Here is a 442758-nt window from a genome sequence, read left to right as displayed (position 1 = left end):
TGTAAGAAATGCCGTTCACATTATGTTCGACCATGACATGGTTGCCATAAGCTCCCTCATATGACGACTTGATGACTTTTCCGGCAGCGGCTGCTTTAACTGGAGTTCCAGTCGGTGCTCCGAAATCGATGCCGTTATGGAATGTGTAGCCGTACTTACCGCTAGCATTTCCATATCCTTGCGTGATTGGTCCGCTGGTCGGACGCATGAATCCAGTCGACGAAGAGAACGATGCCTTTTTCGCTGATTTACTAGAAGTACTGTACTTCTTGACGTAACCAGAATAGACGTAGCGTTTTTCGCCTTTATGCATGATTTTCGTCCAGTTCCCTGTCCGACCGAGGTATTTGAATGTTTGACCCGCATTGACGCCGTCGACGATGCGGTGTTTTAACGATGGGCCAGTCCGGACGCGAAGTCCGTCTGCTTTAATCTTTACTTTATACGATGAGCCAGAAGCGGCTTCAACTTTACCTATACCCGTAGCTGCAAAACCTGAAACAACGAGGGCGCTCATTGCTAACGTCGTGATTGTTCGTTTCATGAATGTTCCTCCTAAGTTGAATATCTAGTGTTGTCGTCGGAAATGACATCTATAGAAGTGGATGCGTTTAGTGTGTATTGAAGTGAGTGATGCGGTCATTTGACTAACGAGAGTATAGCATTCAACTATCAGACAATTGTATTTCAATTCGATTGCTAAAATATATTCTAATAACATTTGTTGTAATGTTGAGCATTCATTCAATTCGAAAATCCTTTAAAATCAAGATGAATTTATGTTACAACGAGATGAATTTGATGACAAAATGCAATCATGGGAAATGATGAGAAAGTATGGGATATAACTAAACAAGAGAGTGGGAAATAAGATGGACTTAACGTTTACAGTAGATCAAAAAAAACTTAATATTCGCGCGGTAGCGTTGCTCATACAGAATGGACATCTATTGATTCACCGGCAAGGAGAAGATGAATTTTGGTCCTTGCCGGGCGGGCGCGTGCAGTTTGGTGAGAGTGGTGCAAAAGCAATTGAACGTGAACTAATTGAAGAACTAGGACAATCGATCGAACCACCGGTCTTTCGTTTCCTGCATGAAAACTTCTTTGATTATGCGGAGCACCAATTTCACGAACTAGGAATGTTTTATGAAGTAACGTGCCGTGAACCGCTACCGCTCTCAACGGATGACTTCTATGGACCAGAGGGTGAAGGATTGACATATCGATTCGTACCGTTCGAGAAGTTAGATCAATATACATTGTATCCAAGTGAACTCACACATATGCTCCGAACAAGTACATTCCCGACACTGTTGACGAATGACATCTGACTTTTTTAGAAAAGCGTTTACATATACTTCGCAAGGGAATCGTTGAACATATGATTCATTATGTCAGCGATGAGGGAGTGGAACGTTTATGAGGGAAGAGCAGTTCGAAGCGTTACACCAGGAAGCACGAGGACAGACGCAGGAGAGACAGCCGGGCATCGAATATGTCATGAAACCGGAACCGATCTACGATGATCCAGATTATGTCGGTTCAGGTAAGTTAAAAGGAAAAGTCGCTTTGATTACCGGTGGGGATAGTGGAATCGGGCGTGCTGTTGCCGTCGCTTTCGCCAAAGAAGGAGCGAATGTTGCGATTGTTTACTTAAATGAAGGGAAAGACGCTGAAAAAACGGTGGAAACCATTGCATCATACGGCGTCAAAGCATTAAAGATCGCGAAGGATATTAGTCGACCAGAACACGCGAAACCAATCATCGATACCGTCATCGCAGAGTTTGGACAATTGAACATTCTCGTTAATAATGCCGGAAAACAATTCCCGCAAGATGACTTTCTAGCCATCACACCGGATCAACTCCGAGAAACGTTCGAGACAAATGTATTCTCGATTGTCTACCTGACGCAAGCCGCATTGCCGCATCTAAAAAAAGAAGACACGATCATCAATACCTCGTCCGTGACAGCATACGCCGGTGCACCAACGTTGATCGATTATTCGGCGACGAAGGGAGCAATCGCGACATTGACGCGTTCACTTGCATCAAGCTTGATCAAACAAGGGATTCGGGTCAATGCCGTCGCGCCCGGTCCGATTTGGACACCGCTCATTCCAGCGACGTTCACGAAGGAAAAAGTGGAGGCACACGGGGAAAACACGTTAATGAAGCGTCGGGGTCAACCGTCTGAGAATGCAGCGGCCTATGTCTATCTCGCCTCCCGCGATTCAAGTTACGTCACAGGTCAGACGATTCATATCAACGGCGGCGATTACATCACGTCTTAAGGGGGAGATCAAGATGAAGAAGAATCCGAATGAAGTGCCAGAACGTGAACCGAATCATCAACCGGACGAGATCCCACAGTCACCACCGAGCGAAGTACCAAATACGCCACAGGAGGACCCAGTCCGTCAGCCGGAACCGGATACGTTCCCGGAACCGACCGAGATTCCGGATACACCGCAGGAAGATCCGAATCCCTATTAACGAGTGAAGTGACCACCATCCAAAATCGGATGGTGGTTTTTTCGTGATAAAGAAGACAAACTATCTTGACAGTCAAACTGTATGGTGAGTATGATACAGAAGAGAAGTGTATTATTGTTTTAATACATTAAACAGGAAAGGGAGGTCTACCGATGCAGTTCGATCAAAGAAGTCCGGTGTACCTGCAGGTCGTCCGTTGGTTCAAACAACGAATCGCGACCGAGGAATTGCAGAGCGGGCAAGAAATCCCGTCCCGCCGCGAAATCGCCGCACAGCTCGGAATCAATCCGAATACCGCACAAAAAGCATACAAAGAGATGGAGGAGCAGCAATTGATTACAACAGAACGGAATGTCCCGAGTAAGATTACACGTGATCCACAAGTCGTCCAAAAAGTACGTGCCGAGATGCTTGAAGAAGCCGTCTCTGAATTCATCGATGCCGTCAAAGCGATTCAAATCCCACTCGATGAGGTCGTCTCGAAGGTCGAGACCGTCTATCAGGAAACGGAACGGAGGAAGATCGATGCTTGAAGTCCATGGCTTACAAAAGAAGTACGGGAAAAAACCGGTTCTTCAAGGAGTCTCGTTCTCGGTTCCGATGGATCAACTGACGTGTCTGATCGGTTTGAACGGTGAAGGAAAATCGACAATCCTGAAGGCAATCGCAGGTCTCGTCCCAGTCAACGCCGGAACAGTTCTCGTCGATGGCGAGGTCAATCGAAACAAGATCGCCTTCGTTCCGGACATCCAAACGATGCCCGGCTACATGACGGTCGGAGATGCGCTGACGTATATGGCAGATTATTACTCCGACTGGAACCAGGCGACAGCGGATGAACTGATGCGGATCTTCCAGCTGTTATCGACAGATAAAATTACGGACTTATCAAAAGGAAACCAGGCGAAGGTCAGTTTGATTCTTGGTTTTGCGCTCGATCGTCCTTACTTACTACTCGACGAACCATTCGCTGGGATCGATCTGTTTACGAAAGAACAGATCGCAGGACTATTCTCGAGTCACTTCATGGAAGGACGCGGTATCCTGATGACGACACACGAAATTCAGGAAATCGAGCACTTGATCGACCGGGTCGTCTTCTTACAGGACGGTCGAATCATCGATGAACATGAGACGGAAGAGATGCGGGAACTGTACGGGAAATCGGTCCAGGACCGGATGCGGGAGGTCTATCAGCGATGAAACAATACATACAATTGACGAACGAAGAGATTAAGCGGAGTTTTAAGCTTTATGTGATTGTCGTACTTGCTATGGTAGCAATTGAGTTAGTATCAATCGTTGCCCAAGTCATGTATCACGCACGGAAAGTCGAGAATTTCATGGAACTTAATCGAGTATCTGTCGCAGAAGCACTGAAACAAATCGATACTCTCGGATACTCTGAGGCGTCCTCTTTCTTTAGTTATATGATTTTGATTGGAATGGCGATTGTTGTCATCCATGCGATTCAAATTTGGTATCGGGATTGGTTAGGAGAAACAAAGTATATTTATCGATTATTGATGCTTCCAGGAAACCGAGCAAGCATTTTCTTCTCAAAATTGACGACAGTCTTTTTAATCATCGTAAGTTTTATTGGCATTCAGTGGTGTGTATTGCAATTAGGTTTTTATCTGTTTGATTGGTTGATTCAGCCGGAATATCAAAATCAAAGTGACTTAAGTCCAGTCCGAAACGTGATGAACGATTTTTATACGATGAATCTGGTCGACTTAGGGATCATTCTCGCCATTTCACTATTCATCGTCAGTTTTATTTTCTTGTTGGTTTTAATCGAACGTTCATTCCGTAAAGGAAAAGCCATTATCAGAATTGGACTTGAAACTTTTGTTCCTGTTGCTTTAACGATTGGTATATTAGCGCTTTTAGATGAGACGCGTTACTTACTGGAGACAGAGGCGATGTTTCTTCTGATTGGGTTAAGTCTCTGTTACTTCGTGTACATGATCTGGAAAAGTCTTCGATTACTACAACGAAAAATTACGGTGTAAGGAGTATACTATGCGAACCTATAAATATATATTGTGTTTGGGAGTCATTTGTATTTTGACACTTGGAGTCTACATCGTGTACTCTTCTTCAACAGAGGAGCCTACATTCAAAGTTCAAACAATACAGGGAACTCCAAGTGATCCGTTGGTGAAGCAACTTCAATTCAAATTCAATGATCCTGAGAGTTATAAAACAGATTACGAAGTTACGTTAAAAGGAGAAATTGAAAAAAAGCGAACGAATTATTTGTCTGAATTCGCAAGAGATTACTCCGATGTGACGGATGCCCCGCGTAGTTTCCGGCATTTCATGAACCAAATCGAATTATCACGATATGAGCAAGACAAAGAGGTATTTGGATTACACGTCAATGAAGATGGATCATGGGATCTACAATCATGGAAACGTGGCACGGAAAAGGTGCAGACTGTTTCTTTACCAAAACCGGCAAAGACCGAAGGGATCTACTATCAACCATTTCAACGAACGAAACAGAAGTTATATGTCAAACGAATTGGCGATGTTGTACAAAAACAAGGTACAAATCATATCTACGTGATTGATTTAAAGAAAAAAACAGTCCAACTTATGGATTTACCATTTCAATTAACAGAAGACGATGAGGTACTCGCCATCTATCAGAATCGCGTCTTATACCGAAAGATGACTAATGATGCTAAGACAAAAGTTTATCTGAGAGACAACACAACATCGACACGATTAAAGTTTCTTGAGCGTGAAGAAATGTGGGATATACGTCTGATAGATGAAGGTGCGGTTGTAGGGATGACAGAGAACATGACTGAAACGAAAATCAAATGGTCGACGTATGACTTACGAACGAAGCAATTCACGCAGCATCGTTTTGATTTACCAAAACGAGATTTAAACGAAGTACAGCGCTTTGCTTCAACTACTCTTGATAATGGTTTAGTCTATGCTCTCATTGAGACAAAGAAAAATGGCACATCTATCCTTGTTTTAGATGCACAGACTGAAGAAGTTCGATACGACGGAACAATCAAATATGACATGCCTAAGAGTAACCTTCAACTCAACGAGATGACAATCAACTGAACCACGAAAAAATAGTGAAATATTTGAAACCTCCTGTTTTCTTCCAACGTATAAAAACTATACAAAGGGGGAACTCACATGCAATTTTTGATTTTTGTCGTATTCGCAGGTGCTATGTACTGGTTCTACTACAATTTCTTACTCGGATACCGCAAGAAAAACATCACGCTGACGTTCGACGATCGCTATTATTCACTCGACGAACATGTCGCAGCAATCGAACAAAAGCTCGCAACGGATGGGCACTCGGCGCGTTATCTCGGTGATCGTCGCTTTGAAGTCGATGGAAAACCTTATCTGTTCCTCGAGCGGACAGTCTCAGTCGGCGGGGTTCCGACACAACAGACGATTCTCGAGCAACAAAAAAAATAACTCTCCCGCACGCGGGAGAGTTTTTTCGTTAGACCGGAATCCGATCAAGGGGATGCGGTTGCTGTGACGAGCGATACCAGCGGATGATCCAGTGATCGATGCCGATGTAATACGCAAAGCGTCCTGCAGCAAGTAAGGCGATAGACGCTGCTAAGAAGACTGGATTCAACGCAATCGTCCCAGCGAGTAAGTAATTGAGATTCATGATGCTTCCGACGACCAGTGCAGGAACTGTCAACAGACTAAGAATCAACAGAATCCCGACGACGAGTTCCGCGAACGGAATCAAGGCGTTGATCAGCCCGACGTTCGGTAAGGCGAGTTGCTCGATCCACGTCGCATACCAGGAACTGACGAGTGCGTCTTCGCCCGTTGACTTCGCGAGCGCTCCTTCGAGAAACGGTTTTGCATCGAAGCCATTGATGTACTTACCGATTCCAGCGATGAACCACTGGATTCCGAGCCAGAGTCGGATGACCGTCAATAGACCGAGACCGATGATGTGTAATACTTTCACTTTCAGACACTCCTCTACTACAACATAGTCCCCATCATACTGAAAAATCATCAGCGAGATGGGGACTATCATCATAACGTCATCGAACCGTCATCGACCTGTTACAAAAAAGGATAAGGTAACGGTTTCATGGCCGTTGATCGAGGCGATGACTGATTGTAGTCAATAAAGCAGCAACGAGCGCGACCAGTCCACCGACGAGTGCCGTGTTCATCATCGGACCGTTCGCATAGACGATGCCACCGAGTGCCGAACCGAAGGCAATCCCGACGTTACTCGCAACCGGCATCAATGAAGCGGCTAGTCCTTTCGCTTCTGGATTGAACTTTTCAGCGAGGTCAATCAAGTAGATTTGTGTCGAAGTCGTCAGTAAAATCGACATCAACGACATCAAGGCGATGTTGAACAGACCAAGCGGAAGGGATGCTGTCGTGAAGTATAATGCAGCAAGGACAATCGCTTGTACGACGAAGACGAACCGTAAGCGTCCCATCGGATTTTTGCTAGCAATCTTGCCGGCAAGAATGTTACTGAAGATCGAAACGACGCCGTAAGCGAGCAGGATCGGACTGATCCATGTCTTCGCAATCCCGAGTTCTGTTTGCAGGATCGGCACGAGGTACGTGTAGACGACGTAGGTTGCCCCGAATCCAAATGACGGAATAAAGAAGGCGATCAGGATTCGCGGATTAGCGAGCAGTCCAAGCTGCTCCTTGATTGAACCGGAACCCGTCGATTGTTGGACCGGAACAATCTTCCATACGGCGACAAACGCAATCAATCCCATGACTGTTGTCAGCCAGAACGTGGCTTCGAAGCCAGCATGTTGACCAATAAAGGTTCCGATTGGGACACCGAGGACATTCGCGAGTGTAAAGCCACCGAAAATGAACGAGACGGCGACACCGCGCTTTGCGACGGGAACTCCGTCACTTGCGACGACCATCGCGAGTGAGATCAAGACACCAGTCAGGATCGCTGTCAGAATACGTGTGGCAAGCAATACTTCGTAACTTGGAGCAAAACTACTGGCAAGATTCAGTAAGACCCAGGCGAGTAAGAGACGTAAGATCAGGCGACGTCGTTCCAGATGACCGGTTAGCGACATGACGATCGGTGTACCGATTGCAAAGGAGATGGCAAATGCCGAGACGAGCGTACCGGCTGTTGCGATCGTGATATCAAGAGCTGAGGAGATTTCAGCGAGGATCCCGACGATGACGAATTCGCTTGTTCCGAGAACGAATGTCAGGAGCGACAACGTGGCAATCAACAGCCAATCGTGTCGACTTAAACGAGTAGTAGGTGACATGAATAATTCCTCAATTCTGGCGCTTGCGCGCGAAACTATGAGTAACAGAATAGCATGAAACGATTTCGTCGGGTATCGCAAAGCGAGATTTCGGGAAAAGAACCATTATTCAAAATAGCGTGTGAATTTCCAGGAGTACTGTTTTTTGCGTATACTACAGAAGAAGACTACTTATAAAGGAGTGGAAACGATGCAAGCGACAGTGACATGGAACAAACAGATGGGATTTAGTGGACAGACGGAATCAGGGCATCATCTTGCGATGGATGCAGCACCAGAGAACGGTGGCGAAAATCAAGCGCCGCGACCGACTGAACTACTGCTACATGCCGTTGCCGGCTGTACTGGAATCGATATCGTCTCGATTTTAGAGAAGATGCGCTTGACGATCACCCATTTCGAAATGGATATCGAAGGAGAACGGGCAGAGGACCATCCGCGGCGTTTTACGTCGATCTCGATTCATTACCGGCTCGAAGGTGATCTCCCGGAAGATAAGGTCCGTCGCGCCATCTCATTATCAAAAGATAAATATTGTTCGGTCTCGCAATCCCTGAACGCTGAGATTTCCGTCTACTATTCGATCAATGGTGTCCGGAGCGAGGATCCTTTGTGAAAAAAGTCGTACTGATCGGTTGTCTGTTGCTTGCAGGGTGTGCGCAGGAGACGACGGAACCAACGAAACCATCACAACCAGAAACGAAGCAACCGACAGAAGAAAAGAAACCGAAGCCTGAGCCGACGAAAGAAGAACGACAACAAGCAAAACTAAAGCAGCAATTGGCAACGATGTCGGCGTCCGAGAAGGTCGATCAACTGCTCTATATCGGAGTCGCCGGCACGGAACTCTCAGCAGCTGACCGAAAACTGTTGCAGACGCATGCGATTGGTGGGGTCTTACTACTCGGTGGAAACATCACGTCGGAAGAACAACTGTTAACGTTCACGCGTGCGATTCAAGAGACGAATCAAAAACCGTATGCGTTCGTCGGCATTGACGAAGAAGGTGGACGCGTCAGCCGGGTACCGGATCAACGATTACGTCTACCAACGAATCAACGGATGGCGCAAGGAGCAGATGATGCGAAAATGGAAGATGTCGGACGTACTCTCGGACATTTGTCACGTTTTTATGGCTTCAACATGGACTTCGCACCGGTCCTCGACGTCAACAGTAATCCGAACAACCCGATCATCGGCGACCGTGCGTTCAGTGCTGATCCGAAGATCGTCGCGACGCTTGGTACGGCCCTGATGCACGGGATGCAGGAGACGGGAACGATTCCGGTCGTCAAACATTTTCCGGGTCACGGCAATACGAGTGTCGATTCCCATGTCGGGCTACCGAAAGTGACGGCATCAAAGGAAGAATTGAAGCGGACGGAACTGTTACCGTTCCAAGAAGCGATTCAAGCAGGCGCTGAGATGGTGATGGTCGCCCATATTCTCTATCCCGCGTATGACAATCAGCATCCGTCCTCGCTCTCGAAGCCGATCTTGACTGACCTCTTGCGTCAGCAACTCGGATTCAACGGTGTCATCATCACGGATGATCTCGTCATGGGAGCGATCACGAAACAATATGGTCTCGCGGAAGCGGCACGTCAGTCGCTCGTCAACGGAGCTGATATGGCAATGTTTTCAGAGGCAGGTGCATACGCAAAAGTTCATGCTGAAGTAATGCAAGCTGTCAAAGACAAAACGCTGACGCCTGCGATGCTCGATGCTAAAGTGATGCGAATCCTGAAGCTGAAGCAGACGTATGCCGACAGTCAAGAGCAACAGCGACCAACGAAATCGGAGTTGATTCAGCAAGTGAGAGCGCTCAACTAGGACTAGCGAAGCAAAGCGACTCATGCTAGACTAATGGGGCAAGCCAATTAAACACGAAAAGACACTAGGGGAGTCTCCCAGCAGACTGAGACGGAAGTATCCGGACCCTTTGAACCTGATCTAGTTCGTACTAGCGGAGGGAAGTGGCTCGAAACCTTAGATATCCTTAGCGCTTCAGCGCATTTTCGGACCACTCCCTTCAACATCGGGAGTGGTCCTTTTTCGTATGGAAAGGAAGAGCATGATGCGTTTACATCTGATTTCGACGGGATCCATCCATCCGCTTGACGAAATAAAGACCTTTCAATCCCTTCAACCTTATACGGATCAGCTGCATCTACGTGAACCGAACTTATCGGCAGCAGAATTGCTTGATCTAATCGACGCGCTCCTTGCGCATGGTTATTCGCCTGAGCAGTTAACGGTTCATGACCGTGTCGATGTCGCCCATGTCGCCGGCATCGGTGTGCAGTTGACGCGCCGGTCCTTGCGTGTCCGTGATGTCCGACGTCATTTTCCGAATCTCGTCATTGGGAAATCGGTCCATTCATTAGCAGAGGCACTGGCAGCAGAAGCGGAAGGAGCCGACCGACTGCTGTACGGTCATATTTATTCGACAGCGTCGAAGCCGAATGTGCCGCCACGGGGAATCGACGCCTTGAAGCAAGTCGTCAGCTTCACGACGAAACCGGTCATCGCGATCGGCGGGATCACCCCAGAACGCATGCCTGAAATCGCAGCGACCGGTGCAACCGGAATCGCTGTCTTATCGGGTATTCTCGGTCAAGCGGATCCACTCGCCGCCATCAGGCGTTACCAGGGGGTTCGCGTATGACGGATCACATCATCATCGGTGGGGGAGTCATCGGTTTGACGCTTGCTTACAGTCTTGCCTGTCAGAACGAATCCGTCGTCGTCTTAGAACGTGGAACATGCGGACAAGGGACAAGCCGCGCAGCTGCCGGGATGCTTGCGACGGACATTGAGCTGAGAGCAGAATTGCATACACTTGCCGCACGTAGTCGTCGTCTGTATCCGTTGCTTGCACGTCGTCTTGAGCGAGAGACGGGTATCGATTGTGGGTACCGGGAACAACCGTTTTTGTTGAAGCGTGAGGGACGCGAGCATTTATTTTCGTCTGTCGGTCAAATCGATCCACGACAACTGACGACTGCCTTGATATATGCCTTACGAAAGCGCGGCGTATTGATTGAAGAACAAGTGGACGTCACGTGTATTGAGGAGAGTGACGACTTCATCAAGGTCGAGTCGAATGCGAGAACGTGGACCGGGCGAACGGTGACGATCGCTGCCGGACGCGGGTCGCAAGCCTTGCTCGATACAGCTGGTATTTCGATCGCGACATATGGGGGCAAAGGGGAATGTCTCGCCGTCCGTCTCGCGGGTCAGCCGTTACGCTCGATTCTGTTTGACGACGCTGTCTACCTTGTGCCAAAAGCAGACGGACGAATTTTGATTGGTGCGACCGAACTGCCGTACGATGAAACGGTCGGTGTCAGTGTCGCTGGGATCACGTCACTGCTTCAAGCAGCAGAACGACTGTATCCACCGATTCGTGACGCGGTCGTCGAAGAAATTTGGTCCGGTGTACGACCACAAACGGCGTCCGGCTTGCCATATATCGGAGTCGCCGATTCATCCCGTCGGATCTTCCTAGCGACGGGGCATCATCGGCATGGCATCTTACTCGCACCGGCGACGGCGGAAGTCTTGGCAAATACATTACGGTTGATTCAGAAGGAGGAAGTCCGATGAACATTACGATTAACGGCAATGACCACACGATCGAACAGATTGAGACGATCGAGGACATGCTCACGCAACTCGGCTTAGGGGAAAAGCTCGTCATCGTCGAACAGAATCGACAAATCATCGATCGTACGGCATATGGTCAGACGGTCGTTCGAGACAATGACACATTTGAAATCGTTCATTTCGTAGGAGGAGGATAAACATGCTGAAAATTGGAGAAAAGACATTTGAATCACGGTTATTACTCGGAACGGGGAAATATACGGATGCTACAGTACAGCAGGAAGCAATCGATGCGTCCGCCTCACAAATCTTGACGTTTGCCGTTCGCCGGCTTGATATTTTTGATAAACAACAAGCGAATTTTTTGGAGTCGCTTGATTTAACGAAGTACGATCTACTACCGAACACGGCTGGTGCGAAGACAGCAGAAGAAGCCGTTCGGTTGGCGAAGCTTGCGCGGGCATCCGGTATGTGCGACATGGTTAAGGTCGAAGTGATCGGTTGCGACAAGACGTTATTACCTGACCCGATCGAGACGTTACGGGCTTCTGAAGAATTACTTAAAGAAGGCTTCATCGTCTTACCGTATACGTCGGACGACGTCGTCCTTGCACGACGACTCGAAGAACTTGGTTGTCACGCCATCATGCCGGCGGCGTCACCAATCGGCTCCGGGCAAGGGATCCTCAATCCGCTCCATTTGCAATTCATCATCGAGCAGACGACGGTGCCGGTCATCGTCGACGCCGGAATCGGTTCACCGACCGATGTCGCCTATGCGATGGAACTCGGTGCGGACGGCGTCTTATTGAACTCCGCTGTCGCCCATGCGAAAGATCCGGTCAAGATGGCGCACGCAATGCGACTAGCTGTCGAAGCAGGGCGCCTTGGTTACGAAGCGGGACGAATTGAGAAGAAACAGTATGCGGTCGCGAGTAGTCCGACAAGTGGATTGATTCGATGAACCGTTACTCACGGCAAACTCGATTTCAACCGATCGGGGAAGCGGGACAAGCACGCTTAGCTGCAGCAAAGGTACTGATCATCGGCATGGGGGCGCTCGGAACGGCGTCGGCAGAACAACTCGTTCGCGCCGGTGTCGGCGTCGTCCGAATCGTCGACCGCGATTATGTCGAGTGGAGTAATCTACAACGCCAACAGCTGTATACCGAGGAAGATGCGCGTCACATCGTACCAAAAGCGATTGCCGCAAAAGCACGGCTTGAAGCGATCAATTCGACAGTGGCGATCGAAGCACATGTAGTAGACGTCGACCGGGCAGCGCTGACATGGCTTCTCGATGATATCGATTTAATCATCGATGCGACAGACAATTTCGATATTCGTTTGCTGATGAACGATATGGCGTTATTGCGCTCGATTCCGTGGATTTATGGTGGTTGTGTCGGCAGTTACGGAATCACGTTTACCGTCCGTCCCGGGGAGACGCCATGTCTGCATTGTCTGCTCGATCAATTACCGCGAGATCAGGAGACGTGTGATACAGCAGGGATCATCGGACCCGCTGTACAGATGGTCGCATCCTTGCAGGTGGCGGAAGCATTGAAGTGGCTGAGCGGACAGAAGGACGCCATGCGGACTCGCTTGCTTGCATTTGATGTCTGGTCGAATACGTTCCAACAAATCAACGTTCAGTCACTGAAGCAAACGGAGTGTCTGTCGTGCGGAATCGAACCGTCCTACCCTTACTTATCGGATCAAACGGTTCGTTTCACGGCACTGTGCGGTCGGGATGCTGTTCAGATACGGGGAGACGGACAACGGGATCTGGTACAGTTGAAACAACGTCTCGAGCCGATTGTTGCGATTTCTGCTCACAATCCCTACTTGCTCGCGTTTACGACAGACGAACATCGGATGGTCGCTTTTCGGGATGGTCGTGTCTTGATTCATGGGGAGGGCGATCTCGTCAACGCGAAGCGGCTCTATCATGCCTATTTCGGCTAATGTTCACAAAACAGTAAACTAATTTTTCAAATGCATGTTTTAAATGTTTGAAAAACAGGTAAATAAAACTTCAGACGTAAATCGGTCTACAGGTTTTGAACGTGAAGAGGAGTGATTCAGATGAAACAAGAATTCGATCCAATCAAGGATCAAGCACAGACGGAAGACGCCCAAGCAGTTGTTCAGCAAGCCAACTGGAATCCGGATCGGTACCGGACGAACTTGAACCCATTCTATCTGTCACCTTGTAGTGTCGAACGTAGAGAAGACGTGCATCAGGATGCATCGAAAATTCTCGAAGTCGAGACGTCGTCGCCCCTCCAACAACTCTTTGAACACAATCAAGCAACGCATACATCCGAAAAACAGGGGACGAAATTCAAAACGGGCATCGTCGTCGGTGTCGGTGCGATCATCGGTGGATCCGTATCAGTGATTCGTTCCGTCCAACGCTTTAGAAAACAACGGACGAAGTAATACGCTCGTTGTGAAAGCGCAAAAAGCAGGAGGCATTCGCCTCCTGCTTTTTGTGTTCCAAACGGATGTTCGTCGCAGAACGAACGCTCGCATGCTACACTTAAGCTACTATATTTAAAAAGTGAGTGTGATGAAGATGAAATGGATACATACTGCCGATTGGCATCTCGGCAAAATCGTTCATGGCGAGTCGATGCTCGAGAACCAGCGAGCGGTCCTAGCCGATTTTTTGGCACTCGTCGACCGCGAACAACCGGATGCGATTGTCATTGCAGGTGACTTGTACGACCGCGCTGTACCACCAACGGAAGCCGTTGAACTGCTTGACGAGACGCTCGCTGCCTTGATTCTCGATCGAGATATCCCAGTGGTTGCGATCAGTGGAAATCACGATTCGGCTGAACGGTTAAGTTTCGGAACGACGTTACTCCAACGGGCCGGTCTACATCTCGTCGGAAAACTAACGCCGGTCATTACTCCGGTCACGATTAAAGGAGTGTCGTTCTATCCAGTGCCATTTGCCGATCCTGCAACGGTTCGGTACGTGTACAAGGACGAAACGATCAAGACACATGATGACGCGATGCGGACGATCCTTGCCGGATGTATTCCGGACGGACCGAGTGTCCTCGTCGGTCATGCCTTTGTGATCGGTGGACTCGAGACGGATTCGGAGCGGCAATTGTCCGTCGGAACAGCAGGACAGGTCAGTGCAAGCCAATTTGCACCGTTTACGTATACGGCACTCGGTCATCTGCACAATCCGCTTGCGATTCAATCCGAGACGGTTCGCTACAGTGGATCGCTCTTGAAATATTCATTCTCGGAAGCCCATCATGTCAAAGGGGTCGATGTGTTGACGTTGAACGATGCGGGTACCTTCGATCGTCGGTTCGAACCACTTGCACCAAAACGTGATTTGCGGGAATTGACTGGAAGTCTCACTGAGCTGACAGACCCGGCGTTCGTCGCGACACAAGACACGGACGATTACTTAAAGATCAATCTAACGGACGGCGAAGCCTTAATGGATCCGATGGGCAAGCTGAAGAAAATCTATCCGAACATCCTGCACCTCGAGCGAATCGGATTCATTCGCGAGAGTACGCGGGCAGTCAAGGCGTCGCGGGAACAAGTCAAGGATGCATCCGTTGCAGATCTATTCAGTGAGTTTTATGAAGCAGTTCGTGAGAAGAAACCGACGGAAGCGATGCAAGCCGTCCTGAAGGAGGAAGCGACATGCGCCCAGAACGACTGACATTACGCGCCTTTGGACCATTTGCTGGTGAAGAGACGATTGATTTCACGGCACTTGCCGGACGGACGATGTTTGTCATCTCCGGGAATACCGGAGCAGGAAAAACGACGATCTTTGACGCATTGACGTTCGCCCTGTATGGCGAAACGTCAGGCGGCGAACGGGAAATGAGCGAACTGCGAAGTCATTTTGCCGTGCCCGAGCAAAAGACGGAAGTTGAACTGGAGTTTACCCTTAAAGGGGAACGATATCGGATCATCCGCCAACCAAGTCAACCGCATCCGGTCAATAAAACCGGTTATTCGCATGAAGCGGAGCTCGCTCGGTTCGACGGGACGACGTGGAAACCGCTCGCGGTCAAGATTCCGGAAATCAAACAACGCGTTCAAGAATTGATCCAGCTCGACCATAAACAGTTTTCGCAAATCTTATTGTTGCCGCAAAATAAGTTCCGCGAACTGTTGATGGCAGAGTCAAAAGACAAACTCCAGATTCTCAAGCAGCTGTTTAAGACGGAACATTACGGTGAGTTCCAGCAACGTTTGCACCGACAAGCGCTCGATCTTGCGGCACGCATCAAGGAAACGAAGACGAAACAATGGGCTAAGCTTGAGGAACTACCTGTGCAAGCGAACTGGAGTGAACTGACGGAAGGCGACATCCGGTTACGGATGGAGGCGTTGACGACCGAACGGGACGAATGGTTAACTGCTGCACGTCAAGCTGAAGTGGAGACCCGTGCGATCGTTGAGAAGAAAACGACGCAATTGCAGCAAGGCGAGCAACTCGAAGCAGTTTTCCAAGAGCAGGAGCGACTTCAACAAACGGAACAGTTGTTACTAGACCGCTTACCAGAAATCAAGCGGATGCAACAAGAAGCAATGGCGGCTGAACGCGCTCAAATCGTCGCACCGATCTATGACCAGTGGCAGCAGGATCAAGAACAATTGACGCAACTCACACGTCGAAAACAGGAAACCGAACAGCAACTCATCCGCTTAAAAGAGCAACAAGAGGTCGTTCAAGCAAAAGTAGATCGATTGCTAGCGGAGGAACCACAGATCGAGCAACTCAGTCGTCGTCTTGAAAAAATTCAAGAAGAGCGCGAACGCTTGGAAGCAGAAACGGCTTTACGACAACAACAGCAACAACTAGTAGAACGTTTGAAGCTTCTGGACCCAGAGCCATTACGGAAGCAACTCGAACAAGCACGGACGGATCGAAAAAACGTTCAAGAACAACTGCATCCATTGCAAAACGTTGGAGCAGAGCGCTTACAGGTGCAAGAACGGCGCTTCATCCTGCAACAGCTGGCGACGAAGATGGCGGAACATGACAAATTGGAAGCAGAACGGCAACAGCTGATCGTCCGCGGCACGAGCGTTCGGGATCAAAAAGTGGCAGCAGCGCGCCAATACGAAGAAGCGCGCAGATACGAACGGGAACAACTGGCTGCTGAACTTGCCAAAGGATTGACAGACGGGACGGCTTGCCCAGTCTGCGGCAGTACGTCGCATCCACAGCATGCTGTCGCCGTCGCAAAGGAACTATCCGTCGATGTAGCGCAACAGCGATTTCTTGAAGCCCAACAAGCGCATCAAGAATTGCAAGCCTCTTACCGGACGGTTGCGGAGCGTCTGCAGCAACTGACGACCGAGATGCAAAAGACGAGTGAAAACGAGTCATCTCATGCGGATGTTACAGCACAGCTTCAGGAAGTCGAACAGACGGAAGTCCGATTAGCGGCAGCGCAGACGGAAAAAGCGCGTCTTGAGACTCGTCTGCAACAACTCGAGCAATTCATGGACCAGCTACAACTGAAGATCGATGCAATGATCAAAGACCGGACCAGCATTGAATCGGAATTGGCACACTTGACGGGTCGCCTAAGTCAATCAGGAGAGTCCGAGAAATCGCTACCAGCACTCCGTGAGGAACAACAACAAGCAGAAACACGTATTGAGCAGTTCAAACAAGTCAAACAGCAACAGTTACGCGAGAAGGAACAGCTCGATCGTGACTTCGCGCAACACCAAGGTCGATTGCGTCAATTGACTGAGGCATCTGCTGAACAAAACGACCGATTAACGAACCGTGAAAACGCATTACACGCAGTCCTGGCAGAAGAAACGTTTTCGACGATCGAAGCCTTCCGTGAAGCGAGACGGTCTCGTGACGAACTCCGTCATCTCCAAGAACGTTTGGAACAAGACCGTCTAGCGCGGCAGGAATTAAAGTTGAAACAGGAACAAGCCCGCTTGAAAACGGAAGGTCAAGTGCGTCCGGACCTTGAACAGTTGCGGATGGATGTGAAGACATCGTCGGTCGAACTGGCGGAGCGGACTGACCGACGTGTCGGGCTCGAGAAGGAACGCGCACATATCGATCAGTTGATGGCAGCTTGGGAGAACTTACAACGCCAGATTGAGGACGAGGATGCGAGATACGGGGTCATTGGTGAACTGGCTCGCGTTGGTGTCGGGGAGAATGCACAACGGATGACGTTTGAAACATACGTCCAGACGGCATACTTCGATGAAATCCTATTTGCCGCAAACCGGCATCTGCACGAGATGACCTCTGGTCGTTTCCAGCTCGAACGGAAAACAGAGGCGGGAAAAGGACTCAAGAAATATGGACTAGATTTAAATGTCTTTGACGCGTACACGTCGCAAACTCGTCACGTCAAGACGTTATCCGGTGGAGAGAGCTTCAAAGCATCCCTTGCGCTTGCGCTCGGACTGTCGGAAGTCGTGCAAGAAGCCAGTGGTGGGGTATCGCTTGAGACGATGTTCATCGATGAAGGATTCGGAACACTTGATCCAGAATCACTCGAACAAGCGATCGAGACGTTGCTCTCGATTCAAGCGAGCGGTCGGATGGTCGGAATCATCAGTCACGTCCAAGAGCTAAAGTCACGAGTTGATGCGAAAATCGAGGTCAAGCAAGGAAAAACGGGGTCGACGATTGCACTAGTCGTCGAGTAAGGAGCTAAGATCGATGGAAACACGAAACATGGTCACGAAATCACAAATCAAAGAAGCGCTACGCGAATTAGGTGTGACGCCCGGTATGAAACTATTCGTCCATACGTCACTCAAACAAATCGGTTGGATTCCCGGCGGCGTACAAGCGCTGATTGAGGCCTTACAGGAGGTCGTCACGACCGAAGGCTTGATTATGATGCCGGCGCAAAGTACCGATAATTCAGATCCGAAAAACTGGAGTCAACCCGCTGTTCCTGAGGAGTGGTGGGAAACGATCCGCCAGGAAATGCCGGCATATGACCCGGAAAAAACGGTCACACGCGGCATCGGTCGCGTACCGGAGGTCTTCCGGACGTATCCCGGCGTCGTCCGAAGCGATCACCCGATGTGGTCCGTCACCGCTTGGGGAAAGAATGCGGCGGCGTTCGTTGCCGATCATACTGTAGAAAATGGCTTCGGTCCTGGTTCACCGATTGAACGCTTCATCGAGACTGACGGTCAAATCTTGCATATCGGTTCCCCTTGGGATACGACAACCGTCTGGCATTACGCGGAATACGGTTTGAATCGTCCGGACGTCGAGGATGGCTGTAAAGTCAAAGAAGGAACGACGGAACGGTTCATTCATTACCGACACCGTCAAGTCGATAGTGATGCGTTTGGTCCGATTGGCGAAGCGTTAGAAAGTGCCGATTTCGTCACATCCGGTCTGATTGGACAGGCGAAATCACACCGCATCGATGCTAAAGCCTCGATCCCAGTCGTCATGTTGCAATTAAAAGCGCTCGATCAATGGTTATTCTGAAACTTTTCCGGGAATCAAACGTAATAGAAAAACAGATACATTAAAAGGAGTGAATACAATGGCTTCACGTTTTAAAGTTAACCCGGCATTACGCCGTGGATTCGATACGGCACGTGTCGAAGAGCGTCCGATGACAAAAAGTGGAACGATGAGTAAGATTTTCTTGCTGCTCGCTCTTGTCACGGCAGCAGCTGGAGGCAGCTGGTTCTTCCTCGCAGAAAACCAAGGATTGTTGTTCCCAGCCTTGATCGGTGGACTAGTCATCGGTCTAATCCTTGCTTTGATTATCACATTCAAACCGGCGACGGCACCGGTTCTCTCACCGGTCTATGCGATCGTTGAAGGGGTGGCAGTCGGAGCGTTATCGTTGATGTTCGAAAGCATGTACCCGGGAATCGTCGGGAAGGCAGTCGTTGCGACATTCGTCGTTGCGTTTGCGATGTGGTTCGTCTACTCGACAGGCATGATAAAAGTGACGCAACGTTTCCGTTCTGCTGTCACAGCGGCGATTCTCTCAATCTTCGTTTTGTACGCGGTCAATTTGATTCTCTCACTATTTAGTATCGATCTCCCATTCATGACAGGCAGCTCACCGATTGCGATCGGTGTCCAGTTCGTTATCGTCATCGTCGCATCCTTGTCACTCGTGATGGACTTCGATTTCATCTCACAACAAGTCCGTGCAGGTGCACCGAAGTCGATGGAATGGGTCGCGGCATTCGGATTGATCGTGACGATCATCTGGCTCTACATCGAATTACTCGATCTCTTATATCGCCTCGCAGCGCGGGATTAACAGCAATAGACAAACCCTCATTTCCAACACGAAATGAGGGTTTGTTGTATGTCATACATAGGAATGGGATAAATCTTTAGAGGTATTCAAATTTTAATTCGTAAGCTTTTGAAGGTTTGAATTGTTTCCTGGCACTTCTGATAAAAAGATAGCATCTTGCCATATCCAGTTATTACAAGTAAATATTTTAAAATCCAGTAATATCAAAATTTGATAAATCTAATTTTAAACCTTTCAGCTGCTTAATTAAAATATCAAATTTTATAATATCTTTATTTCTTGTATTCTCAGGAATAGCCTCTGGATTGAAAATTCTCATTCCTTCTTCAATCCATTTTTTTCGATACAACTGAAATGCAACATCTAAAAATTCTTCGGGTATTGTTATAAAACCATGGATGACATCATGATCTTCGCTAAACCCGTATTCAAATCCACAACAAGGACATATTTCATATGTTTTTGAATACTCGCCATCTACAAAGAGTGGTTCTTCTAATCCTTCAAATCCACAAACTAAGCATACATGTAATGTATTCATTTCATAAACCATACTCCTTCGCGAAAATTTGTATCGGTAATATTTTTAACCCAGTTGGAACTTGTCTATTTATTTAGAGGCTTAAATTTAAATAAAAATAACAATCGTATCTTCATTGCCACTTTCTTATAAATGGAATCCTTCCTTAATCGTTCGCAGTAACACACGTGCACTAGGCGATAAAGTCGCCTCCTTTTTCCAAATCAAATGAACGTCCGAAACGACGGGAGGGTCAAGTGGGAGAAAAGTTAGATCGGAAGCGGTCGTATCGATGATACCATCGATTGCTAAAGCATGACCCACCCCTTGACGTACGAGTAAGGACGCATTGAATAACAGATTATATGTTCCGATGATAGGACAATCCTCAAGCGTTAGACCACTCTGCTCACGGAAATACATATTGAGTTGTGTCTGCTCGGATACGAGTAACGGAAGGGAGATGAGTTGCTCTCGCGAAATCGTATTAGATTGTGCGATCGAGGCATCGCGACGTGTTAAGATCCCCCACTGGTCCTGACCGGGCAACTGTAAGGAATGAAACGCGGATACATCAAACGGAGCAATGACCAATCCGAAATCGAGCAATCCCTTTTCGAGTCGGTCGAGTACATCATTTCCATTGCCGCTATACATACGAATCGTTACATCAGGATGAATGGCGTGTAAGTCTCTAAACGCTTGCAAGACTGTCGTCAGTTGTTGTGTTTCGCCACCACCGATATGGATTTCGCCCGTTAGTACTTCTTTTGTGTTGAGGTCGACCAATACCTTATCTGCTAGTGTAACCATTTCGCGTGCGCGCTCTTCAAAGAATCGTCCCTTTTCAGTCAAACGCAATCCCTGTTTCGAGCGTTCGAACAATTCGACCCCAATCGTTTCTTCGAGTTGTTGCAGCTGACGCGATAATGCCGGTTGCGACAAACGAAGGATCCGTGCCGCTTTCGTAATGTTTTTTTCTTCGACTAAAGCTAAAAAATAACGCAGTTGCTGTAATTCCATCATTTCACCTCTATCCATGCAAAAAACGTATAGTTTATTACTTGATATTAGCATTAGACATGAATCATTGTCAGCCGTAAGATGAGACCAAGCGATTGAAAGAAAGGAGGATATACGATGACTGAACTGCAAACCTATGTAAGAGAACATACAATTCTTCCAACGGATCCGGTCCTTCAGCACATTCACGCGATTCAAGATGAAATCGAACCGGAATAACAGCGATTGAATCAAGCAGTCTCACAAGAAGAGCGGAGGCAGTCACTTGGTCTCATCACAGGACAGCTAATCGACGACTCCGTCAGAATCTTAACACCCGTCTATACGGATTTCGGACGGCATCTATCCATCGGCAAGCACATTTTCCTCAATCGAGGTGTCATGTTCACAGATCTTGGGTCGATTCGGTTAGACGATCATGTCTTGATTGGTCCATTCGCACGGTTGCTGACTGTCAACCATCCGGAAGCACCGACGAAAAGAGGCGGCGTTGAGACAGCACCGATTCATGTCCGGCGTAATGCTTGGATTGGTGCTGGGGCGACGATTTTGCCTGGCGTGACAATTGGTGAGGATGCGATCGTCGCAGCGAACGCCACGGTTACGCGTGATGTCCCGCCTCGTACGATCGTCGCAGGTATTCCGGCGAGAATCATTCGAACGGTCGAGATGTCGGATGAGTAGATGGTACGGTTGTCTGCTTGCATTTCTTTTATTAAGTGGATGTACCGATACGAAAGAATCGTCACGACCGAGCGATTTAGAACAAAAGGAGTTGAAATCCGTCTTGCTTCAAATCGATGAAACAACCGTCCCGATTCGTTTTGTGGACAATGAGACAGCGATGGCATTGCAAAAAAGATTGCCGCTGACGATGCAGATGAAAGAGTTGAATGGGAATGAAAAGTATCATTACGTTCCATTCTCGTTACCGACGAATTCAAAAAATGTCGGAACGGTCCAAGCGGGAGATCTCATGTTGTATGGATCAGATTGTCTCGTCCTGTTTTACGAGACGTTCCAGACAGATATTCCATACACACGAATTGGTTGGGTCGAACCGAATCGACTACCAGAACTATTATCAGCTGATACAGTACGTGTTCAAATGAGCACGCAACAATAAGCAAACAAGAGAGGACGTCATCAACATGGCCATTCAAGGAAAAGTCATTATCATCACAGGAGCAAGTTCAGGTATTGGAGAAGCAACGGCACGCTTACTTGCACGAAAGGGAGCAAAGCTTGTCTTAGGGTCACGGCGCAATGATCGACTGGCGAAACTCACGGATTCGATTCAAGCAGAAGGTGGGGAAGCAATATACCAAGAGACAGACGTCGTGAAACTCGAGGACAACCAACGATTGATCGAAGCAGCATTGACGGCGTATGGTCGAATTGATGCGATATTCCTTAACGCGGGGCTGATGCCGAGTTCTCCACTATCTGCTTTACAAGTAGACGAGTGGAATCAAATGATCGACGTGAACCTGAAAGGTGTCTTGAACGGGATTGCGGCTGTCATGCCGACATTTACCTCCCAACGTGCGGGCATATTCTGACGACCTCATCCGTAGCAGGTCTTAAGGCATATCCAGGTGGAGCCGTATATGGCGCAACGAAATGGGCAGTACGTAACTTAATGGAAGTCTTACGGATGGAGTCGGCGCAAGAAGGAACGAATATCCGCACAGCGACGATTTATCCGGCAGCGATTCATACCGAATTGCTCGAGACGATCTCACACGGAGAGTCCCTGGAAGGAATGACGGCACTATATGACCAATACGGTATCTCACCAGAGAGTATCGCGCGGATCGTCGCCTTTGCGATTGATCAACCAGAGGATACGAATGTGAGCGAATTTACGGTCGGTCCAACGACTCAACCGTGGTAAAAAGGAGGAGTACAGATGTTTCCACTAGGCGAAAAGAACGAAGCGTATCAAGAGGTATTCACAGGTATCAGTTATTTAGCACCACTTGTCGACGAATCATTACCCGTTTCCGTATCACATGTGACGTTCGAGCCGAAGACGCGGAATCATTGGCACATCCATAATGGAGGATATCAAATTCTCCTCGTCACGGAGGGGAAAGGCTGGTATCAAGAAGAAGGAAGTCCCGCTCGACATTTGCAAGCAGGAGATGTCGTCGTCACGCATGATGGTGTGAAGCATTGGCACGGGGCAACACGATCTTCCTGGTTTTCGCACATTGCGATCACTGCTGGGACACCAATCTGGCTCGAGGCAGTTTCAGACGAACAATATGAAGTAATGGAATGAATAGAAAAACCATCTGAACTTCGCTGTCAGATGGTCTTTTTGATCATATTCCGTGCTCGCTTTTTAGTTGATCGACATATTGTTTTGCCTCGAGCAAAGACGATCCGAGCGTCTCTCGAACGCGTTTGACAGCTTCAATGGTCTTTCCTTCATGAAGCAACTGAACCAGTTCGACTTGTAACGCTGCTTCTTCTAGTGACACCTCATTCAGACCGAGGTGCTCCTCGATCCGTTGTAGCTTCTTGAGAATCGTTTGTTGACGGCGTTTCGCTTCGTCCGCTTTTTGCGATAAGGACATCCAGATGAAGAATAAGACGATCAGTGGTGCGAACGTGACAACAGAATTCATAGTGAACACCTTCCTTTATTTCACCGTACCATAGGACACCTTCTATAACAAATAGTGGAAAATGGTATAGAAATTGATTATGCTGATAAAGTGGAAAATAAAGGTTTAATATGGAAGGGAGATAAATCTAGTGGACCATGTGTTGTTGACATTCTTACCGCTCTTGATTCAAATCGGACTAATTGGCATACTGTTCTTTTTTGGAACGTTCAGTCTATTCTTTTTTGTTAAACGCAGTTCGTATCACAACAGTCGTTATTACCGACTGACGCGTGAACCGTTTTTACGCATCGTTCGTGATAAGGGGAAATGGGGCGAGTACTTGACGACACGTCAACTCGATCAAGTCTCCGGATACGGCACTTATGTTTTTAATACATACTTACCGCGTGCGCGTGGAGAAGGAACAACGGAGATCGATGTGACGTTCATCCATGAAAGTGGCATCTATGTGCTCGAATCGAAAAACTACAGCGGGTGGATTTTCGGACGCGAGCAGGACCGTCAGTGGACGCAGCAGTTCCAGAATCGCTTCAAGCAACGGTTCTATAATCCAATCAAACAAAATGAAGGGCATCTCAAAAGCATGCAACGCTTCTTAGAAGGAACGGACCCTGCATTCTTTCATTCCTTGATCGTCTTCAGCGAACGCTGTGAACTTAAAAAAATTACCGTCGATTCGGCGCATGTCCGTGTCTTGAAACGAAACGTCTTACGCAAGACGATCGAGCAACTCGCGACAGAAAAGCCGTTGACACCGAGTCAAGTGGATACGATCGCAGGAAAACTCAGGGTTCATTCACAAGTTGATCATGCTACGCAACAAGCGCATATTGATGGGATTCGTCAACGTCAGGTAAAATGAGACCGTTGACGGATTTGTTCTCCTTCAGGTATAGTGGATAAATAATAAGTAGTGCAACTATATGGAGATGATGGGATGAAAGAATCGGAATGGTCGCTTGGTATGCAATTATCCCGTAGTTATTATGCGTTCAAACGTGCTGCTGCTAAACGGATGGAAGCATTCGGACTGACACCAGAGCAGTTTTCTGTTCTGAGTGAACTCGCTAAACAAGATGGTGTTTCGCAAAAGCAACTGGCACTTGTGACAGAACGTGATCAAACGACGATTGGTAAGATTCTCGATAAGCTCGGTAAAAAAGAATTGATTGTTCGGACGCCGGATCCCCGGGACCGTCGCGCGGTTTTACTCTTGATGACACGAGAAGGACGCGACATCGTTGATCGCCTCGGACCAGAGCTCGATCAGCTACAACTCGAAGCGTTCCGTGGACTCTCCCGAGAGCAAATCGAGCAATTAAAGGAAACACTTGAGACCATTCACCGGAATGTGACGTGAATGGTTTTCCTTCGGATGTATAGTTGCACATGATATTATAAGTAATGCATATAAAAGGAGATCGTAATATGAAAGCATGGAAAGATGTCTGGTCAATGACACAAACGAAAGTGGGGCTCGTCTTCGCGATTGTCGTCCCGCTCTTGTTCCTCGTCGTCTGGATGACTGGTTACGAAGGAACGACGGAACGACTCGATCAATTGAACGTCGGAGTCGTTGGCGAAGTGAATGACCCGTTCGTCACATCACTAAAGGAAGCACCATTCACGGTCCAAACACTCGCGACGGAAGCGAAAGGGTTGGAAGCACTCGATGCCAATGAAGTCGATCTCGTTCTACAAAAGGATGATGCTTCACGTCAACTGACGGCACACGTCAGCCAGACGAATGCCGAATTCGCGAATGCGATTCTCGAGCGGGCAACGGAAACGATCGGCAAACAGCTGAATGGTGAGCCGACGTTCACGACATCGATCGTCACAGAACATGCCGTCTCGGATTTTGCCTTGTCAATGCTGCCGCTCGTTCTCGGATTCGTCATCTACATCGCGATGATGACGATGGGGATACAATTTAATCTCGTCAGTACGATTTTAAAGAGTCGTCACACAAAATGGGATCTCTTTTGGAGTCGCCAACTCTTGCACGGCATCGTCTTACTCGTCGTACCGTTACTCCTCGTCTCAATGGCGCATCTATTGACAGATATCACGACACCGTTCGTGAAGTTATGGGCATTCGAGCTCCTCGTTGTTGCGACCTGTATCGCCGTCACGCAGATGAACTTTGCGATATTCGGACCGGTGGCGCCACTCATTAATGTCGCCTTGATTCCGTTCCAGTTGATGACTGCCGGAAATATTGTCCCGGCGAAGATGCTGGCACCGTTTTATCAATCGCTCGGAACGTTCTTACCTGTTCCAAATGCCGTCTCAGGATTTGGTCGGTTATTATTCATGGATGGATCCGTTGAAACGCAATCCCTGCATTTATCATTACTTTTTGTTGGTAGTTTCTTGGTGACATGTCTAATTACAGCATGGAAAAAAGAGGGCGTTGCACAACGCGCAGTAGTTTAAAAAGTATAAGGATGAGTAAGAATCGAACATGTCTGGGCAAAGCTCAGACATGTTTTTGTTGTCACAAGATACAAAATAGGATATTTTTAGTATATCGGTATCCGATATAACGGAAGACGTAATAAGGAGTGGGGAAATGACACGCGCGGATCAAGCGACAGCATTAACAGAAGCGGTCTATTATATTTTACTTTCGCTCCAACAACCACGCCATGGTTATGGCATCATGCAATTCGTGCAGGAGCTGAGTAACGACCGTGTCAAGTTAGCAGCCGGTACCTTGTACGGGGCACTTGGCAGTTTAGTAGATAAGGGGTGGATTGAATCAATCGACCAAGAAGCGGGTCGAAAGAAAGAGTACATCATGACGACTCAGGGACGAGTGAGATTACAGCAAGAGCTAGATCGACTAAAAGAACTCGTGCGACATGGACAAGAAACGATGGGAGTGGAGCAAAGTGAGCAATAAAAAAACGGTCTATCGCTTTTATGCTGATTATGCGAAAGAAGAAGTGTGGTTAAATGAGATGGCGAATCAAGGTTGGTATTTACAACGGTTTCGACTCGGTCGTTATGTATTCGTCAAAGGTGAACCTGACCTGTATACGTATCGAATCGAATTGTTAGAATACATGCCGAAACATCCGAAGTCGCAAGAGTACTTTGAATTTTTGGAAGAAATGGACATCGAAGTCGTCGATACATCATTCCGCTGGGTCTTTCTTAGAAAACGGACTTCGAATGAACCATTTCATTTGTACTCTGACTTTGACTCGCAAATCCATCACGAACACCGGATTATGCAACTCTATAAGGTCGTGCTTTTTGTTAACATCATCGCCGTACTTATTAATTTGTTCAATCCGATTACAGACACGATGATCTGGTTCAATCTTGCAATCGTAACAGGTCTCTCATTTGTGATGCAACGCCATGAACGTAAAATTCGGACGTTGCGCGCATTGCGTACGATTGCAGAACAAGACTAAATGCATTCAAGCGGACCATTTCATCTTTCACGCTGCTAAAATGAACGTAAAGGGTGTCTGAGTTGAAGTGAAAGTTTGGAAAATAGATCAATTCCCCCAACAGGCTTGTAAGAAAGATACAATGTACCGTTTTAACATTGTATAAGTAAAGAGAAGAAATGATATCAATTAATAAATCGGGGAGTAATGATTAGGATGGATAAGCTTATCCAAAAAAATGGATGTTTTTTAACCTAGTATGTTTTGTCAGTGGAAGTATCTTTTTAGCAATCTTTTTGAAAGTGCAACAGGATCGCGCAAATGCAAAAGTTCTACCGCATTCTTCGATTACAGCCATCGATTTCAGTCCCCAACAAGACAACGTGATGTTGGTCTATCCAGGACAGGGACAAGGGAAAACGAACGATCCTGAACTTGCTTACAGTTCGATTGTCACGATCAACATGAAAGGAAAAGTAGTAAACGAACGACAGGTTCATGATCTTCATTTTACGAACTTGACGCTTGTCCAAAAACCGAGTACGCCGAATGTGTTGTATGCCTCTGGCGCAGGATATCCGAATCACTTCCATACGTTCGATTTTACGAAACGACGGTTTGTTCAACATAATGTGACGTATTTCAAACACAATCCCATGATGGAATCGATCAAACACTTTGGTCCGAATACATGGTTCAAGACGTTGAATTCATATAAAACCGGGACGCAGCGCTCGTCTCAAGGAACAGGATTTTCGCACACTTTTTCTAATTTTGATACAAAAGAAACCTATGAGACGCCTGCGCGATTCGAACCAGGAAATTCGATGATGATTGACCTAGAGCATCATCTAGCTTATGCCAGTGTTGGTAGTGAAGAAGAAAAAGCAGCGATGATTTTTTTGGATAAACGGACTGAAAAACCAGTCGTATATCGTAAAAGAGATGAACCATATGCATACTCAGCACTTTATGGAAAGGATGATACGGCATACTTCGCTAGTACGGATGGCTGGATGATTCGGATCAATGAGGCAGAGGAACAAACCGAGCGATACTATCCGTTTCTTCAGAATACGAATTTTGATAGTACTGATCCGATTCGAATGATTGATGCAACACAAGGGATTCAAGTCGTTCAGCAATTTTCTCGTGATAATCAAAATCGGGATCGCCACATCCTAGTCAAATGGACGTTCGGTCAATCATTCTCGGTTCAGGAAATCAAACCGAATTTTTGGAAAGCAGACAAATGGTACAAGTACTTATATATTCATCCCAAGACGAAAAAATCATACTTCATCGAATTTGATCCTGAACACTCGGATAAAGGAAAACTGCTCATAACGAATCAAAAGTATGAGTTGCTTCACGAGATTCCGGTGGAAGGACCGATGGGAATTGATTTTGTAATTGAATGAAAAGTAAAAGCGTCATGTAAAATCGCGGGCATCCAAAAAAGCTCACGTCTCAATTTCCGAGACGTGAGCTTTTGTATTAGAATAACTCGTTGATTGGTGTGTCACCTTCGAGCAGTGTGACGACTTGATTCGACGCCTTGTCGTGACCGATTGCAGCCAGAATAACACGTGCGACATCCTCGCGCGGAATTTTTTTAGTTGCTTGTTCGGACGGATCCGTCGTGACGTTTCCTGTGCCGGCTTCATCGGATAGTCCGCCTGGGCGAAGAATCGTGTAGTTGAGTGATGATTCCTTCAGGACACGATCCGCGTAGCGTTTTGCAATGTAATACGGCTTCATGCTGTCGGACCATGTTTCCGGCGAATCGGCATTCAAGGCACTGACCATGATGAACTGTTTTGCCTTGATTGCTTCCGCTGCTTCAATCGATTTGACGGCACCGTCGAAGTCGATCAGCATCGTCTTGTCGGCTCCTGTGTGACCGCCGGATCCTGCCGTAAAGATGATGATATCTGATCCTTGTAATGCTTCCGTGATCGTCGCGACGTCCGCTTCAAGATCGAGATGGACCGGGGTATGACCTAATTTCTCAAAATCACTGAACTGGTCCTTGGAACGTAATCCTACTCTGACATCGTGCTCCGAATCCTGCAGTAAGCGAGCAGCGTGACGACCTACTTTACCATTTGCACCAATGATGAAAATCTGACTCATGTTCCATTCCTCCATTTCACGATTTGATGATTCTGTTTCAGTATGGAAAAGACGAAGCGATTCTGTAAAGAGAGACGACTTGTAGAACTGTAACCGTCATCAAAATATCTTTTTAACGCTTTTATGCATAAAATCATCAAATTATCTTGAAATCACGTGTAAGTGTGGTAGGATAATGACTATTACCCACACCGAAAATCATTTGGGTTAAATTGTAGCAATATTCGGTGAATGGGCAACGACAAAACAGAAAGGAGAGATACGATGAGAAAGAAACCATGGCTACTGGCAGGACTTGTTTTGACAGGCGTTGCCGCTTGGACGATTTGGAATCAACAGACGGATGCCAAAGCACATGACATCTTCGAAGACCACAAGCTGGTCGTCGGGACGACGGGGGATTATAAGCCCTTTACATACTGGAACGAGGAACGGAATCGTTATCAAGGCTTTGATATCGATGTCATCCAAGCGTTCGCCAAAGCAGCAAATCTTGATGTGACGTTCGTCAAGACGACATGGCCGACATTATCGGAGGATACGAAATCAGGCAAGTTTGATATCGCTGTCGGTGGCATCACGAAGAAAGTCGAGCGCGAGGTCGTCGGAGACTTTACATCGTCGTATTTCTCCTTTCAAAAAGCACCGCTTGTAAAGAAGAAAGATGTCGAACGCTTGAATTCGCTCGCTGCAATCAATGATCCAGCAGTCAAAATCGGTGTCAATCCGGGTGGCACGAACGAAGCGTTCGTGAAGAAGCATTTTCCGAAAGCAGATGTGACCGTCTTTGAGAACAACTTGGACATCCCGAAAGCCGTAAAAAGCGGACAAGTCGATGTCATGGTGACGGACGACATCGAGGCGTTGCATTACGCGACAGGACTCGATCTTGCGGTGCCGAAACTGACAGAGGCATGGGAACCAGCCGAGATGGCATATTTGATGAAACCGGACCAAAAACAGCTTGGAGACGTTTTCCGAGTCTGGATTGAAAGTGCAGAAGGGCAAGAACAGGTTGAACAACTAAAGAAAAAATGGAACATCGTCTCGACGCGTGAGACGGTCGGAGCGAAAGGAGCGGGAGCACATGAGTAAATGGGGATGGATCGTCGTCGGAGGTGGCGTCCTGTTTGCGAGCTTATTGACGCTATGGCAATCAGAGCAACCACGACGTGTACAAGCGAAGAACGTCTTTGCGACGAAAAAAATCGTCGTCGGAACGACTGGGGATTACAAACCATTCACGTACTTGAACCGGAAGACGAACGAGTATGAAGGATTCGATATCGAAGTGATCCGTTCTTTCGCGAAGACGACCGGTATCGATGTCGAATTCGTCCCGACGACATGGCCAACGCTATCTGCTGATCTTGCTAGCGGAAAATTCGATATGGTCGTCGGGGGCGTGACGAAGAACATCGAGCGCGAGATCATCGGCGACTTCACATCGAGTTATCTGTCGTTTCAAAAGACACCGCTCGTCCGTAAAGAAGATGCTAAGCGTCTTGCTTCGATCGAACAAATCAATCGTCCAGACGTGACGATTGGTCTAAATCCAGGAGGAACGAATGAACAATTCGTCCGTAAGACGTTCACGAAGGCGAACATCGTCATGTATGAACAAAACCTCGACATCCCGCATGCGGTTGCCTCAGGTGAAGTCGATGTTATGATCACCGATACGGTCGAGGCGATTCATTATGAGGCGCTCGACAAGCGACTCGCAGCACCAAGAATTCAAGAAAAATGGATTCCGGCGGAGAAGAGTTACCTTGTTCGAGAGTCGGAAGGGGACGTTGTTGATGTCTTCAATCTGTGGATGCAATCGCACGAAGGTCAAGAAGAGATGGAGCAATTAAAAGAAAAATGGCAAGTGGCGTCTTAAGTGAGTCGTGTCTCCTGACAGCAGGAGGCACGATTTTTTCGTAACAGGAATTTGACGGAATAGAGCGAACCAAAACAAATATGAAGAAGCAAATCAGATTGTAGCGTAATCGTAAGAGATTAAAATAAGGCACCGAATCTGGTGTCTTTTTTGATTCGAGAACAGAAAAAACGGGAAAATCTTGGACATGACTTTGAATTCAGGGAAAGAAGGAATGAAGATGATTCATGTCGAGAACTTGACGAAAACGTACGATGGGAAGGATGTCGTCAAAGGCATCTCGTTCGACGTTCAGGCAGGAGAGATCTTTGCCTTTTTAGGACCGAACGGTGCAGGAAAGTCAACGACCGTCCAGATGCTGACGACGTTGATTCCTATTTCCGGTGGTCGGGCGACGATTCAAGAATTTGATATTGTCAAACAAGAGAAACAAGTTCGATTGCAAATTGGGGTCGCCTTACAAGATACCGGCATTGATGAAGATTTGACTGGACTTGAGTTACTTGTCCTCCAAGGTAAATTATTCGGATTGAGTCAGATAGAAGCCAAAACACGGGCAGAGGAATTGCTACGACTCGTCGGACTCGATCAAGACGGCAAGCGTCGGTCAGGCACTTACTCCGGCGGGATGAAACGACGACTTGATCTCGCTTTGACGCTCGTGCATCAACCGACCGTCTTGTTTCTCGACGAACCGACGACCGGACTTGACCCAGCGAGTCGTTTGCAAATCTGGAACGAGGTCCGGCGATTAAACGAAGAGTTCGGAACGACGATCTTTTTGACGACACAGTATTTGGAAGAAGCCGATCAGCTAGCCGACCGAATCGCGATCATCAATGAAGGGCAACTGATTGCGGAAGGGACGGCAGCTGAGCTGAAGGCAGCAAACGGAGAAGAACGGATCGAATTGACACTTGCGGAAAAAGAGAACGAACGAATCGTCTTAGAGACGTTTGCCGGTCGTCAGGAAAAAGACCGTCTCGTCATTCCTTCGCGGGGAACGGAGACACTGCGCGAGGTCGTCCGTTTTCTCGACGAACGGAAGATGATTGCGACGTCACTCGTCGTCAAACAACCGTCACTTGATGATGTCTTCATTCGTTTGACCGGACAAGCTTATAAGGAGGAATCGTGACATGATTCGAGAAACGTGGTTTTTGATGCGGCGAAGTCTACTCGTCACGTTGCGTAATCCGTTTTCCTTCATTCCAAACTTAATCATCAGTGTCTTTTTCCTGCTCGTCTACACGAGTGGGCTCTCTGGAATCTCGAATTTACCGCAGTTCGACGGCGTCGATTATCTGAACTTCATTTTGCCTGTTTCGATTGTTTCGGGTGCTGTTGGTGGAGCAGGGGGAGCCGGTCAAGCACTCGTCAAGGATATCGAGAGCGGTTATTTTGCACGACTCTTATTGACACCGGTCTCGCGGACGGCGATCGTTCTTGGACCGATGCTTGCTGGAATGTTGCAATTATTCGTTCAAACATTACTGATCTTCGGGATGGCATTTTTGCTTGGTCTATCGATTCCAGTCGGTGTCAGCGGCTTTTTCTTGACGATCTTACTCGCGCTTGGCTTCGGTCTTGCCTTTGCCGGTTATTCGGTCGGTGTCGCTTTGAAGACACGGAATGCACAAGCCGCCCAAGCCGGAACACTTTTATTCTTCCCGTTGATTTTTCTGTCGACGACGTTTGTGCCGAAAGACTTGATTGAAGCCGAATGGCTCAAGATTGCTGCGACGATCAATCCGACGACCTATATCATGGAAGGCATGCGTAGTGTACTGACCCGTCCGGAAATCGATTGGTCAGTCTATTGGCAAGGTTTGATTGTCGCTGCTGTTCTCAGCATTGCGATGGTGATCTTTGCTGCGTTGAACGCACGCGGAGCATTGAAAAAATAGGATATTCTTATCCAATTTAAGGGTATATATTTGAGGATTCGACGATTAAAGAGGAGGGGTTCAATGAGGCGATATGCGTTGTCACTTTTATTATTAGTAGGTCTCCTGGCTACTGTTCTTGTCTTGTATCAAATGACGTTTGACATTACGACGTCTATTCTTCATTTCTTATTGGTTCCCGTATTGATCATTATGACGCTCTTGAATGGAAGAAAAAATTTCTTGATATTGATTAGTTATGTTCTTGTCATGGGTTTTCTCTATCTCATTTTATCGTGGTATAACGAAGCATCAAACGAGCAACAGTTGTCCTACATCGGACAACACCTCTTATCCTCAGTCGGTGTCTTTTTATACTGGTTGTTCTTACGGCAGTTACGGAGTGTGTTCGAAGAGAATGCATCGCTTCAAAAGCGGGTTGCTTTACTTGAAGGGTTCTCCGCGTCACCTCAATTGCTCTCTTACAGTGAATTTTTAGACCGAACGGATTTCTTGATTGCGGGTGCGAATCGTCGTCAAGAACAAAATATGTTGCTTCATCTTCAAATTCCATACGCTAGTTTAAACAAGAAAACAATCATGCAACAATTGACGGATGCTGGACTAAAGGTATTTCGCGCTCATTATGACGTCATGTCGCAACGAAACCGTCAGGAATTCATCATCTTTCTGCAAAATACCGATCATAGTGGCGCGGAGATCGCATGGCAACGTTATGAGGATGAACTCCGTCAACGCTTTACGGTACTTGATTTTCCGTTTCAGGTCGAGATTCTTCCTGTACGATCATCTGTGGAAGAGACGTTGAAGCAACGGAAGGTGGTAGATCAATGAACCTCGTCTTGAACGTCATCATGGCGATTTTTTGGTTACTTTTACTGTATTATTCTTATCTGACGATTGCCGGCATTCTCGATCGATATGGAAAAAAACAGCCGGTCACTTTAACGGAGTATCCATCTGTCGCTATTTTGATCCCCGCACATAATGAAGGCATCGTCATGCGTCAAACACTTGAGGCGATGATGGGGATCGAGTATCCAGGGAAACTCGATGTATTTTTACTCGATGATCAGTCGCAGGATGAAACGCAAGAGATTGCTAAGGAATTTACGACGATGTTCAGTCGAGTCCATTACATCCATGTCCCAAAAGGTGAACCAATCGGAAAATCACGTGTCCTGAACTATGGGCTATCGATCACGGATTCCGAATATTTCTTAATTTTTGATGCGGACAATCAACCGAAAGCGGATACTGTGACACGACTCGTTGAACAAGCGATGACTCAAAAGAATGCGTGCGGAGCGGTTGGAATCGTTAAGACGATCAATGCGACGACGAATCTGTTGACGCGGATGATTGCAATCGAGTTCCAAGTGTTTCAGTTGATCATGCAAAGTGGTCGTTGGAAAGCATTCAAGACGGGATCGTTAGCAGGGACGAACATGCTGTTGAAACGGGATGTCATCGAAGCATTAGGTGGATATGATCCGTATGCACTGGCAGAGGATGCGGAGTTGACGATGCGGATCACGGCACTCGGTTACACACTTCCTGTCGTCTACGAGGCGGAGACGTGGGAACAAGAGCCGGAAACGATGAAAGTATACATGAAGCAACGAACACGTTGGATGCTCGGAAACATCTATTTATTAGAAAAATCACTTCGGACACGAGATTTTTGGAAAGGAAGCACGCTTGTCCATTCCTTGCAGCATATCATGACGTACCTTCTCTTCATCTTCTTATTGTTAATCTCTGATATCGTCTTGATACTCGGGTTGTTCGGTTACGCATTTGACGAAGCGACGACGCCACTTATCATGTTTTGGTTCATGACATATCTTGTCTACACGATTCAAATCTTAGCGGCGCAAGAACTCGAAAGAACTGCCACCCCGAAGAATGTCCTCGTTGGGTTGATCATGTACTTTACTTACGCCCAATTATTCGTCATTCTTTTATTCCGTGGAATGTATGCTTATCTCAAAAGTAAGGTACGCAAAGAGGTCATCGTCTGGGATAAGACGAAGCGCGTCAAAATCGAGTCATGAAAAAAGGACTAGGGGTTGGCCTACTCATCATGTTGTTAGCGGGGGGAGTTTGGTATTTCGTGCAAAAACAAGAGGATGATATCGTTCAACTAATAGAAGCGGACTATATGCAAGACGGTATCATTCGTGCCTATGATCGTACGGATGCCCAACGTCTGTCGGAGAGTCTGGGTCAGTATATGCAATATGTATTATTGATCGATGATGAAGAGCGATTCAAAGAACAAGTACAGATACTAAACAATCATTTTTTAGTTGAGCGCGGATCAGATGTATATATCAAATGGGAGTTGGGTGAGAAAACGGCAACGAATGCTTGGATTGACGACATGCGGATTTCGGAAATGTTAATCCAAGCTGGAAAGCAATTTAATGAACCAGCATATTCAAAGCTTGCGAGCCGAATCGAGACAACTTTACTCAAGCGGCAACGAATAAACGGTAAAATTGTTGACTTTTACGATTGGGATTTAAAACAGGCAACGGATGTACTCCACTTGAACTATTTAGAACCGTCGGCACTGAAACGATTGAAAGTACTCGATTTTGCAAAAGAAAGAGTGGTTCAAGCGAAACGAGAAGGTCCATTTACGGCAGAACTCTATTTTGCAAATCAAAATGAATCAAAGTGGGCAGATGACAAAGTCGTGAATATGATTGATCAAGTCTTGATTGAACGATTACGCGTAGGCGTGACGGGTGAGTCAGACGCGTCTTTTCGATCGTTCATCTCTAAAGAACTGAAGAAGGGGAAAGTATATGCGCGGTACGATCGTTTATCAGAGACACCGACGATGAAAGACGAATCAAGCTCCGTCTATGCTTTACTCGTACCTCTTTTGACTGGTAAAGAACGTTCTTTTGTACTCAATCGTCTGCAAGAGATTGAGACAACGAATGCTAAAGAGACGCACGTGTTTGACGTTCTGAATAAAGCCGTCATTTTAAAAGAATTTGAATAAGAAAAAGCTGGAACGAATTTTTCCGTTTCCAGCTTTTAGTTTGCTTGTGATTACTTGATATCGCGTTTTTCTTGCTCTTCTTTCGACGATTTGCTTTTTGCGTCGAACTCTGAACGTGTCATGACATCTTCGACATGCATGTTGATTTCGACGACATCGAGTCCTGTCATATCATGGACTGATTTTTTGATTTTCGTTACAGCGTCTTGGAAGATCGATGGGATGTTTTTGCCGTACTCGACGATGACTTTTAAGTCGAGTGCGACTTGTCGTTCGCCGACTTCTGCGTCGATGCCTTTTGTGATATCTTCCGTGCTCCGGAAACGATCTGTCAATCCACTCATGAAGCCACCGCTCATTGAGAGGATGCCTTTGACATCATTTGATGCGATACCGGCGATTTTTTTAATGACTTGATCTTCGAATGTGAGTTTGTTTTCGCGCACTACTTCGTTTTCGTTTTGTTTAGTGTTGATTTCGTTAGCCATGAGAAATCTCTCCTTTTAGTGTAAGTTGAATGATTTTTTATTCTCTGTATGCTCAATCCCGTTGAAAGAATTGAATCCATCCCTCGACATCTAGCGCATTATCCCGCCACTGACCAATCAAGTAACCGATTGTTGCGAATACGATGATCAACAACGTCGGTCCAAAACCGATCGTCAAGAACAAGGTGGCGAGGATCAGTCCGACTAGCCCGCCGAGTAGACGGTAGCGATACGGACGAAGTGCTTCGCTCGTTTTCATGATCTTCCTCCTCTCGTATCTTAGACGACGCGTTCAGACGTTTTTGTCTTCGTGTCACTGATCCGGACGCGCGTTTTCGTTACAGGTAGTTCAAGCAACGATTCGACTGCATGTTTGGCACGTTCTTGAATATCTTTGCCGATAGTCGGCAAGCCCTCTTGACCAAAGACGGAACAATCAACTTCAAGAGCGACGGTTTCTTTTTTCGAGTGAATGTCCGCGTTGACGCGTGGAGAACGTACGCCGTTGATACCACGAATCGACTCGAGTGCTGTTCGTTCAATCGTTTGTTTTGAGATCGTGATGTTTCCGTCACCCGTTTGAATCAGGAGACGTTGTCCTTTTGAACGACTGAGTAGTCCAGTGAATAATAGAATGACAAATACGAATGCTAGGAAGCCACCAAGTGATAAAATCGTGTAGCTATACCATTGTTGATCTTGCCACTGTTCAATCAAAGGACTGAGTCGTGGAACATCATAGACGCCAAGTACTAATAGACCGACGCTGACTAAACCGAGAATGCCGATTAGGACGAGTAGAAAACGATTAAATCCGTTCATGTTACACCTCTCCTTTCTGTCGTTAAAATGTTTTAACGTGATTGTTCTACACATGAAATATTATGTGTATGGTGAGAATATTCCCGCTCAAACGAACTCGAAACATAAAAATACACTTTTGTAAAAAAGACTATTTATTCTGAAAATTAATCTGTTTATTAGAAAAATAGTAGATAAAATACGGCTTTATGCATTAAATTCAAGAATGTTATGATGTCCGAAGGGATTAAGCGTTCGCGAAAAATGTTTATCATGAATATTATTTAATGTCAATATAGAAAAAGATAGACATCAAAAACTCCTCTCATGCGGTCATGAGAGGAGAAATAGACGCTTATTTTTCGATTTTCGGTACTTTTACAATGTAATAGACCGTACTTAAGATCAAGAAAGCGATCCCGATCAAGATTGAAACGCGTGTCTCATCGTTGAACAACATCCCGACGAGCACTATGATAAGTGCGCCGATTGACAGATAGTTCGTCACTGGTGCACCAGGCATCTTGAACGGATGTGACGCTGTCCGTTCACTTTCAAGTTTACGATACCGGATATGACTGATTAAAATCGCGAACCACGGTACCATCCCTGGTAGTACCGAAGCACTGTAGACATACACGAAGATGTTCGTATCCTTCCCGAGAACGAGTGGGAGGACGATGTCGAGAATGACACCGAAGAAAATTCCGATTGAAATGGCGAGGACCGTATAGAGTGGAATTCCACGTTTGTTGACTTTCAAGAAGAAAGACGGAACTTGTTCTTTTTCAGCCAATGCGTAGATCATCCGACTCGCGCTGAAGATTCCTGAATTACAACCAGATAAAGCAGCCGTGATGACGACGAAGTTGATGATACCGGCAGCGATCGTGACACCGACCTTCGCAAATGTCGCAACGAACGGGCTTCCGAGATCGGACAACTCGTTCCACGGATACACCGTGACGATGATGAAGATGGATCCGACGTAGAAAATTAAAATGCGCCAGACGACACCATTGATCGCCTTCGTGATGTTCTTCTCTGGATCTTTCGTTTCTCCAGCTGTCACGCCGATCAACTCAACACCGATATAAGAGGCGAAGACGATCGAGAGCGCAAAGAAGAAGCCGGTGAAACCATTTGCGAAAAATCCACCGTTCGCCCAAAGGTTTGAGAAGCCGACCGGATTTCCGTCATTCCCTAGACCGAAGAAGATGATGCCAAATCCAGCGACGATCATTAGAAGAATCGTCATTACTTTGATTGAGGCGAACCAGAACTCGAGTTCACCGAACATCTTGACGGAAGCGAGGTTCGCAAGCGTCAAGAGAATGATGACGACGACCCCTGGAATCCAAGTCGGTAGTTCCGGCCACCAGAAGCGTAAGTATGTTCCAACAGCAATGACTTCACTCATCCCGACGACGACCCAGTTGAAGATGTTACTGCTTGCTGTCAAAAAACCAGCAGCTGGATGGATATAATCGTTTGCGAACTTTGCGTACGATCCACTATGAGGATGGGTGTAGACCATCTCACCGAGTGCCCGCATGATGAAAAAGATAAAAACTCCGGCTAGCATGTACGCAAGTAAGACCGATGGACCTGTCCAAGCGATCGTACTGGATGCCCCGAGGAAGAGACCCACACCAATCGTTCCTCCGAGCGCAATCATTTGTACCTGTCGTGCTGTTAAATCTCGTTTCAAATTCGAACTCATCATTTCCCCCAAAAAAATTCTGTGACGTCATAATGTTCAGACAACTTGTCGTAAGAACTATAAAGCTGAGTATACTATCCTCGGATAGGACACGGCTAGTCTTTTTGAAAATTTGAAATAGAGTTTTCAGAAATTAGATAATTATGAAACAAACATGTAACAGCTTTCATTCGCCCATGAGTAGAGTATCAAGTCGCTGACCTAGTCTACCAACATACAAATGCTCAGCGGTCGCTAAGACAATCAAATCATCACGCATTGTAAGGTCGCCTGACAGGGAAATTCCTTGTTCGGTCATGAAACGAATCGAGCGAATGCTTTTAAAAAGTGTTCCGCTTCGTTCCAGGAGTTTTGCTTCCTCAGTGTTTGTGGCAAGTAGATAGTCACCGTACCGGGCGAACTGAGAAAAGGTAATCGTTGGTGCCTCACAAACGAGATCGTCCTCTTGATCAATACGAACGAAACGATAATCGGAATAATAAAAAAACCAGACCTCTGTTGAGGAGCAGACGTTCAAAGCATAACAATCATCGATCGGATATTGCCGATTTTTATACTGCACTTCCCCTGTATCGTCAAAAGCGACCAGACCGAAGGCACCGTTTGAACTGGTCACGGCATCAGCATAGATACCTTCATCAAAATAACTGACCCAAATCCAGCCTTGTTCATCGATTTGCATGTTTTGAATACCGTCGTCTAAACAAAAGCTATTCAGTAACTGACCTTGAGGATCATAGATAAAGGCGTTCGGCAACCATGTACCGTCGATATCATCGTCACAACGGGAAGCGACGAGTAACAGACGTCCATCCGGAAAACGATCAACGAGAGAAAAGTCGATGTCGTTTCTTTCGACGATCGTCGTCTTTCGCCAGTCATCCTTCAATTGATGAATGGAAAGAACGTGCTTTTCACGAGATTCATTGATTGTTTCTTCAACGATTAAAATATGTCCGTCGACAGTGATGCCAGTCGCAACCGGACGTCCTGTGCGATAGGATGCAGTCAAACGACGTAGTGGAAAATGGGCGAGCGGGGATGTGAGCATGGCAGGACCTCCTGTTTGTTGTAAAAAAACAGTCCGTCGACAGACAGACTGATTGATGGTTTAAACCGACCGTTGACGGCGTTTATAGAAGAAATAGACGATGATTAAGACGACAGCAGCAATCAACACACCATTCGTATATGGTGCGGCGACTTCCTTGATCGAGCGCCAGTTCGTTCCGAGCGTCTCCCCAAGATAGAGAAACAAAATCGACCATGGAATGATGGCAAGAACCGTGTAAAGTGAAAACTTCGTTTGATCCATTTTTGCAAGACCAGCCGGAATCGAGATGGCATGGCGGACGACAGGGATGAAGCGTGCGCCGAAGATGACACCTTGACCGTACTTCAAGAACCAGCGTTCAGCTAAATCCAGATGATGTTCAGAAATTAGAATATACTTTCCGTACTTTAGGATCAATGGACGACCGCCGTAGCGAGCGAACCAGTATAAGAACAGTTGCGACAGCAATCCGCCAATAACAGCGGCTACGACAGCGAGCGGCCAGCCGATCGTTCCTTGAGAGATCATGAATCCACCGTATGAGAGGACGATTTCGCTTGGTATGATTTCAATCATCAACCCGAGGGCGATACCGAAATATCCGAGATCGGCAAGCGAAAGTAAAATCTGGTTGACGATTTGAGATAACACGTAAGACAACTCCTTTATAATCAGTACATTCTTTTATTTTAGAGAACCAACGATCAAATGAAAAGGAAAAAAACGGAGACAATTTAAAAGACGGATTCGCCATGAACGCGAACCCGTCTCATTTTTATAATACGACCGCAGCGATCGTACCGAAGATGATCAAAGGAATATTGTAGTGCAGGAACGTCGGGATGACGGTTTCCCGCATGTGATCGTGCTGACCATCTGCATTCAGACCACTCGTTGGTCCGAGTGTCGAGTCTGACGCGGGGCTACCAGCGTCACCGAGCGCACCAGCAGTCCCGATGATAGCAATCGTTGCTTCTAAGCTGAAGCCGTACTGAATGCAAAGTGGAACGAAGATGGCAGCGATGATTGGAACAGTCGAGAAACTCGAACCGATGCCCATCGTGACGAGAAGACCGATCAAGAGCATGACGAAAGCAGCAACGAGTTGGGAATCACCCATTAATGCTTTTGAGTTCTCTACGAGCGGCTCGATATCACCCGTTTTACGCAAGACGTTCGAGAATCCGTTTGCTGAAATCATAACGAATCCGATGAATGACATCATCCGCATACCACGTGTAATGACGTCATCTGCTTCACTGAATCGAACGAGACGAAGCAACAAGAAGAGAATCAAACCAGTCGTCGCAGCAAGAATCATCGATTCTGTCTGCAGTTGAACAATCAACGTCGCGATGACGACAACACCACTTAAGATCAGTTTCGTCTTCGTGATGACCGGAATTTCATAATCGTCCGGGGCGATATCACGAATTTCATATGTCCGCTCTTTCCGGTACGTATAAAGACCGATCAAGAGACCGACGACCATTCCAAGTGCTGGAATCGCCATCGCTTCGATGACGGATGCACCTGTTGTATCAAGACCATTGGCTTTCAGGTTTTTCAGCAAAATCTGATTCAAATAGATATCTCCGAATCCGACCGGTAAAAACATGTACGGTGTGACGAGACCGAATGTCATGATGATCGCAATCCGGCGTCGGTCGATCTTCAACTGAGAAAAAAGACCAAGCAATGGTGGAATGATGATCGGAATGAAAGCGATGTGAATCGGTAAAGCATTTTGTGAACTGATTGCGAGTAACAGAATCGCAAACAAGATAAATCCTTTTAACTTTTTGACTGAAGCGGCACTTGCGTTACCGCGTGAACGCTCGATCAATGCGTGCGCGAGCGCATCCGGTAAGCCCGTTTTTGAGAGAGCAACGGCAAATGCGCCAAGCATCGCATAGCTAAGGGCGATCTCGGCCCCGTCGCCAAGACCACCTGCGAACGCTTCGGTTGTTTTCGTTAAATCAAGCCCACCGACGAGACCACCGGCAAACGCACTGATGATCATCGCGAGCACGATGTGGACGCGGAAAATCGCTAAGATGAATAGTAAAAAGACGGCAAACAATACGGCGTTAATCATTCAGTAAAACCACACTTTCTTTTGTTATCACTGCACTATACTAAAGTATCTTACAGCCATGTTGGAACACTGTCAAGGGTAAAAGTCTGACCTCGTAGAAAAGGACTTCACAATACACTTTTGCGCTTTTCATAAAAGGTCACACTCTTTTATACCCGGAAGTATAAGGTGAAAAGCGCATGGATTACTCAAAAAAACGTGCCATCCTTCTCTGTTACGAGAAAATGGCACGTTATCTTTAAGTTCAGACGACGTATAGCATCTGAATCTATTTGCGTTTCTTCTATAGAGAGTGATCAGCAATCGACGACGTCAAGTTTACCAGTTCCTGGATCGATGACGAGTCCGTGGACGTTCGTCCCAGGTGGTAGTAATGGGTGGTTCTTCACAAGGTTGACCGAGTGGGCGACGCTTTCTTGAACTGACGTGAAACCACGCAACCATTGATTCAAATCAACACCAGATACTTCGAGTGTGTGAAGAATCTGTTGGTCGATGCCCCGATCCTTCATTTCACTGATCATGTGTTTAGGATCAATCGTGCTCATGCCGCAGTCGTGGTGACCGATGACGACGACTTCTTCAGCACCAAGAGCATACAACGCGACGAGAATCGAGCGCATGACGGAACCAAATGGGTGCGATAGGATAGCACCGGCATTTTTGATGATCTTCGCATCCCCGTTCTTAAGACCAAGTGCGTGTGGGAGGAGTTCCGTCAAGCGGGCATCCATACACGTCAGGATGACGACCTTTTTGTCTGGGAACTTATCCGAGACGAACTGCTCATACTGTTTTTCGGCGACGAATCGCTCGTTGAAGGCTAGCATTTCCTGTACAACTGACATTCAAGTGTCCTCCTTTAGTGGTAGCTCTTAATATGTACCCCATATCAGAATACAAGATGATGAAACGGCTATCAAGTCACGAAAATGCGAGGTGTGACAAATCGCACACATTTATGTACATGAAGCAAAACGATGAAAAAGAAGAATTTACAACAGTTGTAAACGCTATCAAAGGTGTGAGGGAATTCACAGGATGGTCATGCACAAAACAGGAAAAAGGGGTTATGATTGATTTGTGAAGGAAAGCACAAACTATTGAAAAACAGCTTGGCATTCCTGACATAATGGTTGGCAAATCAAACTCAGATTCGTTCCACGACAGGGAGGAAACCACTCATGGCTGTGAAAGAAAAAACAAAATCGACGGTAACGCCGGTCGAACAAGCAGTTGGACAAATCGTTGAAAAAGGGCAACGTGCATTACAAGAATTATTGACATTCGATCAAGAAAAAATCGACAAGATCGTCCGGGATATGGCACTTGCCGGACTCGAACGGCACGTCGAACTCGCTCGTCTCGCAGCAGAAGAGACGGGACGCGGTGTCTTTGAAGATAAGATGATTAAAAATATGTTTGCGACAGAATACATCTATAACAGTCTACGTCATGAAAAAACAGTCGGGATTTTAGAAGAGGATGTCCAAAACGGCATCACCTATATCGCTGAACCCGTCGGTGTCGTCTGTGGTGTCACACCGGTCACGAACCCGACATCAACGACGATGTTCAAAGCATTGATTGCGATCAAGACACGCAACCCGATCGTCTTCGCGTTCCACCCATCGGCACAACGGTGTTCCGTCGAAGCAGCGAAAACACTCCGTGACGCAGCCATCAAAGCCGGGGCACCGAAAGACTGTATTCAATGGGTCGAAGAACCATCACTTGAAGCAACGAAAGTCTTGATGAACCATGAAAAAATCGCCATGGTCCTTGCGACAGGTGGAGCAGGAATGGTCAAATCAGCGTATTCAACAGGTAAACCGGCACTCGGTGTTGGACCAGGGAATGTTCCGTGTTACATCGAACAGTCTGCGAAAGTCAAACGGGCAGTCAGTGATCTCGTTCTCTCAAAAACGTTTGATAACGGGATGATTTGTGCGTCTGAGCAAGCCGTCATCGTCGACCAAGAGATTTATGCGACAGTTCGTGCGGAAATGGAAGCACTCGGTTGTTACTTCTGTACACCGGAAGAAAAACAACGCCTTGAATCACTCGTCATCAAAACCGATACGTGTGCCGTCAACGCGGACATCGTCGGGAAACCTGCGACATGGATCGCAGAAAAAGCCGGCATCGATGTTCCGGAAACAACAGTCATGCTCGTCGCGGAACTCGAGCACGTCGGAGCGGCAGAACCACTGTCTCATGAAAAACTGAGTCCGGTCCTCGGTGCGTACCGCGTTGCATCGACCGAAGAAGCGTTCACGATTGCCGAACAGATGCTTGAGATCGGTGGTCTCGGTCATACGGCCGTCATTCATACGACAAACGATGATTTAATGACAGCGTTCGGACTCCGCATGAAAGCCTGCCGGATCCTCGTCAACAGTCCATCTGCTCATGGCGGAATTGGTGATCTGTACAACGAGTTGACACCATCACTTACACTCGGTTGTGGATCATACGGGAAAAACTCTGTATCTGAAAACGTGACAGCGAAACACTTACTCAACGTCAAAAAGGTGGCGAGACGACGCGTGAACATGCAATGGTTCAAGGTTCCTGAAAAAATCTACTTCGAAAAGAACTCTGTTCAGTACTTGCGGTCGATGACTGACGTATCACGTGTCATGATCGTGACGGATCCAACGATGGTACAGTTCGGGTATGCCGATAAAGTGATTCAAAACTTACCGCAGTCCGTCAGTTACCGGATCTTTGACCAAGTCGAACCAGATCCATCCGTGACGACTGTTCAGACAGGTGCTCAAGCGATGCGTGACTTTAAACCCGACTTGATCATTGCTCTCGGTGGTGGTTCAGCGATGGATGCCGCAAAAGGAATGTGGCTCTTCTACGAACAACCGAATGAAACGTTCTCGAACTTACGTCAAAAATTCCTCGATATCCGCAAACGGGCATATCAATTCCCGACACTTGGTCGTCAAGCGAAGTTCGTCGCGATTCCGACGACTTCTGGTACAGGTTCAGAAGTGACACCGTTCACCGTCATTACGGATAAAGAGAAAAACGTCAAATACCCGATTGCTGACTATGCGTTGACGCCTGACGTCGCAATCGTTGATCCAGAATTCGTCATGACCGTCCCAGCTTCAATTACTGCTGATACCGGAATGGATGTTTTGACGCATGCGACAGAAGCATACGTCTCGGTGCTTGCGAACGACTACACGGATGGACTGGCACTGAAAGCAATCAAGATGATCTTCGATTACTTGCCACGAGCATATGCTAACGGATCAGACGCCGAAGCACGCGAAAAAGTGCATAACGCGTCAACGATGGCAGGGATGGCATTCGCGAACGCCTTCCTCGGCATCAACCACTCGATCGCGCACAAAATCGGTGGCGAATTCCATACACCACACGGACGGACGAACGCGATCCTGATGCCACACGTCATTCGCTATAATGCGTCACGCCCAACAAAACTAGCAGCATTCCCGAAATACGAATCATTCGTCGCCGATGAACGGTATGCCGACATTGCACGCTACCTCGGTCTTCCGGCAACAACGACGGAACAAGGGGTCGAATCACTTATTCAAGCAGTTGCCGATCTCGGACAACGTCTCAACATCAAGATGTCATTCAAGGCGCAAGGCATTCAAAAAGCAGACTTCGAGGCAAAACTCGACAAGATGGCAGTCGATGCCTTCGAAGATCAATGTACGACAGCGAATCCGAAGATGCCGCTTGTCGCTGAGTTACGGACGATCATGGAACAAGCGTACGAAGGCATCTAATAGAGAAAAATACCATGGCACCTGATCGTTCAACCGGCTTCTCACTGTGAGAAGCCGGTTTTTGTTTTGGGAATCAGTGGAGACAGTCAGAGAAAAAGTGGGATATAATGGCTGTTGAATGAATTTGATGTTTTTCGTTTCGCTGTAGCAGGAATATTCAAACATCAGACATTAAAAGGAGGAAATGGGATGGAGTCAAGGCAAGAAAGGAAACAACGACGGTTTTCCGTCTGGGATGTCCTGTTTGGCGTCCTCATCGGTCTCATCTTTTTCGGTGTCATCTATGGCGCAATGGCATTTTTGACTTCACAAATCACCTCATCCTCAGACTATCAGGATCTCGTGACGCAGATGCAACAGGCGGACGTCTCCTGGAAAGATGCAGACATCACGGTGTCATTGATGCTTCTGTTCGTCGGTGGGCTATCGATCACGATGCCGAGTGCGGTCCGAGACGGAATCATCAATCAGGTGCTCGATGCGAGTTCTGCCGGCGACGTCTTATCGTTGTTTGGGATTGACTTAAAGCAAGTTCTTGCACCACTTACGTTTGATGTCTCTTACGGCACGTTACTCTATTCCGTTTTTGGCATCGGTTTGATCGTCCTGTTATTTTTGGTGTTACGGATTAAGGCAAGTCGGCTCGGGTGGACGATTCGATCGATCAGTTTCTTCTTAACAGTCGGGATCATCTGGTTCGTCCTTGCTGGACGCGGAAACGACGTGCCATTCCTCTCGTTACAAGACGGCTATGCGATGAGCGGGATCTTACCGCTTCTCGTCGTCAGTTTGCTTGGTTGGATGGCGTTCTTCCCGCAAAAGTTATCCGGTTTGACAGCTGCCGGTCGTGCCAGTTTGCTGATTTTAATGCTCGCAAGTACACTTCAACTCGTCTTTACGGTGCAGGACGAAGCGGAATATGACGGTGATTCCTCACTACGGACAGCACTCACCGTCGCGAGTCTGAACGCCGGAAGTGGCGGGATGTACGACTGGATCCACGGCGGTCAGGTCGTGTATCAAGCAGATGTCCTTGGAGCGAATGCGGAAATCCCGGTCTCGATGTTAAACGGAGAGACCTCAACGGATCAGCTCAATGACTCGATTCAAAAAGTCGTCGATGGAATCGACACGGACCGGGTGACAGAACAATTGTTGACGTTACTCGGTGGAGAACGTCCGGATTTGTCATCAACACAATTGAAGCTCGACCCTGTTGATTACGGTGTCGCGCGGCAGACGATCCAAGCGATTGATGCGGAATCGGCAGGAGCGACGCCACCGAATGTCTCCAGTGAGAGTGCGTACTGGGTGCTGTTGCTCGTAACGTTCGCGATCTACTTCGTCTGTAGTATCCGAAGCTTCAAGTCGATTATCGATCCGTTCGTCTTTGCGATCGCGATCGGTGTCATCAGCTTCATCGTCAGTCAAGCTTCATACGTTCAGTTCGCGATGAAATGGCGCAGTGACGTCTTATTCGAGTTCGCTCAACAGACGGCAGGCTGGACCGTACTATACGCCGCAGGACTTGCGTTACTTGGTGGAATTCTTGGTTATGTCGTCCGACGGAAACCAGAGAAAACGGTGTAAGGGACGTGGAGTGATGAAGCTCCTCCACGAGGAGATATACCCTGAGTGGGGATGACGAACGTTGCTGTCATGCTCGCTTTCCGTAGGCGAGAGGTAAGTCGCGTATCCTAAACTACGACCGGATCTCACCTGACCCTGACGAAAGCGAAAACCATGCTTTCTTTCCCTGTAGGAGTCGAGAAGGAACAGTTACGTTCTACATCAAGCATAAACGATACGTTTTCAGGTTCATGTCCTGGAATGTATCGTTTTTTCGTGGTTCATCTCATTTCATTTTCACCCCCCCTTTTTTTACCATTCACGCTTGATGTGTAAAGGTAAAATCAACAATGTTAAGCCAGTATTTGGAATTAGTTAAGAAGGTTAAATAAGACGGATGTCCGACCTATTTGAAAGGACTATTAGCTATAATCGAACCATGCTAAATTAATGAAGCAGTCAAAACATCCTGGGGGGAAATTTAAATGAAAAAAGCTACAAAGCTCGTCATCGCGTCGACCTTGATCGCACCGATGCTCGTACCGGTCGTTCAAGTCAAGACACTTGCTGCTGACAATAGTGTCGTCAAGTTACGCTTCTTAGAAACAACGGATTTACATACGAACTCCATGAACTACGATTACTTCAAGGATGCGCAGGACGAAACGATCGGTCTCGTCAAAGCAGCTACAGTCATCAAGAAGCAACAAGCTGAAGTGGGCGCTACGAACAGCTTCTTGTTTGATAACGGAGATACACTTCAAGGAACGCCATTCGGTGATTACGTGAAGAATCAGTACGATAAAGGAAACAAAGGCAAACACCCGATGTACGAATTGATGGAATACCTCGGTTATGATGCAGTCACGCTCGGAAACCATGAATTCAACTTCGGGCTAGATTTCTTGAAGTCAGCGATGAGTGCTTCGAGCGGTTCAATCAAGTTCGTCAACTCAAATGTATTGGATGCAGTTACGAAGAAGCCAATCGTTTCAGACTACAACAAAGATGGAAAAGATTATCAAATCATCGAACGTCAAGTCAAGGATCAGAACGGTGACATGAAAACAGTCAAAGTGGGTGTGTTCGGAGTCGTCACGCCACAAATCATGGCATGGGATGCGGGGAACCTGACAGGGAAAGTCACAGCAGAAGATATCATCCCTACTGCAAAAGCAACAGCGAAAAAATTAAAAGATGCAGGCGCAGATGTCGTCGTGGCACTTGCACATACAGGGATCGGGGATACAGTAGATCAAAAAGATGGTGATGAGAACGTCGGATACGCGTTGACAAAAGTCGCAGACATCGATGTCTTGATGACAGGTCACCAGCACGGGAAATTCCCAGCAGCCGATTCAGCGTTCAACAAACTACCAAACGTTGATGCAACGAACGGATTGATCAATGGCAAGCCAGTCGTCATGGCAAACACGCAAGGTAAAAACGTCGGAGTCATCGATCTTCAGTTGAAGGAAGTTGACGGGAAATGGGTCGTTGATACGTCAGGTGCGAAACTAGCGGACGTGACGAAAGACACGACAGCTGATGCCGGTGCCGTCAAGTTGATCGAAAAAGCACATGAAGGAACGCTCGCTTACATTCGTCAAGAAGTCGGGACGATCAATGATGATATCCAAAGCTTCTTCGCTCTCGCGCAAGATGATGATTCCGTTCAGTTCGTCACGAACGCTCAAAAATGGTATGTCGAGAAACAACTTAAAGAAAATGCCGATCTTGCGAAATATAAAGATCTCCCGTTGTTGTCAGCCGGTGCACCATTCAAAACAGGTGGTCGTAACCAAGTCAACGCGTCCGATTACACATTGATTAAAAAAGGACCGATTGCGCTCAAAAACGTCGCCGATCTCTATGTTTACCCGAATACACTTGAAGTCGTCAAAGTAACAGGTGCTGACGTTAAAGACTGGCTTGAGATGTCAGCCGGTCAATTCAATCAAGTTGGTGCTGAGCAGACAAACTTATTGAACAAAGATTTCCGTAGCTACAACTTCGATATTCTCGATGGCTTGACATATGAAATTGATATCACGAAACCGGCGAAATTCGACTATAACGGTGTCGTCGTCAATAAAGACGCAAATCGCGTCCAAAACATCAAGTATCAAGGCAAAGCGATCGCAGACGATCAAGAATTCCTTGTCGCGACGAACAACTACCGAGCAGGCAGTGCGACGTTCCCGGGTCTTGGTGGCGGAAAGAATATCGTCTACAAATCAGCCTACGAAACACGTAACGTCATTTCGGACTTCATCAAAGCGAAACAACCGGTTGATTATAAAGCCGATGACAACTGGTCACTCGTCGCAAGTAAGCCAACGACGGTCAGCTTTGATTCAGCGGTTGCAGCTGCACCGTACGTCAAGCGGTATGAAGGCATCACGAACACAGGTGAAACACGTCCAGGTGAGACAGGTACGTTCCTCAAATTCAACATGAACGTGCCGATGAAAAACTTCAAGGTCTCGGCAAAAGCAGTTAAACCAGGTGCGAAAGTCGTTACTGGTCAAGCCGTTCCAGGTGCAAAAGTCATAGTCAAACTTGGCGATAAAGTCCTTGGAACAGCAACAGCAAACGAAGCGGGTCAATACGAAGTCGTGACACGTCCGCTCAAATTGCGTGACAAGTTGACGATCGTCTCTGAACTCAGCTTCATGAAGACAGAAACGAACGTCACAGTCGGAACAGGTGTCGTTGCGACACCAGCGATCGATAAAAAGTCAGCAGTCTACGGTTCAACGGTCCTCCGCGGTAAAGCAACGGAAGGTCTTGACGTGACGCTCTATAAAGGATCAACGAAGATCGCGAAAGCGAAAACGACGGCAAGCGGCTTCAAGATTGCGGTCAAGAATGGTCTAACGACAGGTACGTACACGGTCAAGTCGACAGACATCTCGAACAAGATCACGAAAAAGGCGTCGTTCACGATCAAGAACACGTATCCGGTCAAAAAATGGTCAGGCAAAAAGACGTTGACAGGTAAAGTCGAAAAACGACAAATCGTCCGCCTCTACCAAAAAACAGAAGCTGGTTATCAATTGATCGCTCAAGACGTGGCGGATCAGCACGGGAACTATGTCTTGAAGATGCGTAAGGCATTGACGAACGGTTCGTACAAACTCAACATCTATACAGCGAAAGATCATCTCGATCAGTCACGTTACTTCATCACGAAGTAACATCTCACTCGGATGTCTGCATATGCAGGCATCCGTTTTTATTTGATTAGATACGTGCGTTGTGATAGCAGAAACCGTTTAATGCGTTCGTACATGATTGCTTGCTCGACTGTTAATTGATTCGTCGCATGCGACATGTAGAGTTGTGACGTAACGGTAAACACATCGTCTGTGATGAAAGGGAGTCCCATTTCGCGGCAGACGGAGACGGGAACGAAGCTGAAATACCGTTGCTGGCGTAAGGCGAGTTGCAGCGAGACGTCATCAATATAGTGCGAGGTATCGGCATAGATGTTTAGTTCCGCCATCTTCAATTGGATGAAGCGGTTGTAGTCCTTATTGTGGGAGGGAAACAAAAAGGCAGTCTCTGTTGCATCCGTATAGAGTGCTGTAATCGCTTCTTTCTCTGAATAGGAAGCAGGGTAGGTGATGACGATCTCCTCTTCCACGATTGGTTCGCTCGTAATGAGCGGATGCTTGAGTTCCATAAAGCTGATCGAGAAATGGAATTCTTGATGAAGCAGACCGCTTAAGATGTCGCGATTCGAGAGGATGTCCGAGTTGAACAAGGGCGCCGTCTGCGGTAGGAGAAATTCTCGTAGAATCAATTGAATGAAGCGACCATGCGAACTGGCAAGACTGAGTGGCGTTTCGGTAGAGGCATCATTTCGCGCCATGCGTTCCTGGACACGTGTTAGCTCATGTTCGATTTTTTCGACCGACTGCAGCAAGAGTCGTCCATTGTCGGTCAAGCTGATCGTTCTACCTTTTCGATGAAACAACGTCGTGTTCAATTCACGCTCCAGTTTTTTGATCGTCGCACTGAGGGCGGGTTGGCTGATGAATAATCGTTCGGCAGCACGCGTCACGTTCAATTCCTCCGCGACGTGACGAAAATAATTCAAATGTAAGAGTTCCATGATATCCTCCCAACATAACCTATAGGTTATTAAAATATATAAATATATATATTTCTGTTTATGATAAAACCAGTATATCGTAAATACCAGAGGTGATAGAAATGAAAATCGGAATTTATGGAGCAGGATCACTAGGAACCATCATGGGAGCTTATTTGAGTCAACAGTATGCGGATGTCGATTTGATTGATACGAATCGCGCACATATCGAAGCGCTAAATACAACAGGCGCGCATGTCATTGGACCAGATTTGACGCAAGCCGTCCACGCGATTCATCCAGAAGACATCACGGAGATGTACGATATCGTATTGTTGCTGACGAAACAGGTCTACAATGAACCGGTCCTGGCGAAAGTCCGGACGATCTTGAAGGAAGACGGTATTCTCGTCTCCTTGCAGAACGGTGTACCAGAAGAATTCATTCAACAACAGATTCCACGCGAACGTATCATTGCGGGATCCGTCGAGTTCGGAGCGACGTACGTCGGACCAGGCGAGTCACGTCTGACATCGGATTACGAGCACTTCAAGACATATGCGATGCAAATCGGTGAACTGGATGGGAAGAAGACGGACCGGATCATTCACTTGAAGGAAATCCTTGATCACATCGGTGGAACGGAAATCTCTGATAATCTGCCGGGAACGAAATGGTCAAAACTCGTCATCAATAGTACGTTCAGTGGGTTATCCGCTGCGTGTAACGGTACGTATGGCGACGTTCTCGATCATCCGGTCTTGTTACGAACAGCGATTCATACGATGCAGGAAGTCGTTGAAGTCGGTCACGCCCACGGCATCACATTCGCGCCGATGAGTACGTTTGAGCCGGCAGCTTACGCAACACTAGACGATATCGATGAAAAACTGAGCACCGTGCCACAATTGATGCATGGGTCGCGTGACTTAGAAGCAAGCATGTTGCAGGACTTACAAAAAGGGCAACCGACCGAAATTCGTTTCATTAATGGGATCGTCACGATGTATGGCAATACGTACGATATCAAAACACCATTCAACTCACTCATTCAAGAAATCGTCGAAGAAGCCCAAGCCGCGAAGACGGTTCCAGATTTTGAAACAAGTGTCGCACGCTTTGCTGCATTATTAAACGCATGAAGGAGGGATTCAGATGAGACAGGAAGATGTAAAAAATATCGTCGCGACACCGATCAATGCACCGGTCTTTCCGGCGGTCGATATCTTCTTTCGGAATCGGGAATACTTGAACATCATCTATGAGACGGACATCGAAGCGTTACAAGCAGTCGTTCCGGAACCGCTCGAGGTGCTGAGTAATCAGATCAAGTTTGAGATCATCAATATGCCGGATAGCACAGGTCTTGGGAGTTATCTCGAGTGCGGGCAAGTCATTCCGGTTCGGTATCAAGGGGAAGTTGGTGAGTTCTACCTCTCGATGTATGTCAACAATCAGCCGGCAATCGCCTCTGGTCGTGAAGTAGCTGCGTTTCCGAAGAAGTATGGTTCACCCCGGCTCTATCTCGACAATGATGTACTCGTTGGTACGCTTGACTATCATTCGCTCCGCGTCGCCCAAGCGACGATGGGATACAAATATGTTCAGATGGCGGTCGAAGAGGCACAATCGATTGTCGGTGCGCCGCAGTTCATGCTTAAACAGCATCGTGGTTATCAAGGTGAGTTGATCATCTCTGAGCTGACACGGAGTCAAATCACGGATCTTGAGATTAAAGAAGCGTACCGTGGACCGGCGCGGCTCCAGTTGTTCGAACATGTCATGGCACCTCTCGCTGACTTCCCTGTTCGAAAGATCGTCGATGCCCAGCATATCATCGCTGATCTTCGACTGGGTGGACCTGCGAAGCTGTATGATTATCTGAAGGATTAACTCTCATCAAACAGTATGTGTAACGAAACGACCTCCAAAGCGGATGGTCGTTTTGTTTTACCCCAAAAACTGGCATACTGAATTGAGAGGGGGAAACGACCATGCGACAAGTCATTGTGTTACCGTATCAATCAGAATGGGCGAGTGAATATATGCGAGAAGCGGACCGGTTACGAGAGGTGTTCGGAGCACGTCTTAAGCAGATCTATCATATGGGGAGCACATCAGTTCCGGGACTCGCAGCAAAACCGATCATCGATATCTTACCCGTCGTCGATGCGCTCGAGGGGATCGAGCAGTTCGACGCACAGATGGAAGCAATCGGTTACGAGGTGAAGGGTGAATTCGGGATGCCGGGGCGTCGGTACTACCGAAAAGGTGGCGACGAACGGACGCACCATATTCATCTCTATGCGACGGGAAATCGAGAAATCAAGCGCCATCTCGTTTTTCGGAATTACTTACGTACCCATCTGGAAGAAGCTGCTGCTTACGGAGCATTAAAGAAACAATTAGCAACGACATATCCGCTTGATATCGAAGCCTATATCGCCGGTAAGGATGCGTTCGTCAAGGAACTCGAACAACGTGCGATCGCTTGGGGGAAAGAGTATGACTGACTGGGAATATGCCCTTATTCGCCATGTTAGTGTTGGTGTGAAGACGTCGAAAGCGCTGTTTGAAAAGATTGAAGTGCAGGACTGGGACGCGCAACCAATCCCCGGGAAACGGACCGTCGGTGAAGTCGCTGTCCATCTCGCTGTATTACTCGAAGCCGATTTGATGCTGGCAGAAGGGGCTACGGCTGAAACAATGCAGGCGTTTTATGCGACACCGGTCCTGCGAGATCAGTTATCAGAGCGAATCGATCAAGCGTTTCAGGTCTATCAAGAAAAAGTCACGGCCGGTTTTTCGACGCGTCCGACGTACTGGGGAGTTACCGACTCGATGAACGGCTGGACGATTGAGGCAGCTGTGCACCTCTATCATCATCGGTCTCAGCTATTTGATTATTTGAATATCCTTGGGTACGAGCTAAAGATTTCGTTATTTGAATGAATGGAAGTAGGGATAGTGTATGGAATATATCGTAGAAACATCAGCCGGCCGCTTCGATACCCGACTGACAGGAAGCGGGGACGTCACCTTCGTCCTCGATCACGGGATGATGTCGAATCGGCATCAGTGGGGCTGGTTACGAACTGAATTATTGAAACGGGGACGGGTCTTTGAATATTCGCGTCTCGGATATGGGCGGTCAAGTCGTGGTAAAAACAAACGGCTCTTTACGCATCAAGCGGATGAGTTGGCAGATGTTTTACGGATATTACATGTCGAAGGACCATATGTCTTCATCGGTCACTCGCTCGGAGCCTATATTTCGCTCGCAAGTGGACGCCTGTTCGCAGACGAGACACGTGGTATCGTCTTGCTTGATCCGTCGCATCCCGATGTCGATGCGGCATTACCGAACTGGTACGAACGAACACAAGAGGAGTGGAATCGATTCCTCTATTTCCTTAGTCACGTCCGACCAATCGCCTGGATGATTCCTGACCGTCTCGGCAAAAAGATGTTCAGTGTCTTACCGGAAGCCGACCAATTGCCAATGTGGCGGCATTTTGCGGCACCTGGACATTGGCGGGGAACGCTCGACGAATGGCAAACGGTCGAGGAGAACAATCAGATGATTCTTTCGTTGCTTGAAGACGTAACACAGCCGGTTCTCGTACTGTCTGCTTCGAACTGGGCAGGAGGCATGCCGGAAAGTTGGTTGAACCCGGCATTGACCGAACAAATCAATGCGGCTCACGCTGCGTTCGCCGATAGTTTACCGAACGGGATGTATCATGTGATTGCGGATACAAATCATTATACGATTGCCGGGTTTTCACACGAGGCAGCGGAGCGGATCACAGATTTAATCGGGACAACGTGGGATTTACCGATTCAAAATTAAGTATAGAGAAAGTAGACAGAAATTTGCTGAGATCGAAGATAGTATAGTTTTCCTAAAATAAGCGTCGCGCCGCTTCACTTCGTTGCAGGATCGCTCCTACTTGTATTCCCCTAGGAAGCGATTCCGAGCAGAATATCTGACACTTCATCCTTTTTAGTACGAAAGGGCGAAGTGTCTACCGTTTAAGTCGATACTTGTCGGCTTTTTTATAGAATAAAATAAATCGAAATCATTCCGATTGACGTCAGGGGAAAAGTCAGTTACTCTATAAAACGTAGAGATTACGTTTTAGAGGATGAATGATGATGCAACCGATATCGATCACGGTTTTATCCGGTTACTTAGGATCCGGTAAAACGACATTATTAAACCATTTACTACATAATCGCGAAGGGCGCCGCCTCGCGATCATCGTCAACGACATGAGTGAGGTCAACATTGACGCGGCATTGATTGAGCAAGGCGGATTCTCGCGGACGGAAGAGTCGTTCGTCACACTCTCGAACGGATGCATTTGCTGCACGTTACGCGATGATCTTTTGCTTGAAGTCAAACGCCTCGTCGATCAAGGGGATATTGACGGTATTGTCATCGAATCGAGTGGTATCTCAGAACCGATTCCGGTCGCCCAGACTTTCACGTACGAAGATCCGGACAGTGCAATCGATCTAACGCACGTCACAAAAATCAACGCGATGGTCACGGTCATCGATGGATACCGTTTCCTGAAGGACTTCGAGTCTGGTGAATCGTTGATTGAGCGGAAACAGGCCGTCGATGAGACAGACGTGCGCGAAGTCGTCGATCTACTCGTCGATCAAGTTGAGTTCGCGGACATCATCGTCTTGAACAAAGTCGATCGCCTGACACCGGAAGAACGCCATACCGTCATCGGCTATTTAAAGGCATTAAATCCAGTTGCCCGCTTGATCGAGACGACGTATGGTCAAGTTGATCCGGCAGAGATCTTAGACGTCGATTTATTTGATTTTGAACAAGCGGCAGCAAGCGCCGGTTGGATCCGCGAATTGAATGCGGAAGAGCATATACCGGAAACGGAAGAGTACGGAATCAGCTCATTTGTCTACAAGCGCGACGTGCCGTTCCACCCTGAGCGCTTGCTAGCCTTGATTGAAGACTGGCCGCAAGAAGTCGTCCGGGCGAAAGGCTTTTTGTTCCTTGCGACACGTCCTGAGATGGCACTATTGTTCCACCAAGCAGGATATGCTTCGAACATGGAATACGCTGGTCGTTTTGCATCAGACGAAGATCGACGGACCGAGCTCGTCTTGATTGGCATCGGACTGGAGCGAGAGAAGCTCGAAGCGCTATTCGATGCGTGTCTCGTCCAAGCTGACGAAACAGACTGGGTGTCATTGAACGATCCAATCCCTGGTCGTGAGATGTACGAAGACACATTTTTATAAGAGGTCAATCTTTCGAGAAATCGTATCTGCGATTTCTCTTTTTTGTTATATTTTCATAGTGAATGGGGAAAGAATACTAGTGAAGGTATGTTAATTGAAGGAGGAAAATCTGTGCGCAACCGGATTTTACAATTCGCACTTGTATTTTTAGTCGCCGGCGGTATCATTTGGGGACTATATCAACTCGGCTATTTATTTTATGTCTTAACGATTTCAGCGACGGTCGTGCCGCTCGCCGTCATCATGATCATCTTCATCGAGAATCGGACTGCGGAATCAACAATCGCTTGGTTCCTCGTTCTGATTTTCTTACCGATTCTCGGAGTCATCATCTGGTTGATGTTCGGTCGGAATCCACGGCGTCGCCGCCGGAATCGTCGTTCGCATGACGAACGGAAATTGCTCAAGCAAGCGATTCGACCAGTTCGGTCGCTTGCTGTCAGTGAGTTGCCACCGAATCACTTGAAGCTCGCGAACACGATTCGTAACTTCGGTGGCGGCGGGGTGGACGTTCATACAGCAAGTGACATTTTGACGAACGGCGAAGAGACGTTCCCGGCGATTTTGGAGGCGATTCGTCAAGCGCAGCATCACGTCCATATCCAGTACTACATCTATCGTAACGATGAGACAGGTAAGGCAATCCGGGAAGCATTGATTGAGCGACTCGAAGCCGGTGTGACGGTGCGGTTCATGTATGACGGACTTGGAAGTTATATGCTCGGTGAGAACTTCCTGCGTCCGCTACGCGACGCGGGAGCGCATATCGCAGCCTATGATCCGATTTCGAGTCCCTTGTTCATCTTCACGGCGAATTTCCGCAATCACCGGAAAATCGTTGTCGTTGATGGTAAGGTCGGCTTCACTGGTGGATTGAACGTCGGGGATGAGTACGACAGCAAGAGTAAGAAGTTTGGGTTTTGGCGTGATACGCATCTACGACTCGAAGGACGGGCCGTCAAGGAATTACAAGCGACGTTCCTCGACGACTGGATCTATGCCCAAATTGAATCGGACGACACATGGGAGACGTTTGCGGGGGATGAGTCCATTCATCAGTACTTCCCGAAACATGACGTAGCGTCCGACGGAGCGATTCAGATCGTCACGAGCGGACCGACGTCGAAGGATCCCGCGATTCGCAATGCCTTGATTGCAGCAATCATCTCGGCACAACGTTCGATCTGGATTGCGACACCGTACTTGATTCCGGACAATGAGACGATGACATTACTACGACTTGCAGCACGTGCTGGACTCGACGTCCGTATCTTGACGCCGGGTAAAGGCGACAGCTTTACGTCTTATTACGGGACCCGGTCTTACTTCGGACCACTCTTGAAGGACGGCGTCAAGATTTATACGTATAACCGTCACTTCATCCATGCGAAACTGTTTCTCGTCGACGGGAAGATTGGTGCCGTCGGAACGGCCAACATGGATATTCGCAGTTTTGTCCTCAACTATGAACTGATGGCGTTCCTGTACGACACGGAAAGTGCGGAACAGCTCGAGCGTGACTTCATCGCTGATTTCGATGTCTCAATTCAGTTATCATCAAACGATTACGTCAAACGTCCGCTTCGCTTCCGCATTTTTGAGTCGCTCTCGCGCTTGATTTCACCTTTATTATGACGCAACGTTTCGCATCGATTTTCAGGTGCGGGACGTTTTTTTGATTGATTCTTTCTTGAAGTGGGAACATGAACTCTTATACACTAAATGTGTAATCGGTTGCACACTACTTAGCCTGGAAGGAAGTGAAAGGGGCGCAAGTCCCGAACCCGTATGCGAACAATTGATGAATCCCATTTCTACACGCGCGACATGAAACCACAAGCACGACCAGACGCCATCATCCAAGGAGATGTCTACCGTTTCACGGTCTTGACGAGTCGGATGATCCGACTCGAGTACGCGGCGGATGGGCAGTTCGAGGATCGACCGACCCAAACGGTCTTCAATCGTGATTTTCCGGTACCTGCTTACCGCATCGTCGAAAACGAGGAAGAATTGCAAATCATCACCGAGCACGTCCATCTGCATTATACGAAGGGACCGTTCGCTGCGAACACACTCTATATCGATGTCTTAGGGAACTTCAGTACCTACTACAGCCGCTATACGTTCGGCGGACCGCTCCGGACGTTAAAAGGAACGGCACGGACGCTTGACCATGCGGACGGCGTCATCCCACTCGAGGAAGGGATTCTTTCACGGCAAGGTTACGCGGCAATCGACGACTCGAACGCGTTCGTCCTGACGGAAGACCACTTCGTCGAACCGCGACGCTCCGGAACGCATGATATCTATTATTTCGGATACGGTCACGACTACAAACAGGCACTGCGTGACTTCTACCACCTGACAGGACCGACGCCGATGTTACCACGTCAGGTACTCGGCAACTGGTGGAGTCGCTACTGGCGTTATAGTGAGAAGGAGTATAAGGATTTGATGACGCGTTTCAAGACGGAAGATATTCCGTTTTCGGTCAGCGTCATCGATATGGACTGGCATATCACCGATATCCCGGAACGCTATGGAAGTGGTTGGACGGGATACACGTGGAACCGTGATCTATTTCCGGATCCACGCGGTTTCTTACAGTGGTTGAAGGACGACGACCGGATGGTCACGCTCAACTTGCACCCGGCGGACGGTGTGCGTGGGTTTGAGGAAGCCTACGAGGCGATGGCAGTCGCGATGGGCATCGATCCGGAATCGGATGTCCGAATCCCGTTTGATTTCTCGGACCGGACGTTCATCGAGAACTACTTCACGAAGCTGCATCATCCGCACGAGGCGGATGGCGTCGACTTTTGGTGGATTGACTGGCAACAGGGTGCGAACTCAAAGATGAAGGGGCTTGATCCACTTTGGATGCTCAATCATTATCACGCACTCGATATCGCTCGCGACGGCAATCGACCGTTAATTTTCTCAAGGTACGCGGGACCCGGAAGTCATCGTTATCCGGTCGGTTTCTCAGGCGATACGATCATCTCGTGGGCATCGCTCCAGTTCCAGCCGTATTTCACGGCGACAGCGTCGAACATCGGTTACGGATGGTGGAGCCATGATATCGGAGGTCACCAGCGCGGAGAAAAGGATGATGAATTATCGACACGTTGGCTCCAGTATGGCGTCTTCAGTCCGATCATGCGCCTGCATAGTACGATGAGCATTTTCAACGGGAAAGAACCATGGCGTTATTCGACCGATGCGGCGAACGTCATGAAGAAATACCTGCAACTAAGGCACCAGCTCGTGCCGTACATCTACACGATGAATGCCCGTAATCATTTTGACGGCTTGCCACTCGTCTCACCGGTGTATTATGAGCATCCGGAAGATGATCAAGCATATAACGTCCCGAACCAGTTCTACTTCGGAACAGAACTGATCGTCGCGCCGATGGTCACACCGATGCACCGGAAACTGCATATGACGGCAACGACCGCTTGGTTGCCGGAAGGCGAATGGTTTGATTTCTTCAATGGTCACCGGTACCGTGGCGGCAAACAGATCCGTCTGTTCCGTTACCTCGAAGATCAAGGCGTACTGGCAAAAGCCGGTGCGATCGTTCCACTTGGTCGTCATCTCGAACAGTCGAATGCCCTGCATAATCCAGAGGATCTCGAAGTCGTCGTCTTTCCGGGAGCATCGAATCGGTTTACCTTGTTCGAAGACGACAGCACAGGTGTTGCGCACCGCGATGGTGTCAACGTTGAAACGACGTTTGCGCTCGACTGGGGAGCGCGTGAGCTGACGATCGCGGCACCAACCGGACATCGTGATTTACTACCGGAAAATCGGTCGATTACGTTGATCTTACGGGGAGTTCGTGAAGGATACGTTCAGCGCGACGGGGAGAGTCTGACCGGTGTCTATGATCATGCGACACAGTCACTTCGTGTCGAACTTGGCGAAGTGACGGATACGATCACGTTGTCGCTCCAAGTCGAGATCTCGACGAACGAGAACAAGATGGACCGGTTGTATGTATTCCTCGATCAAGCGGAAATCAGCTATGACCTGAAGGATCGTCTCTACCGTCTGCTGTCACAAAAGCTCGACCCGGTCAACATGATGCACCAGTTGCAAGCACTCGAACTCGAGAAGGATCTCGTCGACTGTTTGCTTGAGTTGATGTTGTCTTAAGTGCTAGAAGGAACATGAAGGAGCTGGCGCCGGTATTCACCATTCGATAGGATGGTAGATACCGGCTTTTTAATATAAAAAAACCCTTTCCGTTATGGAAGGGTCTATTGTGTCATTTACGACGCAATTTTTTCGCTTTTTGTTTCATGTCGTTGTACGTGATCATTGGGCTATCGTCCATCGTCAAGCGCAGATGGTTCGGTTCGCCTTTGTTCGTGATGCCGGAGCAATAGAGGATGTCTGCATATTCATTGAATAGATCCTCATAAGCCGGCAGGTGGTGCATCAGGCGACCAGGCGATCCCCAGCCACAGAGGACGACGCCATTTTTCGCTTTGACTTCAGCAAGTGTCTTCGCGACGAACTCATAGTTCGTCTCATCGAAGCTCGCTTGCGCGAAAGGTAGATCCTCGCTGACGAGCAGGTCTGGCATCAAACTGATGATGTCGTATTGTTTAACAGGATCACTGACATACTTCTTCATCAAATTGTACGCACGTTGTGTCGTCGTTCCAGAGAGAAAGGCGTCCGTCGTCCGTGGTGTATAGATTAAAGCGGCGACGTGCGTACCTTCTGCGATGTCGTCAAAGATGTAGCTGCGTAAATAGCGTTTCGTCTTGTCTCGATCAAACGTCGTCTGGACGCGGATCGACGATTCCTCAATCAAGAGTTCGGAAGAATCGGCTGGTGTCATGGGTGGTGCCTCCTTTTAATTGGTCAAACGTGAGCTGATGCGAAGGAAGAACGCGAGTGTCTTCTTCTTGAGGTCGAGGTCGTTCGCATCGATCGCCTCGACGTGTTGCTGGTAACGATCATATTGGGCGAGCACGTCAGAAACATATTGTTCACTGCGATTGTATTCAAACAGTGCTGTCGCGAGCGTGTCTCGGTCCGATGTCGTTGTGACATCGTGTTGTTTCAGGTATTTCGCTGCCGTGTAGGCGCTATCGACGAGACTCGTTGGGTCAGCTTTGCCGTCGCCGTCCGCGTCGACTCCGAGACCACCATATTTTTTGATGGCTTCAGGATCCGTGACGTCGATGCCGTCATGCTCGATGTCACCGAGCGACGTGCCGCCTTTGTATCCCCAACCGACCCATGTTTTCGGCATGAATTGGAACGGGCCGATGGCGCCAACGGACGATTGCATCGCTGACGAGTTCGAAAAGATCGTCTCGACGCGATGAATGGAGGCGAGCAGCTTCCAGTCGATGCCGTAACGTGCCGCGGCTTGTTCGTAGATGTCGATGTTCTCGGCAGGTACGCCATGCTGTCCATAATACGTACGATACATTTCATTTTGAACACGTTCCCGATTTTGCCAGTAGATGAAGCTACTGACGATGAGGGCGAACAGTACGAACAAGATGCTGATTCGAAAAACTTTTCGCATGTTGTTCTCTCCTCTATATAGGATTCCACTGAATGGTATCATATTTTAGTAGGGTCTAATAGCACTTTCTGTGACGGGAGTGTGGAATCAAAAAAGGAGTCGAAGTCATGTATCTCTTCGTAAATGGATTTTTACTCGGATTGCTCGTCATTCTTTCGATCATAGCAGCGGTCCGACCGGTCGATTTGACGATCGTTCCTCGTAAGGAATTCTACCCCTCGATGGTTCAGTCGAGCGGCATCTTATGTCTGTTGCTTGTCGGTGGAACGCTGATTAGCGGCACCCGGTTGCCGGAAATCGGCTTGACGTTTTTTGTTCCAAGGGGTCCGGTCTGGTACGCGACGATCGGAATGATCGCCTTTCTCTGCATCGTCTTACTTTTGACAGCGACCGTTCCAGCGTTTCGCAAACGTTTGTTGCCGCTTTATCAAAGTGAAGCAGAACGACTGATTTTACCGCGAACGAAAGAGGAACGAACGGGGTTCCAAATGGTCGCGCTGATGGCAGGAGTGACGGAAGAGTTGATTTATCGCGGATTTCTCTTTCATGCGCTCGGATTATTTTTACCGTTTTCAGACGTCAGCTTTGTCTGGATCGGTGCCATCCTGTTCGGTTTCGCCCATCGTTATCAAGGGTGGTTCGCGATCCTCGTGACGGGGCTGATCGGGGCGGGATTTGGTTACTTATACCTAGCACTTGAGACACTCTGGCCGCTGATCATCATCCATGTTTTGATTGATCTCGTTGCCGTCTATGTCTACAAGGACGATGTTAATTCCTGACATCGTCAAAAGACGTTGAGTTTGATAGACTGAATGTCAAGCGAAGTCATCGTTTAAATTGGTCAGATTGACGGTTGCAGAATAGGTCAAATGACAGGTAGAATGAGAAGGTAAACGCTTACACATCAAAAGGAGATGGATGAAACCATGCGAACGATCACTTCCACTGGCGAGCGAAAGAAGACGAGTTGGACATTGAATATCGGCAATCAGCCACATTTGATGATGGATGGTGTGACAGAACAAACGCTTGATGCCGAACAACGTGTCATCTACGACGAATTTTTGATTCCGACGACGGACACTTTGATTCATCGGTTCAAAGCCCGCTTCCCGAACCATCTCTGCGAGAACGGGTATGATGTGTATGGCGCTGCCGCTTTTGACGAACAAGTCGTCGAACTGATCTCGAATTGGTTCATCGAACTGGTCACCGTCTTAACAGCGATGCAGCGGACGAAAGGCATTCAGCATGTCCAGATTGAAGGCGGTGTCGCAAAACGGACCGACTTCTTACCAACCGTGCGTCGGACATGCCGGGCACTGGAGTCGACGATTGATATTTATTGAAGTACCAGTCACGTGTTCAGAGGGGACGTCCATCAGGGCGTCCTCTCTTTTTTTGATCAACGAATCGAAAGAATCAGACGTCGTGAAAATAAAGTGCAGTTTTTCTTTTAACGAGAAAGAGTGCACTTTTTTTGTTCATATCGCATCGTTTTCCTGGGATACGCATCCCACCGTTTCACTTCGTTACAGGGTCGCTCCTGCTTGTTTTTCCCTAGGAGGCGATTTCGAGTGAGCAAAACGTCTCTCTCTTCTTTCGTAAATTAAAAGCAAAAAACGAAGTTGAAACAATCTAAGAGTCAGACATTGATGTCCGGCTCTTTTTTTCATTTTCTGGATGATACCAGGAAAAAAACAGGTTGACGCTAGACTGTATGGCGTGTACCATACAGTTAACAGATGTACTATTGTCTTAATACAATGGTGATAATCAAGGAGGGAAAGTCTAGTGCTTGAAGTGAAAGGGTTACAGAAGCGATACGGACGAAAAAAACACGTCTTACGTGACGTGACGTTCTCCGTCGGTCTAAACGAAGTGACATGTCTGATCGGCTTGAACGGGGAAGGAAAGTCAACGATCTTAAAAGCAATTCTCGGTCTGATTCCGGTGGATGCCGGGACGGTGACAGTCGATGGTAAAACATCACGCGACCAAATCGCATTCGTGCCTGATCTTCAGACGATGCCGAGCTACATGACGATCGGACAAGCGCTCGCGTATATGGCGGATCACTATCCAGACTGGAATCCTGAGACAGCGGAGCGGCTACTGCAGACGTTCCAACTGTTTACGACGGATAAGATGGCGAATTTATCAAAAGGGAACAAAGCGAAGTTCAATCTCGTCTTAGGATTCGCCCTCGATCGCCCGTACATATTACTCGACGAGCCGCTCGCGGGAATCGATCTCTTCATGAAGGAACAGATTGCCTGGATTTTCTCAAGTGAGTTCATGGAAGGGCGGAGCATCCTGATGACGACTCACGAAATCGCCGAGGTCGAGCAAGTGATTGACCGAGTATTGTTCTTACGGGACGGGAAGATCGTTGAGATCAAAGAGACGGATGAGTTACGCGGCCGTCATCATCAATCGGTCCAAGACCGGATGCGGGAGGTATATCAAGGATGAAACGCTGGTTATTATTAACGAATGAAGAACTGAAACGAAGTACAAAACTATTGGTATTGTTGATTTCAGGGTTGATCGTTGCGGAAATCGCGTCACTGCTCTATCAGATTTACGATTATCAAAGCACGATCGAGAAAACGATGCGGATTGAGCAGATATCAGAAATGGATGCGATTGCACGAGCAGGTGGTGCGTTGACCTTCGCGCAAGCAACGAATTTTTACGATTCAATCATTGTATTAGCGATGGGGATGATTGTCCTGTTCGCGTTCTGGATTTGGTACCGCGACTGGATGGGCGAGACGAAGTACATCTACCGGCTACTATTGCTTCCGGGATCACGCCGGGCGATTTTTGCATCGAAAATGGCGACACTCTTACTTGTCGTCGCTAGTCTGATTGGGATTCAGTGGGTCTTGTTGTTGCTTAGTCGCACTCTCTACTTATGGTTGTTACCAGATGCTCAACAAGTCACAGCCAGCATCAACGAATACTCCTTCTACATGAAGCTGTTCTACACGATGTACCCAACTGATATTTTATTCATCTTACTAATGACATTCATCGTCATCTCGTTCGTCTTCATGACAGTATTACTAGAGCGGTCATTCCGAAAGGGGAAAGCGTTTTTGATCGTCGGATTACACGGGATTGCGCTGATTGGTGGTTATATCATTTTAGGTGTAGCATTGTCAGCTATTTCGAGCAGTCTGAGTCAATTGCATACGCAATTTTATTTTGGATACGTTGTGCTCTTGACGTTATATGTGTCGTACAAAAATCTGCGGTTAGTTCAGACGCGCCTATCCGTCTAAAGGAGAAATCTCATGAAACGATATCGTCAACTTATGATCTATGGATTAATCATTCTCGTGACAATTGGAAGCTACATCGGCTATACGCTGTCGATCCAAGGGGCGGACCTGTCGCTTGAGACCGTCAGTGGAAAACCTTCGCAAATTGAAAATTTTAATTTACGTTTACAAACGAAAGGTATGCGTTCGACGATTTATGATATCAACGCCGAGGGGGACATCGAAAAACAGTCAAATTCTTACGTTGGACAACTTTTCCGTGAAGATAAAATAACGGACTTACCAGACAGATATTATAAATTTGCGACACAAATGGAAACGAATGTCAGCGGAGATGAACAATCGGAGTATGCGATTCAGATTAAACACAATAAACTGCAATTTAAGATGTTTACGTTCAAAACAGAGGAAACGTTTGAGAAAACATTTCAATATGATACAAAACTTGAGACAGGCAGGGACTTACAAGCAAGTGTCGTCGATAAGCAGGCGATGAAGGTTTATATCCAACTCGATCGCGTTGATCGTCCGATGGAAACAAAACTCCTTGTGCTCGATTTATCAGGAGACCGAGTCGAAGAAATCGTTCTTCAAAAACCAGTAGCGCCTAAAAACGCGCGTCAATTTTTAGCAATTCATCAAAATGAGATCGTCTATACGGAACAACCATCTGATAGCGATGAAGAGAACACGAAACATTCTTATTTCCTTGATGATGGGAAAAGCGTTCGGTCCATCAAGGAGTTAGATCAGCAACAAATCGGTTATACGCCTTATGCAAATGGTCGTTATCTGATTGGACTCCGTCTGCCAGAAGGAGAGACAAAACGCATCGAATGGTCGACGTTCGACTTGGAAACGAAACGATTATCCGAGCATAGCGTAAGTAGTCCGCTTGTTTTGAAAAAGATTGATTGGTTGGATTCGACGGACGAGATGCAGCTTTATCTCTCATCGGAGACGAACGCTGGCTTCCAAGTGTCCGTGATTGATTTGAAGAATGAGCAATTGATATATCAGGGAGAAATCAAGGATGCGAATCGCAAAAAAGGAACGAATATCTACGATTTTTCAGTTCAATGATCAACGAATACAAAAACGCTTCACACCGGAAAAGTTGTCCGGTGCGAAGCGTTCTTTTTTTCGTTTTGACTAGGAATCGATACGTGTTAAGGCGAAAGCATCAAGACGTGAAGTGTTTCTCTGCCGCTTTACAGGCACGCAATAAGGCATCCTTGAAGAAACGATCTTCCTGCGAAGCGAGCTGTTGTGTCGCTTCCTCGTCTCCGCGCAGGGAGCGGGCGAGCATCTGAATGACCTTGACCCAGCGCCGGACGTGATCGAGTTGCGGACGTCCCATTGCGACGTATACCGTGAACCAATCGTTCTGATCGCGACGGATCATCCGTTGGAACAGTGATTTCGCGAGATCGACTTCTTCGGTCTTCGGGAGCTCATTCGTCTCGAAATAGCGACGTAACGCGGCGACGGCAGTCGCATACGCTGCCTTGACGTCTTCCGACGGCTGATGTTTACCGTAGTCGGATGTCGACAGATGAAGTAAGGCAGGTTTTTTCTCGACACCCGTGATCCAGGCGGAGATCGTCTTATTGCCTTTATAGGCTTGACGGTTCGCGACCGGAAGCTTCGCCGTGACGTTACCGACTTTTCCGATCAAGGTCACTTTGTTGTTGCGATCTTGGATTTCGGTCACTTTCATCTCGACCGTATCCCCCATTTCATGAGGAATGGCTTTCGGCTGAAGCTTTTCTCCTGCCGAGAGCGGCGAACGCTTGCGGATCATCCGCAATGCTTCTTGCTCAATCCGGTCGTCAAGCGACCACAGATGTTCCGGTGGGACGTTGCGGAACCGGCGACGTCGGACCTTGATGTACTGGTCAAGCGCGTCAGCAGCTTGCTCCCGCGTCGATTCACCACGTGCGACGGGGCCGATGATGTCTCGGAGCGTAATGGATTCGAGACGTTCCATGATGCCTTCGAACGGGATGAGTTCCATTACGTAGAGACTACAGACGACGAGTTCGCATTCGCGAGGAGTGAGTGGGCGTTTGGCCATAAATTGACTTCCTTTCAGCTGGTTGATGTTTCTAGTATACCAAAAAAAAGCCATCGTCACGTAATCCCGTGACGATGGACTGAAAAAGCTTACAAGACGAATGCCGATTCCGAACTGTTTTGCAATTCGGCGGACGCGAGGCGTGTGACACCGTTCATGAACGGGTCATGGGCGACGAACAAGTCGCCGATTGCTTTAATTTCAGCCACGGTCGCATTTTCCTTCGCACCAGCGATCCGTAAACGATACGGTTTTTTCGTCACCGTATCGAACGTTAGGACGATCGTATGTTCCATCAATGGTCACTCCTTTCATGAAATGTAGAGGATGGGTTATGCCTTCAGTAAAGCGTAGTCCCGGCTGATTTCCGTCAGCGCGTAACGTCCGTCGATTAAGCTGCCGATCGATTGCCCGATCGAAGCGACGACGTCTGCTGGAAGATTCGAACGTAAGCCGTTGTAGCGGCGGCGAGCGACGACGGCATCACCGTTCGCTGTCACCTTGTCCTTACGCTCGAAGACGATGACGAGACTCGTCTTGATCTCTTCTGCTTGTGTCATGTGTATCACCTCCTTCGCCCTTATTGACAGGGGAAGAGACCGGATTGTTCGAAAGGAATGAAAAAAACATGGTCTGGTTACGTTTTTTACGAAAAGTCTCGTTTCTACGGATGCGAACGCTCGGGTATGCGTCCTTGATCTTCGTCTTCGGTGTCGCAGGCATCATGTATGCGCTTGAGCCGGAGACGTTCGGGTCCTACTTCCGCGCTGTCTACTGGACGATGACGACCGTCGTCACGGTCGGATACGGGGACTTCTTTCCGAACTCGGATACCGGTCGGATACTGACGATTTTCGTCTTCATCTTTGGAATCGGGATCGTCGGGGGGCTGATCTCTAAGCTCGTTGACGGCGTACAATTGATTCGTAATCAAAAGGAAAGAGGGTTGTTACAAGTGAAGGAAACAGGGCATACGGTCGTCTTTGGTTACAGTCGGCGTTCGAAGCACGTCATCGAGTCATTGCTCGAACATACGGATGTCGTCCTCGTCGACGACTTGGAGAAAGAGCCGTTCAGTCACCCTCGGTTCCATTACGTCTGTGGTGATCCGGCACTGACGTCGACGCTCGAGCGAGCACACATCGAAAAGGCGGTCCGTGCGATCGTCCTCGCGGACCATTCGATTCCACCAGTCCATGCTGACGGACGGACGTTGTTGATTGCCTCAAGCATTGAACGTGCGAACCCGAACATCTATACGATCGTCGAGATGATGCTTGAAGAACACCTTGATAGCTTCGAACAGGTCAAGGTCGATGAGGTGTTGCTTGGTGACGAAACGATTGCCCGAATGGCGATCCTCGCGTCTCATCATCCTGGCGTGACGAAGGTCGTGACGGATCTATTGACGAAGGACGGTGAGGGCATGTTCTCAATTCCAACTCGACCGGAGTGGGGGACGTACCGTGATGCGTATCATGCCTTGTTAGAAGAAGGAGTGACGATTTTATCGGACGGGAAACGACTTGATTTGAATCGACGGCTTGATGAAGTGATTTCGAAAAACGGGACGTTGATTGTCCTCTGCTCGGAAGAAACGGCGAATCGAATTGGAGCGATTTAGGGAAGAAAGGATTTAATTAATCTTTTTTCGGGTATAGTAAACAAATTTACTAGACGGAGGAAAAGGATTATGACACAACCACAACCAGAATGGATTCAAGAATTATTCGAGACGGTCGATCAAGGCGAAATTAAAAATGCGCCGAAATTACTCTATATGGCATTAACGCTCGAACCAAGTTATTTTACAAAAGCAGTTAGCCGCTTCAATCAACGACTGGAAGTCGAACCATTAACGGATGTTTCGGAACTACTGACGGTCTACCGTCAATTCTTCCTCTCCGCGAATCCGTCAGAGGAATACTGGTCACTTGCTTGGAACGAACTCATCCAGACTCTACAACATATGATCGATCGACCAGAAGCACAGCAATTACTTAAAGAACATGTTGATTTACTCGACTGGTGGTCAAGTGAATCGTTGCTGTCGCTCCCGAGCTGGTTAACGATCTTAGACGTCGCGGAACGAATCGACGCGCTCGATCAATTTAGCAGTTATCTTCCAGATATCTTTGAGAGTTACGCGCTCGAGACCGCGAAGGATGAACCGTTCGCCCGGCTTGCCTGGTATGCACTCGCGAGCAATCAACAAGAGTTGCTTAAATCATTTCGAGACCGGATTGAAGCGGGTTCGTCGAAAGAAATTCAATCGCTGCGACAACCTGATCTCCTCGATCAAATTGAAACGACACGGGTCGTTATGTTAAAGTCGAAAGAGAACGAGCCGATTGAATTAACATTTGATCGAAAATGGACATTATAAATTATCGAAGAAAAAATGACACCTAGAAGCCGCACGAATCCAATCCGAGGGGTGTAGGGATGATTCACGTCAATTTACCGAGTGGTGACTATGTCGTGTTAGTAGAAATAAATCGTGAAGTGCTACTGTGTCATTCCATCGAAGAAGCGGAACAAGCACAACGTGACCGGTATGAACTGGTCGGACGGATGAGCGAACGTTTACCGGCTGAAGTGATTGGACCTTCGATCGCGGACTTCGTCCGCTTTTCGACTGGGTTCATCGGTGAAGAGGTGACATGGAGCGAAGAAGAAGAAGCCTTCTTTTGTCAACAGTTCGAGACGTTCGACGGTTCCCCGTTAGGTGAAGATTTGACGGGCATCGATGCGACGCGTTGGCGTGCAGTCCTTGCGCGCTATTATGCTTACGTGACGATCGGAAAGATCATTCCTTTTGAAGTCAGCGAAGAACCGGACGGAACGGTTCCGCTTTAGTCCAAACGATTCTTCGATCGGCACGTAAACAGAGAAGGGCAGGGTACCCATGAAAAAACAACTTGCACTACTCACGCTAGCGGCAGTCGTCGCCATGCCAACGTCTGCCTTTGCGCAGTCTCAATATGTACAATATGATCCAACCTTTACGGAACAGCAAAAGCAAAACTGGTTCGCGAAGGAAGGACTGACCGAAATCCGTCCACTTAAACAAAAAGGATTCTCCCTCGTCGAGCCGCTTGCGCACCTTAAGGAAGAGGATATCGATGCGGACTTGATTCCGATCACGGACGTCAAGAAAGCGACGGATTCCGCCCAATTCCAACAAACGTATCTCGATCAGTCACGGATACCGACCTACTGGAAGTACAGCCGCGGGAAATCAGATATCCGAGTCGCGATCATCGATGATGCGATTGATACGAAACACCGGGAGTTTAAGGACGTCATTTATAAAACGACGACGATCTCGGGCATCCGTAAACCGGATGATCACGGAACGCATGTCGCTGGGATCGTCGGGGCACGGGAAGACGGGAAAGGGATTGTTGGTGTCGCATCCGGTGTTAAATTGATCGGAGCCGACGTATTCGATGGTGACTTTGCTGCGTCGATTGATATCGGTGACGGTATTCTTTACGCGATAGCACAAGGAGCAGATATCATCAACCTATCACTCGGGCAATATGAATTTGACCCGTATATGGAAGCTGCCATCAAGAAAGCGGAAGCGAAGAACATCCTCGTCGTTGGAGCAGCGGGGAATGATGGACGTAATAAAGTCCTCTTTCCAGGTTCGATGAGTCAAGTCGTCGCCGTCGGGGCTGTTGGCACACTCGGTCGAGCGTCGACGTTCTCGAATTACGGCAAAGGACTTAACATCATGGCACCGGGTGAAGGTATTTATTCAACGATCGTTGGGAATAAGTATGGTTACTTAGACGGAACATCGATGGCGACACCGGTCGTAAGTGGAGTACTGGCGCTCGCGAAATCGAAAAATCCATTCGTCTCGAATGAAGCGATGCGCAGTAAACTGTATGCTGCTGCAACCAAAAAAGCAGGAGATACAAGTTCACATTACGGAGTCGGTCGCTTGAATGCCGGAATGTTAGCGACACTTCCTGCGCCAATTTCCAAAGTATCGCTACCTTCAACAGTCAAACCGAATCAACTATTCGCGTTTTACTTTGACGAATATTCGAATGCTATAACGACGACTCGTCTTTATAAAGATGGAAAAGTCATTAAAACGTTCACCCAGTCGAAATTAAAAAACGGAACGCATAAGTTCACGTATCAATTGAAACAAAAAGGGTCGTATAAACTCGTTTTCAAGACGAGCGGTGGACGCCATACGCGAACCGTCGAACGCTTGCTGACCGTCAAATAAAAAAAGCGCCTCCCACTGAGTGAGAAACGCTGTACGAGACCCGGGGATTACTTCGGGTCTTTTCCTTTTTTATAGACGGGCGTCGGAGGTGTCAATGCCTCTCCAGTCCACGTGATCATCGCTTCCATCTTGTATCCTGTGTCATCCTCATGGACGAACGACAGGCGACTGGAATCGATCAATTGATATAAACCATAAGCGACCTGGTCGGCCCAAGAGCGTAACGTCATTGCCTCATCATACAACGGGATTTGCTCAGGGAACCGTTCATTCATAAGCAAGATATCGTGTTGATCGAAATGATAGCTACGTTTTGAGAGTGCATCGGGCGCCTTGACGTTGAACGGCTCGAACGCGTGGATGAGCTCTCCTTGACGATAGAAGGCGAAGATGCCGTTTCGCAGATGAAGTGCCTTGATCTCATCGATCTCGATCAGGAATGTCAACTTGCGAACCGTTCGCCGGTTCGTACCAGAGCGTCGTTTTTTCATGCTGCATGCCCCCTTCTGAACTCTTGTACTATACCGTGAAATGAGGCAGGGACGCAACTTTTTCGTTTATAAAACGAGAATTGCCTCTTGCAGTAAAGCGGCATCTACGCTAAACTCATAAGCAGTGACTATGTTGGTTCGGACAATCGCGGGGCATTTCGGTGCTTTGAGGAAAGTCCATGCTCGCACAGCCTGCGATGGCTGTAGTGATCGTGCTACACAAAAAGATAAGTGTAGGCAGCGTCAAGCTGACGGCAGAAGGAACGCCTAAGTCTTCGGATACGGCCGAAACTTCTTGAAGGTGCCACAGTGACGGAGCTTCATGGGAAACCATGAGGGTGGAACGAGGTAAACCCCACGAGCGAGAAACCCAAATTTGGTAGGGGAATTTCCGGAGCGGAACTGAACGCGAAGGAGAGCGTATGCAAATACGGAGATAGATGATTGTCGCCTGCGTGTGAGGGTCAAACCGTTTGGAACACTAAGGAACAGAACATGGCTTACAGGACCACATAGGCTGTTATTTTTAAGTTGAACGAGAGTCCAGGTCCACCCTGGGCTCTTTTTTTATTGCAATGAAACGATCCAGTGGAAGAAACAATAAAGGAGTGAACGCGATATGGCAAAACGCTTAGTCATCGCGACAGCGGCGATGGGAATCGAAGCGCTCGTCGCAAAAGAAGTCCGTGCGTTAGGATACGAGTGTACGATCGAGGACGGAAAGGTCTACATCGATTGTGAGATGGAGGACATTCCCCGTTTGAACATGTGGCTTCGGACAGCGGACCGGATCAAACTCGTCGTTGCTGAGTTCCGCGCGACGACATTCGAAAAATTGTTCGATCAAGTCAAGGCACTGCCATGGCACGAATTGATGCCGTGGGATGCGAACTTCATCGTCAATGGTCGTTCGGTCAAATCGAAGCTCTTCTCAATCCGTGACTGTCAGAAGATCACCGAGAAAGCAATCGTCTCGCACATGCAAGAACAGTACAACAAAGGGACAGAATGGTTACCGAAAACTGGTGCGAGCTATCCGATTGAAGTCGCTTTGTTAAAAGATATCGCGACATTAACGATCGATACGTCAGGCGACGCGTTACACAAACGCGGCTACCGTGAGTTCCACTCAGCAGCCCCACTCAAAGAGACGATGGCAGCAGCGATGCTGATGCTGACGAACTGGAAGCCGGACATGCCGCTCTACGACGTCTTCACTGGTTCAGGTACACTAGCGATCGAAGCAGCGATGATCGGGCGTAATATCGCACCAGGGATCAACCGGGAGTTCGTCTCACAGGAATGGAAATGTATTCCGAAGAAGGCATGGTTTGATGCGATCAACGAAGCGAACGAAAAAGCGGAGTGGGACAAACCACTGAAGATCTACGCAAGCGATGTCGATCCAGAAATGGTTAAGCTCGCGAAAACAAACGCAGAACTTGCAGACGTCCGCGATGCGATCAACGTCATGCAACGCGACGCTGCAGACTTCAAACCAAAGGAAGACTTCGGTGTCATCATCGGGAACCCGCCGTACGGGGAGCGTCTTGAGGACGCACGTGAAGTGCATCAGCTGTATCGCAAGATTGGAACAGCGTATAAAGAATTCCCATACTACAGTGTCTATATGATCACGTCGTATGTTGAGTTCGAAAAAGCGTATGGTCGTCCAGCAACGAAACGCCGGAAGCTCTATAACGGGAATATTGAAGTTCAGTTTTATCAGTATTATGGTTTGCGTCGGAAAAGACCGCAGTCTTAAGCCGTTTTCAGAGGGTGAGAGGTCGTCATTTCACACTCAGTTCCCACTTTTTAATTTTTTTCGCCAAAATTTCACGAGCCGCTCGGTTGAGCGGTTTTTTTTGTTGTCCAATAATGCCGTGAATTGATTGACAGTATTTTCCTGTAATGTATGAGTTACATGGGCATACGTATCCATCGTCGTCTTGGCATCCGCGTGATCGAGTCGCTCCTGAATGACCTTCGCATGCGTTCCCACTTCAAGCAGTAACGTCGCGTGAGTGTGACGTAATCCGTGCAGATTGGGTCTTCATCGTTTCGCCAACCAAGCCGGACTTGATCATACTTCTGTTCCCAGAGGATTCGCTTCAATTCTTCGATGGCGACATTCGAGATCGTGATGACACGGACCTTCTTTCCCTTCGTCTACGCAAAGAATGACCGCCCGAGCTGTCGTCAGGTACTCGGATAGCTGTTGCGCTGAAAGAGTCGCCATGTCCTTGACACCTTCCTTCAACTTCGCCACTTCCGAGAAGGGACTTGAGGTATGTTTCGTGAAGCCCATTCGTTTCGTCCATGTGAACAGACCGACCATGATTGCGCGACGGGAATTGATCGTCGATGCCTTCAGTCCTTTTTTGTCCTATTCGACGATCAGCCGTCACTTCCTTCGATTGCATCTTCTTGAACCAGTCAGGGATTCCCTTGACGATGTTCTCTTACGAATGATAGATCGTCTCTGCCTTGCTCAGTCGGACGTGATCCTTAAGCCATACTTTAAGCATGTCTTCGACGCGTCGTGTGTTGATGACCTTCCGGATGGAACCGTCCCGTCGTTGACGCAATTGATCCGTGACCCAAAATTCGACTTCCTGCTTCCGTTCGGTTGTTTGTAGATTTTCATGTTGTAACTTCCTCCTCTTGCGTACATATGTTCTATTCATGTCTGTAAGAGAAGGCACCTGAGTGCCTACAGTGTACTACGTTCATGATGCTTCTTCATCCGCATACTTCATTATAAATGTAGTGTAGGCGGAGATATCTGTTTGAGTGAGACGTTTCATTTCATTAAAATTCTGTTTGATCTCTCGTGAGAGTTGAGCAGCATCGGAATAATCTTGCTGGTCTATGCTTTGGAATTGGAGCTGCAAGCGTTCATAGATCCGGTTTATCTCATCTTGATTTGCGGCCAGTTGCTGTGTCGTAGCCGTCACGTCGTCAGGTGCATTCGTATTCTGAAGCTTCGTGAGTTCTCTATTGATTGGATCAATCATTTCTTTAAGCGAGAACAGTTGCGAAGAGATAGGGGCAGTTACTTTATCACCGCTTGTTCTGACCATTTTGTTCAACTCATCAATTTTGAAAGCAAGTTGATCATTCATTTGCGAAACGTTGTATATACTAGGTAAAATCGTATCTGTATCATAGACGACTTCTGTCTGTGCGTCAGTATTCCTTTCTTCCGTCACGGGTTCTGCGACAATTGGTTCTTCCTTCTCTACGGATTCTGATTTCTTAACGACATCATTCGTAGCACCTAGGTGCATATCATATCGGGAATCATCCGCGTTTTTAAAGTTGATTGGTGAATTGATCTTGTCACCCAAACTTTTTTTGAGACCTTGGAAAACGCCAAGGTGAATCCAATAACCATCCGCCTTCTGGAAGAAACGTTCGCGATCGACTAAGACTATATCTGAAAAATTATCAAGATTCATCTGATCAAGTGTTTGGCGGGTGTAATAAGATTTCAATACAGGTTTAAGTTCTTCGTTCCCATTGTCGTCCGTCATGACCGTAGACCATTCGAAAGCGAACAAATCGAAGTTCTTGTTTTTGTAAAGATCTTCTAACAAGCAGATTGAGTCGAGGGCATAACTTTCGACCATTGTGTTTTCGCTCCAAAACGCAGAGTCTTTATACTGGACGATTAACGTCTTGTCTTTCACTTTCGCACCAGTGATATCTTTACTATATTTTTTTAGTTCGCCACCAATCGTCTTCGGCGTGGCATGTTCGAGGTCTATTGTGACTTCCGGTTTCTTCCTCTCTTTCTTATCTTCTGCTGATACTTCTTTATTGCTCTTCGGATCTTCCACGGTCTGATTATCATCCATATTAAAAATGGCAATACCGAAGATAAGGAAAACAACCGCGAGCAAAATACCGTTCATGCGTCGCTGATTCAACCGCGCGCGCTCTTTGCGTTTACGTTCTTGTCGTTCCTCGTGCGAATACTCTTCGTCCATAAAATATCCTCCTTTATTCATTCTTAAATTCCGATAAGTTCCATAAATGCTATAAGTATTAACAATTATTCTATACTAAAGTGGTTTCCGATATGACGTCATTTTATGGGATATAGTAAATATCATTCGATAAAGTCTGATCATTAGTTTCGAACGATCTCTACCAAAGATAAGAAGAAATGTAATAGTTTTATTGTGTTAATTCCATTGTTATCAGTATTATTGTCTCCGTCGAAAGAAGACCGCAACAGTAAGCTATTCTCGATATCTACAACACCATCATTGCACTATCACTACACAATGAACCCGAAATATGACTCGTAGTAAAAACCGCTCAATTGAGCAGTTTTTTTATGTTTTTAAAATTGCTGGTTTTACTATGAATAAGGTATAAAGTTCCTGAATAAACAATTCATCTGACCTGTTCTCTTAGTTCTTTAAAACTATTTCGATAAATAAGTAGGGATATTAGACTAGTCTATCGAAAGTTATCTTTAGAAAAAATCTAATGAGATTAAATTCTTTAAAAAAGACTTTGAAGTGGAGGGAACATGTTGGATAATTTTTTAATGATATCGTCAACGATTTCAGCTCCGATTGAGACCGTATGGCGTCTATGGACAGAACCGCAACATATGATGCAATGGTATCGATCGTCGAATGGCTGGTATACGACACATGTCGAGAATGAATTGACGGAACAGGGATATTTTAAAAGTCGAATGCAACGTGAGGGCAGTCCAACGTTCGTCGAATATTTAGGTACGTATCAGGAAGTTTCGCCCTTGGAGCATCTGCGCTATCAATTAGAGGATGGACGACTTGTCGAAGTCATGTTCATTCCGTTGCGCCATCGAACGAAAGTGATTGAAATTTTTGAAGACGATCATGTGAATGACCCGGAAGCGCAACGCGCATCGTGGCAAAGTATCCTGGATCGCTTCACGAACTATGTCGAGGCAGGAAACTATCTTCTCGTTGATCAGTTGAATCCATGAATACTCAATTAAAAAATGGCACAGTGCCTTGTTAAATCCATTCTTTGATCAGTCAGAATTGAGGGGTGGATTTTTTTGGTGTTTAGAAATGGTGTAATGAAACTATATGCTCTCATCTGAATAAAATATATTATTTTATATAATTGTTAAATGATGTAATTTAGAGTATAATATATACATTTTATTTAAAGGTGGTGATATGATTGGGAAAAAGGAGGTCGAATTATGATTAGAAAAGTATTGCTTGTATTTTTAACAATGTGCTCCGCAGTAGCATTATTATTCATCGCATCAAAAAATGCGGTAGGAGATCATGTCATTTCAACAGAAGAGCCCGTAGCCTTTCGTATTTCGGTAATCATGACCATCGTGTTATTCTTACCACCACTCATTTTATCGTTTTTTAATCATTCACTTTTAAATATCATCAACGTGGTCTATCAATCCTTTATTGTTCTAACATTTATCGGATTGATGCCAATTGGCTTCATGATTCCAAATGGGATGACAACAACATTATTTTCGTTCATTGGAACGACTTTAAGTGTTTTCAGCATCTGGAGTATTTATAAATACCGCTCACCACGTACTTGAATACACGCGTCTTATTAAAGTAAATGAATGATATCAAAGATGTATGAGTGAAGTAGCATGAGGCATACATAATCTTGAAAAGCGTTCAAAACGAACGGTATTACACAACGAATTATCTTTGGAGGAAATGAAAGATGTGGATCATACTGGGTTTAATGGCGATTGGATTTACGGCTTTGAATATCATCTTTTATTTAATCGGTAAGGACTATCGTTTCCTGATGTTGTTTGGACTGAGTTTTACCGCACTGACGCTGTGCGCGGAATACCGACTCGTCGCGGAATTCGTGGCACGGGAGGACTGGGTAGCGTTACAAGACGTCGTACCAGGCATGGAACGGGCACTGTGGGTGTTGACGTTCATCTCAATCGGTTTAAATGTATTGCCACTTTTGCTCGATCACCGAAAAAGTCGAACGCGTTGACGAATTGAATAGGAGCTGAATCGTGATGAGCTATACCTTTTCACTGCTGACTCAACGACAGGCGGAACAGATCGCCTACGAGTGGCAGTATGATGGACCGTTTGCGTTTTACGATATGCCGAATGACGAGGAAGATTTAGTAGAATTTCTCGATCCAGCAAAGCGAACGGAACATTATTTTGCTGTGTTGGATGGGGAAGAATTGATTGAGTACTATGTATTCGAACCAAAAGCAGACGTCGTTGACGTCGGGCTTGGCATGCGACCAGACTTGACGGGACGAGGAAATGGAGTGGCATTTTTAGAAGCCGGTCTTGCGTTCTTAATAGATCGGTATGCACCTAAACAAATCGAATTAGCTGTCGCGACATTCAACGAGCGGGCGATTCGCTTGTATACGAAAAGTGGCTTCCTTCCAGTCGAACGGTTCCAACAAGCGACGAACGGTGGAAGCTATGAATTTTTAAAGATGCGTTTACAACCTGTCCACTCGATGAAACTTTTTCCTGAGTCCACCAGTAGATAAGGGAGAAGGGGGATGATCTGATGGTACGTTGTACGAATTGCCAGTATACGTTCAAAACGAAAGAAGTGCTTGCTGTCGGATTTGCGAAACATGGGAAAGCGTGTCCGAACTGCGGCGTGAAACAATACATTTCGAAAGACTCGTAACATTACTTATCGCTCGGTTATATCAGTCTGTTATTTGTCTTGATTCTACCGTTCGTCATCAAACTGAGCGATAAAGAAGAAGCGATTTGGTAAAGCATTACGCGCATGCCTGTAAACGACAGGATACGTGCTTTGTTTTATACTCAGGGCAAAGGGGCTGGGAATCATGCAAACCGTATATGATGCAAACGTACAAAACGCAGCGGGCGAGACTGTTTCATTAGGTGACTATGCGGGGCGTGTCCTCGTGATCGTCAACACAGCAAGCAAATGTGGGCTCGTCAAACAACTTGGCGAACTACAAGCATTGTACGATAAATATGACGAACAAGGAGTCACGGTGCTTGGCTTTCCGTGCGATCAATTCAATCAGCAGGAATTCGCGAGTCAGGAAGAGACGATGCAGTTCTGTCAGCTGAACTATGGTGTGACGTTTCCGATGTTTCAGAAGATCGACGTCAATGGACCAAATGAGCATCCGCTTTATACATTCCTAAAGCGAGAACGCTCCGGTCTACTGTCGTCGAAGATTAAATGGAATTACACGAAGTTTTTAATCGATCGCCAAGGACGTGTTGTACAACGTTTCAGTCCGATCGATTCCGTCCAGTCAGTTGAAAAAACCTTATCCTTATATCTATAATCCAAGTAACCGTCCGGCGCGAGTCGTTGGGCGGTTACGAATGAATGCGAGAGGTACATATGAAAAGCAATTCTGTCTCAATCAGAAAAATGCAACATACTGATTATGAAATCATGTCTCAATGGTTAAGTACAAAAGAAGTGTTAGAGTTCTATGGAGATATGAACGCACCATTTACGTTACGACAAGTGATAGATAAATACGAACCGAGAGTAAATGGAGACATACCTATCGTTCCCTACATCGTAGAGTTAGAGGATGAACCTATTGGATTCATGCAACGTTATTTGATAACGGACGAACAAAAAGAGGTATTTGGATATCCTGCGAATTTTATCATAATTGGAATTGACCAGTTTATTGGTTATCCTGAACTTTTTAATAAAGGTATTGGAACGAAAATGATAAAGTTATTCGTTGAAGATATCGCTCGAGATAAGGAAGTAAATAGAATTATTTTAGATCCTGACGTATCAAATCTTAGAGCAATTAAAGCCTATGAAAAATGCGGGTTTCAGAAAGTAAAAAAAATCAATGAAGATACGTGCTGGATGATGGAATATACGATTGACCATCCATAATCTGCTCCTATAAATGTTCATAGAAAAGATCCACGAAACGACTGTCCGTTTCGTGGATCTTTTCTATGAAAATGGTTCAGGTTATTCAACGATGAGCGAATCAAAGGAATACGTGACGATTGCATCGCTGCGTTTATGTCCGAGATCGGTCAGAACCGGTGGACGGGGCGACAAGACATGAAAATCCTGCTCGAACGCCCGGAGCCAGTAATGGACCCAGTCTTGTGCAGGATCGAGATTCATCGAATTACGTGCAAACGTCAGTAGTTTTGAATCGGTCAGCGTCAGGAGTGGAATCGGATTGATCTCGACCTCTTCTGTTAGTTCATAGAGGTCCGGTGAACGAAGCAAAATCGCATCCGCCTCGAAGGTCAATCGGAAGTAATTACAGCTGTAGTCGCCGACGATGACCATCGTCTCCTCCGTATGCCCACGAAAATGAAAGATCAATCGGTTTCCATTTGCGACATCGATCAAGAACTGATTGAGTCCGATGTGATAATCTTCGCGAAATTGTAGTTTCTCAAGCGTGATTTCTTGCATGATTTAGCCTCCAGTCCGAGTTTGTCGTTCTTCTGTCAAAACCGTTTGGCGCGCTGCTAGGCGTGACGAACCGATCAATAAGGCGATTCCGAGTAACAATAACGAGATCCCGAACCAAGCCGTGCCACTTAACTGTTCGCCGAGGACAAATACACCGAGCAAGGCAGCGGTCAGCGGTTCACCGAGCGAGAGCGTGACGGCAGTCGACGATGTTACGTTCGATAGTCCTTTCGCGAATAACCAATAAGCAAACCCAGTCGCAACGACGCCAAGATGAAGGCTGATTCCGGCACCACGTGACGTGAACAACCAGGAGAGGTCGAATAAGAAGAGCAAAGGCGACAACAGTAAGGCGCTTGTTGAGAAGATGACGGCAACGACTGACAGCGGTGCGTGTGTCTTGACGAGATCTCGACTGACGAACGTATACCCGGCAAACGATAGTCCGGCACCGAGTGCAAGGACGATTCCGATTGGATCAATTGCGACTGTTGCTTGATTGTTCAAAAGCAACAGACAACCGGTGATCGATAGTCCGGTCGATGCCCACCACAGCAACGCTGGACGTTTCTTTAGGAACAGCCACTCGATACAGCCAGAAAAGATCGGCGCGCTCCCAATCGCAACGACAGTACCGACGGCGACACCGGTCATCAAAACAGCCGAGAAGAATAGCGGTTGGTAAGCCGCCATGCTGACGGCAGCGAGTAAAATCGTTCGCAACGGCCAGTCGCGTAACGTCAGCGTTCCTTTGAAGAGAACGGGACAGAGTAAGAACAGTCCACCGACAGCCAGACGAACGGCACCAATCGCAATCGGATGTGCATCTTCCGGCGCAAAGGCTTGTGAGGTCCCTGTCGTGCCCCAAAAGATCGCAGCGAGTAATATGAGTAACATCGATGATGATTTAGACATGGGTCACCTCTTCGAATGCATTTTTTGAATGATATTAGAACGAGAATACCACAGAAGGAGTAGGGTGGAATACACCAAATAATTGAAAAAATGGTATGGTGTAAAGGGTGAAGTTGTATGATTCACGAATACGAAGAAGAAAAGGATGGGACGCATGCAAGAAATGAACCAAATCGAAGCAATACTTGAAGTCTTAACTCAAAAAATCAATCACGGATCGACTTTCATTCAGCGGCGATATGATACTGGAGTCGCTCAATTCAATTTGAATGACCCGGTGACGGAACAGGCGATTCAGTCGTTTGAAACACAGTTCAAGCTAACACTACCAAGTGAATACAAGACATTTCTTCGTTTACATGACGGAGCGGAGTTGTTCATGATTCAAGGTCTCGGCATCGAACTCTATTCACTTGAAAAAGTCATTGAAATGACGATCCAGGCTAAAGAGGACGACCTGATCAATGAAGACTATGATCACTTCTTGATGATTGGCGAAATGAACGAAGGATATGTCTTAATTCATACGGAAGATGCGAAGACGGATGAGACACCCTATATGCACTGGATGTTTCATGAGTTGTCGACAGAGGAGACAGACCCGATCGGACAGAACTTCGGCACGTTCCTTGAATATGCGATCATTGCGCAAGGGGATATGTTCTGGGAGTTTAAGGATTTCTCGATAGCAACAGATGATTATTATGTAGAGGATTACAATTCTGAAGAGGAAGTGAGCAAACCTCGACCGATTCAGTTGGTCGACTCGGTTCGCGTTGAAATCGTGTATCCGATGGCGAAGAAAAATGCTTATTTCTCAGTTAAGATTTTCGAAGGGAAACAAGAAAAAGAACGTCTTAGTAGTAGCTACGACTCGGATTCGCGCTTTGAAAAAGTGATGCAATCGGTTCTGGAATATCTAATGGCAGAGAGATTCCAGTATTCGTCGATCATGGTCTTTCAAACAGAACACCGTTTTTGGCAGAACGAGGACGAGACGGGTGATCCGTTGATTCGCAACCATAATCCGCAACGTCAAGGACTACAATTCGATGGATATCGTGCCTTCGTTGAGGAGCAACCACGACCACTTCCAGGGTGGGAATGATACAATCACTGTTTGAATTCGATGATTTTCACCATCGAAACTCAAAATAAAGTTTTATCTTGTATCCCCTCATCTTTCAAAAAAGAATTGACAATGAACTGGATGAATCTGTATGCTAATCAAAATTACATAATCAAGGCAATGACGAGAAGAGTAGGAAGAAATTGACGGTGCCAAGCGAGTCCGAGATGGTGAGAGCGGATGACCGGGTTTCTCTCTGAAAAAAGCCTCCGAGCTTCGTACGGATTCCGATATGGATGATGCTACGATGGGTTCTCCCATTATCGAGAGCATGTATGATTGTACATGTGAAGGTTCGTCTGGTGACAGGCGGACGAACAAAGGTGGTACCACGGGAAGCTGATTCTCGTCCTTTAGGCAACTAACGGGCGAAAATCAGCTTTTTGTCTACTACTGGAGGAATCATCATGCATTGGGCAGAACACACTGCAAGAACCATCATCGAACGTCAGCCGGGTAAAGAGACATACGTCTGCGCTGCCGGGATCAGTCCATCAGGTCCCGTTCATATCGGCAATTTCCGGGAAGTCGTCACGACGTACTTCGTCGCGCGTGCACTGCAAGACCTCGGCAAAGACGTCCGTTTCCTGTTTTCGTGGGACGATTACGATCGTTTCCGCAAAGTACCCGTGGATGTCGATCAAGCATTTACTCGATACATCGGGATACCTTATAGCGCCGTTCCAGCACCGGATGGATCCGATATGAGTTACGCGACGTACTTTGAACAACAATTCGAAACGATGCTGAAAGCGTTCGAGATCAGGCCAGACTATCGGTATCAACACGAAGCCTATACGTCAGGCACGTATGCTGAACAAATCATCCACGCGTTTCGCCATCGTCACGCGATTTATGACATCTTGATCGAACATAAGACAGCGGCTGGATCCGATGCTGAGCGAGCAGCGTATTATCCGGCGACCGTCTATTGTGTTGCTTGTGGAACCGACGCAACTACAATCGATACGTTCGATGAAGATGAAGTTACCTACGATTACAGCTGTCGATGTGGTCATACGGCAACGGTCGATATGCGGACGGAACACCGGATGAAATTGAACTGGAAGGTCGATTGGGCGATGCGCTGGGCGCATGAAGGCGTCGATTTCGAGCCGGGTGGAAAGGATCATTCAGCAGCAAACGGGAGTTACACGGTTTCGTCCCGGATTGCGCAAGAAATTTTTCAACAGCCGGCACCGCTCTATCTCCCGTATGAATTCATTCGCCTAAAAGGGGACTCGAAAAAAATGTCGAGTTCAAGCGGTGGTGTCTTGACTCCGAAAGATCTACTCGCCGTCTATCCACCGAGCATTCTTCTTTTCTTATTTGCGAAACATCGTCCGAATCATGCGTTTCATATCGGTCTAGATGAAGATGTCTTACGCAATTACAGTGAGTTCGAGCGTTTCGTCGCATACTCATCGCGTCAATCCGAAGACATTCAGCAAAGTCTTCGTTGGAGTTATCATGCAACTGCTCATCCTGTCTCATTTACTCAGTTGACAATGATTGGTCCGATGGTTGGTTTTGAACCTGATTTAATCGAAAAAGTATTTTGCGTGAGCGTTCCGACTGAACAGATTGCACGTGCTCGGACTTTCGTTACGCAATGGTGTCCGGATCGGGAACTTCAAGTCAGCTCTGTTCCGAATCATGAACTACATGCGCATCTGACGAAAACGGAACAGAACTGGATCCAACAATTCGTCGTTGCTCTCCGAACGAATGAAGACATCCTCGCTGCCTTCTACCGTCTGACAAGGCAAGCTGAGAAAAAGGAGACGCTTCGCCTGCAGAAACATTATGCGACGATACTCTATCAATTAACGATCAATCAAACCTACGGACCACGCATCCCGTTACTTGTCGCGACGATTGGACGGGAGCGAATGTCTGCGTTACTGGACTTTACGAATGAAGAAATTATGACAAGCAGGAAATCAAGGGACCGAGCCTGAAAAAAGGGAGAGACCTTATTTTTATAAAACGAAATTTAATTTCAAAATTAAATAAATAATATTGAATTAAAATTTCTTAATTATATAATAAAGGGAGGGAAGAGAAAGGGTGAAGCAGATGTTAGATCAATTAGCAACGGAACGTCGAAATGAACAGACGATGCAACTCGATGAGATGACTGTCGAGGATGTCTTACAGGTGATGAACGCTGAGGATCAAACGGTCGCGACGGTCATTCGGGAACAAATTCCTGTCATCGCGGAAGTCGTCAAACATGTCATTGCATCATTCAATAACGGAGGACGCTTGATTTACATCGGTGCTGGTACGAGCGGGCGGCTCGGGATTCTCGACGCGGCAGAATGTGTACCGACGTTCGGGGTCTCACCAGACATGGTCGTCGGTTTGATTGCTGGCGGCGAACGCGCGTTAATCAAGGCGGTCGAGGGAGCAGAGGATAGTCGGACGCTTGCCGTCGACGATTTGAAAGCGCTCCAGCTAGAAGCACGTGATACGGTCATCGGGATCGCTGCGAGCGGTCGGACGCCGTATGTCATCGGCGGGCTTGATTACGCAAAGGGAGTCGGAGCAGTGACGGCAGCGATTTCTTGCAACACGGATGCGGTCATCAGTGGGCACGCGCGTTATGCGATCGAAGTCGAAACAGGTCCGGAAGTCTTGACGGGATCAACAAGACTAAAGGCTGGTACGGCGCAAAAGCTCGTCTTGAACATGATTTCGACGGCGGCGATGATCGGTATCGGCAAGGTCTATCAAAATCTGATGGTCGACGTCCAGTCAACAAACGAGAAGCTCGAGATCCGGGCAAAGCGGATGATTTGTGAGGCGACAGGAGTCGACGCCGTAACGGCGGAGCGTATCTTTAGTGAATCGCACGGGCACGTCAAGACGGCGATCGTCATGATTCTCGCGAATGTTCCGTACGCGGAAGCCGTCGAACGATTACAGCAAGCAAACGGATTCGTCCGAGACGCACTCTAAGGGGGAAACACGATGAAGAAGGAAGAAGTGCTGGCACAGGCGATACTCGAGCACGTCGGTGGAAAAGACAATCTCCGGCAACTTGCGCACTGTATGACGCGGGTACGCTTATCGTTAAAGGATCCGACGCAAGCAAATATCGATGCCTTAAAGCGGATTGACGGCGTCATGGGGGTCATCGATGACGAGACGTTACAAATCGTCGTCGGTCCGGGAACAGTCAATCGGGTAGCCGATCACTTAAGTCGCGAGACGGGACTCGCGATCGGGGAAGAGTCCGTTGATCCGAATTTGACGCCAGAAGAACGAGCTGCCGTCGAACGGCAAAAAGTGAAAGCAAAACAACAGTCACCATTCAAACGCTTCTTGCGCCGAATCGGGAACATCTTCATCCCGCTCATTCCGGGTCTTGTTGCTTCCGGTATCATCAACGGTGGTGCGAACTTCGTGAAAAATGCGGGTGTCGATGCAACACAGACATGGATGCAGATTTTACTCTTGATCGGTGGGACGGTCTTTGCATATCTTGCAATCCTTGTCGGTTGGAATACGGCGAAAGAGTTCGGCGGAACGCCGGTACTCGGGGCGATTGCCGGTGGGATTCTATTCAACCCCGTGCTTGCGGACATCACGATTTACGGGGAACCGCTCGTTCCAGGCAGGGGCGGCTTGTTTGGTGTCATCTTCGCTGCGTGGTTGATGACGTATCTTGAGAAACACATCCGTCGCTTCATGTTCGCATCGATCGATATCATCTTTACGCCACTGTTTACGGTGCTGATTGTCGGATTCGCCTCGCTTTATGCGATCATGCCAATTGCGGGACTGTTGTCAGACGGGATCATGAAAGCGATCAATGCCGTACTTGAGGTCGGTGGACCACTCGCCGGAGCCGTGCTGGCTGGCTTCTTCCTGCCACTCGTCATGGTCGGTCTTCATCATGGATTGACACCGATCCATCTCGAGTTCTTGAATACGATCGGCAACACACCACTCTTACCGATTCTTGCGATGGCAGGAGCGGGTCAAGTCGGGGCGGCAATGGCGATTTTCGTCAAGACGCGTAATCCGCGCCTGCGTAACATCATCAAAGGTGCGATTCCAGTCGGCTTCCTCGGAATTGGTGAACCGTTGTTATACGGGGTCACGTTACCACTCGGTCGTCCGTTCGTAACGGCATGTCTCGGCGCAGCAGTCGGTGGTGCCTTCCAAGCAACGATGAAGACAACGGCGCTTGGAGTCGGCGTATCCGGTTTATCGTTGACACCGTTGATCGACAACGGGATGTATTTGACTTATATTGCGGGCCTCGTCATCTCGTACGCGGCAGGATTCCTGTTCACGTACTGGTTCGGTTTCAAAGAAGAGATGGCAGACGGAATTTAAGGTGTTGACCAGCAGTTGAATCCTTCGAAAAAGAAGGAATCAGCTGCTTTTTCTCTAAGTAGAGAAGAGAAGGAGTGAGTCGATGAAAGGATTATCAATCTATTTAAGTGAACCGATCACAGACGAAACGAGCGAGTGGCTACAGCGGATGCGCGCTGTTGGCTTTACGTCACTCTTTACATCGCTACATATTCCTGAGGACGATTCTTCACTGTACGTCGAACGTTTGCAAGCGCTCGGTCGCTTAGCAAAGACACTCGAGTATGAGCTCGTGGCGGACATTGCACCGGCGTCGCTCGCGACGCTCGGCAAGACATGGGAGACGGCAGCGACGTTATCGGACTGGGGTGTCACTGGACTGCGTCTTGATTACGGCATCAGCCCGTTGCAAATCGCGACGTTATCGAACCAAATGATGGTCGCGCTGAACGCCAGTACGTTAACAGAAGACGAATTAACGGAGATGAAAGCACAGGGTCTGCGAATCGATCACACGGAAGCGTGGCATAATTTTTATCCGCGACCGGAAACAGGACTCGACCGGGCATGGTTTGATGCAAAGAATGCTTGGTTGCAGGCGCAAGGATTACGGGTCCAAGCGTTCATACCGGGTGATGGAACACTTCGTGGACCGTTGTTTGAGACGCTACCGACACTTGAAGAACACCGGCATGCGTCACCGTTCGCCAGTTATATCGATTTAAAATCGACCGTCGATCGAATCCTCGTTGGAGATCCACGATTGTCGGAGGCGACAATCCAGCAATTTGAAGCAGAGCAAACCGGAGTCATCGTACTGCGGTCAGTAGCGAATGGACAGCAAGCACAACGAGATACGGAAACGAATCGTTTTGATCCAGCGCGGGATGTCATTCGGTCCGTCGAGTCGCGAATGAGTCCGTCGACCATCGATCTGACACCGCAAGACCCGTCTGTCCGTCCGCTTGGAACCATCACGATCGATAATGAAAAATACGGGCGATACGCGGGCGAGGTTCAAATTATGAAACGTAATCTACCTGCGGATGAGCGAGTCAACGTCCTCGGACGAGTGATTGAGGTCGATCAACCATTGATCGCACAGCTTGGTCCAGGAAGTAAGTTCCGGATCGAATGGGTCATGCCATGAAGCGGCTCGTTGCGGAACGACTCGCTTATCTGTACCGAGGGGAGCTGTTCACGGTCATTACGATTTTACCGCTGAGTTGGGTTGGCAATCGTGTCTTTCCTCGACTTCAGTTATTTGAACTCAGTTCCTTTTGGATGTCGTTGTTTTTGTTTGAGTTGTTGTTGATTCAAGGAGCTTGGTATTGGTACAGCAAGTCGAGACAGCTGAAGGAGGAAGGAACGTCGATCACCCCGGAATCCGTCGTCCGACGATTATTCCTTTGTCGTATCCTCAATTTGGCTTTGATCGTCCTGACAGCGTGTGCATTCGGACTCGATTGGATTCGCTTTCAATCGGATTTTCCAGTGTACGGATTACGAATCACGTTGTTTTTATATGTCTTTGCAATTCTTGAATATATCAATTATTTCCATATTCAACTGATGTACGATAATCGGTCGGATGTGCAATACTTAATACGGAATAGACGTTTGAAACGATCGGCTTTATATAAGGATATACGACGACTTCGTCAAGTCGTCTAAGGGTTCATAGAAAATAGGAGGGATTGTATGATCGATATGCTCATTCGTGGCTATCGAAAGTTACGGAAATTAAGAGGTCGTTAATAAGGAGGATATGATCGATGAAGTGGCTCAATCGACCAACACGTATTAAAGAGGAGACACCATTATGCTTCATGACGGATCCGGATACGGATTTTTGGCGCAATACCCATTATCAGTTTAACCGTCTGACAGGTCATGCGTTGTTACAGGATGCTCCAAACGGAGAGTTTAAATGCCAGATTGAAGTGAAGCTAAACCCGAAAGCGACATATGACCAAGCAGGGATTTTACTGTATGTCAGTGACGACCACTGGGTGAAGGTCTCGGCTGAGTTCATTCCGGATGGTCCATCGCATCTTGGTGCTGTCGTGACGAGCTTCGGGTACTCGGACTGGTCGTGTCGGGACGTCGACAATACGCTGTTTGACGCACCGCTTGTCTTTGAACTCCACTACCTCAATCAAGACGTCACGTTGTATCACGTAACAGGAGAGCACAAAGAGCAACTCCGAATCGCACACTTACATGACGTGACGGATTTGAAGATTGGACCGTATGCGTGTAGTCCGGATGTAGAAGCGGCAGGGTGTGAAGTGGAAGTACTAGATTTCTCATTAGAGACAATCCTTAAATGAAACATTAAAAAAGTGGAGCGATGGTGTGCATTGCTCCACTTTTTTATATAGCAACTTTACTGCTTAACGGACGTTGCAACCATGAGATCAAAAAAATATTTCGCTTCATTTGTCTTATGAAGACCATACCATGCTTCTAACGTTTCAGGTGTGAATACATCGAGTGCACGAATCGTTTCATAAGCAAACTCTAATGCTGCCATTCCTGACGCTGTGATTAACGAGTCATCACGGACAACTGGAGTATGTTGATAAAAAGATTCTCCGGAATAATTCGAGCAAACGGATTGTAAGTAAGACAAATCGTTACTTGTATGGAGTCGCAGATTTAAGAATCCACTCTTTGCTAACCCTTCAGTCGCACCGCAAATCGCAGCGATGAGTGTTCCATTACTCAGCGCGTTGCCTACTTTATTCAATAGAGGGTCATGAAGAGGCTCTTGCCACGACTGTCCACCTGGCAGGATTAAAGCATCCATTGAAGTAAGCTCTAATTGAGAAACCGTGATATCCGGTAAAATACGGAGTCCTCCCATTGTCGTGATGGGTTGTAGGGTGGGTCCTACTGTAACGATATTTAATTGTGTAGCATCTGTTTTGAAATATCTTCGTGAATGTAACTCTGGCATCACGAACCCATATTCCCAATCTGAAATTGAATCGAATACATATAAATAGACAGTTTTAATCAAGATAATCACTTCCTTTACTATATGAGATACATTTAGTATAGAAAGGTTATCCTGACAACTACTGTCAGTGAAAGTAAATCATTGATGCGAAGCGATCAATTCGTGTAACCGATCAATGATTTTACTTTTGATTTCAACAGGAGAAACGACCTGTATCGATGTTCCATAAGCAATAAGGAGACTCGGGACTTGTTCGTCTAAAACGCTCATCTCAATCATAAAAACAGCACGGTTTTGATTTTGTTCGATTAAACAGTGCTTAAAGTACCAGTGTTGGCAAATTGAATCGATAGTAGAGGTGTCACCGGAGAGGATTAGTTCACCTTGAGTTTCTCTTGGATTTGGTAGTAAATCGGTCATAAAAGAAGACTGAACATCGAAATCATCTGGAATATCGAATTGATCCGTCGTCACATTGAATTTGTGAATGCGGTCGATTTTAAAATGACGAATTGCTCCTCTTAACTGACAGAAGGCAGTGACGTACCAAGCGTGTTTCCAATAAGTTAGTCTAAAAGGATTGATGTCACGTGACTGAACATCTTCATTGTTCGCGCGACAGTATTGAATATGTATGGTTGTTCGACTGCGAATGGCTTGATCGATTTCTCGTAATAAGATTTCGGCTCTCGACGACATTTCGGGTTGATAGGGAATTACATCCAAGAGCGGAGCACTTGTCGATGGTTTTAAAGCATGCTGTTTTATTTTTGAAATCGCACGTTTTAAAGCTGTATTACCATAGTAACCGGCTTCTTCTGCAAAAAGAGCAGCGTGATATAAAGACTGCTGCTCTTCAGCATCGAAGAATAAAGGTGCTTCTATGAATTGAGTTAACAAGCTGTATCCGCCATGATGACCTGCTTCGGCAACAATCGGAACACCACTTGCGGAAAGCGTATCAATATAGCGATAGACGGTCCGGATATTGATTTCAAGTTGTTCGGAGATGTATTGAGCCGTTATTTTTTTTCCGGATTGTAGCATCCAAAGAATTACTAATAGGTGATCACTTTTCGCCAAAAGATATCCTCCAATCAATGATTCATCAAAACTTAGCTGCTTGTTCCGGCATCTGTCCTGTATATGACGATTGTGGTCTGAAGATCCGGTTATCTTGCGATTGTTCGAGGATATGTGCCGTCCAGCCAATGATACGGCTAGAGGTGAACGTCGGTGTGAACAGTTCTTTTGGAATGTCGAGTCCTTTTAAGACGGCTGCCGCGAAGAATTCAACATTCGTATACAGTTTTCTACCCGGTTTGTATTCCTCGAGTAAATCGATCGCTGTTTGCTCCATCTGTGTAATCAGGTTGAACCAATCGCTCTCTTGCGCGAGATCTTTTGAGACGACTTTTAAGGCTTCTGAACGCGGATCGCGTGTTTTGTAGACGCGGTGACCAAAGCCCATCAGTTTTTCACCTTTTTCTAACTTGTTCCGGATCCACGGTTCGATGTTGTCGATCGTTCCGATTTCATCAATCATCTCAATGACTTCTGACGGGGCACCACCATGAAGCGGTCCTTTCATGGAACCAATCGCGGCACAGACACCGGAAATCATCTCCGATTCCGTCGAGACAACGACACGGGAAGCGAACGTTGAAGCATTCATACCGTGTTCAATCGTTAGGATTAGATACGCTGTCAACGCTTTAATCTCAACGTCACTCGGCAATTGCCCTTTAATCATATAGATGTAATTCGCGACGTGATCAAGTTGTGGATTCGGTTCGATGAAGGCAGCACCTTGATTTTTTTGATATTTATAAGCGATGATCGATGGCAGGAGTGCTGTTACGTGCATCGCCTGATCAATTGTCGGCGGCCAAGCGAATGCAGGTGTACCGAGTGCCGAGATCGCTGTTCGCATCGTACTCATGACATCCATCTCGTTCGGCAATGTATCGAGAATCGTTTTAACATAAGAAGGAAGTTCACGATAGCTCGTCATCTGTTCCTTGAATGTGACCAATTCCGATTCAGTCGGGAATTCACCATTCCAGATGAAATACGCGACTTCTTCGAATGAATAAGATAATGCGAGTTCCTTTGCCCAGTGTCCGCGATAAATAAGGTGACCTAACGTTCCATCGACTAAACCGATTTGTGTTTCAGCGGCAATGACGCCTTCGAGTCCTTTTTTGTATTCCATCTTCAACACTCCTTTTCTATTACCTACAGTCAGTATGACGTACGTTACTACTAAATCACCAGTAATTTGAATGCGTTTACAAAATTATTCTGAGGAGTGGTAAAAACTAAGGTATGTGGGAGTCAGCAGTTTATACCGAATGTTCCATCTTTTTCAATATATCCAATATTTCTTGAGACACTTGGATTTTCTATAGTTTCTCATACCTTAACGTAACTATATGCGTACATACTATCTTTTATCAAAATGTATATCGTAATCCAAGGTATGTTTTAGATGTACTCATTAAAAAAAGACTAGGACATCTACATTGTCCCAGTCTCTTTTATATAAAATGTGAAGAGATCATACTCCTAATTCATTATGCATGATCTCTTCGTTTAAATAGATAGATCAGTTGTAATCCATCGCTTGGAAATCCACTAAATAAACGAAGTGGTAATAGATTGAAGATGACGAATATAGCGGACATGCGTACGAAAGCTTGTAGGATGTATTGTATTGTCTCATTATGCAATAGAAAAAGGATTACGCTCCCGATCACAACACAGATGAAGTTAAACAATACACCACCTAGATAATAAAAAGATTTTTGCGTGCGATTTAACGTACTGATAGGGCCGCCCGGAGTATATAACCCTTCCCAAATGTACTTTCTAGAAATAAAGAAATGTCCCAGTTGAAAAAATGGTTTTCCTTTTCCTAATGCAATGGATTTAATCGGAATACCATAACATCTTGCAGCGAACGCATGACCATACTCATGAATAATCAAACAAGGAAAATAGAAAAGAAACATGATGAAGTTGTAGAGTAAAACATCCATATTCAGTCACCCTTTCATAAACTCATGTTACAAAATATGGATGATGGTTTCAAGAGGAGAGTATATACGAAAATGAGCAAACGACACCACTGTGTGACGTTTGCTCATTGATTTAAAAAGATATTAGGTACTCGCTATCAGCATCAATAGACGGCAATCGGACCATACGGACCTTCGATGATTTCAAGACGGGTCTCAAAGATCTCGGATAATAGCGCTTCATTCATGACTTCGGCGACCGTTCCGAAGGCAGCGATTTGTCCGTCCTTCATAGCACAGATGTGATCGGCATATTTCGCGGCAAAATTGATGTCGTGTAAGACGGTGATGATCGTCCGTCCGAACGTATCAGCGACGTGCCGCAGGTAGCCCATCATCTGGACCGAGCGGGCGATATCAAGGTTATTAAGAGGCTCGTCGAGTAAGACGTATTCCGTTTCCTGACAGAGTACCATCGCGACATAGGCCCGTTGCCGCTGCCCGCCCGATAATTCGTCGAGATAGCGGTTCTCAAGCGACGTCAACTCTAAGAAGTCAATGTATTTCGAGATGATTGTTTCATCGTCTGCCGTCAAGCGACCTTGTGAGTAGGGGAAACGTCCGAAGCCGACGAGCTGCCGGACGGTCAGCCGGGTTACGAAATGATTTTCCTGTCGCAAGATGGTGATGATCTTTGCTAAGTCTTTCGATTTACTACTTGTCACATCCATGCCAGCGACTTCAATCTGCCCGGCATCGAGATCAAGCAAACGACCGATCATCATCAACGTCGTCGATTTACCGGCACCGTTTGGACCGATCAACGCCGTGAATCCGCCTTTAGGGATCGTTAAGTCGATTGGACCGATTCGAACCTCATCCGTATACGATTTTTTAACTTGTTCAAGTGATATCATAGCGACCTCTTTCTAAGCAACACGATAAGGAATATCAGTCCACCGAACAGTTCAATGATGACGGAGACAACGCTTGGCGTGTTGAAAATGTGATACATGAAGAAATAAGCACTTGTCAAAATGAAGAAACCAATCGCAAATGCCATCGGGAAGACGTATTTATGATCGTACGTCGCAGCGACCTGATAACTGAGTGTCGCCACTAAAAAGCCGAAGAACGTCAACGGTCCGATCAATGCCGTTGACATCGACATCAGGAGTGAAATCAGAATCAAGAAGTAGATGACACTGCCACGATGATTGACGCCGAACGATGTCGCGACCTCTTTTCCGAGTGCGACGACGTTGAGTCGTCTTGACGAGAAGAAGAGCAATAGACCGACGATGAGGACGACCGGAATGACAATCGGGAAGTAAGACGCGTCGGCATTCGTGACCGAACCAAATAATCGTGCTTGTAAGATATCGAATTCGGACGGTGCAAGCATCTTTCGCATGAATGACGACAGCGAGTTCAGACCTGTGCCGAGAATGATTCCGACGAGTAACATCAGCTGCAGGTTCGCGTATTTTCCGGATAACAACCATCCGTATAATAAGAGACTCATCGCGAGCATGATCGCGACCTGTGTCAAAAAGGCGCTCGTGCCGGTAAAGCCGACAAGTGCTCCCGCACCGAAGAAAAAGATCATCGATGTCTGGATCGTCGAGTAGAGAGCGTCAAAACCAAGCTGGGATGGTGTGATGATCCGGTTGCTCGTGACCGAATGAAAGGCGACGGTCGCGAGACTTTGGCAAATTGCCGCGATCGCCATCGTGATGACGGCGGTGATCCGGCGTGCGACGACCGGCCAAAAGGACGGAGAATCAAACGGAACCGGATTATTGTAGAGCAAGAGACCGATCGTACTGAGCACTCCGCCGCTGAGGAACAAGATTAGGAGAATCCAGTAGAGGCGCTCGAGTCGTTTCGACTGAAACGCAGACGCCCGGCGATTGGTTTCACGTGTAACGCTCGGTTGAATTCGTGTATGTTCCTGTTGTCTAATCGCGGTACTCATCTCACACCTCCAGTCTTCCGTCGACGTAACAGAATGATGATGAAGACGGCTGCCCCGACCGTTCCGAGAATCAACGAGACCGGTAGCTCAAACGGACGGATGATCGTGCGTGAAATCAAATCACTGATTAAAATCGTCGCCATCCCAATCAGACAGACCCACGGCAAATTACTACGGAGATCGTCACCGCGAAACATCGAGACGATGTTCGGAACGATCAGACCGAGGAAGGGCAGATTGCCGATGACGGTCGCGACGACACCGACGGATAGGGTGATCAGCCCGGTCGCGATCAGCATCAGTCGATTGTAGTTGACACCAAGACTCGTCGCGACGTCTTCGCCGAGTCCGACGAGCGTCAAGCGACTCGCGAGAAAGAAGATGCAGACCGTGACACCGATGATGATCCAGAGGTATTCGTAGCGACCAATCTGGACGGATGCGAACGAGCCGACGAACCAGCCTTCGATCGCTTGGCTGGCACGGAAGAACAACCCGAGAAACGTCGATATCGCGGAGATGACGGCTCCGAGCATCAGTCCGATGATTGGAACGATCAACGATGACCGCAATCGGACTGAACGGAGAAACCAGAAGAAGACCATCGTCCCGATGAACGCAAACACGATGGCTCCGCTCATCCGCATCATCAATGACGGTGCCGGAACGAGTAAGTAAACGGCTAACAAGCCGAGTCCAGCCCATTCGATTGTTCCCGTCGTCGTCGGTTCAACGAGGCGGTTTTGCGTGATCAGTTGCATGACGAGTCCAGCCATCGCCATCGCAGCACCGGTCAGCATCAAGGCAAGTGTCCGTGGAACACGTGTGATCCAGAACATATCGAAATCGTTCGCGGCACTCCGTAGTTCGTAGACACCCGTGAAGAGAGACGCGGTTGCGAGCGCTAAGACGAGACATAAGGTCAAGACGAACGGCTTCGTCCAAACGACAGAAAAGGAAGGTCGAGCGGATGGCTCAACTCTTCCATTCATTTGTTGCTGTGCGTGTGCCATTACTTCTCGAGCGCTTTCGCGATGTCAGTGAAGAATTCCGAGTACGTCTGGATTGATTCGTTCAAATACGTATCTTTCGGTGCGTAGACGATGTTATCGTCTTTGATTGCTTTCGTTTTCTGCAGGGCAGGTGCACGGTCGATGACATCTTGCGCCGGTACGGCACCTTCTGCGTTTCCAAGTGGTGCGTCACGATCAAGGACGAGTAACCAGTCCGGGTTACTTTGAGCGATCGCTTCGACTGAAACTTCATCCCCTTGGTCGTTGCCCGATTTTTGTTTGACTTCGAGGGCTGGTTTCCAGTCGAACAAATCATACATTGGTCCGAAGACACGTCCACTCATTGGAGCCGAGAAACCGATATCGCCGCCAGAGACGATGACCGACATGACGCTGTCCTGTCCGTTATACGATTTTTTAACGTCTTTAATCGATTGCTCGAGCGTCGTCACGAGCTGGTCCGCTTCTTGTTTTTTATCGAAGATCTGTCCGAGCATCTCTGTCGTATCTTCAAGACCTTTGACGAGTAATTCACCTGGCGTACCAGAGTCTTCCGGTAAAGTGATGTCAAGGTCGATGACAGCGGCGTTCGGGACGAGTTTTTTGATGTCTTCGTAATGATCAGCGAAACGTTGCCCAACGATGACGACGTCCGGATTAACACCAGCGATCGCTTCGAGGTTCGGTTCAAAGTGCATGCCGACATCGACGATATCCTTATCTTTCGCATACGGTGACTCAGCCGGGAGCAGTCCGACTGGTGCTGCTGCGAGTTCGACATCCCACGCGGCAAGCGTCTCGAATGTCCGGTTGTCGAGTGCGACGACTTTCTTCGGATTAACCGGAACGTTGACCGTTCCGTGAGCGTCCTTGATTTTGACCGTCTTCGGTGCTTCCGCGCTCTTCTTCGTGTCTGCTTCTCCTGCGTTCCCGCATGCCGCTAGTAAGACAGCAAGCGAACTCACGACGAGTGGTGTTTTCCATTTCCTCATGATGATTCAGCTCCTCTTGTTTAATTTGATAACGCATGAATCACGGATTAAGTAGCAGATGGATTATGTAGTTCTATCTGAGTCATCTGTTCTTAATAAGTGATAATGATTATCATTGTCATGTTCACCGAGAATGATAGCAGACGATTTTAGAAGACGCAACGCTCATTTCCAGCCAAATGGCTGTCCAAATTTTTACCTTCTATAAACTATACGAAAATAAAAAAATGATAATCTTTCTCAATTAGGACTCGGAAATAGGACCATCAGACGCTTTTAACGAAAACAGGTTTAACCGACAGTAAAAAGAGAAAGTGGTAATAAATGTAACCTTTTCGTTTTTTAAATCAGAGACGCTACAGAAGCTGACTTCGAAATGAGGTGCTGTATGAATCAACCATTTGAAGACTTGAAGATGTATCAAAATTTTGATGAGCTCGCAGATGATGTCCTCGATTTCGCAAAAGAGATTCTACCGGACCAGATGCTGTATTTATCAGCAATCGAAGCAGGGCAACAACGGATGTTGAAAATCGCGAACGATAAAGCGGATATCCCGATAGTGGAAGGCATGCAGCTTGAATTGAACCAATCGTTATGTAAACTGATTGATTTCGAGACGAAACAGCCGGTCGTCCTCGAAGATATTCCGAACGCGGAACAACTTGGCGACTGGCGAAAAGGTCTGGAGGAGGCTCACGTTCGGTCCTATTTAGGTATTCCGATCGTCTTGACGAGCGGTGAGACGTTCGGAACGTTATGTGCGATCAATAATCAGGTCAGCTTGTATGAGCAAAAGAATGTTCAGCTATTGCAACGGATCGTCCGGTTGTTTTTGTACTACTTGGAGCTTGAGCGTCATGCTTGGAAAGACGCGTTGACAGGACTGCACAATCGGAGGTACTTAACGAAACAGTTCGAGGAGCATCGCGGGCAGACAGGAGCCGTCTTCTTCCTTGATTTAGATGGCTTTAAGCAGGTCAACGACGTTTATGGACACGAGACGGGGGACATCGTCCTGCAAGAAGTCGCACAACGCTTGCGACAATTCGTACGTGAACAGGATGATGCGATAGCCGTGCGACTAGGAGGCGATGAGTTCATTCTGCATTTTGGACATGCTGATTCGAGGGATGGCTGGGAACGACTCGCAGAGCGGATCGTCACTGCGTTAAGTGAGTGGGAAACGGACTACCAGGTGTCGACGAGCATCGGGATCGTGATGTATGACGGTGAGTACCGTCCAGAGTTGCAAGCCTTGTTACAACAGGCAGATGCCGCGCTATATGCCGCTAAGTCGTTAGGAAAGAATACGTATCAGTTCTATGAGTTGGCGAAGAAATGAAAGAAATAAAAAATGACCTGACGCTTCTGAATCTTCTCAGAAACATTCAGGTCTTTTTAGTTGCCATGAAGACGATAGACGATCCGAATGATGTCCTTTTTCGGAAGATCAGGGTACTTGAGACATAACTGTTCGACACATGTCACGGGATCGACATCTTCTAACAAGCGGATGGCTTCTTGGACGATTGGCTCATGTTGTGCGCTGCCTTCAGAAGACGAAGCAGTCGAATCGCTCGATTGATGAATCAGGTAAAACAATACCGTATGTACAGATACCAGCACGACTTTTGTCGCGAGAGAAATCGTGATCGACGCAACGTAGAGGTCCATCCAAAGTAAGACGCTCAAACTGACGGAACCGTTCACGACAGCAAACAGTATGTTCGAGAAACGACGCTTAAACAGTCCGCCAAGCGCACGCATCATCCCGTCGAAGACGACGCTGACGACCAGGCTAGCGAGATAGAAACATACGAGAAACACTAGACAACCAACGAACGAGTCGTAGGACACATCTCCGACGTATAAAATCAGTCCATCGATCATCAGTAAAGGGAGCACTAAGAGCAGACTGAGCAACACAAGCGAGACGGAGGAAACCAGTCGTGACATCCTATCATCCTTTCCGTGCAATTGATTTCGTTAGATAAGAAACGCAGCATCCAAACTAGAATACCGCTTTACAAATCTGATTACAATTATTGACAAAAAAGAAGCGTACACAGAATGTTACTCAGTTATGCGTGGAAATCCTGTTAAAAAGCGCCGTTACGTCCAGTTAAAAGCTGGATTATCCATTGACAATCCTTCCCTTTCCCTCATACAATTGAAAATGATTATCAATACAAGTTGGGAGTTCTGCCTACCATGAACGTTAACCGTAAAAAATTACTGATTTCTACCGTCTCGATCCTGTCTTTGACATCTTTATTGATCGGCTGCTCGAACCCGGGCGAGTCGACAGGAGAGCGAAAAGATAAAGATACATTGACGCTCGCGTGGCCACGCGACGTCGGAACGATGAACCCGCACGTTTATAACCCATCACAACTGTTCGCACAGTCAATGATCTATGAACCACTCGTCCACTACGGAGAAGGTGGAAAGCTCGAGCCATACTTAGCCTCGTCTTGGAAGATTTCTGAAGACGGAAAAACGTATACGTTCACGCTCCGTGACGGCATCAAGTTCTCGGACGGTTCGAAGTTCGACGCAGCGATCGTCAAAAAGAACTTTGACGCGATCCTCAAACAAAAAGCCTTACATAGCTGGCTTGGCTTCATCACGAAAATCGAGAAGACGGAAGCTGTTGATGCGAAGACGTTCCGCCTGACATTATCCGAAGCCTATTACCCGACGATCCAAGAGCTCGCGGTCGTTCGCCCGGTCCGTTTCCTCGGAGAAGCGGGATTCCCGGAAAACGGCGATACGTCGAAGGGTGTCAAAAAAGAAGTCGGGACAGGTCCATGGATGCTTGACGAATACAAACCGGATCAGTATGCGACGTTTAAGGTCAATAAGAACTACTGGGGTCCGAAGCCGAACATCGATCACATCAAGGTCGACATCATCCCGGACGCGGAAACGCGTGTCTTAGCACTCGAAAAAGGACAGGTTGATCTGATTTACGGTGAAGGGGCGATCAGCATCGATGCCTTCAATCAGTTGAAGACGGATAAATCCTACAAAACAGAGATGTCCGAACCAGTCGCGACGCGTCTCCTCGTCTTGAATACGAAAAATAAGCGTCTGTCTGACGAACGCGTCCGCCAGGCGCTCCAGCACGGGTTTGATAAAGCCGCTCTCGTCGAAGGGATCACGTCGGGAATAGAAGCACCGGCTGACTACCTGTTGCCACCGAATATGCCGTACACGTCGAACCTAAAAGTGAAGCAACGGGATTATGACGTCAAGGAAGCGAATCGTCTTCTTGACGAAGCAGGTTGGAAACTGCCGAAAGGTGAAAAGGTTCGCGTCAAGGATGGTCAACCGCTGCAAATCGGGATGATGTATGATGCGGCCGAGCAGGTCCAAAAGGCGATGGCCGAAACGTTACAATCGGAATGGTCGAAAATCGGCGTCGAGCTGAAGACAGAAGCCGTTGAACTGCCGGATCAAGTTCAGCGCTTTAAAGACAACCGATTTGACATCAACTTCTACAGCAACTTCGGTGCACCGTATGATCCGCATACGTTTGTGAACCTGATTGATACGGATGGCTTCGGCTTCAAGGAAGCGATTTCGGCTTATCCGAATAAAGAACAACTGTTGCAAGAAATTAAAGATGTCTTAAAAACGACAGACGAGTCGAAACGTCAGAAGATGTACGCCGACATTCTGCCATCACTCCAAGATCAAGGAGCATTGATTCCAATTTCGTACTTGAAGAAGATGGCGGTCTATCAGTCGGACGTGACGAACTTCCAGTTCCCGGCGAACCGGGATGAGAGTCCATTTGCTCGGATCGGCATTAAGTAAAGGAGGGATGACATGGGGGTCTTCCTCGTCAAACGCATATTATCCGTCATCCCGATTTTGTTACTGGCGGTCTTGATTCTGACAGGGTTGATTCATTTGTCACCGGTTGATCCGGCACAGGCCTATCTGTCCGCTGCTCATATCCAACCGACGGATGAACTACTCGCTGCCAAACGAGCAGAATTCGGACTCGATCAACCGTTCTATCAACAATACTTCGATGCCGTCATCCGCTTGGCGCAGCTCGATTTCGGCACATCGTATCTTTCCGGAAAACCGGTCCTTGAAGATGTCTTGCTCCGCTTACCACCGACGGTCGAGTTGGCATTAACGAGTCTACTGCTCGCACTCGTCATAAGCATCCCGCTCGGGTTCCTTGCTGGGATCAAGAAGAATGGTTTCTTTGACCATCTCAGTCGGGCAATCGCCTTCATCGGGGCTTCAATCCCGTCGTTTTGGCTCGGGTATCTGTTCATCTTCTTCTTTTCTGTCCAGCTAGATTGGTTCCCAGTCGGCGGAACGGGAAGTGTGATGCACTTGATCTTACCGGCATTGACGCTCGCCTTTCCGTTGATTGCCTTGTATACACGATTGCTCCGTGGCAGTGTGATCGAATCATTGAACGAACCGTATGTCTTGTTTGCCCGGACACGTGGATTAAAGGAAGGACGGATTCTTGGGAAACACGTCCTTCGGATGGCAATTCCGCCGATGATCACGGGTCTTGGGATGAACCTTGGGAAGTTGCTGACGGGAACGATCATCGTCGAGACCGTCTTCTCGTGGCCAGGATTCGGTCGCTACTTCATTGAAGCAATCTTTGATCGGGATATGCCGGTCATCCAAGGCTACGTCTTTCTCGCGGCACTCGTCTTTATCGGTAGCAGTTTGCTCGTCGACATCATTCAAGCCGTGCTCGATCCACGCCTAGCGAAAAAAGGAGGAACGGTATGAATACTCCACTTCCAGCAACGATGATCCGGTCGCGGTATACGCCGCTTCTATATCTCTGTGCCTTCGTCTTAATCGGGATGGCAGGCATGGCGTTGTTCGCGCCATGGATCGCGCCGCATGATCCGAACCTCGTCGACCTGACGCAAAAGCTCCATGGGCCGTCGTCAGCCTATCCACTCGGAACCGACCAACTCGGACGCTGTCTCTTGTCGCGTTTGATTTACGGCGCGCGGATTTCACTCGGCTGTGCCGTGTTGATTTTCGTCGCCTCACTTGCGATTGGATTGTTCGTCGGAACACTTGCCGGTTACCGTGGTGGTTGGGTCGACCAACTCTTGATGCGCCTCTGTGATGGTGTGATGGCATTTCCGAGTCTGATTCTCGTCCTCGGTCTCGTCGGTATTTTCGGTCCAGGTCTCAAGCAGGTCATCATCGCCTTGATGCTGGTCCAGTGGGTCTACTACGCGCGAATGTTCCGCGGAATGGTCATGACGCTGAAGACGGAAGCTTTCATCGCCGCTGCTCGCGTCAACGGTTCGTCTTCGTGGAAGATCATCCGGACGCACATCCTGCCGAACATCTTACCGCCGCTGCTCGTCATCGGAACGCTAGAGATGGGCTGGGCGATCATGGATATCTCAGCGATGTCATTCCTCGGTCTTGGTGTCCAGTCACCAACTGCCGAGTGGGGAGCGATGATTCACGAAGGAAAATCGTACATCCGGACGAATCCGGAATTGATGATTTATCCGGGACTTGCGATCATGCTTGTCATCATCAGCTTTAACCTAGTAGGAGAACAGTTAGCAGAACGATTCGGTGTGTCAAAAACGATGAAATGAGAGGAGGTGCCCGTATCGAACCGATCTTAGCTGTCGACGGTCTGACCGTCCATACGAAACAACAAGTAACATTGATCGAAGGTGTGACGTTCTCAATGCAAGCTGGACAGATTCTTGGTCTTGTCGGAGAGAGTGGTTGCGGAAAAACGGTGACGAGTCTCGCCTTGATGCGTCTGCTTAATCCACAGACAACAGACGTCACTGGCGATATTCGACTGAACGGAACATCAATTCAATCCTTATCAGAACGCGCTGTGCGAACGATTCGGGGCGGTGAGATTGCGTTCATCATGCAAAATCCGATGAGTGCCTTCACACCGGTCTACTCGATCGGGCACCAGATGATCGAGACGATTCAGACTCATACACGTTGCTCCAAACGTGAAGCGAAACAACAAGCGATGACGGCACTCGAAGAAGTCAATCTGACGGACGCCGCCCGGTTGCTCAAAGCTTATCCATTCGAACTGAGTGGGGGAATGTTGCAACGGATCATGATCGCCTTAGCTGTTGCCCTGCGCCCAAGCGTCTTGATTGCCGATGAACCGACGACGGCACTCGATGTCTTTAATCAAAAGACGGTTCTTGAATTACTCGAACGGATGCGGGCGACTTACGGAACGGCAATCTTGCTCATCTCACATGATCTCGGTGTGATCGCTGAACTTGCAGACGATGTCCTCGTCATGCAGCAAGGACGGATCGTTGAGCAAGCAGATGTCTTTGATTTGTTTGATCGACCGCAACATCCGTATACACAGTCCCTTCTCGCCCAGCATCTAGGAAGGGAGGCGTTCGGATGAGTTTACTACAGATCGATCAAGTCTCACACGTCTATAAACGCCGGTTTCGACCAGCACAGAACGTCTTACATGATGTGTCGTTGACGCTTGAAGCGGGACGTTGTCTTGGACTACTTGGGTCGAGTGGTGCCGGCAAAAGTACGCTCGGGCGATTGTTGCTTGGGCTCGAACGTCCTTCAAGCGGCACGATCTGGTTCAACGGTGTCGATCGGCATGCGACAAAACGACCGTTTCAAGGAGATGTCCAAGTCGTCTTCCAGGATTCATTCGCCGCCGTCAATCCAAAGCTGACGGCGGCCGATATCATCGCCGAACCGCTTGATAACTTCATTCGTTTAAAGGGTGAAGCACGGCAACAGCGACTTGTCACGCTTATCGAACAAGTCGGGCTCAAGGCAACGGATCTGACGAAATATCCGGCGCAGTTTAGTGGCGGGCAACTGCAGCGAATCGCGATTGCGCGAGCGATTGCTGCTGAACCACGACTGATCGTTTTAGACGAAGCAGTCAGTAGCCTCGACATGGTCAACAAACGATTGATTCTCGCACTGTTAGCTGACTTGAAGCGGCTACACGGCCTAACATATGTCTTCATCACGCATGACATTAAAGCTGCCGAGCAACTTTGCGACAGCTTCGCGATTTTGGAGCAGGGACGTCTCGTCGGGTATTACCCGAGTTTAGCAGCGTTCGATGCTGCGACGGATCCTGCCGTCGAACGGATGCGCCAAGCAAAACTTGCCGTGCATCCAAGGCAACGAACGATTCGAAAGACACAAGCAAACAAAGGATAACGGACGGCTGAACGGCTCCGTTATCCTTTTTGTGTTGTAGCGGTAAATCAATAAGCCGTTTTTCGGAACCGAAGTGCCGACCAGCCGAGTGTGAGAAGAATCCAAATGAGACAAGAGGCGACACCGATTAGATGAGACGAAGAAAAAAACGATGTGTGCGATGGGAGCGACAGAAGCGCACCAGGTATAAAGAATAGAATGTCTGGTTTTAATGAAGAAAGTGCAACAAGTAGTAAGGAAACGACGAGCGACAAGATACCGATTGGAACAGCACGTCGCAAGAAAGTGCTGATCAGAAGCGTCAGACTGACGACGAACAACGTCCAAAGACTAAAATCGAGAATGATGCGAAGTGCAAGCATTGGCGAAAGGAATCCGAACCAATAGACGGTCAGACAGTAGGACGTGAGGGCACCAATCAGCATCCCGAAGAGACTGATCATTCCGTGACTGAACCATTTCGACAGGAGATAGACATTCCGAGAGACAGGGCGCGTCAGAATGAAATCCTGCATGCCGGTTTGTCGGTCTGAAGCGAGCAGTCCCATGAAGCTCATGATCAGGACGATCAAGCCGAGCTGATTGAACTGCCCGTGGATTGTTGCGCTGAAGACGTCAAGCGATCGCGGGGCAGGACGATTCGGATCAACGATGATTCCGTCCGCGTTTCCGACGTGTGCGAGCAAGACATCCATGTACATCAACAGCAACGGTTGGGTCACGCCGAGAGCAATGAAGAACAGCGGTAACCAAACGATCTTCCATTCTTTCCATGCTTCCAACCACTCAATCCATGTCAGCGTATAAAAGGTCCTCATACGTCTGCCACCATGTCGAGGAACCGTTCCTCGAGTCCGATCGGTTGATAGGCAATCGAAGCAATCGACCATCCTAGCTGAATCAAGGTAGTCGCTAACTCTGAGAGATCAAGTGGTTGCTGTGCGGAGAACTGATAGCAGCATGGGTTGATTCGATCAATCTCGACTCGTGGAAATAGTGTCGCAGAAAACGACGAGACAGGGAGAAGCGTCTCGACTTGAATCCGGTATTGATCCACGTTGCGTTGATTATCGAGCGGCCCCAATAATTTTCCGTGTTTAATGACGAGGAAGCGATCGCAACACGTCTTTGCGTCTTCTAACAAGTGCGTCGAGACGATGATTGTCATTCGTTTCTTTAAGCGGAGAATTAATTGATTGATATCATATCGACCACTCGGATCTAGGGCGGAAGCCGGTTCGTCAAGAATCAAAAATGTCGGTTCATGTAAAATCGCTTGGGCGATTCCGAGACGTTGGCGCATGCCGCCGGACAGGCGTTCGACGATTTCTGTTTGTTGATTGTGGAGTCCAACTTCATGTAGAACGGCTGGAATCCGCTTATTTAACGTTGCGCGATCAAGCCCCGACAAGCGTCCGAAGAAACGTAGTGATTGTTCGCACGTCATCCAAGACTTGAAATCTGTTTGTTGTGATAAGTAGCCGATCGATTGTTGGTGTTGACGAATAGGGCGCGAAGACATCGTGATTGAACCACGGTCACTCTCGATCATGCCGCTCAGACATTTCAGGAGTGTCGTTTTTCCGGCACCATTCGGACCAATCAGTCCAAGACATTCATGTTCGTGAATCGTAAATGAAATATCGTTTAGGATAAGACGTCGTTGAAGTGAAAGCTGGAGATGAGAAATCTGAATCATACCGTCATCCTCCTTCCGAGGACGAAGTAGAGAATCGAGCCAATCGGCTGGACGAGGAGAATGATCAATAACCAAGTAGTCGGTGTCGCAATCCGGTCCTTCCGTCTGAACCAATCGATACAGGCGCAGCTGAGTAGAATCAGATTGATGGAGAGGTAAATCAATAATAGGGGCAGAAGTCGTTCCCAGTCGATGTGTGATAAGGCAGAGAAATCTGTGTTCATAAAAACCCTCCTTTTCTATTATCATTATCAATAATGAAAATAGAAAAGTCAATCCTACATCCGAATCATCGTTAGTTCTCAATCAGTTAGAGCTATGATAAACTTCTCTTATCAAAATTTTCCAAATGCGATTTGAAGAAACCGGTTTATAAAGAAAGACGAACCATGTCATCGAGGAGGACAATATGCAGATTTATCAATTCAAAAAAGAGGTGGGCAAGGAAATCACAAAATTCGATTCAAACTTCGTGATGTCACGGATCATGCAAACGGAAAAAGTGACGTACATCGGATGCATCCATTTAGACAAGGATGGCGTGGTCGGTTATCACCAGGCTGTCGTGCCGCAACTTCTATTAATCGTAGAGGGTGAAGGTTTGGTAAGAGGAGAAACAGATGACTACATAAAAGTTCAATGTGGGGAAGCCGTGTTTTGGAATCAAGGAGAATGGCACGAAACGAAGACGAATAAGGGTTTAACAGCGATCGTGATTGAAAGTGAGTCACTCGATACGTCAGCCCTCGTTTCCGTATGACGAAACTAAGCTTGATACATAAAGAGGCTGACTTATGCGTCAGCCTCTACTCTTATTCCGTACACCATTTTTCTAATTCTTCGAGACATAAACGTAACCGAGCATTTATCATTTCTCGATTCCCCATCTGTTGCGTAGTTTTATAAGTGAGATGAGGCTGATGTAACATGTCGTAGTGCTCATACGCTTCTTGCAATATCCATAATGTATACTCATCCTTTAATCGTTGAATTTGAGTGGTGCGTTCGTCTCCAACCACGTTAAAGTAATATCCACTTATGAATCCGTCAGCGATTTTGTTTAGAACATTACTTTTTTCTTGATAGGCTTGATTTATGTATCGTGGAGCATTTGAGAAGGCTGGTAACAAAAATTTGTAACAAAAAACAAAGTAAGCCGCGTATTTCAAATCAAAATCCAATCTTGGAAACGGGTCAATGAGTGCAATGTGTTCATCACTTAATATTAAATTTTCTGGTGTTACATCTTGATTCACGAGCGAGATGTTTTGAACCTGAGTTCGTCTCTTTTCAATTAAAGCATGTATATGCTGACCGACTTTTTCTTTATCAAAGCAAAGATTAGAGTGAATAAGCGTATTTAAGACGGTTAAGACGTGTTCATTTTCTTCCTGCCATAATTCATCCCTGTTTTTTGAATCGCTACCTCGTAAAGTTTCCCCTTGCCAGTGCAATTCCCCGAAACCCGCAATAGAGGTTTTTTGGTTGTGTATATGATGATAAATTTGTCCTAATTTCGTACCGTAAGAATGGGCTTTATTCTGATCGAGTAACAATAAATCTGTTCCACGACCCATGAACGTTTCTAATGTAAATACTGTGTCATCTTCAATAAAATACTCATAAAAGTCAGGACAGACATTTTGATCACTTGTATTGGCATGTGAATAATAAGCTTTCGTAGACTCATACTCTGTAGTCAACTCTTGTTCATCAATTGCTTGTAATTCACCGTACGCTTCGTTCTTTTTTATACGAATCACAAGGTCTTGATCGTCTAACCTAGTTACTCTATAAACAGAGTGCCAAGCTCCTTCACCAATCTTTAGAATCTGTTCTTTATGTACGTTCTCGAGATTCCACTTGGTGAAGGTGTTGTTTAACGTATCCATTACCGTTTCATCAAGGTCTTCTTTGATCCGTTTCATGGTCTCCATTTCGCTCCCTAATAAAGTTGTGTCGTAGAAACACCCTCCTGAATTCGGAGAGTGTCTACGGTAAGATGACGAGTGAGACGGTCCGTTCAGTTGCCTGGTCTTCTGCCTCCAGGTGATGATATTTTTCGAGTAGTGCCCGCATGTCTTGTTGAAAATCATTGAAGGTTTCATCCGTCAGGTGCAATTTCGCAATTGAGAACGTCGAGAGGTCTTGACCTTGCGTTTGAACGGTCTGTTCGAAGTAGGTTTGGTACTGCTGCAAGACATACATGAAGTAGAACGAGACGAAATTCACTTTTTCATCGTACGTCGCACTGTTCCAGTCCGCTTCGCTGATCTGGTAACCGCTTGTATTCAAGGCATAGATTTTTTCCTCGACTTTTCCGACGCGCTGGGTGGCGACGACTTTCAATAACTGATCGTCTATCATTGCATTGACTTGCCGGTACAAAGTAGACTGCGGTACATCCGTTAAACGTTGATTCAGTTGCATGATTGATAAGCCATTTTTGAGATCAATCAATTCGAGCGCAATCTTAAAACGGACATGATTTTTAAATAAATTAAAGTTCATCACGCATCTAACTCCTTTATCACTGAAATTCTAAAACTATCTTATCATGTTTTTGGAAACATTCTTAAAAATGATAATGTAAAAAGAGGGAATTTAGTGTATCCCTTGAATGATTTATATTAGAGTATGTTTAGAAAGGAGTCATCATATGAAAAATACAAGTTATCGCTACGGTACATATGCCTTGATTACAAGCTTTTTCTTATTCTTCATCGTTCAGATGTTTCGAGCGTATGTTGAGTTATCGCCAGAATTTTTAGGGGGAAACCTTGGAGAGTACGGCTTAACATATTTTCCGATAAGTGCATTGATCCTTGGACTCGTCTTATTGATTCACGGCTGGTGGACTGAAGATGAGAAAAAACAGCGTCAAAAGCTAGCTGCAAAAAATCAGCAACAATCGAATGAATCGGTGTGACATCATACCGTTGATACAGAAGACCGACAACGCATTTTCGTTGCCGGTCTTTGTCGTTTCATACCATATGCTTTATTTCGCAAAACGCTTAATCGCGAACGGTCCGATCGGTTCAGTCGTTGATCGTTCCATGATTAATTCACTGAGTACTTTTCCGACTAAGCTGCTGAACTTGAATCCGTGACCGGAAAAGCCGGCGGCGATCGCGATATGCGGATAGTCCGGATGCAAATCGATGATGAAATCTTCGTCTGGCGTCATCGTATAGAGACACGGTTTGCCGTGAGCTAAAGTATCGATTGAGGGCATGAACGTATTCGTGAACTGTCGTAAATCAGCCAGATCACCCGTCTCTTGACCGAAAGGACGGCGTGGTTGATTCGGATCAACCGGGATGCCGCCGTCGTGGCGTCCGATTTTCAGACCGGCTTGAGCGATACTTGGAAAACCGTAATAATAACCGGCGGGTGTATCAAAGGCGAAGGCAGGGAACACCGCGTCATTGAATACCTCTTCCACTGCTTCGAACCAGGCGAACGTCTTGCGGACGGGGCGCAGCGGTAAGGAGAGTCCAGTCTGTTCGAGCAACGGACCAGACCAGGCACCGGCTGCGACGATTAACGCGTCAGCCGAATAGGTGTCTGATCCGACGGTTACGTCCACACCATGAGTGTGGGCGGTAAGCGTCGTCACTTTCGCATTCGTCCGGATGTCGACACCGTTCGCGACAGCAAGATCGCGGTATGCTTCAATACAATCCTCGCACTTCAACACACCGGACGTCGGTTCAAAACAACCGATATACTCGTCGGGCATCGTTAAGCCGGACCAGCGCGTTCTCATTTCGTCAGCCGTCAGGATCTCAAGCGGTAAATCATATTGCGCTGCACTCCTGATGATCGTCTGCATCGCATGGGACGAGCGGTGACCAGCGTTTAAGACTCCGGTGTTCAGAAACAGGCTCCGACCGCTGATCTGTTCCAACTCGTACCATAAGCGTTGCGCGGCTAACGCCAGCGGGACATAAGCTTCACCTTCCCCGTAGGCATGACGAATGATCCGAGTCTCCCCGTGATGGCTCGCTTGATCATGTGGTGGATTGTGAGCGTCTAATAGTAAGATGTTTTGATCGGTTCGAGAGAGATAGTAGCCGGCTGCCATCCCCATAGAACCGGCACCGACGATGATGACATCATAATGGGACATCTGGTTCGACTCCTTCATATGTAAGTTCACACCAGTATAGAGTGAGAACCAGAAAAGAACAAATGAAAGATTAAATCTCGAAGCGACGGGCTTCCTGTTCTAAATGTTCTGTTCGTGCATTTAAATCACCAACGAGCGTATGGAGCGTCGTGATCGTCGCAATCATTTGTTCAGACGCAGCGGCAACTTCCTCGTTACTCGCCGTATGCTCTTCCGCGACAGCGGCAATTTCCGTCAAGGCATTGCGGATGAACCGTTCTGCCTGCAAGACGTCTTCCATCTGTTGCGTCATCTGCTGTGTTGCCGTTGAAACGTGCGTGACTTGATCCGTCAACCGTTCGAACGTCGTATCCGTATCAAGGACGATCTGTTCACCGGCTGCTGTTGCTTCGACCGTCGTTTTAAAGCTATGTTGCATCTGCTGCGCACTGGCTTCGATTGACGTGACAATCGTTGCGATCTCACTGACACTGCTAGCGACATGGCTCGAAAGATTCTTGACCTCGGTCGCAACGACAGCGAATCCTTTGCCTTGTTCACCAGCCCGTGCCGCTTCAATCGCGGCATTAAGGGCGAGTAGATTCGTCTGTTCGGAAATTCCGCGGATGATACCGACGAGCGTTTGGATATCTGATGATTGCTGTTTCAGTAGATCAATCTGTTCAGCAGATTGCGTGACATGCTGATGAATGTGACGCATTTGTTCAACAGAAGTAGACATTTGCTCCCGACCGACTCGTGTCAGTGTTGCCATCTGCTCCGTCGTTCCTTGAATTTCAACACCAGACTGATTCGTCGTCTCAATCAATGTTGCGAACCGATTCATCTCGTCATTCAACGAGAGTGTAACTTGCGTCTGACTTTCGGTTCCGGTCGCGATTTCCGACATCGTATGAGCGATTTGTTCGGAACCGTCGAGTACTTCCGACGTACTTTGGTCGATCGATTGACTCGTCGTCGAGACGAGGGTAGCCGTCTGTTTGATGTCGACGATCATCGTCCGCAGCATCTCGTTCATATCACGAATCGAGATCGCAAGCGCATAGATTTCGTCTTTTGAAGCAATCGTCAAATCGGTCAATGTCTGTTTTGCCTGATCCAGTCGTCCCTCAGCAATCAAGGCGGCGACTTTCTGTAACGTCTCGAGCGGACGTAATTTACGACCGAGGACGATGTAGAGCAAGATAAGGGTTATCGTCAACAGTAGGAGCATCAAACCGATGAAAATCGGAGCGTTTTGTTGCAATAGATCGGTCGTCAGAGCATCGACTTCCTTCGCTGCGATATCGGTTCCAAGGATGCCGATGACGTTGCCAGTCGAATCTTTCAAGGGGACATAGACACTGATGTACTGTCCGTAGATTGGATCATCAATCACGTCCGTCGTATGTGTTTTGCCCTTTAGGACGTCTTGCATTTCGGCAACGGTTGCACCACTTGCCGGGGCATTGATTTTCGCAGCCTTATCTTTTGGTAAACCATCGATTAATAATCGAACCTTATTTTGGTCGATGCGTGCTGTGTATGTATATAAGAGTCCATTTTGCTTTCGTAACGTATCGAGTTCTGTTCGTAACGTTTCGTATTGTTCGGACGCGACAGGCGATTGTAGAAATTCGCTGTAAGTTGCCGTATCGAACGTTTTACTGATGCGCAGTGCGTCCTTTTCAGCGGTCGCTTTCAATGTTGAGACTGCCGTTTGTTTCGTATTGAAGTATAAAGCTAGACTACTAAAAACAAAAAAGGCAATCAAAATCAAACTAATCATTACTAAAAGGCGCGTTCGGATGGAATGGTTCTTGGTTGTGTTCTTCACGTTCAACTAGTCCTCTCAACTCATATTTTCTATCTGTAATTCATTTATCGGTCGGTAAAATACATATTAAACAGGACCTTTTGACGATATTTTTATGAAACTGCCTGCGGAAACATTGATTTTCTTAAAAAAGGATTTGTAGAGAATGATTCAGGGCACATAATAGTTAGAAAAAAATATAAGTTGAGGGAAGAGGGATTGAGATGGAAAGTGAAGTTGATCATCGAATCAAGGCAAGACATGTATATGAAAATGAATTACGAAGACATGCGGTCAGCACGAAAAAAGCAACCTTCCGATTGATGACATGTCTACGTTGCCAATCGAAGATACTGTTGAAACAGGGACATCAAGATAGTCATCAATGTGACGTGAACGTATCTAGCTGACACGTATGAGAGGAGGAGTTGGATGAAACGAGAGCAACATGTCACGCCACATCCTAAAGGTGGCTATCAAGTGAAAGCTGCTGGTGCGACTCGAGCAACAAAGCGATTTGCTACACAGAAAGAAGCGATTGCAGAAGGGCGTCGGATTGCGAAAAAACAGAAGACGGAGCTTGTCATTCATAACAAAGAAGGGCAGATTCGCGAAAAAGATTCCTACGGACACGATCCATTTCCACCACGAGGTTGAGCTATCATATACGACACGTTCTGAGCATCAGAACGTGTTTTTTAACGATTATCGTGTCAAATGTTTTTGACATGAGGATGGAATTTCATTACAGTAGAGATGTAAAAAGAATTTGACACGTCGTGGAGGAATGGACATGAGAAACCACATTAAGGAGCGACGTCTAGCGGCAAAATTATCGCAACAAGAACTGGCTGACCGCTGTCAGGTCAGTCGGCAGACGATCAATGCGATTGAAAACAACAAGTATGATCCGACTTTACAATTAGCGTTTAATATCGCTAAAGTCTTGCAGACACAAGTCGATCATCTGTTCATTTCAGAACAGGAGGAATGGGATGTCTAAGAAAAAAACGGGTTTATTTTTAGTGACGCTCGTGATACTTGCGAGTCTTACTATCATTAGTATGATCTTCGAAAACAATGTAACGTTCTTCTCCATCGTGCAATTGGCTATTCTGATGATCATGTTCTTCTCGTATTTTACGTGGGCACGTTCAGGAGAAGACAGTCGACCGATACCGAATGATGAACTTGGAGAAAAGATTACGATGGAGAGTGGGCTCGTTAGCTACAAAATTCTGATTGTCCTGATTTTTGGATTCATCTGTCTCGATTACTTTTTACATGAATCAGCGAATCTGTTATTGATCGTCTTGTTCGCGATCGGACTGACACTGTTGCCGATCATAGAATTTTTAAAAGCAAGATCTTATCGATAAAACGGTATAAAAGTCGTTTAGACGGATTCACCCATCTAAACGACTTTTGATATTTCACAGATTATCTTTTTAAGACGGCCAATCACTCCGCAAAATCGAGTACATATACAAATCATCGAACTGACCACGCGAGTTTTCATATTGACGCAGCAAGCCTTCGCGCTGAAAACCGAGTCGTTCAAGTAATCGTTGAGACGCGGTGTTTGCTGGTAAGACAAGTGCTTCGATACGATTTAAAGAGAGCTCCTCAAACCCATATGTGATGACTGCAAGTGCTGCTTCTTTCGCGATGCCTTGTCCCTGATAGGCAGGATTCAACTCAAAACCAATTTCTGCCCGCTGATGGCGTGCCGACTGATTCAAGAATCCGCAACTGCCGATGATGACATCGTCTTCTTGTAACGCGATCCCGAACCGGATGCCTGTGCGATCGCGACGAATCGAAGCGTACCAGTCAATCTCTTCAAGCGCGTCTGCTTCTGATTGAAAGGGGTCGAGCCCCATCTGTTTGACGACGTGTTCGTCTGATAAATAGGCGAGGACACTCATAGCATCTTCGGGTAACACTTCGCGTAAGACGAGGCGGTTCGTTTTAAGCATTGGGAAAGTATGTAACATTCAAAAAACTCCTTTTCAAGAAAATGTAAAAAGCTGTTGTGCAGTCTTTAATTCATGTGGTAAGATTCTCCACAACAAGAGCATATCATTTCGTTGACGAGAAAGAGTAATGATTGTCCCTCTGCCTTACAGAAAACCGGGATTGCTGAGAGCCGGTAGCCAGATCAATCATGAAGATCCTCTCTGAGAAGTCACGCTGAACCATTCAGTAAGCGTGACCGGATGTCCACCGTTACATGGAATGCACATGATAGTGTGCAACTAAGTGCTGTCGAGAATAAGCATTCTCGACGGAATATGGGTGGTATCGCGGTGAAGTCCGTCCCTGTCAAAGGGGGCGGACTTTTTTGTATTCTCTTAGTTATCAACAAGGGAGCGAACAAGAGATGACGTCACAAAATCAAGCAGAAACCGTACAACAACGTGAGGAGCGTGTTCGAAACAGATGGAAACAAGACCAGGTCTTTGCACGATCGATTGAACAACGCACGGAAACGGAATTCGTATTCTACGAAGGACCGCCGACTGCGAACGGCTTACCCCACGTCGGTCATGCACTCGGACGAACCGTCAAGGATACCGTCGCCCGCTATAAGACGATGCAAGGATTCCGGGTCGAACGAAAAGCCGGCTGGGATACACATGGACTACCGGTCGAACTCGGGGTCGAGAAACAACTCGGCATCTCCGGCAAACAAGCGATCGAAGACTATGGTGTTGAAGCATTCATCTCCCGCTGTAAGGAAAGTGTCTTCTCCTATGAAACACAGTGGCGTGCATTCACGGAAAAACTCGGCTACTGGGTCGACATGGATGACCCTTACGTGACGATGGAGGACGAGTATATCGAGAGCGTCTGGCATATCCTTGGGACGATCCATGACAAAGGCTGGTTGACGAAAGGACACCGCGTGTCACCTTATTGTCCGAGCTGTCAGACGTCACTCAGTTCCCATGAAGTCGCGCAAGGCTATCAGGACGTGACGGACTTATCGGCGACGGTCAAACTTCCGATCGTCGACATGGAGCAGATATTTCTGCTTGCGTGGACGACGACACCTTGGACGTTACCGGCAAACGTCGCGGTGGCGGTTCATCCGGAATTGACGTACGTCACGGTAGAGTTTGAAGGAGAGCGATTCATTGTCGCTAAAGCGTTAGTCGCTGAACTGTTCTCGGAATCCGTCGAGGTCGTATCCGAACAGCTCGGTGCGGAACTCGTCGGTTTGCGTTATGAACCACCGTTTGATTTCGTGACGCCAGAGAACGGTCATACGGTCGTCGGGGCGCCCTTTGTCCAAGCGACGAGCGGAACCGGACTTGTCCATCTTGCTCCAGCGTACGGGGAAGAGGATTACCGGGTCGTCCGGGAAAACGGTCTGTCATTCGTTAATGTCGTCGATGCTGCTGGGTGTTACACGGATGCCGTTCCACCACTCGTTGGTCGATTCGTCAAGGAGTCAGATGTTGCGATCATCCAGATGCTCGCGGAACGGGGACGCTTGTTTGCGAAAAAACGCTATACGCACAGCTATCCGCATTGTTGGCGATGTGACTCACCACTGCTCTATTACGCACAAGACAACTGGTTCATCGAGACGACGGCCGTCAAGGAACAACTCCTTGCGAACAATGCATCTGTGACGTGGTACCCCGATCACGTCAAGGAAGGGCGGTTCGGAAAGTTCCTTGAGCAACTCGTCGACTGGAACATCAGTCGCAATCGCTACTGGGGCACCCCGCTGAACGTCTGGGAGTGTGAAGCGTGTGACACGACATTCGTTCCAAAAAATAAGGCGGACTTGTTGCACCGGACGACATCGACGGAATCCGTCGAGTTGCATAAACCGTACGTTGATGCGTTATCGGTCTCGTGTCCGACGTGTCAGGGTGTGATGCACCGGACACCCGAAGTCATCGATGTCTGGTTTGATAGCGGAGCGATGCCGTTCGCGCAACAGCATTATCCGTCACGGATGCAAACGCTTAACCGGTATCCAGCCGATGTCGTCATCGAAGGCATCGATCAGACACGGGGCTGGTTCTACAGTTTGCAAGCGATCTCGACACTCTTCACGGGACAGCCTGCTTATAAGCGTGTCCTTGCACTCGGTCACGTCCTCGATGAGAACGGGCAAAAGATGTCGAAGAGTCGCGGGAATGCCCTCGATCCGGTGGCGTTGATCGAAGCATATGGTGCTGATAGCCTGCGCTGGGCGCTACTCGTCGACAGCAGTCCGTGGAGTGCGAAACGGTTTGCTGAGCGGATCGTCCAAGAAGCAAAATCAAAGCTAGTCGATACACTGGATCACGCCGTCCAGTTTTATCTGACGTATGCCGAACTGGACGGATTTGATGGCTCACGTCCGCAAAAACGGACGCGTCTTGACGAATGGTTGCTCTCGCGTGTCCATCAGACGACGCAAGACGTGACGGATGCGATGGACGATTATCAATTGACTCAAGCAGCACGGAGCCTTGCGCAACTCGTCGATGAGATCAGTAACTGGTACATCCGCCGTTCGCGGGAACGTTTCTGGCAAGCTGATTGGTCGCAAGAAAAACAAGCCGCGTACATGACGCTCCACTTCGCACTTTCGACGACGGCACGACTACTCGCTCCGTTCACGCCGTACCTTGCTGATGATGTTTATCAGCGATTAACAGGGATGAGCGTGCATGTAGCGGATTATCCGGTTGCCGATCGATCGATGCTCCGACCTGATCTGGAATACGAAATGATGCAAGTTGTCTCTGTCGTCGAGTTAGGACGACAAGTACGTAATACGCATGCCTTAAAAGTCAAACAACCGCTTGCTAGCTTAAGCGTCCAATCGAGTGAAACCTTTTCGTGGGCGGACTATACGGCAATCATTCAAGAGGAACTGAATGTAAAAGACGTCAAAATCGTTCCGACGACGCAAGCGACGACACGGTTCCGTCTGAAACTGAACTTCCGCGCAGCCGGAGCGAAATTCGCACAGCAAGCGAACGCGATCCACCAATGGCTACAACAATTGTCTGCACAGGAGACTTCCGACTTGCTCGAGACCGGAAGATTGATCTATCAGACCGCATCAGGCGATGAAGTCGAAGTGCGTCAAGCGGACGTCATCGTCGAACCAATCGTCCAGACGGGCTTTGCTGCTGCGACGAATGGTGGACTCACCGTGACGCTCGATACACGAATCACGGAAACACTGGAGCAAGAACGCTGGATGCGGGAGCTCGTCCGTTATATCCAGTCGGAACGGAAGGCACAAGCGTTATCGCGGGACGCCCGAATCGATCTCGTCTTGTCGGTCGATGCGACGTTCCAACCGATCGTCGAGACGTTTGAGCCTTTGTTATTCAAACATCTTGTCTTATCCTCCGTGCGAACTGAACCGCTACAAGGAGCAGGGGATGTTCAGCTAGGCGGACACGATGTCGGTGTCTCGTTCACACCAACGAAAGAATATTGTTAAGGAGAAGAGCATGATTGCATTAGAAGCATTAAAAGGTCGACTCGTCGACGGTTTGTTAGAGGTCCAAAAAGAAGAAGGGGAAGTAGCCCGAGAACGTTTCATTTTTAACCGAGGAGCAACGGACGAACAGCTCGCGCTGTTACCTGCGTGGACGGCAGACGACTATCAGACGTTCTTATGTCAACATAACGGGGCGAAGCTCTTTCAACACGAAACGTTATCGTACAACGATGGATTCGAACTCTTTTCAATCGAGGATTGCCTAACGTATAGCGAAATGTGGGAATGTCCCGAAAACTTCTTGGTGATCGGTGCAGGACCAGACGGGGAGTGGATCGTCTACGAGATGAATCGCCCAGCAGGAAATCGGATTTGGAGTGGGGAATTTCTTAATTTCGAGGAATGGGAGGAAGACGCGATGCCGCTTGGCTTCGAGCGATGGCTCGACTACTTGATCGTCGCGCAAGGCACGCCATTTTGGGAATGGTTCCGTTAAGAGAGGAAGAGGTTCAGTGGACATTCAATTACAGACAGCGTCTCTTGCAGACGCTGCGAGGCTTCATACGCTTCAAATCGAGGCGTTTTCAGAAACGCTTGAGCGGTATCAGGATTTTGCAACGAATCCGGCGAACGAATCGATCGATCGTGTCATTCACCGGATCACGCATCCGAGCAGTACGTTTCATCAAATCATCGTCGACGATGTCGTCGTCGGCGGGATTTGTGTCGTTGCGAAAGCAGCGAATCGCTACGCCATCAGTCCGATGTTCTTAGATCCAGCCCGTCAAGGTGAAGGAATCGCCCAACGCGCATTACAGCTCGTTGAAGCAGCGTATCCAGCTGCAACGACATGGGAACTGCGGACGATTCGCGAAGAGACACGTAACTGTTATTTCTATGAGAAGATGGGCTATCGATTGACGGGTGTCAGTCAACCGCTCAACGAACGGGCGACACTCGTTTCCTATCAAAAATCGGTTTCGGAATGAGCGGGTTTTGTCGGAAGGAAGAACCACCACAGATTCGTCAAAAGAGCGGCAAGGACGGCAAAGTTAAACAGATAAAGGCAAAAGAAGAAGACGAACTCACCGATGTCCTCAAGGTTAGCTAACGGATTATCGACCAGGTATGATTCGTGACTAACGCCGAAGAGGAACAAAGGAAAGAAGACATAGAAGTATCGTTTCCAAAAGAATGACGCACGACCTGTTTGAGACATAAGAGCACCTCCTGAAGGAATGGCACGCTTCTTCCAGTCAGAAGAAGCGTGTGTTCGTTTACGATAAAGAGGGTGTACCGACGACTTCGACGTGGCGCGTGACCGTATCAAACAGGCGTGTCCGCGTATCGTTATGAGACAACAGCAACGGTTCACCGGTCTCGTCATAGATGAAGGCAATCGGAATCGAAAAACCACAGTTGCGGTACGAACCATCGGCATGACTCGTTCCGATCATGAGCGCTTGTTGCGCCTGACTGATACTACGTGCTTCACCGGACCACTCAACGTACTGTTCTTCACTGAACATGCCGACGCCAATCGGGTTGAAGATGAGATCGAGTCCGGATTCCTCGCGTAGTCCGTCTTTTCCTAAGAAGATTTCGCGACAGAGGACGTATCCATAGCGGAACGACCCGTCGTTTGCTGTTGAAGGCGTGTAAAGCGGTCCGGCTTCTGGTGTTTTTGCGCGATCAAGCAGAATCGTCCCGGTCGCATCGATGATGACAGCGCGATCGAGATTCGCTTCATCTTTGTAACCGAGGACGATGGCTGTTTTGAACTGTTTAGCAAGGTGTTGCACGCGTTTGAGTTCCGTGACCGTACAATAGCCTTCTGGGTAGACAATCAGATCGATTTCAGGATAAGCGGCGATTTCACGTTCGAATTGCTCAAGTCCGGTCTCGCGTTTTGGTTGAGCGATTAATAATTTCATCAAAACATCCTTTCAGGTATAAATATATCTGAAAAATCAGACTTTCCATTCGTCATGATTTTACCATTAGTGGTAAAATAAAGTATATCGAATTTGATAAATTTTACGGCAAATGAAGGAAGGTCATCAGCTTGAACATTTCAAAAACCACTCTTGTGACACGCCATCTACCGGCAATGAAAGATTTTTACATAAACGAGATCGGATTCCCGCTCGTTTCGGAAACGAATGAGTCGTTTACGCTGCAAATCGGTACCGATCAACTGACATATCAACAGACGGACGATGTTGATACGCAGTACCATATAGCGTTCAACATTCCGGAAAACGTCTTCCAACAAGGAAAAGCGTGGCTCGTAGAACGGACACCACTCTTGATCGAAGATGGACAGGACGAGATTTATTTTGACTTCACGGACTCGCATTCCTGCTATTTTTATGATCCAGATGAGAATGTCTTGGAGCTGATCGCGCGGCATCAAATTAATCCATCTAAAGCGGAACCGACGTTTGATGTTTCCGACATCCTCGGGATTGGTGAGATGAGTCTGACAGTGAAAGACGTGCTTGAAGTGGGTGAGCAGTTAGCAGAGATCGGCGTTCTCGAGCGACGGGAACGTCCGCTCAACGGTGCGTCACTCAACTTCCTCGGACCGGTCGCAGATGGAACGCATATCTTGCTCGTCCCAGAAGGACGGACATGGTTGTTCTCACCGAAGACGGCGAAGGTCAGTCCGATCGAGATGGAACTCGACGGCAGACATCGGGTCCGGCTTGACGCAGCGGGTGTATGGCATCAAAGTACGGTGTCTTCATAATTCATAAATGTAAAAAGTGAGGGAAGTAAGATGAATAAAGCGGTGAATGCGAGTATCGCGTTCGGATTATTGTTGTTCGTATGTGGTTTCTTTTTTCTGTTTGGCTATTTGACCCGGTCGATGCCGATTCAGCAAGGCGGTGACCCGGTCATCTTACCGGTCGCAGCACTCCTCGTTCTCCTACCGTTCGTGATCCGTGAAGGCATGCGTGTTTTGACGTATGTTATGTTGACACGTCGACAGGTCTGCGTACTCATCTTATTTGCAATCAGCGGAATCATACTTAGTAGTTGGATTGAGGTGCAACAGAATGTTGCCGCAATCGATTTCCGTGCCCTCTTTACGATTCATACATACGTACTGTTCGTTTCGAGCATCATCTTGTTGTGTCTCCTATTGACGGGACTCAAACGAATGCGCGTCCGAACGAGAGTGATCTAAATAGAAAAGGACTGAATGATATGGGATACATCACAGAATTACGCAAACTCGTTGGCACACGACCGCTCGTCATGGCAGGAGCGTGTGTCATCGTCGTCAACGATAAACAAGAAGTCTTATTACAACTTCGGCAAGATAACGGTTGCTGGGGACTCGCTGGTGGAGCGCTTGAGATCGGGGAGACGCTCGTAGAGACAGCAAAACGAGAATTAAGGGAAGAAACCGGTCTTGAAGCGGAGCAGCTCGAATTATTGAACGTCTATTCGGGTGATGCGTTTTACTATAAGTATCCGCACGGGGATGAAGTCTATAATGTCATCTCGGCATTTCTGTGTACGGCTTATACCGGTGAAGTGGTTCGGGATCCGTCAGAAGTCGCGGAATTACGCTTTTTCGCGATCGACCAGCTACCAGAAAACCTCAATCCACCGGAACGACCGATCTTAATGGAGTATGTTCAGAAACAACAGACAGCGCATCACGTCTCCATTTGAAGCAAAGGATAAAACAAAAATCTTGAATGAACTGTTCATTCAAGATTTTTTGTTGCACTGGGACGCGTTTCAGCCTGTAGCATCAAGAGGACACGAAAAGGAGGAAACGCGATGCGATGCTTTGCGATTGATTTAGATGGAACGTTATTGAATAAGAAACACAGAATTTCGGCGGGAAATCAGGTAGCCATCAAGAAACGGCAGGATAAAGGAGATATTGTCATCATCGTCACCGGGCGAGCTGCCTTTGATGCACGACGGATTCTAGCGCAACACGGACTGGATTGTCCGATCATTGGTGCGAACGGGGCAGAGGTCGAGGTAGGACAAGGTGGACGGTATTTTTTGAACCGTTCTAGCAGTCGAACGATTTGGGAGATCGTACGATCTACAAACGTATTCATACATATTTATCTACAAGACAACATCCTGTTACCGCAGTTTTCGCTTGCTTCTCTTCAAGGAGGAGATCGTGCGTTTCAAGAAGCGATTCAAGCTCAATTAACGCAATACGGTGTTGAGGAAGTTGACGAAATCGCAATCGATCAATTGGACGTCATCAAATTCATGTTCGTCTCACCTGACACATGGCAGCTCGAACACCTCGAGCAGCAACTCCTTCAGCTGAAGATCTGTTCCGTGACAAGTTCAGGTACCTATAACTTAGAAGTCATGGCAAACGGCGTGACAAAAGGGACTGCCCTTCAAGACATTGCGAGAGCGTACGCGATGACACCCGAGGACATCATTGCGATCGGTGACAATCAAAACGATCTACCGATGTTCAAAGTGGCGGGAACATCGATTGCCATGGGAAACGCTGAAGCATCTGTCAAAAGCAGAGCGACATACCTTACCAGTGATCATGACGAGGACGGTGTAGCGGAGGCATTAAACGGCTTAGAACGATGGGAACAAACGAAGGAGGAACAGCATGGCGAACATCTCGGACATCGCTAAACAAGCGGGCGTCTCGAAATCGACGGTATCCCGTGTCTTAAACGGTCATAAGCATGTATCAAAAGAAAAGCGACGGACCATCTTAGACGTGATGGAGCGACTGGAATATAGTCCGAACGGAAATGCGATCAACCTCTCACGCGGTAAGACGAATACGATGGGTGTCCTCGTGCCGCGTGTCGGTCATCCGTTTTTTCATCAATTAATCGAGGGAATCGGTCAAGTGTGTATGGAACGAAACCACACACTCCTTGTCATCCAGACGGAACATGATTCAGCAAAAGAAGAAGCGAGTATACAATACCTTCGCGATAAGCGGATTGACGGATTGATCATTGGCGCCATCAGTCAGCCGCAGTTACTTGAGACGATGCGGACGGTTGGACCAGTCGTTGCCTGCGAAGACCATCAGGATATCGTGCCGTCGCTCTCTTTTAACCATGGAAAAGCGATCATAATGTTGCTGCAGCATGTAGAAGAACGAGGAGCACAAACAGTCGGTCTCTGTCTTGGAAATCCAGATAGCGGAGTCGGAAGAGTCAGGCGGGAGGCGTTCGATCAATATCTCAAGACGTCTACGCTCCGTCATGAAATTCAATGGTACGCGGATCGGTACTATTCTTTCGAAGACGGACAAGCACTGGCAGGTCAACTTCTAACGATAGACTTACCAGACGCCATCATCGTCGGCAATGACGAAGTCGCAGCGGGTCTCATCCATCAATTTCGCAAGAATGGCATTCGGGTGCCAGAGGATATCGCCATTACGGGATTTGATGATGTACCAATTGCCAGAGCGCTTGAAATAACAACGATCCGACAACCGGTTGTAATGCTTGGCAGACTGGCAGCAGAACAATTATTGGATGACGCGCTGAATCAGAGTGAAAGCGCTAGTTCTTTACTGGAACCTTCTTTGATAATTCGACAAACGACATAAGAGATTGGGGTTATACAGATGAATAAGGAAAAAACCGGTGCGACCGCTACCGTGATGACGATGTCTGACGAACGAGTCCGTAAGTACTTTCAAGCATCGATTGAAAAACAACGGATCACTCAGGAATTTCGCATGCTCGAAGAACTTGAGCGGACGGCCATCCCGACACCAAACGTATATGCCGTTGAATTAGAAGATTCGCCTTTCATTGAGATGCAGCGGATCGACGGCAGCGAAATGTTAGAGTTGTTTGAACCGGAGCGAATAACAGATTTTCTGAACAATTTCGCGACATTACATCAACGGATTCATCAGCAACAATCGCGTGCAGCTCCAGAATGGTATGATGTCACCCAACAAAAAGTGCATCATCTGCAACCTGCGTTACGCTTGAAGGCGGAACGATTGTTAGAGACGCTTCACATTCCGCAACAACAAGGATTGCTCCACGGGGACTTCCATTTTCAGAACATCCTCGTGACAGCAGATGAAACGTTCGTCGTCATTGATTGGCATGATGCGACAACAGGTCCACCGATCGCGGATGTCGCGCGGACGTTGCTCTTACTGCGAATAGCAGGTGAAATAACAGTGCCGGACGAGGTGCGACGATATGTCTGTCGCGAATACCTCGACCGCTATCAAGCTGTTTCGTCAATCCAGCTATCGAATCTTGCAGACTGGATACGACTCATGGCCATTCTTAGGACGCTTGAGCAAGTTCCGGATGCTGAGCAAGAACGAATTAAGGAACTGATTGAGCATCCGGATCTTGTCGCGTATTTTAGGTGAGAAGTGAGAGATAGCGATTATTTTTCGACATACCGCATTTTTTCCGATTCCTGAATACTAGTCGATTTCGCAAATAGGTGATCCGTTACGATGACGACGACTGAAAGCGTGAGTGCAAGGGCACCGATCCAGGGCAAGTACTGCAATAAACCATTCGTGACTGCGATACCGCCGATCCCGGCACCTGCTGCCATTCCGATTTGTCCAAATGCGCTATGCAGGCTTAAAACGATACTTGCAGCAGCTGGTGCCAACGTGATCATTCGTAATTGAATCGGTGTACCGGAGGACCATGCCGCTAACGCCCAAAGGATGAGGAGGATATAAAAGGCAGATGCAACGTGACCCATCAGTGGGAACAGTAGTAGTACGATGGCATGCAGTGCTGTCCCACCTACAAGCGTCCAAAACGTGCCCCATTTATCCGTACTGATGCCACCGAGCTTAGAACCAAACGCACTAGCGATTCCAAACAGGAACAGCGCTGCCGTGACGGCTTGATCACTCTTTTGGAAGACATCTAAAAAATAAGGCGAAATATAGGTAAAGACGATGGAATAAGAACCTAACCATAGGAACGTAATCAATAAATAAGCAGCGATTCGTGGCTGTATGAAGAAGTGAAGTTGTTCGCGTAACGGAACCGGTTCTTCTGCGACCGTTTGAGGAATCCAAAAGAATGTCAGGAGCGCCAAGATAAGTCCAATGATTCCAAGGCCAGCGAAAATGACATGCCATTCATAATGAGCAGCAATGACGCGACCGATTGGAACACCGATAACTAGTGCCGTACTATTACCCATGACGACAGTTGCGATAGCGTTTCCTTGTTTTCCTGATGCGGCAAGGACAGCAGCGAGCGTTAATAGCGTGACTTGAATGACACCGGCACAAAGTGCAGATAAGATTCGTGCGCTCATCAGTAGCTCATAACTGGATAAGAAGGTAATTAATACGTTGATGATCGAGAACAAACTGAGCGCATAGACCAGTAATTTTTTTCGTTCGAGTCGTGCCGTCAGAGCAATCAAAAAAGGAGTACCTGCTCCGAAGGCAATCGAGAAGACCGTGATTAACTGTCCGGCAGACGAGACGGATATTTGATTGGAATCCGCGATGCGATCCAATATACCGGCAATGACATATTCTGATGTCCCGTTTAAGAAGCTGATGATGGCAAGTAAATAAATTTTCCCCATGTGTTTCATTATAGTTACACCTCACTGTTTCTGTTTCAATTCGTATCCCGTTTCATTTAGACGTTTGAGAGGTTTCATCTATCCAAGTTGATTTGTGATACTTGGTCATAGTACAGTAGCGATTATGATAAATAAAATGCATCTTTCGCATAGGGGGTATACCAAAAACGTTATGAACAGAGCACAAATCGAATTGATTCTTCAAATTGCTGAGACAGGAAGTTTTACAGCGGCAGGAGAACAGTTACACATGACACAACCAGCGGTCAGTCGGACAATTGCGTCAGTCGAGGCACAACTTGGAACGAAACTAATCAAGCGGGATAAGAAAAAAGGACTGTTCTTTACAGAGGTAGGCGAGTGGGTTCTCGTTATTTTAAGACGTATCAATAGTGAATTTCATAAAGTGGATGAATTGATTGCATCGGAACAAGGTCTAGCGATCGGAAAGGTTCATGTCGGGGTTTATAAAACGGCGTATACACGTTTTTTACCAAAAATCATCCGAACGATGGATGAGCGATATCCGGGACTGGAAGTCAAACTGTGGGAAGGAACCGTTGACCAAATCAAGCAATGGTTGCGAACCGACTGTGTAGATGTCGGGTTCATCACGGCTACAGACGAGGAATTTGATCGTTTTCCTTTTGTATCAGATGAATGGGTCGTTGTGTTACCGGAACACCATCGTTTAGCACATCAAGTATCAATCAGTCTACTCGATCTGTCGGAAGAATCGCTCTTGATCGAACAGATGGAGACGAAGCAACAGGTGCAGATGTTATTTCAGGATCAAGGTCTTGTACCACATGTGCGATATGAGATGCAGCACCTCGAGACGGGACTTAAGATGATGGAAGAAGGACTAGGTGTAGTCATTACGACACGACAAAGTATCGCTGGATTATCGAGCGAAAGTCTAATTCGTCAACTGGAAACGACCGAAACGCCAGATATTAAAATTGCAGTACGAAATAAGAAAGAGATGTCGAAGGCGACGGAAGTATTCATCGAAACAGCGCAATCGTTGTTCGCTGAAACGGTGGACCGTCCATAACAAATCGTAATGAGCTAAAGGAGAAATATAATAACATGCATCGACATATCGTTTCGATTCAAGGCGGCATGGCATCAGGGAAGACGACACTTGCGCGAGCGCTCGAGGACACTTACCCGGAGTTACATGTCTATTATGAAAATCCATATCCGATCGTTCAAAAACGAAAAGAGCTCGGTTTAGACATCCGTACCGAAGACGGATTCGTTGAGAATCAACGCTTGTTCATTCAAGCGGAAATCGAACGATTTCGCCATTTTCCCGATGGACACATCATATTAGATCGTGGTCCGGAGGATCTTGAATTCTACACGCTTCATTATTCACAGATACATGGGCATGACTGGGATATGGAATCTCGTTTAAAGACGGAACTTGAAGCATTAAGAGAATGTCGGTCCGACCAGATTCTTTATTTACAGGCACCAGACCATCTCTTACAAGAGCGGCGCGACGCTGATCAAGAAAGAACTCGTCAATCTTTTGAACAACATCAACCGCTTTGGGCGATCGAAGAGAGATGGTATGAACAATTTTCGGTATATCCGATTGATACGACAGCGAAAACGGCGGAACAAGTCCGACAAACAGCGATGCAGATCCTTGCGTTTAAAAAATTCATATAGAAAAATTTGTTCACTAGGTAAAATCATCTTGGCGCTGTTCAAGATGGTTTTTTCGCTTTCCTGAAGCCGGTTGTTGTAAAATGAATTAACGACAGAGTTGATAAAGGGGCGAACCGACATGGGGAAGCGATCCATTCAAGATGCAGCCTTTCTAGGGAAAAAGAAGCAGGTCATGCGCTGTATCGAACGAGGGGATGATCTGAATGAGTGGGATGAAGAAGGGTTCGCGGCACTACACTGGGCAATCCAGGAAGGACACATCGCGATCGTCGCAATGCTGCTCGACCACGGAGCAGACATCAATCTACCCAATCAAGATGGAATGACGCCGCTACACATCGCATTGTATGACCAGAAATCTGAGATTGCCTTGTTATTAATGAAGCGTGGCGCCTATTTAGATTTAACAGGTGATGGATTTACAGCACTACATCTAATATCAGGTCGGTCTGGCAATAAAAAAATCCTGCGTCACTTGGCTCAGGATATGGAATTGTTACACGAACGAACTGAAGAGGGTGAGGGAATGACGCCTCTACACATTGCCGCTCAGGCAGGGAAGGCAAAAAAAGTCACCTTATTGCTTGAAGCGGGAGCTGAAATCGAGGCAGAGGGAGAAGGAGGTGTAACCCCATTGTATCTCGCGGTGACACATAACCATCCAAAAGCCGTTAAGGTGTTACTCAAAGCAGGAGCGGATCATGAGACGAGCCCATCAGAGGACGGGGCGACGGTATTGACGCTAGCTAGCACGAAGGGATACGAGCGTATCGTCCGTATATTACTTTCTTATGGAGCAAATCCGCTTCACCGCGACGCTTCAGGACACTCCGCGCGTGATAGTGCCATCGAGAACGAACATCATCAAATTGCGGAGATTTTACGCCAAAAAGAGATCGATGCGTTGTCTGAGGAAAAGAATAAGTGAACGATGGACGATTAAACAGGAAACATCTGAGGATGATTCCTGTTTTTATTTTTAAAGGATTTTCAAATTGCTTTGTCAAAATAGAGATTAAGAGAACACTTATTCGTCATTGAAAGGAAGGATGTATCATGAACACAATCGATTGGACAGTATGGAATTTAAACGAAGTGAGAAGAAGAAGCGTCAAAGTCTGGCAGTCGATTCCTGAAGATAAACTGAACTGGAAACCGGATGAGAATGCCATGACGTGTTTCGAGATGATCCGTCATGTGTTAGATAGCGAGTATTATTATTACTTAGCGTTACAGAACCGAGGCAGTTTATCGTCGTATGAGTCCCCGTATGAAGCACGCGACTTCGTATCCGTGCAAGCAGAATTAGACTTTGCGGCAGTCTATCGTGAGGAATTCATGACATATGTCGAGCAACTACCGGAATCAGATTTAGCGACGGTTCAGATCAACCGTTCCGAATCGGGATATGTGCGTTCGCTTGGAGATATGTTGCTACGAATTGCTTATCATGAAGCGGTACATACGGGACAGTTACTCGATTACCTGAGAACAGCAAGTATCGAGCGTGTACGAGTATGGGATTGATATGGATGGATACGAAAATAATGTTTCTGATAAAAAATAGAGGAGAACGATGAAATGATTGGAATCAGTATCGCAACCAAATGGGAGTTCGACGCAACACTAGCGTATTTTCGTGTCTCGCCCGAAGAAAGAATTGCCTATCCGTACGGTGAATATTTCACGCGAGAGATGAATGGAAAAACGCTCATATTTTATAGTACCGGCGTTCGAAAAGTAAACGGTATCGGTGCGAATCAATATATGATCCTCCGCTTTACATTGACGAAGGTCATCGTTGCTGGAACGTGTGCCGGGATCGATACCAGGTACGACGTACTTGATATCATCGTTCCAGATCGTGCTGTTCAATATGATTGCACGGTTAAAGAGATTGAACCACTGATCAAACCCTCGTTCGTCGTCAATCTCGATGTATCGAAGTATGGTAACGACTTTTATCTCGGAACGATAGGAACGGCAGATCGGGCTGTCGTCATGTGGCGAGACTATATCGAACTGCGGGATAACGGATTGACGATTGCCGATACGGAAGCGGGGGCAATCGCGTACATCTGTCAGAAAAACGGGGTTGAATGTATCATCATCAAAGGGATATCTGATTTTCCAACAGAAGAAAAAGAAGAAGATGTGGTTGAAGCAAACGTTGAACAGATGCGGATCTACATCGAAAATACGCCGAAAGTCATGACGAAAATTTTTTCCGATTATATGGCACGATTCATCTAAAAAACGCAGAATATCTGTTCGATGATGAACGAATAATCTGCGTTTTCACATGTAATGCTTTCGTTTGTACATCTTATGTTCGATCCAAGTCCAAATACGAGTTGCGAAATAGAGATCAGCAATCGCACCGATTGCCATTGTGATCAACATGAGGATGCCACTCGTATCAAAAGTAAGTAAAGGTTCGAAAAGCGTAAAGATGACAGCTAACACAAGTGGGATCGTGATACCGATCCAGATGGAAGAAAATAAGAGTGCCTTCCACATTCGAATCATCCTTTCTTACAATGATTTGTTTAAGTATATCAAATAATGAGTAGGTAAAATGGAAATAAAGAATAGAAGATGAAATGGATTGATGGGATTCGGAACAAAACGACGTTCATAAATCCGGATGTACGGTTAATCGACTATTTTGTTCCGCCCCCTAATCCAATAAAGGTAATAAACAAACCAACTGTGAGGGCTATAGCAAGTACGATGTTTTGATATAGACCAGCTGGAAAAAAATCAATGATGAAGAGTAGTAAAAATAGTGATGCAACAATCAGTCGCGCATTTCGCACAGAAGAATCTAACGAACGCCATTTGATGAAAAGTAAGATGTACGCTAAAGGTGCAATTAAGTAAGAAATAATAAAGAAGGGGATTCTTCTTAGATAATAAGGTGATTTTTCTTCCTTATCTTCCATTTTTATCACTCCAAAAACGTATTTATTTGACTTAACTATAGAATAGATCAATTAAAAGTCATGCAACGGAACGCTGCAGACTACTTACATCGGTTTCTAACGTAATCTTTCATCGGTGCACTTCTTTTCCACATTTTCTAATCTTCTTGTGACAGTATAGTTCGATGACACCGTATTTTTGAAAAAGGGTCGATGATTCTCTTCTTTGAGGAGAGTCATCGACTCTTTTTGATATAAACAATTAAAAATTGGTCTAGTCTGATGAAAGTTACTTGATTCCAATGTTCTCAAGGTATTTTTTTTCAGAGTCATCGATTTTACGGCTGATTTGTTTCGTGTATGTTTTCCGCGCGTGAGTTGATCCATCTTTCTGATAAATGGCTCTTTCTCCTCCAACTGATTGGTCGTAATAGATTTCAATGAGGCCTTGATCCTCATAAACGATGGCGCCCGTTTCACCGGTGTTTCGCTTTAGTTGTCGATCAACCTGTTGCTTCTTCAAGTACTGATTTTCAGATTTGAAGACTTGATTGATAGCTACATCATATTTCTGTTTTGCTTTCTCGCTAGTCGTATTTCCGTCTTGATCATAATCACTACATCCCGCTAGGAAGACGAACGAAAAAAGGAGGAAAGCTAAACGTTTCATTTTCAAGTGCGAACACCTCCGAAGTACACGGTTTTGTACTACCGATAGTGTACATCAAGGAAACACTTCATATGTAGCGTACTTGAGAAATAGGGAAGTGCCTTAGGACAGGTACATTATATTTCAACACCTAAGCGTCGCTCCTCAAACGATACGCTATGTAAATCTTCGATGAGAATCTCATCCTTGAATCTCGAATAATGACTGATCACTGTATCCATTCAATTCCACCCATAAAGAAAGAATAAGTACCGTATAGAGCGTAATAACGCTGACATAAAAGATCTTGAATTTTGAATTGTAATCACAAAAGAATATATCAACTGCATTTGATTTAAATTAATAGCGAGTACGCTGATAAGAATTAATTAGAAAGAAGAGGAGTTTAATGATAAATAAAAATTCCCATAAATGGTTATGACTTTTATAATGGAGTGGAGAAATTGATTTTTTAAGAAAACAGCTATTTAGGAAAAATTATAAATTTCATCGACTTATTACATAAAGGATTGTGTGACAATATGCAACTCATCAAACACATGAACGGTCAGAATCATTTTTGGCTGTTTGAAAAGGATGGACGGACACTTTACACGTTTCACGGCATCATGGGAGAGAGGTTGACAGAACCAATGAGCGAGCAAAAGTTCTCGCGCTTTTTTAATCTGGATGCCTACATTCGAGAACTCGTAGCGGAGAAAGAAAAAGACGGATACTCGGTCGTTCAAGAAGCGGATTACCACGAAGTTGTCGTCGAGATCTTTTGTCAGGATACAGAGTATGACGTCATCTTTGAGCGTCGCTCGAGCATTGAAGAAGACCTCAATGAATTTCTTTTTGAAATCGGCAACGGGTATTTTGTTGAAGATGAATATGGTTCAGAAGCGATCGAATTCGTCCTTCATATCTTGGAGCCGTCTTATATCGTTGAACCCGTCATTGATTATTTCAAGGACCAGTTTAATCTGAAGAAAATCCGAATGGGGCAGGCAAAAGTTCATTACGGCAGACGCTTGACCGGACTTTATCCCACAGGTAAGAATTTTAACCGGAAAAATTGAACGATGACGACACAGATTGGAGATACAGTATGAACGAGCTGACAATCGACGAATATTCTTTTCAGTCGAAGAGTATCCAACGTATGCTTCAGATATCCGAAATCAACGTGCTTGGTCCATTGCAAACTATCTACGAAATCATGTGTTATGACCATACAGTAGGTAGTTTTACCAGTGAATTGACGGAGGAAGTATTATATGACACGCTGGTTCGCTTCAATCATTTTCCTTTATATATCACGACTAATTTTGATGAGATTCGAGAAGATGAAATGGACCTCTTAGAGCGTTTAAAATTGCGACCATTCGTTTGCCACGAACATCCCCGGTACGAAGGCGATCATCGACGTACCAGTTTTTATTGTTGTATCGAAGTGTCGGATGCGAATGATCTGCGTTTCGTCTTAAAAGAGTCCTTCTTTCGAGCTGCTTATAGTGAAACGTTCCTCATCACGTTCGCTCGACCCACATTTGAGTTAAAAACCTCTGGAAAATGGATTTTTAAAGAAGCGAAATACACGCATGTAATTGATGCACGTGATGGATTGCCGTTTATCCTTCCATCGCATGATGCGCTCGGTTTCATGTGGTTTTCGAATGGAGATGCCTTTCAAACCGTCGATCAGCTTAAAACAATCCTACCGACGGATTATCAGATAGATCATGTTTTAAATACCTATAAATAATTTAATTTAAAATAAAAGGAGTCATACAGAATGACATATCAAAGTGGATTACCTGGCATTACGGAAGAGAGACTAGAAGAAGTAGAGGCAGTACTCGGCTTCGAGCTTCCGAAAGAACTACGAAACTGCTACAAGCGCGAAAACAAGTTCAATGTCGGTGAATGGGAGTTTCATCCGATCAAGGACGAGCAGTACATCAAGCGAACATGGGACGACCTTGTTCGTGTCAACACGACGGATGCGGAGGACTATCCATCCGGTTTCTTACGAATCGCCAGTGACGGAACAGGTGACGAACTCGGATATCAGTTACCGGACACAGAGACGATCGTCTTGTGGGACCACGAGGAACAAGAGTTGTTTTCAGTAGCACCGACGTTGAATACGTTCGTTGAAAAGGAACAACAAATGGAACAGAGTGCGGAACAAGCAGAACTTTTCTTAGAGACGGTTCTTGAAACGGGTGCTGTCTATGGTCTATCAAAGTTGGAACAGTCGGGCTGGGCGTACTGTCCGTCGAATCAAGAGGAAACGGACGTCCTATTATTCTTTTCGACGGAAGCGGCGGCGAAAGCGCTACAGACGAAAGAATGGGCGAACTATCATCTGATTCGCTTAGACCTGGATTTGTACATGAATGGCTGGTTACCGAACATGATTAACGACGGACTGTATTGTGGCTTGAATTGGGGACCGGAGCTCGTCGGACTTGAGCTAGATCCAGAAGATGTCCTAGCAGATCTGGAGGGTTAACATGATTCAGACACTCAGTAAACAGGTGGATGGCATTACGTACTTTTGGTACTTGTATCGTGATGGTCGAACAATCCAGATCTATCACGGTGTCACCGAGCAATGGAAGTTGGATCAAGATGTCAGCGATGAGAAGGAAGAACAGTACTCGACGAGGCGTCAAGCGAAACGACGGATGGAGGAACTGATTGCCGAGAAACAAGCGGAAGGATACAAGCAGGATGATATTTACGGGATACAACCTGGACGAAAGGAACGCGAGAAGTTTCGACGACGGACGTCCTGGTTCGCCTATCTTCTGGTGGGACTTGGTCTGTTTCAGTTCGTGACACCGTTCTCTGTCTTACCAATTGTAGTATTTGGAATGGGTATTCCCTTGATGTTTTTAGCTTTTATTGGTAAAGATTATCTTCCTACATGGCTTCGAATTGTCTGCTTCATTAGTTACTTTTTCATGCACGTGATTCATCAGCAGGAATCGTACATCCCGTATCTTTTCCCGGTTCTTTCGATAGGCACGGGAATACTATTATGGTTTCATCTTCGAAAAACGAGACAACAAATGAAAGTAGAGCAATGACATTTTTAAAAGGAAATGAAACATGTCGCTTCTAGATAAGTTATTACAAGACCCTATCGTTTCTGATCTACCACGTCTTCACACCGCTCTTCTTGCCAAAAATCATGGCTTACGCAAAGAGTGGTTAGTACATATGGATAGATTCATTGAAGAAGCGAATACGTGGAACTTCGAGCGACAGCGGACGTTTGTGAGTTGGTTATTATCTACCTGTGAAGGAGAGACAGACGCTTCGTTCCTCTTGATTCATCCGCTAAAAGAACGTCTTCTAAAACCGACTTTGAAGAAGTGGATGAAAGAGTTGCCGGATGACGTCCGACCGTATCGCTGGTATGGTCTTTTCATTGATGAAGATGACCGCTTCATCTATTTACAAGAGGCGATTACACGTGGGGGAGGACAAGAGCAGTTAGCGATCGAGAGAATGATTAATCATCTTTTGTACGGATTATGGTATTCCTTCCATCATCTCGATGAAGATTTGTATTTAGGAGAAAAAGAGGAAGATGCTGCAATCTTAACAGAGGCTTGGTTACTAATCGAGCAACTCGATGATGCGCTTTTCAAATCGGAATGTATTAACGAATGGCAGAAGATGAATCAAACCTTAAACGGATTGGATTCGTTTCCGGCAAGAGCAAACCACTGGATTCATGGAGTGGCGGATGCAACAAGAATTAAAGGGTTGAGTTACAACAACGCAATGACCTCAGCTATTTAGAAAGGGCGGAAACGCGTGGGATGCATTACTCTCGGAAATCGGCAGATGATGATATAAGCGATGAAAACGATCATGGTGCCGTACATACGAGCATATGGATTCAGAGGAAGCTATCCTCATTTTAGACGTAAACAAGACTCCTTTCAGGAAATCTTGATGATCTATATAACGAAATATAGTGAAGATTTTTATATGGAAACGAGTATCGTCCCATTGACTGGTTATGTCGATTTTGAAGGGGACACGATTCTCCCAAATAAAGTGAAAGTATCTGATTTAAAAGCAGAAGAACGGTTTGTCGTCGGAGCTGATTTAATTGAAACGCCTGACGGTGATGGAAAATCTTTCGTGATGAATGGGCTAACGACAAAACAAGAACATGAGGACTTAGCGAAAGACGCATTAACCTACCTGAACATCGAGGATCCGAGTTGGATGAAGAGAACTGTCGCATGGCAGAGAGCGCTCTATCGATCGTTTGATGAAGAGAAAGAATGAGCGACTATCCGTTCCGGTATGATAGAAATCTGTAAGAAGGAGTGATGCACCATGAAAAAGCTAGGCACGTTTACAAGTCACAAAGGGAATTTGATCGTCTCGGATCCGGCTTTCCTTGAGCCGGATGTAGAATATAACGTGACAATTCCAGTTGAACAAGGTTCGATTTGGACGGTCTTCTATGACGAAGATGAGTACGAATCAATTAATTTGCTTTACCTAACAATGAATGAAGAAACGAAGATGGCTCCATCCGATTTCGAGGCGTTATCCGATCTAGTCGTCGTCGATTCAGCGCAGCTCGTCGTCATGAACACAGCGGATTACGGGAGACGGGAAGCCATCGATTGGGAGATTCGAAATACGCTAGAGTTCGACAAAGAAATCGACCCGTTCTATATCGCGATCTCAGACGAAATGATGGAAGAAGAGATCTTCCTGTTTCCGTTCGGTGCCGCCGTTCAGTTAATGGGGGACGGACACTATGAAGTCCTCGTCCGACGAGAAGACGGTAACGTGACAGGTGTCGCAATCGTCCTCGGGGAACATGAGGCTTTTGAAGAAAACGATGACGAGGAAGACGTGTCACTAGAAGACGTTGAAATGCCAATCATCAAGAAAGAAAGACATCCATCAGGAGCTGATGATGGGTTTCTGGCGAATGTGCTAGCTTCCATGGAGAGATTCTATGAAAAAGACCACAAAAAACTAAAGTACAGCATTCCAATCGAGGGGCAAAAGGTAAGGCATGAGCTTTGTTTGTATGATCGCTTACCAAAAATTCAAAGCTACCGAGTGTCCGTGGAGAGTCCTTGTCCAGAAGCCCGCATCCAAGCATTCGAGACCAATCATTTTGCGATTCCGGAGTGGTATAAAGAGATTTTGAGAGTCTGTAACGGTATTCGTTTTTCCGAAGAGTTGAACTTATACGGTATACCGCTGACGAGCTGGAACGGGTTATCGCATGAGATCCAATACAATCTCTCGGTTAGTCTTGATGAATACGCGTTAACCGAGTTCGATGCAATCCGCGACAAATACTTCTTTTTTGGTTCGTCGTTTAAACAGGACGAATACTATGCGGTATTGAAAGAGCGTCCAGACGAAGCTGTCTATCGCTTCGACTATAGAACGTTGAAACTCAAACCGAAGGCAACGACTTTCCAAGATATCGTCCGTGATGCGTGGCGCGCGTGTAATCTAAAAGCACTCCATAAAAGAATGTGAGGATGATCTCATGAAAATAATCTATTCCCATGAAGACTTACTCGCTCTCGAAGATCCCTTTGAATATGAAGTGGTTCTGCCGATTCGCATCAGAGAACTGCCGGCTTCCGTCATCGAAGAGGAGCTTCCGGATAGCCGCGAACAACTGAACCATCTTCTGAAAGAGGGCTATACCTTAGTCGTTCAAAAATCGCGAATTCCGAACCCTTCCGTATTCACGGGGTTACACGTGATAGCAGAGAACACGGTCATGAAATTATGTTTCTACGAGGCGAATCATTGTGAGGATGCGTTATGGGATGTCCTGTCCGAGAATGAATACAATCGGCACTGGGCATATTTTTTACTGAAGAAAATCGAAGGTGTCAGATTCGAATTGCCTTATACGAATGAAGCTCAAAGTTCGCTGAAACTGTCTAATCTCAAAACAAATGAACTCGTACATCTACGATTTGAAACCAATCAAAGCGTAACGTGTCAATGGGAATGAAAAAGGAGATACTTCATGAAAACGTATCTTGAAGAGCATAGCGATGCGACACGCATCTTTCCATGGCTTGCGGATGCGAGTTCATCAATTCGCTGTTTATGTGTGGTCGGTGAGATGCTTTTGTTTCCAGAAGACATCGTTCAGTTCAAACAAATCAGTAGTGAGATGTTCCGTGATAAGCTAAAGCAAAAGCATGCGTTGAGTACCTATCGTTTTTATGTAGTAGTGTGTGTCGGAAATAAGTTTCAGTCCAAAAGAATCTTTGATTACTACAAGCTGTGGCGTTTGCTCGAACGAGAAGAGACGCTCGATGGCTTCACCTCCCGAATAGAAGTGCCAGTTCAAGTCGGAGAAGAACCATATTACGTTGGGATTTCTGAATTTGGTCTCGAACAGCTTTCGAGAGCCATTGAAATGATTAGTGATTCTCCAGCTATGTATACCATTATTTGTGCGAATCATGATCGACCCTTAAACTGTCAGGAGTTACTTGATCAGGTGTTCGACATCGGCTTAACAGAAAGTGGAGGGTTGCCAGTCGTCGAGATGGTCATGACACTGACCGCACAAGGTTATACCGTCTGCACGTGGGGAAGTTCGAGTGAAGAACAGGAACTACAGTGTTTTTATACGGCAGCCTTCTTATAACAAGGTAGAAAGAAGGAATTCGATGAGTCTGCGTGGCGTATCGTTTGAAATTCCGAATGAACCGGGACGTGTTTTGCTCGATATACTAAGTGCGATCGAGATGAAAGCGTATGACTGGTTTCTTCGTAACTTTGATTTTCCGATCCAAACCATGGACGGGGACTTGTATGACAGTTTAGAAGAGTTTTCAAACGATCAGAAAGCGACAGGACATGAACTAGCGAAATGGCTAAGGGGACCAAGCAATTACCTAATCTTTGCTGAATTGTTTGCATTTCAACGTGGTCAGACTGAAGAAGTGGGAACGACGTATGAGTGGTTTCAGGAAAGCAATTGTCAAATCGCGATTTTAGTGTATGACTGCACATACGTCGATATCTATTGTAAAGAGCAGCACGTATCTGAAGCGTTTTATGAGAATGCGATGAAACGTGGGTATACCGGAATCAAGTGGGTGACAGATGACAATGATCCTCGGACTCGTTTGTCGGTATGAGCAGAATAAGACACTGTTCAGACGAATAGATGTAATCGGTAAGCGTTCAAGATGAGAGATATGAACTACGAACTGTTGATAAAAGGAGAGAAAAATCATGAATCAAGAGATGGAAGAGTTTGTTCAAGCGGTCCATCGGACGGTCGTTCAGGGCGGTATGGCAGATTATAAGGACATCTATGAAGAAGAAGTCGATCCAAACGTCAATGACTATACGGCCTGCATCGCGTTTTACCAACATTCGAGCGAAGCGGATCAAAAACGAATGAGACAGATGATGGAACAGACGATCATCGATACGGTTTCCCATGTATTTAGTATCATCGATGGGAGTTCAGGACTAAATGGATCTGCGCTTGAAGCGAAACTGGCACTTGTCCGAGTCGACGAAGCAGGAGATCCGGTCGATACCGTAGAGACAGATGGTGCATTGCAAGATACGTTTTTAGGCTACATAGAAGATCGTGACTTGAACGCATTGTGATGGAGGGAGCGGAAACCACTCATGATCCAACTGACAAAACAAAACGGCTCGGATACGCTCTACCAAACAATTTATACGGAGGAACGCCTCATCGTTCAACATCAAGGAATCGTTGGAGCGTGGGTGAAAGCAGAAAACGTAAAGCAATTGCGTGTCTCGCGCTTCAAACGATTAGGTGTACAGATTTTGCGGTTGGTTGAGGAGTTTGAACGTCAAGGTTATCGCGAGCTAAACGAAACCGATTATACGGAACTGGTTGTCCAGTTTTCTTATGAAGAGGATCAGGAAGAAACAGCGCTCGAGCGACGTTACATGATGGAAGAAGTAATCAATGATGGTTTGCTTCATACGGGGAACGGCTACTGCGAAGGGGGAGATATCGGTAGCGGTACGACGAATATCGTTTACCATGTCCTTGATGTCGAGGCAGCCATTGCACTAATTTTTGAAGAGACGAAAGCACGCGATGTACAAGACGAACCAAAAATTGCAGTACAAGAAGGAGCAGCGTACACCGTTCTATATCCTCAAGGAGCGCCGTTTGAGCTGATGGATGAAGGTAAACCATGGAGCTGGATTCCGATGACGCATGTGGAGGATGAGAAGGTGTGGCACGTCATTGATCAACAATTTCAGTTCGCACCCAGTACGACAGTTTTCCCCTCATACCATGCCCCGAGTCCGTTCATTACATATGAAGTGGATTACGAGAAACGCGAAGAGATCGAGCAAACGTTAAAGCGTATTCTGACCGAGCTGACCGTTGAAGGAGAACGCGTGATGGCGCTCGATTGGAATCATCAAGGATACTGGATCGACCCAAGACGTCCGTTTCTTCGCAATGAAGAAGGAGACTGGATGATTCCAGCAGTTCCAGATGGCGATTACTCCTTTTTCATCGCTCGTGATTTTCGCTGGGGATATCTCGGTCATCCCTGGGAGGGTAGCATCACGTTGTTTGGAGAAGATCTAATCTCTGCGTTTCAAAGAACGGAGAATTTTTCGAATGAAATCCGAAGAGGATAAAAGGAGGACCGGAAGTGAGAACACCATACGACGATTATCATGGAACCGCATTATGGCAGGTCATCTCGGAGATAATCAATGAATTAGTCGACAATGATGATCTTGAATGGCGGACGACGCATGAACATATCGTGGGCTATCTTTGTAGCAAACTAGAAGGTCGGATGAAAAATGAAAAATAAGAATGGAATGCTGGTTGAACGAGACGAGTGGATCGATGTGTTCCGGGAACTGCTACCACGCGACGATTGGCAAGACCTCGTCCGTCTTCAAGTAAGTCAGCATTGGTATCCGGTTGAAGTAAAGTTTCTGGAACGACCACTCAAGCAGAATCCGAACATCGGTGATTTTTCGGATTGGACGGTCCGATCTCACATGATTATGACCGACGACTCACAGCTTGAAAGATTTCTCGAACACCTTGTCATCGAACAGCAGGAAATGGCGACTGAAGCAGAAGTGACGCTCATTATCCAAAAACAAGGACAAGGAATCGTCCGAGTCACGAACGATTGTGTCTCGATGTATGGAGTCGCATATGAAGAGCTCGATAATGCAGGAACAGAGTATGAGAACTTTTTCGATGCAGTTTTACCGAATGCCTCGTTTCCAGTCGAGGTCGTCTTTTGTGGTCGGGATGTTTTAGAAAATGACGATTCGATTCACGTGTTGACGTTACACGACTCCAATTGGCAAGCGGTATTTGAAGAATGTTTATTGCATTTGCTGAATCGAAAAGAATTCACGCCAGGATTTTTTTCGAGAGATGCACGTCCCGCACGGCAAACGCTTGAAGACTTCATGTCTGAATTCTCGTTATTGATGCCCTATAACTTCATCGTGACCCGCGATGCAACGAATCGATTTGGCATGCTCGATCACTTTTGTACGAATGGAAAGATTGCTCATTTTGGGAATATCAGTAGTACAGATGAATGATCGTAAACACGTGAGACATAATAAAAACCGCTGTGGATCAGCGGCGTTATAGGTGATTTACTCTTGTGCATAGACGATGTCTGCGATGGCATGGACCTGAGCAAGCGTCATTTCGGAATAGAATTCGATCGACAAAGGATGATCCGTCGGCTCGAGTTCAAAGAAAGGAAGTTGACCGGTTCCTTCATCATGGACCATCACTTTTAAGTTGACGGTATCCGGGTAAGCGGGTAGATCACTTGAAAACCAGCCGAACATCGGCTCCTCAATCCGAGAACGTTTTTTCTCGATGAAGCGAGCGAAGTTGTCAGGACTCAGGCTCACCCATGTAATCCACCAGAAGGGTTCGTCTTGTCCAGCAATCGGGAGTTCAAGAATGCCCTTCACGAAATAATGGGGACCGTCCAGTTCTAAAACACACCACGTATCATGCATCTCGCTTTTCGTTTCTTGCTCTTTCTCAGACATTTGTTCGTAGTAGACCGGTCCGAGTGTTTCATATTCAGTCGGGAGTTCATCGTGTCTCTCGCCACAGATGGCGCAAGGCAGAAGTTTTTTCACTGGAATCACCTCTAAGTTGGGTTATGTATGTCTCGTTGTCTAACGTTAGAAGAGAGCATACTTGTAGTGTAACACCCGTTAGTAGAGAATCCTGATGAAGACCGTGACAATCCAGAGAAAGTGAGGGGATTAACGTGCACATTTACATCGAAGAACAGCAAAATCATGCGAAGACGATTAAAGAATATCATCTGACAGTGAAAGGACAAGACCGAATCACATCCATTTTTTCTTTCGAGTATTATGACGATGATTCAAAAGAAGATGAAGTCATCTCTTACGAAATAGTGTTAACCCAGTTATTCTCGCGGTTAAATCGTTTTCCAATATATCTCTCTTTTGGATTCCATGAACTGACTGATTTAGAAAAAGAAGATTTGCTGTCTACGGTTAAGCACAAACAATTACCGTATACAGAGATTCTAATCACTAAGCGTGAAAGATACATGACCGTCGAAGTGAATCAACCGAATGACTTATTGCAAATACTAGCGAAGACCATTTCATTGGCTTGGAACAACGGTTACTATTTGATTGCTTTCACTGATGTATTGAAGTTTGAAACGAGGAGAGTAAGACGCTGGTTGATCAAAAAAGAGAGAGTAGTGCCAGTAATCGATATGACGAAACCGACGACATTTTTTAAAACCGGCTTTGATTTCGAGAATGTCCTGATCTTTTCGAATGAAACAGATTTCGATGCGTTAGAAAAAATAGAAGCACTGTTTCCAGAAGATGAAATCGAGCGGTAATAAAGTGATTGAGAGAGGAGTGGAATCGTGTTATATGTCTATTTTGAGAAGCATATGAATCACGCACAAGTGTTCAAAGACAGATACTTGTACGTTGATCGACCGGAACGTATCGATTTCATCTATTCGATGGGGTGTCTACCGGATATGGAAACTAAAAGAGACTATCAAGGCGATTCAAATCGAGTCTTAAAACAATTTTTGACGCGTCTCAATCGCTACCCGATTTTCATCACGTTCGGTGGAGGTTTTACGGACGAGGAGGTCGAGCCGTACTTTCAAAAGCATAATCTATCGTATACAAAGGTTCGACCAAACAAGAACCTATACTATCACGTTCAAGTGCATGACGCGACCGAACTGGAGTTATTGCTAGATGAGACCTATTGGTATGGGGCTGTGAACGAAGACTTTTTTATATCGTTTACGAATCTCCTGACGTTTGAGCGGAGAATGGTCAAAGGATGGTTTTTCAAAAAAGAACGTATCGTTCCCGTCATTCGTGTGAAAAAAGAGATGTCGTTCATCACGATGGAACATGATTTCATGGGCTATTATCTGTTTTCGAATGAACCCTGTTTTAATACCGAGGACAAGGTGAAAGCCATCTTTCCTGACGACGGTACCATTGAATTCTATTGATGAAACCAGCAACTCGATTTAGTTGGATGATGTAGATGGATCAAACAGAATACGTGGAGGGATTTCCATGTTATACATCGATTTCGAAGAACATACGAATCATGCAAAAGTGATCAAAGACCGTTATCTCGACATTGATCCACCGGGTGCTATTAAGTCGATTTATTCGATGGGATGTCTTCCGAATGACGAGAAACGAGACTATCAACATGATTCCAATGAAGTACTGAAGCATTTTTTGACGCGTCTAAATCGCTTTCCAATATTCGTCACGTTCGGCGGTGGTTTTACCAATGAAGAAGTGGAACCGTTTTTTCAGAAGGAAAACCTATACTATACAAAGATTCATCCAGATAAGAGCAGTCTTTTTTATAGCGTTCAAGTGAACGATGCGAGCGAACTTGAGCGTCTGCTGGACGAAACGTATTGGTATGCGGCTGTGAACGATTTTTATTTCCTATCCTTTATGAATCTCCTGACGTTTGAACGGAAAATGGTCAAAGGATGGTTCTTTAAAAGAGAACAGATTGTTCCCGTTATTCATGCGACGAAAGAGATGTCGTTCATCACGATGGAGCATGATTTCATGGGCTACTATCTATTTTCGAATGAAGCTTGTTTTGATAGTGGAGACAAAGTAAAAGCGTTTCTTCCTAAAGGGGAAGGCATCGACTACTATGATTGACATTCATAGGAGCGATATAAAGGAGGAAGATCATGTTTGGGATTAGTAAGGATTTAAAAGAAGTGCCAGAAAAGGAAAAAGAGATTCTCCTATTTCCGAGTCACGTCCAACGCTTTTTAAGAGAAGAGTTCGCAAGTACCTCCAATCGTTGCAATCTCTTAATTAATCTCGATCCTTACAGCGATAAGTTGTTTAGAGCGAGAGAAGTGAACGAGTTGATTGGAATTTGCGAGCTGCTTATTCAACGCTATTGTATACCGAAGGAAGCGTGGATGATGAATCAAGCGAATCATTATGCGAATGAGCCGTGGATGATACATCAGTCAGATAAACGAATCATGGAACTTCATCATTTTTTAGAATTGTTGAAGCGGATGTGCATCGTGTCGGTCTATCAAAATACGTTGATTTGCTTTTGTGGAGACTAAACGATTGAATGTTGAAGAATATATAAAAATTGGAGTCTTGAAAAGTGAGAAAAAAGTTAAAGATAACGGGAATCATAGCAGGTGCAAGTCTTTCGATATATGTCGTGTGGACGATCTATCGACTATTTTTCTTGGTTGATATCAATGTTGTACCAAAAGAAGAGTATATCTCGAAAAGTAGCTCGCCTGATCAGGCGTACACGATTCGCTTTTACCGCGCGAATGGTGGCGCGACGGTGGATTATGCGATGCTCGGCATTATGGAAAATAAGAACGGAGAAAAGCGTAGAATGTACTGGGAGTATCCTTGTCGCGAAATAAAAGAAGTGAAGTGGACGAAGGATACGGTGACAATCAATGGCACTAAAATCAAGATATGGAGTAAAGTGTACGACTTCAGAGAGGGCATATACGAAGCAGACTAAGAGGAACATGAGGATGATGATATGCATTCAGCAAATTTTGGCGTACGACCACGTGACGTAGTTGTTAGAAACCAAGCATGGATGAAAGACGCTATTTACCGATTGCTTGGTTTCTTCAACAAATAGCGAGGTGGTGGACCGAAAGATTGCTCCGCTTCGAAATACGCCAACTCGCCTGGAATACAGGAAATGATCGAGGCGAATCCAAAGCCGATGGCGTGTTCGAGTGCCTCACGGAGAGGTAACGTTTTCCCGCTGATCAGCTCGTTTTCTGATAGACAATAGCACGTATCCGGTGCACCGTGCTGCTTCAATAAATCATATGTATCGTCTGGCCATGAATTAGGTGGTTTGATTTCAATCAAATAATCATTCTTCAGCATGCTTAAATACCGGTGATCTGCCATATCTCGTTTTTTGGGCGTGAACAGTTCATGCAGTACGCGCTCTTGAACGCGCTTGACGAAAAACGATTGGACGAGCACTATTTCTTGTTCTTTATCCATGTTTTCAGTTCCTTTCTACTTAATCTATCGTACCGAATCCATTACATACACTCATTGAATTCATTTTACATGACAAGGAGCCAATTTATGAGCTACCTATCTGCGGGATACTATCTTATTCTGCCAACTCCTCGAAAAGAATACATGGACAAAGCTGTTGTCCATGAGTCCGTCCTATCCGTAAGTGAATGCATCTGTACACACTATCCTGACATCAGTATCTTATGGGGAGACTCGGAATTAAAGAAAGACCGTTATATGGATCAACTCGGTCTCTCACTTACCACCTTTCAGTTACTCGAACAATGGATAGAAGAACATCGGAAGACAGGAGATATGTTGTTTCCTCAAGTGTTCTCTAACTTGAACGCTGCGCAAACGTTCGTAGATCGTTTTTTGAACCATCTTCCTGACATACGTATCATCAGCCTCGGTTTGCCTGAACAGTATAAAGTGGATTTTCTTGAAGATATAGCGGCTTTTAGTAGTAAAAATTCAGAGCCTTATGGAGTAGAAAAAATGGTATCACAACATCTCAGCCCTGACACAGACGGTGCCAAAAAAATCGGGTACGAAGTGTTAGGATTTGATTCGGGATTATTTCATTCGTATTTGTGTAACGGACTGGAACGCGATTTCGATCATCAATTCAACAATTCACTAAACAGCCGTGGTTTAATCCATACGTTCGAAGAAGCGGATCGTTACTCAGACTATTGTAATGAATTAGGCGAGGCGACAGAAGCAGTCTTATGGCTTCCGTGGGCGATTTTTGAATATGAACGCAGTAATTAGAAGCTAGTAATCATAAATTTTACTGGAGGTTTATTTAATGAATTATCTTGATCATTTAGAAAAGCATTGTGGAGAATTCACGGAAGCATTTCCAATTGAGGAACTTGAACAAAAGAACGTTCAAATCTTGAAATTCAAAGATGCACCATTTAAGGAAACCTATACGATTGCATCCCTTGGATTACTTTTTCATCCACTACAAACGGAAGATGATTCACTGATGCATCAAGAAATAATGATGTCAGCGGAACAACCAGACGTTCAGGACGAGATCATTTATTTACTCTGGCAATTGGCTGAGTACGCTATGAGAACAGGACATGCATTTAATGCAGCAGAGTATTATCCACTCCCTGAAGGAATATTTGAAAAGTATCAGTTCTCCTCTGTTTATGTTACAAGTCCTGTGTACTTTGATGAATCCTTCTGCCTATTTGAAACAGATTCTAATGTTGGGAATGAGCCAGATACCGTATTGCCAGTATGGTTCGTACCGATTTTTGAATCCGAGGAGAAATATATTGAAAAACACGGAGCGGATCAATTTGAAGATCTTTTGTTTGAGACAGATGAGTTAGTAGATTTTAACCGTAAACCTTTAATCTAAAGAAAGTAAAGAAGCAAAAACACCTCTGATGTTAGTACTTTTTTAAGTGTACTATTCAAGAGGTGTTTCGTATTTCCTCAAAATTTAAGACTAGATCACTTTAAACGTACGTAAGTTCTAGTCATCTTATTTATAGATATCCCTACGATGTCCGATTTCAAGAATCAAGATTATGACTTTTTCATCTTGGATGTCAGCAATCAGACAATAGTCGCCGATGCGATTCCGCCATTCACCTGAGTGATGGGATATGAGTCCTTTACCATGACGACACGGATTATCCGTTCCAACAAGGTTCTTCTTGATCCAGGACATAATGATCCGCGCTTGTTGAGGGTCCATTTTCTTGAGAGATTTTTGAGCCCCGCGCTCGAACTCTACATTATAAGCTGTCATTCTAAATCAAGTTCCTTCATCATGTCGTCGATAGAGATCGCTTTTGATTTTTTACGGTGCACTGATATGGAATCATGATAGAGTTGTAAATCGATTTCGCCTTCGATGTAGTCGAGGACGGCATCGCGAACGAGTGTAGAAATCGTGATGTTCTTTGCCTTCGCATATTCCTTGATGAGTCGTGCATCCTCTTCATCCAGACGTACAGAAATGGTACTCATGATTATCAACTCCTTTGTAATACATTGAAATACAAATTAAGGTTTTAGTATATAGAATTAGTCGATAATCTTGAATAATGACTCCTTGAAGGCTGAAATTTGAATTGTAAATATTTCAGATGGGTACGATTAAATCTAAAAAAGTGAATGAAATTATGTTCAAATTAAAGTAAACATAGTCATTCATCTTCAATTTGACCATGTTTAGGAAGGTGATGATCATGATAATTCCTTACATTCTCCTCGCTTGCGAAAAAAGGATATGCATCCAGAAGGCGCCGTGTATTTATTACAAGAAAACAAAGAGTGTTTTGAATTGAAGAAAGATCAAGGTACAGATCTGTTTAAAGCATCTGTACCTTGATCTTTTTTGTATAGATATTGGACCATATTAAGATGTTATTGAGTGCGATAGAGAAATTTTCCTACGACACGTAAGCTGTTCTTGTTATTTCATCTATCTGTTTTTTATGGAATATATCAAAAATATACTTTTCTCACTGAAGTAACTTTTGGTATTTGTATCCTTTCAAAAGATCAGCTTCACCTTTAAAGGACCATTCCTCTATTTTAGAATCTGGATGTAATTTAAAATAATGATTGAGGATATCGTGTCCTAAATTGTAGTTACTCCACCGGGGGATGTCTTTTTGAGGACTACCGCCTACGAGGTCCTCGTAAGTAGCTTCACCAGTTTGAATCAACTTTGCGACATGTTTGATTGTCGTATCATCCATGGGTTCATCCCACGGGGCCTTCACATTTTTTAAGACTCGATCAGCAAAAGCATCTGCTTTTCCCTCAACAATGACCGAATCGAGTAATTTATTCATCTGATATTCTGGTCTATCTTGAAGGATTAAATGATGGTATTCATGTGCAACGGTATAGGCGAGAGCATCCTTATCAAAATCTTCCGCCAGATAGAGCACGACCGCATCTTTGTACGTTCCTGCTGCTACTCCACCCATCGGTTCGGTCATCGTCGTATATTCCGAGTTAATCGGTACGATGAAAATCGTACTCTTTTTCTTTGGAAGGACTTTATGCGCAGCAGTGTAGTTTTTTGTGATGATTTTTTTAATCTCGTCTTGTCGTTCTTCCAGAGCATCGATTCGATCAAGCAGTGCTTGCTGATAAGCAGTCGATTGCAGCATGAAGAAACCTTTTAAAGAAGTAGTATCAAAATCTTCTTTTTCACCCGTTTTATCGATATCGTTTAGAACATATTTTATGTAATTTTGTTTACTCACTTCAATATCATTATCTTTTAGTGAAGCTTTTAAGTATTTTTGATAGGGGGAGTAAAGAGGAACGATATTCACTTCACTGTCATTGTTGATTTCAATGGACTCCGATTTAAATTTTTCGCTTTGACTTTCTTCTGAACATGCGGTTAAAACGACTAAAGGAACACATAAAAAAGGTATAAGTATTCTTTTCAACATATAATCATCCCTTCAACACATACATGAATATCCTGTAAAATTATTTAAAAATAAGTAATCACTTAAATAAATATAGCACAAAGTTCCTTTGTAGTAAAAATATGTAATTGAATAGTGAAGGAATTTTTTATTCTATCAATTCATCGAAAAGAGAACATGGACAACCCGATTGTCCCTGAATCCGTGCTATCTGTAAGTGAATGTATCTGTACGCACTATCTTGATACCAAAAATTAGATTTCATAACTATCGAAATGTGCTTTCACGATCTTGACAAATTCTTTGGAAAGAGGTGTCATTTTGTCTGATGACTTGACAATTAATCCGAGATGTCTCACTACAGGAGGGTGTAAGGGTAACAAATGAACATGAGTCTCTCGTTTAGAAACTGCAAGGTTTGGCATAATACTAATACCTAATTTTCCTTTCACCATAGACAGTACAGTTTCATTCTCCTTGCTACTATAAGAGGTATGTAATGAAAGACCAGCTTTACGACATTCATCCTCGATAAGGACTTCACATCCAGAACGTAACATGATGAATGATTCCTCTTTAAAATCAGCTATCGTAACAGTATCTTTTTCTATAAAAGGGTGTCCATCATATACGACAGCAGACAAAGGATCTTGTGTCAGTGCTATACTCTCGAAACCTTTAACTGGTAATGCTGTGAAACCGAAATCCACAGTACCTTCCTCCACCCACTTTTCAATATCATCGTAGCCACCCTCATATAACACCAATTCAACATTCTGGAACCGTTCTTTGAATATAGAAAACAGGATCGGTATAAATGCAGCAGTAAAGCTCGGAAAACTCCCAACAGCAATCTTTCCTAATTCTAATCCTTGTAAAGAAGAAACTTTTTGCTCTATATGAGCCATATTTGTCACAATATTACGTACGTGTGGAATAATATATTCCCCTGCAGTGGTTAACGATGTACCACCTCGTCCTCGATTCAAAAGTGTTACTCCTAGTTCAGATTCCAGTGTTGTAATGTTATGACTTACTCCAGATTGTGTCAGTCCAATCTTTTGACCTGCTTTCGTAAAACTACTACTTTCTACTACGTTTAAAAGCACTTCTAGTTGAAATAAATTCAATGTACTTCACATCCTTTTCTATATTATACATGAGAGATACAAATGATTAGAATGAAAAACATTCATTTTACTTATTTTATTTTTACAAATACACTAAAAACAGATAGATTGAATCAAAAAAATAAAAGAATTGGAGAGTGGATGTATTGATGAATCAGAAGTATGAAAAGATCCTTTCACCTTATACGCTTTCAAATGGAGTAACTTTGGCGAATCGAGTCGTTGTTGCACCGATGACCACTTATTCAGGAAATATAGATGGAAGTGTCTCTTCCGAAGAATTGGACTACTATAGCAGAAGAGCGCAAGGACCAGCTATGTTTATTACCGCGGCTGCAACCATATCATCACTCGGAACTAGTTTTCCTCGTCAAATGAAAGCATATGGGGAACACAATGTACCAGGTCTTACGCAGTTGGCAAATAAAATAAAAGAAAAGGGAGCAAAAGCAATCCTTCAGCTTCATCACGGAGGAAGCGAAAGTCTCATCGGATACATAAGTGAAAGGCGAATGGTTAGCCCAAGTGGTATCGTGGCAAGCCTTTACAAGGATTCAAGCAATGATTACGTTCCTCGTGCGTTAGAACATGAAGAAATTTTAACTACTATTCAGGATTTTGGACGAGCAACGGAGATAGCTATACGTGCAGGGTTTGATGGTGTGGAAATTCATGGAGCCAACGGATATCTAATTCAACAATTTTTTTCGGCATATTCCAATCTTCGAACAGATATGTGGGGAGGAACATTAGAAAAACGGATGTCTTTCCCGTTAGCTGTTATTGAAGAAGTAAAACGAATCCGCGATCAATATGCGAGCAATAATTTTATTATTGGATATCGCTTCTCACCAGAAGAACCAGAAAAGGATGGTTTGAATATGGAGGAAACGATCGCTTTTGTAGATCAATTGTCTAATCAAGGCTTATCGTACTTACATCTTTCAGTCAAAAACGTTTGGTCCATGCCTCGAAGGGGTTCGAATCAAACAAAAACAAGAGCAGAGATTTTTCGTGATGTGATTGCAGATAGAACAAGTTTTCTGTGACTCGGTTCCATATACACACCAGATGATGCCTTGGACGTATTAGAACAAGGAATTCCTTTATTTGGATTAGGAAGAGAGTTATTAATGGAACCAGATTGGGTTAAAAAACTAAAAGCAGGAAGAGAGGAAGAAATTCGTACGACCTTGTCACGCGATAATCAACAAATGCTCTCCATTCCGGATGAAATGTGGAAAAATATTCTTACACGTGATGGATTGCCTGCACAACGATAATAAATGTGTAAGCAAAAAGGGGAAATAGTGGTGAACAAAATTGCTTTGTTTCAACTAAGTATAGCTATGACTATCTTTGGATCAATTGGCTATTTTTCAACTTTTACAGGTCTTCCGGCAATTGAATTAGTGTGGATTCGATGTATATGTGCTGCTGTATTTCTAATAATGGCATGGATCGTATCTGGACGATTTAAAAAGGAAGGATGGAATAGGAAAGACCTGATATATATTGCTTGTTGTGGTGTGACGAATGTTTGTAATTGGGTGTTTCTTTTTAAAGCATTTGAGAGAACGTCCATTACAATTGCCATAACCTTATATCACTTAGCTCCTATTATTGTTCTTGTAATGGGTAGCCTTTTCTTTAAAGAAAAAAAGACGAAACTCATGTATGTATCTATGTTAGTTTGTTTTATTGGAACATTAAGTATTATAGGTATCGATGGTGTACGGTTTGCTTCAGAAAGCTGGAAGGGGATCGTCTACAGCATCATCGCAGCATGTTTTTACGCAGCAACGATGTTATTAGGAAAGAGTATTACAACAACTAGTGTATATGTGACCACTTTTATTCAAATGGTGATAGGTCTGATTGTGTTACTTCCGTTCATTCATTTTAATAACTATACAGCAATTGATGCTTCACAGTGGATGTATGTCACTGTAACCGGAGTTATTCATACAGGAATAGTATATTTACTGTTTTTCAATAGCATTCGTCATTTAGCCACAACAGTTGTCTCTTCTATGGTTTTCGTCGACCCTGCAGTGGCTATTGTATTAGATGTTTTTTTCGGAAATGTGTATTTAAGGTGGACACAGTTATTCGGTATTTTGTGTATCTTTATCGGATTGTTCTACTCGCTTAAAGCTAGCAGTCATATTGCTAGTATCCCAGAAGAGAACTATATTACTCAAACAGAAAAAGTAAGAAGGCAGTAATCTAATATTCTTTTAAGAACCATTTTTCGTTTTAATGTATTTATGTAAATAATCCTAAGAGACATATGAATGTATAAGGAAAATCTATTCCGTAAAATTTGGAATGGATTTTTTGTTCACTTCTAAAACTTAACGTCATATTGAAACAAAATCCTTAATCTTATCACTAAAGAGCTATTTTAAATTTTTATAATAGTCATCTAACTAATTTGTCATTTTAAGTAAAAAAATATATGAAATTAATGATAAATCATCTATTAATAGGTAAAAATAGTTTTGAAACTTAGTAAAGGAAAATATCGTATTTATTAGTTGTATAATAACTTTATGAAAACATATTGAATTACTAATTGAAACAAATACATATGTCGGAGGAGAAGTCTATGGTGTTACCGTTTCTTGGTCTTGCTGTCGGATCATTTTTGTTAACGTTAGGCATCTATTTCATCCGCTCGAAGCATGCGAAAAAGACACCGTTAGAAGGACACGGGGATAGCGTCGACACGGTCGATTCATTCGTACTCAGTATCATTTTGTCAATTGGCGTCATCCTATTTTGTTCGTTGACCGTCAGACATTACGGTTACGTCTGTGTCTTTGGTGGACTGTTCATACTATACGCTGTCAGCGCAGCATGGTGAGACCTATAGGAATATAGAAAGCAAGATAAAGGGAGCTCAAATCATGATTCAATTAGTCAAGCAAGTCGACGATCATGTGCATCACATCGTTTTTCACCAAGAAGGACGAACTTTATTCTGCCGGGAAGGTATTGCCTGAAAAGAGCAGGCAATCGATAGCGAGGGCATGATGCAAACGAATGAAGAGTCCGCAACGAAGCGGACTGTTTTCAAGAATTCGTTCCTCGCATATCGTCAGAAAAAAGTATGGATACGTGAAAAATCAGGCGATGGATACATCCGTTTACCTTTTGCGCTGTCTGAAGTAATGGATTTTCGAGTCGACCGACGAATCATAAAGTTGCGCATTTTAAGCGCTCTATTGATCTTGTTCAGTGGATTACTGACGTTGACTGATATCTTGCCGATTCCGGGATACATAACACTCGTCGTTCTGATGATTTTCTGGCCGATTGATCTCGAAGGGAAATCTACACGTACTCGCATGTATCGCTGGTCAGGAGCACTTTTCATGTTCGCGTTAGCGAGCTCATCGAAAAACTATTTATTACCGATCAATCTCTCGATTAACGGAGCGGTCTGTCTCATCTCAGGATTCATTCTCCTATTGTATGCTTCAGAACAATTACAGGAACTTACGACGAAAGGAATCACATATCATGACGAATCAAAAAGCCAAGGTGATTGAACTCAAGCGTGACAATGGTCAAACTCAAACGACCGATTAATGGGTCAGTTATCGAATGGGGCGCACGCTGTATCAGGTATCCGTGCAAGAACAAGCGGATGGTCAAACGGATGAAGGGGAGGTCATCAAAGAACGTTTTCCGCTCTACTTTGGGATGAAGAAACGAATGCTAGAGTTAGCAGAAGCGAAAGAAGCCCTTGGGTTTCGACCGACCGTTGACCGAAGAAGAGAAAGCAGTGCCCGTCATCGAGGAAGAGGAAGCGCAGCTCGATCCTGCTTTCTTTAAGCCTGCGATCCGATACGCTTGGTTGATGCTTGGTCTCGGCATTCTTCTCTTCCTCCTTCCTTCGCCGATCCTGAACGGAATTGCGTTCGGACTCGGCTTATACGTTTGGCATGAGACGTTCGGACAGCCAGGAATGCCGCGCAGCTATCAGAGGTATTTCCACGGAATGCTCGCGGGATTGACGATCTTACAGGTGCTATCGGCGGTTGAATTGGAGCGCGTCGCGCAACCGTACTATGCGACGATTTGTGTGCTATCTGCGCTCGTGTTGGTGTTGCTCGTCGTTCAGCACCGCTTGAAAGAGACTGATCACATCGGTCAGGTGGAAAGTATTCGGGTTAGGAAAATAAAGGACTATTCTGACGTGGATCTTTAAAAACTCCTTTGCTTAACTTTTAGAAGGCTAGAAGAGTCTGTATTGCTGTAAAATATAGGTATCACTCGCATTTTATCAGCCTATTGAAAAGGAGAGTAAATCATGGATGTACAATGGAACGATAAGACTATCCTTGAACTCATACTCATCGTCTGGGTGATTGGAGCTATCGTCATTATCGTGAGTCAGGCGCGGAGTAAGAAAAGCTTGAAAGCTAGCTTAATTAGCGGAACGATCATTAATCTTCTTTATACGACGGGCATTTCATTACTGTGGTTTTACACGATTGCTGTCGATGGGATCAGTCAGGTGTTAGTCGTCTATTTCTTTGTCGGCATCTTTACAATCTTTGAGTTTCTGTTCGTGATCGTTTTGTTGATCGTAAAACGCAAAAAAACAACGATCTCTTGATTAGTAAGGTAAGGTTAGTTAACACTAAAAAATCTTTAGTTTACATAATAAAGTGGAAGAAGGCATGTGTCTTCTTCTACTTTTTTTTGTAATTATGCAATCGATTGCATTCGTATGCTTATGTAACACCTAATAAAAGGAATTATATTTCTTGCAAAAAACTAGTTTTTATTTCACACGATTTATGCAAAAATAGAACACAACAAACTGCGAGAATTTTTAGAAAAATGAATGACTAGACTATTCATCCTGTTGAGTAGAAGAGAGAAGTCATCGTTTTTCGAATTCTAAATAACTTATTTTTTGTAAGCCTGGAGGGGAACGTATGAAAGTGTTAAAGATGTGGAACCAAATCAGTTTAGTGAAACAAATCGCGATTGGCTTGATCGTGGGTATTATTTTAGCCGTCACGATTCCTGAAGCGGCGAAATCCTTGACCATTTTTGGAACTTTATTTATTTCTTCTCTGAAGGCAGTCGCGCCGATCCTGGTCTTTTTCTTAGTTATGGCATCAATCGTGCAGCATAAAAAAGGACAGCAGACGAATATGAAATCAATCATTTTCTTGTATCTGCTCGGGACGTTCTTAGCGGGAGCCATTGCGGTCATCGTCAGTTTCCTTTTCCCAGTGAACATTCGATTGACAGAAGGTGCGGAACAATTGGCTGCTCCGGGGAACACGGTTGAAGTTCTTCAAAAACTCGTCTTGAATATGGTCGATAATCCAGTCAATGCGCTCATACAAGCGAACTACATTGGCATTCTGACTTGGGCGATCGTGTTAGGAATCGCTTTAAAGAATGCGTCCGATACGACGAAGACATTTATCTCGAATTTTTCTGACGCCATTGCGAAAATGGTCGGATGGGTCATCAAACTTGCTCCTCTTGGTATCATGGGAATCGTCATTGGCTCTGTTACGGAAAACGGTCTTTCTTCATTGCTCGATTACGGGAATTTATTATTGGTATTGATTGGCACGATGCTTGTCGTAGCACTCATTGTTAATCCTCTCATCGTGTTCATCAACGTTCGTCAGAATCCATATCCACTCGTCTTCAAATGTATCCGGGAGAGTGGGATTACCGCTTTCTTTACACGAAGCTCAGCTGCAAACATTCCGGTCAACATGGAATTATGTAAGAAACTTGACCTCGATAAAGAGACGTACGGGATCTCGATTCCGCTCGGTGCCACAATCAATATGGCGGGGGCGGCTATCACGATTTCTGTCTTAACGTTAGCAGCGGTTCATACGCTTGGTATCCCAGTCGACCTTCCGACAGCCATCATCTTGAGTGTTCTCGCTGCCGTTTGTGCATGTGGCGCATCCGGTGTCGCTGGCGGTTCGCTCCTCTTGATTCCGCTCGCATGTAGCTTATTCGGGATTCCGAATGATATCGCGATGCAAGTCGTAGCAGCCGGTGTTCTAGTCAGTGTGTTACAAGATTCGTTTGAGACAGCACTCAACTCGTCAACAGATGTCTTATTCACGGCGACAGCAGAATATCGAAAACGACTTAAACAGGGAGAAACGCTCTCCATCAATCGTCAGTCGATGAATGAAGATGTATCTGAAAAAGTCGTCAACGGTTGATTAGCTTCTCTATTATTAGCATGATCTAAATAAGAAAAGGGCATCCCAACTGAGGATGCCTTTTCTTATAGACAAATTAACCTTCTCCTAACGCAACATACTTTTTAAATTTCCCTTTGAAATTGACTAGCAAAATGTCATTTCTTTCTTTAGTAGAGTATAGAGCGGTACCCTTAGAGAGTTTCGTAGCAGTCCCATTATCAAAAGCGTCTTTATCCGAACTTCTTCTTTTAATTTCTCCAACTTTTTCATTCTGAGTGACTTCGGTTTTTTCTGCCCATGCTACATCTGATTTGTAGATCGTATCATCGAATTGAAAAATGTCTGCTTTAGCATCTTCGTTCAATACTTCGGATGCCGTCGGTTTTTCACTAGTACTTTGCATATTCTCTTCATTATTACAACCAACTAATATCCATACCGTCATAATCGAGAAAGCGAATAACAAAACGACTTTTTTCATGATATAACCTCTTTCCCGTTTTGTAAGTTATTCCATGCCGATACACGTTAACGTCAACTGCTCTTCACGGTTGCCATCCCATTTGATTCGGACATGGTACGTGTCAGTATCTTTAAAGATTTGTAAGGCGGCACTCGTCTCAAAGGTGGCGCCATCTCTTTCGGTTCCAATGAAGCTTTGGAAATGGCTAGAGTGTTTAGCATGTCGACCATCTGACAACTGACTATCGACAAACTAAGTCACAGGTTTCTGTTGGTGCTCCATTCGTTTTAAATCTTGTCCAATGTATGTCAGGGCATAGCCCTCACTTACCCGGTAAGATAAAGGACGTTCTTTGACTTTCCGGACATGAATCACGGCGTTCCAGGATTCGCCTTTTGCCTGAAAGATAAGGTGTTCGGGTTCAGATATCGCTGAAGCACGGTGAATACCATAGAGCGTGAAAAACGTGAGGAAAAGTAAGCAAGCAATTAATAAGGTTCGCTTGAATAAGCGCTTGGACATGAAGGTCACCTCTATACAGCGGTTTCCTTTAGTCTAGCAAATTCGGATATCTGTTCTACTCAGGATTCTATAAGAAAAGGGAATCTGTTTTCAGGATATCCAGCGTCCGATCTGCTCCCCCATCTTGACGCGACGTTCAATGCCTGGTGCGAGTTCGACAGTGTCCGGCGGCAAGACGAGGATGACGGTCGAACCGAACGAGAAGTAGCCGAACTCTGCTCCACGCTCCATCAGTCGTCCTTGATGTGTCTGAACAATTGTATTGACGTTCAGCGCACCGACCATGACGTGCTCGATCGTGCGGTGATCGACTTGCAGACGCGTGACGCGGCGATAATTACGTGTAAGCGGACGTTTGCTGAATCTTAGCCCCAGGTCATTGACGGGTGCCGATTCTCGCCCCAGTGTATAACTCGTCGTGATTTCGCTCGTGACTGGCGAATGGACACGGTGATAGTCGGTCGGACTCAAATAGAAAATCAAGGCGACACCGTTCGCGTAATCCTCGGCGCGTTCGCTCGAGCCGATCAGCTCAGTAACGGTATAGTCCTGTCCTTTAATTGTAAACCGACTATCTTGCGTTAATGTCGGGACGATGGAGAGGACGGCGTCACTCGGACTGACGAAGGCATCCGGCGCGGTTGCGATTGGTCGCATACCGGGACGTAACTTGCGTACGAAACAATCGTGTAGCGACGTGAACGAATCGACAGACTTCAGCGCTTGATCCGTCTGAATGTGATAGGTTCGAATGAAAGGACGGATGAGCGGTTTACTAAAGCGACTCATCGCAAACCGTTTTAGTTTATTCGCGACAACTGGTCGAGCATTTAAGTGGACGATTGTATCAAAGATGGCTTTCTTCATGAGGTAAAACTCCTTTAAGTTGTAATCTACCTCTTAGGATGCGGTCGAATTCTTTTTTTAGTAGGAGTCGTTTTCTTAAGTTTGCCTTAAGGAAAACACGAGCCAAAGACGCAGCACGTATCAGAACATCATAATTTTCGAGTCAATAAATAGAGTAGAGGTCCGAACGCACCAATCGCGAGGGTGATGATTGCCCAAAGCGGAAAGCTTCGTCCGGTACGACGTGTATCATGGCGGAGCCAAACGATGATGAAGAGGGCGCAGAGAATCAGGTCGACGAAAATCTGGAGCGTCGCCGTGTTTTGTGTCGCTTCCGCAAAGATGCCAAGTACCCCAAAGTCAATTATCGAAAACGCAGTTAAAACAGCGAAAGCGATCGTAATGACGAGCAATAAAGGTTTCGGGATGCTGTCTACAAATGAAGCTTGAGATTCTTTCATAAAGGATCCTCCTTTGAATGTAGTGTTCACTACAAATAAATGTAGCATTTACTACATCTATGCGTCAATCTACTTAGTTGTTGTATGATGAAAAAGGAGAAGGGAGAATCGATCATAATGGATAAGTTTGAACAGAAGCGACAGGATTATACGCGTCAGATTGCAAAAGCGACGTTAGCATCAAGCATCAAGGAAATGAGTTTGAAGAAGATGGCGACCGCTGCCGGGACGAGTGACCGGATGCTGATGCATTATTTCAAGGATAAACAAGACATCGAGACCACCATGTTGACTGCGATCAGCCAAGAACTGATTGATTTACTGCAGCAACCGGATCTAAAACTCGAGTTCACGGCATTCGTCCGTTTTCTAAGACAAGCGATCGATGAGCCACGAATCAAACCATATTTGAATCTCTGGTTTGAGATCACCCATCTCGCAACGAGTCAGGGGGAGCCGTATACGTCAATTACGCGGACGATCGGGGAGTCGTTCGACGATTGGATTAAACAGATCTATGTGCCATCAGAAGGAGAAGATGTCGAACAGCAAACTGCGTTGCTCTTCGTCTTCACGGAAGGACTCGTCGTTTTGAATAAGATTGGTTTACAAGACCGGATGGACGCGGCGGTTGAAGCGATGGTCACACTGTACGATTCGCGACAATGAGTCGTGTGAGTGAACAACATCTGTATTTGATGAAATGAAACAGGCTCTCTATCGACACGAACAATTGCGTCGATAGAGAGCCTGTTTATATAGCAGCATCTTTTCTAGTCAGACATTACGATCGAGTTGGATATTACCCCATTTTGCTAACTCTTGAACGGCAATCGAAAGTCCCATTCCATTCTCCGTCAACGAATATTCGACGCGAGGAGGGATGACATTATACTGAACACGGTTGATGACCAAATCCCGTTCCAGTTCTTTTAGAGACTGGGAAAGCATCATGTCCGTAATGCCAGGGATTTCACGCTTTAGTTCGTTGTACCGGACGACTCCGTTTAAAAATAGCGCCCTGATAATGTACGGCTTCCATTTTCCACCGATGATGTCCAAGCTCGTTTTGACTGGACAAATCTTTAATTCTTTCAAAGGCTCATTGGTTGGCATGACGACGTTTTTCACTCCTTACTCAGTTTTTTCTAAGTGACTCATAAAAAACTGCATTCTTGTCGACGTTCTTTTTCGGTACTAGGATTATAGCATACACCGACGTCGATCGAAGAATACCGGTGATCGAAAAGGAGGCAACACCATGAACGCTATGGACGCAATCATAAAAAGAAAAAGCATACGTCATTTTACGACCGAGCAAATCAAAGAAGAAGAATTGAAGCAATTGATTCATGCAGCAAATGCAGCACCAATCAGTGGAGGAGGGCTTCCGGATTCGGATTCAGCCCGGCATATCACAGTCATTCAAAATCCAACATTACTGGATACCTTATCAACCGCTGTTTCGAGCATAATACCCGTTCCGCAGCCGTTCTATGGAGCACCCACCTTGTTGATTGTCTCGGCACCACAAAACAAATACCAAGCAGAGCAATTGGACGCAGCATTAGCACTTCAAAACATGTCGATTGCTGCGACGAGTTTAGGGTTGAACTCTGTCACGATGAACGGTGTCATTTACGCCTTAAATGCAGAAGCAGAGTTACGACACGATCTGAAAATTCCTGATAATTTTTCACCATTCATTGCCCTGGCGGTTGGATACACAGATGATCCATCTGTTAAAGAACGACATTTCCATGACGACAATGTGAGTTACCTTTAATTAATCAAATCTAACAAAAAAGGGAGATGGAAGATATGCCACTCATTACAATCGAAATCGGACCGGTCACGAAAGAACAAAAAGCAGCGTTAGTCAAAGAACTTGTTACGAAAGCAAGTGAAATTACACATGCACCTGAGGAGAGCTTCTTGACGATCATCAAAGAAAATTCATTCGATAACGTCGGAAACGGAACACGGTTATTTTCTGAGGTCATCGCAGAACGAAACTAAAACTGAACCTTTCAACAGACTGTAAGTGCAGTGTATTTAATGGACCGCGATTTCTTCTTTTAAGAAATCACGGTCCTTTTAGCATATATCGCGATCAAAAGATTGTGATGGCTGAATACAAAATCAACGTACACATGATGACGCGAAACGCGAAATCGTATCTTTGAAATAACGAACGAAACAACGAGCCACTTCCTGCCCAAAGCAATAAGGCGATCCACCCGAGAATGATGGCATACGACGTGTATTGAACGATTTCTACAGTAGACGTGCTGTGCGGCAGAATGAACGTCGATAAAGCGGTTAAGAAAAAGAGGATACTCTTGACGTTGATGAGTTGGAACAACAGACCGGATAAAAATGTCGCTGGCACGGTATCGATCTGACTGGCTGTCTGTTTCGGGAAACCAATCTTATAGGCAAGGTAGACGAGGTATGCGGCACCGAGCCACTGCAGAATCGGTTCGATCATAGGTAAGGTCGCTTGTAATACTGTCGTCCCTAATGCGCTGATCAACCCGAGTATCATGAACCCCAGTAAGATTCCGGTATTAAATCGCCAAGCACCACGAAAACCGAAGTGGCTCGATTCATGCATGACTAACAGATTACTTGGTCCAGGTGTGATGGACGTAATGATGACATAAGATAAAAAAGCAACAACATTCATGAGAAAACTCCTTTTTCGTTCTATTGAATACTTGAATTATAGTGTAAGATGTCAAGATCGATAAATAAAATTGAAATAAAAAATCATTCCATCAGTTTTTTCGATGGAATGATGAAAGGAGAGTCTTAGAATGGAAATTCGCCATTTGATCAGCTTCTTGAAGATCATTGAGACAGGGAGTTATACGGCAGCTGCGAGTGAACTGGGCTACACGCAATCGACAATCACGTCCCATATGCAATTGCTCGAGCAAGAAGTAGGTGGTGCCGTGTTTTTCTATGCCAATCGTACACTTCAGCTTACACCTTTAGGTCAGGAAATCATCCCGTTAGCTGAAGACTTACTAGCGACACATGAGAAAATCAAGTCGATTCAACAACTGGATCCCTTTGAAGGCGTCTTGAAGGTCGCTGCGCCAGAGTCACTGACGATCTCTCGTCTTGGTTCCGTCTTACAGACGTTCATGACAGCCTATCCGAATGTCAACATCATTCTGTCGAATGGAACTTGTAAGGAAAATCAAGACGAACTCTTACATGGACGGGTCGATGTCGCCTTGATGCTGTATCCAATGTTTTCCGCTGAACGTTGTACGCATGATGTTTTGAAAGAAGAGAAGATCGTCATCATTGGTCATCCGACGATGCCGGATCATTTTGACGCGATTCGATCTTCCGCTGACACATACGTCTATCTGACGAATGAAGACGGATGCAGTTACCGAACGATGTTTGAGGCGTGCGTCAGAAACCAAGACATCTCGTTTCAGACACAGGAATTGTGGAGTATCGGGGCAATCAAGAAGATGGTGATGAACGGTCTAGGTTTTGCTGTGTTACCGTATGTGACGGTAGCAGATGAAGTGGAGGCAGGTACGATAAAAATCATTCACCATGATGAGACGTTCGAACCGATGTATGCCCACCTGCTCACGAAACAGTCGAAGTGGGGCTCACCCGTGACACGCGCGTTTCAGGAAATCGTCCTCGACCAATTCACGAAGTCAAAGTGAATCGAGTATCTCGACCCAGACTTGATAAAAGATTTCTTCATCGAGGTGAACCGTTGCCGAACGTACGCGATAGTCTGGGTTTTCCGCTAAATAAAAAGCAAGAATTGTTGCGACTTTAAAGTCAGGGGTGCAATAACCGGTGATTGACCGACCATGGATCTCATTCGTGATCGAGTCCGCCCAGACTTCAGCTTCACGGAATGTTTCGAACTGAATCAACTCTTCCTTCCAACGAATCGCCATCTTCCTGTCCTCCTCTACTGTAGTTAATGTTAGTATATGGAAGAAATAGCGTGTTACTCAAGGGGGGAACGTCAGACATGAGTCGTTTTGGAATACATCGGGAAGAAATTAATCCGCCGCTCGGTGCCGCCTTCATCGGTTATCACCGAGAAGTCGGTGTCGCAAGCATACACGATCCGCTATATGTCACAGCGAGCATCTTTGAAAGTGAGCAGACGACATCGGTTTTCGTCAGCATCGATAACATCGGTTTGCTCGTCGGAGATACCGATACCATCCGTGAAGGCATCGCGGACCGTCTAGACGTCTCAAAGAAACAGATCACGGTTGTCTACACGCATACGCATTCGGGACCAGCGACAGCGGGAAACGAACCGTTGACCGTCGCCTATAAAACGATCTTGACGCAACAAGCGATCGTTTCTGCCGTCAAAGCAAGCGAAGCGATGCAGTCGGTCGAGATGGGTTGGGGTGTGACGTCTGGAAAACTCGGCGTCAACCGACGGGAGAAAAGGAATGGTCACGCGGTGATGGGAACGGATCCTATGGGTGCGACGGATGACCGAATCGGGACACTGTTGGTTCGCCGTGTTGATGATGAGTGTCTCGTCGGAGCCTTCGTTTTCTGTACAGCGCATCCGAACGTCTTGAAATCAGATAGTGTCGTCTTATCCGGTGATTACCCGGGCGTCGCTCGAACGATACTCGAACAGGCACTCGGTTGTCCAGTCATGATCGTCCAAGGGGCGACGGGAAACGTCAATGCGAAATATCGTGGTGACCTAGCAAGTCTACAGAAGATGGCGTTTGCTCTAAGTGGACACGTCTTAACGACGATTGCGGACGTGTCGTTTCAACCGTTAACGCACCACCGGATTCAGTCGGTGATTTATCCGATGCGCTTAACCAAAGTACCGGCTACGGACGTATTGCAAGACATGGCAACTTACGCTGAACAGACATGGGGCGTCAGGGCAGCACCATGGTTGGAGTACGTTCAAGAGCAATCGGGAACAACACTCACCATCCCGGTCGAAGTTCAATTGTTTGAACTAAATGATGGTTCGTTCTCAGGCATCCCGATGGAGCCGTTCTGTGAGACAGCGCTACAGATAAAGCGATTCCGTCAAACGGAACTCGCCTTTTTCGGAGGCTATACGAACGGTTATATCGGTTATTTGCCAACTGCGGAAGAACATCAGTATGGTGGGTACGAAGTGGCAATCAATCCCGTCGTCTACGGTCCAGTGACGGGTCTTTGGATGCCGCCTGTACCGGAAACAGCGAACGACATCGTGAGTCACATCCGACAACTCTATGAAATGAACAACAATCCGGCTTCTCTCGTCTGAGAGGCCGGATTGTCTAGTTACGATTTGATTTTTTTGATGATCCAAAATAAAGCGAAAACAAATCCGCATGTTAGGAAGATGAATAAAAAGAGCAGAATGAGTAAGTTAGACATTTGTAGCATCGGAGACCTCCGTGAATAGGTATAACATTATTTTCGAACGAGTCGAATGATATTAGGGTAAAATACCATTTATTGGAAAAACGACTTACAGAAGCGGTTTTGCGGATTTTTTCTAAAAAATGGATATGTTCGAAAGAGCTATGAGCGATTTAAATGGAACTCTGACCGAACCTTTTGAAGTGCATGTTGATAGAGTTCCGTTAACGAACAGTCGAGATGACGACGCACCAATCGCTCCATCATCAAAGTGCCTCCGTCGCGTAATATCGCAGGTAATACCGATTCCGTCACTGATTTGGAATCGATCGACTGGATGCCAAGGGCGAGGAGATATCCGAACGTATACGGAAAATTATAGAACGGTAGATCCGTCACGTAATAATGCGGGGTCCATATCCAGGCGCTTCGCGGATGGTGCAACTGGAGTCCACCGAATACTTCATCATACGTATTCGCCATCAAAAGAGAGAAATCGATGTCCTGTTGTTTTTGGTGCGCCTCATATAGCTGCTGCTCAAATAAATAACGGACATCAAGAAACAAAACGTTCATCATGCTGCGGCGAATCCGTTGGTTCCGAACATCTTCTTGCAAAGCAGCGTCCCCAATCTGATCGAGATGATCAAGGACAAGCATCTCGGCGAACGTCGATGCTGTCTCAGCGATTGACATCGGATAACTACGCAAGAGGGATGGAGCACCGTGCAACACGTGATTGTGATAGGCGTGCCCTAGTTCATGGGCGAGCGCAAGTAACGAAACGAGACTCTCATCGTAGGCGATCAAGATGCGAGATGCTTTGGAAGTTGGAAACGAGGCGCAAAAGGAAACACCATGCTCTTGATCTGGAATGACTTGTATCCATTGTTTCTCGAAGCACGATGTCGCGAACAAAGCCATCTCGATACTCGAAGAAGCAAAACTATCGATGATGAGACGACAAGCGGTTTCCCATGAAAACCGTTCTGTACTCTTTTGATGCCATACATCATAACTGTTCCAGGATGTCGCTTGCGTCAGCTGTTGCATGGCAGAGTGAAGTGACTGACGTTCTTGTCGGACAGTTGCCCACATCTCGTGTAAATCCTCGACCTGTAAGTGGTTCGCTGTCGCTGCGACATGCAACAATCCCTCCGGCGTCGGTGCGAGCTGTTGAAATCGGATCGAAGCGATTTCACGATAGAGTTCTTCGAATTCATCTTGCTGAAGTCGACATGCTTCCTCCAATCCGTCAAATCCAGCTCGACGAATCACCGGATCAGCATGACTTCTCAATTGAATTGCCTCTGATAGCGACAGTGGTTCCTCGCGTTCTTCAATATGTACTTTTAATCGTTGTGTTGCAGCTGCGTATCGTTGTCGCAGTGGTAAAAGATCTGCGACAACTTCAAGCGGTGGTATGTTTCGCCAAAAGTAAAACAGTTCGCTTAAAGAAGCATCTGTCACATCAAGTAGGATCTTGTCGAAGACATCGATGGAAGCTTCGTGTAAGTAGCAGTGAAACGCATCTTTAGCTTTCATAAAACGTTTTTTATAGTCATGAAGTTTCTGTAAGGGCCATTCTACCGAAGGAGAATCGACACATGTGATGTACGAATCGAGCTCAGAGCAGAGCGCGAGTCCATCTCCTACTAATGTACAGCGAAGAAGCGGAGCTTGATGAAATTCAAACGTATCAAGCCGCTGTAGCATCTTCTCCATCTGTTCGAACTCTTCTTTAAATCCATCTGAAGGGGTGACAGGCGTTAAATCCCAAGTAAGGGAACGTGACATATATGATTCATTCCTTTCTAAACAAAATGACGTATCCAAATCAATTTTTTTCCTTATAATGGTAGTATAACCTAGTGCTAAAAAGTATGAAATCGAATCCTACAAAGCATGAATAACCAGTGATGAGTGAGGTGGAGGCGAATGAAGAAACTGATCGGAACAATCGTGACGGTGTATCTCCTGTTGAGTGTACCCTCGCTGTTAGGAATCGGACGCGTCATTGATTGGGTACCTGAAGCAACAACATTGCAGATCATTCATGTGACGGTCGTGGAAGCTTTAACAGAGGACTTCTTCCTGAAAAGTACGATCGCAATCACGATTAGTCTCTTTATCCGAACCTTTTTAATCAAGCGAACATACACATGATGCCATCATCTTTACCTTGTCACATGGCGTTATTCGTTCGTATACTTAGTTCAACTACATATCAATTGGTTTTCTAGGGTTCCGTAGCTATCAGCTGGACTGGTCCGAGAGAAAACGTATGATTTTCGAATCATATACACGGAAGGAGAAAAGCCTGGGAGATGTCTTCACGACGTCCCTCGGGCTTTTTCTCATGAAGAGGAGGAATAAAACATGAAAGTTTATGAACAAGGAGCAGTAACCATTTACCAGAGCGCACTTTGGAAAACGACGAGCACGATCTACGAGGGGGAACAATTCATTCTGCTTGTCGATCCGACATGGTTGCCACAAGAGGTCGAGGAGATTCGAAGCCATGTCGAGCGAATCCGCCGAGAACGGCCATTGTACCTTTTATTCACGCACGGCGACTTTGATCACATCATCGGCTACGGTGCTTTTCCGGATGCTCAGGTCATTGGAAGTGAGAAGATGCAACATCATCCGAAAAAAGACTACAAGTTAGGATTGATTGCTGACTTCGATCGCGAATATTATATCAATCGATCGTATCCGATCACGTTTCCGACGATTGATCATGTCATTTCAAGGAATGGTCAACAGTTGATGATCGAAGAGACGTCATTAACGTTCTACTTGGCACCTGGGCACACCCCAGACGGACTTTTTACTGTCATTGAACCAGCAGGTGTCTGGATTACAGGTGATTATCTATCGGATTTTGAACTACCCTATCTATTTGATAGTGCCAAAGCATATCTGAAGACACTGGACCAAGCAGAGGAAATCGTTGATCGTCATAGCATCAATTTATTGATTCCCGGGCATGGTGCCTGGACGACTAATCCGAACGATATGAGAGAACGGACACAGCAAGGGCGCGCTTATCTAACGCGATTAATCGAAGCAGTACGGATGGACGATGCCTTGATGATGGAGCAAATCGGGCAAGAAATGGACTATCCGTCATCCTTTACAAGAGAATGTCATCAAGAAAATATCGCAATCATTAAGAAGGAACTAGCATTCCTGTAAGATAGGGGGGATTTCCATTGAAATGTGAAACTTTTTAAAAATGATTACGTTTATTAGGTATAATCGGTCTACTAAAAGGAGAAGGTATGATGAGAAAGAGAATGGGCGCCATTGCTCTAGCGAGCGGCATGCTAATACTTGGTGGTTGCGGAACAGCGGCAACACAAACCGATCTATTTGAACAACAAGGTACATATCTAGGGGATAACAGTAGCGTACGAGACATCGTCCAACAGCTACCGCATGGCGATCAGTTAAAGAAAATGGAACTGTCGACAAAGGATAAACCGTATCAACTCACGTTACGTTATGCTGGATACGAAGAAGGACAGGTAGAACAAAAAAGTAATCGTACGGCAATCTACAATGCAACAGCACTGTTCACATTGATTCCGAATGTCGACCACGTCAACATGACGATCGAGGATGCTTCGTATCACTTTACGAAACAACAGCTGCGCGATTGGTATGGAAAAGACTTTACGGCGTACGATAATGAGAAAGCGCTGAAGGCGTTCACGAAACCTTTTATCGAAGATTCGAAGAAAGTAAACGACTTATTGAACTAAATCGACTGGCACGCTCTTAAACAGGAGCGTGCTTTTTTTGTTGATTTATTCCCATAAGTTGTAAAAAGTACTTTGCATAACAGAGTAATTCAGTTTATCGTTAAGGTACTGATGCATCCAGAATAAGGAAGGGGTTGGACGGAATCGAGATTGATAAAGAGTTATTAAAGGGGCATGTCGACACAATCATATTGTCGTTGCTAAACGAACAAGACCGATACGGGTATGAAATCGCGAAGACGATCCGGCAAACGTCAGACGAGCAGTTCGAACTGAAAGAGGCGACACTCTATTTGTCACTCAAACGACTTGAGAAAAAAGGATTCGTCACATCCTATTGGAGTGACGAAGCAGCAGGAGGCGGGCGGCGTAAATATTATACGCTGACGACTGAAGGAAAAATCCTTCTTTCGAAAAAACGACGTGAATGGCGTTTTCTAAAGCAGCTGCTCCCGAAGTTTCTTGAAGAGGGAGACGGTGCGCTTGAATAAACTCGATCATTTCGTCCATGACTTGTATCAAGATGCGGATGTGACGGATCCGGAAATCATCGACGTCATGGAAGAGACGCGAAGCCATCTCGAACAATCGGTGCGAGACTTGATGATTCAAGGTTACTCAGAAGAAGAAGCGACGAAGCTTGCCATGTATCGCTACGGTAGCAAGGAACATGTCGATCAGCTCTTGACGTGGGTCTATCGAAAAGAGCGGACGTTCGCTTCGTGGTTGCTCCGCATCGGAATCAGCATCGCCGCTGCAACGATAGTGTTCTTTATCGGCACGATAATGTTGAGCCAGCATCAGTCGCTCACCTATGCGGATGCCTTTTATGGCAATGAACGCTCGATCGAAGTTTATGAACGTCTTCTAGAAGATCATCTGTTGCTGGTATCGATTTCCGGACAAGACGCGGCGTCCTCGCGAGACTTCACCATTCATAAATCGATATGGTTACCGGAGTTGTTCATTTCACACGGCATGTATTTGATTGACGAACAGCACCTGACGACGACAGAAAGTTTTGACGTCACGAAATTCGGTGCCGTGCTCGCGCTGATCGGCATGACGATCTATCTCGTGACATCGGTCATTTGGAGCATCATCAAGCTCCATCATGCAGGACGATTGCATCTATTAAGTATCGTCTCAGTCGTATTCTTTAACGTCCTGGGTTATTGGTTTTGGGCATTACGAAAATAGGAGGGGTCATATGTTGCAGCAAATCAAGCTCATTTGGTCGCAAGCATTCACGGTGAAACGATGCGTGTTATATCTTCTGATCATTCTCGGGTTACCGGTGCTTCAATTCAGTTTCATTTATGAAGGCTATCAGTTCTTCTTACCGATCGAAGTGTTCGAGGAGACGCTATCAGGAACGATCCCGATGCTGTTTCCGGTACTAGCGGTCTTAATTTTCTTGCCAATCTTCATCGCTGAATACAAGGATAACTATCTTACATATGTTCGAACGCGTGCGAGTCTAAAGGATTATCTTCTTGCGGTCGGTTTCGTCAATGCGATGCTGACAGGAATCGTATTCTTTTTAATGACAATCGTGACGTTCGTCCTCATTCATTATGTCGAACCAATCATCGGTCTCGTTGACTATTGGTCTCTCAGCGAAAAGACGTATGAGACCTCAAATGCATTTTCGTTCTTAGCGGACATTCATCCGTTACTCTATGCCGTCCTCTATGCTGCTTGGATTGGACTCAACGGAGCCGCGTATGCGACGCTTGCTTATCTGTTGATTTTGGCGCTCGAACAAGTCTATCTCGCAATTTCGTTACCATTCGTCGCTTATCATATCTTCAATTTTGTCGCGGGTATCATGCAAGCACCACAGTTCTCACCCATCAGTACAGTCTTTCCGTTCAATATCACAGAACAACCGCTTTGGACGGTGTTCGTGCCGTTTGCTATTTTGGTTGTCGTTAACATTACGCTCTATCTGACGATGATTCGACCGAAACCGGAGTGGATCTTCCAATCATGAAGAGGACACGAAACATTTCGATTGTACTGAACAGTCTATTCATCCTCGTGATCAGCTACGTCGCATGGTATAGACGACAAAAAGTTCTGTCCGAGGCACAAGAATTCAGCAAAGACGTCAACGCGTGGGACATCACATTTGCGATTCAAAATGATATGTACCTAATACTCTTTTTCCTGATGCCGTTACTGCTGTTCCTCTCGTTTCGAACGATTGAACAGCAGTATGAACCGACGATTTTGATTCGGGTTGGCTCATTTCGGAACTGGGTGTACTACTCGATAAAATGGTATGTACGCGCTGTCCTGACACTGTTCGGATTCGTCTTGTTGCTGAGTTTTCTTTGTGCCGTTGATCAACCGTTTACGTTGCAGTGGAGTCCATATAGTCAACTTGCAACGAGTGGTAACATCAGTCATCATCTCGTTACGACTTTCCGCTCACCCCTGTCAGTGATTTTCTTACAACCGATTCTGTGGTTGCTTGCAAGTATCGTTTTACATGGATTGATGTGTCTTATGTTTCTATTGCATGAAAAGCGTAATGGCCTGTTGCTTCAGGCGGCAGGGGTAGTGATCTGGTGTATCTTTAGTTTTAAATCATCGTTTGGAGTAGGGGAGTTCTTTTCACCCGCTGCGTATTTCTCTGTCGGGGCTGTATCCAATATAATGCAACCCTGGGTGGCACTCGTTATCCTCAGTCTCGTGATCGCACTGATTTATCTACTAACACAATGGATTCAATCGCTCCGTCAACTATTGACTTCGCAAAAGGAATTATTACCGTATCTCGTCTATGCGATGCTTGCTAGTCTGTACATCTTACTCAGTAGTAGTCGAGCGTCAACTGAGCTGCAAACGATTGGTGATCTGTTCGTCGCCGTGTTTTACGGTGTCAGTGCGGAGGACAGTTCGTTTCTGCAACTCGTGTCACATCTGATACTTTTTTTCGGACTCGCTTACTTAAGTCAATTGCGTCTGCAGGAACAAATGACGGCAATCGGACCATACACGTGGATGCGTTACCAACGACTCGAGAAATGGGCACTGCATGTCTTCGTAAGGGAAGGGCGTTTTTATCTACTTGCTCTCTCACTTCTGATTCTCGGAACGATGGGGATCGGAATGCTGCAAGGCGTATCGCTGTCGCTTTCGACTAGTCTTTTATCGATTTCATCGATGCAATTGTTGCTGCAACTGTTCGGCATCTCAATGCTACAATTAATGCTTTATTCACTCTTCAGCTTCATCTTGCTGTGGCAATTCCCAGATGGATACGCGATGCTCGGTTTGTTCGGCGTCTTATCGGTTTTCTTACTGCCGAACTTCAATCGGTATGGCATCTTTCCGTCCGGATTGAATGGATTCGCTCAGTTGCAGTCGTTTAGTCTGACACATCTCTTGATTGTCTTGTTGATCTATGTTGGGCTTTCACTTGTCTGGTTATATGTTCTGTTTCAAAAAAGCATACGAATATAAGGAGGACGTATCATGGAAATGATCAAGCTCGAGCAGGTCACGAAAGGGTATCAAGGTAATCCGTTATTTGCAGACGTCGATTTGACGATTCAAAAAGGAGACATCGTCGGCATTACGGGACCGAACGGTTCAGGAAAATCCGTCTTATTCAAGATGATTTGCGGCTTCATCCATCCGGACGCGGGAACGATCACCGTCCGGAATGAACAGCTCGGTCCGACACGACGCTTTCCGGAAAACGTCGGCGTCATCATCGATCGACCGGGTTATATCGCGCATAAATCAGGATTTGAGAACTTAAAGCAACTCGCAGCGATCCGAAAAGTGATCACAGATGCTGACATCGAACAAGCGATGCGGACCGTCGGCTTACAGCCTGGCAATCGTCAGAAGGTCAAACAATATTCGCTCGGAATGAAACAAAAGCTCGCAATCGCGCAAGCCATCATGGAACAGCAGGATATCTTGATTTTGGATGAGGCATTCAACGCACTCGATCACGATAGTGTCTTGCGTCTGCGGGAACTTTTGTTGTCGTTCAAAAAAGAAGGGAAGACGATCATCTTGACGAGTCACAATCAACAGGACATCGACGCACTTTGTGACTCTGTCTACCGGATCAATCAAGGTCAGCTCGAACAGGTCGGCTAACACAAACAGGGAGTGGATCCGTTGATCCACTCCCTGTTGCATTACGATCGATTATTTTCCTGGTTTCGTCTTATAGAAGCTGTAGAAGACGCTGATCAAGATGACGAGGACAATCGTTCCGAGCGACATCCAGATTGGCATTTTGTAGACATCACCGAGAATCATCTTCGCTCCGATGAAGACGAGCATGAAGCTGAGACCGTGTTTCAAATAGTAGAAACGATCGATCAAGTTCGCGAGGACGAAGTAGAGACTCCGGAGTCCGAGGATCGCCATGATGTTCGCATAGAAGATGATGAACGGATCACGCGAGTACGCGAAGCTTGCTGCGACCGAGTCGACGGCGAAGACGATATCTGATACTTCGATGAAGAGCAGTGTGATTAAAAGCGGCGTGAAAAACAGCTTCCCATCAATTCGTTTTGCGAACTTACCAGACGAGATGTCTTGCGTGATCGGTAAACGTTTCTCTAACCAGCGAATCGTTTTGTTGTCTTCAAGCGACGTCTCTTGCCCGATATTCTTGTACATCATCCAACCTGTGTAGACAAGGAACGCGCCGAAGATGTAGTACACCCAAGCGAAGTTCTCAAGCAACGAAACACCAGCGACGATGAAGATGACACGGAAGAAGATTGCACCGAGAATTCCCCAGAACAAAACTTTGTGCTGATACTTCAATGGAATCGCAAAATACGCGAAGACGAGTGAGAAGACGAAGACGTTATCAATCGCGAGAGCCTTCTCGATGAAATAAACGCTCGTATATTCGACAGCAGCAGCGCTACCTTGGTCGATATAGAGCCAGCCTCCGAAGGCGACGGCAATCGCGATCCAGACGAACGTCCATGTCCAAGCCTCCCGAAGCGAAACTTCATGTGCCTTGCGATGGAAGACTCCAAGGTCAAGGGCGAGCATGATGAAAACGATGGCTAGAAAAGCAATGAGTAGTGTCAACAGCGCTTCCTCCTTTAAGGTGATTAGTTATCTTGAGTTAATTATAAGTTCATAAGAACTCAAAAGTAAAGAGGGAAGTGTGCTCTTTTTTGAAATTGTGAACAAAATCAAAAAAGCACTGCTCAAACGAACAGTGCTTTTAGTAGATTACGTGAGTGGTGGGAAATGTGGTACGACGTATGTTCCAAGTTCATCGATGACGTCTTCCGCTGAGCGTTCACCGTCGAATAGGGCGAAGAATAAATGATTGACGCCAAGCTCACGGTACAATTCGAGCAACTCGATTAATCGATTGCGACCGATCCGGAAACCGAGTCGAATCGGTGTTGCTTCTTCATCCGGATCGGCAGAAAGGTCGAGATGCATCGGCATCGAAAACGGGCGGAACGTTGTGGTACCGGCTGCTTGACTGGCAGCACGCCATTGTTCGATGGCACGCGCTTGTTCGAACGGACCTTGCGGATAATACATCCAACCGTCACCGTTTTTTGCGAGCCAGTCCATATCCTGCTGTGCGAAACCCGTGATCATCGTCGGGATTCGTTTCTTCGGGCGTGGCACGAGCGTCGCACCACGGACTTCTCCATACGTCGAATCGATTTGCGGATAGTCTTCGTATAAGGCTTGTTCCATCACTTGTAATGCTTTCTTGAACTGAGCACCGCGGCTCGGATGATCGACACCAAGTCCATGGAAATCGGCTTGTCGGTCACCAGACGAGACACCGAGAATCAAGCGTTCCGGGAATAACGCATCAATCGTCGCGACTTCTTTTGCAGAGCGTAACGGATGACGGAGCGGCAAGACGAGCGCTGACGTTCCGAGGGCGATCTGTTTCGTCTGGCTAAGGAGATGCGTTCCGTAAATCAGCATGTCATGAATCTGTCCGACAGCCGGATCAAGAAAATAAGGATCCTTTAATAAAACGTCGCGTAACCAGAGTGTCGTAAAACCATAGTTCTCTGCTTTTTGTGCGAGCTCGACTTGATTAACAAGCGTCGGCGTTCGCATCTTGAAATTCTCGAGCGGGACGTGGAGACCGAGCGTGAGCTCGCCCTCCCGGTACATCCGCTGATAACTTGCATGATCGTTAAACATAGTAGTCCTCCTTATTGATGTTCAAGACGACGAGAAATAGCTGTGAGGATGACGGCAAGGATAACCATGATCCCGCCGACCCATGGTGTGTGGACGAGACCGATCGTATCGGTGACGAGACCACCAATCGTTGCTCCGAGTGCGATGCCGATGTTGAAGGCTGCGATATTCAAGGCAGATGCGACATCAACTGCTGCTGGGACATATTTTTCAGCCAACTGGACGATATAGAGCTGGAGTCCAGGGACGTTCATGAACGCAAGAAGCCCCATTAAGATGATGCCGATGATACCGGCAACCTTGAACGGAATCATGAACGAGAGAGCAATCATGACGATGGCATGGATAATGAACATATAGAACAACGCTTTAATCGGATTACCGTTCGCGAGTTTTCCGCCGACCGTATTTCCGATCGCAACCGCGATTCCGTAGACGAGCAGAATGATACTGATTAAGCTCGGACTGATTTTCGTGACGTCCTGCATGATCGGTGTCAAGTACGTAAAGGCGACGAACGTTCCACCGTAGCCGAGGGCAGTGATCAAGAAGCCGAGCATCAAGCGTCCGTTCGTCAACAATTTAAACATGTCGGAGAACTTAGCAGGTGGTGATTGTTTCAAGTCTTTTGGAATCAAGAAGAAGCTTGCGATGATCGCGATGATTCCGAGTGCGGCAACCGCGAAGAACGTCGCGCGCCAACCGAATGATTGACCGATGAATGTCCCGAGTGGCACACCTGTAACCGTTGCGACTGTCAGACCTGTGAACATTAAGGCGATGGCACTCGCTTTTTTATGCTCCGGTACGAGCTGGACAGCAATCGTCGCACCGATTGAGAAGAAGACACCGTGCGAAAAGGCAGTGATGAAACGGGCGACGATCAACAATTCAAACGTCGGTGAGATCGCGGAGATCAGGTTACCGGCGATGAAGACGACCATCAATGCCATCAGTAATGTTTTTCGATTCATCCGGTTCGTTAGTGCTGTCAAGATCGGCGCACCGACGGCGACACCGATCGCGTAACCAGAGATGATGAGACCAGCGAGTGTGATACCGATATTTAAGTCACCAGCGATTGCTGCGAGCAGTCCGACGGGAACGAATTCCGTCGTACCGATCCCAAAGGCGCTGATTGCTAAGGCAAGTAGGGCAAGTCCGCCGTTTCTTGGGACCTGTTCCTCCTGGATCTGTGAGTTTAATTGATTCATGGGGATTCCTCCTAAAAATGATTTCAGTAGGGATCGTGTTCAGTGGGCCCGACCGAACATGATCCGATTGACATGACCCCAGCATAACCGGGGTGTTTCCTTTCGGGAAGTACGTACTTTAAAGTGCGATAGGCACTAAAAAGTACCCTACTCCTTCATTTAGATGCAAGGTCTAAAAGGAGGTTGTACTTTCCGTTGACAATTGCTATCATATAGCCAGCTAATCTGCTTGGGAAGTACGCACTTTCAAGTACGATAGGCACTAAAAAGTACCTATGCTCTTAACGGAATCACGAAAGGATGGAACATATATGCCATACAATATCCCGGTCGAAGCAACCCTTGAAGTCATCGGTGGAAAGTGGAAGGTCGTCATCATGTGTCATTTGATCAAAGGCGAGCGTCGGACGAGTGAGCTCCGCAAGCTGATGCCGACGATTACGCAAAAAATGCTGACGCAACAATTGCGCGAGTTAGAAGAAGACGGCGTCATCATCCGGACGGTCTTTGAACAAGTTCCACCGAAAGTCGTCTACTCGTTATCCGAGTACGGCTGGTCGCTGAAGCCGATTCTTGACGCGATGTGTGCATGGGGAGAAGGACATATCGATTTGACCGGTGGAGAGGTCATCTCGTCATGACGAACAAAAGTGAGTCTCACTCGAGACTCACTTTTTTGAATACATATACAAGGTGAGGAAAAAGATGGAGCAATCAATCGTTCAGTTCGATTCGATTACAGTAAGTTTTGAGGATAAAGCCGGCAACCGCCAGTCAATCGAGGAGTTTGCACAAGGATTCGAGCACGGCATCTTGTTTTTCGGTCATCCGCCGGAAACCAATGATATCAAAGTCGTCCTTGATCTGAAGACAAACTTTGGTGAACGGACGTTTCGATTTAACTTTTGCCGGATGGACCGGGCAATCGGTCATTATCTAATCGATGGATTGGTCTGGAAATGGGTCATCTTGTGGGAATGGTATTACCAGGAGAGTTATCAAACGGGTGAGTCCTACCATATCAATCGTCCAAAGGAAGGACTTCGTGATTTTTATCGACAAATCGATGTACAAAATGAGACCTGTTCGAATGATTATTTAGAGTCAGGCATTCACGAGGAGGACGTATCATTTACGGATAGTTATACAAATTTTGAGAACTTAGATTGGGTCACCGAAGGAGATCCGATTAATACATTAGAACGGATGCGGAACCAAGGTGTCTTTTTCGAGTATTATTTTAAAACCTGGATTGATTTAGAGCATTCATTGCCCGCGATTCGACGCGTCATGGATGAATTGTATGCATATACACCTGAATAATGCTTAATCAAATAAGACCGCTCCCTCTGTCATTGACAGAAGGAGCGGTGTTTTGGTTAGAACGCTTTACGTTGACCTTTTAGAATCGTCTGTTGCAGAGGACCAAAGTCCCCTGGAACCGTCCGTTCCATGAACAGATACGGTTTTCCATCAACGATGAATTTGTGATCGCCAAGATACTCGAAGTGGCGACCGTCATCCTTTAATCTTCGCTTAACAGCTTGAATATGGTCTTCATAATGGATGAACCGTTCATTAAACGTCATGACGATATTTCCTTTTTTGAATCCGAGTAAGAAGACATAGTAGAACCAATAGCCAACGAGACAAATACCAACGGCCAATAACAAATCAAACATGTGTGTCGAACTCCTTTCGTGTATACAGATTTTTACGAAACGCTCTGTAAAAAGATTCAATCAATTTCAATTAAAAGTAAAAAAGTATTCATCCGAAGATGAATACTCGTTATTTTTGAGCGATATATCTCTTTTGATCGAAATCATATTTAAATTCAACGATCATCCAATCATCACCCGTTGGATTTCGATACGAGTAAAAGAGAGATGTCTGTTTTTCTGGATATTCGACTGTATTGTCATTATAGGCTTTTCCGTAGAGCGATTTTGCGACGTCTGTCGCGGTCATGCCAAGTTTTAGCTTTTTGTAAGATGTATACTCCTTAGTCGCTGCATCGACAGAATTAGGTGCGAAAACAGCACCAATCATCGAGAGCGTGATCAGAAGCGCGAAAAGTACTTTCAACTGAATAAGATGTAATTTTTTCGTACGTGCCATCATGATTGTGTCTACTTTAATGAGTTTATTAAAAACCGTGCGTTTCTTTTCGTTTGAGATACCAGAGAAGTCCGAAGGTAATGAAAAAACCAATCGCACCTATGATTCCGATGAACAGGAAATCAATGAGATCATTACCTATATTCTTTTGAAAAAAATAGGATGAACCAAAAATCGCAGTGGTAATCATGAAAATGTTGCGTAGATGGCGTAGTACTTGGACGATCATGGATAACCCTCTTTCTTAGTTTTTCGTTCGACGGATCTCGGTCGCGACAATCGAGTCCTTTGCAAACGTCACTTGAATCGTATCACCCGTCTGAATGGCAGCCGTGTTATCCGTTTTGCCATAGACGATCGTGTCCGTTGTGACGCGAATCTCTGTTAATGCATACTGCTCGTCCGCATGTTGTTCACTCGGAGCGACGAATAACGTATCCCCTGTAATTTTCTCGACGATTCGTGCATCGTTCTCGTGTGTACAGGCACCAAGCGGCATACTAAGGAATAAAATAAAAGCGAAAAGACAACGACGTGTCGGCATGAACCAGGCACCTACTTTCGTCAGTTAATAGGGTTAGAAGAAATCAAAATATTATATAAATTTTACCAATTATGAAGCCGATTGATGCGAATCAAAAAAATATTCTTGCTCTGGAATGAAAGGAATTCAGGCAGGAATCGGCGTATGATTAAAGAAATACCATCATCTCGATCAGAGGAGGCATTACGATGAAGGCAGCCATCTGTACCCGCTACGGATCCCCGGACGTCTTGCACATAACAGAGGTACCACGTCCGGTTCCAAAATCAAACGATCTACTGATTAAAGTACATGCATCTGCCGTCCACTCCGGAGATCGTCGCATGCGTGCACTGGATGTTCCGCTGTTAGGGAAACTTCCAATGCGTCTAGCGATTGGTTTCAAGCGACCGCGACAACCAATTCTTGGCGTCGTTCTTGCCGGTGAAGTCGTCGAAGTCGGTCAAGACGTCAAGCAGTTCCAAGTCGGCGACCGTGTACATGCCTTGACGGGATTTGGCTTCGGTGGATACGCCGAATATGCATGCGTGTCTGAGAAACGTTGCATTGCAAAAATGCCGCAGCATGCATCATACACGGAAGCGGTCTGTCTCCCGTTCGGTGGTACGACGTCGCTTCATTTCTTCCGGAAACTCCAAATCGATCAGATGAAGACGATCTTGATTTACGGTGCGTCGGGCGCTGTCGGGACGGCTGCCGTTCAGATCGCTAAAGCAAAAGGACTGCAGGTGACGGCTGTCTGTAGTGGACGAAACACGGAAAGGGTCAAAGCACTCGGTGCCGATCACGTCATCGATTATACGAGGGACGGTTACGATGGATTGTTGCTCAAATTTGATGCCGTCTTTGATGCATCCGGAAAGATCAATAAGACGCAAGCGAAAAGACACGTCAAACAAAACGGTACCTTTGCATCTGTCGCGGGGCAGGGTGTGGCGAGAGAACGGAAAGAAGATCTATACTATTTAAATGAACTGTTTGAAGCGGGACGATTTAAAGCCGTCATCGACCATATCTATTCGCTTGATGAGATCGTCGAAGCCCATCGTTACGTTGACTCCGGACAAAAATTCGGTAACGTCGTCGTGTTAATAGCAAACGAATGATTCATCGAACCACCTGGGTCAGGTGGTTTTTTTATGTTTATCCAATATATGTTAAAATAAAATGGGCTATTTTAAGGATGGGGGATATAGCGATGATGAAACAGATTCATGCGTTTGAGACAAAAACGGACTATGACAAATACGAAGCGGTCACGCATCGCTTTCAAGCACGGTTAGACGAGTATCAAACGATCTTACAAGAGACGTATCAACTGATCGACGTGCCGAAAGGAATTGTTTGGACGTCAGCGGAACTCGCGACGACCGTCTTATCGGACATTCCGATTCCAGCATTTACGAATAAGGACTTGATCTACATATCACCAGATGTTACAGAGTGGCGAACGTTATTTTTATCCCAACTCGACGGGAAGGACGTACCACATATTCGAGCATTCTACGAAACGCTCGCGGAAGATCACGTCTTGACGATTGCTGGTCATGAACTGACGCATCACTTGGATTTGTTCGTTGATGAATTCGACGATGAGAGAGCAGACGGGATCTGGTTCGAAGAGGGAATGTGTGAGTACCTGCCCCGAAAGCATTTGTTGTCGGACGAAGCATTCAAGCGAATTACGACAATTGAGACAGAATTGGTCGAGCTCTTTCAGGAGGAGTATGGAGCGCGCTCGATTGATCAATTTGGGAGTGCCTCCTATGCCGGTAGTCTGTCGAGTATCATGTTTGATTATTGGCGGAGCTTTCTCGCGATCCACCATCTTATCGAGGAACGGTATGACGGGGACGTCTTACGTGTTTTTGAAGCATATCGGAACTGGCATGAACAGGGGCGGATCGTGCCGCTATCGGAATACTTCAATCTTCAGACGGTAAGACGCTAAGCTGTGTTTGTAGTGGAGGAGGGCTTATGAATCGTTACAGTATTCTTTCGTTATCTGCATTCATCTGTTTTTGTTTCTTATTTTTCCTGATGAAGAGCGGAGGCAGTCTGAAAGGGTTTGGAAGCGTCTATATCCTACTTCTGTTTATCGTTCCGTTAGTCGGCGTATACACAGGGTACAAAACGAGGCATCGAATACTCAAGTGCGGATTCGTCGGCATCCATCTCATTACGTTCTGCATGATGTCATATTTACTGTTACTGGCTTACGATATTTCGGAGTCATAAAACAGATTAAATAAAAAAGTCAGCTGATTCCATCTAAAAAAGGAATCAGCTGACTTTTCATGTTATGTAGTGCGAAACAAGTTATCATCGCGAACTCTAGTTTCGCTTCGGCAAACTAGTCGTCTTGCCCATCTCAACGACTCGGTCGTCTTGAAGACGATATAGCAAGTATTCCTCTTTTTGGAGCCCTTGACCACGGACTTTTACGGCAATCTTATAGCGTTTTTCCTTATCGCGGTGTTTGTCGTCATAAGCAGAGTGGAGTGAGACGACACGAGCTGGACCGTATTTTTTATCGACATAAGTCTCAACCTTAGTGCTGACGTGCTGCTCGAATCGTTCATCGTATCGGACGTCTAAGTAAAACAGCAGTCCTCCTAATAGGAGTGAGACAATTAAAACGTTCATTCCGACTTTTCTCAATTCATCACTTCCGATCGTTCCATAGCATTAAGCCTAGAAAAGCTGTTACAGATGATCGAAAGACGATGCATCATAACAGCAAATGAATCATTAATTTGAAAATCTACATCAATTGAGTGATTGCTTTAGAGATCGACTCCAACTAATTTAAGAATGATGACGATCGTGATAGCTGAGAGTGCAAAAGAACCGGCAAAAGCAAGTTGTTTTTTCAAAGGGATCTCCTCCTTATGAAAAGTTTACCGTTAGTATGTCATTAAACGAGATATATGTAAAATTAATTCCAAATCATAACGCGATTTCTTAATACGATGTTTCATTAAGAAAATGACAATATCCCTACTCCTCGTTTCATCAAGGCAATAGGGATATTTTTTCATGTCCACCAATCCGGTGGAGTGTATCTCGTTAAAAGATCTTTCTCGACGAGTCTCTGATTCACATAAGACGTGACGCTTGGAAGTAGCGCATCCATGTTAGCAGGGTGCACCATGACCTCAACGGATGAACCGGGTGTGATTGAATCAAGGATCGCAACCGAAACGCCCTCTCCATAAAATCGATCATCGAATCGATTCGTTAGCCAGAGATCCCGGTGCTTCTCGTTCCCAGCAGCACGGAACGTCGTTTGATATTCGTTAGCGAGATCGACGATGACGGAATCAATTGCGGACCAGCCGTGGATATGATGGTGACTGTCTAAGTGATGCAGCGACAGACCTGTAGCAAGAAAAGCTTCAATCTGAGCTTTCCATTCCAGGTAGACGTCTTCGGGATTCGGTGGCTCTTCCTTCAAAAAGCGACTCGTGAAACGGAATGTTCCGTCCGCTTTCGTTAACGACTGACTCGTTGGCGCGAGCGGTTTTCCCCAAGAGAGCACGAGATGTACGCCGACATGCAGGTCTGGGTGTTGCTGACAAAGTCGAACGGCATCTTCGACCGCATGTCCGTTCATCATCAGCGTCGTTGAATTGACGGGACCGTTGAGATGACTCTCGATGATGCCTTGATTGATACCCGTCGTCAAACCGAAATCATCAGCATTGACGATTACACGCGTCTTAGGCATGCGTCGTTCCCGTCAGCGAGAGTGCTTGATCAAGCACTTGATCGCCCTTCATCAATCCGTATGCCATGTTGTCAATCACGGCAACCGGCACGTTAACTGCTGAGCGGATTTTATTCTCGAGGTAGCGGACTTGCGGACCGATTAAGATGACGTCCATCGTCGTATGATCCTTTAGTCGTGATTCGGGGACCGCTTCAATCTTTGCATTAAGTCCTCTTGCTTCAGCTTCCGTCCGCATTTTTTCTACTAGGATTGAGGTGGACATGCCTGCTGAGCAGACGAGTAAGATGTTCATTTCGTTTCCTCCAGTCGGTTGATTCTAGTGATCATGTCGATCATCTCGGTCGCCAATTCCTTGACTGTCATTGCCGTCATCAGATGATCTTGAGCGTGGACGAGTAGAACACTCATCTCGTTGCTCGTTCCTCGTGCTTCTTCTTGCAACAGTTCTGTCTGAAGTTTGTGTGCCTCAAGAAACGAGGTCTCTGCTTCCTCGAGTTTCGCTTGGACAAGTGCTTCGTCACTGCGTTTGGCAGCAGCAAGTGCTTCAAACGCACTCGAGCGTGCATTTCCGGCATGTAAGATGATCATGAACGATAGTTGTTGGATCGATTCTGTCTTCAACTGATTTTCTCTCCTTCGTGGACGTTGTCTTTGTTTCGATTGATTTCGGCAGTCATGGCGCGAGCTCCTGCTACGACGAACGGGATGTAAATGAGTGTCGCGAGCGTTAAGTTGAACACCTGAAGTAGGACACCGCGAATGCTACCACCGGTGACAAGGTATCCGCTGATGATCGGTGGTGTCGTCCATGGTACGATAGCGACCGTCTTTGGAACCATTCCGGTTGATAGTGCAACATATGAGACGACCGTCAAGACGACTGGTGCAAGAATGAATGGGATCAACATGACCGGGTTGAGCACGATCGGCATACCGAAGATGACCGGTTCATTGATATTGAACAGACCAGCTGGTGCTGATAGCTTAGCGACTTGATGATAGGGATGATTGCGTTGTTTCCTTACGACGATGAAGATGGCAAGTAGTAGTGACAAAGTCGTACCAGAGCCCCCCATGAAGACGAACGCGTCGAGGAACGGTTTTGTTACCGTGTACGGGACGTCATAGGCTGAGGCACCAGCTTGAAAAGCAGCTAGGTTCTGTTCAATCAGCGGCAGGTAGATCGGCTCGATGACTGACCCGATGATGTTCGTGCCGTGTAGACCGAAGAACCAGAGGACATGGTTCAATAGGGCGATAATTAGAGCAGCGGCGAGCGAATCACCGAAGCCTTGAAGAGGCTGCTGAATTGCTTTGAAAATGACTTCGAAGATACTGAGTTCGAGTTTTACTTGAATGAATAACTGAATCGCAGCAACGACCGTCAAGATGATCACCGAAGGAATCAAGGCTTGGAACGAACGTGTGACACCACCTGGCACACCCTCCGGCATTCGGATCGTCAGCTTCGTATGGATGAGAAGGCGGAACGCTTCCGTCACAAGAAGCGAGACGATGATGGCGACGAATAAGCCTTGTGCACCGAGCCAAGCGAAGCTAAGTCCCCAATCCTTCGTGACTGGAACGAGCATGACATAAGAAGCGATTGACAGGATACCAGCGGCGAGACCGTCGATATCGTAGGAACGTGCCAAGTTATAGGCGATCGAGAAAGCGACTAGTAAGCCGAGAATCGCGAAGGAGGCATTCCAAATGTTGCCGCCAAGCCGTTGCCAACTACCTTCACCAAAAGCATTGTTCATCGAGCCGACGAAATCGAGCGACCAGCTACCGAGCTGGATCGCAGGGAAGTTATTGATCAGAATCGCGAGTGAACCGACGATGATGAGCGGCATGACAGAGACGAAGCCATCACGGATAGCGACAAGATGGCGCTGGGAACCGATCCGTCCGGCGATTTCAATGAACTTATTCATGAGAGAACCTCCTTAAGTTGGAATTGGGGTAGGTAAGAATGATGTGCGCGAAACAGCTCTTCAAGTAAGGCATCGATCCGTTTTTCGTCTTGAATCAATGGATTCATCAGGGCAGCCAGATAAGCATCCTCGTACTTTCCTGTGATGGCTGCTTGAATCGTCAGTTGTTCGAATGTCTTTAAGTTCGTGATCAGTCCACGGACGGGGAGTGGCAAGCTACCGATTGAAAGTGGTCGTGGTCCGGCTTTTGTGATGACAGCGTTGACCTCGATGACCGCCTCTTCCGGTAAGTCACGGATCGTCCCTTGATTCAGCGTATTGACGGTTTGGATATCACCACGGTCGTTATAAAGAGAGTCCATTAAGTTACATGCTGCATCCGAGTAATAGGCTCCACCGCGTTGCTCAAGCTCCTTCGGTTTCACGTCGAGCGATACGTCTCGGTATTGTTCGAATAGGCGGCGCTCGACTTCTTGGACGACTTCAGCGCGTGTTCCGTGCTCTTCGTAAGCCTGTAAATCTTTAGCGAGCACGTCACGCGTTTGGAAATAATACTGATGGTACGGGTTCGGTAACATCTTGATCGAATTCAGGAACGACTCCGACCAACCGAGTCCAACGATATTCGCTGGGGAGTAGTCATTTCCTTGACTTAACGCAGCAAGAACGTCTTCTGTCCGATCGACACCATTTACCGTGACCTGTCGACCAAAGATGAAGTGATTCAATCCGATGAATTCGATCGAGACGTGCTCGACGGGGGCGTGCAGGATTTCAGCAACGGAATTCCGCATATTGAACGGGATGTTGCAGACACCAATCACCTTCTGATGTTTGGAATGTTTTAGAAGTGCTTCGGTCACGATTCCTGCAGGATTAGTGAAATTGATTAACCAGGCGTTGGGACAAAGTTCGGCCATCTCGTCAGCGAGTTCGAGCAAAACAGGAATCGTCCGGAACGCTTTGAACATACCGCCAGCACCATTCGTTTCTTGCCCGATGAAGCCGTGCTTCAGTGGGATGCGCTCGTCAAGCGCCCGCGCCGTAAGACCCCCGACTCGAATTTGCGTCGAGACGAAGTCGGCTCCGCGGAGCGCTTCTTTTCGATCGAGCGTCCAACGAAGTGCGATCTTCACGTTAGACTTGTCAATCATCCGTTGGGCGAGTTGACCAACGATTTCAAGCTTCTCTTTTCCGTCTTCGATATCGACGAGTACGACCTCATCGACCGGAAAGGAATGGTGACGCAAGATGAAACCTTCGATGATTTCCGGTGTGTAGCTGGAGCCTCCACCGATGATGACGACCTTGAGTGGCATGTTGTGAATTCCTCCTCATGAAAGCGATTTCTTTTTGTTGTAACAAATGTAACAAATAATACAACTTAGAGCAATATAAAAATACAAATAAAACAAATTAAGATTTGTATTTGCATTTGTATGATGTCTGTATCACAATAAAGGCACAAAGGATAAGAGGAGGAGGTGGCGGTATGTCGCAATCGACGTTACAGACGGCAATCAAAGAAGAGTTATTGTCGCGAATCAAGAGAGGCTATTACGAAGAAGGAAAGAAATTCCCGACGGAGTATGTACTTTGTGAAGAGTTTGATGTCAGTCGGACGACGGTTCGGGGAGCATTGAATCAGTTGACGCTTGAAGGATATCTGATTCGACAGCAAGGGCGTGGGACGTTCGTCGCTGGTAAAAAAGTGCGACAGACGTTGTCGCATACACCGAACAATTACGCCGCTCAGTTAGCGGTGCAAGGTAAGCGGGGCGAGGTGTCGTTGATTCAATTGTCTGTCGTCTCAGCGACCGACGTCCTAACGGAAGTCTTTCCTGTAGAAGAGCAAGCGCCCATCCAGAAAATTGAACGGATTCGTCATGCTGACGGTGAACCGACACAATATGAGATCTCATATATCCCGTGGTCGATTGCTCCAGGGATCACGAAGGAACAAGCAGAACATTCGTTGTTTGATACGCTATCGAAGGTCTTCGATATCCAAGTGGCGAAAACGACGGAGTCACTCGAAATCGTCTTAGCGGATGAAGCGATCAGTAGTCATCTGAATTGTCCAGTCAATGCACCGTGTTTCTACATCGAAACCGTAACGGAGGATCAGGAAGGACAGATCATTGAGTATTCACGATCCTACTTCCGCGGGGATAAAACGAATTTCGTGATTGAACGTTCGTATCGTTAAATGGAATAGCGCTGTTGTTGAGAAGCGCGAAGAAAGGTTGAATCCATTCACACATCGAAATGGATTCAACCTTTTTTTACATCGTGATTTTGATCGAACTCATGACATACTAAGTAATAGTTGAGGCTGTTGGGAGAGTAAGTAATCGTTTTCGACGTAGCGATGGTGTGACAATGACGAATCGTTCATATGAAAGAGCGTCAACTGTCGACTTTCGAAGTCAACTTCTTCTATGTAGACAAGTTCTTCGCTGATTACAGCATCATTTGTTTGACGCATAGCTAAAGGGGTTCTCTCCCGTAGAGCAATGAATAAGATGACGGTCATCTGATTCGCCTTAGGAACGAAAGTCTCATTATGGAGAGTGATGGATTCGTCAATCAAGAGACAGAGAACGGGATTCAGGATGGGTAAAGACGTAGGCTGGATCATTTCTTTTTGAAGGTGCTGCATGGTGGACCTCCTCATAATAAGAACGTATGTTCATATTATGAGGTGTAGCTCCATTTTTTGCAATCTTATTTAAGGTGAATTCCTCTTGAATGTATCATCCATACCCGTACAAAAAATAGCGAATTTTTTGTACGATGACTTCTACTGTCGGTGACAGATCAAGTTTTTTTAAATGGGTATGGAGAGATATTTATATGTCTTGAGATAATCGAATCATATCTGTGCACCGAATCCCGTTTTCAATCATGTCCTCTTCGTAGTGCTTCAAGAAGAAGTTCATGTCGACTCCGACGATCCGGAATCCACATTTTTGATAAAGCGCCAACTGCCCGATGCTTGAATTGCCTGTCCCGATTTCGATGGTCGTATATCCCATCGTTTGTGCTGCGGTAATAGCATGTTACAAGAGATATTTTCCGACTCCCTTCCCTTGGTAAGGCTCATCAACTGCGATATTTACGATTTCAATCGTTTGCGGTCTTGTCGGAAGAAGAACAAACACACCGATTAGTTGGTCGTTCTTTTCAGCTACGAAAAAACGGCCACTTTTTAAATAGGACTCGACTATTTTCGGAGATGGGTCCGCTACTAGTAAGAGCTCCATCGGGGGCTTCTCATGAACGGACAATTGACGGATGTTCATGTTCATAACTGTACACTCCTGACGAATTCGTTTAATGAGTTCACTTTTCTCAAATACTTCAAATTCAATGATCTGATATGAAAGGATTCAGTTATTCTTCTGGATCAGCTTCTTCGATGTTAAGACACTCCATGACGGTTTGTCTTCTTCGTGAATTTTTATAAAAAGAGTTCATAACTGTCGAATGGATAGGGGCTTCTTGTAGGTCACACAAAAACTGACAAACTGTAAAGGAGACCAAAATAGAGTGATAGCGCAATTCCAAGACTTAAATAGAGTGTATTCAAAGCATCGTTCGTTTTTTTGATTGCAAACACGAGTAACCCTGAAAAGAGAAGACTCGTCATGAATAAAGTAAAGGCGGTGATGGTCGGTTCAAATTGTACTCGGCTGTACACTTGATCGAGACTCGGAAAAAGGAACGCTGATAATGTTCCGGATCCACTCGTCTTTAACGTGTCTTGTATCGAATGCGGTGGCTCTTGTTGTCCTAACCAGGCTGTCGCTGCGAATAGTAGCAATAGCAAGATCCCTTCCATCCGCATTCTTGACCGGCGGATGTGAAACGGTTGGTCAGGATGCGCATAACTCCATTTTCCGTTCGAGAAACCAAGTATCAATATAGGAAGGATCAAGACATGTTTCCATAACAGGGACTGACCATACGGTAAAATCCAGGATTCTGCATAATCACCGATCGGGATGACGACGGACATCAGATAGATACCGGAACCAATGATCAGGACGACACATAAGATGATGAGTGGTTTGAACCACTCCAGGAACTGCTTCCAGTTGTGAGCGGTTTTACTCGAAATCCCCAACACGAGTAATCCTCCAGTCCAGACAAAAACGGACAGCGAATGGATCGTATGGACGACGATTCCTTGTGCACCTGTAATACTTGAAGCATGACCAGCCCATGCCAATGTCACGACCATGAGGAATAACAGGAATACTCCGAGAGAAAAACGACCTTGACGAGTCGAAAACGTGACAGTAAACAACAGGAGACATAATACCGTCATGAAAATCCAGGCATGTCCGACTTCGAAAGTAAAAAGAACGGATCGAAGCGTCATCCATAATCCGATATCCTCATATAAATAATAGACGATGCGGATGACGGATAGGGAAAAAAACAAAGGCATCAATAGAATGAAGAGGCGAATGCGTCGCACAGGAAACGAGATATCAGGACGATATGACACCGGAATCAACGGAATGGAAAAGTATCCGATTAACAGAGCAAGACATCCGTAGAGTAGTGTATCGCTGATGACATAGAGAATAATCATCGTTTACGACCACGGAGGACGATGCGACTAAAGAAGTAGATGACTAGTACGAGGAAACCTCCAGCAATCAGAAGGGGTGAAACACTACCATCATCTGCTGAGCGCATAGTCTTTGGTTTGGGTCGTACTTCGTCTTTTGCTCGTGAGTCCGGTGCCGTATCTGTTGTCGTGCTTGTCTTCTCTTTCGACGCGACAACAAAAGAATAGGTGCCATTAATCGGATGGCCATCGGTACCGATGATTTTCCAGTCGACACGATACGATCCGGATGTCAACGGACGTTCCCAAGTCATTTGCATTTTTCGACTTCCTTGGTTGTATGTGCCTTCAAGCGGCTTCGAAGCACCTGCTGGGTACACTCGAAGAGAACCTCCTTCTTCGATGTTTGACTCAAAATTCAACACGATCGTGTCGATCGGCTCGACGGTATCATTTGCTGCCGGGTTCGATGATTCTAGTCCGGTATGTGCGAATGCGTTCATCGGATAACATACGAAAAATCCGAATACGAACGCGAAGAAATACAGTACTTTTTGCATCTGTTCGACTCCTTTCTCTGATTGAGTATGTATGAGTCCACTCATTAAGAGAGGGACTCAACAAATTTTGACGCTTACATTAGTAAATGCTAATATGATGATAACATATTAGCAATATCGAATATGAAAAAGGAGTGAACACTTTTGGAACGGTTACTCGATCCACTTGAGATGAAGGTCCGTGTCGTCCACGGATTTTCCAATAAAACACGTTTACAAATCTTAGAAAGCTTAGCAGAAGGGGAAAAGACGGTCACGGAAATCGTGACGGCGGTGCAAGGAAATCAGTCGAATATCTCGCAGCACCTCGCGTGTTTAAAGGGATGCGGTCTAATCCGAAAGCGGACACAAGGGAAATTTGGTTATTATTCTTTACGAAACGAGACGGTTCGGGACCTCTTACGATCGTTCGGGGATTTGACACTCGAAATTGGTCGCGAGTCCGCTTGTTGTGAACATCATATCGAGGGGGAATGATTGATGGCAAGCTCATGTTGTGATGGTAACGAAGAAAAGCAAAGTGGTACGAACCTCTCGCAGAGTAAGACCTGCTGTAGCTCGAACATCGTACAGATAGACGATCCTGTAGGAGAGAAGGTAGAGAATTGCTGTAACGGTGCTTCATCCGAAGTAGCGGGAACGACCATTCGAAACGCACCGGCAACGGAACTTCAAATAACAGAAGACGGTTGTTGCGGTACGAAGCGAAAAACGGCATCACGTGACGATGGGATACAGAGAACGAATACGGCGACATCGAGCTATCGCATCGAAGGAATGGATTGCCCGTCTTGCGCAGCGACCCTTGAGAAAGGACTGGCGACGCTTCCGAACTATCAAAACGTCTCCGTCAACTACGGTGCCGGACGATTGAAGCTCGATAGTGATGGGGAGCTAGATGTGCATCAGCTGGAGACGGCAGTCAATAAACTCGGCTTTCAATTAGTCATTCCTGATCAAGCAAGCCATCGAACGGAGACGTTCACCGTATCGGGAATGGACTGCAGTAGTTGTGCCAAGACGATCGAGCAACATTTTCAAAAGATCGCGGACGTACAGACTGTCACGGTCTCCTTCCCGCGGGGCGAAATGGATATCGCACATCAGCTGGATGTGAGAACCGTACTACAGGAGTTGCAAAAGATTGGCTTTGATGGACAAGTGAAGGGCAAGAGACCGGAGACGACTGCGAAACGATCGTTTGATGGTATCGCATTAGGGATGTCTGGTGTGCTCATCGGAATGGGGCTCGCGCTTCAACTACTTGACGTCGCCTATCTTCCGAATACGTTCTACGGCATCGCTTTATTGATGAGTGGATGGAAGGTATTCCGAAGTGCTTATTATGGTTTGCGTGCCCGATCGCTTGATATGAATGTCTTGATGAGTGTCGCGGCAATCGGGGCAGCACTCATCGGGGAATGGCTGGAAGGAGCGACGGTCCTGTTCCTTTTCGCGATCGGCAATCTGCTTCAAAATCATTCGCTTGCACGGACGCGGAACTCGATACAGACGTTGGTCGACCTTGCACCTAAAGAAGCGTTCGTCTTGACGGCAACAGGCGTCAGTCGTCAACCGATCGAAACGGTACGTGCTGGCGAGCAGATCCGGATTCGACCAGGGGATCAGGTGGCACTAGACGGCAAGATCGTCAAAGGGACGACGACGATCAATCAAGCTCCGATTACAGGTGAGTCGATTCCGGTCGACAAAAGGGAAGGGGATCAAGTATTCGCCGGGACCTTGAACATGGACGGCTCCTTCGACATGATCGTCGAGAAGACCTATGAACAAACGACGCTTGCTAGCATCATTGAACTAGTCGAGGAGGCGCAGGACAATAAGGCACCAAGCGAAGCCTTCATTGATCGATTCGCCAAGGTCTATACGCCATTCGTCTTTTTGGGGGCGCTGTTGGTCATGGTCATTCCGCCAGTACTCCAATTCGGTAGTTGGGGCGAATGGTTCTACAAAGGACTCGAATTGATCGTCATCGCTTGCCCGTGTGCACTCGTCATCTCGACGCCTGTTGCGATCGTGACTGCCATCGGAAATGCTGCTCGAAATGGAGTCTTGATTAAGGGGGGTGTCTTCCTTGAGCAAGCTGGAAAGATCGAGGCAGTCGCTTTTGACAAGACTGGAACACTGACGAAGGGCGAACCTGTCGTGCAAGAATTCCAAGTATTTTCCGGTGAACGGGATCAGGCGTTGCGTATGGCGAGTTCACTTGAGCGGCATTCGAGTCACCCCTTAGCGAAAGCGATCGTAGCATTCGCGACGAAAGAGGGCGTCGCACCGATTGAGGCGGATACGATGATGAATCGTGTCGGCAACGGCGTGACTGGCGAATTCGGTCGCGCGACGTATCATATCGGTGGAACGAAGTGGTTTGGTGACATGGGATACGATGTCGATTTGCTAGACGTGGACGTCTCGAAACTTGAGCAACAAGGATATACAGTCGTATGGCTTGCCGATGAGACACATCTATTGGCGATGTTCTGCCTCTCGGATGCAGTTCGAGAAGAGAGTGTTGATGCGTTACGTCGTCTGAAGAACGAACTGGGAATCAAGCGCCTTGTCATGGTGACGGGTGACAATGAGGGAGCAGCTACGCATATCAGTCGAGCACTACCACTTGATGAAGTCCATGCGCAACTCTTGCCGCAGGAGAAAGTCCACGTCATCGACCATTTGAAAAAACAGCAGTTCCGGACAGCGATGGTCGGGGATGGGATCAATGACGCACCAGCCTTCGTCACGGCAGATTTAAGCATTGCGATGGGGGGAGCCGGAACGGATACGGCGCTTGAAACAGCAGATATCGTCTTGATGGCAGACAATTTAAAAAAGCTTCCGTATACGTTCGATTTGAGTAAAGCGACGTTGACGATCATCAAACAAAACATCGTCTTTTCGATCTTGATCAAAGTAGTAGCGATGTTGCTCGTCTTCCCGGGATGGTTGACGTTGTGGATGGCAGTACTCAGTGATACAGGAGCAGCTGTCCTCGTCACGTTGAATGCCTTACGCTTACTTCGGAATCGTCAACCGTGAGGAAACGGCTTGAATATATGATTACCTGAAAAGAAACACCTTACTCCCGAACGATACCGTGGAAGTAAGGTGTTTTCAGTGATTCGACAAAAATGACTTCATCGATGATCGTAACGGTTTCTCTTTTGGAAGGGGATGTTGCCCGTTCATCGATCATCGAACAACCGCTGCCGCAACAAATGGGGGAAAAGATATCGTAGATCAATGTTGTGACTCATATGGAGAGGAAGTAGAGGGACGAGTGTGAAGAAATACGAGATACCACCACTTTAGTAAGTAAGTGAATAAGAAGACACACATCCATGCCCACGGTCGTAGCGTCATCAGTCCTTCGTAAAGGTGTCCGAATTCTGTCGTCTCAACGCGGTACATCGAATTCCAGATGAATAACGCGTACAGAAAGAAGATCGCTAGACCCGCTCGAACCGATGCTTTTCTTAGAAACACATGCTTGATGGTGACGAACGTCGTACTAAAAAGCATAATAAGAAAGAAAGCATAGTATAGTACCCAAACCCACATGTCATTGGTTGGCCCCATTGTATAGACCTCCTTCTGTTCAGTTAATCATGGATACGCTGCGTACGTTTAAACCGAGCTGTAAGGATGACATCAATTAATAATCCTCTCAAGAACCAGCTGTTCAGCTTCAGAATGTAGATCACGGACAGTGGAACGTGGAGAAAAGTAAGGGGAGTCAAAGGCGAAAACCTTTCCATAGGATCATTCGTCTCCGATGGAGTGGGATACGAGTCATTCGACTTGAATCAAGAAAGCGGACACACCACTACCGTTTTCGTTCCAACGTGCGTTGATTTCATATGTGTATGTTCCTTGGTCGGTCGGTGCCTTGAAATATTCATTTTTAAATGAAACCTTTTCGCTTTTCGTTTTCGTGTCCCAGCGAACGATTTTCAGGGTGTCTGGTTCACGTTCGAAGGAAAGATGAATCTTTTCGTTCGGTGATACGATGACTGAATTGCTTTTTTCTGTCATGTGCAATGCATTGACATAGATCATATCGACACATCGACCACTGAACAAACTGGACCAACAATAAGAACCTTGGACGGTCGGAACCTGCTTACCGTCTATTTCAACATTCGGGTCATAGGGTTCGGCACGAAACGGTTCGAAATAGATGAAAAAAGTGATCAAGACGATTAATGAGCCAATCAAAATGAATTTAAGGATACCGGTTCCTCCTTTATGGGATGATCGTTTCGAATCGGAAATCAAGATCCATCACGTCATTTATCATGAAGATGAATGCTAGTATAAAATCATTTTCCACAATAAACTATTGAATCCCTTCAAATGGATTAAGGAATTTTGAGAGAACTCGTATCTCTTTGTAATGGTTTGATGCAATGAAAGGCTAGCGGTTCAGGCATCAGTCACCTGAACCGCTAGCCTTTTTGGAGATGACATCCGAGCACTTGTAGAGCAACGGATCTATTTCGTGAGTCATCCATTCGAAGGGATGGTACCTTAAACGATATGCAGCGATTGTTCGACTGAATGGGGTCATGCGATGCATCCTCTTGTAGAGGTCAGTTTTCTTGAACGAAGGATGGAAGAATCAATACTTCTCCCAATGGGTTTGATAATCGAGGATATATTGACTCAGGGGAATCGGCTCGGTACCTGTTACCTCGCGGAATTGACGGTTCGTTCGTTTCGTGAGTCCGAGACTAATCGGAAGGTGTAACATGATGACTTCATTGACGTAGCTTTTCGGATATCCTTTTTGGACCATCTTCATTTGGAAGAATGGAATCGAAGGGTTCGTGTAACGGATCGTCTTTCCTAAGAGTAGCGTCATCAGACTCGCGATCTCATGGAAACCGAAAATCTCTTCACCATGCAACGTATAGACACGATTGAAATGGGGAGCAGGATGTTCGAGGCAATGGATGACGAACGTCGCGATATCCCGGATGTCGATCATGCTTGTCTTCCCAAGACCAGCGGGCGTAACGATCTGCTCGTGAAATCGGATGTCATCACGCATGAAGAGATTCAAATTTTGCATGTAGTATCCGGGACGGATGATCGTAAACGGGATACCGGTCTCTTGAATGATCTTTTCGATCGTATGGTGAGGTGTCAGCGGAAAGACTGGAACATCCTTGAACGAGAGATAAACAATGTGCCGGACTGAGGTGAAGCGCAAATAGCGCAGAAAGAGATGGAACTGTCGTGTTGATACTTGGGACGGATACATCAAAAAGAGTTGATCGACGCCTTTTAACGCTTGTGAAAACGTTGAGATATCGGCGTAGTCCAGGTGACGATAGTGAAAAGCATTGCCGAATTTCTCTGAAGCAGCTGCTGGGTCGATGACAGCCGCATGAAAGGGAATATGTCGCTTCATCATTGCATGACCGACGGCTAGTCCAACGTTTCCTGTGAATCCTGTTACTAAAATCGTCATGTGTAACGTCCTTCCTGTACACTTGACTGAACTGCAGTTTGATGAGAAGTAAATCATGATATGTCTAAGAAAAAGTGAGATGGTAAATCGTCCGCTAATTGCTTTATCGTAACTTGATTGAGCGTATTAAAGAATGAAATCAGTGCCGCATCTAATAGTTGATCTAACGCACGTACCTGATAACGCGTTCCCGGGAAAAGCGGACATTCGAATAATGCGACGACTTCTCCGACCCGGACAGTATGACTCAATGGAAGGAGTTGAACACCACCTTCTCGTCCAGCATGGGTTCGTAAAAGACCTGCTCTTCCTAATATTGAAATGATTTTCGTAAGATGCTCGTACGAGATGTTACATTGAAGCGAAATATCTCTCGTCTTTACGTATTCTCCTCTTCGTGTCATCGATTTTGAGGTGTGTGTTAAAAAAAGTAATGTCAGCAAGCCGTGTTCCGTAGCACGTTTCAACCGCACGATCGCATCTCCTTTCATTTTTGACTGACGATGATATCAGACAATCAAGAGACAATATCGCGTCATGGAGGAAAAGGGCGCTTTCGTCATGTAAACATGCGTGTAGGAATCATCGAATGTGATCAAAGCAGAAATGAGGTGTGCGCGAATGTACCGACAGGAGAGACTTCGCCGTTGAGGCGTAATCAGTTCATCTCTTCGAGAGTCGAAGTCGAGCAACAATTGCAATGGGTACTCTGTGAATATCGTCACCTGACAATGAATACCGAGCCTGTGATAATAATCGACGATGCATTGACGAACGAAAAGCGCTCGTTCATGAGTAATCATATGCTTTGCCCTCCTCTTCATCTACCCAATCGGATAGGTGGTCTTTTATATATTGCCGAAGGGTGATCGGGCGTTCACCAATCAGTTCTAGAAAGTGGTTATCCGTCTCATCCGCTAGACCTAATAAGATCGGAACATGAAGTTTGGTGATTTCATTGGTTTCTTCGTAAGACAATCCATGTTGCATCATAAAGGACCGGAAAAAATCAATCGACGGGTTCGTATACATGATCTCTGTTTCAAGTTCTTCTCCGAGAAGCTGGGCGACTTCGTAAAAATTGTAAGCCGCTTCACCGCTGATGGTATAGATTTTATTGAAGTGAGTGGCTGGGTTTTCAATACACGTCATCACGACGGTCGCTACGTCACGGGCATCAATCATGCATGTCTTACCAATTCCTGCCGGTGCGAAGAGGTGTGCATGATCTCGTAACATATCTCGCATGAACATGTTTAAATGCTGCATGTAGTAGCTAGGACGAATGATCGTGTAGGGAATGTCGGTTTGGCGAATGACGACTTCAATACGATGATGTGGCGTGAATGGGAGGGATAGAGCGTCTTTGGCTGAGAGGTAGACGATGTGTTGCAGGGCAGTCTGTCTGAGATAATGAATAAAATATTCGAATGTCTCCAAGTCCGCGTTTGCAGGAAATTCGAGAAAGATTTGATCGCATCCTGCGAGTGCTTCTACGAACGTCGAGGCATCCTGGACATCGAATCGACGAAAGTCAAAATGCTCTCCATATAATTCGGAAGCGGCTTGTGGATTGGATACCCCGATGCAAAAAGGCTGTTCTTCCGTGCGAATACGTTGGCTGACGAGCTGCCCGATCGGTGAAGAAAAGTCCGTAATGAAAATCATGGGAAAATTCCTTTCCTCTCTTAGATGAACGAGGCAACACTGATGTTGGAAAGTGGTAAATAAAATACTTGTATTAGTTATATAATACCCTAATTATCCTTCAAATACTTGATATATGATAATTACTTCTAAAAACATAATTAAGTATTCCATTTATTCAATATATGAACCTTAATAATCAAAAAAATTAATTATAAATACTTATGTTTACATATCTAGGTTTATTATGAATATTACTTGACGTAAAGGCTATCGTAAATTTGCGCGTATGTTTCCTTGAGTGACCTAATCGCATTCACGTCTGTTCTGATGACATCCACTACAACAGTCGATACATACAAAAGGAAATCCGAGTCAAAGAAGACGATGTAAGCTGGTATGTGCCCTAAATAGACGTTTAAGCAGTAGGAGATGATTTCATCTAGCTTTATATGTTTCACATGTGCGTATACGACACCTGTATGAGCTACTTCATCTTCCACGATATACTCTTTCCAGTTTCGAATCGTGATCGATGAGCCTACTCGTGCCTTTGCTAAGTAGCGCAGATGATGATGGATGTATGCAGCAACGAATAGAAGGTGGATGGATCTGTCTTCTTGAAAATCGTCTGGAGAATTTCTTTTAACTGCGAGGCGTTTAGATCCTCCATTAAAAAACGGATACTGCGTTTTGGTGTTGACTGAAAATAGGGTGTTGGTTTCCTGATATCAAACTCGATCTGGAACTGTGATAAATCAAGCATAAAGAAGTCTCCTCATTCTATTAAAGTTTTGATGACGAATAGGGAATGTGACGGATGAAGGCATCCAGCTGAATGTCGAAGTACGCTTCAAGATCGAATCGAAGTTGCCTTTCTAAATCAGACAAGCACATCACTAAGGTGTCGAGAGGAAAAACAGCGTTCATCCGTTCGTCGCCCCATATCGATTGAATGCGACCTTGATCCGTGGAAGGGACCATCGATACGATTGCCCCTTCTTCATCATGATCAAATTCCACCGAGTAATAAGAGAAGGTAGGAATGAAGGTCGACGTCACCAATCTTTTCCACCGATACAACGATTTATAAAACTCGAAGATGGATAACGATGTTTCGAGATATAGTGCATGATCAATGATGATTTTGACATTCGCTTCAATCGACAGAATGGTGGGGATGTCCCTTGCTGAAGCATTTGAAATAGCGTTCGGTGAATTTAAAAAATCATACGTACATATGATTTGAGAAGACATGTTCATCACTCCGGTTCAAAAATTGACATTAGCTGAATACTTTATTTCGTTGCCGAAACGGACGAATCCCTAGAGCAATCGAAGCCCCGATGCAACTAAATAGACACCCGATGATTAAAGGAAGAGACAGCGTCGATTCACCGATCAATACGGAGGCAACACCGCCGATTAGCGGGAATAGTGCCACCATATGGCCGCTCTTCGCACCACCGATCCGTTCGACGAGTTTCAAATAAAACAGCCACGCAAGAAACGATGCGATCACGGTTAAATACAGTAAAGCAGAAAGATAGGTGACGGTTGTCGGCAGCGTAAGGGTGTTCCTTGAAACCAGACGATGGCGCCCATCAGTAGACTCGCGACAGTAAATCCAATCGCGTTGGCATGGACCGGGTTGATTCGTTGCTTTGCGTTCCGCGCTGAACTGGCGTCACCTACTGACGTCAATAGCGTGCCGACCAATGCGATCAAGACCCCTTTCAAATCGGTCAGTCCATCGATGCTGCCTATACTCGGAACGATCAGGACACCGACGCCGATGATACCAAAACATCCGTCAATCCAAACGCGCGCATGTAGTGTCTCTTTTAAAAATAGACGCAGAGCAATCGGTGTCAGAATGACCTTGAGTGAGAAAATCAACGTCACGATGGCGGCAGAGCTTAACATCGTCGCGTAATAGAGACATAAGTAACTCAGAGCGAAGTTACAGAATCCGAATACGATGATGAAAGGCATGTCCGTCGCGGTAGTTTTGTTCGTTCGTTTAACAAATAACGCGAATAGGATGAAGAGAACAGCGGTCATTGCTAATCGATAGGTCAAGGATACTTCCAAAGCGACAGGCGTTCCTTGAATTTTGACGGCAATGAAATTCAGTCCCCAGACGATTAAACAAAATAGATACATGAAATATGTCATAGTAAATCCTCGTTTATGTATTTTTATTTCCAAATCTTTTCCTGTCTATCATCTTAACAAAAATGGAAGTGTAACAAACGATTTCAGTAAAAATCATCTGTCAGCATAAACAAAAAATCACTGACCATCATATGACAGCCAGTGATTGAATAGATGAAAGCGTCAATCATAATTTGATTTTGACGGTGTAGAGATAACCGGTAAATCCGCCATGTACATTCATAACGAAAGTGTTCTCAGTTTTTGGAACGATGTAGATGACGTCGATTTTTGAGTGTAAAGGAGCGAGATATCCTAAATTATCTGAATAGGCTTTTTTATTGTGATTGATCGTTTCTTCTGGCGTATAGCGTTTCTCTTGACCATCAATTAAGGGGAAAGTAGATGGTTTGTAGTCGATGTAAGAGTCAGCTGAATCTTCACCTTCTACTTGTAACTCAAGCGTGACAGAAACAGCTTGTTTGGATGATGGTAAATCAGGAAGTTGAACTCGTTTAGCAGAACTAACCTTGAACCCATGGTACTTCATTACATTAGGATCACCTGGGTAAGTTTGCTTTCCACCTTCATCCATCAATTTCTTGATGACATCTGTATTTGTTTTTTTCGACTGTTTCTTTTCTCCGGTCTTTGCGGTGGTTGATGTACCGTCAACAGCATTGACTTCAATTTTGACGGTCGTTGGTTTAGCGATGGCTTCGCTTGTCGCGAGAAGCACATACGTATTTTTATCACTTGGAACGCGGAACACAAGATCGACGCGAGAAACGGAAGGCGGGAAATAGCGATAGCCGTCCTTCCAAGCGTCTGGGTTCCGGTTCTCATAATCGACAGCTTCGTATACATTACCGCTTGTATCCTCTAACGTGAATAGATTTGGCTTATAAATACCATATCCGCCATCTGCGTCTTTATCCTTGTAGTTCTCAAGGATGACGGGAACGGTAACATATTGTTCATCAACAAGAGTTGGTAATTTCAACTCCTTTGGAGGTGATAGGAGAAGTTTATCAACATGGAAAATATTGCTTTTTGTTTTAGGATCTCCCGGATAGGTTTGAACGACTCCACGTTCCATTAGTTGATCGAGCTTGCTCGAATTGACTTTTTTCGTAGAGAACGCTTTCTTTTTCTTGTCTTTTACATCTGCCAATTTCGTTCCTGTCGTCTTGACCGTTGGTGCAGCTGTTTGTACCGGTTTCGTAGACGCAGGTCCTTCTTCTGTCGTAGCAAAGAAGAACAGGGAAGCGACACCAACGACAAGGGCACCACCAACTGCGGACAAGGCGAGTCGGAAGCGTCGTTCCGTCGCTTTCGTATTCGTTGCGACACTTCCAATCGCAGCATTTGGTGTAATGCTGACGGCGCGTTGAGCGGGTAAGAGGGCACCGAGAACTCCCGTGATGGCAGGAATCAACAACATAACACTCAAGAAACCGAGCTCACCTGTTGGGAACTGGTTATAGACGAAGCCGATCATCGCAAGGGCAATGAGCAAACCGATGATTCCAGCAAACAGTCCCGTCATCAATCCTTCACTTAAGACGAGCGTCCGGATTTGACCGTTCCGCCAGCCGGTTGCCTTCAAGACAGCGAGCTGACTCTTCCGCTCGTTGACGTTTTGCCACATGATCTCGGTCGTCGTCAGGATGGCGATGAGTAAAGCGACACCCATCGCAACATAGTGCATCGTGCCGACTTCAAGGGCAACGTATTCGCCGAGCCATGTCGCATATAAAACACCTTTCAGTCGGAAGGTGATGAATAGGAAGAAAATGAACAGACTCGTCGGCAAGGCGATCGCGATTGTCGAGAGGATCGTCCGTTGCCAATACGTTGCAAGTTGGTTGATGCTCATCCCAAGGACACTTTGTGCCCGGACGAAGCGACGACCTTTTGAGACTTCACCAGAACGCATACTTTCGAATGGTTGAATCCGGCGGATGAGCGTCATTGGGACGAGCGTACCGCCCCAGTAAATCAATAGACCAGCAAGTCCAATCAAGATGATTCGTGATAAGGCAATCGGATGATCCGTCGTCAGCCAGAACGAACCGAGGATCGTCCAAGAGATCAAGGCGACGAGTGTGCCGAGTAACGTTGCTTCTAGGAACAGAAGCTTCGAGAGCTGACGTGGACGCCAACCGAGCGACAGTAAGATCGCGAATTCCTTCTTGCGGGCATAGAGTAAGATGATGTTTGAACTAAAGACATAGACGAGTGCGACAGCGATGACACTAGCGATGATGCCGCTCATTCCGACTTTTGCTTCTTGGAAGATGGCCATCGATGAACCGAGTTTGATCCACGGTTGCTGGATCCAACCGAGTGCCGATTCACCTTTTAATCCAGGGAGGTATGTCAGCGCGAGCTGTGGCGAGGAGCCAAGCGTGACGTCGGTGATCAGACCGGTCTTGTCCTCGATCTCTTGAGCAACAGCTTTCAACTTTTTCTCACTCGTCGCGTTCATCGTCTCGACACCTTTGACGTTGACACGAATGGCAGAGATGGCTTTATCACCACGTAACTTAAAGGCGGCGTCAAGCGTCGTCAGCATCGATGGTGGTTTCGTCAAAAAGTCATACGGATCGTTCGTCGGTTTGACTTCTCGGACTGGATTGACCGGTTTTTCATTCTTGTCCATGACCCATTGGGCTTTCGCCGGGAAATAGGTCTCCATCGGCAGTTCCGTCAATGGGTCTTTCGAAATGTTCAATTTCTTCGGATCAAAGACACCAATGTAGTTCAAATGCATTTTCGGTACTTTATCAAGGTTACCCGTACCGTCACCGAAAATACGAGCTTTTCGATACATCGATCGTTTCGAAATCAGAACTTCTTTTGCAACCTCTTGAGGCGTTACTTGATAAGTAAATGGCCAACGTTTGGCAAAGGGGCTAGCAATCGTTTGATACTCGACGGACGATGGTTTTAGATACATCCAGTCAAAGCCACCATTTGCATTTTCCGGAACCTTATCTTCGAGAATGTTCTTAATAAGTTGCTTAGATGCTTGCTCTGTCGAAATATAGTATTCCTTCGTATCTTTAACAGGAAGCGTCTTGAGATAGGATTCGCCACCTTTTTTCATGATACTGCGCACCGTTTCAACCATTGAATCTTTGACGAGCGGAATATCGACTTTCTCGTAGCGATAGGTCCGCGATGCATTGACGTATTCCTGACTGTTCATGATCAATGGGATGTCCCAAACACCGTCACCATAATCGTTCACGACATCGTCCTTCGTGAAATAACGACTATGCGTAGCCTTTTTGGTTGCCTGATCGAGTCCGACGAGTTGTGCTTCTGCTTCCGGATCAATCCCGGCAAGCATCACTGCACTCCCGTAACCGTAGATGGGAAACTCGCCTAGTTCTTGCGGTGAAATATCTCGATTCAATCCGTCACTCTCAGGAGGGGACCATCCTGCTCCGGCAAAGAACGACATAGACTCTGTTTCTTTTTTTAGTCCAGTATCTTGCATATCTTTATATGAAATCTTATAAATGCCTGGTTCCTTGAAGTTGTAGGTGTCCTTCACAGCATCCGTATAATAGTTCCCGATCATCGCAATTGGTGCTGCGACCTCAACATCAGTAATCTGTTTGATCGTCTCGTACTGCTTGCGGGTGATCCCGCCGTCGAGTCCGCTCATATAGTTCGGCTCAAGCAGGTTCAAGTCTTCCGTCACACTCCGGCTGCCTTCCGGACGGACGACGATATCGTACGATGAGCCCCAGCGTTTTTGCAGTTCATCGACGACCGTTCCGTTGTTGGCTTGCGTCGTACCAATTAAATAACTTAGTCCGGTACTGACGATCAGGACGCCGACGAGGAGCAGAATGAACCGTTCCTTGTTGCGCCACCAGGAATTCCAGATAAATCTCAACATGTACTATCCCTCGCTTTCGTTTGATTTGAAGAAAATTGTGTAATGTGACCTCCTTATCATTTATGTACATATCCATATATTTCTTTTTATTTTTCCATTATATACAAATAAAAGTGAATTGACTAAAAAATCTGTTAATTCGATATGTTCGTTTTTAATCGATTAGAAAAAGCACCTCACGAAGGAGGTGCTACATAGGAGTGATGCTTTTAAGCATAGAGTGGGCTACATTTCCGCATGATGATTTCGTCGAACAAACGCCCTTCATAGGATACAGCATCAGGAATCGTTTCTACGATGTCAAAGCCAACTTTTTTATACGAAGCGATGGCTCGCTCATTATGCGAAAACACTTCAAGTTCAAGTTGATGAAGTCGAAGTTCCTCGAAACAAAACCGGATGATACACGCGATCGCTTCTGTCCCGTATCCTTGACCGGTCCAGGGGAGGGCACGCATCGAAATACGAAAGCCCGCTTGTTTCAACTCTGCCTCAATGTCTAAAATGGAACATTCACCAATCACTTCACCGGAATTCAAACAGATAGCGAAATCGAAGCGCGATGGATCAGCTTGAATCGAAAGAATGTGCTGCTCGATCTGTTCAATCGAAAACGTTGCTGTCGTACCAGTCAAATAACGTAATGTCTCATCCTGGGTTTGTTCGAATAAGACGTGTGCATCGGTCACGTCAATCGGACGGAGGAAAATTCGTTTTGCGGTCAGGTTCATGAATACCTTCCTTTCTCATGACGAAAGCTTGATTGTTTCGTCCGTTTCCGTCGTAAAATAATGCCGTTTCGTTCGATCCTGGACGATCCAAACGATCCATCCACCGATAAGCAGAAAGCTGACTGCAGCGACGGTATACGTCAAGCGAATTGAGGTCTCAGCATAGAAACCAATTAACGCCGTCAAGAGAATGACACCAGCTGACTGGACGACGTGGATGCTACTGAGAAATCGTCCCATCGTTTCGACCGGAATGTGCGTTTGAGCGAACGTCATGAAGCCGGTGTTCGCAAACGCAAGGGCGAACGTCAGCAAGAAAAAGCCGATTGCTGCCGTCAGGAACGATGTCGCTGTGGCAAAGATCACATAACCGATCGGTGTCATCAGTGCTCCGAATTGAATCAAGAAGCGGAGCGACAAGCGATGCGTGAAGGTCGCATTGACGGCGGAGCCACAGATGATGCCAATTCCAGCGATACTGACGAGAAATCCATACGTGCTTTCATCTAGCTGCAACACGATCGTCGCAAACGAGGCTTCGAGCGAATCAAGTCCGCTCATCAGGACGATCATCAGCGCATAGAAGGCGTAGACGAGCGTGACATAGCGCCGCGTCCGTGCAAACTGAAGCGTCTCTTTCCAGTCTGCAAGAATCAATTGGAGTGAGAAGGACGTCGCTGGAGTCGCTGCCTGGCGGACGTCAGGCAAGACGAATAGCAAGGCAGCAGAACACAACAGCGCTCCCGCATTCAGGATGATTGCTGTCTCCGGAGAACCGATCAAAAATAAAAATCCAGCAATCGACGGTCCGAGAATAAAGCCGGCTGATTGAATAAAGTTCTTCAACGCATTGAACCGTTGGCGACTCGTCTCCTGGACGAGCTTCGTCATGTAGATCAATGACGATGTCTCAAACAGTGTGTTGCCGATGTTCAGGATAAAGACGAGCGCATAGAGGACATACAACGAATCGATCAGTGTCAGTGAAAAGACGAGCCCGGCACGCGAGACGTCAAGCAACACGAGCAAGCGGCGCTGATTGATCCGATCGACGACACTACCGGACCAGAGGCTCGTCAACAGTGCGGAGATCGGCAACAGAATATAGAGAACGGAGACGGCGAACGCTGATCCCGTTCGTTCAAGGACAATTAAGTTCAAGGCGATGAAGTAGATCCAAGCACCGACGTTCGAAACACCGACACCAAGTAATAGCAACCCAGGGTATTTCCAATTCGACATATGACACACTCCTTTTTTATTGTGTTTTAAGCCAATAAAAAAATCCCACCTCCAAGACGTTGGTCTTGGGGACGAGACTGTACGTGTCGTGGTGCCACCCCTGTTCGCGAGACCGTCACCGGTATCGCCTTCATCGGTACGACCGTTTTCAAACGGCAAATACCTGAGCTCGATAACGGGAGCACCCGTCACGATATCCCCGATTCGGTTCCACCGTGCTGCTCAGAGGCTTGGTTCGGTCAATGGCTGATGCTCCTTCCCACCAATCGGAGCTCTCTAGGAAAAGCCGAAATGACGTACTGTTCTCTTCGACGCGTTTGATTCATGTGATTTGTCTCATCCTAGCATATACAGAATGAAACCGTAAAGATTTTTTATCATTTTTTTACAATTATTGAAAAAGGTGCATAGGTATCAAAATTTGAAAAATGATTATTGTGGTAAAAAATGTAACAGGTTGTATGATACATTGGAAGGGTCACGCGTTCGCTTTCAAGAAAGTCGTACGAAAGGAAGGAAATGAAACCTTTGATTTTTTTCATATCTCCACTCCTTGTTCTTACCGGAGCTGTCTTTTTCACGACGTTCCGTCCAGTCGAGCAAGCGATCTATTTCTTAATCTTATTTTTACTAACCTGTCTGTCAGCGATGACATTAGTGGAGCGTCTCGTCAAACGTCATGATGTGATCCGACGACTAAACACGATCCATCCACTTATCGGGATTGTATTGGGTACCCTCATGCTTGCCGTATTCATTGGTTGTATTTTGTGGCTAGCTCCATCACTTACGCAACCAAGTCTCGTTGGTCTTCTTGTCTCGTTCCTTTTCATGTATGGCGGGATGTTAGTCCTCGGTTTCATTGTCAGTTGTTTCTTCGAAGGCATTACGCGTCAACCGAAGGATCAATTGATTCGCCCAGTCTTTCTGTTCATCGGAACAGGATATCTCATCTTGACCGTCTTCGGAATCTTGCAACTGTATCGTCAAACCGGATGACAGCAAACCCCACTGAAGTCATGAGGCTACAGTGGGGTTATTGTATTCACTGCACTTTCAATAAGAATCCGAATTGTCCGTCTCCTTGTTTCCAGCGCGAATTTAATTCATACGCATAGAGACCGGGTTCTATTGGGGCGTTGAATTGATTTTTTTTCAAAGCGACGGGGGCCCCCTGTTTTTGATCGTTCCATTGCGATAATTTCACGCTTTTAAGATCACCGGATAATTCGATACGGACGGATGCTCCAGCAGAGACAGTAACTGGCGTTTTTCTCTTTGCTAGGTCAAGACCGTCACGGTATGTCTTATCGACACATTGACTGCGGAGTAAGCTATTCCAGCAATAAGACCCTTGGACGGTCGGAACATCCTTTCCGTTTGCCTTAACTTCAGGGTTCGGTGGCGCGCCACGGAACGGTTCGAAAACGATGACGCAAACGACGAGGATCAGTAGAACGGCTAACGTAAAAACACGTTTCATGAGGCACCTCCAGTTGGTTTGCTTTATTTTACCAAAAATAGAGCGAACCCGAGTGAAGAGGTTTTTAAGGAAAGACTATTATTTCTTACATTTTACGAGTACACTTGTCATCTTTTTTCAGAGAACAGTTGTAGTCGTTTGTTCAACAACTCCGCGACATAAATCGTTCCATCCGAACCGACCGCGATGTCGTGCGCAATCCGGAGTTGTCCCGCTTCTTTGCCCCATGTACCGAATCGTTTCTCGATCTTTCCTTGTTTGTTCAAGATGACGATTTGGCTTTGCGCGTTCTTTTTTTGTCCATTTAGATAGTTTCCACCATCGGCGACGTAGACTTTACCGTTCGCACCGACTTCGATCCCGTACGGTCGACCGAGTTCTTTTGACGACCACGTATTGATGTGTTTGCCATTTCGATCAAAGACTTGGATCCGGGCGTTGTCCCGGTCCGCCACATAGAGATTCATCTCATCGTCGCTACTGATTCCATGCGGCAGATTGAACTGTCCGTCTTGTTTGCCTAGTTCATTGACTTCCCATTTGACTTTTCCTTTTGGATCAAACATGATTATGCGACTATTCCGGTAGCCGTCAGATATGGCGAACGAGCCGTCCTTGAAAACGGTGACGTCTGTCGGACGAGCGAACGTCTTTTCATCTAGCTGAAGCGGGATGCTTGGCAAGACGTTTCGGATGCGCAGACCGACTTCCGTGAACGGACCATATGTGTTCCCGAACGTTTGCAAGACTTTGCCGGACGCATCGAGCTTGAAGACTTGGTTCAGGCTGATGTCGGTAATCCAGATATTGTTTTGGTCATCGACTTCAAGACCGTGCGGTGACTTGAATAGACCGGCGCCTAACCGCTTCTTCACCTGCATCGTTTTTCCGTCGAGCACGATCAATGTCGGTTCTGTGATGTAGGTGTCATCGCCGTATGAATTACTACCCCGGTGTAAATAGTAGACGTCACCGTTCGGAGCAACAGCGACACCGCTTGCTTCACCGGCAATCGAACGATCGCGCGTTTCTAGTGGCCAAGCGACCTGTCCGCGATACGTCGTATCTTTTGGGATGGATGGATGGATAGTTGTCTTTCATGACGGGGTCCGCGCCACCTCTCGACCAGGAAATACCTATTACCGTGATGGTTGCTAACGTCCCTATAAAGATCAATCGTTTTATCATGCATCGTTCCTCCAGATGTAAATTCGTCTCCATATTATATCTAGATATTAAACGAGGACGAATCGTTCTATAGGAGGAGACAGCGGGTTACGGTAGCAGGATATTAAAATCAGGATAGATGGGTAAAGAAGAGAGATATCATATGGAGTGAAGAAAGTGAGGCAAAAACATGAAGGCAGTCACCGTAACGGGGCATGGTGGGCTTGAGCAGCTCGCCTATATCGATCAAGAGACACCACAACCGAAACAAGGCGAGGTACTGATTGCAATCAAAGCTTGTGCCTTGAACAATACAGAAATCTGGATGCGAGAAGGCGCCTATGGTGCGGAGAGTGAATCCGGCTGGAAAGCAGAAGGTGTCAAGTTCCCCCGGATTCCCGGTTCAGACATTAGCGGACGGATTGTCGCGGTCGGAGACGGTGTCGCCGAGACGGAAATCGGACGCGACGTCGTCTTGTTCCCGTTCACGGCGAGTGGAGAAATCGCTGACGAACAGAGTGCCGAGGACTTATCGTTCATCGGTTCCGAGTACGACGGCGGATACGCGGAGTATGTCTGCTGGCCGCTCGCACTCTGTTACGACATGCCGCTTGCTTCCTATACGGACAGTGCGGTCTTCTCGGTCAGTGGATTGACGGCGTGGCACATGGTCGAACAACTTGACTTACAACAAGGACAGACGGTACTTGTAACAGGTGCCAGCGGTGGTGTCGGTTCACTCAACGTCCAGATTGCGAAACGGGTCTTCGGAGCCTGTGTCGTCGCACTCGTCGGTGACTTGAAGCTGACGGATCAATTGCAAGAACTCGGAGCGGACCTGGTCGTCTCCTACCGTGAGCAGGACTGGGATCAGCAGGTCATGCAAGAAGTCGGTCCGGTCGATGCGATTCTCGACGTCGTCGGCGATGCGGTGTTCAAACAAGGACTGGATCTGCTGAAGCGCGGCGGAACGTACTGTATTTCCGGATCGTCCGGGGGGCAGGTGACGTCGCTCGATTTTCGGACGCTTTATTTAAAACATATCCGCCTACAAGGATCCGTCCTTGGCAATCGCCATGACTATGAGAAATTACTGGAGGCCGTTCGGACGCAGACGATTCAGCCCGTCATCGACCGGACGTTCCCGCTCGCTGAAGCGCGAGAAGCCCAAGCGTACTTTAAACAAGCTGGTAAATTCGGCAAGGTTGTTCTGCTACCATAAGAGAAACCGAACAAAACGAGCTATCCTCTTCCTGTGATGGAAAGGATAGCTCGTTTTCGTATCGTTAACGATTTGGCAAGATGTAAAAAAGCGTGACGGTCGAGCTGACAGGCTCATCTTCCGTATAATCGATGAATTCCTCCTGTGATTCATGAATCGTATACCGGTTGCCCGGAAAGAGTTCCGTTACCCAGGTCGGAACGTGTGAAGCGAGAGGGAACGACTGAATCCGCTCAAGTGGGAATGGGGTTCCGTCCGGATTCGTCGTGTGGACATGTAGTGCGTCTTGTGAAGCATCCTCGAGGACAATCGTTATGTAAAGCTGATGTTCAATCTGTTTTTCCGCTAGTTTTTGTTGCATGTCCTGCATAGCGCTCAATGCAATCCGAAGATGTGCTTTACGAATACGCAGACTCGCGTTGCCATGTCCATAAAAGTCAGGATGCTCGTGCCAGTCGTTAAACCAAACGTCTGAATCAATATAGGAGGGAGAAGAAAAACTGTTGAATTCCAGTTCGAGATTTTTAAAATAACGGCGTTTGCCGCGGAATTTTTTCATGAGCAATGTACCTTTCGTTAAAGGGATTTTTTATTTTTCATAAGTGAAATAAGGCGAACACACTAAAAACGGGTAAATAAAAACCAATGACTTGAATGGTGTGACTCGTTTTTAAGTGACGAATGATTGCGCGGACGTTCCCGGTGTCGTAATCGCCACCGCCTTGCTGCCACCGTCTATAACAGCAGTGCGAATCAGAACATGACCTACGCGCTCGGTGCAGATATCTGTTTCTGTAAAACTGTAGTTTTATTTTGATCGCGACGTTGCTCGGTGTCAAATAGCTTCTACGGACGGATCAAAGTTTACAACGAATCGATTATTTCCTGATCTCTGACTTGAATCCACTTGATCCTGACCAACTAGAGAAATTGTTCAATGAACGTGCGCCGTGATGACGGAACTGAGGAGGAGAGAGCATGCTGGCGTTCTTTATTTTGATCCGAAATTTTTTTCATGTCATTCGTATCTTATTCAAGCAAGAAGAACAGAAGGCATTGATGATCATGGTCGGGGCACTTTTTTTGATTGGAACGGTCTTCTATCACAATGTCGAACAGTTCAGTATTCTGGACGCCTTTTATTTCTCCGTCATGACGCTCGCAACGGTCGGATATGGGGATCTTGTTCCCCAAACAGCGTTCGGTAAATTGTTTTCGATCGTTTACGTCATGCTTGGCGTAGGTGTTCTCAGTGCCGTCATCGTAAACGTCAATATGGCATTAAAACAATATCACCGGGAGAAGAAAAAGGAGCAGAAATAAAACCGGATCTGATGTACTTCTTGCAATGATCCGCGGAGCAATCGTTTAGTTCTAAATAGAGAAACTTCTAACGAAGCATGATGGAAATCCTCTGTCATTATCCGATAAATAAATTTATGACTTACTAAATTATTCGTTATTTGTCTTATAAATTGAATAAATCTATACTTTTTAAGAAGACCAAGCAAAAGGAGAAACCACATGATTGATTTTGAATGGTATCGCAGTTTCATTCACGTTTATCAACAACGTTCCGTCTCGGCAGCGGCAAGAATTCGTTTTTTGACGCAACCGGCGGTCAGCCAGCATATCGCGGCACTAGAAGCAGAACTAGAGACATACTTGTTCATCCGTGCGCCACGGCAAATGATTCCGACGGACGCGGGAACAGCCCTCTATACACAAGTCGTCGGATTGATTGATCGGCTCGAGGAATTATCGCTTGAGATGAAGTACGAAGCAGGGGAACAACCTCGTCCGGTCTTGAAATTCGGGGGACCTACGGAATTCGTCACGCATGGGATCGTGCCGAAGCTACCGCTCGATGTCGCACAGTTCACGGCAGTCTTTGATTTGACGGTTCCTCTTTTGCAACGCTTGCTTGCGAATGAGCTCGACTTCATCATCGCAACGAAGCGGATCGATGAGCCGGGCGTCCAGTACGTCCCGATTGCTGACGAACGCTTTCATTTGATCGCCCCGATTGGCTACGATGCTCCGGAAGCGGATCTAAAGGAATGGATGGACCGTCAGCGCTGGATTAGCTACGGACTTGAGCTGCCGATCATTCGTCGGTACTATCAGACGCAGTTCGGAGAACGACCTGGGATCCGTCCGGAAATGATCTTACCGAACGTCGATGCGATACTAAAAGCGATCGAAGCAGGACACGGGATTAGCGTTTTGCCCGATTATCTCGTCGAGGCAGCGGTCAGTGCTGGACGAGTACAGCGGATTGCGCCGGAACGATTCGCGACGAATCAGTTATATGTCGCCTATCGAACGGACTCGCGCCACAATCCGGTTTTGCAACAGGTGATTAAGGCGTTAGGTTGAATCGTATGAAAAAAGTCCAATCCACAAGCAAATGCTGAGAGGATTGGACTTTTTTTGTATGAATTACATATTACTTTGATACGTCATCTAAGAACGTCACGTTTCGATCAACGACGAGATTGGCACTGTCTGCTCGATAGGCTTGATAGTGCGGTGAGGCGACATGCTGATCGAAAGCGTCTTGATCACGCCATTGTTCATAAAAGTAGAAGACGTTCGGATTGTCGATGGCGCGATGTGTCTGATACGTCAGGCAGCCTGCCTCGGCACGCGAAGGCACGATCACACCTTCGATGATAGAAGCGAGCTGTTCGCCTTGATTCGGATGCGCTTCGATTCGGGCAATCAGTTGAATCATCGATAGAACCTCCTATGAAAAGAGATCCTTCATCCAAAGGATCCCTTGTTTCGATTAGTTGAGTGTAATTGATGACGGCTTTCGCGACCGCAATCGTGGACTGTGGATTTTGACCCGTGACGAGGTTTCCGTCGACTTGGACATTTTCCGTGAAGTTGTCAGCCGTGATGATGTTCGCACCAAGTTCACGAAGACGTGTCTCAAGCAAGAATGGCATGTAGACGTCAAGGCCTGTCGCGCGTTCTTCTTCATCCGTGAACGTTGCGATCGTCTTTCCAGCGACGAGTGGTGTTCCGTCTGAGAGTGTCGCACTGACGAGTCCAGCTGGTCCGTGGCAGACCGCAGCGACCGTCTTGTTCGCTTCAAACAATGTCCGAAGGGCGTTGTTCAAGGCATCACTTTGTGGCAAGTCGAACATCGTACCGTGTCCACCTGGCATGAAGATTGCATCGAATGCTGAGAAGTCTTGGATTGCTTTTAAATCAAGTGTCTCTTTCAAGAGTGGAGCTGTCGCTTGGATCTCAGCTGGGACTTCCTCTTCTAGGCTCCGTGCGTCGATTGGTGATTCGCCGCCGTTCGGGCTTGCGACCGTGACGGTATATCATGCGTTTTTGAATTCGATGTACGCTTCCGCGAACTCAGACAACCAAAGTCCTGTTGCGTGACCTTCCTTCATTTCTTTTGCGTTCGTGACGACCATTAAGATGTGTTTACTCATGATATGTTCCTCCTTATTCGTTTGCCGATTGGCTACGTGATTAGAATACGCCCAACTCTAACGAAAAACAAATTAATAAAAATAAGCTTATCGATAAATAAATTTATAGATAAAAATAACCAGATGATTAGCACCATCTGGTTGATTAAATTTCGGACGAGGGACGTAAAAGTGTCGTCCAATAATACATCCCCTGAAAGAGGATTAGAAGTAAGGTCAGGAGCATCACGAGTAGCAACAAGAGGGGAGGGAGAATGAAGAAACTTCCGATGAGTAGGCATGTCAGCAAGAGACGGAGTTGGAGAAAACGTCTCGTCATTCGAACAGACACGGTATCCTTTTGCCCAGTCAATCCGATACCACCGGTCGTCCAAATAAACAGCAGAGTCGCGCTGAAAAAGAGCAGAACAGCATCCGGATCAGTTGCGACATAACCTGAAAAAGCGCTACGGACGAGCAATAAAGATATCACGATACCAAGGTTCCACATGCCCCACCAATAGACGTGCCAGGCGGTCGGATGATACAGGCGGTAGATGACTTGATCGTAGTAGATCCAAAAACAGCAGACGAGATAGAGGAAGAGTAAGAACGGGAACAATAAACCTTCTCTTGCTGCCAGCAAGTCGATCACGCCAAGGACACCTTCTCCGAGGACAAGCATCGTAAAGAGGCCGAACCGCTCAGGCAAGTGATTGCGTGTCAACTCGGGAAGTTGTTCGTGAGCACGTAACGTCCACAGCGTCTGAAATAACTCAATGATTAAAGCAAGGAGTACGAGCGGTAAAAATGCAACCCAATAACTGAATGTGACGAGGAGCATCGCGGTGCCATGTCCGAGCAATAAAATACGGAAGGTTCTTTTTTGTGCCTCTTCCGTCATCTGGACAGTACCCCACATGAATAAGAGCCAAAGACGTGAGAGGATAAAGCTTAGGATTAACCAGCCGACATGTCCTTCGACGACATGGTGAACAGAGTAAGCGAACAAGCCAATCGGCATCATCAAGACGATCAAGAGTAGACGATGGCGGCTTGTATTTTCCTCGTAACGATCGGAATAGAACGTCGTACTGCGCCAGACGATCCAAGGCGCGATGAAAAATATTAAGAAGAGTAGAAGCGTCGACATGATGCCTTCGGATAGATGCGCTTCAACGAAATGAATTGCTTCGACGAGTGACGCGATGAAAACGAGATCAAAGAACAGTTCAATCCACGACGCCTGTCGGTGCCCAGTCGTCGTATGAATCGTTGGTCGTGACCATTCGTGCATGTTCAGCCCCCCTTACGCTTCAAGCAATTCGATGACACGCATTGCGACTTCCTTTCCCGATTCTTGCTGTTGCCCGGTGATGAGATGCCCATCGACGACTGAGAACGGTGTCCACGGGGAGGCGGAGACGAACACCGCACCAAGGCGCTTCGCTTCCTCCTCGATGCGAAACGGCATGACACGCATGCCTGCTGCTTGATCGGCTAAGTCTTCTTCCGCGTTGGTAAAGCCGGTCATGCGTTTGCCTTCAACGAAAGGTCTGTCCCCGTCTTGTAAATAAAGTAATAGACTCGTACCGTGACATAGTGCCGCTGATGGTTTTCCTGCACCATAAAAGGCGAGAAAGACTTCATGGAGTGAAGTGGCTTGTTCAAACGTAAACATCGGGGCTTGACCGCCAGCGACGAGAATGGCATCAAATCCGGTGAGGTCCAGATCATCGATGCGCGGTGTCGTTGACAGGCGTGTCAAAAATTCAGGATTGTCCCGATACGACAGCGAGAGTTGATCATGAGCCGAGTAACCGCTTGGATCAGTAGGATCACTGAGTGCATCCCAATCGACTTTACCACCATCTGGACTTGCAATCGTCACGTGATACCCGTGTTTTTGAAACGTTTCCAGCGGATGAGTCAACTCTGATAACCAAAACCCGACCGGCCATTGTGTTGTCGATGAGACGGTTAGATTCGAGACGACGAGTAAGATCGTTTTCATGAAAAAATCCTCCTGTTCGTGGTGTGATGGATGACTTAATGTCATCGTATCAAACACGTTCAGAAGGACAAGTACGCACATTAAGGTGAGTGGGGTGCTTTATACTGCATCCCCCATTGTTGTAAGGCACGTAGAATCGGCTCGAGGTCACGTCCCTGATCCGTCAGACCGTATTCGACGTGCGGTGGGTTTTCCTGAAAGTCATGACGGAAGATGAATCGTTCTTCTTCAAGCACCTTTAATGTATCCGATAAGACTTTATGGCTGATGCCGGGAACGAGACGTTTCAATTCACCATACCGACGATTTTTTAAGAACAGTTGCCATAAGACTAACACTTTCCACTTGCCCATCAAGACGTTCATGCTGAGCTGGACCGGACAGTCGAATTCACGCGTCTGATAGAGAAAACGTGCCATGTGAGACCTCACTTTCGGATGGGAACTTGAAGTGAATGTTCGATGAGAGATGCCGTTGCCAATGCTAATGCTTCATCGGATAAGGTGCGGACGCCGGACAAAATGTACGGGGGTAAAAACGTCATCCCCGTCAAATTCGCCATCGCTTGAAACGGTGTCGTCAATTGATCAAACGTGAAGCGATTTAAACCCGACGGCTGGTAAGCTTCCGCTGGACCGCCCGTTGAAAAAGCGAGTAACAGTTCCTTCCCATGCAATCGTGTACCAGCTTGACCATAAGCCCAGCCGTAAGCAAGTACCTCGTCTTGCCATAACTTGAGTAAAGCAGGGCTACTATACCAATAAAACGGAAACTGGAGTACGATCCGGTCATGCTCCATCAATAATTCCTGTTCCCGTTTTACATCAATCTTAAAATCAGGATAGGTGGTGTACAGATCATGGACCGTCACGTTTTCTTGCTGTTGAAACGCGTGCATCCACGTTCGATTGATACGAGAGTTTGTTAGATCCGGATGGGCGACGATAACGAGTGTCTTCATTGTTGTTCCTCCTTGTAAATACGTTCGATTGTTCGTTCTTGGCGCAGCTCATGTAAGGCTTGCGCAATATACTGTGGTGCAAAGTAGGTGTCTTCTTCGACGAAACCGGCAATCGTCAACGTTCCGACATGGATCGATTGTTCCTTCAACTCGTCATGCAAGCTATACGCGAGATTTCGAAGTGCCGCCTTACCGAGCGATAAAGAAGCGACGTCGGCAACAGGTGAGAGGGCAAGTCCACCACCTGTCAGCAGGATTGATGCGTCAGGTGATAAGTACGGGAGTGCCTCATTAACGCTGTTGAGTGCACCGATGACGTTAGTGTCGAAGTCGGCGCGTAGATCTTCTGCTTGTAACGTTGTCGGACGTCCTGGTGTGTTAGCTAGGGCGTTATAAAGCAGGACATCGATCGAGCCATGAATTCGTTTAATGACTTCAAATTGCGCCGCAAGCGAGACGGTAGTTCGTACATCCGCGACATGAGCGGTCGCATCGTATCCTTGATCTGTCAGGCGAGTGACGAGTGATTGAAGACGTTGTTCATCCCGCGCCATCAGTGCGACGCGATAGCCGTCCTGTGCGAAACGAAGTGCCGTATGATATCCGATTCCGGGACCGGCGCCAATGATTACTATGGTCTGTTGTGTAGTCATGAAAACACTCCTTAATAGTTGTATATACAAACGTTAGGGTAAAAAAACTCAAGCACGCTCAAGTTTTTCATTTGCTTCCCGAAGAGATTTACTCAGTTGCTTACTCTCGTCCTTGCCAAGAATCACCGCATAATCAGCGAATAACTGCTTCAACGATTGACGAAACGAGCTGTATACTTCTTCCCCCTCTGCCGTCAAGCGGACGTGAGATTGTTTCCCGCGTGACGTACGATGAATCCATCCGAGTGCTTCGAGTTTGTCTAAGAACCGTGTGCTTGTTGAGGGGGCGAGTGATAAGCGCTGACTTAATTCCTTTTGTGTGATGTCCGGATGGAAATGGACGACGAGCATCATGTAGTAATAAGAGGGTGCGAGCTCACCATCGATGGCTTGATCAGCCAATTTTGCGAGATTACGGGCAAAGCGGCTCGATGTGAAATAGAGACAGTAGGTCAATAAGTCTTCCTCTTCCTGATTCAATGACATGAAACATGCTCCTTCCATAACGTTTGTATATACAACTTAAAGCGATAAAAGCAGGATGTCAAGAGAGACATCCTGCTCAGGTAGTCGATTCACTTTAAGACAGGTTGGAACGTCGTACTCCGCGTAGCGACGATCACACTAGCAAGACTTGCGACTGTTCCAAAAACAGCGACGATGATCGTCGAGGATCCGTTCGGAATCAAGAAGCCGACGGGGATCAGTCCGACGAAGCTGAAGACGATCAAGGATTGATAGACGATATTGATGATCTTCAGGACAGGATGTTCGAAAAATGATAGGACGAGCGGTGGTAAGAATAAGAAGACAATTAGTCCAATCGCGAGGTAAACCGATAACGGCTCTTCAAACGAAATGGTGTTTCCAGTTGAGTGGCGTGCAGCGATAAGGGTAGCGACGATCGCGATGCATAAGGTCACACAAACGAACGTTAACCGTTTTAACATATGAACCCCTCCTTTTTATTCCGATTCCATAATAAACCATTTTTCAAATAGAAGACAATCTTTTTCCGGACGTCCAGTAGTGACGAATCGCTTCGATGATGACGTCAGGGCTATCCCAGTGTAATAGATGTCCTGTCTCCGGGACAAAATGGACCGTCGCTTGCGTCATCTCATGTAATCGGTTCGTCGCCTGCTGACGGATCGATGCTTGATCTGTCGGTAACGTAGCGACGTACAACTGAATATCCGTTGGTGGAACGTCCGGTAGAAAATCAAGAACATCCTCGTGGTGAAGTGCACGTACGATTGCAGCAGCCGTCTCTCCTCGGGCATGCCAGTGGAATCGTCCTTCCTCCATCCGAAGGAGATCGGCTCCGGCTTGATCAAGAGACGGGGAGCGACGGGCGTTTGGGGCATAAACGGCAATGTCCAAAAATTCGTCCCATGTCGAAACGGAATCCTCGAAGTCTTGTTTATAAAAAGCCACTTCTTCCTCTACGGAAAGACCGTAGAGCCGTTTACTGTGATAGCCGCCGTCAATCAGGATCGTGCCAAGCACACGGTCCGCATGTTCAATCAAATAATAAAGCGAGAGAACACTGCCCCACGAGTGCGACAAGGCATAGAACCGCTTGATATCAAGGATGTGTAAGACTTCGTCGATCCAGTCCGTAAAGGGTTTCATGCGATAGTGTAGGGGATCTGAGAAAGCTGGTGTTTTGCCGTGACCGGGTAAATCAATCGCAATCAGACGGAATTCGTCCGCGAGCGCTTCGGCGATTTCGATGAAGCTGAGACTCGTACTGCCGAGTCCATGGAAGCAGACGATCGTCGGAAGCTGTTCGTTTCCCCATTCCGTAATGTAGACGGATTGTTGCTGACAGGTGATCGTATAACGTTTCATTTGCCGTCTCTTTTTTTCTTTTACTGTACCATGAGGAGAATGTTGGGAATTGAAAAATAAGGAAACTTTTTTAAAAGAGTAACGTAGAGATAGAGGACACGTCAAAAGCGTAAAGGAGAATTATCATGGAAACCATCATCACGATACTCTTAACAGTCGCCATCTTATATGGACTCGGTGTCCTTGTCACGAAAGTAAAAGAACGCTTGCGTTAATCAAAAATATATCCGAAGGAGTCCGTCATGTTTCCAATCGTAAAACAAGAATTCACGAGCAGCTTCAAAAGCGTCAAAGCGATTTTGTTGATTCTTTTTCTGACAATCACGTCCGTCTTCACAGCATCGTATTTGACGAGGCATCCGGAACTGCTTGCTGGCGTTAATCAACCGTCGGCTTATACTTCAAGCATTAAGTTCTTCATCCTGTTCTTCGGATTTCTATTCGTGGCTGCGTTATCACACGACATCATCAATCGTGAAATCGAGACGCGGACGATTCGTTTACTGGTCACGAAGACGTCGCGTCTGCGAATCATTGTAGAGAAGTTTCTCGGATCGTTGTTGTTTTGGTGCGCGACGCTAACGATCAATTTCCTCATCGTCTCACTTTACGCACAGCAATGGTTCTGGATCGATTATCTGACGGTTCTGATCGTCATCCTATATATCACCAGTTTCAACATCTTTTTATCAACGATGATAGCGAAGCCTAGTTTGACGATGTTTCTCGGTATTTTTCTCGGGATCGTCGTACCGATCATCGGTCTCTGGTCAGCGTTCTCGGAAAAATGGTATCTAATACCGTTTCAATACATCTTGCCATACCACGCTGTCATCATGTCTGGGACGCTTCTACTGTTACCTGTTTTATGGAGTGGATTGTTTTTGACGATCTCCTATCTCACGTTAAAGCGAAAGGATTTGTAACATGAAAGCGATTGAAGTAAAAGGGTTGAAGAAATCGTTCGGTGCGAAGGAAGTCTTACGAGAGGTGAATTTGACGGTCGAACGAGGAGAAATCTTTGGTTTTTTAGGTCGTAATGGCGCTGGGAAATCGACGTTCATTCAAATTATGACCGGGATTACACAAGCGACAGGCGGAACTGTCGCACTTCTCGGTGAATCCGCTGATCGACTAGATGCCATCAAACAACGGATTGGGGTCATGCCGGATACATCAAATCTGTATCATGATATGACGGCACGTGCGTTTCTTAACTATATGGCAGGATTATCAGGAGTTCGCATCACGAAGCGAGAAATTGGACGATTGCTTGAACAAGTCGGATTAAGCGGAACGGAGCGACAAAAGATCGGGAGCTTCTCGTTCGGGATGAAGAAAAAGATCAGTATCGCACAAGCGCTCACCGGAAATCCGGAATTACTTTTTTTAGATGAACCGACGTCCGGTCTTGATCCAGAATCGGCGATTGATATCCAGCGATTGTTGCTTGCATTAAAAGCGGAAGGAAAAACGATCTTCTTAACCTCGCATAACTTGAATGAGATCGAAAAGATGTGTGATCGTGTCGCCATCATGGCGGAGGGAAGAATCGTCCGCTTCGGAACCGTTGCGTCCTTACAAGAATCAATGAGGCAGGAGATTCAAATCCGTATTCGGACTGTTCCGCGATTAGAACCATCGCATTTGCCAGCATATGTTCGACTTTTGTCGCAAACCGATGACTGTACACAGCTTGATTTATCGACGGAAGAGGATATTCCAGAGTTACTCGTCATGCTTGCGAAACAAGACGTCAAAGTCTACGAGGTGCAGATCGAACGTCAATCATTAGAAGAGATTTTCTTAGCGGTCTGACCGACTAGCCTCTGATTCTGTCTCCGGAACATCTTCGAGTAAAAGACGCCCCCCGTCATTCCACTGACCGTACATCTGATTCCGTTTCGTTTTTTCAATCAACGTCTGCAGACGTTTTTCATAGAGAACGGGATCCTTGCGTACACTTTGAATCGTATCGATCCGGATGCGTCGATAGAGCTCCGGGAAGTCATTAAACTGTTCATAAACGACCGGGTCTTCTTGTAGGCGCGCTTGGATCGTGTCATCAATGACGAACGCATCAGCACGCATGTCTGGTAGAGCCTGTCGTCCGGACGGTTGCATCAAGCCGAGGCGCTCTAAGCGACGGACTCGTTCCTTGTTCAGTTCGGTCCAGTTACTGTTTTTTCGACGCGGGGTGAATCGTTGCGCCAGTTCGCCGTTTTCGGTCTTCTTTGCAATTCCATCAATCCAGCCAAAGCAAAGTGCCTCTTCGACGGCATCGAGATAAAGTAAACCGTCCCCGATTTGTTTTCGACTGAGAATCACCCAACAAAAGGCCGCGTGATCTGCGTGTTTCGTCAACCACTGTCGAAAGCCATCGCGATCGGTAAAGCGTAAGACATTCGTGATTTCCACGTTCGTTCCTCCATTTCAGATAGCAGTGCCCCCTCATCGTCACGCAAGGGGGCACTTTTTTAACGCAATGGGTCATGATGAAAGACACAATTCCGACCACTCTTTTTCGCTTGATAGAGGGCAGCGTCTGCCTGCTGGATCGTCTGCAGAAAGTTATGAGTCTCAGACGGTTGATGAGTTTGGCGAGACACTCCGATCGATAACGTCACTTGCAGCGGTAACGTCGCTGATAACTCATACGTCCGTTTCGCACTGGCTTCACAGATTTGTTCCGCGAGTCGACGCGTCTCTGGCAACGAATGCTCCGGTAACAGCATCATGAACTCTTCTCCGCCGAATCGTCCGAGCACACAAGTTGGGGGACAATAGGATGCAAGCAAAGAGCTGATTTGCCGTAAAATATGATCACCGCGATCATGACCGTAAGTATCATTGACCTGTTTGAAATGATCGACATCGATGATCATGATCGAAAAGTCTATCTGTTGTGATTTATAACGTTGGACCGTCTCTTCTAAACGGCGTCGATTATCAAGCCCTGTCAACGTATCCGTCAAGGCGAGACGCCGATGCATCCGAACTTGATTGAAGTGCCAACGGACTTGATGCAAGATGCTATGCAGCAGGAAACCGGCGCAGCCATTTCCGACGAGAAAGATCGTCATCGCCGTCACGTCATTCGGTCGGACATGATGGACGTACGGTAAACAGAGAATGAGTGCAATCGTAAAGATGATTGGAAACGAGATGAATCGATCCGGAGCTTCATTTTGTAAGTATAAGACGACGATGCTGACGGTAAGATACGTACCAACAAGCCAATAGGCATGAGCGGAATCAAAAATGAACAGTTCAAGGGAAGCAAAGACGAGGGTCGTGATGAAGCCGCTACTGATGCCTCCATAGATGAAGGCGATGACAACCAAGGTGATCGATAAGTCGAATTGAAATCCTTCAAAGGTGATGGCATTGTGGATGACCCAGTAGCCGGCACCTGTCGCAAGAATCAGTACTAACAGATTTTTCTTCAGCCAGCTGTCGAACGTGTTTCGAAACTGAAATCGCTTAAAAAAGAACAGAGAGATGAGCACGAAGAAAAAGGTCAGAGCGACATTGAGGATAAGATGGTTCAGTGTATTCCACATGTTCGTGTTCCTCTCGAATGGGTTCTGAAAAATAACTAAAACAAACTGTTTAATAAAGTAAATATTTATTCTGTACAATCAACGATACCCTAAAGATGTATGAAAATATCTTGATTTCCGTATCTTTCAAAAAAATCAAATTTCTTATACAGAATCAATAATACTCGGAGATTTTCTCACGCGATGATTCGACGAGATAATCAAGTGAGACGAAATTACGAACGAATGCATACGAGCCGATTTCCTCGATCGATACTCCTAATCTCTCTGCCTGTTGATTGCGGACGTCTTCTGATGATTGCAGAATCTCGAACCCTGCCGCTTGCATCCGCTCCCCGTCGAATTCGAGGGTGACGACATCTCCATCCTGCCAATCACTCTTCAATTGATGAAAGTGCGTTTGATACACTTCGCTTGGAGGATCGACCTCAAAGGCGATCCAGCCTGTAGGTGCATCGATTTGGAATGTCGGTGACAACCCACCGCGCGTCACGATTGATTTCATGTGATGCCGGTGTGTCATGTGACGTAATAGCATGGTCAGACCACTCCTTTTTCTCTATTATTACGCGACTACGTCAGAATATCGAGAAAAATTTTTAAAAGTATTGGAAGAATCTTGGATTTATCTGGTATACTACATTTTCGGAAAGCGTTTGCACAAAAAGGGGGAGAATACATGCAACCATATGCCGTTAAAGCAACAGGACTGACGAAACACTATCAAATCCTTCAACGGGAACCGGGACTGCGCGGGGCGATCAAAGCACTCTTTCGCAGGACATACCGGACGAAAGAGGCGGTCAAAGCGATTGATTTGACGATTGAAGCTGGAGAACGGGTCGGCTACATCGGTTTCAACGGTGCCGGGAAATCGACGACGATCAAGATGCTCGCTGGAGTCTTACGTCCGGACGCGGGGAACGTCCGGGTGTTCGGACTTGATCCACACGCCAATCGCGTCAAGAACGCGTCACAAATCGGAGCCGTCTTCGGTCAGCGGACGCAACTGTTCTGGGACATTCCGGTCCAAGAATCGTTTGAGCTGTTGAAGGAAATCTATCAAGTGCCGACGTCAGAGTTTGCCGAGACACTCACGTGGTTTCGGGAGAAGCTTGATCTCGCACCGCTCCTAGACGTACCAGTCCGACAACTGTCGCTCGGACAAAAGATGCGCTGTGAATTAGCCGCAGCCTTTCTGCATCGACCAAAAGTTGTCTATCTCGACGAACCAACGATTGGACTTGATATCGAGATCAAGGAGACGATTCGTCATTTTATCCGCGAGATGAGTGATCGCTGGGGAACAACCGTCATCTTGACGACGCACGACATGCAGGACATCGAGGAAGTCTGTGACCGGGTGATCGTCCTCGACGACGGCAAAATCATCTATGACGATACGATCGATCAGTTAAAAGCATCATTCAGTCACGAGCGGACACTTCGAATTACGCTCGAAGAACCGGTATCGTTTGTTTTACCGACGGCGTTGATCAATCGTGTGATTGTGTTTGAGACGGATGAGCTGACGTACGAGCTCGCCTTTGACGACCGAGAACTGTCAAGCGGTCAAGTCATCAAGGAAATCGTTTCGTTGTACGCCATTCGAGACGTCTCCGTGTCCGCCCCGAAGATGGAGACGTTAATCCGCAAGCTCTATCAAGCGGGGATCAGCGCATGAAAATTCGTAAATATACCGCATTGATGCGGTCCCAAATCAAAGTCGATCTCGCCTACACAGCCTGGTACTGGGCAAGCATGTTCAGTGTGACGATGCGCTTGTTCATTCTCTATTTCTTCTGGCAAGCCGTGTATGCCAATAAGACCGATGTCTCCGGTATCTCACTGTCGACGATGCTGACGTATGCGGTGCTTGCGACGATGATCGATCAGTTCCGCGGGGGTGCCGGACGCGATCTTGCCCGAATGATCAAACAAGGGGCAATCGCAATCGAGTTACTGCGACCGTATCACTTGCTCGATAAGTTACTCGCTCAAGATATCGGCTCAAAAGTCTCGATCTTGTTCCGCTCGATCCTACCACTCGTCCTCGTCTCAATCTTGTTCATCGGGGTGGATCGACCACAGTCGTGGTTGGCAGGCATCGCCTTCGTCGGTAGTGTCCTTTGTGCCGTGTTGCTCGCGACATTGATTGATCTGCTCGTCGGCATCTTTGCGTTCTATACCGTTAACATTTGGGGACTATCCGTCCTACAGGACGCCGTCATCACGATCATGTCCGGTGCGATCGTCCCGTTGACGCTATTCCCGGACTGGTTTCAGACGATTAGTCTGTACTTACCATTCGCTTCACTCGTCTACGTCCCGGTCGCGATCTATACGGGAGAGATCGCAGCAAGCGGCATCCTGCAAGCGTTACTTGTTCAAATTGGTTGGATGATTGGATTCTTCGTCATCTTGCGAATCACGTTCGCGCTCGCGATCCGGAAAGTGACGGTGTTCGGTGGATGAAACGATACATAAAACTCTACTGGCTGTATGCCAAAAGTCATTTTAAGGTCATGATGGAATACCGGATCGATTTCCTGATCGGTGTCTTGTCGGTCTTTGGTCAACAGTTCGCCTCACTCTTTTTCCTATCGGTCGTCTTTCAGCATATCGAGACGCTAAACGGCTGGGACTTTTACGAGATCCTATTCATTTACGGGATTGCCTTTTTAGGACGAGCCTTACACCATATCTTCTTTGATAATTTGTGGACGATCGGCTGGCAGTACATCCGGACCGGGAATCTGGATCGGTTGTTGATGCGCCCGGTCAATCCGTTGTTTCAAATCATCGCCGAGCGCGTCCAACAAGACGGGTTCGGTCAACTGTTGATTGGTGGTGGGGTGCTCTATGTTGCTTCCGATCACCTCGACATGATCTGGAGCTTCGGTGATGTTTTGATGTTGATCGTACTTGTTCTTTCGAGCGGTTTGCTCTATATCGCGATCAACCTGTTTTTCGCGACGTTCTCGTTCTGGATGGTCGACAGTTTACCGGTCGTCTCAGCAGTCTTCAGTTTGAGTGATTTCGCTCGTTACCCGATGACGATCTATTCGAAGGTCTTGATGTTCATCTTGACCTACATCATCCCATTCGGCTTTACTGCCTTTTATCCGGCGATGTATTTCTTTGGCGGAAGAGGGTATGGAGCTATGGCGATCGCGACACCACTCGTCGCAATCATTGCCTGTTTAATCGCCTATCGGTTCTGGTTGTTCGGACTGAAGGCATTTGCGAGTACCGGCTCATGATGAATGAAAGCCTTGGAGCATGCATGAAGTGCTTCAAGGTTTTTTTGACGTGTCATCGTGCCTGAGGGTTGATACAAAAACACAAAGCGGTGCAATGCTGTTCGACATTAACTGCGTAATGCAAATCGTGGCAACCTAAAAATAATCTTAAAATAAGAGAGAATAACGCATTGCCTTAATTCCTAAAAAAGGAAATTCCGAGTATCTCGATTTTGTATAATTAAAGCAAACACTGTATCAAATACGAATTCTAACTAAAAAGAGGTGTAGTGAGATGAGAGTCGTAAGGACAGAACGATTAATAGTCGCTTTGAGCATATTTAGTGGACTTCTCGTATCTTTTGGTCGCGCGATGCAAGTCTATCCGCAACAAATTAGCGGGAATGGGAATCTAGGTTTTGTATCGCTCTTACTTCTTCTATTACTTTTTCCGATGGGAATCGTTCTCGTATTGCAATGGGTGAGGGAGTCGCAGCTTCGTGTTTTGTCTTTAATCGGTTTATCGATCAGCACGATGATCTATCTCGTGTGTGGCATCATTTATCAAATTGAACAGTTTACGCAGTATCAACTGTTGGTCAAACAACAAGTCATTGCAGATCGTGGAACGACCGATGGTGATTATTTAACGAGTATTACGACGGTTTTTTCGCCCTATATGAATAGTCAATTCTTTAACGGAAATACTTTTTTGATTTACTGGGCAAGTGTCTTGTTGATAGGAAGTTTGATCGCCTGGTGGACGCGAGAAGACTGGCAAACGTCTGAGTCGGATTAATAAATCGTATGATATGATTTTTACTAACGAAATACAAAAAGAGTCCTTCTCTTTACTGTACTTTCAGAAAAGAGAAGGACTCTTTAATTTTGCAATCACAACTACTCAAAAATGATCGCTTTGCATCTTATGCAACAACTGATCGAACGTTTCGTGGTCTTTCGATGTAAAGGCACGGAAATACCGGTCGTCGATTTCTTCGATTTCAGGAGCCGATTTTTGAATCAGCGCTGTACCATCCTTCGTCAAGAGAATCCGCTTTTCCCGGTTGATCCGTTTTCGAATGACGAGGTGTTCTGCCAGCAACTTTTTGACCGTTTGTGAGATGGCACCACTCGAGAGCTCGAGAGTTCGTTCAAGTGATTTTTGCGTTGCACTCTCCTGATGATACAGAGTCATCAATAAATCGAATTGTGACTTCGAGAGACCTTTTGGTTTAAGTACATCGTTGACTTCTTTCGAATAACGGCCGTGGAGCCGTTGAATGGCGTTCCAGTGCTGCATCGAGGATTCGAATGCGAAGGTCATATGTTTTCCTCCTCTTCTGTCATGCGGGATTGAGCTTATCGAAGAAACGGATTAATTCTTCTTGTTGTCGAGCCGTTAAGGCGGCGAATTGTTCTTGTTGAAAACGTTCGTAGGCGGGCATTACTTCCTGTAGAATGGCTGTTCCTTTTTCCGTCAACAGAAGATAGTTCGTCTTCCATTTTCGTTGACGGGTGATCAGTTGCCGATCGAACAGTCGCTTGATTCCGTGTGAAATCGTGCCATCGGTCACTTGGATCCGTTCGGCGATTTCCTTCTGGCTCGTGCATGATGTCGTGTGTAAACAGCGTAATACCTCGAGATTCGTATGGGATAAATCCCAATGTTTCAAGAAAGCATTGACGCGCTTGATTTGTTGATTATGGTAAGTCGAAATCGTATGCCAGCATGTCATGGGATATGTCTCTGTGGTTGTTGTCATGAGGAACCTCTTAAATGTAGAATGTGTTGCTGATGAATTACTTTTACCATACCATATTAAAAATATGTAGTGCTACTAGTTTGAACGGAAACCCATCACTTCCCATCATTCGTCAAAAACCATATGAAAAAGACCTGATCCAGTCAGGTCTTCTCAAGAAGGAACATCGTTCGATAGGATGAGGTACGAATCCGTTAATTGGAATCCGTATTTCGTAAAGCAGGTCTCGGAAACGCGACCTTGCAAAGTGATGGTAGCATAGTCGCCGCGAATGACGTAGGCGGTATATTTTTTTTCGATATCATGAATCAAGGATTCGAGAAGTAGACCGCGCTCTCCTAGTCCTTCCTCACGAACGTTGATTTCTAACAACCTAAACGTACCAAATTCGATATTCGACGTTCGTTCGGTTCGTTCATGGAGAACGGTCAGGAAGGAGCGTTTGGAAATGAGTGAACGATTGTTAGGTGGCTCAAGAATCGTGACATAATAACTGAGTGCCGGAGGACGCAAGTTACGCGTGACTTCAACGATTTGACGTTGTTTATTATAAGCAAGACCTACGATTTGCTCCTGCGGATGACTCGGCATGGTCAGTCCTTCCTGCTCACAGACGGTTTGCCACTCGGCTTCTGGGATCCAGACAGCCTCTTCGGTTTTCGCTAAAGCTTTAAAGAACTTCACGTTGGACGGATGACCTCCTATGTAAAATGACTAACCCCATCATGCCTGACAGGTAGACAAAAAACGAGTTACAATCTGACGACAAAAATGTCTTCCTTTGCTACCAGTATACCTTGAAATTTCATTTTGAAACAGACTACATCTGATCAAATCCACTGTCTATACTGAAAGTACTAAGTAAGGAGGCGAGCATATGAGAACAGTCGAAGGTCCTTATTTTCACGGTACGAAAGCCAATTTGAAAATTGGGGATAGGTTGATCCCAGGACATACGTCGAATTTTCGCGAACAACCACTTCAGCATGTCTATTTCACAGCGACACTCGATGCGGCGAAGTGGGGCGCGGAGCTCGCACGATCTGACGCTCCGGAACGTATCTACCTCGTCGAGCCACTGGGAGCGTATGAGGATGATCCAAACTTGACAAACAAACGGTTTCCAGGCAATCCGACCCGGTCGTATCGTTCGACGGAACCTGTGAAAATCATCGCTGAGCTCGGGTCGTGGGAACGGCATACAGATGAAGAAATTATGGCGATGAAAACATCCCTGCAGCGGTTACGCGCAGAAGGGAAGGATACGATCATTGACTAAACGAACGGGGGAGAAGATTTGTCTGTACATGATTTCAAATCGATCCAACCGGCGAACGTGATCGTCAATAATCAATTATTAGTCAATCACTTGCATGCCATCTGCCTGAATCAAGAGGACGAGCGATCGATCACAATCTTGGAAGATCCATTCGTTCCACCTGTCGAAACAATTGTTGGCATCAAAACATTCTATGAAACATTTTGAGAAGGACGTTTTGATCGTTGAAAAGATGGGGGTCATGAAATTGCTTCGAAATGAATAGAGAAATTAATTGAATTTAAGATAAGTACTACAATTGATTCTTTTTGGCATAATGCACTGCAAAGTGAATAGGAAATGGTACAATATGTTAAAAGGGGGTCATTCGAGTGTCTCGCTTTAAACAAGAAAAGAAACAACCACTTGATCATCTCCGCGATGGTGTTGATCAAGGTCTTGGTAGTGCTGTACCCCGTGGACAAAACGATGGGATGCGTGGACTTGAGATGCTCGCGGTGCTTGTCGTTCTCGGTGGAGTATATTTCCTGTATCAATGGTTCATGTAATGCAAAACGCATCGTCCTATACAGGATGATGCGTTTTATTATGTATTATCGAAGTTCTTTTTTGATTTTTCGAAGTGAGATACGAGACAAGACCCATTCTAACAACTGCATCGCTAAAAAAACACAGCAAAACTTAACGGGGATCTCCATCCATCCCATTAGATCATGTGGCATACCATCATGAACCGTCGTAATGATGGATAAGAAAAGGCTGGTCAACAAATGTTCTAACGTATGTTTTCTCATTTTCTTCTTAAAGGACGTCTCATCATAAATATCTTGATCGTACACTCCAGCGAATGCCATGCGAATAATGCCGTATACAAGATATGCTCCAATTATGAAAAAGCTAAATCCCCACTCTGCAATCGGACGTTCTAACACCACTCCACGAATGACGATATCAAGTAAAGCTAAGAAGAGGACAAAGATTCCTGCTTCGAAAAATACTTTTGTACTCTGTTGTTGAACGCGCTCATCCGTTTCCTTTTTAATGCCAAAGAATTCTAACCACTTATTCATGCTGTTCCTCCCAAAATAACGTATTTAAATCTGTTTGTAGGGCGTGTGCGATGTCTAGACAAAGTCGAAGACTCGGATTGAATTTATTCGCTTCAATCAAGGCGATCGTTTGTCGTGTGACATGCACTTTCTCTGCTAGTTGACCTTGTGTTAAGCCTTGCTGCATGCGAAGTTGTTTCATCGGACTCAACGATGTAGACATATCTATCCACTCCTTTACAAATATTCCCTCAGCTAGTGTGTCATATATAGATGACATATGCAATGTATATATTGCAAAAAAGCATCGCCTTTATAAGGACGATGCTTCTTTTTGTTCAATTTCACTGACGATATCATCCAGTGTGACGTGAGCCAGTACCTTCTCAAGTGCGGATTGTGCGAGCTCGAAGATGGGTGTGACCGTCGATTGGATGTTTCGTCCAACCGGACAATCTGGATTTGGTGCGGCATGGACACCGAACAGTTCCTTATCCGGAACGACAGCGACGGCTTGATAAACGTCAAGTAGCGTGATCCTAGACAACGGACGGGCGAGTCGTGCACCGGCGACACCCGGACGGACCTCGATCAAATCGGCTTTCTTCAACATGCTCATGATTTTACGGATGACGACCGGATTCGTATTGACGCTGCCGGCAATCAAGTCGGATGTCATCTTCTCATCGGTCGCAATCAACGAGAGAATATGAATGCCGACCGAAAAACGTGTACTGATGGCCAACGGATGACCCTCCTTTTTAAAAACATTGTTCTCTCATTATACGTCGTATCGTTCATTTGGCAAGAAACGGGGAATAAAGACAAGGATGTTGACAAATGATTTATTTGTAACTATATTGGTTACATGTAATCAAAGTAGTTACATATCAAAAAGGAGGAATCATCATGAACATTGGAATCATCGGAGCAACGGGTAAAGCAGGACAATTGATTGTACAAGAAGCGATCGAACGCGGACATGACGTCACGGCAATCGTCCGTAACGCTGCAAAAGTAACCGCAGACGTCACGATTCTCGAGCGTGATGTGCTCGCCCTGACGAAAGACGATTTGAACGGATTTGACGCCATCGTCAATGCATTTAACGCAGCACCGGGTGAGGAAACGAAGCATATCGAAGTCGGGCGTCATTTGATCAACGTGTTAGCAGGAAGCAAGACACGACTATTCGTCGTCGGTGGTGCAGGAAGCCTGTTCGTCGATGCCGAGCATACAGTACGTGTCATGGAAACACCGGATTTCCCGGAAGCGTACTATCCAACAGCTTCGAACATGGGGAAAAATCTGATCGAACTGCAAGGACAGCAAGACGTGATATGGACGTATCTCAGCCCCGCTGGATTCTTTGATCCAAGTGGTCAACGTACAGGAACGTATACAGTCGGCGGCGAGCAGATGATTCTGAACGCAAAAGGGGAAAGTTACATCAGTTACGCGGACTATGCCATCGCGGTAGTGGATGAGCTTGAAAACGAACAACACCTCAACGAGCGCTTCTCGGTCGTTGGCGAACAAGGGTGATGAAGGCAGACCGACGCACCTAGTCGGTCTTTTTTGATGGATAAAGAAGGAAATACAGCGGAGGACGGATGGCGAAGTGGCACGGTTTGCCTAAAATAAAGATAGAAACGACTAAAGGAGTATAATTCATGATGCGAAGAATGTTTAGTATCATCAGTCTGTTAGCCGTCTTGATCGTCTGTACATCGTCTACGCAACCGTCCCGGTTCGAACGTTCGGAACCCGTCGCTACGATTGAGGATCATTACGCAGGACAAATCAATTGGCCGAGTGAAAGTGATCCGTTGCTGGAGATTCAAGCCAAACCATGATCTACATATTGCCGAAAAAAGCCCGTCTCCTTGAAGAAGACGGGCTTTTTAATGACGTTAAATGACAGTCATTGCGTTCAAGAAGACGAACAAGAACGTGATGCCGCTCGTTAAAATCAAAAAAGGGAGGACGATCAGTAACTCGAGGTGCGGACGAATGCCGTGATAGAACAGAAAGAACAGTGCTAAACAGGCGGTCGTGATGGTCAACGCAAGTGAGGCGATCAATTGATGAAGGGGTTCGACGAATGGAATGAGAGACGACCCTGTGACCGTATCGAATGCTAAACCGAAGGACAATAAAATGAGTAAGTATAGAATTGATTTTTGACGAAACATGCGACATGTCTCCTTTACTGAACGATATATTCAGTATAGTACCTAACACATCGTTCTTACCTAACAAAAATGTAAGAAAGTGGCTGATTTCATACAATTGAATCCGTCTTGTACAGTATTGTCAAACGTGTCATCAAAAAGTAGAGGAAAGCAGCGCTACTCGCAATCGCTTGAAAACAAAGCGGTTGAAACAAATCTTTGAATACAAGTAACAGGACGCCACCGATTAATAAGGCGATGCCTTGATTCAGGAAGAGGTGTGTTATAAAAGACAGCGGTCGTGAACGGAAAGAGAAGTAACGAATCGCGTCGGTCAAGATGCCGCCGACCGTGATGACAATCGCAAACGACAACAATGTCTCAAAGACACCTTGATAATAGCCGGCGTTTGTATCGGGCATAAGGCGTGGTGATGATGGGAGATGTTGATACAGCATCAGAAAAATCCAGTTAGTCATCAGTAGTCGAAATGACAGACGGATCATGGTGTTCCTCCTTTCCGGTATTTATAATGATAGACAGTCGAGAAATCAGTACATAGGTCAATGCGGTACATACGTTAGTAAAGACTAATGTTAAGGGCAGTGGAGTCAAGACAGAAGTCATGCCATTCAGGATACAAGCGCTTCCGATATGGATGTACAGCTGAGACATCCAAGGCAGGGACCGTTTTGAAAACAGAAAAGAACAGGCGACTTCAGCAAGTACGATTCCACTGACGAAAAGTAAAAGAAATGCATCCGTGTGTGTATTCATCAGCTGTTCCATTCGAGATACGGTCGGAACAAAACTTGCTATCGATCCTGATAGCATGGAGAACAACCAGTAACTGAGTCCGATTCGGAAAAATAAGCCGGAAAGGGACCGACACAACGCCGGATATTTTCGTGACATTTCGGAAATAAGGAAATAGATTAACGTCATACCACAACTGATTAGGACGAAATTGTTTGAAAAAGAATGATCCAAGACAACAGAAATCAAAACAAAACTGAACAAAAGTGCGACCAATACGGTCGAAAGAAATACGCGAGGCACTAGCTGCATATAAAATGAACCCAATTCCATATATTAGTACTTTTAGTATACAACAAAGGTAGAGAGTTGCGTGATTTTTTATCGACTATGTTATCTTATGGGAATAGGGTTACACAAAGGAAATGAGAGGAACACTATACCATCGACCGGTCGTGCTAAAAGGAAAGGACATTATCATGCGAGAACGTCAATTGTTCTTGATTGGGCTCATTTTGTCGGCTTGTTATGTCGTGCCCATGATTCTGCTTGGACAGGATAGTCATGTTCGCATCCACGATAATCTGGATTCAAATGTCGTTTGGTATAAATGGTTAATCGAAACTAATAGCGTTCATGCGGGGATGAAAGCGATGGTTCCGGGGTTGATGAGCGGAGTCGTCTCTCGCAACGCGTTCGTCAGTTCCTTTTCAGGCATCATCTGGTTCTATGAATGGTTTAGTCCGTTTACAGCATATGTCATCAGTCAACTCGTCACGCGACTGGTTGCTTTCATCGGGATGTACCTCTTACTGCGAGATTATGGACGAAACCGACTACCGTTATATATCGTCGTTTGGTGTGCGATTTTATTTGCCTGGACACCGTTTTGGCCGTCCGGAATGCTCAGTACGCTTGGAATGCCCTTATTGCTTTGGGCATATTGGAACCTGTGGCATCAGCAAAAACGACGCGTCAGTCTGCTTGTACTTTTTCTTGTTCCCTTCTATTCCAGCTTTGTCTTAGGAATTTGCTTTTTCTTATGTGTACTCGCCATCTATCATATCGTCAAAGAGGTGCGTGCGCGCTCCTTCCATCGTCTGTTTTGGGTGGCATTCATCGGTCAGACGCTACTCTATCTGCTCATTGAATATCGACTGGTCTACTCACTTTTATGGGAAAGTGAACCAACGAGCCGAGAAGACTTTGAAGAAGGACGAAACGGACTGCTGGCGACGATGCGGCTGGTGCTGAAGCACCTTGTACTCGGGCACACGCATGACCGAGCTGCGCAAGCACCGATTCTGTTGTTGACGATTGGAGTGGTCGTCATCTTGTCTTGGCGTCAGAACGGTCAACTCCCGCGACGGATTCGTCGATTGACATATCTGTTGATTGGATTGTCCATCTGGTATGCCGCTTGGTTTTATATAGGGTGGAATCCGCTGAAGGATCAAATCAGTCTATTGCGGACATTCAACTTCTCGCGCTTTCATTTTTTACAACCGATGATTTGGTATGGTGTCTTTTTCTTGTCCCTGGAATGGCTCTGGCTTCATGTAAAACGCCGGTGGGTGAAACGGCTGTTGATGGCACAAACCATCGTTCTTTTGCTCTGGCATCCGGAAATCATCTATCGGAACGAACCGAACTATCGTGCCTTTTATGCGACAAATCAGTTTGACGCGATCAAACGTGAGATTGATCGTCCGACATCAACGTATCGCGTTGCCTCACTCGGGCTTCATCCAGCGATTGCCCAGTACAATGGACTGCAGACGATCGACGGATACGTCAATTTTTATCCGCTCTCCTATAAGCGGCAGTTTCGTCGCATCATTGAGGGAGAATTAAATAAAAGTCCAACGTTACGTCGTTATTACGACACATGGGGAAACCGCGTGTATGTGTTCTCAGCAACACTTGGAAAAGATGACATGATGACGTCTGATCGTCCGAAAACGATTGATGATTTACAGCTCAATACACGTCAAATGAAGCGGATGGGGGCATCGTATCTGATTTCTGCCGTGACGATCAAAGATGCTCGTCAAAAAGGGTTCGTCCGCATCAAAACATTTCGTGATCCTCAATCGGCATGGACACTTCGACTATATCGGATTCGTTAAGAGGAGGAAGAAAAGATGCAAACGTATGAAGCTCCAACAGTTGCTTTCATCATTCCGTGTTATAACGAAACGGACGTGTTGCCGCTCACGATTCGAACGTTGCAGTCGTTACTCATGCAGTGGAAAGAGGAGCGGTTGATTGCTCACGATTCGTTCGTCTTATTCGTTGATGATGGTAGTAAGGATGCGACATGGGCGTGTATCACTGCAATCCATGAACAAGACGATCAGTTCCATGGTCTGAAGCTTGCCCATAATGTCGGACATCAACAGGCATTATTTGGTGGTCTGAAGGAAAGTCGGACGCAAGCCGAGTGTTTCATCTCACTCGATGCTGATTTACAGGATGATTTAGGAATCGTTCCCGCTTTCTTGGAGCAGTTTCATGTCGGTCATGACATTGTCTACGGAGTGCGAGCGGATCGCTCGTCTGACAGTTGGTTCAAACGGACCAGCGCTGAAGGATTTTATCGCGTCATGAGCGGACTTGGTGTCGAGACGATACCGGATCATGCCGATTACCGTTTGATGAGTAGACGCTCCGTCGAGACGTTATGTGATTTTCCGGAACGCAATCTGTTTTTACGGGGAATCGTTCCGACACTCGGATTCAAGACGACGACGGTATCGTATCAACGCCAACGACGCCAAGCGGGGGAATCAAAATATCCGCTACGAAAAATGCTACATCTCGCATGGGACGGTATCACTTCCTTTAGTGTCCGCCCGATCAAGCTATTATTCCTTATCTCCGTGTTAATGCTGATCGTCTCAATCGGGTTCGTCGGGTATGCCTTTTATCGGGAAATGATCGGGGAGACAATCAATGGTTGGACCTCTTTAATGATGTCGATTTGGTTTATCGGTGGGTTACAACTGTTTGGGATCGGCTTGATTGGTGAATACATCGGTAAGATTTATCAGGAAGTCAAGCGGCGTCCCCGGTACGTCGTCGAGGAAAAATGCCAATGATTGCAACGTTCGGACGTTTTCTCCTTGTCGGCATCATCAATACGATCGTCGGACTTGCCATCACGTTATTTCTGTATCATTTCATGCGAGTTGGCTACTGGGGTGCGACGGCAATCGGAAACGGCTGCGGTATTCTCGTCAGTTATCAGTTGAACCGACGTTTTACGTTTCGCCAGGCGACGGGCGGCTATCGCTACTGGCTTCGTTTTCTGCTCGTCGTCGTGCTGAGTTACCTAATTGCTTATCGCGTGAGCTTAGTCATCGTTCATCATTTATTCCCGACACTTTCCGAAACAATCGCCATCTTGATCGGGATGATCTTATACACAGGGTTGAACTTTATCGGACAGTCGGTTTGGGTATTTGATGAGAACTCCAAACAGACGCCCGGTCCACGTTGAGGGAGAGGGCGTCTGTTGATGTCAGAAGACTTTGTACCAGTATAGTGTCCAATCGATGTGTGGATTCGCGAATTGTTTCAGCGTATCGACACCCCCGAGCTTGAATCCGTGACGTACATAAAACCGACAGGCAATCACGTTATCATGCTGGGCTTCCAGCGATAGACCAACTAACTGTTTCTCTTTCGCCCATTGTGTAGCGGCGTCGAGAAGTTTTCGACCAATGCCATGCTGACGATAGTCACTTCGGACAGCGATGTTTTCGATATAGGCGAACCGGTTCCAGTCCCGGTGCATTCGAATCTGTCCGACGCACGACGAACCGGAAAACGCGAGCAAGACGATTCGGTCCGCACTATCGATATAGGACGTCCAGTCGAGTTGATCATCTGGAAAGCGAATCGACTGCGGTCGATCGAAGAGCTGTTCTTCATACGACCATTCGCCATCGATGAACTGAGGCGAAATGTATCCGATGACGGGAAAGGTATCGTTTGCATCATTGACGACAGTGACTGTCGACGAATCAAGCGGACGGATGCTGATTGTTAGTGGATTTGACATATAGACCTCCATTTTCTAGGTCGAAATGCGTCAGCGTGTGTAGACCATTTGACCACCGAGGTGACCGGCGTAAGCGAGAAGTCCACTGCCGATTAACGCAACGATCAGGCTGACTGCCAACCAGACTTTTCCTTTTGAGCGATAGCTAAGTAATAGAAATAACAACGAAATGCCAAATGTAATCAGGCTGTATAAAGCAAAGTTCTCATGCTGATGAATATCAGCTCGTTCTAAATTCCACTTGTCGATTCCGAATTCTTCAGCGCCGTCTCCCGTAATATAAGCAACGATTCCGGAAAGTAATCCAACGACGAGTGTGATCAAGGCGAACAACTTAATTCGTGTCCATTGCAGGGAACACAGCAACAGCAACGTCGCGAATAACAACAGTCCGATCGGTGCATGCACGACAAGCGGGTGTAACGGGATACCATTCAGCATAAAAAGAACCTCCTTCAATGAGTTAGGTGCATTCTACCAAATATTAGAAGGAGACAAGTTTCATTTTTAAACAACAGGGTCATGCATCACTGCTTGCGATGTAACACGCGTCGAAAACCCCAAAAGAGAATTACGATGACAAGGATGACCCAAGTTGCGTGACGCATGACGAGTTGGGCAATCAAGGACCAACGTTCTCCGAGCAAAACGCCACTCCACATGAACAAGAGAGACCAGATCAGAAATGAAACACTCGTGAGTCCTGCAAACGTCAAGAAGCGGATCCGTAAAAATCCAGCGAGACAGGCAAACAACGTCTTCCAAAGCGGGGAGAGCAATAAATAATAAGTTCCTTTCTGATGAAAACGATCTTCAAACTGCGTCAATCGCTCACTGAAAGTTGGAAACATCCGTGTTAAGCGGAATCGGACGGGTGGTCCACCTAAGTATGCAATCGCATACAGCATGCTTTGGGAGGCGACGAACGCAAGATTTGCAATCAGGAGCATCGGTAAAAAAGCGACAATTTGAATCGAAACGAGATATCCGGCATACGCCAGGATCAATTCAGTCGGGATGAAATGAGCGAACAACGCAAGAATGATTCCAAGATAACGATACTGCTCCATCAGTTGTTGCCAGTGCATGCTATATCCCTCCTTTAATAGTTCTTTACCATTTTAGAAAAAGATGAACCCTACAAAAGGTCTAAACAGAGGAGAAAAGGGAATTTTTCTTCGATACCGAATACATAGTCAGAAGACAATGAAATCAAATAGAAAGACAGCAGTAGAGGACGTGACAACATGAACATGGATACAGTCAATCAGTATCTCGATGCCTATGGATACGGTGTCATTTTCATCTTTTTATTTTTTGGCATCGTCGGGATTCCAGCACCGGAAGAATCGTTACTCGTTCTGATTGGCATCTTAAGTGGTCAGAACGAAGAACGATTGATCTATTCAATCTTGACGGCATACGCTGGAACATTCGTCGGGATGTTGACGGCATATGGGGCAGGACGTTTCTTCGGACCGACCGTTCTACGATACGGTCGATTCATCGGATTGACGAAGGAACGCTGGGAGCGGGTATCAAAAGGCTACATGGAACGCATCAATCGAACGATCATCGGCGGTCTCTATATTCCAGGCGTGCGACAGATCAATCCCTATTTTGCGGGTATGAAGCGAATTTCATTTGGTCGGTACTTTTTTGTATCGGCAATCGGTTCCGCGCTTTGGGTCGTACCCTTTGTCTTGCTCGGTCACTTTGCCGGTAAGACATTTCATATCAAACCGGAAGTCGTCCCGTATTTCGGACTTGCCTTACTCGTATTATTCCTGCTCGGAGTGTTGTTGAAAGGGCTCAAGCGAAAGCGACTTGAAAAACGCGTCGTTTCAAGGAAAAATCAAGCGGGAAAAGAAGACTAAACGATACTTCTTTTTGAAGGATCGTCGGAACAGTTTGAAGGAGTGGACAAACGATGCAAAAAATAGTGATCTTTCCTTTTTTAAGGATGCGATCCGGTCATCATCTTGTTGCCGAAGCCATCGCTGAACGATTGCAAGGACCAGGGATTGAAGTTAAGGAAGTAGAATTGCTCAGTACGATCAGTTCGTTCGCGGAATGGGTGACATCGAAGTTTTACCTGAACTGGATCCGACACTTCTCAAACGGCTATAGTCGTTTTTATCATCAGCATATTGCCGGGCGTTCGAGTAATGCCCGGTCGACAGGGTGGACGTCGCATTATTTTCAACAACAATTGTTACGGATCATTCAAGAAGAACAGCCCGATGTCATCATCTGTACGCATGCGTTTCCGTCCTATCTCTTGAACCAATTGAAGGAACGAAACCTATGTGATATACCGGTCATCAATGCCTATACCGATCTGTTCGTCAGCCGCGTCTGGGGAAAGACGCATATCGAGTACCATCTGTTGCCGAATCGTGAGGCAAGGCAAGAATTGCACGAGCATCATGCAGTACCCGATGAGCGCTTGTTCGTGACGGGAATTCCGATTCATCCAGTCATTTCTGGCGGTTCGTTCATTCGATCGACACAGTCCCGTAAACAAATCCTTGTCGCCGGCGGAAACGGTGGGCTCGGTCAACTCGAGACGTTGCTTGCGCAAATCGAACAGTGCGTTGAAGCAGATTTTCATGTCTTATGCGGAAAGAACCGGATGCTTTATAAACGACTAGCCTCGCGACGTCATTCACATATCCATCCGCTCGCCTATATCGATTCACGGGATGAGATGAATCGGCTGTATGATCGAATGGATGCGATCGTCACGAAGCCGGGTGGTGTGACAGTCAGCGAAGCGTTCGAAAAACGTGTACCGCTATTCATTCAACATGTCCTACCGGGACAAGAAGAGATCAATCGTACGTATTTGATGGAGAAAGGGCTTGCGTTCTCCTTTAATCAAACGGATTCACTCGCGGACGTCATCCGTCGGACGCTTGAGAACCCGGACGTCATGCATGTTTGGCAACAAGCGATCACGCAGTATCAAAATGATCGCGTCATAGCCGATCAGCGATTTTTCGCGGAACGAATTGCGGGTTGCCTGCAAGAGCGTCGTCAAAAAGTAAATGGATAATAAGGGAGTTAGTTTACATGCGTTCACGTCTTGTCACAGCGGGAGTTCTCGCGACACTTGCCTATACGGTCGTTCCGTATATGGCGTCACGCGTCTTTGGATGGCGCGTGACGAAATCACTGGACTCACGATCCGTCGCCTTGACGTTCGATGACGGTCCAGACCCTGTCTATACGGCAGAGCTGCTTGATCTCTTACAACAAGAAAGCATTCAGGTGACGTTTTTCGTCGTGGGTCATAAAGCAGAAGCGCATCCGGACCTCATACGCCGGATGCATGAAGATGGACATCAACTCGGGATCCACAATTATGTCCATCGACCGAACTGGTCGATGCGACCATCAACGGTCCGGACCGGCATCGAGCGGACGGCAGCAATCATTGAACGGATTACCGGTGAGCGTCCGACGGTCTATCGTCCGCCATGGGGGGCACTCAATGCCGGAGATGTCCTCTGTCCTCCCGCTTACGAAATGATTCTCTGGTCGAAGATGGCGGAGGACTGGAAGCTAGAGGGCGGGAAGGCGAAAATCAAACGGCTGCTATCGAATGTGTCAGAAGGCGACATCATCTTGCTCCACGACAATGGGGATACATTCGGTGCGGATCCACAAGCACCGGTGCAAACGATCGCGGCGCTGAAAGAACTCTTACCGGAGTGGAAAGCACGCGGCTTACAGTTTCGGCGTATCGATCAAGCCTAAAAAAAAGAGGACTTACCAGTTCCGTGGTAGGTCCTCTTTTGCATGGATTAAGCCTTGCGTGACATGTCGTCCTCATCTTCTTGACGATGATGGAGGATCAAGCGTCGCACGACGAACGAGCGTAAGAATAGGATGAAAGTGATGATTGGAAGCAGTAACCACCACGATGGCGTCAAAAATAAGTCATCGAACGTCGTGATCATGACGAAATGACGCCCGATGTACAGCCACATGAAAAAGGAACTGACGAATAGAATGGCTTCAGAAGTCGTCATGAACTCAAAATCAGTTTTCATCGAACCACTCCTTATGGATGGGATTGGATTATTTTACACTATCCACCATATCACAAAACCGATAACAATGCTCCAACAAACGAATACGAATGCTAGACCATAACATTGGAGCAATGGAAAGGAGCGAGGTCCTTGTTGTTCAAGTCGGCGTCGTGCTTGTGTCAGAATTTCTTCAGGAATCGAACGTATGATGAAGTAGATACCGAGTGGAACGAGCAAGAGATCATCGAGCAGACCGATGACGGGTAGAAAATCAGGTATCAAGTCGATCGGACTGACAGTATAGGCGATCAAGGCAACGATTCCCCACTTGATATGACGAGGTAAACGAGGATGTTCGATCGCGTAAGAGAGGATGGATAGTTGAAGCTTCATCCGTCTAGCGACGTGTTTCATCCGCTCTAACATAAACGGTCACTCCTTTCTTATGAGCGAACTGGTTCCCGTTCCTGTGTCGTGACAGCTGCCTCGCCATCCCCTTCATACAGAATGACACGATTTCGTCCTTGTTCCTTCGCAGCATACAAGGCTTCGTCAGCTAAAATGTTCATCCGCTGAACGGCGACATGTTTCCCGTGAGCGATTCCGATAGATGCCGTGATGGCAATTGACGGGAATCCATCGAGCTGAAAGCGGGTGTTCGCGATCCGTTCCCGAATCCGGTTAGCGACCTTCGTGACTTTAGACGGTGTCAAATCATAGACGAGGACCATGAATTCTTCGCCACCGATGCGAGCCGTGATATCATGCGGACGTGTCTCTTCCTGCAAGATGCGTGCGAACTGTTGCAAGACGAGATCACCGTTCGCATGTCCATACGTATCATTGACATGCTTGAAATGATCGATATCGAGCGCAAGCACATTATATACACGTCCCTCTGCTTCAAGCAACGCTGTCCGTTCATCCCAGACGCGGCGATTGTAGAGTCCCGTCAAGTGATCGAGTTCGGCCGATTGTTTATAACGCTTTACCTGCTCGTTGAGCAACTGAAAGTCGATCGTCAGCAGACTCGATAACAGTCCGACCGCAAGTCCGATCGTCCATGTCGAAGCGAGTAAACGAAGGGCAGCGTCACTGAAGCCGAGATTGATCGAGACAGCAATCGATATCATGAACAAGGCCCAAACGTTCATGATGAGATTTTGCAAGAATGGTCGATGGAGCAACCGTTTATGAATAAAGTACATCCCGGTGCTGATGCCAAGAACTGCGAGAAACGCGACGATTGCTTGCGGAGTCCAGCCGAAGTAGAAGCGAGAGCAGCCGATGATCAGTGTCGCGATGATCAGAGGCGAGCGGACGCCGTAAAAAGCGAGCAGGACGAGCGGTAAATGACGTAAGTCCATCCGCAACGATTCGTTGACGGCGATTCCTTTAAACATCAATAACACGCCAAGCAGTCCGGTTGCAAGACCGACGATGAGGGACTTCAGACTGCTCGATGCGAGACGTTGACTATAGATGATTTTAGCGATCAAATAAAAGCCGGTGAAGGCGATACAAGCGTTCAATAACAACTCGGCAATGAACATGACTTTCACATCCTTGAGTGTGATACTTTCACGATAGCAGTTTGATAAAGGATGTCAACGAGAGAGTCTCAAAATTTTAAAGATTCAGGTAAAGACTTGCTTGAATGAAATCATTTGGTAAAATAAGAGAGCTTCAGGGAAGGAGAGGGATGAAGTTGGCACCAAAACGTCTGACGATTGAAGCGCGAAAATTAGACGGACGTCCACATTATTCGTGGAACGGATATGTCCTTGAACAGACAAAAGACTATCTGCTCGTCGCGAATACGCCAGGGCGGATGCTTTTTCATCATCGTCGCGAAGCTGTCTATACATACGATAATTTTAGTCTCGAGTTTTATCCGCTAGATGCGGATTTCACGGTCGGTCTTGATCTAGAACGGACGGGAGAGGTGACGTACTACTGCAACATCTGTCTTCCGCCGGTTCTTCAAGAAGAGACCTTATCGTTTATCGATCTCGATCTTGATCTCGTCCATCGAAAGGGAGTGTGGACGGTCGTCGACGAGGATGAATTTTTAGAGAACCAACAACTGTACAACTACCCGCTTGATGTGATTGAACGCGCCCGTACTTCGCTAAAGACCTTGCAACGACGAATCGCGCAGCAACAGTTTCCGTTTGACGGCTTTTTGGATTCATTCATCCCGACTGTCCTGCAGATGAAAAGAAGGGGGAATGAGACATGAAAACGATTCGTTGCCATCGCGCGTTCGGTGTCTATGGTTTATTGATGAAGGAGGATGCCTTACTCGTCATCGATAAAAATGGTGGACCGTATATCAATCGTTATGATTTACCTGGGGGAAGCCTCGAAGAAGGGGAGACGCTCGCTACGGCGATGCGCCGTGAATTCACAGAAGAGACGGGACTCGAGGTGGCACTTGAACGACAGATCGGCGTCGCTGACTTCAAGCTCCCATGGGACTGGCGGGACTTCGACGAAGTGCATCATATCGCCGTCTTTTATCTCGTCCGACAGACCGGTGGAACGCTTGGCATCCCTGAGCAATTCGTCGGACAAGACTCGCTCGGTGCGCGCTGGGTCAAAGCGAGTGACGTCTCGATCGATAACGCGTCACCGCTCGTACTCGAAGCGTTTCGCTGGATCGAGAAACAGCAACTTGATCTCGAGGCACGACGTTTTTCGAGTTGGAACGTCTTGAAGTGAACAGGAGCGCTCTTCGTTAACGGAGAGCGTTTTTTATGTCTGCAACGTCAAAAGGTCAAACCGTCAGGAGTGTTGGTCGGATCAAGCCCATTGTTTGATTGGTTCGTATATTTTTTTTTCGAACAATCCTCGACTTCTTCCTGTCATATCTCCTAGAAAGGAGGAATCACCATGCATGTCCCATATCTTAAGATTCCCCATACGCTCTTACGGAGCGGGACGGCATTCGCGTCAGTCCATGAAAAGATGATCTACTTCATCCTTGAAAGCTTCAGCGGTCAGGATGGGCAAGCGTTCCCGTCCTATCAGACGATCGCAGACGCTGTCCCGTGTAGTAAATCGACGGTCAAGTCGTGTATCCAGTCCTTGATCGCAAGCGGTCGGATCGAGAAAGTCGAACGGTTCACGAAACACGGGGGACAGACCTCGAATGCTTACCGTGTCCTGACCCGTGTCAACGCGCCGTCCCCGGCGAGTCAAGAGACGACTGCCCCCGAGGTTTCTCTCGCCTTCGAAGAAGAAGTCTTGAAGAAAACGACTTTAAAACAGGAACTGGTGCAACAGTACGAGTCGAATCTTGGCAAAGCGACACCACGAATCGAGCAAGAATTATTGCTACTTGCGAATGAACATCCGATCGAGCGCATCCAGTACGCGATCGAAGAAGCGGCGCGGGCGAATAGTCGTCATTTTGGTTACATCGAACAAGTCGTCAAGCGCCTTGCGACCGGATCCGCGGTACGTCCGAAACGAATAAGCAAACGGTCAAGTAGAAACAACTCATTATTTCAATTACCAAATTGGGTAGAACAGGAAAAAGCGGCGCAACGAGCATATGAAGCACACCATAAGAAAAAACAAATCATACCGGACGACGCCGAAATCGCTGAATTATTACAAGCGCTGACAAGGGAGGGAGCCTGATGCAGCTAGAAGAATTACTCCGACGTGCGAATCAAAAACTATCCGTTCCCGGCATGCATCCGTCTGTTGTCCGGATCGTGCGTGACGTGATACGAGAGCTTTATCCGTATGGAATCAAGCTCGGTATAGCACAAAGCTTTCGGAGCATCGCGGAACAGAACGCATTGTATGCAAAAGGACGGACGACACCTGGTCCCATCGTGACGCAAGCTCGCGGCGGTCAATCGAACCATAACTTCGGTGTCGCAATTGATGTCTTTCTTTACGAAGACGGGGCATTGTTCCTTTCTCCGCCAGATGCCCGACTCGGACGGATCGTTAAGGCGATGAAGCGGCACGGAATGGACTGGGGAGGCGACTGGTCTCGATTTCCCGATTACCCACACTTTGAACTGTACGATCATGTCAGTCTTGCCCGCCACCATGTACCAAAACCGGGACACTATCTACGCGAACGAATTCAAGCGCCGGAACTCGTCCGAGCGATCGAAAAACGATTGGGTCTTGTGGTGACAGGAGTCTTTGATGAGCGATTGACGAAAGCCGTTCGAACGTTCCAACAGACGTATCGCCTTGTCGTTGATGGAATTGTTGGTCCACTCACCTGGCGTCGTTTATTTTCGGTGGCGCCATGATTCGTTTTCAAGCGTGGATTCGCCTCTTGATTCCGCTTTATGTCTTTCTTGAGTTGATCTTACCGACGCTCGGTTTTACAGCATTGCCAGTGTCGTCAAGTGACGTCGAGCGATTCGTGACGGGGCTAATCGGACTAGTTGGTCTACTCGTCGCTTGGTGGAAGAACAATGACGTGACTGAACGGGCGCTAAGACGTAGACAGGCACAGGAACAACTGGAAAGCACATCCATGACCGATTGAGTAGGATGGAAGCGTTTGGAATGTGTCGGCAACGGGCATTATTTCATACAAACGACTAACAGTTTGATTTCAAGACACTGATATACGAAATAGACGCTAGTCAATTAGATAGAGAAAGAAAGGTCGGTCTTTTTGTGAAATGGTCAACGTTGCAGCGGTATTTGTTTTTAGCACTCTGTGCGCTTTTACTTACATGCGTTTGGAGCTATCAAGCTTTCCTGAAAATCGAACGAGAGAATGCACGCATCTTAAATGAGGCGATCCCGATCTCGACGGAAGCAGCTGAATTGTTTCCGGCGTTACTAAATCTAGAACTCAGTGTCCGAAGTTATATCCTGTCACCGAACGAAACGGATTTAGCACAGTATGAACGGACGCTTGATCGGCTAGATCAGACGATCAAGAGGCTGAACCAACTCGATGCGAACCATCCAATCATGCGGAAACTCGTCCGGACAGAGGCGATTCCACGAATCAAGACAGCAACCCGGTTTTATGATGCACAACTGGCACTCGTTCGAAGCGGGGATCAAGCAGCCGCTGAGGCAAGACGATATCAAGGGATGCAATATATCGAGACATTTCGTCCAATCGATACTCGTTTACGGACAGACGTCAATCGTATCATTGCCGAAGCAACGAATCGCTCCGAGCAAGCATCAAGTGCTGCGAAGTGGGTCATCGTTGTCGTCGCAAGCATCGCGGTTCTTGTCTTGATTGCCTTCATCCAGACATTTCGGATGGAACGTAGCAAGCGTGCCTTGATTCATCGCTCCTTGCACGACGCCTTGACCGGTATCTCGAATCGACGGGCGTTCGATGAACGATTGGAACACCTCCTTGAGGAGGCGAAGCAACAGCGAACACCGATTGCGCTAATTTTGATTGATGTCGACGCCTTTAAATCCTACAATGATACGTACGGTCATTTAAAAGGAGATGAGTGTTTAAAGGAAGTCGCTCGCGTCTTGAAACGTCAAGCGCATCACGGTCAAGTCGCACGGTATGGTGGGGAGGAATTCACAGTCTTATTGGCGCGTGGAGCAGAAGAAACCCGGCACATTGCAGAACGAATTCGTCAGGACATTCTTGATTTGAATATCGTACATGAACGGTATGAACCGCTCTGTCGGGTCAGCGTCAGTCTCGGTTTGACGTCGCTCATACCCGAAGCAGAGACGACGGAGAAAGAAATCATCGACCAAGCCGATCAAGCGTTGTATCGGGCGAAAGAGAATGGACGCAATCAGATCGGTGACATGGCAGGATAATGCATAATCAGATGGGAATGAAGAATGGTGATTCAGGTAGGAATTGTCTTTGAAACAATGCACGACATGGAAAACGCTGCTCGAACGGTCTTGGATGCATTTCATTCAGACATACAATTTCTTGGATACAGTTACGCGACGGATATCGAGGGATCACATTGGAGCGAGGAAAAAGGTCTTCCGAAAGACTGGCGTCTATTGCTGAGTCAACATTACGGGAATGCCTCACTCGTCTTCTCAGCGTACCATGGTTTAAAAACAGTACCGGTTCGAATGACGATTGAAAAAGAACTAGACTGTTTCGGTTTTCGATTCGGTTTCCAAGAAGAGAATCTAACTGCTTGGTCACTCGATCAGCAGGAGACAATTTTCATGGAGGATATGCAGAGGATTGCAGATCAATCGAATGCTTTATATGCTTTTTGTGATTTTGATGCAGAGATCGAGCATCCGATAACGGAACGGGAACGCATCAACCGAGAATATGCGATCATCTATTGGTCCAAGCAACAAAGTTTTTTAAAGAATGCGTGGAAAATCGATGGTTTTACAGACCGACGAACATAAAAATACCCCGCGTGAGAGTTCGCTTCTCATACGGGGTATTTTTATGTTCATTGTAAGATGACACAATACGATCGATCGGAAATGAGAGGGGCGGATATGACATAGACCGTCTTAACGGGTTCACCCCCGACGCGCGCATCGAGTTGTGTGAGTTGGGAACGGATCTTCCGGCTCAAGCCATACCTGATCTCTGTGCTAAGTTCGTCAATGTCTTCCTGAACATGCAAGAGAAGCTGAAAGGGTTCGAGCGAAAAAATCGAAAAATTACAAGAAATTCGTGGATCCTCGAATTTTTCATTTAATTCTTTCTTAATGTAATAGGCTTCTTGGGCACTGATCATCCTCTCTCACCTCACTCTTCTAGTTGAAAGATTCTATCTACTATAGTCTATAATACCCAGTTTCTTGGTAACTAATCGTTCGTTTTTGAAAAAAAGTCAATTCAATCGACGAAAAGGTTTGGAAATTTATTTCGTGACATCATATTGAACGTATATAAAAAACGTCTTGCTCCATTGAGCTAGACGTATGAATGGTACGTTACGAGATTGAGGGATGGGTGTAACATCTTCGCAAATAATGTTCCAATTCCTGAGTGAAGAAGGTGAGCTGATGAGTCGAGATATCTGGGATTTCACTATACCTCACCTCAAAATAAAGTGGATCAACAGGAGAAGGAAAGGCGATACGATCGAACCACTCGGTCACGGTTTCGTATGTTCGTCGTTGTAATGAAAGTGGGAGTTGCTCATTAAAACGAACAAGTTGTCTCCGAATCGAGTCGGACGGCAGGTCTTTTGTCTCATAAATGAAGATCGGGAATCGTGACGGAAGCATAGATCCTGATGAAGCAATACGAGGTCGACGCAACCACTGGAGATATTGCCAGAAAAACCACCCACAAAACAGGAGAACGAGACACAATATGAGAAGATAAGGAGGTGTCGTCACGGAAGAGTCAAATCCAGTCCGGAACCATGGAGCTGGTGGATTGGATGCGCTCGTCGTGACCGTGCTCTCACCATAAGACGTTCTTTCTTCGATCGTATCGAAGATCGATTCCTTTGTACCACAACGGTCGACGCAATAGGTATTCGATGCCGGAACGATTCGTCCAAGCAGTGACGTATAGAGTGATGGGACGATTTGTTGTACCGCAAGCAGCAGTAGACAGACGAATGGAATAAGAAGCAATAGGCGAGTACGAAACGTCTGCACGATAAACACACCTCCTTTGACGAATACATTCAACAGACTTTCGCTACACAGTATAGCAAAAGTAGAAAGGGAATATTTTGATTTTTTCAAAAAATAGTCATTGATTTAGAAAGGGATGAACGAGATGGATTTACGAACGAGTTACCAGGAAACAACGAGACGTTTAGATGGACATGGGAGTCGGACGGTCGGCGTGTTACAAGAAGCGTTGCAGGGCGTTGCTGCCAATCAACCGAGCGACATCTATGGCAACGGTGAATTGATTAAGGTGTTCGAACGCAAGATGGCAGAGTTACTCGGACATGAGGATGCGATCTTTTTTCCGAGCGGTACGATGGCGCAACAGATTGCATTGCGCATCTGGTCGGATGAACGGGATAATCGCAAGGTCGCTTACCACCCGCTCTGTCACCTCGAGATTCACGAACAGGACGGCTTAAAGAAATTGCACGGGATCGAACCAGTGCTAGTTGGAGAAGCGGATCGGTTGATGACGATAGATGACGTCAAAGCTTTGCCGGACGTCAGTTGTCTGTTACTCGAACTGCCGCAACGCGAACTCGGCGGATTGCTTCCATCGCGTGAAGAACTCAATGTGATCTGTACGTATGCCCGCAAACAAAATATCCGTCTTCACTTGGACGGTGCCCGGTTACTTGAGGTCTTACCGTATTATGAGGCAGAAGCGAAGGACATCGCGCAACTGTTTGACAGTGTCTACATCTCGTTTTATAAGGGACTCGGCGGCGTCGCAGGAGCAATCTTAGCCGGTCCAGAAACGTTTTGCCAAGAGGCACGGGTCTGGAAACGCCGTTACGGCGGTGACTTGATCAGTCTATATCCTTATATTCTGTCTGCTGATTTTTATTATGAACAACGAAAAGACCGCATGGCAGAGTACCATGCGGCCGCAAAAGAGCTGGCGGTCAAGTTGAATGCGATACCAGGTATCTCAACTCGCCCCCTTGAGCCGGTCTCGAACATGTTTCATCTCTACTTTAAAGAAGAAAAATCAGTCGTCGAGGAAAGGTTGATCGAGATCCAGTCGCACGGAAAAGTTGGTATCGCTGGCTATCTAGTTGAGAAAGATAGCGGCTGCGCGACGGAAGTCAACATCGGCGATAGTTTTCTCGCGTTAACGCCTGACGAACGTGAAACCGTCTTTCGTCAATTGACGGAGGCGTTCTCAGAGGATTGAACAACATCAGGAGCGGGAATCGTAGGATGAAGGCGACGATAAGTGTCGACTTTTTCTGCGATCATTCGCTCCGTTTCGTGTAATGCTGCCAGTTGTGCTAAGACGTTCGCATGGTGTGCCTCAAGCAATGCGAGCCGTTCCCGCGTCGTATCCTGCTCACCGTGAGCAAGGAACAGCGTCACGTAAGAACGGATTTGCTCAATCGGCATATGCGTTTCACGCAAGCGCAGGACGAACCGAAGCCATGTCACGTCTTGGTCGTCGTATCGACGTTGACCGTTCTGACGCTTCGGATACAGTAGCCCTTCTTTCTCGTAATAGCGAATCGTATGGGCACTCGTATCGGTCAATCGACTGATTTCAGAAATCGTATACATACATCTCACCTTTCTGCTTGACTTAGAGTTCACTCTAAGGATTAGACTCTCACTATACCAAATCAAAAAGGGGATATGCTACATGAAGTACACGGTCATTACAGGAGCAAGTTCAGGAATTGGATATGAGACAGCAAAACTACTCGCAGGAAAAGGGAAATCACTCGTCCTCGTCGCACGACGGACATCAGAACTCGAAAAACTTCGGGATGAAGTCAAACAAATCTCACCAGATAGTGATGTCATCCTCAAGTCAGTCGATCTTTCTGATAACCAAAACGTCCACGATCTGTATGAAGGCTTAAAAGAACTTGAAATTGAAACATGGATCAACAATGCCGGATTCGGTGACTTTGATCTCGTCCAGGAAATCGACCTTGGGAAAATCGAGAAGATGCTTCGCTTGAATATCGAAGCGCTGACGATTCTTTCGAGTCTGTTCGTCCGCGATCATCATGACGTTGAAGGAACGACACTCGTCAATATCTCATCAGCAGGTGGCTACCGGATCGTGCCGAATGCGGTCACGTATTGTGCGACGAAGTTCTATGTCAGTGCCTATACGGAAGGTCTCGCGCAAGAATTGCAAAAAGGCGGCGCGAAACTCCGAGCGAAAGTGCTCGCACCGGCTGCGACAGAAACAGAATTCGCCGATCGTTCGCGTGGCGAAGCAGGATTCGACTACAGCAAGAACGTCAAGAAGTACCATACAGCGGCTGAGATGGCAGGCTTCCTGCATCAGTTGATCGAAAGTGATGCGATCGTCGGCATCGTCGACGGTGAGACGTATGAGTTCGAATTGCGTGATCCGTTGTTCAATTACGCAGGGTAAATAAATAACAAGCAAGGTCCCTTTCTCGAAAATGAGAAAGGGACCTTTTGATGTAAACATAATGCATACGAACTAAAACGAATGAATCACTTATTTTTTAAGAATTTTCTTGACTAGTTTCCATACAACATAAACGACTGCACCTATGATCAGAAGATTCATCAGAGCGCCGACAATCATGAATTGCCCCACGAGTTAACCACCTCTACATACTTTTTTAGAGCGATAAGCATCCTATTTACGTTTTCGCTTTGAAAATCTCAAGCTGATAAAAAATAATGCCATCAGCACGATAGCGATGTTCACAGCTAACGTTAATCGCTCATTTTCAATCACTCGACCATTCAAGAGATTCAAGATGATAACAAGCATCATAAATGACAATAAAAAGTATTTTATGGATTTTTTTATCATAAACTGCTTCCTTTTTTTGTGGTCTTATATTAGTTTATACATATCTAGTTTTTAAAACAAGGGGAATGGAATCTGGAAATACGATATTTTTCTTATTTCTACTCGGGAGTGATGATATGAAACGAATGTATGTATGGATTACGATAGTGATGATTTTAGGAGTGGGCATCATCGGTGCTTCAGCCTATAAGGTGTTTTACTATGATGAAAAACAAGAGGTCACTCAGGAAATCGATCATTATTTGAAGCAACAGAAGTATATGACATATGTGAAGAACAAGAAAATTCGATACGATACGAGCACGGGTGAGTTCATTGCACGGGTCGTGTTCCAGGATGAACCGGAAAATGAATATGAGATTTATCGATCGGGATCTCATCGCTTTAAAGTCACGGGATTCAAAGATGGCGAACAAATTACGAACAAACATGAAGGACGGTATATTTCAGAGTATTGACAGCGAGTAGTCAAGAATGGGAGTGAGGTGACAAAATGAAAAACATGGTCTTTTTAGGAAGCGTCGTTGCGCTACTCATGGTACTCTTTTCACTTCATTACGGGCTACATCTAATCGATGATACGACGCTCAAAGTATCGCTTTTGGTTTCGCTAATCGTTGTACTGATCGCGCGGAAGAAATGGAAGATTTCGTTTTAATGGGAAATTGATTCGGATGACAAAAGAAAGAGTGTTTGGAGGAAATGATAAGTGAAAGTCAGTGAATTTTTTGGTTGGAAAATCAGCTTGGATGATGAACTGTATGCCGTCATTGATGAGAAGGCGAGAAAAATGGTAGTGATGGGGGATTTCATCGAACTGACTGCGGTCTTGTGGTTGGATCAAAAGAACATCTTACAATTAAAGCCGACATGGGATTGTGTCATATCCATCGATGATGCTACAAAACAAATTATGATTCGCTCGGCAGAATCATTGAACATGAAAGAAGAATGTTAAGAGGTACATAAATCGAGTCCATTCATGAGCTACCTGAATGGACTCGATTGTTATATAAAGTACATTGTCTTCTTAAACTTATGTTGAGCGGAACTAGTCATTTCGATATTCCGCCGGTCGTATTCAGTCGTCAGTACATGATTCCCAACGATTTCATAGTAGTATGTATAATCCGATTCATTCGTGTATACGACAAAATGAGTGAGAAGGTGGTTCTATACGTTTTTAGATGAGGAGTGATAGGCGATGGAAAAGAATAAAGATGAAATACCGTACTATATGAGAAACGTTCCTTTTTTCTTTCTCACGGCACTTCTCGCACCGGTAGCAGTATTACTTGTACTGCTCAATTGGGATAAGCTCTCGGCACAAATGAGAAATAACCATTTAACCTTTTCAATCTTAATGACCCTGTTATACATCTCAAAAATACTGCCTGATGGTCTGTTTAAAATCATATTCGCAGTCTTTACGTGGACGTTGATTTTATTCGTGACATACATCTACTTCGGTGGCGGAAGAAAAGGAGGGAAATCATGAGTAAGTATCATCTATCAAGCATTCGGTTAGTTCTCATTGTCGTCATTACATCGTCAATCTTGTATTTTGGATTCGACTGGGAACTCGGTTATGGCATTATCTGGTTGATCGGTTTAGTAGGATTCACGATTTATCGCAACTTTGAGGCTGCTCGTAATGAGAAAATCGAAGCGCAAACGAAGAGCGATTGATTTCATCTGAAGTCCATCGTTCTTTTTAAATATGACCCCACCGAACTAAATCGTCGAGATAATCACGATACGATTCTTCGACTTCTTCTTCTGTCAGCTCTCTGGCTCGAATGACGAGGTCTTTTACGACAGGATCGGCAAAATGTGCACCACCGACGAGAGCATATAAGTAAGAGCCGATTACTTCGGATTGATTCCTAACCAAGAATCCAGTGATATATGCACCGTCAAGGCTCTCTAAGACGATATCAACCCGGCGTCCTTCCATCTCATCGAGAAGCAATTGAATGTAGTCTGCTTCTTTCTGATTATCACTTCGATATCGTCGGTTTCTCCTTTTGTTATCTTGAATCTCCCACTCGAAATCGTCTAATTCACTAGGCGTAAAAAGCGAATCCAAGATGGCAACGTCATCAATCTTTAGGCAACAAAAGATGGCATCGTATTCAAGTTGATCGTCATTCACTAAATCCGAGATATCGTCTTTCGGTATTTCGATTGCATTATATCGCCGGCATACGCGTTCGATGACCGTTTCTTTTTTAAACGTCAACTGTTGCTTTCGGTGTTGGAACTTGTGAGATGCTTTTACATAATCCATGCTGTTCACCTCCGATAATAGTCTGATCTTCTCCAATACATTAGTGTTCGACTGCATTTTAACACAAATAGACCGTTGGATGAGTCCGACGGTCTACGCTCGTTATTTGTCGTACTATAAAATACACTTTATCGTATTAGATCATCTTATATCCCATCCGTTTTGCCTCGATGAAAGCAGAAGCAAGAAAGGCGAAGACTCCCCCAAAGGATCCATGCTGCACCACGTCCGACGAGTAAGGGATCCGTTCCATACAGAGATGTGCCCCCACGTTAGAACGATTCCGTCTAAAAACGTCGCCACTTACAGTCCGAGACTGACTCCGGGCACCATCTGTTCAGCACTTAAACGAGCGACTTTTTTTATGATGATGACGGAAATCCACGAGACTGGTAAAGCGATCAGGAAAGTAATTACGTTTCCAGCGTTTTCGAACATGCCGATTTCAGATCCGAATCTGACTGACAGGGCACCGACGAACCAGAATGCTACACCGAGCACAACTAAGAGGATAGCTTGCCCTTTCGAAAATAGAGGGACTTGTTATGTGTCATTTTTATTTCCTCCTTTCGAATGTAGTGATAACTACATTTTTTGGTGTAGCATCTACTACATTTTTAAACAAGCGCATAACATGTCGCCCGTGAATTTCCTCTCGTTTTCGAGAAAATCAACTTGAATAATCGCCGATTCAGCTATAAAAAAGGTCAATTGATGACGATATATAGGTACAGATTATTATTTTTTTAAAACTGTCTTAGTACATGAATGATACATAGAAGGAGTTAATGACACCATGAATGAAACCTTACCGAGACCATTGCGCTCACCAGCAATCTTATCGAGCCTTGAATCAAACGTCGCGATGATCTGTTTTGATCGCCAACGACGCGTCGTCGACGTCAATGACTTGTTTGCGAAAACGATGAAATATAAACGAGACGAGATGATTGGCTTACAGCACCATACGTTTTGTACACCAGAATTCGCGAACAGCCGTGAATATCAAGACTTTTGGACACGCCTGTTTTCGGGCTTCAGTACAGCGGATAAAATCAAACGAGTCGATGCCCGGGGCGACATCTTGTGGCTTGAAGCAACCTACATGCCGATTTTTGAAGGAGAAGAGGTCGTCGGCGTCGTCAAGATCGCCAGTAACATCACGGACCGGATCGACCGTGTGCAAGGATATGCGAAAAGCTTCCAGACGCTTGCTGAGGGATTGAATTTGCAATCGGTTCAAGGATCAAAAGAGGGCAACCAGCTTCAAGAGACGATGACTACGATCGCGAGTGAAACGGCAGAAAACCAACAGACGTTCGAAACGCTGTATGACCAAGCCATCGAGATCACGAAGATTGCTGATACGATCAAGGAAATTGCTGCCCGGACGAACTTGTTGTCTCTGAATGCGGCAATTGAAGCGGCACGGGCTGGGGAACACGGTAAAGGCTTTACAGTCGTTGCAAGTGAAGTCAAAAACTTATCGGATTTAGTCGGTAGTGCAGTCGTCGAAGTACGGACGAATACGGAAACGATGAACCGTCAAATCATGGCGATGATGAAAAAGATTGAAGCGTCCCATCTCGAAGTCGCGTCGAGCCTTGCGACGGTAAAAGAAACGATGCAACGCTTTACCGCAATCGAAGAGGTCGCACGACAACTCGAGCAGCAAACCGAGGATTTTCGGTCGTTTATTTAAAAAAGGATATGGAAAAAGCGATGGCAATGGGCCATCGTTTTTTTGTTTAGTCAGATGAGTCGTTTTGGAAGAGTAAAGGCGTGGGATATAACACATGAGCCCGTTGACCACAGAACGGAGGCGCGTTATAATTCAAATAGACGTTTGAATGTAAGGTAAAAGGAGGCAACGTCATGGCACATGATCATCACCACCATCATCATACCGACAATAAAAAGGTACTGGGCCTGTCGTTCCTGATCATCACTGCGTTCATGATCGTCGAGGTCATCGGCGGGATTTGGACGAATAGTCTCGCGTTGTTATCGGACGCAGGGCATATGCTCAGTGATTCGATTTCACTTGCGATCGCTTTGTTAGCCTTCCAGTTCTCGAGTCAAGCACCGGATGCGAATAAGACGTTCGGTTCAAAACGCTTTGAAATCTTAGCCGCAATCATAAATGGCGTGACACTGATCGTCATCGCTCTCTATATTTTCATTGAAGCGATTCAACGCTTCATCGATCCACCCGCTGTCGCAACGACCGGGATGCTGATCATCAGCGTCCTCGGATTGCTCGTCAACATTCTCGTTGCCTGGATCATGACACGCGGCGGTGGGCATGAACATAACCTCAACATGCGTGGTGCCTATCTGCACGTCTTAAGTGACATGCTCGGATCCGTCGGTGCGATTGCAGCTGCCCTTCTGATCATGTTCTTCGGTTGGGGATGGGCGGATCCCTTGGCGAGTGTCATCGTTGCGATCCTCGTCTTACGGAGCGGCTATTACGTGACGAAGGCATCCGTTCACGTCTTGATGGAAGGAACGCCGAGCGACGTCGACATCGATGAGGTCGTTTCGACGATTCAGACGAACGAAGCCGTCCTCGGACTACATGATCTGCACATCTGGTCGATCACGAGTGGCTATAACGCATTATCGTGTCACGTCGTCGTCAAAGAGGACATGACCGTCCGGGAGTCAGAGTCAATTCGCGAACAGATTGATCACGATTTGAAACACGTCGGTATTAACCACGCGACCATCCAGGTCGAGACGGATCAGCACGCACATGGCAATACGTTGTATTGTGACGGCAAACACGAATCGCATACGCATTAAAAAAACGAGCACGCGTCCAAATCGGACGTGTGCTCGTTTGCTTATGCTCAAATGATCGGCACCGTTGGTAGAAACAGCGTCGCGAACAGACTGATACTCAAGAACATCGAGTATCCGAAAAAGGTCGTTTTGGCATTTCCAGCAGCTCGGTTACCTAAGTACATGAAAAAGACGATGGATAAGAACGTCAAACCCGTCAATACGGACGAGTGGTGTTGATCCGGCGAAGGAGCAAGCGACTGGACAAGATGCGCGAGACCAAGCGGCAGGACGATCAAAAGAAAGTAGTAGCCTAGACGTGCCTCAGATGGGACGTCGACCTGTTCCTGTTCGGTTTCATAGTCATAACGCGTTTGCGTTTTCATGGATCTTCACCTCCCTATGCGTTTAGTATAGCGAATGAACATGTCGGCTCTGTTACAGACGGGTAAGAATGCCTTAACAGACGATGACGATGTGATGACGAAAAAAGAATGGGCAGCAATTGAGAAAAATTGTAAGATAGACAAGAAGTCGTTTTAGGAAAGGAATAAAGCATCATGTCACGTGCGTTTCGTTTTATGTATGTCTCGGATTTGTTATCGACCGTCGGGACGAGTTTCGTTTATATCGCGATTTACTGGTTGAGCGCGGAAGAGATCAGTGCTTCTGGCGTCGCCCTGATTGCGACTGGTGTCTTTTTGATTCGTTTTCTCGTCTCAACGTTCGTCGGACCATGGATCGACCGATTCGTCAGTGCATCGTTGTACCAAATGTCGTTGCTCATTCGATTGTTTGCGCTTGGGGTCGCGTTAGCGGGAATCGGTCTGACGAACGTCGTCCTACCGTGGTTACTCGGCTTACTCGTCGTGCAGACGATTCTGCAAATCATTGGTGGCAATGCCGTCTTCACATGGGTCGTTGATTTGGTCGAAGATGACCAATTGCCGCAAGCGAATGCGTATCTTGCAACGATTGAGCGGATCGGTACGCTGAGCGGATTCTTGCTCGGTGGGATGATGATCGCCCATTTCTCGATCGCGAGTATCTTATGGCTCGATCTTGGTCTACATCTTGCCGCCTGGTTACTCGTTAGACATATGACAGGGCAAGTCGTAGAAGGGGCACGTCAAGGATCGTACCGTGAAGCGTTGCGCGAAGGGATCGGTCACGTCGTGCGTGACGGTCGCCTGAAATGGATCCTTGGTTGTGCAATCCTTGCAAACTGGATGATCACACCAATGAATACTTTACTTGCACCATATGCCAAGGATGTCTTGTCGGGAAATGCCCAGACGTTTTCTGCACTCGAACTGGCGACGGTGATCGGGGGAATCGCGATGTCGCTCCTTTACGGAAAATGGGTCGCCTCCGTACGACAGGATAAGCTGTTTCGTTTTGCCGTCGTCTTGCAAGGTCTCGCGATTGCGATCGTCGCTTATGTCTCATTCGTCCCAGTGGCTGTTGGTGGGTTCATCTTACTCGGGATGGCGCTGACGTTATTCGGGATTCCGTTTGCGACCTTGTTGCAGCGCTCGACGCCTGCGCATTTGCTCGGACGGGTCCGGACGGCGATGGTCGCAGCATCAACGGCATGTTCCGCGCTCTGTTACGGATTGTCGTCGTACTTGACGTCGTTCTTTAGCATCTCTTTCGTCTTCCTGTTCTTTGCCTTAAGTGGTCTTGTCATGACCAGTATCTGGTTGCTCCTTCATCGTACCGTTTCCTTTGCTGAGGAACGACAGGACAAGGTCGGATGAAATATCCGCCTTGAGGTGGAGGTAAGCGATTTCGCACTCTTATACACTAGAGATAGAAATGAACGATGAGGAGTGGAGTCGATGGAGAGTTTATGGATCACAGCGTTATTGTTTTTGATTCCGATCAGTGGGATGACGGTCTTTTTGAATGTACTATGGCGTCGAATGGAAACGGAAGGCGTTTCGGAGTAATCATGAACTAAACAGTGCGCCTGCTTACCGAGATTAGATCGGATAGCAGGCGCTTTTTTCATTTGAGTCATGACTGGTCGTAGAAGAATAACCTCAGATTCGTTAATTCAGCGATTCGCGTGTAAACTGATGTAGTAAGTAGTTTTATGATGTTTCAATAGAATATAAGGGGGATGAATCACCATGAAAGCAATCATTACAGGTATGAACGGAACGGTAGCACCTGTCGTTGCGGACGTCTTAGCAAAGCACGACATCGAGACAGTCGCCTGGGACCGAACGAAAGTCTCGACGACTGACGAATCCGCGATGCGCACGTTTTTAGAAACGGAACGACCAGATTATTTCTTACATATCGGGATGGGGTCCGTCAGTTGGACGGAAGCGCTCGTTCGCTTGTGCCAAGAATATGCGATTCCATTTTTCTTCACGAGTACGGTATCTGTTTTCTCCGATGACGTGCCGGCACCGATCGAAAAGGACGCAGTACCGGATGCGACCGACGAATATGGTGCCTACAAGATTGCTTGCGAGCAAGCGATTCAAGCACTCGATCCACAAGCGAAGATCGTCCGGATCGGCTGGCAAATCGGGACGGAACCTGGTTCGAACAATATGGTCGACTTCTTCACGAACGATATGAAACAGCACGGCGTCATTCGAGCGAGTCGCAACTGGTATCCGTCGAGTTCGCTACTTGAGGACACGGCAGAAGCGCTCGTTACGATTTTACTTGAACACGAAGCAGGTCTCTATCAGTTGAACGGTAACGATCGCTATTCGATGTACGACTTAGCGCGTGCCTTGAATACGCTTCACGCAAAAAACTGGACGATCGAACCGGTCGATGAACCACGCCGTGATAACCGAATGGCGACGGACGTCGTCTTGGTCCGTCCATTGTCAGAACGATTGCCGCTCTAATCAAACATCCCGCTCTCCTTGACGTGTGTCAAAGAGAACGGGATGTTTTTTATTGCGCAACTGGTGTTTCTGCCGCAAAAGCAAGCGTTGGTCCAAAGATTTCGTAATGCAGTTTATCCGGTGACGCTTTGAAGTGCTCAATCACATATTGAATCATTGCTTCCGGACCACAGACGTATGTCGAATCCGTGATGCTTGCGATGACGTCTTTCGGTAAGCGTCCCGCTTGATCTGTTGCCTGATGTTCCGCGTAACGAACGACGCGCACTCCACGTTGCTCGAGTAAGGCGAGTTGTTCTGTAAACGGACGATTGCGTTCATCTTGAACAGCGTGATGTAACGTCACGTCACGTCCGGTAGCTATTGCTTCCTCTGCCATCGCAAGCATCGATGTGATTCCGATGCCACCAGCGATCAGCACGACGGGTTCGTCTGACGCATCGAGTGTAAAAGCACCCGCTGGCGCACTAATGAACACCGTGTCACCGACTTGCGCTGCATGTAAGTAGTCCGAGACGATGCCTTCTCGTTTGACACCAATCGTATATGTCTCCGTGTTCGATGCCGTCGTCAGACTGTATTGGCGATTGTGCCATAAGCCATCTTTGTCTTGAATCCGTACCGTGATGTATTGCCCGGCTCGATAAGCGGGTAGTGGACCGTCCGTGCTGAAGGTCAAGGCGCGAATCCCATCCGCTTGTTCCTCGACATCCGAAATCTCAACTGTCTGATATCCGGAAAATCCTTTTGCTTGTTCATCCTGTGCGTAAAGTTCGGCTTCAAGCGTGATGAACAGATTGGCAATCTCCCCGTATGCTTCTCCCCACGCGCGCAAGATGTCTGGTGTTGCGGCTTCTCCTAAGACATCTTGCATCGCTCCAAGCAATTCGTGCCCGACGATGGGATACATTTCCGGTTTGATTTGTAGACTACGGTGTTTATGGAGCACAGGTAATAAGACCGGCTTTAACGTCTCGAGTTGATCGATGTGAGCAGCAGCGGCATACACGGCGGTCGCGAGTGCTTGCGATTGGCGGTCGCTTCGTTGATTCGATTGATTGAAGACGTGTTTCAGTTCCGGATGAGCTTGAAACAAGCGCTGATAAAAGACTTTCGTGATCGCGGCACCGTGCGACGCAAGGACGGGAACCGTCGATTGAACGATTTGAATGGTAGAGGTTGATAACATAAGACCACTTCCTTTTCGCTAAGTAATGAAGACAGTCTTAGTATTTCGCAGCCTCACCTTTAATACAACATTTAAAATACTAGATTAAAGAATACCGTGCGCTTTGTCACAAGCAGGTCAAGATTTCGTCAACGATTCGTCACGATTGGTTGGAAATCCAGAGCTTCGAGAAGTCAAAGTAACCGAACGAGTCGATCGTGATGTTTTGCAATTCGATCGGATACGGAATCAGTCGTGTATCGTGATAGAACGGGATGAAATACGATTCGTCGATTAAGTAACGCTCAATCGATTGGTGGATCGGGAGCCAGTCTTCGAACGGTGTCGCATCGTATTGTTCAATTGATTTCAACATCTCTGGCATCTGCTGAAACAGTCGGATTGGTGGTGAGAATGTATTCGTCATGAACTGATAGAAGGCGTACTGGATATTTCGCTCAAACACTTCGGCATGGACGGCGAGATCAATCGTATCGTAAGCGTGAAAATCCGTGATGCTCTCTTCAAATCCGACTTCGACAAACTCATACGGAATTCCGTCCTGATCGAATCGCTGACAGAGCCAGCGGGTCACCTTATCTGTAAAATCTGTCAGCTTGATTCGGATCGGTTGCGTGAACAAAACGGCAGGACCATCCGGGACAGTATACGGTTGACTATAGGACTCAAGAAAACCACAGTCGTTCGGTTGTGCCCGTTCATGAAAGTCATGAATGCCACCACGAACTTCTGCGACGAGTCGGTGGATATAATGCCGTGCGGCTTTTGATTCAAACGGACCACCAGCACGTGGATGGAGCAAGACGAGACCAAAGCCAGACTGGGTCGCAATCGTATCAATCGGACTGGAGTCAGAAGCCGATGTCCGGTAGACCGGGTCATATTGCTCCGGCATCTGGATGAACTCAATCCGGTCGAGCAGGGCACGGATACCGAAGTAATTCGGGAACGCTGTCAGAACGGTTTTCTTGTCGTCATGTTGCGTCAGTTGGAATGGTCCCGTCCCGACACCGTCCTTGATGATGCTCGTATGTATCGAGGCAAGTTGCGGCAAAATTGAACTCCGGTGCTGATCGAGTGTGAGGTCGACCCGGTACGGACCGTTCGAGACGATCTTTTTCACGTGCCGATAGGAATAAGCGTAAGCCGGATAGGCGATCAAAGCACGCAGACTCTTCGTCACTTCCTTACTCGTCAGGAGTGAGCCGTCATGAAAGCGGACGTCCTTCCGTAAGAAGAGACTGAGCGTCGTCCCGTTCCAGACATAGTGATGCGCTAGTTCACCTTGAATATTGCCGTCGACATCGATCGTAAACAGCCGGTTGAAGACGTTCTGAACGAGGTGGGCACTATGGATATCGGCTGCTTCTAACGGGTGTGTCGTTAAGAAATTCCGTTTTCGCGGAATCAATAACGCATCAGACGTCGTCTGTGTATAGCCGAATTTTCGTTCCAGTTGCCGCATGAAGCGTCCTGCTTGCGCTGGCGACCAGTCCCACGTCAATTCCTCCGTCACCGATTCGATCGAGTCACGATCGATCCGTTCGAGCATCCGTTTCGCATACTCTCGTTCGACGTGGCGTAACCAGACGAGTTCACTTAAGTTGCCCCGTCCGCGACCACTCGTGTAACCAATCCAACCGTCTTCCTGCCATTTATTGAGATATCGTTTCGTTTGTTTAGGACTGAGATGGATGGCGTCGGCAAGCGTCGCAATCGAGTAGTGTCCATTTCGGCAAGTCTTCCATAACATAAAAAGATAAGCATCCATCGTCCTTCTCCTCCTTAAAAGGGGACATCTTTTTTTAATGACGTCCATTTTTCCTGTGTCTTGTCTTGTTTATGATACAGGTAGAGAATGGAAGGTGACAATATGAAATGGAAAGAAATACCGAAACCAATTAAAGTACGTCTCATCACATCGTTTTTCAACCGGGCTGTCTCGTTCTCCATCATGCCGTTCATGGCCCTCTTGTTTGTCCAGGCATTCAACGAAGTCATCGCCGGTGCATTTTTGATCGCGATGGTCTTCGTCAGCTTCATCACGAATCTACTCGGCGGATATCTTGCCGACCGCTTTTCCCGCAAACGTCTGCTCGTCACGACGTCTGCGCTCACAGCGCTGACGTTCATCACGATGACGATCTCATTGACACTCGACTGGATGCTGTTGTTCATGGTCATTTACGCTGTCTTCTCGGTGACGAGTAATCTTGGTCGGCCGGCAATGGGGGCGATCATCATCGATGCAACGACGAAGGAAAATCGCCAAGCGGTCTATGCGCTCGACTACTGGTTGATCAATCTATCGATCGCCATCGGTACGGCACTCGGGGGCTGGCTCTACGTCAGTAACCAATTGCTGTTGTTCTGGATCTTAAGCTTCACGTCGTCCGTTTTACCAATTGCATACTTTCTGTTTCTTGACGACACACCAAGGACATGGCAACGTCAAAAACTTCGTGGTGTCCTCACGGATATTTTCACGAGCTATCAACTCGCTTGGCGGGACCGTCCGTTCGTTAAGGTCGTTTTCGGTTCGATGTGTATCTTAGCGGCTGAGTTTTCGATGGGCAGTTATGTCGCCGTCCGACTCGCCGATTCGTTTGAACCGTTATCATTTGCCGGGTGGTCGATCAACGGGGTTCGAATGATGAGTATCATCAACATCGAAAATACGTTACTCGTCGTCACGTTGACGTTCATCGTCCAGCGACTAGCGAAGCGTTTGTCTCCGCGCCGGACGCTCGCTGCGGGTCTCATGCTGTACACGATCGGTTACGTCGTCGTGACGAGTGCCAACAGCATGACGGCACTGATGGTCTTCATCTTCATCGCAACGATCGGCGAGTTGCTCTACTCCCCGGTTTTGAACACACAAAAAGCGAATATGATGCCAGCCGATCAACGTGGGGCGTACTCTGCGTTCGCTGGAACGTCGTTTGCTGGAGCGGACTTGATTTCTCGGTCGACGATTCTAGTCGGGACCTTCTTGATCCCGTCGATGATGAGCGTCTATCTCGGATTGATTCTTTTGACGGGCTTCGGATTAGTTTATACAAGCCTGTTCGTGAAGGAATCGGTCGAACGACAGCGAAACGTATCATAATAAGGGGGAATACAGATGAACTTACCAGATACGATAGAAACACCACGGCATCTGTTACGCCGTTGGCAAGACGAAGATGCAGCCGCATTATATGCTTACGCCAAGGATCCGAATGTCGGACCGAAGGCAGGCTGGGCACCGCACGCATCGCTTGACGAGAGCCAAGAAGTGATCGGCATTTTCCAAGCGTCACCTGGCGAATATGCTGTGACTGATAAGGAAACGGGGGAAGTGATCGGGAGCTTCGGTTTTCACTTCAATCGTCGACCGGACGAAGCGATCACGCATGACCGTCAAGTCGAAATCGGGTATGTCCTCGCTCCTGACTATTGGGGAGAAGGACGGATGCCGGAGATCGTCGAAGCGATGCTCGATTTCATCTTCCGGGAACTGCCGATCGATGTCGTTTGGTGTGGTCACTTTGATTTTAATGACCAATCACGCCGTGTCGTTGAAAAACTCGGGTTTACGCCTGTTCTTGACCGACCATTCGTCTTAGAACGAATTGACGGACGGACCGTGACGAGTCATGTCTACAACTGGACGCGTGAGCGGTATGGAGCAATACAAGGGAATTGATCACTATATAAAATAAAAAGGCGTGCACCGGTGCACGCCTTTTTATTTTATATAGTGATGTCTAAATAGACATTAAAAACGAATACATTCTGTTATGGCTTAACTTTCATATCTTCATACCAAAAAAGAGAATAATCCATCATCAATGAGGGTTCATTTTGCTGCCTTAACATGGTAGTAATGTTCCCCAGGTGATACGTACCGTGATTGGCTACATGTAAAAGAATTTCTTCAAAAGTCGTTTCCCGTGGACCAGACCAAGGATTATTTACATGTATCGTCATAGTAAGAGTTGAGTTCTGATTTAAAAATAGTTGATACTTTGATGCTATATTTTTGAATGCTATTTTGAATTCTTCAATTGTATATGCATCAGTTAATGGTAATTGACTCATCGCATCTTGTAGCGCTTGTTGAAATTCTACTTTTTCTAAAACATGAATCCACATAGTATCAACTGCAAGAATATGACTAAGTGTTTTAGCGATTGTCGGATAAGAGCTTTTCACCTCTTTATTTAATAGATTTTCAGGTAATGCATCCATATGATCTAACATCAACTGCATCGCCCAGTTGTGATATTCATACATCGTTTTTCCGGCATTCATGCAAATCGCTCCTTTAATTGTAGTAAGAACTGTCTAACTACGTTCATTATAAAAAAGGATATATGACATCTGAGTGTCATATATCCTCATATAGATTAACTATTTTTTTGGCTTCATTTCTTAATATGTCTTGTAAGTACAAGGGATGAATAACAACTACACCTGATCTGAAGCTTAATAAAATGTTGATTAACCATTCCGCATGTAAAGGTGAAGGTAACAATAAAGTCATCGTAACACTACCATCTTCTTCAAAAACCATCGATTGATGCTGAAAATGGTTTAAGACTACATGAATGGATTCAGGATGAATTCTTAACGTGATACTTTCCCGTGCGGGTTTCACGACAGCTCTGTCTCCAGGAATGGGATGGTTATCCTGAATAGATGTTGAAAGTCTTTGAAGGTTGAGCATATGTGACACTTTGAATTCGCGGTAATCATTTCTTAAATAACAATAAGCATAAAGGTACCATGTACGAAATTTATATCGTAGAAAAATGGGATCTACTTCTCGAATGGTCTGTTCCTTTTGAGCACTGATGTATTGAAACAGAACTCTTTTTGATTCTTTGATACTCTTTTGAAGATCAATTAAGAAAGTAGGCTCAATGGATTGATCAGCTAAATCAATGTGCAAATGGTTATTTTGTTCTTCTGTCGTAAAAATCGATAGCCGTTCTAGCGTATTTTTTAAATCTTGATCATGTAATTGCGCTGATAAACTTTTCATTAAAGATAGAACATCGACCATAGAAGACGCATTTAAAAAGGTCTTATCCCATTTATAATTCTCAATAATACCGAAACCTCCATTAGTTCCATGATAAGAAGTAACGGGAATTCCAGCTGCACTAATGGTTTCAATATCTCGATAAATCGTTCTCTGAGAGACATTTAATTCACTAGCTAATTGAGCGGCCGAGATCGTAGAGCGATGCAGTAACTTAAATATGATAGTCAGTAATCGTTCGAGTTTCAAAAAATTCTCCTTTGTATTAAGCACGACTATAGTTTGAACCGTCATTCCATACAAATAATTACGTTTAGTATAATTGATTTATTCGTTCTATGGAGAGATTAAAAAGTACTTCGTAATGAATTGAATCAAAATCCAAAGAAAAAAGTATGCATCGCGCATACTTTTTTGTAGAGCATGACAAGAGATCTCTGCTAAAAATATATTATGGAGATACGGGACGCTTGAGCGTTAACAATTCATCGTCGAGTGACGCGAATGACTTAACACAGCCGCATGAGCGTCTTGATTTCCAATATTATAAAAGTGAATAGCAACTGACTCTTTGATGAAATCAAAAACACGTTCTGCGACGAACTCAGATGGCACTTCTAAGAAAAAATCTTGAATAGACTGGATAATTTGTTATTGTTCTTTACTAAATGGATTGAACATAACGACACTCCCTTTATTTTTGTTGATCTCTGAATGATCTAAAAAAATTACAAGAGAATGTATTTTAAAATCACAGTCTATATTTTGTCGTAAAAAAATGTACATGCCTTCCTTTAAAATGTTGCTTTTAATTTCTGAAGCATCCCATCCCAACCTTGGTCCATAAAGTTACGGACACGACCTTGTGGCTGATTTGCTTTCGGCACAAGGTCATCAGCGTTTTTCCATCCACTGTGTGTCACAGTGAAAAGGGTAAGGTCGTTCAATGGAGTTAGGGAGAAGGTCACGATCCATCCATCTTCATCCCAACTAAACGATAATTCTCTTTCTGGTTGTACGTTTAATACCGTGCAAGGAGACGGACCAAAAGGAGATTGAATATGAAACACACATCCCGTTTGTGCGACAAGGTCGTTTGGCATAAACCATTTAGATAAAGAGCGAGCCGTCGAGACATTCGCCCATACCTGTTCAATGGACTTGTTGATCTTAATGGAATGTTGAATATCTTTCAAAGATTGATTCATCGTTTACAACAACCTATTCTTTTTTAATATATTTTATTCTAATTCTATCCTCAATTTTTTCTCAATGATATACAAAAATGATCTTAGCGCTGAGGTCATTTTAAGTATCAAAACCAAATCGTTTCTTCAGTGCTTTGAGACGTTTGACTGATCTTGTTTAGATTCGCGAATAAAAGCGACTGTCATTGTAATAGCAGCAACAACATATCCGACGAGTACAGAGGTCAATTCCGACCAATCAAATACAGAACGGAGAATGATTTGGGGAACAAAATAGACGAACAATGCAATCGGTAAAATGCATGTCTTTGTCTTCCATGCCGTGACGAGAATCCAGATAATCAATAGGGCACCAAGTAACCAACCGACGCCTGGGGATAACGTGATCTTTGGCGAATCGATAAGTCCGTTGACAATCAATAATCCGATGATTAACAGAAAATGAACGCTACCATGGATGCCATAACGCATGATGCGAAGTCGCGCGCCATCACGTAAAGCATCTTGACGGAAGAGAAAAGCTAGGGTAGTCAGGTAAACGGCGCTAATGAGTAGAAAGCCACCGACGAGCAAGATGCTGAATGCCGTTGTACCATTCAAGAGGTTTTGGAGATAAAGAAAACTGGATGCGCCGAGAAAAACTTGCAAGACGATCCAAAATGCTTCTTTCGGATCGAACGCCATCTCTTTCGAAATCGACTGGATATAGTCTGCAGGACTCTCACCGGTGATGGCACGAACCGATTTCCCGTCCGCTTCCGCTTCGATCAGGTGATCTTCGAGTTCATGGACGATCTCATTCGTCGCCTGTTCATTTTTACCTGAAGCAAGCAGGTATACCTTTAAGTCTTCCAAAAACCGGGTTGATTCTGTCGATAGGGTCATCTCATTCGTCCTCCTTTAAAATCCTTTCGACACTCGTCGAAAGGTGGTGCCATCTTTGTTTGAAGGCGGTGAGTTCTTTAACACCGCTTGTCGTGATCTTATAGTACTTTCGCTTCGGACCAGACGGGGAGACGCGTGAGGTTGCTTCAATCCAGTCCAGTTTTTGCATCCGGATCAACAAAGGGTAGATCGTTCCTTCGCTGATGTCAGCAAAACCGTATGCTTTGAGTTTCGTCGCCAGTTCATAGCCATAAATCTCTTCTTCCGCGATCAGCGCAAGTAAACAGCCGTCAAGAATCCCTTTTAACATTTGCGTCGATGACATCCGCATCTTCCTTTCACTACTTGGTATTACAAGGTAATGATACGCTAAGCTATTTTGTATTGCAAGGTAGTGAAGAAAAAAGATTCATTTCTCTGAAAAAAAGGTAAATCAATGATACAGAAGAAAGGTCGATCGTTTGAAATGGAGGTCCTGATCATGGATAAGCGGAACACCATCGTCTCGGCAACCGTCATCTTCGTCATCATGGGTATCGTCATGGCTGTCTCGGCATTTGGCTTCGGCATTCGTTACGGTGATCCAGAGTTGTTACGGATCGCGATTTTTGGTGAAGTCGCAACAGCACTCTTTCTCGTCTGGTACATTCGTCGTCATGCCACGTTTGCTGCCGTCGGGTTTTCGAAACTGCAAGCAAGAGGGCTCGTCTGGTACATTCCGTTACTGTTGATCGTTCTCTTTCAAGTCGGACTGATCGTCAACGCCCTGTTCACCACGTCACTTTCGTCGTCGGTGCTTCAACTCGTAGGGATCGTCTTCCTGACGACCTTATTCGTCGGTTTCAATGAGGAAGTCTTGTTTCGGGGCATCATCTTACGCTATCTTCGACCGAACGAACATCCGTATCGTGCCGTCCTTATCAGTGCGCTTCTGTTCTCATCTTTCCACTTGCTTAATTTGATCGCCTTGATTCCACCGGCAGCGATGTTGTTCCAACTTGCGAACACATTCGTCTTTGGTGTGTTCTTAGCGATCATCGCACTGAAGCTGAATAACCTCTGGCCATTAATCATTTTCCATGCGTTGTGGGATTTCGCGAGCATCGCAGCGGATGTCGTGAACGTCAATTTAGGCATCACTCCTCTTTTGACACAAGCTTATCTACTTGTCGCGATCGTCATTCAATTGATCTTGTTGAAATGGCACGATCTCAGTCACCTGAATGGACCGATGAATCCACGTAACGTTTGAATAGCTGACTCTCCGTTGTTTGACGGGGAGGTTTTTTGAATAAAGCTAGTATCAACGATTAATATGTAATATATTACTTGTATGAAACCTACAGATGATTTAGCCATTGCACGACTTCCTCTCAGTGAGGAAGTGTATCGACGTTTACAGCATCACATCATCACTTTACGCCTCGCCCCAGGTGAGAAGGTGAACGATCAAGTGCTCGCGGAAATGTTCGGTGTCAGTCGGACGCCGGTTCGCGAAGCCTTGAAAAGACTCGAGGAGGAGGGATTGATTTTTGCGAAACGGGGCTCGCGGACGATTGTGACGGAGCTTGACGCTGAACAAGCACAGCAAACCTATCCAATCATCGCGACGCTGCACGGGCTGGCAGCGCGTCTAGCGGGACTGCAATTGACGGAAGACGACTTGATGGAACTTCAGACGATTCATCAACAGTTCACGACGGCAATCGAACAACAGGAGACGGAGACAGCACTGACGTTAGACGATGCCTTTCACGATGTCTTTGTGTTGCGCAGTCAGAACGTTCAGCTACGGGAAACGATTCGCCGATTGACGCCGCTGATCCGCCGGCTCGAATACGCCCAGTTCGATCGACTCGGTCGTCAATCGATTGCCGATCATGCCGCGATTTTAGTTGCATGTGAACAACGGGATATCGAACAGCTCGTTCAGGCGACGGAACACAACTGGAACGGGCTCGGTCGTCTACTCGTCTCGACCCTAAAGGAGGAGCGCTGATGCGACCAATCATTTATGGGATCTTGGCGGCGATGTTCTTTGCTGTCACCTTTATCTTGAATCAATCGATGCAAGGAGCAGGGGGGCACTGGATCTACAGTGCGTCGCTTCGCTTCTTCTTGATGTTACCGTTCTTTATCGTCATCGTTTTGATGCGCCGAGGCATTGGGCGCGTCATACAAGCCCTGCGAACAGATATCGGCTTTTGGTTACTGTACGGAACGATTGGTTTTGGGCTGTTTTACGGTAGTATCTGTCTCGCTGCCGATCATGCCCCGGGCTGGCTGATTGCCGGAACGTGGCAATTGACGATTTTAGCCGGACCGCTGCTTGCCCCCTTGTTTAAGCAACGGATTCCATGGTCGGCTCTCAAGTATTCCGTCTTGATCGTCCTTGGGGTCGTCGTCATGCAGTTATCCGTTGCTGGAAGTCTATCGCTGCAATCCTTACTGTTCGGTGCCTTGCCGGTGCTAGTCGCTGCGATTGCCTATCCGCTCGGGAATCGCAAGATGATGGAACGGTATGGAAACGAGCTCGACGTCTTTGAACGGATCCTTGGGATGACGATCGCGAGTCTACCGTTTTGGATCGTGCTCTCCGTAATTGCTTACATACAAGTCGGCTTACCGAGTGTCAGTCAAGTAACCCAGTCTGGTTTCGTCGCATTATTCTCAGGCGTCATCGCGACGTCGCTCTTTTTCTACGCGACGTCACTCGTCCGGACGGAACCGGTCCGGTTAGCCGCGATCGAGGCGACCCAGTCGTTTGAGATCGTTTTTACCGTTCTCGGGGAGATTTTGTTTCTCCATGCGGCACTGCCGACGGGACTCGCGACATTCGGGATCATCCTCGTCATGCTCGGGATGACGTTGCATAGCTTGAATCAGGCGGAGCGGACGCTCGTCCGTCCTGCGAAACGAAAAATCAATTGAGAAAGTAGGCTGTCAGATGGTTTTAACAGGTACACTCGTCAATACCGTCCTGATCATCATCGGGACGTTGCTCGGATTGATGTTCCACCGGATTCCGGAACGGATGAAGGAGACGGTCTTGCAAGCGATTGGTCTAGCCGTCGTCGTGCTCGGGATCCAGATGGGGATGAAAAGCACGAACTTTTTAATCGTCATCGGTAGTCTTGTCCTCGGGGGAGCAATCGGAGAGTGGTTCCGCCTCGATGAGAAGCTCGACCGGATGGGAGCGTGGCTCGAACTCAAGATCAGTCGCGGTCGTCCATCGAATATCGCCGAAGGCTTCGTCACCGCGACGTTGATTTTCGTCATCGGGGCGATGGGGGTCCTCGGTGCGCTCGACGGTGGACTGCGTCAGGATCACGACGTCCTCTATACGAAGGGGTTGATTGACGGCTTCACGGCGCTCGTCCTCAGTTCAACGCTCGGGATCGGCGTCATGTTCTCGGCGATTCCCGTCTTCCTCTATCAAGGGGCGATTGCACTAAGTGCCGTTGCGATCACGAAGTTCATTCCCGACGCCGCGCTGCAAGAATTCATCTTGGAGATGACGGCGACCGGTGGGGTGATGATTGCAGCGATTGGTCTCAATCTAGCCGGAATCACGAAGATCCGCGTCGCGAACTTGTTACCGGGCATCGTTATCGTTGCTGTCATCGTGACGGGCTTACATCTATTCTAACGAGACATCCCCGCCTGTCCGAAAGGACGAGCGGGGATGTTGTGTTATGTCTCAATTAATTCATGTGTCTCGTATGCCGTGATTGTATGGGCATCGTAATGGAAGTCATGCAGTAATGGGTGTTCGGTCGACAAGGCAATCGGTAGGTAGTGCCGGAGGTTGCTGATGACACCCATGTTATCGTCGCTTAAAATCCAGTCGAGTGCTTTCCAATCGAGGATTCCTTCAACTGTCATGACCGGTGTTGGAAATGGACGATCTTCTAAATCAGCCAGGTAGAGGTACATACCAGATGTCTCTTCCCCATGTAAGCGGACGATGCCTTTTGGTGTCACTGAAGTGAGCGTAATGCCCGTCTCTTCAAATGTCTCGCGGATGACGGCGGCTTCCGGTGTTTCGCCCGGTTCAATCTTACCACCGACACCGTTCCACATGCCCATCGCCGGACGTTTTTGCCGATTGACGAGTAAAAAGTGGTCCGCATGGCGGATTAAACAAAGTGTGTAACGATCCATGATTTACGACTCCCGTCCTAAAAAGTGTGTGTTGTACAGCATTTCGAATTGGGTGGGACCTGCGACCGGTAACTCGGTTGTCGTCGTTTCCTCAATCCGTAACGTCCGCTCAGTCAACGTCTTTTGTCCGCGCGGCGTCCGCATCGCGACGAGGCGACCTTTGTTGAACGGCGAAGCGTCGCTTTGCTGGATGATCTGTTCCATCTTCGATAAGTCATCTGCTGTAATGGATGTCTCTCGGTCGAACCGGTATCCGGTCACAAACTCCGCTTGTCCCGTTCGCTTCATCTCGAGCGTATCGTCATTAATTATTTGGTAACTGCCGCTCGCGGAATGAACGGTCTCGCCATTCAACGGAACCGGAACGAGCGGTAAATTAACGCCGAAGCCGGTATCAAGCAAGTGCGTTTCATTCCAAATGATCGCGACATGAGTCGGTCCGGTCGCTGACCAGGCATCCGACTTCGTATCGTAAACAGTCGCTTGCACGAGCCGAACGGGACAATTCCGCTCCTGCAGGACCCGGTGCAGCAGTCCGTTTAAGTCATAACAGACACCACCGCGTCGTTCTGTCAGAAACGTTTCGATGAAGCGCTCGTCGCTAAACGGACGGATGCGTTTCTCAAGGACAGTCGTATTCTCGAACGGTAACTGGTAGGCGAAGGCTTCGAGTAAGTCAGGTAACTGATCAAACGTGATTGCATCGAGCGAAAACTCAATTCGCTGTTCTAAGTCTTTCATCCAATCCATCTCTGATCCCTCCTTTGTTCACTACCTGATTATCCCATATTCCTTCAGAAAATGTGGATTTCAGTCTATATTATCTGAAAATAAGGATTTCCCTTTTGTTCAATGGAAATCTTTGATATGCTGAGACAGGATTAATTAAGAATGATTCTCAATGTCGAATCACGAATTAAAGGAGGTCTCATTATGAGACGGAAAACTTGGATGATAGCGTTGACGCTCCTCGTGTTGAGCAGTTTGATGCTTGCAGCTTGTTCAGGTCAAGCAGAGCAATCGAACGAAAAGACGCGGACGATCACGCATGAAGCAGGAAAAACGAAAGTACCGGAAAAGCCGAAGAAGGTCGTCGCGCTCGAATTCTCGTTCGTTGATGCGTTAGATGAACTCGGCATCACACCAGTCGGAATCGCACAAGAAAACAAGACGGATGTCTCTGGATTACTCGGAAAAGACATCTCGTTCACGGAAGTCGGTACACGCCAACAACCAAACCTTGAAGTGATCAGTTCCTTGCAACCGGACTTGATCATCGGCGACTTCAACCGTCATAAAGGAATTTATAAGCAATTACAAGAAATCGCACCGACGATCATTTTGAAGAGTCGCAATGCGACGTATGAAGAGAACATCGATTCGTTTAAGAAGATTGCAGAAGCGGTCGGAAAAACAAAACAGATGGATGACCGTCTCGCCCTGCATGAAGAACGCTTGAATGCAGCGAAGAAAAAGGTTGATCCAAAAGATGACCGGAAAGTCATGGTCGGTGTCTTCCGCGCCGATTCACTGACAGCACACGGTGAGACGTCGTTTGACGGTGAATTACTCGAGAAGATCGGGATCGAGAATGCTGTCACGAAAACAGCGGAACCGACTGTGACGATCACATTAGAGCAGATGGTCAAGTGGGATCCGGACGTCATCTTCATGGCGGAAGCCGATCCGAAGTTACTGAAAGAGTGGAAGGATAATCCGCTTTGGAATCAGATCACAGCGGTCAAAAACGGAGAAGTCTACGAAGTCAATCGTGACCTCTGGACACGTTACCGTGGTCTAGACGCTGCTGAACAAATCGTTGACGAAGCAATTCAATTGCTCAAACAGAAATAACGAACGACAAAAAGCCGGAGCAATCTGGCTTTTCGTCTTGATGAAAGGGGAAACATCCGGTGCAGCGGAAACGTCTGATTTTCGTACTTATCTTACTCAGTGGCTTGGCCGTTTATAGTAGCTTGTTCTTTGGTATCACACAGATGAATCCGGTCCACTTAGTGCAGGAGTGGATCAGCGGCACGACCTCTAAAGCGGGACTCGTCTTGACGAATCTGCGCTTACCGCGGCTCTTACTCGGATTGTTGCTCGGAGCAAACCTTGCCGTCGCTGGAGCGATCATGCAAGCCGTGACACGGAACCCGCTCGCTTCACCACAAGTCTTTGGGGTCAATGCCGGTGCGTCGTTTCTCGTAGTCTTAAGCCTGCTCATCTTTCCGTCACTTGGAACGGCGAACTTGCTTTACTTCGCTTTTGCCGGTGCCATGCTTGGTGGTTTGCTCGTCTTTTCATTCGCTTCGATTCGCGGAATGACGGCGTTAAAACTTGCTCTCGTCGGGATGGCAATCCATCTCTTGTTGACGTCGCTAACGAAAGGCTTGATTTTGTTCAACGACCGGATTACGAACGTCTTGTACTGGTTGTCTGGTTCGCTCAGTGATGCAAGCTGGCTCGAACTCCGGATCGTCTTACCGTGGTCGCTTGTCGGTTTGATTCTTGCGGCAAGTCTCGCGAAGTCGCTCGCCGTTTTCCAACTCGGGCAAGACGTCGCGGTCGGACTCGGACAAAAAGTGACGCGGATCCGTCTGCTTGCCGGCATCAGTGTCGTGTTACTCGCAGGCGTAACGGTCGCCGTCGCCGGAGCGATCGGCTTCATCGGTCTGATGGTGCCGCATATCACACGTCGACTCGTTGGCGAGGACTACCGAAACGTCTTACCCGTCTCTGCCGTCATCGGTGGTCTGTTGTTGACGTACGCCGATGTCCTGGCGCGCTTCATTGCCTATCCGTATGAATCACCAGTCGGCATCGTGACGTCATTGCTCGGGGCACCTTTCTTCCTTATCTTGGCACGTCGACAGATGAAAGGGGGATTAAGATGAGAGAGATGCGTCGGATTCTACTTGTCGCAGTTTTAGTTCTTGTCACGAGCTTCGCCTTATTGTCGGTCGGTTCGATTCAGTTATCGTTAACGGAACTCTGGCAGTCGTTCTTTGGTGGAAAGGATGCCTTCATCGTCCAAAATTACCGTCTGCCGCGAACGGTCCTCGCCTTTTTAGCAGGAGCGAGTTTCGCTCTTGCCGGGATCATCTTACAAAGTGTCATCCGTAATCCATTGATCTCACCGGACGTGATCGGAGTGACGAATGGAGCGTCTCTGTTCGCCGTTTTGACGATCGCCCTCGTGCCGGATGGTCCGCTCTTGTTGACACCGATCGCCGCCTTTATAGGAGCAGCACTCGTCATGCTGGCGCTGATGATGCTAGAGCGGGGAGGAAACGCCTCCCGCAGTTCGTTTGCGTTACTTGGTATCGCCGTTAGCGCAATCTGTGCCTCGGGAACAGAATACCTGTTGATCAAATTTCCACTCCAGACGAACGATTCACTCGTCTGGCTTGCTGGGAGTCTGTTCGGGAAAGGGTGGCAGGAAGTGTTGATCTTAGCGCCTGTGCTCGTCGTGATCGGTGCGATCCTCTTCTATCGACACCGTCAACTCGATGTCTTATCACTTAGTGAGGAAGTCAGCATCGGTCTCGGCTTACCAATTCAGCGGACGCGGCACGTCTTCTTGGCGCTCGCTGTCGTCCTAGCCGGTGTTGCCGTCGCAACAGTCGGTGCGATCGGCTTCATCGGTCTGATTGCCCCACATATGGCACGTCGTCTCGTCGGACATAAACATCTCGCCGTCTTACCGATGGCGCTGTTACTCGGTGGAGGGTTACTCGTCGTCGCTGATGCGCTCGGTCGCGGGATTCATCCGCCGCTTGAAGTGCCAGCCGGATTGATCACGGCGATCATCGGTGTGCCGTATTTCCTGTATCTTTTACGGAGAGAACGGACGGCATGATGTTCGATCTACCAAAAATGGAGTCCTAGCGATTACGCGAAGGACTCCATTTTTATGAAAGGAAAGAAGTACGCACCTGACGAATCATGGCAACATCTTTCTATATTTATTTGGCTTCAAGTTGGTTTGATTTTTCTACTTCCTCTTTATACTTTTCTAAAAATTCATCAACTGAAATGTTATTAGCGTTTGGATTCGATTTAATTGTTAATTTACTCGAAGAAATCGATGTGCTTTGATTGTCTACATGTGATGGAATTTCAAGTACCAATTGATCACCTAAACCCGTTTCAAGACCACTTTTTCCGAAGTTAAACGTTCGTGTGACATACGCTTCAGCATAATTTTTTTGATTCTCTGAATAGACTTTGACATCAGAAATGTTGTATTTGAATGAATTCAGCTGAATTTTATCGACTTCCGTAGTGGAGAGAAAAATCAATACAGCCTCGTCCCCTTCAGATAACTTTGAAAGGTTAGTATGCGCTAACGGAGTATTGCTTAAAAAATCTGCTTTTTGTTGCTCAAGCACTGTAGTGAAAAAATTGAAGGCTTGTTCCTCGGTGATGCTACTCTTAGATTTTTCTTGTGCAACATTAGAATCGGCAATCGCATTACTCCATAAGAAACCAGCATATAGGATGATACCTAAAGTGAGGGATGAAAAAATAGTTTTTTTCACGATCGCGACCTCTTTCTATTGTTTGATTCATGTTATTATATAACAAAAAAAACCAAAAAAGGAAAGGGTATAAAAATGAGTAAATCGAATTTTAAGAAAAAAAGGAAAAAGAAAGTATTGGCACTATTTTTAGGAGTTATAGCCCTCATTGTATTACTCATGCCGGTACTATCACCTATTCTGTTTACGGATGCTACGCCTAGAGGTGCTCTAAGACACGAATTGTACAAACAAGGCTATTACTATCAAAATTACTTTGCAATTATTACGGAACAAGACCCGGTGGCGGAGCGATATCATATGTTTTGGTACGACTGGAAAAGTGAAACGGGAGGAACACCTTTTATCTGTTATTCCAAGAAAGTAAACGCGGAAAAATATGCTGTTTCTTGTGGTACGGGTCCTTAATTGATATCATAAACAATTTGATCAGGCTAGCAGTGCATCGTATTTAATCGGTGTCAGGTAGCCTGATTTTTCTTTACTTCATTGTCCGTCATAGAGATGTCTTTATGCAGAGCGGATTTCTGAACTTAGATTCAAGAAGATTTCTTCCAAGGATACTTCCTCGACTTCGAGTCGATACACGTTAACCTGTTGCGAGACGAGGTAGCTATTGATATTAGCAATATCGTGTTCACATTGGACGTTGACGTCTTTCGCAAGTGTCGACAACTTGGTCTGCAGATGTTGTCGTGTATCATTGTCGAGCGGTGCATGTTTTACATGAACGGTGATGTTCTTCTCATGGTGTTCCCGCAACTCATCCATCGTGCCTTGCGTCTGAATTGATTTATTTGCATAATGCTTATTAAAGTGTCCAAAATATTTTCTTAGTCTCGATATAGTTCCTTTAAGAGAAAACTTGACTTTTGAAAGAGATCGTTATTTTTCAATTTACTACTTTCGTCATTTTAAGGTCATGATTTCTAATACATTACATGAATATACGTTAATTAATATAAAACGACTCCAATTCATACGGTGATATTCTTCCACCCTTCTATTAATAAAAGGAGCAAATGACTTTAAACTCCTCATCACAGAATCTGTGAATAGATAAGGATCATAGATGATTACATCACGCTGAATTCATAAATCTCAATTCGAAAATAACTATAAAATTGAAGTGTGAGTAAGAATAGAAAAACAGACAGTGAAAGTATAGGAAAAGAACAAATAACATGATAATTAAGAATATATTACATAATCTAAAAAAAGTGAGTGGAAAAAATGAAGCGTAAAACGATGACGTTCTTAACAGCACTGAGTGTTACCTTAACCAGCTCCTTTATGTACGAGGCATTTGCAGAGGGAAAACAAAAGGCACTGACTCCACAACAAAAAAACCAATATTATCAGCAGTATGCGGTTATTCTTCGTACTATTAATTTGCATCATCCAGATACAGATTTAGAACTCGTCGACCAAAAATCCTTTAAGGAAAATGATTGGGTGGCGCCGAACCGTTTTCGAAAGATAGCGGAAGATCGAGTCAAAGTAAAGTTCGCATCGACGTTCGATTTCTCAAAGAAAGAATCCACATCTAAGTCAAAAACGATTCATGCGAAGGGTACATCATTTGCCATTTCGATCACTGGTACATTTGATACCGAACTTCGTGAGGAGGCAGGAAGGCAAGTCTTTAAAACTATTACGTCTATGACGTCAACCGCTTCATCGAGTAAGGGGACATGGAGACAGCTTGGATATACCGCTACTTTGATGGATGGCGGAAGAACATACGATGTGACGGTCGGTGGAGAATTCATTCAACATGGTATTTCTTCCACACATAACATTCCTCTGGAGTTTTATTGTAGTGCAGAAGGTGTAATCAATTAGTTCAAAGTAGCAGGGGAAGAGACATTGATATGTATCCTATTAAGCAGTAAAAAAGAAGCTTACATGATGTGTAAGTTTCTTTTTTATTGCTTTTGTACGTGGAGGAGAAGATTCAATCGACTTGTGATTTCGACATTTTTTCACAAAAATCATACGTATGATATACTAATTTATGTAAAATTGTAAAAGAGGTGAATGACATGGGTGATAAAACACAAAAGATCTTACGGATGTGGCTGAGTATTCCTAGATGGATGCGTACTTCCGTTCCGGTACTCCTATCATTACTTGTTGTGCTCGATGCCATTTTTAAAGGAGTAGAGATGCTGATTCATCCTACTTCACTCTCGATCTCACTCTCGGATTTACTGATTTGTTTCATTCCTTCTCTTGTATTAACTGTAGTGATTATTAAAAATACGAAGTAATCGACAGAACACTCATATGTATAAAGGAGATGAGACGATGGATCCGCGTAAGAAAAAAGTATATTTTGTTGGATATATTCTCTTTTTAGTCGTGTTATTGATAGATTATTTGTTCGTCCCAAATACAGAATTTTATTCTGTCTTGTGGGTTCTGCTTGGTCTTTTCTTGATATTTAACATTTTTCTGTTCTTTTTTAAACCCAAAACGGATTGAGAACGAGCTGAAGTCATTTTTAGCAATTCGCTGCTCTAAAAAATAGCTATATTCGAATAGATAGGATGTATACAAAGAGGGTGATCCATTTCAATAACGGAATGGATCACCCTCTTTGCTTTGATGAAAGGTAAAAAAGGTAAGTGATGTGTTGCTTACTCTACTCCATCTAGAGCAGCAGCTCCGATGACGCCTGCCTGTCCTTTCAATTCGGCAAGACGGATATCGACTTTTGAACGAAGGGACGGATATACGAGTTCGCGAACTCGTTCCAGCACCGCTTCCCAGTATAAATCAGCAGATCCCGTAACACCTCCTCCAACGACGATGACTTCTGGATCAATCGTGTGAATGATGTTTGCAAGTCCAGTTGCTAAATGATTAATAAAACGATCCCGCTCTTGCGGATGGGCGAGTAATCGCTCGATGGATGAGACATGTCGATTTGAGGCACGTGATTGTAGTGCTGTACCACTAGCATACCCTTCAAGAGAACCTTTGTTCAACACAGGATGCAATGGACCCGATGAGTCGATAATCGTATTACCAATCTCACCAGCGTATCCATGTGCTCCACGGATCAGTTGTTTCTTATAGACATAACCTCCACCGATTCCTGTACTGACGGTCACATAAAAGACAGATGATGAGTGACGTCCCGCACCGTATAACGCTTCACCGAGAGCCGCAGCATTAGCATCGTTCTCGAGCAAGACGGGTAAGTCGAATGCGGAGGAAAGTGGAGTAACTAAGTCGACTTCATCCCATCCTGGTAAATTTGGTGGAGATAACAGAAGTCCAGTCTTCGTATCGAGTGGACCAGGTGCGGCAATTCCGATGTTCGACAGGTGGAATTCCTCTGAAAAAACTTGAATGGCGTACTCGATATTTGAAAGCGTCTGGGATGGACCTGTCGTAGGATTGGTCGGAAATGATAATTGTTTAACGATTTTATTTTGATCGATTACAGCGACACGTGTTTGCGTTCCACCGAGGTCGATACCGATTCGATGAGGTGTTGTCATTTTAAGAGAAGGACCAGTGATCAAGACGATACCGTTTCCTTTGATGAGAAATGTATTATTTGCCGGAAGAATCGCAGTCGCTCCGACAGACAGGAGGACATGGTCCAATTCAATCGTCCCTTCGATGACCGTAATGACGCGAAACAGACAGCTTGCTTCTAAGGTATATGACTGTCTGATCGTCCATTCTTCGACAAAGAAGTCGGGTGTTTGTGTCAATCTTTTTCGAAAAGGAGTGAGCATGACGGCAGGTTCCGTGTACTGGAAATGAGGAAAACGAATGACGCGACGGGCTTGTTCAAGATGAAGAGGGCGTACCTTTCCCGTCACCGGATCAGACCGATCGTAATCAAATAGTCGATAGGTCGTATCTGAATTTTGTTGAATTTCAAGGACGACACATCCTTTTGTCAAAGCGTGTACAGTGCCAGCAGGTACATAGAAAAAATCACCTTTTGCGATTGGCACATACTGAAGAGACTGCAATAAAGTGCCCTGATGAATGGTCTCATCAAAGTTGTTTGAAGAGGTTAACGAATGACCATAGATGAGGACGGCGTCTTCTGGACAATCTAAGATGTACCAGCATTCATTTTTACCAAATGGCTGCTGCTCATAACGATTGGCATCCTTGTCGTTTGGATGGACTTGAACGGATAAATCCTCCGAAGCATCGATCCATTTTACCAATAGTGGAAAATCAGAGTCGGTCTCCATACCAAAGATTTCAGGGTGATTTGACCATAGTTCTTCTAAGGTGAGTCCCGTCATTGGTCCAGTCTGGACGCGTGACATGCCGTTTGGATGACTTGCTACTGTCCAGACTTCTCCTGTCCGTTGTTCTTTAGGTATCGAAAATCCATACTCTTGAAGCTTCTGTCCGCCCCAAATTCGTTCTTTTGAAAGGGGAGTAAGATAAATCGGTTTTGTCATACAAATTCCTCCTTCATCTTATTTTCAATAACAACTCTACACTTTTATAAAATAAAAATAAACAAATTAATTATCAAGTATAGACATGAATAAATTAATCCGTATAATCAAATGTGTAAGCGATTACAAAAGGAGGAGATTGTTGATGAGAAAAATCATGTTGGCGTGTAGTTCAGGAATGTCGACGAGCATTTTGGTGTCGAAGATGCAAGAACATGCGAAAGGACTCGGAGAAGAAGCAAAAATTTGGGCAGTCGGACAGGATCAGGCGATGAAGGAGATGTCTGGTGCGGATGTCATCTTGATTGGACCACAAATGCGATTTCTACTATCAAAGTTTCAACAAGCGACAGACAAACCGGTCGAAGTCATCGATATGATGGCGTATGGAATGGCAGACGGAAAAGCAGCTTACGAACAAGCTGTAAAATTGATGGGGTGATCGATATGCAGACGAATGAACAGACGATGGAACAAATCGCGTTCACGATGATCTTACACAGTGGAAATGCGAGAAGTACGATTCGTGAAGCGATCGAAGTGTATAAAGATGGCACGTTTGAAGACTTCGATCAATTATTATCAAGTGCACGGGCTCAATTACAAGAAGCGCACCAAGTGCACTTTAGTCAGGTTCAAAAGGAAGCAAGCGGTGAACCAACGACGCTCTCCTTGTTGTTATTACATGCAGAAGATCACCTCATGTCGACGCAGACGATGCTTGATTTAACGACTGGACTCATCGAGCTCATGGAACATAAGTTTTCCAAAAAATAATAAGGAGTGTTTAAGATGACTGAGAATAGTAAGTGGTTTGATTTACTAAGTCGTTTTTTGATGCCGATGGCGGCATTTTTAAACAATAGCCGATACTTACAGACTTTACGTGATGCATTCATGCTTGCTTTTCCGATTACGATGTTTGGTTCCTTAATTGTCGTCGTCGCGAATTTACCGTTCCTTGATAAGTTCATGTCTCCGGGTGTACTAGATGCCTTTAAGACATCACTTGGAAACGCTCCATCCGCCACAATGGGCATCATGTCATTGTTCGTCGTATTCGGTATCGGCTATTATCTTTCTAAAAGTTATGAGGTCGAAGCTGTATTCGGTGGTGTCATCGCACTTGTTTCATTTTTATTACTTACTCCTTTCTTTGTCTCAGTTGAAAATGTTGCCGATCCAGTTGGCAATGTCATCCCACTCGACCGTCTTGGCGCAAAGGGCATGTTCTTAGCCATGATCACGGGATTCCTAGCAGGAGAGATTTACCGCTTCATCGTTCAAAAAAACTGGACGATCAAAATGCCTGCCGGTGTGCCGACAGCTGTCGCCAAATCATTCTCAGCTCTCGTCCCGGCATTACTTACGCTCACCGTATTCCTTGGCATTAACATTGCCGTCACTTCACTGTTAGATACGAACTTACACGATCTCATCTTCAATCTTGTTCAAAAACCACTAGTTAATCTAGGGAACGGACTCGTCCCGACGTTAATCGCCATCTTCTTCGTGCAACTGTTCTGGTTTTTCGGACTGCACGGACAAGTCATCGTCAACTCGGTCATGGACCCGATTTGGAATACTCTGTCCCTTGAAAACTTGAATGCGTACACGTCGAACGGAGAAATTCCAAACATCATCAGTAAACAATTCATTGAGATCTATACGGTTGGGATCGGGGGTTCCGGTTCAACACTCGCTGTCGTTGTTGCCATCTTGTTATTCATGCGATCAAAACAGATGAAACAAATCGGAAAACTGTCAATTGGACCTGGTATTTTTAACGTCAACGAACCCATGATTTTTGGACTTCCTATCGTCATGAACCCATTGATCATGATTCCATGGATCGTCGCACCACTGATTACGGTGACGGTGACGTACTTCGCGATGTCAACGGGGATCGTCCCCCCTCCGACCGGTGTTGCGGTACCGTGGACCGTCCCGATGTTCATTAGTGGAATGATGGCAACCAATTCGTTAGCTGGTGGATTGCTACAATTAGTCAACTTTGCAATCATCATGGCAGTCTGGTTCCCGTTCCTCGTCTTCATTGACCGTTTGAATTTGAAAAAAGAACGGGAAGAAGCGAATACTACACAAGAGAAAAACCAACAGATCGGATAACGTCTACCGGATGAGTGAAAAATAAGAGATAGGATGTGCTAACAATGAATCAGATAGAGAACAAGGCGACTACCATTAAAAAGTATGATTTTCCAACAGATTTCTGGTGGGGGACAGCTGCCTCTGCGACACAAATGGAAGGAGCCGCCTATGAAGGTGGAAAAGGACCGAACATTTGGGATCACTGGTACGAGGTCGAACCGAACCGCTTCTTTGATGGCGTCAGTGCTTCGATAGCATCTAACTTTTACCATCAGTACAAGCAAGACATCGCCTTGATGAAGGAGCTCGGGCACAATTCGTTTCGACTATCGATTTCTTGGTCCCGTCTATTTCCAACGGGAGAAGGAAACATTAATCCGGAAGCGGTCGATTTCTACAATCGTGTCATTGACGAGTTGATTGAAGCAGGGATCGAACCGTTCGTCAATTTATATCATTTCGATATGCCGCTTGTCTTACAAGAAAAGGGAGGATGGGAGAGCAGGGAAGTCGTGATGCATTATGTTGCGTATGCCAAAACCTGCTTTGAGCTGTTCGGTGACCGTGTCGGCAAATGGTTTACCCATAACGAACCAATCGTACCGGTCGAGGGGGGCTACTTGTACGATTTTCATTATCCGAACGTCGTAGACTTTAAGCGAGCAGTCCAAGTCGCCTATCATTCGATTCTATCAAGTGCCCTTGCGATCGAAGCGTACAGAGATACACAACAAACAGGGAAAATCGGTATCATTCTTAATCTGACACCCTCTTATCCGAGAAGTCAAAATGAAGCAGATCGACAAGCCGCGCATTTAGCAGACATCTTGTTCAATCGTTCCTTTCTCGATCCGTCCGTTTTAGGTACTTTCCCTGCTGAATTAATCGAACTGTTAAAAGAGCAGGATGCCCTCCCGGCGATGGCTGAAACGGACCGACAAAAAATCGAGACGTACACCGTTGATATCCTCGGCATCAACTACTATCAGCCGAGACGTATCAAAGTAAAAGAACATCTTCCGAATCCGAAAGCACCGTTCATGCCAGAGCATCTTTTTGATTATTATGAGATGCCGGGACGCAAAATGAATCGACATCGTGGTTGGGAAATTTACGAAAAGGGTGTATATGACATTCTGACGAACTTACGTGAGAATTATGGAAACATCGAGTGCTTCATTTCAGAAAACGGGATGGGAGTGGAAGGAGAAGAACGCTACCGAGACGCGGACGGTAGGATCCAGGATGATTACCGGATTGATTTTATCGCGGAACATCTGAAATGGGTGCATCAAGCTCTAGAGGAAGGATCGAACGTCAAAGGGTATCACCTTTGGACGTTCATGGACAATTGGTCGTGGAGTAATGCCTATAAGAACCGATATGGTTTCGTAGGTGTCGATTTGACGAATCAAACGCGTACAGTAAAAAAGAGTGGTTACTGGTTCAAGCATCTCATCGAAGAAAATGGATTTGAAGGATAAGAAGAGAGGATCGGGGTATATCTAGCCCTGATCCTTATTTTTTGTTATATTATATGTATATGTCTATACATGGGGTGTTGTCATGTCTAATAAAAAGAAACCAAAGTATGAAAAAATTGCAGATGAATTACGAGAACGGATTCTTCATGGCGGATACAATGTGGAAGAAGCGATGCCAGACGAGATTCAACTAGCAGAAGAGTTTGAGGTCAGCCGGATGACAATGAAACGTGCTTTAGAAATCCTCGTACTTGAGGGGATTATCTATCGGCAACGAGGACAAGGGACGTTCATTTTACCGTCAAGCTTTTCCCAAGGACGAATCAATGTGTTAAACAAAGAGTCACAAGGGTTGACGAAGCTACTCGGGGAGCGGGCCGTCAGAAGTGAAGTGCTTCAGTTCGAGGTCCGTTTTCCAGAAGCCGAGGTCGCACGCCATCTGATGATTGAGAAGACCGATCCTGTCTATGAGATACGGCGTGTTCGATATGTTGACGACGAACCATACGTGATCGAACATACATTTATGCCGTCTTCATTGATTACCGGAGTGACGCGAGAAGTTCTTGATAGTTCGATTTACCGGTATATCCAAGAAGTACTCGGTTACACGATCACGAGCTCGCATAAGATGATTCGGGCAGACAAGCCGAATCAATGGGATCATGAATATCTCGGGAACGAGGAGACAGATCCTGTCATCGAAGTGGAACAAGTCGTATTTCTCGGTAACGGAAAACCGTTCGAGTATTCGTTTTCACGCCATCGTTATGATAAGTTCGTCTTTACGTCTGTCCATATCGGCAGATGATAAGTTTTAATCTGTTTGTGGCCGAATTATAAAGTTTAAATTTTAGACTTTTAAAATAAGGGAGAGAGTCTATGTTATCTATTTCATTTATTCCAGGAAAGCACTATAAACGTGCTGAAATACACGATCAGTTTGGCGGAAACCGACAACGTGGCATTAGTGCTTCAGCGAAAGAATCCATTATTTTTATCTTTTCCGGGGCAAGCGGTACACAGTATGGATATTCGGACGGTTGGAATGAAGAAAAGACATTGTTTATGTACAGTGGTGAAGGTCAAGTTGGCGATCAAACATTTACAATGGGGAATAAAGCGATACGTGATCATGTTAATCATTCAAAAGATGTTTTACTTTTTCATCGGGAACAAAATGGTTTATATCGATTTGATGATCAGCTAACGTTAATTGATTATGAACTAAAACAAGCGCTCGATCGAGACGGGCATCCACGGGAGATCATCCAATTTATTTTTGAATCAGCTACGATTATGAAGCAGGATCAACTCGAGTCGGAACATCATCTGGAGAGTAGTGTAATAATTGAAGATTCGCTTGAAAATTTAAAAACATTGGCTCTTCAAGATACGTCGACAGGAGATGAGTCGATTCAAGTCAAACAAATAAAGGTCAGAAAACGATCAGAAGCGATTAAAGTATATGCACGAAAGAGGGCAGCAGGAATATGCGAAGCATGTGAACAACCTGAACCATTTGAAGCGAGTTCGGGATCATCACTTGAGGTACATCACATGTATAAATTATCGGATGGTGGCCCGGATCATCCTGAACATGTCGCAGCAATTTGTCCGAACTGTCATGCTCGCATTCATCGCGGAATAGATGGTAGTACGTATAATCAGGAATTAATAGATAAAATTGATGCAAAGGAAAATCCTTTTCGATTCAGACGAATTTATTAAGATAATTTTAAACGAAACGAATAAACAGATGGGCTTCTAAAGTTCATCAAAGAAGTCTATATCTTGTACAGATGTAGGCTTCTTTGATGAATGCTATATCAGTTCTTGAATACGTAACACGTGTTTAAGTGTATGCCATGTTTCTTCTAACTCAGGTTTTTCAGGAATATAAATAATTAGTCCATCTCGCCCTCTCGTCAAATTGACACGATAGGCATTGCGCTTAATTTGAAGCGGATCTTTAACAGATCGTTGAAAATGCTTTCCAGTCCATATCTCATTTTGTAAATAAAAATCGTTATCCCATTCTAAAATGGCAAAATCTAATTCAAGACCTTGCGATTGAAACTCGGTTATCGAATACTGTAATGTTTTGCAGTAGTAGTCAGACGTAGGAACGGTAAAATATTGTGCGATTTTAGAAGGACGTTCGTACCGCTCATTTCTAGGTAAGACCGGTGTTTGTTTTTGATGATCCGCTCCACCTGCGCATACAACACCGACTGTTTTAGAGTCATCTGAATAGAGATGACGCGCTACATACTTTGCTTTTTCTAAATGACGGGTTATTCGAAGATGGAAGCGAGAAGAATCAAGGTTTTCAAGAAGACGAGCTGCCGCTTCAATCTCTCCTTGTATAAACTGAATCACAAACAGACTATAGGTCTGCGCAGCATGTGTACGCAGGGACGTATCGAGGTGTAATGTCTCCGTTGTTCGTACGTGCAGTGCATGTCTAAAAGTTGTCGCTTCGAACTTACCATGAACAATGACGTTCTTATTTTCTAAAGCGTGATTCCATAACGCAATACCGCCTTCTTCTCCTCTATAAATTTCTTGCCCTTCCCCGACCAATCCGATCGTTACACTCCACTTTTTATTTGTTGTTGCGATTTCCATAATGATATCCGGTTCGCTCATATTCGGTGCTGGATATGGAGAACGTTCAAACGATGTATTCACTTGATTTTGATCCCAAGCACGTTGCGCTTCATCAAAGATTATAATATGTTCATGCGGAACACGACTGTGTTTGATATAGTCCATCTTGTAGTTATATAACCGCTGAACGAATGTACTGTTTTGAAGGGAATGCTGCAAGACATCAACTAATGGCCCGTTCCCTGAAAGGTATACGGCATTTTCATACTCATGAGCTAAGCGTAATCCTAAATACGTTTTCCCTGCACCAGGTTCCCCAGTAACGAGAACAAGGTGATGCTCGTTATGATCCTTAGCTTTTTGAATAATCTGCTGAAGCGAGTGATGAATTATTTCAAAATTACTACTATCTAATGCACGAACACGGGGTAACGGTTCGTTTTTCATAATTGCACTAGCTGCTTCGAGCATTGAAGGGGATGGAGAATAGTAGCCTTGTAACATATCATGAATACTTAAGACAGGTGACTGTTGTTTAGCTGCTAACCGCCTTAGGATTTTTAATAAGCCATATTTCGCTGCAATGAAAATATTAAAGGATTCATGAAAATGGACATGATCACGATTGTCCTTCGTTAAAAATAATATACCGGAGACGGTTACGGGTTGCAGTTGAATGGCTGAATGATAGTGTTCCAAGTCGCGAACGTAAAGTGAGGTCTGGATGCATTCCCCATCCGAAATTTGATGATAACTTTTACATTCAATGACAAGGACTTGATCATTAACGAGTAGCACAATATCAGGTCGCCGACCGCCACCACGAAATAGCTGGTATTCAAATAAGAGTTGCGCATTCAACTCAGGTACTTCTTGAAATAAGTCAACGAGGCATTGGTACGAATCGATCCAAGCGCGTAATTGACTATCTGAAGCATCTGGAATTGAATGCTGTAAACTCTTTAAAAATTGATGTGGATCGATCTGTATAAAATCTTGAATCGTACCACTCCACCCAACTGTCATATTTATCACTCCAAACGATGTGAATTATAGAAAAACAAATGCATACGTAGATAACGCTATCGGTTCTTAAGAAATGGGCAATAAATGAAGTGGACCTTTTTTATATAGATATATGGAAAATAAATCTATATAATCCTTTTGTAAGCAATATATAAAATAATAAGGTTTTTAGGAATGTAGGAATATTCCACTACTGACTAAAATGAGATATCACTTCCTCATGATGTTTAATGCACGATCTGTAAATAAAAATAACGTGAATTGATCTTAGTACGACGATGACTTCTATGACATAAAAGCGAATTTTCTTGACGAGCGTCAAAGCGACTAGAGAACAATCCTAGTAAACCTATATTTAAGGAGGTAAATAATTTTGAGAATATGTATAGCGTTCTTTTTTTCAATGCTCATTTGTTGTGTATCAGGGTGTGTATCCGAATCGACGCAGCCGAATGAGAAACCAAAGTCTACTATTCGAGAAGTTAAACTAGCGAAAGAACAGCATGCAAAAATCATTACGTTGTACCCAGCCTATATCGACTACATCACAAAAGTTCAGAAAAAGATGAAGGACACAAACGTCACGGACGAGGACCTCCAGCAAATCTTCGATAAAACCGTCCGTCGGGAGCTGGATCGCATTCAGAAAGAGCAGGATATCTTTCTTGATTTTAAGGGGTTCAAAGACGTGTTTACCGCCACTTCCTATTTGAATGATTTAAAAAGATTGACGAAACGTTTGATGCATGAAGAGAAAGAAAATATGAAATCTGTTCATGAGGCACTCCAGAAATCAGCTGACCACCTTCCTGGTAAAGATAAGATTATTCTGATGCTCCCATTGTCGGAAGAGCATCGATACGCCGCAAAGGCGACGAGCGGGCTGATGGGTTTTGCGATGAGCGATGGTAGTATGGTGATTATGTTAGGCGAAGAGTATACGCATGAGATATTAAAGTACGTTGTTGCACATGAGTATAATCATTCCATAGTGAACGAACATCCTGAAATCAGACAACCAAGTTCTATCGACTATCTCATATTCGAAGGTAAGGCGGAGGTGTTTGCGCAAGAACTTTATCCTAAAGCGCCCCTTATAAAAACGGAGCAGATAGCTGCCAGCGATAAAAAGAAGATACTCGAACAGGTTAAGAACAACTCCTTAAGCTATGATGAACTTAGCATTGGAAATGAAGTGAAGGAGATTCCTCGATTGACGATTTATAGCTTAGGAACGGAGTTAATGGCAGATTTTCGACAAAAAAAATATGGGCAGACACTGCAAGAGTTTTCATTAACACCCGTTTCAGATATCATTCATGAAGGAAAGTTTAAGTCGGTTCTTGAGTAAAAATGAGAAGGTGTATTTAAAAAAACTGACTTTTGCAGTGAATAAGTAAATACTTTGAACCTAAAAGGTCAAAACGCTAAAAGCGACCGAAGATATAATGGAGGATGTGAAGAGCATACTCTCAGATAAAGTTATGATGAAAAAGTTGCGCGACGATCTACTGAATGTTTAAGAACGTTTTCTCTCTTGCATATACTCTAGAGGAGCATTCTTCTTAGACAGTCATATCTTTGTAAGAGGTTAAACATTCGATACCCTGTTCGATCTATTCGATTTTATGCGAAGATTCCTAAAAAATTCAAGACAGATAGTACAAACAAAATTAAAAGAACTGTCATTAAAATAAAGGCTAACACTTTACCTATACCTCGATTACTAAAGATAGCAGCTAATAATGCAAGGATCAGACCACCAATGAGGATGGCATCGCCCCAAAATCCATTAATCGGGAATGTAAAAAGTACCAAGAAAGTAAGAATCATTAATCCGACAGAAATCCAGCCAAGTTTTGCTCTCAAGAAAATACCTCCTTTTATTTGTATAAATTCCATTATTAGTATACATAAAAGAGTGATACTAAAATGATTAGAAGTTTGTCTTTCCATCTATATGTATTAGAAATTTATTGGTGCTAGTTTGAAATGAATCACTGCCTCTAGCCAGTCGAAATCTTTGTACAAAAAAGAAAATTATTTGTATAAACAGCTTAAAAAAATTCTTTTGCAGTTACTTAACACGTTAAATTTGATTATCCCCTTTTACATCCTTCGTAAATTTTAATCAGACTGATCCTTCTTATAATGACAAGAGTTTTTGGTGAAAATCATTAAAATAAACTTACTTTTTAATACAAATAGAGGGTCGTATGGTAGAGTGATGGTGGTCGAGTATTAGCTACGAACAAAGGAGATTTGAAGATGTTGTCTTGGCTCGGTATACATAAGGTAGAGAAACAAAGACGTCAATTTTTTGGGAATATTGAAAAGCGGACTACAACCTTAGTTTTGCTGACATCTGTGTTGGTTTCATATGGAATCAAGATGTTGTTTACGTATTTAATTCCATTCGCATATTTGATGGATCCCATCGTTTCTGTTTTGCCAGGAATAATAGGAGTATTGGTTGCTGTACTATATGTATTAGTTCTAGAGAGGCGACTTCAAGAGAAACACAGTGAAAATATTAAGCAATAAATAACATAAATTAATAGATTCATGCTTGGAGGTACTTATCATGTTTACAGTCGAAAACTATATTGATTCAATTGAGATCCATCTTAAAAAGCAGTCAGGTTTAGTGGTAGATCAACTCAAGAAAATCTTTTCTTATCCGTTCTCAAAGGACATCGAAGTACTGGACTTCACAGCATTCATTGAACCGACTAGATTTGAACTTTCGGTCATCATGTTCTCAATGGATAAAGAAGCAAATGAAGTATTTAACGAAGGAAACGATTCAACTGTTTTTGCTGGGAGCGAAGATGTATTACAAGAAGTCGAATATTACCAAATCAACGACAGTCAACTCGATTCTTTTTTTGATTTTCATGAGAAAAATGAAGAAATATTAATTCCGAGAGAACAGAACGTTTTTGCACAGTGGTTTAAAAGATGTTGGGAAAAAGCTGGTGGAGCGTCACTAGATCTTCCATCTTACTTTACTTTGCACGATAGTGATGACTCTCTTGATTTAAAAAACAATTGTTGGATGGATGCTGAAGAAAAATGGTCTTGAATCACGAAGAATGTCTATAGAGGCATTCTTTTTTGTAGATTAAAATCAATCAAGCGAGATGTTTTATAGTTTCTTGAATAAAGGAGATGTAGAGTGAAATGAATAAAGCCTTAATCGGCTCGTTCCTATTCGGAAGTATTTTTCTCTCCGCATGTAGCGAACATAGCGAATTTCAGAATAAGCCAATACATGAAATAATTGATCTAAACGTTGCTGTTGTAGGACGTTTTCCGACAGTCACGACTGAACCGAAAGTCGAAAAGATATCACTGTCTGATTTAAAAGGTGATCTAAAAAAGTATGACGCCGTTTTCATAGACAAGAAGAATTTACAAGCAGCATCTAAAAAAGAATATGCTGCTGTCTACAAAAAAGCCGGAGTTCCTTTTTTCTTTATCGGGAGTAAAAAATCGTATGAACCTTTTGTTAATCCGGATATGTCATATAAGGATGAGATTGAAACCGGTAGTAATAGCTATATCACAGCGGTCTATTATAGAAAGGGAAAATTTGAGAAGAGTTGGGAATATAGTGTGCATAACCCAAAACCGAACCAACAAGAAAGAGAGAGCATTTTTAAAGAGATCTATAAGACGATTCTTACAGTAGATCACCCTGCTTCAGACGGAACAAGCAGTTCATCGTAAGATGTTAATAAGATGTTAATTAGTAAAAAGAATAAACGTAAGAGGTAATAAAGATATGGGTATATCATTCTTTAGTAATAATAGAAGGAGCGTTACATATGTCGAAGTATGCATTGAATGACTATGCTTTTCAAGGGGAGCTAAAGAAGGTCCGGAAAGCGATCAGAAGCGGAGCGGAGATCGATTTGCTGGATGAGGAAGGATACAGTCCGCTACACTGGGCGATTCAAGAAGGGCATCTGGATATTGTCCGGCTTTTGATTGAGAGCGGTGCTGATCTTGAAAAACAGAATCGGGAAGGGTTCTCGCCCTTACATATCGCGCTTTTAGATAATCAAACGGAGATTGCGATTGAAATCATTCAGCAAGGAGTATCATTCGAGATTAATACGGATGGGTATAATGCGTTGCACGTGGTTACGAGTAAAACTGGCAATTCAAAAATTCTTAAGGCGCTCGCTCGTGAAACACAATACATCAATCAATTCGATGGGGATGGAGATGGATACGCGCCTCTCCACTATGCGGCACAAGAAAATAAAGTGAAGTGTATCAACGTATTACTTCAAGCCGGGGCAGATGTGAATTTGCGCACGGTACATGGATTCACCCCATTACACACTGCGGCGGGAGAAGGAAATGCCAAAGCTGTTAAAGCACTGATTGAGGGACAGGCGGAAGTGGAAGCTGAAAACCCGCTTGATAGTCACGCGACGCCGCTGATGTTAGCAGTTAGTTATGATCATGCTAAGGTCGTTCACGAATTACTACAACATGGAGCAGATCTGAATCATCAGGATGCCAATGGAAAAACGGCCATTGATTATGCGAAGACGTATAAAAATAAAAAAATCCTCAAGCTCTTCAATGGAGTGCATTGATGGATCGATTGTCGTTCTCTTCTTTTTGAGTCTAAAAAGAAGGGTTTTTTGTATGGATCGCTTCTTTCATATCAAAACTTCTTAACAAAGCAATAGAAGAAATAAAAAATAAAAATTCCTAAAAATGTATTATGAAACATATAATATATGGTATGGAGTAATTTTTGAAAAGGGCATTTCCTTTATGTCATGAAATGGGGAAATATAAAATGAACGAACTGCTCATGTTTTCGTATTCCGATCATCTGTCGATTCAACGAGAGGTCGAAACGACGCACCGAAAAGCACGTGTCTTAGAAGATCGATTCGTTTATCCGGAAGAGAGACGACCATCGTGATTGTCGGCCATGATGGTACAACGATTTATCTGCTCTCGAACGAAGAACACTTCGCCTATGATCTTTGGGCGTACTGGGCAAATCGACTACGACGACAGTTACCAAGCGATACTGTGATTCGCCAGCTCAATGGAGAATGGTTCGCGTATCTATAAAAACGGTAGGAACGTCATGCAACTCATTAATCAATTCGACGGTCAGAATCATTTTTGGCTGTTCGAGAAGGATGGACGGACACTCTATACGTTTCAAGGAATCATGGGAGAACGCTTGGAAAAACCACTGAGCGAGCAAAAGTTCTCGCGCTTTTTTAATTTTGATCCCTACATTCGAGAGCTCGTAGCTGAGAAAGAAAAGGACGAATACGCAGTCGTTAAAGAAATCGATTACCACGAAGTTGTCGTCAAGATCTTTTGTCAGGATATAGAGTATAACGTCATCTTTGAGCAGGGTTCGAACATTGAAGAAGACCTCAACGGATTTCTTTTTGAAATCGGTAACGGGTATTTTGTTGAAGATGAATATGGTCCAGGAGCGATCGAATTCGTCCTTCATATCTTGGAACCGTCTTATATCGTTGAACCCGTCATTGAATATTTTAAAAAGCAGCATAGCGTGACGCGGCTTCGGATGGGGCAGGCTAAAGTTCATGACGGGAGACGTTTAACCGGACTCTATCCTGAAGGAAAGAACTTTAATCGCAAAAATTAGAATTAAAAATGTATAAGAAGGAGTCATATAGATGACGGTTCAAATCGGATTACCTGGCGTCACAGAAGAAAAATTACAAGAGGTAGACTTCTTACGGACAGATCTCAAGACGAGACAGACGTCCTGTTATTCTTTTCGACGGTAGCAGCGGCGAAGGCGTTACAGACGAAGGAATGGGCGGACTATCACTTGATTCGCTTGGATTTGGATTTATTCATAGATGGCTGGTTACCGAACATGATCGACGATGGACTGTACTGTGGATTGAACTGGGGACAAGAGCTCGTCGGACTTGAGCTGGACCCAAAAGATGCCATAGCAGATTTGGAGGGTTAACATGATTCAAACACTCAGAAAACAGGTGGATGGCATTACATATTTCTGGTACTTGTATCGTGATGGTCGAACGATACAGATCTATCAAGGTGTCACCGAACAATGGAAGCTGGATCAAGATTTCAGCGATGAGAAGGAAGAACAGTACACGACTAGGCGCCAAGCGAAACGACGGATGGAAGAACTTGTTGCCGAGAAGAAAGCGGAAGGATACAGACAAGATGATATCTACGGGATGCAACCCGGACGAGAGGAACGCGAGAAGTTTCGACGCTGGACGTCAAGGCTCGCCTATGTTCTTGTGGCACTTGGTCTGTTTCAGTTCTTGACACCGTTCTCTGTATTACCAATTGTAGTATTTGGAACGGGTATTTCCCTGATGCTTTTAGCGTTTCTCAGTAAAGATCACCTCCCTATATGGCTTAGAACTATTTGCTTTATTGGTTACTTTTTCATGCATGTGATTCATCAGCAGGAATCGTACATCTCGTATCTTTTTCCAATTCTGTCGATTGGAATGGGTACACTCTTATGGTTTCATCTTCGGAAAACGAGACAAAAAGAGAAAATGGAGCAATGACATTTTAATTAAAAGGAGTCGAAACATGTCGCTTCTAGATAAGTTACTGCAAGACCCTTCCGTTTCTGAGGCACCGCCTTTATATAGTGTTCTTCTTTGATGAAGATGACTGTTTCATCTAACTTACAAGAAGCGCGCGTGGAGGAAGACGTGAGCAGTTAGCGATCAAGAGGGTGAATGAGCATCATTTGTGCGATTTATGGTATTCCTTCCATCATCTCGATGAAAATTTGTATTTAGTAGAAATAGAGGAAGATGTAAAATCCTTAAAAGATATATCCTTTAGGCGATGCGATTATTTTATGTGAACGATCAAAAATCCATGAAGTACAGTATTCCAATCGAAGGTCAGAAGGTGGAGAACAAGCTAAATTTGTACGAAAATTCATCCTCCATCCAAAACTATCAAGTGTCCGTGGAGAGTCCTTGTCTAGAAGCGCGTATCTAAGCATCCATGACCAATCATTTAGCGATTCTGGAGTGGTATAAAGGTATTTTGAGAGTCTGTAACGGTGTGCGTTTTACTGAAGAGTTGATCTTATACGGTGTTCCATTTCCGAGACAAGTCCGACGCTTTTTAAGAGAAGACTTCGCAAGTGCGTCCAATCGTTGCGATCTTTTGATTCAACTCGATCCATACGGTGATAAGTTGTTGTTAGCGAGAGAAGTGAACGAGTTGATTGGAATTTGCGAGCTGCTTATTCAACGCTAGTGCACATCGAAGGAAACGTGGATGATGCATCAGTCAGATAAGCGTATGAATAAATTACTTCAATTTTTAGAAGTGTTGAAGCAGATATGCATCACGACCGTCTATCAGAACGCGTTGGGTAGACTAATTATTTGAATGGTGAAGAATATATAAAAATTGGAGTTTTGAAAAGTGAGAAAAAAGTTAAAGATAACTGGAATCATAGCAGGCGTGGGTCTTTCGATATATGTCGTGTGGACGATCTATCGACTATTTTTCTTGGTTGATATCAACGTTGTACCAAAAGAAGAGTATATCTCAAAAAGTAGCTCGCCCGATCAGACGTACACGATTCGCTTTTACCGCGCGAATGGTGGCGCGACGGTGGATTATGCGATGCTTGGTATCATGGAGAATAAGAACGGAGAAAAACGTAGAATGTACTGGGAGTATCCTTGTCGCGAAATAAAAGACGTGAAGTGGACGAAGGATATGGTGACGATCAATGGTACTAAGATCAAGATATGGAGCCAGGTTTACGACTTTAGAAAAGGTATCTATGAGGAGAGGTAAAATAAATCATTTTATATAATTGAAACAAGCAATATATTCTCACTAATCGTAGTGAAATAACGTTGCTTATTTTTTTATTATTCTAGAAACTTTTGATAGATGTAACTTTCTAAGAAATCGTCTTCCGTTACGAACGTTCAATCTTTTGTCGTAGCTTCGGATAGTATGAAATGTAATGATCGATGATGTCTCGACAGAGACTATAGTTACTCCAGAGAGGAAGCTTTTTTCAGTATTATCAACTACCATATCTTCATAAGCAGTTTCGTTAATTTGTATCCACACTTTTGATGATGCGCTCAGTAAAGACATCTTCAGTATTGATGGAATCCAGTACGTTATTCATTACATGTGAATAAAATCAACAAATTGTGCTTATGATATTTGAATGAAACTCAGTTTGATCGTAGAACGTAGATGGATAAGTAAAACGACATCTATTAAAACAAGAGTTAGGAGTGCATGGTCTTGAACGAATCCATCGTTTATTTCGTAATCTTTGTTCCCTTGGTAGTGTTTGCTGTCATGTTATCTCGTGGAAAGGGTGCCTCATTACTTGCAGGATATAATACGATGTCAGAAAGTAAAAAGGAAACATATGACGAAGTCGCCTTATGTAAATTCATGGGTAAGATCATGTATGGGATCAGCTTTAGCTTATTATTGATTGCATTCAGTGAGATGTTTGGATCTTCATTTTTCGTCATAGTAGGATTCGTGCTACTCTTATTTTTTATAGTTTTTGCAGGTGTGTACGCGAATACGAAGGATCGATTTAAAAAAGATGTATAACTGCTTTCACACCAGTAAGTTCTTAATCCTTTAAATCATAATGTAAATTAGAAAACGTACGGCTAATCTTAACATCGAAGTTTATCAACGGTTGTACATCATTTTTTTGTCGATAGAGTTCTTTCATGAATTGTAAAAAGATGTAGCGACATGTATATAAATCGTCTCCTCCATCTTCTCGCATCGCTGCGTAATCAATCTCCTCACCTAGCGAATCATACATGATCGTCTCAAACTCGAGATTCGTATGCCACATAAAGTCTAAAAATCCCTGTACGACTGCTCTTTTATAAACGTCTAGTGAAACAGTAGCCAAGTGTTGTTTTTGATAATGAAATTCTACTCGTTTTTTTCGATAGAAAAATCGAAGAATGAAATGCGTAGAAATTTCTTCATTTTCATATGGAAGTGACCAATCGAACTTTTCAATGTCATGCAAATCATTCGTGGCAACACTTTTTATCAACGCATGCCAAAATTGGAATAGCTCGCTCACGTGTGCGTTAAAAGGAAGGGGCATTCCCTCAATACAAAAAGTGACTATTCCTGCAGGATATCCGCCAGCTCGACCAAAAGCATAATTAAAGACATCGTTTTTGATGAGATCAGTCATCTTTATGTAGCCCGGATAGGTTTGATGCACATCTAACTCTTTGGTTTCAGGCGGAATTGTAATATAGCTTTTAATTTCAAGATCCATCAAAACATCCTTTCTGGTATTTCATTGCGGTAGATCATTTATACAAAATTGCTGTCGTCGGTCACTAAAACGTACTATGATTCTTGAACATTGTAAGAAAAAATATGTAATGGTAAATCGGTCGTCTCGATCGTTTCGATCAGTATCCATCCGAATTTTTTATAATATGCTGAAGCGTTGTCTGTTTTTAAATAAATTGTTGGGATCTGTCGTGATTTAGCGTAGATAATTAATTGATTGATGAGTTGCTGAGCGATTCCTTGATTCCGATAAACTGTTTCAACGAATAAAGAAGCGAGCCAAGGCGTATAGGCTGGTCGTTCATTCAAGTCATTTTCAAATAGGGAAACGGTTCCGATACACGTGACATCATCTAAGGCAACGAACGTCACAGGATACGACTCATCTGATTTTTTGTCTAAAAAGGCTTTTATTTGTTCATAGGGTGTCGTCCCTTTTTTCTTTTGAACGAATTCGGTATGAATCATTGTGGCAACTACTTCTAATTGTTCAGGATGATTCGATAATGTATCAATGATCATCTTCGCATCCTCCTTTCTAGATTTGTTGTATCGATCATTAAATTAATCCATCCTGCAACAGTTATTCAAAACAATACATCTGTCCTCATCAGAATAAAGGAGTTTTAAAATGAACTTAGAACAATACTTGCAACAACATTTTGGGAAGGTGAACTTATTTGATCGTTCCTTTGTCAAGAAGGATTTAGTATTCCACGTAGATTTAGTTAAGGATCTTTATCAACTAAAGGATAATTTAGATGAAATCAATGAAGAATACTTCAAACAGGTATACAAAAAATCAAACGAACTGTTTGAAGATGTATTCCGAGAAGAGGAGTCCCTTTACTTCATCGTGCATGTGAGAAGGGAGCGCGGTAAATATCAAAAGTCAGCGACGAAAGTGTTTCGTCATTTAAGACGTAGAGAAGATAAATACAACATAAAGTTCGTAGAGAAAGTGATTGATGAAGAAGAACAGGTATCCGAATATACCGTTTTATTATCGAACAAAAACGCGTTAGATTATAAGCGTTTAATCAAAGCGATCTGCCATCAGGATTTCCCAACGCTGCAACCAAGATTTCGTCAAACATATACATACTATCCGGAAGTCTTTTTCGTAAACATAGAGCGAAATATCGTCATGAATATCTATGATGATCGCGGTTGTTTCTTTTTGTTCGGTGATACAGCAACGTATGACATGTTCAAGAATAAATATCGCAATGATATCAGTTAATCGTCAACCGTTTTTCATCGTTTCGTGAAACAATCAAGCTAGTGCTAAAAAACCGATCACTGAAAAAATAAATAGCACCAATAGAGAAGTGAGCAATGTTAATGCGAGGATTTTCCTCGTATTTCTTAGACTAGTGATGGCGCACACTAGCGCAAGCACTAGTCCAGCTAACATATAGTTCGTACCCCAAAAACCATTGAACGGTAAGAGCTTAACCGTCAAAAAAGTAAAAACCACGATGCCAATCGAGATCCATCCTAAATACTTTCGCATAAACTACCTCCTAGTCAAAAGAATGCGCATAGTCATAATTTAGTTCTTTTTTAGCATATCATTACAAATGTTTACAGAGAAAGAGTTTTGTAATCGTCGCTTAAAGATAACCTGAATGAAATACGTGTCAGACAACTGTTCGTCACGGGACCGACAAACAATCCCTCACTCTAATCAGAATGAGGGATTGTTTCGTTTCATCATTAGATTGTCAACTCAATCACATTACCTTCCGGGTCCGCGATCGTACTTTCATAATACCCGTCACCCGTCGTCCGAGGACCGTCAAGATGTTGTACACCGGCATCCTGTAACCGAGCTGTCCAGTCATCGACTGCTTGTTTACTGCCGAGCGAGAAGGCGAGGTGGGCATACCCGAGCGCATTCATCGTCCGTTCCGTGATATCCGTCCGTTGCATCAACTCAAGACGCGCACCACTCGAGAACGTCAGGAAATACGATGTGAACCCTTTCGCCGGATTATGATACCGCTCGCCTGCCGTAGCATCAAAATGTGTTTCGTAGAATTGACGCATCCCGTCCAGGTCTGCCACAAAGAGGGCGATATGTTCAATCTTCATCTCCATTCCTCCTTTTTCAAGACGCTTTTGCCAATCGCTGTCTGAATAACATCCGGTTCAAGCCTTCCGTAGCGACCAGCATCAAGAAGATGAGACTGATCGTAAACCAATGGAACAACGATAAGGAGTAGGAAGTCGCCAGCCATCCGAACAATGGCGGCATGAAGGTACTACCGGTATAAGCGAATGCCATTTGTACCCCCATCAGCCGTTGCGCCGCAGCCTCCCCGAAGCGAAACGGCGTCTCATGGAGCATTGCCGGATAAATCGGTGCGAGACCAAGCCCGACAAGTACGAAACCAAGCGGCATCCAGGCAGCGGGTGCGAGGATGAAACAGGCGGCTCCGACGAATGCCGTCCATTGACCGACACGAATCAAACGACGATTCGACCAGCGTAGCGACAGAAAACCACTGATGAATCGCCCCGCGGTGATGCTTCCGTAATAGACGGAAATCCACGTCGCTGCTGATGTTACGGAAAAGGACCGGACTTGGACAAGATAACTACTGCCCCACAGCCCGACGACCGCCTCAACCCCGCAATAAAAGCAAAACGCTGCGAGAGCGGCGACCAATCCGCGTGGTTTTCCGGATGATGTGTTCACGGTCTGAACCTGTTCAGACACCTGTTTCGGAGCCCGTTTCCAAAGCGGTAAACTGACGATCAAGACAATCATCAAGACGAGTTGCAATGCGCCGACGACGAGGTAACCTAAACGCCAGCCGGAATCGAGCAATACACCAGCCATGATGAGCGGACCAGCTGTCGCACCGATGCCCCAGAAGCAATGGAGCCAGTTCATATGATGTGCTTGATAATGGGTGGCAACAAAATGATTCAACGCCGCGTCGACGACTCCAGCACCGAGTCCAAGCGGGATCGCAAGGACGAAGAGCCAAATCAAGGACGGAGCAACGAAAAAACCGATCAATGCCAGTGCCGTCAGACCAGCAGAAGCTGCCGTGATCGGACCCGTTGAATAACGTTCGATCAGACGACCGCTAAACAGACTCGAAACGATCGTTCCGGCAGCGATCGTCATGAAGAGCCAACCTGCCATGTCGAGCGGTGCGTCGAGATCGAGCCGCATCACGGGCCACGCCGTACCGAGTAACGCATCCGGCAGACCGAGACTGATAAAAGCGAGATAAATCAAAGGTAATAGTAGACGGGTCATCGGGCGAGACCTCCTAACGGGATTTGTTTAATGAACGACTGGATGCTCAGTTGCATCAAACCATCTAAATAATCGGTTTCCCAGTCGCCTTGCCGCAACTGAGGTAATTTGTCGAGCGGAAAGCGCTTGGCGCATCGTTCCGTCAGCCGTGCTAATCCGTCATCCGAGACATCGGACGCTGTAAACAAGATGACATCTGGATTCAAAGTGACGCTAAACGAGAGGATGATTCGACTTAACGCTTCATACCAGTCGTCAGAGTGCGGTGCAGTCGTCGCGAGGACTTGACCGACATTTCGATTCTCGTCAAACGGAATGAACGAGATCTCTCCAGCGAAGTGATGCGCTCCGCGGATGACATGACCGGAAAAGGCGACGCCAGCGCCCGGTCCGTTCGTCCCGAGATACACATAGACAGTCGTCTCGTTATCAGAAGCTTGGGCACGGACCGCAGTGTTCATATCATTTTCGACGATGACGGGTCGCCCGAACCGTTCCGTCAGTTCTTGTTGCAAAGGACGACCGTCTAACGTCGGATAATCCGGGGCGAACAGGATCGTGCCGGTGGTATCAACGGCACCGGCAACACCAATCGCAAGCGTTTGAACATCTGGATGATCGTCGAGTAATGTTGATAGCGTTCTCAATAAAACAGATCCATGATTCGTCGAATCGAAGTTCAGGCGATCCGTTGCGATCACATGTCCACCAACGTCGTGGATGCGATACTGCAGATACGTGCGTTCAAGATAAAGAGCGAGTCCTTGGAAGCGATCCGTGCGATAGCGATACCGTTTTGCCGGACGCCCTCCGCGAACCAATTCAAGTGGTGTCTCTTCAATTTCCCGAGCAGCGATCATCTGATCGATCTGTTTGCTCGCAGTCGGAAAACTGACATTTAAGACGTGTCGAATCGCTGGGATTGTATCTAAATGCTCGACTAAAAAAGCGTGACGAGTGCGTGAAATGAGTTCAGTCAATCAAAGACCTCCAATCTACATCACTTATTAAAATGATTTAATAAGTTTTGATTTGAGTATAGCAGGTCGGAAGAAAAAGACAAGTTTAAAAAAGAGGTGTAGGATATGAATATTTAAAGAAATCACGTTTCATCCTATCGTTGTCTGGATATAGTAAAAGAAGATAAAAAATTTTAGTCATATATCTTTAATTCATACTATTCCGATTTGTAATATCTTGGATAGCTTGTAACAGGAGGTAGATGGCGAGAGGAGTTTGTAATCATGACCACCCAACTTTCAACCGACCTAGGATCCCAAGATATTTTAGCCTCTCTGCGAGATAATGTCGCAATGATTCGATTCGACCGGCAACGTCGAGTCGTCGATGTCAATGGATTGTTTGCAAAGACGATGAAGTATAAACGAGAAGAGATGATTGGGATGCAGCATCATCTCTTCTGCACGACGGAGTTTGCAATGAGTGACAGTTACCAAGCATTTTGGCAGAAGCTGTTTAGTGGCTTCAGTACGGCAGATAAAATTGAACGCATCGATGCGCATGGTCAATCGATTTGGTTAGAAGCAACCTATATGCCGATTTACGATGGAACGGAAGTGACCGGTGTTTTGAAAATTGCCTCCGATATTACGGATCGCCAGCAGACGATTCAACAATTCGCGACTTCGTTTGACACGATTGCTAGTGATTTGAATACGCGATCGACGCATGGTGAGCAGGAAAGCGAAGCGTTACGACGAACAATCGAACAGATGGCCGAGACGACCCGTGATAACCATCAGACGATTGAACGGCTGCAACGCCAGGCACAGGACATCACTCAAGTGACCGAGACGATCAAAACAATTGCGTCACAGACGAATCTCTTGTCACTGAATGCATCGATCGAGGCAGCGCGAGCTGGTGAACATGGAAAAGGATTCAACGTCGTTGCAACAGAAGTCCGAAATCTCTCAAAGCTCGTCGAACAAGCCGTCGTCGATGTCCGGCAAACGACGCAGCGAATGAATGATGAACTGCAGCGGATTGCCCGTGCGATGACGCAAGCAACGTCGGATGCACAAGCAAGTGTCACCGTCGTCTCGGAAACGGTCGATCGCTTCCATGACGTTCAGAGTGCGGCATCGACGTTAACGAAGACAGCGCGAGACTTTACAAAAGCCATTTAAGTGAGAGACGGCATTCCGATAAACGGAGTGCCGTTTTGTATAAAAAGTATCCCTTTACCTTGGAATAATATGTTAATATACTACAAAACGAAAAGGGAGCGAACTTCTGATGAATATCCGCACTGCTCGTCCTGACGATTTTCAGGCCTTGATTCCATTGTTTCAGCAAATCCACGATCAACACGTCGCCTTACGACCCGATCATTACCGTCCGCACGAGATGCCGGTCCCGGAAGACTTATTTCTGTCGCAACTCGAGAATCCGAATTATGCATTACTCGTTGCGGAACAAGATGGGCTTGCCGGTGTGATCGTCCTAAAGGAAGACTTCGTCGAAGGAAGCGGCTTCGTCTTCGATAAGCATTACTTACGCGTCATCAGTCTCGTCGTTGCGGATACGCATCAAAAACAAGGCGTCGGGAGACGATTGATGCAAGCCGCTTACGCGCATGCGGAAACGATTGGCTGTGACAAAATCGAACTCGGCGTCGATGACGCTAATCAGGAAGCGATCGCCTTTTACGAGGCACTCGGAATGGCTGTCCGCTCGAGACGAATGGAATGGAACGTGACGTCAAGCAGGGAAACGACGACTTAACGTCAAACAACAGGTACTAGAAAGGGGAGAGGTCATGTTCAGATTACAAGTATCCGATCACGTATCGCTTCAATTGATCGAACGGCACCATGCGGAAGGATTGTTCGCCCTCGTCGATGCCAATCGCGCACATCTCCGCGAATGGCTCGGTTGGGTCGATGGTGCAACAGAGGCAAGTACATATCAGGAGAGCGTCATTCCGGCATGGCTGCAACAGTTCGCCGATGGTAACGGCTTTACATGCGGCATCTATCTTCAGGACGAGCTCGTTGGAACGATCAGTTTACATGAAATTAATCGGCATCTCGGACAAACGTCGATTGGCTATTACTTAGGAGAAAAGGGACTTCGAAAAGGCGTCATGACGGACGTCGTCCGGTTCGTCACGAACTATTGTTTCGAGACGCTCGGTTTGAACCGCGTCGTCATCGAGTGTGCGACCGGAAACATCCGGAGCAGACGGATCCCGGAACGACTCGGGTTCACGAAAGAAGGCGTCTTACGGGACGCTGAGAAATTGTACGGAACTTATCACGACCTCCAGGTCTATGCGATGTTACGACGGGACTGGTCGAAAACGCAGGAGGTGGCAGCATGCGCATCGAGCAAATGAGTCAAGCGACGTATGAGACCTACTTACCAGTCGCGATTGAAGAATACGCGGCAGAGAAGTGTCGTGCCGGTACGTGGTCGGAGAACGAGTCGCTCGAGAAGGCAACACAAGAATTCGCAACATTGTTGCCAGAAGGTCTGAAGACGAAGGATCACTACTTATTTACGTTTCGTGACGAGACAGGGAACGATCTTGGAATGGTCTGGGTCCATGTGACAGAAGAATCACGCGGACGTTGTGCTTTCATCTTCGATGTCAAGATTACGTCTGAAAAACAAAATCAGGGCTATGGCAAGGAAGCGCTCCGCTTACTAGAAGTGATGTTGAAACGGATGAACGTCAAGAAGATTTCGCTACATGTCTTCGCGCATAACGAACGGGCGATTCATGTGTATGAATCGCTTGGGTACGAGAAGACGGATTATCATATGTCGAAACGTCTCGATGACAGCCATTAAAAAAACGTTCCTCTTGCGCGAGCAGGAGGAACGTTTTCGTTTAACGCCATGTCTGTAAGGTATTCGCGAACTGGATGTTCGTCTCCAGTTCTCCCGTGATTTCGTTTGCTGTGAAGTCATTGCCAGCGAGCCAGTCGGCAAAGTCGAACGTGACCGGCTCCTGATCACCACCGAGCGCGAACCAGACCTTCAACTCTTCCGGGAAGTAGGCGGATGTATGAATCGTTCCTGCCCACTGGGCATATAAATCAGCGAAGACACCTTTATCGGTATCGTTCAAGAGTCGAAATGCGGACTCGGCATCTTGAATCATATGTTGATGCGTCTTCAACTCCATCATCCGACGTTTTGAGTCATCCAGATGATAGCGGTTTTCGTGTTGCAGCAAATCGAAGTGATTGGTGCACATGTTCGATTCCCGCACTTGGACGTCGCGTGCCGTCGCCTCGATGACGAACGAACGCGCCGATTTATCGTGGACGACATACGTGAACGATCCGCGATGCGGAATCTCCTTGACGAGTGAGATCGCGTCGTCGACCGACGTACACATCTCGAGGATGATCCGCCCAATCATGAAGCTGACGAACCCATCTCCCGGACGGCGACGGTTGATGAAGTTATAGCCCATCGCAAGCCCATGCTCATTCATCCCGTCCATCCGACCGGTCACCCGAGAGGCAGGACCGATGATTGCTGAACCGCCATCATTCGGTTGAAAGACGGAAAATCGACCGTCATACGTCATCGGATGGTAATCATAGTTGCGGACGAGGAAATTATCACCGGTCATGATCGAACAACCACTTTTCGGTCCTTCGACCCGGTAATGCCCGAAATGCAGTAACGTATCTGGCAATGATAGTTCAAGTTCGTCCTGGAGTCCAAGTAACTCATCCCAAATATGCGGGGCGTAGCGAAGGAACATCTCTTTCGTCTCGACCGGATCGACTTGAAAGCGCGGAACACGGATCTTCCAGTTGTCCTCCCGGTTATGGAGCAACTGGTTTCGTTTGACGTAACGTCCTTGTTCGCGACCGAACTCATAATGACTGCCGCGAAATTGCGTAATTTCATTGGCTACACGTTGCATGGAATACATCCTTTCTTCACCTGCTGTATGCTGATTATATCGAACATGAGAGAGAAAGTCGTATGGCAGGGCTTTGCTTGAGCACATCAAAATGAAGGAATATTGAAAAATCAGTCAACTATTTTCATCCTGAACCGATAAAAAAATGGGAGGGGATGGAATGAAACACATGTCAGTCAGACGGAAGATTCAAGTATTGATTGCGACGGCGATTGTCGCGATGCTCTTAATCGCAGGAGCCGCGTTATATTTCTTGAATCAGATGTCAAATGCTTCACGAACGATGTATCAAGAAAATCTGATACCGATTCAAGAGGTGGCACAGATCCGAATCGATACAAGGGCACTTGATTCCTTTTTAGTCGAGATGATTTTAACGAAGGACGAGACTCGAATTGGTGAGCTGCAGGCGGATATCGATACGCGGCAGGCGCAGATCCGTTCATCGCTCAATAAGGTAGAAGATACAGGACGATTTACTGTACAGTCAAAAAAACAATTAGAAGACTTAAAGGATAACGTCCTAGCCTATGATAACGGGATGAGCATCGTTCAAGATGCCGCGACGCGAAATGAGAACGAAGAGGCCTACAAAGCCTATTCGGAGAGTTTGGAGCAAGTTCGGGATAATGTTGCACGTTCAGCGAAGTCGTTGATGGCTTCGATGACGAGACAGGCGAAGGATCTGAATGCTCAAAATCAGTCAGAAAAACAGACAGCCTTTTACTTAATGCTCGGGATTATCTTGTTAGGTGTCGTTCTATTCGTAGGACTTGCCTTATATATCACGCATCTGATTACCCGTCCGATTCGTCGATTGCAAGGCTGGATGGATCAATCGGGTAACGGTGATTTGACGGTCCGTGGCGATTATGACTCAAAAGATGAACTGGGACAATTGACGACGTCCTTTAATGAGATGATCGCGTCACAACAACAAGTCGTTTTAGAATTAACGGGAACAGCAGAGCGTGTCGCTGTCGCTTCAGATGAACTCAGCGTCAATGCGGAATCGACGACGAAAGCAACCGAGATGGTCGCTGTGACGATGGAAGAGATGGCAAGTGGTGCGAGTCAGCAACTGCACCAAGTGTCCGATGCATCACGGACGATTGAAGAGTTGACGACGTCTGTCCGTTATGTCGCCGGAAATGCGCAACAGATGACGGAACGCACGGCAGATGCGATGGAAAAAGTCGCACTCGGTGGTCAGGTCGTCGGAACACTTGGTACACAGATGGGACGGATTCAAGAAGACGTCTCGCGTCTCAGCCACGTCATCGATGGTCTTGGTAACCGATCGCAGGAAATTGGTCAAATCACGGACTCGATCAAAGGTGTCGCGGCGCAAACGAATTTGCTCGCGTTAAACGCAGCAATCGAAGCAGCGCGCGCAGGCGAACAAGGACGCGGATTCGCGGTTGTCGCAGCGGAAGTCAAAACACTTGCTGAACAATCTGCGATTTCGGCAAAACAGATCGAGTCGTTGATTCGTGTCATCCAACAAGAGACGGAAGCATCGGTGGTCTCGATGGAAAAAGTCTCAACCGAGATGACGAGTGGGATTGCTGTCGTCGATCAGGCGGGCGACTCGTTTGCGCAAATCGAGACAGCCATTACCGACGTGACAGGGCACGTCGAGGAGGTATCCGGTGCCGTTCAGGAAATGGCCGCGGCAAGTGAACAGATTGCTTCAGTCATGCGCACGATTCAAGCAGTGACGGAAGGAACTGCTGCCGGAACGCAAAACATCTCCGCTTCGACCGAGGAACAGATGGCGTCGATGGAAGAGATTGCGTCCGCGTCCCAATCACTCGCAACGATGGCGGATGATTTGAAACACGTTACCGGACGATTTACCGTGTAAAATTAAAAAGTGACGGCCTCGATGGAGATATGATCGAGGTCGTTTTTTTGTAGGAATAAATGAGAAAAGAAGGGGATTCATGGAAACGCGTCGTATGTATCTGAATACTATATTTTAGGAGGCATACATATGAACTTTCAATCGTTATCGACAAATAGACTGGATTTGATTCGCGTTACGGAAAGTCACGTCGATGCTTTGTATACGATCTTATCTGATTCCCGCGTGACTCAATATTATGGTATTGATCCGCTCACGTCTCTTGAGGAAGCAAGTTAGATCATCCATTCTTTTGATCAAACGTTTTCTATGAAACGGGGAATCCGATGGGGAATGATCGATCGTTCGACGGGACAATTCATTGGAACGGTCGGACTCAATAACTGGAGTCCGTATGCAAAAAAAGCCGAACTTGGATTCGAATTACATCCAGATTTTTGGCGACGAGGCTATGTATCGGAAGCTGTTCAAGAAGTCATCCGGTTTTCGTTCGAAGAATTGGCGCTTCATCGGTTAGGTGCGGTGACATTTCTTGAGAACGAAGCGTCCTATCGCTTACTTGAAAAACTTGGGTTTACGTTTGAAGGCATCTTACGCGGCTATCTCTATCAAAGCGAAAGGTCGCATGATGCACGGATGTACGGTCGGTTACGAACGGACGTTATCACGTCTCAGGTAAAGATTGAAGAAACTGTTTGACAGCACGACGGGACGTCAAATGAATGATTTGTTTATCGGACAGCGCTGTAAGCTTTGAAAGGATACTCGGTCGCTTATCGATCGGGAACCGCCAAATCCATTTCAAAAAATCAAACGATAGTTTCTCCGGACAGTCTACTGCCATATCCGGTCGACCGATCTTGCGGTAGCGCCACGTTCGTCTCAGTGCCCGGTACAGACAGAGAGTCCGTGGTAGATCAAGGAAGATGATCGTATCGGCGGCATTGATTCGTAAATCAAGTGTTCCACCGTAGTTGCCGTCAATGATCCACGTATCGCGTGACGTCAGCGTGTGTTGAATCTGGAGTTGCTCCTCACGCGAAACCGCCTCCCAGTTCGAACGCTACAACAAGACGTCAAGGTGATCAACGGGATACCCGAGTTTTTCTCCAAGCGAGCGGGCAAGTGTCGATTTACCGGATCCACCGGAACCGATCAGGATGATCTTTCGCATGCAATACCTCCTATTTTTTGTCATAGGAGTTGATGATATCATGGTTTTCTATCCAATCATAGAAGAAAAGAAGTGAATGAGATGGTACCTCGTTTCATACTGGAAGGGATGACGATCGTTTTTACACTACTCGTAATCGGCTGTGGTGTGGTACTCCTTCCACCGCGATGGAAGCGGTATGGATTAATTTTACTTGGTTTGGTGGCAATCGGGTGCAGTACCTTTTGGTACATCCGACCGACGCTCGTCAATCAACAGATTGCTGAGAATACAAAGCTCGCAAAAGTAGAACTAGCACGCCAGTTTCCAGGGGAAGCATACACGATGAGACCACAGAAGTTTTCGTATGAATCGTCAGCAAATCCATATATGATTGAAGTTGAATTCGCGAATGAACCGAACATGATTTATATGTTGAAATTCCGTGAAAAAGATATCGAGTTAGCGGGTTATGTCATCAAAAATGAAGATATCTCCTATGAACAACAACATCAGTTCAAATAAAGACCGGATGCTCAAAACATCCGGTTTTTTGATTAAGAGGATTTCAAATTTTTCGTAGTAGACATCGTCTTGACAGCGAAGAAGGCAATCAGACCGAATCCGACCTTGTTGATCAAGTCAGCAAAGTTATAGAGCAATTCGCGGACGAGTTGCACCTCGATGCCGGGTGCAAACAAGGTAACGGCGTAACCGACCGGATAGATCGCCCACCCGATCAAGATGAATAAGCGCATCTGTAGCAAGGCTTTACGAATCGGTGCAGGTTTATCTTGCGCAGCTTTCGTGACGTTCGTGAACAAGAGAAAAATAATATAAAACCAAGCGATACAACCGACGACGTATGCCCAAAGACCAAGTGGTGTGAAGCCACCCGCTAGATTGATGGACGACTCGCCGATGTAGCCACCGATGATCATGATGATGTCGGCGATGACGAGTTTCGTTAACAATGCGCGTCCTTTTCCTTCTTTTAAACCAAGCAATAACGGAAACTTGATCAAGAGGAGGGGGGTCGTCACGAGCCAGTCGATGTAACGGATTTCAGTCGGAAAGCCATCGATTTCCGACAATAATCCGGAGTCACCAACGGCTTGCTTCATGAAATAGTAATGGATCGCGGCGACGAACGTGACAAGGGCGGCGACTGTTGCAGTCGAGCGGTACTCGGGGGCGAGCGAACTCCGTTCGACGAGAAAATAGAGCGTACCGGCGGCCATTCCGACGAATCCGACCCAAAACATGTACTGGGTCGCAAGGACGAGAAGATTGACGTCTTCCATGTTGTTTCGACTCCTTTTCGTAAGTGGACACGACCTTTCATACTTATATTTTACTGACGATACAAACTGCAGACACCACGTCGAAACGCTCTAGATGTGCTTTCTAGCAACGGTTTGACAACATTTTGACACACTTGAGGAGGAATAAAGGATGATGATTAAACGAACGGATCATAACAGTCTGAACGTCGTGAATTTAGAAGAAGCGATTCATTTTTTTTCGCTTTGCGGACTCGAAGTACGTGGACGATGGGAAATGGAGGGGGAGTTGCTCGATCGTTTGTTGAATCTAGACGGAGCAAAGACGGAATGTGTCGCTCTTGGATTACCAGGTGAAGCAATCTGGCTCGAACTCGTTCGTTTTGAACGACCAGTTGAGACGTCCACTATCGTCCAGCCCGTTTATGCCAGCGGATTGCGTCATCTCTGTTTTGAAGTGATAGAGTTCGATGTACTCCTCGAACGGTTAGCAGATCATGGGTATCAACCGATGGGGGACGTCGCAAATTACGAAAATGAGTATCGCCTATGTTACGTAAGAGGACCAGAAGGCGTGATCATAGAGCTAGCAGAAAAAATCGATTCCGTATAAACACGAGATCGATTTTTTATTTCTTATTGTATAACCAAATGGTTATATTATATCCTGATTAAGAAAGGACGGGAATCTCATGACACGAATTGATCCAGAAATAGAAACGATGAGTCAGTATCTCAAAGGGTTAAGTGATCCGGTACGGCTCGACATCTTACGGCGATTACAGGTGCGCGAACACTGTGTCTGTGATTTGACCGCGGCATTCGATATTTCACAACCCGCGATCAGTCGACATTTAAAACGACTTCGAGAACAATCGATCATTTCCGAACGCCGCGATCGGCAATGGATCTATTATCGCTTAAATCGGGAACATCCTTATTACGGTCAACTGGAATGGATGCTAAGACGGCTGGATACAGCAGATGTGCGCTCCAGTTCCTGTACCGTATTAGAAATCTAACAGAAATGAAGTGAATCAATTGACAGCATCACAATGGCTTGCGATCGGAATATTTCTGATCACCTTATTTTTAATCATCAAACAACCAAAAGGGATCGGCATCGGATACTCAGCGATCGGAATGGCGATTGTCGCACTTTTAACGGGCGTCGTCGAACTGGGAGACGTCGCGACCGTCTGGGGGATCATCTGGAACGCGACGTTTACCTTCATCGCCTTGATCGTCATCTCGTTGATCTTAGATGAGATTGGCTTCTTTGAATGGGCCGCGTTACATATGGCCCGGATCGCCCGTGGTGGTGGTCTGAAACTCTTTATCTACATGACGTTACTCGGTGCTCTTGTCTCGGCCTTGTTCGCGAATGATGGTGCTGCCTTGATCCTGACACCGATCGTCCTCGCGATGGTCCGTCATTTGAAGTTACCGGATGCGGTCGTCCTGGCGTATGTCTTCGCCTCCGGCTTCATCGCTGACACGGCGAGTCTTCCGTTCGTCATCTCGAACCTCGTCAACATCGTCTCGGCGGACTTCTTTCACATCGGCTTTACGGCGTATGCGGCGCGGATGGTCTTCGTCAACGTCTTTTCAGTCGCGGGAAGTCTGCTCGTCTTGTATCTCTATTTCAAGAAACAGATCCCAAAACTCTATGCTGTCGAGGATTTGGCGCAACCGACGTCTGCGATTCGAGATATGCGGATGTTCCGTGCTTCGTGGATTGTCCTTGGTTTGTTGCTCATCGGGTATTTCACGAGTGATGCAATCGGCATTCCGGTCAGTCTCGTTGCTGGTATCATCGCCGTCTTCTTCTTATTCCTGGCGCAAAAATCACCAAGCGTCCCGACGAAGAAGGTCCTTGCCGGTGCCCCGTGGGCGATCGTCTTCTTCTCGCTCGGTATGTATATCGTCGTCTACGGTCTGCGCAATGCTGGACTGACCCAAGTCCTTGCGGAGTTGATCGAGTGGATGGCGACGAACCTCGCATCGGCGACGTTTGGAATGGGCTTCCTTGCCGCTCTGTTGTCGTCTGTCATGAACAATATGCCGACCGTCATGATCAATGCGTTGTCGATCGAGCATACTGCAACGACAGGTGCGATTCGCGATGCCTTGATTTTCGCAAATGTCATCGGGAGCGATCTCGGTCCAAAGATCACGCCGATCGGAAGTCTTGCAACCTTACTGTGGCTCCATGTCTTGCGCTCGAAAGGGGTCCGGATCGGTTGGGGACAATATTTCAAAATCGGTACCGTTTTGACGATTCCGACGCTCGCCATCGCGTTGCTCGGGCTCTATATCAGCTTACTGCTCTATTAAAAGGAGGACGTTTCTATGACAAAACTACTTATCATCGGTTCGGTCGCTGCCGGCACATCGGTCGGGGCGAAGGCGCGCCGTAACAATGAGGAATTAGAGATTACGATCTACGACCGGGACGAGGACATCTCCTATTCCGGTTGTGGCATTCCCTATTTCGTCGGTGGTGAGATCGCTGAACTTGATGAATTGACGCCACGCGACGCGGCGTTCTTCAAGAAACGATATAACATCGACGTCAAGACGCGTCATAACGTCGAGGCGATTGATCATGAGACGAAGACGGCAACGATCCGTCATCTGGATTCGGGTGAGACATTCACGGATACGTACGATACGCTCGTTTTCGCGACTGGTGCATCAAGCATCATTCCGCCGCTACCGGGCGTCGATCTCGAAAACGTCTTCCCGGTCCGTAACATCCGCAATGCGGAAGCGATTCGTCGTTACGTCGACGTGCATGCGCCAAAGCGTGCTGTCATCGTTGGAGGCGGATTCATCGGACTCGAGATGGCGGAACAGTTGACATATCGCGGAATCGAAGTGACGCTCGTCGAACGGTTGACGCAAGTCATGCCACCGCTAGACGTCGATATGGCAAAACGCGTCAGTGACCATCTCGAAGCGAACGGCGTCACCTTGCGACTCGGTGAGTCCGTTGCTTCGTTCGAAGGGGAGAAGACGGCTCGCGAAGTCGTTCTTGCAACTGGTGAGACGATCGAGACGGATTTCGTCATCCTGTCGGTCGGTGTCAAACCGAACACGCAACTCGCGCAAGAGATCGGTGTGACGATTGGACAGACGGGTGCGATCGCCGTCAATCAACAGATGCAGACGAACATCGAAGGCGTTTATGCGGTCGGCGATGTCGCCGAGAGCTTTTCGCTCATCACTGGTCAACCTCTTTACCGCCCGCTCGGTTCGACAGCGAACAAGATGGGGCGGATTGCTGGGATGGTCATCACTGGTGAAGCAATTGAACACCGCGGAATCCTCGGAACGGGTATTTTCAAAGCATTCGATCTGACGGTCGCCCAGACCGGATTGACTGAAAAAGAAGCCCGCGACGCCGGGTATGATATCGAAGTGTTACACAACATCAAGCCGGATCGACCGGAATATCTCGGTGGTAAGGAGATGGTGATCAAGGCGATCGCAGACCGGAACGGCGGTCGTGTCCTCGGTGCTCAAATCGTTGGTCCGCAAGGGGTCGATAAACGGATCGATGTCCTTGCGACCGCGATCAGCTTCAAGGCAAAAGCGGAAGACTTGTTCCATCTTGATCTAGCCTATGCGCCACCGTTCTCGACGACGAAGGATCCCGTTCTCTATACCGGAATGGCCCTTGATAACGCGATCAAACGAACGGCCCGCCTGAAAACACCAAACGCTTTGATGGAAGAGGTTGCTGCGGGTAAGATCTTCCAAATCATCGATACGCGATCGCGCGCTCAGTTCGAGAAGAGTCATGTCGACGGGGCAATCCATATTCCGCTCGGTGAGTTACGTGAGCGGGCGCAGGAACTTGACCCGACGGTACCGACAATCGTTTACTGCAATAAAGGTGTCACTGGAAACGCGGCACAGAACGTCTTGAAGAATCTTGGGTTCAGGGACGTCTGTAACTTATCCGGTGGCAATCAAAACTATCAACACATCAAGTCTTGTCTCTGACAAGGAAAGTCTTCGCGAAAGCGGAGGCTTTTTTTGTTTACTTCGGATTAGAATCAGGAAAGGATTAAGGACGAGGAACATGGTCAATTCAAAAGGGGAGGATGAACGGATGGTACGCGCCTTATTTTTGAACTGCACATTAAAAGCATCACTAGAACCATCGAACACGGAAGCGTTGATTCGTGACGTGATTGCGTACTGGGAGCATGAGGACGTCGATTCAGAAATCGTTCGAGTCGTCGACCATCGAGTTGCATTCGGTGTGACGGAAGATGAAGGGAACGGCGACGAATGGCCGGCACTCTTCGATAAGGTCAAACAGGCAGATATCGTCGTCATCGGGACACCGCTGTGGCTCGGTGAAAAAAGTAGTGTCGCGACACAAGTCATCGAACGGTTATATGGGGGAAGTGGTTTGACGAACGACCTTGGACAAGCCATCTATTATAACAAGGTCGGTGGTGTCATCGTTACCGGCAACGAGGATGGAGCAAAACACGCGTCCGCGTCCATCTTATACGGTCTGTCACACATCGGATTCACGATTCCGCCCAATGTCGATGCGTACTGGGTCGGTGAAGCAGGACCGGGACCTTCTTACATCGAAGCCGGACGCGACAATGACTTCACGAAACGACATGCCCAGTTTTTAGCTGCCAATTTGTTGCATCTTGCCCGACTCTTGAAAGCACATCCGATCCCTGCAGAAGGGAACGTGATGGAATGAAGGTACGTCATATCACAGGATACGGTGTTGCGACGTTATTTGCGATGAGTCTAATGCTAGCAGGATGTGGGAACGACGAAACGTCGACGGACAAGGTCGAGGAAGGAGCGACGAACTCGAATACGACCGATGATACGATGAAAGACAAAGATACCGTCACGAAAAACGCGGAGACGGATTATGGGTTCACTAGCCTATCAATCGAAGCAGACGTCGATGGGGATCAGGACGCGATCGACATCAGCTATGATCGGGAAAAAAACGGTACAGAAGCGGAATATCAGTATAAGGGTGAAAACAAGCGTGGAGACGCGGCGATGACGGAACTCGACGCGAAGTTCAAGAACTTGAAAGTCGATGCGGACACATCTGAGAAAGAAGTCATTGCAGAAGTGGAGCGGGTTTTTGCGATTCAAGATGCATCCCGTTTAGAAGTAGAGATCGACTTCTCGGATGGTACCGAAAAAGAGTATAAAAAATAAACGACGGGTCTGCGCTTACAAAGAGCGTAGACCTGTCGTTTTAGTGAATCGTCAGATGGGCAAGAACACCATAGTGGTCGCTCGGTATGACGTGATGCGTCAATCGTTCATGCCCGATCAATTGAACGTGTTGTAAAGTGACCGGTGCCGGTGAGCGTCGACACAGTAACCAATCGTACCGGGCGGGTGTCGTGATACCGTCATTCTTTTTGGCATACGGATTCGTCACGGGATCTAAAGTCGTTGCAGCGAGTTGACCGGTTCGCGTCGCGAAACTGTCAGCAAGATCGACCCACTCGTGTAATGCGACTCGATGCAAGGGAGACTCCGGAAAGTCATTGAAGTCACCGGCTAAGAACTCGATTGTCGCCTCGTCGGTCTGTGAGGCAATCCATTCGTTGACGAATTGAAGTTGATCGAGTCGAATGTCTGAAGTTCGCCAGTTGAAGTGAATGTTCGTCACTGCGATACGTTTCTCGTTGATTACGAAAAGGGTTCGAGCCGCACAATGGTGTTGTACGACAGAAGTAGTTGCACAACTCACCTCATGATGATCATGAGGAAAACGTGATAAGATAGCGAGTCCTTCGTCAGGAGAATCGGGATAATCATTGAAAATCAAGTACGGATATCCGGTCGCTTGAGCAAGATGTTCGGCAATCGAGACGAACGGTTCATCCGGATGAAACGTCGACATGACCTCTTGCAGCAGGAGGACATCTGGTTGATGTCGATTGATTTCCGCGCACAACGCCGCAAATCGTTCCTGACGTTTGTGTGGATGATGCCAAATGTTGTATGTCGCGATCGATAAGGAGAGACTCATAATGCTAAGCCCATCAGGACAGTATCATAATAACAGCCATCCGACAGCAACCGGTCATGTCTCAATCGTCCTTCCTCTTGGAATCCATGGCGTTGGTAGAGTCGGATCGCCCCGTGATTCGTCTCGACGACTTCAAGTTGGATTTTCAGAAGCGACTGCGCCTTCGCCCAGGCGATCATCCGGATTGTCAACTGGGTACCGATCCCCTGTCCCCAATCCGAGCGAAGGACACCTAAGCCGAATGATGCTTTATGGGCAAAGCGTTTCAATTCGAATCCGCGACACCTGGCGTAGGCAATGATTTGTTCCTCTCGTTCGACGACGAGAATCCGGTCCAAAACTGGTGAATCTCGTAACTGATCGACGAAATCGTTTGCTGTCATTACCTCCTCACCGGGCATCCGGTCGAAGTATTCTGTTTCCGCGTCAAGTGCTTCGCGGAGAGCAGCAAGTGCCTCGGCATCACTAGGACGAGCGGGTCGTATGTTGTACCGTTGCGTATCGAACGAGTGGTGCATCGTCTGCATATGTAAGCCTCCGATTTAGATAGAATATGCTATCATTATGGCAGGAATGGTATCATTTGTAAAATTAAGGAGGGGAACAATGTGGATATCTAGTCGGGAACGAAAGAGGACAGGGCATTCGTCCGCGAGCAGCTGATTGTCTATAATCGGCAATACGTTCCGAAAGCTCTATATGAACAATCTGGAGACTTGTGTTACAGAGCGTATAATGCAGCCGGCGATCGCATCGGTGGGATTACCGATATTTATAGCTGGCAACATATACATGTCCAGTTTTTTTGGTGAGTGAGTCAGCGCGACAGGCAGGTATCGGCACCCGCCTGCTGCAGACAATCGAAGCATATGCCAAGAAAGTAAGGTGTACGAAAATCCTTCTCGATACGTTTGATTTTCAAGCACCAGACTTTTACCGCAAACATGGTTATGAGGTGTATGGACGTCTAACTGATCATCCCGCTGTTGGACAAACTCAATATTTTTTCGTCAAACGGCTTTAACGACGGATATGGACAATCCATGCCGTCATATACGTGATTGTTCCAACCGAGAGAATGAGAGCGATCGCATAGAACGGAAATGCTGGGTACCGTTCAAGTAACGGTTGTTCAAACAAAAAGGCAATCATCAGGACAGGAAGGCTGATCATAAAAGCGACGTACGCTGCGCGGGTCGCCTTACCAGTGATTTGTGCTTCCCGCTCATCCGAGTCAGAGAATTCTGCAGTTGATGTCGACCATTTAGAAAGTGAACGGGAACGATCCGTTCGTGAGAGATAGCCGATGCCTGAGACGATGATGGCGATGATGATCAGTGGCAGAATGATACGGAGGTCGAGCTTGAGCGACAGACCGGTACCGGATACAGGATCATCTTGAAATAGTTTCAGATTAGCATGAATCGCACTAATGAGATAAGCAGCTAAAAAGTAGAGACAACAATTAAGTAAAGATTGAGTGACGACACGTTTCATTTGGAATCCTCCTCTAATTGAAATAATTCCTCCACCGGTCGATCGAAGACGCGGGCAATCTGCATCGCGAGTAATAGCGATGGGGTATAGCTTCCTTTTTCAAGCGAGATGACGGTTTGGCGTGTCACGCCGATTCGTTCAGCGAACTGCTCTTGTGTCCACTTATGCTGTTGACGATATAGGCGGACATGGTTCGTCAGTTGCATCTGACGACCTCCTTTCCAGTTGTTTACATTGTAAAGTCTGTTTTACATTTTGTAAAGTAGACTTTACTTTTTAGACGTGAAAAAACCAATGCGTCGATTCGATGCATTGGTGTCGTCGTTCACGATGGACATTCGCTCTATCTTATTAAAAGGATGCGTCACCAGCGAACATCACATGACATGCGGCGTTAAAATGACAGCTAGAAGACAAGCGAACGTCGTAATGGTGTGATGACGACGTAAGGACAAGGGAAGCGAAATCAGCCCTGCGATTGTTACACCAGATAAGATCCACCCTAAAAGAAATTCCGAGTCAGGAGAAGCGACTGGAATGCTCAATAAGTAAGCTGTCGCGTGCGGAAAGAAGCCGATGGCATCTAACAGGATACCGCCAATGACACCAATCAGCAGTAAGCCGATCGACAGACGAAATAGTGCTTGACGTTTAATCATATACATGCTCCTAATCTGTTTGGTTGACGCAAGAAATCCTACTGTTGCGCCTATTCAATATATTTCTACAAAAAGCGATGAATTCCTTTCTGTTATCTATCCCTGAACTTTATCAAAAATCCTTGCTTCTGCACATCAAACGGAATATTCAGATAATTATCGGGTATCATCATGAAAACACCATCGCCGATTCAGTGGAGAGGAGAAGAGAAGATGATGCCTGAACTGATACCGGATGACCGGGAGCTCGAACGAAGGATTCGGATCGTCCATCTGTTGCGGAAAATGGGTAAGACGGACGATGCGATCGCCCGATCCTTGTATGTACCGGTCGAATGGGTTCAATCGATTTATGAAGAAGACAACTGGCAGCAGGTGCAATCATCCTAAGGCAAGGACGTTTCGTCCTTGTTTTTTCGCGTGTTCCGGTATACTAAAACAAACATCACGAAACATCACGAATAGAGAGGTTGAATCGAAATGAACATCGCCATCATTGGGGCGGGAATTAGTGGACTGTTTCTCGCGACGCGATTGCAGGAGCTTGGACACGACGTGACGATCTATGAAGCACGTGACCGAATTGGTGGTAGAATCGAGACGGTCGAATTTGAAGTTAATAGTCGAACATATGCGTTTGATCTTGGACCGACTTGGTTTTGGCCGGACAGCGAACCACTGATGGTCGATTTGATTCATCGGTTAGACTTACCGACACTGGAACAATATGCGACGGGAGCGCTTCGACTGGAACGGGCTGACGGAATCGAGTCGCATTTGGTTTCGAATCAACCGACGGCGTTTCGCCTTCGTGACGGAATACGCTCCGTAGCTACGGCACTTGCTGCACAACTCAGACCGGGAACGATTCGACTCAAGTCTCCCATCAACCAGATTAATGTCACGAACCGGATTGTCGTCAGTTCAGGAAGGAAGAGTCAACCGTTCGACGAGATTATCCTCGCATTACCACCGCGTCTAGCGGCAAAGCTATTGTTTACACCAGCTTTACCTGAAGCAGTCCTGGATGAACTCGTTGCATTACCGACCTGGATGGCGCAACAAGCCAAATGTCTTGTTCTCTACGAAAGACCGTTTTGGCGTGGTTCAGGTTGGTCCGGTCAGGCAATCAGTTGGACCGGGATGGTGCAGGAAATTCATGATGCTTCCCCACTAGACGGACCAGGAGCGTTGTTCGGTTTTTTCCGGACGCCAGCACGTGAACGACAGGAATTAACCGAGGTTGAAATCAAGGAATCCGTCATTGAGCAGTTAGCTCGATTATTCGGTGAACAAGCACGTCAACCGATTGGCTGGTTGTATAAAGACTGGTCGACGGATATGTGGACAGCAACACGAGCCGATGCAGCACCGCTCTTAGAGTTCCCCGCGTATCATTCCGTTGATTTCGGTGCGGAACATACGACGATTTCCTTGATTGGAACAGAAACCGATTCAAGTCACGGTGGGCACTTGGAAGGTGCTTTACGATCCGTTGAAATTTATTTAGAAAAAGGAGGAGGAGAAAAATGATCGAGACGCTACATTATGATGTGTTCACGATGACTCCTGGAGCAGGTAATCCAGCTGGAGTCGTCTTAAACGCCGATCAATTGACTGAGCCGGAAATGCAACGAATCGCTCGTAAGAATGGCTTTACCGAGACTACGTTCGTCCTGTCTTCAGAGCAAGCGGACTATCGCATGCGCTACTTTGCACCGGAACGGGAAATGGACTTATGTGGACATGGCACGATTGCTGCATTGACGGCAATTGATTCAAGCATAGGTTTACCTGCTACATGTCAAATCGTGACAAAGTCAGGCATCTTGCCTGTGATACGTTTAGCGAACGGTATGTTTCGCTTACGACAAGGGCAACCTCGATTACACCGGTTTAACGGTGACGTAAAGAAAGTTCTGGCAGTGATTGGTCTCGAATTGAAACACCTTGATGACCGATGGCCAATTGAATACGGCAGTACTGGGAACTGGACACTGCTCCTCCCAATTCGTCGACTTGAGGACTTTCATCGGATGATGCCAGATAATCAACGATTTGCCACCGTGTTGACTGACTATCCTCAAGCATCGATTCATCCCATTTGTCTTAATACATATGATGCGGAGGCAACTTTACACGGGCGTCACTTCTCCGCAACGGGAGCAGGTAGTATTGAAGATCCGGTCACTGGTACGGCGAGTGGTGTAATGGGTGTCTATTACCGAAAGTTCATCCAGCCACTTGAAGCGGAAACAGCGATCATCGTCGAGCAAGGTCATGAGATGGGACGTCCAGGACAGGTAGGAATTCGTATCTCAGGCGAAGGACTTGATCACAACGACTGGAAGGTCGAGATGGACGGAGAAGCCGTCTTTGTCGGCGTCAAGAGAGTGGGAGAGGAAGAGACAGATGTTGAAACACTTCATTTGGGATTTTGACGGGACCCTGTTCGATACATATCCGGTGCTGATTGATGTTTTTGTAGAGTTACTTAAGGACGAAGGACGAAAGGTCGATCGAGAACGAGTCGCTGAATTGATGGCAATCTCGGCAAAAACGACGTATGAGACGTTTGATGTGTCTGAAGCATTCATTCTGAACTACAAGCAACAAAAGAAAATGATCGAACAAGAACAATCTGAACCGTTTCCCGGAATCTACGAACTGCTAGAGTCGCTATCGGCAAGGGGTGCGACGCATCATATCGTCACCCATCGCGGAAGATCGATTCATGCGTTACTTGCAAAGTATGAGCTGACGCATCATTTTCAAGACATCCTGACCGGAGAACATGGCTTTGCTCGGAAGCCGGATCCGGAAGCTGTCACGTACTTGATTCATCGATACCAATTGGCTCTAGACGAGACGATCATGATCGGCGATCGGGAACTCGACGTCTTAGCCGGACATCGTGCCGGAATCAAGACGTGCTTGATTAGCGAACAATCCAATGAGACGGTTGCGACCTATACTGTATCGTCGCCAAATCGATTACACGAACTCTTGTTGACATAACAAACAGCCCCGCTTCCAGTGTTGGAAACGGGGCTGTTTGTTTAAGAGGATAATCGATCCGATTCGGTTGCTTCCGTGCGTGGGGTGCGCCAGAAGTACGTCAGTAAAATACCGATCGCAAGCATCACTGTCGCGAAATAAAACGGATAGTTCAAATTGACGTCGAACAATAATCCGCCAACGATCGGTCCGAGGATGTTCCCGATACTCGTAAACATCGAGTTCATCCCGCCGACGAACCCCTGTTCATCTCCGGCAATCTTCGAGAGATAGGTCGTGACGGCGGGTCGCATCAAGTCGAAACCGACGAAGACGACCATCGTCACGAGAATGATAGAGATATAGTTCGTCACGAATGTCATCAAGACGACGAGCAGTGTCGAACCGATCAAGCTGTATCGAATTAAGCGAATCTCACCGAACCAGCGTGTCAAACGATCGAACAGTCCGACTTGAACGATGACACCGACGATCGCACCGAGAGAAATTGCGAGCGCAATGTCCTTCGCTGTAAAGCCGAACTTCCGGTCGACGAACAAGGCGAATAACGACTCGAACGAGGCGAGACCGAACGACGAAATCAACAGGACAAGAAAAGCGATGAAAAAGAGCGGACTGAAGACTTTCCGAAAACCGGTCTGCTGTTTGACCGTCGTTGTCTCGTAGTGACGTTTCGGTTCTTTAAGCGTAAAGACGGATAACACCATCGCAGTTAAACCGAACGCGGCAGCAAAAAAGAACGGTGTCCGCGAACCGAGATCAGCGAGGAACCCACCGATCCCCGGTCCGATGATGAAACCGGTCGAGATGGCAGCAGACATATATCCGAGTGCTTTCGGACGAGTCTCGTTCGTCGTGATGTCAGCGATGAATGCCGTAACGGCTGGCATGATGAAAGCCGCACTGACACCACCGAGAATCCGTGACGCGAATAGGACTTCGACGCTTTGACCGAGACCGAATAAGAGCTCGGACATACTGAAGATGAACAAACCGATGATGATCATCGGTTTACGTCCGTACTTGTCGACGGCACGTCCCGCGAGTGGTGAAAGAATCAGTTGCGCAAAGGCGAAGGCGGAAACCATATACCCGACCGTCGCCCCGGAGATGTTCAACTCGTTCATGATCGTTGGTGTGACGGGAATGACGAGTCCAATGCCTAAAAAGGCGATGAATAAGTTGAGCAGGAGTGTACTTAAAATCAATGTATTGTTTTGCATAGTTCACCTCAATAGAATTAAATCGTTTTTGACATACCACGCCAGACGATCGGCCAGACGGCTTGTTGACGAGCGTGAAACGCGTCGACACCGTTGTAGACGAGTTCCGTCAACGTGCCTTCAGCTACCGTCAGATAGGCGAGCGCGGCACTTTTGTAGTCCGTCGAATAGAGAATTTGCTCCGTTCGGTCTCGTTCCCGTAGTAGACGCGTCAATAGATCGTGCAGTGAGTCGAAGAACGGATTGAAGCGGTCTGTCATCTCTTGTTCGAGCTTCTCCGGTGGGAAATAAGCGGCTCGAAGAATGAACCGCATCAGGATATCATCCTGCTGCTCCGAAATGAACCAATCGAAGAAACCGTGCAGCGATTGCTCGAGCGGCTGTTGCCGAGTATTCGTGAAATATGTCGCGAAGCGGCGCTTTTGTTCTTGCAAGGCATACGTCGTCGCTTGCAGGAACAGGTCGTCCTTCCCTTTATAATGCGCATAGATGGACGGTTTTTTGATACCAACTTCTGTTGCGATCTCTTGCAGCGATGCCCCTTCATAGCCGTGTGCGGCAAAATGATGGATGCTCGTCAGTAACAATTGTTGGGCTTTCACATAAATCACCTTCCTAACGGTCGTTAGGTAACAGTGTAACAGTAAATTTCAAATAGAGTCAATCAGATGGTCTTACCGCACAAAAAACTGACTCCGCGATGGCGGAATCAGTGAGTGAGAAATCATTATTTATTCATGACACGACCGCGTGTTGCGACGCGTGAGCCGACGATCCCAGCGAACGATGTGAAGATGAGTGTCAGAAGGAGACCGACGAACGCCCAGATCGAGATTTTCGATGCCGTTTGTGTCGCTTGTTCCGTCTGCTTGCGAATATCTTGAACCGTTTTCTTGAGGTCAGCGGATGTCTCGTCAAGCGTTTGTTTCGCATTGTTGATTTGTTGCGTCGTTTCTTTTGTTGCCGTGTTTAAACCATCGACGATATTTTGCGTCGCTTGATCTGCCTCAGCACCTGTTAAATCCGTGTTCTTCGCGACAGCATCAGCGATTTTCTTTTCATCGACGGATTTCTCGATCTTTTCAGCACGTGCTGTCAACGAATCACCAAGATCTTGAACGATTTTGTCGAAGTCTTCTGGTTTTGTGATGGCGTCTTTACCGGCAGCCGTGACGTCATCTTTGACGGCATCAAGCTGACCTTGCAGATAGTTTGGTTGTAATTCCTTGATGTCTGTATCCTTGAGAATTTCTTCGACGTTTCCATCAAGTTCTTTCGTATCGATATTTGAGACGTTCTTCGTGACGGAGTCGAACCCTTTCGTCGCTGCATCCGTTGCCGTCGACGCGACAGATCCGATGCCGCTACCAGCAGCTCCACCGACCGTTCCGAGTAATGAACCGACCGATTGTAATGTGTTGACTGTCGTGAACGTCAATAGGGCGAACAAGAGGATGACGCTTGTCGACCAAGTCAAGAATCCATGAACGAGACCGGCGCGCGCTGACGTTACACCAGAGACGAATCCAGCGACGAACAGTGAGATGAGCAATGACAGAATCGCCCAAATGATCAGACCAGTTCCGACACCATCAAACGGATTATTCGACGTGACGTCTGTGACGCCAAGTCCGATTGCCGATCCAATCAGACTGAAGAGAATCAATAAAGATAAGAATGATACCACACCTGCAAAAATTGAACTCCATGAAATGTTACGGCCCGCTCCGTCCGCTTCCGCTCGGAAGTGGGACGAAAAGCCTTTGTTTGTTTTTTCCATAATACACACTACCTTTCCCCAAATTGATCTTTCACGTTCGAGATGTTCATGGATATAAAAGCTTCATCTCAAATTTCTTACGCGCATAGCTCTTATATTTCCGGGAAGTGACAAAGAGAAACCTAGTATTACAGGTACATGATTAATGGTCGTCTGAACTTCAACGAAGTGATATTGGTTGCGTTTGAAGAAAAAGCATCGTAAACTCTTATCAAGTGTCACGTTATACTGTACAGTTTAAAATCAAAAGGAGGTGATCCCCCGCTTTTAGGGGGATACAAGTTGGACATCGTCTTAACACTGAATTTGTTGTTGCTCGTCATATTGATTGGTTTGACCGCGTTTTTCGTCGGTTCGGAATTTGCTGTCGTCAAAGTCCGGATGTCACGTCTCGACCAGATGGTGCAAGAAGGAAAAAAGGGAGCAGTACTTGCGAAGAAGGTCGCAGGAGATCTCGATTATTACTTGTCGGCCTGTCAGCTCGGTATCACGATCACTGCACTTGGTCTGGGTGCACTCGGGAAACCGACCGTCGAGAAATTGTTGACACCGGTCTTTGATGAACTTGGTGTCGCCGTTGCGCTGTCAACGATTCTCTCATACAGTATCGCTTTCATCTTCGTGACGTTTCTCCACGTCGTCATCGGAGAGCTCGCACCGAAGACGCTCGCGATCCAGTATGCGGAACGGATGACGTTACTGCTAGCTCCTTCACTCTATATATTCGGAAAAGTCATGTATCCGTTCATCTGGATCATGAACGGTTCGGCCCGTGTCCTCTTGCGGATGTTCGGTGTGAAACCTGCCGGTCACCAACAAGCCCATTCGGAAGAAGAGTTGAAGATCATCATGGCTCAAAGTTTTCAAAGTGGTGAGATCAATCAATCGGAACTCGCCTTAATGCAAAACGTCTTTGCGTTTGATGAGCGTGTCACGCGCGACATTATGGTGCCACGGATGAATATGATGGTCATTTCGGACGAGATGAGTTGGGAAAATCTATTACAGACGATGTCTGACAATCCGTATACGCGTTACCCGGTCAGTGAAGGAACGGATAAGGACCGGATTAGTGGTTATATCAACGTCAAGGAAGTGCTCGCCCATCACGCGGTACAAGACGAACGAGAACTTGCATCGTTCCTTAAACCGTTGCCGGTCGTTTCGGAAATGACACCGCTGCAAGAAACACTCTTGAAGATGAAGCAGACACGGTCACACATCGCTCTCGTCATCGACGAGTATGGTGGGACATCCGGTTTGATCACGATGGAGGACATTTTGGAGGAAATCGTCGGTGATATCCGTGATGAATTCGATGAAGCGGAGCAAGCCGAAATCGAACAGTTACCGGACGGCTCGTACCGCTTAGCGGGTACTGTCCTATTAGTTGAAATTGAAGAACGATTTGGTCTTCGGTTCACTGAAGCAGAGTCGGTCGACACGATCGGTGGATATATCCAATCACGGACGGCTGCTTTTGAAGAGGGAACGATCGTCACAGATGAATCGTCTACGCTTGAAATCTTGCGTTCTGCCCAATATCAGATTCAGGATGTCAAGTTGACCTTGCCGTCAAGCTAACAGAAAGACCCGTTTTGCTTAGAAGTTCAATCTACTAAGCAGACGGGTCTTCTTTATTGCGCGGAAGGGAGATTGGATTCTGTTAACGGTAACTTTTCCTTCAAATACAGAGAAAAAGCATCTTCCGATAAAGGACGCGCATAGTAATACCCCTGACCGATGTGACAGCCGACGGATTTAAGATACGAGTGCTGCGCCTCGTTTTCGACACCTTCTGCGATCATCGTCAGACCAATCGTTTGTCCCATTGAGATGATATGTGGGAGTAAAGCAGCTCCACCAGTTGTTTCCGGACAATCGTCGACGAATGATTTATCAATCTTCAGTGCATGAACTGGCAGTTGATGCAGGATGGATAAAGAAGAGAAACCGGTTCCGAAGTCATCGATGGCACAGTGAATTCCCTGATCGCGCAACGAATGTAACATCTTGCTGCTATCTGTGACGTCTTGTAAGACGCTCTCGGTAATTTCGAGTTCCAGATAAGCTGGAGATAAGTTCGTCTCAGACAAGGTTTCCTCGATCATGTTCAGGAAATGTTGATCCTTGAACTGGGGAACGGAGATGTTGACGGCGACGATTAGCGGATAGCCTTGCTCATGCCAGTCAAATGTCCTGCTGCATGCCGTCTTTAGAATCCAGCGTCCAAGAGCGATGATGTGACCGCTCTCTTCAGCAATCGAGATGAATTCGACGGGAGAAATCAAACCAAAGACTGGATGATGCCAGCGAACGAGTGCTTCCATACCGATTGGACGGTTTGTCATCAGATCGACTTTTGGCTGATAGACCAGTTGGAATTGATTGTTCTCGATCGCTGCGGGCAGATCCATTTCTAGCTGGATCTTCCGATTGAACCATTGGTGGAGTCGTTCATCATACCGGACGCAGTGCATTGGTCCTTGTTGTTTCGCTTGAAGAAGTGCCGTATCAAGACAAGAAAGAATGTTCTGGTGCAAAGAAGTGTCTTCGACGAGACAACTACCAGCATGGACGGTGACTTGAATCGAATAACCGCGAATTCGGAACGGGCGCTCGAATTGGTGTAATAAAGCCTGTTCAAGAGCGGTCAACGAATCATTTGTCGCGTATGGAAGGATGAGCGCGAACTCATCCCCACCGATTCGGTAGATTTCCAGGTCATCGTGACGCAACAGCCGAAGTCGATTCGCCGTCTCAATCAAGACATGGTCACCCGTCGCATGCCCCATCGTATCATTGACGATCGTCAAACGATGTAAATCCAGCGAGACAGCCGCAAAAGAACGCGGTAAGTCGTTCGTAAGCCGTTCGATGAAGTGTTGCCGATTCGCGAGCTGTGTCAGCGAATCGTGGTAAGCGATGAATGAAACTTCGTTTAGCAATCGATTGTTGCTCCGTAACGTAAAGATTTGCCGACCGAGAACAAGAAAGAACAAGAGCAGCCAACCGCTCGATAGAATATTGAGGTACCAGTCATAAGTCGATAAGACGAACCCTGTCAGTAAACCGATGCTGACATAAGGCAAGATGAAATCGCGTTCCGTTACCGTTCGTTGAGAACGAAAGAGTCGTTCTTGTTGCGGATGCTGTCTTCCTTCTAAATGACCACTCCATCCGATGGACAAAAGCGCGATGACCCAGAAAACATCGACGAGATGTTCAAGAAACGGACTATTGTTAAACGTAAATACGGTAAGCATGACATCACCGCACACTTGAAACAAAAAACCAACGACGAGAAAACGGTGATGCGGTTTTCCTTGGTTATAACGAACATGGTAATACAAAATTGCACTGAAAAAGAGGAGTAACACATCAGCAATGAGAAATCCGAAAGTGGAGATCGTTCGCTCGAGCGAGGGATTCAGGATCTCAAAATAGGGTTGCAATAAATAATAGTCGCTCATGACGAAAGCCGTCGTCATGAACACGACCAAATTGAAGATGTAGTTCTTATTCGTGAAGTTCAATCCGATGCTACGCATCTTCGTGATTAGCGCTAAAACATAGTTGAAATAAGACGAACACCAAAGAATGGTCGAGGCAATCGGTGCATCGACCCGTCCGTCTGTTAATTGAAGGAACAGCCATAGACCACTCCCGAGAACGTGTAATAAAAGACCCGCGAACAAAAAACTTAGAAAACGGAGGTGTGGATTGCGCTGTTCAATGCGTGCGCGAATCATCCAATAGGCGGCAATCAGACCCGCCATCATATGAAAGACGTTGATTCCAATCAAGTGTGCCCACTCTTCAGCAGGTCCAAAACGAATCCAACCATAGAAAACGAGGAATATAGGAAAGACGATGAAAGAGAAGTAACGCCACATGAGTTGAACGGACCTCCTTAAGTTAAAAATCGAGAAGTGTTATATAGGTATCGGTCAAATTTTCCATTTTTTGAAGGGTGCTTATCTAGAAGGCCTGAAGAAATCAAGGAGTGTCGCACATTAAAAATATCAATCATGACGGGATGTTCCATATGAAATTGTTGGATTTTCGAATGATAGCCATTCAAATGTCATTTATAGATGACGATAAAGAAAATGAAGTCCATCTATGAATGAGGGAGAGAAGCATATGAAATGGTTCGCGAAATCAACATCAACGTCCTTCGATGCGCGCATCGAAGGCGAACGCGCTCATGTCGTGTTGCATGTTCCGACATCCTTGCATGAACAATTACGTTTAATCGGACTAGAAGCAGTCGATTTACAAATTGTCCGGGTCATCCGCGAAGATGTATCCCGTTGGATGCCGAGCATGGTCGACGCGTTCTATGAGGAACTGGTTCGTGTTCCGTCTCTCCGACATTTGATTGAACAGCATTCAACGCTTGAACGATTGAAAGGTACTCTCGCTCGGCACATCTTACAAATGTTCGATGGTCAGGTGACGATGGACTACATTGAAGCCCGACGCCGAATTGCTGAACGGCATGTTCAAATTGGGTTGCATAATAAATGGTACATCGCTGCCTTTCAGAAAGTCTGGAATGTCCTCAGTGAAAAGATTGATGGCAGTGACTGGCCGGAAGCAGACCGTGTCCGGATCATGCGGGCAGCCGGGAAACTCTTCAACCTCGAGCAACAGATCGTCATGACGATGTATGAGGAACAAATCGATGAGGAGCGCCAAGCGATCGCGACAGCAAAACGGCACGTCGGGGATGGCGTTCAAAAATCGACCGAAGAACTTGCTGCGATGAGTGAGGAGTCGTCAGCGAACTTTCAGGAGATTGAACGGCACGCCAAACACGTCTCGACGACGACCGACGCGATATCGATCCAGTTGACAGAAGCGGTCGGTGAGGCAGAAGCAGGTGTCGTTCTTGTCGAAGAGGAGACACGACGCTTCCAGGATGTTGTCGCGGATTTATCGCGGACGACCGAACAAGTCGCTGAACTGTCTCGTCTGTCGCAGGAAATCGAGCGAATCGCTGGAATGGTGACGACGATTTCTGATCAGACGAACCTTCTCAGTTTGAACGCATCGATCGAAGCGGCACGTGCTGGGGAGATGGGGCGCGGGTTTACCGTCGTTGCGCAAGAAATTCGGAAACTCGCAGAAGAGAGTAAACAGTCGGCAGCTGAGACGTCGCGCATCGCCCAAGAAATCACGCAAAAGATGCTCGTCGTCTCAGAGCGGATGGGAACGACGGAGACGGCGGTCGTCCGGACGACGATAGAGATGCAACAAGTCGTCCGTGCCTTCTCACGGATTTCGGAACAAACCGACAATGTCTCGCGGCAAATTCATGAATTATCGACCGATACGAAGGATGTCGCCGGAACGATCGAAGGCATGCGTAAGATTGCAGAAGCGATTGCCGAGACAGCGGATGACTTACAAGAAGTCGCAGCAACTCTATAAGTTAATCCTCCTTTCTACAGGAAAGGAGGATTTTTTTGGCGCTTTATGGAAAAATGAAAGGGGAGGTGTGGAAGGGTTATGATTCAGAGTCTACTATTGATTATTTTATGCTTTTTCGCTTTGATTGGACATTATCTGACGACAGGGGAACTCGCCCCACGTGAGTTGTATGGATTACTCGGTTTAACGGGCGTCGCTTTCGTGATCGGTGGAGTCGAATGGTGGCAAATCCGGCGCGATTTACGTTATCGGGGAGTAGAAGAGGGAGTATCCGTTCGCTTAGCGGACCGGGCGAGCCGAAAGACGAATACGGTCTTTCTCGCGCATGAACGATGGCTAACGTTCTCACGACGTTATGCCACGTGGTGGCAGGCAATCCTTGCGCGCTTCGAAAAGTTCGAATCATTTTTTCTCGACGTAACGTTCGAAGGAGACGGGGAACAATTACAAATTAAAGAGACGAAAACAGAGTGGCTCCGTAATACGACACATTTTGTGATACGTAAAGACGGACGCGATATCGGAACGATTCGCACCGATGCGGCACTTCGTCAGCAACTGCAGCTGAAAGAAGTCTTGCTCGTCTCGTATGCCGGTCAGGAGTATCAGATTCGGTCCTCGACAGTCACGAGAACGATCAACGTTTATCAAAACGGAGATTGCATCGCGTCGGGGTCACGGCACGGGGCGCAACTCGTCTTTGACTGTAATACGAACGAACGTCTCTTAGCCGTCGCCAGTATGATCGTCTTTCGACTTGTTTATTCGAAATGATTTTATTTCAAATACCTAATTGAGAAAGGAATTATTATGATTCAATTTCAAGGAAGTCCAGCATTACAGACTGAACGACTACGATTACGGAAGATCCAACTGGCTGACACAGAAGCTATGTTTCAGAACTGGTTATCGGACGATCGTGTCATGCGCCATTTGATCAAGGGACCACACGATACGATGGCGCAAACGAAGGCACGCGCTATGGAAATCCTTTCTTCCTACGAAGAGGACACCTTTTGCTACTGGGGGATGGAAGAAAAGCGAAGTGGGACGTTGATCGGTGTCATCGATCTATTCGCTTTTGATGCGGCGACGGATCACTGTGAGGTCGGCTATTGCATCGGATTCGACTGGTGGAACAACGGATACGGTAGTGAGGCGTTAGCTGCCGTCCTTGCCTTCGGTTTTCAAGAGATGCAGATCCATAAGATTTCTGCCGCCCATAATATCGACAATCCAGCTTCCGGACGGATCATGCAGAAGGTCGGCATGATTCAAGAAGGAACGGTACGGGCGATGATCCGCAACGCGGCAGGGGAGTATAAGGATTGTGCGATCTATGGGTTGCTTCGTGAAACATATGACTTACATAACAAATGAGGTGTGATACGTTGCAAGAAATGACATTGTATCGAAATTTTGACGAACTGGCAGATGATGTATTGGAATTAGCGAAAGAGATTCTACCTGATCAATTGTTGTATTTAACGACAATCGAAGAAGACCAACAAATGATTTTACGGCTCTCGAACAATCATCGACGAATCGAGATTCGGGCAGGACAAGTGTTCGAGATGGAACAGACACTATGTCGTCACATCAATTTTGAACAGAACGAGCCCATCTGGTATGAATCCGTCAGCGATGACGAGCGCTTAGAAGATATACAGGACACATTAAAAGCGTTACAGATCGAGTCCTATCTCGGGATTCCGATCAGCTTAACGAATGGTCAAACCTTTGGTACGTTGTGCGCTGTCCATGATGAAGCAAGTCAGTTCGAGGAGAAGAGCATTCAACTTCTCCAACGGATCGCAAAACTGTTCTCGTATTACTTAGAGCTCGAACAGTTTGCTTGGAAGGACACGCTAACAAAATTGTATAACCGACGTTATTTGACGAGGCATTGGGATATAGAACAGCAACATTCCGGTGCGTTGTTTTATCTTGATCTCGACGGATTCAAGCAAGTGAATGACGTGTATGGACATGAGACCGGCGACCAAGTCTTGATCGATGTCGCAAAACGGTTACAAGACTGTACACGCGCGCATGATGACGCGTTTTCTGTCCGGATCGGGGGAGACGAGTTCTTGATTCGCTTCACTCAACAGATGACACGATGGGAGTACGAAGGGATTGCGCAGCAGATTTTACAACAACTTGGAACATGGCAGACGCCATATGCTGTCTCGACCAGTATCGGGATTGTGCTGTTCGATGATGAAACCGTTGAGCTTAAATCAATCATTCAACAGGCGGATCATGCGCTATATGCCGCAAAAGGAGCCGGTAAGAATACGTTTCGCTTTGCGGAGGCTGTCTCATTCGTCGTCCAATAACCAACGAAAAAACGCGATGTTTCCTCACAAAGAGGCGCATCGCGTTTTACGTTAACCAGTTTTTCGGATCGATTCGAATAAGCGTCCTTTATAGACGTCAGCAATCGTATTGAGGAACGTCTCACTCAACTTTTTCGGGAAGAACGGTTTTACATATACATAGTGATACGCCTTCTTTAAATCATCCCATTGTGTACACGGTTCCGTTTGACGAAATCGAGCGACATCGATGATGCGGGTTCCGTTTGCCGTCAAAAGGATATTGCGTAGATGAATGTCTGACGGATTGAGTCCAACGGCGCGTGCGTCTGCTAGCGCTGCATCGACCGTCGTCAAGACGGATTCCGGGATATAGGTTCCGCTGACAAGGCATTCGAACAACGTCTGTCCCTCGATGTATTCGAGCACGATATAATCGGAACCATAAGCGAACATCTTCGCATATGTCGAAAACGTCGTCAGTTGTTCATAAATACTGCCTTCTAACTCAGCGAGAGGACGCAATGACGGATAGAATTTCTTGATGACGCGATCGGTATCACGAATCCGGAACACATAGGCACTACGACCAGTACCAATCCAGTCCAGCTCTTCTGGGAGATACTCGATCGTACAGACCGATCCCTCCTTCAACTGAATCAACTCGGCTAACTCAGCGTCTGTCTTCAAAGTTGCCACTTCCTTTCGCTCTCTTTGATCTTATGTTCATTATACGCTCATCTGACAGGAAAAGTTTCAAAAATCACTTGTGTGTGAAAGTTTTGAACATTATGTGATATGCTAAAAATGCTACACCGTTACATACTTCAAGGGGGTCTATAATCATGTCAACAACACAACAATGGCGCGACCATTTCGATGGTCTTCGCGCATACGAAGAAGCCGTCGCATTACTTTATTGGGATATGCGGACATACATGCCGGATCAAGGCGCAGCGAACCGTTCCGCGTCGATCGGATTCCTCTCGACAGAGAGCTTCCGTCGCCGGACAGGCGAAACATATCAACAATTATTGGCAGCAATGGAGCAAGAGACGCTGACGGGTATCGAAGCGATTTCGTTCGCAAAAGCAAAAGAAGCCTTCGATCGTGATTCAAAGATTCCAGAAGCCGAGTACCAAACGTTCATCACGTTGATCTCAGAAGCGGAGAGCGTCTGGGAGAAGGCGAAGGACGCGAACGATTGGTCGATGTTCGAACCATATCTCGAGAAAATCGTCGCGATGGAACGCCAATTCGTCGAGTACTGGGGCTATGACGCGCACCCATATGACGCACTTCTCCATGATTATGAGCCGGGGATGACGGTTGCGACACTTGATCCATTGTTCGCAGAACTCCGCCAAGCGATCATCGGTCTGCTCGGTCAACTCGAAGGAAAAGACTTCCCGACGCTTGACTGGTCCGCGGACCGCGAGACACAGATCGCCTTGAACCAAGAATGGTTACGCGATATCGGTTACGACTTCACATCTGGTCGTTTGGATGAGACGGTCCATCCGTTCCAGACGACGATCAACCGGAAGGACGCACGCATCACGACGAAATACGATGAGAACGACTACCGGAACTCGGTTTTTGGCACGATGCACGAAGCCGGACACGCGACATATGAGCAAGGCATCGAACCGGAACTCGATTCACTCGGTCTTGGTGACGGCGCATCGATGGGGATCCACGAATCACAATCACTGTTCTTTGAGAACTTCATCGGACGTAACCAAGGTTTCCTTGAAGCACGGTATCATGGTTTACAACAAGCAATCCCATCACTGGCTGACGTCCCGTTCGAACGTTTCTATGCCGCAGTCAATGAAGTCAAGCCGTCACTGATTCGGATTGAAGCCGATGAATTGACGTATGCCCTTCATATCATCATCCGCTATGAGCTGGAAAAGCGTCTGATGACGAAAGAACTTGAAGTCAAGGATCTCCCGCAAGAATGGAACCGTCTCTATAAAGAGTATCTCGGTGTGGATGTGCCGAGTGACGCTAAAGGGGTCTTACAAGATGTCCATTGGTCAGGTGGCTCGTTCGGTTACTTCCCAAGTTACGCGCTCGGTCTCGTTTATGCGGCACAGCTGAACGAAGCACTTCGTCGTGACGTCGACAACGTCGATGGTCTAATCGCAGCCGGAACACTTGCCCCGATCAAAGGCTGGCTGAAAGAAAACATCCACCGTCACGGGAAATCGAAGACACCGGCTGAATTGATCGAAGCAGCAACGGGTCAATCGATCTCAGTCACACCGCTCGTCAACTACTTGACGAAGAAATACACGCGTGTCGTCGAGGCACTCTGATGTTATGGTTCGCACACCGCGGTGTCAGTGACCGTTTTCCGGAGAACACGCTCGAAGCCATCGCTGCTGCGATCGAAGACGACGTTGATGGGGTCGAGTTCGATGTCCATTTCTCAAAGGACGGTGTCGGTGTCATCATTCACGATGAGACCGTCAACCGGACGACGAACGGGACAGGACGTGTGATTGACATGACGGTCGCTGAACTTCAGGCACTGGATGCCGGAGCACGTTTCAAAGGGGAACCGATCGAGACGAAGATTCCGACGCTTGACGAAGTGCTAGAAATCCTCGCACCAGCGACGCTACGGCTCAACATCGAGCTGAAGACGGATACGATCCGCTATGACGGGCTTGAAGCATATGTTCTTGAACGTTGCGCCGCGCACGGCATCGCAACCGACCGTCTGTTATTCAGTTCGTTCAACCATTATTCGGTTGCCTTGATCCGCAAGCTCGATCCACGCATCGAGACGGCGATTCTGTATCCATATCCGATTTATCATCCGGAAGAACAGGCCCTCCGGATCGGAGCGACCGGGATCCATCCCGATTACCGACGCGTGACGGAGGCGGACGTCGCGTTCGCTCACGCGCAAGACGTCACGGTCCGAGTCTACACTCCGAAGACGGTCGACGATGTCCGTCAGATGCAAGCGATCGGTGTCGACGCTGTCATCGTCAATGATCCAAAAGGAATGCGCGATACACTCGAAGGATGAGGAGGAGGAAGGGATGCGCAAGGAATACGTATTCGTCATCAGTTTGTCGCTCGTTGCTTTATTCGTCGGTCTCCAGCTTGGCTTTGCCCGCTTGCCGGAACCAAAACCGAAGCAAGTGACGACGACACCGATGCGTCCTGCGGATTATCAAGCAGGACTTGCGTCAGCGAAACGGGAATTGAAGCAGATTCAACGCTTCACCTTGAAAAGCACCCTTCCTGCGAATGGAACGACGGTGACCTGGATCTATGAGACACCGTCCAATGAACGGATTGCGGTTGATTGGTACTACGTCGAGAGTTATCCGGAAGCCCAAGTCCAGATGACGCGAAACGAGACGTCCCGAATCATCTCGTATGAGCGTTATTTAATCGTCATCCGACCGATATACGGGACGGTCGTCGATAGTGAACTCGAACAATTCGCACTCCGTTTTACGGGTTACTTCACGACACAACAACAGGGGGAAAACGATGTCAGGTAAAATCATTCTCTTGATTGGTGGATCGGGCAGCGGAAAGTCTTCCCTGATCAAACGTCTACGGACGGAATATGCACATGTCCGGTTCATCCCGTCCGTGACGACCCGACCGAAACGTCCGACGGAGATTGATGGAGCAAGTTATCACTTCGTCGACGTCAAGACGTTCCAGCAACTGATCCAAGACGACGGCTTCATCGAATACGCGCATGTCCACCGGGCGTGGTACGGAACACCGCGTCAAGCGTATATCGATGTCCTCGAACAGGATCAAATCGTCATCAAGGATATTGATCCAAAAGGGGCGGCGAACTTCAAGCGTCTATTTGGAGATCAGGTGATCACGATATTCGTCTCGGTTCCGCCTGATTTGATGAAGGAACGACTATTGATGCGCGGGGATACACCGGAGTTCGAAGCGCGACTCGTTGATTACGAGGAGGCGTGGAAAGAGCGCGATCACTACGATTATATGATTGAAAACATCGATTTTGAGACGGCGTATGCTGATCTGCTTGAGATCATTGCTGTCTACATTCCACAGGCATGACAAAGAGGACGCAAGATGCGTCCTCTTTTTGATGTCAGAAAGGAGTCTTTATGCTACCTGATCATCCGTTACTAATCGGTATTGATAGCGTTAAACGTCTTGCCGGACGCTCGCATCAAGCCGTCTGGTCCGTCAAGACGACAACAACACACTACATCGTCAAGGTCGTGACGAACCCGTCAAATCTTCAATATGAACGAGAGGCAACCTTGGTGATCCCAGAACAACAGGGGATTGCTCATGCCTTACCGCTTGCGACCGGGCGGACTGCAACGACCGCGTACGGCATCTATCCGTTCCTACCCGGACAACCCGTCCAAAGTGTGCTTCTCGAGTCGCCGGAATTAGCAGCCCGACTCGGTCAGGAGACAGGAAAAGCATTGAAACATATCCATGAGGTACCTGCTCCCAGCGTGATGACGTCTTGGAGCGAACGTTGCCAGGCGAAACATGACCGCTACCGCGCAGCGATTGATGGGTTGCTTGAGCCAATGTGGATCGAGCGTCTTGATCGATTCATTAGCGAGCGGATTCCGTTACTTCAGACACGTCCGAACCGGTTGCAACATGATGATGTTCATCTCGATAATCTCCTTGTCGAGGATGGGCATCTTTCCGCCTTCCTTGATTACGGGAATCATGATTATGGCGATCCGTGGCATGATTTCGTTAAATGTGGTCTGTTTCAGGTCGAGACGAGTCCAGTATTTGTCCGTCACATGATCGAAGGGTATTTCGAGAACGATGTACCGTCCGACTTTTGGCGAATGTATAGTCTTTACATGGCGATGGTCGTCTTTTCGGCAATCGTCTGGGCGAAGCGTTTCGATGCAGACGGGTTGGAGGCGATGCAACGACGCGTTCAGCGAATCATTCGGGACCACGATGGATTTCAGCGTGAAATGCCGCTTTGGTACGAGACGTAAAGAAGTCATCACCAAAAGCAACGGGTCCGTCTCTCACTCGAAGAGAAACGAACCCGTTGCTTTTTGTGAATCATTAAATGAAAACGCGGATTACCACTCGAAGCCTTCTTCACTATACTTGCCGTTCGAATTGAAGAATTGTTCTTCTGTCTTACCGTTTACCGTACTCGTATAAATGACGTAGACGTCGAGATGATCATTCTGATCCGCCATCTTTTTAGCGGCTTTCTTAGCATCGGTTTCATTCGTATATGTCTCTGACTTACTTGCCTTGCCATGTTTTTCTTGCCCTTGCTCTTCGTAACCTTCTACGGTCCATACTTTTTTTGATGACATCATTAACTTCCTTTCCTGCCAAAAGCGAGTCCGCTTGGCTGTTACATTATGCTGTGCAAAACGAGCACTCGTCAACCGTTGCTGTTCATTCTTTGACGATCTCGTCCAAATGATCGGCATAATAACGGATTGCCCGGTCAAATGTCTGGATCGAGGCGTCCGACGACGTCGTAGCAAGACTCTTTAGCAACCGACCGACAGCCTGATCGGCTTGACCGAGATTGTACTCCGTCATCGCGAGGAAGGCTTGCAGGGCGTGAACTTCCGGGAATTCAAGCAATGCGCGGTGGAACACGTCTGACGCTGCTTCGAACTGACCGATGACGCGATATGTACTGCCGAGTCCGACATATGCCTGCAAGCGGTCCTCACCGGCAAGACCGAGCGCTAGGGCTTGTTCATAATAAGGAACTGCAGCGTGCTCCTCACCGAGACTATCATGACACCATGCCATCTGATAGAGAACGGTCGGGTCGTTAGGTGCCATCTCGACATAATGACGAACGACTGCCTTTGCTGCTTCATATTGCCCCGTCTGCCGTAAGTGTTGCACCGATTCAAAATCAAACATATCGTTTCCTCCTTTTGCATGCATTAAAAAACGGACCCGATCGTCCTGACCGGATCCGTTCGATTGAACAGCTTAGACTGTTTTTTCAAGCTTCGTCAAGAGCGTCCGGAACAGTTCTAGTTCCTGATCCGAGAAATCCTCGAAGACGTCTGCGAGATAATCCATCTTCATCGATTCGAGTTTTTCGTAGAGCTCGATACCTTTTGGTGTGGCACGGAGTTCGACGACACGACGATCGAGTTCACTCCGCTCACGCGAGATCAACTCTTTTTTCGTCAACTCGTCTGCTAATGCCGTGATCATGCTCGCTGAGAATTGGAACTCTTGCGAGAGGGCAGAGGCGATTTGCGGACTGTTCGCACAAAGGGACTTCAAGATAAAGAACTCATTGCGTGTCAAGTACGTCGTGAACATGCTACGCACGTCCTTCTTGATCGCGCGGTAATTCATCCGTAATCCTTTTTCTGTATCAACGATCAACTGATCGCGTTGTGCTACTTCTAGTGTAGTTGCCATGTATCCTTCACTCTTTCTATACCGTAGTTTCTTTCACTCGTGATTTAGTATAGTGAAAAATTTTAGTTTAATCAATATTTTTCTCTTGAATCATCTGTTTCGACAACGCGGGCGACTTGGGCGACGATTTCTTCGACGTTGCGTAACTCCGGATAGAAACGGCGGAAGAAGTAGTCGATTCGGTGTGTGTCCTCGCCAGCGATCGTCAATGCCATACAAATATAGGCGATTCCGATTCCTTGACGGGGCAGGAATGGATTCGGCATGACCTTCGCACAACGTAAGGCGAGCGGACTGTGTGTCGAGACCGCTTCGATCAGTTCCCCGTACGTCCGGATATCGACATAATGGAACATGCGGATGAGTTCGTTGATCAGTTGTTGATCGGAATCGAGCATCATCTGTGACGTGACGAGTCGTTTGTCGAGTTCGTTGATGACCGGGGAGTGATCGATGAAGTAGTTCAAGTTATCTGCTGTGATCCGGACTTGATGCGGATCAGACAAGATTTGCTGGACGGTCTCGTCTTCGAATTGTTTCAATTGTTTCTTAATGTTGACGAATTCCTGATCGGCGATCTCGAGTAATCCTGCCACCCGACTGAAACTACGCCGGACTTCTGCTGGAACACTGTTTGGATTTTTATATCCGAGGTCATGCTCGATCTCTGCCCACGCGTGCTGGAGGATCGAACGGATTTGGATTTCAGCCGTATAGTCCTTGAAACGACCATACTCACTCAAGGCAAGTCGCTGATCGCTGAGTGATGCGACGAAGTGAACCGAGAGGTAGCCGAACTCGGTCGTATCAAGCAACGTCGATTTGTCGACGGATTGATCGCGATCGATCGCGAACTCATTCTCGATGATACGTGCCGCTTCCCGGACGTCGTCATGGAAATAGGTGACGATCCGGATTCCGGTTAAGTCATGGACGTCCTTAAGTGAACGGTATTTGTTCGGTTGTCGTAAGACTTTTTGATATAGACTCTCGGAGTCCTTCGTCCGGGCGACGATCGAGTGATATTTGATGCCTGCCGCGTCGAGCAGCTCGGACAGGAGCATCTTCAACTTGTCGGCATACGCATCGTATTCTTCCTTATCGTTGACATATTCAAGCATCATCGTATTCAAATCTTGTGATTGCACCGTTTCGCACCTTCCTCATCCTGTAGTTATCTAGCCATATTGTAGCACTCTGCTTCGTTAAACGCACAGCAAGACCCTGTTTGAAGCAATACGATTCGTGGGAAAAAGACAAGTAGTACGTGTCCGGGAGGAGATTAATCATGGAAATAGTGGATGCCCGTGCTTTACCCGCCGATCATATGGATGTCTTGCATGTCACACCATCGTCGATCTATTTTCGACGTCGTATTGATGACGCCCGTTACCACATCAGCCGGTATGATCTTGAAGATCAAGAACAAGTCGATCTGACGCCACAGGTTTTGACGGATCATGGACCAACCCGACCGTTCGTACGGAACGGAAGAGTCTATTGCTTGAACGAACATACGCAAGAACAGGGCGGGGAGACGGAAGTGCTCGTGATCGATCTCTTGTCCGGTAAACGGGAGCAGATTGCGTCGTTTTATGTTGAAGGAGATTTGACCCTCTACTGGGTGCTCAATGAGAACTATCTTGTATTTTTACAGACGACGGAAACAACGTCTGCGTTTCTGTATGACGTCAAGGACGAATCGCGACAAACGATTCGTGATCCACGGCTCTACGGGATGACGGAGAATTACCGAGAACTCTATTTCTTTCTCGTGACGCTTGAAGAGAAAGAGTACATCGTCTGTAACGCACGGCTTGATGAGTTCTCGTTTTATGACGCTCTTGAGAGTGGTGTCATCTCACCAGAAGATCCGATCGACCACTCGGAAAGTCTCTTGATTGCCCCACTGCCGACTTTGATTGAAGAGATCGAACGGGGTGTTGAGCACTTATCGTTCGCAACCTTGTTGAAGTTAGAAGGGGAAGGGGATACCGTCCAGTATCTCGGAGAACAAGAAGGGCATCTCATATTCAGTGCCTATACCGATCGTTTGAACGAAGAAATTTTTTACCGGATTGACACGGAAGCGAGTGTCGAAGAGGTTGCTCGGATTCAGTGGAGTGACTATGAACCGCTTGATTTTACCTATGATGACGTCGAGTCGACGATCTTCATCGTCAATGACCGGTCCGAACACCATCATGAAGTAATCAACTTACGCAACGGTGCCCGATTCCTCGATAAGGAACCATTCGAACGTGTCTTACGTGGACGTTTTTATCTACACGAAGCGATTGGAGAAGACGCGGAACCAATGGTCACAGTTTATGACGCAGAACACAATGAACGGTATCGTTTTGAGGATGCTTATTATGTCACCGTGTCTGGGGAGCTCGTCATCTTATCGGTTCATCAACTATGAAAAAAGAACGGTTGTTCTTTTCGTGAGAGCAACCGTTCATCATTAAAAAAACATAATTATTTCAACTACCAAATTAATCATAAAAAATAAAAACCAGCCAAGAGTAAACCTCAGGCTGGCTATAAATGCTACACTTATTCTGCGTCAGTCGTACGTGTGTAGACGTCGACTTGGATGTTTCCAGCAGTTGCACGTGAGTAAGGGCAGACTGTATGCGCGACTTTCGCGAGTTCAGCTGCTGCTTCTTCCGAGATTCCGCGGACGAGAACATCGAGTTCGACAGAAAGCATGAATCCGTCAGCTGCTTCGTTTAATGTCACGTGTGCTGTGACTTCACTGCCATCATGTTTGATGCCTTGTTTACGAGCGACCATGTTTAAAGCAGAGTCGAAGCAAGCAGAATATCCTGCAGCAAAGAGTTGTTCTGGGTTTGTTGCTTGTTTTTTCGATCCTGGTACCGGCATTGCGAGAGCGACGTCAAGGATTCCGTCCTCCGATACGACGCGTCCGTCGCGACCTCCGACAGCTGTTGCAGATGATGTGAACATTGGTTTCATGTGTGTAACTCCCTTTCGTTGTTGAATTCAAATAAGTAGCTTACAATTAGATTGTATACAATTTAAATCGAAATGCAACTCGTTTGCTCACGATAGGAGGAATTTTTTTATGAACCCGTTAGCGTTAGACGAACAACTCTGTTTTCCGTTCTATGCGATTTCGCGTGAAATCACGCGTCGTTACCGTCCATTACTTGAACCACTCGGTTTGACGTATCCGCAATATCTCGTCATGCTCGTCGTCTGGGAAGAGGAGGGACAGTCGCTTAAAGCCATCGGCGAACGTCTCCACCTCGATTCGGGAACACTGACGCCATTACTGAAGAAACTTGAAGCAGCAGATTTGTTGCGACGTGTCCGTAAGCCGGAAGATGAACGGCACATCCAAATCTTTTTGACGGATGCCGGCCGAGCGTTACGGAAACAAGCAGAGACTGTTCCGCTTGATCTCGTCCGAACACTCGACGTCGATGAAGAAGATCTTCAAGTCGTCAAAGCGGCACTGAATCGGCTGGTCATGAAAATGAGCGACCCGGATTAACCGGATCGCTCATTGTCTTATTTACGGCGGAAGCCTTCTTCTTCAAGATAGTTCGCTGCTTCCTTATACGAGTTGAATGCACCATCTAAAAGGTCACCAGCATAGACGAGCCACGTGTCGATATCTTCATTGAGTAACGTCAATTCGAACTGGTTATCGTTGACCCATGTTTCTTCGAGTGTTTCGACCGATTGGACCGTCGAGAGTGCTTTGATTGCATCTTCTAATAAAAGGATTAAAGCAGGTTCTGAGAATTCACGGATGTTGACGAACCCTTTTTCGTCCGTTTCATAACCCGGCAAACCAGCGGCATAAACGAAGCCGTTTCCGTTCGGATGCAAATGATAGACGAGATTCTTCTTCTCATACTGACTGTCCGGGAATTGGAAATTGACGCGCTTCAGTGAGACATCTTTTCGGACGAGTTGTGGGAAGGTCTCAATGATTCGTAGTTTTTCTTCAAAAGTTAACATGGTTCCTCCTTGGTGTTACAGTTCTTCACTTCTATATATGCGATGAAATCAAACAAAATGTCAACCGCTGTCTGAAACCAAGCGACGTATTTAACCGTAAATGGAAACGAAAGGAAGTGTTTTTTGATGTCTACTGTACAATGGCATGCATTGCCAGAGCGATCGATTCGCGCAGAACGGCTCGGGTTGTTGCCGTTACACGCATTGATCGCCGTCATTTTGATCGGAACGACGATCACCCAAGTGATGTGGCTCGACCTGACACCCTGGTGGATGGGCGTCGTCGGTCTGCTTTGGCTGATCTATTTCATTCCCCGTATCGTCTACATACCCGTTCTTCGTTTGAAGTATATGCGTTATCGCATCGATGAGGAATTTCTCGTCGTCCGCCACGGCATCTTTTTCCGTCGAGAAGTCACCGTACCCCTCGTCAAGGTACAATTGATTGATAGTCAAACGGGACCGATCCTGCGTCGCTATGATTTGATCACACTCGATATCCGGACTGCTTCCGGCTTCGTCACGTTGACACGACTCGATCGTGCGCAAGGGGAGGAACTGCGAATACAAGTCGAACGCTTCGCGAAACTCGAGGAGCGGGAGGAGGAATCATTATGACACGGCGCGTCCACCCGCTGTTTATCGTCATGTCGAGTATCTCAATCATCCGTTCCCTCCTGATTCCGTTCGCCGCTTTGATTTTAAACGCGATCCGCAAAGGCGAGATCAACACCTATACATGGATCGGTGTTAGTGTCGGCATTCTATTCGTTCTTTTATACGGGATCGCTTCCTGGTATTTCTATACGTTCACGATCGATACCGAGACGATTCGCGTCCGCAAAGGGATTTTCCAAAAAAGTGAGCGGACGACGCAACGCAAACGGATCGAGTCAATCGGCATCCAACAAAACGTCATCGAACGACTACTGCGTCTTGCGACGTTGACTGTCGAAACGTCGTCTGAGAGTGGATCACCGGAAGTCGAACTAAAAGGAATCCGGCTTGATTTCGCGAAACAGCTGAAGTCGTCGATCAAAAATGAGGAGCAGATCACCGAGGAGCAACAGAAGGAAGTCGCCTATACGATTCCCATCCGCGATTTAGCTTTAGCCGGAGCCTTATCGGGACGCGTCGGACTAGCACTCGTCGGTATCTGGACTGCCTATCAGTTCGTCGACCGGTTCATCGATCGATACATCAATCGTTTGTTTCAGGAACTGTCGCATTTTTCCTTACTCGTCTTAACGACACTTGGACTCCTTGTCCTGCTAGTCGTTTATATCGGTTCAATCATCGTCTATATTTTGAAGTACGGTTCGTATCGTGCCGTTTTGCAAGACCGGCGATTGTTGATCGGATACGGGATGTTAAACCGAACCGAGGTGGCGTTCCATGCTGATAAGATTCAAGCGCTCGTCATTCAGGAAAGCTGGATTCAGCGGTTGATCGGTCGGGCGAGCCTGTCTTTGCATATCATTTCGGCAACAGGCGAGAAGGAGCGACTCCTACTGCACCCATTCATCCGAACGAACGAGGTCGATGCGTTCCTTACGACGTATCTGCCACGCTTTCGCCAGTTCAGTCCGCAACATGAAGTCGCACCGAGCGGCTTCCGCTACCGGGTTCGTTGGCCGTTGCTCGGTTATACACTGTTGTTTACTGCACTGAGTAGTGTCGTCATCATCGTTCTTGATTCCTCGTGGCGTTTCTTGATTTTGCTTTTGTTCCTTTGGTTACCGGTCTACTACTTCGCTGTCCGCAGCGGCTATCGAAAAACACGATTCGGCACCGGACACGATCTCTTGATGTTACGTAAACAATGGGTCCAAAAAGAGACCGTCTACACACCACGACTGAAGATCGAGGAGTTGACTTGGTCTGTCTCCCGTTGGCTCGAAGCAAAGGAGATTGCCCGAATTGAGATTCAACTACGAGGCAATACCGCCTTCAATGCGCTCTATTTCGAACGAACGGATATTGATACCTTACAACGCTGGTATAAACAATCGTTCCTTTCAACGCCGCTAGCAGGGGAAGCTGAAACCGACGACGAATAAGGAAAGACTCACTGTCGGAAAGGAAGCGAAGTGCATGCGCAAATGGGGAATCGGCATCGTGTTGCTCGTTACGATCCTACTACTGTTTATCGTCTATGACGGATACCGGATGCAAGAAACATTGATTGGTCAGTCAGACGCTTCTCCGATTCTGAAGACGACGAGAAACGGACAAGTGACGAAAGACGAAACATGGTTTAAAGAGACAAGCGAGACACAGCAATGGTCGAAGGACGGGGTCGTCCGCTTCGGACGTTATCTTCCGGTTGACGGTAGTAAACAGACAGTCCTCCTCGTCCCGGATGAGATAATGTTTTCACAGATCGGTGTTTATGCGCTTGCCCGCTATTACCATGAGAATGATTTTAATGTCTTACTTATCGAACGGCGCGGGCAGGATCGAAGCGGTGGCGTCCGGAACTACGGTTGGCTCGATCGACTGGATGTCTTGGAATGGACGAAGCGCTTGCTTGCTGAAAATGGAAACGATACACGAATCGTCTATCACGGACTCGGTGTCGGCGCAGCGACTGTCTTACTCGCTTCTGGAGAGACCATACCGACACAAGTCCGGGCGATCGTCGCTGAAGGAGCTTACGCCCGGCTCGACGATTGGTTCAGCCTACTCGCGGATGAACAGATCCGTTACCCGGCATTGCCGTCTTTGACGGTCGCAAGCATGTGGAACAAGGGCGAGCAGGATTTCTTTTATGGCGACGTCTCGGTGACTCGCCAAGCAACGAAGAGTCGGGTTCCGACGATGTTCATTCACGGACTAAAGGACGACCTTGTCCCGGTCCGGATGATGTATGAACTGTATCAAGCGAAAACGGGATTAAAGCAATTGTATCCGGTTCGCGATGCCGGGCATGACGAGACATATACGATGGACCCGGGCAACTACGAAAAACGATTACGCTTATTCTTGCAACCATACTTGCGGGAGACGTAAAGAAGGGAAGAGTGAAGCATGCAGACGACACAATCATCCTATTACTGGGTCGGATCCGACGAACCATTCGTCGATACACAGCAGATCGACCAAATTGGTCGGGTAACGCTCGGACGATTCGGAGGCTGCTCAAGAAGCGGTCAATATAAAAACGAAGACGGGGCTGCCATCTTGATCGGCGACGATTGGGAGATGACCGTCGTCTTAGACGCTCATAAGACAGCGGATAGTGCGGCACTTGTCTTACAGCAGTTGGCACAACACGAGTCACGCATTCGGACTGATCTTGATGCACCACTTATGGAAGCATTCCGACGAATCGAGACGACCGTGCTGGATCTACTTCAAGATCCGGACTTTTTAGCGGCGTGTGCGATGTTGCAAGGGGAAACGGCTTGTTTGATCGCCGTCCGCAAAGGACGTTTCATCTGGTGGTTCTCCGTCGGTGACGTCGTCTTGTATCTGTTTCACCCGGAGTTGATGAAGATGGGACAAGCCGCCTTGAACCAGCGTCAATTCTATGAATGGATTGGACGCGCGAACACCTTTGCGTTACCGGTCCCGAGTTATACGCGTGGCGTCCGCGAGTTGCGGCAGGGGGACAACCGATTGTTCGTGACGACGGATGGATTGCTTGAGTGTCCGGGCGCTCCGTATGTCGACGCGACGCAAATCGGTCAAGCCTTACAATCAGGCGGAGTCGAAGAACTCCTTTCGACGATTGAAGCGAATGGCGTGCGCGACAGCACGACCGTCGTTACATGGACCGTCACAATTGACGAACGCGTCACACAACCAAGCGATACATAACACACCCCGCGCTCCAAGAGGAACGCGGGGTGTGTTCATTCTATTTCAGTTGGTTGCTGCTGTTGCTGATCGAGTTCGACCGGTTCTTGGTCAACGGGTGGCTTCGCTTCAGCCAACGGGAAGGCGATGCCCACACTTGTCAGCAAGGTGATCAAGGCGGCGCTCGTCAATGTTTGACGCATGGTCCGACACGTCCTTTCTGTCTGATTCCGACACTATATTTTAATAATTCTGAACATTCTTCATCGTTTCGTCAAGCAATCTTTTACTTCCACTACGTATTTTTCCCAAAAACCCAGTATACTTAAACATGAAAAAGGGGGAAATCGATTGAAATTAACGAAAGCTAACACACGTCTATTAGAAACCGTTTTACCACGATTGAATCTGAATGTCGCAGAACCGGACCGGACGGAGATCGAAGACCGTCTGCGGGCAGACATCTACGAAGCCCAACGGAAACAACGACCATTCGAAGAGGTTCATGGTCTATCCGTCGAGGCACGTCTCGATCAGATGATTGCCGAGTTACCGCAGCGGCACCGGATGGAGACGCAGAAACGCTGGACACGCAACTACGTCTCGTCGATCCTGATGTTTCTCTTCATCGAAGGAATTGACGGACTGTTCCAATTCGCCTTAATCGATTACTTGTTTTTCTCGATAATCTCCTTGTTCTTGATCGACGCGATGTCCCAAGTCATCACGGCACCGAAGCTTAAACAAGTCAAGCCGCGGGTTTGGATTCAATTCGTCATCAGCTTCATTTTATTTTCAACCTACAAGGCACTACTCGTGACGGTCTTCCCGGCACCGGACGTCTTGATGCAAGTTAGTGGATTGCCGTCCTATATCATTGGCATTGCGGGACTCGTCGGTCTCTATATCTACTGGTCGAAGAATCCGTTACGAAAACGCGGCGCGTAATTCGCGAGAGGGGGATGGTTGCGTGGAGTTCACACATTGGAAACGACGACTGCAAGATCATTTCGAACGAATGGGCTTTTCCTTGTTGACGGAACGCTTAGCATCGCAGGACATGGTCAAGATCGAAGCGACACATGGTGCTTTCCTGTTCTTTCCGGTGACGATCCATCTGTATGAGCGGTCCGGCTGGAAGATGGTCGCCTTTGAGGCGAAGACGGAGGAGGAGCCGCAACTCGTCGAGCAGCAGATTGCTTCGTTGTTCCAACTCTTAATGGTGACGTTCCAAGAAGAAGATCGCGAGTTCCTGCTCGGATTTCACGCGAATACAGGTCGTTACCTGACCGATCGCAACGCACCTGCCGGTCGGCTCGTCCGTCTGATCGAAGAGTGCTGGTATGACGGTGACGTCCTCCGAGTCGAGACGTTTGATCCGTTTCCGGGACTGTTCGTCGCACCACCTTTTGCCCATCAAAGTTACGCCTTCATGCCGGAAGATCGGACGTGGCGTTTGTCTGTCGGACGTACCGGACGTCCGGCGAACGATTATCGATTCGATGGAACGATTCTTGCGCCGCACCGGTTACCGGAATCGGAACTGTTCACGATGACACCCCTGTTGGCACCGCTTGAGGACGACCATGCTATCCGGAGCCTGCTCGAAACCGAACGACAGACGATTGCTGCGTTTCACGAGCGGGCAACGGCGACGATTCGGGCGTACGACCCATCATTTGGTTTTGCTTGGCGCGGGACGCAGACATTTTTCCACGGTGTTCCGGTCAATCCATTCGCACAGCGCTTGTGGCTCGAGAACGGCTTGACGCGATACCGGATTCTACAACAAGGTTCGACGCGATTGCTTGCCTCCGGTGAGACTTGTGACGCTGTCATCGAAATGCTCGATGATGCCGTCAGTAGTGAAGAACCGGATGGTCAATCCGTCAGTCCGATTGGTCAACTGATCCTTGGGATATGGCAACAGATCGAGTCGGACGAAGCGACGTATATCACGAACGTCGATTGCCGCGGCATCTCGCGTACACAAGCCGATAATCGTATCCGCCACGCGCTAGCAAGACAAGAGACAATTGATTGGGTGCACCGGGCACCAAACGAAGATGACATTTGTCGCTTTGCCGGTCTGGCATTGACCTTCCCGCATCGTCCGCCAGGTGTCGTCACGATTGAACGAACGGAAGTAGAATAAAACGAACAGGCACGTCCGCAAGTAAGCAGACGTGCCTGTTCGTTTTTTATTACGCGTGCTGTGACAATCGATTAAAGACGACGGATAGACTGTAATAGATCATTGCTGTCAGAGCAGCGATCGTAAAAGAGAGCGGCAGATCAAACGCATCCTTCGTCGAAAAGATAATCAGAAGACTCGCGATCACGATTCCGTACATCCCATAACCGACAACCGTCGGCACATAGGCAAGCGTCGTCGATGACCGGTTGATGATCATGCCAATGATAAAGTCGAGTAAAAAACCGGATACCAAGATGATTGGGAACGCATATAAGACATAAAACAATAATATCGAACTAAACGAATCATATAGCGTATCCGGCGACTGCTCTGCTACAGGTGTATATGAGATATACGTTAGGACGGTGCAGACGAGGGTAGTCGTCAAAATAGCCGCAAGTAATCGTTTCAACATAACGGTTCCTCCTTTATTTTCCTTTTTAAGTATACCAATCGAGAATAAAAAAACACATCCTATTCAAGGATGTGTTCACAACGCATCAAATACCCAGTGACATGATCAGCCGACGAACGTCTTGATCCGCTTGTTTGGGTGTCAAAATCAACAGTTGATCATCTGATAAGACACGTGTCTGTCCGCGCGGAGTTAAGATTTCGTCTTCGCGAATGATCGCGACGACGAGGACATTTTGCGGCATCTCGATATCCTGAAGTGTCTTTCCGGCGATCACGCTCTTTTCTGAGACCCTGACCTCGATAATCTCCGCTTGCGGATGAGTGACCGTCATGAATTTCAGGAACGGTTCGACCGTCGTGTCGCGCTGTGTCTCAAGCCCCATTCGCCGGACGATCCACGGCAATGCCGTTCCTTGCAAAAGGGCAGACGTCATGACCGTGAAGAAAACGATATTGAAAAGAAGGGGCGCTTCTGCGAGACCACTTGAAAGCGGATAGGTCGCGAGAATGATCGGAACAGCGCCCCGTAGACCAGCTGCCGTGATGACACTCTGTTCTTTGACCGTATACCGAAACGGCAACAACGACAAGACGACGGCAAGTGGACGAGCGAGCAGGATCAACGTCAAGACGATGACGGCCGAGACGAACAATGTCCGGGGATCGAGCAATTGTTTTGGGAAGACGAGCAGTCCGAGCATGATGAACATGCCGATCTCTGCTAAATGCGACAAGCTGCCACTGAATCGTTTGAGCGTCTCGCGGTAAATCATGTCATGATTGTTGATCCAGATCCCGGTCAAATAGACGGCGAGAAACCCACTGGCGTGCAAAATCGTCGCGAGACCATAGGAGAAAAGCGCACCGCTAAACAGTAAGGTCGGATACAAGGCGGACGATGGTAACTCGATCCGGTTCAGCAGTTGCGTGACGAGATACCCGATTGCTAGACCAACTATCGTCCCGAGTCCCATCTCGTAGATGAAGGATAGAATACCCGCACCGATCGAGAAGGATTCCGGCGCTAACGCAAACGATGTGAATAAGATCGTCAGGAAGACGGCCATCGGATCATTCGTTCCGGACTCCGCTTCGAGCGTATGTTTGACTTTGGCATCGACCGGTCGTCCACTGAGCAGGGAAAAGACAGCCGCCGCATCAGTCGAACCGACGAGCGCGCCGATCAACAGCGCGACCGGCCAAGAAAAATCAAGCAATAGATACGCAACGATGGCAATGATCCCGGTCGTTGCAAGGACCCCGACGGTCGCAAGCGACAGGGCAGCGGGGAGAATTTTCCGGAAGTGTGTCCACTTCGTGTGCAAGCCACCGTCAAACAGAATCAGGACGAGCGCCATCGTCCCAAAGAGACGAGCTTGCTCGAAATCACCAAAGTTGATGATTCCTGTGACATCTGACCCTGCCACGATCCCGACGACGACGAACAGAATCAACGTCGGTACATTTAACCGGACGGCGAACTTCGTCGTGATGATCGCAATCAATAGTAACGTTCCTGCGACGAATAAGATCGTCCCTTCTTCCATCCGACCACCTCTTTCGTGATAACGTGTTCTCATTTTAGTATACGCCACTTTTTGAAAATTTCGAAAAATATCGTCAAAACGAGGTGTACAAACGAAAAGAAAAAGGAAAACTAGAAACAGAACAATTTGCGTTTAAAATGGAACACCGAGGAGGAAAAGGAATGAACATCTGTATCGTCACGGGTGCCAACTCCGGCATGGGGATGGTCACGATTCAAGAATTACTGGAGCGGGGAGATCGTGTCATCGCAACTGTCCGTTCGCAGAAAAAAGCGACGGCACTTGTACAATTACTACGTGAACATGGTGTATCGCATACGCAATTGGAAATTGAAATCGTACAACTCGATCAACTCGATTCCGTCCGTCGTTTCGCGGATCGATTGTTCGACATGGTAGGTCGAATCGACCGTTTGATCCTGAACGCCGGAGTCATGGTACCGCCGTATCACATCACGAAGGACGGCTTTGAATCACAATTCCAGGTCAATTATTTGAGTCACTTCTACTTGATCGAGCGCTTATTGCCGTTACTTGAGAAAGGAAATGATCCGCGCGTCATCTCGATCTCATCGCTCGCCGGTGAAGGTGGCTTGATCCGGACCGACGTCGAACTTGAGGCGATCGCACACGTCAAAAAAGAACATTATAGTCCGATGCGTTCTTACCGCGAATCGAAGCTCCTGCAAATGATTCATATGCGTGAACTGGCTGAAAAACACGGCGACCGGATCACGTTTGTCAGCGTCCATCCAGGAATCGTTAATACGGATCTGTTCTACCGCGGCAAGTACGGTAAAGTGATGAAGGCGTTACTCAAGCCGGTCGCCCAAGTCGGATACTGGACCGGAAAGCTCTATACACCAGAATACGGTGCGAAGACGGCACTCTATCTCGCAACAACCGACGATCCGCTCGAAAACGGTGGGTATTACGCGGATTCTGCACCCCGTCTGAGCAATCCGATCGTCGAAGACAACGAGTACCGGGCGCAAGCACGGAATTTGTCGCGTCGCTGGGTTGAACTCGTCTAATTATAAAAAAACGACCGGCTCGTGGGAAGCCGGTCGTTTATCCGTTGTGACGACTGGGGGTCAGATCACTCCTAAAGAATACGTTACATTGAAATAAAATTGTGGAATATGAAAAAAATCACAAAATAATGGGCAACCGTGAAATCTTGAAGCAAAATGGTTTTCTTCTCGCTGTACATTCGTTAGGATAGAGAAGAATTTTTTGTAACAGGAGGAATAACATGATACGACAAGCTACATCAAAAGACGTTCGAAACATCGCAACCCTACTTGAGCAAAAAGCGCTCTCCCTCAAAGCCAGTGGCAGTAGCCAGTGGTCTGCTTATTTGGAGCAAGACATCGGGCAACTCGTCGCGCGTGATTTAGAAGCCGGTCGCCTGTATGTCTTTGAGGATCAGAACGAGCTGCTTGGTTCCGTTGCCCTGCTTCCTTCGCTCGAATGGGATCAATCCTTGTGGGATGATGTAGAAGGTCTGTATATCCATCGAATCGTCGTCAGTGACCGCGCAAAAGGACGTGGTGTCGGTCGGAAACTACTCGAGCATACGATTGCTGTGACAGAGGATGAAGGAGAAATCCTACGACTCGACTGTGTCGCTTCAAACGAATTTCTCAATGCCTATTACACGTCCTTCGGATTCGTCCATCAAGGAACACGCGACGGCTTCTCGATTTATGAGTATGAACGCATCGAAGCGACGGCTTGAAGCGGTTCAATCAAGACAACGGTCGTTTCGTTTGGTATGGTAATAGAAAAAGAACGGTTCAAGGAGTGATCGGATGCGATTGAATATCGGCTTCATCGGCTTTGGAAAAAGTACGACCCGTTACCATTTACCGTACGTGATGATCGAGGACAACTATCACGTCACCTGGATTTACAATCGGAAGGAAAAACCGGAGCTGTTCGCCTCCTATCAGGATCGACTGCCGGATGCCCGTTTTACGACGGATCTGTCTGAGATGCTCGCTGACCCGGCACTTGATGTCGTCGTCATCAATACACCACCGGCGACACATTTTGAATACGCATTGCTCGCGTTGCAACATCAAAAGCACGTGCTCGTCGAAAAACCGTTCACGGTGACGGAAGAAGAGACGCAGCGTCTATTTGCGGAAGCACATGCGCAAGGGGTCAAGATTCTCGCTTATCAAAACCGACGTTACGACAGCGACTTCCAAGTCGTCGCCCAAATTATCCGTTCCGGGAAACTCGGTCGTCTCGTCGAAGTCGTCTCACAGTTTGATTTATTCCGCCCGGAAGCAGCGTCAGCGGACGTCCGTCATGAGAATGGCGCGCTTTACGGACTCGGCGTCCATACGCTCGACCAAATCATCGCCTTATTTGGAAAACCGGACAAGGTCGCCTTTGACGTGCGCAGTGTTCGACTGCCGCATAATCCAGACGACGCGTTTGCGATCGATCTCTATTATCCGGAGCTAAAGGTCAGTGTTCGGACAAGTCATGTCGCACTTGCCCCGGCACCCCGGTGGATGTTACACGGAACGAACGGCACGTTCATCAAACAACACGTCGACCGGCAAGAGCTCGATTTAAAAGCCAACTACTTCCCGGGAGAAGAGGGGTTCGGTGAGGATTCGGAAGACGATTATGGTCGTTTGATCTATCACGATGAACATGGTCATCTTCAAGACGTCCGGATTCCGAGTCCTGTCGGTGATTACGGCAAGCTGTATCGTGCTTTTTACCGCAGTATCGTCGAAGATGCACCACTTCCAGTCAAGGAAGAAGATACATTGTTCGTTGCCTATTTACTCGAACAAGCATTTGCGCAACCATCACCATATATTTTAACGATTAAAAATTAAATTTTATTTTGATTTCAGAAAGATAACAACTCGACTGTGCCCGTAGGCATGATCGAGTTTTTTTGATATAACAAACAAGGGCCTTACTCATTTTTCAGATTTTTCTAAAGAAATGTTGATTATTTTTTCAAAAAGTTGGGAAAAGGGGAACGAGTCACCAAATTACATCATAGGGGGTCTATCATGAAACGTTTTTTCTCTGCACTGCTGATCGCAGTCATCTTCGTTGGCGTACTCAGCCCTTCGCTCATTGCTGAAGCAGCGACGAAATTGACCGTGACGACGGATGTCTTGCGCGTTCGCGAAAAACCATCGACGTCGAGTAAGATTATCGGAAAGATTTATAAAGGAAATGTCTACAGTTCAAAAGGCATGTCTGGCAGCTGGTACAAAATCAGCTATAAATCCCGTACCGGCTACATACACAAGGATTTCGTCAAATCGTCTTCGTCGAAGTACACATCGACCGGGACGAAGTATACGACGGTCGGAACGCTCAACGTCCGGACAGGCGCTGGTTCGAAGTATAAGGTCGTAGGACAGCTGAACAAGGGCGTTGCCGTTGCGACATACGGGACATCGGGCAGTTGGACACGAATTCTTTATAAGGGAAGCTACCGTTATATCTCGACGCAGTACGTCTCGAAGTCAAAACCATCAACTTCGACAAAGAAGTTGAACGTTCCATACTACAACCAATTTTCACTCGGGTATCCGTCAGGCTGTGAGTTCGTTTCACTAAAAATGGCACTCGAATACAAGAAAAAAGCCGTTTCTGCTGCGTCACTCTATAAGCAGATGCCAAAAAGTATGAAAAATGCAACGTATAAGAACGGGAAATATTACTGGGCAGATCCACAAAAGATGTTTACGGGGAACCCAGCCGGTACGCTCGACTACTACAAGAACTGGGGCATCTATCCGAAAGGAATCCTTCCACTTGCGAAAAAATATCGCAGTGGTGCGGTCGATATCTCAAAACAAGGGGTTTCGAAGATTGAAAGTGAAATCCGTAGCGGAAACCCGGTCATCGTCTGGGCAACGGTCGATTTCAAGAATCCATACGGCTACTTCTCTTGGATCAAACCGGACGGTAAAACATTTACAGGCTACCGTAATTATCACGTCATGCTCGTGACAGGCGTCTCAAGCGGTGCGTTCTATGTCTCGGACCCATACCGTGGAAAGTACAGTGTCAGTCGCTCACAGTTCACATCGGTTTTCAATAAAACGGGACAATATGCATTATCTGTTCGTTAAACCCTCATCCGGTCGCTTCTATGCGACCGGATTTTTGTCATTTCCAGGCATATGACTGCGAAATCTATTGTAAAATGAAGGAGTTCACCTGCTAGGTGTGTAAAAGTATGACAAACTATCGATGAAAGGAAGTGAAGAGATGGAAGATCCACGGATCACGCGTCTCGAACAGGAAGTCGCGGCATTACGCCAACGAGTCGCCGTCCTCGAAGGACAGCACACTTCACCTGTCGCATCTCAATCGGATGAACCGGAAGTGAGCACGGTTGCTCGTCCAGCCCCGCGTCCTGCCTATACGAAACGCAAGTCAGTTGTACCTCAACCGACATTTAAGGAAAAACGCTCCCGCGAAGATTGGGAACAGGTCATCGCAACCGTTTGGTTACCCCGGATCGGAGCGATATTCGCCGCACTTGGCGCTTTGTTCCTCTTCTCCTACGCCTCCGTTGCCGGATTGATCAGTCCGCCTGTCCGGATCGGAAGCGGGGTCTTGATCGGTCTGCTCGTCATCGCCCTCGGAGAATACCAGTATGAGAAGAAACGACGTGAGCTCGGAATCGGACTCGTCGCAACCGGGACGATCGTCGCTTTGGCGGCACTATTCGCCGGGATGGCCTTATATCAATTCTATCCACCGTCTTTAGCCTTCTTACTTGAGCTCGTCGTCGTCTTCATCGCCTATGGTCTGATGCTCTGGATGCGATCGCAAGCTTTGCTCGTCCTTGTTTCCATCACTGGTTTCTTATTACCGTATCTACAATTATCGGAAGATCCGAACTTGCCGCTCTTCTTATTGTACGAAGTCGTCCTCTTCGCAATGATCTTCTTTGCCGTTGACCGACTGAAGGTCAAAAAAGCTTTCGTCTTCGCTTGGGCGATCTTTACAATCGCACTCGCATTTGGATTGCTTTCGTTAACCCTCTCTTGGTACGACTATGACAACGATGCGCAACGACTCGATGAATGGTCGGTCTTGCTTGCGGCACTTTTTGGTTACGGTGCAACTTCCTTCGTCGGTCGCCGCATTCAATTCCATAAAAACGTTCCAAGCTGGCTTGCTGGTGGTGTCGTCTTACTGACGTTACTGATCCTCGATTGGTCGTTTGGAGCGCTTGTCGCAATTCTGTTCGCAGGTATTGCTTATGTGTTCGCTGAACGATTGAAGGATACCGCTCAAAACGGTGTTGGTCATCTTGCTCTAATCGTCGCCGTCCTCTTGATTCCGGCCGATGCCCTCAGTTGGACGTATCAACTGCGCTATTTCTTGATTGCCGGGTTGATCGCCGCATTTTGGTTCGTTCCGCGGGCGCGAATGCCGCATCAATGGTTATTTAACGTCGGATTATATGTCGTCTTCATCTTTTCAGCCGTCGTTGATTATGAATCCTATCAAAACCTAGGTCTGTCCTACGCCATGACTGTTCTCGCGATGGTCCTAGCTTCGACGGCGTTCGTCTTACTCCTCGTTCAGACGCATCATGATCCGGTCTGGAAAGGGTCGTGGCAATTTGTCTTACTTCTAGCTGCGATCGGTGTCTTTACGACCTATACGTTAATCATCATGGAGTTACCGTTTTATCGTGGTCTTGAGGAAACGGCGCGTAGCACGACGTTGTCAGCTGCTTATATCGTTCTCGCACTCGTGCTCGTCGCGATTGGTCGTATGCGGACGTCATCGACGTGGCGTTTGTCCGGATTGTTGCTACTGACGATCAGTGCCGTCAAACTCTTGTTATTCGATTTGTCGTTCCTGAGCTTGTTCCAAAAAGCGTTCGTCTTCATTGGTTTCGGGATCGTCACGTTCATTATTTCACGGACCTATTTCAAGAAACGAAAAGAACAAGCCTGATATAGCGCTTGAATCGGTTGAAGTGAACCGGTTCAAGCTTTTTTTATTGCACAAAAATTTTTATTGATAACGATTATCATTGTCGTCTATACTGGATAAGGAACTGACTTAATCATTCACAGGGGGAACCATAGATGAAACAAGCATTATTGATGACAGGCGCACTTGCAATCGTCTTAGCAGGTTGCAGTGAAGCCAAACAAGCGGAGAAACCAGCACCGAAAAAAGAGAATTTCGATCAGGTCGTCACCGATTACCGGACGTATGCAATCAATGAAATCGATATGTTCGTCCGTGAGACGGAAAAATTCACCAATGCCGTTCAAGCAGGCAAACTCGAAGAAGCGAAAGCGTTGTATGCCCCGACGCGGATGTATTACGAACGCGCAGAACCAATCGCCGAAGTGTTCGGTGATCTTGATCCGAAGATTGATGCCCGGGCTGGCGATGTTAAAGCGTCGGAGTGGGGTGGCTACCACCGGATCGAGCAAGGATTATTCGAAAAGGGCACGACAAAAGGTTATGAAGCGTACGCGAAACAATTGATGAAGGACGTCCACTTACTGCGGGCGAAGGTCGAGACGGTCGAAGTGACACCAGAATTACTCGTCACGGGGGCGACCGATCTGTTAAACGAGGTCTCGACGTCAAAAGTGACAGGGGAAGAAGACCGTTATTCGCATACGGACTTATATGACTTTGCGGCAAACGTCGAAGGTGCTGAAAAGATCTACGAACTGTTGAACCCGGCGCTGAAAAAACAAGATGCGGCGTTATCAAAAGAGATTGCGGCTCGCTTCAAGGATGTCCACGCGTTACTTGACGAAAAGAAAAAGGGTGACGGCTACGTTCTCTATACGAGTCTCTCGAAACAAGACGTCAAGCAGATGAGTGTCGCTATCAATGAACTCGCAGAACCGCTCTCGAAGATGGGCATCGTACTGGAGGGATAAGCATGAAACCAATCCAAGAAGGCGTCACGCGGCGTGACGTCCTGAAGGTCGCAGGCTTGACGAGTCTCGGAGCCGCCCTGTATGCCAGTGGTCTTGAGAAGTTTCTTCCGCGGACTTTGACTGTGGAAGCGAGCGATCAAGAGCCGTTCTACGGGACGTACCAAGCAGGAATTCTGACGCCACCGCAAAATCACGTCCAAGTCGTAGCGTTTGATATCAAGACGGAGCGACGAGATGAACTGGTTGATTTATTGAAACGCTGGACCCGGTTATGTGCAAGACTTGCTGCTGGGTTACCATATGGCGACTCTGAGTCGCGTTATGTCCCACCGGAAGATACGGGGGAAGCGGATGGTTTATCGGCCAGTCACTTGACGTTTACGTTCGGATGCGGTCCGAGTCTGTTTGATGGTCGCTTCGGCATCCGCCATAAACGACCGGATGCCCTTAAAGAGTTGCCGACGTTCGATCTCGATCGTTTGGATGAAAAATGGAGCGGAGGCGACCTCGTCGTCCAAGTGTGCGGTGATGATGCGCAAGTCGTCTTCCATGCAATCCGTAACCTCGTCCGTGTCGGTCGCGGAACGGTCGCGATGCGTTGGTCCCAAGCTGGTTTCCAGCGCAGTAAAGCAGCAGATGCCTCTGGTGGGACACCGCGTAATCTATTCGGTTTCAAGGACGGTACGGGAAATCCTGACGTCTCGAAGAAGCAGGTCCGGAAAGAAGCGCTCTTTTGTCAGTGGCAAGACGGAACGCCGTGGTTGACGAACGGCTCATTCCTCGTCGTCCGTCGTATCCAGATGCATCTTGAAGTCTGGGACCGGACGATTTTGAAGGAGCAAGAACGGACCTTCGGGCGCGAGCGTGCTTCTGGGGCACCACTCGGCTCTACAGACGAGTTCGCTTCCGTCACACCATCGAAACGCAGAGAACGGGGCGAAGCCGCTCTACCCGTTGACTCGCACACGGCTGTCGCCCATGGAGACGGAAAAACAGCGATTTTACGCCGTTCCTATTCGTATCAGGACGGCATCGATGAAAAAACGGGTGCCCTCGACGCTGGACTACTCTTTTTATCGTATCAGCGCTCGCCAAAACAATTCATCGAGATTCAGCGTCGTCTTGCCGCACAGGATCGACTGAATGAATACATTACGCACCGTGGTAGTGCTATCTTCGCCTGCTTCGGTGGAATCTCGAAAGGAGGCTACATCGGTGATGCGTTATTTGCGTAATCTTGTTTTATTCCTTGTACTCCTTGTAGCCGGTCAACACGCGCTACCTGTCCATGCTGCTTCGACGGATGATTTGTATGTCGCGATCGGACAAGCGCTGTCTGCCGTCTCAAGTGAAGATCGAGCAGCACTGAATCAAGCGATTGATGAACTGAATCAAGCATCCAATGACTTACCTGACCAGCTAGTGGCAATCACGAAAGCTGTCAAACAGGTCGATGCGAAACGGTCAGAAGCGTTTCCGGAAGTCCGTGAGCAACTGACGGCACTCTCTGCTGCCGTCCGGAAGCAGGAAGAAGCAACGCAACCGAAGACGGATCCGGTTGCAAAAGCAAAAGTGAAACAACTACTTGTGCTGACTGAAGAAATGCGTCAGGTCAAGGCGAGCGACCGTCCGGCAGCGGAGCAACGATTGTTGACCGCTTGGGCGACGCACGAGAGTCTTGTCCGGAATGACAGTGTCGGTCACTATGGCAACATCGAGATGGCACTTGCGTCGATCCGAATCGCAGCGGCTCGTGATTCCGCGGATACGAAGGAATGGAAAGCCGCACTTGATCAGTTCGACACGGCGGTCCAGTCGTTCCTCGACGGAGAACAGGTCAAAACGAAGAAAACAGGACTGCAGTCACTGCTGACACCGCTTGAAAAGGCGCAAATCGCACTTGAGGAAAATGATCTTCAGGAGGCGAAAGAAGCCCTTGAAGAGTTCCTCAAGACATGGCCGCGAGCGGAAGGTGAGGTCCGGACACGTAATGAGGGTCTCTATTCCCAGCTTGAATCAGATGTACCACTCTTACTTGCTCGGCTGACGCCTGAAAATCGACAAACAACGGCACAAGAACTCCAGTCGTTTGAGAATGCTATCGCACAATTACAAACGAAGACGCATTATACGTTCGTTGATGCAATGCTCGTCATGCTACGGGAAGGTCTCGAAGCGTTATTGATCGTCAGTGCGCTTGTTGCTTTCGCAAGGAAAAGCCGTTCAAAACAAGAAGGGAAGGTTTGGGCAGGCGCAGGGCTTGGTCTGATTGCAAGCGGTCTGTTGGCGCTCATCCTCCAGACCGTCTTTCAGGCCTCGTTTGCAGCGACAGGTCGTGAACAAATCGAAGGCTACACAGGAATCGTTGCGGTCGTCGTCATGTTGTTCGTCGGCTACTGGTTGCACTCGAAAAGCGCCGTCGCGAAGCGGAAACACTTTTTATCGACGCTTTCGACGACGTCCTTGTTCTTTGTCAGCTTTTTGACGATCTTCCGAGAAGGCGCCGAGACATTGTTGTTCTATATCGGAATGGCACCAGCGATGACGAAAACTGCTTTGTTGTCCGGGATTGGCCTCGCAATCGTCATCATCGGACTCGTCTCGTATGCGGTCATTCAGATCGGTGTCCGTTTACCGATTCATCGTCTGTTCCAAGTTGCATCGTGGTTGATTTATCTGATGGCGTTCAAGATTCTTGGTACGAGTCTACATGCGTTGCAACTGACGAACGTTTTACCGATCCATCCAATCAATGGTCTTGCAACCGCCGGCTGGATTGGCTTCTATCCGACGCTTGAAACGCTCGTACCGCAAGTCATTTTGATTGTTTTGATTGCGTTGTTTACGATTTGGCAAAAACGGCGTGCGTCTTCAATCCAGACTGCCGCTTGATTCATTTTTCAATTTCAGGTTTCAACTATTATGTTTCGGGTATAACTTCTTATCAGCAGCTTGCTGCATGAAGGAGAGGGATTTTTATGCTTGAAACACGCATCGTGCGAAACATGACCGCTGTCGACGCAGAAGTGACGAGCCTCAAATCAAGTGGCTATTCGAATAAACAGATTTACATCTTTGCGAAAGACGAAGAACTCGCGGAACGCATCGCAAATGATACGCAGACGTTACCGTATCGTGTGACGAAGAAGTCGTTCTTCGAGACATTACTGTCAGCCGTCCGCAGTAACCGAAATGACCGGATTGCGCAGTTGTCTGAGCTCGGCATGACAAAAGATGTCGCCGAGGACTTAGAAGATGAAGTCCGGCACGGTCGGATCGTCATCGTCGGTTCGAAGTCCGATTTACTGAATCCAGCGTTTGCGGCGTCTTACGTGACGGATGAAGCAACCGATTACGGTGCCGGTGTTCCGAAACTCGAAGATGAGGAAACGACGACGACGTTACCCGCGGACCAAAACGTAAAGTTAAAAGATGAATGATACGTAAGCCTCCTGTTTCTCAGTCTAGAGCCAGGAGGTTTTTGTTTAGCCTTCTCTTGGAAGGGAATGGGAAAGTGGAGAGGAGGAAAGACGATGCAATTCTTATATACCGGTTATTATGACGCAGAACGGATGGATGCCTTATCGAAGGAAGAAATTGACACCTTGATGTCCCGTTGTGATGAATTGATGAATACGTTCAATGAGCGAGTCAACGTCTTATCAGACTGGTATCCCGGTTTAACAACTCATGCATTCTACTGGCGAGATGGTGTTGTGCAGACGAATGATGAACCGGATCGCTCGCATGGGGAGCAAATCGGCAGTTTGATCGTCTTTGAAGCACGTGATTTGGATCAAGCGATGGAACTGGCTTCTCTTCATCCGACGACTCAAGTCGCAGAAGGGGAATCATACGGGTGGCGCGCAGAAGTCCGTCCGTTAAGTACTTCTTGATGTACGGATTATGGACGACGTTTACGACTCAATCCGGACAACGCGACAACGTCATTGCCCTGTTGCTTGAAGCTGCGGCTTCTCTTGCGACTCATCCGAGTTGTCTTCACTACATCATCAGTAGTTCTGACGAGCCGGATGTCTTGCATGTCCGCGAAATTTGGACGGATGCCGGTGCCCACCATGCGTCCTTAGCGTTACCGGTGACACGACAGTTGATTGAACAAGCACGCCCGTTGCTCAAGCATGTTGAACGTGTGCTCGAAGACCACCCACTCGGTGGTAAAGGGCTCATGTAAACCAAAACCCCTCCTCTAATCGAGAAGGGGTTGAATGCTGTTAGGTTGTCTTCCACTCAATGTCGATGACGTCCGACGCTCGCACCATCCGGCGCATACCTGTCGATGTGACGAGTTCGATCGTTCCGCGATCATGAAAAATCGCTTGGATCGAACCAGATACCGTATCGAGTTGTTTCAAGCGGACATGGACCGTCTGTCCTGTCCGGACGGCGCGTTCCATGATGTGTTGTAAGGAAAGGCGATCACGAACAATCGTCTCTTCTCGTGATTGATACAGATGTTCCAAATGAAGGATATGCTGGCGTGAAGTCAGTTGTTTCCACTTGCGATTCGATCGTTTTTTAGATACGAACATGGCTGACCACCTCCTGAATTGAGTCGTACGCTAGATAGTCGTGCGCTCTGCTTCAGTTATTTCCCTTCACAAACAATGCTTAAACACGTGCTCCTGCCATTTTTTCACGAAACGCCTCGATTGCCGCAATCGCTTCTTTATCGTGCTCGACCTCACCTGGTGCATTCCCTTCGGCAAGAATCGCTGTTTCAAGCGTTGCGCCAAGGAATGATGCGATATGCTCAAACTGCTTGACGAGCGCTTGTCCTTTGACGCGTGGATTATCTCCTCCGACCGCAATCAAGTGGAATCGTTTCCCCGCCATCCGGCTTTTGAAGTCAAGTTCTTCGTCGCGCAGTGACTCGCTGAATCGGTCGATGAATAATTTCATCTTCGTCGACATCGAGTACCAGTAAATCGGAGTGATGAACAGGATGTCATCGTGTTCAAGCATCTTTTCGACGATTCGGCGATAGTCATCGCCAATCGGCAAAAAGCCACCGTGATGACGGCGGTCTTCGATCGGCTGAATCGAGACGTTTGCCAAATCAACAGCAACATGAGGGATTCCTTTCAACGCTTGTTCCCCGAGCCATTCACTGTTTCCTTTTCGTGAGCTACCAAAAATCGTATACATATCGTGCATCTCCTTTTGAATTCGATTGTTTTATTCTATTCCAAACTTCACTGTCAATACACCGATATGCTCACAATTGGTTTTGAATGGGAGATTTGCGGAAAAAGACAAGAAGACGAAAAACAACTAGGGGGAGGAACGGTCGAATGGAGAGAAGTACGCTCATAGCGCTAGAAAAACACTTATATGCCATCCATCTTGAGATGGATGGACTAGCGCGCCTTATTACGAAACAATTGATTCATTTGAGCCAAGTGGCTGCATCCGTCGAACATTTTCGGCGGATGAGCTTTGATATCTATAAACATCGGACGTCACTCGAACAAATTCCGTCACAGGTTTTATATGAGACGGCGCTCGATTACGAAGATTGGCTTGATGAAGAGTTTGATGAGATTCCTGTCAGCTGGCAACTGGCGACGAAAGAAGAGGAGGCACTCGAGCAGCTCTGGTGGTTCGAGTTCTCACGGATCCAAGCGGAACTTGAAGAATGGCTCAGTCTCTATCTGATTCGCCGGATTCGAGAAGATGTTCGCTACATGCCACCGGTGATCGAGAAAAATGCCTATGCTTTATCAGAAGATGCCCGTCACGTCTTTTGGCGACTTTTGCAACGTTCCGTCGCGAAGCCTTCATCAAAGATTAAGGCCAATCAATTATCGTGCCGAATGGGAATCGCCGAGATTGCACGCTGCGCCCGCCTCAACCAAGACCGGACACGTCGTGCCATCGGTGAATTGACGAACCGGGGACTGGTCGCGATCGAGGAGGACGACGAAAAGTTGAAGATGCGACTTCGGCTTCAAGTCATCTGATTGAATGCGATGAATCGTTCAATCATGCGTTCATCCCGACGCGCGGACGGACCAATCCAGATGAGATGACCGGGACTCTTTGATTCGATGAACTGCGCGTGAGGAATATTCCGTCGTGCGTGTTCCGCATGTTCGAACGGCACAGCACGGTCTGACTTCGAATGGACGATCAATACCGGACACGTGACCGCTTCGAGTCGCTCTCGTCCTAAGTCTTGCGTGATGTCGAACAATACGCCCCGTCCCGGACCGTTTTGAAGACCAACCTCGTACAACAACGAAGCATCCGTCTCGCTAATATGGGTACGGATCGTTTCGCGTGGTAAGAGACTCGTCATCTCGACCATCCGGACTGCTGCTTCTTCAGGAAACTTCCGAATCTTATCCTTCACATACGTCCAAAGTCCCCATTGAATGAACTGCAAAGGACGTTGCAAAACCGGTTGGGCGAGTAGGCGATGGTATGGAAGCGAAATCCGATGCGTCATCGCACACGCTAGGACGAGGGCATGAACGCCTGTATCCATTCCAGCAAGCGCGATGGCCGTCGGTCCACCGGCTGAGATGCCATACACTGTATAATGCTCGATTTGACGGGACGCAAGCCAGCCGGCATAAAATGAAGCGAGTACTTCTGGACTGTCTGCAAGCTCAAGTGGTGTTCTTCCGTACCCCGGACGCGATGGTACGATGACACGATATCCTGCCGCAATTAATTTTTCGACATGATAGACTTCCCGGTAATCCGACTGCGTGCCATGAATTAAAAGAATGACTGGACCATTTCCACTATCTCGATAATCAAAACGCTGACCGTTCCATTCTGCGATGTAATGCATCCAAATTCTCCTATCTCTTAATATTTACCATATTATTGTTAATCTCATTTTCGTTTTCATGTATACTGTAAAGTATAACCAAACCATTGTGACTTAGGAAATGAGGATGCGTAGTGTCAAATGAAAAATTAACGAACCGTGACCGTTTACTTGCTGTACGAGAAATCTTTGAGCGTCAGTCGGATGAAGATCATACGTTGACGCTCGAAGAATTAAGCATAGAGCTTTCGAAACGAGGTTTGATCGAGAAGTTATCCCGAAAATCATTGAAGGATGATATTGCGGCACTTGCCAAATCAGGTTTTGATGTCGTGGCAGAGGAGACAAAGAATGGCTTAGCTATTCCGTATCATCTCGTCAGTCGTCCCTTCGAGCATCATCAACTCCGATTGCTCGTCGATGCGATCGCTAGCGCGAAGTTCATCTCAGAAAGTGAAACGGCTGCGCTCGTCAAGACGATTCAATCCCTTACGAGTGACAAGATGGCGGATTCACTGCAGCCCGTGCTACATACTGTCAAAAAACCGAAAGGAATGACGTCTCGGTCAATTGATACGATTCAGAAAGCAATCAGCGATGGTGTAATCATCAGCTTCCAGTATCAAGGTAAATTCAATGAGCGGACGCGGAAGTTCGAGTTACGAAAAGACGGTGAGCATTATCTCGTCTCTCCGGCTCATCTATTGATGGATAATGGAAATTATTATTTGATTGGGCGCGATGAACGCATCGCGGAGATCCGGACCTATCGGGTTGATCGGATCGTCGACTGTAAACTATTCGAACCGATGGAAGAACCGGTTCAAGTTGAGCCAAGTTACCTTAGTAACATGTTTAACATGTATGGGGGAGAAAATGAGCAGTTGACGCTGAAGTTCCAGGAGAGTCTGATGCCGACCGTCGTTGATCGTTTTGGGACCGATATTCGTTGTCGCCGTCTCGACGCGGACTGGTTTGAAGTCAAAGTCGACGCGCTGTTCTCAGAAGGGTTCATGATGTGGTTGATTCAGTTCGGCAATCAGGCTGAAATCATCGCCCCTAGTGAAAGACGTGAAGCGTTTAAGACTAAGGTTCTCGGTCTTGCGACGATGTATCAAGCTAAAACGACCTCATCCTAATAGGATCAGCAAGGTTCACGCGACCGTGGATCTTGCTTTTTTTCATATCTCCATTAAATTTTTGTCGTTTTTTGTCGGATATTCATATTTGAATATTTTAAGCGATAAGTTCCAGTTACTATTAAAAGTATCTGATACTTATGTAGGAGGAACGACATGCAACAGATGGAAAAAAGTCAACAAAACGGGAAACGAAAGTTAGCTGCTTTTCTTTCCTTCGTTTGTCTATCCTATACATCTTGGTACTTATTCTCACTTTTTGTCTTTCATCTCGTGTTTCCTGAAGATGTCGTGACATCATTGGATATCGTCGTGTTCGGCTTTAGCCCGATCATCGCTCTCGTTGTCACCATCGGTTCGTTACGCCTGATTGAACGGCGCATGAAACCTAAATTCACGCCACTTCTCTTCATCAGCTATACACTCTCGACGAGCATTTTAATCTATTATTCGATCACTAACGCACTCCTGCCCCGACTGTGACTTGCAACTCTCCAGCAATTGGCATATGCTACGCTTATAGCTTGCTAGGTAAGGGGGGATACGATGAACGCACAGTATATCCTCGACTGGATGCCGCTCGTGATTCCTGTCGGTGCCATCGTCTTTATTGTCGTCATTGCGCGTAAAGCTTCGAAAATTGATACTGAAAAGTAAAAAAGACTCCGTTTAGGGAGTCTTTTTTTGTATGAATTGTGATACTTTATTCCTGTGATTCCCCTTTTTTTACAAAAAAAATATCCGCTCTTTTCTATGGTATAAAGGTACTAGGTCACACACCTAATATGAGGAAATCATGGAGGATCAGATGAGACAGAAAACCGTCATGACCTTAATTGCTTTAAGTATTCTCTTTACTGTATGTCTACTTCAAAAACCATCGGTAACACCGGCTGCGAAATCCGTCGACCTCGACATCGCTGTCGTAGGTCATGCTCCGGTACTTCAAGGTGAACCTCGATTTCATGAGATTGAACTGCGAGCGATGATATCTGAAGAAATTACCCAACGATATGATGCCGTCATGATCATGCCGAGCTATCTCGAAGAAGCAGCAGAACGAAAGTATGCTACTGTCTACCGGAAGGCGCGTATTCCGTTCTTCTTTATCGGCTCCCAAAAATCAGTCGAACCGTTTCTTGATCCCAACCTCTCCTATGAGGAGGGCATTTCGGTATCGAATCCGACGTTTGCGGCTGGTATGTTCTATGATGGTACACAAGAGACGATCTGGTTGTTTGGTGAGGGGATCGAACGACCGAATCGTTCGGAACAACTACAAGTTTATCAATCAATCTTTCAGGCGATTGAACAGAGTCGTTTCGCAAAATAACGCTTGAATGAAATAGACCGAAGTACTTGGAAGAATAATTACTTCCGAGCGCTTCGGTCTATTATTCGTCAATCGAGTTGCTTCGTCGGAGCTAAGACGATTTCTCGGATATTGACATGTTGTGGTTGCTCGAAGGCGAATAAGACAGTATCCGCGACGACTTGCGGATCAAGTCCACCGTCGATCGACTGTTTCCATTCGTTATAGCCGTCTTTAATGACGTCACTTGTCGTATGACCAAGTAATTCCGTCTCGACGACCCCTGGTGCGATCGTCATGACACGAACGCCATGGGACGCGACTTCGCTCCGAACGTTCTCACTCATCGCATGGACGGCGAACTTTGTTCCGACGTACGCGGCGTGGTCTGCGAACGTCTTTTTACCAGCAATCGAGCTGATATTGATGATCGTACCGGTCTTCCGCTTCACCATCGAGGGAAGGACGGCTTGTATGCCATGTAAGACACCGAGCGCGTTGACATCAAACATCTTTTCCCATTCTTCCGCGTCTTGTGTTTCGATTTGACCGAGTAACATCCGACCTGCATTGTTGATGATGGCTTCGACCGGTCCGAACGCTTCCGTCGCGTCTGCTATAGCAGCATCGAGGGCTGCTCGATCGGTTGCAGCGACTTGGCGGATCATGACATTGTCTGAAGCAAGGCTCGCCAGACGATCGATCCGTCGTCCGAGCAATAAGACACGGTACCCTTTCTGAATGAACGTTTGAGCAATCGCATGCCCGATTCCCGACGTAGCACCTGTGATGGCAATGAATCCTGTTTTCATGATATCGTCTCCTTATTTGATATGATAGATTGAAGATAACAGAGGGAAACCATTCCGAGAAGTACGCACTTTTAGGTCAGTCGGTTACCTTGTGGTAAGGGAGGGAACGGTATGCCGTATTTAAATGAGTTCGATGCAACGATACGTCAGATTCAAGGCAAGTGGAAAGTGATGATCTTGTACGAGCTGCATGAAGAAGGTGCGGTACGGTTTAATACACTCGAGCGTTATATCCAGGACGTCTCACCGAAGACGCTGACACAGCAACTGAAGCAACTCGAACAAGATGGCTTGATTACGCGAACCGTCTATCCGGAAATTCCACCTCGCGTCGAGTATGCCTTGAGCGAGAAAGGTGTTTCCTTGATTCCCTTACTCGATGCGATCTGCGACTGGGGACTCGCGACGACACCACGCAACCAATTGATGCGGACATTATGCGACGAAGCCCCTGCTCCATGAGCAAGGGCTTTTCGTTAACGTTCGATTTGTTCGCGTACTTGACGGCGGAACGTCTGGATGTCGTAGGCTGGTTCACTTGGACTGAACTCGATCCCGTCAATCAGACGAGCGTTTGATGACGCATCTGGGAACTCGATTCGCGTCAACCACTCTAGCGTCGTCTCTTCATGGCGTCTCGGGAAGGCTTGCTCGAGTTGGGAAGCAATCTTCAGGAGCGGATGATGACTATGCCGCTTTGGCGCATGTGTCCGTATCTGTCTGGAATGCTTAACGGTTTGTTCTCGCTCAATCGCTATGACTTTTCGCTTCCGGATGACATAAAGCGTGACTGTAACAATGATGACAGTCAGAAGCGTAATCACGATCCAAACCCAATCTGCTGTTCCGGCTTGGACGGTTGCTTGCTTCACTTCATTAACGTCTTTAATATTTTCTTGCCCCATTGTCCAGCTTGTCATCTTATCCGCTTTCCGACCAAGTGGTTCCGTCCAAAGGAACAGTGAACCGAAGGCTTCAAATAACGGACGAATCGCACTCGTGACGGATCCGACGAGGGCTTCTTTCGTAAGCCGGAAGACGATTGCGATGATCAGCCCTGCACTAAGTACGATAGCGATCGTCGGGAAGATACGTCGCCACTCTGTCATGTACGTGACGACGAATGGGTATGCGACGACGAAGAGCAGGAGTAAAAAGCCGCCAAGCGGTGGTGTCATTCCCGGGAACAATACCATAACGACACCAATGACCATCGCACTCGTAGCATAACGCCACGCTGAATCGATCGTATCAAGAAACGCGGTCCAAGCGACGAAGATGAGGGCTAAGATGCTAGCTACGGGAGAGAGGAAATATAATGATCCCGCTACGAGTAGCTGTAATCCGATTCGAAACGAGCGGTGCGGCACGAAGGCGAGTGCCGGAAAAGCGAGTGCTAGATAGAACGGAACCGGTAACAAACTCGCAAGGAATATCCACCAGAGAATCATGCGCTCACTCCTTTCTGCCGGTGACCCAGATGAATCTCAGCCGTCGTCGATGGCACACTCCGTTGCAATCGCTTCGTGAAGTACCGGCGCTCGAGCGGTAGATCGTATTCGGAAATTCGAGCGAGGCATTCCATCGTCCGTAGGAATTGATGTTTTCCCGTCCCAGATGGAACATGGTACCACTGACCGGATCGATTGACCATCGAGATCCAGAGGCTGTAGGAAGCCCCTTGTTTCTCAAGTTCACGGATAATCGTCGCGGCACGCGATAAGAGTTTTTCGAAGTCCGAGCGAAGGGCGAGTCCGTCTGCGGACAAGCCATCGACGATCACGGCATAATCATGGTTACGTTTGCGGTCATACTGATAGGAATACAGTTCGTTCGTCTTCGCATAAGCGGACCAATAGATCGATTTCGCGTCTCCAGAGTAGGGAACGACGGAATGGAAACTCGAGCGATCGGTGAACGGACTCGAGCGATCAATCGTCTCACCGGGAATCATCCGCTCATTCCACTCGACGGACGCTGGCGCGAAATCCGGGAAGACGTGACCCAACTCCTGGATGTTGAGCGTGATATAAATCGTCATTACATGAAACGGGTCCGAGATCATGATGTCAAACGATTGAATCCGAATCGTTCCCCGCCGTGCAGCGATGACATCGATCGAAAACGGAATGGTCGTCTGTTTACCAACATAGAGGTGTTGACGCCAAAATTGACTACTCGCATTAGGAAGATTGATCTGATCCCCGAGTAATCCGGAGATCGTAATCCGACCGAGCGGTAACTTCGTCGGATTCGTCAACTCGAACGGAATCTCGAGCGTTTCTTCCCGGAAGGCACGGACCGTCTCAAGAAGTTTGACGTGAATTCGTTTCGCGACGTATTCGAGGTAATAGGGCATCCCCCAGCCGTATAGCGTATAAGCGAATAACAAAGCCGCAATCCAGATAGGACCATACAGACCGACGATGATCCCGCTTACGCCCGTCATCGTAAGAATGATGAGGTTAAAGCCTTTTGGTATGATCAATTGCATCGCTTACACCTCAGTTGGGACAGTGAGTGAATCGAGGACCTGTTCGACGAGACGTTCGTTCGACAACTTCAGCGTCGCTTCGAGCGTCAAGACGAGACGGTGGGCAAGCAATGGCGTCGCCAAGTGCTTGACGTCCTCTGGTGTGACGTATGCCCGTTCCTGCATCCAAGCACGTGCTTTTGCAGCTTTCAAGAGTGCGAGCGTCGCCCGTGGACTCGGTCCAATTTCAACGTCTCGATGGGCACGGAGTGCGTCACAGACGTCGAGTAAGTAGTTTTCGACGCTATCGTCGATCGAGACGGCGACGACCTCTTCTTTCCAGTCATTGAGCTGTTCGAGCGGAATCTGGATTTCGGCTGCTGTTAAGTGTACCCCACGTAATAATGCCTTCTCCGCCTGACGTGTTAGGGGAGCGAACGACAACTTGAACAAGAAACGGTCGAGTTGGGCATGCGGCAGCGGGAATGTACCGTGTCCATCGAACGGATTTTGTGTCGCGATGACAAGAAAGTGTTGCGGTAACGTATAGGAAGTATCCCCGATCGTCACTTGTCCTTCCGCCATTGCCTCGAGCAATGCTGACTGTGTCCGCGGAGTCGTCCGGTTGATTTCATCGACGAGGACGATATTCGCGAATAGCGGACCAAACCGTTGTTCAAACGATCCTGTCAGCGGGTTGAATAACTCCATCCCAAGTAGATCGGTCGGTAACGTATCCGCTGTACATTGAACACGTGAGAACTTCGCTTCGAGTGTTTGCGCCAGTGCTTTTGCTAGTGTTGTCTTACCGGTCCCCGGACGGTCTTCGAGCAACACATGGCCTTCTGCGAGCAAGCCCATCAATAAATGATCAATCACATCGTCCTGACCAAGGACAGATTGTTTGAGTGATGTCCGTAACGTTTGAAACATAGATGATTCCCCCTTTAAGATACATCGTATTTCTAAAGTGTACGAAAATTCAGAAAAAACTGCTAGTGATTTTCCAGGAATCGCGCATAAAGAAATACGTCTATCTTTTATACTACCAGTTTCATCCAAAAGTTTCGTGAAATATCAAAAAAATTGAAACAGGATAATGAAGTCACTTAGCGAATAAAGTACATAAGGTTGCTAAGAGAAGGGGGAATGGACTCATGAAACAACACACTACGGAATCCGACACCACTCCAATCGATCAACTTGATGTCGCCCATAGTCCGCTCGATGATTACCAACGTACCGTCGCTGGAGGACCTCCGAATCGTCGAGCATTTGCTGCGATTCGTCGGCTCCCATTCGGATTACGTTTGCTGACGTATATAATCGGTTCTTTATTCACAGCAGGCCTCATCGCTGGTCTCGTCATCGGTCTACTGGGTTAAAAAAGACTCCCTCATCGTTCTGAGGAAGTCCCATCATTCTTCAAAGAGATCATCCATCAACTCGGTGATCTCTTTTTTACGTGCGTTCGTCTCATCGCGTAAGATCCGAATCGAACGCCCACTCCAGTCTAGTCGGTCACCAATCGTCGCATGGCGCGGTAAACGACCTTTCGGTAACGTGATCGTCTCGCGGTCGTCGGTTTCGCAAATCGCTAGATCGTCTTCAAAATCAGCTAGGGTCAATCGCATCTGATGCACCTCCACGTCTCGTTATTCCGGTCGTAAATCAGTCCGGTTCGATTCCTTGATGCCGTCACCAGTCGAGATATACTGGATCGTGCCACTTTGATCGGTTCGGTCAATCGTGATCCGTTCCTCTTTCAGCTCCTGTAAGACGGAGGGACGCGGGTGACGGTAAGCATTATCCTGCCCGGCTGAGATCAAGGCACGCTTCGGATCAACGGCTTGTAGGAAGGGCAGGGAGGACGATGTGTCTGCTCCGTGATGCCCAAGCTTCAAGACATCGGCGCTAAGATCGGCATTTGACTCGAGCAATTGTCGTTCCGTCCGGATCGGAGCGTCGCCCATGAAGAGGAATCGGTCCTGTCCATGTTCGACCCGCAGGACGGCACTCCAACTGTTAAGATCCTGTGTCCCGTCCGTTAGGGGTGCAAGGAACATAAAGCGTGCGGCTACACTCGGTATCTCTAGACCCGCTTTGACGGCTTTGATCGTCACCCCTTCGCGTTTAACAGCAAGGAGGAAATCACGGTACGTCTCCGTCGTATGCGTGACACGCGGGGCATAGACGCTGTCGACTGGAAAGGCATCAAGTACCGTATCGAGTCCACCGATATGATCGGCGTCCGGATGTGTCGCGATGACTGCTGTTAAGCGTTTAACACCCAGTTCTTGCAGGTAGCGGACGACATCCTCGCCTTTGCCGTTATTCCCACCGTCAATCAAGATCGCGTCTTCCTTCGTCCGGATGAACGTGCTATCTCCTTGACCGACGTCAAAACCGTAGACCTCCATCTGTCCTGCGGTCGGAGCAGGGGGCTCTTCGTCCCGTGTCGTATAGAAGATGATGATTAAACAGAGTGCTAACAGAATCGTTGATCCCCATTTCAACATGTCGGTTCCTCTTTCTCGAACAGATACAGCATGCCGTTACGCGGATGACCGAACCGTGGCCCCCGGTAACCGCGCCGTTTCAAGGCAGTACGCATCAAAATCATCATACCGCCATGCCCGACGAGTAAGACCCGTTCATCATCCTCGAACATCAGTTGATTCAACAGGACCTCAATCCGTTCATTCGCTTCCTTGATTTCCGCTTGAATCCGTTTGCTGAACGGGGCTGCCAGTCGACCGAGGACCGCCCAGCCAAGAAACGGTAACCGGAGATTCGAGCGAATCGTCGGAAACGGTACTTCCCGCAGTAGATCCGTCACGATGATCTCTTGATCGTAGACGCTCTTCGCCGTCTGGACAGCGCGTGGCATGCTACTGGCATAACAGACCGTCCAGTCGATCTGACCGAGCTCGACCGGTTGAATATCGATGTCTGACGTATCATACCGTTCAATCCATTTTTCAATATCGCTGGCGCTGATCCAGCCTTTCGTCGGGTATCCTTCCGTCACCCGGTGATGTCTCACTAATCCAATTTGTTTCATGCTTCGTGCGACGGTCCAAACCGTCTCCCTCACTTTCATTCATCGTTTAGAGTGCGACGCGAATCGCGAGTCCACATAAAATCGCACCTAAGATACTGAGCAAGCTCCCGATGATGTAATATTCCGCAAAGCGGCGGTCTTCAAACTGTTTAAAACGGGCCAGTGCCTTCAAAGCAATGATGAAGCCGATGGCTCCGGTTGCGTTCGTGACGACGAGCAGGGTGATGATCGCCCGTTCGACGAGACCGATATAACGCCCGATCCCATTCAATTCCGTCGTATAACTGCGGGCAGAATCTTCGACTTCATGTGTGACAGTCCGCGAAACGCCGTCGAGTTGCTCCTTACGTGTCACTTTTCGCTCGAAATGCGCTTCAATCAACCGTGGGGCAAATGGCGCGAGCATCAAGGCGATGCCATGACCGAGCAACTCCGTCGTCACTAAACTAAAACATAGAATCCAGAGGACCTGCTCGGGTCGCGTGAACGACAACGACCAATCGATCGGAACGAACACCCATGTCAAAGCGATGATGGCAGTGATATGTAACGCTTGATCAATCCAGTACGCCGCTGCTTGCTTGACGCGACGTTTGAGCGGGGAGGCATCGAGTAGGGCGTGAAACACGAGAATGCTGCCTCCTAGCCATCCGGCGATGTCGAGGGTTAACTGCCCTCGAATAACGAAGAACGCAAGGACAAATAGCATCAGAGCCGCATGAACGGCAATATGTTGGAATAAGATCCGTTGGTGTCGGTGTTTCAGTAGCGCCATCCGTCTCGTCTGTAATGGAAAATCAGCAAGTAGGTGGACAAGTATAAGGCTAAGTAAGATGGTCACCGAATCGCCTCCCAGACTTGGAATTGCTCCAGTGCCTGTGTCAAGGCAGCTTCAAGACGCTTCCGTTGCTTACGCTGCGAGCGGGAAACGAGTTTTGCGACATTCGCGCGGGCATCTTGTTCTTTAAAGCCCATCTTCAGACCGATCTCTTCATACGTATCATCTGGATATTGATCCATCAACCGGTGCAGTTCAATCTGACGGTCCGTCTTCCCGAAATACGCCGGATAAAGCATCTCGAGATAGCCATTCAGCAGGGCGGTCGGTAAGTAGGGCGGTCCAGCAAACGCAATCCGTGACGGAAGCGTCTTCGCCTGTTCTTGCGCTTCAAAAGCGTGAATGATCGCACTACCATTGGCTTCTTCAGCTTGGGTCGTCGAAATCGTCTCATACTGACCAAATCCAATCCCGATGTAACCTGGTAATTCTTGATTCAATAAGTGCAGAATGACCGGATAACTAACCGGATAATCCGCAAATACCGCTAGTAAGCTATCACCGGATTTGATTTGGAACGGAACGATACTCGTTGGAAATGCCGTATTCAGATTGTTCGCGAGTTCTCGGAGCGCTTGAAGTAATGCTTCTTTGCTCGGATAATCGCGGGAGCCTTTGACATCAAACGACAAGGCAACAGCTTGCATGACGATTCCTCCTGTTCATTTGTTGCCATAATCATGGAAACATTTGATTTGTTACCGTTAAAAAGGTAACATTCGCGGTGTTACTGTTATTAGAGTAACAAAGAATGAAGAAGAAGACCAACAGGACGATAGACCGATTTTTACACGACAGGGGGGATGGATGAATCTGACTAAAAGATTATTTTTTTATTCAAGTTAACATAACATATATTATCAATAGTTATAAGATTTTGTCTCATAATCAGGGTAAACTTAAGATAGTGAGACAAAACAAAAAAACACGGAATTAACCGTGTTTTCGACAATCATACGGACGTGTCCGTTCCAATCGATGAATCAAACGATCCAGGAATATATGATGGCGGCGTTCAAGTTGCGTGATCCGATCAAGTGGCAACCACGCGAAATCAAAGAAATCACCGCAATCCTGACCGTCACCAGCCACACAATGTGTCCAACGGTTCTCTTGGCATTCGATGTGCGCATGGTAGAAATACGTGTAATGCACCCGCATTCGCTCTGGGTACCGCATCTCTTCTTCGCCGATGTACTGGACGGATGCTAACGAGAGACCACTTTCCTCAAGCGTCTCACGGACAGCCGCTTCTTTTGCGATTTCAGCATCTTCGATCGTACCTGCGGGGATCTGCCAATCACTCTCAGGAGCCGATTGTGGATGAAAAACAAGTAGTTCCCATCCGTTAGGTTTTTCCCGAGTGATATAGATTGCTACTTTTTCGCGACGTCTGAATTTCATCTTCATCACCTCTCCAAGGTCGGCAGATTGCACAACAAGCAGCTAAAGGGACGGTCCCGTAGCTGCTTGATCAATTGACGCTATAAGCAAAGCTGCGGAGACGCGTGACCCGACGCTTGTTCGTGACGAATCGTGACCTGACTATTTCTTCTATTGTAGCCGTTATTGGTCAGTGTTTCAATTTGTAAACGATATTTATAGCGATAAATCTCAAAATTCGGAGCGTTCGTCTCAAAATCACCCTCTCCTGCTCCGCTAGATCTAAAAAAGCTCCCCCGTTATCCGGAGGAGCATCGCTTATCGTGTATACCAGTCGAGTAAGGGACCGAATTTCTCTTCATCGTAGGCAAATGAACCGTTTGATAAGCGGTCGAGGAACGATAACGAACCGATTTGGATCGTTTTCTCCTGCTCTTTCCCGCTGAGGACCAATTCTTTCGCTTGTGTGACGTCGATCAATGCTGCGACTTGGTGTGGTTTCGATTTCAAATCACGGAGCAACTGTAAGCCACGGAGCGCACGGCTCGAGACTTGGAACTGATCCGCGAGGCGCATCTTCTTCAAGGCACCCCGTTGCGTCAAGAGGACGATCTGTGGTGCTTCCTTGAAGCCAATTGCACCCGCGACGACATCTTGATCCTTCAGGTTGATCGCTTTAACACCAGCAGCCCGGACACCAACGACCGGAACGTCATCTTCCGTGAACCAAAGCCCGAAGCCGTTCTGTGTCGCAAGGAACAGCTCGGTTTGACCCGTTGAGACCTGCGCGTACAAGACTTCGTCGTCTGCCTTCAGACGGACGCCTTGAAGCGGTTTTGACTTCCGCTGGGCGTTGTAGTCACTCAGTTTCGATCGTTTAACCATCCCTTGACGAGTCACGAACAAACAATGCTGTGCTTCGTCGAACGAATGGACGAGATCCGCTGAGAGGACCCGGTCACCCGGTTCGAGTGGGACAAGGTTTGCGACGTGTTGACCGCCATCCTTCCATTTCGTATCCGGTAATTGGTGGACCGGAATCAGCAAGTAGTTCCCACGAACGGTCCAGACGATCAAGTGGTCGGTCGTCATCGCTTGCCCTTGGAGCAACGGACGATCCTGTTCCTTCAAGTCCGGTAAGTCGTTCGAGGCCCCGAATGAACGGAGCGACGAACGTTTGACGTAACCGTTTTTCGACAGGAAGACCATCGTTTCTTCGACAGCGATCATGACTTCCGTCTTCAGCTTCAGTTCTTCAACTTCCGCTTCGATCGTCGAGCGACGTTTGTCCGCGACTTGTTCCTTCAAGACTGTCAATTCCTTGATGATGAGACGATTCCGTGTCTTTTCATCGTTAAGGATCTTCTCAAGACGAGCGATTTCCTTCTCGAGTTTCGCAGCTTCTTCCTGCAACTCGACGATATCGGTATTCGTTAACCGGTACAGCTGGAGCATGACGACGGCTTCCGCTTGGCGATCCGTAAAGTTGAAGCGCGTGATCAGCTTCTCCTTCGCGTCTGCTTTGTTCGACGCAGATCGGATCAAGGCAAGTGTCTCATCGAGGACAGAGATCGCTGTCATCAAGGCAGAAACGACTTCCTGACGGCGTTTCGCTTGTTCGAGATCAAACGCTGTCCGGCGGATGACGACTTCCTTGACGTGTGCAAGATACGCATCAAGTAGTGTCAAGACGCCCATTTGCCGCGGTGTCCGTTCATGGATCGCGACCATGTTGTAGTTATAGGCAATTTGTAAGTCAGTCTGTTTGAGGTAGAAGTGTAAGACACCTTCTGCGTCCGCTTCCTTCTTCAACTCGATGACGACCCGTAAGCCGTCGCGGTCGGTCTCATCACGGACTTCAGCGACACCTTCGACCTTTTTATCAAGACGGAGTTCTTCCATCCGTTTAACGAGATTGGCTTTATTGACCTCATACGGGAGCTCCGTGATGACGATTTGCTGACGACCACCCCGCAGTGTCTCAATCGTTGAGCGCGAGCGGATGATGACTTTCCCGCGTCCTGTCTCGAACGCCTTCTTGATGCCGTCAAGCCCTTGAACAACACCACCAGTCGGGAAATCAGGACCTTGCATGTGCGTCAACAAGTCATCGACGTTCTGAACCGTACCGGAAATCCGACCAATCGCAGCATCGAGGACTTCTCCCGCGTGGTGCGGTGGAATCTCGGTTGCATAACCAGCGGAAATCCCTGTCGAACCGTTCATCAGCAAGTTCGGTAGGAGTGACGGTAAGACGAGCGGTTCTTCCGTCGTATCATCGAAGTTGAGCGTGTAATCGACGGTCTGTTTGTTGATCCCGTCGAGAATCAGACTCGAAACTTTTGATAAACGGGCTTCCGTATACCGCATCGCTGCCGCGCTATCGCCGTCGATCGATCCGTTGTTCCCTTGCATATCGATCAGCGGGTAACGGAGTTTCCACTCTTGGCTCAAGCGGACCATTGCTTCATAGACCGATGAATCACCGTGCGGGTGATAGTTACCGATGACGACACCGACTGTCTTCGCTGATTTCCGGTAGGCCCGGTCGAACAGGTTGCCTTCTGTGTGCATTGCATACAAGATCCGGCGTTGAACTGGTTTCAGACCATCCCGGGCATCCGGTAAGGCACGATCTTGGATGATATATTTCGAATAACGACCAAACCGGTCGCCGACGACTTGCTCGAGCGACAAGTTCAGGATGTTTTGTAGATTAGACATGTTCGTTCACACTCTCTTTCGTCACGTGCTCATTCTCGATGATCGAGAGGTCTTCCGCGAGACCGAAGGCGACATTGTCCTCGATCCACGTCCGGCGGTGCCCAACGTTATCGCCCATGAGGACCGAAACACGTTTTTCAGCAACAGCAGCATCGTCGATCGTGACCCGAATCAATGTCCGTGTCTCAGGATCCATCGTCGTTTCCCAGAGCTGTGGTGCATTCATCTCCCCAAGTCCTTTGTAACGCTGGATCATATAACCTTTACCGAATTTCTTCGTCGTTTTCTTGAGTGTTTCTTCGTCCCAAACATATTCGAACTTCTCCGATTTGCCTTTTCCTTTTGAGACGCGGTAGAGCGGTGGTAAGGCAACAAAGACCTTCCCAGCGTCGATCAACGGACGCATGTAGCGGAAGAAGAACGTCAACAGCAAGACTTGGATGTGCGCGCCATCGGTATCGGCATCGGTCATGATGATGACTTTGTCGAAATTACAATCCGACAAGTCGAAATCGGCTCCGACACCGCCACCAATCGCGTGAATGATCGTGTTAATCTCTTCATTCTTCATGATGTCAGCGAGTTTCGCTTTTTCCGTGTTCAAGACCTTACCACGGAGTGGAAGAATCGCTTGGAACGTCCGGTTCCGTCCTTGTTTCGCAGAACCACCGGCAGAATCACCCTCGACGAGGAACAATTCATTCTTATCCGCGTTTTTTGAAGCAGCAGGCGTCAGTTTTCCGTTCAAGATGCTCGAACGTTTCTTCTTTTTCCCGTTTCGTGCTTCTTCGCGGGCTTTCCGTGCTGCTTCACGTGCTTGTGCTGCGCGGATCGCTTTTTTGATCAATAGTGTCGCCGTTTGTGGGTTCTCTTCCAAGTACGTTGAGAGACGACGGCTGATGACAGCGTCACAGCTCGTCCGTGCTTCCGGCGAACCGAGTTTCGACTTCGTTTGTCCTTCGAATTGGAGGAATTCTTCTGGAATCCGGATCGAGACGATCATCGTCAACCCTTCGCGGATATCGTTTCCGTCAAGGTTTTTATCCTTTTCCTTCAAGAGCGTGTTCTTCCGGGCGTATTCATTCATGACCCGTGTCATTGCCGTCTTTGCGCCGACTTCGTGTGTTCCACCGTCGCGTGTTCGGACGTTGTTGACGAACGACAGGACGTTTTCCGAGTATGCATCCGTGAACTGGAAGGCGATATCGACTTCGATCTCGTTTTCCGTACCTTCGAATGCAACCGTCGGATGGAGCGTATCTTTATCATCATTCAAATACTGAACGAATTCGCTGACACCATCTTGGTACTGGAAGATATCTTGTTTATCGGACCGTTCGTCCGTCAGTGTGATCTTCAGACCTTTCAGCAAGAAAGCGGATTCGCGTAAGCGTTCTGCGAGCGTATCGTAGTTGTATGCCAACGTACTGAAGATCGAGCCATCTGGTTTAAAGTAAACGCTCGTTCCTTTTTGACGCGTCGTACCCGTTTCCAGCAACGTCGTCTTCGGCATCCCGCCGTTTTCGAACGTTTGCTCATATTGTTTCCCGTCACGGAAGATCGTTACTTTCAAATCCGTTGATAAGGCGTTAACGACCGACGCCCCGACGCCGTGTAAGCCACCGGACGTCTTATAGCCACCTTGACCGAACTTACCACCAGCGTGTAGAACGGTGAAGATGACTTCAGCAGTCGGTTTTCCCGATGCATGCATCCCCGTTGGCATCCCACGTCCATGGTCACGGACGGTAATTGCATTATCTTTATGAATCGTAACGTCAATTTGTTCCCCAAATCCTGCGAGCGCTTCATCGATCGCGTTATCGACGATCTCGTAGACGAGATGGTGAAGTCCACGGTGATCGGTTGAACCGATATACATACCTGGGCGCTTCCGGACTGCTTCGAGTCCTTCGAGCACCTGTATGGCATCATCATTGTAGTTATTTAAGTCTGTCGCCATTCATTTCACCTCAAAATTCAAAATTACGACGTCGTTTTTACAAACGTTCGTTCGTTATTTCGAGTAGTCTGTCTCTAATTGTAGGCATCTTCTTGCTTCCTGACAAGCATAACCTGTAAAGCGCATGAAAAAAGACACCTTCACGAACGGGTGAAGATGCCTGAAATCGTGCGATAACTCACAGGTATTGATGCTCGATTTTGATGCAACGATTCTCAATATATGGAATTCCAGCGCCAAGTGCAAGACTTTCGGCTTCGACACTCGAGAGACCGAGCTGATTCCAAATCATACCGACGTCACCGTGAGCGACAGCATCTTTAGCGACGTCCGCTAAAAACTCAGACCGACGGAAAACGTCGACGATATCGATGTGCCCTGGAATGCTCGCAACACTCGGATAGACTTTTTGACCGTTCCACTCGTTTAACGTCGGATTGACTGGAATGACTTCGTATCCGTGTTGGACTAAGTAGTCAGCAATCCAGTTCGCCGTTTTTCCGGAATCACTCGAGACGCCAACGACGGCAATGCGTTTCGCATCCTTCAAATATTGACGTGCTTGTTGATCGGTAATCATCTAGAACTCCCCCTTATGAAAATAACTCTTACCTAACACTCTATACCCGAACCAAGATGAAGTATGCGAAATCGAGCATGTTTTCGACGTTTTTTAGAAATCGTCTTGAAATCAAATGAGTCGACCGATGACCCGTCGAACACCTTCTCGATGCAACTGAGAGCGAAATTGAATATTCATTCTTTTTTGATGATCGAGGTGACATAATACTATTATTGTTATTAAAGAGCATATTGTAGCTCAAAAACGATAAAAATAGATTAAATTCTCACGTGCATCGAGTTGACCAACGACCCGTCTGATGCATTGTCGATGCAACTGAGCGCTCTCTGTCTGACAATTTAACATTGCGTGAAATAGTTATTTCACGCAAACAAGTGTCTGAAGTACCAACGTTTGGTATACTACTACTAGAGGGGTGAATGTCGAATGAGTTTATTTAAAAACCTAGGAAAAACGATACATAAAACGACCGTTTCGGCTACAGCACCAGCGATTCCCGGTTACGAGCGGATGCCACGCTTCATTCAGTCCTATTTGGATCAGTTAGCAGCAAAACATTTCTCGTTAGCGACGATGCGCCGCTACGTCTACGACTACGAAGCGTTCTTTCAATTTGTCGCTGTAGCGTCAGGTGAAGAAGTAACAGCGCGGGATATTCCGCTTGAAGCATTTGTCGAGATCGATGCAGCAGGAATTGAAGCTTACGCTGAATACCTTGCCTTAACGAAACAAAATGCATCAAGTGTCATCAATCGGAAGTTATCAGCATTACAGTCGTTGTTCCGTTATTTGGTCGATACAGGGCAGTTGTCGGAAAATCCGGTCGCCAAAGTCAATCGTCCGAAACAAGCAAAACGGGAACCGGTTTATCTGACAAAACGCGAATGGGATGAATTGATTCAGTTGTTACCATCAAACGTCGAGATGAATGCCCGGGAAGCATCACATTATGAACGCGATCGCGTCCGCGATGTGACGTTGTTCCAACTGCTCGGCTATAGTGGGATGCGCCTCAGTGAGATGACCCAACTCGTCTGGAACGATGTTGATTTCCACGAAAACACGCTCCGCGTCATCGGGAAAGGTAACAAAGAACGACTGATTCCACTCGCAAAACCAGCTCGGATTGCCTTGCGCAAATACGCGATTCATTATCAGATGCCAACGAGCGGCGCCGTGCCCGTCTTCCAAAAACACGGGAAACCACTCAGTCCACGGGCAGTCCAGCATATTTTGCAGCGGCACACGGAACGATTAAAACCGGTCCTACCCTTTTTAGAGCGCAAAAAAATTACACCGCATAAATTGCGGCATACGTTTGCGACACGTCTTGCGACCGGCGGAGTCGACGTTCTGACGATTCAGCAGCTACTCGGTCACGAATCCGTTGCGACAACACAAGTCTATGCCCATATCGGTGATTCCGAGAAAAAGCGCGCTGTCGATTTATTTGATGGTGAACGATAATAATATTATGTTAACTAAAGGAGGGATATTATGAATTACGGGCTCAGTGAACGCAAAATCAAACAGATGTCTGATGCTTATGCCTTTCGACGGGGAAAGAAGTATGTCGCTGCCCGTAAGGTCACGTTGCACAATTACCGGATGGGTGACGAACTGATTGAAGCAAGCGTCGACGGTGAAGAACGATTCACGGTCACCGTCCGCGTCAAAGCGCACGGTGTCGACGCTGGATGCAACTGTCCGTCGCTTGCGATGGATACATCGTTTTGTGGACATATCGTCGCCGTTTTACTGGCGATGCATCATGTACAGGCGCACGGTACACCGGCGCCGCTGTCACCGCAGATTCGTCCGTTCTCGGCGATTCAAGTCGATGACGCTGGCGCGCGCCATTATTTACGCAGTCTCACACCGGATCGTCGGGAAGCGATTCATTTCGAACTGACCGGACCTGTCGTGACGCTTAAACGATTGACGGACAATCAACAGCATCAACTGTCCCTGCCCTACTTCGATCGGTTACTTGAACAGACGGAGTATTTGCAGCGGGTCGCAGATGTTTCGTTCAGTCCTGATTTGCAGGAACGAATCGTTTCCGGAACGCCAATCGTCAAGTTACATCTTGACCGAACGGCTCGGGAAGTCGAAGTCCGTGTGTCGTTTGATTATCAAGGGATTCAGCTGAATCCGCTCGACGAGACGATTTACGCTGGGCGCGATCAAGTAACGGAACAAAGTGTCTTACGCTTCTTACGTGAATTCCAAGCAACGCCACGTGACACGCGCTACATCATCACGCGTGACGCCGCGCAATATGCCTTTCTGCGGAGCCTGCTTGACGAACGGGTCGCGCTCGGTCAACTGGAGTTATTTGCAACACAAGCGATCCGGACGACGTTACCAAAAGGACCGTTTCATCCGGGGATCGAAGTCGACGTGACGGACCGCCTCGACTGGCTCGTCTTCAACTTTTCGATGGACGGGATTCCAGAAGATGAGCTGAAACGTGTCCTGAAGTCGCTCGTCTTACAAAAACGGTACCACCGCTTGAAATCCGGACAGTTCGTTTCTTTAGAAACAAGGGCTTTTCAGCAGTTACAACGGGTCCTCGCTCAGATGGAAGCAAGTGAACGCGATTTACGCGATGGTCGGATCGTCTTACCTGCTGTCCGGAACATGAAGCATCTAATTGGCGCTTCCGTCCTCCATCTTCACGCTGATTTACTCGAGAAATGGCTTGAATTAAAATCCGGACAAGGATTCCGGCTCGACTTGCCGAATTCGTTAGAGTCACGACTCTATCCGTATCAACGGACGGGTATCCAATTTCTGAAGAATCTGGACGCACAAGGATGTCACGGGATCCTAGCCGATGAGATGGGGCTCGGGAAGACGATTCAAGCGATTGGTTATATCGCGACGATTCCTGACCGTCGTGCGCTCATCGTCGCGCCGGCGTCACTGCTCCGCAACTGGGAAGCGGAACTGAAGCGCTTTTTACCCGATCGACCAGTTCATGTCGTCACCGGTTCTCAAGCTAGCCGACTCCGCGAACTGGAGCACTTACCTGACGATACGGTAACGATCGTCTCCTATACGACGCTTCGGACCGACGTCCGTCGTCACCCTGTATATGACGTCGTCTTCTTTGATGAAGCCCAGCACTTGAAGAATCCGCAGTCGCAAACGGTCAGTCAACTGCGGCATCTGCAAGCAAAACGACGGTTCGCCTTAACGGGCACACCGCTTGAGAATCGGCCGCGTGATATCTGGTCGATTTTCCATGTCTTGTTTCCGGAGCTACTGCCGGATCTAATGACGTTTGAGAAATGGTCGTTTGATGATATGCAACAGTTCATCCAACCGTTCTTATTACGGCGTGAGAAACAGGATGTCTTACAGGACTTACCGAAGAAACAGATCGAGCATCATTATGTCGAGCTCGGTCCGAACCAAAAACGCTTATATGCGTCGTATCTCGCCAAACTGCAACTGGAGACACTGCAACATTTAGACGAGACGAAACGCGAAGATCGTTTGAAGTTACTGGCTGGGTTAACGCGTTTGCGGCAAATTTGCAACGATCCAGGTTTATTCGTTGAGGGATACACAGGGGAAGCAACAAAACGAACGCGTCTACTCTCATTGATTGCCGAAAAACGGGCCGCCAGAAAGCGAATCTTAATTTTCTCGCAGTATACACAAATGCTCGAACGCATTCGCTCGGATCTTGCGCAACGGCATCTCCCCCACTTCCTGTTGACGGGTGAGACACCACTCGAAGACCGGGTGGCGTTATGCGATCGGTTCAATGACGGTGAAGTCGATCTCTTCTTAATTTCCCTGAAAGCCGGCGGAACAGGACTGAACCTCGCAACTGCTGATACCGTCATCCTCTTTGACAGCTGGTGGAATCCGGCCGTCGAACAGCAAGCTGCCGATCGTGCCCACCGGCTTGGACAACAATCCGACGTGACGGTCATCAAATTGCTTACACGCGGGACGATCGAAGAAAAGATGACGGAATTACAAGATCGAAAAGCCAAGATGGTCGATGCCGTCCTGACGGCTCCAGACAGTGATGCCTTGACCGTCAAAGAACTCGTTCATCTCGTAGAAACAAAGGAGGAACATCGGTGATCCTTGATCTCCTGCTTGGTTACCTTATCGGCAGTATTCTTGGCGGTACGCTCTGGAAGTACGTCAGTCGTACCGATTTGGCTCAGGTCGGTTCCGGAAATATTGGTGCCCGCAACGCCCATCGCGCCGGTGGGCTCCCGGCCTTTTTATTCGTCTACCTGTTTGATGCTGCGAAGAACGTTCTTGCACTACAGATCACAGACGCATTTTATCCTGTCGCTCTTGCCGTACTCATTGGCCACTTGTTTCCATTGTTTCATCCGCGACGGGGCGGTAAAGGGTATGCTGTATTTTCCGGCATCGTCTTCGCCATCACGCCGTGGGCATATCTTGCTGGACTAGGCATACTCGGTCTGTCTTATCTCGTAACGAAAGATAGCGTCAAAGCGGGGCTGGTTCCGGTAGTTCTGCTCCCGTTACTCCCCGTCTACTTTGACGCGGGACCCATCAATATCTTGTGTACCGTTGCCGTAAGTCTACTTGTCCTGTGGGCTCATGATGCACTTCACAAGCCAGTCATTACATAAGGAGGACGTCTCATGATCGACTTTTCCATTGCCACCGCTTCGGACGCGGAAGCAATCCATGAATTAAACTACCTCACCTTCACGGAAGAGATTCCGCAACATCAACCAAATACCGAACGGAAACGGATTGACCGGTTTCATGATCAAAATACCTATCTGATCGGCAAGGAAGACGATCGACTCGTCGCGATGATTGCTATTCGGAAGCATCGCCCTTTTTCGCTTGAGGAAAAAGGCGTGACGCTAGATGAGACACTGACGGACCCAGCGGAAATCCGCTTACTCAGCGTTCGTCCCGAATACCGCAATAGTCGTACGTTCATGCAATTGATGCGCTTTTTGATGGTCTACTTGGAACGGGAAACGATTGATCATGTCTATATCAGTGGTACGACACGGGAAGCTAAACTATATGCGCGGTTCGGCTTCACACCAATCGCAGCGACGCTCGGTAGTAGCGATGCCCAGTTCGTACCGATGTTGTTGTCGCGCGCGACATACGAACGATCCGTCATCGCGGATGTCTTACGTCCTCTGCATTTTCTAGCCGGTCCGGTCGAAGTCGCTTCGACGGTCCGTCAAGCGGCGCAACAAGCACCGCGTCCACATCGGACGGCATCGATGCGTCAGCTCGATCAAGATTTACGGGACCGAATGTGTCAGTTGCTGGATTTGCCACATGTCTCGATGGCTGTTGGCAGTGGCACCCTCGCTAACGACATCGTCGCACAACAACTGAGTGGACATGGGTTGATCCTAAACGGTGGTGAGTTCGGTCAACGCTTGATCGATCACGCGGCACGAGCTGGGAAGTCCTTTGATGTCCACTCGCTTCCACCCGGTCACCCAATCGAATTAGAACAGCTCGCGAGTCAACTGCATCAAACGGAATACGACTGGATCTGGTTGACGCATTGTGAGACGTCAACGGGCGTTCTCTACGATCTCGATGCGGTAAAAGCGCTGTTAGAACAACGAACCGCACTCATCGTCGATGCGATCAGCGCCGTCGGAACCGGGCGTTTCTCGTATGCCGGCTGCAGATTCGTCACGATCGTCTCCGGAAAAGCAATTGGTGGTTTACCGGGTCTTGCGTTCATCGGTCACGTAGATCGCGTCCTACCTTCTCCACGTATTCCACGTTATCTGGATCTCGGACTCTATGCGGAAGGTATCGCCTTTTCCGGCTCATCGAACTTGTTGCTTGCTTGTCAGGCAGCGCTCGATGCCCTTGATCTCGATCAAGCAGCCATCAAGATGACCTATCTCGAACAAGCCGTTCGCGCGACTGGTTTTAACCTTCTTGCAACGCAAGAAGCACAGGCGCCGGGAATCCTGACTATCGTCCATCCGTCGGCAACCGCTTTAGGAGACGCTCTCCGGATCCAGGGCTATCATGTTCAATATGAAAGCGACTATCTCGTCCGTAATCAATGGCTTCAAATTTCGACGATGGGACAGACGACGATGCGGCACATCGAACGTCTTGTCCGCGCGCTGGTCCGTGAAAACCAACGCATTATCATAAAAAAAGAAAAAAATGAAAGACCTCTCAACCCTTGATTTCAAGCGGTTTGGAGGTCTTTCGACTTTAAAAAAATAAAAAAAGAGGTTTAAGGATTTAAAACATAGGGGTATAAACTCACTAGCACCGCATCAAACGGTGACTTACTCACACATGTTTCTCAATATCAGCGTAATGACCTGGGAGAGAAATGCAAAGTCACGAAAGCGTCAGATTCAAATGAGTCTGAAACCGATTGTCTTAGCATATTTAAATTGTTCAGGACTTGTCCTGCTCCTACATTCATTACCTTTTGAGGGCTATACCAAATTCAAGGGGGAAATGAACATGTCAGTTAAATTAACAGTCGAAAAACGCGAGGTACGTCCACGCTCACTCCGTAAACAATTACGTCATGAAGGAAAAGCTCTTGGTGTCGTGTATGGTTACAAAGTGGAAAGTACGCCAATCGCATTCGAAGAAAAAGAACTCATCAAGATCATCCGTGAAAACGGTGAAAACGTCTTGATTTCACTAAAATTAGATGGTAAGAACGTTAACGTTCTCATTAACCGTCGTGATATGGATGTCTTCACACCAACAATCGACCACGTCGAATTCATCGCCGTCAAAATGGATGAAGAGACAGAAGTCGAAGCAGACGTCGTACTCGTCGGGGAAGCAGCTGGCGCGAAAGTCGGTGGATTCCTATCACAGACACTCTTTAAAGTAACAGTCGCAGCAACACCAGATAAATTACCAGAGAACGTCGAAGTCGACGTCACAAACCTCGAAATCGGCGATTCAATTTCTGTAGCTGATCTTCCGGAACAAAAAGATTTCCGTATCGTCACTGAAGGCGACATTCAAGTCGCAGCTGTCGTTGAGTCAACGCTTGAACAAGAGCTTGAGGAAATCGAAGAAGCGGAAGCTGAGGCACAAGCTGAAGCTAGTGAAGACAACGAAGCGGAAGCTACGGAAGAGTCTTCAGAAGAAGCAAAAGAAGAGAACGAAGACAATAAATAAGTCGTTTAACGATACGCCCTTCGTGGCGTATCGTTTTATTGTGTCTTGACAATAGACAGAAGATTGCCTAAAGTGAACAGCGTATCATCTATTACCATATCCACTAGGGGAGCCCATTTGGCTGAGACGATTTACTTCGGACCCTTCGAACCTGATCTAGTTCATACTAGCGTAGGAAAGTGGAGCGATCACATCCAATGACTCCTGCTGCGCGCAGTTTTTCTGAGGACCGCTCTCTTTTTTTCGGAGGGCGGTCTTTTTGGTGTCTCCCCCACTTAAAGGAGGACGAACACGATGCAACACTGGAAAATGAAAGAAATCATGGTCATGATGATGCTCGCCGTCGCTTGCGGCGTCATCTATCTCGGTTGGTCAACACTCTGGTTACCGATGTCTGCGATCTTCGGACCAGTCGGTGCCAACTGGATGTTTGGGATCTGGATCATCGCGAGCCCGCTTGTCGCAGCAATCATTCAAAAACCAGGTGCCGCCCTCATCGCGGAAATCGTCGCGGCAGCTGTCGAACTGTTCACGGGTAGTCATTTTGGTTTATCGGCTCTACTGATCGGGGTCTGCCAAGGACTTGGTGCGGAACTCGTCTTTGCGATGACGCGTTATCGCCGTTATGACACATCGACATTGATGTTATCGGGTGTTGGAGCCGCGATTGGTAGCATCGTCTATAGTCTGATCGCGAACGGATTCGGTTACTACACGACGACGACGTTGCTTGCGACAACTGGCTTACAATTGATCAGTGGTGCATTACTCGGCGGCTTGCTCGCAGCGGTTCTTGTCCGTCGCCTTGTAGCGACCGGTGTCTTGAACGGATTTGCGGCAGGACGTGCGAAACGGGAAGTCGCATGATTACTGTCGACGATCTCAGCATCCGCTATCCGGGTCAAATGAAGTCGGTGCTCGATCATGTATCGCTAACGATCGAGCACGGGACGACCCTTCTGCTTGGACGAAGCGGGAGTGGCAAGACGACACTGCTTCATGCCCTAGCCGGACTGACACCAGAGACGATTGAAGTCGAACAGACGGGAACCGTTACCCGGTCCGGTTCGGTCGGAATCTTATTCCAAAACCCAGAAGAACAGTTCTGCATGGAAACGATTGGACGCGAAATCGCTTTTAGTTTAGAAAACCGGTCGATTTCACGCGAAGAGATGGAGGAACGCATTGAACGCTTACTCGCACTTGTTGGTCTCCCTCTCCCCTTCTCGACACCAATCGCGAGTCTATCCGGGGGGATGAAACAACGCCTCGCGCTCGCTGCGGTCCTGGCACTTGATCCGACGATCTTATTACTCGATGAACCAACGGCTCAGATTGACCCGATCGGGCAACACGAGCTGATGGCGTTGATCTTTCGGATTCAGAAAGAACACGATTTAACGATCGTCTTGATTGAACACCAACTCGATGTCTGTTTGCCATATGTCAATCAGATCGTCTTACTTGAGGACGGATCGGTGACTGCAACGGCACATCCACAGGATTTGTTTCCGCAGGCGTATACGGAGCTTCAAGCGAAAGGGGTCGCTGTTCCCTCTTTGTATCCGTATACGTTAGAGACGTTACCCATAGATGGACCACAAGCGGCGCGACTTCACGTGCTTCCCTCAGTCGCTACAGCAGGCACTGCCTTGTTACACGTCGCTGCATTATCGACGAAAGCACCTTACCCGCTGACCGATGCGACATTTTCCCTAATGACGGGAGAATGGGTGATGTTGCTCGGGGCAAACGGCTCCGGGAAAAGTACGTTGCTTGCAACACTCGGTCGGTTGCTCTCGCATCAAGGAACATATCGGTTCCAGGAACGTCCGGCTCAGCGTTACTCCCGGCGACGCTTTTATGAGCACGTCGGCTATGTCTTCCAACAACCGGATCTGCAGTTTCTCAAACTGACGGTCGAAGCAGAAATCGACTGGAGTCACCGGGCAGCGACGAGTGACGAGCGCACAACTTTACTCGAACAACTGGAACTCGCATCCGTCAAACAGCAGTCACCGCTTGCGCTTAGTACAGGGCAACAACGACGACTCAGCGTTGCGACGATGCTCGGGCAGACGAAGGATTTGTTGTTGCTCGATGAACCGACGTTCGGACAGGATGGATTGACGACACGGCGGCTCATGGAACAGTTGTTGACGGAACAACAAAACGGAACGACGCTCGTCATGGCAACACACGATATGGAACTCGTCGCCCGATACGCGGATCGTGTCCTCGTCATGGAGCAAGGCCGGATTGCTTTTGACGGGCGTCCGAACGAGTTATTCGCTGACGTTCCGTTACTCGAACGCTGTCAGCTGCAACGTCCACTTTCGTACCAATTCCAGGAGGTGAAGCGCAATGCAGACAAACGCGTCACCGTTCGCTAAACTCAATCCTGTCATCAAGGGGAGCGGATTGTTTTTGATCATGTTTGCCTTGATTGCAACGAATGACTGGATCAAGACGTTGGTGTTCCTGAGTTTTGCTATCGCCTTGCTACTCCTCTCCGGATGGGGTCCCGTCGATTTCTTGAAACGGCTCGCACCTTACAGTCTATTATTCTTATTGACGTTCTGGATGATGGCAGCCTTCGGCAAAGGTACGAACACGCTCTGGTCGTTCGGTTGGTTTCATGTCACGTCGGAAAGTGTCGTGCACGGCTGGTTACTTGCCTTACGGATGGCGACGTTCGTCTGCTTAAGTTTCGCTTTCGTCACGACGACCGATTCGACCCGGTTCGTGATGAGCTTGATTCACCAGGCAAAGGTATCGCCTCGCTTCGCGTACGGATTTCTTGCCGGGATCCGTTTTTTGCCACAACTGGTCGAAGAAGTCCGCGTCTTGCGGCAAGTCCGAATGATTCGAAACGTGCACAGTCGCTTTCCTGGTGATGCGTTCCTATCAATCGGCTTACCGCTCTTCTCGCGATCGATCCAGCGGGCAGAACGGATGGCAATCGCTTTCGAAGCCCGTCATTTTTCAGCAGAGCGGACATATTATGAAGTGCCAGTCGTTCAGCGCCAGGATATTATCTACCTCGTGGTCATCCTCCTGTTCATCAGTCTTGTCTTTTGGCTATGATTACCGCCACCCGTATCCGGGTACATTCTAGCAAGACAAATTGAAGGAGAACGACATGAAACGAATCCTCTTGATTGGTGCAGGGCACGCTCACCTGCATTGCATTACCCACGGACCCACAGAAGACATCGAGTGGCTGATTTTAAATGCCTCGACGCATCAATATTACTCGGGTATGTACTCCGGGCTTGCTGACGGAACGTACGACATTGATGAAATCCGTGTCGACGTCGCCTCCTTGTGTCGCGCCTATGATAAACCATTCATCGAGGAAACCGTCATCAAAATCGACCCTGTTGAAAAAATCGTCTTCGGTGCATCCGGCAGACGCTATACCTATGACGTCGTCTCGACGAATATCGGCTCGTTCGATTGGTCGGAAGACACGACACGATTATCGATCAAACCGAACTACCGGTTACCGGATACATTAAAGCGTCTGCAACAAGCAAAGTGTCCGGTCGTGATTGGAAGCGGTGCAGCGGCCGTCGAGATGGCGGCGTCCTTAAAAGCGGCGGGTGTGCCGATTATGCTCATCACGGATCCAGAGTTACTTTCAGGACACCCCGCAGCGGAAGCGATTGCGAGACGGTTAAAAGAACTCGATGTTCATTGGATTCGAGAACGGCCACTGAACGAGGCGTCTCCTCTCCTCTTTTCACATCACCCGCCAATCGAGTCGGATGCGCTCATCCGCTTGACGGGTGCGAAAGCTCCGGCATTGTTTGCGGACAGTAAGCTCTATACGGAAGACGGATTCCTACTTGTCAATGAGCAGTTGCAAGCGCTCGATCATCCAAGTCTGTTTGCTGCGGGTGATGCGGCGACCCTCGTCGCTTATCCCGATATTCCAAAGAACGGCGTCACAGCTGTCCGGCAAGCACCGATTCTGCTTACGAATCTCTTACGGTACGTCCAGGAAGAAGCACTCCAAACGTATCGTCCGCAAACGAACTACTTGACGATTTTATCGATGGGACCACGTCATGCGGTTTCCCTGTATGGTAAATCTTACTCAACTAATCGACTTGGTTGGTATCTGAAACGCTGGATCGATCAACGGTTCATGCGGAAGTATCGCCCTTAAAAGTATGCGCCGGCGCATACTTTTTTCTGTACATAAACAAGCCATGGACGGGTGTCCATGGCTTGTTGGATTAGACGGTTTGATTTCCTTTGACGTAAGAGAGTAACGTTTCGTTGAATTTCTCTTGTTCATCAAGCAACATGCCGTGTCCACTCTCTTCGAAGACTTCAAGTCGTGCCTGTGGGATTTCCTTTTGCATTTCTTTCGCGAACTCGAACGGACAAACTTGGTCTTTTTTACCGTGGATGATTAACGTATCGACTTTGATGTCTCCGAGTTTTCCACGTAAATCTTCATCACGTAAGGCGATTGCTGACTGAATCGTACCATGTGACGAAGCGGCGATGCTAAGACCATGGAACCATTGTTGAAGCGGTTCTGGATGTTCCTTCGCAAAGAAGATTTCCCCAAATCCTTTGAGCATCGACGGACGATCCTGTTTCGTGTCGGCAATCAACGCATCGACTTCTTCTTTTGTCATTCCGTATGGATAGCCATCTCGCTGTGTAAAGACAGGGGCTGCAGCTCCTGCGAGAACGAGCTTACTGACTTTTGAATCCCCGTATTGCAAGAGATAGGACAAGGCGATTCCTCCTCCCATCGAGAAGCCAAGCAACGTGACATTCGTTAATTCCAGCTGTTCGATGACTTCATTGATATCGGACGCCATCGTCTTGTAATCGTATCCCGTTGCCGGTGCATCTGATTTACCATAACCGCGATAATCGATTCCGACGTAACGGTATCCTTCTTCGACGAGCAAATTCTTTTGATACTCGAACATGTTGTTGTTTGCCGGCCAGCCGTGTAAAAAGACGACCGGTTGACCCGATCCGACGTCCTCGACGTAAATCTTCGTGCCATCAACTGCTTGAATAAATGTACCCATCTTAAAACCCCCATAGTAATAGATTGACCGTGCATGCATCTATTATTCCCGAGTCAAGAGATGTCAAACATCTTGATGTTAAAGTTTTATAGAAAATTCTGTCTATTATTGAAATTATGGTAAAATATAGTCATTAGGATGAAGGAGGTTTTTCATGAGACGCTATATACATACCGGTATTCTCGCAGGCGCAGTCCTACTTGCCGGATGCGGTAAAGAACAATACTTAGACCTTACATATGACGCCAATTACTGGAGCGGTATTTCGACTACCTTTAATGGTCAAGAGATACCGGACCTCCCGAAAAAACAAACCGCTGCTTTGTTGAAGGGTTGTCAGCAAAAACCTGACATGAAGCGCTTACCTGACCGATACGTGCAACACGAAGGATTCGATTTGTATTTTCTTCCTGCAAATATCCAAGGACGTGAGTTCCAACACGTTCGTTTCCTATCAGATGAAAAAAAAGACTATCTGGCCTGTCAGCCGATACGCCATGCGGATTATGCGGTCCATCAGATTAAACGAAGTGATTATCCATTCGTCAATTGGTCGAAAAAACCGATAGAACCTAAATCAACAGTCGTTCGTTTTGAAGACGTTCCAAAAGAGGTGACGGATCAGCAAAAACAGGAAAATGAAGAAAGTAAGCAAACGAATGGACTGGGGCGTTATCTTTTCCCATCGTATCAACTAATAATTCCACCGGAGGGACAATTCGTCGTTTTTACGAAGGAAAAAGACAAAGAAGAAACACTCTTTTCATCGACCGAGCCCCTGACTGGCCCTGGATTGAACCTAGCTTTTCGTGTCATTCCCAATGTCGGATTGCAAAGCTCATCGATCGAATTACGGATTAGTGGTGGTTATACCGGAGCGGGACCTAGCATTCAAGAGTTCGTTAAAGGTCAATCGTACCAAATCGAGCGAAAACAACTTCCGAACCAGCTTTCTGTAGGACAGACCGTACACTTCGCGACCGTCCGCAAAAAAGACGAAGGTAAAGTCGTTCAGGAAACATCGATTTATTTACGTCTTAATCAAAACTATAAAAAACCTGTGAACCACAAAAATGGATTTCTAGATCAAACATCAACTGGATATGTTGGATTCATCCATCAATCACCGAAAGAGCTTGTAAAAAACGATTATAAATATATTTCAGCGATTCCGGATAAATTAGCAAAAAAGATTGCTCAGGAATTAAAAGAAACTGACGTCATGGAGCCACAAGGCACAAAACTAAAGCAGAAAAAGTTAACGTTGATTCGCCAAGGGAAAAGCCAAACGTTTGAATTATTCGAACGAAAGCGATCAAAAAAGCTTGAAATCTATGTCGTCAAACCAGGATCAAAGAACGGTGCGAAGCTGTCGGGTACGACAAGTGAAGCACTTAGTGAGGTGCTTAACAAATGAATAAACGTTACTGGACCGGACTAATACTCGGTGCAACGCTTGCGTTAAGCGGTTGTCAAAGTGATACCCCCAATTTTAAATGGGGTTACTTATCGCAAATGTATGACGGAGGGCAATTCAACGAAAAAGAATCTCGCACCTTGTCAGCTAAAGAACGAACTGTCATCCAAAAAACGTGCGCGTCTAAAGTGAGCGATGCACCTACTGATTACGCTGTCGGCGATATCTATTCCGTCATGATGACGAATCCGTTCGAAGATTATGAAGGTCAAACCGTTCGTTACGTGAAAGCTGGAAAGAAGAGATATTTATATTGTCAGACATCGTTTAAAGGCGGGTACTATCCATTACCAAAGAAAGACGATGTCTTCAAGAAGACTGCTCTGACTCCACAACGGAAGAACTTTAATGTGAAGCCTACTGTATTAAAAAAAGACGACTGGTTTAATCCTGATGAGAAGATCGCAGATCATTCTGCTCGAACATTAGAACTTCCAGGATCAGGTTACCTCGTCATCGAGGCGACGGATGTCACAAAAAAAGATACACGTACGACGTCTTTCGTATATACGAATTCTTTGACACCGTTCACCCGTGATGTCGATCTCTATCTCGTCTACAATCAACAATTCGGTTCGACATACGACGTTTCGGTTCGAATACCACAGTTGTATGGTGGACGGCGTGCGGAACACCCGATCCATTCAATGAAACAACCAGGAAAGGTCCGATTCGTTCCGGGTGACGGCACACCAGAACATTATGGAACGGTTGTCGCAACGGAGAAAAACGGACGCGAATTCCGCTACGAATTATCGATTCGCCATACGACGGAACAACCAACTGAACTCCAAGAGCCGAATCAAACAACAGATGATCTTGTTGCAGATAACCAAAACGAGACATTGTTCCATCAAAAACAGTTTTCGCATATCCGTTTTGAAGAAGATGATCAAGGAAATCGTATTTCGGAAAAAGGCCTCGATTGGGAAAACATGATTATGATGACGAGTGATGAATCCGGGAAATTACAAAAAGCGATCAAGACGAGTGAACAGGCTGATGTACGAGGAAAACGGGCGAAGTGGAAATACCTGACGTTCCGAGAAGGTACAAAAGGACAGCAATACGAAGTCTATCTCGACAAGCGTGTCAAAAAGACCGACATCTACTTGAAGGATCCGAAACGTGACGTGTCGATTCATCTTTCGGCGACAGGTCGTGATATCATCCTTCCTTTGTTCGAGCAATACGAAAAATGAATCACGTCATGAAGACGAGATGCTGTAGCAAATAAATCAAGGAACACCAGAAGATAAAAGCAATCCCCTCTCGTAACCACTCTTTACGTGTCAACGGTTCACGTAAGAAGGAGACGCAAGCGAACAGTAAGACGAAGAAGTAGAGATAAATGAATCCACCGCTCGTCAAGAAACCAAAGAGCAGGATCATACCACAGAGGATGGAAAGACTAGAGACGACAGGTTTACGATAGACCATGCGATACCACCTCGTTTCGTCTATTTTGTTAGAATATACCCAGATTACGGGAAAACAATCTAATATATTATTACAATTATTACAGACAACACCCCTGAGAAGATGCCTCTCAGGGGTGTTGTCTTTATTCTGTTGCGGCGCTGTGGTCGGCGACGATCGCATATTCCGTGACCGTATTCGACGTCACGAGCGGTTTGACTTCAGAAGTTCCGTTATCCCGCTTATGATGAACACCTTTGTACGCTTGACTCTCCTGCCATGCATGAAACGCTGCTTGATTCGACCAGGTTGTCATGATCGTGACGATATCTTCTTGTTCCTGACTGATATCAACGAGGACCTGCATCCGGTGAAATCCTTCTATCCGCTCAATCCCTTTCGTCGTCTTAAAACGTGCTGAGACTTGATCTGCCGCACCTTTCACGACATGTAACTGGTTCATGACAATCCACATATTTTTTCCCCCTTTTTTCGTATACAGTATACTAAAAGTCACGGTTCTTAGAAAATAAGGATGCGTTATCGCTTGATGACGTCAAGCGTTGGATCGTCTCTTGTCCATCTACGCTCGTCGCGATCATCTCAAAGTAGAGCGAATGCGGGAAGGCGTCCGGTAACGGTTGGACGGTATGAAAACGTTCCTGACCTGCGACTGATAGTGATCGTCGCATCGGACGAAGTGGTGCTTCCCCATCAGCAGTCGTCTTATAGGGCTCGAACCGGATCGTTTTCATTTGTTTTGAGGCATTCATGCCGTAGGCGACAAGATACCGACCTTCCGGCGTCGTCAGCAAACGACCCTCGAACCAATCCGTCTCCATCGTCTGCTTGGCGCGAATGATTCGATCGATTCGTTGTACTTTGTCAGTTTGTTGCAGGAGCAAAAACAAGCGGTCGTGTTTCGCTTCAAGATACGCGACGGCATAATGCTCAGACAAACGTTCGACGAAGTAGACATCACGCGCTTCGATCGGCGTGTTCGTCATCTGTGTATATAACTTCGTGACCGTTTGTGCCGTGAAGGAAGTCGTCTCTTGACGTTGGGACATCCCCGTCAACGTCCCGAGTAGTACTCCCATAACTAAGGTGAACAGGAGTCGCCGTTTCATCGGTCGACCTGCTTGACGAGCAGGTGATAGCTGGCACCCGGCGGATAATTATCGATTCGCCCGACTTCGACGAATCCCTGTCGCTCATAAAACGGAAGCGCTTGGAACGAAAACGTCTCGACGCGGATTCGCTGAACACCCGCTGCTCGTGCCCATTCCTCCAGTTGACGGAATAACTGAGTACCGAGTCCACTTCCCCGTTCCTCTTCGACGATGAAGAACCACTCAATATGTAACCAGCCCCAGTACATTTCCCCTGAGATGCCGCCGATCGGTTGATCGTCACGCGTCGCAAGTAATGTGACGGCTTGTGTACCATCGGAGCGTTTCGTCGCATGAAATGGTGAACGCTCGACATTGTGTTGACGCACTTGTTGTCGAATCCAGTCTTGTCCGTCCTCATTTTCATTGAGTTGAATTTTCAGCATGTCTAAACTCCTTTCTTGTTATAGTAGTAGTGGAGGTGAATACGATGGAACCTACATTCCAGATTGATTGTACGAAGTGTTTTGGTTTATGTTGTACCGCACTCGCTTTTTCGAAATCTAGTGATTTTGGTCATGACAAACCGGAAGCAACACCGTGTCGTAATCTTGACGCGGATTACAGCTGTCGCATCCATGACAGGTTACGCGATAGTGGCTACAAAGGCTGCACCGTCTATGATTGTTTTGGTGCCGGACAACATCTGTCACAGCAGACGTTTCAAGGCGATGATGCACCGAAGCGACGCCAAGCAATCTATGCTGCCTTCCCGAAGATGGTTCATTTGTTTGAAATGATGTGGTACATAACCGACGGGAAACGTGATGTCACGCGTGACATCCACGATCAACTCGATGAGACGCTTGCCGCACTGACCAGGTACGCGGCATTACCTGCGGATCAATTTGAACGGCTTAATCTCATGTCTATTCGTCAAACCGTCCGACCACTCCTTGAAATGATCGCTTCTCGTGTTCAAGTTCAGTATAGCGGAAGACGCGACCAGACACCACGCGACTGGGTCGGAAAACAGTTACCCGGGCGTGATTTCTCAGGTATCAGTGTTCAGAATCAGTGGTTGCTCGCGACAAACCTGTCGAGTAGTAACCTGCGCGGAGTCAACTTTCTTGGGGCTGATTTGCGAGACTGTAACGTCAAGGACGCCGATCTGACGGATGCACTCTTTTTGACACAGGCACAAATCAATGCGGCAATCGGTAATGCCGCGACACAGTTACCGCGTCGCTTACTCCGTCCGTCCCATTGGCGTTAAACAAAAGCGAACGATAAGGAGGCACGTTCTCGGTCAATTGATCCGAAAGCGTACCTCCTTTTGCTTGTTATCGTTTATCGAGCGTAAAGCCGTCAAAATAACGCCCGCCGAATGGTGCGAGATAATCGTCGACTAATGCGATCACTTCTCGTCGGTCATCCGACTGATAGTACAACTCGAATGCCATCGTATGTCGACTAGCATAGTCTTCGTCAAACTCCGCAAGAGCACGAATCGCCCACTTCCCTTGTCCGATATAGCGACGATTAGTGCGAAGGATGAACTCGATGCTCTGTTCATATAAACGAGATGCAATCGCTAGACCTTCTGCGCGGTTCGTCACACTCTCGAAGTCGTCGAGCACATCACTTAAAAAATAACGTGCGCGCTCTTGTTCCGAATTCGTCCACGCAACAGGTCCGTCCGCTAATTGTTGAACCGCTTCCCTACGAATAGACGCAAGGTGCGGATGATCTTCGATCGTCCAACTGTCGGCGACCATTCGTTGCAGGGACGGGCGACCACGTTCCCGGTCACTCTCAAAAAACGGCTGAATCGTCTCGAAGGAATGGACGAATGCTTCGACCGGCACACCGTCGTGGATGAACGATTCCCGGTACGCCTGACGTCGACTTGCTTCAAAGATGATTACATCGACATCTGATTGTGCGGTCGCTTGCCCTCGCGTATGACTGCCGGCAAGTAAAACGGCACAGTGATCCGGATAACGTGACGCAACGAGCGGCATGATCCAGTCGCACCACTCCATCCGTGTCCACTCAGTCTTCAACTTGTTCACCAATTCCGGAAAAAACAGCCAGTTCGTCACCCGGTACAGCAACGATCGTTGCGTCGGCCCGGTGTGGCGCGAGGCCGATATCGATCGTCCACGATTCATAATATGTATCCGATCCGTTCAAGACGAGCGTTTGTCCGTTGCTAAACGTTAAGAATAAGTGCGGTGCCGTCTTGCCGATCCGCACACCGGTGATCCGTTCCGCGTGAAGCGAGACGATCAAGTGCAACATCTCTTCCTTTGTTGCATGGCGGACGACCCAGTCCTGTGTCGTCTCGACATCGCCATAAAACAGACGATCGGTCTCGATCCGTAGTCGTAGTTCAGGCGCCGTCGTATCAAACAAATTGATGAATTCGAGCGTGACATAGCCTGCGACGTGGACCGTCGCTAATTGTGTGCCGATGAAATAGGTCGTCAATAGCTGACGGGCGAGTTGATGATCTTCTTTGTTCATGATGAGCACCTCATTTAAAAAGAATGAATGGTATCGGGATGAGTCCGAGAAACTTACTTCCACTCAATTTACCACAAATTAGTCGATCCGAACATGAGAAGAAAGGCATGTTTTCGGTTTTCTGCGGCACGACGATAAGAATACGGTATACTGATGAGGAACTGACGTCGATCGTGATCGACAGAGAGGAGCTTCATCCATGCAATATTTCTACATGAGACCCTATCCGGATGATCCAGACTGTTCTTCGCAACAAGCGGAAGCCGACCTAATGAATGTAACGACACGTGTCATCGAGACGCATGATTCGGCCAAACGCCGGACGGAATTAGAACAGATGCTTGAAACACTTCAGACAGGAGACGAAGTCATCGTCACGCATCTTTATATCTTAGCCGACTCGACGCGGCACTTGATCGAAATGCTCGAGCAGATGGAGACGCGTGGAGCGACATTATGGTCACTCCGCGAACAGATTCGGACGAGCGAGCGTGCCTCGTTGTCATTTCTTGAAACAGCGCGCCATCTCGTTCAGCTGCAAAGTGATGTCATCAGTATGTCGACGCGTGCGGGACTTTCAAAAGCAAAAGAACAAGGCAAGCAGACCGGTCGACCGCGGAAGCCGGATGAAAATGTCCGCCGCGCGATCGCGATGTATCAAAGTAAAAACTATTCACTCGCTGATATCCGCGAACAGACCGGTATTAGTAAAAGTACGTTGTACCGATATCTCGAAAGCGAGACAATCGACGCAACGGATAAAGGCTGACTCCATCATGGAATCAGCCTTTTTTTTCAGCTATTTTGCTTTAAGGTGTTACCGAGCCATTTTTGGAGGGCTTTTCCGCCTTCATAGAACGAGCTGTCTCGTAATTCATACGTATGACCACCTTGTTCAATTAAGTCAAGGAACGTATTCCCGACGTCCCGGTTTTCCCATTTCCGCTGATCCGTCAAATACTTGAAACCGAAGTTACATTCGACGTTGAAGATGATGTGGAAGGGTTCCTTGAACGATTGGACGGCACGAATCATCTCGATCAAGATCATCCGTTTCGGTGACGACGCTTCGAACGTATCGAACAGCGTCGTCCGGCGTCCGTGAAACTCGATGACGCGGATCGCGCGACCGGTATCCGCTTTAAAATCATAACTCGTCCGGATCGAGACGATGATCTCGCGTTGGTCTGGTTGTACTGGCATGGTGTATCGCTTCCTTTCTCTCGGTCGATTATAGCATGGACCTGCTTGAATTTAATAGCTGTCAACGACTCAGTCTCAAGAAGGATTGTCGTAACCCAAAATTTGTCTTATACTAAAATTACCAAATACATAAAGGAGCGTTTTCGTGAAACAACTATTTTCGATACTCCTCTCGGCGAGTCTTTTGTTCACGGGTTGCTACTGCACTCTCGACGAACGGACGGACGAGCCACACTTCAAATCGCGTGCCCGCTCCATCTCCTCGTACCATACCTTCGACATCGAATATGCGAAAGGATTACGGAAGGAGCAAGTCTCGAACCGAACAGTCACCGTGACGGATTCGAACGGTGAGCGGATGCAAACGGAGATTGAAGTCCTTGACGGCAAAGAGATCCGAATTAAACCACCTCGCACGGGATACAAAAAAGGACGTCGCTACATCATCCACATTCGAGATTCGATCGACGCCCGGAAACAAATCCATACGAATACGATTCGGGAACGAACCTTCACTGTCGACCGCTGACAGACAAGGTTCTTTTTTTATTTGGATCGAGCCGGAAAGACGGTGTAACTCATCGAGATGACCCCATCGATCACGAGGACGAGTCCCCACAATTGTAACGTCCGTAAGAGACTCTCCGTCTGCTCAGCATCTCCCAGCCACAGGATCATGGCACCGAGTAACGCCCCACCAATCAAAAAGGCCAGCACATGCCGATAGAACCCATTTCGCTCTTTACGCGCCTTTGAAATTCGCTCCCGCGATACTTGTTCTCGCAGGATGAACCGGCGATACCTCTCGTCCGCCCAGGCAATCATCTGCTTGCCGAATGCGAGTGAGACACCGATATAGATCGCAGCAAGTCCGTGCGCGAGCGTTGCGGTACTGCCGCGACTTAAATCAAACACGGTTAAGAGCAGTAAGACGATATCAATGACCGGCGACATCGCCATCAATCGAAAACCGAGTCTTTCGCGCCTGAATCCATAACGTACGATCAGTCCAGCGACGATGAAGACCCAAAATAAAATCTCACAACAGACAATTGCCCAAGCGACGAGTTGCATATCAATCCTCTCCTTTTTAATACGACTGTATCATAAAGATAACATCTCTTTCATAGTTTGACTAGTCTTTTTAATACATTCGTGCTAAAAAGATGATATACTCAATGTATGCCAAAACAAGTCAATCACGAAGAACGCAAACGCCTCATCGCCGAAGCAACGTGGCGCACGATTTCTCAAGTCGGTATTGAACAAGCAAGCGTCCGGACGATCGCCAAGGAAGCGGGACTCTCGCTGGGTGCCTTGCGGTATTACTTCACGACCCAGAACGAGTTGCTTCGTTTCTCGATGGACCTCGTCCAAGAGCGGGTCCAAGCACGCATCACAACCATTTTCGAGAAAGGAGGAACCCCGGAAGAAACGTTATGTGACGTCTTACTTGAGGTCTTACCTTACGCACCCGAGTATCAGCTCGAGATGCAAGTTTGGTTTCAATTCATGATGTCCGCGTATACGTCGCAAACGACGGAAAATCCGGATGATATCTATCATATGGTCCAGGTACTGTTGACACAGATCCCGGACGGTACACTCCGAGCGGGTTTAGACATTGCGCTTGAGAGTGAACGTCTCGCAGCACTCGTTGACGGGTTAGCCTTCCATGCTCTGTTTCGACCGGAACGATTACCAAAAGAACGCCTGCGTCATGTGCTCGTCCATCACTTGAACGCCCTCTTCGTCCGTCCTTTAGCGATCGACGACAAATAACCCGCTGTTCCCTTTGCGCACGAGGGAAACAGCGGGTTTTTCATCGTTTTGCTTCTACGAGAATCAACGATAAGGAGCGAATCAAGAAGAACGTCAAAAACGCTGCCCAGACGCCCTGATTTCCAAAAGTCGGTGTCAGCAGGAGGACGACCGCAAAACCAATGCCTGCTTGAATCATCGAATTTCGGACGGGTGTTGCTTCAACCCGTCCGGCAAAGATGCCTTCATAAATCATCGCCCAACCGGCGAGAAGCGGTAGGATGATGATCCAGAAGTAATAATCGCGCGCTGCGTTTAGAATTGCCTCTTCTGAAGTGAACAACTGAAGAAGCGGTGTCTCAAGGGAAAGGAGCACCAGTGACCAGAAGACGACCGAGTAGAATCCGAACGTCTGTGCCAAACGGACACTCGTCCGGTATGCTGTCTGATCCTGATTTCCTCTTGCCCGACCGACGAGAACGGTTGACGCATGACCGAGTCCACCGAACCAGTACGAAATCAAATACTGGATTTGTAGCAGAATCGCGTTGGCTGCGAGGACATCCGGTCCGAATTGTCCTCCAGCACGTGTGAACCAGCCGGTAACGAGTAGAAGGAAAATCGTGCGAATGAACAAGTCACGATTGACTTGAAAGAATTGACGATAGGCTTGCCACGCCGTCAAGGCACGCCATTCATCACGTGTCATCGACAAATGACTACGGATTAGGTACAGAGCACAGACGACGATGCTGATCTCCGCGATGACGGTCGCAACCGCAATTCCAGCAACTCCGGCATTCAATCCGTAGACGAAACCGATATCGAGAACGACATTGACTCCTGTACTGAACAATTGGACGAACAAGGCGTGCTTGACCTGACCGGTACCGATCAACCAACCGAGTAACGCATACCCCATCAACACGAACGGTGCGCCAATCATCCGGTATGAGATATACGTCTTGACCGCACCGAGCAAGTCAGCGGGTGGCGCAAGTAAGTACAGTCCGATTTGCTCGAGCGGCTGTCGAAACAACAGGATAAGTAGACCGATACAAGCTGCTAGAAACAACGGTCGGTAGAGGGACGTCCGTAAGGCATGCCCGTCATTCGCCCCGCTGGCTTGAGCGCTGAATCCTGTCGTACTGACTTTTAAGAAACCGAACAACCAATAGATCGTATTGAAGAAGACGGCTCCGACGGCGATACCGCCGATCGCCCGTGGATCACCGGATTGACCGATGACGACGGTATCGGTCACGCCAAGCAAGGGTGTCGCAATACTTGAGAGAATCAGCGGATAAGCAAGTAACCAGTAAGTTTTGAGTGTCGGTTGTGCGTTCACCATGTTCCGGCCTCGACGAATCGTTGGGTATACGCACCACCTAATTCCAATCGATCAATCAAATCAACAGCACGACCGTCACGTAAGACGAGTATTTCCGAACAGAGGCGCCGGATGAAGTCGATATCGTGCGAGATCAGTACAAGACTGACACCGAGTGTCTGTTGCAGGCGTTCTAGTAGCTCGATGATCTGTGCGCGAGAGACGACATCAAGTCCCGTCGTCGGCTCATCCATCACAATGATGTCGGGTTCAATCGAAATCGCGCGGGCGATCGCGGCACGCTGAATTTGTCCCCCACTCAATTGATGAGGCAATCGATCGAATAACCATTTCTCGACCCCGACAGCAAACGCGAGGGCAGTCATGAGATCCTCTTCTGACGTAGCTGGGAAATGCCGCAAAATCGGACGATGCTGACGAAACGGTTCAAGAATCGATTCCCGTACCGTCCATTCTGGATTAAAGGAAGCGAGAGGATGTTGAAAGACGGCTTGAATAGCTCGTCGCTCGTTTTGTTGCCCATTCGGAAATACCTTTCCATGCAAGGAAATCAAACCATGCGTGGGTTTAAGAAGACCGAGGATCAATCGTCCGAGTGTCGTCTTGCCACTCCCCCTCTCACCGATGATGCCAATCGACGCCTTTTTCGTCACGTGAAACGAGATATTCGACAAGATTGACTGATCCTTTATCTGATAAGTAAGATCTGTTACGGATAAGACTGGGTACATGAACTCTTCCTTTCTTCTAGTGACGTACGATGTGCCTGCATCAAGGCAAGCGTAAATGGATGACGACTTTGCTCGATCATCTGTGGTGTTCCCGTCTCGATGATTCGTCCATCCTGCATCAAGACGAGTAGCTGTCCATAATGTAAGGCAGGTCCTAATTCGTGGGTGACGAACACAATCGTTGCCCCGTACTGGTGTTGGTACTCAGTCAACCAGTCGAGTAAACGCCGGGTCAAGACGGGATCGAGTGCCGTCGTTAATTCATCCGCTAAAATCAACCGTGGTTTTAAGGCAACGGCAAACAGAATCGCAAACCGTTGTAATTGCCCACCACTCAACTCTGCTGGATACCGATCCAACCAGGTCGGGTCCAACTCAAGTGTTCGTAAGACGTCATTGATATAAGGGTGATTGATCTTGCGCCCATGTGCGCGAAATGTATCCCGTAACATCTGACGCATCGTTAAAAACGGAAGAAACGCATCGGTATACTGCTGCGGTATGTAACCGATATCGAGACCACGCCGAAGCGGTTCGTCCGAGATAACTTCTCCGCTTGACGAAATTCCGTCCGGCAATCGATCCAGTAATCGTTTCAACAAGAGCGTCTTACCGCTCCCGCTCGCTCCGACGAGACAGATGAATCGATGAGCTGGTAGCGATAGATTCACGTCATGCAGAAGGACGTGTTTCGCCCGAACGTGTAAGCTCCGAATCTGAATCATTTACGTATCCTCCTTTTTTCTTCATCCACCGCGTCCATCCCATCGTCGCGACGACGGTCAAGACGATGCAAGCACCTGGCAAAAGCATGAGCCGGGGTGCCGAACTGAAATAGGGACGTCCTTCATTCAACATCGCTCCCCACTCTGGCAGTGGTGCTTGGACACCAAGCCCGATATAAGAGAATGCCGATAAGAATAAGATGACTTTGCCGACATCCAAACTCATTAACACGACGACTTGCCGAATGATAGTCGGAAGGATGTGGCGTCGCAAGATCATACTGTCTGTTAACCCGTTGATGCGTGCCATGCTGATGTATGGCTTTTGCATCGTCTCGGTCACGAGTGTCTCGCTTAATCGAGCGTAGGAAATCCATTTGATGAGTAAAATCGCAAAGATCAAACTTTGAGGACTGGCACCAAATAATCCGGCGATGACAAGTGCTAGAACGGTGTCCGGAAAAATCACGAGACCATCTTCTAATCGATGAATCAAGTGCTTGAGTCGTCCATCATAAAAACCGGCTAGACAACCAAGACAGGTACCGATGCATGCTGTGAGCAACACCGTAAGTAGGCTGAAACCTAAGGATATCAAACCAGCTAAAAAAAGACGAGCTGCGAAATCTCGTCCTAAACCGTCTGTTCCGAGCCAATATTCGAATGAAACAGGCTCAAGTCTTTTCGCTACGTTTGTTTTAAATGGATTTTTAAATACGGTATATGAAATAAATAATAGAAGACATCCCCAGAAAATAAGCCATCTTTTTTTCATGTGTGTGTTCCTTTCTGCCAATCTGGTCGTAACGCCCAGTTTAGCGACCGGATACCTTGATGCAAGACAAGAATGACTCCTGTCGTCAGCAAGATGTACCCTTGGATCAGTGGGTAATCGCGTTGTAGAATCGCATCGACCATTAACTTACAGACACCTGGATACGCGAACAGGACTTCGAGGACAACGACACCTCCGGCAAGACTGCCGAGCGTCAGACCGAACACGGACAGGACCGGTGGCACACTGCCGCGTAACGCATAACGCCAAAGGATCGTCCGCTCGGATATCCCACGCATCCGTGCCAACTCGATGTACGGTTGGCTCAGTTCACGGCGTAGATTCAGTCGAATCAATGGAATATAGACGCTCGCAAGTGGAAAGCCGAGCGATAGAGCCGGGAGGACGAGTGACGTCATCCCTTCCCGTCCCATCACAGGTAACCATCCGAGACGGACGGCAAACAGATCGACAAGCAACAGACCGATCCAAAAGCCGGGCACAGCCGCTCCGCTCATGCTGACAAGGTGCGCGAGACGGACTACGCTTCGGCGCGTCGTCAAGGCGCTACCGATTCCAAGGGGTAAAGCGATCAATAAGGCGATGGTGAGACCGCCCAAAGCCAGCTCCCCCGTCACGAGATAACTCTCTAACAACATCTCGATGACCGGTCGCCCCGTCTGTAACGAGTTTCCGAGACGTAAGGTAAATATGTCTTGCAGCCAACGGACGTACTGGACGAGCATCGGCTGATCGTATCCTAATTCACGGCGCGCGGCCTCGATTTGTTCGGGCGTTGCTGATAATTCATCGATATTCAATAACGTCAAGACCGGATCACCCGGCAGTAACCGTAACAAGACAAAACAACTGAACGTGATGAGTAGAGTGAATAGACTCAGCGATAGCAGTCGTTTGACGATCGAATGCATCAATCGGTCACCTGCAACGTGTTCGTGATCATGTAGTATTCACTCTTTTCCGTTTTCCATCCTTTGACGCGTTTGCTGTCATAGGCAACAAGTGTTGAAGGATGGAGCAAGAAGCTATTATAGCGTTTCTCGTCGACATATCGCGCGATTTGCTCCGCAAGCCGTGAACGCTTCTCGATCTGAATCGTTTCATTCAACGTCTCGATCTGTTTCGTCAACTTCGGATCCGCGACACGACTGAAGTTCAGTCCTCCGTTCGGATGATAGGTCGCGTTCAAATAGTAACCAGCATCCCCACGCGGAGCTGTCAGATTGCTGTACGTCGCGATATCCCAGTCCCGGTTACTCGCCATGTATTCTTCCGGAACATCGATCTGTTTAATTGTGATCGTCACGCCAATCTTTTTCGCGTCATCTTGAATGACTTGGGCGATTAACGGCAGGTCTGGTCGAGCCGCATACGTCAATAAGGTCAGTTTTAAAGGACGGCCGTCCTTTTGCATCCGTCCGTTTTGTTTTGTATACCCGGCTTGTTTGAGCCATTCTTCAGGCGACTTCTGCACTTGTTGCGGGTAATCCGGAGCAAACGGGAATGACGATATGAACGGACCACGTGCTGGCACCGCATATCCTTGGAGGACGTGATCGACGAGCTGCTTTCGATTGATCAAAGCATCCATTGCCTGTCGGACTTCAAGCGATTGCATCGGACCGTTCGCGACATTCATTGTCAACTGATGGACACGGAACGTATCCGTCGCTTGGACTGTTAATCCTTCAGACTTCAACTGCTTGACACTCTCGATTTCCGGTCGATAGACGATGTCCGCCTGTCCGGCACGCAAAGCGTTCGTCCGTGCGCTAGCATCTTCGTTGAAGACAAAATCAACGGAATCAAGTTTCGCTTGTGCTTGCCAATAGGACTTGAAACGTTTTAACTCGACTTTTGTTCCTGGAGCAAACCGCTCGACTTGGAACGGACCGGTTCCCATCGGTTCCTTCGTCACCCCGCTCGCTTTCGTGTCGATGATTGCTGTGTTCGGATTGACGAGTTCCGAGATGAACTCTGGATATGTCGTCTTCGTTTGAATGAGCAGATCGGGTCCGTCCGTTTTGATCGTCTCGATATTCAAGGCATTCTTGACACCTGGATTTTCGTCGATTGAGCGTTCGAGAGACGATTTGACGGCTGCCGCATCAAGTTGTTTCCCATTATGGAACGTCACGTCTTCCTGTAAGACGATCCGCCATGTTCGCTTTCCTTCGTACGACCATTTTTTCGCAAGCCACGGCTCGACCGTCAATCGTTCGTCATCAAGACGGACGAGCGTCTCCGTCACCCTTGAGCGAAGCGGAACATAACTACTGTCGCGATGCGGATCGAGCGATTGTGTCGCGAAGTTATAGACGAACGTCAAATGGTTTTGCTCTTGTGGCGTATCAGAAGCAGCACAACCGGCAAGTGTCAAACCGAGGAAGACGCTACCGATAAGGCTCGTTGTTTTATATGTAGATATTGTTCTCCACCTTTAATTCGGAATCATTACGTTTTACATCATATCGTAACGATTCCGATTTAACAAGCGCCTTTTCTATTTCTCTATATTGAATTCGCCATCAAAAAATACCGAATCCACAACAAACGAACAGCTCGTGTGATTCGGTAGCGGTGTATTTCTTATAAGACGTCGACGAATTGTTTTGCCTGACGCTCGAGTTGTTTCGCTGAATCAGCCAATTGATCGAACTCACTGACCGTATGTTCGAGTTGCCCCGTACTGTCCTTGACCTTAGACGAAATCCGCTCGATGCTGTGCGAAACGTCTTCAATCCGTTCAACAATCCCTTCAATGTTGTTCTTGATCTCCCCGATTGAGTGGGACACTTTATTCGACAGGTTTCGGACTTCGGTCGCGACGACATCGAACCCGCGCCCATGTTCACCAGCACGTGCCGCCTCGATCGCCGCATTCAAGGCGAGTAGATTCGTCTGCGCCGCAATATCACGGATTGTCTTGACGATGTCGGTGATCGAGTTCGCATCCTTTCGTAAGGCAACAAGGCTCGACAAATTCTCGACAGACTCCGCCTCGACTTGTTGGACGGTCGCCAGCACGTTCAGACCATCCTGACGACCACTCTCCGATTTGACCGTCAAGAACGCGGATGTCTCGTTGAGTTCAGCCGCCATCCGTAAAACATCCTGTTGGCGAATCGTAATGTCCGATGCAATTTTTGAGACGCCGACGACCCGGCGTCCGTCATCTGAATAGATCGGCATATACGTTGCTTCGAGCCATTTCTGTTGCCCATCAGCAGCTCGGCGTTCAATCTTGTCCTGATACGTGATGCCCTGCATCAATTTACGCCAAAACAACTCATAATCTGGACTGTTGACGTATGCTGGAAAGCAAAGATCGCGATGGTATTTACCGATTAGCTCTTCCACTTCATAGCCCATCGTCCGTGCAAACAACTCATTGACGTATGCGACTTTCCGTCGATCGTCAAAGCGAATGATTGCCAGATTTTGCTCGATTGCCCGAATGACTTGTGTGTCGGTAACGTGTGCTGCCTGTTCCTGCATCGACATGCCGATTCCTCCCTGGATTCAAACTAATGGCCATAATGATCCTATTTGTCATATTATCCCTTATATCGACAAGTTCCTGCTAGTTTAAACTCTAATCTAGTAAATAAGGTATTTAATTCAATATGAACTCCATCCTCCATCGGCAATGACGATTGCTCCGTTGATGAAACTCGCCTCGTCAGATACGAGGAACAATGCCAATTTTGCAATCTCATCCGGCTGACCGGCACGAGGATTGAGTCCCATGCCGAGCATCGCGCGTCCCATGCCGAATTCATTCAGGTTCGTCATCGATTGGCCGATGTTCGTCTCGACGGCTCCGGGTGCAATCCCGTTACACCGGATCCCCTCTCCGGCGTAAAAGAAGGCGGTATTCTTCGTCAAACCAATGACGGCATGTTTAGAAGCGGTATAGGCTGCTCCTGCCCGGGCACCGTTCAAACCGCCGATCGAGATGTTATTCAAAATGACACCACCTTTTACTTCCTTGAAATGCTTGACCGCTTCGCGCATCAGACGCATCGTTCCCGTCGTATTGACGGCGAGAACGTGATCCCAGCGTTCATCGGAGATGTCTTCCACTCCCTCCATCCCGTCCATGATACCGGCATTGTTAACGAGAACGTCCAGTTTTTCGAATGCATCGATTGTCTGTTTGATCAATTCTCTTGCCGCGCTAGGCTCGGCGATATCACTTACAACAGCGATCGCTTCTCCACCCGCTGCCTTGATGGCAGAAACGACCCGTTCAACGGTGTCTAACCGAATGTCCGCCGCGACGATCCGTGCGCCTTCTTTTGCAAACAATTTAGCCATGGCTTCACCCATTCCTGAGCCAGCTCCCGTGACAATGATCGTTTTACCTGTTAGTCGCATCGTGAATCATCCTTTCGTTTATCGTGATACTAATCTATTCCCTAAAAAGGCTCTAGTTTAGTTAACCGTCGTGTCGATTCCACGAAAAAAGACCTGACGCTTTTCGTCAGGTCCTGCAGTTAATGCGTTGCAACTGTTTTAATGCGACATCGACATTGAGACGCTTTCCGGTTTTCTCCGATTCTTGGAACATGCTCGGATTAAATAATCTAAATTGATGGTTGATCCAGTTTTGTCGATAGATTTCGTGTGCTTGTTTTATGATTTCTTCGTCTGACAACTGTTTCATGTCTATTTCCATGCAGTCAAAATCATCTACACCAAACTCGAAACCACAGCTTGGACAAATTTCGTTACTCCCCGCAAAGTGTTGATAATATGGTGGATCTTTAATTTTATCGCACCCACACACAGGACAAATATAATACGGATCGTTTGGTTTCAAAGATACGATGCCTCCTTAGATAATGATTATTCTTATATCTATCGTACCCCATCTAATCGTTACTTTAGAGAGGAATTCATGTTATGAACACATAAAAAAAGACCCGACGATTTCGTCGGATCTTTTGACTTCCTTATTGCAGTTCGCGGCTTTTTTCTTCTTGTTCGCTGTTCGATTTATTTTTCGCTTCAAATTCAGCGCGTGTCATGACGTCCTCGACGTGCATGTTGACTTCAACGACTTCAAGTCCTGTCATGTCGCTGATTGATTTTTTGATTTTAGCGACCGTCTCTTGGAAGATTGACGGAATGTTTTTACCGTATTCAACGATGACTTTCAAATCGAGTGCGACTTGGCGTTCGCCGACTTCCGCACCGATTCCTTTCGTGATGTCTTCCGAACTCCGGAGACGATCCGTCAGTCCACTCATGAATCCACCACTCATTGACAAGATGCCTGTCACTTCATTCGATGCGATTCCTGCGATTTTTTTGATGACTTGATCTTCGAACGTCAATTTATTCTCGCGTACCACTTCGTTTTCAGTTGTTGTGTTTACTTCGTTTGCCATTTGAAATCTCTCCTTTTGAATGTGTAGTTAGATATATATGAATCAGTCCCGTTGAAAGAACTGAATCCACCCTTCGATATCGAGCGCACCATCGCGCCACTTCCCAATCAAGAATCCGATCGCTGCGAAGGCAACGATGAGGATCGTCGGACCAAAGCCAATCGTCAAGAATAAGATGGCGAGGATTAGACCGACAAGTCCTCCGATCAGTCGGAACCGATACGGATAAAGTGCTTCCCTTGTCTTCATGTTCCCTCTCCTCTCTTAGACGACACGTTCCGATGTTTTCGTTTTCGTGTCACTGATTGTGACCTTCGTACTCGTAACTGGCAACTCGAGTAAGGATTCGACGGCTTGTTTAGCGCGTTCTTGGATATCCTTCGCAATCGTCGGCAGTCCCTCTTGTCCAAAGACCGAGCAGTCGACTTTTAAAGCAACCGTCTCTTTTTTCGAATGGATATCGGCATGGACACGCGGTGTCCGTACGCCACCAATCCCACGAATCGACTCCAGTGCCGTCCGTTCAATCGTTTCCTTCGAAATCGTGATCGTTCCGTCACCCGTTTGAATCAACAGACGTTGACCTTTTGAGCGGCTGAATAATCCTGTGAATAATAGAATGACGAATACGAATGCTAAAAACCCTCCGATGGATAGAACGGTATAGCTATACCATTGCTGATCCTGCCACTGCTCAATCAATGAACTGAGCCGTGGAACATCATATACACCGAGCACAAGCAGCCCGACACTGACGAGTCCGAGTATGCCTATGATGACGAGCAAGAATCGATTGAACCCATTCATCTGCACCTCTCCTTTACGATTGTTAACTTCTTTCACCTAGGTGATTCAACACATGAATTATTATGTGTATGATGTGTTTATTCCCGTTCATTCGAACCCGAAACATTTACATACACTTTTGTTAAAATGTTCATATATTCTGATTTTTCAGACTATATTCGGTGAAACAAGTGGTTTATTTACTATATTTAACGAAAAAAGACCTCTTTTAATTAAAGAAGAGGTCAACGATTCATTTATTTATCATTACACATATATCCTGTCAATATGTTTTTATCTCACCTTTCATTTCACTTCAATTGGAAAGGCGAAATCGCCACCCCCTTCTTTCCAGTCGGCTGTAATCTGGTAAACGTATCGTCCGGGAGTCGAGGGAACTGTGATCTGCCCAGTCTTCTTATACGTTTTAATTTCTTTTTTATCCTCGACCGACCATAGAACAATCGTGACAGACTTCGGAGTTGGTCCCTCTTCAAAACGAATCGTCAAGCGATCTTCAGGCTTTGCTAGCGTACTCGGATCGTCTTTTACTAAATCGATGGCTTCTGCCTTCGCATCCGCTATTTCTCCGCGAAACATTCCTGACCAATCGTAGGTACCGATAGACACCTTCACGTCGCGACCCTCGATGGTTACAGTAGGTTCTGGTGGTTGATGCCGAAATGGATCAAGCGATAAAAACCATCCGATTGCCATTGCAATCACGATCAACCCGATCCATACATAGCGTTTCATAAATAAACCTCCTATACGATGTTTTTAAATCAACAAAAGCGGCAATACCTTTCAAAGAGTACGTTATTCAGAAGGAGGAGTTCAGATGATTCAGGATAAAGTTGTCATCATTACAGGGGCATCAAGCGGAATTGGGGAAGCAACCGCAAAGGAACTTGCGAAACAAGGTGCAAAACTCGTTCTTGCTGCACGCCGGGAAGATCGTTTGCAAGAACTCGTCAAAGCCGTTGAAGCAGAAGGTGGTCAAGCCGTCTATCAAGTGACAGATGTCACGGATCGCGAACAAGTCGACGCACTTGCTAAACTTGCAAAAGATAAGTTCGGCTCAGTGGATGTCATCGTCAACAATGCGGGATTGATGCCACTATCACACCTCCATAAGAATCAACAGGATGAATGGAATACGATGGTCGACGTCAACATCAAAGGTGTCCTCCACGGAATCGGCGCCGTCCTGCCGTACATGCGCGAGCAAAAAAGCGGACACGTCATCAACATCTCGTCTGTCGCAGGTCACGAAGTCATGCCGTCAAGTGCAGTCTATAGTGGTACGAAATTCGCTGTTCGCGCGATCACGGAAGGTCTTCGCAAGGAAGAATCGGTCGACAATCATATCCGCGCAACGATCATCTCACCGGGAGCGGTCGATACAGAACTGAAGGACCATATCTCGGATGAAGAAATCAAACAAGGGATTGGTGACTTGAAAGCGATCGATGCGAGCGCGATTGCGCGTGCCATCGCTTATGCTGTTAACGAGCCAGAGGATGTCGCGATCAACGAGATCTTGATTCGTCCAACGGCTCAACGTTAATTGAATGTAGAATTTATTAACAGGACCCCTCATTAGCCAAACAGCTAACGAGGGGTCCTGTTCTGTTTAGAGTAGTCGTTCCGCAATGAGCTGGTACGACTGTAATCGTTTTTCTTGATCAAAGGCATTGTTGATCAGTAAAAATTGATCCGTTTGATAACGCGTTGCTAATACCTCTAGCTCACGCTCAACGACATCCGGTGTCCCCACAATTGCTCGTCGGCGATCTTTGCGGATCCGTTCTACTTGCACGTCATTCCAGACCTTTGCTTCTGTCGTCGTAAACGACGGAACGATCGAATTCCCGAGTCGGACACCTTGAATCCAGGCATCCTGTGTTCGAGCGAGACGTTCTGCTTCTTCTTGTGTCGGAGCACAAATAACGAAAACACAGACGATGACGTTCTTCCCGCCTGCCTCGCGATATGTCGAGAGCGTCTCTTCCCAACGATCCGGATTGATGAAGTGACCAAACACGAGACCACGATCTTGTTCGGCTGCAATTCGCGCGCTACGTGGCGACAGACCCAGGATCGAAATTGGTGACGGTTTCCGGTCACGTGGTGTCGTCTTGACGATCCGGTACGGGTGTCGATTCGATAGACTGTCTGTCAAGAAGCCCGCCGTCTCATCGACGAGTCGACTAAACTCAGCTGCCCGGTTTTCTTCGCCATCCGTCAACGCAAGTCGTGTCCGCTCACTTCCACCAGGCGAGTTGCCAATCCCGAGTTCAATCCGCCCTGGATAAAACGCATCAAGCGTCGCAAAGCTCTCGGCGACTTTCAGCGGATGATACTGCGGTAACAACACGCCACCTGAACCAAGCTTGATTTTTGAAGTCTTCGCACCCATTCGGGCGATGAACAACTCCGGTGCCGCACTGAGCAAACCGTTCGTATTATGATGTTCGGCGAACCAGTACCGTTCATAACCGAGTCGCTCGGCTTCTAAGACGAGTCGTTCCGTCGCTTCCATCGTCGCTTCGACCGTATCGCCCTCATGTAACGGTACTTGATCCAGTATTCCTAGTCGCATCACGCATTCCTCCTCTACCCTTTCAGTGTAAAGCGTGGAGGAACGGAGTTCAAAAACGAGGCTCAGATACGCACGAGACGATCTTCGATGATGACGCCATCTCGCATCTCGATCGTTCGGTTCGCCCGTTCGGCGAGTGCCGGATCGTGGGTGACGAACAAGACGCCGCAGCCTTTTTCTTCGTTTAATGACCGTAAGAGATTGAAGATGATTTCTCCCGTATCCGTATCGAGGTTCCCTGTCGGCTCATCGGCAAGCAACCATTTCGGTTCATGAACAAGTGCTCGGGCAACGGCGACCCGTTGTTGTTGTCCACCGGAAAGTTGCGACGGCAAACTGCCTGCTTTATCAGCAAGACCGACTTGTGCAAGTAACTGCTCGGCGCGTTCTTTTTTATCATATGGTACTTTTCGACCGAACAAAGGTGCCATGACATTCTCAAGCGCCGTCAGCGTTGGAATCAAATGAAACTGTTGGAAAATGAAGCCGATGTTCTCGAACCGGAAGTCGGATAGTTCTTTGCTGTTTAATTTGTTGATTGGTTTTCCATCGTAATGCAACTCCCCGCTCGTCGGACGATCGAGTGTCCCGATTAGACTGAGTAACGTCGACTTTCCAGAACCTGATGGTCCGATGATTGAGATGAAGTCACCTGCTTCAAGCGTCACTTCGATGTCTTGTAACGCATGTGTCTCGACACCGTCTCCCGAAAATGATTTTCCCATCTGTTTGCATTGAAATGTTCCTTCCATATGTAACCCTCCAAAATTCGTGATAACGTATAATTCAAGAATTTATTGGGAATTCCTTCTAAATGAAAGGAAATAAAAAACAGCACTCTTGAGGAACAAGAATACTGTCAAGAAACACGTGGTTGAATGGAAACGAAATTTTTACGATAGACGATCTCATACGGTAAAACGAATAATAGACAAGCAAGAGCCGTGAACTGAATCATACTTCCGGTTGGTGGTAGCGGAGACAGCGATGCATCATGCCACGCTTCATACAAACCAATGAAAAGAAACAGGACGACACTACTCGTCGTCACGTAGATGAGTAAACGAAGGGTCAATGGATAATGACGGACGATCCACAACATTGGTAAACCAAAGATAAAATAAGATAACGTCATCGCAAACGTTCCGAACTGATAGACGATCTCAAAGTCGATCGTCGTCAAGAACGAATACGCTGTGAACGCTAAGAACGAAAGAATCGTCACAACAGCCGCATAACTGATCCAGCGCATACGGTTGGGCTCCTCTCCTAAATGTCGTTCCTGTACGCGCGATCGCAACAGAAACCGGATATGTACAATTAGTGTAGGCAGTCCGATTTCATTTGTCAATTGTCTTCAGATTGACTTATTCAGTCACTAAACGATTGCACTGGAAACGGATTCATTGAATAATGGAAAAAAGAAACTAGGAAAGTGAGGTTTTACCGATGGAGGAACAACTCACGACATTTCGTGATCGCTTTGAATCTACTACTAATTACCACGATGGTCTTTCGTATGACGTGCTCGAGTCTCGCCTGACGTCATCCAAACGAACAGCCCTCGCTTGGATGGAACAAACAGGCGGCGAGCCGAATGTCGTAACTCTTAATGGACGACTCGTCATCGTCGACACTGCCAAAGAGAGTCCAGTTGGTCGTCGAAGTGTCTGTTTTGACGAATCCGCTCGACTTGGTCGCAAGAAAAATGCGCCCGCAGCGAGTGTCGAGTCGATGATTGAGACGCTAGAGGTGAACCTCCTAACACCAGAGCAGTACCAAGAACTGCAGACGCAGTTTTCGTTTGACGAAAAAACCTCCAGTTGGCTTAAGACGCCAGACCTGATCCGTCAAAAAGGCGGTGCCCTATACGGAGATCGTCGTTATGAGACGACGTTCATTTATCACAACGGAGCGGATTCCTATTATGCGAGCCGAGGATTTCGTGTCTGCATTGAGCTAGACTAATCCAAAAACACGCTACGATTGGAGTAGCGTGTTTTTTTGTAAATTATAGGTAATAAAACCCAATTATGATATGATGGTCGATGAGTAGAGGAGGTGGACGTCATATTTGTATTGGGATTGATTGTAGGTGGTCTTATCATGTTGATCAGTTTCCGGTTATTCCGCCAGCAACAGCCGGATACGATCGCATTGTGTAAAGATATCTTCTACGTGTTTGAAGTGCAGCCGGAATATCGATTTCGTTATATCAGTCCTTCCCTCGATGACCATACGGGGAAAGGCGTGGCAGCAGCCAGCTACATGGATCCAGACGAGTGTTTCGCGCGGATTCATCCGGAAGACATCGAAGTCTTGATGTCGAAGATTTCGGGCGATTGTGACTACGATCAGCCGTTTCGGCAACGCTGGCGGACGAATGACGGGACGTATGTCTGGTTCGAAGAATATGCGACGCCGATTTACGAAAATGGACAGATCGTTGCCATCCAAGGAGTGATCCGTAACATTGACGAGCAGTTGAAATCACAACAGGCATTGCTCGATCAATACCGGATCGATGCCTTGACTGGTCTAGGGAATCGCCATGCCTTCAACGAGGCTGTCCGCACGCTCAATCAAGAGAAGACGGCGTATGGGGTGATTCTGCTTGACTTGAATGAACTAAAAGAGCTCAACGACCGGTTCGGTCACGCGGTCGGTGATGCCTTGCTTGAACAAACAGGACTTTGCATCCGCCGCTTGACAGACCATGGCTACCGGATCGGTGGTGATGAATTCGTCTTGATCGACGATAGTCCGTCGATTGAGCTGTTCGAGGGATTCGTCGAACACGTCCGCTCGACGTTCGCGACACACGAAATCGGGCTCGCAATCGGCGCCGTAAATACGACAACAGGACGCCGTGTCGACGACGTCCTGCATGAGGCAGATGAGCAGATGTATCAAGAAAAGATGAAAAATCGCTTAAGTCGTCAGCATGGATTGATGGGCTTGAAGCAATAAGGTGTTGAAGCGTTCCGGTTGATCGAGATTCGCTGTATGCCCGGCTCCCTCAACTGGTAAGACGATGACGTTCGGCACGTGTTCCGCAACGAACGCGGTTGCGTCGACTTCGTATGTTTCATTCGTTCCGTTTAGGATGACGACCGGTAAGGTGATCGACTGCAGCATCGTTTTCGTCAGTGCCGGGAAACGGAATGTCATCAAATCAAGGACTGCCCGCGCCGTCGTTTTCCAGGCAGGACCATGCAACTGTTCGAACTGTTCGGCAATTTCCGGTGCCTGCTGTTCGAGGTCGAGAAAGAACTCTCGTTGCTTGCGCATCAGCGGTTCCATCGCTTTAGGAATGAATGGTGAAAAACCCGTGATACATACCCCTTCGAGTTCATCCGGTGGGTCAAGTGCCAGTTGCATCGCAAGCGTCGCGCCGAGCGACAACCCGAGAATCCATCCTGGACCTTCCTGTGCCATCCGTTCGCGGATGGCACGTGTTGCTTGTGATAAGTAATCGTCCGTTGCCGGTCCCGTCGTCATTCCGTGACCAGGCAGATCAATCGGAATGAACGTAAAATCATCCGCTAAAGCGGATAGCTGTGGTGCAAAGTGTGTTGCTGCCGTTCCCATTAAACCATGTAGTACATACATACGTGTCATACGGTAAACTCCTTCGATTGATGTAGTGTCAATATCGCGCTTGCGATGACGTCCGGACGATCGCGATGCAACAAATGCGATGTTCCCGGAACGAACGTCACGTTCGCCTGATAGGATAGATTCACCTGTCGCTGAATCAATTCCTGCCATTTTTCTTCCATCCGCTCCAGTTCGTCTTTTGGAAAACCAGCAGCACTCATCGTTTCGATCGACTGCGCTTTGTCCCGACCAAGAACCGTTAACGGAACACCGAGATCGCGCATGCGTGGTTGAAGATCTTTCGCATCACTTTTCCACTGCGAGATGATCGCATGCATCGACCGGTAATACGCTGGGTTCCAATCCGTACGGTCATCCCCGTCCGGGAAACGGTCACGTAAATCAGTTGCTTTTGATAGTTCCGCGAACCGATCGATCCAGACGGCGTCATCTCCTTCTCGGTCGAGCATCGGTGTATCCAGCTGATCGAGTTCTGCTAAATCAACGGACGTCGCATCCACGAGAACGAGACCGGCGACACGTTCTGGATGATGTAAAGCAAAAGCTTGCGCAACAAGACCACCGTAGGAATGACCGACGAGCGTGACCGGAGTCGCAATATTCGTCGCGTTAAGAAACTGATCAATTTGCCGTAAGATGCCGGTCGTCCCGTCGATGTAATCGTCCGACCATTCGTGCGGATGAAAGCTGACGACGCGGTAGTCCGGTGTCAGTTTCGTCAGAATGTCCGCCCAGTCCTGATACGTTCCGCCGAGCGAGGGTAGGAGTAACAACGGTCGACCTGTCGAACCGTCGTCATAATACGTCACTTGTTTTCCCTGATGTTGAATAATTCGTTCCATTATAATCACTCCTCTATACTTTGAAAGATGGTGTTTACCTTGATTCGTGCTTTATTGTTTGATTTAGACGAGACGTTACATGACCGGTCCGGTTCTCTTCCTTATTTTCTTCGGGACCAACATCAACGTTTTCCTGAAGTTGCGCCTGTTCCGATCGACGACTACATCACGACGTTCTTGGCGCTTGATCAAGAAGGACGCGTCTGGAAGGACGTCGTCTATACGGAAATGATTCGTCGCTTCGAATTGTCGCTTTCTGTTGAAGTACTGCTACACGACTACGTGACGCGTTATCCGATCTTCGCACGGAGCTTTCCGGGAGTCGACGCCTTTTTTGCGCAATTACCGCCTGATCTACCCATCGGCTTACTGTCGAACGGTCGGACGACGTTCCAACGTGCTGTCTGTGACGCAATCGGACTGTCTCCCTCTTTTACGCAGATCGGGATCTCGGAACAAGAAGGCGTCCGTAAACCGGATCCGACATTTTTCCTTCGCTTAACGGATCGTTTAGGTGTTCGCCCAGACGAAGTTCTTTATGTTGGCGACCATTACGCCCACGACATCTTACCGGCGCGCGCCCTCGGCATGCAGGCGATTTGGAAGAACACAGGCGATGTTCCGTTGACCGACAAGCAATTTTCGGACTGGTGCCAGCTGCCTGCTCCACTCCAAAACCTGATACGAAAGGAGAACCAGCCATGACGGAACAGATTCGCCGTTTCCAACCTGACGATTTTGAGCAGATTCATCGATTGAACGCATTAGAAGGGTGGCAGGATCTCGTTGCTGATCAAGAGCGGACCCGCAACGCGTGGATGAATGCCAATGCCGCTTTTGTCCTTGAGTCTGACGGAGAAATCCTTGCCTATGTCCGCGCTTTAACGGACGGTTCAGTGACGACGTTCGTCTGTGAGCTCCTCGTAAGCCGAAACGCACGCAAGCGTGGGTACGGACAACAGTTGCTCGATCACTTGCAACTCACCTATCCGACGCGGATCGATCTCCTGGCAACTCTTCAGTCTGCTTCCTTTTATGAACAACAAGGATTTCGTGCTTTCCATGGTTTCCGTAAATCACGATGAAGCGAGTGATTTCGAATAACTCGTGCTCGTTACGCTATAGCCCATTGCTTGATAAAAGTGATGGGCTATAGCGTTCCGATCGATTGCCACTGTTCAGCAAGACGGTAGTTGCTCCTCTTGCGTGCGCCCAGTCTTCCGCTGCTTGGATCAAGCGGCGTCCGATTCCCTGCCGACGATACGTCGCATTGACGACGAAAGTAACGATCCGAACATAGGTCGTATCGTGCTCGAACGCTTGCGCCTGAAACAGACCGACGCAGCCGAGAAGCATATCGTCGTCTTCTAACACAAGCAATTCATAATCCGGATGACGGGTGACCCGCGAAAATCGTTCGCGTAAGACGTCCTCGCTTGCCGGATAACCAAGTTGCGTCATCAATCCGACCAATTGTGGTAGATCGTCTGTTGTCCAAGACCGGATGGTCATATTTCTCTCCCCCCTTATCGTGTGGGCGACAGAATCATCACCCGTTCTCGACCCTCTTCCTCACCGACGACTAACACGTGCTCAGATACCGGATCATCCTTGATTTGATAGACGGTAAACGCATCAAGGTTCGACGCAAAATCAGATGTGTCCTGTTCTAGTTTCGTATCGGTCAAGACATCATCCGTGACCCCAAGTCGTTTCCCTTTCAGCTGTTGCCAGTCTAAATTCGTCATCTCTTTTGCTACTTTGTAAAACTGTTCATCATAATACATGCCGACGACCATCGATTGCGACGATTGCTCGGGAACGGTCTCATGCAAGGAGCTGAAAGCGATGATTGTCAGACCTGCAGCAAGGCAAACAGCTCGTACCGAGCGCCGGCGCCGTTTTGCTTTTCGGATACCCTGAATTGTTCGTTGCCTGACGGATGATGGTACGTCGATCAAGAATTTTGGCTCGTGATTCATAGACTCATCCCCTTCTGTCGTCGTACTTTCTCGAGTGCGCGGTACAACGTGCTTTTGATCGTACTCAGTGGCACGTTGAAGGTTTGCACAATCTCTTGCAATGACAAATCTTCTTCATACCGGAAGTAGACGATTGATCGCTCGGTCGGCTCGAGGACATCCAGTAAATCGTCCAAGTACAAGCGATCGACGAGACGCTCTTCAAACGACGTCGTTTGACTCGGTTCGATCGCGAGCGGCTGAAACGACGCTCGATGTTGCTGGAAAGCGCAATTCATCGTGATGCGCGTCAACCACGTCTTAAAATACGAAGCATCCCGTAAACTCTTTCGCCCACGCCATGCCCGGTACGCGACCTCTTGGACGTTCTCAAGCGCTGCTGCCTCCTCTTTCAGATAAATGAAGGAAATACGGTACACATAGTCTTCTTCTGCGAATAAAGCTGCTTCAAAAGCAGCTTCGGATAATGCTGTACCTGACTTTCGAAACACATCGGCATCCTCCTTTTTGGCAATCACTCCCCTATTAGATACGCAACACGTTTAAAAAGTTTCATTTTTTTCAAATTTTTCTTATAATTCCCTTTTCTTGCATGAATGAATTCGATAGGATGGGAAGCAGAGAGGGTGATGAACGTGTACAAGAAACTCATTGCTTTACCGGAGCTTACGCATCTCGAAGGGGCGGTCTCCATCCACCATCAAGGTGAACAAATCTTTAGCCATGCTAACGGATTCGCACATCGAGGCTACCGCGCATCGAATACAGAAACGACACGATTCGGAATTGCCTCAGGAGCGAAACTCTTCACGGCGGTCGCTATCTTACGATTAGTCGAGGAAGGAAAGGTTACACTCGACGAACGCGTCGCGACGATTCTACCGGACATAGGAATCGATCTAGACGGTGTGACCGTGCATCATCTGTTAACCCATACATCAGGCATCGGTGATTATTTTGACGAAGCGACGATGACCGATTTCGAGGAGGTTTTTCAAGATTTCCCGATGTACCGTTTGCGTCGTCCCATCGATTTTTTACCGTTGTTTCAGGACCAAAAAAGACTGTTCACTGCAGGCGAACGTTTTCATTACAACAATGCGGGATACATCCTGCTCGGTCTCGTGATCGAACAATTGGCGAAACAACCCTTCGCGGATTACGTGACGAACGAATTATTCGCTCGGGCGCAAATGACACAGACTGGTTACTTCCGACTCGACTCGCTACCGGCAGATACAGCCATCGGTCACATCGAGAATGAAGACGGAACGTGGCGAACGAATCACTATGCGTTACCGATCATTGGCGGACCAGATGGCGGCGCATTCCTCACAGCATCAGACATGGAACGTTTTTGGCGAAGTCTTCTGACGCATCAGTTGCTGTCTGAATCGATGACTGCGCAACTGTTTCATCCCCACGTCAAAGTTAACGATGTTGCGTCTTATGGTTACGGCGTCTGGCTGAAACGACTCGATGCCTCGCACGAGAAGTGGCACATTATGGGTTACGACCCGGGTGTCAGCTTTCATTCCGCCTATTATCCACAATCGGAAACAATCGTCACCGTCTTATCGAATACGTCTGACGGAGCCTACGCGCTCGTTCAGGCCATCGAACAACTTTTACTTGAGAAAGGAATCCATACATGAACCTTTATATCGCTTCTCGCTTTGATCACACGTTGACCGTCCGCTGGCTCCGCGATGAACTCCGCTTGCGTGGACACGATGTAACATACGACTGGACGATGAATGATCGGGCAGAGGATCCTGAAGCATTACGAAAGATTGGTCTTGCTGAATTCGAAGCCGTGCAACAAGCGGACGCCTTCGTCCTCGTGTTACCAGCAGGAAAAAGTAGTCACGTCGAACTCGGGATTGCGCTCGCGACGAATCGCCCGATTTACTTATGCATGCCGGATGCGACCTACTTCACCGGACCATTGGCCAGTACGTTTTATCATATTGGACAAACGACTCCCTGCTTCGGAACGAAAGAAGATTGGCTCGCGCAGATTCTCGCTGATCGCTTACCGGAAGAACAACTGACATCATGAGGACCGTCCTGTTGACGATTGGACCGACCCATGCCGGGAAAACGACGTTCGCACGACAGCTTGCTCAACGTCTACCAGCAAGCCTTGTCATCGATCAGGATCTTCAAGCACGCTTTTTGCTCGAACATTATCCGGACCTCGTTCCAACAGAAGGACCGAATCAGATCAAACATGACTTGACGGGATGATTGATCGAACAGGCAATCACGTCTTCCGTCGAGACGATCATCTTATGTAATGCCAACACCTCGCGGATTGGTCGGAAACAATTATTAGATTCTTTCTCCCGTTCGACGTTCCGCTCGATCCTCGTCTGGTTCGATTTACCTGAAACAACCCTTAAAGACCGACTAACCCATTCGACACGTGATGGACGGGAGATTCGTGGCAATGCGTAGTACCATGACATCTATCAACGGCAACGGATTGAGCCGCCAGCTTACCGTGAGGCCGACCAAATCGTTCATCTTCGTTCGACGGAAGACGTCGAAGTATTCCTTGAACACATCACGAATCACTCGTTTGATTCTTTCTTTGGTGGTGTATCGATACCATGATGTTGACGTAACGCACGGTTGAAGTTCGCAATTAAAGCACTGATCATGCCGATCGCAAGTAAAAAGACGACTGACCCCATAACGGCTTGCTGTTCCTGTTGCTTAAAGAGTATTCGTAGCACGTGGTACATATTCTTAAATACGATGAAAAACGCCAGCATGAGAATCGACCTTCTTTCGGCTTTTTGATAGTCGATTCCCGTCTCGTGACAAAGACAATCCGTTTCTTTTAAACGGATTCATAATGACCAGCCGATAGGTAAGCAATCACAAATGAAAATAAGAAAGTAGGAATGATAATGTCTGAAGAACAACGATTGACTGGCGGAAATGTCTCCGCTGTCTATAGAAAAGGAAACTATGTCTATCGCTCACAAAAAGAGAACAGCAAAAACGTCCAACGGTTATTGCGCCACTTAGAGACTAAACGTCTATCCGGCGTTCCCCGTTTTGTCGGTATCGACGAACAAAATCGAGAGACCCTGACCTTCCTCCCTGGTGAAACGGCCGATTATCCGCTAAAAGCATACATGTGGCATGACGACGTATTAGACGATGTTGCGCATCTGATGCGCCAGTATCATGACGCGACAGTCGACTTCGACGTCTCACCGGACTGGGCACCGTTGCTCAATACCCCGACTCCACACGAAGTCATCTGCCACAACGATTTTGCCGTCTACAATACAATTTTTCAGGATCAAAAACTGAGTGGCGTGATTGACTTTGACCTCGCAGCACCCGGTCCACGTGCTTGGGATATCGTCTATACGCTCTATACGTTCGTTCCGCTTAGCAGCAGACGACAAGCACCTGACGGATCCGTTCTTGCTTATTCACCAGAGCAGGATGACACACGTTTCGCCAAGCGAGTGAGTCGGTTCCTTGATGCGTATGGCTATGAAGGACCGCGTTCCGAACTCCTATCCATGTTATTGTTGCGCATCGAAGCCCTCTATCTGTTGATTGATCAAAGAGCTGCGGACGGTGATGCTGCCTTCATCAAGATGAAGGAAGAAGGTCACGACACACATTACCGCGCGGAATATCGTTTCATCGCGGAACATGGGGATAAGTGGTTTACCAATACAAATAACTTAAGCTAACACATACTAAAGGAGCGCAACATTTCACGATAACATCGTGTAAGTCCGCGCTCCTTTTTATCTGTCAACATTCACGCGTCTCGTTCGCCGTTAACGTAACGGTCACGATTGCGCCTTGCTCCGACTGATTCCTAATCGTCAACTCACCGTCATGTAAATCAATGATTCGTTTAACGATCGATAATCCAAGACCATGTCCTTCATTCGCTCGTGACTGTTCGCCTTGATAAAAGCGATCGAACACGTACGGTAAGTCCTGTTCTGCGATTCCTGGTCCTTCATCGCGGATCGTGACGCGAATGTTCTTTCCTTCACTTAAGGTCACTTCTAACACTCCCGACTCGGGCGAAAACCGAATCGCGTTCTCAAGCAGATTGAGCCAGACGTGCTGCATCAGTTCCTCTTCCCACTCGACGGACACTTCTGGTAAATCAAGCTCCAGTCGAAGTGATTTCTCCGTCCACTGTCGTTCCAGTAGTAAAAGACATGTCCGAAGTTGTTCATCAAGGCGATACCGTTTCCGCTCGATGATCGTCTGATGATCAAGCCGCGACAAGCGGACGAGATTTGACGTCAAGCGTGATAGACGGGTGCTCTCTTGCTCCATGATTGTCAAGTACTGCTGCCGTTTATCCGGGTTTTCTTCTGTCTGTAACAATTTAGAAAATCCTTGAATCGAAGCAATCGGTGTCTTCAGCTCATGCGAGATCGAGGCGACGAGATCCTTTGCGAGATGGTCGTTTCGTCGCAGTGCTTCGGTCATGTGGTTGAAGTTTTCAACGAGGAGTGCGACCTCATCACTTCCACCTTCCTTGATCGAGACATCATAGTTCCCGTTCGTCACTTCAATCGCCGCTTCACTGATACTACGAATCCGTCGTGTCACGAGCGTGACGGCAAGCCAGGTCAGTATGAAGGCGACGCCGATCGTGATGACGATACCGATTCCAGCTGACGTTCGTAATCCGTCAAGGATGCGTTGTCCGGCAATCGGTGTCGAGACGAGATATCCTGTCTCGGTTTGGCGAATGTATTGCGACGGTTCGAGCCACGCCCCATCGATCGTGATTTCACCCTTTTGCTGTAACTGGTCACGTTCTGACGATGACAATGACTGTACTTGATTGAGCGACGTGTATTGTGTCGTCTGAATCAAAGACTGATCCATGTACTGACTCGCCTCAGCGAACGACAGATTTTGGTCTTGCATCAATCGTTCAATCTGATCCGTTCGTTGTTGCAATTGATTATTTAGGTCTTGATCGACTTCTTGGAACTGGAACCAGACCGTCATGATGAACGGTAACAGCAGTGGTAGTAACAATAAACCGAAGAGGATGACGAAAAAGCGACCGGAGATCGAGCGGATGAAGCGTTTCACTGGATCACTCCCTTATAACCGAGTCCCCAGACCGTCTCGATCGTAAAATCATCATAGGCGCTGAACTTGTCACGCAACCGCTTGATGTGGACATCGACCGTCCGACTGTCGCTCTCGACATCATATCCCCAAATCTCGTCCATCAACTGCTGCCGTGTAAAAATCTGCTTCGGATGTGCGAGCAAGCGATAGAGCAGTTGAAACTCCTTTTGTGGTAACGGTATCTCACCATGAGGCGTTACGACCGTTGCGTCTGTCATCCGTAGTTGCAGGGCACCCACGATTAATTCTTGCGCTGCTACGATCTTTGACCGGCGTAACAGCGCTCGAATCCGCAGTAACAGTTCGTCCAAATCAACCGGTTTGACCATATAATCATCAGCACCGGTCGTGAACCCGGCTTCCTTATCCTGAAAGGAATCCAGCACCGTCAATATCAAGACAGGTTGTTCGTATCCTGATTCACGCAGCAGCTCAACCAGTTCGATTCCTGAAACGTGCGGCATCATCACATCCGTTACGACGAGATCGACGTGTTGTTGATCCAGTTGATCGAGTGCGTCTTTCCCGTCTCTCGATTCAATCACCGTAAAGCCGGCGGACCGGAGTGTCTCGCCTAATAGTAGACGGACATTCCGGTCATCTTCGGCAATCAAAATCGTTACCATCGTCCTCCTCCTTCACTTAAACATTTCGTAAGGCTTCGATCGGATTCAAACGAGATGCCTTTCGCGCTGGCATATAACCGAACAAGACACCGACACCGATCGAGAATCCGGCGGCAAGCAGAATCGTGCTCACGGAGAGTGTGAACGGTGTACTGATCATCAGACTGACGCCAAATGCGAGCATCGCTCCGACAAGAATGCCGATCACTCCACCCATCAAGGACAGCAGAATCGATTCCAAGAGGAACTGAAGGCGGATTGTACGTGGTTTCGCACCGAGTGCTTTTCGTAAGCCAATCTCCGTCGTTCGTTCCGTGACCGAGACGAGCATCATATTCATGATGCCGATCCCGCCGACGATCAAGGAAATCGACGCAATACCCGTCAACAAGAGCGAGAGCATCGTATTGATTTGGTCAATCGAATCGAGGGCTTCATCTAAGCTGACGACGTCATACGTATCGTCGCGTCCGTTATAGAACTGGTACAGCTTTGCCGTGACATCCCGTTTGACGGTCGCGACGTCAGCTGCGTCCGTCTTGAAGATATCCACTTGCTTAACGGCTGTCACCCCAAGCGTCCGCAGGGCCGTCGTATAAGGAATGACGATTTGATCGCCATCCGCGTCACTGACACCGACGATCCGGTAATTGAGTCCATCGAGCTTGATCGTCTTACCGATCGCAACCTGACCCGGATAGAGTGTTCGGGCGACGGATGGACTGACGACAGCGACATGCGTCTGTTGTTTTACATCACTGATGACGATGCCACGTCCTTGCGGGACATCTTCAGATTCCCGGTAATAGATGTGATTTCGCCCTTCGATCGTCACTTGGTCAAGTGAATGATTTTCGACACGGAGGTCCCGGACCGTCGAGACGGTCGGTGAGACACCGCGTGTTCCTTTAATCGTGTTTAATTCTTCCAGTTGTGCAGGTGATAATCCTTCTTTCAACGGCGTCTCTGTCGTTTGGACCGTTAATTTATTGGCACCGAACGACGCGACCTCTTCATTGATTGAGGCTGTCGCGCCGTTGACGATTGAAATCAAGGCGATGATCGATGCGACACCGATGATGACACCAAGCGTCGTCAAGAACGACCGCATCTTATGATGCCAGATATTCGACCATGCCATCCGTAACGTTTCGCGAATCATGTCGTCACCTCCGTCACCTGACCATCTTCGATCTGGATGATTCGGCGGGCTTGCTTAGCAATATTGACATCGTGTGTGATCATGATGATCGTCTTCCCTTCCTCCGAGAGGCTCTCGAACAACTCCATGATTTGTTTCCCTGTCTTTTGATCGAGCGCTCCGGTCGGCTCATCGGCGAGTAAGATCGTCGGTCGCGTCACGAGCGCCCGGGCAATCGCAACCCGTTGTTGTTGACCACCGGACAATTGACTTGGTAAGGCATCGGCTTTATCTGTCAATCCGACACGTTCCAAGAGTTCAAGTGATCGCGCGCGGCGCTCTTTGCGCGAGACGCCGGCATAGATGAGCGGTAATTCGACGTTTTGTAAGACACTCATGCGCGGTAGCAACTGGAACTGTTGAAAAATGAAGCCAATCTCTTCATTGCGAATCGTCGCTAGCTGGTCTTCGGATAGATCGTGGACGAGCTGCTCCTGCAAGCGATAGACGCCGCTTGAAGCGACATCGAGGCAACCGATGATGTTCATCAGCGTTGATTTTCCTGAACCCGAAGGTCCGAGGATCGTCACATACTCACCAGCCTCGATCGTCAGCGATACTCGATCGAGGACGATGTGACGATTGGTTCCTTCGCCGTAAGTTTTTTGAATTCCTTGCAAGTCAACGACCGGCATCAGGACGCACCTCCTGGTGGAGTTGGAAGAAGACCGGAACCACCGTCTTCACTCGGCAGGAAGACTTCGTCTCCGGCGAACAATCCGTCCTTGATTTCAATATCCTGTCCGTCCGTCACGCCCGTCTCAATGTATTGACGAGTCGTTTCCCCGTCTTTTTTCACATATACATACGGACGATCCGACTTCGAATACGAAATGACATCGAGCGATAAGACAGGTACATCTTGTGCGAGTTGATATGGTAAACGTCCCTCGACCGTCATGCCGGGTAACCAGTTTGACGAGCTCGGTACCGATACCTTTGCATTGAAATACGTACTTCCATTTTCCGTCACAGCTTCCGGACTAATCGATTCGACCTTCCCTTTGATGGTTTTATCAGATGCATCCGTCTGTAGTTCAATCGTATCTTCAACTTCAATCCGTTCGATATCTTGTTCATCAATTTTCAGACGAGCGATCAACGCTTTGTTGTCTGCAACAACGAAGAGGACAGTATTCGGGGCATAAACTTCTCCTTCCGTGACGTCAAGACGAACGAGTTGTCCGGAGCGAGGTGCCTTGAAATCTACTCCTCCTTCGACGCTGACGATCGTTTGACCCGACTTAACGGTATCTCCTTCTTCAAAGCGAACGTCAGTGACACGGACATCACGATCACTGATGACCGTCTGTCGATCTTTCGCTTCAAGCGTGCCCGAGAAGTAGAAGAATGTTTTTAATGTCTTTGACTCGACGACCTCCTTCGTTCCTTGTGCCTCTCCTCGTCCTAAAAAGAGCGCGGAACCGATTAACAGGAGTACCAGGATGACCCCTCCACTGATCCATAACCATTTCTTGCGTGTTCGTTTCATGTTAAATGCCTCCCTTGATTGGTGTTAATCCGATCATAGGGAGAAGTTATGAACCAACTATGAACAAATGTAAAAAAAGTGGTTGGGTCAAAAATAAAAACGTAATAGACAAAATTTTCTAAAAATAATACACTGGACATAACCAAATTATGTAAAAGGAGTGGTCATATGGATATTACCTTTCAAGATATTTCGCATACATTCGAACGAAGCGGTGTCCGGACCGATGTCTTACATCAACTAAACGGTCAGTTTTCGCAAAGTGAGGTGACGGCACTCGTTGGTCCATCCGGTTCTGGAAAATCAACGTTCCTGAGTCTCCTTGGTTCGCTTGATCGCCCGACGTCCGGGCAGATCCTCTATGACGGGCAGGACATCACGTCTTGGAAGAACAAACGGTTATCGCAATTCCGCTCGCAAGAGATCGGCTTCATCTTCCAGCAGTTTCACTTATTACCGGCACTGACGGTGTCCGAGAACTTAAAGGTCGCCTTATTAAAGCAAAAGACCTCTTTCAATCAAGAGGAGCGGATTCTCGAGCTGCTCGAACGGGTTGGACTCGACGATAAACGGAATGCTCTACCGGCTCAATTATCCGGTGGACAACAACAACGGGTCGCGATCGCCCGTGCCCTACTTCATCATCCGCAATGGATTCTCGCGGACGAGCCGACCGGTAATCTCGATTCCGTGACCGGTGACGCAATCTTCGAGTTGTTACTAGAGCTGCATCGTGAAGCCAAATGTGGCGTTTTATTTGTCACACACGACCTAGAACTCGCCGAACGTGCTGACCGGATTCTCTTCATGCAGGATGGACGAATCGTCGAAGATCGCCGGAAGCGTACGGTGCAAAGTGTTTAAGTACTGTTTAAAGGGAGGTGTCTCGCGTTGCACACGTTTCGTGCCAAATTAATCACGAGCTTTATCGGCTCACTTGTCGTTTTTCTGTTGCTGTCGGTATCGACGCAGTCTGCGTATGAAGCGTTTCGGAATGCGGACTTCTCGGAACAGGAGACGACGATCGTACGAGATTGTAATCATGATGACTTATCAAAACTTATTTTCAAAAAAAATAGTTGTACACTCGATAACACAATCGACGAAAATTCTGAAGGTGAAATTTTAGGTATAAGTACAGGTAAAACGGAAAAAGTGGATGGAACAGCACGTGGAAAAGCCAATGCTACCAAGTCGCCAGGCTTTTTAGAATCAGCCGAAGAACAGGCAGGCTCTAGTTTTTCGATCATCCTTCTCTTGTTGCTTCTTGTCGGAAGTTTCATCATTTATTTTGTAATCAAAAAACGAAAGCGACTCACAGGAAAACATATTTTAGACATTACGGAGACTATGGAAGATCAATCAAATCTTTCTTTCAAGAATAAAACTTCGTCTACAACAACTCAGTCGATACCTACTCCTCCTATAGAATCACTGCGCCTGATGCTATTTGATTTTAACCAACGATTACCACGTGCCCTCAAGCGACGAAGTCACGAATCGTTGACAGACTGGACAGAGCGCATTCATCTGGTGACGCCACTCTCCCCTTATTTCGTCACTCGCTACGCGGCACAAGCAGAAATAGAAGCACTCGATGCACAAGCGATTCACCTTTTCGAACAAGATCTTGCGCGTTATTTAAAGACGCAGCTCTCCCAATAACAAGCAAAGGAGACTACATATGTTACGCTTTGTCATCAATCAATGGCGTCGGCAGCGTGGGAAGTTCATCCTGACGCTCGTCGGTGCGCTCATCATCAGCGCTGGACTCAGTCTGATGTTCAACTTGACCGATTCAAGTCAGGGAACGGTCGAACAAACATTACAAAAGAAATGGTCGTCTGCGTATGACATCGTCGTACGACCGAAAGGCAGTCAGCTTGCAAGTGAGTCGAATGATTTACTCGAACCGAACTATTTAAATGGTATCAATGGTGGAATTTCCTTTGAACAATACCAACAAATCAAACAAATGAATGCGATTGATATTGCAGCTCCGGTTGCTGTCATGGGGTATGTAAACGCTGTTACTTCGTTTAAAAATGTATTGAAGTTTCCAAGCGAACCCGGTATGTATCGTCTAACAGAAACGAACTTTATCGAAAATGGTTTTACGAGAGAACGTCAATCACATAGTGTCATCCATATCTCTCAAGGTACGAAAGTAAATGTTCCGAAAAATGCTTCTTTTTTCAATGAACCCATTGAAACGTTTAAAAATGCAATTGCAAGAAACCCAGTATTGATTGTTGGAATTGATCCTGTTGAGGAAGCTCGACTTGTCGGATTAGATAAAAGTGTTCGCTCAAATAAAAAGTCTAGATATTTCAACAGCACAGATCAACACCAATCCGGAAACTATCCGGACGAACACATCATACCTGTCTTAATAAATCCAAACTCCTTTAATAGAGGAAGCTATGAATATACAATCGAAAAATTAGATGCCCCCTTTAAAACAGAGCAGGATCAACAGAAGCTGATTGATAGTCTAGTAAAAAAACAACCGAAGCGTTCAGTTCTTCGTTCAGCGTTAACTACGTATCCTGCAAAAAAAATACAGCATCTCGAAATTCCAGCATCTAAAGTGGAAGAAAACTACCTTCAAACACTTATAGAAAAGACAAATTCTACGTATGTTGATATGGCAAGCGCTGAAGGAGCCCAACTACTATATAAATCTGGACCACTCTCGTTTAAGCCAGCCAATAGTCCATATCCAAGTCGCTGGAAGACTGCCTATGAAGTATCGGCTTCGCCAACTGAGATCAAAAATTGGACATATGGAAAACAGTTTTTCCCTACAAAAGGTTTCCGTTCCCTTGAATCCGTCGGACGTAAGATCAAAAAACCAAAACCAGGTGAGTTGGATACCGTCTTCCCATACCTTGCATTCAATGTCGTCGGACTATACGATCCAAATAACATCAAGGTCTCAAAAGATCCACTGAATGAGTTACCCATGGAAACATATCGTCCCTCGTCTGCTGATCTTGTTTTAGATGCGAAGAGCGAACCTGTCAATCCTGCAAAATCAATTGATACATCTGGTAATCCCGTCGGATTGTTGACAAGTTCTCCAAACATCCTAACGACGATTGATAGTGCACGAGCAATCAATGGCGAACAATCGATTTCCTCAATTCGTCTGAAAGTGAAAGGTGCAACGACCGTCAGTGAAGAATCAGAACAACTGCTCCAAGATGTGAAACAACAAATCGAGCGAGAAACCGGTCTCATCGCTACAATTACAAAAGGTTCATCTCCTCAACCGGTTGTCACAAAAGTCGTCGATGAAGGTAAGACGCTCGGTTGGATCGAACAACCATGGATTCACATCGGTGCCGCAATGACGATCTTCCGTGAGACGAGCGTCGGTTTCTCAGGCGTCATCTTCGCAATGCTCGCGGTCGCGATTGTCTATGTCCTCGCGACAAGCTATGTCTCGATGCTCGCCCGCAGAAAAGAGTTCGCTGTTTTACTGGCACTCGGTTGGCGGACGAAGGATCTCTATAAAATCGTCTTGATCGAGGCGGCGATCCTCGCTGGATTTGTCTCGACGGTTGCCTTAATTGTCGAAGGGATCTTCTCATATGTTCGTAATGAAGCGATGAACGGCTGGAGTCTTCTTTGGATCGCGCTGTTCAGTCTCGTCATTTACCTGGCTGGTGCGACCTGGTCGGCGTGGACGATCCGTCGCATCTCACCTTATGAAGCGATCAAGACCGGCGAATACGCGAAAGCCGCTCGCGTCGGACTGAAACTTCGTTCGACCGTGACACTCGCATTGAAGGAACTGATCGGGAAATGGAAACGGAATAGTTTATCCGTTCTCTCAATCGCTTTACCGACAGCTCTCTTGACATTCTTCTTATTCGTGACGTTCCACTTACAAGGTGTTCTCTATACATCATGGCTCGGTCAATTCGTCGCTCTGCAAGTCGGACCAATGCATTACGTGACGATGGGTGTTGCGATCACGATCGCTATTTTAACGACGGGAGAGATTATGTGGCAAAACGTCACCGATCGCCGCGCCTCACTCGCCGTCTTAAAAGCACTCGGCTGGACGAACGGCGCGATCCGTCAATTGATCGTCCTCGAAGGCTTCCTTGTCGGTCTCATTTCCGGAATCATTGGACTGATCGTTGCCTATTCGACGATTTATGTTTTGTACGATCTCGTACCGTGGAATGAACCGTTGTTGATTGGCGTATCGCTCGCCTTACCGATTCTGTTCGGTGTCATCGCGGCGTTCATTCCAGCACAATTAGCAGCACGTGTTCAACCGTATCAAGAACTGAAAGATGCTTCGTAATCAAAGGAGTTGTACACATGAATTCTATTCAGGCAATATTTCTTGACCGAGACGGAACGATTGGTGGAGATGCTACCGTCCACTATCCTGGAACGTTTGCGTTATTTTCTTACGTTCCTTCGCTAATCGAACACTTACGTAATCAAGGGATTTTACTGATTGCGTTTACGAATCAACCTGGTATCTCAAAAGGATTCGCGCGTGAAGAGGATTTTCGAACAGAATTACAGGGCTTCGGCTTTGATGATACGCTGATTTGTCCGCATGCAGCGGAAGATCATTGCACCTGTCGCAAGCCATCACCACATTTATTATGGCAAGCACAAGCAAAACACGATCTCCGACTCGAGCAATGTGTCGTCATCGGGGACCGCTGGAGTGATATGGTGGCAGCTGCACACGCCGGTTGTATCAAAATCTTAGTCCGAACCGGTGCCGGAGAGAGCTCCATTCGTGATTACGCTGACCGGATGGATCAAGCAAACGTCGACTATATTGCCGACGACTTGACGGACGCGATCGCTTGGCTCGAGACGCAAAACTAAACAAACAAAAAGGCGCGCTTCCGCAATGGAAGTCGCGCCTTTGTTATTTCTTCGAACGTTTCGATTGCGAAGATGTGAGGATATTGTGCGCTAACACAAATATGAGTGCAAATCATGTCGTAAGTATTGTACCACCGCATCCTTTAGATGATACTTTGATCGTGTCATTCCTGAAATGTAACAATTACTAGTCATATTTTGTGACTCATAAAGTATGTGATATCGTTTAAAAATTGATTTTTCTCTTGTAAATTCAACATGTAACTATTTTTCTCATCATAACGAGCTACATAATACATATTTGGATTAGCTCCAAGTTCAATTCGTTTACACCATTCATGAAACGTTTCTGAACTCAGTCTTTTCAAATTCAGAGGAAGTGTTTGATTTAAACGTTTGACAGCTTCTCGTATAGCATTATTTAGTAAAGTCTCTTCATCTTCATAAAAGTTAGTCACATTATGATTTATCATTGTCGTTTCTTCTGATCTAGATTGACTTAGATAGGGGTTTTTATTAAATAGGACGTTACGCTTTTTCCATGATCGAAGTCCGTATAAATAAATAATGATGAGAGCTATTATAAAGAAATAATATTTCATGTTTTTAATATTCTCGACGACGTCATTTATAATTTTTTCTAACTTTGATTTTTTTAATTTCGCCGCTTTCACATCTTCCTTAAATAAGTATACTTTCGGATCTACTGAATTTATTTTTTCATTTTTCCCCTTTGTATCCTTAGGCGCGTATCGTGGTTTTAGTAAATTAGGAAGTATTTTGTCTGCAATTCTAAAGTATTGTCCTGAAGAAGCATCAAGAGATTTTTTTTGATAATAATTGTATGCATATGAAGTTGATTCTTTAATAATACATATCAAAATAATAACCAATAGTATGTGTACGACTATGTTTTTCAGCATGACTTAACCAATCCCCTTTCAACTAACTAAGAAATACTATAGCAATTGTCTCAATATTATGAATATTTATCGTATAAAAGGTAGAATGAAAATTTTAAGGATAGCATTCTCTCTTGCATGTCGAAAGAAGATAGAAGAATGTTTGCGAACTGGTCGATGACGATCAATTCGCAAACATTTAATGGTATTGCAACTGCAAATTAATACGTAGTTTTTGCTCTACCTAAAATCTAGACGTAGATTTTAATAAAACTCTCTTTAAAAAGTAGATAGTTTTTATTATTTCAACTGTCTATTTTTGAGAGAGCATATCACAATGGAAGTCGCGCCTTTGTTATTTCTTCGAACGTTTTGGTTGAGAAGATGCGTAGACACTAACCGCCAACACAAATAAGATTGAAAACCATGTCCAAAATGACATGTCACCGCCTCCTTTAAATGATGCGTAGGTACTTTAACTACCTTCTTGTTCTTACCAATAAATCCCTTCACCCATTTATTAGCAATTTTCCGTAATAGATAAAGCGCGTAAGTGATCTTTGAACAGTCTTCGCCATGAGAATGATATGAATACTTCCGAATGACACGTTTACAGCTAGACTAAAACTTAGCATGTTGTTTCCACTTATGTTTCAATGCGTCTTATATTTAATCTACTATAATAATGGAATCCTCTATATTTTTTACCCTTACAATTATGTAATAATTTTCAATAAAACTTCATTTTTAGTAGATTCACGTTACACTGAACGTACGAAACAGAGGTGAATACGTTGCAATTAACATTCGAGTATATGCCTTATTATTACGATGATGATCATCAGTTGATTCCAAATGATTTTTCAGACCCTGATAATCTGCGCTTCGTCATCGAACAAGACTACACGTCAGCTTTTAGCATCTTTACGAATCCAGACGATGAATCCTCCTCGTTTGAAAGTTCATTTCTTGAAGAGTGGTTTCATCGATTACAAGCTTTCCCACTATTCGTCTGTGTAGAGGTGAATCGTTATGATGAAGAAGAGTTTGAAGCGTTATGTCGCTTTTGTTCAATTACATACAACGATTTGACACCACTTGCGGACAAACGTTTCATCGTCGCTGAACTGAAGCATGCCGAAGACTTTCAACGATTGTATTCTTACATCCATCCCCACGCGAGTTGGAATGATCTCGTTATCTGGTCGACCACACCAAATGTCTTTCGGATTGAATACCGAACGCACTATCACTCCGAACGACCAGAAAAAACGGTCATTATCTCCATGCAGGAAAACATGTCCGTCTTTGCGTTCAGCTACGATGCAGATGTCGTCAATGTTGTCTCGAATCAACCGTTTTTCGAGACAGCCGATCGCTTATTCCAAACCTTACCTGACTTCGTCATTCCGACTTTAGATGACGCTACTGAAGACTTACAAGAAAAGGAGTGAACGAGTTGCACCCATTAACGAAAGATTTAATCTCCCATATCCAAGATAAATATCAACTGAACGACTATGTCTTACATGAATCCTTCTATCGCCGTGAAAAAGTTCATGGTGAGACGCAGTATTTGCTTGAGACATGTTGGTTCCCCATCAATCACGGTCCATGGTCTGAAGACGAGAGTTATCCGGACGGTACGATTGAGATTCAAGTCGATACAGTTACACGACGAACGACATCAATCAACAAACTTTGTGATGTCACGATTCATTCTCTTCCAGAGGACTTGCGTGATTCAGACACACAGACTGCCTGGCTTGAGCAAGAGTTAGGAATGACGTACGACCAGGAGTTCATGTTACTGAAGCACCAAGATTCGCTGTATCAGTATGTCAGCTGCCAAAATGGAATTCGTCTCTTCCCTGATCTGTTCATATCGCTTGAACTAACGAATGAAGGAGCGCTCGATTCTTTCAGTGTCTATGGAACCCCCGCGCTGAGTCACAAGTATCCGACTGAACCGTTCACATTATCCCTTGAACAAATGGCTCCCATCATCTCGCAACAGTTCCGGAGTTTTTCAGTTCCTAACGAACACCAACGCAAACTAGCATATGCGATTGAAGAAATCTTTGTTTCTGAGGACGGTTTGCAAACGTATCCTTTGGATCATCCAGACACATCAGCTGTCACGGTAAACGAAGTCGTGACATGGAACAAACCGTCCACGTTCTCCTATACGCGCAAATTGATTAAGCGGCGAAACGCTGTCACGGCAGTCGATGCCGAAGCTCAAGCATCACACCCGGATTACCGGCCGTTGACTGACGAGATGTTGAAAACCTGTCGGTCGATTGCTGTTGACCTCATCGCTGCGGAGTATCCGGATGAGTCCGGAGCGTGGACGATTCAAGAAATTAATCGGGATTTTCCATTCATTAACATAGTAGTACGCCGGACTCGTGACGACTCAAATCTCGCTTACAAACGTCGTTTGACGATTCTCCTGATGGAAGATACTTACGAAGTCAGCCTAATCGTTGATAACAAAGCATTTATTGATCTCTATCATGATTCGACACAAGAATTGCCTGATAGCGTTCCGGAAGAAGTTATACATCATGCACTCATGCCTTACCTGACATTGAAACCGTATTATGTCTTCGACCGGGTACTTGATCACTATGTTCTCTGTAGTTTGATTGACTCGAACCACGCTTACTTACCGACAACAAATGAGGTCGTTTTACTCGAAGACCTGTATGTCATTTCAGCCACTGATTGATTCGCTTTTTTACTGCTTGCGGAAGAACGAGGCTTCTCAGCTGTTCGAGACGCTTACGGTCCACTTCCTGTTTTGTAAATACGTCTTCAATCATCGTGACCTTTTGATCCCGCCCCGGAATCAGTTGATAGATGACGTACCAATCGACGAGTGCCATGAACGGAGGTCCAACTGAATCGATCGATTGTTCAGCAAACGGATAGACGAACACGCCCTCGTCATGGCGAACCTGTAGTCCGCTCATCAGATCGAGATCGATTCCTTCGATCATAAATTCTTGGAATACTTCCGTTTCATAGAGTGACGTCTCGTCTTGTTCAACGACAGTTCCCATCTCAGATAACAATAGGACTGCACGTTCGGCGTCTTCTAATGCGACGACGAGATCGATGTCACGTGGTGTAACTGGCAGTCCATGATGTGCTAACAACAATGAACCCCCGATGCCGAAGCGAATTTGCTCTTGTTGTAATGCCTTAACGATATAGGCTAATACTCCCTGTAAGTTCATCGCCGGAACCCTGCTGCTCGAAACGGTCCTTCCATCGAAATCGTAAAGATGATTCGGGCAATTTCTTTCGGTGATGTCTCGTTTGGATGGCTCAACCAGGATTCGATGACACCGAGATGAGCGGCTGAGAGATAGGCAATGAGATAATTTTCTGGAACGAGCCGTTCTCCTTGTTCCGGTAGTCCCGAGAACAGAATCTGTTGCATGTAATCACGGACCCGCTTTCGAAACATCCCGTCACTCGTCGGACTGAGTAAGATTCGCATCAGCGTTCGGTGTTCATAAAGAAACGTCAGAAACGGAATGATGCGTCGGTACGGTGAGTCCTCCGTTTTGTTGATCAGGACGAACGGAATCTCCCGTTCAAACGTCGTTTCGATCTTTTCAAAAATCTCATTCGTCATCCGTTCGAGCAGTTCGTATTTATCTGCGTAATGATGGTAGAACGTCCCGCGGTTGACTTCAGCGCGTTCCGTCAACAACTTGATCGTCACGGCGTCAAAGCCGACTTCGTCGATCAACTGAAGGAACGTTTCGCGTATTCTGCGGTCAGTCCGAATGATGCGTAAATCCTGTTTTTTCATCGAAATCGCCTCTTTCTTCAACAGTTTGTCGGGATGTGTCGCTTAAGCGACAGATGGACGTCAACTGGTCATTGCTCCCAGTTTCTCTCCCTTTTATAATGAAATTAATCAACACGTTGTTCAATAATTATTTTATAAAAAGGAGGGAGAATACGATGGATTTACGACTGAACGGTTTATCAAAATCGTTTCATCAACAGAACGTCCTCCAACAGATTGATCTTTTAATTCCGTCCGGCGAGATTTGTGGCTTGCTCGGTCCGTCAGGTTCTGGTAAGACGACACTGATTCGTTTGATGATTGGTGCGATCCAGGCAGACACGGGGACAATTCAGATTGGTGAAACTTCGATGCCCAGCTTCAAGATGTTATCGCAGATCGGTTTCATGCCACAAAACGATGCTTTGTATGAGGATTTATCGGGGCTTGCGAATCTACAGTTTTTCGGTTCCTTATACAACATGTCCCGTCAGGATTTAGCAAAACGCATCGAGGAGGTCTTGACACTCGTTGATTTAACGAATGATCAAAAAAAGCTCGTTCGCCATTATTCTGGTGGGATGAAGAAACGATTGTCCCTCGCCATCTCAATCTTGCATCGTCCGACCGTCTTATTCCTGGATGAGCCGACCGTCGGAATTGATCCCGTGTTACGTCGCCAGATTTGGAATCAATTCCAAGCGATTCGTGCGCAAGGTACGACGATTGTCGTCTCGACCCACGTCATGGATGAAATCAATGAATGTGACCGGGCAGCATTGATCTATAACGGTCGAATCATCGCCTACGATCCGCTCGACCGTTTGCTCGCACAGACTGAAAACGGTCAGGTCGAGGAACTGTTCCTGCTCGCTGGAAAGGACGTGACGTGATGTGGCAACTCGCTCGACGGGTCATCCGTCAAACGTTGAACGATAAACGAAGCGTCGGACTGATTTTACTTGCTCCGTTATTAATCTTCACCTTAATCTATTTTCTACTTGGAAACGATGATTACACACCTGTCGTCGCCATCAGTCAAGATGTGCCGGCTCCGGTCTCACAAGCGATCGAAAAACAGGATCTGTCGATTAAAACGTATAACGGCAGCGATGCGAACGCCTATCTCAAAGAACATGAAACGGTCGACGTCGTTTTAGACATGAAAGACAATGAGCTAGCGTTGAACCTCCGCGAACCTTCAACGAAAAGTTCAAAGGCACTACGCGAGATTCAAGCTGGACTGGCGACCCTTCAACCGACAATGCAACTCGAGACGAACTATCTGTACGGAGATGTCGATCAATCAACCTTTGACGCGCTCGGTTTCGTCTTTTTATCCTTATTCTCGTTCTTTTTCGTCTTTATCTTATCGGCAATGGCACTTGTCAAAGAACGCAGTGGTGGCACACTCGAGCGGTTGATGATGACACCGATTCGCCAGACCGACGTCATCTTCGGCTATACGCTTGGTTATAGCGTCTTTGCCTCCATTCAGGCAATTCTTGTCGTCCTGTACGCGACGACCGTTCTTGACTTACCGTCTGAAGGTTCGATCATCTGGGTCTTCCTGACGATGCTTGGACTTGCCGTCGTCGCGGTCTTGTTCGGGGCAACGATTTCGATTTTTGCCCAGTCTGAGCTCCAGGTCGTCCAGTTGATTCCCTTTACGATCATTCCGCAGATCTTCTTCTCGGGTTTGATTCCGCTCGATCTGATCCCGTACGGACTTGGTAACATCGGATATATCACCCCGATTTTCTACGGAGCGAGCGCGATCAAGGAAGTACTCGTCTACGGCAACGGGTGGTCCAGTATCTGGCCGTACTGGCTCGGACTATTTCTTTATGGAGCAGCACTGTTCCTCTTAAATATGCTTGCTCTTAATAAGTATCGCGGACATCAAAAAAGACACGGCTGATTACACGAGCCGTGTCTGATTTTGCTCAAGCTGTTCAAGGAAAACAGTCCGTCGAGAGGAATCGAGTGTCTGCTCCGGAATATCAGCATACCGAACGAGCTGATATATCTCTTGCGGAACCGAGACCTCTAAACGTATAAACCACTCCGTCAGCGTCTCATATGTCCGCCGTTGTTGCGATGGAGTAAGTGACCGATTGAAAGCGCGCACCGCTTCACGAATTTTTGAATCAAGAATGCGTTCTTCTGATGAGGACTGGACTTCAGGCGTAAGCGGAAGCGATAGAACGGTTCGCTTCGGTCGATGACTTGATAGGAATGACCACTGCATGCGGTTGAATCGTTGTCGACGATTCAGGTAGATGATGACTAAAACGACCATCCAAGGAGCTATACGTGCAATTTGATTAATCGTATCTGTCAAGAAACCTTTCCCAAGCTCAATCGGTTTTTTCTTTTTAGGTTCTTTCCGATATCCTTCGTGCCCACTTTTTAAAGAATCCGGTTGTTTAATGATGTGTTCTTCTTTCACATAGATGACTTTTTTAGTCGGTAAAATCTTGCCCGGAATATATACCCAGTTTCCTGTCGATTGATCAATCGGCGGATCGATCAATGCTTGATACGATAATTTTACACCCATGACGCCTAAAAATAGGACTAGGCACGTCAAAAAAGTCATTCCAATGATTCGATATCTCATTTCATCCTACACCTCCAAACCGAATTGAAATCCGTGACACAAGATCTTTTCCCATATGTTACCATGAAAGGAGGCGATTCAGATGAGTTACGAAAAAGTATTTCAAATGCCGATGTTGCAGCTGTATCAGGTATACCGTCAAAAAGTCGAACGTAAGCAACGGACACAAGAGGAACTCGATGACGTGCTGTTCTGGTTGACCGGACACACGAAACCAACTCTTGAACAAGCCATACAAACCCAAAACGTCGCAGCCTTTTTCGAGCACGCACCCGCCCTGAATGAACGTCGTTTTTTAGTCACTGGCGTCATTTGCGGGATTCGTGTGGAACATCTAACGGATCCGCTCATTCGTAACATCCGGATTCTCGACAAACTCGTCGACGAACTGGCGAAAGGAAAAGCGTTATCTAAAATCCTACGATAAGGAGGAATGCTGATGTCTACTTTACTCAGCACACTGGCGATCCTCGTCATGGTGACCAGTGTGACCTATTTCATCGTCTATCAAGTTAAACGAAACAAAGGAACCCATCGTTCCCCCGTCTATCGACTTGTTTTTAGTGGTCTGTTGGTCGGCTTGATGGTCAGTTATTTTTTGCTGACGTGAGTCGTGATTTTTAGTTTTTAATTTTAACAATAAAATCATTAATACAGTATTTGAAATAATGAAGGGGGTATACGCTTGAAACTTCGAAAATGGATTCTTCCACTTTTATTGCTTACCTGTCTCGCATCACCGAATGCTGCGACGTCGTATGTAAAATGGACGGTCGCTCCAACGGGTCACTATCTCGAACGTCTTCAAGCGGCTGACATTCCTTATAAAGTCCGCCAACACATGCTTTACATTCAAGAAAAGGATCTGCGCCGCGTCACGTCGTGTTGTACGTAACAGCCATCCAAAAACCCCTCATTTCGAGATGAAATGAGGGGTTTTTATAGTAACTAATTAGCGGATTGTTTTTAACGCCGTTGCCCACGGAATGACTTGATCGAGCATTTGGTTGACCGATGTTTCTTGAACGGCTGCCGCTTTTAAGACCGATCCGTTCTCGAAATCCGTGAACAAGGATAACGCCGGATGCACCCGGACATCGGCAATCAATAATTCACCGAGGATACCGCGCAGGTGTTCTGCTGCCCGCGCTCCACCGACGGAACCGTAAGAGACGATCCCTGCCGCTTTATTGTTCCATTCGACTCGTAAATAATCGAGCGCATTCTTGAGTGACGCTGCGATTGAGTGGTTGTATTCCTGGACGATGAAGACGAATCCGTCTTGTGCCGCGACATCCTTCGACCAATCAGCAGCACCAGACGCATCCCCGTCCTTTTCACCTAGGAGCGGTAATTTGTAGTCGGCGATATCAAGAATCGTATAGTTCGCATCCCCCCGTTGATCCGCGAGTTGTTTGACCCAGTTCCCGACTTGTGGGCTGAGTCGTCCTTCACGTGTGGATCCTAAGATGATACCAATGTTTAATTTCTCCATTTTCATTTCCTCCTCTTGTTTAGATGCGGTTAGTTACGTTATCGTAATGTTCTCTTATAGGTATTCTTTTTCGATTTTGCGCGTACTCCGGACCGTATCGATCGGACGGACCATTTGTTCGATCTGTGCGCGTTGCGGCTCGAGGAATGGTGGTAATGATAATTTCTCCCCAACCGTTTCGTATGGCTCATCCCCCATGAAACCAGGACCATCTGTTGCCCATTCGAACAAAACACCGCGCGCGACACGAGCATAAAGGGACTCGAAGAAGAAGCGATCGACGTAACCGGACGTGTTGAAGCGTAGCTGTTGCATCCGCTCGATCCATTCTTGTAAGGCAGCCGTATCTTCAACACGGAAGGCGACGTGGTGCACTGTTCCGAATCCTTGACGTCCGCTTGGTAGAACGACGTTGTGCTCGACGATGACTTGGGCACCGTTTCCGCCCTCACCCATCTCGAACAAGTGCAGTGAACCCGCTTGATCGACTTCGCGCATCAACATCGCTTGTTCGAGTACCGCTTTTAAATTGTCGAATTCCGCGATCCGGATATGAATTGGACCGAGCCCCGTGATTGCGAACTCGAGGGGTACCGGACCGTTTTGCCACGGTGTACCGGAAGCGACACCTTGATTATGCTCGTCAGAAATCAACATGTATTGTTGCTCATCAAAATCGACGAACGAGAGCGTCTGCTTGCCGAATTGTTCTTTGATACCACGGTGCTTGACGTCGTATTTGTCAAATCGTTTAATCCAGTATTCAAGTGCCGCATCCGTTGGAACACGAAACGCCGTCTTAAAGATTTCATTCGTTCCGTGTGACCCTTTTTGAATACCAGGGAAATCAAAGAACGTCATATCCGTGCCGGCAGATCCTTTATCATCGGCGAAGAATAAGTGATACGTCTGGATGTCATCCTGATTGACGGTCTTCTTGACCAATCGCATTCCTAGGACATTCGTAAAGAAGTCATAGTTTTTCTCGGCACTGCTCGTAATTGCCGTCACGTGGTGGATTCCTTTTAGTTTATTCATGAAAAATCGCTCCTTTAATGGTTATTATCTCGAATTCGAGATATCAGTCTAAAAAATTTTTACTATTTTTTTGCTTGATAGCCGATCGTTTTGGCAGTCTCGATGAATGCTTCGAGATCAGACGGGGCTATTCCTTGAAATACTTGATTGATCGCTTGCTCGTGCTTTGGAAAAATAGCTTCCATCAGTTGGTGTCCTTCAGAGGTCAGTTCCGCAAATGTCACACGCCGATCCTCTGGACATGCTTTGCGGACAACGTAATTCTTCTTTTCGAGCTTATCGATGACATAGGTGATGCTACTGCTCGTGATCAAGACTTTTTTCCCAATCAATTGAATCGGTTGCCTGCCCCTGTGAAACAACAACTCAAGAACCGAAAAATCCGTTGGGTTCAACCCCCATTGCGCAACATCCTTCTTGATGACTTCATGTAACGCATCGACTGCGCGCACCATGACCGTCAATGCCTTCAAGTTTGGATTCGGTCGTTCCATTTCGTTCACCTCTTTTGTATCTTCAATTCATATATCTTTAATTCGAGATAAATATACCATCTCGATTTTTGTTCGTCAACTGTTTTGACTACTATTTATATGAACTTGATGCGTAGCAAACTAAAAAAACTGAGCCGAAGGAAAAATCGACTCAGATGCGATGAATCACATAGTTTTTTAAATAGCATAAATATTAGACCCAATCAACGAGATCAGCGATGGCTTGACGCGTTTGCGGGTGCGCCGGTGCTTCATTTCGATAACCGAACGCGACCATGACGGAGACATTCAGATTATCCGTCAGGTGTCCTTCATCACGTAACAGCTGTTCGACGGCTTTTTGGTCGAATCCTTCCATCGGGCACGAATCAATCCCGATCTGTGCCGCACTCGTCATCATGTTACCGAGCGCAATGTACGTTTGTTTTGCCGCCCAATCCCGCATGGCACGCTTCGATGACACAAGATCGAAGTCGGATTCTTGGAACTGACGATAAAAGGAATGACGACCCTTTTGAGCTTCAGGCGTTAATCCGATCACGTCCTGCATCATATGATTGATGTAAGGCGCGTCAAAATGCATGTCCTGTTCATTTCGAGCCAAGAGGATGACGAAGTGGCTCGCTGTCTCAAGTTGTCCGGCAGCGCCCCACGCAAACGGTGCAAGCCGCGCACGAAGCGACTCATCCTGAATGATAAGAAAACGCCACGGTTCGTAGCCAAACGATGATGGAGAAAGACGTCCCGTTTCGAGGATGAAAGCAAAATCATCTTCCGGAATCTGTTTGTCCGCAAATCGTTTTGTCGCGTGGCGGAAGGCGAATGCCTCGAGAATCTGTTGTTTTCGTAAATCGGTAGTCGTTTTAGTTAACATGTTCTAGCCTCATTTCGTATGATAGTGACATCTGAAGTGTATGCCGTTTCATATCAAGCGACAAGTACGCACTTTGAAGTGACATACTATCAATCATGTAACTAAAGGAGACGATCCACATGCCAATCGAAGACAGTTGTGTGTTTCTAAATACCTATTCTTGCGCGACAGCAGCGACGGTCGAAGTGATCGGTGGAAAATGGAAAGCCATCCTGATCCATCAACTACTTGACGGTCCGCTTCGCTTTTCAGAACTGTTGAAGACCTCAGAATCCATTAGTCCACGTATCTTGACCTTACAATTACGAGAACTCGAGCACGATGGGATGATCCAACGCGTGACATACGCAGAAGTACCACCTCGAGTTGAGTATTCGCTTACTCCGCTTGGTGAGACACTTCGTCCGCTCGTCCTGATGATGAAACAATGGGCGACCGAACATATGTCAAGCGTGCTCGAACATCGTGCTGCAGGAGAACTCGTTCGATGACGTTCTCACTATATGAAGCGCATCTACCGGTATCTGATTTACATCGATCGATTGAATTTTACGAATCACTCGGATTAACCTTTGATCATACTGTTGACGATCGAATCGCATTTTTATGGATTGAACCCGGAAAAAGTTGGCTTGGACTTTGGCTTAGCGAGCACGCGAACACACCGTATCATCCTTCCATCCGACACATCGCTTTAACTGTTGATATCGACTTTTTACGGAATGCTCCGGGTTGGCTGCGCGAGCTCAAATCGAACCACGCGCTGCATTTGGATTTGGACCAGATGAGCCCTTCGCGATGACACATACGGATTACGCCCATGCCAAATTGCATTTCAATGATCCGGATGGCAATAGTCTAGAATTCATCTGTCACTTACCGAATCCGAAACGACTATCGAAGAAGATGACACTCCTAGAGTTCGAGACGCTAACGTTCACTTAATGTAACGTCCATACAACGCGT

Annotated in this window: 536 protein-coding genes, 1 other RNA gene, 5 pseudogenes, 3 riboswitches and 3 other annotated features (2 of these 548 only partly in view); of the genes and pseudogenes, 311 read left to right on the top strand and 231 right to left on the bottom strand. The window is 46.9% G+C overall.

What is annotated here, in order from left to right:
- A protein-coding gene (locus ACHWTJ_RS10525; RefSeq protein ID WP_394679678.1) for a peptidoglycan DD-metalloendopeptidase family protein crosses the window boundary here: on the bottom strand, nucleotides 1-544 show its 5' portion. 194 nt of this gene lie to the left of the window's left edge; 544 of the gene's 738 nt are visible here — the first part of the coding sequence; it begins with the start codon at nucleotides 542-544; the stop codon falls past the left edge of the window.
- 328 nt (nucleotides 545-872) lie between these two features.
- Between ACHWTJ_RS10525 and ACHWTJ_RS10520 the strand changes: the two genes are divergently transcribed.
- From ACHWTJ_RS10520 to ACHWTJ_RS10485, 8 genes are all read left to right on the top strand, one after another.
- Nucleotides 873-1334 carry an NUDIX hydrolase gene (locus ACHWTJ_RS10520; RefSeq protein ID WP_394679677.1) on the top strand — a complete coding sequence of 154 codons (462 nt, stop codon included), beginning with the start codon at nucleotides 873-875 and terminating at the stop codon, nucleotides 1332-1334.
- A gap of 88 nt (nucleotides 1335-1422) precedes the next feature.
- Nucleotides 1423-2298, top strand: coding sequence for an SDR family oxidoreductase (locus ACHWTJ_RS10515; protein ID WP_394679676.1), 876 nt, complete (start codon nucleotides 1423-1425; stop codon nucleotides 2296-2298).
- Nucleotides 2299-2311: 13 nt separating this feature from the next.
- Entirely contained in the window at nucleotides 2312-2500 is a 189-nt protein-coding gene (locus ACHWTJ_RS10510; protein ID WP_394679675.1) for a hypothetical protein, read from the top strand.
- A gap of 152 nt (nucleotides 2501-2652) precedes the next feature.
- A complete protein-coding gene (locus ACHWTJ_RS10505) occupies nucleotides 2653-3033 on the top strand; it encodes a GntR family transcriptional regulator (RefSeq protein ID WP_023467846.1) in 381 nt (126 codons plus the stop codon).
- Entirely contained in the window at nucleotides 3026-3703 is a 678-nt protein-coding gene (locus tag ACHWTJ_RS10500) for an ABC transporter ATP-binding protein (RefSeq protein WP_055967275.1), read from the top strand. Before ACHWTJ_RS10505 ends, ACHWTJ_RS10500 begins: the two co-directional genes overlap by 8 nt.
- A complete protein-coding gene (locus ACHWTJ_RS10495; protein WP_394679674.1) occupies nucleotides 3700-4515 on the top strand; it encodes a hypothetical protein in 816 nt (271 codons plus the stop codon). Before ACHWTJ_RS10500 ends, ACHWTJ_RS10495 begins: the two co-directional genes overlap by 4 nt.
- 10 nt (nucleotides 4516-4525) lie before the next feature.
- Entirely contained in the window at nucleotides 4526-5593 is a 1068-nt protein-coding gene (locus ACHWTJ_RS10490) for a hypothetical protein (protein WP_394679673.1), read from the top strand.
- A 78-nt stretch (nucleotides 5594-5671) separates the two neighbouring features.
- Nucleotides 5672-5965, top strand: a complete 294-nt coding sequence (locus tag ACHWTJ_RS10485) for a hypothetical protein (protein WP_075642106.1) — start codon at nucleotides 5672-5674, stop codon at nucleotides 5963-5965.
- Between the two features lie 28 nt (nucleotides 5966-5993).
- Here the strand turns inward: ACHWTJ_RS10485 and ACHWTJ_RS10480 are convergent, their stop codons facing one another.
- Both ACHWTJ_RS10480 and ACHWTJ_RS10475 read right to left on the bottom strand, forming a co-directional pair.
- A complete protein-coding gene (locus ACHWTJ_RS10480) occupies nucleotides 5994-6482 on the bottom strand; it encodes a DoxX family membrane protein (protein WP_394679672.1) in 489 nt (162 codons plus the stop codon).
- 127 nt (nucleotides 6483-6609) lie between these two features.
- The gene (locus ACHWTJ_RS10475) at nucleotides 6610-7794 is read right to left on the bottom strand and encodes an MFS transporter (RefSeq protein ID WP_394679671.1); all 1185 of its coding nucleotides are present in this window, start codon (nucleotides 7792-7794) and stop codon (nucleotides 6610-6612) included.
- Nucleotides 7795-7984: 190 nt separating this feature from the next.
- Here ACHWTJ_RS10475 and ACHWTJ_RS10470 point away from each other — a divergent pair, with 190 nt between their 5' ends.
- The 12 genes from ACHWTJ_RS10470 to ACHWTJ_RS10415 all read left to right on the top strand — a co-directional run bounded on the left by ACHWTJ_RS10470 (nucleotide 7985) and on the right by ACHWTJ_RS10415 (nucleotide 19694).
- Nucleotides 7985-8410: an OsmC family protein gene (locus ACHWTJ_RS10470; protein WP_023467853.1), complete on the top strand. Its 426-nt coding sequence runs from the start codon at nucleotides 7985-7987 to the stop codon at nucleotides 8408-8410.
- Nucleotides 8407-9627 (top strand): beta-N-acetylhexosaminidase, encoded by a 1221-nt coding sequence (nagZ, locus tag ACHWTJ_RS10465; RefSeq protein ID WP_394679670.1) that lies wholly within the window; start codon nucleotides 8407-8409, stop codon nucleotides 9625-9627. The genes ACHWTJ_RS10470 and nagZ overlap by 4 nt, the downstream gene beginning before the upstream one ends.
- Before the next feature lie 56 nt (nucleotides 9628-9683).
- A riboswitch (TPP riboswitch) is annotated at nucleotides 9684-9786 on the top strand.
- Between the two features lie 82 nt (nucleotides 9787-9868).
- Nucleotides 9869-10462: a thiamine phosphate synthase gene (locus ACHWTJ_RS10460; RefSeq protein WP_394679669.1), complete on the top strand. Its 594-nt coding sequence runs from the start codon at nucleotides 9869-9871 to the stop codon at nucleotides 10460-10462.
- Nucleotides 10459-11403, top strand: a complete 945-nt coding sequence (locus ACHWTJ_RS10455; protein ID WP_394679668.1) for an FAD-dependent oxidoreductase — start codon at nucleotides 10459-10461, stop codon at nucleotides 11401-11403. Before ACHWTJ_RS10460 ends, ACHWTJ_RS10455 begins: the two co-directional genes overlap by 4 nt.
- Nucleotides 11400-11600: a sulfur carrier protein ThiS gene (gene thiS / locus ACHWTJ_RS10450; protein ID WP_294742249.1), complete on the top strand. Its 201-nt coding sequence runs from the start codon at nucleotides 11400-11402 to the stop codon at nucleotides 11598-11600. The genes ACHWTJ_RS10455 and thiS overlap by 4 nt, the downstream gene beginning before the upstream one ends.
- A gap of 2 nt (nucleotides 11601-11602) precedes the next feature.
- Nucleotides 11603-12367 carry a thiazole synthase gene (locus ACHWTJ_RS10445; protein WP_294742248.1) on the top strand — a complete coding sequence of 255 codons (765 nt, stop codon included), beginning with the start codon at nucleotides 11603-11605 and terminating at the stop codon, nucleotides 12365-12367.
- Nucleotides 12364-13371 (top strand): ThiF family adenylyltransferase, encoded by a 1008-nt coding sequence (locus ACHWTJ_RS10440; protein WP_294747087.1) that lies wholly within the window; start codon nucleotides 12364-12366, stop codon nucleotides 13369-13371. The genes ACHWTJ_RS10445 and ACHWTJ_RS10440 overlap by 4 nt, the downstream gene beginning before the upstream one ends.
- Before the next feature lie 120 nt (nucleotides 13372-13491).
- A complete protein-coding gene (locus ACHWTJ_RS10435) occupies nucleotides 13492-13848 on the top strand; it encodes a hypothetical protein (protein ID WP_223041649.1) in 357 nt (118 codons plus the stop codon).
- A 136-nt stretch (nucleotides 13849-13984) separates the two neighbouring features.
- Nucleotides 13985-15106 carry an exonuclease SbcCD subunit D gene (locus ACHWTJ_RS10430; protein ID WP_394679667.1) on the top strand — a complete coding sequence of 374 codons (1122 nt, stop codon included), beginning with the start codon at nucleotides 13985-13987 and terminating at the stop codon, nucleotides 15104-15106.
- Nucleotides 15088-18093, top strand: coding sequence for an AAA family ATPase (locus tag ACHWTJ_RS10425; protein ID WP_394679666.1), 3006 nt, complete (start codon nucleotides 15088-15090; stop codon nucleotides 18091-18093). The genes ACHWTJ_RS10430 and ACHWTJ_RS10425 overlap by 19 nt, the downstream gene beginning before the upstream one ends.
- Nucleotides 18094-18106: 13 nt before the next feature.
- On the top strand, nucleotides 18107-18898 hold the full coding sequence (locus tag ACHWTJ_RS10420) for an aminoglycoside N(3)-acetyltransferase (protein ID WP_294742239.1): 792 nt from the start codon (nucleotides 18107-18109) through the stop codon (nucleotides 18896-18898).
- 58 nt (nucleotides 18899-18956) lie between these two features.
- Complete coding sequence (locus tag ACHWTJ_RS10415) at nucleotides 18957-19694, top strand: Bax inhibitor-1/YccA family protein (protein WP_394679665.1); 738 nt, start codon at nucleotides 18957-18959, stop codon at nucleotides 19692-19694.
- Nucleotides 19695-19881: 187 nt separating this feature from the next.
- Here ACHWTJ_RS10415 and ACHWTJ_RS10410 read toward each other — a convergent pair whose 3' ends face one another.
- Both ACHWTJ_RS10410 and ACHWTJ_RS10405 read right to left on the bottom strand, forming a co-directional pair.
- Nucleotides 19882-20235, bottom strand: a complete 354-nt coding sequence (locus tag ACHWTJ_RS10410) for a hypothetical protein (protein WP_394679664.1) — start codon at nucleotides 20233-20235, stop codon at nucleotides 19882-19884.
- A gap of 126 nt (nucleotides 20236-20361) precedes the next feature.
- Nucleotides 20362-21240, bottom strand: a complete 879-nt coding sequence (locus tag ACHWTJ_RS10405; protein ID WP_294747076.1) for a LysR family transcriptional regulator — start codon at nucleotides 21238-21240, stop codon at nucleotides 20362-20364.
- Nucleotides 21241-21462: 222 nt separating this feature from the next.
- On the opposite strand from ACHWTJ_RS10405, the gene ACHWTJ_RS10400 reads away from it, so the two are divergent.
- From ACHWTJ_RS10400 to ACHWTJ_RS10385, 4 genes and pseudogenes are all read left to right on the top strand, one after another.
- On the top strand, nucleotides 21463-21921 hold the full coding sequence (locus ACHWTJ_RS10400; RefSeq protein ID WP_394679663.1) for a DapH/DapD/GlmU-related protein: 459 nt from the start codon (nucleotides 21463-21465) through the stop codon (nucleotides 21919-21921).
- Entirely contained in the window at nucleotides 21914-22363 is a 450-nt protein-coding gene (locus tag ACHWTJ_RS10395) for a cyclophilin-like fold protein (protein ID WP_394679662.1), read from the top strand. Before ACHWTJ_RS10400 ends, ACHWTJ_RS10395 begins: the two co-directional genes overlap by 8 nt.
- A 25-nt stretch (nucleotides 22364-22388) precedes the next feature.
- Nucleotides 22389-23134, top strand: a pseudogene (locus ACHWTJ_RS10390) (SDR family oxidoreductase).
- A gap of 15 nt (nucleotides 23135-23149) precedes the next feature.
- Complete coding sequence (locus tag ACHWTJ_RS10385; protein ID WP_394679661.1) at nucleotides 23150-23524, top strand: cupin domain-containing protein; 375 nt, start codon at nucleotides 23150-23152, stop codon at nucleotides 23522-23524.
- 43 nt (nucleotides 23525-23567) lie between these two features.
- Here ACHWTJ_RS10385 and ACHWTJ_RS10380 read toward each other — a convergent pair whose 3' ends face one another.
- On the bottom strand, nucleotides 23568-23873 hold the full coding sequence (locus ACHWTJ_RS10380; protein WP_294752073.1) for a hypothetical protein: 306 nt from the start codon (nucleotides 23871-23873) through the stop codon (nucleotides 23568-23570).
- A 130-nt stretch (nucleotides 23874-24003) separates the two neighbouring features.
- Here ACHWTJ_RS10380 and ACHWTJ_RS10375 point away from each other — a divergent pair, with 130 nt between their 5' ends.
- The 6 genes from ACHWTJ_RS10375 (at nucleotide 24004) to ACHWTJ_RS10350 (ending at nucleotide 28704) form a co-directional block, all read left to right on the top strand.
- Nucleotides 24004-24738 carry a nuclease-related domain-containing protein gene (locus tag ACHWTJ_RS10375; protein ID WP_394679660.1) on the top strand — a complete coding sequence of 245 codons (735 nt, stop codon included), beginning with the start codon at nucleotides 24004-24006 and terminating at the stop codon, nucleotides 24736-24738.
- 75 nt (nucleotides 24739-24813) lie between these two features.
- The gene (locus tag ACHWTJ_RS10370; protein ID WP_023467873.1) at nucleotides 24814-25236 is read left to right on the top strand and encodes a MarR family winged helix-turn-helix transcriptional regulator; all 423 of its coding nucleotides are present in this window, start codon (nucleotides 24814-24816) and stop codon (nucleotides 25234-25236) included.
- A gap of 68 nt (nucleotides 25237-25304) precedes the next feature.
- A complete protein-coding gene (locus ACHWTJ_RS10365; RefSeq protein WP_394679659.1) occupies nucleotides 25305-26315 on the top strand; it encodes a hypothetical protein in 1011 nt (336 codons plus the stop codon).
- A 136-nt stretch (nucleotides 26316-26451) separates the two neighbouring features.
- Nucleotides 26452-26784 carry a PadR family transcriptional regulator gene (locus tag ACHWTJ_RS10360; RefSeq protein WP_394679658.1) on the top strand — a complete coding sequence of 111 codons (333 nt, stop codon included), beginning with the start codon at nucleotides 26452-26454 and terminating at the stop codon, nucleotides 26782-26784.
- Complete coding sequence (locus ACHWTJ_RS10355; protein WP_294742212.1) at nucleotides 26774-27304, top strand: DUF2812 domain-containing protein; 531 nt, start codon at nucleotides 26774-26776, stop codon at nucleotides 27302-27304. Before ACHWTJ_RS10360 ends, ACHWTJ_RS10355 begins: the two co-directional genes overlap by 11 nt.
- Before the next feature lie 281 nt (nucleotides 27305-27585).
- Entirely contained in the window at nucleotides 27586-28704 is a 1119-nt protein-coding gene (locus tag ACHWTJ_RS10350) for a hypothetical protein (RefSeq protein ID WP_394679657.1), read from the top strand.
- A gap of 76 nt (nucleotides 28705-28780) precedes the next feature.
- On the opposite strand, the gene ACHWTJ_RS10345 is transcribed toward ACHWTJ_RS10350, so the two are convergent.
- Nucleotides 28781-29419 (bottom strand): SDR family oxidoreductase, encoded by a 639-nt coding sequence (locus tag ACHWTJ_RS10345; protein ID WP_294742205.1) that lies wholly within the window; start codon nucleotides 29417-29419, stop codon nucleotides 28781-28783.
- 264 nt (nucleotides 29420-29683) lie between these two features.
- Between ACHWTJ_RS10345 and ACHWTJ_RS10340 the strand changes: the two genes are divergently transcribed.
- The 7 genes from ACHWTJ_RS10340 (at nucleotide 29684) to ACHWTJ_RS10310 (ending at nucleotide 36230) form a co-directional block, all read left to right on the top strand.
- A complete protein-coding gene (locus tag ACHWTJ_RS10340; RefSeq protein WP_394679656.1) occupies nucleotides 29684-30514 on the top strand; it encodes a transporter substrate-binding domain-containing protein in 831 nt (276 codons plus the stop codon).
- Nucleotides 30507-31304 (top strand): transporter substrate-binding domain-containing protein, encoded by a 798-nt coding sequence (locus ACHWTJ_RS10335; protein ID WP_058705140.1) that lies wholly within the window; start codon nucleotides 30507-30509, stop codon nucleotides 31302-31304. Before ACHWTJ_RS10340 ends, ACHWTJ_RS10335 begins: the two co-directional genes overlap by 8 nt.
- A 220-nt stretch (nucleotides 31305-31524) precedes the next feature.
- A complete protein-coding gene (locus ACHWTJ_RS10330; protein ID WP_294742201.1) occupies nucleotides 31525-32442 on the top strand; it encodes an ATP-binding cassette domain-containing protein in 918 nt (305 codons plus the stop codon).
- A 1-nt stretch (nucleotide 32443) separates the two neighbouring features.
- A complete protein-coding gene (locus ACHWTJ_RS10325; protein ID WP_023467885.1) occupies nucleotides 32444-33211 on the top strand; it encodes an ABC transporter permease in 768 nt (255 codons plus the stop codon).
- 63 nt (nucleotides 33212-33274) lie between these two features.
- On the top strand, nucleotides 33275-34045 hold the full coding sequence (locus ACHWTJ_RS10320; protein ID WP_394679655.1) for a hypothetical protein: 771 nt from the start codon (nucleotides 33275-33277) through the stop codon (nucleotides 34043-34045).
- On the top strand, nucleotides 34042-35268 hold the full coding sequence (locus tag ACHWTJ_RS10315; RefSeq protein WP_294752031.1) for a glycosyltransferase: 1227 nt from the start codon (nucleotides 34042-34044) through the stop codon (nucleotides 35266-35268). Before ACHWTJ_RS10320 ends, ACHWTJ_RS10315 begins: the two co-directional genes overlap by 4 nt.
- Before the next feature lie 59 nt (nucleotides 35269-35327).
- On the top strand, nucleotides 35328-36230 hold the full coding sequence (locus ACHWTJ_RS10310; protein WP_294747035.1) for a hypothetical protein: 903 nt from the start codon (nucleotides 35328-35330) through the stop codon (nucleotides 36228-36230).
- 50 nt (nucleotides 36231-36280) lie between these two features.
- On the opposite strand, the gene ACHWTJ_RS10305 is transcribed toward ACHWTJ_RS10310, so the two are convergent.
- The 8 genes from ACHWTJ_RS10305 to ACHWTJ_RS10270 form a co-directional block, all read right to left on the bottom strand.
- Nucleotides 36281-36718, bottom strand: coding sequence for an Asp23/Gls24 family envelope stress response protein (locus tag ACHWTJ_RS10305; RefSeq protein WP_394679654.1), 438 nt, complete (start codon nucleotides 36716-36718; stop codon nucleotides 36281-36283).
- A gap of 52 nt (nucleotides 36719-36770) precedes the next feature.
- On the bottom strand, nucleotides 36771-36977 hold the full coding sequence (locus ACHWTJ_RS10300; RefSeq protein WP_023467890.1) for a DUF2273 domain-containing protein: 207 nt from the start codon (nucleotides 36975-36977) through the stop codon (nucleotides 36771-36773).
- Between the two features lie 20 nt (nucleotides 36978-36997).
- Nucleotides 36998-37540 carry an alkaline shock response membrane anchor protein AmaP gene (gene amaP / locus ACHWTJ_RS10295; RefSeq protein ID WP_035397973.1) on the bottom strand — a complete coding sequence of 181 codons (543 nt, stop codon included), beginning with the start codon at nucleotides 37538-37540 and terminating at the stop codon, nucleotides 36998-37000.
- Between the two features lie 334 nt (nucleotides 37541-37874).
- A complete protein-coding gene (locus ACHWTJ_RS10290; RefSeq protein WP_394679653.1) occupies nucleotides 37875-39245 on the bottom strand; it encodes an amino acid permease in 1371 nt (456 codons plus the stop codon).
- Nucleotides 39246-39408: 163 nt separating this feature from the next.
- Nucleotides 39409-40293: a hypothetical protein gene (locus ACHWTJ_RS10285; protein WP_294742184.1), complete on the bottom strand. Its 885-nt coding sequence runs from the start codon at nucleotides 40291-40293 to the stop codon at nucleotides 39409-39411.
- Between the two features lie 60 nt (nucleotides 40294-40353).
- The gene (locus ACHWTJ_RS10280; RefSeq protein ID WP_294742182.1) at nucleotides 40354-40947 is read right to left on the bottom strand and encodes a DedA family protein; all 594 of its coding nucleotides are present in this window, start codon (nucleotides 40945-40947) and stop codon (nucleotides 40354-40356) included.
- A gap of 124 nt (nucleotides 40948-41071) precedes the next feature.
- A complete protein-coding gene (locus ACHWTJ_RS10275) occupies nucleotides 41072-42391 on the bottom strand; it encodes a Na+/H+ antiporter family protein (protein WP_394679842.1) in 1320 nt (439 codons plus the stop codon).
- Between the two features lie 299 nt (nucleotides 42392-42690).
- Nucleotides 42691-43242: a beta-class carbonic anhydrase gene (locus ACHWTJ_RS10270; protein ID WP_394679652.1), complete on the bottom strand. Its 552-nt coding sequence runs from the start codon at nucleotides 43240-43242 to the stop codon at nucleotides 42691-42693.
- 336 nt (nucleotides 43243-43578) lie between these two features.
- On the opposite strand from ACHWTJ_RS10270, the gene adhE reads away from it, so the two are divergent.
- The 3 genes from adhE to ACHWTJ_RS10255 all read left to right on the top strand — a co-directional run bounded on the left by adhE (nucleotide 43579) and on the right by ACHWTJ_RS10255 (nucleotide 50942).
- Entirely contained in the window at nucleotides 43579-46173 is a 2595-nt protein-coding gene (gene adhE, locus ACHWTJ_RS10265) for a bifunctional acetaldehyde-CoA/alcohol dehydrogenase (RefSeq protein ID WP_394679651.1), read from the top strand.
- 189 nt (nucleotides 46174-46362) lie between these two features.
- Entirely contained in the window at nucleotides 46363-47763 is a 1401-nt protein-coding gene (locus ACHWTJ_RS10260) for a hypothetical protein (RefSeq protein ID WP_394679650.1), read from the top strand.
- A gap of 464 nt (nucleotides 47764-48227) precedes the next feature.
- Nucleotides 48228-50942: a bifunctional 2',3'-cyclic-nucleotide 2'-phosphodiesterase/3'-nucleotidase gene (locus tag ACHWTJ_RS10255; RefSeq protein WP_394679649.1), complete on the top strand. Its 2715-nt coding sequence runs from the start codon at nucleotides 48228-48230 to the stop codon at nucleotides 50940-50942.
- Between the two features lie 38 nt (nucleotides 50943-50980).
- On the opposite strand, the gene ACHWTJ_RS10250 is transcribed toward ACHWTJ_RS10255, so the two are convergent.
- Nucleotides 50981-51862, bottom strand: a complete 882-nt coding sequence (locus tag ACHWTJ_RS10250; protein WP_394679648.1) for a LysR family transcriptional regulator — start codon at nucleotides 51860-51862, stop codon at nucleotides 50981-50983.
- A 101-nt stretch (nucleotides 51863-51963) separates the two neighbouring features.
- On the opposite strand from ACHWTJ_RS10250, the gene ACHWTJ_RS10245 reads away from it, so the two are divergent.
- The 8 genes from ACHWTJ_RS10245 (at nucleotide 51964) to ACHWTJ_RS10210 (ending at nucleotide 61285) form a co-directional block, all read left to right on the top strand.
- Nucleotides 51964-52983, top strand: coding sequence for a ketopantoate reductase family protein (locus ACHWTJ_RS10245; RefSeq protein WP_394679647.1), 1020 nt, complete (start codon nucleotides 51964-51966; stop codon nucleotides 52981-52983).
- 13 nt (nucleotides 52984-52996) lie between these two features.
- A complete protein-coding gene (locus ACHWTJ_RS10240) occupies nucleotides 52997-53734 on the top strand; it encodes an acetoacetate decarboxylase (protein ID WP_394679646.1) in 738 nt (245 codons plus the stop codon).
- 101 nt (nucleotides 53735-53835) lie between these two features.
- Nucleotides 53836-54354: a GrpB family protein gene (locus ACHWTJ_RS10235; protein ID WP_394679645.1), complete on the top strand. Its 519-nt coding sequence runs from the start codon at nucleotides 53836-53838 to the stop codon at nucleotides 54352-54354.
- Complete coding sequence (locus ACHWTJ_RS10230; RefSeq protein ID WP_294747011.1) at nucleotides 54347-54793, top strand: DinB family protein; 447 nt, start codon at nucleotides 54347-54349, stop codon at nucleotides 54791-54793. The genes ACHWTJ_RS10235 and ACHWTJ_RS10230 overlap by 8 nt, the downstream gene beginning before the upstream one ends.
- Before the next feature lie 19 nt (nucleotides 54794-54812).
- The gene (locus tag ACHWTJ_RS10225; RefSeq protein ID WP_294751258.1) at nucleotides 54813-55694 is read left to right on the top strand and encodes an alpha/beta fold hydrolase; all 882 of its coding nucleotides are present in this window, start codon (nucleotides 54813-54815) and stop codon (nucleotides 55692-55694) included.
- 305 nt (nucleotides 55695-55999) lie between these two features.
- On the top strand, nucleotides 56000-57121 hold the full coding sequence (locus ACHWTJ_RS10220) for a GTP-binding protein (RefSeq protein WP_394679644.1): 1122 nt from the start codon (nucleotides 56000-56002) through the stop codon (nucleotides 57119-57121).
- A gap of 111 nt (nucleotides 57122-57232) precedes the next feature.
- Nucleotides 57233-58756, top strand: a complete 1524-nt coding sequence (locus ACHWTJ_RS10215; RefSeq protein ID WP_294742166.1) for a cardiolipin synthase — start codon at nucleotides 57233-57235, stop codon at nucleotides 58754-58756.
- Nucleotides 58757-58909: 153 nt separating this feature from the next.
- Nucleotides 58910-61285 (top strand): TIM-barrel domain-containing protein, encoded by a 2376-nt coding sequence (locus tag ACHWTJ_RS10210; RefSeq protein WP_394679643.1) that lies wholly within the window; start codon nucleotides 58910-58912, stop codon nucleotides 61283-61285.
- Nucleotides 61286-61397: 112 nt separating this feature from the next.
- On the opposite strand, the gene ACHWTJ_RS10205 is transcribed toward ACHWTJ_RS10210, so the two are convergent.
- Nucleotides 61398-61979 carry a DUF1643 domain-containing protein gene (locus tag ACHWTJ_RS10205; RefSeq protein WP_035397944.1) on the bottom strand — a complete coding sequence of 194 codons (582 nt, stop codon included), beginning with the start codon at nucleotides 61977-61979 and terminating at the stop codon, nucleotides 61398-61400.
- 15 nt (nucleotides 61980-61994) lie between these two features.
- On the bottom strand, nucleotides 61995-62678 hold the full coding sequence (locus tag ACHWTJ_RS10200) for a lytic transglycosylase domain-containing protein (protein ID WP_294742161.1): 684 nt from the start codon (nucleotides 62676-62678) through the stop codon (nucleotides 61995-61997).
- A gap of 107 nt (nucleotides 62679-62785) precedes the next feature.
- Between ACHWTJ_RS10200 and ACHWTJ_RS10195 the strand changes: the two genes are divergently transcribed.
- The 5 genes from ACHWTJ_RS10195 (at nucleotide 62786) to ACHWTJ_RS10175 (ending at nucleotide 67054) form a co-directional block, all read left to right on the top strand.
- Nucleotides 62786-63460: a CPBP family intramembrane glutamic endopeptidase gene (locus tag ACHWTJ_RS10195; protein ID WP_294747003.1), complete on the top strand. Its 675-nt coding sequence runs from the start codon at nucleotides 62786-62788 to the stop codon at nucleotides 63458-63460.
- A 147-nt stretch (nucleotides 63461-63607) separates the two neighbouring features.
- Entirely contained in the window at nucleotides 63608-64030 is a 423-nt protein-coding gene (locus tag ACHWTJ_RS10190; RefSeq protein WP_055967405.1) for a hypothetical protein, read from the top strand.
- 445 nt (nucleotides 64031-64475) lie between these two features.
- Nucleotides 64476-65156, top strand: a complete 681-nt coding sequence (locus tag ACHWTJ_RS10185) for an ABC transporter ATP-binding protein (RefSeq protein ID WP_294747000.1) — start codon at nucleotides 64476-64478, stop codon at nucleotides 65154-65156.
- Nucleotides 65153-65971, top strand: coding sequence for a hypothetical protein (locus ACHWTJ_RS10180; RefSeq protein WP_294746997.1), 819 nt, complete (start codon nucleotides 65153-65155; stop codon nucleotides 65969-65971). Before ACHWTJ_RS10185 ends, ACHWTJ_RS10180 begins: the two co-directional genes overlap by 4 nt.
- Nucleotides 65972-65983: 12 nt before the next feature.
- Entirely contained in the window at nucleotides 65984-67054 is a 1071-nt protein-coding gene (locus ACHWTJ_RS10175; protein ID WP_394679642.1) for a hypothetical protein, read from the top strand.
- A 100-nt stretch (nucleotides 67055-67154) separates the two neighbouring features.
- Here ACHWTJ_RS10175 and ACHWTJ_RS10170 read toward each other — a convergent pair whose 3' ends face one another.
- The 3 genes from ACHWTJ_RS10170 to ACHWTJ_RS10160 all read right to left on the bottom strand — a co-directional run bounded on the left by ACHWTJ_RS10170 (nucleotide 67155) and on the right by ACHWTJ_RS10160 (nucleotide 68608).
- Nucleotides 67155-68048, bottom strand: a complete 894-nt coding sequence (locus ACHWTJ_RS10170; protein WP_294742152.1) for a hypothetical protein — start codon at nucleotides 68046-68048, stop codon at nucleotides 67155-67157.
- Nucleotides 68049-68137: 89 nt separating this feature from the next.
- The gene (locus ACHWTJ_RS10165; RefSeq protein WP_029341392.1) at nucleotides 68138-68344 is read right to left on the bottom strand and encodes a DUF2922 family protein; all 207 of its coding nucleotides are present in this window, start codon (nucleotides 68342-68344) and stop codon (nucleotides 68138-68140) included.
- 36 nt (nucleotides 68345-68380) lie between these two features.
- A complete protein-coding gene (locus tag ACHWTJ_RS10160) occupies nucleotides 68381-68608 on the bottom strand; it encodes a DUF1659 domain-containing protein (protein WP_294746990.1) in 228 nt (75 codons plus the stop codon).
- Between the two features lie 68 nt (nucleotides 68609-68676).
- Between ACHWTJ_RS10160 and ACHWTJ_RS10155 the strand changes: the two genes are divergently transcribed.
- The 4 genes from ACHWTJ_RS10155 (at nucleotide 68677) to ACHWTJ_RS10140 (ending at nucleotide 72300) form a co-directional block, all read left to right on the top strand.
- Nucleotides 68677-69672, top strand: coding sequence for a potassium channel family protein (locus ACHWTJ_RS10155; RefSeq protein ID WP_394679641.1), 996 nt, complete (start codon nucleotides 68677-68679; stop codon nucleotides 69670-69672).
- A 69-nt stretch (nucleotides 69673-69741) separates the two neighbouring features.
- Entirely contained in the window at nucleotides 69742-70434 is a 693-nt protein-coding gene (locus ACHWTJ_RS10150) for a hypothetical protein (RefSeq protein ID WP_294742143.1), read from the top strand.
- A gap of 59 nt (nucleotides 70435-70493) precedes the next feature.
- Nucleotides 70494-70907, top strand: coding sequence for a hypothetical protein (locus tag ACHWTJ_RS10145; protein ID WP_294742141.1), 414 nt, complete (start codon nucleotides 70494-70496; stop codon nucleotides 70905-70907).
- Between the two features lie 49 nt (nucleotides 70908-70956).
- Complete coding sequence (locus ACHWTJ_RS10140) at nucleotides 70957-72300, top strand: S8 family peptidase (protein WP_394679640.1); 1344 nt, start codon at nucleotides 70957-70959, stop codon at nucleotides 72298-72300.
- A 47-nt stretch (nucleotides 72301-72347) separates the two neighbouring features.
- On the opposite strand, the gene ACHWTJ_RS10135 is transcribed toward ACHWTJ_RS10140, so the two are convergent.
- Entirely contained in the window at nucleotides 72348-72791 is a 444-nt protein-coding gene (locus ACHWTJ_RS10135) for a hypothetical protein (RefSeq protein WP_029341396.1), read from the bottom strand.
- A 134-nt stretch (nucleotides 72792-72925) separates the two neighbouring features.
- Between ACHWTJ_RS10135 and rnpB the strand changes: the two genes are divergently transcribed.
- Both rnpB and ACHWTJ_RS10125 read left to right on the top strand, forming a co-directional pair.
- Nucleotides 72926-73299: RNase P RNA component class B (gene rnpB / locus ACHWTJ_RS10130), an RNA gene on the top strand.
- A 111-nt stretch (nucleotides 73300-73410) separates the two neighbouring features.
- Nucleotides 73411-74556: a class I SAM-dependent RNA methyltransferase gene (locus tag ACHWTJ_RS10125; protein WP_394679639.1), complete on the top strand. Its 1146-nt coding sequence runs from the start codon at nucleotides 73411-73413 to the stop codon at nucleotides 74554-74556.
- 36 nt (nucleotides 74557-74592) lie between these two features.
- Here the strand turns inward: ACHWTJ_RS10125 and ACHWTJ_RS10120 are convergent, their stop codons facing one another.
- The 4 genes from ACHWTJ_RS10120 to ACHWTJ_RS10105 all read right to left on the bottom strand — a co-directional run bounded on the left by ACHWTJ_RS10120 (nucleotide 74593) and on the right by ACHWTJ_RS10105 (nucleotide 76783).
- Nucleotides 74593-74835 (bottom strand): tyrosine-type recombinase/integrase, encoded by a 243-nt coding sequence (locus ACHWTJ_RS10120; protein ID WP_394679841.1) that lies wholly within the window; start codon nucleotides 74833-74835, stop codon nucleotides 74593-74595.
- Nucleotides 74836-74874: 39 nt separating this feature from the next.
- Nucleotides 74875-75099: a hypothetical protein gene (locus ACHWTJ_RS10115; RefSeq protein ID WP_394679638.1), complete on the bottom strand. Its 225-nt coding sequence runs from the start codon at nucleotides 75097-75099 to the stop codon at nucleotides 74875-74877.
- A gap of 154 nt (nucleotides 75100-75253) precedes the next feature.
- Entirely contained in the window at nucleotides 75254-75478 is a 225-nt protein-coding gene (locus tag ACHWTJ_RS10110) for a hypothetical protein (protein ID WP_394679637.1), read from the bottom strand.
- A gap of 42 nt (nucleotides 75479-75520) precedes the next feature.
- Complete coding sequence (locus tag ACHWTJ_RS10105; RefSeq protein ID WP_394679636.1) at nucleotides 75521-76783, bottom strand: hypothetical protein; 1263 nt, start codon at nucleotides 76781-76783, stop codon at nucleotides 75521-75523.
- A 554-nt stretch (nucleotides 76784-77337) separates the two neighbouring features.
- Here ACHWTJ_RS10105 and ACHWTJ_RS10100 point away from each other — a divergent pair.
- The 7 genes from ACHWTJ_RS10100 (at nucleotide 77338) to ACHWTJ_RS10070 (ending at nucleotide 80696) form a co-directional block, all read left to right on the top strand.
- Nucleotides 77338-77781: an SRPBCC domain-containing protein gene (locus ACHWTJ_RS10100; protein ID WP_394679635.1), complete on the top strand. Its 444-nt coding sequence runs from the start codon at nucleotides 77338-77340 to the stop codon at nucleotides 77779-77781.
- Nucleotides 77782-78006: 225 nt separating this feature from the next.
- Nucleotides 78007-78375, top strand: coding sequence for a hypothetical protein (locus ACHWTJ_RS10095; protein WP_394679634.1), 369 nt, complete (start codon nucleotides 78007-78009; stop codon nucleotides 78373-78375).
- A gap of 134 nt (nucleotides 78376-78509) precedes the next feature.
- Entirely contained in the window at nucleotides 78510-78800 is a 291-nt protein-coding gene (locus tag ACHWTJ_RS10090; RefSeq protein WP_394679633.1) for a hypothetical protein, read from the top strand.
- A gap of 25 nt (nucleotides 78801-78825) precedes the next feature.
- Nucleotides 78826-79326, top strand: coding sequence for a GNAT family N-acetyltransferase (locus tag ACHWTJ_RS10085; protein ID WP_394679632.1), 501 nt, complete (start codon nucleotides 78826-78828; stop codon nucleotides 79324-79326).
- Between the two features lie 20 nt (nucleotides 79327-79346).
- Nucleotides 79347-79472, top strand: coding sequence for a hypothetical protein (locus ACHWTJ_RS10080; RefSeq protein ID WP_394679631.1), 126 nt, complete (start codon nucleotides 79347-79349; stop codon nucleotides 79470-79472).
- Between the two features lie 166 nt (nucleotides 79473-79638).
- Nucleotides 79639-80115 carry a glutathione peroxidase gene (locus tag ACHWTJ_RS10075; protein WP_294750230.1) on the top strand — a complete coding sequence of 159 codons (477 nt, stop codon included), beginning with the start codon at nucleotides 79639-79641 and terminating at the stop codon, nucleotides 80113-80115.
- Between the two features lie 44 nt (nucleotides 80116-80159).
- The gene (locus ACHWTJ_RS10070) at nucleotides 80160-80696 is read left to right on the top strand and encodes a GNAT family N-acetyltransferase (RefSeq protein ID WP_394679630.1); all 537 of its coding nucleotides are present in this window, start codon (nucleotides 80160-80162) and stop codon (nucleotides 80694-80696) included.
- A gap of 81 nt (nucleotides 80697-80777) precedes the next feature.
- Here the strand turns inward: ACHWTJ_RS10070 and ACHWTJ_RS10065 are convergent, their stop codons facing one another.
- The gene (locus ACHWTJ_RS10065) at nucleotides 80778-81239 is read right to left on the bottom strand and encodes a hypothetical protein (RefSeq protein ID WP_294741990.1); all 462 of its coding nucleotides are present in this window, start codon (nucleotides 81237-81239) and stop codon (nucleotides 80778-80780) included.
- Nucleotides 81240-81242: 3 nt separating this feature from the next.
- Nucleotides 81243-82154: an EamA family transporter gene (locus ACHWTJ_RS10060; protein WP_294741988.1), complete on the bottom strand. Its 912-nt coding sequence runs from the start codon at nucleotides 82152-82154 to the stop codon at nucleotides 81243-81245.
- A gap of 154 nt (nucleotides 82155-82308) precedes the next feature.
- On the opposite strand from ACHWTJ_RS10060, the gene ACHWTJ_RS10055 reads away from it, so the two are divergent.
- The 7 genes from ACHWTJ_RS10055 to ACHWTJ_RS10025 all read left to right on the top strand — a co-directional run bounded on the left by ACHWTJ_RS10055 (nucleotide 82309) and on the right by ACHWTJ_RS10025 (nucleotide 89945).
- A complete protein-coding gene (locus ACHWTJ_RS10055) occupies nucleotides 82309-83262 on the top strand; it encodes an SMI1/KNR4 family protein (RefSeq protein ID WP_394679629.1) in 954 nt (317 codons plus the stop codon).
- 132 nt (nucleotides 83263-83394) lie between these two features.
- Nucleotides 83395-83640, top strand: a binding site (T-box leader).
- Nucleotides 83641-83690: 50 nt separating this feature from the next.
- A complete protein-coding gene (gene lysS, locus ACHWTJ_RS10050) occupies nucleotides 83691-85244 on the top strand; it encodes a lysine--tRNA ligase (protein ID WP_394679628.1) in 1554 nt (517 codons plus the stop codon).
- Between the two features lie 118 nt (nucleotides 85245-85362).
- Nucleotides 85363-86247, top strand: a complete 885-nt coding sequence (gene murQ / locus ACHWTJ_RS10045; protein WP_394679840.1) for an N-acetylmuramic acid 6-phosphate etherase — start codon at nucleotides 85363-85365, stop codon at nucleotides 86245-86247.
- Between the two features lie 12 nt (nucleotides 86248-86259).
- Nucleotides 86260-87633 (top strand): PTS transporter subunit EIIC, encoded by a 1374-nt coding sequence (locus tag ACHWTJ_RS10040; RefSeq protein ID WP_394679627.1) that lies wholly within the window; start codon nucleotides 86260-86262, stop codon nucleotides 87631-87633.
- Nucleotides 87634-87715: 82 nt separating this feature from the next.
- Nucleotides 87716-88762 carry a DUF871 domain-containing protein gene (locus ACHWTJ_RS10035; RefSeq protein ID WP_394679626.1) on the top strand — a complete coding sequence of 349 codons (1047 nt, stop codon included), beginning with the start codon at nucleotides 87716-87718 and terminating at the stop codon, nucleotides 88760-88762.
- Nucleotides 88759-89286, top strand: a complete 528-nt coding sequence (locus ACHWTJ_RS10030) for a general stress protein (RefSeq protein ID WP_294741975.1) — start codon at nucleotides 88759-88761, stop codon at nucleotides 89284-89286. The genes ACHWTJ_RS10035 and ACHWTJ_RS10030 overlap by 4 nt, the downstream gene beginning before the upstream one ends.
- A 101-nt stretch (nucleotides 89287-89387) precedes the next feature.
- Nucleotides 89388-89945 (top strand): DUF1349 domain-containing protein, encoded by a 558-nt coding sequence (locus tag ACHWTJ_RS10025; protein ID WP_394679625.1) that lies wholly within the window; start codon nucleotides 89388-89390, stop codon nucleotides 89943-89945.
- Nucleotides 89946-90001: 56 nt separating this feature from the next.
- Here the strand turns inward: ACHWTJ_RS10025 and ACHWTJ_RS10020 are convergent, their stop codons facing one another.
- The 8 genes from ACHWTJ_RS10020 to ACHWTJ_RS09985 all read right to left on the bottom strand — a co-directional run bounded on the left by ACHWTJ_RS10020 (nucleotide 90002) and on the right by ACHWTJ_RS09985 (nucleotide 97580).
- Nucleotides 90002-90640 (bottom strand): type 1 glutamine amidotransferase family protein, encoded by a 639-nt coding sequence (locus ACHWTJ_RS10020; protein WP_394679839.1) that lies wholly within the window; start codon nucleotides 90638-90640, stop codon nucleotides 90002-90004.
- 75 nt (nucleotides 90641-90715) lie between these two features.
- A complete protein-coding gene (locus ACHWTJ_RS10015; protein ID WP_394679624.1) occupies nucleotides 90716-91660 on the bottom strand; it encodes a helix-turn-helix transcriptional regulator in 945 nt (314 codons plus the stop codon).
- 25 nt (nucleotides 91661-91685) lie between these two features.
- Complete coding sequence (locus ACHWTJ_RS10010; RefSeq protein ID WP_394679623.1) at nucleotides 91686-92792, bottom strand: citrate/2-methylcitrate synthase; 1107 nt, start codon at nucleotides 92790-92792, stop codon at nucleotides 91686-91688.
- A gap of 361 nt (nucleotides 92793-93153) precedes the next feature.
- On the bottom strand, nucleotides 93154-93591 hold the full coding sequence (locus ACHWTJ_RS10005) for a site-2 protease family protein (protein ID WP_366936125.1): 438 nt from the start codon (nucleotides 93589-93591) through the stop codon (nucleotides 93154-93156).
- Nucleotides 93592-93761: 170 nt separating this feature from the next.
- Nucleotides 93762-94514: an ABC transporter ATP-binding protein gene (locus ACHWTJ_RS10000; protein WP_394679622.1), complete on the bottom strand. Its 753-nt coding sequence runs from the start codon at nucleotides 94512-94514 to the stop codon at nucleotides 93762-93764.
- A complete protein-coding gene (locus tag ACHWTJ_RS09995) occupies nucleotides 94511-95575 on the bottom strand; it encodes an iron chelate uptake ABC transporter family permease subunit (protein WP_394679621.1) in 1065 nt (354 codons plus the stop codon). Before ACHWTJ_RS09995 ends, ACHWTJ_RS10000 begins: the two co-directional genes overlap by 4 nt.
- Nucleotides 95572-96567, bottom strand: coding sequence for an ABC transporter permease (locus ACHWTJ_RS09990; protein WP_394679838.1), 996 nt, complete (start codon nucleotides 96565-96567; stop codon nucleotides 95572-95574). Before ACHWTJ_RS09990 ends, ACHWTJ_RS09995 begins: the two co-directional genes overlap by 4 nt.
- A gap of 20 nt (nucleotides 96568-96587) precedes the next feature.
- On the bottom strand, nucleotides 96588-97580 hold the full coding sequence (locus ACHWTJ_RS09985; protein ID WP_394679620.1) for a siderophore ABC transporter substrate-binding protein: 993 nt from the start codon (nucleotides 97578-97580) through the stop codon (nucleotides 96588-96590).
- A gap of 388 nt (nucleotides 97581-97968) precedes the next feature.
- On the opposite strand from ACHWTJ_RS09985, the gene ACHWTJ_RS09980 reads away from it, so the two are divergent.
- The gene (locus ACHWTJ_RS09980; protein WP_394679619.1) at nucleotides 97969-98925 is read left to right on the top strand and encodes a diguanylate cyclase domain-containing protein; all 957 of its coding nucleotides are present in this window, start codon (nucleotides 97969-97971) and stop codon (nucleotides 98923-98925) included.
- A 56-nt stretch (nucleotides 98926-98981) separates the two neighbouring features.
- Here ACHWTJ_RS09980 and ACHWTJ_RS09975 read toward each other — a convergent pair whose 3' ends face one another.
- On the bottom strand, nucleotides 98982-99539 hold the full coding sequence (locus ACHWTJ_RS09975; protein ID WP_055967479.1) for a hypothetical protein: 558 nt from the start codon (nucleotides 99537-99539) through the stop codon (nucleotides 98982-98984).
- A 255-nt stretch (nucleotides 99540-99794) separates the two neighbouring features.
- Between ACHWTJ_RS09975 and nikA (ACHWTJ_RS09970) the strand changes: the two genes are divergently transcribed.
- The 5 genes from nikA (ACHWTJ_RS09970) to ACHWTJ_RS09950 are packed head-to-tail and all read left to right on the top strand — an operon-like array spanning nucleotide 99795 to nucleotide 104798.
- Complete coding sequence (nikA, locus tag ACHWTJ_RS09970; protein WP_394679618.1) at nucleotides 99795-101405, top strand: nickel ABC transporter substrate-binding protein; 1611 nt, start codon at nucleotides 99795-99797, stop codon at nucleotides 101403-101405.
- A gap of 12 nt (nucleotides 101406-101417) precedes the next feature.
- The gene (gene nikB / locus ACHWTJ_RS09965; protein ID WP_394679617.1) at nucleotides 101418-102359 is read left to right on the top strand and encodes a nickel ABC transporter permease; all 942 of its coding nucleotides are present in this window, start codon (nucleotides 101418-101420) and stop codon (nucleotides 102357-102359) included.
- A complete protein-coding gene (gene nikC, locus ACHWTJ_RS09960; protein WP_394679616.1) occupies nucleotides 102356-103201 on the top strand; it encodes a nickel ABC transporter permease subunit NikC in 846 nt (281 codons plus the stop codon). Before nikB ends, nikC begins: the two co-directional genes overlap by 4 nt.
- Complete coding sequence (locus ACHWTJ_RS09955) at nucleotides 103198-104004, top strand: ABC transporter ATP-binding protein (protein WP_394679615.1); 807 nt, start codon at nucleotides 103198-103200, stop codon at nucleotides 104002-104004. Before nikC ends, ACHWTJ_RS09955 begins: the two co-directional genes overlap by 4 nt.
- Nucleotides 104001-104798: an ATP-binding cassette domain-containing protein gene (locus tag ACHWTJ_RS09950; RefSeq protein ID WP_394679614.1), complete on the top strand. Its 798-nt coding sequence runs from the start codon at nucleotides 104001-104003 to the stop codon at nucleotides 104796-104798. Before ACHWTJ_RS09955 ends, ACHWTJ_RS09950 begins: the two co-directional genes overlap by 4 nt.
- Before the next feature lie 47 nt (nucleotides 104799-104845).
- On the opposite strand, the gene ACHWTJ_RS09945 is transcribed toward ACHWTJ_RS09950, so the two are convergent.
- Genes ACHWTJ_RS09945 through ACHWTJ_RS09935 form a run of 3 tightly spaced genes read right to left on the bottom strand, consistent with a single transcriptional unit; the run spans nucleotide 104846 to nucleotide 106721 of the window.
- The gene (locus ACHWTJ_RS09945) at nucleotides 104846-105616 is read right to left on the bottom strand and encodes an ABC transporter permease (protein WP_394679613.1); all 771 of its coding nucleotides are present in this window, start codon (nucleotides 105614-105616) and stop codon (nucleotides 104846-104848) included.
- Nucleotides 105613-106497, bottom strand: a complete 885-nt coding sequence (locus tag ACHWTJ_RS09940; RefSeq protein ID WP_394679612.1) for an ABC transporter ATP-binding protein — start codon at nucleotides 106495-106497, stop codon at nucleotides 105613-105615. Before ACHWTJ_RS09940 ends, ACHWTJ_RS09945 begins: the two co-directional genes overlap by 4 nt.
- Entirely contained in the window at nucleotides 106494-106721 is a 228-nt protein-coding gene (locus ACHWTJ_RS09935; protein ID WP_294746915.1) for a PLD nuclease N-terminal domain-containing protein, read from the bottom strand. Before ACHWTJ_RS09935 ends, ACHWTJ_RS09940 begins: the two co-directional genes overlap by 4 nt.
- A 185-nt stretch (nucleotides 106722-106906) precedes the next feature.
- On the opposite strand from ACHWTJ_RS09935, the gene ACHWTJ_RS09930 reads away from it, so the two are divergent.
- Complete coding sequence (locus ACHWTJ_RS09930) at nucleotides 106907-107257, top strand: cupin (protein ID WP_294741944.1); 351 nt, start codon at nucleotides 106907-106909, stop codon at nucleotides 107255-107257.
- A 52-nt stretch (nucleotides 107258-107309) separates the two neighbouring features.
- Here ACHWTJ_RS09930 and ACHWTJ_RS09925 read toward each other — a convergent pair whose 3' ends face one another.
- Both ACHWTJ_RS09925 and ACHWTJ_RS09920 read right to left on the bottom strand, forming a co-directional pair.
- Nucleotides 107310-108425: a hypothetical protein gene (locus tag ACHWTJ_RS09925; RefSeq protein WP_394679611.1), complete on the bottom strand. Its 1116-nt coding sequence runs from the start codon at nucleotides 108423-108425 to the stop codon at nucleotides 107310-107312.
- Nucleotides 108426-108489: 64 nt separating this feature from the next.
- Nucleotides 108490-109008, bottom strand: coding sequence for a transcriptional regulator (locus ACHWTJ_RS09920; RefSeq protein WP_394679610.1), 519 nt, complete (start codon nucleotides 109006-109008; stop codon nucleotides 108490-108492).
- 148 nt (nucleotides 109009-109156) lie between these two features.
- Between ACHWTJ_RS09920 and ACHWTJ_RS09915 the strand changes: the two genes are divergently transcribed.
- Nucleotides 109157-109426 carry a hypothetical protein gene (locus tag ACHWTJ_RS09915; RefSeq protein ID WP_294741939.1) on the top strand — a complete coding sequence of 90 codons (270 nt, stop codon included), beginning with the start codon at nucleotides 109157-109159 and terminating at the stop codon, nucleotides 109424-109426.
- A 72-nt stretch (nucleotides 109427-109498) separates the two neighbouring features.
- Here the strand turns inward: ACHWTJ_RS09915 and solA are convergent, their stop codons facing one another.
- Nucleotides 109499-110632 (bottom strand): N-methyl-L-tryptophan oxidase, encoded by a 1134-nt coding sequence (gene solA, locus ACHWTJ_RS09910; protein WP_394679609.1) that lies wholly within the window; start codon nucleotides 110630-110632, stop codon nucleotides 109499-109501.
- A 70-nt stretch (nucleotides 110633-110702) separates the two neighbouring features.
- Nucleotides 110703-112448 carry a methyl-accepting chemotaxis protein gene (locus ACHWTJ_RS09905; protein ID WP_394679608.1) on the bottom strand — a complete coding sequence of 582 codons (1746 nt, stop codon included), beginning with the start codon at nucleotides 112446-112448 and terminating at the stop codon, nucleotides 110703-110705.
- 411 nt (nucleotides 112449-112859) lie between these two features.
- Here ACHWTJ_RS09905 and ACHWTJ_RS09900 point away from each other — a divergent pair, with 411 nt between their 5' ends.
- The 3 genes from ACHWTJ_RS09900 (at nucleotide 112860) to ACHWTJ_RS09890 (ending at nucleotide 113806) form a co-directional block, all read left to right on the top strand.
- Entirely contained in the window at nucleotides 112860-113084 is a 225-nt protein-coding gene (locus ACHWTJ_RS09900) for a DUF2188 domain-containing protein (RefSeq protein WP_058265324.1), read from the top strand.
- Nucleotides 113085-113220: 136 nt separating this feature from the next.
- Nucleotides 113221-113430: a helix-turn-helix transcriptional regulator gene (locus ACHWTJ_RS09895; protein ID WP_023468028.1), complete on the top strand. Its 210-nt coding sequence runs from the start codon at nucleotides 113221-113223 to the stop codon at nucleotides 113428-113430.
- Complete coding sequence (locus ACHWTJ_RS09890; protein WP_394679607.1) at nucleotides 113423-113806, top strand: hypothetical protein; 384 nt, start codon at nucleotides 113423-113425, stop codon at nucleotides 113804-113806. The genes ACHWTJ_RS09895 and ACHWTJ_RS09890 overlap by 8 nt, the downstream gene beginning before the upstream one ends.
- 69 nt (nucleotides 113807-113875) lie before the next feature.
- Here ACHWTJ_RS09890 and ACHWTJ_RS09885 read toward each other — a convergent pair whose 3' ends face one another.
- On the bottom strand, nucleotides 113876-114424 hold the full coding sequence (locus ACHWTJ_RS09885) for a GNAT family N-acetyltransferase (protein WP_294746894.1): 549 nt from the start codon (nucleotides 114422-114424) through the stop codon (nucleotides 113876-113878).
- 84 nt (nucleotides 114425-114508) lie between these two features.
- Nucleotides 114509-114754, top strand: a binding site (T-box leader).
- A 56-nt stretch (nucleotides 114755-114810) separates the two neighbouring features.
- Here ACHWTJ_RS09885 and ileS point away from each other — a divergent pair.
- The 3 genes from ileS to ACHWTJ_RS09870 are packed head-to-tail and all read left to right on the top strand — an operon-like array spanning nucleotide 114811 to nucleotide 118880.
- Nucleotides 114811-117891 (top strand): isoleucine--tRNA ligase, encoded by a 3081-nt coding sequence (gene ileS / locus ACHWTJ_RS09880; protein ID WP_394679837.1) that lies wholly within the window; start codon nucleotides 114811-114813, stop codon nucleotides 117889-117891.
- A 10-nt stretch (nucleotides 117892-117901) separates the two neighbouring features.
- Entirely contained in the window at nucleotides 117902-118387 is a 486-nt protein-coding gene (locus ACHWTJ_RS09875) for an SMI1/KNR4 family protein (protein ID WP_394679606.1), read from the top strand.
- A 16-nt stretch (nucleotides 118388-118403) separates the two neighbouring features.
- Entirely contained in the window at nucleotides 118404-118880 is a 477-nt protein-coding gene (locus tag ACHWTJ_RS09870; RefSeq protein ID WP_394679605.1) for a GNAT family N-acetyltransferase, read from the top strand.
- Here ACHWTJ_RS09870 and ACHWTJ_RS09865 read toward each other — a convergent pair.
- Nucleotides 118859-119110, bottom strand: coding sequence for a hypothetical protein (locus tag ACHWTJ_RS09865; RefSeq protein WP_058265330.1), 252 nt, complete (start codon nucleotides 119108-119110; stop codon nucleotides 118859-118861). The genes ACHWTJ_RS09870 and ACHWTJ_RS09865 overlap by 22 nt on opposite strands.
- A gap of 58 nt (nucleotides 119111-119168) precedes the next feature.
- The gene (locus ACHWTJ_RS09860; protein ID WP_394679604.1) at nucleotides 119169-119825 is read right to left on the bottom strand and encodes a hypothetical protein; all 657 of its coding nucleotides are present in this window, start codon (nucleotides 119823-119825) and stop codon (nucleotides 119169-119171) included.
- 131 nt (nucleotides 119826-119956) lie between these two features.
- Between ACHWTJ_RS09860 and ACHWTJ_RS09855 the strand changes: the two genes are divergently transcribed.
- From ACHWTJ_RS09855 to ACHWTJ_RS09830, 6 genes are all read left to right on the top strand, one after another.
- Nucleotides 119957-120643, top strand: a complete 687-nt coding sequence (locus ACHWTJ_RS09855; RefSeq protein ID WP_394679603.1) for a glyoxalase — start codon at nucleotides 119957-119959, stop codon at nucleotides 120641-120643.
- Between the two features lie 30 nt (nucleotides 120644-120673).
- On the top strand, nucleotides 120674-121084 hold the full coding sequence (locus tag ACHWTJ_RS09850) for a hypothetical protein (RefSeq protein ID WP_394679602.1): 411 nt from the start codon (nucleotides 120674-120676) through the stop codon (nucleotides 121082-121084).
- 20 nt (nucleotides 121085-121104) lie between these two features.
- A complete protein-coding gene (locus tag ACHWTJ_RS09845; protein WP_294741920.1) occupies nucleotides 121105-121578 on the top strand; it encodes an NUDIX hydrolase in 474 nt (157 codons plus the stop codon).
- 111 nt (nucleotides 121579-121689) lie between these two features.
- Nucleotides 121690-122538 carry a Cof-type HAD-IIB family hydrolase gene (locus tag ACHWTJ_RS09840; protein ID WP_394679601.1) on the top strand — a complete coding sequence of 283 codons (849 nt, stop codon included), beginning with the start codon at nucleotides 121690-121692 and terminating at the stop codon, nucleotides 122536-122538.
- On the top strand, nucleotides 122513-123478 hold the full coding sequence (locus tag ACHWTJ_RS09835) for a LacI family DNA-binding transcriptional regulator (RefSeq protein WP_394679600.1): 966 nt from the start codon (nucleotides 122513-122515) through the stop codon (nucleotides 123476-123478). Before ACHWTJ_RS09840 ends, ACHWTJ_RS09835 begins: the two co-directional genes overlap by 26 nt.
- 18 nt (nucleotides 123479-123496) lie before the next feature.
- Nucleotides 123497-124270: a phosphotransferase family protein gene (locus ACHWTJ_RS09830; protein WP_394679599.1), complete on the top strand. Its 774-nt coding sequence runs from the start codon at nucleotides 123497-123499 to the stop codon at nucleotides 124268-124270.
- Between the two features lie 17 nt (nucleotides 124271-124287).
- Here ACHWTJ_RS09830 and ACHWTJ_RS09825 read toward each other — a convergent pair whose 3' ends face one another.
- Nucleotides 124288-125478, bottom strand: coding sequence for an MFS transporter (locus ACHWTJ_RS09825; RefSeq protein ID WP_394679598.1), 1191 nt, complete (start codon nucleotides 125476-125478; stop codon nucleotides 124288-124290).
- Nucleotides 125479-125641: 163 nt separating this feature from the next.
- Between ACHWTJ_RS09825 and ACHWTJ_RS09820 the strand changes: the two genes are divergently transcribed.
- From ACHWTJ_RS09820 to ACHWTJ_RS09800, 5 genes are all read left to right on the top strand, one after another.
- Nucleotides 125642-126526: a LysR family transcriptional regulator gene (locus ACHWTJ_RS09820; protein WP_394679597.1), complete on the top strand. Its 885-nt coding sequence runs from the start codon at nucleotides 125642-125644 to the stop codon at nucleotides 126524-126526.
- 35 nt (nucleotides 126527-126561) lie between these two features.
- Complete coding sequence (locus tag ACHWTJ_RS09815) at nucleotides 126562-127152, top strand: AAA family ATPase (protein ID WP_394679596.1); 591 nt, start codon at nucleotides 126562-126564, stop codon at nucleotides 127150-127152.
- Between the two features lie 118 nt (nucleotides 127153-127270).
- Nucleotides 127271-128080: an ankyrin repeat domain-containing protein gene (locus tag ACHWTJ_RS09810; RefSeq protein WP_394679595.1), complete on the top strand. Its 810-nt coding sequence runs from the start codon at nucleotides 127271-127273 to the stop codon at nucleotides 128078-128080.
- A 128-nt stretch (nucleotides 128081-128208) separates the two neighbouring features.
- Nucleotides 128209-128679, top strand: a complete 471-nt coding sequence (locus ACHWTJ_RS09805; protein WP_394679594.1) for a DinB family protein — start codon at nucleotides 128209-128211, stop codon at nucleotides 128677-128679.
- A gap of 54 nt (nucleotides 128680-128733) precedes the next feature.
- The gene (locus ACHWTJ_RS09800) at nucleotides 128734-129405 is read left to right on the top strand and encodes a permease (protein WP_394679593.1); all 672 of its coding nucleotides are present in this window, start codon (nucleotides 128734-128736) and stop codon (nucleotides 129403-129405) included.
- 45 nt (nucleotides 129406-129450) lie between these two features.
- On the opposite strand, the gene ACHWTJ_RS09795 is transcribed toward ACHWTJ_RS09800, so the two are convergent.
- From ACHWTJ_RS09795 to ACHWTJ_RS09785, 3 genes are all read right to left on the bottom strand, one after another.
- Nucleotides 129451-129672 carry a hypothetical protein gene (locus ACHWTJ_RS09795; RefSeq protein ID WP_394679592.1) on the bottom strand — a complete coding sequence of 74 codons (222 nt, stop codon included), beginning with the start codon at nucleotides 129670-129672 and terminating at the stop codon, nucleotides 129451-129453.
- A 143-nt stretch (nucleotides 129673-129815) separates the two neighbouring features.
- The gene (locus ACHWTJ_RS09790) at nucleotides 129816-130097 is read right to left on the bottom strand and encodes a hypothetical protein (protein ID WP_394679591.1); all 282 of its coding nucleotides are present in this window, start codon (nucleotides 130095-130097) and stop codon (nucleotides 129816-129818) included.
- A 268-nt stretch (nucleotides 130098-130365) separates the two neighbouring features.
- A complete protein-coding gene (locus ACHWTJ_RS09785; protein ID WP_394679590.1) occupies nucleotides 130366-130752 on the bottom strand; it encodes a hypothetical protein in 387 nt (128 codons plus the stop codon).
- A 515-nt stretch (nucleotides 130753-131267) separates the two neighbouring features.
- Between ACHWTJ_RS09785 and ACHWTJ_RS09780 the strand changes: the two genes are divergently transcribed.
- The 14 genes from ACHWTJ_RS09780 (at nucleotide 131268) to ACHWTJ_RS09715 (ending at nucleotide 140355) form a co-directional block, all read left to right on the top strand.
- Nucleotides 131268-131807 (top strand): hypothetical protein, encoded by a 540-nt coding sequence (locus tag ACHWTJ_RS09780; protein WP_394679589.1) that lies wholly within the window; start codon nucleotides 131268-131270, stop codon nucleotides 131805-131807.
- 83 nt (nucleotides 131808-131890) lie between these two features.
- Nucleotides 131891-132493 carry a hypothetical protein gene (locus ACHWTJ_RS09775; RefSeq protein WP_394679588.1) on the top strand — a complete coding sequence of 201 codons (603 nt, stop codon included), beginning with the start codon at nucleotides 131891-131893 and terminating at the stop codon, nucleotides 132491-132493.
- A 30-nt stretch (nucleotides 132494-132523) separates the two neighbouring features.
- A complete protein-coding gene (locus tag ACHWTJ_RS09770; protein ID WP_394679587.1) occupies nucleotides 132524-133246 on the top strand; it encodes a DUF2750 domain-containing protein in 723 nt (240 codons plus the stop codon).
- Between the two features lies 1 nt (nucleotide 133247).
- Nucleotides 133248-133826, top strand: coding sequence for a hypothetical protein (locus ACHWTJ_RS09765; RefSeq protein WP_223041781.1), 579 nt, complete (start codon nucleotides 133248-133250; stop codon nucleotides 133824-133826).
- 133 nt (nucleotides 133827-133959) lie between these two features.
- Nucleotides 133960-134547 (top strand): hypothetical protein, encoded by a 588-nt coding sequence (locus tag ACHWTJ_RS09760; RefSeq protein ID WP_394679586.1) that lies wholly within the window; start codon nucleotides 133960-133962, stop codon nucleotides 134545-134547.
- A 60-nt stretch (nucleotides 134548-134607) separates the two neighbouring features.
- On the top strand, nucleotides 134608-135045 hold the full coding sequence (locus tag ACHWTJ_RS09755; protein ID WP_394679585.1) for a DUF4304 domain-containing protein: 438 nt from the start codon (nucleotides 134608-134610) through the stop codon (nucleotides 135043-135045).
- Between the two features lie 51 nt (nucleotides 135046-135096).
- Nucleotides 135097-136272 carry an SMI1/KNR4 family protein gene (locus ACHWTJ_RS09750; protein ID WP_394679584.1) on the top strand — a complete coding sequence of 392 codons (1176 nt, stop codon included), beginning with the start codon at nucleotides 135097-135099 and terminating at the stop codon, nucleotides 136270-136272.
- Between the two features lie 10 nt (nucleotides 136273-136282).
- On the top strand, nucleotides 136283-136762 hold the full coding sequence (locus tag ACHWTJ_RS09745) for a hypothetical protein (protein WP_394679583.1): 480 nt from the start codon (nucleotides 136283-136285) through the stop codon (nucleotides 136760-136762).
- Between the two features lie 15 nt (nucleotides 136763-136777).
- Nucleotides 136778-137410, top strand: coding sequence for a hypothetical protein (locus ACHWTJ_RS09740; RefSeq protein WP_294751655.1), 633 nt, complete (start codon nucleotides 136778-136780; stop codon nucleotides 137408-137410).
- A gap of 22 nt (nucleotides 137411-137432) precedes the next feature.
- Nucleotides 137433-137906: a DUF2691 family protein gene (locus tag ACHWTJ_RS09735; protein WP_394679582.1), complete on the top strand. Its 474-nt coding sequence runs from the start codon at nucleotides 137433-137435 to the stop codon at nucleotides 137904-137906.
- Between the two features lie 97 nt (nucleotides 137907-138003).
- Nucleotides 138004-138390: a hypothetical protein gene (locus ACHWTJ_RS09730; RefSeq protein ID WP_294751649.1), complete on the top strand. Its 387-nt coding sequence runs from the start codon at nucleotides 138004-138006 to the stop codon at nucleotides 138388-138390.
- 21 nt (nucleotides 138391-138411) lie between these two features.
- Nucleotides 138412-139416, top strand: a complete 1005-nt coding sequence (locus ACHWTJ_RS09725) for a DUF2716 domain-containing protein (RefSeq protein ID WP_394679581.1) — start codon at nucleotides 138412-138414, stop codon at nucleotides 139414-139416.
- Nucleotides 139417-139430: 14 nt separating this feature from the next.
- Entirely contained in the window at nucleotides 139431-139598 is a 168-nt protein-coding gene (locus ACHWTJ_RS09720) for a hypothetical protein (protein ID WP_294741883.1), read from the top strand.
- Nucleotides 139588-140355, top strand: a complete 768-nt coding sequence (locus tag ACHWTJ_RS09715; RefSeq protein ID WP_394679580.1) for a hypothetical protein — start codon at nucleotides 139588-139590, stop codon at nucleotides 140353-140355. The genes ACHWTJ_RS09720 and ACHWTJ_RS09715 overlap by 11 nt, the downstream gene beginning before the upstream one ends.
- Nucleotides 140356-140412: 57 nt before the next feature.
- Here the strand turns inward: ACHWTJ_RS09715 and ACHWTJ_RS09710 are convergent, their stop codons facing one another.
- Nucleotides 140413-140916, bottom strand: coding sequence for a DUF2199 domain-containing protein (locus ACHWTJ_RS09710; protein ID WP_058705267.1), 504 nt, complete (start codon nucleotides 140914-140916; stop codon nucleotides 140413-140415).
- A gap of 134 nt (nucleotides 140917-141050) precedes the next feature.
- Between ACHWTJ_RS09710 and ACHWTJ_RS09705 the strand changes: the two genes are divergently transcribed.
- The 5 genes from ACHWTJ_RS09705 to ACHWTJ_RS09685 all read left to right on the top strand — a co-directional run bounded on the left by ACHWTJ_RS09705 (nucleotide 141051) and on the right by ACHWTJ_RS09685 (nucleotide 143848).
- Entirely contained in the window at nucleotides 141051-141668 is a 618-nt protein-coding gene (locus ACHWTJ_RS09705; protein ID WP_294741877.1) for a hypothetical protein, read from the top strand.
- Nucleotides 141669-141695: 27 nt separating this feature from the next.
- Nucleotides 141696-142310: a hypothetical protein gene (locus ACHWTJ_RS09700; protein WP_394679579.1), complete on the top strand. Its 615-nt coding sequence runs from the start codon at nucleotides 141696-141698 to the stop codon at nucleotides 142308-142310.
- 67 nt (nucleotides 142311-142377) lie between these two features.
- A complete protein-coding gene (locus tag ACHWTJ_RS09695; protein ID WP_394679578.1) occupies nucleotides 142378-142995 on the top strand; it encodes a hypothetical protein in 618 nt (205 codons plus the stop codon).
- A gap of 32 nt (nucleotides 142996-143027) precedes the next feature.
- Nucleotides 143028-143423, top strand: coding sequence for a hypothetical protein (locus ACHWTJ_RS09690; RefSeq protein WP_394679577.1), 396 nt, complete (start codon nucleotides 143028-143030; stop codon nucleotides 143421-143423).
- Nucleotides 143424-143467: 44 nt separating this feature from the next.
- Complete coding sequence (locus ACHWTJ_RS09685; protein WP_394679576.1) at nucleotides 143468-143848, top strand: DUF5412 family protein; 381 nt, start codon at nucleotides 143468-143470, stop codon at nucleotides 143846-143848.
- A gap of 95 nt (nucleotides 143849-143943) precedes the next feature.
- Here ACHWTJ_RS09685 and ACHWTJ_RS09680 read toward each other — a convergent pair whose 3' ends face one another.
- On the bottom strand, nucleotides 143944-144354 hold the full coding sequence (locus tag ACHWTJ_RS09680) for a hypothetical protein (protein WP_394679575.1): 411 nt from the start codon (nucleotides 144352-144354) through the stop codon (nucleotides 143944-143946).
- Nucleotides 144355-144441: 87 nt separating this feature from the next.
- Here ACHWTJ_RS09680 and ACHWTJ_RS09675 point away from each other — a divergent pair, with 87 nt between their 5' ends.
- Both ACHWTJ_RS09675 and ACHWTJ_RS09670 read left to right on the top strand, forming a co-directional pair.
- Nucleotides 144442-145149, top strand: coding sequence for a hypothetical protein (locus ACHWTJ_RS09675; protein ID WP_394679574.1), 708 nt, complete (start codon nucleotides 144442-144444; stop codon nucleotides 145147-145149).
- 37 nt (nucleotides 145150-145186) lie between these two features.
- The gene (locus tag ACHWTJ_RS09670; RefSeq protein WP_394679573.1) at nucleotides 145187-145756 is read left to right on the top strand and encodes a suppressor of fused domain protein; all 570 of its coding nucleotides are present in this window, start codon (nucleotides 145187-145189) and stop codon (nucleotides 145754-145756) included.
- A gap of 126 nt (nucleotides 145757-145882) precedes the next feature.
- Here ACHWTJ_RS09670 and ACHWTJ_RS09665 read toward each other — a convergent pair whose 3' ends face one another.
- The 4 genes from ACHWTJ_RS09665 to ACHWTJ_RS09650 form a co-directional block, all read right to left on the bottom strand.
- Nucleotides 145883-146152: a type II toxin-antitoxin system RelE/ParE family toxin gene (locus ACHWTJ_RS09665; RefSeq protein ID WP_394679572.1), complete on the bottom strand. Its 270-nt coding sequence runs from the start codon at nucleotides 146150-146152 to the stop codon at nucleotides 145883-145885.
- Complete coding sequence (gene relB, locus ACHWTJ_RS09660) at nucleotides 146149-146373, bottom strand: type II toxin-antitoxin system RelB family antitoxin (RefSeq protein WP_394679571.1); 225 nt, start codon at nucleotides 146371-146373, stop codon at nucleotides 146149-146151. Before relB ends, ACHWTJ_RS09665 begins: the two co-directional genes overlap by 4 nt.
- A gap of 497 nt (nucleotides 146374-146870) precedes the next feature.
- Entirely contained in the window at nucleotides 146871-147821 is a 951-nt protein-coding gene (locus ACHWTJ_RS09655) for a DUF2268 domain-containing protein (protein WP_174316201.1), read from the bottom strand.
- Between the two features lie 233 nt (nucleotides 147822-148054).
- Nucleotides 148055-148930: a LysR family transcriptional regulator gene (locus ACHWTJ_RS09650; RefSeq protein WP_294741865.1), complete on the bottom strand. Its 876-nt coding sequence runs from the start codon at nucleotides 148928-148930 to the stop codon at nucleotides 148055-148057.
- A gap of 149 nt (nucleotides 148931-149079) precedes the next feature.
- Between ACHWTJ_RS09650 and ACHWTJ_RS09645 the strand changes: the two genes are divergently transcribed.
- The 9 genes from ACHWTJ_RS09645 (at nucleotide 149080) to sstT (ending at nucleotide 155157) form a co-directional block, all read left to right on the top strand.
- On the top strand, nucleotides 149080-149979 hold the full coding sequence (locus ACHWTJ_RS09645; RefSeq protein ID WP_394679570.1) for an NADH-dependent flavin oxidoreductase yqiG: 900 nt from the start codon (nucleotides 149080-149082) through the stop codon (nucleotides 149977-149979).
- A gap of 84 nt (nucleotides 149980-150063) precedes the next feature.
- Nucleotides 150064-150213: a hypothetical protein gene (locus tag ACHWTJ_RS09640; RefSeq protein WP_394679569.1), complete on the top strand. Its 150-nt coding sequence runs from the start codon at nucleotides 150064-150066 to the stop codon at nucleotides 150211-150213.
- A gap of 66 nt (nucleotides 150214-150279) precedes the next feature.
- Nucleotides 150280-151158, top strand: coding sequence for a DMT family transporter (locus ACHWTJ_RS09635; protein WP_394679836.1), 879 nt, complete (start codon nucleotides 150280-150282; stop codon nucleotides 151156-151158).
- A gap of 383 nt (nucleotides 151159-151541) precedes the next feature.
- Nucleotides 151542-151799 (top strand): hypothetical protein, encoded by a 258-nt coding sequence (locus ACHWTJ_RS09630; RefSeq protein WP_394679568.1) that lies wholly within the window; start codon nucleotides 151542-151544, stop codon nucleotides 151797-151799.
- Between the two features lie 169 nt (nucleotides 151800-151968).
- The gene (locus ACHWTJ_RS09625) at nucleotides 151969-152487 is read left to right on the top strand and encodes a hypothetical protein (protein ID WP_394679567.1); all 519 of its coding nucleotides are present in this window, start codon (nucleotides 151969-151971) and stop codon (nucleotides 152485-152487) included.
- Nucleotides 152488-152542: 55 nt separating this feature from the next.
- Nucleotides 152543-152773: a hypothetical protein gene (locus ACHWTJ_RS09620; protein WP_394679566.1), complete on the top strand. Its 231-nt coding sequence runs from the start codon at nucleotides 152543-152545 to the stop codon at nucleotides 152771-152773.
- Nucleotides 152724-153149, top strand: coding sequence for a hypothetical protein (locus ACHWTJ_RS09615; protein ID WP_394679565.1), 426 nt, complete (start codon nucleotides 152724-152726; stop codon nucleotides 153147-153149). The genes ACHWTJ_RS09620 and ACHWTJ_RS09615 overlap by 50 nt, the downstream gene beginning before the upstream one ends.
- A 102-nt stretch (nucleotides 153150-153251) precedes the next feature.
- Nucleotides 153252-153560 carry a hypothetical protein gene (locus ACHWTJ_RS09610; RefSeq protein ID WP_294741859.1) on the top strand — a complete coding sequence of 103 codons (309 nt, stop codon included), beginning with the start codon at nucleotides 153252-153254 and terminating at the stop codon, nucleotides 153558-153560.
- A 325-nt stretch (nucleotides 153561-153885) separates the two neighbouring features.
- Nucleotides 153886-155157 carry a serine/threonine transporter SstT gene (sstT, locus tag ACHWTJ_RS09605; protein ID WP_294741857.1) on the top strand — a complete coding sequence of 424 codons (1272 nt, stop codon included), beginning with the start codon at nucleotides 153886-153888 and terminating at the stop codon, nucleotides 155155-155157.
- A 76-nt stretch (nucleotides 155158-155233) separates the two neighbouring features.
- Here the strand turns inward: sstT and ACHWTJ_RS09600 are convergent, their stop codons facing one another.
- The 4 genes from ACHWTJ_RS09600 to ACHWTJ_RS09585 all read right to left on the bottom strand — a co-directional run bounded on the left by ACHWTJ_RS09600 (nucleotide 155234) and on the right by ACHWTJ_RS09585 (nucleotide 157431).
- Entirely contained in the window at nucleotides 155234-155620 is a 387-nt protein-coding gene (locus ACHWTJ_RS09600; RefSeq protein ID WP_394679564.1) for a hypothetical protein, read from the bottom strand.
- 27 nt (nucleotides 155621-155647) lie between these two features.
- Nucleotides 155648-155839 (bottom strand): hypothetical protein, encoded by a 192-nt coding sequence (locus tag ACHWTJ_RS09595; protein ID WP_394679563.1) that lies wholly within the window; start codon nucleotides 155837-155839, stop codon nucleotides 155648-155650.
- Between the two features lie 375 nt (nucleotides 155840-156214).
- Complete coding sequence (locus tag ACHWTJ_RS09590) at nucleotides 156215-156991, bottom strand: phosphatidylserine decarboxylase (protein ID WP_394679562.1); 777 nt, start codon at nucleotides 156989-156991, stop codon at nucleotides 156215-156217.
- A 128-nt stretch (nucleotides 156992-157119) separates the two neighbouring features.
- Nucleotides 157120-157431, bottom strand: a complete 312-nt coding sequence (locus tag ACHWTJ_RS09585; protein WP_294746795.1) for a DUF2834 domain-containing protein — start codon at nucleotides 157429-157431, stop codon at nucleotides 157120-157122.
- Nucleotides 157432-157548: 117 nt separating this feature from the next.
- On the opposite strand from ACHWTJ_RS09585, the gene ACHWTJ_RS09580 reads away from it, so the two are divergent.
- Nucleotides 157549-158100: a hypothetical protein gene (locus ACHWTJ_RS09580; protein ID WP_394679561.1), complete on the top strand. Its 552-nt coding sequence runs from the start codon at nucleotides 157549-157551 to the stop codon at nucleotides 158098-158100.
- Between the two features lie 108 nt (nucleotides 158101-158208).
- Here the strand turns inward: ACHWTJ_RS09580 and ACHWTJ_RS09575 are convergent, their stop codons facing one another.
- Entirely contained in the window at nucleotides 158209-158547 is a 339-nt protein-coding gene (locus ACHWTJ_RS09575) for a helix-turn-helix domain-containing protein (protein ID WP_294741847.1), read from the bottom strand.
- Nucleotides 158548-158692: 145 nt separating this feature from the next.
- Here ACHWTJ_RS09575 and ACHWTJ_RS09570 point away from each other — a divergent pair, with 145 nt between their 5' ends.
- On the top strand, nucleotides 158693-159217 hold the full coding sequence (locus ACHWTJ_RS09570; RefSeq protein ID WP_394679560.1) for a nitroreductase family protein: 525 nt from the start codon (nucleotides 158693-158695) through the stop codon (nucleotides 159215-159217).
- A gap of 35 nt (nucleotides 159218-159252) precedes the next feature.
- Complete coding sequence (gene dmpI, locus ACHWTJ_RS09565; protein ID WP_294741843.1) at nucleotides 159253-159450, top strand: 4-oxalocrotonate tautomerase DmpI; 198 nt, start codon at nucleotides 159253-159255, stop codon at nucleotides 159448-159450.
- Between the two features lie 94 nt (nucleotides 159451-159544).
- Here dmpI and ACHWTJ_RS09560 read toward each other — a convergent pair whose 3' ends face one another.
- Nucleotides 159545-160120: a LysE family transporter gene (locus tag ACHWTJ_RS09560; RefSeq protein ID WP_394679559.1), complete on the bottom strand. Its 576-nt coding sequence runs from the start codon at nucleotides 160118-160120 to the stop codon at nucleotides 159545-159547.
- Between the two features lie 130 nt (nucleotides 160121-160250).
- Between ACHWTJ_RS09560 and ACHWTJ_RS09555 the strand changes: the two genes are divergently transcribed.
- Complete coding sequence (locus ACHWTJ_RS09555; RefSeq protein ID WP_394679558.1) at nucleotides 160251-161132, top strand: LysR family transcriptional regulator; 882 nt, start codon at nucleotides 160251-160253, stop codon at nucleotides 161130-161132.
- On the opposite strand, the gene ACHWTJ_RS09550 is transcribed toward ACHWTJ_RS09555, so the two are convergent.
- The gene (locus ACHWTJ_RS09550; RefSeq protein WP_394679557.1) at nucleotides 161124-161375 is read right to left on the bottom strand and encodes a hypothetical protein; all 252 of its coding nucleotides are present in this window, start codon (nucleotides 161373-161375) and stop codon (nucleotides 161124-161126) included. The genes ACHWTJ_RS09555 and ACHWTJ_RS09550 overlap by 9 nt on opposite strands.
- A gap of 77 nt (nucleotides 161376-161452) precedes the next feature.
- Here ACHWTJ_RS09550 and ACHWTJ_RS09545 point away from each other — a divergent pair, with 77 nt between their 5' ends.
- Nucleotides 161453-162727, top strand: coding sequence for an alkaline ceramidase (locus ACHWTJ_RS09545; protein ID WP_394679556.1), 1275 nt, complete (start codon nucleotides 161453-161455; stop codon nucleotides 162725-162727).
- A 260-nt stretch (nucleotides 162728-162987) separates the two neighbouring features.
- On the opposite strand, the gene ACHWTJ_RS09540 is transcribed toward ACHWTJ_RS09545, so the two are convergent.
- The gene (locus ACHWTJ_RS09540; RefSeq protein WP_394679555.1) at nucleotides 162988-164622 is read right to left on the bottom strand and encodes a M3 family metallopeptidase; all 1635 of its coding nucleotides are present in this window, start codon (nucleotides 164620-164622) and stop codon (nucleotides 162988-162990) included.
- Between the two features lie 141 nt (nucleotides 164623-164763).
- Between ACHWTJ_RS09540 and ACHWTJ_RS09535 the strand changes: the two genes are divergently transcribed.
- From ACHWTJ_RS09535 to ACHWTJ_RS09500, 8 genes are all read left to right on the top strand, one after another.
- On the top strand, nucleotides 164764-164991 hold the full coding sequence (locus ACHWTJ_RS09535; RefSeq protein WP_294741835.1) for a hypothetical protein: 228 nt from the start codon (nucleotides 164764-164766) through the stop codon (nucleotides 164989-164991).
- 62 nt (nucleotides 164992-165053) lie between these two features.
- Nucleotides 165054-165154, top strand: a riboswitch (guanidine-I (ykkC/yxkD leader).
- A gap of 50 nt (nucleotides 165155-165204) precedes the next feature.
- Nucleotides 165205-166026 (top strand): MBL fold metallo-hydrolase, encoded by an 822-nt coding sequence (locus tag ACHWTJ_RS09530; RefSeq protein WP_394679554.1) that lies wholly within the window; start codon nucleotides 165205-165207, stop codon nucleotides 166024-166026.
- Nucleotides 166027-166115: 89 nt separating this feature from the next.
- Nucleotides 166116-166595, top strand: a complete 480-nt coding sequence (locus tag ACHWTJ_RS09525; protein WP_394679553.1) for a DUF4825 domain-containing protein — start codon at nucleotides 166116-166118, stop codon at nucleotides 166593-166595.
- A 143-nt stretch (nucleotides 166596-166738) separates the two neighbouring features.
- A complete protein-coding gene (locus ACHWTJ_RS09520) occupies nucleotides 166739-167086 on the top strand; it encodes a PadR family transcriptional regulator (RefSeq protein WP_394679835.1) in 348 nt (115 codons plus the stop codon).
- Nucleotides 167073-167795: a hypothetical protein gene (locus ACHWTJ_RS09515; RefSeq protein WP_294741828.1), complete on the top strand. Its 723-nt coding sequence runs from the start codon at nucleotides 167073-167075 to the stop codon at nucleotides 167793-167795. Before ACHWTJ_RS09520 ends, ACHWTJ_RS09515 begins: the two co-directional genes overlap by 14 nt.
- A gap of 10 nt (nucleotides 167796-167805) precedes the next feature.
- The gene (locus ACHWTJ_RS09510) at nucleotides 167806-168591 is read left to right on the top strand and encodes an ABC transporter permease (RefSeq protein ID WP_294741826.1); all 786 of its coding nucleotides are present in this window, start codon (nucleotides 167806-167808) and stop codon (nucleotides 168589-168591) included.
- Nucleotides 168588-170069, top strand: coding sequence for a hypothetical protein (locus ACHWTJ_RS09505; RefSeq protein ID WP_394679552.1), 1482 nt, complete (start codon nucleotides 168588-168590; stop codon nucleotides 170067-170069). The genes ACHWTJ_RS09510 and ACHWTJ_RS09505 overlap by 4 nt, the downstream gene beginning before the upstream one ends.
- A 12-nt stretch (nucleotides 170070-170081) precedes the next feature.
- Complete coding sequence (locus tag ACHWTJ_RS09500; protein ID WP_294741822.1) at nucleotides 170082-170720, top strand: ATP-binding cassette domain-containing protein; 639 nt, start codon at nucleotides 170082-170084, stop codon at nucleotides 170718-170720.
- A gap of 51 nt (nucleotides 170721-170771) precedes the next feature.
- Here the strand turns inward: ACHWTJ_RS09500 and ACHWTJ_RS09495 are convergent, their stop codons facing one another.
- From ACHWTJ_RS09495 to ACHWTJ_RS09485, 3 genes are all read right to left on the bottom strand, one after another.
- Nucleotides 170772-171677 carry a TerC family protein gene (locus tag ACHWTJ_RS09495; RefSeq protein ID WP_294750306.1) on the bottom strand — a complete coding sequence of 302 codons (906 nt, stop codon included), beginning with the start codon at nucleotides 171675-171677 and terminating at the stop codon, nucleotides 170772-170774.
- 147 nt (nucleotides 171678-171824) lie between these two features.
- Entirely contained in the window at nucleotides 171825-172775 is a 951-nt protein-coding gene (locus ACHWTJ_RS09490) for a TIGR03571 family LLM class oxidoreductase (RefSeq protein WP_394679551.1), read from the bottom strand.
- 11 nt (nucleotides 172776-172786) lie between these two features.
- Entirely contained in the window at nucleotides 172787-173989 is a 1203-nt protein-coding gene (locus ACHWTJ_RS09485; protein WP_394679550.1) for an MFS transporter, read from the bottom strand.
- Nucleotides 173990-174300: 311 nt separating this feature from the next.
- Between ACHWTJ_RS09485 and ACHWTJ_RS09480 the strand changes: the two genes are divergently transcribed.
- Both ACHWTJ_RS09480 and ACHWTJ_RS09475 read left to right on the top strand, forming a co-directional pair.
- Nucleotides 174301-174630, top strand: coding sequence for a helix-turn-helix domain-containing protein (locus ACHWTJ_RS09480; RefSeq protein WP_294750302.1), 330 nt, complete (start codon nucleotides 174301-174303; stop codon nucleotides 174628-174630).
- 64 nt (nucleotides 174631-174694) lie between these two features.
- Nucleotides 174695-175312: a hypothetical protein gene (locus ACHWTJ_RS09475; RefSeq protein WP_394679549.1), complete on the top strand. Its 618-nt coding sequence runs from the start codon at nucleotides 174695-174697 to the stop codon at nucleotides 175310-175312.
- A gap of 56 nt (nucleotides 175313-175368) precedes the next feature.
- Here ACHWTJ_RS09475 and ACHWTJ_RS09470 read toward each other — a convergent pair whose 3' ends face one another.
- The 3 genes from ACHWTJ_RS09470 to ACHWTJ_RS09460 form a co-directional block, all read right to left on the bottom strand.
- The gene (locus ACHWTJ_RS09470) at nucleotides 175369-175671 is read right to left on the bottom strand and encodes a hypothetical protein (RefSeq protein ID WP_394679548.1); all 303 of its coding nucleotides are present in this window, start codon (nucleotides 175669-175671) and stop codon (nucleotides 175369-175371) included.
- Between the two features lie 109 nt (nucleotides 175672-175780).
- A complete protein-coding gene (locus ACHWTJ_RS09465) occupies nucleotides 175781-176113 on the bottom strand; it encodes a hypothetical protein (RefSeq protein WP_394679547.1) in 333 nt (110 codons plus the stop codon).
- Nucleotides 176114-176354: 241 nt separating this feature from the next.
- Complete coding sequence (locus tag ACHWTJ_RS09460; RefSeq protein ID WP_394679546.1) at nucleotides 176355-176654, bottom strand: hypothetical protein; 300 nt, start codon at nucleotides 176652-176654, stop codon at nucleotides 176355-176357.
- A 188-nt stretch (nucleotides 176655-176842) separates the two neighbouring features.
- Between ACHWTJ_RS09460 and ACHWTJ_RS09455 the strand changes: the two genes are divergently transcribed.
- Complete coding sequence (locus tag ACHWTJ_RS09455) at nucleotides 176843-177760, top strand: NAD(P)-dependent alcohol dehydrogenase (RefSeq protein WP_394679545.1); 918 nt, start codon at nucleotides 176843-176845, stop codon at nucleotides 177758-177760.
- Nucleotides 177761-177852: 92 nt separating this feature from the next.
- On the top strand, nucleotides 177853-178605 hold the full coding sequence (locus ACHWTJ_RS09450; RefSeq protein WP_394679544.1) for a collagenase: 753 nt from the start codon (nucleotides 177853-177855) through the stop codon (nucleotides 178603-178605).
- Between the two features lie 383 nt (nucleotides 178606-178988).
- Here ACHWTJ_RS09450 and ACHWTJ_RS09445 read toward each other — a convergent pair whose 3' ends face one another.
- The 6 genes from ACHWTJ_RS09445 to ACHWTJ_RS09420 form a co-directional block, all read right to left on the bottom strand.
- Nucleotides 178989-179300, bottom strand: coding sequence for a hypothetical protein (locus tag ACHWTJ_RS09445; protein ID WP_394679543.1), 312 nt, complete (start codon nucleotides 179298-179300; stop codon nucleotides 178989-178991).
- Nucleotides 179301-179691: 391 nt separating this feature from the next.
- Complete coding sequence (gene chbG / locus ACHWTJ_RS09440; RefSeq protein WP_394679542.1) at nucleotides 179692-180384, bottom strand: chitin disaccharide deacetylase; 693 nt, start codon at nucleotides 180382-180384, stop codon at nucleotides 179692-179694.
- A complete protein-coding gene (locus ACHWTJ_RS09435; protein ID WP_394679541.1) occupies nucleotides 180377-180679 on the bottom strand; it encodes a PTS sugar transporter subunit IIB in 303 nt (100 codons plus the stop codon). Before ACHWTJ_RS09435 ends, chbG begins: the two co-directional genes overlap by 8 nt.
- The gene (locus ACHWTJ_RS09430; RefSeq protein WP_294751539.1) at nucleotides 180676-181008 is read right to left on the bottom strand and encodes a PTS lactose/cellobiose transporter subunit IIA; all 333 of its coding nucleotides are present in this window, start codon (nucleotides 181006-181008) and stop codon (nucleotides 180676-180678) included. Before ACHWTJ_RS09430 ends, ACHWTJ_RS09435 begins: the two co-directional genes overlap by 4 nt.
- Nucleotides 181005-182324: a PTS cellobiose transporter subunit IIC gene (celB, locus tag ACHWTJ_RS09425; RefSeq protein WP_394679540.1), complete on the bottom strand. Its 1320-nt coding sequence runs from the start codon at nucleotides 182322-182324 to the stop codon at nucleotides 181005-181007. The genes ACHWTJ_RS09430 and celB (ACHWTJ_RS09425) overlap by 4 nt, the downstream gene beginning before the upstream one ends.
- Complete coding sequence (locus tag ACHWTJ_RS09420) at nucleotides 182321-183643, bottom strand: 6-phospho-beta-glucosidase (RefSeq protein WP_394679539.1); 1323 nt, start codon at nucleotides 183641-183643, stop codon at nucleotides 182321-182323. Before ACHWTJ_RS09420 ends, celB (ACHWTJ_RS09425) begins: the two co-directional genes overlap by 4 nt.
- A gap of 173 nt (nucleotides 183644-183816) precedes the next feature.
- Here ACHWTJ_RS09420 and ACHWTJ_RS09415 point away from each other — a divergent pair, with 173 nt between their 5' ends.
- Nucleotides 183817-184533, top strand: a complete 717-nt coding sequence (locus ACHWTJ_RS09415) for a GntR family transcriptional regulator (RefSeq protein ID WP_294746732.1) — start codon at nucleotides 183817-183819, stop codon at nucleotides 184531-184533.
- Between the two features lie 99 nt (nucleotides 184534-184632).
- Here ACHWTJ_RS09415 and ACHWTJ_RS09410 read toward each other — a convergent pair whose 3' ends face one another.
- From ACHWTJ_RS09410 to ACHWTJ_RS09395, 4 genes and pseudogenes are all read right to left on the bottom strand, one after another.
- Nucleotides 184633-184986, bottom strand: a complete 354-nt coding sequence (locus tag ACHWTJ_RS09410; RefSeq protein WP_394679538.1) for a hypothetical protein — start codon at nucleotides 184984-184986, stop codon at nucleotides 184633-184635.
- A gap of 190 nt (nucleotides 184987-185176) precedes the next feature.
- Nucleotides 185177-185629: pseudogene (locus tag ACHWTJ_RS09405) on the bottom strand (GNAT family N-acetyltransferase).
- A gap of 206 nt (nucleotides 185630-185835) precedes the next feature.
- Complete coding sequence (locus ACHWTJ_RS09400) at nucleotides 185836-186927, bottom strand: copper resistance D family protein (RefSeq protein WP_394679537.1); 1092 nt, start codon at nucleotides 186925-186927, stop codon at nucleotides 185836-185838.
- Nucleotides 186924-187466 (bottom strand): copper resistance protein CopC, encoded by a 543-nt coding sequence (locus tag ACHWTJ_RS09395; RefSeq protein ID WP_394679536.1) that lies wholly within the window; start codon nucleotides 187464-187466, stop codon nucleotides 186924-186926. Before ACHWTJ_RS09395 ends, ACHWTJ_RS09400 begins: the two co-directional genes overlap by 4 nt.
- A 171-nt stretch (nucleotides 187467-187637) precedes the next feature.
- Between ACHWTJ_RS09395 and ACHWTJ_RS09390 the strand changes: the two genes are divergently transcribed.
- Together ACHWTJ_RS09390 and ACHWTJ_RS09385 are read left to right on the top strand one after the other, a co-directional pair.
- Nucleotides 187638-187943 (top strand): ArsR/SmtB family transcription factor, encoded by a 306-nt coding sequence (locus ACHWTJ_RS09390; RefSeq protein ID WP_394679834.1) that lies wholly within the window; start codon nucleotides 187638-187640, stop codon nucleotides 187941-187943.
- Nucleotides 187944-187946: 3 nt separating this feature from the next.
- Nucleotides 187947-190523, top strand: a complete 2577-nt coding sequence (locus ACHWTJ_RS09385) for a heavy metal translocating P-type ATPase (RefSeq protein ID WP_394679535.1) — start codon at nucleotides 187947-187949, stop codon at nucleotides 190521-190523.
- 201 nt (nucleotides 190524-190724) lie between these two features.
- Here ACHWTJ_RS09385 and ACHWTJ_RS09380 read toward each other — a convergent pair whose 3' ends face one another.
- The 12 genes and pseudogenes from ACHWTJ_RS09380 to ACHWTJ_RS09325 all read right to left on the bottom strand — a co-directional run bounded on the left by ACHWTJ_RS09380 (nucleotide 190725) and on the right by ACHWTJ_RS09325 (nucleotide 202653).
- Nucleotides 190725-191063 carry a hypothetical protein gene (locus ACHWTJ_RS09380; protein WP_294746712.1) on the bottom strand — a complete coding sequence of 113 codons (339 nt, stop codon included), beginning with the start codon at nucleotides 191061-191063 and terminating at the stop codon, nucleotides 190725-190727.
- 213 nt (nucleotides 191064-191276) lie between these two features.
- Nucleotides 191277-191762, bottom strand: a complete 486-nt coding sequence (locus ACHWTJ_RS09375; protein WP_294746710.1) for a hypothetical protein — start codon at nucleotides 191760-191762, stop codon at nucleotides 191277-191279.
- Between the two features lie 343 nt (nucleotides 191763-192105).
- The gene (locus ACHWTJ_RS09370) at nucleotides 192106-192960 is read right to left on the bottom strand and encodes an NmrA family NAD(P)-binding protein (RefSeq protein WP_394679534.1); all 855 of its coding nucleotides are present in this window, start codon (nucleotides 192958-192960) and stop codon (nucleotides 192106-192108) included.
- A 53-nt stretch (nucleotides 192961-193013) separates the two neighbouring features.
- The gene (locus tag ACHWTJ_RS09365) at nucleotides 193014-193433 is read right to left on the bottom strand and encodes an Rrf2 family transcriptional regulator (RefSeq protein ID WP_294746704.1); all 420 of its coding nucleotides are present in this window, start codon (nucleotides 193431-193433) and stop codon (nucleotides 193014-193016) included.
- Between the two features lie 36 nt (nucleotides 193434-193469).
- A complete protein-coding gene (locus tag ACHWTJ_RS09360; RefSeq protein ID WP_023468121.1) occupies nucleotides 193470-193763 on the bottom strand; it encodes a hypothetical protein in 294 nt (97 codons plus the stop codon).
- The gene (locus ACHWTJ_RS09355; RefSeq protein ID WP_394679533.1) at nucleotides 193750-194628 is read right to left on the bottom strand and encodes an NAD(P)H-binding protein; all 879 of its coding nucleotides are present in this window, start codon (nucleotides 194626-194628) and stop codon (nucleotides 193750-193752) included. Before ACHWTJ_RS09355 ends, ACHWTJ_RS09360 begins: the two co-directional genes overlap by 14 nt.
- Nucleotides 194629-195163: 535 nt before the next feature.
- Nucleotides 195164-195373, bottom strand: a complete 210-nt coding sequence (locus tag ACHWTJ_RS09350; protein ID WP_394679532.1) for a hypothetical protein — start codon at nucleotides 195371-195373, stop codon at nucleotides 195164-195166.
- 20 nt (nucleotides 195374-195393) lie between these two features.
- Nucleotides 195394-195864 (bottom strand): hypothetical protein, encoded by a 471-nt coding sequence (locus ACHWTJ_RS09345; protein WP_294746695.1) that lies wholly within the window; start codon nucleotides 195862-195864, stop codon nucleotides 195394-195396.
- Nucleotides 195865-195892: 28 nt separating this feature from the next.
- Nucleotides 195893-196785 (bottom strand): annotated as a pseudogene (locus ACHWTJ_RS09340) (DMT family transporter).
- A gap of 166 nt (nucleotides 196786-196951) precedes the next feature.
- Nucleotides 196952-200680 carry an ABC transporter permease gene (locus ACHWTJ_RS09335; RefSeq protein ID WP_394679531.1) on the bottom strand — a complete coding sequence of 1243 codons (3729 nt, stop codon included), beginning with the start codon at nucleotides 200678-200680 and terminating at the stop codon, nucleotides 196952-196954.
- 209 nt (nucleotides 200681-200889) lie between these two features.
- The gene (locus ACHWTJ_RS09330; RefSeq protein WP_394679530.1) at nucleotides 200890-201411 is read right to left on the bottom strand and encodes a GNAT family N-acetyltransferase; all 522 of its coding nucleotides are present in this window, start codon (nucleotides 201409-201411) and stop codon (nucleotides 200890-200892) included.
- Between the two features lie 15 nt (nucleotides 201412-201426).
- A complete protein-coding gene (locus tag ACHWTJ_RS09325) occupies nucleotides 201427-202653 on the bottom strand; it encodes an MFS transporter (RefSeq protein ID WP_394679529.1) in 1227 nt (408 codons plus the stop codon).
- A 64-nt stretch (nucleotides 202654-202717) separates the two neighbouring features.
- Nucleotides 202718-202974 (bottom strand) — a binding site (T-box leader).
- A gap of 198 nt (nucleotides 202975-203172) precedes the next feature.
- Between ACHWTJ_RS09325 and ACHWTJ_RS09320 the strand changes: the two genes are divergently transcribed.
- A complete protein-coding gene (locus ACHWTJ_RS09320) occupies nucleotides 203173-203652 on the top strand; it encodes a hypothetical protein (RefSeq protein ID WP_394679528.1) in 480 nt (159 codons plus the stop codon).
- A 46-nt stretch (nucleotides 203653-203698) separates the two neighbouring features.
- On the opposite strand, the gene ACHWTJ_RS09315 is transcribed toward ACHWTJ_RS09320, so the two are convergent.
- Nucleotides 203699-204136 (bottom strand): hypothetical protein, encoded by a 438-nt coding sequence (locus ACHWTJ_RS09315; RefSeq protein ID WP_394679527.1) that lies wholly within the window; start codon nucleotides 204134-204136, stop codon nucleotides 203699-203701.
- Nucleotides 204137-204243: 107 nt separating this feature from the next.
- Nucleotides 204244-205011, bottom strand: coding sequence for a peptidyl-alpha-hydroxyglycine alpha-amidating lyase family protein (locus ACHWTJ_RS09310; RefSeq protein ID WP_394679526.1), 768 nt, complete (start codon nucleotides 205009-205011; stop codon nucleotides 204244-204246).
- Between the two features lie 482 nt (nucleotides 205012-205493).
- Here ACHWTJ_RS09310 and ACHWTJ_RS09305 point away from each other — a divergent pair, with 482 nt between their 5' ends.
- Nucleotides 205494-206525 (top strand): zinc-binding dehydrogenase, encoded by a 1032-nt coding sequence (locus tag ACHWTJ_RS09305; RefSeq protein ID WP_394679525.1) that lies wholly within the window; start codon nucleotides 205494-205496, stop codon nucleotides 206523-206525.
- A gap of 64 nt (nucleotides 206526-206589) precedes the next feature.
- Here ACHWTJ_RS09305 and ACHWTJ_RS09300 read toward each other — a convergent pair whose 3' ends face one another.
- On the bottom strand, nucleotides 206590-207084 hold the full coding sequence (locus tag ACHWTJ_RS09300; RefSeq protein ID WP_294746665.1) for a hypothetical protein: 495 nt from the start codon (nucleotides 207082-207084) through the stop codon (nucleotides 206590-206592).
- Between the two features lie 419 nt (nucleotides 207085-207503).
- On the opposite strand from ACHWTJ_RS09300, the gene ACHWTJ_RS09295 reads away from it, so the two are divergent.
- Nucleotides 207504-207848: a potassium channel family protein gene (locus ACHWTJ_RS09295; protein ID WP_058713507.1), complete on the top strand. Its 345-nt coding sequence runs from the start codon at nucleotides 207504-207506 to the stop codon at nucleotides 207846-207848.
- 201 nt (nucleotides 207849-208049) lie between these two features.
- Complete coding sequence (locus ACHWTJ_RS09290) at nucleotides 208050-208904, top strand: LysR family transcriptional regulator (protein WP_294746663.1); 855 nt, start codon at nucleotides 208050-208052, stop codon at nucleotides 208902-208904.
- Nucleotides 208905-208974: 70 nt separating this feature from the next.
- Here the strand turns inward: ACHWTJ_RS09290 and ACHWTJ_RS09285 are convergent, their stop codons facing one another.
- From ACHWTJ_RS09285 to ACHWTJ_RS09240, 10 genes and pseudogenes are all read right to left on the bottom strand, one after another.
- Nucleotides 208975-209262, bottom strand: coding sequence for a putative quinol monooxygenase (locus ACHWTJ_RS09285; RefSeq protein ID WP_294746661.1), 288 nt, complete (start codon nucleotides 209260-209262; stop codon nucleotides 208975-208977).
- 70 nt (nucleotides 209263-209332) lie between these two features.
- Nucleotides 209333-209980: pseudogene (locus tag ACHWTJ_RS09280) on the bottom strand (type 1 glutamine amidotransferase domain-containing protein); the annotation flags it as partial.
- A 145-nt stretch (nucleotides 209981-210125) separates the two neighbouring features.
- Entirely contained in the window at nucleotides 210126-211256 is a 1131-nt protein-coding gene (locus ACHWTJ_RS09275) for a low temperature requirement protein A (protein ID WP_294749476.1), read from the bottom strand.
- A 12-nt stretch (nucleotides 211257-211268) separates the two neighbouring features.
- Entirely contained in the window at nucleotides 211269-211973 is a 705-nt protein-coding gene (locus ACHWTJ_RS09270; protein ID WP_294749478.1) for a type 1 glutamine amidotransferase domain-containing protein, read from the bottom strand.
- An 80-nt stretch (nucleotides 211974-212053) separates the two neighbouring features.
- On the bottom strand, nucleotides 212054-212392 hold the full coding sequence (locus ACHWTJ_RS09265) for a helix-turn-helix domain-containing protein (protein WP_294749480.1): 339 nt from the start codon (nucleotides 212390-212392) through the stop codon (nucleotides 212054-212056).
- Nucleotides 212393-212400: 8 nt separating this feature from the next.
- Complete coding sequence (locus ACHWTJ_RS09260) at nucleotides 212401-212934, bottom strand: NAD(P)H-dependent oxidoreductase (protein WP_394679524.1); 534 nt, start codon at nucleotides 212932-212934, stop codon at nucleotides 212401-212403.
- Nucleotides 212931-213587, bottom strand: coding sequence for an SDR family NAD(P)-dependent oxidoreductase (locus tag ACHWTJ_RS09255; RefSeq protein WP_394679523.1), 657 nt, complete (start codon nucleotides 213585-213587; stop codon nucleotides 212931-212933). Before ACHWTJ_RS09255 ends, ACHWTJ_RS09260 begins: the two co-directional genes overlap by 4 nt.
- Nucleotides 213588-213635: 48 nt before the next feature.
- Nucleotides 213636-214073, bottom strand: a complete 438-nt coding sequence (locus ACHWTJ_RS09250) for a MarR family winged helix-turn-helix transcriptional regulator (RefSeq protein ID WP_394679522.1) — start codon at nucleotides 214071-214073, stop codon at nucleotides 213636-213638.
- Nucleotides 214074-214162: 89 nt separating this feature from the next.
- Complete coding sequence (locus ACHWTJ_RS09245) at nucleotides 214163-214537, bottom strand: hypothetical protein (protein ID WP_394679521.1); 375 nt, start codon at nucleotides 214535-214537, stop codon at nucleotides 214163-214165.
- 43 nt (nucleotides 214538-214580) lie between these two features.
- The gene (locus tag ACHWTJ_RS09240; protein WP_394679520.1) at nucleotides 214581-215441 is read right to left on the bottom strand and encodes an alpha/beta fold hydrolase; all 861 of its coding nucleotides are present in this window, start codon (nucleotides 215439-215441) and stop codon (nucleotides 214581-214583) included.
- A 242-nt stretch (nucleotides 215442-215683) separates the two neighbouring features.
- Here ACHWTJ_RS09240 and ACHWTJ_RS09235 point away from each other — a divergent pair, with 242 nt between their 5' ends.
- On the top strand, nucleotides 215684-216367 hold the full coding sequence (locus tag ACHWTJ_RS09235) for an ABC transporter permease (RefSeq protein ID WP_394679519.1): 684 nt from the start codon (nucleotides 215684-215686) through the stop codon (nucleotides 216365-216367).
- Nucleotide 216368: 1 nt separating this feature from the next.
- Nucleotides 216369-217259 carry an ATP-binding cassette domain-containing protein gene (locus ACHWTJ_RS09230; protein WP_394679518.1) on the top strand — a complete coding sequence of 297 codons (891 nt, stop codon included), beginning with the start codon at nucleotides 216369-216371 and terminating at the stop codon, nucleotides 217257-217259.
- On the opposite strand, the gene ACHWTJ_RS09225 is transcribed toward ACHWTJ_RS09230, so the two are convergent.
- From ACHWTJ_RS09225 to ACHWTJ_RS09215, 3 genes are all read right to left on the bottom strand, one after another.
- On the bottom strand, nucleotides 217248-217859 hold the full coding sequence (locus ACHWTJ_RS09225; RefSeq protein ID WP_394679517.1) for a YdeI family protein: 612 nt from the start codon (nucleotides 217857-217859) through the stop codon (nucleotides 217248-217250). The genes ACHWTJ_RS09230 and ACHWTJ_RS09225 overlap by 12 nt on opposite strands.
- 59 nt (nucleotides 217860-217918) lie before the next feature.
- The gene (locus tag ACHWTJ_RS09220) at nucleotides 217919-219004 is read right to left on the bottom strand and encodes a GGDEF domain-containing protein (RefSeq protein ID WP_294741743.1); all 1086 of its coding nucleotides are present in this window, start codon (nucleotides 219002-219004) and stop codon (nucleotides 217919-217921) included.
- 154 nt (nucleotides 219005-219158) lie between these two features.
- Nucleotides 219159-219542, bottom strand: a complete 384-nt coding sequence (locus ACHWTJ_RS09215) for a hypothetical protein (RefSeq protein WP_394679516.1) — start codon at nucleotides 219540-219542, stop codon at nucleotides 219159-219161.
- Between the two features lie 141 nt (nucleotides 219543-219683).
- On the opposite strand from ACHWTJ_RS09215, the gene ACHWTJ_RS09210 reads away from it, so the two are divergent.
- From ACHWTJ_RS09210 to ACHWTJ_RS09195, 4 genes are all read left to right on the top strand, one after another.
- Nucleotides 219684-220688, top strand: coding sequence for an ATP-binding cassette domain-containing protein (locus ACHWTJ_RS09210; RefSeq protein ID WP_394679515.1), 1005 nt, complete (start codon nucleotides 219684-219686; stop codon nucleotides 220686-220688).
- Nucleotides 220685-221479 carry an ABC transporter permease gene (locus ACHWTJ_RS09205; protein ID WP_394679514.1) on the top strand — a complete coding sequence of 265 codons (795 nt, stop codon included), beginning with the start codon at nucleotides 220685-220687 and terminating at the stop codon, nucleotides 221477-221479. The genes ACHWTJ_RS09210 and ACHWTJ_RS09205 overlap by 4 nt, the downstream gene beginning before the upstream one ends.
- The gene (locus tag ACHWTJ_RS09200; protein WP_394679513.1) at nucleotides 221476-222267 is read left to right on the top strand and encodes an ABC transporter permease; all 792 of its coding nucleotides are present in this window, start codon (nucleotides 221476-221478) and stop codon (nucleotides 222265-222267) included. Before ACHWTJ_RS09205 ends, ACHWTJ_RS09200 begins: the two co-directional genes overlap by 4 nt.
- 274 nt (nucleotides 222268-222541) lie before the next feature.
- Complete coding sequence (locus ACHWTJ_RS09195; RefSeq protein WP_294741735.1) at nucleotides 222542-223045, top strand: hypothetical protein; 504 nt, start codon at nucleotides 222542-222544, stop codon at nucleotides 223043-223045.
- Between the two features lie 105 nt (nucleotides 223046-223150).
- On the opposite strand, the gene ACHWTJ_RS09190 is transcribed toward ACHWTJ_RS09195, so the two are convergent.
- The 3 genes from ACHWTJ_RS09190 to ACHWTJ_RS09180 form a co-directional block, all read right to left on the bottom strand.
- On the bottom strand, nucleotides 223151-223573 hold the full coding sequence (locus ACHWTJ_RS09190) for a MarR family winged helix-turn-helix transcriptional regulator (protein ID WP_294746630.1): 423 nt from the start codon (nucleotides 223571-223573) through the stop codon (nucleotides 223151-223153).
- A gap of 19 nt (nucleotides 223574-223592) precedes the next feature.
- Complete coding sequence (locus ACHWTJ_RS09185) at nucleotides 223593-224012, bottom strand: MarR family winged helix-turn-helix transcriptional regulator (protein ID WP_294741732.1); 420 nt, start codon at nucleotides 224010-224012, stop codon at nucleotides 223593-223595.
- Between the two features lie 153 nt (nucleotides 224013-224165).
- A complete protein-coding gene (locus tag ACHWTJ_RS09180; protein ID WP_294749862.1) occupies nucleotides 224166-224696 on the bottom strand; it encodes a hypothetical protein in 531 nt (176 codons plus the stop codon).
- A 193-nt stretch (nucleotides 224697-224889) separates the two neighbouring features.
- Here ACHWTJ_RS09180 and arr point away from each other — a divergent pair, with 193 nt between their 5' ends.
- The 3 genes from arr to ACHWTJ_RS09165 all read left to right on the top strand — a co-directional run bounded on the left by arr (nucleotide 224890) and on the right by ACHWTJ_RS09165 (nucleotide 225839).
- Nucleotides 224890-225291 carry an NAD(+)--rifampin ADP-ribosyltransferase gene (arr, locus tag ACHWTJ_RS09175; protein WP_294746624.1) on the top strand — a complete coding sequence of 134 codons (402 nt, stop codon included), beginning with the start codon at nucleotides 224890-224892 and terminating at the stop codon, nucleotides 225289-225291.
- 18 nt (nucleotides 225292-225309) lie between these two features.
- Nucleotides 225310-225498, top strand: coding sequence for a hypothetical protein (locus ACHWTJ_RS09170; RefSeq protein ID WP_394679512.1), 189 nt, complete (start codon nucleotides 225310-225312; stop codon nucleotides 225496-225498).
- 164 nt (nucleotides 225499-225662) lie between these two features.
- A complete protein-coding gene (locus ACHWTJ_RS09165) occupies nucleotides 225663-225839 on the top strand; it encodes a hypothetical protein (RefSeq protein WP_394679511.1) in 177 nt (58 codons plus the stop codon).
- 45 nt (nucleotides 225840-225884) lie between these two features.
- Here ACHWTJ_RS09165 and ACHWTJ_RS09160 read toward each other — a convergent pair whose 3' ends face one another.
- The 3 genes from ACHWTJ_RS09160 to ACHWTJ_RS09150 all read right to left on the bottom strand — a co-directional run bounded on the left by ACHWTJ_RS09160 (nucleotide 225885) and on the right by ACHWTJ_RS09150 (nucleotide 227085).
- Nucleotides 225885-226361 (bottom strand): DUF6773 family protein, encoded by a 477-nt coding sequence (locus ACHWTJ_RS09160; protein ID WP_294741724.1) that lies wholly within the window; start codon nucleotides 226359-226361, stop codon nucleotides 225885-225887.
- On the bottom strand, nucleotides 226354-226563 hold the full coding sequence (locus ACHWTJ_RS09155) for a helix-turn-helix transcriptional regulator (protein ID WP_394679510.1): 210 nt from the start codon (nucleotides 226561-226563) through the stop codon (nucleotides 226354-226356). Before ACHWTJ_RS09155 ends, ACHWTJ_RS09160 begins: the two co-directional genes overlap by 8 nt.
- Before the next feature lie 90 nt (nucleotides 226564-226653).
- Nucleotides 226654-227085 (bottom strand): Rrf2 family transcriptional regulator, encoded by a 432-nt coding sequence (locus ACHWTJ_RS09150; RefSeq protein ID WP_294749858.1) that lies wholly within the window; start codon nucleotides 227083-227085, stop codon nucleotides 226654-226656.
- A 164-nt stretch (nucleotides 227086-227249) separates the two neighbouring features.
- On the opposite strand from ACHWTJ_RS09150, the gene ACHWTJ_RS09145 reads away from it, so the two are divergent.
- Both ACHWTJ_RS09145 and ACHWTJ_RS09140 read left to right on the top strand, forming a co-directional pair.
- A complete protein-coding gene (locus ACHWTJ_RS09145; protein ID WP_394679509.1) occupies nucleotides 227250-227885 on the top strand; it encodes an NAD(P)-dependent oxidoreductase in 636 nt (211 codons plus the stop codon).
- A 128-nt stretch (nucleotides 227886-228013) separates the two neighbouring features.
- Nucleotides 228014-228196 carry a hypothetical protein gene (locus ACHWTJ_RS09140; protein WP_394679508.1) on the top strand — a complete coding sequence of 61 codons (183 nt, stop codon included), beginning with the start codon at nucleotides 228014-228016 and terminating at the stop codon, nucleotides 228194-228196.
- Between the two features lie 57 nt (nucleotides 228197-228253).
- On the opposite strand, the gene ACHWTJ_RS09135 is transcribed toward ACHWTJ_RS09140, so the two are convergent.
- The gene (locus ACHWTJ_RS09135; protein WP_294741719.1) at nucleotides 228254-228535 is read right to left on the bottom strand and encodes a hypothetical protein; all 282 of its coding nucleotides are present in this window, start codon (nucleotides 228533-228535) and stop codon (nucleotides 228254-228256) included.
- An 89-nt stretch (nucleotides 228536-228624) separates the two neighbouring features.
- Nucleotides 228625-229020, bottom strand: a complete 396-nt coding sequence (locus ACHWTJ_RS09130) for a hypothetical protein (protein WP_294746606.1) — start codon at nucleotides 229018-229020, stop codon at nucleotides 228625-228627.
- Nucleotides 229021-229749: 729 nt separating this feature from the next.
- Between ACHWTJ_RS09130 and ACHWTJ_RS09125 the strand changes: the two genes are divergently transcribed.
- The 3 genes from ACHWTJ_RS09125 to ACHWTJ_RS09115 are packed head-to-tail and all read left to right on the top strand — an operon-like array spanning nucleotide 229750 to nucleotide 232772.
- Nucleotides 229750-231399: a DUF6044 family protein gene (locus ACHWTJ_RS09125; RefSeq protein ID WP_394679507.1), complete on the top strand. Its 1650-nt coding sequence runs from the start codon at nucleotides 229750-229752 to the stop codon at nucleotides 231397-231399.
- A gap of 15 nt (nucleotides 231400-231414) precedes the next feature.
- Nucleotides 231415-232371 (top strand): glycosyltransferase family 2 protein, encoded by a 957-nt coding sequence (locus tag ACHWTJ_RS09120; protein ID WP_394679506.1) that lies wholly within the window; start codon nucleotides 231415-231417, stop codon nucleotides 232369-232371.
- Nucleotides 232368-232772 carry a GtrA family protein gene (locus ACHWTJ_RS09115; RefSeq protein ID WP_035397577.1) on the top strand — a complete coding sequence of 135 codons (405 nt, stop codon included), beginning with the start codon at nucleotides 232368-232370 and terminating at the stop codon, nucleotides 232770-232772. Before ACHWTJ_RS09120 ends, ACHWTJ_RS09115 begins: the two co-directional genes overlap by 4 nt.
- A 21-nt stretch (nucleotides 232773-232793) precedes the next feature.
- Here ACHWTJ_RS09115 and ACHWTJ_RS09110 read toward each other — a convergent pair whose 3' ends face one another.
- From ACHWTJ_RS09110 to ACHWTJ_RS09100, 3 genes are all read right to left on the bottom strand, one after another.
- Nucleotides 232794-233336: a GNAT family N-acetyltransferase gene (locus ACHWTJ_RS09110; RefSeq protein ID WP_294749629.1), complete on the bottom strand. Its 543-nt coding sequence runs from the start codon at nucleotides 233334-233336 to the stop codon at nucleotides 232794-232796.
- A gap of 30 nt (nucleotides 233337-233366) precedes the next feature.
- Nucleotides 233367-233777, bottom strand: a complete 411-nt coding sequence (locus ACHWTJ_RS09105; RefSeq protein ID WP_294749630.1) for a DUF2231 domain-containing protein — start codon at nucleotides 233775-233777, stop codon at nucleotides 233367-233369.
- Nucleotides 233778-233863: 86 nt separating this feature from the next.
- Nucleotides 233864-234424 (bottom strand): DedA family protein, encoded by a 561-nt coding sequence (locus ACHWTJ_RS09100; protein WP_394679505.1) that lies wholly within the window; start codon nucleotides 234422-234424, stop codon nucleotides 233864-233866.
- 159 nt (nucleotides 234425-234583) lie between these two features.
- On the opposite strand from ACHWTJ_RS09100, the gene ACHWTJ_RS09095 reads away from it, so the two are divergent.
- The 3 genes from ACHWTJ_RS09095 to ACHWTJ_RS09085 are packed head-to-tail and all read left to right on the top strand — an operon-like array spanning nucleotide 234584 to nucleotide 237098.
- Nucleotides 234584-235213: a DedA family protein gene (locus tag ACHWTJ_RS09095; protein ID WP_294741704.1), complete on the top strand. Its 630-nt coding sequence runs from the start codon at nucleotides 234584-234586 to the stop codon at nucleotides 235211-235213.
- A 53-nt stretch (nucleotides 235214-235266) separates the two neighbouring features.
- The gene (locus tag ACHWTJ_RS09090) at nucleotides 235267-236394 is read left to right on the top strand and encodes a galactosyldiacylglycerol synthase (protein ID WP_294749632.1); all 1128 of its coding nucleotides are present in this window, start codon (nucleotides 235267-235269) and stop codon (nucleotides 236392-236394) included.
- Between the two features lie 17 nt (nucleotides 236395-236411).
- Entirely contained in the window at nucleotides 236412-237098 is a 687-nt protein-coding gene (locus tag ACHWTJ_RS09085) for a polysaccharide deacetylase family protein (RefSeq protein WP_294741700.1), read from the top strand.
- 47 nt (nucleotides 237099-237145) lie between these two features.
- On the opposite strand, the gene ACHWTJ_RS09080 is transcribed toward ACHWTJ_RS09085, so the two are convergent.
- Genes ACHWTJ_RS09080 through ACHWTJ_RS09070 form a run of 3 tightly spaced genes read right to left on the bottom strand, consistent with a single transcriptional unit; the run spans nucleotide 237146 to nucleotide 238929 of the window.
- Complete coding sequence (locus ACHWTJ_RS09080) at nucleotides 237146-237394, bottom strand: hypothetical protein (RefSeq protein WP_294741698.1); 249 nt, start codon at nucleotides 237392-237394, stop codon at nucleotides 237146-237148.
- A 33-nt stretch (nucleotides 237395-237427) separates the two neighbouring features.
- A complete protein-coding gene (locus tag ACHWTJ_RS09075) occupies nucleotides 237428-237802 on the bottom strand; it encodes a YkvA family protein (RefSeq protein WP_394679504.1) in 375 nt (124 codons plus the stop codon).
- 17 nt (nucleotides 237803-237819) lie between these two features.
- A complete protein-coding gene (locus tag ACHWTJ_RS09070) occupies nucleotides 237820-238929 on the bottom strand; it encodes a GGDEF domain-containing protein (protein WP_294746575.1) in 1110 nt (369 codons plus the stop codon).
- 149 nt (nucleotides 238930-239078) lie between these two features.
- Here ACHWTJ_RS09070 and ACHWTJ_RS09065 point away from each other — a divergent pair, with 149 nt between their 5' ends.
- The 7 genes from ACHWTJ_RS09065 to ACHWTJ_RS09035 all read left to right on the top strand — a co-directional run bounded on the left by ACHWTJ_RS09065 (nucleotide 239079) and on the right by ACHWTJ_RS09035 (nucleotide 243739).
- Nucleotides 239079-239618, top strand: coding sequence for a DUF402 domain-containing protein (locus ACHWTJ_RS09065; RefSeq protein ID WP_394679503.1), 540 nt, complete (start codon nucleotides 239079-239081; stop codon nucleotides 239616-239618).
- Nucleotides 239615-240100 carry an NUDIX hydrolase gene (locus ACHWTJ_RS09060; protein ID WP_294746572.1) on the top strand — a complete coding sequence of 162 codons (486 nt, stop codon included), beginning with the start codon at nucleotides 239615-239617 and terminating at the stop codon, nucleotides 240098-240100. The genes ACHWTJ_RS09065 and ACHWTJ_RS09060 overlap by 4 nt, the downstream gene beginning before the upstream one ends.
- A gap of 171 nt (nucleotides 240101-240271) precedes the next feature.
- Nucleotides 240272-241024 (top strand): helix-turn-helix domain-containing protein, encoded by a 753-nt coding sequence (locus ACHWTJ_RS09055; protein ID WP_394679502.1) that lies wholly within the window; start codon nucleotides 240272-240274, stop codon nucleotides 241022-241024.
- Nucleotides 241024-241659: a M15 family metallopeptidase gene (locus ACHWTJ_RS09050; RefSeq protein ID WP_294746570.1), complete on the top strand. Its 636-nt coding sequence runs from the start codon at nucleotides 241024-241026 to the stop codon at nucleotides 241657-241659. The genes ACHWTJ_RS09055 and ACHWTJ_RS09050 overlap by 1 nt, the downstream gene beginning before the upstream one ends.
- Nucleotides 241656-241901, top strand: coding sequence for a phage holin (locus ACHWTJ_RS09045; protein ID WP_294741689.1), 246 nt, complete (start codon nucleotides 241656-241658; stop codon nucleotides 241899-241901). The genes ACHWTJ_RS09050 and ACHWTJ_RS09045 overlap by 4 nt, the downstream gene beginning before the upstream one ends.
- Before the next feature lie 134 nt (nucleotides 241902-242035).
- The gene (locus tag ACHWTJ_RS09040; protein ID WP_394679501.1) at nucleotides 242036-243172 is read left to right on the top strand and encodes a diguanylate cyclase domain-containing protein; all 1137 of its coding nucleotides are present in this window, start codon (nucleotides 242036-242038) and stop codon (nucleotides 243170-243172) included.
- A gap of 24 nt (nucleotides 243173-243196) precedes the next feature.
- The gene (locus ACHWTJ_RS09035) at nucleotides 243197-243739 is read left to right on the top strand and encodes an Imm64 family immunity protein (protein ID WP_394679500.1); all 543 of its coding nucleotides are present in this window, start codon (nucleotides 243197-243199) and stop codon (nucleotides 243737-243739) included.
- A 47-nt stretch (nucleotides 243740-243786) separates the two neighbouring features.
- Here the strand turns inward: ACHWTJ_RS09035 and ACHWTJ_RS09030 are convergent, their stop codons facing one another.
- Nucleotides 243787-244080: a hypothetical protein gene (locus tag ACHWTJ_RS09030; RefSeq protein WP_394679499.1), complete on the bottom strand. Its 294-nt coding sequence runs from the start codon at nucleotides 244078-244080 to the stop codon at nucleotides 243787-243789.
- A gap of 199 nt (nucleotides 244081-244279) precedes the next feature.
- Entirely contained in the window at nucleotides 244280-244957 is a 678-nt protein-coding gene (locus ACHWTJ_RS09025) for a hypothetical protein (RefSeq protein WP_394679498.1), read from the bottom strand.
- A 124-nt stretch (nucleotides 244958-245081) separates the two neighbouring features.
- Between ACHWTJ_RS09025 and ACHWTJ_RS09020 the strand changes: the two genes are divergently transcribed.
- Nucleotides 245082-246155: a low specificity L-threonine aldolase gene (locus tag ACHWTJ_RS09020; RefSeq protein WP_294746564.1), complete on the top strand. Its 1074-nt coding sequence runs from the start codon at nucleotides 245082-245084 to the stop codon at nucleotides 246153-246155.
- Here ACHWTJ_RS09020 and ACHWTJ_RS09015 read toward each other — a convergent pair.
- A complete protein-coding gene (locus ACHWTJ_RS09015; protein WP_394679497.1) occupies nucleotides 246125-246532 on the bottom strand; it encodes a MerR family transcriptional regulator in 408 nt (135 codons plus the stop codon). The genes ACHWTJ_RS09020 and ACHWTJ_RS09015 overlap by 31 nt on opposite strands.
- Nucleotides 246533-246614: 82 nt before the next feature.
- Here ACHWTJ_RS09015 and ACHWTJ_RS09010 point away from each other — a divergent pair, with 82 nt between their 5' ends.
- The 6 genes from ACHWTJ_RS09010 (at nucleotide 246615) to ACHWTJ_RS08985 (ending at nucleotide 249467) form a co-directional block, all read left to right on the top strand.
- Complete coding sequence (locus ACHWTJ_RS09010; protein WP_294750415.1) at nucleotides 246615-247364, top strand: SDR family oxidoreductase; 750 nt, start codon at nucleotides 246615-246617, stop codon at nucleotides 247362-247364.
- 530 nt (nucleotides 247365-247894) lie between these two features.
- Nucleotides 247895-248236, top strand: coding sequence for a DUF3139 domain-containing protein (locus tag ACHWTJ_RS09005; protein ID WP_294746558.1), 342 nt, complete (start codon nucleotides 247895-247897; stop codon nucleotides 248234-248236).
- Between the two features lie 35 nt (nucleotides 248237-248271).
- Nucleotides 248272-248436 carry a hypothetical protein gene (locus ACHWTJ_RS09000; protein ID WP_294746553.1) on the top strand — a complete coding sequence of 55 codons (165 nt, stop codon included), beginning with the start codon at nucleotides 248272-248274 and terminating at the stop codon, nucleotides 248434-248436.
- Between the two features lie 51 nt (nucleotides 248437-248487).
- Complete coding sequence (locus ACHWTJ_RS08995; RefSeq protein ID WP_214860306.1) at nucleotides 248488-248736, top strand: hypothetical protein; 249 nt, start codon at nucleotides 248488-248490, stop codon at nucleotides 248734-248736.
- Nucleotides 248737-248982: 246 nt separating this feature from the next.
- Nucleotides 248983-249276 (top strand): hypothetical protein, encoded by a 294-nt coding sequence (locus ACHWTJ_RS08990; RefSeq protein ID WP_294746551.1) that lies wholly within the window; start codon nucleotides 248983-248985, stop codon nucleotides 249274-249276.
- Complete coding sequence (locus ACHWTJ_RS08985) at nucleotides 249273-249467, top strand: hypothetical protein (RefSeq protein WP_214860304.1); 195 nt, start codon at nucleotides 249273-249275, stop codon at nucleotides 249465-249467. The genes ACHWTJ_RS08990 and ACHWTJ_RS08985 overlap by 4 nt, the downstream gene beginning before the upstream one ends.
- Before the next feature lie 25 nt (nucleotides 249468-249492).
- On the opposite strand, the gene ACHWTJ_RS08980 is transcribed toward ACHWTJ_RS08985, so the two are convergent.
- A complete protein-coding gene (locus ACHWTJ_RS08980; RefSeq protein ID WP_294750412.1) occupies nucleotides 249493-250068 on the bottom strand; it encodes a hypothetical protein in 576 nt (191 codons plus the stop codon).
- Between the two features lie 796 nt (nucleotides 250069-250864).
- Here ACHWTJ_RS08980 and ACHWTJ_RS08975 point away from each other — a divergent pair.
- Both ACHWTJ_RS08975 and ACHWTJ_RS08970 read left to right on the top strand, forming a co-directional pair.
- Nucleotides 250865-251770, top strand: coding sequence for a methyl-accepting chemotaxis protein (locus ACHWTJ_RS08975; RefSeq protein ID WP_294750410.1), 906 nt, complete (start codon nucleotides 250865-250867; stop codon nucleotides 251768-251770).
- A 173-nt stretch (nucleotides 251771-251943) separates the two neighbouring features.
- On the top strand, nucleotides 251944-252876 hold the full coding sequence (locus ACHWTJ_RS08970; RefSeq protein WP_294750408.1) for a cation diffusion facilitator family transporter: 933 nt from the start codon (nucleotides 251944-251946) through the stop codon (nucleotides 252874-252876).
- Between the two features lie 47 nt (nucleotides 252877-252923).
- On the opposite strand, the gene ACHWTJ_RS08965 is transcribed toward ACHWTJ_RS08970, so the two are convergent.
- Nucleotides 252924-253241 (bottom strand): hypothetical protein, encoded by a 318-nt coding sequence (locus ACHWTJ_RS08965; RefSeq protein WP_023468204.1) that lies wholly within the window; start codon nucleotides 253239-253241, stop codon nucleotides 252924-252926.
- Nucleotides 253242-253415: 174 nt separating this feature from the next.
- Here ACHWTJ_RS08965 and ACHWTJ_RS08960 point away from each other — a divergent pair, with 174 nt between their 5' ends.
- Both ACHWTJ_RS08960 and ACHWTJ_RS08955 read left to right on the top strand, forming a co-directional pair.
- Complete coding sequence (locus tag ACHWTJ_RS08960; protein ID WP_294746536.1) at nucleotides 253416-254615, top strand: MFS transporter; 1200 nt, start codon at nucleotides 253416-253418, stop codon at nucleotides 254613-254615.
- A gap of 375 nt (nucleotides 254616-254990) precedes the next feature.
- Nucleotides 254991-255731: a sugar nucleotide-binding protein gene (locus ACHWTJ_RS08955; protein ID WP_394679496.1), complete on the top strand. Its 741-nt coding sequence runs from the start codon at nucleotides 254991-254993 to the stop codon at nucleotides 255729-255731.
- 49 nt (nucleotides 255732-255780) lie between these two features.
- On the opposite strand, the gene ACHWTJ_RS08950 is transcribed toward ACHWTJ_RS08955, so the two are convergent.
- Together ACHWTJ_RS08950 and ACHWTJ_RS08945 are read right to left on the bottom strand one after the other, a co-directional pair.
- Entirely contained in the window at nucleotides 255781-256920 is a 1140-nt protein-coding gene (locus tag ACHWTJ_RS08950) for a globin domain-containing protein (protein WP_294746530.1), read from the bottom strand.
- A 139-nt stretch (nucleotides 256921-257059) separates the two neighbouring features.
- Nucleotides 257060-258691: an ABC transporter substrate-binding protein gene (locus tag ACHWTJ_RS08945; RefSeq protein ID WP_294746528.1), complete on the bottom strand. Its 1632-nt coding sequence runs from the start codon at nucleotides 258689-258691 to the stop codon at nucleotides 257060-257062.
- Between the two features lie 102 nt (nucleotides 258692-258793).
- Between ACHWTJ_RS08945 and ACHWTJ_RS08940 the strand changes: the two genes are divergently transcribed.
- Both ACHWTJ_RS08940 and ACHWTJ_RS08935 read left to right on the top strand, forming a co-directional pair.
- Nucleotides 258794-260029: an MFS transporter gene (locus ACHWTJ_RS08940; RefSeq protein WP_294746525.1), complete on the top strand. Its 1236-nt coding sequence runs from the start codon at nucleotides 258794-258796 to the stop codon at nucleotides 260027-260029.
- Nucleotides 260030-260044: 15 nt separating this feature from the next.
- The gene (locus ACHWTJ_RS08935) at nucleotides 260045-260608 is read left to right on the top strand and encodes a GNAT family N-acetyltransferase (RefSeq protein ID WP_294746522.1); all 564 of its coding nucleotides are present in this window, start codon (nucleotides 260045-260047) and stop codon (nucleotides 260606-260608) included.
- A gap of 92 nt (nucleotides 260609-260700) precedes the next feature.
- Here the strand turns inward: ACHWTJ_RS08935 and ACHWTJ_RS08930 are convergent, their stop codons facing one another.
- From ACHWTJ_RS08930 to ACHWTJ_RS08905, 6 genes are all read right to left on the bottom strand, one after another.
- Entirely contained in the window at nucleotides 260701-261216 is a 516-nt protein-coding gene (locus tag ACHWTJ_RS08930; protein WP_394679495.1) for a DinB family protein, read from the bottom strand.
- 76 nt (nucleotides 261217-261292) lie between these two features.
- The gene (locus tag ACHWTJ_RS08925; protein ID WP_294746516.1) at nucleotides 261293-262198 is read right to left on the bottom strand and encodes a YafY family protein; all 906 of its coding nucleotides are present in this window, start codon (nucleotides 262196-262198) and stop codon (nucleotides 261293-261295) included.
- A gap of 228 nt (nucleotides 262199-262426) precedes the next feature.
- Nucleotides 262427-262585, bottom strand: coding sequence for a DUF2164 family protein (locus tag ACHWTJ_RS08920; RefSeq protein WP_394679833.1), 159 nt, complete (start codon nucleotides 262583-262585; stop codon nucleotides 262427-262429).
- A gap of 158 nt (nucleotides 262586-262743) precedes the next feature.
- Nucleotides 262744-263157, bottom strand: coding sequence for an SRPBCC domain-containing protein (locus ACHWTJ_RS08915; RefSeq protein ID WP_294746513.1), 414 nt, complete (start codon nucleotides 263155-263157; stop codon nucleotides 262744-262746).
- A 126-nt stretch (nucleotides 263158-263283) separates the two neighbouring features.
- Entirely contained in the window at nucleotides 263284-264042 is a 759-nt protein-coding gene (locus tag ACHWTJ_RS08910) for a hypothetical protein (protein WP_394679494.1), read from the bottom strand.
- Nucleotide 264043: 1 nt separating this feature from the next.
- The gene (locus ACHWTJ_RS08905; protein ID WP_294746507.1) at nucleotides 264044-264367 is read right to left on the bottom strand and encodes a PadR family transcriptional regulator; all 324 of its coding nucleotides are present in this window, start codon (nucleotides 264365-264367) and stop codon (nucleotides 264044-264046) included.
- A gap of 156 nt (nucleotides 264368-264523) precedes the next feature.
- On the opposite strand from ACHWTJ_RS08905, the gene ACHWTJ_RS08900 reads away from it, so the two are divergent.
- The 4 genes from ACHWTJ_RS08900 (at nucleotide 264524) to ACHWTJ_RS08885 (ending at nucleotide 267691) form a co-directional block, all read left to right on the top strand.
- Complete coding sequence (locus ACHWTJ_RS08900) at nucleotides 264524-265294, top strand: CPBP family intramembrane glutamic endopeptidase (protein ID WP_294750855.1); 771 nt, start codon at nucleotides 264524-264526, stop codon at nucleotides 265292-265294.
- Nucleotides 265295-265375: 81 nt separating this feature from the next.
- Nucleotides 265376-266041, top strand: a complete 666-nt coding sequence (locus ACHWTJ_RS08895) for a GntR family transcriptional regulator (protein WP_394679493.1) — start codon at nucleotides 265376-265378, stop codon at nucleotides 266039-266041.
- Entirely contained in the window at nucleotides 266041-266973 is a 933-nt protein-coding gene (locus ACHWTJ_RS08890) for a multidrug resistance efflux transporter family protein (protein ID WP_394679492.1), read from the top strand. The genes ACHWTJ_RS08895 and ACHWTJ_RS08890 overlap by 1 nt, the downstream gene beginning before the upstream one ends.
- 16 nt (nucleotides 266974-266989) lie before the next feature.
- Nucleotides 266990-267691, top strand: a complete 702-nt coding sequence (locus tag ACHWTJ_RS08885) for a DUF554 domain-containing protein (protein WP_294750843.1) — start codon at nucleotides 266990-266992, stop codon at nucleotides 267689-267691.
- Nucleotides 267692-267735: 44 nt separating this feature from the next.
- Here the strand turns inward: ACHWTJ_RS08885 and ACHWTJ_RS08880 are convergent, their stop codons facing one another.
- Both ACHWTJ_RS08880 and ACHWTJ_RS08875 read right to left on the bottom strand, forming a co-directional pair.
- Entirely contained in the window at nucleotides 267736-268206 is a 471-nt protein-coding gene (locus ACHWTJ_RS08880; protein WP_294741638.1) for an 8-oxo-dGTP diphosphatase, read from the bottom strand.
- Between the two features lie 3 nt (nucleotides 268207-268209).
- Nucleotides 268210-268956, bottom strand: a complete 747-nt coding sequence (locus ACHWTJ_RS08875) for an arylamine N-acetyltransferase (protein ID WP_294750840.1) — start codon at nucleotides 268954-268956, stop codon at nucleotides 268210-268212.
- A 183-nt stretch (nucleotides 268957-269139) separates the two neighbouring features.
- Between ACHWTJ_RS08875 and ACHWTJ_RS08870 the strand changes: the two genes are divergently transcribed.
- The 3 genes from ACHWTJ_RS08870 to ACHWTJ_RS08860 are packed head-to-tail and all read left to right on the top strand — an operon-like array spanning nucleotide 269140 to nucleotide 272068.
- Nucleotides 269140-270060: a Fe(3+) dicitrate ABC transporter substrate-binding protein gene (locus tag ACHWTJ_RS08870; protein WP_294741635.1), complete on the top strand. Its 921-nt coding sequence runs from the start codon at nucleotides 269140-269142 to the stop codon at nucleotides 270058-270060.
- A 59-nt stretch (nucleotides 270061-270119) separates the two neighbouring features.
- Nucleotides 270120-271103, top strand: coding sequence for an iron ABC transporter permease (locus ACHWTJ_RS08865; RefSeq protein WP_294750283.1), 984 nt, complete (start codon nucleotides 270120-270122; stop codon nucleotides 271101-271103).
- Between the two features lie 5 nt (nucleotides 271104-271108).
- Nucleotides 271109-272068 (top strand): iron ABC transporter permease, encoded by a 960-nt coding sequence (locus ACHWTJ_RS08860; RefSeq protein ID WP_294750287.1) that lies wholly within the window; start codon nucleotides 271109-271111, stop codon nucleotides 272066-272068.
- 106 nt (nucleotides 272069-272174) lie between these two features.
- On the opposite strand, the gene ACHWTJ_RS08855 is transcribed toward ACHWTJ_RS08860, so the two are convergent.
- A complete protein-coding gene (locus ACHWTJ_RS08855) occupies nucleotides 272175-272750 on the bottom strand; it encodes a hypothetical protein (RefSeq protein WP_394679491.1) in 576 nt (191 codons plus the stop codon).
- A gap of 75 nt (nucleotides 272751-272825) precedes the next feature.
- Here ACHWTJ_RS08855 and ACHWTJ_RS08850 point away from each other — a divergent pair, with 75 nt between their 5' ends.
- Complete coding sequence (locus ACHWTJ_RS08850) at nucleotides 272826-273158, top strand: hypothetical protein (protein ID WP_394679490.1); 333 nt, start codon at nucleotides 272826-272828, stop codon at nucleotides 273156-273158.
- A gap of 102 nt (nucleotides 273159-273260) precedes the next feature.
- Here ACHWTJ_RS08850 and ACHWTJ_RS08845 read toward each other — a convergent pair whose 3' ends face one another.
- Entirely contained in the window at nucleotides 273261-273521 is a 261-nt protein-coding gene (locus tag ACHWTJ_RS08845) for a DUF4162 domain-containing protein (protein ID WP_214853585.1), read from the bottom strand.
- A gap of 462 nt (nucleotides 273522-273983) precedes the next feature.
- On the opposite strand from ACHWTJ_RS08845, the gene ACHWTJ_RS08840 reads away from it, so the two are divergent.
- Together ACHWTJ_RS08840 and ACHWTJ_RS08835 are read left to right on the top strand one after the other, a co-directional pair.
- Nucleotides 273984-274595, top strand: coding sequence for a hypothetical protein (locus tag ACHWTJ_RS08840; protein WP_394679489.1), 612 nt, complete (start codon nucleotides 273984-273986; stop codon nucleotides 274593-274595).
- Between the two features lie 200 nt (nucleotides 274596-274795).
- Nucleotides 274796-275023 carry a hypothetical protein gene (locus tag ACHWTJ_RS08835; protein ID WP_294741625.1) on the top strand — a complete coding sequence of 76 codons (228 nt, stop codon included), beginning with the start codon at nucleotides 274796-274798 and terminating at the stop codon, nucleotides 275021-275023.
- A gap of 369 nt (nucleotides 275024-275392) precedes the next feature.
- On the opposite strand, the gene ACHWTJ_RS08830 is transcribed toward ACHWTJ_RS08835, so the two are convergent.
- Nucleotides 275393-277195 (bottom strand): type I phosphomannose isomerase catalytic subunit, encoded by a 1803-nt coding sequence (locus tag ACHWTJ_RS08830; protein ID WP_394679488.1) that lies wholly within the window; start codon nucleotides 277193-277195, stop codon nucleotides 275393-275395.
- Nucleotides 277196-277340: 145 nt separating this feature from the next.
- On the opposite strand from ACHWTJ_RS08830, the gene ACHWTJ_RS08825 reads away from it, so the two are divergent.
- From ACHWTJ_RS08825 to ACHWTJ_RS08800, 6 genes are all read left to right on the top strand, one after another.
- Nucleotides 277341-277637, top strand: coding sequence for a PTS sugar transporter subunit IIB (locus ACHWTJ_RS08825; protein WP_023468230.1), 297 nt, complete (start codon nucleotides 277341-277343; stop codon nucleotides 277635-277637).
- A 5-nt stretch (nucleotides 277638-277642) separates the two neighbouring features.
- A complete protein-coding gene (locus ACHWTJ_RS08820; protein WP_394679487.1) occupies nucleotides 277643-277972 on the top strand; it encodes a PTS lactose/cellobiose transporter subunit IIA in 330 nt (109 codons plus the stop codon).
- Between the two features lie 15 nt (nucleotides 277973-277987).
- The gene (gene celB / locus ACHWTJ_RS08815; RefSeq protein WP_394679486.1) at nucleotides 277988-279325 is read left to right on the top strand and encodes a PTS cellobiose transporter subunit IIC; all 1338 of its coding nucleotides are present in this window, start codon (nucleotides 277988-277990) and stop codon (nucleotides 279323-279325) included.
- A 44-nt stretch (nucleotides 279326-279369) separates the two neighbouring features.
- Complete coding sequence (locus ACHWTJ_RS08810) at nucleotides 279370-280791, top strand: glycoside hydrolase family 1 protein (protein ID WP_294746469.1); 1422 nt, start codon at nucleotides 279370-279372, stop codon at nucleotides 280789-280791.
- An 82-nt stretch (nucleotides 280792-280873) separates the two neighbouring features.
- The gene (locus ACHWTJ_RS08805; RefSeq protein WP_394679485.1) at nucleotides 280874-281602 is read left to right on the top strand and encodes a GntR family transcriptional regulator; all 729 of its coding nucleotides are present in this window, start codon (nucleotides 280874-280876) and stop codon (nucleotides 281600-281602) included.
- Between the two features lie 71 nt (nucleotides 281603-281673).
- A complete protein-coding gene (locus ACHWTJ_RS08800; RefSeq protein ID WP_394679484.1) occupies nucleotides 281674-282522 on the top strand; it encodes an HNH endonuclease in 849 nt (282 codons plus the stop codon).
- A 93-nt stretch (nucleotides 282523-282615) separates the two neighbouring features.
- On the opposite strand, the gene ACHWTJ_RS08795 is transcribed toward ACHWTJ_RS08800, so the two are convergent.
- Nucleotides 282616-284430: a DNA/RNA helicase domain-containing protein gene (locus tag ACHWTJ_RS08795; protein WP_394679483.1), complete on the bottom strand. Its 1815-nt coding sequence runs from the start codon at nucleotides 284428-284430 to the stop codon at nucleotides 282616-282618.
- A gap of 373 nt (nucleotides 284431-284803) precedes the next feature.
- On the opposite strand from ACHWTJ_RS08795, the gene ACHWTJ_RS08790 reads away from it, so the two are divergent.
- Nucleotides 284804-285781 (top strand): DUF2268 domain-containing protein, encoded by a 978-nt coding sequence (locus ACHWTJ_RS08790; RefSeq protein WP_394679482.1) that lies wholly within the window; start codon nucleotides 284804-284806, stop codon nucleotides 285779-285781.
- A gap of 275 nt (nucleotides 285782-286056) precedes the next feature.
- Here ACHWTJ_RS08790 and ACHWTJ_RS08785 read toward each other — a convergent pair whose 3' ends face one another.
- Nucleotides 286057-286299 (bottom strand): hypothetical protein, encoded by a 243-nt coding sequence (locus ACHWTJ_RS08785; protein ID WP_394679481.1) that lies wholly within the window; start codon nucleotides 286297-286299, stop codon nucleotides 286057-286059.
- A gap of 715 nt (nucleotides 286300-287014) precedes the next feature.
- On the opposite strand from ACHWTJ_RS08785, the gene ACHWTJ_RS08780 reads away from it, so the two are divergent.
- The 11 genes from ACHWTJ_RS08780 (at nucleotide 287015) to ACHWTJ_RS08730 (ending at nucleotide 293064) form a co-directional block, all read left to right on the top strand.
- On the top strand, nucleotides 287015-287515 hold the full coding sequence (locus ACHWTJ_RS08780) for a hypothetical protein (protein WP_394679480.1): 501 nt from the start codon (nucleotides 287015-287017) through the stop codon (nucleotides 287513-287515).
- A gap of 98 nt (nucleotides 287516-287613) precedes the next feature.
- The gene (locus ACHWTJ_RS08775; protein WP_394679479.1) at nucleotides 287614-288162 is read left to right on the top strand and encodes a hypothetical protein; all 549 of its coding nucleotides are present in this window, start codon (nucleotides 287614-287616) and stop codon (nucleotides 288160-288162) included.
- Nucleotides 288163-288260: 98 nt separating this feature from the next.
- A complete protein-coding gene (locus ACHWTJ_RS08770) occupies nucleotides 288261-289043 on the top strand; it encodes an ankyrin repeat domain-containing protein (protein ID WP_394679478.1) in 783 nt (260 codons plus the stop codon).
- A 209-nt stretch (nucleotides 289044-289252) separates the two neighbouring features.
- Complete coding sequence (locus ACHWTJ_RS08765; protein WP_294746446.1) at nucleotides 289253-289381, top strand: hypothetical protein; 129 nt, start codon at nucleotides 289253-289255, stop codon at nucleotides 289379-289381.
- Nucleotides 289378-289536 (top strand): hypothetical protein, encoded by a 159-nt coding sequence (locus ACHWTJ_RS08760; protein ID WP_394679477.1) that lies wholly within the window; start codon nucleotides 289378-289380, stop codon nucleotides 289534-289536. Before ACHWTJ_RS08765 ends, ACHWTJ_RS08760 begins: the two co-directional genes overlap by 4 nt.
- A 16-nt stretch (nucleotides 289537-289552) precedes the next feature.
- Nucleotides 289553-290092, top strand: a complete 540-nt coding sequence (locus ACHWTJ_RS08755; RefSeq protein ID WP_394679476.1) for a hypothetical protein — start codon at nucleotides 289553-289555, stop codon at nucleotides 290090-290092.
- Nucleotides 290093-290215: 123 nt separating this feature from the next.
- Nucleotides 290216-290428, top strand: a complete 213-nt coding sequence (locus ACHWTJ_RS08750) for a DUF2750 domain-containing protein (RefSeq protein ID WP_394679832.1) — start codon at nucleotides 290216-290218, stop codon at nucleotides 290426-290428.
- A 1-nt stretch (nucleotide 290429) separates the two neighbouring features.
- Entirely contained in the window at nucleotides 290430-291008 is a 579-nt protein-coding gene (locus ACHWTJ_RS08745) for a hypothetical protein (RefSeq protein WP_394679475.1), read from the top strand.
- 514 nt (nucleotides 291009-291522) lie between these two features.
- Nucleotides 291523-291720, top strand: a complete 198-nt coding sequence (locus ACHWTJ_RS08740; RefSeq protein ID WP_294746438.1) for a hypothetical protein — start codon at nucleotides 291523-291525, stop codon at nucleotides 291718-291720.
- Between the two features lie 171 nt (nucleotides 291721-291891).
- Complete coding sequence (locus ACHWTJ_RS08735) at nucleotides 291892-292272, top strand: DUF5412 family protein (protein ID WP_294746435.1); 381 nt, start codon at nucleotides 291892-291894, stop codon at nucleotides 292270-292272.
- 462 nt (nucleotides 292273-292734) lie between these two features.
- Complete coding sequence (locus tag ACHWTJ_RS08730) at nucleotides 292735-293064, top strand: DUF3784 domain-containing protein (protein ID WP_394679474.1); 330 nt, start codon at nucleotides 292735-292737, stop codon at nucleotides 293062-293064.
- A gap of 22 nt (nucleotides 293065-293086) precedes the next feature.
- Here the strand turns inward: ACHWTJ_RS08730 and ACHWTJ_RS08725 are convergent, their stop codons facing one another.
- Together ACHWTJ_RS08725 and ACHWTJ_RS08720 are read right to left on the bottom strand one after the other, a co-directional pair.
- A complete protein-coding gene (locus tag ACHWTJ_RS08725) occupies nucleotides 293087-293764 on the bottom strand; it encodes a hypothetical protein (protein WP_294746432.1) in 678 nt (225 codons plus the stop codon).
- Between the two features lie 74 nt (nucleotides 293765-293838).
- Nucleotides 293839-294306 carry a GNAT family N-acetyltransferase gene (locus ACHWTJ_RS08720; protein ID WP_294746429.1) on the bottom strand — a complete coding sequence of 156 codons (468 nt, stop codon included), beginning with the start codon at nucleotides 294304-294306 and terminating at the stop codon, nucleotides 293839-293841.
- 109 nt (nucleotides 294307-294415) lie between these two features.
- On the opposite strand from ACHWTJ_RS08720, the gene ACHWTJ_RS08715 reads away from it, so the two are divergent.
- Nucleotides 294416-295027 carry a hypothetical protein gene (locus tag ACHWTJ_RS08715; protein WP_294746426.1) on the top strand — a complete coding sequence of 204 codons (612 nt, stop codon included), beginning with the start codon at nucleotides 294416-294418 and terminating at the stop codon, nucleotides 295025-295027.
- A 476-nt stretch (nucleotides 295028-295503) separates the two neighbouring features.
- Here ACHWTJ_RS08715 and ACHWTJ_RS08710 read toward each other — a convergent pair whose 3' ends face one another.
- From ACHWTJ_RS08710 to ACHWTJ_RS08700, 3 genes are read right to left on the bottom strand one after another with little or no spacing between them, the layout of a single operon-like run.
- Complete coding sequence (locus ACHWTJ_RS08710) at nucleotides 295504-295881, bottom strand: VOC family protein (protein ID WP_394679473.1); 378 nt, start codon at nucleotides 295879-295881, stop codon at nucleotides 295504-295506.
- A gap of 16 nt (nucleotides 295882-295897) precedes the next feature.
- Nucleotides 295898-297061 (bottom strand): sugar MFS transporter, encoded by a 1164-nt coding sequence (locus ACHWTJ_RS08705; protein WP_294746418.1) that lies wholly within the window; start codon nucleotides 297059-297061, stop codon nucleotides 295898-295900.
- Nucleotides 297058-298041, bottom strand: coding sequence for an ROK family protein (locus ACHWTJ_RS08700; protein WP_394679472.1), 984 nt, complete (start codon nucleotides 298039-298041; stop codon nucleotides 297058-297060). The genes ACHWTJ_RS08705 and ACHWTJ_RS08700 overlap by 4 nt, the downstream gene beginning before the upstream one ends.
- A 264-nt stretch (nucleotides 298042-298305) precedes the next feature.
- On the opposite strand from ACHWTJ_RS08700, the gene ACHWTJ_RS08695 reads away from it, so the two are divergent.
- The 4 genes from ACHWTJ_RS08695 to ACHWTJ_RS08680 all read left to right on the top strand — a co-directional run bounded on the left by ACHWTJ_RS08695 (nucleotide 298306) and on the right by ACHWTJ_RS08680 (nucleotide 300880).
- Complete coding sequence (locus ACHWTJ_RS08695; protein WP_394679471.1) at nucleotides 298306-299211, top strand: methyl-accepting chemotaxis protein; 906 nt, start codon at nucleotides 298306-298308, stop codon at nucleotides 299209-299211.
- 109 nt (nucleotides 299212-299320) lie between these two features.
- Entirely contained in the window at nucleotides 299321-299809 is a 489-nt protein-coding gene (locus tag ACHWTJ_RS08690; protein WP_294741588.1) for a GNAT family N-acetyltransferase, read from the top strand.
- A gap of 34 nt (nucleotides 299810-299843) precedes the next feature.
- Nucleotides 299844-300422: a GNAT family N-acetyltransferase gene (locus tag ACHWTJ_RS08685; RefSeq protein WP_294741587.1), complete on the top strand. Its 579-nt coding sequence runs from the start codon at nucleotides 299844-299846 to the stop codon at nucleotides 300420-300422.
- Nucleotides 300404-300880, top strand: coding sequence for a GNAT family N-acetyltransferase (locus ACHWTJ_RS08680; RefSeq protein WP_294741586.1), 477 nt, complete (start codon nucleotides 300404-300406; stop codon nucleotides 300878-300880). Before ACHWTJ_RS08685 ends, ACHWTJ_RS08680 begins: the two co-directional genes overlap by 19 nt.
- 40 nt (nucleotides 300881-300920) lie before the next feature.
- Here the strand turns inward: ACHWTJ_RS08680 and ACHWTJ_RS08675 are convergent, their stop codons facing one another.
- Nucleotides 300921-301973, bottom strand: coding sequence for a C45 family peptidase (locus ACHWTJ_RS08675; RefSeq protein WP_294741585.1), 1053 nt, complete (start codon nucleotides 301971-301973; stop codon nucleotides 300921-300923).
- 160 nt (nucleotides 301974-302133) lie between these two features.
- Between ACHWTJ_RS08675 and ACHWTJ_RS08670 the strand changes: the two genes are divergently transcribed.
- The 3 genes from ACHWTJ_RS08670 to ACHWTJ_RS08660 all read left to right on the top strand — a co-directional run bounded on the left by ACHWTJ_RS08670 (nucleotide 302134) and on the right by ACHWTJ_RS08660 (nucleotide 304539).
- On the top strand, nucleotides 302134-303840 hold the full coding sequence (locus ACHWTJ_RS08670; protein WP_294741584.1) for a methyl-accepting chemotaxis protein: 1707 nt from the start codon (nucleotides 302134-302136) through the stop codon (nucleotides 303838-303840).
- A gap of 129 nt (nucleotides 303841-303969) precedes the next feature.
- On the top strand, nucleotides 303970-304119 hold the full coding sequence (locus ACHWTJ_RS08665) for a hypothetical protein (RefSeq protein ID WP_394679470.1): 150 nt from the start codon (nucleotides 303970-303972) through the stop codon (nucleotides 304117-304119).
- Nucleotides 304120-304149: 30 nt separating this feature from the next.
- Entirely contained in the window at nucleotides 304150-304539 is a 390-nt protein-coding gene (locus ACHWTJ_RS08660) for a GNAT family N-acetyltransferase (protein ID WP_394679469.1), read from the top strand.
- Here the strand turns inward: ACHWTJ_RS08660 and ACHWTJ_RS08655 are convergent.
- Nucleotides 304505-305014: pseudogene (locus ACHWTJ_RS08655) on the bottom strand (DNA topology modulation protein). The gene ACHWTJ_RS08660 and the pseudogene ACHWTJ_RS08655 sit on opposite strands and share 35 nt — an antisense overlap.
- An 81-nt stretch (nucleotides 305015-305095) precedes the next feature.
- Here ACHWTJ_RS08655 and ACHWTJ_RS08650 point away from each other — a divergent pair.
- Complete coding sequence (locus ACHWTJ_RS08650) at nucleotides 305096-305518, top strand: hypothetical protein (RefSeq protein WP_394679468.1); 423 nt, start codon at nucleotides 305096-305098, stop codon at nucleotides 305516-305518.
- A gap of 32 nt (nucleotides 305519-305550) precedes the next feature.
- On the opposite strand, the gene ACHWTJ_RS08645 is transcribed toward ACHWTJ_RS08650, so the two are convergent.
- A complete protein-coding gene (locus ACHWTJ_RS08645; protein ID WP_294741580.1) occupies nucleotides 305551-306297 on the bottom strand; it encodes a bacteriorhodopsin in 747 nt (248 codons plus the stop codon).
- Between the two features lie 151 nt (nucleotides 306298-306448).
- Between ACHWTJ_RS08645 and ACHWTJ_RS08640 the strand changes: the two genes are divergently transcribed.
- The 6 genes from ACHWTJ_RS08640 (at nucleotide 306449) to ACHWTJ_RS08615 (ending at nucleotide 311496) form a co-directional block, all read left to right on the top strand.
- A complete protein-coding gene (locus ACHWTJ_RS08640; protein WP_394679467.1) occupies nucleotides 306449-306889 on the top strand; it encodes a VOC family protein in 441 nt (146 codons plus the stop codon).
- Nucleotides 306890-306968: 79 nt separating this feature from the next.
- Entirely contained in the window at nucleotides 306969-307298 is a 330-nt protein-coding gene (locus ACHWTJ_RS08635) for a helix-turn-helix transcriptional regulator (RefSeq protein WP_294741576.1), read from the top strand.
- Between the two features lie 19 nt (nucleotides 307299-307317).
- Nucleotides 307318-308613 (top strand): arsenic transporter, encoded by a 1296-nt coding sequence (locus tag ACHWTJ_RS08630; protein WP_394679466.1) that lies wholly within the window; start codon nucleotides 307318-307320, stop codon nucleotides 308611-308613.
- Nucleotides 308614-308628: 15 nt separating this feature from the next.
- Complete coding sequence (locus ACHWTJ_RS08625) at nucleotides 308629-310287, top strand: FAD-dependent oxidoreductase (RefSeq protein ID WP_394679465.1); 1659 nt, start codon at nucleotides 308629-308631, stop codon at nucleotides 310285-310287.
- Between the two features lie 79 nt (nucleotides 310288-310366).
- The gene (locus tag ACHWTJ_RS08620; protein ID WP_294741569.1) at nucleotides 310367-311014 is read left to right on the top strand and encodes a flavodoxin family protein; all 648 of its coding nucleotides are present in this window, start codon (nucleotides 310367-310369) and stop codon (nucleotides 311012-311014) included.
- Nucleotides 311011-311496 (top strand): YusW family protein, encoded by a 486-nt coding sequence (locus ACHWTJ_RS08615; protein ID WP_294746360.1) that lies wholly within the window; start codon nucleotides 311011-311013, stop codon nucleotides 311494-311496. Before ACHWTJ_RS08620 ends, ACHWTJ_RS08615 begins: the two co-directional genes overlap by 4 nt.
- Before the next feature lie 40 nt (nucleotides 311497-311536).
- On the opposite strand, the gene ACHWTJ_RS08610 is transcribed toward ACHWTJ_RS08615, so the two are convergent.
- Together ACHWTJ_RS08610 and ACHWTJ_RS08605 are read right to left on the bottom strand one after the other, a co-directional pair.
- Entirely contained in the window at nucleotides 311537-312322 is a 786-nt protein-coding gene (locus ACHWTJ_RS08610; RefSeq protein WP_294741566.1) for an endonuclease/exonuclease/phosphatase family protein, read from the bottom strand.
- Nucleotides 312319-312849 carry a GNAT family N-acetyltransferase gene (locus tag ACHWTJ_RS08605; RefSeq protein WP_394679464.1) on the bottom strand — a complete coding sequence of 177 codons (531 nt, stop codon included), beginning with the start codon at nucleotides 312847-312849 and terminating at the stop codon, nucleotides 312319-312321. Before ACHWTJ_RS08605 ends, ACHWTJ_RS08610 begins: the two co-directional genes overlap by 4 nt.
- A gap of 281 nt (nucleotides 312850-313130) precedes the next feature.
- On the opposite strand from ACHWTJ_RS08605, the gene ACHWTJ_RS08600 reads away from it, so the two are divergent.
- Nucleotides 313131-313346 (top strand): GNAT family N-acetyltransferase, encoded by a 216-nt coding sequence (locus ACHWTJ_RS08600; protein ID WP_294741563.1) that lies wholly within the window; start codon nucleotides 313131-313133, stop codon nucleotides 313344-313346.
- On the opposite strand, the gene ACHWTJ_RS08595 is transcribed toward ACHWTJ_RS08600, so the two are convergent.
- The 3 genes from ACHWTJ_RS08595 to ACHWTJ_RS08585 form a co-directional block, all read right to left on the bottom strand.
- On the bottom strand, nucleotides 313343-313819 hold the full coding sequence (locus tag ACHWTJ_RS08595) for a hypothetical protein (RefSeq protein WP_294741561.1): 477 nt from the start codon (nucleotides 313817-313819) through the stop codon (nucleotides 313343-313345). The two genes, ACHWTJ_RS08600 and ACHWTJ_RS08595, sit on opposite strands and share 4 nt — an antisense overlap.
- On the bottom strand, nucleotides 313816-314025 hold the full coding sequence (locus tag ACHWTJ_RS08590; RefSeq protein WP_064300959.1) for a helix-turn-helix transcriptional regulator: 210 nt from the start codon (nucleotides 314023-314025) through the stop codon (nucleotides 313816-313818). Before ACHWTJ_RS08590 ends, ACHWTJ_RS08595 begins: the two co-directional genes overlap by 4 nt.
- A 171-nt stretch (nucleotides 314026-314196) precedes the next feature.
- Nucleotides 314197-314478: a hypothetical protein gene (locus tag ACHWTJ_RS08585; RefSeq protein WP_394679463.1), complete on the bottom strand. Its 282-nt coding sequence runs from the start codon at nucleotides 314476-314478 to the stop codon at nucleotides 314197-314199.
- A gap of 171 nt (nucleotides 314479-314649) precedes the next feature.
- Between ACHWTJ_RS08585 and ACHWTJ_RS08580 the strand changes: the two genes are divergently transcribed.
- The 4 genes from ACHWTJ_RS08580 (at nucleotide 314650) to ACHWTJ_RS08565 (ending at nucleotide 317496) form a co-directional block, all read left to right on the top strand.
- Nucleotides 314650-314868, top strand: a complete 219-nt coding sequence (locus tag ACHWTJ_RS08580) for a hypothetical protein (RefSeq protein WP_394679462.1) — start codon at nucleotides 314650-314652, stop codon at nucleotides 314866-314868.
- A gap of 90 nt (nucleotides 314869-314958) precedes the next feature.
- Nucleotides 314959-316011 carry a flavin monoamine oxidase family protein gene (locus tag ACHWTJ_RS08575; protein WP_394679461.1) on the top strand — a complete coding sequence of 351 codons (1053 nt, stop codon included), beginning with the start codon at nucleotides 314959-314961 and terminating at the stop codon, nucleotides 316009-316011.
- Nucleotides 316008-316919, top strand: coding sequence for a PhzF family phenazine biosynthesis protein (locus ACHWTJ_RS08570; protein WP_294741555.1), 912 nt, complete (start codon nucleotides 316008-316010; stop codon nucleotides 316917-316919). Before ACHWTJ_RS08575 ends, ACHWTJ_RS08570 begins: the two co-directional genes overlap by 4 nt.
- A complete protein-coding gene (locus ACHWTJ_RS08565) occupies nucleotides 316891-317496 on the top strand; it encodes an HAD-IA family hydrolase (RefSeq protein ID WP_294746331.1) in 606 nt (201 codons plus the stop codon). Before ACHWTJ_RS08570 ends, ACHWTJ_RS08565 begins: the two co-directional genes overlap by 29 nt.
- Before the next feature lie 41 nt (nucleotides 317497-317537).
- Here ACHWTJ_RS08565 and ACHWTJ_RS08560 read toward each other — a convergent pair whose 3' ends face one another.
- The 3 genes from ACHWTJ_RS08560 to ACHWTJ_RS08550 all read right to left on the bottom strand — a co-directional run bounded on the left by ACHWTJ_RS08560 (nucleotide 317538) and on the right by ACHWTJ_RS08550 (nucleotide 320499).
- Nucleotides 317538-318719 carry an MFS transporter gene (locus ACHWTJ_RS08560; protein ID WP_394679460.1) on the bottom strand — a complete coding sequence of 394 codons (1182 nt, stop codon included), beginning with the start codon at nucleotides 318717-318719 and terminating at the stop codon, nucleotides 317538-317540.
- Between the two features lie 17 nt (nucleotides 318720-318736).
- Nucleotides 318737-319321, bottom strand: coding sequence for a TetR/AcrR family transcriptional regulator (locus ACHWTJ_RS08555; RefSeq protein ID WP_294746325.1), 585 nt, complete (start codon nucleotides 319319-319321; stop codon nucleotides 318737-318739).
- Nucleotides 319322-319446: 125 nt separating this feature from the next.
- Entirely contained in the window at nucleotides 319447-320499 is a 1053-nt protein-coding gene (locus tag ACHWTJ_RS08550; protein WP_294746322.1) for a hypothetical protein, read from the bottom strand.
- A gap of 282 nt (nucleotides 320500-320781) precedes the next feature.
- Between ACHWTJ_RS08550 and ACHWTJ_RS08545 the strand changes: the two genes are divergently transcribed.
- Nucleotides 320782-322083 carry a hemolysin family protein gene (locus tag ACHWTJ_RS08545; protein WP_394679459.1) on the top strand — a complete coding sequence of 434 codons (1302 nt, stop codon included), beginning with the start codon at nucleotides 320782-320784 and terminating at the stop codon, nucleotides 322081-322083.
- A 53-nt stretch (nucleotides 322084-322136) separates the two neighbouring features.
- Here ACHWTJ_RS08545 and ACHWTJ_RS08540 read toward each other — a convergent pair whose 3' ends face one another.
- Nucleotides 322137-324395 carry a putative bifunctional diguanylate cyclase/phosphodiesterase gene (locus ACHWTJ_RS08540; RefSeq protein ID WP_394679458.1) on the bottom strand — a complete coding sequence of 753 codons (2259 nt, stop codon included), beginning with the start codon at nucleotides 324393-324395 and terminating at the stop codon, nucleotides 322137-322139.
- A 250-nt stretch (nucleotides 324396-324645) separates the two neighbouring features.
- Here ACHWTJ_RS08540 and ACHWTJ_RS08535 point away from each other — a divergent pair, with 250 nt between their 5' ends.
- The 4 genes from ACHWTJ_RS08535 to ACHWTJ_RS08520 all read left to right on the top strand — a co-directional run bounded on the left by ACHWTJ_RS08535 (nucleotide 324646) and on the right by ACHWTJ_RS08520 (nucleotide 328280).
- A complete protein-coding gene (locus ACHWTJ_RS08535; RefSeq protein ID WP_394679457.1) occupies nucleotides 324646-325938 on the top strand; it encodes a protoglobin domain-containing protein in 1293 nt (430 codons plus the stop codon).
- 78 nt (nucleotides 325939-326016) lie between these two features.
- Complete coding sequence (locus ACHWTJ_RS08530) at nucleotides 326017-326712, top strand: hypothetical protein (protein ID WP_394679456.1); 696 nt, start codon at nucleotides 326017-326019, stop codon at nucleotides 326710-326712.
- A 36-nt stretch (nucleotides 326713-326748) separates the two neighbouring features.
- Complete coding sequence (locus ACHWTJ_RS08525) at nucleotides 326749-327318, top strand: GNAT family N-acetyltransferase (RefSeq protein WP_394679455.1); 570 nt, start codon at nucleotides 326749-326751, stop codon at nucleotides 327316-327318.
- Nucleotides 327319-327338: 20 nt separating this feature from the next.
- On the top strand, nucleotides 327339-328280 hold the full coding sequence (locus ACHWTJ_RS08520) for a diguanylate cyclase domain-containing protein (protein WP_394679831.1): 942 nt from the start codon (nucleotides 327339-327341) through the stop codon (nucleotides 328278-328280).
- A 51-nt stretch (nucleotides 328281-328331) separates the two neighbouring features.
- Here the strand turns inward: ACHWTJ_RS08520 and ACHWTJ_RS08515 are convergent, their stop codons facing one another.
- On the bottom strand, nucleotides 328332-328958 hold the full coding sequence (locus ACHWTJ_RS08515; protein ID WP_294741534.1) for a lipopolysaccharide core heptose(II) kinase RfaY: 627 nt from the start codon (nucleotides 328956-328958) through the stop codon (nucleotides 328332-328334).
- A 146-nt stretch (nucleotides 328959-329104) separates the two neighbouring features.
- Here ACHWTJ_RS08515 and ACHWTJ_RS08510 point away from each other — a divergent pair, with 146 nt between their 5' ends.
- The 5 genes from ACHWTJ_RS08510 to ACHWTJ_RS08490 are packed head-to-tail and all read left to right on the top strand — an operon-like array spanning nucleotide 329105 to nucleotide 333262.
- Nucleotides 329105-330583, top strand: a complete 1479-nt coding sequence (locus tag ACHWTJ_RS08510) for a carboxypeptidase M32 (RefSeq protein ID WP_294741532.1) — start codon at nucleotides 329105-329107, stop codon at nucleotides 330581-330583.
- A complete protein-coding gene (locus ACHWTJ_RS08505) occupies nucleotides 330583-331305 on the top strand; it encodes a glycerophosphodiester phosphodiesterase (protein WP_294741530.1) in 723 nt (240 codons plus the stop codon). The genes ACHWTJ_RS08510 and ACHWTJ_RS08505 overlap by 1 nt, the downstream gene beginning before the upstream one ends.
- 13 nt (nucleotides 331306-331318) lie before the next feature.
- Nucleotides 331319-331789, top strand: coding sequence for a hypothetical protein (locus ACHWTJ_RS08500; RefSeq protein WP_294741529.1), 471 nt, complete (start codon nucleotides 331319-331321; stop codon nucleotides 331787-331789).
- Nucleotides 331779-332336: a guanylate kinase gene (locus ACHWTJ_RS08495; RefSeq protein WP_294741527.1), complete on the top strand. Its 558-nt coding sequence runs from the start codon at nucleotides 331779-331781 to the stop codon at nucleotides 332334-332336. Before ACHWTJ_RS08500 ends, ACHWTJ_RS08495 begins: the two co-directional genes overlap by 11 nt.
- A 50-nt stretch (nucleotides 332337-332386) precedes the next feature.
- A complete protein-coding gene (locus ACHWTJ_RS08490) occupies nucleotides 332387-333262 on the top strand; it encodes a phosphotransferase family protein (RefSeq protein WP_294741525.1) in 876 nt (291 codons plus the stop codon).
- Nucleotides 333263-333352: 90 nt separating this feature from the next.
- On the opposite strand, the gene ACHWTJ_RS08485 is transcribed toward ACHWTJ_RS08490, so the two are convergent.
- The 4 genes from ACHWTJ_RS08485 to ACHWTJ_RS08470 all read right to left on the bottom strand — a co-directional run bounded on the left by ACHWTJ_RS08485 (nucleotide 333353) and on the right by ACHWTJ_RS08470 (nucleotide 335833).
- Nucleotides 333353-333598: a hypothetical protein gene (locus ACHWTJ_RS08485; RefSeq protein ID WP_394679454.1), complete on the bottom strand. Its 246-nt coding sequence runs from the start codon at nucleotides 333596-333598 to the stop codon at nucleotides 333353-333355.
- Between the two features lie 85 nt (nucleotides 333599-333683).
- On the bottom strand, nucleotides 333684-334169 hold the full coding sequence (locus ACHWTJ_RS08480; RefSeq protein ID WP_394679453.1) for a tetratricopeptide repeat protein: 486 nt from the start codon (nucleotides 334167-334169) through the stop codon (nucleotides 333684-333686).
- A 72-nt stretch (nucleotides 334170-334241) separates the two neighbouring features.
- Nucleotides 334242-334685: a MarR family winged helix-turn-helix transcriptional regulator gene (locus ACHWTJ_RS08475; protein WP_053453345.1), complete on the bottom strand. Its 444-nt coding sequence runs from the start codon at nucleotides 334683-334685 to the stop codon at nucleotides 334242-334244.
- Between the two features lie 71 nt (nucleotides 334686-334756).
- Nucleotides 334757-335833, bottom strand: coding sequence for a GTP pyrophosphokinase family protein (locus ACHWTJ_RS08470; protein WP_294746292.1), 1077 nt, complete (start codon nucleotides 335831-335833; stop codon nucleotides 334757-334759).
- A gap of 140 nt (nucleotides 335834-335973) precedes the next feature.
- Here ACHWTJ_RS08470 and ACHWTJ_RS08465 point away from each other — a divergent pair, with 140 nt between their 5' ends.
- Complete coding sequence (locus ACHWTJ_RS08465; RefSeq protein ID WP_294741516.1) at nucleotides 335974-337110, top strand: Six-bladed beta-propeller, TolB-like protein; 1137 nt, start codon at nucleotides 335974-335976, stop codon at nucleotides 337108-337110.
- Between the two features lie 134 nt (nucleotides 337111-337244).
- Here the strand turns inward: ACHWTJ_RS08465 and ACHWTJ_RS08460 are convergent, their stop codons facing one another.
- Nucleotides 337245-337667, bottom strand: a complete 423-nt coding sequence (locus tag ACHWTJ_RS08460) for an organic hydroperoxide resistance protein (RefSeq protein WP_023468292.1) — start codon at nucleotides 337665-337667, stop codon at nucleotides 337245-337247.
- A gap of 109 nt (nucleotides 337668-337776) precedes the next feature.
- On the opposite strand from ACHWTJ_RS08460, the gene ACHWTJ_RS08455 reads away from it, so the two are divergent.
- Entirely contained in the window at nucleotides 337777-338208 is a 432-nt protein-coding gene (locus ACHWTJ_RS08455; RefSeq protein ID WP_290758409.1) for a MarR family winged helix-turn-helix transcriptional regulator, read from the top strand.
- A 17-nt stretch (nucleotides 338209-338225) separates the two neighbouring features.
- On the opposite strand, the gene ACHWTJ_RS08450 is transcribed toward ACHWTJ_RS08455, so the two are convergent.
- Nucleotides 338226-338681: a hypothetical protein gene (locus ACHWTJ_RS08450; protein ID WP_023468294.1), complete on the bottom strand. Its 456-nt coding sequence runs from the start codon at nucleotides 338679-338681 to the stop codon at nucleotides 338226-338228.
- A gap of 126 nt (nucleotides 338682-338807) precedes the next feature.
- Between ACHWTJ_RS08450 and ACHWTJ_RS08445 the strand changes: the two genes are divergently transcribed.
- From ACHWTJ_RS08445 to ACHWTJ_RS08430, 4 genes are read left to right on the top strand one after another with little or no spacing between them, the layout of a single operon-like run.
- Nucleotides 338808-339299 (top strand): PH domain-containing protein, encoded by a 492-nt coding sequence (locus ACHWTJ_RS08445; protein ID WP_294746285.1) that lies wholly within the window; start codon nucleotides 338808-338810, stop codon nucleotides 339297-339299.
- Nucleotides 339296-340741 (top strand): PH domain-containing protein, encoded by a 1446-nt coding sequence (locus tag ACHWTJ_RS08440; RefSeq protein ID WP_294749622.1) that lies wholly within the window; start codon nucleotides 339296-339298, stop codon nucleotides 340739-340741. Before ACHWTJ_RS08445 ends, ACHWTJ_RS08440 begins: the two co-directional genes overlap by 4 nt.
- Nucleotides 340742-340775: 34 nt before the next feature.
- A complete protein-coding gene (locus ACHWTJ_RS08435) occupies nucleotides 340776-341693 on the top strand; it encodes an alpha/beta hydrolase (protein WP_294746279.1) in 918 nt (305 codons plus the stop codon).
- Nucleotides 341694-341711: 18 nt separating this feature from the next.
- Nucleotides 341712-342503 (top strand): protein phosphatase 2C domain-containing protein, encoded by a 792-nt coding sequence (locus ACHWTJ_RS08430; protein ID WP_394679452.1) that lies wholly within the window; start codon nucleotides 341712-341714, stop codon nucleotides 342501-342503.
- Between the two features lie 35 nt (nucleotides 342504-342538).
- Here ACHWTJ_RS08430 and ACHWTJ_RS08425 read toward each other — a convergent pair whose 3' ends face one another.
- Entirely contained in the window at nucleotides 342539-342685 is a 147-nt protein-coding gene (locus ACHWTJ_RS08425) for a hypothetical protein (RefSeq protein WP_294741501.1), read from the bottom strand.
- Between the two features lie 148 nt (nucleotides 342686-342833).
- On the opposite strand from ACHWTJ_RS08425, the gene ACHWTJ_RS08420 reads away from it, so the two are divergent.
- Nucleotides 342834-343430, top strand: coding sequence for a DUF1129 family protein (locus ACHWTJ_RS08420; RefSeq protein ID WP_294741499.1), 597 nt, complete (start codon nucleotides 342834-342836; stop codon nucleotides 343428-343430).
- Nucleotides 343431-343452: 22 nt separating this feature from the next.
- Nucleotides 343453-344637, top strand: a complete 1185-nt coding sequence (locus tag ACHWTJ_RS08415) for a hypothetical protein (protein WP_294741497.1) — start codon at nucleotides 343453-343455, stop codon at nucleotides 344635-344637.
- A 49-nt stretch (nucleotides 344638-344686) separates the two neighbouring features.
- Here ACHWTJ_RS08415 and ACHWTJ_RS08410 read toward each other — a convergent pair whose 3' ends face one another.
- The gene (locus ACHWTJ_RS08410; protein ID WP_394679451.1) at nucleotides 344687-345094 is read right to left on the bottom strand and encodes a hypothetical protein; all 408 of its coding nucleotides are present in this window, start codon (nucleotides 345092-345094) and stop codon (nucleotides 344687-344689) included.
- Nucleotides 345095-345179: 85 nt separating this feature from the next.
- Nucleotides 345180-346643: a potassium/proton antiporter gene (locus tag ACHWTJ_RS08405; RefSeq protein WP_394679450.1), complete on the bottom strand. Its 1464-nt coding sequence runs from the start codon at nucleotides 346641-346643 to the stop codon at nucleotides 345180-345182.
- Between the two features lie 161 nt (nucleotides 346644-346804).
- On the opposite strand from ACHWTJ_RS08405, the gene ACHWTJ_RS08400 reads away from it, so the two are divergent.
- The 11 genes from ACHWTJ_RS08400 to ACHWTJ_RS08350 all read left to right on the top strand — a co-directional run bounded on the left by ACHWTJ_RS08400 (nucleotide 346805) and on the right by ACHWTJ_RS08350 (nucleotide 357764).
- Nucleotides 346805-347677 (top strand): SDR family NAD(P)-dependent oxidoreductase, encoded by an 873-nt coding sequence (locus ACHWTJ_RS08400; protein ID WP_294741492.1) that lies wholly within the window; start codon nucleotides 346805-346807, stop codon nucleotides 347675-347677.
- Nucleotides 347678-347898: 221 nt separating this feature from the next.
- Entirely contained in the window at nucleotides 347899-348384 is a 486-nt protein-coding gene (locus ACHWTJ_RS08395; protein WP_294741491.1) for a GNAT family N-acetyltransferase, read from the top strand.
- A 73-nt stretch (nucleotides 348385-348457) separates the two neighbouring features.
- Nucleotides 348458-349507: an oxidoreductase gene (locus ACHWTJ_RS08390; RefSeq protein ID WP_294746264.1), complete on the top strand. Its 1050-nt coding sequence runs from the start codon at nucleotides 348458-348460 to the stop codon at nucleotides 349505-349507.
- A gap of 183 nt (nucleotides 349508-349690) precedes the next feature.
- Nucleotides 349691-350767, top strand: coding sequence for a C39 family peptidase (locus ACHWTJ_RS08385; protein WP_394679449.1), 1077 nt, complete (start codon nucleotides 349691-349693; stop codon nucleotides 350765-350767).
- A gap of 139 nt (nucleotides 350768-350906) precedes the next feature.
- A complete protein-coding gene (locus ACHWTJ_RS08380; RefSeq protein ID WP_394679448.1) occupies nucleotides 350907-352616 on the top strand; it encodes a DUF2339 domain-containing protein in 1710 nt (569 codons plus the stop codon).
- Between the two features lie 134 nt (nucleotides 352617-352750).
- Nucleotides 352751-353569 (top strand): iron uptake system protein EfeO, encoded by an 819-nt coding sequence (gene efeO, locus ACHWTJ_RS08375; protein WP_294741483.1) that lies wholly within the window; start codon nucleotides 352751-352753, stop codon nucleotides 353567-353569.
- A gap of 2 nt (nucleotides 353570-353571) precedes the next feature.
- Nucleotides 353572-354804, top strand: coding sequence for an iron uptake transporter deferrochelatase/peroxidase subunit (gene efeB / locus ACHWTJ_RS08370; protein ID WP_394679447.1), 1233 nt, complete (start codon nucleotides 353572-353574; stop codon nucleotides 354802-354804).
- Nucleotides 354788-356461 carry an FTR1 family protein gene (locus ACHWTJ_RS08365; RefSeq protein ID WP_394679830.1) on the top strand — a complete coding sequence of 558 codons (1674 nt, stop codon included), beginning with the start codon at nucleotides 354788-354790 and terminating at the stop codon, nucleotides 356459-356461. Before efeB ends, ACHWTJ_RS08365 begins: the two co-directional genes overlap by 17 nt.
- 86 nt (nucleotides 356462-356547) lie before the next feature.
- Complete coding sequence (locus tag ACHWTJ_RS08360) at nucleotides 356548-357009, top strand: general stress protein (protein ID WP_023468312.1); 462 nt, start codon at nucleotides 356548-356550, stop codon at nucleotides 357007-357009.
- Between the two features lie 93 nt (nucleotides 357010-357102).
- Nucleotides 357103-357465, top strand: a complete 363-nt coding sequence (locus tag ACHWTJ_RS08355) for a YciI family protein (protein ID WP_394679446.1) — start codon at nucleotides 357103-357105, stop codon at nucleotides 357463-357465.
- Nucleotides 357429-357764: a putative quinol monooxygenase gene (locus tag ACHWTJ_RS08350; protein ID WP_394679445.1), complete on the top strand. Its 336-nt coding sequence runs from the start codon at nucleotides 357429-357431 to the stop codon at nucleotides 357762-357764. Before ACHWTJ_RS08355 ends, ACHWTJ_RS08350 begins: the two co-directional genes overlap by 37 nt.
- Nucleotides 357765-357804: 40 nt before the next feature.
- On the opposite strand, the gene ACHWTJ_RS08345 is transcribed toward ACHWTJ_RS08350, so the two are convergent.
- Nucleotides 357805-358122: a hypothetical protein gene (locus ACHWTJ_RS08345; RefSeq protein ID WP_394679444.1), complete on the bottom strand. Its 318-nt coding sequence runs from the start codon at nucleotides 358120-358122 to the stop codon at nucleotides 357805-357807.
- A gap of 79 nt (nucleotides 358123-358201) precedes the next feature.
- Complete coding sequence (locus ACHWTJ_RS08340; RefSeq protein WP_394679443.1) at nucleotides 358202-358738, bottom strand: flavodoxin family protein; 537 nt, start codon at nucleotides 358736-358738, stop codon at nucleotides 358202-358204.
- A gap of 146 nt (nucleotides 358739-358884) precedes the next feature.
- Between ACHWTJ_RS08340 and ACHWTJ_RS08335 the strand changes: the two genes are divergently transcribed.
- Nucleotides 358885-359553 carry a hypothetical protein gene (locus tag ACHWTJ_RS08335; protein WP_294750813.1) on the top strand — a complete coding sequence of 223 codons (669 nt, stop codon included), beginning with the start codon at nucleotides 358885-358887 and terminating at the stop codon, nucleotides 359551-359553.
- Here ACHWTJ_RS08335 and ACHWTJ_RS08330 read toward each other — a convergent pair.
- Nucleotides 359541-360392, bottom strand: coding sequence for an alpha/beta fold hydrolase (locus ACHWTJ_RS08330; protein ID WP_394679442.1), 852 nt, complete (start codon nucleotides 360390-360392; stop codon nucleotides 359541-359543). The two genes, ACHWTJ_RS08335 and ACHWTJ_RS08330, sit on opposite strands and share 13 nt — an antisense overlap.
- A 113-nt stretch (nucleotides 360393-360505) precedes the next feature.
- Here ACHWTJ_RS08330 and ACHWTJ_RS08325 point away from each other — a divergent pair, with 113 nt between their 5' ends.
- From ACHWTJ_RS08325 to ACHWTJ_RS08315, 3 genes are all read left to right on the top strand, one after another.
- A complete protein-coding gene (locus ACHWTJ_RS08325; protein WP_294741472.1) occupies nucleotides 360506-361510 on the top strand; it encodes a YafY family protein in 1005 nt (334 codons plus the stop codon).
- A 156-nt stretch (nucleotides 361511-361666) separates the two neighbouring features.
- Entirely contained in the window at nucleotides 361667-361993 is a 327-nt protein-coding gene (locus tag ACHWTJ_RS08320) for a hypothetical protein (RefSeq protein ID WP_294741470.1), read from the top strand.
- A 325-nt stretch (nucleotides 361994-362318) separates the two neighbouring features.
- Nucleotides 362319-362843, top strand: coding sequence for a hypothetical protein (locus ACHWTJ_RS08315; protein ID WP_394679441.1), 525 nt, complete (start codon nucleotides 362319-362321; stop codon nucleotides 362841-362843).
- Nucleotides 362844-362911: 68 nt separating this feature from the next.
- On the opposite strand, the gene ACHWTJ_RS08310 is transcribed toward ACHWTJ_RS08315, so the two are convergent.
- The gene (locus tag ACHWTJ_RS08310) at nucleotides 362912-363634 is read right to left on the bottom strand and encodes an SDR family oxidoreductase (protein WP_394679440.1); all 723 of its coding nucleotides are present in this window, start codon (nucleotides 363632-363634) and stop codon (nucleotides 362912-362914) included.
- 111 nt (nucleotides 363635-363745) lie between these two features.
- Here ACHWTJ_RS08310 and ACHWTJ_RS08305 point away from each other — a divergent pair, with 111 nt between their 5' ends.
- Nucleotides 363746-364096, top strand: coding sequence for a winged helix-turn-helix transcriptional regulator (locus ACHWTJ_RS08305; RefSeq protein ID WP_394679439.1), 351 nt, complete (start codon nucleotides 363746-363748; stop codon nucleotides 364094-364096).
- A 14-nt stretch (nucleotides 364097-364110) separates the two neighbouring features.
- Here ACHWTJ_RS08305 and ACHWTJ_RS08300 read toward each other — a convergent pair whose 3' ends face one another.
- The 3 genes from ACHWTJ_RS08300 to ACHWTJ_RS08290 are packed head-to-tail and all read right to left on the bottom strand — an operon-like array spanning nucleotide 364111 to nucleotide 367040.
- Entirely contained in the window at nucleotides 364111-365085 is a 975-nt protein-coding gene (locus ACHWTJ_RS08300; protein ID WP_394679438.1) for a hypothetical protein, read from the bottom strand.
- Entirely contained in the window at nucleotides 365082-366128 is a 1047-nt protein-coding gene (locus ACHWTJ_RS08295; RefSeq protein WP_394679437.1) for a DUF58 domain-containing protein, read from the bottom strand. Before ACHWTJ_RS08295 ends, ACHWTJ_RS08300 begins: the two co-directional genes overlap by 4 nt.
- Before the next feature lie 3 nt (nucleotides 366129-366131).
- Nucleotides 366132-367040 carry a MoxR family ATPase gene (locus ACHWTJ_RS08290; protein ID WP_294741462.1) on the bottom strand — a complete coding sequence of 303 codons (909 nt, stop codon included), beginning with the start codon at nucleotides 367038-367040 and terminating at the stop codon, nucleotides 366132-366134.
- A 224-nt stretch (nucleotides 367041-367264) separates the two neighbouring features.
- Here ACHWTJ_RS08290 and ACHWTJ_RS08285 point away from each other — a divergent pair, with 224 nt between their 5' ends.
- Nucleotides 367265-367492: a hypothetical protein gene (locus ACHWTJ_RS08285; RefSeq protein ID WP_294749721.1), complete on the top strand. Its 228-nt coding sequence runs from the start codon at nucleotides 367265-367267 to the stop codon at nucleotides 367490-367492.
- Between the two features lie 33 nt (nucleotides 367493-367525).
- Here ACHWTJ_RS08285 and ACHWTJ_RS08280 read toward each other — a convergent pair whose 3' ends face one another.
- From ACHWTJ_RS08280 to ACHWTJ_RS08240, 9 genes are all read right to left on the bottom strand, one after another.
- Nucleotides 367526-367741: a DUF3006 domain-containing protein gene (locus tag ACHWTJ_RS08280; RefSeq protein ID WP_294741459.1), complete on the bottom strand. Its 216-nt coding sequence runs from the start codon at nucleotides 367739-367741 to the stop codon at nucleotides 367526-367528.
- Between the two features lie 21 nt (nucleotides 367742-367762).
- Complete coding sequence (locus ACHWTJ_RS08275; RefSeq protein WP_394679436.1) at nucleotides 367763-368626, bottom strand: ComEC/Rec2 family competence protein; 864 nt, start codon at nucleotides 368624-368626, stop codon at nucleotides 367763-367765.
- Nucleotides 368620-369171: a histidine phosphatase family protein gene (locus ACHWTJ_RS08270; RefSeq protein WP_394679435.1), complete on the bottom strand. Its 552-nt coding sequence runs from the start codon at nucleotides 369169-369171 to the stop codon at nucleotides 368620-368622. The genes ACHWTJ_RS08275 and ACHWTJ_RS08270 overlap by 7 nt, the downstream gene beginning before the upstream one ends.
- A gap of 46 nt (nucleotides 369172-369217) precedes the next feature.
- Nucleotides 369218-370012, bottom strand: coding sequence for a DUF3307 domain-containing protein (locus ACHWTJ_RS08265; protein ID WP_394679434.1), 795 nt, complete (start codon nucleotides 370010-370012; stop codon nucleotides 369218-369220).
- Nucleotides 370009-370656 carry a hypothetical protein gene (locus ACHWTJ_RS08260; protein ID WP_050677952.1) on the bottom strand — a complete coding sequence of 216 codons (648 nt, stop codon included), beginning with the start codon at nucleotides 370654-370656 and terminating at the stop codon, nucleotides 370009-370011. The genes ACHWTJ_RS08265 and ACHWTJ_RS08260 overlap by 4 nt, the downstream gene beginning before the upstream one ends.
- 286 nt (nucleotides 370657-370942) lie before the next feature.
- On the bottom strand, nucleotides 370943-371413 hold the full coding sequence (locus ACHWTJ_RS08255; protein ID WP_231681758.1) for an NUDIX domain-containing protein: 471 nt from the start codon (nucleotides 371411-371413) through the stop codon (nucleotides 370943-370945).
- 297 nt (nucleotides 371414-371710) lie between these two features.
- Entirely contained in the window at nucleotides 371711-374116 is a 2406-nt protein-coding gene (gene parC / locus ACHWTJ_RS08250) for a DNA topoisomerase IV subunit A (RefSeq protein WP_394679433.1), read from the bottom strand.
- On the bottom strand, nucleotides 374109-376079 hold the full coding sequence (gene parE, locus ACHWTJ_RS08245) for a DNA topoisomerase IV subunit B (RefSeq protein ID WP_294741449.1): 1971 nt from the start codon (nucleotides 376077-376079) through the stop codon (nucleotides 374109-374111). The genes parC and parE overlap by 8 nt, the downstream gene beginning before the upstream one ends.
- A 178-nt stretch (nucleotides 376080-376257) precedes the next feature.
- Nucleotides 376258-376659, bottom strand: coding sequence for a CoA-binding protein (locus ACHWTJ_RS08240; RefSeq protein ID WP_023468336.1), 402 nt, complete (start codon nucleotides 376657-376659; stop codon nucleotides 376258-376260).
- 429 nt (nucleotides 376660-377088) lie between these two features.
- On the opposite strand from ACHWTJ_RS08240, the gene ACHWTJ_RS08235 reads away from it, so the two are divergent.
- The 9 genes from ACHWTJ_RS08235 to ACHWTJ_RS08195 all read left to right on the top strand — a co-directional run bounded on the left by ACHWTJ_RS08235 (nucleotide 377089) and on the right by ACHWTJ_RS08195 (nucleotide 388000).
- Complete coding sequence (locus ACHWTJ_RS08235; RefSeq protein ID WP_055968139.1) at nucleotides 377089-378129, top strand: tyrosine-type recombinase/integrase; 1041 nt, start codon at nucleotides 377089-377091, stop codon at nucleotides 378127-378129.
- A 30-nt stretch (nucleotides 378130-378159) separates the two neighbouring features.
- Nucleotides 378160-380769, top strand: a complete 2610-nt coding sequence (locus ACHWTJ_RS08230; protein ID WP_394679432.1) for a DEAD/DEAH box helicase — start codon at nucleotides 378160-378162, stop codon at nucleotides 380767-380769.
- Nucleotides 380766-381296 (top strand): glycerol-3-phosphate acyltransferase, encoded by a 531-nt coding sequence (locus ACHWTJ_RS08225; protein ID WP_394679431.1) that lies wholly within the window; start codon nucleotides 380766-380768, stop codon nucleotides 381294-381296. Before ACHWTJ_RS08230 ends, ACHWTJ_RS08225 begins: the two co-directional genes overlap by 4 nt.
- A gap of 12 nt (nucleotides 381297-381308) precedes the next feature.
- Nucleotides 381309-382859, top strand: a complete 1551-nt coding sequence (locus tag ACHWTJ_RS08220; RefSeq protein ID WP_394679430.1) for a GNAT family N-acetyltransferase — start codon at nucleotides 381309-381311, stop codon at nucleotides 382857-382859.
- Nucleotides 382860-383148: 289 nt separating this feature from the next.
- Nucleotides 383149-383826 (top strand): 50S ribosomal protein L25/general stress protein Ctc, encoded by a 678-nt coding sequence (locus tag ACHWTJ_RS08215; RefSeq protein WP_394679429.1) that lies wholly within the window; start codon nucleotides 383149-383151, stop codon nucleotides 383824-383826.
- 95 nt (nucleotides 383827-383921) lie between these two features.
- Nucleotides 383922-384021: riboswitch (TPP riboswitch) on the top strand.
- Between the two features lie 99 nt (nucleotides 384022-384120).
- Complete coding sequence (locus tag ACHWTJ_RS08210; RefSeq protein ID WP_294741438.1) at nucleotides 384121-384693, top strand: ECF transporter S component; 573 nt, start codon at nucleotides 384121-384123, stop codon at nucleotides 384691-384693.
- On the top strand, nucleotides 384690-386219 hold the full coding sequence (locus tag ACHWTJ_RS08205; RefSeq protein WP_394679428.1) for an ABC transporter ATP-binding protein: 1530 nt from the start codon (nucleotides 384690-384692) through the stop codon (nucleotides 386217-386219). Before ACHWTJ_RS08210 ends, ACHWTJ_RS08205 begins: the two co-directional genes overlap by 4 nt.
- Nucleotides 386191-386913 (top strand): energy-coupling factor transporter transmembrane protein EcfT, encoded by a 723-nt coding sequence (locus ACHWTJ_RS08200; protein WP_294746206.1) that lies wholly within the window; start codon nucleotides 386191-386193, stop codon nucleotides 386911-386913. The genes ACHWTJ_RS08205 and ACHWTJ_RS08200 overlap by 29 nt, the downstream gene beginning before the upstream one ends.
- A 55-nt stretch (nucleotides 386914-386968) precedes the next feature.
- Nucleotides 386969-388000: an NAD(P)/FAD-dependent oxidoreductase gene (locus ACHWTJ_RS08195; protein WP_294746203.1), complete on the top strand. Its 1032-nt coding sequence runs from the start codon at nucleotides 386969-386971 to the stop codon at nucleotides 387998-388000.
- 70 nt (nucleotides 388001-388070) lie between these two features.
- Here the strand turns inward: ACHWTJ_RS08195 and ACHWTJ_RS08190 are convergent, their stop codons facing one another.
- Nucleotides 388071-388889, bottom strand: coding sequence for an alpha/beta fold hydrolase (locus ACHWTJ_RS08190; RefSeq protein ID WP_394679427.1), 819 nt, complete (start codon nucleotides 388887-388889; stop codon nucleotides 388071-388073).
- A 154-nt stretch (nucleotides 388890-389043) separates the two neighbouring features.
- Here ACHWTJ_RS08190 and ACHWTJ_RS08185 point away from each other — a divergent pair, with 154 nt between their 5' ends.
- A complete protein-coding gene (locus ACHWTJ_RS08185; RefSeq protein ID WP_394679426.1) occupies nucleotides 389044-390306 on the top strand; it encodes a hypothetical protein in 1263 nt (420 codons plus the stop codon).
- Nucleotides 390303-391568: a hypothetical protein gene (locus ACHWTJ_RS08180; RefSeq protein WP_394679425.1), complete on the top strand. Its 1266-nt coding sequence runs from the start codon at nucleotides 390303-390305 to the stop codon at nucleotides 391566-391568. Before ACHWTJ_RS08185 ends, ACHWTJ_RS08180 begins: the two co-directional genes overlap by 4 nt.
- A 1-nt stretch (nucleotide 391569) precedes the next feature.
- Here ACHWTJ_RS08180 and ACHWTJ_RS08175 read toward each other — a convergent pair whose 3' ends face one another.
- From ACHWTJ_RS08175 to ACHWTJ_RS08160, 4 genes are all read right to left on the bottom strand, one after another.
- Nucleotides 391570-391806 (bottom strand): hypothetical protein, encoded by a 237-nt coding sequence (locus ACHWTJ_RS08175; protein ID WP_294746195.1) that lies wholly within the window; start codon nucleotides 391804-391806, stop codon nucleotides 391570-391572.
- 124 nt (nucleotides 391807-391930) lie between these two features.
- Nucleotides 391931-392260: an antibiotic biosynthesis monooxygenase gene (locus tag ACHWTJ_RS08170; protein WP_294746193.1), complete on the bottom strand. Its 330-nt coding sequence runs from the start codon at nucleotides 392258-392260 to the stop codon at nucleotides 391931-391933.
- A 31-nt stretch (nucleotides 392261-392291) separates the two neighbouring features.
- Entirely contained in the window at nucleotides 392292-392915 is a 624-nt protein-coding gene (locus ACHWTJ_RS08165; protein ID WP_394679424.1) for a hypothetical protein, read from the bottom strand.
- Entirely contained in the window at nucleotides 392912-393343 is a 432-nt protein-coding gene (locus ACHWTJ_RS08160) for a GNAT family N-acetyltransferase (RefSeq protein ID WP_394679423.1), read from the bottom strand. Before ACHWTJ_RS08160 ends, ACHWTJ_RS08165 begins: the two co-directional genes overlap by 4 nt.
- 44 nt (nucleotides 393344-393387) lie before the next feature.
- Here ACHWTJ_RS08160 and ACHWTJ_RS08155 point away from each other — a divergent pair, with 44 nt between their 5' ends.
- Nucleotides 393388-394173, top strand: a complete 786-nt coding sequence (locus ACHWTJ_RS08155) for a pentapeptide repeat-containing protein (protein WP_294741417.1) — start codon at nucleotides 393388-393390, stop codon at nucleotides 394171-394173.
- Between the two features lie 67 nt (nucleotides 394174-394240).
- Here ACHWTJ_RS08155 and ACHWTJ_RS08150 read toward each other — a convergent pair whose 3' ends face one another.
- Both ACHWTJ_RS08150 and ACHWTJ_RS08145 read right to left on the bottom strand, forming a co-directional pair.
- Nucleotides 394241-394963, bottom strand: coding sequence for a nucleotidyltransferase domain-containing protein (locus tag ACHWTJ_RS08150; RefSeq protein WP_394679422.1), 723 nt, complete (start codon nucleotides 394961-394963; stop codon nucleotides 394241-394243).
- Nucleotides 394953-395426, bottom strand: a complete 474-nt coding sequence (locus ACHWTJ_RS08145; RefSeq protein WP_294746184.1) for a hypothetical protein — start codon at nucleotides 395424-395426, stop codon at nucleotides 394953-394955. The genes ACHWTJ_RS08150 and ACHWTJ_RS08145 overlap by 11 nt, the downstream gene beginning before the upstream one ends.
- 199 nt (nucleotides 395427-395625) lie before the next feature.
- On the opposite strand from ACHWTJ_RS08145, the gene ACHWTJ_RS08140 reads away from it, so the two are divergent.
- Nucleotides 395626-396195 carry a recombinase family protein gene (locus ACHWTJ_RS08140; protein ID WP_294741413.1) on the top strand — a complete coding sequence of 190 codons (570 nt, stop codon included), beginning with the start codon at nucleotides 395626-395628 and terminating at the stop codon, nucleotides 396193-396195.
- 26 nt (nucleotides 396196-396221) lie between these two features.
- Here the strand turns inward: ACHWTJ_RS08140 and ACHWTJ_RS08135 are convergent, their stop codons facing one another.
- Complete coding sequence (locus ACHWTJ_RS08135) at nucleotides 396222-396629, bottom strand: hypothetical protein (protein WP_023468357.1); 408 nt, start codon at nucleotides 396627-396629, stop codon at nucleotides 396222-396224.
- Nucleotides 396630-396774: 145 nt separating this feature from the next.
- On the opposite strand from ACHWTJ_RS08135, the gene ACHWTJ_RS08130 reads away from it, so the two are divergent.
- Entirely contained in the window at nucleotides 396775-397158 is a 384-nt protein-coding gene (locus tag ACHWTJ_RS08130) for a hypothetical protein (RefSeq protein WP_294746181.1), read from the top strand.
- A gap of 17 nt (nucleotides 397159-397175) precedes the next feature.
- Here the strand turns inward: ACHWTJ_RS08130 and ACHWTJ_RS08125 are convergent, their stop codons facing one another.
- The gene (locus ACHWTJ_RS08125; protein WP_294746179.1) at nucleotides 397176-397703 is read right to left on the bottom strand and encodes a hypothetical protein; all 528 of its coding nucleotides are present in this window, start codon (nucleotides 397701-397703) and stop codon (nucleotides 397176-397178) included.
- 108 nt (nucleotides 397704-397811) lie between these two features.
- On the opposite strand from ACHWTJ_RS08125, the gene ACHWTJ_RS08120 reads away from it, so the two are divergent.
- Nucleotides 397812-398411 (top strand): TetR/AcrR family transcriptional regulator, encoded by a 600-nt coding sequence (locus tag ACHWTJ_RS08120; protein WP_294746176.1) that lies wholly within the window; start codon nucleotides 397812-397814, stop codon nucleotides 398409-398411.
- A 40-nt stretch (nucleotides 398412-398451) separates the two neighbouring features.
- Here ACHWTJ_RS08120 and ACHWTJ_RS08115 read toward each other — a convergent pair whose 3' ends face one another.
- From ACHWTJ_RS08115 to ACHWTJ_RS08055, 13 genes are all read right to left on the bottom strand, one after another.
- On the bottom strand, nucleotides 398452-399741 hold the full coding sequence (locus tag ACHWTJ_RS08115) for an MATE family efflux transporter (RefSeq protein ID WP_394679421.1): 1290 nt from the start codon (nucleotides 399739-399741) through the stop codon (nucleotides 398452-398454).
- On the bottom strand, nucleotides 399735-400472 hold the full coding sequence (locus ACHWTJ_RS08110; RefSeq protein WP_394679420.1) for an ABC transporter ATP-binding protein: 738 nt from the start codon (nucleotides 400470-400472) through the stop codon (nucleotides 399735-399737). The genes ACHWTJ_RS08115 and ACHWTJ_RS08110 overlap by 7 nt, the downstream gene beginning before the upstream one ends.
- Nucleotides 400451-401197, bottom strand: a complete 747-nt coding sequence (locus ACHWTJ_RS08105; protein ID WP_294741406.1) for an ATP-binding cassette domain-containing protein — start codon at nucleotides 401195-401197, stop codon at nucleotides 400451-400453. The genes ACHWTJ_RS08110 and ACHWTJ_RS08105 overlap by 22 nt, the downstream gene beginning before the upstream one ends.
- Nucleotides 401145-401972, bottom strand: coding sequence for an ABC transporter permease (locus ACHWTJ_RS08100; RefSeq protein ID WP_394679419.1), 828 nt, complete (start codon nucleotides 401970-401972; stop codon nucleotides 401145-401147). The genes ACHWTJ_RS08105 and ACHWTJ_RS08100 overlap by 53 nt, the downstream gene beginning before the upstream one ends.
- On the bottom strand, nucleotides 401969-402904 hold the full coding sequence (locus ACHWTJ_RS08095; protein ID WP_394679418.1) for an ABC transporter permease: 936 nt from the start codon (nucleotides 402902-402904) through the stop codon (nucleotides 401969-401971). The genes ACHWTJ_RS08100 and ACHWTJ_RS08095 overlap by 4 nt, the downstream gene beginning before the upstream one ends.
- Entirely contained in the window at nucleotides 402904-404373 is a 1470-nt protein-coding gene (gene nikA / locus ACHWTJ_RS08090; RefSeq protein WP_394679417.1) for a nickel ABC transporter substrate-binding protein, read from the bottom strand. Before nikA (ACHWTJ_RS08090) ends, ACHWTJ_RS08095 begins: the two co-directional genes overlap by 1 nt.
- Nucleotides 404374-404582: 209 nt before the next feature.
- Nucleotides 404583-405497 (bottom strand): methyl-accepting chemotaxis protein, encoded by a 915-nt coding sequence (locus ACHWTJ_RS08085; RefSeq protein WP_023468367.1) that lies wholly within the window; start codon nucleotides 405495-405497, stop codon nucleotides 404583-404585.
- A 117-nt stretch (nucleotides 405498-405614) separates the two neighbouring features.
- A complete protein-coding gene (locus tag ACHWTJ_RS08080) occupies nucleotides 405615-406373 on the bottom strand; it encodes a glucose 1-dehydrogenase (RefSeq protein ID WP_394679416.1) in 759 nt (252 codons plus the stop codon).
- A 106-nt stretch (nucleotides 406374-406479) separates the two neighbouring features.
- Nucleotides 406480-406818 carry a hypothetical protein gene (locus ACHWTJ_RS08075; RefSeq protein WP_294751589.1) on the bottom strand — a complete coding sequence of 113 codons (339 nt, stop codon included), beginning with the start codon at nucleotides 406816-406818 and terminating at the stop codon, nucleotides 406480-406482.
- Between the two features lie 133 nt (nucleotides 406819-406951).
- Nucleotides 406952-407389 carry an Asp23/Gls24 family envelope stress response protein gene (locus tag ACHWTJ_RS08070; RefSeq protein ID WP_294751586.1) on the bottom strand — a complete coding sequence of 146 codons (438 nt, stop codon included), beginning with the start codon at nucleotides 407387-407389 and terminating at the stop codon, nucleotides 406952-406954.
- Between the two features lie 42 nt (nucleotides 407390-407431).
- The gene (locus ACHWTJ_RS08065; protein WP_035397250.1) at nucleotides 407432-407638 is read right to left on the bottom strand and encodes a DUF2273 domain-containing protein; all 207 of its coding nucleotides are present in this window, start codon (nucleotides 407636-407638) and stop codon (nucleotides 407432-407434) included.
- A gap of 15 nt (nucleotides 407639-407653) precedes the next feature.
- Complete coding sequence (amaP, locus tag ACHWTJ_RS08060; protein WP_023468372.1) at nucleotides 407654-408196, bottom strand: alkaline shock response membrane anchor protein AmaP; 543 nt, start codon at nucleotides 408194-408196, stop codon at nucleotides 407654-407656.
- Nucleotides 408197-408481: 285 nt separating this feature from the next.
- Nucleotides 408482-408931, bottom strand: coding sequence for a hypothetical protein (locus ACHWTJ_RS08055; protein ID WP_294751583.1), 450 nt, complete (start codon nucleotides 408929-408931; stop codon nucleotides 408482-408484).
- A gap of 85 nt (nucleotides 408932-409016) precedes the next feature.
- Here ACHWTJ_RS08055 and ACHWTJ_RS08050 point away from each other — a divergent pair, with 85 nt between their 5' ends.
- On the top strand, nucleotides 409017-409745 hold the full coding sequence (locus ACHWTJ_RS08050) for an SDR family oxidoreductase (RefSeq protein WP_058264994.1): 729 nt from the start codon (nucleotides 409017-409019) through the stop codon (nucleotides 409743-409745).
- Nucleotides 409746-409811: 66 nt separating this feature from the next.
- Here ACHWTJ_RS08050 and ACHWTJ_RS08045 read toward each other — a convergent pair whose 3' ends face one another.
- From ACHWTJ_RS08045 to ACHWTJ_RS08035, 3 genes are all read right to left on the bottom strand, one after another.
- Nucleotides 409812-410780, bottom strand: a complete 969-nt coding sequence (locus tag ACHWTJ_RS08045) for an LLM class flavin-dependent oxidoreductase (protein ID WP_394679415.1) — start codon at nucleotides 410778-410780, stop codon at nucleotides 409812-409814.
- Nucleotides 410781-410842: 62 nt separating this feature from the next.
- Complete coding sequence (locus tag ACHWTJ_RS08040) at nucleotides 410843-411532, bottom strand: ABC transporter ATP-binding protein (RefSeq protein ID WP_394679414.1); 690 nt, start codon at nucleotides 411530-411532, stop codon at nucleotides 410843-410845.
- A 107-nt stretch (nucleotides 411533-411639) separates the two neighbouring features.
- Nucleotides 411640-412032, bottom strand: a complete 393-nt coding sequence (locus tag ACHWTJ_RS08035) for a hypothetical protein (RefSeq protein ID WP_023468377.1) — start codon at nucleotides 412030-412032, stop codon at nucleotides 411640-411642.
- Nucleotides 412033-412229: 197 nt separating this feature from the next.
- Between ACHWTJ_RS08035 and ACHWTJ_RS08030 the strand changes: the two genes are divergently transcribed.
- A complete protein-coding gene (locus ACHWTJ_RS08030; RefSeq protein ID WP_394679413.1) occupies nucleotides 412230-412748 on the top strand; it encodes a DUF4256 domain-containing protein in 519 nt (172 codons plus the stop codon).
- A 138-nt stretch (nucleotides 412749-412886) separates the two neighbouring features.
- The gene (locus ACHWTJ_RS08025; RefSeq protein WP_394679412.1) at nucleotides 412887-413750 is read left to right on the top strand and encodes a diguanylate cyclase domain-containing protein; all 864 of its coding nucleotides are present in this window, start codon (nucleotides 412887-412889) and stop codon (nucleotides 413748-413750) included.
- On the opposite strand, the gene ACHWTJ_RS08020 is transcribed toward ACHWTJ_RS08025, so the two are convergent.
- A complete protein-coding gene (locus ACHWTJ_RS08020; protein ID WP_394679411.1) occupies nucleotides 413712-414401 on the bottom strand; it encodes an alpha/beta fold hydrolase in 690 nt (229 codons plus the stop codon). The genes ACHWTJ_RS08025 and ACHWTJ_RS08020 overlap by 39 nt on opposite strands.
- Entirely contained in the window at nucleotides 414398-415243 is an 846-nt protein-coding gene (locus ACHWTJ_RS08015; protein WP_394679410.1) for an alpha/beta fold hydrolase, read from the bottom strand. Before ACHWTJ_RS08015 ends, ACHWTJ_RS08020 begins: the two co-directional genes overlap by 4 nt.
- Before the next feature lie 39 nt (nucleotides 415244-415282).
- Here ACHWTJ_RS08015 and ACHWTJ_RS08010 point away from each other — a divergent pair, with 39 nt between their 5' ends.
- Both ACHWTJ_RS08010 and ACHWTJ_RS08005 read left to right on the top strand, forming a co-directional pair.
- Nucleotides 415283-415948, top strand: coding sequence for an HAD family hydrolase (locus tag ACHWTJ_RS08010; protein ID WP_394679409.1), 666 nt, complete (start codon nucleotides 415283-415285; stop codon nucleotides 415946-415948).
- The gene (locus tag ACHWTJ_RS08005; protein ID WP_394679408.1) at nucleotides 415945-416328 is read left to right on the top strand and encodes a GNAT family N-acetyltransferase; all 384 of its coding nucleotides are present in this window, start codon (nucleotides 415945-415947) and stop codon (nucleotides 416326-416328) included. The genes ACHWTJ_RS08010 and ACHWTJ_RS08005 overlap by 4 nt, the downstream gene beginning before the upstream one ends.
- Nucleotides 416329-416362: 34 nt before the next feature.
- On the opposite strand, the gene ACHWTJ_RS08000 is transcribed toward ACHWTJ_RS08005, so the two are convergent.
- Genes ACHWTJ_RS08000 through ACHWTJ_RS07990 form a run of 3 tightly spaced genes read right to left on the bottom strand, consistent with a single transcriptional unit; the run spans nucleotide 416363 to nucleotide 417716 of the window.
- On the bottom strand, nucleotides 416363-416755 hold the full coding sequence (locus ACHWTJ_RS08000; RefSeq protein WP_394679407.1) for a GNAT family N-acetyltransferase: 393 nt from the start codon (nucleotides 416753-416755) through the stop codon (nucleotides 416363-416365).
- A gap of 14 nt (nucleotides 416756-416769) precedes the next feature.
- On the bottom strand, nucleotides 416770-417225 hold the full coding sequence (locus ACHWTJ_RS07995; protein WP_294746121.1) for a hypothetical protein: 456 nt from the start codon (nucleotides 417223-417225) through the stop codon (nucleotides 416770-416772).
- Nucleotides 417222-417716, bottom strand: coding sequence for a sigma-70 family RNA polymerase sigma factor (locus ACHWTJ_RS07990; protein ID WP_394679406.1), 495 nt, complete (start codon nucleotides 417714-417716; stop codon nucleotides 417222-417224). Before ACHWTJ_RS07990 ends, ACHWTJ_RS07995 begins: the two co-directional genes overlap by 4 nt.
- Nucleotides 417717-417860: 144 nt before the next feature.
- Here ACHWTJ_RS07990 and ACHWTJ_RS07985 point away from each other — a divergent pair, with 144 nt between their 5' ends.
- The 4 genes from ACHWTJ_RS07985 to ACHWTJ_RS07970 are packed head-to-tail and all read left to right on the top strand — an operon-like array spanning nucleotide 417861 to nucleotide 419685.
- Nucleotides 417861-418880 carry a serine hydrolase domain-containing protein gene (locus tag ACHWTJ_RS07985; RefSeq protein WP_394679405.1) on the top strand — a complete coding sequence of 340 codons (1020 nt, stop codon included), beginning with the start codon at nucleotides 417861-417863 and terminating at the stop codon, nucleotides 418878-418880.
- Nucleotides 418877-419287 carry a group-specific protein gene (locus ACHWTJ_RS07980; RefSeq protein WP_394679404.1) on the top strand — a complete coding sequence of 137 codons (411 nt, stop codon included), beginning with the start codon at nucleotides 418877-418879 and terminating at the stop codon, nucleotides 419285-419287. Before ACHWTJ_RS07985 ends, ACHWTJ_RS07980 begins: the two co-directional genes overlap by 4 nt.
- On the top strand, nucleotides 419284-419475 hold the full coding sequence (locus ACHWTJ_RS07975; RefSeq protein WP_394679403.1) for a hypothetical protein: 192 nt from the start codon (nucleotides 419284-419286) through the stop codon (nucleotides 419473-419475). The genes ACHWTJ_RS07980 and ACHWTJ_RS07975 overlap by 4 nt, the downstream gene beginning before the upstream one ends.
- Nucleotides 419476-419685, top strand: coding sequence for a hypothetical protein (locus tag ACHWTJ_RS07970; protein ID WP_394679402.1), 210 nt, complete (start codon nucleotides 419476-419478; stop codon nucleotides 419683-419685). It abuts the gene before it with no gap.
- A gap of 116 nt (nucleotides 419686-419801) precedes the next feature.
- On the opposite strand, the gene ACHWTJ_RS07965 is transcribed toward ACHWTJ_RS07970, so the two are convergent.
- Nucleotides 419802-420005, bottom strand: coding sequence for a hypothetical protein (locus tag ACHWTJ_RS07965; protein ID WP_394679401.1), 204 nt, complete (start codon nucleotides 420003-420005; stop codon nucleotides 419802-419804).
- 138 nt (nucleotides 420006-420143) lie between these two features.
- Between ACHWTJ_RS07965 and ACHWTJ_RS07960 the strand changes: the two genes are divergently transcribed.
- Nucleotides 420144-420950: a phosphotransferase gene (locus tag ACHWTJ_RS07960; protein ID WP_394679400.1), complete on the top strand. Its 807-nt coding sequence runs from the start codon at nucleotides 420144-420146 to the stop codon at nucleotides 420948-420950.
- Nucleotides 420951-421014: 64 nt separating this feature from the next.
- Here ACHWTJ_RS07960 and ACHWTJ_RS07955 read toward each other — a convergent pair whose 3' ends face one another.
- The 5 genes from ACHWTJ_RS07955 to ACHWTJ_RS07935 are packed head-to-tail and all read right to left on the bottom strand — an operon-like array spanning nucleotide 421015 to nucleotide 425692.
- Entirely contained in the window at nucleotides 421015-422331 is a 1317-nt protein-coding gene (locus ACHWTJ_RS07955; protein ID WP_394679399.1) for an ATP-binding protein, read from the bottom strand.
- A complete protein-coding gene (locus tag ACHWTJ_RS07950; protein ID WP_394679398.1) occupies nucleotides 422328-422999 on the bottom strand; it encodes a response regulator transcription factor in 672 nt (223 codons plus the stop codon). The genes ACHWTJ_RS07955 and ACHWTJ_RS07950 overlap by 4 nt, the downstream gene beginning before the upstream one ends.
- A gap of 16 nt (nucleotides 423000-423015) precedes the next feature.
- Nucleotides 423016-424161, bottom strand: a complete 1146-nt coding sequence (locus ACHWTJ_RS07945; RefSeq protein WP_394679397.1) for an ABC transporter permease — start codon at nucleotides 424159-424161, stop codon at nucleotides 423016-423018.
- Nucleotides 424158-424835 (bottom strand): ABC transporter ATP-binding protein, encoded by a 678-nt coding sequence (locus ACHWTJ_RS07940; RefSeq protein WP_394679396.1) that lies wholly within the window; start codon nucleotides 424833-424835, stop codon nucleotides 424158-424160. Before ACHWTJ_RS07940 ends, ACHWTJ_RS07945 begins: the two co-directional genes overlap by 4 nt.
- Nucleotides 424835-425692: an efflux RND transporter periplasmic adaptor subunit gene (locus ACHWTJ_RS07935; RefSeq protein WP_394679395.1), complete on the bottom strand. Its 858-nt coding sequence runs from the start codon at nucleotides 425690-425692 to the stop codon at nucleotides 424835-424837. The genes ACHWTJ_RS07940 and ACHWTJ_RS07935 overlap by 1 nt, the downstream gene beginning before the upstream one ends.
- A 168-nt stretch (nucleotides 425693-425860) precedes the next feature.
- On the opposite strand from ACHWTJ_RS07935, the gene ACHWTJ_RS07930 reads away from it, so the two are divergent.
- From ACHWTJ_RS07930 to ACHWTJ_RS07915, 4 genes are read left to right on the top strand one after another with little or no spacing between them, the layout of a single operon-like run.
- Nucleotides 425861-426556, top strand: coding sequence for an ABC transporter ATP-binding protein (locus ACHWTJ_RS07930; protein ID WP_023468400.1), 696 nt, complete (start codon nucleotides 425861-425863; stop codon nucleotides 426554-426556).
- Nucleotides 426557-426583: 27 nt separating this feature from the next.
- Nucleotides 426584-427357, top strand: a complete 774-nt coding sequence (locus ACHWTJ_RS07925) for a hypothetical protein (RefSeq protein WP_394679394.1) — start codon at nucleotides 426584-426586, stop codon at nucleotides 427355-427357.
- Nucleotides 427358-427376: 19 nt separating this feature from the next.
- A complete protein-coding gene (locus ACHWTJ_RS07920; protein WP_394679393.1) occupies nucleotides 427377-430013 on the top strand; it encodes an ABC transporter permease in 2637 nt (878 codons plus the stop codon).
- Nucleotides 430014-430030: 17 nt separating this feature from the next.
- Entirely contained in the window at nucleotides 430031-430558 is a 528-nt protein-coding gene (locus tag ACHWTJ_RS07915) for an HAD-IIIA family hydrolase (RefSeq protein ID WP_394679392.1), read from the top strand.
- Between the two features lie 191 nt (nucleotides 430559-430749).
- Here the strand turns inward: ACHWTJ_RS07915 and ACHWTJ_RS07910 are convergent, their stop codons facing one another.
- On the bottom strand, nucleotides 430750-431481 hold the full coding sequence (locus tag ACHWTJ_RS07910; RefSeq protein WP_394679391.1) for a hypothetical protein: 732 nt from the start codon (nucleotides 431479-431481) through the stop codon (nucleotides 430750-430752).
- A gap of 773 nt (nucleotides 431482-432254) precedes the next feature.
- On the opposite strand from ACHWTJ_RS07910, the gene ACHWTJ_RS07905 reads away from it, so the two are divergent.
- Both ACHWTJ_RS07905 and ACHWTJ_RS07900 read left to right on the top strand, forming a co-directional pair.
- Nucleotides 432255-432914 (top strand): hypothetical protein, encoded by a 660-nt coding sequence (locus tag ACHWTJ_RS07905; protein ID WP_394679390.1) that lies wholly within the window; start codon nucleotides 432255-432257, stop codon nucleotides 432912-432914.
- A gap of 5 nt (nucleotides 432915-432919) precedes the next feature.
- Entirely contained in the window at nucleotides 432920-434194 is a 1275-nt protein-coding gene (locus ACHWTJ_RS07900; RefSeq protein WP_394679389.1) for a hypothetical protein, read from the top strand.
- Here the strand turns inward: ACHWTJ_RS07900 and ACHWTJ_RS07895 are convergent.
- Together ACHWTJ_RS07895 and ACHWTJ_RS07890 are read right to left on the bottom strand one after the other, a co-directional pair.
- A complete protein-coding gene (locus ACHWTJ_RS07895; RefSeq protein ID WP_294749690.1) occupies nucleotides 434175-434705 on the bottom strand; it encodes a nucleotidyltransferase domain-containing protein in 531 nt (176 codons plus the stop codon). The genes ACHWTJ_RS07900 and ACHWTJ_RS07895 overlap by 20 nt on opposite strands.
- Nucleotides 434702-435289, bottom strand: coding sequence for a TetR/AcrR family transcriptional regulator (locus ACHWTJ_RS07890; RefSeq protein ID WP_294749689.1), 588 nt, complete (start codon nucleotides 435287-435289; stop codon nucleotides 434702-434704). Before ACHWTJ_RS07890 ends, ACHWTJ_RS07895 begins: the two co-directional genes overlap by 4 nt.
- Nucleotides 435290-435444: 155 nt before the next feature.
- Between ACHWTJ_RS07890 and ACHWTJ_RS07885 the strand changes: the two genes are divergently transcribed.
- Together ACHWTJ_RS07885 and ACHWTJ_RS07880 are read left to right on the top strand one after the other, a co-directional pair.
- Nucleotides 435445-436161, top strand: a complete 717-nt coding sequence (locus ACHWTJ_RS07885; protein WP_394679388.1) for an ABC transporter ATP-binding protein — start codon at nucleotides 435445-435447, stop codon at nucleotides 436159-436161.
- The gene (locus ACHWTJ_RS07880; RefSeq protein WP_394679387.1) at nucleotides 436161-437189 is read left to right on the top strand and encodes an ABC transporter permease; all 1029 of its coding nucleotides are present in this window, start codon (nucleotides 436161-436163) and stop codon (nucleotides 437187-437189) included. Before ACHWTJ_RS07885 ends, ACHWTJ_RS07880 begins: the two co-directional genes overlap by 1 nt.
- On the opposite strand, the gene ACHWTJ_RS07875 is transcribed toward ACHWTJ_RS07880, so the two are convergent.
- Nucleotides 437190-437891: a hypothetical protein gene (locus ACHWTJ_RS07875; protein WP_394679386.1), complete on the bottom strand. Its 702-nt coding sequence runs from the start codon at nucleotides 437889-437891 to the stop codon at nucleotides 437190-437192.
- A gap of 82 nt (nucleotides 437892-437973) precedes the next feature.
- On the opposite strand from ACHWTJ_RS07875, the gene ACHWTJ_RS07870 reads away from it, so the two are divergent.
- The 3 genes from ACHWTJ_RS07870 (at nucleotide 437974) to ACHWTJ_RS07860 (ending at nucleotide 438786) form a co-directional block, all read left to right on the top strand.
- Complete coding sequence (locus ACHWTJ_RS07870; RefSeq protein WP_214745940.1) at nucleotides 437974-438318, top strand: DUF2200 family protein; 345 nt, start codon at nucleotides 437974-437976, stop codon at nucleotides 438316-438318.
- Nucleotides 438319-438330: 12 nt separating this feature from the next.
- Nucleotides 438331-438501, top strand: coding sequence for a hypothetical protein (locus ACHWTJ_RS07865; RefSeq protein WP_158024752.1), 171 nt, complete (start codon nucleotides 438331-438333; stop codon nucleotides 438499-438501).
- A 75-nt stretch (nucleotides 438502-438576) separates the two neighbouring features.
- Complete coding sequence (locus ACHWTJ_RS07860) at nucleotides 438577-438786, top strand: hypothetical protein (RefSeq protein ID WP_394679385.1); 210 nt, start codon at nucleotides 438577-438579, stop codon at nucleotides 438784-438786.
- 57 nt (nucleotides 438787-438843) lie between these two features.
- On the opposite strand, the gene ACHWTJ_RS07855 is transcribed toward ACHWTJ_RS07860, so the two are convergent.
- From ACHWTJ_RS07855 to ACHWTJ_RS07840, 4 genes are all read right to left on the bottom strand, one after another.
- A complete protein-coding gene (locus ACHWTJ_RS07855) occupies nucleotides 438844-439386 on the bottom strand; it encodes an NADPH-dependent FMN reductase (RefSeq protein ID WP_023468418.1) in 543 nt (180 codons plus the stop codon).
- A 54-nt stretch (nucleotides 439387-439440) separates the two neighbouring features.
- Nucleotides 439441-440424 (bottom strand): ring-cleaving dioxygenase, encoded by a 984-nt coding sequence (locus ACHWTJ_RS07850; protein WP_394679384.1) that lies wholly within the window; start codon nucleotides 440422-440424, stop codon nucleotides 439441-439443.
- Between the two features lie 62 nt (nucleotides 440425-440486).
- Nucleotides 440487-440918, bottom strand: coding sequence for a MarR family winged helix-turn-helix transcriptional regulator (locus ACHWTJ_RS07845; RefSeq protein ID WP_394679383.1), 432 nt, complete (start codon nucleotides 440916-440918; stop codon nucleotides 440487-440489).
- A gap of 193 nt (nucleotides 440919-441111) precedes the next feature.
- Nucleotides 441112-441792 carry an NAD(P)H-dependent oxidoreductase gene (locus ACHWTJ_RS07840; RefSeq protein WP_394679382.1) on the bottom strand — a complete coding sequence of 227 codons (681 nt, stop codon included), beginning with the start codon at nucleotides 441790-441792 and terminating at the stop codon, nucleotides 441112-441114.
- 119 nt (nucleotides 441793-441911) lie between these two features.
- Here ACHWTJ_RS07840 and ACHWTJ_RS07835 point away from each other — a divergent pair, with 119 nt between their 5' ends.
- Genes ACHWTJ_RS07835 through ACHWTJ_RS07825 form a run of 3 tightly spaced genes read left to right on the top strand, consistent with a single transcriptional unit; the run spans nucleotide 441912 to nucleotide 442737 of the window.
- Nucleotides 441912-442283: a winged helix-turn-helix transcriptional regulator gene (locus tag ACHWTJ_RS07835; protein ID WP_394679381.1), complete on the top strand. Its 372-nt coding sequence runs from the start codon at nucleotides 441912-441914 to the stop codon at nucleotides 442281-442283.
- Nucleotides 442280-442594 (top strand): VOC family protein, encoded by a 315-nt coding sequence (locus ACHWTJ_RS07830; protein ID WP_394679380.1) that lies wholly within the window; start codon nucleotides 442280-442282, stop codon nucleotides 442592-442594. Before ACHWTJ_RS07835 ends, ACHWTJ_RS07830 begins: the two co-directional genes overlap by 4 nt.
- Entirely contained in the window at nucleotides 442591-442737 is a 147-nt protein-coding gene (locus ACHWTJ_RS07825) for a hypothetical protein (protein WP_394679379.1), read from the top strand. Before ACHWTJ_RS07830 ends, ACHWTJ_RS07825 begins: the two co-directional genes overlap by 4 nt.
- Here ACHWTJ_RS07825 and ACHWTJ_RS07820 read toward each other — a convergent pair.
- Nucleotides 442730-442758 carry the 3' end of a Type 1 glutamine amidotransferase-like domain-containing protein gene (locus tag ACHWTJ_RS07820; RefSeq protein WP_394679378.1) on the bottom strand. 604 nt of this gene lie beyond the right edge of the window, so 29 of the gene's 633 nt are visible here — the last part of the coding sequence; its start codon lies off the right edge, out of view; the stop codon is at nucleotides 442730-442732. The two genes, ACHWTJ_RS07825 and ACHWTJ_RS07820, sit on opposite strands and share 8 nt — an antisense overlap.

This window comes from uncultured Exiguobacterium sp. (genome assembly GCF_964277885.1).
Classification (GTDB): domain Bacteria; phylum Bacillota; class Bacilli; order Exiguobacteriales; family Exiguobacteriaceae; genus Exiguobacterium_A.
This window is presented reverse-complemented; position numbering and strand designations above follow the sequence as displayed.

Bases quoted from the DNA above. Each gene is read 5' to 3' on its own strand.
- ACHWTJ_RS07865 (WP_158024752.1), top strand. From the start codon at position 438,331: ATGTCTACTTTACTCAGCACACTGGCGATCCTCGTCATGGTGACCAGT.
- ACHWTJ_RS10470 (WP_023467853.1), top strand. From the start codon at position 7,985: ATGCAAGCGACAGTGACATGGAACAAACAGATGGGATTTAGTGGACAG.
- ACHWTJ_RS08050 (WP_058264994.1), top strand. From the start codon at position 409,017: ATGATTCAGGATAAAGTTGTCATCATTACAGGGGCATCAAGCGGAATT.
- ACHWTJ_RS10415 (WP_394679665.1), top strand. From the start codon at position 18,957: ATGGCTTCACGTTTTAAAGTTAACCCGGCATTACGCCGTGGATTCGAT.
- ACHWTJ_RS10245 (WP_394679647.1), top strand. From the start codon at position 51,964: ATGAAAATCGGAATTTATGGAGCAGGATCACTAGGAACCATCATGGGA.
- ACHWTJ_RS09725 (WP_394679581.1), top strand. From the start codon at position 138,412: ATGATCCAACTGACAAAACAAAACGGCTCGGATACGCTCTACCAAACA.
- ACHWTJ_RS09460 (WP_394679546.1), bottom strand. From the start codon at position 176,654: ATGCCGACACGTCGTTGTCTTTTCGCTTTTATTTTATTCCTTAGTATG.
- ACHWTJ_RS09030 (WP_394679499.1), bottom strand. From the start codon at position 244,080: ATGATCAGTGCCCAAGAAGCCTATTACATTAAGAAAGAATTAAATGAA.
- ACHWTJ_RS09065 (WP_394679503.1), top strand. From the start codon at position 239,079: ATGAAGTTGGCACCAAAACGTCTGACGATTGAAGCGCGAAAATTAGAC.
- ACHWTJ_RS08185 (WP_394679426.1), top strand. From the start codon at position 389,044: ATGAGACGCTATATACATACCGGTATTCTCGCAGGCGCAGTCCTACTT.
- ACHWTJ_RS08605 (WP_394679464.1), bottom strand. From the start codon at position 312,849: ATGCAGACGATGCACCACTCGTTCGATACGCAACGGTACAACATACGA.
- ACHWTJ_RS08460 (WP_023468292.1), bottom strand. From the start codon at position 337,667: ATGAAACCAATGTTCACATCATCTGCAACAGCTGTCGGAGGTCGCGAC.
- ACHWTJ_RS08860 (WP_294750287.1), top strand. From the start codon at position 271,109: ATGCGTCGGATTCTACTTGTCGCAGTTTTAGTTCTTGTCACGAGCTTC.
- ileS (WP_394679837.1), top strand. From the start codon at position 114,811: ATGACGTCACAAAATCAAGCAGAAACCGTACAACAACGTGAGGAGCGT.
- ACHWTJ_RS07850 (WP_394679384.1), bottom strand. From the start codon at position 440,424: ATGAATAAACTAAAAGGAATCCACCACGTGACGGCAATTACGAGCAGT.
- ACHWTJ_RS09215 (WP_394679516.1), bottom strand. From the start codon at position 219,542: ATGCTATTACGTCACATGACACACCGGCATCACATGAAATCAATCGTG.
- celB (WP_394679540.1), bottom strand. From the start codon at position 182,324: ATGAATAAGTTCATTGAAATCGCCGGACGGATCGGTTCCCAGCGCCAT.
- ACHWTJ_RS09490 (WP_394679551.1), bottom strand. From the start codon at position 172,775: ATGTTTAACGATCATGCAAGTTATCAGCGGATGTACCGGGAGGGCGAG.
- ACHWTJ_RS09185 (WP_294741732.1), bottom strand. From the start codon at position 224,012: ATGACAACAACCACAGAGACATATCCCATGACATGCTGGCATACGATT.
- ACHWTJ_RS09080 (WP_294741698.1), bottom strand. From the start codon at position 237,394: ATGAAAACTGATTTTGAGTTCATGACGACTTCTGAAGCCATTCTATTC.
- ACHWTJ_RS08935 (WP_294746522.1), top strand. From the start codon at position 260,045: ATGAACTTACCAGATACGATAGAAACACCACGGCATCTGTTACGCCGT.
- ACHWTJ_RS09145 (WP_394679509.1), top strand. From the start codon at position 227,250: ATGAACATTGGAATCATCGGAGCAACGGGTAAAGCAGGACAATTGATT.
- ACHWTJ_RS10440 (WP_294747087.1), top strand. From the start codon at position 12,364: ATGAACCGTTACTCACGGCAAACTCGATTTCAACCGATCGGGGAAGCG.
- ACHWTJ_RS08290 (WP_294741462.1), bottom strand. From the start codon at position 367,040: ATGTTTCAAACGTTACGGACATCACTCAAACAATCTGTCCTTGGTCAG.
- ACHWTJ_RS09120 (WP_394679506.1), top strand. From the start codon at position 231,415: ATGCAAACGTATGAAGCTCCAACAGTTGCTTTCATCATTCCGTGTTAT.
- ACHWTJ_RS09980 (WP_394679619.1), top strand. From the start codon at position 97,969: ATGAATCAACCATTTGAAGACTTGAAGATGTATCAAAATTTTGATGAG.
- ACHWTJ_RS08900 (WP_294750855.1), top strand. From the start codon at position 264,524: ATGGATAAGCGGAACACCATCGTCTCGGCAACCGTCATCTTCGTCATC.
- ACHWTJ_RS09600 (WP_394679564.1), bottom strand. From the start codon at position 155,620: ATGAAAAAAGTCGTTTTGTTATTCGCTTTCTCGATTATGACGGTATGG.
- ACHWTJ_RS08055 (WP_294751583.1), bottom strand. From the start codon at position 408,931: ATGAAACGCTATGTATGGATCGGGTTGATCGTGATTGCAATGGCAATC.
- ACHWTJ_RS08145 (WP_294746184.1), bottom strand. From the start codon at position 395,426: ATGAACAAAGAAGATCATCAACTCGCCCGTCAGCTATTGACGACCTAT.
- ACHWTJ_RS08285 (WP_294749721.1), top strand. From the start codon at position 367,265: ATGAAACAACACACTACGGAATCCGACACCACTCCAATCGATCAACTT.
- ACHWTJ_RS07895 (WP_294749690.1), bottom strand. From the start codon at position 434,705: ATGAACTTACAGGGAGTATTAGCCTATATCGTTAAGGCATTACAACAA.
- ACHWTJ_RS09500 (WP_294741822.1), top strand. From the start codon at position 170,082: ATGGAAATGATCAAGCTCGAGCAGGTCACGAAAGGGTATCAAGGTAAT.
- ACHWTJ_RS09195 (WP_294741735.1), top strand. From the start codon at position 222,542: ATGAGAGTCGTAAGGACAGAACGATTAATAGTCGCTTTGAGCATATTT.
- ACHWTJ_RS08170 (WP_294746193.1), bottom strand. From the start codon at position 392,260: ATGTGGATTGTCATGAACCAGTTACATGTCGTGAAAGGTGCGGCAGAT.
- ACHWTJ_RS10085 (WP_394679632.1), top strand. From the start codon at position 78,826: ATGAGCTATACCTTTTCACTGCTGACTCAACGACAGGCGGAACAGATC.
- ACHWTJ_RS09810 (WP_394679595.1), top strand. From the start codon at position 127,271: ATGGGGAAGCGATCCATTCAAGATGCAGCCTTTCTAGGGAAAAAGAAG.
- ACHWTJ_RS08845 (WP_214853585.1), bottom strand. From the start codon at position 273,521: ATGGATGAGTTGCGGGAACACCATGAGAAGAACATCACCGTTCATGTA.
- nikA (WP_394679618.1), top strand. From the start codon at position 99,795: ATGAACGTTAACCGTAAAAAATTACTGATTTCTACCGTCTCGATCCTG.
- ACHWTJ_RS08330 (WP_394679442.1), bottom strand. From the start codon at position 360,392: ATGCATTACATCGCAGAATGGAACGGTCAGCGTTTTGATTATCGAGAT.
- ACHWTJ_RS09330 (WP_394679530.1), bottom strand. From the start codon at position 201,411: ATGAACCTGACCGCAAAACGAATTTTCCTCCGTCCGATTGACGTGACC.
- ACHWTJ_RS10425 (WP_394679666.1), top strand. From the start codon at position 15,088: ATGCGCCCAGAACGACTGACATTACGCGCCTTTGGACCATTTGCTGGT.
- ACHWTJ_RS08085 (WP_023468367.1), bottom strand. From the start codon at position 405,497: ATGTCGATGCAGGAACAGGCAGCACACGTTACCGACACACAAGTCATT.
- ACHWTJ_RS09370 (WP_394679534.1), bottom strand. From the start codon at position 192,960: ATGACGATTTTAGTAACAGGATTCACAGGAAACGTTGGACTAGCCGTC.
- ACHWTJ_RS10420 (WP_294742239.1), top strand. From the start codon at position 18,107: ATGGAAACACGAAACATGGTCACGAAATCACAAATCAAAGAAGCGCTA.
- ACHWTJ_RS08610 (WP_294741566.1), bottom strand. From the start codon at position 312,322: ATGAGTCTCTCCTTATCGATCGCGACATACAACATTTGGCATCATCCA.
- ACHWTJ_RS09875 (WP_394679606.1), top strand. From the start codon at position 117,902: ATGATTGCATTAGAAGCATTAAAAGGTCGACTCGTCGACGGTTTGTTA.
- ACHWTJ_RS08550 (WP_294746322.1), bottom strand. From the start codon at position 320,499: ATGGAAAAAACAAACAAAGGCTTTTCGTCCCACTTCCGAGCGGAAGCG.
- ACHWTJ_RS09895 (WP_023468028.1), top strand. From the start codon at position 113,221: ATGAGAAACCACATTAAGGAGCGACGTCTAGCGGCAAAATTATCGCAA.
- ACHWTJ_RS09975 (WP_055967479.1), bottom strand. From the start codon at position 99,539: ATGTCACGACTGGTTTCCTCCGTCTCGCTTGTGTTGCTCAGTCTGCTC.
- ACHWTJ_RS08385 (WP_394679449.1), top strand. From the start codon at position 349,691: ATGAAACGTTTTTTCTCTGCACTGCTGATCGCAGTCATCTTCGTTGGC.
- ACHWTJ_RS08825 (WP_023468230.1), top strand. From the start codon at position 277,341: ATGAGAAAAATCATGTTGGCGTGTAGTTCAGGAATGTCGACGAGCATT.
- ACHWTJ_RS09680 (WP_394679575.1), bottom strand. From the start codon at position 144,354: ATGGATAAAGAACAAGAAATAGTGCTCGTCCAATCGTTTTTCGTCAAG.
- ACHWTJ_RS08840 (WP_394679489.1), top strand. From the start codon at position 273,984: ATGAAGCGTAAAACGATGACGTTCTTAACAGCACTGAGTGTTACCTTA.
- sstT (WP_294741857.1), top strand. From the start codon at position 153,886: ATGAAAGTGTTAAAGATGTGGAACCAAATCAGTTTAGTGAAACAAATC.
- ACHWTJ_RS08355 (WP_394679446.1), top strand. From the start codon at position 357,103: ATGCAATTCTTATATACCGGTTATTATGACGCAGAACGGATGGATGCC.
- ACHWTJ_RS08805 (WP_394679485.1), top strand. From the start codon at position 280,874: ATGTCTAATAAAAAGAAACCAAAGTATGAAAAAATTGCAGATGAATTA.
- ACHWTJ_RS08650 (WP_394679468.1), top strand. From the start codon at position 305,096: ATGGTACCTCGTTTCATACTGGAAGGGATGACGATCGTTTTTACACTA.
- ACHWTJ_RS09775 (WP_394679588.1), top strand. From the start codon at position 131,891: ATGCTTCAGATATCCGAAATCAACGTGCTTGGTCCATTGCAAACTATC.
- ACHWTJ_RS09305 (WP_394679525.1), top strand. From the start codon at position 205,494: ATGAAGGCAGTCACCGTAACGGGGCATGGTGGGCTTGAGCAGCTCGCC.
- ACHWTJ_RS09790 (WP_394679591.1), bottom strand. From the start codon at position 130,097: ATGGAAGATAAGGAAGAAAAATCACCTTATTATCTAAGAAGAATCCCC.
- ACHWTJ_RS10520 (WP_394679677.1), top strand. From the start codon at position 873: ATGGACTTAACGTTTACAGTAGATCAAAAAAAACTTAATATTCGCGCG.
- ACHWTJ_RS09115 (WP_035397577.1), top strand. From the start codon at position 232,368: ATGATTGCAACGTTCGGACGTTTTCTCCTTGTCGGCATCATCAATACG.
- ACHWTJ_RS09290 (WP_294746663.1), top strand. From the start codon at position 208,050: ATGATTGATTTTGAATGGTATCGCAGTTTCATTCACGTTTATCAACAA.
- ACHWTJ_RS09075 (WP_394679504.1), bottom strand. From the start codon at position 237,802: ATGTTAGAGCGGATGAAACACGTCGCTAGACGGATGAAGCTTCAACTA.
- ACHWTJ_RS10210 (WP_394679643.1), top strand. From the start codon at position 58,910: ATGCGAACAATTGATGAATCCCATTTCTACACGCGCGACATGAAACCA.
- ACHWTJ_RS09945 (WP_394679613.1), bottom strand. From the start codon at position 105,616: ATGAGGACCTTTTATACGCTGACATGGATTGAGTGGTTGGAAGCATGG.
- ACHWTJ_RS10505 (WP_023467846.1), top strand. From the start codon at position 2,653: ATGCAGTTCGATCAAAGAAGTCCGGTGTACCTGCAGGTCGTCCGTTGG.
- ACHWTJ_RS09205 (WP_394679514.1), top strand. From the start codon at position 220,685: ATGAAAATTCGTAAATATACCGCATTGATGCGGTCCCAAATCAAAGTC.
- dmpI (WP_294741843.1), top strand. From the start codon at position 159,253: ATGCCACTCATTACAATCGAAATCGGACCGGTCACGAAAGAACAAAAA.
- ACHWTJ_RS09285 (WP_294746661.1), bottom strand. From the start codon at position 209,262: ATGATTCAACTGATTGCCCGAATCGAAGCGCATCCGAATCAAGGCGAA.
- ACHWTJ_RS09665 (WP_394679572.1), bottom strand. From the start codon at position 146,152: ATGACAGCTTATAATGTAGAGTTCGAGCGCGGGGCTCAAAAATCTCTC.
- ACHWTJ_RS09925 (WP_394679611.1), bottom strand. From the start codon at position 108,425: ATGAAACGGATCAAAGAAGACCTTGATGAAACGGTAATGGATACGTTA.
- ACHWTJ_RS09470 (WP_394679548.1), bottom strand. From the start codon at position 175,671: ATGTTTGATTTGTTATTGGCCGTTGGTATTTGTCTCGTTGGCTATTGG.
- ACHWTJ_RS09530 (WP_394679554.1), top strand. From the start codon at position 165,205: ATGAAAGTTTATGAACAAGGAGCAGTAACCATTTACCAGAGCGCACTT.
- ACHWTJ_RS09070 (WP_294746575.1), bottom strand. From the start codon at position 238,929: ATGTTCATTGCCGAGTTGTTATTGAACGCTTGTATCGCCTTCACCGGC.
- ACHWTJ_RS07870 (WP_214745940.1), top strand. From the start codon at position 437,974: ATGAGTTACGAAAAAGTATTTCAAATGCCGATGTTGCAGCTGTATCAG.
- ACHWTJ_RS08670 (WP_294741584.1), top strand. From the start codon at position 302,134: ATGAAACACATGTCAGTCAGACGGAAGATTCAAGTATTGATTGCGACG.
- ACHWTJ_RS09410 (WP_394679538.1), bottom strand. From the start codon at position 184,986: ATGCAGCACCTTCAAAAAGAAATGATCCAGCCTACGTCTTTACCCATC.
- ACHWTJ_RS09800 (WP_394679593.1), top strand. From the start codon at position 128,734: ATGATTGGAATCAGTATCGCAACCAAATGGGAGTTCGACGCAACACTA.
- ACHWTJ_RS10140 (WP_394679640.1), top strand. From the start codon at position 70,957: ATGAAAAAACAACTTGCACTACTCACGCTAGCGGCAGTCGTCGCCATG.
- ACHWTJ_RS10435 (WP_223041649.1), top strand. From the start codon at position 13,492: ATGAAACAAGAATTCGATCCAATCAAGGATCAAGCACAGACGGAAGAC.
- ACHWTJ_RS08280 (WP_294741459.1), bottom strand. From the start codon at position 367,741: ATGCGATTGACCCTAGCTGATTTTGAAGACGATCTAGCGATTTGCGAA.
- ACHWTJ_RS09390 (WP_394679834.1), top strand. From the start codon at position 187,638: ATGAAGGTCCGTGTCGTCCACGGATTTTCCAATAAAACACGTTTACAA.
- ACHWTJ_RS10485 (WP_075642106.1), top strand. From the start codon at position 5,672: ATGCAATTTTTGATTTTTGTCGTATTCGCAGGTGCTATGTACTGGTTC.
- ACHWTJ_RS09920 (WP_394679610.1), bottom strand. From the start codon at position 109,008: ATGAACTTTAATTTATTTAAAAATCATGTCCGTTTTAAGATTGCGCTC.
- ACHWTJ_RS10155 (WP_394679641.1), top strand. From the start codon at position 68,677: ATGGTCTGGTTACGTTTTTTACGAAAAGTCTCGTTTCTACGGATGCGA.
- ACHWTJ_RS09360 (WP_023468121.1), bottom strand. From the start codon at position 193,763: ATGATTACTCATGAACGAGCGCTTTTCGTTCGTCAATGCATCGTCGAT.
- ACHWTJ_RS08475 (WP_053453345.1), bottom strand. From the start codon at position 334,685: ATGGCAACTACACTAGAAGTAGCACAACGCGATCAGTTGATCGTTGAT.
- ACHWTJ_RS08665 (WP_394679470.1), top strand. From the start codon at position 303,970: ATGAACTTTCAATCGTTATCGACAAATAGACTGGATTTGATTCGCGTT.
- ACHWTJ_RS10320 (WP_394679655.1), top strand. From the start codon at position 33,275: ATGAGGCGATATGCGTTGTCACTTTTATTATTAGTAGGTCTCCTGGCT.
- ACHWTJ_RS08575 (WP_394679461.1), top strand. From the start codon at position 314,959: ATGAACATCGCCATCATTGGGGCGGGAATTAGTGGACTGTTTCTCGCG.
- ACHWTJ_RS08040 (WP_394679414.1), bottom strand. From the start codon at position 411,532: ATGGAAGGAACATTTCAATGCAAACAGATGGGAAAATCATTTTCGGGA.
- ACHWTJ_RS09940 (WP_394679612.1), bottom strand. From the start codon at position 106,497: ATGATTCAGATTTCTCATCTCCAGCTTTCACTTCAACGACGTCTTATC.
- ACHWTJ_RS08685 (WP_294741587.1), top strand. From the start codon at position 299,844: ATGTTCAGATTACAAGTATCCGATCACGTATCGCTTCAATTGATCGAA.
- ACHWTJ_RS08585 (WP_394679463.1), bottom strand. From the start codon at position 314,478: ATGATTAAACGTCAAGCACTATTTCGTCTGTCGATCGGCTTACTGCTG.
- ACHWTJ_RS08115 (WP_394679421.1), bottom strand. From the start codon at position 399,741: ATGGTGAACGCACAACCGACACTCAAAACTTACTGGTTACTTGCTTAT.
- ACHWTJ_RS10490 (WP_394679673.1), top strand. From the start codon at position 4,526: ATGCGAACCTATAAATATATATTGTGTTTGGGAGTCATTTGTATTTTG.
- ACHWTJ_RS08595 (WP_294741561.1), bottom strand. From the start codon at position 313,819: ATGAAACGTGTCGTCACTCAATCTTTACTTAATTGTTGTCTCTACTTT.
- ACHWTJ_RS07855 (WP_023468418.1), bottom strand. From the start codon at position 439,386: ATGGAGAAATTAAACATTGGTATCATCTTAGGATCCACACGTGAAGGA.
- ACHWTJ_RS07915 (WP_394679392.1), top strand. From the start codon at position 430,031: ATGAATTCTATTCAGGCAATATTTCTTGACCGAGACGGAACGATTGGT.
- ACHWTJ_RS10065 (WP_294741990.1), bottom strand. From the start codon at position 81,239: ATGCAAGAAATCACGCTTGAGAAACTACAATTTCGCGAAGATTATCAC.
- ACHWTJ_RS09270 (WP_294749478.1), bottom strand. From the start codon at position 211,973: ATGAAAACGATCTTACTCGTCGTCTCGAATCTAACCGTCTCATCGACA.
- efeB (WP_394679447.1), top strand. From the start codon at position 353,572: ATGAAACCAATCCAAGAAGGCGTCACGCGGCGTGACGTCCTGAAGGTC.
- ACHWTJ_RS10030 (WP_294741975.1), top strand. From the start codon at position 88,759: ATGAAGCGGCTCGTTGCGGAACGACTCGCTTATCTGTACCGAGGGGAG.
- ACHWTJ_RS08175 (WP_294746195.1), bottom strand. From the start codon at position 391,806: ATGGTCTATCGTAAACCTGTCGTCTCTAGTCTTTCCATCCTCTGTGGT.
- ACHWTJ_RS08405 (WP_394679450.1), bottom strand. From the start codon at position 346,643: ATGGAAGAAGGGACGATCTTATTCGTCGCAGGAACGTTACTATTGATT.
- ACHWTJ_RS08565 (WP_294746331.1), top strand. From the start codon at position 316,891: ATGTTGAAACACTTCATTTGGGATTTTGACGGGACCCTGTTCGATACA.
- ACHWTJ_RS10160 (WP_294746990.1), bottom strand. From the start codon at position 68,608: ATGACACAAGCAGAAGAGATCAAGACGAGTCTCGTCATCGTCTTCGAG.
- ACHWTJ_RS10315 (WP_294752031.1), top strand. From the start codon at position 34,042: ATGAACCTCGTCTTGAACGTCATCATGGCGATTTTTTGGTTACTTTTA.
- ACHWTJ_RS09760 (WP_394679586.1), top strand. From the start codon at position 133,960: ATGGATAGATTCATTGAAGAAGCGAATACGTGGAACTTCGAGCGACAG.
- ACHWTJ_RS09385 (WP_394679535.1), top strand. From the start codon at position 187,947: ATGGCAAGCTCATGTTGTGATGGTAACGAAGAAAAGCAAAGTGGTACG.
- ACHWTJ_RS10150 (WP_294742143.1), top strand. From the start codon at position 69,742: ATGACACAACCACAACCAGAATGGATTCAAGAATTATTCGAGACGGTC.
- ACHWTJ_RS08780 (WP_394679480.1), top strand. From the start codon at position 287,015: ATGTTTACAGTCGAAAACTATATTGATTCAATTGAGATCCATCTTAAA.
- ACHWTJ_RS09000 (WP_294746553.1), top strand. From the start codon at position 248,272: ATGAAAAACATGGTCTTTTTAGGAAGCGTCGTTGCGCTACTCATGGTA.
- ACHWTJ_RS08465 (WP_294741516.1), top strand. From the start codon at position 335,974: ATGGAAATAGTGGATGCCCGTGCTTTACCCGCCGATCATATGGATGTC.
- ACHWTJ_RS09900 (WP_058265324.1), top strand. From the start codon at position 112,860: ATGAAACGAGAGCAACATGTCACGCCACATCCTAAAGGTGGCTATCAA.
- ACHWTJ_RS09045 (WP_294741689.1), top strand. From the start codon at position 241,656: ATGATTCGTTTTCAAGCGTGGATTCGCCTCTTGATTCCGCTTTATGTC.
- ACHWTJ_RS09060 (WP_294746572.1), top strand. From the start codon at position 239,615: ATGAAAACGATTCGTTGCCATCGCGCGTTCGGTGTCTATGGTTTATTG.
- ACHWTJ_RS09655 (WP_174316201.1), bottom strand. From the start codon at position 147,821: ATGTTGAAAAGAATACTTATACCTTTTTTATGTGTTCCTTTAGTCGTT.
- ACHWTJ_RS10255 (WP_394679649.1), top strand. From the start codon at position 48,228: ATGAAAAAAGCTACAAAGCTCGTCATCGCGTCGACCTTGATCGCACCG.
- ACHWTJ_RS08730 (WP_394679474.1), top strand. From the start codon at position 292,735: ATGGTCTTGAACGAATCCATCGTTTATTTCGTAATCTTTGTTCCCTTG.
- ACHWTJ_RS10380 (WP_294752073.1), bottom strand. From the start codon at position 23,873: ATGAATTCTGTTGTCACGTTCGCACCACTGATCGTCTTATTCTTCATC.
- ACHWTJ_RS10165 (WP_029341392.1), bottom strand. From the start codon at position 68,344: ATGGAACATACGATCGTCCTAACGTTCGATACGGTGACGAAAAAACCG.
- ACHWTJ_RS08910 (WP_394679494.1), bottom strand. From the start codon at position 264,042: ATGACCCTATCGACAGAATCAACCCGGTTTTTGGAAGACTTAAAGGTA.
- ACHWTJ_RS09995 (WP_394679621.1), bottom strand. From the start codon at position 95,575: ATGAGTACCGCGATTAGACAACAGGAACATACACGAATTCAACCGAGC.
- ACHWTJ_RS10230 (WP_294747011.1), top strand. From the start codon at position 54,347: ATGACTGACTGGGAATATGCCCTTATTCGCCATGTTAGTGTTGGTGTG.
- ACHWTJ_RS09275 (WP_294749476.1), bottom strand. From the start codon at position 211,256: ATGCACGAATGGTCACGACCAACGATTCATACGACGACTGGGCACCGA.
- ACHWTJ_RS08875 (WP_294750840.1), bottom strand. From the start codon at position 268,956: ATGGATTGGATGAAAGACTTAGAACAGCGAATTGAGTTTTCGCTCGAT.
- ACHWTJ_RS10025 (WP_394679625.1), top strand. From the start codon at position 89,388: ATGAAGTGGCTCAATCGACCAACACGTATTAAAGAGGAGACACCATTA.
- ACHWTJ_RS09555 (WP_394679558.1), top strand. From the start codon at position 160,251: ATGGAAATTCGCCATTTGATCAGCTTCTTGAAGATCATTGAGACAGGG.
- ACHWTJ_RS09105 (WP_294749630.1), bottom strand. From the start codon at position 233,777: ATGCTGAATGGTATCCCGTTACACCCGCTTGTCGTGCATGCACCGATC.
- ACHWTJ_RS08485 (WP_394679454.1), bottom strand. From the start codon at position 333,598: ATGTCATCAAAAAAAGTATGGACCGTAGAAGGTTACGAAGAGCAAGGG.
- ACHWTJ_RS08930 (WP_394679495.1), bottom strand. From the start codon at position 261,216: ATGAATGCCGGAAAAACGATGTATGAATATCACAACTGGGCGATGCAG.
- ACHWTJ_RS09220 (WP_294741743.1), bottom strand. From the start codon at position 219,004: ATGTGGAATACACTGAACCATCTTATCCTCAATGTCGCTCTGACCTTT.
- ACHWTJ_RS08715 (WP_294746426.1), top strand. From the start codon at position 294,416: ATGAACTTAGAACAATACTTGCAACAACATTTTGGGAAGGTGAACTTA.
- ACHWTJ_RS08905 (WP_294746507.1), bottom strand. From the start codon at position 264,367: ATGTCATCGACGCAAATGTTAAAAGGGATTCTTGACGGCTGTTTACTT.
- ACHWTJ_RS09005 (WP_294746558.1), top strand. From the start codon at position 247,895: ATGAAACGAATGTATGTATGGATTACGATAGTGATGATTTTAGGAGTG.
- ACHWTJ_RS08850 (WP_394679490.1), top strand. From the start codon at position 272,826: ATGAGTAAATCGAATTTTAAGAAAAAAAGGAAAAAGAAAGTATTGGCA.
- ACHWTJ_RS08625 (WP_394679465.1), top strand. From the start codon at position 308,629: ATGACAAAACTACTTATCATCGGTTCGGTCGCTGCCGGCACATCGGTC.
- ACHWTJ_RS09475 (WP_394679549.1), top strand. From the start codon at position 174,695: ATGGAGCAATCAATCGTTCAGTTCGATTCGATTACAGTAAGTTTTGAG.
- ACHWTJ_RS08140 (WP_294741413.1), top strand. From the start codon at position 395,626: ATGCAATATTTCTACATGAGACCCTATCCGGATGATCCAGACTGTTCT.
- ACHWTJ_RS07830 (WP_394679380.1), top strand. From the start codon at position 442,280: ATGACGTTCTCACTATATGAAGCGCATCTACCGGTATCTGATTTACAT.
- ACHWTJ_RS09395 (WP_394679536.1), bottom strand. From the start codon at position 187,466: ATGCAAAAAGTACTGTATTTCTTCGCGTTCGTATTCGGATTTTTCGTA.
- ACHWTJ_RS09320 (WP_394679528.1), top strand. From the start codon at position 203,173: ATGAAACCTTTGATTTTTTTCATATCTCCACTCCTTGTTCTTACCGGA.
- ACHWTJ_RS08340 (WP_394679443.1), bottom strand. From the start codon at position 358,738: ATGTATACGATTTTTGGTAGCTCACGAAAAGGAAACAGTGAATGGCTC.
- ACHWTJ_RS08530 (WP_394679456.1), top strand. From the start codon at position 326,017: ATGATTCAGAGTCTACTATTGATTATTTTATGCTTTTTCGCTTTGATT.
- ACHWTJ_RS09755 (WP_394679585.1), top strand. From the start codon at position 134,608: ATGAAAACGATCATGGTGCCGTACATACGAGCATATGGATTCAGAGGA.
- ACHWTJ_RS10090 (WP_394679633.1), top strand. From the start codon at position 78,510: ATGTGGATCATACTGGGTTTAATGGCGATTGGATTTACGGCTTTGAAT.
- ACHWTJ_RS09350 (WP_394679532.1), bottom strand. From the start codon at position 195,373: ATGCTTGATTTATCACAGTTCCAGATCGAGTTTGATATCAGGAAACCA.
- ACHWTJ_RS09420 (WP_394679539.1), bottom strand. From the start codon at position 183,643: ATGCCACTCAAGGTCGTCATCATCGGTGGAGGCTCCAGCTACACACCG.
- ACHWTJ_RS10070 (WP_394679630.1), top strand. From the start codon at position 80,160: ATGCGAGAGGTACATATGAAAAGCAATTCTGTCTCAATCAGAAAAATG.
- ACHWTJ_RS08165 (WP_394679424.1), bottom strand. From the start codon at position 392,915: ATGAAACGGCGACTCCTGTTCACCTTAGTTATGGGAGTACTACTCGGG.
- ACHWTJ_RS09695 (WP_394679578.1), top strand. From the start codon at position 142,378: ATGTTATACATCGATTTCGAAGAACATACGAATCATGCAAAAGTGATC.
- ACHWTJ_RS08795 (WP_394679483.1), bottom strand. From the start codon at position 284,430: ATGACAGTTGGGTGGAGTGGTACGATTCAAGATTTTATACAGATCGAT.
- lysS (WP_394679628.1), top strand. From the start codon at position 83,691: ATGCATTGGGCAGAACACACTGCAAGAACCATCATCGAACGTCAGCCG.
- ACHWTJ_RS07995 (WP_294746121.1), bottom strand. From the start codon at position 417,225: ATGAATCACGAGCCAAAATTCTTGATCGACGTACCATCATCCGTCAGG.
- ACHWTJ_RS08525 (WP_394679455.1), top strand. From the start codon at position 326,749: ATGATTCAATTTCAAGGAAGTCCAGCATTACAGACTGAACGACTACGA.
- nikC (WP_394679616.1), top strand. From the start codon at position 102,356: ATGAATACTCCACTTCCAGCAACGATGATCCGGTCGCGGTATACGCCG.
- ACHWTJ_RS08240 (WP_023468336.1), bottom strand. From the start codon at position 376,659: ATGATTACCGATCAACAAGCACGTCAATATTTGAAGGATGCGAAACGC.
- ACHWTJ_RS08945 (WP_294746528.1), bottom strand. From the start codon at position 258,691: ATGGATGCTTATCTTTTTATGTTATGGAAGACTTGCCGAAATGGACAC.
- arr (WP_294746624.1), top strand. From the start codon at position 224,890: ATGAGAACAGTCGAAGGTCCTTATTTTCACGGTACGAAAGCCAATTTG.
- ACHWTJ_RS09730 (WP_294751649.1), top strand. From the start codon at position 138,004: ATGAATCAAGAGATGGAAGAGTTTGTTCAAGCGGTCCATCGGACGGTC.
- ACHWTJ_RS08135 (WP_023468357.1), bottom strand. From the start codon at position 396,629: ATGCCAGTACAACCAGACCAACGCGAGATCATCGTCTCGATCCGGACG.
- nikB (WP_394679617.1), top strand. From the start codon at position 101,418: ATGGGGGTCTTCCTCGTCAAACGCATATTATCCGTCATCCCGATTTTG.
- ACHWTJ_RS10110 (WP_394679637.1), bottom strand. From the start codon at position 75,478: ATGAATAGAACATATGTACGCAAGAGGAGGAAGTTACAACATGAAAAT.
- chbG (WP_394679542.1), bottom strand. From the start codon at position 180,384: ATGCCTAAGACGCGTGTAATCGTCAATGCTGATGATTTCGGTTTGACG.
- ACHWTJ_RS08070 (WP_294751586.1), bottom strand. From the start codon at position 407,389: ATGGCAAACGAAGTAAACACAACAACTGAAAACGAAGTGGTACGCGAG.
- ACHWTJ_RS09095 (WP_294741704.1), top strand. From the start codon at position 234,584: ATGAACATGGATACAGTCAATCAGTATCTCGATGCCTATGGATACGGT.
- ACHWTJ_RS09020 (WP_294746564.1), top strand. From the start codon at position 245,082: ATGGATTTACGAACGAGTTACCAGGAAACAACGAGACGTTTAGATGGA.
- ACHWTJ_RS08360 (WP_023468312.1), top strand. From the start codon at position 356,548: ATGCTTGAAACACGCATCGTGCGAAACATGACCGCTGTCGACGCAGAA.
- ACHWTJ_RS08255 (WP_231681758.1), bottom strand. From the start codon at position 371,413: ATGAAATTCAGACGTCGCGAAAAAGTAGCAATCTATATCACTCGGGAA.
- ACHWTJ_RS08200 (WP_294746206.1), top strand. From the start codon at position 386,191: ATGCAGACAAACGCGTCACCGTTCGCTAAACTCAATCCTGTCATCAAG.
- ACHWTJ_RS08520 (WP_394679831.1), top strand. From the start codon at position 327,339: ATGACATTGTATCGAAATTTTGACGAACTGGCAGATGATGTATTGGAA.
- ACHWTJ_RS10290 (WP_394679653.1), bottom strand. From the start codon at position 39,245: ATGATGAGTTCGAATTTGAAACGAGATTTAACAGCACGACAGGTACAA.
- ACHWTJ_RS08765 (WP_294746446.1), top strand. From the start codon at position 289,253: ATGAACGAACTGCTCATGTTTTCGTATTCCGATCATCTGTCGATTCAA.
- ACHWTJ_RS09865 (WP_058265330.1), bottom strand. From the start codon at position 119,110: ATGTCTCAAACAGGTCGTGCGTCATTCTTTTGGAAACGATACTTCTAT.
- ACHWTJ_RS08195 (WP_294746203.1), top strand. From the start codon at position 386,969: ATGAAACGAATCCTCTTGATTGGTGCAGGGCACGCTCACCTGCATTGC.
- ACHWTJ_RS09160 (WP_294741724.1), bottom strand. From the start codon at position 226,361: ATGAATAAGTGGTTAGAATTCTTTGGCATTAAAAAGGAAACGGATGAG.
- ACHWTJ_RS08295 (WP_394679437.1), bottom strand. From the start codon at position 366,128: ATGCAATTGATCATACCAAAAGGCTTTAACCTCATCATTCTTACGATG.
- murQ (WP_394679840.1), top strand. From the start codon at position 85,363: ATGTTAGATCAATTAGCAACGGAACGTCGAAATGAACAGACGATGCAA.
- solA (WP_394679609.1), bottom strand. From the start codon at position 110,632: ATGTCCCATTATGATGTCATCATCGTCGGTGCCGGTTCTATGGGGATG.
- ACHWTJ_RS08095 (WP_394679418.1), bottom strand. From the start codon at position 402,904: ATGCATTCGATCGTCAAACGACTGCTATCGCTGAGTCTATTCACTCTA.
- ACHWTJ_RS09745 (WP_394679583.1), top strand. From the start codon at position 136,283: ATGAAAATAATCTATTCCCATGAAGACTTACTCGCTCTCGAAGATCCC.
- ACHWTJ_RS09805 (WP_394679594.1), top strand. From the start codon at position 128,209: ATGAACACAATCGATTGGACAGTATGGAATTTAAACGAAGTGAGAAGA.
- ACHWTJ_RS09480 (WP_294750302.1), top strand. From the start codon at position 174,301: ATGCCATACAATATCCCGGTCGAAGCAACCCTTGAAGTCATCGGTGGA.
- ACHWTJ_RS10365 (WP_394679659.1), top strand. From the start codon at position 25,305: ATGAAAGCATGGAAAGATGTCTGGTCAATGACACAAACGAAAGTGGGG.
- ACHWTJ_RS08705 (WP_294746418.1), bottom strand. From the start codon at position 297,061: ATGACCCGTCTACTATTACCTTTGATTTATCTCGCTTTTATCAGTCTC.
- ACHWTJ_RS08400 (WP_294741492.1), top strand. From the start codon at position 346,805: ATGAACATCTGTATCGTCACGGGTGCCAACTCCGGCATGGGGATGGTC.
- ACHWTJ_RS10075 (WP_294750230.1), top strand. From the start codon at position 79,639: ATGCAAACCGTATATGATGCAAACGTACAAAACGCAGCGGGCGAGACT.
- ACHWTJ_RS08915 (WP_294746513.1), bottom strand. From the start codon at position 263,157: ATGAATCAATCTTTGAAAGATATTCAACATTCCATTAAGATCAACAAG.
- ACHWTJ_RS08985 (WP_214860304.1), top strand. From the start codon at position 249,273: ATGAGTAAGTATCATCTATCAAGCATTCGGTTAGTTCTCATTGTCGTC.
- ACHWTJ_RS10370 (WP_023467873.1), top strand. From the start codon at position 24,814: ATGAAAGAATCGGAATGGTCGCTTGGTATGCAATTATCCCGTAGTTAT.
- ACHWTJ_RS08950 (WP_294746530.1), bottom strand. From the start codon at position 256,920: ATGTTATCAACCTCTACCATTCAAATCGTTCAATCGACGGTTCCCGTC.
- ACHWTJ_RS09415 (WP_294746732.1), top strand. From the start codon at position 183,817: ATGTCGCAATCGACGTTACAGACGGCAATCAAAGAAGAGTTATTGTCG.
- ACHWTJ_RS09535 (WP_294741835.1), top strand. From the start codon at position 164,764: ATGAAGAAACTGATCGGAACAATCGTGACGGTGTATCTCCTGTTGAGT.
- ACHWTJ_RS10010 (WP_394679623.1), bottom strand. From the start codon at position 92,792: ATGGAATACAAAAAAGGACTCGAAGGCGTCATTGCCGCTGAAACACAA.
- ACHWTJ_RS07935 (WP_394679395.1), bottom strand. From the start codon at position 425,692: ATGAAACGAACACGCAAGAAATGGTTATGGATCAGTGGAGGGGTCATC.
- ACHWTJ_RS08695 (WP_394679471.1), top strand. From the start codon at position 298,306: ATGACCACCCAACTTTCAACCGACCTAGGATCCCAAGATATTTTAGCC.
- ACHWTJ_RS08080 (WP_394679416.1), bottom strand. From the start codon at position 406,373: ATGCGACTAACAGGTAAAACGATCATTGTCACGGGAGCTGGCTCAGGA.
- ACHWTJ_RS10000 (WP_394679622.1), bottom strand. From the start codon at position 94,514: ATGATATCACTTGAACAAGTTAAAAAATCGTATACGGATGAGGTTCGA.
- ACHWTJ_RS10455 (WP_394679668.1), top strand. From the start codon at position 10,459: ATGACGGATCACATCATCATCGGTGGGGGAGTCATCGGTTTGACGCTT.
- ACHWTJ_RS08190 (WP_394679427.1), bottom strand. From the start codon at position 388,889: ATGGGTACATTTATTCAAGCAGTTGATGGCACGAAGATTTACGTCGAG.
- relB (WP_394679571.1), bottom strand. From the start codon at position 146,373: ATGAGTACCATTTCTGTACGTCTGGATGAAGAGGATGCACGACTCATC.
- ACHWTJ_RS10510 (WP_394679675.1), top strand. From the start codon at position 2,312: ATGAAGAAGAATCCGAATGAAGTGCCAGAACGTGAACCGAATCATCAA.
- ACHWTJ_RS08215 (WP_394679429.1), top strand. From the start codon at position 383,149: ATGTCAGTTAAATTAACAGTCGAAAAACGCGAGGTACGTCCACGCTCA.
- ACHWTJ_RS07890 (WP_294749689.1), bottom strand. From the start codon at position 435,289: ATGAAAAAACAGGATTTACGCATCATTCGGACTGACCGCAGAATACGC.
- ACHWTJ_RS08110 (WP_394679420.1), bottom strand. From the start codon at position 400,472: ATGTACCCAGTCTTATCCGTAACAGATCTTACTTATCAGATAAAGGAT.
- ACHWTJ_RS10405 (WP_294747076.1), bottom strand. From the start codon at position 21,240: ATGATGGAATTACAGCAACTGCGTTATTTTTTAGCTTTAGTCGAAGAA.
- ACHWTJ_RS09840 (WP_394679601.1), top strand. From the start codon at position 121,690: ATGCGATGCTTTGCGATTGATTTAGATGGAACGTTATTGAATAAGAAA.
- ACHWTJ_RS08065 (WP_035397250.1), bottom strand. From the start codon at position 407,638: ATGAAGACAAGGGAAGCACTTTATCCGTATCGGTTCCGACTGATCGGA.
- ACHWTJ_RS09845 (WP_294741920.1), top strand. From the start codon at position 121,105: ATGGGATACATCACAGAATTACGCAAACTCGTTGGCACACGACCGCTC.
- ACHWTJ_RS09355 (WP_394679533.1), bottom strand. From the start codon at position 194,628: ATGATTTTCATTACGGACTTTTCTTCACCGATCGGGCAGCTCGTCAGC.
- ACHWTJ_RS10170 (WP_294742152.1), bottom strand. From the start codon at position 68,048: ATGGCCAAACGCCCACTCACTCCTCGCGAATGCGAACTCGTCGTCTGT.
- ACHWTJ_RS08260 (WP_050677952.1), bottom strand. From the start codon at position 370,656: ATGCAAGCTGTTGCCTTGTCGTTTGATGTCAAAGGCTCCCGCGATTAT.
- ACHWTJ_RS08690 (WP_294741588.1), top strand. From the start codon at position 299,321: ATGAATATCCGCACTGCTCGTCCTGACGATTTTCAGGCCTTGATTCCA.
- ACHWTJ_RS08100 (WP_394679419.1), bottom strand. From the start codon at position 401,972: ATGAAAAAAAGATGGCTTATTTTCTGGGGATGTCTTCTATTATTTATT.
- ACHWTJ_RS10340 (WP_394679656.1), top strand. From the start codon at position 29,684: ATGAGAAAGAAACCATGGCTACTGGCAGGACTTGTTTTGACAGGCGTT.
- ACHWTJ_RS09690 (WP_394679577.1), top strand. From the start codon at position 143,028: ATGTTTGGGATTAGTAAGGATTTAAAAGAAGTGCCAGAAAAGGAAAAA.
- parE (WP_294741449.1), bottom strand. From the start codon at position 376,079: ATGGCGACAGACTTAAATAACTACAATGATGATGCCATACAGGTGCTC.
- ACHWTJ_RS08045 (WP_394679415.1), bottom strand. From the start codon at position 410,780: ATGCGACTAGGAATACTGGATCAAGTACCGTTACATGAGGGCGATACG.
- ACHWTJ_RS08755 (WP_394679476.1), top strand. From the start codon at position 289,553: ATGCAACTCATTAATCAATTCGACGGTCAGAATCATTTTTGGCTGTTC.
- ACHWTJ_RS09735 (WP_394679582.1), top strand. From the start codon at position 137,433: ATGAGTCTGCGTGGCGTATCGTTTGAAATTCCGAATGAACCGGGACGT.
- ACHWTJ_RS09930 (WP_294741944.1), top strand. From the start codon at position 106,907: ATGCAGATTTATCAATTCAAAAAAGAGGTGGGCAAGGAAATCACAAAA.
- ACHWTJ_RS10250 (WP_394679648.1), bottom strand. From the start codon at position 51,862: ATGGAACTCTTACATTTGAATTATTTTCGTCACGTCGCGGAGGAATTG.
- ACHWTJ_RS10180 (WP_294746997.1), top strand. From the start codon at position 65,153: ATGAAACGCTGGTTATTATTAACGAATGAAGAACTGAAACGAAGTACA.
- ACHWTJ_RS08775 (WP_394679479.1), top strand. From the start codon at position 287,614: ATGAATAAAGCCTTAATCGGCTCGTTCCTATTCGGAAGTATTTTTCTC.
- ACHWTJ_RS09295 (WP_058713507.1), top strand. From the start codon at position 207,504: ATGCTGGCGTTCTTTATTTTGATCCGAAATTTTTTTCATGTCATTCGT.
- ACHWTJ_RS09255 (WP_394679523.1), bottom strand. From the start codon at position 213,587: ATGACTACACAACAGACCATAGTAATCATTGGCGCCGGTCCCGGAATC.
- ACHWTJ_RS09140 (WP_394679508.1), top strand. From the start codon at position 228,014: ATGATGCGAAGAATGTTTAGTATCATCAGTCTGTTAGCCGTCTTGATC.
- ACHWTJ_RS10410 (WP_394679664.1), bottom strand. From the start codon at position 20,235: ATGAATACATTACATGTATGCTTAGTTTGTGGATTTGAAGGATTAGAA.
- ACHWTJ_RS08570 (WP_294741555.1), top strand. From the start codon at position 316,008: ATGATCGAGACGCTACATTATGATGTGTTCACGATGACTCCTGGAGCA.
- ACHWTJ_RS07840 (WP_394679382.1), bottom strand. From the start codon at position 441,792: ATGTTAACTAAAACGACTACCGATTTACGAAAACAACAGATTCTCGAG.
- ACHWTJ_RS08335 (WP_294750813.1), top strand. From the start codon at position 358,885: ATGGAGAGAAGTACGCTCATAGCGCTAGAAAAACACTTATATGCCATC.
- ACHWTJ_RS08955 (WP_394679496.1), top strand. From the start codon at position 254,991: ATGAAAGCAATCATTACAGGTATGAACGGAACGGTAGCACCTGTCGTT.
- ACHWTJ_RS07965 (WP_394679401.1), bottom strand. From the start codon at position 420,005: ATGCTGGCGTTTTTCATCGTATTTAAGAATATGTACCACGTGCTACGA.
- ACHWTJ_RS10135 (WP_029341396.1), bottom strand. From the start codon at position 72,791: ATGAAAAAACGACGCTCTGGTACGAACCGGCGAACGGTTCGCAAGTTG.
- ACHWTJ_RS09990 (WP_394679838.1), bottom strand. From the start codon at position 96,567: ATGAATGGAAGAGTTGAGCCATCCGCTCGACCTTCCTTTTCTGTCGTT.
- ACHWTJ_RS09445 (WP_394679543.1), bottom strand. From the start codon at position 179,300: ATGAACGTTTTAATTGTCTCACTCCTATTAGGAGGACTGCTGTTTTAC.
- ACHWTJ_RS07885 (WP_394679388.1), top strand. From the start codon at position 435,445: ATGGATTTACGACTGAACGGTTTATCAAAATCGTTTCATCAACAGAAC.
- ACHWTJ_RS08660 (WP_394679469.1), top strand. From the start codon at position 304,150: ATGAAACGGGGAATCCGATGGGGAATGATCGATCGTTCGACGGGACAA.
- ACHWTJ_RS08160 (WP_394679423.1), bottom strand. From the start codon at position 393,343: ATGCTGAAAATTCAACTCAATGAAAATGAGGACGGACAAGACTGGATT.
- ACHWTJ_RS08615 (WP_294746360.1), top strand. From the start codon at position 311,011: ATGAAGGTACGTCATATCACAGGATACGGTGTTGCGACGTTATTTGCG.
- ACHWTJ_RS08725 (WP_294746432.1), bottom strand. From the start codon at position 293,764: ATGGATCTTGAAATTAAAAGCTATATTACAATTCCGCCTGAAACCAAA.
- ACHWTJ_RS09770 (WP_394679587.1), top strand. From the start codon at position 132,524: ATGACATATCAAAGTGGATTACCTGGCATTACGGAAGAGAGACTAGAA.
- ACHWTJ_RS09090 (WP_294749632.1), top strand. From the start codon at position 235,267: ATGCAAAAAATAGTGATCTTTCCTTTTTTAAGGATGCGATCCGGTCAT.
- ACHWTJ_RS08380 (WP_394679448.1), top strand. From the start codon at position 350,907: ATGGAAGATCCACGGATCACGCGTCTCGAACAGGAAGTCGCGGCATTA.
- ACHWTJ_RS10035 (WP_394679626.1), top strand. From the start codon at position 87,716: ATGAAAGGATTATCAATCTATTTAAGTGAACCGATCACAGACGAAACG.
- ACHWTJ_RS07825 (WP_394679379.1), top strand. From the start codon at position 442,591: ATGACACATACGGATTACGCCCATGCCAAATTGCATTTCAATGATCCG.
- ACHWTJ_RS09510 (WP_294741826.1), top strand. From the start codon at position 167,806: ATGTTGCAGCAAATCAAGCTCATTTGGTCGCAAGCATTCACGGTGAAA.
- ACHWTJ_RS08025 (WP_394679412.1), top strand. From the start codon at position 412,887: ATGTTGATCAGTTTCCGGTTATTCCGCCAGCAACAGCCGGATACGATC.
- ACHWTJ_RS10235 (WP_394679645.1), top strand. From the start codon at position 53,836: ATGCGACAAGTCATTGTGTTACCGTATCAATCAGAATGGGCGAGTGAA.
- ACHWTJ_RS09950 (WP_394679614.1), top strand. From the start codon at position 104,001: ATGAGTTTACTACAGATCGATCAAGTCTCACACGTCTATAAACGCCGG.
- amaP (WP_023468372.1), bottom strand. From the start codon at position 408,196: ATGAATGGGTTCAATCGATTCTTGCTCGTCATCATAGGCATACTCGGA.
- ACHWTJ_RS08235 (WP_055968139.1), top strand. From the start codon at position 377,089: ATGAGTTTATTTAAAAACCTAGGAAAAACGATACATAAAACGACCGTT.
- ACHWTJ_RS08880 (WP_294741638.1), bottom strand. From the start codon at position 268,206: ATGGATCGTTACACACTTTGTTTAATCCGCCATGCGGACCACTTTTTA.
- ACHWTJ_RS08560 (WP_394679460.1), bottom strand. From the start codon at position 318,719: ATGCAAAACAATACATTGATTTTAAGTACACTCCTGCTCAACTTATTC.
- ACHWTJ_RS09715 (WP_394679580.1), top strand. From the start codon at position 139,588: ATGAAAAATAAGAATGGAATGCTGGTTGAACGAGACGAGTGGATCGAT.
- ACHWTJ_RS09315 (WP_394679527.1), bottom strand. From the start codon at position 204,136: ATGAAACGTGTTTTTACGTTAGCCGTTCTACTGATCCTCGTCGTTTGC.
- ACHWTJ_RS08710 (WP_394679473.1), bottom strand. From the start codon at position 295,881: ATGAAGATTGAACATATCGCCCTCTTTGTGGCAGACCTGGACGGGATG.
- ACHWTJ_RS09820 (WP_394679597.1), top strand. From the start codon at position 125,642: ATGAACAGAGCACAAATCGAATTGATTCTTCAAATTGCTGAGACAGGA.
- ACHWTJ_RS09585 (WP_294746795.1), bottom strand. From the start codon at position 157,431: ATGAAAGAATCTCAAGCTTCATTTGTAGACAGCATCCCGAAACCTTTA.
- ACHWTJ_RS09590 (WP_394679562.1), bottom strand. From the start codon at position 156,991: ATGAAGAAAGCCATCTTTGATACAATCGTCCACTTAAATGCTCGACCA.
- ACHWTJ_RS08635 (WP_294741576.1), top strand. From the start codon at position 306,969: ATGACACGAATTGATCCAGAAATAGAAACGATGAGTCAGTATCTCAAA.
- celB (WP_394679486.1), top strand. From the start codon at position 277,988: ATGACTGAGAATAGTAAGTGGTTTGATTTACTAAGTCGTTTTTTGATG.
- ACHWTJ_RS08820 (WP_394679487.1), top strand. From the start codon at position 277,643: ATGCAGACGAATGAACAGACGATGGAACAAATCGCGTTCACGATGATC.
- ACHWTJ_RS08105 (WP_294741406.1), bottom strand. From the start codon at position 401,197: ATGATTCAGATTCGGAGCTTACACGTTCGGGCGAAACACGTCCTTCTG.
- ACHWTJ_RS09235 (WP_394679519.1), top strand. From the start codon at position 215,684: ATGTTTCCAATCGTAAAACAAGAATTCACGAGCAGCTTCAAAAGCGTC.
- ACHWTJ_RS09830 (WP_394679599.1), top strand. From the start codon at position 123,497: ATGAATAAGGAAAAAACCGGTGCGACCGCTACCGTGATGACGATGTCT.
- ACHWTJ_RS07930 (WP_023468400.1), top strand. From the start codon at position 425,861: ATGGATATTACCTTTCAAGATATTTCGCATACATTCGAACGAAGCGGT.
- ACHWTJ_RS10260 (WP_394679650.1), top strand. From the start codon at position 46,363: ATGGAGTCAAGGCAAGAAAGGAAACAACGACGGTTTTCCGTCTGGGAT.
- ACHWTJ_RS08800 (WP_394679484.1), top strand. From the start codon at position 281,674: ATGTTATCTATTTCATTTATTCCAGGAAAGCACTATAAACGTGCTGAA.
- ACHWTJ_RS08205 (WP_394679428.1), top strand. From the start codon at position 384,690: ATGATTACTGTCGACGATCTCAGCATCCGCTATCCGGGTCAAATGAAG.
- ACHWTJ_RS09560 (WP_394679559.1), bottom strand. From the start codon at position 160,120: ATGAATGTTGTTGCTTTTTTATCTTATGTCATCATTACGTCCATCACA.
- ACHWTJ_RS10105 (WP_394679636.1), bottom strand. From the start codon at position 76,783: ATGGACGAAGAGTATTCGCACGAGGAACGACAAGAACGTAAACGCAAA.
- ACHWTJ_RS10225 (WP_294751258.1), top strand. From the start codon at position 54,813: ATGGAATATATCGTAGAAACATCAGCCGGCCGCTTCGATACCCGACTG.
- ACHWTJ_RS09625 (WP_394679567.1), top strand. From the start codon at position 151,969: ATGCAAACGAATGAAGAGTCCGCAACGAAGCGGACTGTTTTCAAGAAT.
- ACHWTJ_RS09885 (WP_294746894.1), bottom strand. From the start codon at position 114,424: ATGTTACATACTTTCCCAATGCTTAAAACGAACCGCCTCGTCTTACGC.
- ACHWTJ_RS10095 (WP_394679634.1), top strand. From the start codon at position 78,007: ATGATTAGAAAAGTATTGCTTGTATTTTTAACAATGTGCTCCGCAGTA.
- ACHWTJ_RS09200 (WP_394679513.1), top strand. From the start codon at position 221,476: ATGAAACGATACATAAAACTCTACTGGCTGTATGCCAAAAGTCATTTT.
- ACHWTJ_RS08450 (WP_023468294.1), bottom strand. From the start codon at position 338,681: ATGTTAACTTTTGAAGAAAAACTACGAATCATTGAGACCTTCCCACAA.
- ACHWTJ_RS08270 (WP_394679435.1), bottom strand. From the start codon at position 369,171: ATGAAACAAATTGGATTAGTGAGACATCACCGGGTGACGGAAGGATAC.
- ACHWTJ_RS09750 (WP_394679584.1), top strand. From the start codon at position 135,097: ATGAAAAAGCTAGGCACGTTTACAAGTCACAAAGGGAATTTGATCGTC.
- ACHWTJ_RS09240 (WP_394679520.1), bottom strand. From the start codon at position 215,441: ATGAAACGTTATACGATCACCTGTCAGCAACAATCCGTCTACATTACG.
- ACHWTJ_RS09260 (WP_394679524.1), bottom strand. From the start codon at position 212,934: ATGAAGACACTCGTTATCGTCGCCCATCCGGATCTAACAAACTCTCGT.
- ACHWTJ_RS10360 (WP_394679658.1), top strand. From the start codon at position 26,452: ATGACACGCGCGGATCAAGCGACAGCATTAACAGAAGCGGTCTATTAT.
- ACHWTJ_RS08970 (WP_294750408.1), top strand. From the start codon at position 251,944: ATGGCACATGATCATCACCACCATCATCATACCGACAATAAAAAGGTA.
- ACHWTJ_RS08435 (WP_294746279.1), top strand. From the start codon at position 340,776: ATGCGCAAATGGGGAATCGGCATCGTGTTGCTCGTTACGATCCTACTA.
- ACHWTJ_RS09125 (WP_394679507.1), top strand. From the start codon at position 229,750: ATGCGAGAACGTCAATTGTTCTTGATTGGGCTCATTTTGTCGGCTTGT.
- ACHWTJ_RS08480 (WP_394679453.1), bottom strand. From the start codon at position 334,169: ATGTTTGATTTTGAATCGGTGCAACACTTACGGCAGACGGGGCAATAT.
- ACHWTJ_RS08830 (WP_394679488.1), bottom strand. From the start codon at position 277,195: ATGACAAAACCGATTTATCTTACTCCCCTTTCAAAAGAACGAATTTGG.
- ACHWTJ_RS09670 (WP_394679573.1), top strand. From the start codon at position 145,187: ATGAATTATCTTGATCATTTAGAAAAGCATTGTGGAGAATTCACGGAA.
- ACHWTJ_RS09525 (WP_394679553.1), top strand. From the start codon at position 166,116: ATGAGAAAGAGAATGGGCGCCATTGCTCTAGCGAGCGGCATGCTAATA.
- ACHWTJ_RS08960 (WP_294746536.1), top strand. From the start codon at position 253,416: ATGTCACGTGCGTTTCGTTTTATGTATGTCTCGGATTTGTTATCGACC.
- ACHWTJ_RS10270 (WP_394679652.1), bottom strand. From the start codon at position 43,242: ATGTCAGTTGTACAGGAAATGCTAGCCTTCAACGAGCGATTCGTCGCC.
- ACHWTJ_RS08430 (WP_394679452.1), top strand. From the start codon at position 341,712: ATGCAGACGACACAATCATCCTATTACTGGGTCGGATCCGACGAACCA.
- ACHWTJ_RS09985 (WP_394679620.1), bottom strand. From the start codon at position 97,580: ATGAGGAAATGGAAAACACCACTCGTCGTGAGTTCGCTTGCTGTCTTA.
- ACHWTJ_RS10330 (WP_294742201.1), top strand. From the start codon at position 31,525: ATGATTCATGTCGAGAACTTGACGAAAACGTACGATGGGAAGGATGTC.
- ACHWTJ_RS10240 (WP_394679646.1), top strand. From the start codon at position 52,997: ATGAGACAGGAAGATGTAAAAAATATCGTCGCGACACCGATCAATGCA.
- ACHWTJ_RS09380 (WP_294746712.1), bottom strand. From the start codon at position 191,063: ATGGGGCCAACCAATGACATGTGGGTTTGGGTACTATACTATGCTTTC.
- ACHWTJ_RS09545 (WP_394679556.1), top strand. From the start codon at position 161,453: ATGAGTCGTTTTGGAATACATCGGGAAGAAATTAATCCGCCGCTCGGT.
- ACHWTJ_RS09550 (WP_394679557.1), bottom strand. From the start codon at position 161,375: ATGGCGATTCGTTGGAAGGAAGAGTTGATTCAGTTCGAAACATTCCGT.
- ACHWTJ_RS07875 (WP_394679386.1), bottom strand. From the start codon at position 437,891: ATGAGATATCGAATCATTGGAATGACTTTTTTGACGTGCCTAGTCCTA.
- ACHWTJ_RS08885 (WP_294750843.1), top strand. From the start codon at position 266,990: ATGGTTTTAACAGGTACACTCGTCAATACCGTCCTGATCATCATCGGG.
- ACHWTJ_RS08500 (WP_294741529.1), top strand. From the start codon at position 331,319: ATGCGCAAGGAATACGTATTCGTCATCAGTTTGTCGCTCGTTGCTTTA.
- ACHWTJ_RS07835 (WP_394679381.1), top strand. From the start codon at position 441,912: ATGCCAATCGAAGACAGTTGTGTGTTTCTAAATACCTATTCTTGCGCG.
- ACHWTJ_RS09935 (WP_294746915.1), bottom strand. From the start codon at position 106,721: ATGAACACAGATTTCTCTGCCTTATCACACATCGACTGGGAACGACTT.
- ACHWTJ_RS09100 (WP_394679505.1), bottom strand. From the start codon at position 234,424: ATGCACTGGCAACAACTGATGGAGCAGTATCGTTATCTTGGAATCATT.
- ACHWTJ_RS07845 (WP_394679383.1), bottom strand. From the start codon at position 440,918: ATGGAACGACCGAATCCAAACTTGAAGGCATTGACGGTCATGGTGCGC.
- ACHWTJ_RS09850 (WP_394679602.1), top strand. From the start codon at position 120,674: ATGAATAAAGCGGTGAATGCGAGTATCGCGTTCGGATTATTGTTGTTC.
- ACHWTJ_RS08220 (WP_394679430.1), top strand. From the start codon at position 381,309: ATGATCGACTTTTCCATTGCCACCGCTTCGGACGCGGAAGCAATCCAT.
- ACHWTJ_RS08410 (WP_394679451.1), bottom strand. From the start codon at position 345,094: ATGTTGAAACGATTACTTGCGGCTATTTTGACGACTACCCTCGTCTGC.
- ACHWTJ_RS09230 (WP_394679518.1), top strand. From the start codon at position 216,369: ATGAAAGCGATTGAAGTAAAAGGGTTGAAGAAATCGTTCGGTGCGAAG.
- ACHWTJ_RS08300 (WP_394679438.1), bottom strand. From the start codon at position 365,085: ATGATTCTCTGGTGGATATTCCTTGCGAGTTTGTTACCGGTTCCGTTC.
- ACHWTJ_RS10205 (WP_035397944.1), bottom strand. From the start codon at position 61,979: ATGACACCAGCCGATTCTTCCGAACTCTTGATTGAGGAATCGTCGATC.
- ACHWTJ_RS08980 (WP_294750412.1), bottom strand. From the start codon at position 250,068: ATGGATTATGTAAAAGCATCTCACAAGTTCCAACACCGAAAGCAACAG.
- ACHWTJ_RS10060 (WP_294741988.1), bottom strand. From the start codon at position 82,154: ATGTCTAAATCATCATCGATGTTACTCATATTACTCGCTGCGATCTTT.
- thiS (WP_294742249.1), top strand. From the start codon at position 11,400: ATGAACATTACGATTAACGGCAATGACCACACGATCGAACAGATTGAG.
- ACHWTJ_RS08000 (WP_394679407.1), bottom strand. From the start codon at position 416,755: ATGACCATCCGGTCTTGGACAACAGACGATCTACCACAATTGGTCGGA.
- ACHWTJ_RS10080 (WP_394679631.1), top strand. From the start codon at position 79,347: ATGGTACGTTGTACGAATTGCCAGTATACGTTCAAAACGAAAGAAGTG.
- ACHWTJ_RS07960 (WP_394679400.1), top strand. From the start codon at position 420,144: ATGTCTGAAGAACAACGATTGACTGGCGGAAATGTCTCCGCTGTCTAT.
- ACHWTJ_RS07980 (WP_394679404.1), top strand. From the start codon at position 418,877: ATGAACCTTTATATCGCTTCTCGCTTTGATCACACGTTGACCGTCCGC.
- ACHWTJ_RS08680 (WP_294741586.1), top strand. From the start codon at position 300,404: ATGCGCATCGAGCAAATGAGTCAAGCGACGTATGAGACCTACTTACCA.
- ACHWTJ_RS09765 (WP_223041781.1), top strand. From the start codon at position 133,248: ATGATTCAGACACTCAGTAAACAGGTGGATGGCATTACGTACTTTTGG.
- ACHWTJ_RS10345 (WP_294742205.1), bottom strand. From the start codon at position 29,419: ATGAGTCAGATTTTCATCATTGGTGCAAATGGTAAAGTAGGTCGTCAC.
- ACHWTJ_RS09450 (WP_394679544.1), top strand. From the start codon at position 177,853: ATGATGAAACAGATTCATGCGTTTGAGACAAAAACGGACTATGACAAA.
- ACHWTJ_RS08810 (WP_294746469.1), top strand. From the start codon at position 279,370: ATGAATCAGATAGAGAACAAGGCGACTACCATTAAAAAGTATGATTTT.
- ACHWTJ_RS07880 (WP_394679387.1), top strand. From the start codon at position 436,161: ATGTGGCAACTCGCTCGACGGGTCATCCGTCAAACGTTGAACGATAAA.
- ACHWTJ_RS09130 (WP_294746606.1), bottom strand. From the start codon at position 229,020: ATGATCCGTCTGTCATTTCGACTACTGATGACTAACTGGATTTTTCTG.
- ACHWTJ_RS08510 (WP_294741532.1), top strand. From the start codon at position 329,105: ATGTCAACAACACAACAATGGCGCGACCATTTCGATGGTCTTCGCGCA.
- ACHWTJ_RS09635 (WP_394679836.1), top strand. From the start codon at position 150,280: ATGACTATCTTTGGATCAATTGGCTATTTTTCAACTTTTACAGGTCTT.
- ACHWTJ_RS09435 (WP_394679541.1), bottom strand. From the start codon at position 180,679: ATGAACATCTTACTCGTCTGCTCAGCAGGCATGTCCACCTCAATCCTA.
- ACHWTJ_RS08440 (WP_294749622.1), top strand. From the start codon at position 339,296: ATGACACGGCGCGTCCACCCGCTGTTTATCGTCATGTCGAGTATCTCA.
- ACHWTJ_RS08675 (WP_294741585.1), bottom strand. From the start codon at position 301,973: ATGCAACGTGTAGCCAATGAAATTACGCAATTTCGCGGCAGTCATTAT.
- ACHWTJ_RS09455 (WP_394679545.1), top strand. From the start codon at position 176,843: ATGAAGGCAGCCATCTGTACCCGCTACGGATCCCCGGACGTCTTGCAC.
- ACHWTJ_RS08640 (WP_394679467.1), top strand. From the start codon at position 306,449: ATGATGATTAAACGAACGGATCATAACAGTCTGAACGTCGTGAATTTA.
- ACHWTJ_RS09190 (WP_294746630.1), bottom strand. From the start codon at position 223,573: ATGACCTTCGCATTCGAATCCTCGATGCAGCACTGGAACGCCATTCAA.
- ACHWTJ_RS09570 (WP_394679560.1), top strand. From the start codon at position 158,693: ATGAACGCTATGGACGCAATCATAAAAAGAAAAAGCATACGTCATTTT.
- ACHWTJ_RS09575 (WP_294741847.1), bottom strand. From the start codon at position 158,547: ATGCCAACCAATGAGCCTTTGAAAGAATTAAAGATTTGTCCAGTCAAA.
- ACHWTJ_RS10145 (WP_294742141.1), top strand. From the start codon at position 70,494: ATGATTCACGTCAATTTACCGAGTGGTGACTATGTCGTGTTAGTAGAA.
- ACHWTJ_RS09740 (WP_294751655.1), top strand. From the start codon at position 136,778: ATGAAAACGTATCTTGAAGAGCATAGCGATGCGACACGCATCTTTCCA.
- ACHWTJ_RS08365 (WP_394679830.1), top strand. From the start codon at position 354,788: ATGCGTTATTTGCGTAATCTTGTTTTATTCCTTGTACTCCTTGTAGCC.
- ACHWTJ_RS08125 (WP_294746179.1), bottom strand. From the start codon at position 397,703: ATGCAACTCGTCGCTTGGGCAATTGTCTGTTGTGAGATTTTATTTTGG.
- ACHWTJ_RS08540 (WP_394679458.1), bottom strand. From the start codon at position 324,395: ATGTGGCGTTACTTCTCTTTCATCGTCTTTCCTATATTCCTCGTTTTC.
- ACHWTJ_RS09815 (WP_394679596.1), top strand. From the start codon at position 126,562: ATGCATCGACATATCGTTTCGATTCAAGGCGGCATGGCATCAGGGAAG.
- ACHWTJ_RS08345 (WP_394679444.1), bottom strand. From the start codon at position 358,122: ATGTTCGTATCTAAAAAACGATCGAATCGCAAGTGGAAACAACTGACT.
- ACHWTJ_RS09955 (WP_394679615.1), top strand. From the start codon at position 103,198: ATGAGAGGAGGTGCCCGTATCGAACCGATCTTAGCTGTCGACGGTCTG.
- ACHWTJ_RS08020 (WP_394679411.1), bottom strand. From the start codon at position 414,401: ATGACACGTATGTATGTACTACATGGTTTAATGGGAACGGCAGCAACA.
- ACHWTJ_RS08015 (WP_394679410.1), bottom strand. From the start codon at position 415,243: ATGGAACGAATTATTCAACATCAGGGAAAACAAGTGACGTATTATGAC.
- ACHWTJ_RS09630 (WP_394679568.1), top strand. From the start codon at position 151,542: ATGGTGTTACCGTTTCTTGGTCTTGCTGTCGGATCATTTTTGTTAACG.
- ACHWTJ_RS10040 (WP_394679627.1), top strand. From the start codon at position 86,260: ATGAAGAAGGAAGAAGTGCTGGCACAGGCGATACTCGAGCACGTCGGT.
- ACHWTJ_RS09010 (WP_294750415.1), top strand. From the start codon at position 246,615: ATGAAGTACACGGTCATTACAGGAGCAAGTTCAGGAATTGGATATGAG.
- ACHWTJ_RS09055 (WP_394679502.1), top strand. From the start codon at position 240,272: ATGCATGTCCCATATCTTAAGATTCCCCATACGCTCTTACGGAGCGGG.
- ACHWTJ_RS08495 (WP_294741527.1), top strand. From the start codon at position 331,779: ATGTCAGGTAAAATCATTCTCTTGATTGGTGGATCGGGCAGCGGAAAG.
- ACHWTJ_RS09300 (WP_294746665.1), bottom strand. From the start codon at position 207,084: ATGAAAAAATTCCGCGGCAAACGCCGTTATTTTAAAAATCTCGAACTG.
- ACHWTJ_RS09400 (WP_394679537.1), bottom strand. From the start codon at position 186,927: ATGATTATTCTCTATGTCATCAGCGATACACTACTCTACGGATGTCTT.
- ACHWTJ_RS08835 (WP_294741625.1), top strand. From the start codon at position 274,796: ATGGGTGATAAAACACAAAAGATCTTACGGATGTGGCTGAGTATTCCT.
- ACHWTJ_RS10325 (WP_023467885.1), top strand. From the start codon at position 32,444: ATGATTCGAGAAACGTGGTTTTTGATGCGGCGAAGTCTACTCGTCACG.
- ACHWTJ_RS07975 (WP_394679403.1), top strand. From the start codon at position 419,284: ATGAGGACCGTCCTGTTGACGATTGGACCGACCCATGCCGGGAAAACG.
- ACHWTJ_RS08305 (WP_394679439.1), top strand. From the start codon at position 363,746: ATGCCGTATTTAAATGAGTTCGATGCAACGATACGTCAGATTCAAGGC.
- ACHWTJ_RS10475 (WP_394679671.1), bottom strand. From the start codon at position 7,794: ATGTCACCTACTACTCGTTTAAGTCGACACGATTGGCTGTTGATTGCC.
- ACHWTJ_RS09465 (WP_394679547.1), bottom strand. From the start codon at position 176,113: ATGATGGCACGTACGAAAAAATTACATCTTATTCAGTTGAAAGTACTT.
- ACHWTJ_RS08965 (WP_023468204.1), bottom strand. From the start codon at position 253,241: ATGAAAACGCAAACGCGTTATGACTATGAAACCGAACAGGAACAGGTC.
- ACHWTJ_RS09135 (WP_294741719.1), bottom strand. From the start codon at position 228,535: ATGTTTCGTCAAAAATCAATTCTATACTTACTCATTTTATTGTCCTTC.
- ACHWTJ_RS09015 (WP_394679497.1), bottom strand. From the start codon at position 246,532: ATGTATACGATTTCTGAAATCAGTCGATTGACCGATACGAGTGCCCAT.
- ACHWTJ_RS08505 (WP_294741530.1), top strand. From the start codon at position 330,583: ATGTTATGGTTCGCACACCGCGGTGTCAGTGACCGTTTTCCGGAGAAC.
- ACHWTJ_RS08580 (WP_394679462.1), top strand. From the start codon at position 314,650: ATGAAAACACCATCGCCGATTCAGTGGAGAGGAGAAGAGAAGATGATG.
- ACHWTJ_RS10305 (WP_394679654.1), bottom strand. From the start codon at position 36,718: ATGGCTAACGAAATCAACACTAAACAAAACGAAAACGAAGTAGTGCGC.
- ACHWTJ_RS09795 (WP_394679592.1), bottom strand. From the start codon at position 129,672: ATGTGGAAGGCACTCTTATTTTCTTCCATCTGGATCGGTATCACGATC.
- ACHWTJ_RS08990 (WP_294746551.1), top strand. From the start codon at position 248,983: ATGGAAAAGAATAAAGATGAAATACCGTACTATATGAGAAACGTTCCT.
- ACHWTJ_RS09825 (WP_394679598.1), bottom strand. From the start codon at position 125,478: ATGAAACACATGGGGAAAATTTATTTACTTGCCATCATCAGCTTCTTA.
- ACHWTJ_RS08590 (WP_064300959.1), bottom strand. From the start codon at position 314,025: ATGCAACTGACGAACCATGTCCGCCTATATCGTCAACAGCATAAGTGG.
- ACHWTJ_RS09620 (WP_394679566.1), top strand. From the start codon at position 152,543: ATGGGGCGCACGCTGTATCAGGTATCCGTGCAAGAACAAGCGGATGGT.
- ACHWTJ_RS08620 (WP_294741569.1), top strand. From the start codon at position 310,367: ATGGTCAATTCAAAAGGGGAGGATGAACGGATGGTACGCGCCTTATTT.
- ACHWTJ_RS09210 (WP_394679515.1), top strand. From the start codon at position 219,684: ATGCAACCATATGCCGTTAAAGCAACAGGACTGACGAAACACTATCAA.
- ACHWTJ_RS08535 (WP_394679457.1), top strand. From the start codon at position 324,646: ATGAAATGGTTCGCGAAATCAACATCAACGTCCTTCGATGCGCGCATC.
- ACHWTJ_RS10200 (WP_294742161.1), bottom strand. From the start codon at position 62,678: ATGCGAAAAGTTTTTCGAATCAGCATCTTGTTCGTACTGTTCGCCCTC.
- ACHWTJ_RS10195 (WP_294747003.1), top strand. From the start codon at position 62,786: ATGTATCTCTTCGTAAATGGATTTTTACTCGGATTGCTCGTCATTCTT.
- ACHWTJ_RS08315 (WP_394679441.1), top strand. From the start codon at position 362,319: ATGAGACAGAAAACCGTCATGACCTTAATTGCTTTAAGTATTCTCTTT.
- ACHWTJ_RS10430 (WP_394679667.1), top strand. From the start codon at position 13,985: ATGAAATGGATACATACTGCCGATTGGCATCTCGGCAAAATCGTTCAT.
- ACHWTJ_RS10495 (WP_394679674.1), top strand. From the start codon at position 3,700: ATGAAACAATACATACAATTGACGAACGAAGAGATTAAGCGGAGTTTT.
- ACHWTJ_RS09835 (WP_394679600.1), top strand. From the start codon at position 122,513: ATGGCGAACATCTCGGACATCGCTAAACAAGCGGGCGTCTCGAAATCG.
- ACHWTJ_RS10460 (WP_394679669.1), top strand. From the start codon at position 9,869: ATGATGCGTTTACATCTGATTTCGACGGGATCCATCCATCCGCTTGAC.
- ACHWTJ_RS09245 (WP_394679521.1), bottom strand. From the start codon at position 214,537: ATGTTAAAACGGTTAACGTTCGTTTGTGTGACCTTATGCATCGCGATC.
- ACHWTJ_RS09155 (WP_394679510.1), bottom strand. From the start codon at position 226,563: ATGTCTACATCGTTGAGTCCGATGAAACAACTTCGCATGCAGCAAGGC.
- ACHWTJ_RS08425 (WP_294741501.1), bottom strand. From the start codon at position 342,685: ATGCGTCAAACATTGACGAGCGCCGCCTTGATCACCTTGCTGACAAGT.
- ACHWTJ_RS09610 (WP_294741859.1), top strand. From the start codon at position 153,252: ATGGATGTACAATGGAACGATAAGACTATCCTTGAACTCATACTCATC.
- ACHWTJ_RS07945 (WP_394679397.1), bottom strand. From the start codon at position 424,161: ATGATTCGCGAAACGTTACGGATGGCATGGTCGAATATCTGGCATCAT.
- ACHWTJ_RS08940 (WP_294746525.1), top strand. From the start codon at position 258,794: ATGAAATGGAAAGAAATACCGAAACCAATTAAAGTACGTCTCATCACA.
- ACHWTJ_RS08490 (WP_294741525.1), top strand. From the start codon at position 332,387: ATGCTACCTGATCATCCGTTACTAATCGGTATTGATAGCGTTAAACGT.
- ACHWTJ_RS09485 (WP_394679550.1), bottom strand. From the start codon at position 173,989: ATGAATCAATTAAACTCACAGATCCAGGAGGAACAGGTCCCAAGAAAC.
- ACHWTJ_RS08445 (WP_294746285.1), top strand. From the start codon at position 338,808: ATGTCTACTGTACAATGGCATGCATTGCCAGAGCGATCGATTCGCGCA.
- ACHWTJ_RS09345 (WP_294746695.1), bottom strand. From the start codon at position 195,864: ATGTCTTCTCAAATCATATGTACGTATGATTTTTTAAATTCACCGAAC.
- ACHWTJ_RS09250 (WP_394679522.1), bottom strand. From the start codon at position 214,073: ATGTCATTGAATCAGGAAGAGGAAGACTTATTGACCTACTGTCTCTAT.
- ACHWTJ_RS09540 (WP_394679555.1), bottom strand. From the start codon at position 164,622: ATGTCACGTTCCCTTACTTGGGATTTAACGCCTGTCACCCCTTCAGAT.
- ACHWTJ_RS07950 (WP_394679398.1), bottom strand. From the start codon at position 422,999: ATGGTAACGATTTTGATTGCCGAAGATGACCGGAATGTCCGTCTACTA.
- ACHWTJ_RS08005 (WP_394679408.1), top strand. From the start codon at position 415,945: ATGACGGAACAGATTCGCCGTTTCCAACCTGACGATTTTGAGCAGATT.
- ACHWTJ_RS09335 (WP_394679531.1), bottom strand. From the start codon at position 200,680: ATGTTGAGATTTATCTGGAATTCCTGGTGGCGCAACAAGGAACGGTTC.
- ACHWTJ_RS08120 (WP_294746176.1), top strand. From the start codon at position 397,812: ATGCCAAAACAAGTCAATCACGAAGAACGCAAACGCCTCATCGCCGAA.
- ACHWTJ_RS08770 (WP_394679478.1), top strand. From the start codon at position 288,261: ATGTCGAAGTATGCATTGAATGACTATGCTTTTCAAGGGGAGCTAAAG.
- ACHWTJ_RS09675 (WP_394679574.1), top strand. From the start codon at position 144,442: ATGAGCTACCTATCTGCGGGATACTATCTTATTCTGCCAACTCCTCGA.
- ACHWTJ_RS09860 (WP_394679604.1), bottom strand. From the start codon at position 119,825: ATGAAATTATTAATCGCTCAACCAAAACGCGAGACCGGACTTGAGCAA.
- ACHWTJ_RS08890 (WP_394679492.1), top strand. From the start codon at position 266,041: ATGCGACCAATCATTTATGGGATCTTGGCGGCGATGTTCTTTGCTGTC.
- ACHWTJ_RS08390 (WP_294746264.1), top strand. From the start codon at position 348,458: ATGCGATTGAATATCGGCTTCATCGGCTTTGGAAAAAGTACGACCCGT.
- ACHWTJ_RS07910 (WP_394679391.1), bottom strand. From the start codon at position 431,481: ATGCTGAAAAACATAGTCGTACACATACTATTGGTTATTATTTTGATA.
- ACHWTJ_RS10220 (WP_394679644.1), top strand. From the start codon at position 56,000: ATGCAACCGATATCGATCACGGTTTTATCCGGTTACTTAGGATCCGGT.
- ACHWTJ_RS10500 (WP_055967275.1), top strand. From the start codon at position 3,026: ATGCTTGAAGTCCATGGCTTACAAAAGAAGTACGGGAAAAAACCGGTT.
- ACHWTJ_RS08455 (WP_290758409.1), top strand. From the start codon at position 337,777: ATGAACCCGTTAGCGTTAGACGAACAACTCTGTTTTCCGTTCTATGCG.
- ACHWTJ_RS09110 (WP_294749629.1), bottom strand. From the start codon at position 233,336: ATGTCAAATCCACTAACAATCAGCATCCGTCCGCTTGATTCGTCGACA.
- ACHWTJ_RS08030 (WP_394679413.1), top strand. From the start codon at position 412,230: ATGGAGGAACAACTCACGACATTTCGTGATCGCTTTGAATCTACTACT.
- ACHWTJ_RS09580 (WP_394679561.1), top strand. From the start codon at position 157,549: ATGGATAAGTTTGAACAGAAGCGACAGGATTATACGCGTCAGATTGCA.
- ACHWTJ_RS08645 (WP_294741580.1), bottom strand. From the start codon at position 306,297: ATGGAAGACGTCAATCTTCTCGTCCTTGCGACCCAGTACATGTTTTGG.
- ACHWTJ_RS08720 (WP_294746429.1), bottom strand. From the start codon at position 294,306: ATGATCATTGATACATTATCGAATCATCCTGAACAATTAGAAGTAGTT.
- ACHWTJ_RS09915 (WP_294741939.1), top strand. From the start codon at position 109,157: ATGAAAAATACAAGTTATCGCTACGGTACATATGCCTTGATTACAAGC.
- ACHWTJ_RS08975 (WP_294750410.1), top strand. From the start codon at position 250,865: ATGAATGAAACCTTACCGAGACCATTGCGCTCACCAGCAATCTTATCG.
- ACHWTJ_RS08320 (WP_294741470.1), top strand. From the start codon at position 361,667: ATGCAACAGATGGAAAAAAGTCAACAAAACGGGAAACGAAAGTTAGCT.
- ACHWTJ_RS09645 (WP_394679570.1), top strand. From the start codon at position 149,080: ATGAATCAGAAGTATGAAAAGATCCTTTCACCTTATACGCTTTCAAAT.
- ACHWTJ_RS10190 (WP_055967405.1), top strand. From the start codon at position 63,608: ATGCGAACGATCACTTCCACTGGCGAGCGAAAGAAGACGAGTTGGACA.
- ACHWTJ_RS09035 (WP_394679500.1), top strand. From the start codon at position 243,197: ATGGTGATTCAGGTAGGAATTGTCTTTGAAACAATGCACGACATGGAA.
- ACHWTJ_RS08745 (WP_394679475.1), top strand. From the start codon at position 290,430: ATGATTCAAACACTCAGAAAACAGGTGGATGGCATTACATATTTCTGG.
- amaP (WP_035397973.1), bottom strand. From the start codon at position 37,540: ATGAACGGATTTAATCGTTTTCTACTCGTCCTAATCGGCATTCTCGGT.
- ACHWTJ_RS09890 (WP_394679607.1), top strand. From the start codon at position 113,423: ATGTCTAAGAAAAAAACGGGTTTATTTTTAGTGACGCTCGTGATACTT.
- ACHWTJ_RS10395 (WP_394679662.1), top strand. From the start codon at position 21,914: ATGAGTAGATGGTACGGTTGTCTGCTTGCATTTCTTTTATTAAGTGGA.
- ACHWTJ_RS10125 (WP_394679639.1), top strand. From the start codon at position 73,411: ATGGCAAAACGCTTAGTCATCGCGACAGCGGCGATGGGAATCGAAGCG.
- ACHWTJ_RS10115 (WP_394679638.1), bottom strand. From the start codon at position 75,099: ATGGGCTTCACGAAACATACCTCAAGTCCCTTCTCGGAAGTGGCGAAG.
- ACHWTJ_RS09265 (WP_294749480.1), bottom strand. From the start codon at position 212,392: ATGGCACGTTTTCTCTATCAGACGCGTGAATTCGACTGTCCGGTCCAG.
- ACHWTJ_RS10175 (WP_394679642.1), top strand. From the start codon at position 65,984: ATGAAACGATATCGTCAACTTATGATCTATGGATTAATCATTCTCGTG.
- ACHWTJ_RS10385 (WP_394679661.1), top strand. From the start codon at position 23,150: ATGTTTCCACTAGGCGAAAAGAACGAAGCGTATCAAGAGGTATTCACA.
- ACHWTJ_RS10005 (WP_366936125.1), bottom strand. From the start codon at position 93,591: ATGTTTCTTTTCTATTTTCCTTGTTTGATTATTCATGAGTATGGTCAT.
- efeO (WP_294741483.1), top strand. From the start codon at position 352,751: ATGAAACAAGCATTATTGATGACAGGCGCACTTGCAATCGTCTTAGCA.
- ACHWTJ_RS08155 (WP_294741417.1), top strand. From the start codon at position 393,388: ATGGAACCTACATTCCAGATTGATTGTACGAAGTGTTTTGGTTTATGT.
- ACHWTJ_RS09780 (WP_394679589.1), top strand. From the start codon at position 131,268: ATGCAACTCATCAAACACATGAACGGTCAGAATCATTTTTGGCTGTTT.
- adhE (WP_394679651.1), top strand. From the start codon at position 43,579: ATGGCTGTGAAAGAAAAAACAAAATCGACGGTAACGCCGGTCGAACAA.
- ACHWTJ_RS08035 (WP_023468377.1), bottom strand. From the start codon at position 412,032: ATGCGCTGGATCAGTTATGCGGCTGTTGTGACGATTCTTTCGTTCTTA.
- ACHWTJ_RS09050 (WP_294746570.1), top strand. From the start codon at position 241,024: ATGCAGCTAGAAGAATTACTCCGACGTGCGAATCAAAAACTATCCGTT.
- ACHWTJ_RS08230 (WP_394679432.1), top strand. From the start codon at position 378,160: ATGAATTACGGGCTCAGTGAACGCAAAATCAAACAGATGTCTGATGCT.
- ACHWTJ_RS09325 (WP_394679529.1), bottom strand. From the start codon at position 202,653: ATGTCGAATTGGAAATACCCTGGGTTGCTATTACTTGGTGTCGGTGTT.
- ACHWTJ_RS09505 (WP_394679552.1), top strand. From the start codon at position 168,588: ATGAAGAGGACACGAAACATTTCGATTGTACTGAACAGTCTATTCATC.
- ACHWTJ_RS08895 (WP_394679493.1), top strand. From the start codon at position 265,376: ATGAAACCTACAGATGATTTAGCCATTGCACGACTTCCTCTCAGTGAG.
- ACHWTJ_RS09085 (WP_294741700.1), top strand. From the start codon at position 236,412: ATGCGTTCACGTCTTGTCACAGCGGGAGTTCTCGCGACACTTGCCTAT.
- ACHWTJ_RS07940 (WP_394679396.1), bottom strand. From the start codon at position 424,835: ATGCCGGTCGTTGACTTGCAAGGAATTCAAAAAACTTACGGCGAAGGA.
- parC (WP_394679433.1), bottom strand. From the start codon at position 374,116: ATGTCTAATCTACAAAACATCCTGAACTTGTCGCTCGAGCAAGTCGTC.
- ACHWTJ_RS10055 (WP_394679629.1), top strand. From the start codon at position 82,309: ATGCAAGAAATGAACCAAATCGAAGCAATACTTGAAGTCTTAACTCAA.
- ACHWTJ_RS10300 (WP_023467890.1), bottom strand. From the start codon at position 36,977: ATGAAAACGAGCGAAGCACTTCGTCCGTATCGCTACCGTCTACTCGGC.
- ACHWTJ_RS08310 (WP_394679440.1), bottom strand. From the start codon at position 363,634: ATGAAAACAGGATTCATTGCCATCACAGGTGCTACGTCGGGAATCGGG.
- ACHWTJ_RS08395 (WP_294741491.1), top strand. From the start codon at position 347,899: ATGATACGACAAGCTACATCAAAAGACGTTCGAAACATCGCAACCCTA.
- ACHWTJ_RS10445 (WP_294742248.1), top strand. From the start codon at position 11,603: ATGCTGAAAATTGGAGAAAAGACATTTGAATCACGGTTATTACTCGGA.
- ACHWTJ_RS08180 (WP_394679425.1), top strand. From the start codon at position 390,303: ATGAATAAACGTTACTGGACCGGACTAATACTCGGTGCAACGCTTGCG.
- ACHWTJ_RS08275 (WP_394679436.1), bottom strand. From the start codon at position 368,626: ATGTTGAAATGGGGATCAACGATTCTGTTAGCACTCTGTTTAATCATC.
- ACHWTJ_RS08210 (WP_294741438.1), top strand. From the start codon at position 384,121: ATGCAACACTGGAAAATGAAAGAAATCATGGTCATGATGATGCTCGCC.
- ACHWTJ_RS10285 (WP_294742184.1), bottom strand. From the start codon at position 40,293: ATGCTCACATCCCCGCTCGCCCATTTTCCACTACGTCGTTTGACTGCA.
- ACHWTJ_RS07920 (WP_394679393.1), top strand. From the start codon at position 427,377: ATGTTACGCTTTGTCATCAATCAATGGCGTCGGCAGCGTGGGAAGTTC.
- ACHWTJ_RS10335 (WP_058705140.1), top strand. From the start codon at position 30,507: ATGAGTAAATGGGGATGGATCGTCGTCGGAGGTGGCGTCCTGTTTGCG.
- ACHWTJ_RS09640 (WP_394679569.1), top strand. From the start codon at position 150,064: ATGGAACCAGATTGGGTTAAAAAACTAAAAGCAGGAAGAGAGGAAGAA.
- ACHWTJ_RS10515 (WP_394679676.1), top strand. From the start codon at position 1,423: ATGAGGGAAGAGCAGTTCGAAGCGTTACACCAGGAAGCACGAGGACAG.
- ACHWTJ_RS08870 (WP_294741635.1), top strand. From the start codon at position 269,140: ATGAGACGGAAAACTTGGATGATAGCGTTGACGCTCCTCGTGTTGAGC.